The sequence below is a fragment of the Pseudomonas sp. Pseusp49 genome, assembly GCF_059491875.1.
The window spans coordinates 1672380-2133752 of the sequence record NZ_CP168514.1 but is presented as its reverse complement, the minus strand read 5'-3'; the positions used below and the strand labels follow the sequence as shown (position 1 = coordinate 2133752).

Genomic DNA, 461373 nt, shown 5'->3' with positions numbered 1-461373 from the left:
GGGCCGTCAGCTCCGGGTGATCCCAGACCGTGATGTACAGGACATCGTTGCTGCCGATGCGGTACTCGGCCGGGGCCGCCAACAATTCCGCCGGCACGGACTCACGCTTTTGCGTGGCCCTGTTCATGGAGATGAGCTTGGGTGTGATCGGAATGAGCTCGACCCGGCTGCTCTCACTGGCGCCCTGGCGCGTGATATCACTGGTGCTCAGGTATTGGCCGGGGGAAAACATGCAACCTTGTAAAGCGATGCTTGCCAACATTAAAAGAGAAAAACTACGAGTCATAATGGCACTACGCTATTCAAGGGCGAATCTAAAAACAAAGTCACCCGATTTGCATCGGGCGACCTTGTACTGCACCAACAGCTGTTTCAGTTAGTTGTGCGTGCCGGTTGTACCCGTGGTACCTGTCGTACCCGTGGTACCGCCGTTCGCACTTCCACCACTGTTGGACGCCGCTACAGCACTGGCAACCATTGCAGTACTGGCTGCAGTGGCTTGAGTCGCCGCCACGTTACCCAATACATTGGTCGCAGTTGTAAGCGGCGCTTCTACCGCGGACGCCCAGTTGCTTAACATCGTCAACAGGGCAATTGCCATCGCTTTCTTCATATCAACTCCTTTCTAACATTCAACCTGATAGAAATCGGGCATTACGTTAGAGGTGGTAGAGTTCAAGCCCGCAAAAATGCGAACAAGATCCGTTGTTCTTTCACAGTCTTACCCAACTGATAAAAGTCGAACGGCAGGTTTATATCTACGGACTTGCAAAAGGCATGGCCAGTGTATTTTCCCGACGATATCTAACAACCTGACCGGAAATAACATTAGGCTAAAACGCCATCATCCCAGGTAGCCCTTGGGGTGATTCGATTGCCAGCGCCAGGTATCGATGACCATGTCCTGCAAGTTGCGCGTAGCCTTCCAGCCCAGCTCCTTCTGCGCCTTGGAAGGGTCGGCCCAGCTCTCGGCGATATCACCCGAGCGACGCGGCATCATCCGATAGGGCACCGGCTGGCCACATGCCTGCTCAAACGCCCGCAGGACTTGCAACACGCTGTAGCCATCGCCCGTGCCCAGGTTCCAGGTATGGATGCCGGTGCGCCCGGCGATCGACTGCAAGGCCTTCAGGTGCCCGTCCGCCAGGTCCACGACGTGGATGTAGTCGCGTACCCCGGTACCGTCGACCGTGGGGTAATCGTTGCCGAAGATCGACAACTCCTGCAGGCTGCCCACCGCCACCTGGCTGATGTAGGGCACCAGGTTGTTCGGAATGCCACTCGGGTCTTCGCCCAGATGGCCGCTGTCATGCGCGCCGATCGGGTTGAAGTAACGCAACAGCGCGATGCTCCAGCGCGGTTCGGCCAGGCTCAGGTCGCGCAGTACATTTTCGACGATAAGCTTGGATTGACCGTAGGGATTGGTGGGGTTGCCCGTGGGGAAATCCTCGCGGATCGGCATCTGCTCCGGCTCGCCGTATACCGTGGCCGATGAACTGAACACCAGGCGAAACACCCCGGCTGCGGCCATCGCCTGACACAGGGTGATGCTGCCGCTGACGTTGGTCTCGTAATACTCAAGCGGCTTGCGCACGCTCTCGCCCACGGCCTTGAGACCGGCAAAGTGCAGGACGGCATCGATGGCGTGCTGCTGGAAAATCCGGTCCAGCAAGGCCCGGTCGCACACATCACCGCGAATCATCAGCGCACTCTTGCCGCAAATGGCTTCCACCGCGTGCAATGCCGCGTCGCTGCTGTTGCAAAGATTATCCAGCACAACAACTTCATAGCCTGCCTCAAGCAGCGCGAGCGTGGTGTGCGAACCGATATATCCAGCTCCACCCGTTACCAGAATTTTCATAGCGCGGTCCATAGTGGGAAAAGTGCGAAGTTGCGTGTCAAGCCCCTCTTGTTAAAGTTGTGTGCTGAACCACACAAACAAGAGCGACAACAACCCAAAACAAAATTAGTTCAACGACTGGCAATAAATATTTTTTCAGGCCAAACTGTATTGCGGAATACTTATTAGCATTCCGACGCACTCACCACTATCAACAGATACCGACTAAAAATAACTAACAACTATCAACCCGACATCTCATAACATTGTCGCGTTATCCGCACATTGCTATTTGCCACTAGTGGCCAGTCTCAGGTATTAAAGTAAGCCTTCAATAATCATTGAAACTTGCAATCACTCGTTATTGCGCGCACCCGTTGGCTGTGTTCCATGACTGTCCAGGATACTTTTATGATTCGTAAATGTTTGTTCCCCGCTGCCGGCTATGGCACTCGTTTCTTGCCGGCAACCAAAGCCATGCCCAAGGAAATGCTGCCGATCGTCAACAAGCCATTGATCGAGTACGCCGTCGAAGAAGCACGGGACGCCGGCCTGCAACACATGGCGATCGTCACCGGGCGGGGCAAGCGCGCGCTGGAAGACCACTTCGACATCAGCTATGAGCTGGAGCACCAGATTCGCGGCACCGAGAAAGAGAAGTTCCTGGCCGGAACCCGCGAGCTGATCGACACATGCACCTTTTCCTACACCCGCCAGGTGGAAATGAAGGGCCTGGGCCACGCGATTCTCAGTGGTCGTCCGTTGATCGGCGACGAACCCTTCGCCGTGGTACTGGCCGATGACCTGTGCCTGAACCTGGAAGGTGATGGCGTGCTCACGCAAATGATCGAGCTGTACAAAAAATTCCGCTGCTCGATCGTGGCCATCCAGGAAGTCCCCCGCGACCAGACCCACAAGTACGGCGTGATTGCCGGCGAGCCGATCTCCGACGGGATCTACCGGGTCAACAACATGGTGGAAAAACCGGCCCCGCAGGACGCCCCGTCGAACCTGGCGATCATCGGCCGCTACATTCTGACGCCGGATATCTTCGACCTGATCGCCGACACCGAACCGGGTAAAGGCGGAGAAATCCAGATCACCGACGCGCTGATGAAACAGGCGCAGAACGGTTGTGTGCTGGCCTACAAGTTCAAGGGTTTGCGCTTCGATTGCGGCGACGCCGAGGGTTACCTGCAGGCGACCAACTTCTGCTACGAAAACGTTTACTTGAAGGGCCGCTAAGACGGCCCCAACCCCCGACGCCCACTCTTCATTCAGGCAGGCCAACCATGAACATTGCACAACTCTCGGCATACATTGAAATGGAGGTGGGCAACCTCGGGGTGATGTCCTCGTTATCGCGCCATCAGCGGTTGCCGAGCGCCAACGAATCCTGGCTCGGCCCCACTCTGCTGGTGGAGCGCATCGGTATGTTTCCCTCTTCCGGAGACATCCGCCGGCCGATGCTCGACCCCTATCCCCTCCTCGCTCACCTGAAAAGGCTTTACCGCGGGCAGGCGCTGGAAATCGACGACCGAGATGGACTGAAAGTGATATTCAGCGACTGGCGGTTCCGGGTGCGCATTTGCTGCAACGACCCGGCCATCATCATCAACGTGGAAACCCGTTGTGCGACGCAACTGATGCCGCTTAAAACCGCAGAGCTGCTAAGTCACCTGGAAACATTCGAATAGTCACAGCCCCCTGTAGGAGCTGCCGCAGGCTGCGATCTTTTGATCTTGATCCTTAAAATCAAAAGATCGCAGCCTGCGGCAGCTCCTACATCAAGCCGGCGACATTCAAAAAGGTCGAATTGTTGCAACGCCCCCACCCGGAGACATTCGAAAAAACCGAAAACTGTCGCAGCTCCTGTAGGAGCTGCCGCAGGCTGCGATCTTTTGATCTTGATCTTTAAAAACAAAATCAAAAGATCGCAGCCTTCGGCAGCTCCTACATCACGCCGGCATCGCAGCTGTCCTGCCCGCCCGCAATCCAGCGATAGAAGTAATCGGCAATCACCCGCCCACCCGTGGCCGGAACCGGATGAATCTTGTCCGGGCCGATCATGGTGGCGGCATAGCGCTTGAAATCGGCGCCGAACGCGCACTGCAGATTGGCGTAACCGAGGTGTTCCTTGCGTGCCCAGGGTTCCAGGACTTGCGCATAGGCCGACATCGGGTAAGCACTGGAACGCGTGGTGTCCTGACGCAAGATCAGGTTGATGCTCGCCGCCGGTTGAATCTCGCGGACCATCCCCACCAAGCCCTGGATGTTCTTCAGGTACTGCTCGGGTTTCACGCCAAAACCCTGGTCGTTACCGCCCAGCATGATCAGGTAGATGTCGGCGGGAATCTTCGATACCACCGTCTTCCACTGCGCCTGCCAGCGGCCATCGCTGTGGTAGAAGTCAGCGGACGCCGCGCCGGACGCCGCCAGTTTGGACACCCTCACGCCGCCCTGTTCGTTGCTCATCCACAGGCCAAAGAGCGTTGGCGCGCCTTTCACCACTTCCAGCCGGAACGCCCAGTCTTTCGCTGCCGATGTGCCTGGCAGTGATACCTCCTGAACCCCTGAACCTGCGAGCGTCAATGGCTGCCAGGATTGCGACGGTGCCCAGCGGTAGCGAACCACATTGGGTTCGCCATTGCCGAGGTAGAGCAATTTCGCCTGGGTGACAGCCGTGTCGATGGTCGGTGTCGGATCGGCATCGATCTCCAGCCAGGCGCCGGGCCGACCGGTGAGGGTGCGACTGTCGGGGCTGGCCTGGCCAAGGGCGGACACTTGCCAGTCACCGCCGAAGTACTTCTCACTGCTGCGGGTGTATTTGAAGTGCGTGCCGCCAAGTGCCGCGCCGTGGTTGAAGCCGACATAGCCGGGACCGGCGAAGCCCGTCTCCCCGACCAGCCGCTGCACCAGTTTGTTCAGATAGAAATCCTGCCCGGCGCTGTAGCTGTCGCCGATCACCGAGATGGACAGGACCTTCCCACCCTTCCCTTCGCGCCACTGGCCGAACCGTTCGCGAGCGTCGCCGACCTCGACCACTGACGCCGCAACAGGCTGGACGTCATCAACTGCCAACATGCATCGCTTCCTTCACTCGGACACTCATCAGGTCTGGGGCACCGGGGCGACGTTTGCCGGCGGTTTTTTCGCCGCCGCACGCTCACCCAGGAACAGCACGGAGGTGAAGTTGAATCGACTGAACACCATCGATAGCACCACCGGCCCCAGCAAGCCACACGCCAGGCCTCCGAGCACCAGAAGGCTTTCGTCCTTCACGCCCAAGCGCCCCAGGACAAACCGCGAAGTGGCGGCAAACAGCACATGGAACAAGAAGATCGCATAGGAATACCCGCCGAGCCAGGTCAGCCACTTCGAGCGCATGTCACTCGACAGCAACGCAATGCAGGACACGCAACCCACGGTCAAACCGATCAGGCTGCGGCGGTCGACGATCAACTCGCGATCAATCGCCGCCACGTACAACAGCGTCAGCGAGATCAACACAAACACCAACGGCCCGATCACCTTGAACCGTTGCTTCAACCCATCGACATTTTCCTGGCCAATCATCCCCGCCACAAAAAACGGTAGCAGGTAGATCGCGCCGTTGATGCCGAACGCATCGAACTTGAACGGCGGTAGCAAGAACAGCACCGCCGCAAAGGCAAACAGCAGATACAGGCGCGTCGCCGAACGCAGCAAACCACGCCACTCCAACAGGCCGACGAACATGAAAATGATGAACACCGCCTGCAAGAACCAGAAGTGGTTGATCGGCACCCAGAACGACAACAACGCATCGATCACGCCGACGTCCTTGTTCACGCCCGGGCCAACCGCCTGCAGTACGGAGAACGGCACGCCGACGCAAAACAGCGGCACGATCAGACGCCGGACCTTGCCGCTGAAGAACGCCGAAAAGTCATTCCCACGGATTTTGTAGATGGAATAGATGTAGCCGGAAATGAAGGTGAACAGCGGCATGCGCACGTACACCATCGAGTCGGCGATCACCCGGAACGGCGAGCCCAGGTCTATTTTCAAGCCGCCGCCCAACGGGCCGATGACGTGATAGAGCACCAGCAGCAGGCACGCCAGGCCGCGCAGGGTTTCAATCTCCAGGGACTTTTTCTTGCTCGACATAAAGCACCTGCCTCAATTCAGAATTCTTGATTCAACCTGCACCGGCTTGTTCGCCCGCAACATCAACCCCAGGCCTACGAACAGCACCGGCACCACCATCGAGAAGTGCCGTGCGAAGGAGCCGAAGTCCGGCTCGAACAACCCTTGAACCAGCAAAAATGCCAGCGGAATCGCGATCAGTTCCTTGGGTTTGGTCTGGATCGGCGCACCTTTGTAATCGGTCGAGGTGATGACTTTGAACAGCAGCAGCGCGGTCATGATCATCAATGCCACGAAGATCACCTGCCCCGGCCCCGACAGCAGGATCAGCTCCACCGGGAACGACAACCGGAAGAAGATGATCATCGAGTCCAGTGCCTGCGAGACAAAGTCGCTGCCGCTGAGCCACGAGACGATCAACGACTTGGAGCCCTCCTCACCCGCCGTGCGCAGTTCGTTGTTACTGGCGCGAATCGACGACACCGGAAACCCGAGCGCCACCTGGATCGCCATGGCGACCGCCAGGTAGAACAGGAACAGCATCAGGAAGAAGGTGAAGCGCGAGACATACTTCTTCATCACGCAGACGCCGACCCAGGACAATGAAAACAGAATCCAGTAGGGCCGGATCAGCACGCCGTAGATCACCGCCGAGAGGAAAAATCCGCCACGATATTTGCGCGTCAGGGCGCTGAGCAAAATGCTCAACACCGCCACCGACACAATGATTTCCTTGGTCAGGTTTTCCAGGAAAAACGAGCGAACGATGCCCCACAGACACAGCGTGCCGAAAATCGCCAGAGGCATGCGCCGGAAGACCACCACGGGAATCGCCGTGAGGAAAAAATTGCAGAACATGCCGTAGGCCCAGGCATTGGTCAGATTGATCCCGGTGGGCCGCAGCAGAAACGCCGAACACTCATAGGAAGAGCGATCCGGCGAGAACGGGTTCCAGAAATTGCAGTTGTCGGCACGGGCGTAGGACGACCACAAGGTCATGGCATCCGGGCCAGGATCGCGGGGGACCAACAGCGGCATGGCCACCGACAGAAACAACCCGGTGAAGAGGATCAGGAACGAAATCGAGGAATCGAGTCTCTTGCCGCGAAACTCGATGCACGGCAGCTTCAACCCCATGCCAAAGCCCCTTTCGGCCGAGTCACACGGGTCAACACGGCAATCACGCCAAGCTGCACGATGATCGCAAAGACATTGCCCCAGGCAGCACCGTAGATCGAGAAGTGCTTGATCAGCACGTAGCTGACCGGCACCGAAACCAACAAGCAGATCGCCGCACTGGCCAGCGACACCCGGCTGTTCTTCGAGGCAATCAAACCACCCCAGACGATGTCGCCAATCGCGCGCAACGCGAAGGAAAAAATCAGCACGCCAAGAATCGCATTGTCCGGACGCGGAACACTCGTGGCGACGTAATCGAGCACAACGTTGAAGAACAGATAAATCAGCACCGCCACCGCAGCGGACACCAGCAGCGAGCGCATCACCCATTTGTTCACGAACAATTGCCGGACCGTGAACGGCTGTTGATCAGCCTGAAAACGTTTGGCGAGCACCGGAATGCCGACCACCGCCACCACCGCATAGGACAGCGCCTGCAAGGTATTGGCCGCCGACCAGGCGTACACGTATTTACCGAGGCTGGCGTAGGGTTCCAGATCGACGATCAGAAAGCGTTCGGCGTACTGACTCAATGCGATCAAGCCTGTGCCGAGATAGAACGGCAGCCCGGCCTTCCACACGGTTGCCGTGGCCAGCGTCCCGCTCACCCGGCCTTTGTGCACCTTCACCACGATCAGGTAGCCGGCCACGATCACCAGCACGTTGGCCGCCACCCACAACCACAGCACACTGGCGACCCCGGACACCCAGCCGAGCATCATCCCGCCAACGGCCAACAGCGCCCAGAGACCGGTCTTGATGAAAAACAGCAGCGCGCCGGCCGTGGCTTTCTGCGCGGAAAACACGAAGGAGTTGATTTCGAACGACAGGTGTTCGGTGAGCAAAACCAGGGTCACGCAGAGGATCAGCGCCGTCGTCGCCTCGACTGCCTGGAACAGCGAATACACCAGCACCGTCGCCACAGACAACAGCAGCCCCACGGCCAGGTACAGCAGCAGGACCTTGTCGACGACCCGTCGCGAACTGCCGCCGACGCTGATCAGCCGATTGATTTCGGAACTGAAGCCGACGCTGTAGAACTTCGACGCAATCAACGAGGCAGCGACCACCACGCCGTAAAAACCCAGCGCCTCATAACCGAGGAAATGGGTGATCGCCAGCACCAGCAAAAACTTCGCGCCCAATGCCCCGCCGCGAAGCAGTAGCCGAAATATCATCGAACGATACCTTTGATGATGTCGTCCATGGCCACGGTTTTTGCCTCGATCTCGCGGCAGGTATCGGTCAGGCGCTGGCCGAAATTCGACAGCGCATTCGGTGCGTAGACCGTGTCGATGATGGTGTCGACGTTGATGTCGCCACCGTTGATCACCCAGTCTTCAACGCCCATGTCCTGATAGGCGCCGAAACCTTTGCGCTCATAGCTGATGTGGTACGCCGGGACGCCGGACAGCAGCGATTCGATGGCGCCGTGCAGGCGCACGGAAATCACCAGGTCCGGCTGGTATTTGGCCAAGGTCGCTTTCAATGGCAGCAGGTGTTCGGTAATGCCCAGTTCGCGATAGAACGCACCGTCATCGTTGCCGCGAACGGCGCTCTGCACCGCGCAAACCACTTTGCTTTTGTTCTTCAAGCGCTGCAGCAGCAACTTCAGATTGGCCACGTAGGCGACCTTCTTCTCCTTGCTCCACTCCGGTGGCTTGCGCAGCACGACGCACACCGTGGCCGGCGATGAGGCGCAACGGGTGAACTTGGGCTGCATGAGGATTTTGCTGGCCAATGACTGGACCGCCAGATCCGGCGCGCGGTAGACGTTTTCACAGGCATCGAAAATCGCCGATGAGCGATTGTCGCGCACGAACACCGCATCGGCGCTGGCGTAATGCTCGACGATCTTGCTGCTCTCGCCGTGGAACGGCCCGATGCTTTGCGGCAGGTACACCGACGGCACTTTACTGAGGATCGCCGTTTCCAGTTGCTTGGCGTGGCCCAGTTTCAACTTGATGTGTTCGAAGGCGCTTTTGGAGCGCATGTAGCCGCCACCGACGCCGACGATCAAATCGGTTTTCTTCAACAGATCCGCGAGACCGGCGTAGGACTGGTTGAGGAACACCGCTTGCTTGACCCGCCCCAGCCCCTTGGCCGCCATGACCGGCGCGTCAAAACGCGGGTGCGGCAAGTAACTGAAAGACTCCGGATCGGAGGCCACGACACTGATCGAGGTGTCGTCACCAAAGTTTCGCTGCACCAGGGCGATGGCCAGATCCACGAGCAGACCGTCACCGGAGTTGGACGCACTGTAGCCATGCAAAATCGTTACGTTCATATGCTTGAGTTCTACTTAAAAAGTGGGGGCGCGATACAGGTCATAGGTCTGGCGGATCATCAACGCGGCGCTGAAGCGCTCGCGGACGATGCTGCGCCCTTCGCTGCCAAGGTCGAGCAAACGCGGTTTCTGGATTTTCGTCAGCACATCGGCCAGCGCCTGGTGGTCGCCGCTGGGGAAGACGTAGCCCGACACTTCGTTGGTAACCAGTTCGGGCAGCGACGTGCAGTTGCTGGCAATCACCGGCAAGCCCATGGCCATGCCCTCGAGCGGCACCATGGCAAAGCCTTCCCAGCGACTCGGGACGATCAGCGCATCGGCTTTGCGGTACAGCGCCTGGACTTCGCTCGGCGTCACCCATGGCAGGTATTCAACCCCGTGCATCGGTGGGCACTCGACCGAATCTTCGTTGACCGCACTGCCGACCACCGTCAGTTTCAGGTCGCTGCGCTGGACGTTGGCGAAAGCCTTGAGCAACACGTCGAAGCCTTTCTGATAGTCGAGACGGCCGACGAAGAGCAAATGGATGGGCGCGGGGCTGCTGGCTTTCGGCGCGTCATCCTTGTGATGAATGCCGTTGTAGATCAGCTTCATGCGTTTGCGCTGAATGCCGAAGCGTGCGGCTTTGTCGAGCTCGTACTGGCTGACGCAGATGATCACGTCGGTGACCTTCTGCAGTACCCGCTCGATCCACGCGTAGGCTTTCTGCTTGGTCGGCGAACTTTCCATCAGGAACGAAAAGGCATGGGGGCAGTAGACGACTTTCGGCTTGCGCCAAGGTCGCAACAGCACGCACACGCAACGCCCGATAACCCCGGAAAAGGTGCTGTGCAAATGCACGACATCGGGTTTTTCCTTGAGCATCACCTGGGTCAAGCGCCAGGCGAAGCGCAGCAACGACGGCACATTGCGTCCGGTCCGGGCGAAGGTGCGGATCTGTTGCCCGGCAATCCCGTGCAGTTCCTTTTCCTGATCCTGCGGGACCAGATAGACCAGCTCATAGTTTGCCGCGTCGCCTTCGGGGGTAGCCGAAATCGTACGGATCACCGTCGCGACGCCACCTTTGATCGTCTCTGCCACGTGCAGTATTTTTTTCACAACTCACCCACTTCAAACATGAAAGGACAACCGCTGACACTCAGGATTTGTCGGACGCGTATTCGTAGTTGTAATAGCCGTAGCCGCCGTTGCCGTAGTAGCTGGCCGCGCGCTTCTCGACGCCGTTGAATACCGCGCCCTTCAACTCGATGCCGTTCTGGGCGAAGCGCCGAATCGTCAGTTCGATCTCTTTGGCCGGGTTCACCCCGAAGCGCGTGACAATCAGGCTGATCCCCGCTTCGCGACCGACAATCGCCGCATCCGTCACCGCCAGCAGCGGTGGCGTGTCGATGATCACCACGTCATACAGCTCGCTGAGTTGCGCCAGCAGCTCACGAAAGTTGGCGTGCATCAGCAGCTCGGAAGGATTGGGCGGGACCTGCCCGCGACTGATGAAATGCAGGTTGTCGACTTCGACTTTATGGATCGCCTGCTCGAGGCTGCAGCGCTTGACCAAGAGGTCCGACAAACCGTTGTCGATCGGAGTGTTCAGCGTCTTGTGCAGATGGCCTTTGCGCATGTCGGCATCGATCAGCACCACCCGCTGCCCGCTCTGCGCCATGACCGCCGCCAGGTTGGAAGAGACGAAGGTCTTGCCGACCTGGGGGCTCGGGCCGGAAATCATGATCCGGTTGCTGGTCGAATCCAGCCCGGCAAAGTGCAGGCAGGTGCGCAAACTGCGGATCGACTCGATGGACAGGTCCGTCGGATTACGCAGGGCCAACAGGTAAGCCGGCTTGTCCGCCCCGTCCTTGACGCGAACTTTTTTACTGTCTTCTTCCTGTTGCAGTGCGCTGTATGGAATCGATGCGTACACCGGCAAGCCGAGTTGCTCGATGGCCTCCGGACCTTCCAGGCCCCGGCTCAGGGACTTGCGCAGCAACACCAGCGCGACCCCGAAAAAGGCACCGAGGAAGGTAGCAATCAGAACGATCAAGGCTTTTTTCGGTTTGACCGGGCTGGTCAGGTCGACATCCGCGGAGTCGATCAAGCGCACATTGCCCACCGCCCCTGCCCGGACGATGTCCAGCTCCTGAGATTTGTTCAGCAGTTGCGTGTAGATCTGCGACGCCACTTCCACATCGCGGGTCAGGTTCAGCAGTTCCTGTTGCGTCGCCGGCAGGTCCTGGGCCTTGCTCTCCAGCGCCTTCTGCTGCTGGGTCAATTCGCCGATCTGGGTCATCAGCGCGCGATACGCCGGATGCTGTCTGGTGAACTTGCGATCCATCTCCGCCTGTTGCATTTTCAGTTCGGAGATACGGGTGTCCAGACTGACGACCTGCTCCAGCACCGATTGTGTTTCAAGGGAAATGTTGACCGTCTTGCCACGGGTCTGATAACCGTTGAGCGCATCGCTGGCCTTGGCCAGGTCGCGTTTGACCTGCGGCAGCTGGCCTTGCAGGAACGCCAGGCTCTGCGCCGCTTCCGCCGACGTGCGCTGCACGTTCTGCTGCACATACAACGATGCGATCTTGTTGAGGATTTTCACCGCCTCGACGGCGTCGCTGCTGGCCAGGGCCAGACGAATAATCCCCGACTCCTTGCCTTGTTCGGCAATATCCAGCGCATCCTGGTAACTCTGAATGGTCACGATCCGTGGATTGCGCACCACCTCGAAGCGGGTGCCCGGGTTCGCCGACAACTGAGCGATCTGCCCCTCGATACCGTCTTTCGCGAACGCCTCGCCAGCGACGCCTTCGACCAGCAGGTTGTCGTTTTCATCGAACAACTGGAATTGATGCTGTTCACCGGCAATCAGCGTGAGTTTCTTGCCCAGCAGTTCTTTCGGCAGATTGAGCCGGTTGATCTCCAGGCGCTCACCGCCCCAGGCGTAGCTGTTCAGGCCGAAACGCGGTGCCGCAACGCTGGACTCGGTCTCGCCGCGATAACGTCGGGCGAGAAAACCGCCAATGACCGGGAAGGTGTTGGGGGTGACGTCGATATCAAGGCGCAGATCATCGACCGTTTTGCCGATCACCGCGCGAGACTTGATGATGCCGATTTCGGTCACCGACGGCGATTGCCCGCCGAGCATGCTGTTGAGATCGGAGAACCCGAGCATGTCGTTCTTCTTCGGTTCGACCTGCACCAGCGCGTTCGCCAGGTACACGGGCGTTGCCAAAACCGCATAGGCAACGCCGGTCGCCATGAAGGCACCGGTGAGCGCACCGATCAACCATTTCTGGTCAATCAGACTGCCAAATATGCCCAGAAGATCAATGCTGTCTTGATCGTTGTCACGGGTGCCGATTACTGACGGTAACTGCATAAGTCTGTTCTTACCATTCACTGATCTGAAGAATGTTCATCAATGTCCGAGGCGCTGCGCCCATGAGCTAACAGCATCTTCAATCAATGCATGGGCATGAATAAAAGCGGCCTTTCCTTGACGATACGGATCCTGTATTTCTCGCTCGCTCTGCCACTTTCCGAGCAGAAAAACTTTGCCCCTGGCATGAGAGGCAATCTTCAGTACTTGTTTTACATGCTCTTTTTCCATGACCAGAATCAGGTCTGACTCATTAACGATGTCCGGTGTAATTTGCCGCGCCTTAAACCCCTGGGCACTGTGCCCATGGTCTTCCAGAACCTGGAGGGCCGACGGTTCCATGGCCTCGCCAACCCGTGCGGCAAGGCCCGCCGAGGTGACCGTGATCGTTGAAGGGGCCAGCGCGTTACGCAGCAAAGTTTCTGCGGTCGGACTTCGGCAGATATTGCCCACGCAAACGACAAGGATCTTTCTGAACAAGGTTACTTTCCCGTGTAATATCAATAGGCCAATATGCCAGTGGGCTTTAGTGAACCCAAAAGACCTCGCGGCACTGAGAAATAGATTCGCCCTGTTAATACAAGTGCATTAAGTACCACAGCCCCCAAAAGTCACCCAACCAGAATTACCGGACCAAAAATAACTGTGATTTTCCGGAACTGAATACCTGACAAAAAATAACGTTCGCGCACTTCGCACCCTCGCGAGTATCGAAATGAAAGTAACGCGTCAACGATTGGAAAATGTCATTACCCGCCAGGAGTGCAGGCATGAAAGCAGTACGCTTCAAACGGCTTAGCGCCTCAGCCCTGTTAATGCTGGGTGCAGCCAGTCAGGTTTACGCCAGTGACTTGTTCCCGGTACTTGCCGCCAACAAGACCATCGGTGTCCAGGTGAAGATCCAGACCTTCTCCCCCACCGACGCCGAGCAGATCAAGGCCGCCGGCTTCGGATTCGTGCGCTTTGGCGTGTGGACCAACAGCCTGGGCGGCCCGGCGTATCAAAAGCAGATCAGCGACGCCTTTGCCGCAGCCAGGTCCGCCGATCTGCCGGTACTGATGACCGTACGCTCGACCAAGGCGCTGGCCTCCGCGCCCGACAACACCCACGAACTCGTTGCGGCGGGCGAATCGTTCGCCAGTTCGGTGAAGGGGCTGGAAAAATCATACGGTGCGCAACTCGTCGCGATTGAAATATGGAACGAACCGGACCTGGCGAAGTACTGGCCAACCCGAAAGCTCGACACGACCTTCGTGCCGTTCATGAGTGCCCTGTGCAAGTCGCTGCAGGACCAACCGCCATCGACGCCACTGATCGGCTTTGGCTTCGCCCGGCCACCGAGTGTTGGCACCACGTCAGCCTTGGCGCTGAAGGAAATCGTCGGTGAATACCCCCGATGCCTGAGTGCGATCTCCTATCACCCCTATGGCATGTCCGGCGAGCAGATCAGCAAGGCCCAGGCGTTCATACAGCAGAACTACCATCTGCCGGGCGTCATCAGTGAATGGGGCGTGCCCTCCCTCAGCTCAAACGGCGGGATTGAAGCCCAGGCCAGCAAAATCAGCACCTTCATCGCCGACGTCAAGAAGCTCGACATCCCGCTGACATCGATTTACGAGTGGAAAAACAGTGAAACGGGCAGCAACGACCGGGAGCGGAATTTCGGTTTCCTGACCTCCGACGGCCAGGCGAAACCGGCGAAAATGGCCGTCTCTACCCAGTTGAAAACGCAGTAGGACCTACGTCCACGGGGCGCTGACGGTCAGTTGCTTTGAACCTGTGCCGCGTTTCGGCATCGTATTCATCGATACCATGCCCCGCCTTTCAAACAATCGTTTTCAGGTTGTTGCCGCAGGGGCCGTCTATACACGTACACGCCCTTGAGTGGCTGTCAGCGCTCGGGTAATGTCATCAGACCCATAGGACAGAGCACGCCCATGACTTCCAAGCTGGAACAACTCAAACAAATGACCACCGTGGTTGCCGACACCGGCGACTTCGAAGCGATCGCTCGCGTTAAACCGGTGGACGCCACCACCAACCCTTCCCTGCTGCTCAAGGCCGCGGCCATTCCTGCGTATGCCGAGCTGCTGAACGCCAGCGTCAACGACTGCAAGGGCGATGTGGGCCTGGCCAGCGACCGTTTCGGCGTGGCCGTGGGTCAGGAAATCCTGAAAGTGATCCCGGGCCGCATTTCCACCGAAGTGGATGCGCGCCTGTCGTTCGATAGCGATGCCATGTTGAAGCGCGCCCACCGCCTGATCGAGCTGTACGACAAGGCCGGCATTGGCCGCGACCGCGTACTGATCAAGATCGCCTCCACCTGGGAAGGCATCCGCGCCGCCGAGATCCTGGAAAAGGAAGGCATCCAGACCAACCTGACCCTGCTGTTCTCCTTCGCCCAGGCAGCCGCCTGTGCCGATGCCGGTGTGTTCCTGATTTCGCCGTTCGTGGGCCGTATCTACGACTGGTACAAGAAAGCCAACGGCAACGATTACACAGGTGCGGATGATCCGGGCGTGCAGTCGGTGACGCGCATCTACAACTACTACAAGGCCAATGACTACAAGACCGTGGTCATGGGGGCGAGCTTCCGCAATCTGGGCCAGATCGAACAACTGGCCGGCTGCGACCGCCTGACCATCAGCCCGGACCTGATCGACAAGCTGGCAGCGGATACCGGCAAGCTGGAACGCAAACTGGCGCCTGGCCATGCCGGCGAAGCGCGCCTGAGCCTCAACGAATCGCAGTTCCGCTGGTTGTCCAACGAGGATGCGATGGCGACCGAGAAGCTGGCTGAAGGTATTCGTCAGTTCGCGCGGGATCAGGAGAAGCTTGAGGCGTTGTTGCAGGCCAAGCTGTGATCTGAGCGGGTGTCATGCAAAAAGGGCGAACCCTCACGGGTTCGCCCTTTTTTGTGTGCGTTTGGTGGGACGCCATCGCTGGCAAGCCAGCTCCTACAGGGGATTTGTGTAATCAAGGGACCACTGTAGGAGCCGGCTTGCCGGCGAAGACGCCCGGACAGACGCCCGTTGAGTCATGAAATCAGTGCCGTTCGAGCGCATTCACCAGGTCATGGAAGGCTTCACGATTGGTGTCGTTCAGGCCCATGAGGATCTTGTGCGCTTCGAGCACCTTGATCCGCACCACCTCTTCGGACTGATCCTGGTCTGGCAGGTCGTCCAGGCATTCCGGGCAGGGCACCGGCTTGTCGACGATGTTGAAGACCTGCTCGAAGCCCATGGACTGCAGCAGCCGCGTAATGTCTTCGTGGGTGGTGACGACGGTCGGCAGCAGTCCGACTTTCTGCCGCGACAGGATCGACAGCTTGGCCAGCAGGCCAAGCGTGGTGCTGTCGATGCTGCGGGTTTCGGTCAGATCGATCACGATCGCGTTGAAATTCAACGCGCTGAAGATCCGCTCAATAGTCGCATCCAACGCCGAACACAGGGTCAGGCGAACTTCACCGACGAACTTCAGGACGAAGGTGCCGTCCTGCTCGGCGAACTGGATTCTACCGGTACTCATCAAAGATTCCTGCTCAACACCAACAGGGCGATATCATCCGGCATCTCCCCTAGCGTGGCCAATCCAAAAACCTGCCGCAGCCCATCCAGGGTGCCGCCCGCCGCCTTGACCCTTTGGGGCAACGCCGCTTCTTTTTCTTTGAGTGTGGGTTCTGGCAAAAGGTCCAGAATGCCATCAGACATCAGCGTCAGGCTGAACGTCGGTGGCAATTCCAGCACGTGGTCTTCATAGGTGGCTTCGTTGAAGAGGCCCACCGGCAGGCCACGCCCTTCCAGATAACGAACACTGTCTGGCGTGTACAACACTGGCAACGGCAAATGACCACCGATGCTATAGGTCAACAAACCGGTCTCCTCGTCGATGACTCCACCGACCATTGTGACGTGTTTACCCAGCTTACAACTGATCAGGCCCCGGTTGATATGACCAAGAACCTCTGAAGGCTTGAATTCCGGCAAGGTGCCGCTGCGCTTGGATTCGAACAGCAGGCGCGTGGTCATGAACTTCAACAGCACGGTGACGAAGGCTGAAGAAGCGCCATGCCCGGAAACGTCCGCCAGGTAAAACGCTACCCGACGCTCGTCGACGCGAAAGTAGTCGACGAAATCACCCGACAGGTACAGCGACGGGATGATCTGGTGAGCAAATTTGAACTCGTTGATGGTCCACGGGCTGACCGGCAGCATGTTCATCTGCACCTGGCGACCGGCGTTCTGGTCTTCCTGGAGCAGGTTCAGGCTGGCTTCGAGCTCGCGGTTGGCCTTCTCCAGCTTCTCGCGGTAGCGCTGGTTCTCCAGCAGCAGGCGCGCGCGATCCAGGGCCCGGCGCACAGAGTGCTCGAGCACGGCCAGATCTTCGAGAGGCTTGATCAGGTAGTCCGCCGCGCCCAGGCGCAGGGCCTCGACCGCGTCGTTCATCACGCCGGCACCCGACACCACGATCACCGGTGTTTGCGGCGACAGCTCGGTGACCTGGCGGATGAGTTCGAGTCCGCCCATCTGCGGCATGCGCAGATCGCAGATGACCAAGTCGGGCTTGTCTTGCTCGAATACCTGAAGACCCTGCTGGCCATTGCTGGCCTGCAAGACGCTGAAACCACTGTCTTCCAAATAGGCGGCGAGGCTCGCGCGCACTACTTCGTCATCATCGATTATCAGCAGCGTGGCACTGGTTTTTGGCATGTGGGCAAACGGCGCCAGAATTAGGTTGGCGTAGCAGGCGGGGAATTTGACCCGGCACTCACTACTGGATTCGCTTTCTAGCCTCTCTGTCGCACCGCTTTCGGGCATTTGCCCTACACACGTGTACACCAGAGGTGCCCTTCTAAGGCGCAGACGGTACTCCCATCCGCGGGGCGTTTCAAGCTCACGCCGATGGTCGCTTGACGTCTTTGTTTGTCAAATCACCGAGAGTTATAAGAACAGTCAAATCCGTAACCCAATGGAAGGTTCCAACCCACGAGCCAAACCGGTCGGGACGCCAGTGAAAAACGCAATTTCATCCGCATGCGGGTCTTCGCAAACAAAAAAGGCGACCTTGATGGCCGCCTTTTCATTTTACCGGTCGAGATCAGAAATCGTCTTCGACCTGACCGTCTTTCACCTTGAATTCCCGGTTCTGCAAGTACGCATTACGGATGAAGGTGTACTTGTCGCCAGTGATCAGCTTCTCGCTCGACAGCAGGTTGGCACGGGTATCGATGATGTCCAGGGCGAAGAACGAGTTACGCACGGGAACGTCGTTCACGTAGCGATAGGCGCCCGTGTAGCTGTCGACGTACTTGGACGGTGCATCGCGCAAGGTGCTTGGGCCCAGCAACGGCAGCATCACGTAAGGGCCGCTGCCGACACCCCAGTAACCCAGCGTCTGGCCGAAATCTTCGTCATTGCGCTGCAGGCCCATTTTGGTGCCGACATCAATCACGCCCAGCAAGCCGAAGGTGGTGTTGAAAATGATGCGTGCGGTATCAACGCCGGCGGCACGGGGCTTGGCCTGCAGGATATCGTTGGCGAGGTTGCGCACGTCGCCGATGTTCTGGAAAAAGTTGTGAACGCCGTCTTCGACAAACTGCGGTGTTATGTACTGGTAGCCCTGGGCCAAGGGCTTGAGGGCGTAGGTGTCGATCACGTCGTTGAACTTGTAGATCGGGCGGTTGACGCTTTCCCAAGGATCATCTTCCGAGGCTGCCTGGGCAACGAACGGAACCAGCATCACACTGGCGCATACACAAATCCTGGCTAGATGATTGCTCCAGCGCATAGAAAAAAACTCCTTGGTTTGTACCGGCTCGGGCGCCTGGCCCGGGCAATAAGTGGGCAAGTATAAGACGTAAACGCCGTTTAAGGCACTTTGCACTCATCCCGCACCGGAGGAATCGTGCCAAATGTGAGCGATTCACATCCATGTCACTCAACTGTCACCGTCGCCCGCTAGCCTTCAGGCTATTTCAGGGACGTCCACATGCCGCTCGCCGAAGCCTTGCCCCAAACCGCACCCCGCCTGACCGCCGTCCTGTTCGGCCTCAGTGGCTGCCTGGTGGATTTCGGCGCGCACACCCATCGCCACGGCAGCCACTCGGCCGAGCACGCCGAGTCCACACCCGGGGCACTGGACAGCCTGCTCAGTTTGCAGCGCCAGCAAATCCCCTGTGCCTGGCTCGATGAACTGCCCCCGGAGCTCAGCCAGCCCCTGGCGGCTGCGCTGCCGGAATGGATCAAACCTTCGCAACATCCTGCAACAATTCACCCATGGCCCGCCCCGGATGCCTGCTGGCAAGCCCTGATCACCCTGAACGTTGACCGACTCGACGGCTGTGTACTGGTGAGTGGTGAACCCCGTCTGCTGCAAGCGGGGCTTAATGCCGGGCTGTGGACCATCGGCCTGGCGTCCTGCGGTTCGCTGTGCGGGTTGACGCCCCGTCAATGGCAAGCGTTGACCCAGCAGGAGCGCGACATCAAACGCGGCAAGGCCACGATGCAACTGTTCGGCCTGGGCGTGCATTCGGTGATCGATCACCTCGGTGAACTCGACACCTGCCTGGCAGACATCCAGTTGCGCCGATTCAAAGGCGAAAAGCCCTGATCGAGATCATGCAGGTTAGACAGGAGTGGATTAATCTAAAGGTCAGCCATAGACCTTTGGCGGACCGCTGCGGTCTATGCCAGTGCCAATCGAGAGAAGGAAGAACGCCATGCCTGCCCGCGAACTGCAAGAACAGCTCAATGCCCTGCGCGAGCAATTGGAACAGAATCCTCCATTGTCCGAAGCTGAACGCGAAGATCTGCACGCGCTGATGCAACAGATCGAACTTGAGCTTGAGCTCGAAACCAAGACCAAGGATTCCAGTATCGCCGACAACGTCAACCTCGCCGTCGAACGCTTCGAACTCGAACACCCGACCCTTGCCGGGACCCTGCGCAACATCGGGCAGGCCTTGGTCAATATGGGAATCTGAACCCTTCTGATGCAAAAAACCCCGCTGGCGATGGCGGGGTTTTTTCGTTCGTCGCTTGATGTGGCGAGGGGGCTTGCCCCCGTTCGACTGCGAAGCAGTCGCCAAGCTAACAACGCGGTGCATCTGGTAAAACGCACTTGCAGTCATGGGGTCGCTTCGCGACCCAACGGGGGCAAGCCCCCTCGCCACAGGTATTGTGTCTGACTGCGGACCTACTGACGGACCAGGCGATGGTTCGGCAGTTGCACCGCTTCAGTGCTGCGATACGGGTTGATATCCAGCCCGCCACGACGCACATAACGCGCGTACACCGTGAGTTTCTCCGGTTTCAGCAACCGCTGCAGGTCGAGGAAGATCCGCTCCACGCACTGCTCATGGAAGTCCGAATGCTGACGGAAGCTGACGATGTACTCGAGCAGACTCGCGTGATCCAGCGCCGCACCACGGTACTCCACCGCCACGCTGCCCCAGTCCGGCTGACTGGTGACCGGGCAGTTGGACTTGAGCAAATGGCTGTGCACGCTCTCCTCGACCATGCGCGAATCATCGCAACGCAGCAGTTCCGGCCGTGGATGCTCGTAGTTGCTGACGCTGATATCCAGTTCATCGATGCACACGCCCGGCAAGGCCACGACGCCTTCGCGCTCGACATCCTTGAGACTGCGAATGCGCACCCCCACCGGCTTGCCGGCAGCCGCCGACAAGTCCTTGGCCAGCGTCGCCTCGAGGCTCGCAGTGTCGGCAAACGGCGTCTGGTTCAGGGAGTTGAGGTAGAGCTTGAACGATTTCGACTCGATGATGTTCGGCGAGTCCGCCGGAATGCTGAATTCGCCGATCGCCACCACCGGCTTGCCCGACGGCAGCAGCCAGGACAGTTCGAAGCAGTTCCAGAAGTCCACGCCTTTGTACGGCAGGGTTTCAGCCGTCAGGCCCAGCTCCGCCCACTTCGCGGTGCGCGGGATCGGGAACAGCAGGGACGGCGTGTAGGTGGCGATGTATTCGCTGGACTTGCCCAGCGGCGAGTGTTCGGCTGCGGGATGCATGGCGGAAACCTGACTGAAGAATCAGCGGATTCTATCAGCCTTTGCTCCCGCCTTTGAGTGCTTACTGACTGACAGTCAGTTTACCGACCATGCCGGCCTGATAATGACCGGGGATGTTGCAGGCAAACTCAAGGTTGGTGGCCTTGCTGAAGGTCCAGGTCAGCTCGGCGGTCTTGCCCGGCTCCACCAGCACGCTGTTGGGGTCGTCATGCTGCATGCCGTGATCCATTTTGCCGTGATCCATGCCGGCCATGTTGCCGTGGTCCATGGCCTTCATGCCGGTTGGCGTCAGCATGCCGCTCTGTTGCATCTGCAACATTTCCTGCTGGTGTTTGGCGTGCATCGCCGCGTCCCCCAGGTTGAACTCATGCAGTAACTGGCCCTTATTGACCAGCACGAAGCGCACGGTTTCCCCGGCCTTGATGTCGATGGCCTGCGGCGTGAAGGACATGTCCCCCATGACCACTTCGACACTGCGGGTCGCCTTGGCCGCCGGGGCCGGTTGGCCGAAATCGTAGGCATGCCCGCCGTCCGCCCACACCGGTGAGCTTAGCGCCAGCAAACAGAGGATTTGCGCCAGGGATTTGCGTAAAAACATCGTCGTACTCCAACAAGATAAGGCTCGGCATGAGGAAAACTCTAAACTGCTGCCACTGCCCGTAACCTGACAGCCAGATTACAACTTTGTCAGGTTGACCTGAATGAACGCTGCCCACGGTATAAAGCGTTCGTTCCATTTACCATGAGTCGCCCATGAAACTGCTGATTGTCGAAGACCAACCGAAGACCGGCCACTACCTGCGCCAGGGTCTGGCCGAGGCCGGGTTCAACACAGAACTGGTGGCCGACGGCAACACCGGCCAGCAACTGGCCCTCAGCGGCGAGTATGCCCTGCTGATTCTCGATGTGATGCTGCCCGGCCGCGATGGCTGGCAGATCCTGCAAGCCGTGCGCAACGCCGGCCTGGATACGCCGGTACTTTTTCTGACAGCGCGTGACGCCGTGGAGGACAGGGTTCACGGCCTCGAACTGGGCGCCGATGACTATCTGGTCAAGCCGTTTGCGTTCTCCGAACTACTGGCCCGGGTTCGCAGCCTGTTGCGTCGCGGGAGCGCCACGCCTCAGGAGACCAGCCTGCAACTGGCCGATTTGCGCCTGGACCTGATCCGTCGCCGAGTCGAACGCAGCGGCCAGCGGATCGACCTGACCGCCAAGGAGTTCGCCCTGCTGGAAATGCTCCTGCGCCGCCAGGGCGAAGTCCTGCCCAAGTCGCTGATTGCGTCCCAGGTCTGGGACATGAATTTCGACAGCGACACCAATGTCATCGAGGTGGCGATCCGCCGCCTGCGCCTGAAGATCGACGACGATTTCCCCAACAAGCTGATCCACACCGTGCGCGGCATGGGCTACGTGCTTGAAGAGCGCCCTGCCTGATGCGCCGTCTCTCCTTGAGCAGCCGCCTGGCGCTGTTGTTTGCCGCCTGCACCGCCGTGGTGTCGTTGTTCGCCGGTGTGCTGTTCAGCCGCGCCAGTGAGGCGCACTTTGTTGAGCTCGACCAGCAATTGCTGGACGCCAAGCTGATGGGCTTGCGTCGGGCCCTGCACGACTTTCAATCGAGCGACAGCGAAGTGAAGCTGACGGAGGAACTGAGCCGACAGGCTGATCTGTCACTGCGCATCACCGGCAGCGACGGTCAGCGCTGGTATGACAGCTCGGCAAACCTTCCGCAGTTATTGCCGCGCCAACCCGGATTGTCGACGGTGAGCCATGAAGGCACGGATTACCGCGTGCTGAATGCGCCGCTTGTTGCGGACAAACCCGATTCACCGCAATTGACCCTGCTGCTGGACATCACCCACCACCAGCACTTTCTGCAACGCATGCAGCATCTGATCTGGCTGACCGTCGGCCTGTCAGCCCTGGCCACCGCACTGCTCGGGGCCTGGGCGGCGCGCAGCGGCTTGCGCCCGTTGCGACGCATCAGCGCGGTCGCCAGCGGGGTTTCCGCGCAATCGCTGAACATGCGGTTGCCTGAAGAAAACATGCCACCGGAACTGGCGGACATGGCCCACAACTTCAACGCCATGCTCGGGCGCCTCGACGACTCTTTTCAGCGCCTGTCCGCCTTCTCCGCCGACATTGCCCATGAATTGCGTACGCCATTATCGAACCTGCTAACCCACACCCAGGTCACCCTCACCCGCCCCCGCCCCATCGAGGACTACCGCGAAGCCCTGCACAGCAACCTCGAGGAGCTGCAATGGATGGCGCAACTGGTCAACGACATGCTGTATCTGGCCAAGGCTGACCATGGCCTGTTGATGCCCAAGCGCGAGCCCTTGGAGCTGGGGCAGGAAGCGGATCTGCTGCTGGAGTTTTTTGCGCCGCTGGCAGAGGACGCCCAGGTGAAATTGAGCCGTGACGGTAACGCGCACATGGAAGGTGATCGCAGCATGTTGCGACGGGCGCTGTCCAATCTGCTGGACAATGCATTGCGGTTCACACCGGCCGAGGGCGAAGTCCGGGTGCGGATTGTCGAGCAGCCCAAGGGGTTGAGCCTGACGGTCGAGAACAGCGGCGAAGGCATTGACGGGGCGTTGCTGCCGCGTTTGTTTGATCGCTTCTACCGGGCCGATCCGGCGCGGCAGGAAGGCAGCAGTGAGCATGCCGGGTTGGGCCTGGCGATTACCCAGTCGATCATCCGCGCCCACGGCGGGCAGATTCGTTGCGAATCGAATGATGGATGGACCAGGTTTGTGATCGAGTTACCAAGGGAAAACACCCTGTAGGAGCTGCCGAAGGCTGCGATCTTTTAATTTTGTTTTTAGAAAGCAAGATCAAAAGATCGCAGCCTGCGGCAGCTCCTACAGGGTGTGGATTACGAATAGCGCAACGAGCCGCACGCCACGCAAAACCCTGCACAGCGGCAGATTCGTTGCGAATGGACCAGGTTTGTGATCGAGTTACCAAGGGAAAGCGCCCTGTAGGAGCTGCCGAAGGCTGCGATCTTTTGATTTTGTTTTTAAAAAGCAAGATCAAAAAATCGCAGCCTGCGGCAGCTCCTACAGGGTGTGGATTACGAATAGCGCAAGGCGTGAGCCGGTTCGATCTTCGCCGCACGCCACGCCGGGTAAACGGTGGCGAGGAAGCTCAAGACAAACCCTGCAGAACAGATCAGCACAACATCCCCGCCTTGCAGCTCGGACGGCAGGTTGCTGACGAAATACACGTCCGAACTGAAGATGTGCTGCCCGCTGACCCGCTCGATCCAGCCCACGATCTGGCTGACGTTCAGCGCGGCAATCACGCCCAGCACACCGCCAATCAGGGTGCCGACAATACCGATCACCGTGCCCTGCACCATGAAGATCGCCATGATCTGCCGCGGCGTGGCTCCAATGGTGCGCAGGATCGCGATGTCCGCGCCCTTGTCGTTCACCACCATGATCAGGGTCGCGATGATGTTGAACGCCGCCACTGCGACGATCATCAGCAACAGCAGGCCGATCATGGTTTTTTCCATCTTCATCGCACTGAACAGGCTGCCCTGGGTGTGGGTCCAGTCGTCAGCCTTGTAGGCGGCGCCCAACCCCATGGCGATGTCGCTCGACACTTGCGGTGCGGCATACAGGTCCTTCACCGCCAGGCGCACGCTCTGCACCTGATCCGGCTCCCAGTGCTGCATCTGCGCGGCATCGGCCATGTGGATCAGGGCCATGGTGCCGTCCAGCTCGGCTCCGACCTTGAACACGCCGACCACATTCAGCCGTTGCATGCGCGGGGTAATGCCGCCGGGCGCATTGCTGACTTCCGGCACGATCAGGGTGATCTTGTCGCCGACGTTCAGGCGGAAACGCCGCGCCGTGATCTCGCCGATCACCACGCCGAATTCGCCCGGTTTCAGGGCCTCGAGACTGCCCTGGACGATGTGTTTGGCGACGATCGACACCTGGCCTTCCAGCGCCGGGTCGACACCGCTGACCTGGATAGGCTGCATCGTGCCCTTGTAGGACAGCATGCCTTCCATCTCGGTGAACGGCACCGCCGCCGTCACTTCCGGGTTTTTCATCGCGGCCGCTGCCACAGGCTTCCAGTCGTCAATCGGGTTGACGCCGACGATGGTGGCATGCGGCACCATGCCGAGGATGCGCGAGCTCATTTCGCGCTGGAAGCCGTTCATCACCGACAACACCACGATCATGGCGAGCACGCCCAGGGCGAGGCCTATCATCGAGGTCATCGAAATGAAGGAAACAAAGCGATTACGACGCTTGGCGCGGGTATAGCGCGTGCCGATAAAGATCGATAACGGTCTGAACATTCGCTGGGGCACCGTATAAAAATAAAAGACCCGACGCCTTTCCAGGCATCGGGTTGCAGCCAATCAGATGGGCGTGAGGCAACCTTCCTGCAAGTGCAGGACTCGGTCCATCTGGCGGGCCAGGTTCATGTCGTGGGTCACCACCAGGAACGCCGTGCGCATCGAGGTGCTGAGTTCCAGCATCAAGTCCTGAATGCCCTGGGCGGTGTGGGCGTCGAGGTTGCCGGTCGGCTCGTCGAGCATCACCAGGCCCGGTGTGTTGACCAGGGCACGGGCGATGGCCACGCGCTGGCGCTCACCACCGGACAATTCGGCCGGTTTGTGTTCCAGCCGGTGACCCAGCCCTACCCGCTCCAGCAGCGCCGTGGCACGCTGGCGCGCTTCCGGGATCGCGGTCTTGCCGATCAGCAGCGGCATGCAGACGTTTTCCAGCGCGGTGAATTCCGGCAGCAGGTGGTGGAACTGGTACACGAAGCCCAGGGCTCGGTTACGCAGCAGGCCGCGTTTCTTCTCGCTCAGCGCCGACAGCTCTTCGCCATCGAGCCAGACGCTGCCCTTGGTCGGCGTGTCGAGGCCGCCCAACAGGTTGAGCAAGGTACTTTTGCCCGAGCCCGACTTGCCGACAATCGCCACGCGCTCGCCCGGATGCATTTCCAGTTGCAGCCCGGCCAGGACCTCTACCGACTCCGGACCTTCCTCGTAGGATTTGCCCAGGTTGCGGCAGCTCAAGATTGCTTTATCACTCATGCCCGACTCACTCATAACGTAGCGCCTCCGCAGGCTGGGTGCGCGCGGCACGCCAGGCTGGATACAGGGTGGCGAGGAAACTCAGGATCAACGCGGCGGCGCAGACCATCACAACGTCCTGGCTCTGCACTTGCGACGGCAGGTAATCGATGAAGTACACGTCGGCGTTGAGGAATTTGTGGCCGATCAGGCCTTCGAGGGCCGAGATCGCGGCACTGACATTCAGCGCGGCGAAGATCCCGACCACGGCGCCAATGGCCGTGCCAACCACGCCAATGACCGTGCCCTGCACCATGAAGGTGCGCATGATCGTGCCCGGCGTGGCGCCCAGTGTGCGCAGGATCGCGATGTCGCCCTTCTTGTCGTTCACCACCATCACCAGTGTGGAGATGATGTTGAATGCCGCGACGGCAACGATCAGCAGCAGCAACAGGCCGATCATGGCTTTTTCCATGCGGATCGCCTGGTACAGATTGCCGTGGGTGCGGGTCCAGTCGCGGGCGTAGAAACGGTCTTCGCCGAGGTCGCGGGCGATGCTCCACGCGGTGCGCGGCGCCTGGAACAGGTCGTCGAACTTCAGGCGCAGGCCCTGGACCTGATCCGGTTTCCAGCGATGCAGCCGGGCCAGGTCCTGCAGGTTGGTGACGCCCAGGTAGCCATCGAGCTCACCGGCGCCGACATGGAAAATGCCGACCACGGTAAAGCGCTTCATGCGCGGGAACATCCCGGCCGGGGTAACTGTGACTTCCGGCGCAACGAAGGTCAGCTTGTCGCCGATCGCCGCACCGAGCTTGGCCGCGGCCTTGTCGCCGATGACGATACCGAACTCGCCCGGCACCAAATCGTCGAGTTTGCCCTGGGTCATGAAGTGATCGATGATCGACACCTGGCGCTCTTGCGCCGGGTCGATGGCATTGAGCAGGACCTTCGAGACCTTGCCGTTATTGGTCAGCAACCCCTGCATTTGCGTAAACGGCGCCACGGCCGTCACTTGCGGGTTCTGCCTGACCTTGGCCGCCAGGCTTTGCCAATCGCTGATCGGCTCGCCGGACTCGATGGTCGCGTGGGGCACCATGCCCAGCACGCGGGTGCGCATCTCATGATCGAAGCCGTTCATCACCGATAGCACCACGATCATCACGACCACGCCAAGGGCGAGCCCGATCATCGAAGTCAGGGAAATGAATGACACAAAATGATTGCGACGCTTTGCACGGGTGTAACGCGTGCCGATAAATACGAAGAGAGGTCTGAACATGTCGGGGCTTGTTCGGAGGGAAAAGGAACGTCCTTGTGGCGGGGGTCGATAACCAGCTTTACACTCAGACCACCGCCGCTACCATGGGTTCGCCATGTCGACATTAGATGAAGAAGATCGCCGCGAATACTACCGTATCGAGGATACGATCGCACTGGAAATTCGGCCCCTGTCCGCTTCTGAAGCCGCAGGCCAGGAAGTGTTGCAGGATGCTTCCCCACTCTTCAACTTGCTCAGCGAACTGCACCTCAGTGAATTCGAGTCGCAGCACCTGTTGCGCCAGATCAATGAGCGCGACCGCAACATTGCGGCATTCTTGAAATCACAGAACAAACGCATCGATCTGCTGAGCCAGGTGATCGCCATCACCGTGCTCGGGCAGATCGGCAAACCGCAGCCGGTGATCATCTCCGAAGGCGGTATCGACTTTCAGCACCCATCGCCCATCGCCGCCGGCGCACACCTGTCGGTCAAGCTGGTGCTGATGCCGCAAGCCCTGGGCCTGCTGCTGCGCGCCCGTGTCACCCATTGCGACCGCAAGGGCGATGGCTACGACGTCGGCACCGAGTTCGAACACCTGACCGACGCCCAGCGCCAACTGTTGGCCCGCCACATCTTGCAAAAGCAGGCCCAGGAACGACGCCTGGCCCGCGAACAACTCGAATCAGGCAATTAATTTAAGGAAGAACCGTGACCCTCATCTACGGCCATCGCGGCGCCAAGGGCGAAGCACCGGAAAACACCCTGACCAGCTTTCAGGAATGTCTCAAGCACGGCGTGCGTCGCTGCGAACTGGACCTGCACCTGTCCAGGGACGGCGAGTTGATGGTCATCCACGACCCGACCCTCAAGCGCACCACGGACCGTCGCGGCAAGGTCGTCGAACACACGGCGGCAGAGCTTGTGACCTATGACGCGCGCAAGGGTGGCCCGGGCTGGATCAAGCCGTGCCCGATTCCGACGCTGGAAGAACTGTTCGAGAAGTGCGACTTCGATCACTGGCAGCTGGAAGTCAAGAGCGCATCACGGATGCGTGCCGCGACCACCGTGCTGGCGATTCGCGAAATGGTCCAGCGTCATGGCCTGATGGACAAGGTGACCATCACCTCGAGCTCCCGGGAAGTGCTCAAGGCTGCATTGGAGCTGGTGCCGGACGTGTCCCGCGGATTGGTGGCCGAATACGCCTGGCTCGACCCGCTGAAGGTCGCGGCCAGTTATGGCTGTGAGATTCTGGCGCTGAACTGGACCCTGTGTACGCCGGAACGCCTGCAAAAGGCGCAGCGTCAGGGGTTGCATGTGTCGGTGTGGACCGTCAACGAGCCTGCGCTGATGCGCAGACTCGCCGACTTCGGCGTTGACAGCCTGATTACAGACTTTCCCGGTTTGGCCAGCGCCACGCTCGAGAATTGCTGAAATCGGTCTCCCCGGCCGGCTCAGGCCACCGGCCGGAGCCGCTCAAAAAAGCCGGTTGAGGCCGTCGTACGCCGCGACCCGATAGGCTTCGGCCATGGTCGGGTAGTTGAACGTGGTGTTGACGAAATACTTCAGCGTGTTCTGTTCGCCCGGCTGGTTCATGATCGCCTGACCGATGTGCACGATCTCCGACGCCTGATAACCGAAGCAGTGAACGCCCAGCACTTCCAGGGTTTCACGGTGGAACAGGATCTTCAGCATGCCTTGCGGCTCGCCGGCAATCTGCGCCCGCGCCATGCTCTTGAAGAACGCCTTGCCGACTTCGTACGGCACCTTGGCCTGGGTCAGCTCCTGCTCGTTCTTGCCGATCGAGCTGATCTCCGGAATGGTGTAGATGCCGGTCGGCACGTCATTCACGAAACGCCAGCTGCCGTTGTCGACAATGCTGCCAGCGGCCGAACGACCCTGGTCGTGGGCGGCACTGGCCAGACTCGGCCAGCCGATCACGTCACCGGCGCCATAGATGTTCGGCACGCAGGTGCGATACGCCTCGTCGACTTCGATCTGGCCACGGCTGTTGACCTTCACGCCGATGTTTTCCAGACCCAACTGATCGGTGTTGCCGGTACGGCCGTTGCACCAGAGCAAGGCGTCGGCCTTGATCTTCTTGCCGGACTTGAGGTGCAGGATCACGCCATTGTCCACGCCTTCGACGCGGTCATACTCTTCGTTGTGGCGAACGGTGATGTTGTTGTTGCTGAAGTGATAGCTCAGGGCCTGGGAGATTTCCGAGTCCAGGAAGCTCAGCAACTGGCCACGGTTGTCCACCAGTTCGACCAGCACACCCAGGCCGCTGAAGATCGAGGCGTATTCGCAACCGATCACGCCTGCGCCGTAAACGATGAGTTTGCGCGGGGTGTGGCCGAGGCTGAGGATGGTGTCGCTATCGTAGATACGCGGGTGGTGGAAATCGATGTCCGCCGGGCGATACGGACGCGAACCGGTGGCGATGATGATGTGCTTGGCCACCAGTTTCTCGACCACGCCGTTGGCGCAGACCACTTCGATGGTTTGCTCGTCGGCGAAGCTGCCGGTGCCGAAGAACACGTCGACGCGGTTGCGGGCGTAGTAGCCGGTACGCGAAGCGACCTGCTTGGAGATGACTTTCTCGGCGCTTTTCAACACGTCCGGGAACGAGAACCAGCGCGGCTCACCAATGGCCCGGAACATCGGATTGGTGTTGAACTGCATGATCTGCCGCACCGAGTGACGCAGTGCCTTGGAGGGGATGGTGCCCAAGTGAGTGCAGTTGCCGCCGACCTGGCGACGGCTATCGACCATCGCCACCTTGCGCCCTGCCTTGGCGGCGTTCATTGCCGCGCCTTCCCCCGCCGGGCCGGAACCCAACACCACCACGTCGTAGTTGTAGACAGCCATGCGTACTCCTCAGAACAGGCCGCGGCACCCTCGGCACCTGCGGCTAAATCACGCCAATCTGTGGCATGAAGGAACAATTTGGGGCCAGTGCAGCACCCGGACACAGTCTATAGAAGCGTCAACGCCGGGCACATTAACCCTTGGTCGCGTCGTAGGCTACTTTTGCCTGCGCTACAACGCCAGTTTTCAATGCTCAAATCGCCGAAATCATTCGGTTTTTTTGCCACTGAGGCGCTCAAAAGCGTGACTGCTGCGTGTGACGAAACCTGTATCGGCGCGAATCACAAAAAATGCGCCGATATCGTGTTTTTCCGCGTAGTCCCAACCGCGTTCCGGCCCAAGAATCAGCAACAGCGTCGACAAGCCATCGGCCATCAACGCTGAAGGATGAATCACCGTGACGGACGCCAGGGCGTGTGAGACGGGCGCACCGATGCGGGCATCGAAGGTGTGGGAAAAACGCTGCCCGCCCTGCTCGAAATAATTCCGGTAGTCGCCGGAAGTGGAAAGGCCATAACCGTCGACCGCAACAATGCGCTCGGCGACCTGTTGGTCATCGCGCGGCTCTTCCAGGGCAATGCGCCACGGCGAACCGTCGGGCTTCTTGCCGGCCGCCTTGAGCTCGCCTGTCGCCTCTGCCAGGTAGTCGTGGATGCCCATCGCCTCAAGTTTTGCGGCAATCGTGTCCACCGCATAACCGGCGGCGACGCTATTGAAATCGACCTCCACGGCGGCGTCCTTGCACAAATTGTCGCCATCGATGCGCAAGTGCTGGTGGCCGACGCGCTGGCGGACTTCAGCGAGCGCTTCGGCGGTCGGGACCTTCTCCTCCCGGGCCTGCGGACCAAATCCCCAGAGGTTCAGCAATGGCTCCACCGTCAGGTCGTAGGAACCCTCGCTTTGAATGGACAGTTGCTCGCCCACGCGGACCAACTCGAGGATCGACGCCGGCATTGCCTGACAGCGGTTGGCCGGTAATGCATTGAAGCGTTCGATGTCCGAGTCGCTGCGGTAAGTCGACATTTGCCGGTCCACGTCAGCGAGGATTTGCTCGACCTGGACACGGACTTCGCCAGGTGCTGGAAGGCCGGCATGGCGTACGTACTTGATCGAATAAGTGCTACCCATGGTCGGGCCGCTGAAGCTTTCCAGGGAGTCGCCGTTGCCGCAGGCAGACAACACCCCCATCAGCGCCAGAAAAAAAACCTTCCATCCGCTCAAGAACAATCTCACCTTTTCTGATGCCCTGATAAAAGATCGCAGCCTTCGGCAGCTCCTACAGGATTGCATACGAATGCACCTTTGTAGGAGCTGCCAGAGGCTGCGATCTTTTGATTTTGATCGTTTTAGCATCACACAAACAAAAACGCCCCAACCAAAGTCGGGGCGTTTTCATGTGCGGCTAAGGCTTAGCGCGGGAATGCTGGCGGGTTTACACCGGCCATGTCTTCCATCACGCGAACCACCTGGCAGCTGTAACCGAACTCGTTGTCGTACCAGACGTACAGAACAACGCGGTTATCCTGGGTGATGGTCGCTTCAGCGTCCACTACGCCTGCGTGGCGCGAGCCAACGAAGTCGGTGGAAACCACTTCCTGGGAGCTCACGTAGTCGATCTGCTTGTGCAGATCCGAGTGCATGGCCATCTGGCGCAGGTACTCGTTGATCTCTTCGCGAGTGGTGGCCTTTTCCAGGTTCAGGTTCAGGATGGCCATCGACACGTTCGGCGTAGGAACGCGAATCGCGTTGCCGGTCAGCTTGCCCTTGAGCACTGGCAGCGCCTTGGCGGCTGCGGTGGCGGCACCGGTCTCGGTGATGACCATGTTCAGCGGCGCGGCGCGGCCACGACGGCTGCCCTTGTGGAAGTTGTCGATCAGGTTCTGGTCGTTGGTGAACGAGTGAACGGTTTCGACGTGGCCGTTGACGATGCCGTACTTGTCGTTGACTGCCTTGAGCACCGGCACGATGGCGTTGGTGGTGCAGGACGCCGCCGAGATGATCTTGTCGTCAGGGCTGATGTCGCCGTGGTTGATGCCGTGCACGATGTTCTTCAGTGCGCCCTTGCCAGGTGCAGTGAGGATCACGCGGGCAGCGCCCGGGCAGGCCAGGTGCTGGCCCAGGCCGTCGGCGTCACGCCATACACCGGTGTTGTCGACGATCAGAGCGTTTTCGATGCCGTACTGGGTGTAGTCGACTTCGGCCGGGCTCTTGGCGTAGATAACCTGGATCAGGTTGCCGTTGGCGGTGATGGTGTTGTTGGCTTCATCGATGGTGATGGTGCCATCGAACGGACCATGCACCGAGTCACGACGCAGCAGGCTGGCGCGCTTGACCAGGTCGTTCTCGGCGCCCTTGCGGACAACGATGGCACGCAGGCGCAGGCCGTCGCCGCCACCGGTTTTCTCGATCAGGATGCGCGCCAGCAGACGGCCGATACGACCGAAGCCGTAGAGGACAACGTCGGTGCCTTTGCGGGCCGATGCGTTTTGCTGGCCAACCACGTCGGCCAGTTCTTCACGGACGAACTGCTCGGCAGTACGGCCATTGCCTTCGGCCTTGAACTTGGCCGCCAGCTTGCCCAGGTCCACCGAAGCGGCGCCGAGCTTGAGTTCGCTCATCGCCTTGATCAGCGGGAATGTTTCGTGGACGGACAGCTCGCTTTCGTCGGACTGACGGTGACGAGCAAAGCGGTGAGCTTTGAGAATCGCAATGACTGAACGATTGATCAGGCTGCGGCCATAGATCGAGCTCACCACGTTGTTATTGCGGTAGAGCTGACCGATAAGCGGAATCATCGCTTCTGCGAGTGCTTCACGGTCGATCCATTCACCAAGACACTGGTCGGGCTTCTGAGTCACGGGAACCTTCCACATGTAGGGGCAGAAAAAAGGGGCTACATTATGCCGCCGAGTGACAGCCGTAGCAATGCGCGCCCGTCGTGCTTTACGTAACAATTCGTCGTTCAAAAAATTTGCGCCTCGCGCAAACCCAGTAAAACCGGGGCTTTCAGCGCAGTCAATTTTTTGGAGGTCGCGCTACCTTATCCGTAACCCTCCGTAACACTCGTTGTATTTGCCACTACATATTGAGTAATTTCGGGTAAAAAACCCGCGAATTTTATCTTTACCACTACATTTCGCCAAACCCGTGCTTTAGACACAGTCAGCAACTGACAGGCGGCATCCTAGACCGCTACAATTACCGACTTTGTCGCAACGCTTGGAGCTCAACCTTCCGTGCCCGTTCTGCGTCTACCGCTTCTCCCTGCCGCGGCAGGTAAACAGCACTGGGGCAACCTGCCCGGTGCCGCCCTGAGCCTGGCCATTGCCGAGGCCGCCAGCGCTGCCAAGCGCTTTACCCTGCTGCTGACCGCCGACAGCCAAAGTGCCGAACGGCTGGAACAGGAGCTGGGTTTCTTCGCCCCGGATTTGCCCGTACTGCACTTTCCCGACTGGGAAACCCTGCCCTACGACCTGTTCTCGCCGCACCAGGACATCATTTCCCAGCGCATCGCCAGCCTGTACCGGTTGCCGGAGCTGAGCCATGGCGTACTGGTGGTGCCGATCACGACCGCCCTGCATCGCCTGGCACCGACCAAATTCCTGCTCGGCAGCAGCCTGGTGCTGGACATCGGCCAGAAACTCGACGTCGAGCAGATGCGCACCCGACTTGAAGCCACGGGTTATCGCTACGTCGATACGGTGTATGAACACGGCGAGTTCACCGTTCGCGGCTCTCTGATCGATCTGTTCCCGATGGGCAGCAAGTTGCCGTATCGCATCGACCTGTTCGACGACGAAATCGAAACCCTGCGCACCTTCGACCCGGAGAACCAGCGCTCCATCGACAAAGTCGAATCGGTCAAGCTGTTGCCGGCCAAGGAGTTCCCGCTACAGAAAGAAGCGGTCACCCGTTTCAAGGCGCGCTTCCGTGAGCGTTTTGACGTCGACTTCCGCCGCTGCCCGATCTTTCAGGACCTGAGCAGCGGGATTACCCCGGCCGGCATCGAGTACTACCTGCCGCTGTTCTTCGAAGAAACCTCGACGCTGTTCGATTACCTGCCCCAGGACACGCAAGTGTTTTCCCTGCCGGGCATCGAGCAAGCCGCGGAAAACTTCTGGAACGACGTGCGCAATCGCTATGAAGAACGCCGCGTCGACCCGTCCCGTCCTTTATTGCCGCCGGACGAACTGTTCCTGCCGGTAGAGGATTGCTTTGCCCGCCTGAAAAGCTGGCCACGAGTGGTCGCCAGCCAGCAGGACGTGGAGCCCGGCGTCGGCCGCGAACGCTTCCCCGCGCGGGAACTGCCGAATCTGGCCATCGAAGCCAAGGCCACCCAGCCGCTGGCGGCGCTGGCCGGTTTCCTCGACGAGTTCCCCGGTCGCGTGCTGTTCACCGCCGAATCCGCAGGCCGTCGCGAAGTGCTGCTGGAGCTGCTGGAACGCCTGAAGCTGCGACCGAAAACCGTCGACAGCTGGCCGGATTTCGTCGCCGGCAAAGACCGCCTGGCGATCACCATCGCGCCGCTGGATGAAGGCCTGGTACTGGACGATCCAGCCCTGGCCCTGGTCGCCGAAAGCCCGCTGTTCGGCCAGCGCGTGATGCAGCGCCGTCGCCGCGAAAAGCGCGCCGATGCCAACAACGACGCCGTCATCAAGAACCTCACCGAGCTGCGCGAAGGGGCGCCGGTGGTGCACATCGACCACGGTGTCGGCCGTTACCTGGGCCTGGCAACCCTGGAAATCGACAACCAGACCGCCGAATTCCTTGCCCTGGAATACGCCGAAGGCGCCAAGCTCTACGTGCCGGTGGCCAACCTGCACCTGATCGCCCGCTACACCGGCAGCGATGACGCCCTGGCCCCGCTGCACCGCCTCGGTTCCGAGACCTGGCAGAAAGCCAAGCGCAAAGCCGCCGAACAGGTGCGCGACGTGGCCGCCGAGTTGCTCGACATCTATGCACGCCGCGCCGCCCGCGAAGGCTACGCTTTCGCCGATCCGAAAGCCGACTACGCCACCTTCAGCGCCGGCTTCCCGTTCGAAGAAACCCCGGACCAGCAAACCACCATCGAGGCGGTGCGCGAAGACATGCTCGCGCCCAAGCCGATGGATCGCCTGGTGTGCGGCGACGTCGGCTTCGGCAAGACCGAAGTGGCGATGCGCGCCGCGTTCATCGCGGTGCACGGTGGTCGCCAAGTGGCGATCCTGGTACCGACCACCCTGCTCGCCCAGCAGCACTACAACAGCTTCCGCGACCGCTTCGCCGACTGGCCGGTGACCGTGGAAGTGATGAGCCGCTTCAAGTCGGCCAAGGAAGTGAATGCCGCCGTCGCCGATCTGGCCGAAGGCAAGATCGACATCGTCATCGGCACGCACAAGCTGCTGCAGGACGACGTGAAGATCAAAAACCTCGGCCTTGTGATCATCGACGAGGAACACCGTTTCGGCGTGCGCCAGAAAGAACAGCTCAAGGCCCTGCGCAGCGAAGTCGACATCCTCACCCTGACCGCCACGCCGATTCCACGCACGCTGAACATGGCGGTGTCGGGCATGCGCGACCTGTCGATCATCGCCACCCCGCCGGCCCGCCGCCTGTCGGTGCGCACCTTCGTCATGGAACAGAACAAGAGCACGGTCAAAGAGGCCTTGCTGCGTGAGTTGCTGCGTGGCGGCCAGGTCTATTACCTGCACAACGACGTGAAGACCATCGAGAAATGCGCCGCCGACCTCGCCGAGCTGGTACCGGAAGCACGGATCGGCATCGGTCACGGGCAGATGCGCGAACGCGAACTCGAACAGGTGATGAGCGACTTCTACCACAAGCGCTTCAACGTGCTGATCGCCTCGACCATCATCGAGACCGGCATCGACGTACCGAGCGCCAACACCATCATCATCGAGCGTGCCGACAAGTTCGGCCTGGCCCAGTTGCACCAGCTGCGCGGCCGGGTCGGACGCAGTCACCACCAGGCCTACGCCTACCTGTTGACGCCGCCGCGCCAGCAAATCACGCCGGACGCGGAAAAGCGCCTGGAAGCGATCGCCAACACCCAGGACCTCGGCGCGGGCTTCGTGCTCGCCACCAACGACCTGGAAATCCGTGGTGCCGGCGAACTGCTCGGTGACGGGCAGAGCGGGCAGATCCAGGCGGTCGGCTTCACGCTGTACATGGAAATGCTCGAACGCGCGGTGAAATCGATCCGCAAGGGCGAGCAGCCGAACCTCGATCAACCGCTCGGCGGTGGTCCCGAGGTCAACCTGCGGGTACCGGCGCTGATTCCGGAAGACTACCTGCCGGATGTCCACGCCCGCCTGATTCTCTACAAACGCATTGCCTCGGCCACCGATGAGGACGGCCTCAAGGATTTGCAGGTGGAAATGATCGATCGATTCGGCCTGTTGCCGGAACCGACCAAGAACCTGATCCGCATCACTGCACTGAAGTTGCAGGCCGAGCAACTGGGCATCAAGAAAGTCGATGGCGGCCCGCAAGGCGGTCGCGTCGAGTTCGCTGCGCAGACGCCGGTCGACCCGCTGACCCTGATCAAACTGATCCAAAGCCAGCCAAAACGCTACAAATTCGAAGGGGCCACGATGTTCAAGTTCATGGTTCCGATGGAGCGCCCGGAAGAGCGCTTTAATACTGTAGAGGCGCTGTTCGAGCGCCTCGTTCCGAAAACTGCTTGAAGGACGCCGCATGCGCCTGTTCCGTTCACTGACCCTGCTGACCCTTTTGATGCCAGCGCTGGCCGCCCCCATGGCATCTGCCGATGACCTGTATCAGGTCGAAATGATTCTGGTCCGGCAAAACGCCGTGCCGGCGATTGTCAGCCGCGCCGCACCGGAAGACTGGGCCGCTGGCGCCCAACCCGTCAACCCCGACAGCCTGCGTACGCCAAGCCTGAATGGCGAGGTGGAAAAACTCACCAGCAGCGCCGACTACACAGTGCTGCTGCACAAGGCCTGGCAACAGACGCTCGGCGAAAACGCCAGCAAAGTGGCGATCAGTGACGGCAAGGAACAATATGGTCAGTTCCCGATCGAGGGCACGCTGAGCATGAAACTGGGACGCTTTACCGACGTCGACGCCGACTTCTGGGTCAATCAGATCGATGCCAATGGCATGGTGACTGCCAGCGAGCGCTTGAAACAGGAAAGCCATACCAAGAACGGCCAGCTGAACTTCCTCGACAACGGCCACCTCGGCCTGCTGATCAAGATCACTTCGCTGACCGCCCCCGCCCCCCGAGCAGCTCCCGAAGAAATTCCGGACTGATTCCCTATGTCCGCGACCCTGAGCAAACCCCTGGCACCATCCTGGGTCAGCCGATTCAAGGAACAGAGCCTGGAGCGTGGTCGCCGTTACGCGCTGGAGAATCGTGTCAGGATCGTCGAGGCCGGCGACGCAACCATCGTCGCCGCGTGCGAAGGCTCGGGCGGTAACGTTTACCGTCAGACCATTCGCCTGCGCGAGTCAGCCAAAGGCACGCTGCTGATGGTCGATGCCATCTGCTCCTGCCCGGTCCACAGCAACTGCAAACATTGCGCAGCGGTGCTCCTGCAAGTGCAGGAAACCCTCGACTACCCCGCTGCCGCCAAAGACGCCGAACTCCTGGAAAAACTCCAGGCCGTCCTGGAAAACCGCAGCCCGAAAGCCCCGCCACAAGTGCTGGTGGACAATGTGCAACCGGTACCGCGCCTGTGGCTGGCCAGCATCGAGTTCAGCGCCTTCGAACCGCGCAACGGCCGAATGCAGCGTTACATCCAGCATCGGGCGGCGCTGTCTTTCAGCTATCTGGACGAGTACGTGTCCGGACAGAAAAACACCGATATCCTGATTCGCCAGGAAACCCAGACGCTGCGGATAAAACGCCACCCGGACGTGGAACAGTCCTACCGGGAACAGCTGCGAATCCTCGGTTTCAAAGTCGCCACCCGACAAAGCAAGGCCTTGCCGGAAAGTGCCGGCGAGCTGTTCGAAATGGTCAATGACAGTGCCTGGCTGACCTTTACCCTCAATGAACTGCCGAAGTTGCGCACCCAGGGCTGGGAACTGCAGATCGACGAGGACTTCGGCTTCGACCTGACGGCGGTAGACGACTGGTACGCCACCGTCGAACAGGCTCCGGAGCGCGACTGGTTCGACCTGGAGCTGGGGATCATCGTCAACGGCGAGCGCCTGAGCCTGTTGCCGATCCTGCTCAACCTGATGCGCTCCCACACCGAAATCCTCAACCCGGAGCGCCTTGCCCGACGCCGCGACGACGAGTTGATCCTGGTCAACATACCCCATCGCCCGAACTCCGAGCACGGCCCGCTGCAAGTCGCCCTGCCCTTCGGCCGCCTGAAACCGGTGCTGGCGACCCTCGGCGAGTTCTACCTGCAGGAGCCCGGCGACACCACGCTGCGCCTGAGCAAGGCCGATGCCACGCGCCTGAACCCGCTGGAAGACATGCCACTGCTCTGGGAGGGTGGCGAACAGATCCGCACCTTTGCCCAGCGCCTGCGCGACATCAAGGACCACACGGCTGCCGCCCCTGAAGGTTTGAATGCGACGCTGCGCCCATATCAGCTTGAGGGCTTGAGCTGGATGCAATCACTGCGGCAGCTGGAAGTGGGTGGCATTCTCGCGGACGACATGGGCCTGGGCAAAACCCTGCAGACACTGGCACACGTGCTGAGCGAGAAAAACGCCGGCCGTCTCGATCGGCCGTGCATGGTGGTGATGCCGACCAGCCTGATTCCCAACTGGCTCGACGAAGCAGCGCACTTTACGCCGCAGCTCAAGGTACTGGCGCTGTACGGCGCCAGCCGCAAAAAACACTTCGACAAGCTGGCTGACTACGACCTGATCCTGACCACCTATGCGCTGCTGCCCAAGGATGTCGAGCGCCTGGCGGCGCAGCCCTTGCACATACTGGTGCTGGATGAAGCGCAGTACATCAAGAACCCGACCAGCAAGGCCGCCCAGGCTGCCCGCGAGCTCAATGCCCGGCAGCGCCTGTGCCTGAGCGGCACACCGCTGGAAAACCATCTCGGCGAACTCTGGTCACTGTTTCACTTCCTCTTGCCCGGCTGGCTCGGTGACGTCAAAAGCTTCAACCGCGATTACCGCGTACCGATCGAAAAACGCACCAGCGAGGTCAGGCTTCAGCACCTCAACGGCCGGATCAAGCCCTTCCTTCTGCGCCGCACCAAGGAACAGGTGGCCACCGAGTTGCCGCCGAAAACCGAGATCATCCACTGGGTCGAACTCAACGAGGCCCAGCGTGACGTTTACGAAACCATGCGCCTGGCCATGGACAAGAAAGTCCGCGACGAGATCACCCGCAAAGGCGTGGCCCGCAGCCAGATCATCATTCTCGAAGCGCTGCTGAAACTGCGCCAGGTGTGCTGCGATTTGCGCCTGGTCAACGAGGCGACCCTGCCAAGCCGTGGCAGCACCTCGGGCAAACTCGACAGCCTGATGGAAATGCTCGAGGAATTGTTCGAGGAAGGTCGGCGGATCCTGCTGTTCTCGCAGTTCACTTCAATGTTGTCGCTGATTGAGGATGAGCTGAACAAGCGTGGAATCGCCTACGCCCTGCTGACCGGCCAGACCCGCGACCGCCGTACACCGGTGAAGGAATTCCAGAGCGGCAAGCGTCAGATATTTCTGATCAGCCTGAAGGCTGGCGGCGTTGGCCTGAACCTGACCGAAGCGGACACGGTGATTCACTACGACCCGTGGTGGAACCCGGCGACGGAAAACCAGGCGACCGACCGGGCGTATCGCATCGGCCAGGAGAAGCCCGTGTTCGTTTACAAACTGATTGCGCGCGGCACGGTGGAAGAAAAGATCCAGCATTTGCAGAAGGAAAAATCCGACCTCGCGGCCGGCGTGCTGGATGGGCGCAAGGCCGGGGACTGGAAACTGCAGAACGATGATATCGAGGCGTTGTTTGCGCCGTTGCCGGAAAATCTCGGAAAGCGTTGAGATTTATGGTGCCTGAACCGGCCTCTTCGCGAGCAAGCCCGCTCCCACAGGTTTAATGGCGTTCGTAGAGTTTGTGTTCGACGCGGTCACTGTGGGAGCGGGCTTGCCCGCGAAGGGAACAACTCGGTGCCAAGACTGACTCAGCCCTTGAGCACCCGCGCCAACGTCGATTTCACCTTGCCCATGCCGTCATGCAGCGCCTGCTCGATCTCGGCCATGGTAATCACCGCCGTCGACTTGCCCGCCGCCGGGTTTACCACCAGCGCCAGACAGGCGTAATCCAGTTCCAGCTCGCGGGCCAGGGCAGCTTCCGGCATACCGGTCATGCCGACGATATCGCAGCCGTCGCGCTCCAGCCGGGCGATTTCAGCCACCGTCTCCAGGCGCGGCCCCTGAGTGCAGGCATACACACCATGGCTGCTGTAGCCCACACCCTCTGACGCCAGCGCCGCAATCAATTGCTGGCGCAACGGCTCGCTGTAGGGGTAGCTGAAGTCGATATGGGTAACGTGTTCCAGATCATCGGCAAAGTAGGTGTGCTCGCGACCGCTGGTGTAGTCGATCAACTGATGCGGCACGCAGAAATGCCCGGTGCCCATGGCTGCATGGATGCCGCCCACGGCGTTGACCGCCAGAATGGCTTCGGCACCGGCCTGCTTCAGCGCCCAGAGGTTGGCGCGATAGTTGACCTGATGCGGCGGGAAACGATGGGGATGGCCGTGACGCGCGAGGAACAGCACTTCCTTGCCGGCATACTCGCCGATCTGAACGTCGGCCGAAGGGGCGCCATAAGGCGTGTCCACTGCCAGTGACTGGCGAATGCTCAGGCCTTCGAGTTGAGTCAGGCCGGTGCCACCGATAATCGCGTAAACCGTCATAACGAACAGTCCTTAATCAGTCAATTGAGCTTCTTTGAGCGCGCCGACAGCGGCCAGCCAGCGCGGGTCTTGACGGTATTCGGTGCTGGCGAACGACTGGCCGCGCATCCGCGCAATGCGCTCGGAAGGCTTGACCTTCAGACGCTGTGCAGCGCTCAAAGCGAGCTCGGCGGCTGCACGATCGTTGCACACCAGGCCCATGTCGCAACCGGCCGTCAGAGCCGCTTCGATACGACTGGCGGCATCGCCGACCACGTGAGCACCTGCCATGGACAGGTCGTCACTGAAGATCACGCCATCGAACTGCAATTCACCGCGCAGGATGTTCTGCAACCAGCGGCGGGAGAAGCCTGCGGGCTGGGAATCGACCTGTGGATAAATAACGTGGGCCGGCATGATCGCGGCAAGTTGCTTGCTCAACCTGGCAAACGGCACAAGGTCGTTGGCGCGGATCTCATCGAGACTGCGCTCATCATTCGGGATCGCGACGTGGGAATCGGCCTCGGCCCAGCCATGGCCAGGGAAATGCTTGCCGGTAGCGGCCATCCCGGCGCTGTTCATGCCGCGGATGAATGCACCCGCGAGCAAGGCAGCGCGCTCGGGATCACCTTCGAACGAACGGGTGCCGACAACGGCGCTGCGCTGGTAATCGAGGTCGAGCACCGGGGCGAAACTCAGGTCCAGGCCAACGGCCAGCACTTCGGTCGCCATGATCCAGCCGCACTGCTCGGCCAGGTATTCGGCGTTCGGGTTGTCGGCAATGGCGCGCATGGCGGGCAAGCGCACGAACCCCTGGCGCAGGCGCTGCACGCGGCCGCCTTCTTGATCCACTGCCAACAGCAGATCGGGGCGAATGGCGCGAATCGCTGCACTCAGCTCGCGCACTTGACGCGGATGCTCGATGTTACGGGCAAAGATGATCAGGCCACCCACTTCGGGCTGGCGCAACAATTGGCGATCTTCAGCCGTCAGCCAGGTACCGGCGACGTCCACCATCAACGAGCCTTGCAAGCCAGCAGTCATAAAAATTCCTTGATAACAGAAAACCCGGCGCACGCGAATTCGCCGCCAGGGGCAAGGCCTGGCAGATTGGCGAGTTCGATGGGAAACGGGTTCAGAACGAGAGTCGGCATGGGCGGCTAGCTTAGCGGATGTCAGCTGCCGCGCCCACCCGTGCGCGGTTAAACCTTGGCGGCAACCGGTGTCGATTTGCTGCGCGGACGCAATTGGGCAGTGGCCATGGCCGTATCGGTCACACCGGATTCGGCACGCATGCCGGCGGCCAGGAACGGCACCATCAGGCGCATGACCTGCTCGATCGAGGTGTTCACGCCGAAGTCGGTTTCGGCAATCGCGCGCAAGGCCTTGATACCGGACATGCTGAACGCCGCCGCACCCAGCATGAAGTGCACCCGCCAGAACAGTTCGATAGGCGGAATACGCGGCGCCGCTTCGTTGACCAGCATCATGTAGCGGCGGAACACCTTGCCGTACATGTCTTCCAGATAACGACGCAAGTGCCCCTGGCTCTGACTGAACGCCAGCCCCAGCAAACGCATGAAGATAGACAGGTCGTTGCCGCTGCGCGGCTGCACTACAAGGGCCTGCTCGACGAGGATTTCCAGCAACTCTTCGAGGGTCGGCTTGATTTCAGGCTTGGCCTGACGCCGCTCCAGCTCTTTATCGAGGCTGATGCAGAACGGCCCGAGGAACCGCGAGAAAACCGCCTGGATCAACGCCTTCTTTGAACCGAAGTGATAGTTCACCGCCGCCAGGTTGACACCGGCCTTGCTGGTGATCAGGCGCAACGAGGTTTCGGCGAAACCTTTTTCCGCAAACAACTGCTCGGCTGCATCAAGAATGCGTTCAACGGTTTCCGACTGGGCCATGGCTACTCCGCCTGACAAACACTTGTTTGAAACATACGTTTCAGCCTGTGCCTTGTCAAGTCTGGCAGTTCGTTTCGGGAATGGTCGGTCAGACATTTAACCACACAACGGCGAAGCTTCAATCCACTGACTGATTGACCGTCTGGCGGCGACTGAAAAATGGAGCATTGCCAAGACCGACTTACTGTATATAATCCCAGTCACTGTATAAAAAAACAGAGCGATCAATATGCTAAAGCTGACGCCACGACAAGCAGAGATTCTGGCTTTCATCAAACGCTGCCTGGAAGACAACGGATACCCCCCCACCCGTGCGGAAATCGCTCAGGAGCTGGGTTTCAAGTCACCCAATGCGGCGGAAGAGCACCTCAAGGCGCTGGCCCGCAAGGGTGCTATCGAGATGACGCCTGGCGCCTCTCGTGGCATTCGCATCCCCGGCTTCGAAGCCAAGGCCGACGATTCCACCCTGCCAATCATTGGCCGGGTCGCAGCCGGCGCCCCGATTCTCGCGCAGCAACACATCGAAGAGTCCTGCAACATCAATCCTGCCTTCTTCCATCCACGCGCCGACTACCTGCTGCGAGTCCACGGGATGAGCATGAAGGATGTCGGCATTTTCGACGGCGACCTGCTGGCCGTCCACACCACCCGCGAAGCCCGTAACGGCCAGATCGTGGTTGCACGAATCGGCGACGAAGTGACCGTCAAGCGCTTCAAGCGTGACGGCAGCAAAGTCTGGCTGATCGCCGAGAACCCCGAGTTCGCCCCTATCGAAGTGAACCTTCAAGATCAGGAACTGGTGATCGAAGGCTTGAGTGTCGGCGTGATTCGCCGCTAAAGGAGGCTCCATGCAGTTCCCACAGCCATCACCACAGCAAACCCAACTGCCGTTGTTCGAAGCGTTCATGGCACAGCCATTGGCGCCGATCCTGAAAGACGTAGTCGAGTCCCCCTGGAGCGCCGAACCTGACGTTTTCAGCGAGCTGTCACTGCGTGGTGCAGCCGGGAACTGCCTGAGCCTTCTGGCACCGATCCTCAGGGAACTGAGCCAGGAGCAGGACGCACGCTGGCTGACACTGATCGCGCCGCCCGCCAGCCTGACCCAAGCCTGGCTGCGAGATGCCGGCCTCAACCGCGAGCGCATTCTGTTGCTGCACCCCCGGGGCGCCCAAAGTGCTCAGCAACTGACCTGCGAAGCCCTGCGTCTTGGGCGCAGCCATACGGTTGTCAGCTGGCTCAACCCGTTGAGCAGCCAATCCCGGCAACAGCTGATCAGCGCCGCCCGGACCGGGGACGCTCAGAGCCTGAATATTCGCTTGGGATAACTGACAGCCGGGGCGCGAGCTTCACCGCGCGAGGCTTCTCCAGGGAGAGAGAAGCCGATGTGTAGCAACATCAGGAAAACCGACGGACGGGGATCAATGAAGAACCCGAGGCCCCTCGTCCTTGTCGAGTTCACCTTCAACCAGGCGACCTGCCATCTGGACTCCCACGCTCAACATCGCCTTGGCGACTTCCACGTGCTGCCCTTGCAGGAACGCTTTGGCGTCCTCGGAGAAATCCAAAGTAACCAGAGAACCCTCGTCCTCGGCCCTGCGCAGCTCGATACGGCCGTCTGGTAACTCGACAATTTCTAGAAAGGACGTTGGCATAAAGGACTGTTCTCCACGAAAGGCGGGGATTATATAGGCATCGGCCAGGCTTCGCTCGGGATCTTGACCAGATGCCATCCCAAAACTGTTTCTGTCAGCACTCGTTCAAGCCTTCGCGAAAGCGGATCGCCAATCCTTTCAGATTCTGGCGCCAGCTCTCCAGCTCTTCCCGACTCAGTTCCTCTGGCTCATCCACTTCATCCAGATTGACCGCCTGAATCAGTGGCTGGGTCACGTCCCCTTTTGGCTTGTGGGGCGCGCGCGGCGGTTGAAACAACGCAGCATGGGCAGCCAATAACTTGGCCAGCCAGGTCTCCGGGTTGTTGGCCAGTTCGACCAGCTCGGCCATTTCCGGAATGGCGATGGTTTCCAACACTTCGCGAGTCAGCAGCAGCTCCGCACGGGGTGCATTAGCCTGAGGCAGGCGATAGAAGCCGGCGATTTCATGACACAGGCCCAACAGCGCGCCGTACAGGTGAAACAACGCCGATTCGCGTCCGGCCTGGATCAGCGCCAGCGAATTCATCGCCCGACCCTCTTCAGTGCGCGCCAGTGCTTCCAGCGACAAGCCGGCGAAGTAAATCTTCTGATTGGTGCGGGTATAAAGTTCGTGGGCCATGACGGCAGCCTCCACAACGAAATAATTGCTTCATGCAGGTCCTGTGTAGGAGCGAGCCTGCTCGCGATGGACTTGAGAGCAACGCGGGCATCCTGAAAGCCCGCGTTATCGTTGACGACCATCGCGAGCAGGCTCGCTCCTACAAGGGTCTTGCGATTCTACGCCTTCGCAGTTCCCATGCGGCCTTTTGTAGGAGCAAGCTCGCTCCTACAGTTTCAAGCCTTCGCAGCCGGGCGCTTGTCTTCAACCGTCCATTTGCCGCCGTCGTAGAACGCTTTCCAGCCAGTAGGCTTACCGTCAACTTCGGTCTGCACGTACTGTTCCTTGGTCTTGCGGCTGTAACGAATCACAGCCGGGAGGCCATCGGGATCTTTCTTCGGCGCTTCGCAGAGGAAGTGGTACTTCGGATCGATCTCATCCTTGTGCGGCACGATCTCGATAACCAGCGGAGCACGCGTCTCACGGTTTTTCGGGAACTGGCTGGCTGCCAGGAACAGGCCGGATGCACCGTCGCGCAGGATATAGGTGTCGTTGACCTTTTCGCATTTCAGCTCAGGCATCTTCACCGGGTCCATCTTCGGCGGCGCCGCATCACCGCTCTTCAGCAGTTTGCGGGTGTTCTTGCAGGTGGCGTTGGTGCAGCCGAAGAACTTGCCGAAACGGCCGGTCTTGAGCTGCATCTCGCTGCCGCACTTGTCGCATTCCAGGCTCGGACCTTCATAGCCCTTGATGCGATAGGTGCCCTCTTCGATTTCGTAGCCGTCGCAATCCGGATTGTTACCGCAGATGTGCAGCTTGCGCTTCTCGTCCAGCAGGTAGGCATCCATCGCCGTGCTGCAGATCGGGCAGCGATGCTTGCCACGCAATACCAGCGACTCCGACTCACCTTCGTCGTCCGCGGCGATTTCGTCGCCCGGCACCAGGTTGACGGTGGCCTTGCAGCGTTCTTTAGGCGGCAGGCTGTAGCCCGAGCAACCGAGGAACACACCGGTAGACGCGGTGCGGATCTGCATCGGACGACCGCAGGTCGTGCACGGAATGTCTGTCATCACCGGCTGGTTGGCACGCATGCCGTTTTCCGGGCTTTCAGCCACTTCGAGCTTCTTCTTGAAGTCGCCGTAGAACTCGTCGAGCACGTTTTTCCAGTCGCGCTCGCCCTGGGCCACGTCATCGAGATGCTCTTCCATGCCGGCGGTGAAACCGTAGTCCATCAGGTTCGAGAAGCTCTCGGCCAGGCGCTCGGTGACGATGTCGCCCATCTTTTCCGAGTAGAAGCGACGGTTGTGCAACGCCACGTAACCACGGTCCTGAATGGTCGAAATGATCGCTGCGTAGGTCGAAGGACGACCGATGCCGCGCTTTTCCATTTCCTTGACCAGGCTGGCTTCCGAGTAACGCGCCGGCGGCTTGGTGAAGTGCTGGGTCGGATCAAGCTTGATCAGCTTCATCGCGTCGCCCTGGGCCATGTCCGGCAGCACATCGTCGTCGCCTGGCTTGGCGATTTGCGGCATGACGCGGGTATAACCGTCGAACTTCAGGATACGGCCCTTGGCACGCAGCTCGAAGTCACCAGCGCCCACAGTCACGGTCGTCGACAGGTATTGCGCCGGCAGCATCTGGCAAGCCAGGAACTGGCGCCAGATCAGCTCGTAGAGGCGCTCAGCGTCACGCTCCATGCCCGACAGCTTGCTTGGCTCGGTGTTGGCGTCGGACGGACGAATCGCTTCGTGAGCCTCTTGTGCGCCTTCCTTGCTGCTGTAGACGTTCGGGGTTTCCGGCAGGTACTTCTTGCCGAACTCGCCTTCAATATAAGTACGCGCCATCGCCACGGCATCAACCGAGAGGTTGGTCGAGTCGGTACGCATGTAAGTGATGTAGCCGGCTTCGTACAGACGCTGGGCCATCATCATGGTTTTCTTCACCCCGAAGCCCAGGCGGTTGCTCGCGGCCTGCTGCAGGGTGGAGGTGATGAACGGCGCCGACGGCTTGCTGCTGGTCGGCTTGTCTTCGCGCTTGACGATGCTGTAGCTGGAAGCCTTGAGCTTCTCCAGCGCGGCCATGGCCTGGGCTTCGTTGAGCGGCTTGAAGGCTTCGCCTTTCTCGCGGGCCACGTCGAAACGCACGGTCGCGCCTTTTGCGGTGCCGAGGTCGGCGTGCACTTCCCAGTACTCTTCAGGGATGAACGCGCGGATTTCACGTTCGCGTTCAACCACCAGCTTCACGGCAACCGACTGCACGCGACCGGCGGACAAACCGCGAGCGATCTTGGCCCACAGCAGTGGCGAAACCATGTAGCCAACGACGCGGTCGAGGAAGCGACGGGCCTGCTGGGCGTTGACGCGGTCGATATCCAGCTCGCCCGGCTGGGAGAAGGCTTCCTGGATCGCCTTCTTGGTGATTTCGTTGAACACCACGCGCTTGTAGCGGCTGTCGTCACCACCGATGGCTTCGCGCAGGTGCCAGGCAATGGCTTCCCCCTCGCGGTCCAAGTCGGTTGCGAGATAGATGGTGTCAGCATCCTTGGCGAGCCGGCGCAGCTCTTCGATGACTTTTTCCTTGCCCGGGAGGATCTCGTACTTGGCTTTCCAGCCATGATCCGGATCGACCCCCATGCGCGCGACCAGCTGCTTGCGCGCTTTTTCTTTAGGCGACAGTGCCGGCGCTTCGCCCGCAGCAGCCTTGCCGCGCTTGGCGGCTGGCTCTTTGCTGGCGCTAGCCGAACCGCTGGTGGGCAGGTCTCGGATATGGCCGATACTCGACTTCACCACGTATTCGTTGCCCAAATACTTGTTGATGGTCTTGGCCTTAGCCGGGGATTCCACAATGACCAGCGATTTGCCCATGGATCAGAAAATTCCTGAATTCGAGAAGTGAAAGGCGATTGGCGCCTGACGCGGCACCGCTATATATAGTGGCTACAAGGTGAGGTCAAGCGCAGGGTATTGCGCGCACTCAGCTTATGGCTTGGTAAAAGGGCAGTCTTCGGCTTGCACCAAAGCAAAGCGTGGCACCTGTTCGCCGTCAACCTCGACCGACTCCAGGAACATGCTCAAGGGACGCACCCAAAAGCCGCAATCGCCATACAGGGCTTGATAGAAGACCACTTCTTCTTCGGTTTCCGAATGCCGTGCAACACTGAATACACGGTACATCGGACCTTTGTAATGTTGGTAGAGCCCTGGTTGTATCGGCATGCTTTGGCCCTCACTCAAATTTTTTCAAAATAAAAAATAAAATAAATCCGGAAAAACAAAAACCGGGGCACTTGGCCCCGGCTTCCATCAACGAGACGCTTAAACGCGTTCGAAGACGGTGGAGATGCCTTGGCCGAGACCAATGCACATGGTGGCTACCCCGAAGGTACCGCCATTCTGCTTCATCACATTGAGCAAAGTGCCGGAGATCCGCGCACCGGAGCAACCGAACGGGTGGCCCAGGGCGATCGCGCCGCCGTGCAGGTTAACCTTCTCGTTCATCTTGTCGAGCACTTTCAGATCTTTCAGCACTGGCAGGGCCTGTGCGGCGAAAGCTTCGTTGAGCTCGAAGAAGTCGATGTCGGAGATGCCAAGACCCGCGCGCTTCAGTGCTTTTTGTGTGGCCGGTACTGGACCATAGCCCATGATTGCCGGATCCACACCTGCCACTGCCATCGAGCGAATCACCGCCATAGGCTGGATGCCCAGGTCCTGTGCGCGCTGCGCCGACATCACGATCATGCACGAAGCACCGTCGGTGATCTGCGACGAAGTACCCGCTGTCACGGTGCCGCCCTTCGGATTGAACGCCGGCTTGAGAGCCGCCAGGCTTTCCAGGGTGGTTTCCGGACGAATGGTTTCGTCGTAGTCGAAGGTTTTCAGGAAACCGTTCTCGTCGTAGCCCTGCATCGGGATGATTTCGTCTTTGAACTTGCCTTCCACGGTCGCCTTGTGGGCGAGTTGGTGGGAGCGCACGCCGAAAGCATCTTGCTGCTCGCGGGTAATGCCGTGCATTTTGCCCAGCATTTCTGCGGTCAGGCCCATCATGCCCGAGGCTTTCGCCGCGTACAGCGACATGTGCGGGTTCGGATCGACACCGTGCATCATGCTCACGTGACCCATATGCTCGACGCCACCAACGACGAACACGTCACCGTTGCCGGTCATGATCGCTTGCGCAGCAGTGTGCAAAGCGCTCATGGACGAGCCACACAGACGGCTGACGGTCTGGCCGGCCGAGGTGTGCGGGATCTGGGTCATCAGCGACGCCATGCGCGCGATGTTCCAGCCCTGCTCCAGGGTCTGGTTCACACAGCCCCAGATCACGTCCTCGACTTCGTTCGGGTCGACCTTGACGTTGCGTTCCAGCAGTTTGCTGATCAGATGCGCCGACATGTCTTCGGCGCGGGTGTTGCGGTGCATGCCGCCCTTGGAGCGGCCCATCGGAGTACGACCGAAGTCGACAATCACGACGTCTCTAGGATTCAAGCTCATAAGTTCACTCTCACTCTAGTTGGGGGCGCTTAACCGAAGAAGCTCTGGCCGTTCTTGGCCATTTCGCGCAGCTTCGCGGTCGGGTGGTACAGCGCGCCCAAATCAGCGTACTGGTCAGCCAGGGCAACGAACTCTGCCACACCGAGCGAATCGATGTAACGCAGCGCACCGCCACGGAATGGAGGGAAACCAATGCCGTAGACCAGACCCATGTCGGCTTCGGCAGCGGTTTCGACGATGCCGTCTTCCAGGCAACGCACGGTTTCCAGGCACAGCGGGATCATCATCCAATTGATGATGTCTTCGTCAGTGACTTCGCGCTGTTCAAAGACGATTGGCTTGAGCACTTCCAGTACCGACGGGTCGGCGACTTTCTTCTGCTTGCCCTTCTTGTCGGTCTCGTAGGCGTAGAAGCCCTTGCCGTTCTTCTGGCCCAGGCGCTTGGCTTCGTAGAGCACGTCAACGGCCGAGCGACGGTCGTCCTTCATGCGGTCCGGGAAGCCTTCAGCCATCACGTCACGGCCGTGGTGGCCGGTGTCGATGCCGACCACGTCCATCAGGTAGGCCGGGCCCATTGGCCAGCCGAATTTTTCCATGACCTTGTCGATACGGACGAAGTCCACACCGGCGCTGACCAGCTTGGCGAAACCGCCGAAGTACGGGAACAGGACGCGGTTGACCAGGAAGCCCGGACAGTCGTTGACGACGATCGGGTTCTTGCCCATTTTCTTGGCGTAGGCAACGGTGGTGGCAACAGCCAGCTCGCTGGACTTCTCGCCACGGATCACTTCCACCAGCGGCATCATGTGCACCGGGTTGAAGAAGTGCATGCCGACGAAGTTTTCCGGACGCTTGAGGGCCTTGGCCAGCAAGGTGATGGAAATGGTCGAGGTGTTGGACGCGAGGATGGTGTCCTCTTTGACCTGGTCTTCAACTTCAGCCAGTACGGCTTGCTTGACCTTCGGGTTCTCGACAACGGCTTCCACCACCAGGTCCACGTGACCGAAATCACCGTAGGACAAGGTCGGACGAATGCCGTTGAGCACTTCAGCCATTTTCGCGGCGGTCATGCGGCCTTTTTCAACGCGGCCAACCAGCAGTTTGGCGGCTTCAGCCAGACCCTGCTCGATGCCGTGCTCGTTGATGTCCTTCATCAGGATCGGCGTGCCTTTGGAAGCCGACTGATAGGCGATACCGCCACCCATGATACCGGCGCCCAGTACGGCGGCCTGCTTCACGTCCTTGGCGATTTCGTCGTAGGCCTTGGCCTTTTTCTTCAGCTCCTGGTCGTTCAGGAACAGACCGATCAGGCTCTGCGCGGCAGAGGTCTTGGCCAGTTTGACGAAACCTGCGGCTTCAATTTCCAGGGCTTTGTCGCGACCGAAATTCGCGGCTTTCTGGATGGTCTTGATCGCTTCAACCGGCGCCGGGTAGTTCGGACCAGCTTGACCGGCCACGAAACCCTTGGCGGTTTCGAAAGCCATCATTTGCTCGATAGCGTTCAGCTTGAGCTTTTCCAGCTTCGGCTGGCGCTTGGCCTTGTGGTCGAACTCGCCGGAGATGGCGCGCTTGATCAGTTCCAGCGCAGCTTCCTGCAGTTTTTCAGGAGCAACCACCGCATCGACAGCGCCAACTTTCAGCGCGTCTTCAGGACGGTTTTCCTTGCCGGCGGCAATCCACTCGATGGCGTTGTCGGCACCGATCAGACGTGGCAGACGAACGGTACCGCCGAAGCCCGGGTAGATGCCCAGCTTGACTTCCGGCAGGCCGATCTTGGCCTTGGTGGACATGACGCGGTAGTCCGCCGCCAGGCACATTTCCAGACCGCCACCCAGCGCGATGCCATTGATCGCGGCAACGGTCGGAACGTTGAGGTCTTCGAAATCGCTGAAAATCTTGTTGGCTTCGAGATTGCCAGCAACAAGCTCTGCATCCGGCAGCTTGAAGTTGTCGACAAATTCGGTGATGTCGGCGCCGACGATGAACACGTCCTTGCCACTGCTGACGATCACGCCCTTGATCGAAGCATCTGCCTTGATGGTGTCTACGGCCTGACGCAGTTCGTTCAGGGTTAGACGGTTGAACTTGTTGACGGACTCACCCTTGAGGTCGAACTTCAGTTCGACGATGCCACTTTCAAGAGCCTTAACCGTGATGGCTTTACCTTCGTAAATCATCAACTGATCTCCACGATATGGAAGCTGAACAGTACACGTCGGACGCAGGCGAATGGCTTGGCAGGGACGTTAATCGTCGATGCTACGCCCATTCCCCCGGCACACCCGCCAACGCGATAGTCGGGATTCTGTAGGAGCGGTCTGAAATACAAACGCTCAATTCATACGCCCGTTTGATTTGGGTACGTCACCTTCACGGAATTTCCGACAATTGTCAATCGCCCGAAACACGGGTTGAAACGCGACTTTCCGGTCATATCCGTACTGCGAAGACCTTAAACACGCCGCAGCATGCAGGGTCATTCATAGAATCAATTGTTAGAAAATGCGCCCTAATTCGCTGCAGCCCGTGTTTAACAAGCTACGCTGGCGGAACCAAGGGGAAAATTGTGAACGCTTTTGGCGAATGCCCAGCGTAAGATCAGCCAACACCGATTTACCGGCCTGCCTGGCCAACCCGCCCGATGATTTTGTCGGGCTTTTTATTGCCTGCGACAGAAGCCCTGTAGGAGCTGCCGCAGGCTGCGATCTTTTGATTTTGTTTGTAAAAATCAAAGTCAAAAGATCGCAGCCTGCGGCAGCTCCTACAGGGGGATCCGGAACGCAGTTTCAGGCGAGCGCCTTGAGGGTGGCATCGATGTGCTGCAACACCTCGGCCTCGCCCCTCTCCCCCCAATACAAGGCGATGATTTGCTTGTCGGCCTCGACCTTGTAGACATTACCCGGCAACTTTTCGAAATGATTGAGCAGCGCCTGATCTTCACAGGTTTCCTGCCATTGATTGACCCAGATACCCGGTGATTTTTGCCAGTAACTCCAGCATGCTGGCTGACTGCCACGCCGTGGACGATGGTACTGGGCGCACGGGTTCGGCGGCTCCTGGCTGAGCCAGTGTGGCCACTCCTGGGGCGCCAGTTGCATGGCCAGCCCGATGCGCCGGGCCTCCATGCGCAGGGCGATGCGCCCACTCTGGGCACGCGACGGGCGCAACCATGCCAGCGGGCTGAGTACCACCAGCAGGATTGACACCACTATCCACACCGTCATATCTGTACTCCCGATTCTTGATGAGCCCATTGTGTCACTTTGGAACCAATGCGCTTGAAACCAGCCATACTTACCAATATTGCAATCCTCAGGAGGAGCACCTCATGCCCTACAACCATATTCTGGTCGCTGTAGATCTGACCGAAGAGTGCGACCCTGTGATCCACCGCGCTCGCGAGCTGTCGGTGAGCAACGGCGCGAAATTGTCACTGGTGCACATTGTCGAGCCGATGGCGATGGCCTTCGGTGGCGACGTGCCGATGGACCTGTCACAACTGCAACAGCAGCAGTTCGATCAGGCCAAGGAGCGCCTTGACCGCTTGATCCTCAAATACCCGGAGCTCTCCAGGGAATACAGCCACCTGACCTATGGTCAGCCACGCCAGGAAATCCACCACCTGGCCAAGGAGCAAACCTGCGACCTGATCGTGGTGGGCAGCCATGGCCGGCACGGCCTGGCACTGCTGCTCGGCTCCACCGCCAATGACGTGCTGCATGGCGCGCCTTGCGATGTGCTTGCGGTGCGCCTGCAAACCAAAAGCTGATACACAAACCCCTGTGTAGGAGCTGCCGCAGGCTGCGATCTTTTGATCTTGTTTTTAAAAATCAAAGTCAAAAGATCGCAGCCTGCGGCAGCTCCTACACAGGGATGGCGTTACATATGAAAAGCCCGGCGTTCACGTATGTGAAGCCGGGCTTTTTTATTGCAGGGTCAATCAGGCATCCAGTTCGGCCCAACGCTCGACCATCACGTCGAGTTCAGCCTGCAACTGCGCCAGTTGAGCGATCACTGCAGCCGTCTCCGCAGCCGGGCGCAGGTAGAAACCCGCGTCGGCCATCTGCGCTTCAACGGCAGCGATCTGCTGCTCCATGGCTTCGATCTCGCCGGGCAACGCTTCCAGCTCACGCTGCAATTTGTAGCTGAGCTTCTTCTTCGCCACTGGCGCTTCGACTGCCGCCGCAACCGGTGCAGGCTCGGCCTTCACCACGGCAGAGTTCAGGTCGGCCTTGCCGGACTTGCTCTCGGTCACGCCCAGCAGGCGCGGCGAGCCGCCCTGACGCAGCCAGTCCTGATAACCGCCGACGTATTCACGCACCTTGCCTTCACCTTCGAAGACCAGGGTGCTGGTCACCACGTTGTCGAGGAATGCCCGGTCGTGACTGACCATCAGTACGGTGCCGTTGAAGGTCAGCAGGACCTCTTCGAGCAATTCGAGGGTTTCGACGTCGAGGTCGTTGGTCGGTTCGTCGAGTACCAGCAGGTTGGCCGGCTTGCTGAACAGCTTGGCCAGCAACAGACGGGCACGTTCACCGCCGGACAGCGCCTTGACCGGCGTGCGCGCACGCTGCGGGCTGAACAGGAAGTCGCCGAGGTAGCTCAGCACGTGGCGGCTCTGGCCGTCGATATCGATGAAGTCGCGACCTTCGGCGACGTTGTCGATCACGGTTTTTTCCAGGTCCAGTTGATGGCGCAACTGGTCGAAGTAGGCGACATCGATCCTGGTGCCCTCTTCCACCTTGCCGCTGGTTGGCTGCAAGCCGCTGAGCATCAGCTTCAGCAGTGTGGTCTTGCCGGTACCGTTGGCGCCGAGCAGGCCGATACGGTCGCCGCGCTGCAGCACCATGGAGAAGTCCTTGATCAGGAACGGACCGTCCGGGTGAGCAAAGCTCACGTTATCGAGGACCATGACCTGTTTGCCGGACTTGTCGGCGGTTTCCAGCTGGATGTTGGCCTTGCCGGTCCGCTCGCGACGTTCGCTGCGCTCGACGCGCAAGGCTTTGAGTGCACGTACGCGGCCTTCGTTACGGGTGCGACGGGCCTTGATGCCCTGGCGAATCCACACTTCTTCCTGGGCCAGGCGCTTGTCGAACAGCGCGTTGGCGGTTTCTTCGGCCGCCAGAGCGGCTTCCTTGTGCACGAGGAAACTGGCGTAGTCGCCGTTCCAGTCGATCAGGCCGCCACGATCCAGTTCGAGGATCCGGGTTGCCAGGTTCTGCAGGAAAGAACGGTCGTGCGTGATGAACAGCACGGCGCCCTGGAAATCCTTCAGCGCTTCTTCAAGCCAGGCGATGGCACCGATGTCCAGGTGGTTGGTCGGCTCGTCGAGCAACAGCAGGTCCGGCTCGGACACCAGGGCCTGGGCCAGCAGGACGCGACGACGCCAGCCGCCGGACAACTCGGCGAGGGTCTTGTCGGCCGGCAATTGCAGGCGGCTCAAGGTGCTGTCTACGAGGGTCTGCAAGCGCCAGCCATCGCGGGCTTCGAGGTCGTGCTGGACGTGCATCAGCTTGTCCAGGTCGGCATCGGTGACGATGTTCTGGCTCAGGTGGTGATACTCGGCGAGCAGCGCACCGACGCCGTCCAGGCCTTCGGCCACCACGTCGAACACTGTCCGCTCGTCGGCCACCGGCAATTCTTGCGGCAATTCGCCGATCTTGAGGCCGGGTGCGCGCCAAACGGAGCCGTCATCGGGCTTCTGGTCGCCCTTGACGAGCTTCATCATGCTGGACTTGCCAGTGCCGTTGCGGCCGATGATGCACACCCGCTCACCACGGGCGATCTGCCAGGACACCTTGTCCAACAACGGCATAGCGCCGAAAGCAAGGGACACATCGCTGAATTTGAGCAGGGTCATGAGCTTCTCCAAAAACCGGGCGCGCATTCTACCTGACTTGAGGCTTCAGAAGGCCGGCATTTTCACTCTCGTAGCACTCTGAACGACAAATGTTGCGAACTGATGCGGGAAGACCCGCAAAGCTTTCGCCGGCTGCTGGCAAAAGGCTAAGCTACAGACAATTCAGTGCGGGCCTGACCCGCACTTGTCATGTTTTCTCTGCCTGGACGTCTCATGCGCAGTCGCCTTTTCAATCTTTTGTCGTGCTTTTTACTTTCAGCCGCAGCGTTTCAATCCGCCCAGGCGGTGGACCTGTCCACCCAGCGCCAATATTACGATGAAGCCAAGCGCGCCCTGGCCAAGGGTGATACCGGTCCGTATTTCCGTTACAGCCAGGCCCTCGCCGATTATCCGCTGGAACCGTACCTGGCCTACGATGAACTGACCGCGCGCCTGAAAACCGCGAGCAACGCCGAAATCGAGAAATTCCTCGCCGAACACGGCGACCTGCCCCAGGCCAACTGGATGAAACTGCGCTGGTTGCGCTGGCTGGCGGATCGGGGTGACTGGGCGACTTTCGTCAAATATTACGACCCGAAAATGAACTTCACCGAACTGGACTGCCTGAATGCGCAGTACCAGCTCAGCCACAACCTCAAGGCCGAAGGTAACGCCAACGCGGAAAAACTCTGGCTGACCGGCAAATCCCAACCCGATGCCTGCGACACCCTGTTCGGCATGTGGGCGGCCGAAGGCCAGTTGACCGAGCAAAAACGCTGGGAGCGCGCCAAACTCGCCGCCCAGGCGCGCAACTACCCGCTGGCCAACAGCCTGGTCAACGGCTTGACCACCCTCGCCCCGCGCGGTCGCTTGCTGGTGGACGTCGCGCAGAAACCGGAACTGCTCAACCAGCCGTCACGCTTCACCCCGGCCGATGAAGCCATGTCCGACGTGGTCAGCCTCGGCCTGCGCCGCCTGGCTCGCCAGGATCCGGACAAGGCCATGGACCTGCTCGACGGCTACGCCAGCAGCATGCACTTCTCCCGGGATGAAAAAGTGGCGATCGCCCGGGAAATCGGCCTGACCCTCGCACGACGTTTCGACAGCCGTGCACTGGATGTCATGACCAAATACGACCCCGAGCTGCGCGACAACACGGTTTCCGAATGGCGCCTGCGCCTGCTCCTGCGCCTGGCGCGCTGGGACGATGCCTATCAATTGACCCGCCGCCTGCCCCAGGACCTGGCCACCACCAACCGCTGGCGCTACTGGCAGGCCCGCAGCCTGGAACTGGCGCAACCACAGAATCCGGAAGTGCAGACGCTCTACAGGAACCTGGCCCGCGAACGCGACTTCTATGGTTTCCTCGCCGCCGATCGCTCGCAGTCGCCCTACTCGCTGCTCAACAAACCGCTGGTGCTCAGCCAGGCCACCATCAACAAGGTGCGCAACACCCCCGGCGTGCGCCGCGCCCTGGAGCTGCACGCCCGTGGGCAGATCGTCGATGGCCGTCGCGAGTGGTACTACGTCAGCCGTCACTTCAGCCGCGACGAAATGGTCGCCCAGGCCAAACTGGCCTACGACCTGAAATGGTACTTCCCGGCGATCCGTACCATCAGCCAGGCGCAGTATTGGGACGACCTGGATATCCGCTTCCCGATGGCTCACCGCGAGACCCTGGTGCGTGAAGCGAAGAGTCGCGGCCTGCATCCGAGCTGGGCGTTCGCCATCACCCGCCAGGAAAGTGCATTCATGGACGACGCCCGTTCCGGTGTCGGCGCCTCGGGCCTGATGCAACTGATGCCCGCCACCGCCAAGGAAACCGCACGCAAGTTCAGCATTCCCTATAGCTCGCCTCAGCAACTGTTCGATCCGGACAAGAACATCCAGCTCGGCGCCGCCTACCTGAGCCAGGTGCACAGCCAGTTCAACGGCAACCGCGTCCTTGCCTCCGCCGCCTACAACGCCGGCCCGGGTCGCGTGCGCCAATGGCTGCGCGGTGCCGACCACCTGAGTTTCGATGTGTGGGTGGAAAGCATCCCGTTCGACGAAACCCGCCAGTACGTGCAAAACGTGTTGTCGTACTCGGTGATCTACGGCCAGAAGCTCAACTCGCCACAGCCGATCGTGGATTGGCATGAGCGGTTTTTCGACGATCAGTGATTCAATCGACCCGCAAAAAAGCCCGCATCACAGAAGCGGGCTTTTTTATTCCTCAGAATTTCTTTGCTGACTTGAGCCGCGCGAAGACCTGTTTTCCAAGCTGGGTCAGGCGATACTTTTGTGCCGGACTACTTGGCGACTCGGGATGGGTCATCTCTATCCATTCAACCGCTAATGCAGGCCTGAGATAGTTAGCCCGAAAGGTCGCCTTGTGCACCAATCCGATGTCAGCCATCAATTCGCTGATCTTTCGCGGACCGTTAAGATGCAGTGCAGAAAGCAACTTCTCTACTGGGTCGCTTACTGGGTCGGTTACTGGGTCGATTCCTGGCTCACTCCGTACCGCCTCCAATAGTGCAAGGCTCATGGCTTGCAACATGAACTCCACGAAAGGCGTTGATTCGGCCAAATGATCGGCCGCCGACAATGCCGCGTAGTAAGCCTCCTGCTGATCCCGAATCACGGCCTCAACCGGTAAATAAGACAATACCGGGCGCCACTGACTGAGTATCAGGGTTTGCCAAAGGCGCCCCATACGTCCGTTACCGTCAGCGAAGGGATGGATGAACTCAAATTCATAGTGAAAGACGCAACTGGTAATCAGCGGATGCCAGTCCGAGGCACCAAGCCACGCCAACAAGTCCTCAATCAAGTGCACAACGCGACTCGGCGGCGGCGCCATATGGATCAACTTGTCGCCACGATAGATACCCACGCCGGCTCGACGAAACTGCCCGCATTCATCAATCAATCCGCCCATCAGCAATTCATGGGCACGCAGTAAATCGGTCCGGCTGCTTGGCTGCCAATCAGGTATGGCTTCGTATGCAGCAAACGCATTTCGTACTTCCTGGATTTCCCGAGGTAACCCCAGCACACGCTGTCCTGCCAGAACGGCAGTCACCTGCTCGATGCTCAGCGTATTGTTTTCGATGGCCAAAGAAGCCTGAATCGTTCGAATCCGATTGCCACGGCGTAACTGAGGTGTCTGCAGGCGTTCGTCCATAGCCGTAAGCTGACCGATCTGTTCGCTGATATCGGCGATCAGCGACAACATTTTCGTCGTCAAGGTCAACGGTGGTTGATAACGGCTCATACCTTCATCCAGGCTCATGACAGAGGACGACATAATGCCCGAACCGGGCGTCATTCATCAGTGGTCATTCATGCGGCTTCATGTCCGTCACTGAACTGCAACGCCGCCAGGCGTGCATACAAGGCATTGCTGGCAATCAGCTCCTGGTGCGTTCCTACCGCCACCAGTTTCCCCTGATCCATCACCGCGATCCGGTCGGCGTTTTTAACCGTGGCCAGGCGATGGGCGATCACCAGAGTGGTTCGATTCTTCATCAGGCTCGGCAGCGCCTGCTGGATCAGGTGCTCACTCTGGGCGTCGAGGGCGCTGGTGGCTTCGTCGAGGAGCAGGATCGGGGCGTCCACCAGCAACGCGCGGGCGATGGCCAGGCGTTGGCGCTGGCCGCCGGACAAGCCCAGTCCGCCATCCCCCAGATGAGTCTGGTAACCGTTGGGCATGGCTTCGATAAAGTCATGGGCGTAAGCGATCTTTGCCGCTTCCTGTACCTCGGCCAGCGTCGCCTGCGGATTGCCGTAGCGAATGTTGTCTTCAATGCTGCCGAAAAACAGCGCCAGGGTCTGTGACACCAGGGCGAAGCACCGGCGCAGATCCAGCGGATCGAGCTGCGTCAACGGCACGCCATCGAGCAGGATGCGCCCCTCGGCCGGGTCGTAGAAACGCAGCAGCAGGTCATACACCGTCGACTTGCCGGCCCCGGAGGGCCCGACCAGCGCCAGCGTCTCACCGGCATTGACCGTCAGGCTCAAGTCGTCGACGGCATAGCTTTCCGGCCGCGACGGGTAGGAAAAACGCACATTTTGCAGTTGCAGGCGGCCCTCGACCCGTTCCGGCAGCGTCACCGCGCCTGCGACTGGAGGCAGGATGATGTTTTCCGAACGCAGCAACTCGGCGATCCGCTCGGCCGCGCCGGCTGCCCGCTGCAATTCCCCGATCACCTCGCTCAAGGTGCCGAATGCACTGCCGACGATCAGGCTGTAGAACACGAACGCCGCCAGCTCGCCGGCGGAAATTCGCCCGGCAATGACGTCCATCCCGCCGACCCAGAGCATCACCCCGACCGCGCCCAGGACCAGCACGATCACCAGGGTAATCAGCCACGCCCGCTGGAAGATGCGCTTGCGTGCGGTGTTGAACGCCTCCTCCACGGTCACGGCAAACCGGCGCTCGTCCTGGGCCTGATGGTTGTAGGCCTGCACGGTCTTGATCTGCCCCAGGGTTTCGGAAACATAGCTGCCGATATCGGCAATCCGGTCCTGGCTCAGGCGCGAGAGGTTACGCACCCGGCGACCGAAGATCAGGATCGGCGCGATCACCAGGGGCAAGGCCACCACCACGATACTGGTTAGTTTGGGGTTGGTGATGAACAACAGGACGATCCCGCCGATCACCATCAACAGGTTGCGCAGGAACAACGACAGCGAAGAGCCGATGACCGATTGCAGCAGCGTGGTGTCGGCGGTCAGGCGGGACTGGATTTCGGAGCTGCGATTGTCTTCGTAAAAACCCGGGTGCAGGTAAATCAGATGATTGAACACATCACGCCGGATATCGGCAACGCAGCGCTCGCCGATCCACGACACCAGGTAAAACCGTGCAAAGGTTCCGATCGCCAGCCCGGCGACCAGCAACATGAACAGGCCGATGGACTGATTGAGCAGGTGTGGCGACTGGGTCATGAACCCCTTGTCCACCAGCAGGCGGATGCCCTGCCCCATGGACAAGGTGATGCCGGCGGTGGCGATCAACGCCAGCAAGGCGCCGAAGGCCTGCCAGCGATACGGCGCAATGAAACGACTGGCCAGGCGAACAGCGCGGCGGTGACGGGCAGAGAGCATCGCAAACATCCGGGACAAGACAATCATTAGGGTCAGCCTACACCGCTCAATGGGGTGGCTCGCTGCAAATCACAATGAGTCAGGTTAATTATGTCCACCAACACTAGAGGCTAGACGCTATTGGTCTAAAGTTCGGCTAGCCACGCGAAGGCATTTCTGCTGGACTGGTCCTGTCCCCCCGGAAAGATCGCAGGGAGTTGTCATAGCCCGGTCACCTGGCGGTTCTAGAGTAAGCACACAACCTGAAGAGGAGACAGGCCATGTCCTTGCAACACAGCAGCGATGACAAGATTCAAGTGATCCGCACGCATCCAGACCAGTCTCTGGGCTGCTCGATTATCGACGAGCAAGGCCGCGAAGTACCGATCACTGAAGAAATGATCCAGAAAGCATGCAGCGAACTGGAAAAGCGATTGGTCAAGCCTGCCGAACAAGAGTGATATAGCCACCGTCTTCTTGACCCGGCCCATTGTTGGCCGGGTTTTTTATGGGTGCCTGTCTGGACATTGGGGGGGTGCCCTTCGCGAGCAAGCCCGCTCCCACACTGGATCTTCATGCACCACAAGCCCCCTGTGGGAGCGGGCTTGCTCGCGAAGGGGCCGCCGCGGTCTATCAGATTGCCGCCGCCCCCAACGCCGCCACAATCCGCTGCAACTCAGGCGCATCCCCCTCGATCCGCACCTGCAACCCGTCGATCTCGCGGCGCGAAGGATAATTCTTGCGCAGCATATCGAATGCCGCGCGCTGCTCGCTGACACTGCCGACAAGGCTGCGACGGAAATCCGCATCGTCACGACGCGGGTCATACACCCCGCGGCACAGCATCGCCAAGGCCCAGGCCGGGTCGCTTTGCGCATTCAGGGTCACGTGCGACAGCCAGGGTGCCGGCAGCAAATCGCTCAGGCTGACGCGGGCCGGTTGCCCGAGGAAATCGCAATAGGCCTGATAAACCTGCGCGGTGCCCCGCTGCTTGCCGTCGAGGCTGTAACCGGCAATGTGCGGCGTGGCCAGCACGCACAGTTCGGCCAGCGTCACGTCGACTTCAGGCTCGCCTTCCCAGACATCGAGCACTGCTTGCAGGTCTTCGCGCTCCAGCAGCACATCGCGCAGTGCCGCGTTGTTGACCACCGGTCCTCGACTGGCATTGATCAGCCAGGTACCGGATCTGAGCTGGTTCAGGCGTTTTTCATCGAACAGATGCCAGGTCGATTGAGGCCCCTGCTTGGTCAGCGGCGTGTGCAGGCTGATGACGTCGCACGCTTCGATGATCTGCTCGAGGCTGACGTAGTCACCGCCTTCAGTCGCCTGCCGGGGTGGATCGCACACCAGCACCTTCCAGCCCAGGCCCTGCAGGACCTTGACCAGTCGGCCGCCCACCTCGCCGGCGCCGACCACGCCGTAGGTACGCCGGGTCAGGTCGGCCCCTTCGATTTCGGCCAGGGTCAGCAAGCTGCCGAGCACATAGTCGACCACGCCGCGGGCATTGCAGCCCGGTGCACTGGACCAGGTGATGCCGGCCCGCTGAAAGTAATCCAGGTCCAGATGATCAGTGCCGATGGTGCACGTACCGACAAAGCGCACCTTGCTGCCTTCGAGCAGCGCGCGATTGACGTTGGTCACCGAACGCACCAACAGCACATCGGCCTGCTCGACCGTGGCACGGTCGATGGCGCGACCCGGCACCCGGCGGATTTCGCCGAAGCCTCCAAAGAAGGCATCGAGCAGGGGGATATTTTCGTCGGCAACAATCAGCATGGCAGGCTCCTTTGGCGGACCGGCAGTGTAGGCGTAGATGCCTCGTTACGCCTAGCCTGCATACCGTGCAGGAGCTGCCGGAGGCTGCGATCTTTTGATCTTGCGCTTAAAAACAAAGTCAAAAGATCGCAGCCTGCGGCAGCTCCTACAGAGATTACAAATCGGTAACACGAGTCTTTTCCTGACTGTCGCGTCAACGCGTAGAATGCGCGGCTGTGCATCAAAACCCTCTTGGACGTTTCGCTATTGAATCCTGTTATTGAAAGTACCGTCGCCACTGCTCCCGCGCGGACGACACCCGTTCGCCTGGAACTCAAGGGCCTGCTCGGCCTGGCCCTGCCCATCATGATCGCGCAACTGGCCACCACGGCCATGGGCTTCGTCGATGCGGTGATGGCCGGCCGCGTCAGCCCACGGGACCTGGCCTCGGTGGCCCTGGGCAACTCGATCTGGATTCCGGTCTACCTGTTGATGTCCGGCGTTCTGCTGGCAACCACACCCAAGGTCGCGCAACGCTTTGGCGCCGCGCAGTTCGACCAGATCGGCCCGCTGGTACGCCAGGCGCTGTGGCTGGCATTGTGTGTCGGCTTGATCGGCAGCGGCCTGCTGCTCAGCGCCGAGCCGATCCTGCACTGGATGAAAGTCGATCCGCAATTGATCGAGCCGAGCATGGGTTACCTGCACGGGATCGCTTTCGGGTTCCCCGGCATGGCGTTCTATTACGTATTGCGCTGCTACAGCGATGGCATGGGGCGTACCCGCCCGAGCATGGTCATCGGCTTGTGCGGCCTGCTGCTGAACATCCCGCTGAACTATGCGTTGATCTACGGCCACTTCGGCGCTCCGGCCCTGGGCGGCGTCGGTTGCGGCTGGGCCAGCGGCATCGTGATGTGGTTCATGGCGTTGAGCATGGCCGGCTGGACTTTCTGGGCCCCCTTCTATGCCCGCACCCGGGTGCTGGTGTGCTTCGACCGCCCGCAATGGGCCGTGATCAAGCGCCTGGTCGGCATTGGCCTGCCGATCGGTATCGCCGTCTTCGCCGAGTCCAGCATCTTCGCGGTCATCGCGCTGTTGATCGGCAGTCTCGGCTCGACCGTGGTGGCCGGGCATCAGATCGCCCTCAATATCAGCTCGTTGCTGTTCATGATTCCTTATTCGCTGGGCATGGCGGTGACCGTGCGCGTCGGCCAGGCACTGGGGGCCGGCAATCCCTGGCAGGCGCGTTTCGCGGCGAAGGTCGGGCTCGGCGCGGCACTGGTGTTCGCGGCGTTTTCGGCGAGCCTGATCCTGCTGCTGCGCGAACCTATCGCCTCGATCTACACGCCTGACAAGGCCGTGATCCAGATTGCGTCGATGTTGATTGTCTATGCCGCGCTGTACCAGTTTTCCGATGCCATCCAGGTGATTTGCGCGGGCGCGTTGCGTGGGTATCAGGACACCCGGGTGACCATGATCCTGACTTTGTTCGCCTATTGGGGCATCGGCCTGCCGGTCGGCTATGCGCTGGGACTGACCGATTGGTTCGGTCCGGCCAGCGGCCCGAGCGGGCTGTGGGAAGGGTTGATTGCCGGCTTGAGCTGTGCGGCGCTGATGCTGTCGATCCGCCTGACGCTCAGTGCGCGCCGGCGAATTCGTAACAGCCGCTCGGTGGGCTGATGACACCCAAAAAAAGACCTGCGTTTGCAGGTCTTTTTTTGGGTGTCATCAGCCGGACTTCTTGCGAATCCAGTAGAGGTAGGTGCCCTCCTCCTCGTGCTGCGCCACCAGTTCGTGGTCGAGAAACACACAGAACTTGGGAATGTCACGACGGGTCGACGGGTCTGTCGCGATGACCTTGAGCAGGCCGCCGGGCACCAGGTCACGGATGTGCTGGTGCAGCATCATCACCGGCTCGGGGCAGTTGAGGCCGGTGGCATCGAGGGTGCCGTCTACCGGCGTATCAAGCATTTCACTCATGATTCACTCCTGAAACTGGCCGACATTGTCGCGCATTGCCGGGTGTAACGTCATCTGTGGCATTACGCCGCCCCCTGTAGGAGCTGCCGAAGGCTGCGATCTGTTGATCTTTAAAAGCAAGATCAACAGATCGCAGCCTTCGGCAGCTCCTACAGGGGGGCCGGTCGGCTAGCGGGACTTGGGTTTCTTCACGTCCAGCCGGCGCAAATGGCAGGTCACTTCCTCGCGGTCGTGGTACAGCTGCTTGCAGCCGATCTCGACCTTGATGCCCCGCGCCTTGAAACCCTCGGCAATGCGCTCGAGCAGACGCTTCACCTCGGCATAGCGCTGTTTCATCGGCAGCTTGAGATTGACCACCGCCTCGCGGCAATGGCCGTCACCGATCCACTCTTCCAGCATCGCCGCATTGCGCGCCGGCTTCTCGACAATGTCGCAGACCATCCAGTCCACCGGCTGCTTGGGCTTGAAGGTGAAACCGTCGGCCATCAGGTGTTGCACCAGACCGGTGTCCATCAGGCTTTCGGCCATCGGGCCGTTGTCGATGGCGGTCACCAGCATGCCGCGGTTGACCAGTTGCCAGGTCCAGCCACCCGGAGCGGCCCCGAGGTCGACGCCGGTCATGTCGCTGTGCAGGCGTTCGTCCCACTGGTCGCGCGGGATGAAGTGGTGCCACGCCTCTTCCAGCTTCAGGGTCGAACGGCTCGGCGCCTCCCGAGGAAACTTCAAACGGGGAATGCCCATTGGCCACATCGCCGAGTTGTTCGACTCGGCCAGCCCCATGAACACCTCACGGCCGCTTTTGAAGGTCAGCAACAACCGCGGCTTGTGCGCGTCTTCCACCAGTTTGCCGGCGGCCATCAGCGCCTTGCGCAGGTGCACTTCGAACTTTTTGCAGAAGTTCGACAGTTCCTTGCCATCATTGGTGTCGACCATTTCCAGCCACAGGCTGCCGCACAGCGGAAAGTCCGCCATATGGGCGAGGATCACGCTGATGCGGTCGGTTTCCGGCAGATCGATGAAAATCCCCCGGGCCCACTGGCGCGGGAAGATCAACTCGGCGAAACGCTGCCCGCGCATCAGGCGCTCGGCGCCGTCTTCTTCGGTGCAGACGAATTCGGCGCAAGCGGTGGCGGCTTTGGCCTTGGCGTAGCCGGCCACGTTCAAGCGCGCGGCGAGGTCGGAAATCTCGGAACAGACTTCACCTTCGAAGCCCGGCCGGCAATGCATGAATAGGGTGTTCATTCTTACTCCTGGGCAATGGCGATGAATTTCGGCCACTGCACGATGCCCAGGCTTGCCCTGAAGCAAAGCCTGTCACGAAAACCGGCGCATGATAGCCGAGATCGGAACCTGGGGTCTGTCCATAGAGTCCAGTTATTAGCCAGCTACCGAAAACAGGGCTAGGTTTAAGGCTCTGTCCGTCCCCTCAGTCCGTAGCCGTGCGGACTTCAAGGAGTGATCGCAATGCCGTCCCTCGATAGCCTGAAGACGTTGAAAACCCTGCAGGTCGGCAACAAGACCTACCACTACTTCAGCCTGCCCGACGCCGCCAGGAGCCTGGGCGAGCTGGACAGGTTGCCGATGTCGTTGAAAGTCCTGCTGGAAAACCTGCTGCGCTGGGAGGACGAAAAAACCGTCACCGGCGCCGACCTCAAGGCACTGGCCGCGTGGCTCAAGGAGCGCCGCTCCGACCGCGAAATCCAGTACCGCCCGGCGCGGGTGCTGATGCAGGATTTCACCGGCGTTCCCGCCGTGGTCGACCTGGCCGCCATGCGCGCGGCGATGGCCAAGGCCGGTGGCGATCCACAGCGCATCAACCCGCTGTCGCCGGTGGACCTGGTGATCGACCACTCGGTGATGGTCGACAAGTTCGCCAGCAGCAGCGCTTTCGAGCAGAACGTCGACATTGAAATGCAGCGCAATGGCGAGCGTTATGCGTTCCTGCGCTGGGGCCAGAGTGCCTTCGACAACTTCAGCGTAGTGCCGCCCGGCACCGGGATCTGCCACCAGGTGAATCTTGAATACCTCGGTCGCACGGTCTGGACCAAGGACGAGGACGGCCGCACCTATGCCTTCCCCGACACCCTGGTCGGCACCGACTCCCACACCACCATGATCAACGGCCTCGGCGTGCTCGGCTGGGGCGTCGGTGGTATCGAGGCGGAAGCGGCGATGCTCGGGCAACCGGTGTCGATGCTGATTCCCGAAGTCATCGGTTTCAAACTCACCGGCAAGCTCAAGGAAGGCATCACCGCCACCGACCTGGTGCTGACCGTCACCCAGATGCTGCGCAAGAAAGGCGTGGTGGGCAAATTCGTCGAATTCTACGGCGACGGGCTTGCCGACTTGCCGCTGGCCGACCGCGCAACCATCGCCAACATGGCGCCGTAATACGGCGCCACCTGCGGTTTCTTCCCGGTGGACGACGTCACGCTGGAGTACCTGCGCCTGTCCGGCCGCCCCCTTGAAACAGTGCAATTGGTCGAAGCCTACAGCAAGGCCCAGGGCCTGTGGCGCCTGCCCGGCCAGGAGCCGGTGTTCACCGACAGCCTGGCGCTGGACATGGGCAGCGTCGAAGCCAGCCTTGCGGGACCAAAACGCCCGCAGGACCGGGTGTCGCTGCCGAATGTCGCGCAAGCCTTCAGCGACTTCGTCGATCTGCAATTCAAACCCACCAGCAAGGAAGAAGGCCGCCTGGAAAGCGAGGGCGGTGGTGGCGTCGCCGTCGGCAACGCCGATCTCGCCGGAGAAGCGGATTACCATTACGAAGGCCAGACCTATCGCCTGAAAAACGGCGCCGTGGTCATCGCCGCCATCACCTCCTGCACCAACACCTCCAACCCGAGCGTGATGATGGCGGCCGGACTGGTGGCGAAGAAGGCCGTGGAAAAAGGCCTGAAACGCAAACCCTGGGTGAAGAGTTCACTGGCCCCCGGTTCGAAGGTGGTCACCGACTATTACAAGGCTGCCGACCTGACCCGCTACCTCGATGAATTGGGCTTTGCCCTGGTCGGTTACGGCTGCACCACCTGCATCGGCAACTCCGGACCGCTGCCGGAACCCATCGAGAAGGCCATCCAGCAAGCCGACCTCACCGTGGCATCGGTACTCTCGGGCAATCGCAATTTCGAAGGCCGGGTGCATCCACTGGTGAAAACCAACTGGCTGGCCTCCCCGCCGCTGGTGGTCGCCTATGCGTTGGCGGGCACGGTACGCACCGACCTCAGCCGCGAACCGCTGGGCGAAGACAAGGACGGCAAACCGGTTTACCTGCGCGACATCTGGCCCAGCAGCAAAGAAATCGCCGACGCAGTGAATCAGGTCAACACCGCCATGTTCCACAAGGAATACGCCGAAGTGTTTGCCGGAGACGAACAATGGCAGGCGATCGAGGTTCCGCAAGCGGCGACCTATGTCTGGCAGGACGACTCGACCTACATCCAGCACCCACCCTTCTTCGACGACATCGGCGGCCCGCCGCCCGTGGTCAAGGATGTCAGCGCAGCGAACATTCTCGCCCTGCTCGGCGACTCGGTGACCACTGATCACATCTCCCCGGCCGGCAACATCAAGGCGGACAGCCCGGCGGGGCACTACCTGCGAGATAAAGGCGTGGAACCGCGAGACTTCAATTCCTACGGTTCGCGACGCGGCAACCATGAAGTGATGATGCGCGGCACCTTCGCCAACATCCGCATACGCAACGAAATGCTCGGCGGCGAGGAAGGCGGCAACACCCGCTACATTCCCACCGGGGAAAAAATGCCGATCTACGACGCCGCCATGCGCTATCAGGCATCGGGCACCCCGCTGGTGGTGATTGCCGGCCAGGAATACGGCACCGGATCGAGCCGCGACTGGGCGGCCAAAGGCACCAATCTGCTGGGCGTCAAAGCGGTCATCGCCGAAAGCTTCGAACGTATCCACCGCTCCAACCTGGTGGGCATGGGCGTACTGCCGCTGCAGTTCAAGCTGGATCAGAACCGCAAGAGCCTGAACCTGAACGGCAGTGAAACCCTGGACATCCTCGGTTTGACCGGCGTCGAGCTGACGCCACGGATGAACCTGACGCTGGTCATCACTCGCGAAGACGGCAGCCGCGAGAAGGTCGAGGTGCTGTGCCGCATCGATACACTCAATGAGGTGGAGTACTTCAAGTCCGGAGGGATTCTGCATTACGTGTTGCGGCAGCTGATTGCCTCCTAGCCATGCGCTGATACAAACACCGCCTTCGGGCGGTGTTTTTTGTCTGGGCGCCCGCCAGTACAATCGCTCGCCTCATGCTCCCCCTTTCATGCCTGACACATGAGCAAATGTGGGAGCGGGCTTGCTCGCGAATGCGCTGGATCAGTCGACACACGTGTTGAATGTCCTGGCCTCTTCGCGAGCAAGCCCGCTCCCACAGGACATCAGGGGCGTTCGCAAGACTTCAACTCAAGGACTTCACATGATTGCCCTGCCATGGACGTTTCTGGCCCTGCTTTCCCTCGGTTACGCTCTGGCGCTGACCTACGGCCACCTCGGTTGGCTCTCGGCAATCACGGTGTCCTTGTTGCTGGTCGCTGGCGCGGCAGTTCGCCAGCGCGAGATCCCTTTTGTCCGCTACCTCGGCCACGGTCTGTTCATCGTCCTGGCCCTGGCCTTGGCGACGCATTGGCTACCCGGTTTCTACAACGGTCGCGTTATCGATCCCCAGCGCTTTACCGACGATGCTGCGTCATTCGCCATGCACCTGAACCTGGACAAGCCGCTGATCGGCTTCTGGCTATTGCTGGTTTGTCCGTGGATTGTCGGCCGCCGTTCGCTTCGATTGTCGCTGTATGCCACCGCAATGGCCCTGACCTTGAGCGCCGTGCTGGCGCTGGGCGGCGCGCTGTTGCTGGGTGTCGTCACTTGGGCGCCGAAATGGCCCGATCAAGCCTGGTTATGGCTACTGAACAATCTGCTGCTGGTGACGCTGGTCGAGGAAGCGCTGTTCCGCGGCTATATCCAGGGTGGCCTGAACCGATGCCTGAAAAACCTGCGCCATGGCGAAAACCTTGCCCTGCTCCTGGCTTCGTTGATCTTCGGCCTGGCCCATGCCGGGGCAGGCTGGCAATGGGTCCTGCTGGCCAGCCTGGCCGGGATCGGCTATGGCCTGGCCTACCGATTCGGCGGGCTGCCGGCCGCCATTGCCACCCACTTCGGCTTGAACCTGCTGCACTTCGGCCTGTTCACCTATCCGATGCTCGCCGGCTGACGCAAGGGTCATTTTGCGACGCATTGCCGATTATCAAAAAATAAACTCAACAATCCGCCGACCTCGCCGATACAGCACTTGAAAGCCTTGCGGACTAAAAAAGCCATGCGTAACAACCAGCCAATTACACAACGCGAGCGGACCTTCCCGGCTCAGCAACGGTTGATTTCCACCACCGATGCCAAGGGCATGATCACCTACTGCAACGACGACTTCGTCGATATCAGCGGGTATTCCCGAGAGGAACTGATCCGTGCACCGCACAACCTGGTCCGTCACCCCGACGTCCCGGCCGCGGTGTTCGCACACATGTGGGGCACACTGAAACAAGGCTTGCCATGGATGGGCATTGTGAAGAATCGCTGCAAGAGCGGTGACCACTACTGGGTGAACGCCTATGTGACACCGATCTTCGAAGGCAATCAGGTGACCGGTTACGAGTCGGTGCGGGTCAAGCCCACCGCCGAACAGATCCGCCGTGCCGAGGCGCTCTACCAACGCATCAACCAGGGCAAGTCAGCCATTCCCTCTTCGGACAAATGGCTGCCGATCCTGCAGGACTGGCTGCCGTTCATCCTGGTCAGCCAGTTGAGCTTCATGATCGGTGCATCGCTGAACTCCCATTGGGGTTTTGCCCTGGCCGCCGGTCTCTCGGTGCCGCTGGGCCTGATGGGCCTGCAATGGCAACAGCGCGGTCTCAAGCGTTTGCTGCGCCTGGCCGAGCAGACCACCTCCGACCCATTGATCGCACAGATGTACACCGACAGTCGCGGTGCCCAGGCGCGGCTGGAGATGTCCATCCTCAGCCAGGAAGCACGCTTGAAAACCTGTCTGACGCGTCTGCAGGATACGGCCGAACACTTGACCGATCAGGCCAGGCAGTCCGATGCCCTGGCGCACAACAGCTCCAGCGGCCTGGAACGTCAACGGGTCGAGACCGAGCAAGTGGCTACGGCGGTCAACCAGATGGCCGCGACCACCCAGGAAGTCGCCAGCCACGTACAACGCACCGCCGATGCCACCCAGGAAGCCAATCGCCTGACCGGTCGCGGTCGTGACATCGCCGGGGAAACCCGCGAAGCCATCCAGCGCCTGTCGGTAGTGGTGGGTGAAACCGGCGTCACCGTGACCCAGCTGGCCAAGGACAGCAACGAAATCGGTGGCGTGGTCGACGTGATCAAAGGCATCGCCGACCAGACCAACCTGCTGGCCCTGAACGCCGCCATCGAAGCGGCCCGTGCCGGTGAGATGGGGCGTGGTTTTGCCGTGGTGGCCGACGAAGTCCGCCAGCTGGCACAACGCACCAGCGAGTCCACCGGGCAGATCCATGCGCTGATCGCCAAGCTCCAGCACACCGCCGGCACTGCGGTGCAAACCATGGAAGCCGGGCATCGCCAGGCCGAAGAAGGCGTGGCGCGGGTGCTGGAAGCGGACCAGGCGCTGGTGGGGATCAGTGAAGCGGTGGCCAACATCACCGACATGACCACCCAGATCGCCGCCGCGACCGAAGAGCAAAGTGCCGTGGCCGAAGAAATCAGCCGCAACATCAGCAACATCTCGGAGCTGGCGGACCAGACCTCGGAACAGGCGCAAAACTCGGCGTTGTTGAGTGAAGAGCTGACCAAGACCGCGAATACCCAGTATTCGTTGGTGGAGCGGTTCAACCGCTGATTGTGGTTGATTCATAAAAAGCCCGGACAGTGGAAGCTTCCGGGTTTTTTATTATCAATTTGAAAAGCATGTCGCCTGTGCGGCCTCTTCGCGGGCAAGCCCGCTCCCACAGGGTTTTGCATTGATCACACGATCAAGCCACACCACAGATCACTGTGGGAGCGGGCTTGCCCGCGAAGAAGCCATTTGCCACACCACACCTTTCACTGAAGGTATGAAGCCACCCTCTCAGCCGCAGCCGCCAAATGCTGCTCATGACTAAACCCGGAAGCCTTCAGCGGCTTCAAATCATGATCCCCCGCCGCCAGCCAGAGCACTTCAATGCTCGGTGACAAGGTGTAACCCTCGACCGCCTCGCGATTGCCCAGAGCATCCCGATCGCCCTGCACAATCAGGGTTCGGGTTTTCAAAGCAGCCAAATGCTCGACCCGTGGCTTCTCCGGCTTGCCCACCGCATAAAACGGATACCCCAGGCACACCAGCCCATCCGCCCCCAACTCATCGGCGAGCAAACTGGCCATGCGCCCGCCCATGGACTTGCCGCCGATCGCCAGCGGCCCAGTGACATGGCGTCGCACCTGGGCATACACCTCGCGCCAGCATTCGAGCAGTTTCGGCGCCGGATTCGGTGGGCGCTTGCCGCCGTCGAGGCGCCGCTGCGCCATGTAGGGAAATTCAAAGCGCAACACGTTGACGCCTTGAGCGGCGAGGCGTGCAGCCATGTCGCTCATCCAGTCGCTGTCCATCGGTGCGCCGGCGCCGTGGGCGAGGATCAGCGTCGCCGTGGCCTTGCCAGCCGCGGCATTCCACAACCATCCATGATCCCGCACGCACTGCGCCCATTGATCCCCGTCAATACCGGCCTTGTGCCCTTTGTCCATGCTTGCCTCGCTTTTAGTCTGCCTATAACTCCGGCCGAAGAGTGCGCTGCCTTGCGCGAGTGCGCTCACTTCGGCTGAACCGTGGATGGGGAACCATGAACACTTCTATCAGTACCGCCTACAACTACAAGGTGGTCCGCCAATTCGCCATTATGACGGTGGTGTGGGGCATCGTCGGCATGGGGCTCGGGGTTTTTCTCGCTGCCCAGTTGGTCTGGCCCGAACTCAACTTCAATTTGCCCTGGACCAGTTTCGGCCGCTTGCGCCCGCTGCACACCAACGCGGTGATCTTCGCCTTCGGCGGTTGTGCGCTGTTCGCCAGTTCGTTCTATTCGGTGCAACGCACCTGCCAGACGCAATTGTTTGCGCCGAAAATCGCCGCGTTCTGCTTCTGGGGCTGGCAGCTCGTGATCCTGCTGGCGGCCATCAGCCTGCCGCTGGGCTACACCAGTTCCAAGGAATACGCCGAGCTGGAATGGCCGATCGACATCCTGATCACCATTGTCTGGGTCGCCTACGCCATCGTGTTCTTCGGCACGATCATGCAGCGCAAGACCAAACACATCTATGTCGGTAACTGGTTCTTCGGTGCGTTCATCATCACCGTGGCGATCCTGCACATCGTCAACAACATGGAATTGCCGGTCAGCTTCACCAAGTCCTACTCGCTGTACTCCGGTGCCACCGACGCAATGGTGCAATGGTGGTACGGCCACAACGCCGTGGGCTTTTTCCTCACCGCCGGTTTCCTCGGCATGATGTATTACTTCGTGCCGAAACAGGCCGAGCGCCCGGTGTATTCCTATCGTTTGTCGATCGTGCACTTTTGGGCGCTGATCACCCTGTACATCTGGGCCGGCCCCCACCACCTGCACTACACCGCGCTGCCGGACTGGGCGCAGTCGCTGGGCATGGTGATGTCGCTGATCCTGCTCGCGCCGAGCTGGGGTGGCATGATCAACGGCATGATGACCCTGTCGGGCGCCTGGCATAAATTGCGCAGCGACCCGATCCTGCGCTTCCTCGTGGTGTCCCTGGCGTTCTACGGCATGTCGACCTTCGAAGGGCCGATGATGGCCATCAAGACGGTCAACGCCCTCTCCCACTACACCGACTGGACCATCGGCCACGTACACGCCGGAGCCCTCGGCTGGGTGGCGATGATTTCCATCGGCGCGCTGTACCACATGATCCCGAAAGTCTTCGGACGCGAGCAGATGCACAGCATCGGCCTGATCAACGCGCACTTCTGGCTCGCCACTATCGGCACCGTGCTGTACATCGCCTCGATGTGGGTCAACGGCATCGCCCAGGGCCTGATGTGGCGTGCGGTGAACGAGGACGGCACGCTGACCTATTCCTTCGTCGAGACCCTGGTGGCCAGCCACCCTGGCTTCGTCGTGCGGCTGGTGGGCGGTGCGATCTTCCTCAGCGGCATGTTCCTGATGGCCTACAACACCTGGCGCACCGTGCGGGCCTCGCAGCCTGCCGAAGCTGCCGCTGCCGCGCAGATGGCCTGAGGAGTCCGCCATGAAACACGAAACTATCGAGAAAAACGTCGGCCTGTTGCTGCTGCTGATGATTCTGGCCGTGAGCATCGGCGGCCTGACCCAGATCGTCCCGCTGTTCTTCCAGGACGTGACCAACAAGCCGGTGGAAGGCATGAAGCCCTATACCGCGCTGCAACTGGAAGGCCGCGACATCTACATCCGCGAAGGCTGTGTCGGCTGTCACTCACAGATGATCCGTCCGTTCCGCGCCGAGACCGAACGCTACGGGCACTATTCGGTGGCCGGTGAAAGCGTTTGGGACCATCCATTCCTGTGGGGTTCGAAACGTACCGGGCCGGACCTGGCACGGGTCGGTGCGCGCTACTCGGACGACTGGCACCGCGCGCACTTGTACAACCCGCGCAACGTCGTGCCGGAGTCGAAGATGCCCGCCTACCCGTGGCTGGTGGCCAATCAACTCGACAGCAGCCACACCGAAACCAAGATCAAGGCCATGCGCACCCTGGGCGTGCCGTACACCGACGAAGACATCTCCGGCGCCGTTGCCTCGCTCAAGGGCAAGAGCGAAATGGATGCACTGGTCGCCTACCTGCAAGTGCTCGGCACTGCCATCAAGAGCAAGAGGTGAGCCATGGTTGTTGAGATGAGCACTGGAATGATCCGCGGCCTGGGCACAGTCGTCGTGTTCGTGGCCTTCGTCGGCCTGACGCTGTGGGTGTTCAACAGCAAGCGCGGCCCGGAATTCGCCGAAGCGCGCCTGCTGCCGTTCGCCGACGAGCCACAACCCGACATCACCGAAGATTCAGCAACAAGGAGTACCCGGCCATGACCACCTTCTGGAGTACGTGGATCTGCGTACTGACCATCGGCAGCCTGATCGGCCTGACCTGGCTGCTGATCGGCACCCGCAAGGGCGAGACCAAGGGCAGCGTCGACCAGACCATGGGCCATAGCTTCGATGGCATCGAGGAGTACGACAACCCGCTGCCGCAATGGTGGTTCATGCTGTTCGCTGGCACGCTGGTGTTCGCCGTCGGCTACCTGATCCTTTATCCGGGCCTGGGCAACTGGAAAGGCGTCCTCCCCGGCTATGAGAACGGCTGGACCGGCGCCCACGAGTGGGAAAAGGAAATGGCCAGGGCTGACGCGAAGTTCGGACCGATCTTCGCCAAATTCGCGGCCATGCCACTGGAAGAAGTGGCCAAAGACCCGCAAGCGTTGAAAATGGGCGGCCGCCTGTTTGCCTCGAACTGTTCGGTATGCCACGGCTCGGATGCCAAGGGTGCATTCGGTTTCCCCAACCTGACCGACAGCGACTGGCGCTGGGGCGGCCACGCAGAAACCATCAAGACCACCATCATGGGTGGCCGGATGGCGATGATGCCGGCCTGGGGCGAAGTCCTGGGGGAAGAAGGCGTGAAAAACGTCGCCGCTTATGTGCGCCATGATCTGGCCGGCCTGCCATTGCCGGAAGGCAGCAAGGCGGACCTGCAAGCCGGACAGCAAGCCTTCAGCACCACCTGCGTCGCCTGTCATGGAGCAAACGGCCAGGGCACCGAAGCCATGGGCGCGCCGAACCTGACGCACCCGGCCGGCTTCATTTACGGCACCAGCCTGACGCAGCTTGAACAGACGATTCGGCATGGCCGCCAGGGCCATATGCCGGCGCAGAACGACCTGCTCGGCAATGACAAGGTGCAACTGCTCGCGGCCTACGTGTACAGCCTTTCCAGAGGTGATGAGCAGTTGAGCGGCAAGCTTCAAGCTGAAAGCGGCAAGTAACGTCAAAAGCAAGAGCTGCAAGCGACGAGTTCTGACTTGAAGCTTGCGGCTTGAAGCTTGCCGCTGCGTCTTTGCGACGCATTGTCGCACCCTCTTTGACTCTTCCTTTCGGTTCCCCGGATTCAGGTCTAAGCTTCCCCCGATGCGGACTGGCCGGTGCCGGTTCCAGGTCGACCCTGAACGATGTGTTCGACGAATCTGCCCGATGACAGGCCGCAAAGGCTGGTAGATACCGGCTGTCGCGCCAATTGCCTTCGGTCAGCCAAACGTTGCGTTTGAACACACCTAGTTACATCCGACCTGACCCCCTCGCCTGATCAATCCGCCGGGACGTTTTGCCCGCGGGCAATTTTGTCCCTACGCGGCGCATGGAAAGGCCGCAGAATCAGCATTTGAAAGCATTGACCCAGGTCATGGCGCGTTGCAATGACCCCCTGCTTTCTCCATACTTGCGGCCGATTTTTAATCCTAATAAAACACCCAAACCGTGGAACCTTAGAATGAGCACAGCAATCAGTCCGACTGCTTATAACTATAAGGTAGTCCGCCAGTTCGCCATCATGACGGTGGTCTGGGGGATCCTTGGCATGGGGCTCGGTGTCTTCATCGCCTCGCAACTTGTCTGGCCGGAGTTGAATTTCGGTCTGCCATGGACGAGCTTTGGACGCCTGCGCCCGCTGCACACCAACCTGGTGATTTTCGCCTTCGGTGGATGTGCACTGTTTGCCACTTCTTATTACGTCGTGCAGCGAACCTGCCAAACGCGACTGATTTCCGACAGCCTCGCTGCCTTCACCTTCTGGGGATGGCAAGCGGTGATCGTCGGCGCGATCATTACCTTGCCGATGGGTTTCACCACCACCAAGGAATACGCGGAACTGGAATGGCCCCTGGCTATTCTGCTGGCCATTGTCTGGGTCACCTACGGTCTGGTGTTCTTCGGCACCATCGTCAAGCGCAAGACCAAGCACATCTATGTGGGTAACTGGTTCTACGGCGCGTTCATCGTCGTGACCGCGATGCTGCACATCGTCAACCACATGTCGCTGCCGGTCAGCCTGTTCAAGTCCTACTCGGCCTACTCGGGTGCGACTGACGCAATGATCCAGTGGTGGTACGGCCACAACGCCGTGGGCTTCTTCCTGACCACCGGCTTCCTGGGCATGATGTACTACTTCGTGCCGAAACAGGCCGAGCGTCCGATCTACTCCTATCGCCTGTCGATCGTGCACTTCTGGGCACTGATCACCCTGTACATCTGGGCCGGTCCCCACCACCTGCACTACACCGCACTGCCGGACTGGGCTCAGTCGCTGGGCATGGCGATGTCGATCATCCTGCTGGCACCAAGCTGGGGCGGCATGATCAACGGCATGATGACCCTGTCGGGCGCCTGGCATAAGCTGCGCACCGACCCGATCCTGCGTTTCCTCGTGGTGTCCCTGGCGTTCTACGGCATGTCGACCTTCGAAGGCCCGATGATGGCCATCAAGACCGTCAACTCGTTGTCGCACTACACCGACTGGACCATCGGCCACGTACACGCCGGCGCTCTGGGCTGGGTTGCGATGATCTCGATCGGCGCCATCTACCACATGATCCCGAAACTGTTCGGTCGTGCGCAGATGCACAGCACCGGCCTGATCAACACGCACTTCTGGCTCGCGACCATCGGTACCGTGCTCTACATCGCCTCGATGTGGGTCAACGGCATCACCCAGGGCCTGATGTGGCGTGCAATCAACGACGACGGCACCCTCACCTACTCGTTCGTCGAAGCGCTGCAAGCCAGCCACCCGGGCTTCATCGTTCGCGCCCTGGGCGGTGCGTTCTTCGCCACCGGCATGCTGTTCATGGCCTACAACGTCTTCCGTACCGTACGTGCCTCGAACCCGGCTGAAGCCGAAGCCGCCGAACAGATCGTCGTAGTTGGAGCTCACTGATGAAGCATGAAGCAGTCGAGAAGAATATTGGCCTGCTGGCCTTCTTCATGGTCATCGCCGTCAGCGTCGGCGGCCTGACCCAGATCGTTCCGCTGTTTTTCCAGGACGTCACCAACAAGCCGGTCGAGGGCATGAAGCCCCGCACCGCCCTTGAACTGGAAGGCCGGGACGTTTATATCGCCAACGGTTGTGTCGGCTGCCACTCGCAGATGATCCGTCCGTTCCGTGCTGAAACCGAACGCTACGGCCACTACTCGGTCGCCGGTGAAAGCGTCTGGGACCACCCGTTCCTGTGGGGTTCCAAGCGTACCGGTCCGGACCTGGCCCGTGTCGGCGGTCGTTACTCCGATGACTGGCAGCGTGCGCACTTGTACAACCCGCGCAACGTCGTGCCCGAGTCGAAAATGCCGGCCTACCCGTTCCTCGTGGAAAACAAGCTCGACGGCAAAGACACCGCCAAGAAAATGGAAGTGTTGCGCACGCTCGGCGTCCCTTACACCGACGAAGACATCGCCGGTGCCAGGGATGCCGTGAAGGGCAAAACCGAAATGGACGCGCTGGTGGCCTATCTGCAAGGCCTGGGCACCATCATCAAAAGCAAACGGTGATTTAGATGGATATCGGGATGATTCGTGGCCTGGGCACCGTTGTCGTGATGGTGGCCTTCATCGGACTGGCACTGTGGGTGTTCAGTCCCAAGCGCAAGTCGGAGTTTGAAGACGCGACCTTGCTGCCTTTCGCGGATGATCCCGAAGCCATCAAGCACGTCGAGCAAGCTTCTAGGAGTAACAAAGAATGACTACATTCTGGAGTCTGTACGTCACAGTCCTCAGTCTCGGTACGATCTTTTCCCTGACCTGGCTGCTGCTGTCGACCCGCAAGGGCCAGCGCACCGAGCAGACAGACGAGACGGTCGGGCACTCCTTCGACGGGATCGAGGAGTACGACAACCCGCTGCCGAAATGGTGGTTCATGCTGTTCGTGGGCACCATCATCTTCGCACTGGGCTACCTGGCGCTGTATCCGGGCCTGGGTAACTGGAAAGGCCTGCTGCCGGGTTACGGCTACCTCGACAACGAGAAGCAGACCCCCTTCGCCAACGGCCAGACCGGCTGGACCGGCGTCCACGAGTGGGAAAAGGAAATGGCCAAGTCGGACGCCAAGTTCGGTCCGATCTTCGCCAAGTTCGCGGCCATGCCAATCGAAGAAGTGGCCAAGGACCCGCAAGCCCTGAAGATGGGTGGCCGCCTGTTCGCCTCCAACTGCTCGGTCTGCCACGGTTCCGACGCCAAGGGCGCCTATGGCTTCCCTAACCTGACCGACGCCGACTGGCGCTGGGGCGGCGAGCCGGAAACCATCAAGACCACCATCATGGGCGGCCGTCATGCGGTGATGCCGGCGTGGGCTGAAGTGATCGGCGAGCAAGGCGTGGCCGACGTGGCCGCGTTTGTCCTGACCAACCTCGATGGCCGCAAGCTGCCGGAAGGCGCCAAGGCCGACCCGGTTGCCGGGCAGAAACTGTTCGCCGCCAACTGCGTGGCGTGCCATGGTCCGGAAGGCAAAGGCACCCCAGCGATGGGCGCACCCAACCTGACTCACCCGGCAGCGTTCATCTACGGTTCGAGCTTCGCTCAACTGCAGCAGACCATCCGCTACGGCCGTCAGGGCCAGATGCCTGCGCAAGAGCAACTGCAAGGTAACGACAAGGTTCACCTGCTGGCTGCTTACGTCTACAGCCTGTCTCACGGTGAAAAAGCGCCGGAAGCCGAGTCTCAGTAAGACCTGCGCTTTCGGTAACAGAAAAGGCCGCGCCAGTCATCTGGCGCGGCTTTTTTTATGGTTGCTCACGCAATTCCGGGGAACACCTACAGAGCCCGCCGCGATCGGCCTCGTTGCTTGGTGGTGCATGTGTTCCCCTGTAGGAGCTGCCGGAGGCTGCGATCTTTTGATTTGCTTTTGCGATCTGGAGATTGCTGAAGATCAAGATCAAAAGATCGCAGCCTCCGGCAGCTCCTACAGATATTTCCCCCCGGGAATCCGTGAAGAACCTCTTATATGGTCAGCCGGCAAAAATCGATTTCACCGGCACCGTCCGGATCAGCTGACGCGCCTGCCAATCGTTGTTCTCCACCAGGCTGACATGCAGCTGCTTGCGATCGTCGGAAAAGCTGGCAATCAGATAAGTCTCCTGGGAAGCGCCACCGCTGAGAAACATCGGCACGCCATTCAGGCTGGAGGCCTGTCCTGCGTCCTGATGGTAGTGACCCGCAAAGATGGCCGTGACCTCATACTTGGCGACCATTTCCCGGAAACGTTTTACTTGCTCCCAATCCCCCATCATGCCGTCCGGCTTGTGCATGTTGATGATGATCGCGTAGCCCTGAGCCCGGGCAATCCTGAGATCTTTCTCCAGCCAGTCGAGCGAACTGGTGATTTCGAATGTCGTCGGGTTCAACGGACTAGAGATGCGGACACTGTAGGTCGGCTCATTATTGAGTTGTACCATATGAACCTCGCCTATATTTTTCGAGTAAGCGAGACTACCCGCATACAACCTGTTTAGAGCCCCACCAATTATATCCAGGTCGAATTCATCGACTTTACCCTGATGATGTTCTTTGAACTCCACGATACTGCCTGCAGCGCAGCTATTACTAAAACAATCATCCACATTATTTTGATAGTCATGATTACCCAGACCGTACAGGTAGTCATCACCAAAGTATTTATTCAATACCGAATTAATGTAGGAACGCTGCCACCCATGACCAAACGCAGTCATGTCGCCATTGATCATCAGGGGCACCTGCGACGGCGAGCCATGCTTCATGCGGAAGTCGGCAATGCTCGAGAACTGGCTATCCACCAGCCACTTGGAGCGTTTTTCAAAATCCGCAGCGGACTCAGGCTCGTCACTATCGGATTTTTCCGTCCATGGATATTGCGGGTCAGACGCAAAAACCATATGACGAGGCATCCCTTCGACCGCATGCACAACAGTAGATACCGAGAACAACAGCAGACAGGCAAAAACCTTGATACTTTCATGAGAAAACATAGAAAAAACTTCCATCCATAGAATTGATAACGCACGAATAAAAACCATCCGCACCCAACCCTTAAACTATTGGACAGAAAACAAAACATCAAACATTCAAAGCAGGACAGTCAAGTTAAGATATTTCCCGCGCATCAACCCACTGATATCCGCACCCCGCCGATATGGACTGATTGTTTACACTAACCACAACAACACAGGCCACGTCATCGTCAACGATTGCGCGCGGTCTTGCTGAAAACCGTCCATACTTCACAAGTCAATTGACTCAGATCACGTTTTGTTACATTCGCTACACCATTCATGATTTTTACCCAACGCGACCAAAGGTCGCACCCGCAGGCTAGAGCGACAGGCGTATCATTGCGCCACTGCAACACCCCTTTTTGACCGCGGTCGGCACGTACTGACCGAGGCACTTTTCCACTGCCGTGGGATGCAATGATGAGCAACCAGATTCCGGTACACGACGTCACTCCACCCACCAAGAACGCGAACAACAGCGTCGACCTCTACGCCTCCAGGGAAAAAATCTACACCCGCGCCTTCACCGGCCTGTTCCGCAACCTGCGGATGACCGGCGGTGCCCTGTTGTTCCTGCTGTATTTCGGTACGGTGTGGCTGGATTGGGGCGGTCATCAGGCGGTCTGGTGGAACCTGCCGGAGCGCAAGTTTTTCATTTTCGGCGCCACCTTCTGGCCCCAGGACTTCATCCTGCTGTCCGGCATGCTGATCATCGCCGCGTTCGGCCTGTTCTTCATCACGGTGTACGCCGGACGGGTCTGGTGCGGTTATACCTGCCCGCAAAGCGTGTGGACCTGGATCTTCATGTGGTGCGAAAAAGTCACCGAAGGTGATCGCAACCAGCGCATCAAGCTCGACAAGGCGCCGATGAGCGCCAACAAATTCCTGCGCAAATTCAGCAAGCACAGCCTGTGGCTGTTGATCGGTTTCGTCACCGGCATGACCTTCGTCGGTTACTTCTCGCCGATCCGCGATCTGGTGTTCGACTTCTTCACCGGTCAGGCCGATGGCTGGTCTTACTTCTGGGTGGGTTTCTTCACCCTCGCCACTTACGGCAACGCTGGCTGGTTGCGCGAACAGGTGTGCATCTACATGTGCCCGTACGCGCGCTTCCAAAGCGTGATGTTCGACAAGGACACCCTGATCGTTTCCTACGACCCGCGCCGCGGCGAAAGCCGTGGCCCGCGCAAGAAAGGCATCGACTACAAGGCCCAGGGCCTGGGTGACTGCATCGACTGCACCATGTGCGTCCAGGTCTGCCCGACCGGTATCGACATCCGCGACGGCCTGCAAATCGAATGCATCGGCTGCGCCGCCTGCATCGATGCCTGCGACGCCATCATGGACAAGATGGAATACCCGCGCGGGCTGATCAGCTACACCACCGAGCACAACCTGTCCGGGCAGAAAACCCATAAACTGCGTCCACGCCTGATCGGCTATGCCGTGGTACTGCTGGCGATGATCAGCTTGCTGGTGACCGCGTTTTTCATGCGTTCGCTGGTGGGTTTCGATGTCAGCAAGGACCGCGTGCTGTACCGCGAGAACGCCGAAGGCCGGATCGAAAACGTCTACAGCCTGAAAATCATGAACAAGGACCAGCGCGACCACACCTACCTGCTTGAAGCCTCCGGCCTGCCGGATCTCAAATTGCAGGGCCGGCGCGAGATCAAGGTCGCGGCCGGCGAGATCGTCAGCCAGCCTGCCGAGCTGTCCGTCGCACCGGAAAAACTGCCGTCGAGCACCAACGACGTGAAATTCATCCTCAAGGATGCCGATGACGACAGCGTCCAAATTGAAGCCAAGAGCCGGTTCATCGGCCCACACAATCGTTGAGAGAACTGAACATGCCCGCAGCAACTGCCGCAAGCCCCTGGTACAAGCACCTCTGGCCGTGGATCATCATCGGGATCCTGGCCTGCTCGGTGATGCTGACCTTGTCCATGGTGACCATCGCGGTGAAGAACCCGGACAACCTGGTCAACGACAACTACTACGAGGCCGGCAAAGGCATCAACCGCTCCCTCGACCGTGAGCTGCTGGCCCAGAACCTGAAAATGCGCGCCAGTATTCATCTCGATGACGTGACCGGCGAAGTTGACCTGCGCCTGAGCGGCGACAGCCATCCGAAAACCCTGGAGCTGAACCTGATCTCGCCGACCCAGCCGGAAAAGGATCGCAAGATCACCCTGGCCCGCAGCGAAACCGAACAGGGTCGCTACATCGGCCAACTGAGCGACAAGATCGAAGGCCGGCGCTTTGTCGAATTGCTCGGCACCCAGGACGACCATATCTGGCGCATGTTCGAAGAAGAACTGGTCAACCATGACAAGGATCTGCTGCTCGGTGATGAACCTCTGCAAGGCGCCGAAGACCTGTAGGAGCTGCCGCAGGCTGCGATCTTTTGATCTTGCTTTTGCAAAAAGATCGCAGCCTCGTTTCACTCGTCAGCTCCTACAGCGATGAGGCCCTCCCTGACGACAGAGATCCCGCAGCATTAGTGAAAAACCCATGACCACCCCACTCCCCTGCTACCACTGCGCCCTGCCCGTCCCGGCCGGCAGTCGCTTTACCGCCGTCGTACTCGGGGAGTCCCGCGAGTTCTGCTGCCCGGGCTGCCAGGCCGTGGCCGAGGCCATCGTCGCTGGCGGCCTGGATAGCTATTACCAGCACCGCAGCGAAGCCTCGGCCAACCCCGAGGCGCTGCCGGTACAACTGGTCGACGAACTGGCGCTTTACGATCGCGCCGATGTGCAGCAACCCTTTGTCCGCCACGATGGCGAACTGGCCGAAACCACGCTGCTGATGGAAGGCATCAGTTGCGCCGCCTGCGGCTGGTTGATCGAGAAACACCTGCGCACCTTGCCGGCGGTGGCCGAAGCGCGCCTGAACCTGTCCAACCATCGCCTGCACGTGCGCTGGAGCGACGCGCAACTACCCCTGAGCCGGGTCCTCAGCGAACTGCGCCACATCGGGTATGCCGCACACCCCTATCAGGCCGACCGTGCCAGCGAACAACTGGCCAGCGAAAACCGCCTGGCCCTGCGCCAGCTTGGCGTGGCCGGATTGCTGTGGTTCCAGGCGATGATGGCGACCATGGCTACCTGGCCTGAATTCAACATCGACCTCAGCCCCGAACTGCACACCATCCTGCGCTGGGTCGCGCTGTTCCTCACCACCCCGATCGTGTTCTACAGCTGCGCGCCGTTTTTCAAAGGCGCCATGCGCGATCTGCGCACCCGCCACCTGACCATGGACGTTTCCGTGTCGCTGGCCATCGGCAGCGCCTACGTTGCCGGGATCTGGACCTCGATTACCGGGGTCGGCGAGCTGTATTTCGATGCTGTCGGCATGTTTGCCCTGTTCCTGCTGGCCGGGCGCTACCTGGAGCGGCGCGCCCGCGAGCGCACGGCCGCAGCCACCGCGCAACTGGTGAATCTGCTGCCCGCCTCGTGCCTGCGCTTGACGCCTGAAGGCCAGAGCGAACGCATTTTGCTCAGCGAACTGCGCATCGGTGATCAGGTACTGGTTCATCCAGGCGCCATTCTCCCTGCCGACGGCAAGATCCTCGACGGCCAATCGAGTATCGATGAGTCGCTGCTGACCGGCGAATACCTGCCTCACCCTCGCACCCTCGGCGATGCGGTCACCGCCGGCACCCTGAACGTCGATGGCGCACTGACCGTCGAGGTCCAGGCCCTGGGCCAGGACACGCGCCTCTCGGCCATCGTTCGCCTGCTCGAGCGTGCCCAGGCCGAAAAACCGCGCCTGGCGGAAATCGCCGACCGCGCCGCGCAATGGTTCCTGCTGTTTTCACTGATCGCGGCTGCGGCCATTGGCCTGTTGTGGTGGGAGCTGGACTCATCGCGAGCCTTCTGGATCGTGCTGGCGATGCTCGTGGCGACCTGTCCGTGCGCCTTGTCGCTGGCAACGCCGACCGCCCTTACTGCGGCCACCGGCACCTTGCACAAACTCGGCCTGCTGCTGACCCGCGGCCATGTGCTGGAAGGCCTGAACCAGATCGACACAGTGATTTTCGACAAGACCGGTACCCTCACCGAAGGCCGGCTGGCGCTGCGCTCCATCCGCCCCCTCGGCGCCCTCGACAGCGACCAATGCCTGGGGCTCGCCGCCGCTCTGGAAAACCGCTCCGAACACCCGATTGCCCGCGCTTTCGGACGTGCGCCGATGGCGGCCGAAGAAGTCCACAGCACCCCGGGTCTTGGCCTCGAGGGGCTGGTTGAAGGACGGCGCCTGCGCATCGGTCAACCGGAATTCGTCTGCGAACTTAGTGGCGCCGTGGTGCCGGCGATGCCCGAAGAAGCCGGCCAATGGCTGCTGCTCGGCGACAGCGAAGGGCCGCTGGCCTGGCTGGTCCTCGATGATCGCTTGCGTGCGGATGCGCCGGCCTTGCTGGCCGCGTGCAAGGCGCGGGGCTGGCATACGCTGTTGTTGTCCGGCGACAGCTCGCCGATGGTCGCCAGCGTGGCGGCTGAACTGGGTATCGATGAAGCCCGCGGCGGCTTGCGCCCGGACGACAAACTGCAAGTCCTGCAACAACTGCACAAGGAAGGTCGCAAGGTGTTGATGCTGGGTGACGGCGTCAATGACGTGCCGGTGCTGGCGGCGGCGGATATCAGCGTCGCCATGGGCTCGGCCACCGACCTGGCGAAAACCAGTGCCGATGCTGTGCTGCTGTCCAACCGCCTCGACGCTCTGGTGCAAGCCTTCAGCCTGGCGCGGCGCACCCGCCGGGTCATTATCGAGAACCTGTTGTGGGCAGGGTTGTACAATGGCCTCATGCTGCCCTTCGCCGCCCTCGGCTGGATCACTCCGGTCTGGGCGGCGGTAGGCATGTCGATCAGTTCGTTGACCGTGGTGCTGAACGCGCTGCGCCTGACTCGAATGCCGAGCGAGCGCGCCCTCGACACCCCGCCAGAAACCCGCCCGCTACCGGCCTGAGCCGCGCGGGCATGGAGTCCAGATGCCAGCTCTTTACGTGATGATTCCCGCTGCGCTGCTGATCGTGGCCATCGCCGTCTATATCTTCTTCTGGGCGGTCGACAGCGGACAGTACGACGACCTCGACGGCCCGGCCCACAGCATCCTGTTCGACGACCAGGACCCTAACCACACCGCCGCCGTCGACGAAGCCAGCGGGCAACCGGCCAAACCGCAAGACAAGGCCCCGCCCCATGCTTGAACTGGCGCCACTGCTGGTATCGGCGCTGATCCTTGGCTTGCTCGGCGGCGGCCATTGCCTGGGCATGTGCGGCGGCCTGATGGGCGCGCTGACCCTGGCGATTCCCAAGGAGCAACGCAGCCGCCGCTTTCGCCTGCTGTTGGCCTACAACCTGGGGCGGATTCTGAGTTATGCCTGCGCCGGACTGTTGATCGGCCTGGCCGGATGGGCCGTGGCCAGCAGCCCGGCGGCGATGTTCCTGCGAGTCCTCGCCGGCTTGCTGCTGATTGCCATGGGGCTTTACCTGGCTGGCTGGTGGAGCGGCCTGACCCGTATCGAAAGCCTCGGTCGAGCCTTGTGGCGGCACATCCAGCCAGTCGCCAACCGGTTGCTGCCGGTATCGAGCGTTCCGCGCGCGCTGCTACTGGGTGCGCTCTGGGGCTGGCTGCCGTGCGGCCTGGTTTACAGCACCTTGCTATGGGCGGCCAGCCAGGGCAACGCGCTGGACAGTGCACTGTTGATGCTTGCGTTCGGGCTTGGCACCTGGCCGGTGTTGCTGGCGACCGGCCTGGCTGCCGAACGCGTCACCGCAGTGTTGCGCAAGCGCAGTGTGCGCATGGCGGGTGGGATATTGGTGATGCTGTTTGGTCTCTGGACGCTGCCGGGGCCGCATCAGCATTGGTTGATGGGGCATTAAAGGCAAAAGATCGCAGCCTGCGGCAGCTCCTACAGGTGTACGCGATCTTTTGATCTTGATGTAAATCAAGATGCCCCACCCCGACCTCGCATAAGGTGGCCGACACTGCCAGCCTATCCGGGGAATGCCCGCATGATGCTCGACGCCATTCGTTGGGACACTGATCTGATCCGCCGTTATGACCTGGCGGGACCCCGCTACACCTCGTACCCGACCGCCGTGCAATTCAACAGCCAGGTCGGCACCTTCGACCTGTTTCACGCCCTGCGCGACAGCCGCAAGGTCCAACGCCCATTGTCCCTGTACGTGCACGTGCCGTTCTGCGCGAACATTTGCTACTACTGCGCCTGCAACAAGGTCATCACCAAGGATCGCGGCCGGGCGCAGCCGTATTTGCAGCGCCTGGAACAGGAAATCCAGCTGATCGCCTGCCACCTCGACCCCACACAGAAAGTCGAGCAACTGCACTTCGGTGGCGGCACGCCGACCTTTCTCAGCCACGACGAACTGCGCCAGTTGATGGCACACTTGCGCAAGCACTTCAATTTGCTGGACGACGATTCCGGCGACTACGGCATCGAGATCGACCCACGCGAGGCCGATTGGTCGACCATGGGACTGCTGCGCGAACTGGGCTTCAATCGGGTCAGCATCGGCCTGCAGGACCTTGACCCGGCGGTGCAGCGAGCGGTCAATCGCCTGCAAAGCCTGGAAGAAACCCGAGCCGTGATCGACGCTGCCCGCACCTTGCAGTTTCGCTCGATCAATATCGACCTGATCTACGGCCTGCCGAGGCAGACGCCGGAGAACTTCGCCCGCACCGTCGAAGAGGTCATCAACCTGCAACCGGACAGATTATCGGTGTTCAACTACGCCCACCTGCCGGAACGCTTCATGCCCCAGCGGCGCATCAACAGCAATGAACTGCCGACACCCGCGCAGAAGCTGGAAATGCTGCAGCGCACCATCGAGCAACTGATCAACGCCGGTTACCGCTACATCGGCATGGACCACTTCGCCATGCCCGACGACGAGCTGGCTATAGCCCAGGAAGAATCGACCCTGCAACGCAATTTCCAGGGCTACACCACCCACGGTCATTGCGATCTGATCGGCCTCGGCGTCTCGGCAATCAGCCAGATCGGCGACCTCTACTGCCAGAACAGCAGCGACCTGAACCACTATCAGAACACCCTGGCTTCTCTGCAACTGGCCACCAGCCGCGGTCTGCTGTGCAATGCCGATGACCGGCTGCGGCGCGCGGTCATTCAGCAATTGATCTGCCATTTCAGCCTGGAATTCTCCGACATCGAACAGGCCTTCAACATCGATTTCCAGGGCTACTTCGGCGAACTCTGGCCCCAACTGCAAGGCATGGCCAAAGACGGGCTGATCGAACTCGATCGCGACAGGATCACCATCCTGCCCGCCGGGCGATTGTTGGTGCGTTCGGTGTGTATGGTGTTCGACGCGTACCTGGAACAACACAACCGCCAGCGATTTTCACGGGTGATCTAATTCTGCAAGCTAGCGTCCCGGACTGGCCTCGATCTCCTATGGTGAGTTACCCTTACGTCTTATGTGTGAATTCCCACAAGGATTGAAGAAATGTCCGAGCCAGTAAAACAGCGCGCTCATAGTCAAGCCCATTGCAAGGATTGCAGTCTGGCCCCTCTTTGCCTGCCACTTTCGCTGAATCTGGAAGACATGGATGCGCTGGACGAAATCGTCAAGCGCGGCCGGCCGCTGAAAAAGGGCGAGTTTCTGTTTCGCCAGGGCGATACCTTCGATTCTGTCTACGCAGTCCGTTCCGGCGCGCTCAAGACCTTCAGCCTGAGCGACGGCGGTGAAGAACAGCTCACCGGTTTCCACCTGCCCAGCGAACTGGTCGGCCTGTCGGGCATGGACACCGAAAAGCACCCGGTGTCGGCACAAGCTCTGGAAACCACCTCGGTGTGTGAAATTCCTTTCGAACGCCTCGACGAACTGGCCCTGCAACTGCCGCAGTTGCGCCGTCAGTTGATGCGGGTGATGAGTCGCGAAATCCGTGACGACCAGCAGATGATGCTGCTGTTGTCGAAAAAGACCGCCGACGAACGCATCGCCACCTTCCTGGTCAACCTGTCGGCACGTTTCCGCGCCCGGGGTTTTTCCGCCAATCAGTTCCGCCTGAGCATGTCGCGCAACGAAATCGGCAACTACCTGGGCCTGGCGGTGGAAACCGTGTCCCGGGTCTTTACCCGCTTCCAGCAAAACGAGCTGATTGCCGCAGAAGGCAAGGAAATCCGGATTATCGACCCGATCCAGCTGTGCGCCCTGGCCGGTGGCTCACTGGAAGGCTGAAACAAAACGTTGCGGCTGAGCGAAACGGTTCAGCCGCCGTTATACTGCGTCGTTTGCAGCCCTGCCAGGACACCCAGACGATGGTCTTCGACTCCTTCGACATCAAATCCCTCATCCGCCCTGTCATCGACTTCCCGAAGCCGGGCGTGATCTTTCGCGACATCACCCCGCTGTTCCAGTCGCCCAAGGCCCTGCGCCTGGTGATGGACAGCTTCGCCCACCGCTACGTCGAGGCTGACTTCACCCACATCGGCGCGATGGACGCCCGTGGCTTCCTGATCGGTTCGGTACTGGCCTATCAGTTGAACAAGCCGCTGGTGCTGTTTCGCAAGCAAGGCAAGCTGCCGGCTGACGTACTGGCCGAGGGTTATGCGACCGAATACGGCGAAGCCTTCCTGGAAGTGCACGCCGACAGCCTGTGCGAAGGGGATTCGGTGGTGATGTTCGATGACCTGATCGCGACCGGCGGCACCCTGATTGCCGCCGCCAACCTGATCCGCCGCATGGGTGCGCGGGTGCATGAAGCGGCGGCGATCATCGACCTGCCGGAGCTGGGTGGTTCGCAGCGCCTGGAGGACATGGGCATTCCGACGTTCTGCCTGACGCAGTTTGCGTTGAGCGATATGTAACAAACGTCAAAAGATCGCAGCCTTCGGCAGCTCCTACAAGAGCTGCCGAAGGCTGCGATCTTTTGCTTCTAAAGCCCCATCTGCTTGCTGATGATCTCGTTCATCACTTCCCGCGTCCCGCCGCCAATCGACAGGATCCGGTTGTCGCGGTACAGCCGCTCCACCAGGCTCTCGCGCATATATCCCAGCCCACCGAGTATCTGCACCGCATCGGTCACGATCCGGTCCGCCGTATCCGTCGCAAAATTCTTGGCCATGGAAATTTCCTTGATCACGCTCTGCCCCGCCGCCATCTTTGCCGCCTGGCGGTAGGTGAACTCCCGGGATACCTCCAGCGCGGTCGCCATCTCGGCGAGGCGATGCTTGATCACCTGAAACTTGCCGATCGGTTTGCCAAAGGCCTCGCGCTGGCGCGCCCACTTCAGGCTCTCCTCCAGCGCCAGCTGTGCGGTCATGTTGGCCATCAGTGCCAGGGCCAGGCGTTCGCTCTGGAAATTGCCCATGATGCAGGCAAAGCCCATGTTCTCGGCGCCGATCAGGTTTCCCACGGGCACCGGGCAATCATCGAAGAACAGTTCGGCGGTGTCTGACGCCCACCAGCCCATTTTCTTCAGTTGCCGTCCTACGGTGAAACCGGGCGTGCCCTTTTCGATCAGCAACAGGCTGATGCCGGAGAAGCCCGGCTCACCGGTACGCACCGCGACGGTATAAAAGTCCGCACGCACACCACTGGTGATAAAGGTTTTGCTGCCATTGACCCGGTAAAAGTCGCCATCGCGCACGGCGCGGGTTTGCAGGTTGGCGACGTCGGAACCGCCGCCGGGCTCGGTGACGGCCAGGGCGCTGATTTTCTCTCCCGACAACACCTGGGGCAGCACACGATCCCGCACTTCGGGTCGCGCCCACTTGAGAATGGGCGGCAAGCCGATATCCAGTGAACCAAGCCCCGCTACCAGCCCGCCTGAGCCGCAGCGCATCAACTCTTCACTGGCGGCAACCTTGGCGAACAGATCCCCTTCATGGCTGCCTCCGTAAGCCTGCGGGTAGCCGATGCCGAGAATCCCCGCTGCGCCGGCCTTGAGGTAGAGCTCGCGAGGAAAGCTTTCGGCTTCTTCCCACTGGTCGATATCGGGAAGGATCTCGCGTTCGACGAAACGTCTGACGCTATCACGGACCAATTGGTGGCTGGGGTCGAAGTATTCCTGAAAGGCAGACATCGGCGAGCTCCACTGAAGGGGTCAGTGAAGTTAACCGAGCGCTTGCTTGGTTTACAAGAGACGGATAGAAGATCAAAAGATCGCAGCCGCTTCTGTAGGAGCTGCCGCAGGCTGCGATCTTTTCGGCTTGATGCGATTACAACGAAATCGGCTTCCGCCCGGCAAACGAATGCGCCAGCGTGCCGCCATCCACCAGCTCCAGCTCACCACCGAGCGGCACGCCATGGGCGATGCGCGAGGCGATCAGGCCTTTGCTGCTGAGCAACTGAGCGATGTAATGCGCTGTGGCCTCACCTTCCACGGTCGGGTTGGTCGCCAGGATGACTTCGGCGAACGTGCCAGCCTCTTCGATCCGCGCCATCAATTGCGGGATGCCGATGGCTTCAGGCCCCAGACCGTCGAGCGGCGACAGGTGCCCCTTGAGCACGAAATAGCGCCCGCGGAAACCGGTCTGCTCCACCGCATAGACGTCCATCGGGCCTTCCACCACGCAGAGCAAGGTGTCATCGCGACGGGTATCGGCGCATTGCGGGCACAGATCATCTTCGGTCAGCGTACGGCACAAGCGGCAGTGACCGACCCCTTCCATGGCCTGGCTCAAGGCCAGCGCCAGGCGCGAGCCGCCGCTGCGGTCACGCTCGAGCAACTGCAACGCCATGCGCTGGGCGGTTTTCTGACCCACGCCTGGCAAAATTCGCAGGGCGTCGATCAGTTGGCGAATCAAAGGGCTGAAGCTCATGGTGGAAAAGTCCGACAAAACAACGAGACGCGGTTTATACCCGCGCCTCGGTTGAGCGTCAAATTGCAGCGTCAATTACTCAGTCCCGGGAAACCCGAACCACCAGTTTGCCGAAGTTGCGCCCCTCCAGCATGCCGATGAACGCGTCGGGAGCCTGTTCCAGGCCATCGACCACGTCTTCGCGGAACTTCACTTTGCCATCGCGCACCCAGGGCGCCATGGCACTGAGGAATTCCGGCTGGCGATCACCATAGTCATCGAACACGATGAAGCCCTGGATGCGCACCCGCTTGGTCAACAGGGTGCGCTGCAACAGGGGCAGGCGATCCGGCCCGCTCGGCGCTTCATGGGCGTTATAGGAGGCAATCAGGCCGCACAGTGGAATCCGCGCCTTGGGATTGAGCAACGGCACCACGGCGTCGAAGACCTTGCCGCCGACGTTTTCGTAGTAGATATCGATGCCCTTGCCGCAGGCCTTGGCCAGCTCATCGGCAAAATCCGGACTCTTGTGGTCGATGCAGGCGTCGAAACCCAGCTCGTCGACCACATAACGGCACTTGTCCGCCCCGCCGGCCACGCCGACCACGCGCAGTCCCTTGATCTTCGCCACCTGACCGACCACCGAACCCACCGCGCCTGAGGCCGCTGCAACCACCAGGGTTTCGCCGGCCTGGGGCTGGCCGATGTCCATCAGGCCCATGTACGCGGTCATGCCCGGCATTCCCAACACCCCAAGGGCCATCGATGCACTGGGCAATCCCGATGGCACCGCAATGATGCTGCGCCCGTCATTGATGCTGTGGCTTTGCCAACCGGTGGCACCGACCACAAGGTCACCTTCCTGAAACTTCGGATTGAGCGAGCGCTCGACCCGACTGACCGCGCCCCCGGTCATGACTTCGCCGATTTCCACCGGTGCGGCGTAGGACGGAGCGTCGCTCATGCGTCCGCGCATGTAGGGATCCAGCGACAGGAAAACGGTCTTGAGCAGCACCTCACCGTCGGCGAGTTCCGGCAACGCCACCCGCTCCATGCGGAAGTTTTCCGGCGTTGGCGCGCCGACCGGGCGTGAAGCCAGGACAATGCGTTGATTGAGGGTCATGGGGTCGGACATGGCAGCGTCTCCTGTGATCGATGGGGTTGGGTGATATAGGGAGCAGACCTTTGTGGCGGTATGGCGTTCGATGTGTTTTCAGTTGCACCGGGGTGAATCCTTCGCGAGCAAGCCTGCTCCCACACTGGATTTGTGTACGACGCCCACCTGTGGGAGCGGGCTTGCTCGCGAAGGCGCCATCACGGACGACACATACCCAACAGCCAGAAACAAAAATGCCAGGCGCAATGCCTGGCATTTTTTGTAGCTCATCTGCCGCCTGAAGGCGAATCAGAATGGCAGTTTCATGCCCGGCGGCAGTTGCATGCCGGCAGTCATGCTGCCCATCTTGTCCTGGCTGTTGGCTTCGATCTTGCGCACGGCATCGTTGACCGCGGAGGCGATGACCGCTTCCAGCATTTCCTTGTCGTCTTCGCTCATGCCTTCGACCAAGCTCGGGTCGATGGTCACGCTCTTGACGTCATGACGCCCGGTCATCACCACGGTGACCATATCGCCACCAGCCTTACCGGTGACTTCGGCGTTGGCCAGTTCTTCCTGCATCTTGGCCATTTTTTCCTGCATCTGCTGCGCCTGCTTCATCAGGCCGGCCATGCCACCTTTCATCATGGTAATCACCTCAAAAGTACTTGGATCAAAACAGCGCCCGGCGCAATGGAGCCGAGCACCTTCAGTTATTAGCCCTGAGTGACCAGGGCGTCGACAGGTTCAATAGTATCGTTACGGACCACCGCACCGAACTGCTGCATCATTTGCTGGATGAACGGATCGCCGTGGATCGATTCCTCCGCCTCGCGCTGACGGTTGGCGCGGCGGCGCGAAGCCGCTTGTGCCGGGGTTTCCTGCTCGGGCTTGATCAGCTCGATGCTCAGGGTCAGCGTGCGCTGGTGATACTGGTTCAGCGCATCGTTGAGGCGACGCTGCTGAGTGGCATTGAACAAGGCACTGTGGGCCGGGTCCAGGTGCATCAGCCAATTGTCGCCATCCACCGCGATCAGCGTGCAGTTGGCGGCGATGCTGCCGGTCATGCCGGAAATCGGCAATTTCGGGAACAGCTCCAGCCATTGCAGGGCCAGGCCGGTGGCCGGCATCGCCGCGGGCTCAGGCTCGGGTTCCGGCGCCGGGTCGGCGGCATGCTCGCTGGCCAGTTCGTCGAGGTAACTGTAGGCCGAATCCATGTCCGGCTCGATGTAATCCTCGTCCAGCGGCGGCTCGTCATCCAGGTCCATGCCCGGCGTTGCGGCATCGACCTCGGCCACCGAAGGCTCCGGGATTGGCGCGGCGGCCCATTCAGGGGCGTCCGGCACCACGCTGTCCGGCGTCGGCAACGGCATCGGCGGTAATTCGGGTTGTTCGCTGGCGGTTTCCAGCACCGGCTCCACGGCGGGTTGCTGAACGGGGGCTGGCGCGACCGGGTCATTCCACGGCAGGTCGACCACCTCTTCGACCACGGCCGCTTCAACCACAGGCACAGGCGCAGCTTCCGGCACAACGACCGGCGCCACCGGTTCCGGTGCTGGCGCAGCCACTTTCGGTGCAACGGCCGCAGCGGCTACCGGCGCAACGACCTGCGCGGCAGCCACTGAGTTTGCGGAATCAACTGTGGCCTGGCTGATCCCCACTGGCTTTAGCGGTTGCCTCGGGGCATCCGCGGTGTCCGCGGGCCGGAACGCCAGCATCCGCAGCAACACCATTTCAAAACCGCCCCGGGGATCCGGCGCCAGCGGCAAGTCGCGGCGACCGATCAGGCCCATCTGGTAGTAGAACTGCACGTCTTCGGCCGGCAAGGCCTGGGCCAGTGCCAGCACGCGATCGCGGTCGCCGTGACCGTTATCGACACCTTCCGGCAAGGCCTGGGCAATGGCAACGCGGTGCAGCACATTGAGAATTTCCGAGAGCACGCCATTCCAGTCCGGGCCTTGTTCGGCCAAGTGGCGGACGGCTTCGAGCAGCGCCCTGGCATCGCCTTCGATCAGCGCATGCAGGACGTCGTAGACCTGCCCGTGATCGAGGGTCCCGAGCATCGCCCGCACATCGGCGGCCAGTACCTTGCCTTCACCGAAGGCAATCGCCTGGTCGGTCAGGCTCATGGCATCACGCATCGAACCGTCGGCAGCACGGCCCAGCAACCACAGCGCATCGTCTTCGAACGGCACGTTCTCGACACCCAGCACGTGGGTCAAGTGCTCGACAACCCGTTCCGGCGTCATGTTCTTCAGGGAGAACTGCAGGCACCGCGACAGAATCGTTGCCGGAAGTTTCTGCGGATCAGTGGTCGCCAGGATGAACTTGACGTAGGGTGGCGGCTCCTCGAGGGTTTTGAGCAGCGCGTTGAAGGAATGGCTGGAGAGCATGTGCACTTCGTCGATCAGGTAGACCTTGAAGCGCCCGCGGCTCGGGGCGTACTGCACGTTGTCGAGCAATTCACGGGTATCTTCGACCTTGGTGCGGCTCGCGGCGTCGATCTCGATCAGGTCGACAAAGCGGCCTTCGTCGATTTCGCGACACACCGAACACTCGCCACAGGGGGTCGAAGTGATACCTGTCTCACAGTTAAGGCATTTGGCAATGATCCGCGCGATGGTGGTCTTGCCGACCCCACGGGTACCGGTGAAGAGGTAGGCGTGGTGCAGCCGCTGGCTGTCCAAGGCATTGATCAGAGCCTTGAGCACATGGGTCTGGCCGACCATTTCGCGGAACGAGCGCGGACGCCATTTACGTGCAAGAACCTGATAACTCATCGAAAACCGTCGCAGCGAAGGAAGCAGAAGCGGCTAATGCTAGCGGAGCAAGGCACAAATTGCATCCGGTGCGCTCGTGTATTGTGGCTAAGCTGCACATCACAGGCATTTAACGGAGTGTTTATGCGGCTGGCCTTGGGGGCATTGCTGTTGATCAGCCTGGACGTCGCGGCGGCGCCAGCACCGCTGCGCTTCGTGATAACCGACAGCTGGAGCATGCCCATGGTGCAGCTTGAACGGGGCAAACCGACTCAGGGCATCCTGTATGACATGATGCTCAGCCTCGCGACCCAGGTCGGCGTACCGGCCGAATTCCACGTTTTGCCCCGCAGGCGCATACAAGGCGCCATGGAGCAAGGCGAGGTCGATGTCCGCTGTTATGCCACGCAATCGTGGCTGCCCGAGCAGTCCGGCGATTATCTCTGGAGCATCCCGCTCTTCACTCAACCTGACGTGTTGATCACTCGGCATGCGCTGCCCGACGCCGTCAAACCCGCCGACTTGCCACTACAGCCCGTTGGCACCGTGCTGGGCTACAGCTACCCGACCCTGCAGCCGCTGTTCGACAGCGGCCAACTGCAGCGCGACGATGCACGCAATCAGGAACAAGTGCTGGAAAAACTCCTGGCCGGCCGCAATCGTTATGCCGTCAGCAATCAATGGAGCCTGGACTGGTTCAATCACCGCCTCCTGCCGGAGCAGCAACTGCAAAGCGTGGCAGTGCTGCAGGAAATCCGTCTCGGTTGTTACGTTCGCAACGACCCACAGGTCCCGGTGCAGAGCATTCTGCGCACCCTGGCGCGGATGAAGATGTCCGGGGAGATCGATGAAATTGTTCGACTGTATATCGGTGGCGAGCCGGCGCCTGTGGATAAAGCGCAAACGACGAAAAACCGCCTCGGAGAAGATCCTGGCAGCTAGCGAAAGTCTGTATTCAAGAAGATGACGCGAGAGAACACTCGCGTGGCGTTAAGGTGGTAACCCTACCAGCCACACCCCGGCACACAATGTCACCGCTGCGGCTGCTCCCTTCCAGGCCTGACCGGGTTCACGGCTGATCGTTGCGGGGGGACCGATAGGGTCACCATAACGACGCTCACCTGTCGGCGAGCCGCGCCATTGTACCTATCTGAGGCGAAGTTACAACCGTTGGTTTCGGAATAAAAACATGAGGGGCTTCAAGCACTTGCTATTGCGCCTCAAGCACCGCATCCGCCCTGCCGCCCGCCTGCTGAATCACCAGATGAATGAAGTGCAGCTTGGCAACGACAGCAGGCGGCAGGACGAAGGGGTAGAAATCCGGCTGCCCCATGCTGCGTGACAGCTCGTTGAGCATGCCGGCCAGTTCGATCCAGGCGTTGACGAACGAGAGGAAAGCCGCGCCGCCGGGATGCTGCGGATCGTAGAGGGCTTGGGGTGGAAACGGCTGATAGTCGAAGTCCATTTCCCGGGCGCTCATGCCAAACCCCAGCGCGGTGTCCACGGCGTCCATCATGTGCAGGTAATGCGCCCAGGTTTCCGCCCAGTCTTCCCACGGGTGCATGGTCGCGTAGGCGCTGACGCAGTGCTGCTGCCAGTCGAGCGGCGCGCCTTGCTGATAATGGCGTTCGAGGGCATCGGCGTAGCTCGCGCGTTCATCGCCGAACAAGCCGCGAAAAGGCTCAAGCCAATGGCTATGGGCGATCAATCGGTCCCAGTAGTAATGCCCGACTTCGTGACGAAAATGCCCGAGCAAGGTGCGATAGGGTTCGTGCATTTGCACCCTCACCTGCTCGCGGTGCGCGTCGTCGGCCTCCTTGATATCCAGGGTGATCAGGCCGTTGGCGTGGCCCGTGGTCGGCGGCTTGCCTTCAAGGTCGACGCCGATGAAATCGAAGGCAAGGCCAGTCTCTTCATCGACTGCCTTGGGAATCACCCGCAACCCCAGGCTGACCAGTTGCGCGACCAGACGCCGCTTGGCGGTTTCCACCTTGCGCCAGCGCTCGTGGTTTTCGGTGATCGACAGGTCGGGAATCGTGCGATTCAGGCTACAGGCCATGCACAAGGTTTCGTGGTGATTGGCTGGAAGCAGCCAGTTGCACGCAGCCGGAGAGTCGAGATTGGCGCAGCGGCGGAACGCGCCCGCCTGCGGATCGGCGTCGAGACACCAGGTGTCGGGGCGCTCGCCCGGTTGCAGGGAAGATAAACGACTTTGCTCAGGTTGATACCCAAGGGCCGCTGAACACGCCAGGCACTGGCTGTTGCGGAAAAACAGCGATTGCCCGCAACGACAGAGCCACACCTTGCTGTTGCGCGAGCTTTCGCCCACGAACGGTGCGGCGATGCGCGAGCTGAGCTGTTCGAAGAACGGGTGCATGGCGATCTCTCCCTGGGGCTTGCAGAGACTAGATCATTCTTGTGCCTGGATCGTTCCAGTTGGAATTGAGGTGCCTGTAAAAAGATCGCAGCCTTCGGCAGCTCCTACAGAGATCGGTGTAGGAGCTGCCGAAGGCTGCGATCTTTTACTCAGATCGGGACGCCGTGCTCTTTCAGGAATACCACAAAAGCTTCTTCATCCAGCACCTTCAACCCCAGCTCATTGGCCTTGGTCAACTTCGAACCGGCGCCCGGCCCTGCGACCACGCAATGGGTCTTGGCCGACACGGAGCCGGCGACCTTGGCCCCCAGGCTTTCGAGCTTGTCCTTGGCCACATCGCGGCTCATCAGCTCCAGCGAACCGGTCAGCACCCAGGTCTGCCCGGCCAGCGGCAAGCCTTCGACGACCTTCTTCTCGCTCTGCCAGTGCATGCCGAAATCGACCAGTTGCTTCTCGGCCGCCTCGGCCAATTGGCGATTCTCCTCAAGCGCGAAGAACTCGCGCACCGAATTGGCCTGTTTCTCCGGCAGAGCCTGACGCATATCCAGCCAGTCAGCACCGATCACCGCCTGCAGCGAGCCGAACTTGTCCGCCAGTTTCTGCGCCCCGCCCGGACCGACCGATGGAATATGCAGCTTGTCGAGGAAACCGCCCAATGTCGTACTCGCGGCAAACTCGGCAGCCAACTCGCCCTGATCCTGAATCTGCAGGCCATGCCTGAGCAAATCAGCGATCACCTGCTGGTTATGTGCGTCTTCAAAGAAGCTGTGGATCTCGTGCGCGACTTCCAGCCCGACATCCGGCAAGTACGTCAGCACCTGCGGCAAAGCCTGCTGCACCCGCTCCAGCGACCCCAGGGAGCGGGCCAGCACCTTGGCCGTCTCTTCGCCGACATCGGGAATCCCGAGGGCGTAGATGAACCGCGCCAACCCCGGTTTCTTGCTGTCTTCGATGGCGCCGAGCAGGTTCTTGCTCGACAGTTCGGCAAAGCCTTCCAGATCGACGATCTGCTCGAACGTCAGGGCGTACAGATCGGCCGGCGAACTCACCAGGCCTTCATCGACCAGTTGCTCGACGCTCTTCTCGCCCAGGCCTTCGATGTCCATGGCACGACGGGAAACGAAGTGAATGATGGCCTGCTTGAGTTGCGCGCCACAGGCCAGGCGACCGACGCAGCGGTACACCGCGCCTTCGCTGACCGTCTCGCGGCCCTTGCTGCGCTTGATCAGTTGCGTGCGCTCGACATGGGAGCCACACACCGGGCATTTCTCCGGGATCTGCACCGGCCGGGCGTTTTCCGGACGACGCTCCATGACCACCTGCACCACTTGCGGAATCACGTCACCGGCGCGGCGAATGATCACCGTGTCGCCGATCATCAGGCCCAGGCGCGCGACTTCATCCATGTTGTGCAGCGTGGCGTTGGCCACCGTGACGCCTGCGACCTTCACCGGTTTCAGGCGCGCCACCGGCGTCACCGCACCGGTGCGGCCGACCTGGAATTCCACATCGAGCAGTTCGGTGAGCTCTTCCATCGCCGGGAATTTGTGGGCGATGGCCCAACGCGGCTCACGGGCGCGAAAACCAAGTTCGCGTTGGGAGGCGATGCTGTTGACCTTGAACACCACGCCATCGATTTCATAGGGCAGTGCGTTGCGCCGCTCACCGATGTCGCGGTAGTAATCCAGGCACTCGGCGATACCCTGCGCCAGTTTCAGCTCGTGGCTGATCGGCATGCCCCAGGCCTTGAGTTGCTGCAAATTGCCGATATGCGTATCGGCAATGTCCGCCGACACCTGGCCGATGCCGTAGCAGCAGAATTCCAGTGGACGATTGGCGGTGATCTTCGAATCCAGCTGGCGCAAACTGCCCGCCGCCGCATTGCGCGGGTTGGCGAAAGTCTTGCCGCCGACTTCCAGTTGCGTGGCGTTGAGCCGTTCGAAACCGGCTTTGGACATGAACACTTCGCCGCGCACTTCCAGGGTCGCCGGCCAGCCAGTACCGTGCAGCTTGAGCGGAATGTTGCGCACGGTGCGTACGTTGACGCTGATGTCTTCGCCTGTCGTACCATCGCCGCGGGTGGCGCCGCGCACCAGAACGCCGTCCTGGTACAACAGGCTGACGGCCAGGCCGTCGAGCTTGGGCTCACAGCTGTATTCGACTGTTGCGCCGCCACCGAACAGGTCGCCCGCCGGCAAATCCAGGCCCTCGGTCACCCGGCGGTCGAACTCACGCATGTCGGTTTCTTCGAAGGCGTTGCCGAGGCTGAGCATCGGCACTTCGTGACGCACCTGGGTAAACGCCGACAGCGCCGCGCTGCCCACTCGCTGGGTGGGCGAGTCGCTGGTGATCAACTCGGGATTGGCCGCTTCCAGCGCCTTGAGCTCGTTGAACAAGCGGTCGTATTCGGCGTCCGGAATGCTCGGCTCGTCGAGCACGTGATAGCGATAGTTGTGCTGATCCAGCTCAGCGCGCAGCTCTAAAATACGGTTCTTGGCGGCGGTCATGGGTGTTCTCTCATAAAGCAAAAGAGCAGCCGAGGCTGCTCAATCTTCTAATCACGATAGCCTGATGGCTTGCACTTTGTGGCGAGGGGGCTTGCCCCCGTTCGGCTGCGAAGCAGTCGTAGATCCAGTGTTCGTATTTTATCTGACACAACGGGTTGGCTGGTTTTGGGGCCGCTTCGCAGCCCAACGGGGGCAAGCCCCCTCGCCACAAAAGCTCTCCTGACATAGAGAGCTCCGTTTGATTTAGCGCTTCTGGGTCAGGGCGCGGCGTTCGAATTCGACGATGCGCTGACGGTAGTGCTCGATCGTCTGGGCAGTCAGTACGCTGCGCTGGTCGTCCTTCAGTTCGCCGTTGAGCTCCTGGGACAATTTGCGCGCCGCCGCCACCATCACGTCGAAGGCTTGCTTCGGATGGCGAGGGCCTGGCAGACCCAGGAAGAAGCTCACCGCCGGGGTGCTGAAGTGGTCGATGTCGTCCAGGTCGAATACGCCCGGCTTGACGGCGTTGGCCATGGAGAACAGCACCTCGCCGTTGCCCGCCATGCTTTCGTGACGGTGGAAAATATCCATCTCGCCGAAACGCAGGCCGCTTTCCAGAATGTTCTGCAACAGCGCCGGGCCCTTGAAGCCGGCAGCGTCGCGGCAGATCACGCTGATCACCAGCACTTCTTCAGCTTGCGGCTGATCTTTTTCGCCGTGCGCTGGCGAGGACTTGGTGTCATCCGGGAAATCGTCGTCGCGGCTACTGAAGCTCGGGCCGCCATCCAGATCCAGACTGAGGTTCATGTCACCCTGGGAAGGCTCGCTGTGGCCACGTTTGCCGCGCTTGGACCCCGATTCACGAGGCTCGCGGGCCGGCATGCTCACCGACGGCAGGTCCTGCTCGTCCAGTTGCGGCTCTTTATGCGTGTCCAGCACGCGCGGCGGGCCCAGCAGCTCGGCGCTGCTGTCCTCGTCCGGCAGGTTGGACAGACTTCGGTCAAGACGGAACTTCAGTTTTCCCTTGCCGCCGCGCATACGGCGCCAGCCATCAAAAAGAATACCGGCAATGACAATAATGCCGATGACGATCAGCCACTCGCGCAGACCGATTTCCATGTAATCCCGTGCCTCTATAAAAAATGCTGAAAAATAAGGGGTTTACAACCTGTAAACCGCTTTAAAACGTGGCGCCAACTCTATGTTCTGACAGGCGTTTTGCCCACGTATACGAAAAATTGACATTAAACTAGCACGACCAAAGGCAACTTTACACCGTCTACCACCTTGGCTAGCGCGAATATGTCGATTGGCCAGCAAGTCGAAGCGAGGAAAAGAGTCCTACAACCCATAAACACGCCTTCCTGCAACCACGACTCAGGCATCCACCATCGCCATCGCCTCCTCGACATCCACTGCCACCAGACGTGAACAACCGGGCTCGTGCATCGTCACCCCCATCAGTTGATCGGCCATTTCCATGGCGATCTTGTTGTGGGTGATATAGATGAACTGCACTGATTGCGACATCTCTTTAACCAATTTTGCGTAGCGTCCAACGTTAGCGTCATCCAGTGGCGCGTCAACTTCATCGAGCATGCAGAACGGCGCCGGATTCAACTTGAAGATCGCAAAAACCAGGGCCAATGCGGTCAGGGCTTTTTCGCCACCGGAGAGCAAATGGATGGTGCTGTTCTTCTTTCCAGGCGGCTGCGCCATGATTGTCACCCCTGTATCGAGTAGATCTTCGCCCGTCAGTTCCAAATACGCGCGGCCTCCACCGAAAACTTTTGGGAAAAGCGCCTGTAAACCGCCATTGATCTGATCAAAGGTATCCTTGAAGCGGTTGCGGGTTTCCTTGTCGATCTTGCGAATCACGTTCTCAAGGGTTTCAAGCGCTTCCACCAGATCGGCGTCCTGGGCATCCAGATACCGTTTACGCTCCGATTGTTGCTGGTACTCATCAATGGCCGCCAGGTTGATCGCACCCAGACGCTGAATTCGCGCAGCGATGCGCTCGAGTTCTTCCTCGGCCTCCTTCTCGCTGGCCTCGGCGGTCAATGTCGCGAGTACGCCGTGAAGATCGTAGCCGTCTTCCAGCAACTGGTCCTGCAAAGTCTTGCGGCGCACGGTCAGGGCTTGCCATTCCATGCGCTGGGTTTCGAGCTGGCTGCGAATCAACTGGGATTGCTGTTCGGCCTGGCTGCGGCGCTTCTCGGCGTCGCGCAATTCGCGGTCGGCGTCTTCGAGGGCGATCTGCGCGGTCTTGAGTTCTTCGTCGACGGTCATGCGCTTGTCGAGCAACTCCTCGAGTTTCAGGCGCAGTTCTTCCAGGGGGGCTTCACCCTCCTCCAGATTGAGGCTCAGCTGTTCGCGCTTTTCGGTCAGGCGCTCGGACTGCATCTCCAGACGCTCCAGCGCCTGGCGAGTCGAATCGTGCTGCGCCTTGAGCGAACCCAGACGCACCGCCAACTGATGGGCATGATCCTTGTGTTGCCGCGCTTCCTGCCGCACCCGATCCAGGCGCTCGCGCAAACTGTCGCGCTGGGCCAACAACAACTCGCGCTGCTCGGTGTCCTGCGCCATGCTGTCGAGGGCTTCCTGCAGTTGCAGGCGCGCTTCACCGATGTTTTCGTGCTCCAGTGCGCGTTGCTCATCCAGTTCGGTGAGCTCTTCGTCGAGGCGAGTGCGGCGCAGGGTCAATTGCTCGGCCTTGGCCTTGCCGGCCGACAACTGGGCTTTCAATTCACCTTGCTGGCGGGCTTCGTCTTGCAGCAAACGACGCAAATGCTCGCGGCCGTTTTCCTGCTGGCGCTGCTGCGCCCTGAGATTCTGCAGTTGGGTTTCCAGGGTTTCGACTGCGGCTTCGCGCTCTTCGCGCTCAAGGCCCAGTTGCTGGATTTCCTGGCCACGGGCGAGCACGCCGCTTTCCGCTTCACTGGCCCGACGCACGCGCAGGAAATGCCGACCGACCCAGTAGCCGTCACGGCTGATCAGGCTCTGCCCGGCCGCCAATTGCCCGTGCAAGGCCAAGGCCTGCTCAAGGCTGTCGACCGGCTTGACCTGCCCCAGCCATGGCGACAGATCGATCTGCGCCTCGACCTTGTCCAGCAGGCTGCCCGGCACCCGTACGCCATCGCCGGCCGGGCTGAGCAAGCGCAAGTCGCCCTGGGCAAAACCCGACAGATCGAAATCGTTGAAATCATCCACCAGCACCGCCTGCAGGTCAGCGCCGAGCACGGTTTCCACCGCCAGCTCCCAACCGGCCTCAACCTTCAGGCCTTCGGCCAGGCGCGGGCGATTCGCAAGATTCTGTTCACGCAGCCATTCAGCGGTGCCGGTGCCCGGATCGAGCGCGGCTTGCTGCAAGGCTTCGAGCGAAGCCAGTCGACCGTTGAGCCGCTGCAAATCGCCCTGGGCCTGTTGCTGCGCCGTCAGCGTTTGCTGTAATTGCTGGCGCAGTTGCTCGAGCTTTTCGACCTGGGCCTCTTCACTGGTCTGCAAATCTTCGAGGGTCGCCTCGGACTCGGCGAGCTGCTCGCTGAGCTCCATGATCGCCGCGTCTTCCGGGTCAGCCGAGAGCAAGGCGCGCTCTTCGCCCAGGCGCTTCTGGCGATCGGCCAGGCGCTCCAGGCTGGTTTCCAGCTGCTGGATCCGCGATTGCTGCACTTCGGCCTGACGGCGCGGTTCGGCGGCGGTGAGGTTGAACGTATCCCACTGCTCCTGCCAGCCATGCATGGTGGTTTCGGACTCTTCCAGCGCGGCGGCGGCCTCTTCGGCGGCGGCGCTGGCGACTTCCTGTTCCGGGGTCAGCATGTCCAGCTCTTCGCCCAGGGTCAGCAGCAGCGTGCGGTCATGGCCGAGGTGGGACTCGGTTTCGAGGCGCGCGCGCTCGGCTTCCTTCAGGTCGTCCTGCAATTGCCGCAAGCGTTGCTGGCCATGCTGGATGCTCTGCTCGACCCGGGCAATGTCACCGCCGACCGAGTAGAAGCGCCCTTGCACCAGATTGAAGCGCTCCGACAGGTCGTGGTGCCCGTCACGCAGGCGCTCGATGCTCGCGTCGGCATTGCGCTGTTCGGCCACCAGGGCTTCGAAGGAAACCTCCTGGTTGCCGATGATCGCTTCACGCTGGCCGACCTGATCGTTCAACGCCTGCCAGCGCAGGGCCGACAGTTGCGCCTTGAGTTGACGCTCCTCGCCCTTGTATTCCTGGTACTTCTTGGCGGCCTCGGCCTGGCGATGCAAGCGCTCGAGCTGACGCGTCAACTCTTCGCGCAGGTCGGTCAGGCGCTCCAGGTTCTCGTGGGTACGACGGATGCGGTTTTCGGTTTCGCGCCGGCGCTCCTTGTACTTGGAGATGCCCGCCGCTTCTTCGATGAAGTTGCGCAGGTCTTCGGGCTTGGACTCGATCAGCTTGGAGATCATCCCCTGCTCGATGATCGAGTAGCTGCGCGGGCCAAGGCCGGTGCCGAGGAAGATGTCGGTGATGTCACGACGCCGGCACTTGGTGCCGTTGAGGTAATAGGTGGTCTGGCTGTCGCGCGTCACTTTGCGGCGAATGGAAATTTCCGCGTAGGCGGCGTATTCGCCGAGCAGGGTGCCGTCGGAGTTATCGAACACCAGTTCGATGCTCGCCTGGCTCACCGGCTTGCGGCTGGTGGAGCCGTTGAAGATGACGTCGGTCATCGACTCGCCACGGAGGTTCTTCGCCGAACTCTCACCCATTACCCAGCGAACGGCGTCGATGATGTTCGATTTGCCGCAGCCATTGGGCCCGACCACCGCCGCCATGTTGCTGGGGAAGTTCACCGTGGTCGGATCGACGAAGGATTTGAACCCCGCCAGCTTGATGCACTTGAGCCGCACGCTCAGGCGTCCGTCAGGGCGGAGATCACCAGATCGCAACTGCGCTGGCCATACGCGGTCAGCACGGTGCGGATCTGCGCAAAGTCACGGGCGATCACGGCCGCGAGCAGGCGTTCGAACAGTTCCAGGTATTCGCTCATCGACGCCTTGCGCTGATCCAGGGCAAGGAAATAGGCACGGCTCATGGCCGGCTGCAGATTCTCGACAGTTTCCTGCAGGTACGGGTTGTTGGCAAACCCGTACGTGGCGCGCATCACGTTGAAACTGTCGTCGACGAAGGTGTGGATGTCCTGGCGCTCGTAGCTGGCAGTCAGGCGCTGCTGGATCTGCACGAACGGCGCCAGGTCGGCCTGGACTTTCCAGCCGCTGGCCACGGCGTTGGCCAGCAGGATGTACATCTCGCTCATCAGCGTGCACAGGCTCTGCACCTTGTGCGGCGTGAGCTCGGTGACGTGGGCGCCACGTCGCGGCAGGATCGCGATCAGGTGGCGACGCTCGAGGATCAGCAAGGCCTCGCGGACCGAACCGCGGCTGACATTGAGGGCCAGCGTGACCTTCTGTTCCTGGATGCGCTCCCCGGGCTTCATTTCGCCGCGAATGATGCGTTCGGCGAGGTGGTGAGCGATTTGCTCGGCGAGGCTGTCCGGCGCCTTGAACGTCATGGTTGTCCTTCAAACTCTTTGATCTGTACAAGCGGCGCAGTGTAGCGCAATTGCTGCGTCAGGGCGGAGTGCCCGCCCGGAGGTTTTTGGCACGATTCAAGCAAAAAAGCAGGCTATCGAACCAACGACAATAATTAAGGAACAGGTGGTTAATCGACAAAATGCAATTTCCTGACCTTTAAGTCAGAAAATCATTGACCGAAAAGTCAGACCTGCTAAATTCGGTTCCTATCGGTTAACAACAATAATGAGTCTGCGAGGCCTTCCGTGATCCAGTTTTTACTAAACCAGGAACTCCGTAGCGAGCACGCCCTGGACCCGAACCTGACCGTGCTCAATTATCTGCGCGACCATGTGGGCAAACCCGGCACCAAAGAAGGCTGCGCCAGCGGTGACTGCGGCGCCTGCACCGTGGTCGTCGGCGAATTGCAGACCGATGACGACGGCCGCGAACACATTCGCTATCGCAGCCTCAACTCATGCCTGACCTTCGTATCGTCCCTGCACGGCAAACAACTGATCAGCGTTGAAGACCTCAAGCACAAGGGTGAACTGCACAGCGTGCAAAAAGCCATGGTCGAGTGCCACGGCTCGCAATGCGGCTTCTGCACCCCCGGCTTCGTGATGTCGCTGTTTGCCCTGCAAAAGAACAGCGATGCACCGGATCATGCCAAGGCCCACGAAGCACTGGCCGGCAATCTCTGCCGCTGCACCGGTTACCGGCCGATCCTGGAAGCCGCCGAGCAGTCCTGCTGCGGCAAGCAGCCGGACCAGTTCGACGCCCGCGAGGCCGACACCATCGCGCGCCTGAAAGCCATTGCCCCGACCGATATCGGCGAACTCAACAGCGGCGACAAACGCTGCCTGGTGCCGCTGACCGTGGCCGACCTGGCCGACCTCTACGACGCTTATCCACAGGCCCGCCTGCTGGCCGGCGGCACCGACCTGGCGCTGGAAGTCACGCAATTCCACCGCACCCTGCCGGTGATGATCTACGTTGGCAACGTCGCCGAGATGAAACGCATCGACCGCTTTGAAGATCGCCTGGAAATCGGTGCCGCCACCGCCCTTTCCGATTGCTACGAAGCGTTGAACGCCGAGTACCCGGACTTCGGTGAATTGCTGCACCGCTTCGCGTCCCTGCAGATCCGCAACCAGGGCACCCTCGGCGGCAACATCGGCAACGCCTCGCCGATTGGCGATTCGCCGCCCCTGCTGATCGCCCTCGGCGCGCAAATCGTCCTGTGCAAAGGTGAAACCCGCCGCACCCTGGCGCTGGAAGATTACTTCATCGATTACCGCGTCACGGCGCGCCAGGAAAGCGAGTTCATCGAGAAGATCATCGTGCCGCGCGCCAGCGTCGAAAAACTGTTCCGCGCCTACAAGGTCTCCAAGCGCCTGGACGATGACATTTCGGCAGTTTGCGCGGCCTTCAACATTCGCCTGGAAAACGGCGTGGTCGCCGAGGCCCGTGTCGCCTTCGGCGGCATGGCCGCGATCCCGAAACGTGCTGCCGCCTGCGAAGCCGCGTTGCTCGGCTCGCCATTCAATAACGCCACCGTTGAACGCGCCTGCGCGGCCCTGGGCGAAGACTTCACACCGCTCTCGGACTTCCGCGCCAGCAAGGAATATCGCCTGCTCAGCGCGCAGAACCTGCTGCGCAAATACTTCATCGAACTGCAAACACCGCACATCGAGACCCGGGTGACCGCTTATGTCTAATCATCACGCCGTAGAGAAGACCCAAGCCGAACTGGCTGAACTGTTCGCCAAGGACCTGACCACCGGTGTCGGCCGCAGCGTCAAGCACGACAGCGCCGCCAAGCATGTGGCCGGTGAAGCGCAGTACATCGACGATCGCCTGGAATTCCCCAACCAGTTGCACGTTTATGCGCGCATGTCGGACCGTGCCCACGCCCGCATCATCAGCATCGACACCTCGCCCTGCTACGCCTTCGAAGGCGTGCGCATCGCCATCACCCACGAAGACGTGCCGGGCCTGAAGGACATCGGTCCGTTGTTGCCGGGCGATCCGCTGCTGGCCATCGACACCGTGCAGTTCGTCGGTCAGCCAGTGGTCGCCGTCGCGGCGAAAGACCTGGAAACCGCGCGCAAGGCGGCCATGGCTGCGATCATCGAATACGAGGACCTTGAGCCTGTGCTGGACGTGGTCGAAGCCCTGCGCAAGCGCCACTTCGTACTCGACAGCCACACCCACAAGCGCGGCGATTCGGCCACGGCGCTGGCCACTGCCGAGCACCGCATCCAGGGCACCCTGCACATCGGCGGCCAGGAGCACTTCTACCTGGAAACCCAGATCTCTTCGGTGATGCCGACCGAAGACGGCGGCATGATCGTCTACTGCTCCACGCAGAACCCCACCGAAGTGCAGAAACTGGTGGCCGAAGTCCTGGACGTGTCGATGAACAAGATCGTCGTCGACATGCGCCGCATGGGCGGCGGTTTCGGCGGCAAGGAAACCCAGGCGGCGAGCCCCGCGTGCCTGTGCGCGGTGATCGCCCACCTCACCGGCCAGCCGACCAAGATGCGCCTGCCACGGGTCGAAGACATGCTGATGACCGGCAAGCGTCACCCCTTCTATGTCGAGTACGACGTCGGCTTCGACAGCACCGGTCGCCTGCACGGCATCAACCTGGAACTGGCCGGCAACTGCGGTTGCTCGCCTGACCTGTCGGCGTCGATCGTCGACCGCGCAATGTTCCACTCGGACAACTCGTATTACCTGGGCGATGCGACCATCAACGGTCACCGCTGCAAGACCAACACCGCCTCGAACACCGCTTACCGTGGCTTCGGCGGCCCGCAAGGCATGGTCGCCATCGAAGAAGTGATGGACGCCATCTCCCGCCATCTGGCCCTGGATCCTTTGGCCGTGCGCAAGGCCAACTACTACGGCAAGACCGAGCGCAACGTCACTCACTACTACCAGACCGTCGAGCACAACATGCTCGAGGAGATGACCGCCGAACTGGAAGAAAGCAGTCAGTACGCCGAGCGCCGCGAAGCGATCCGTCGCTACAACGCCAACAGTCCGATCCTGAAAAAAGGCCTGGCGCTGACCCCGGTGAAATTCGGTATTTCCTTCACCGCCAGCTTCCTCAACCAGGCCGGTGCCCTGGTGCACGTCTACACCGACGGCAGCATCCACCTGAACCACGGTGGCACCGAAATGGGCCAGGGCCTGAACACCAAGGTCGCGCAGGTCGTGGCCGAAGTGTTCCAGGTGGAAATGGACCGCGTGCAGATCACCGCGACCAACACCGACAAGGTGCCGAACACCTCGCCGACCGCCGCGTCCAGCGGTGCCGACCTGAACGGCAAGGCTGCGCAGAACGCTGCCGAAACCATCAAGCAGCGCCTGGTGGAATTTGCCGCGCGCCAGTACAAGGTCAGCGAAGAAGACGTGGAGTTCCACAACGGCCACGTGCGGGTCCGCGATCACATCCTGACGTTCGAAGCGTTGATCCAGCAGGCGTATTTCGCCCAGGTCTCGCTGTCGAGCACCGGCTTCTACAAGACCCCGAAAATCTACTACGACCGCAGTCAGGCCCGTGGCCGGCCGTTCTACTACTTCGCCTTTGGCGCGGCCTGCTGCGAAGTGCTGGTCGACACCCTGACCGGCGAATACAAGATGCTGCGCACCGACATCCTCCACGACGTCGGCGCCTCGCTGAACCCGGCCATCGACATCGGTCAGGTCGAGGGCGGTTTCATCCAGGGCATGGGCTGGCTGACCATGGAAGAGCTGGTGTGGAACAACAAAGGCAAGCTGATGACCAACGGCCCGGCCAGCTACAAGATCCCGGCCGTGGCGGACATGCCGCTGGACCTGCGGGTGAAGCTGGTGGAAAACCGCAAGAACCCGGAAGACACGGTGTTCCATTCCAAGGCTGTGGGCGAGCCGCCGTTCATGCTCGGCATCGCCTCGTGGTGTGCGATCAAGGACGCCGTGGCGAGCCTGGGTGATTACAAACATCAACCGAAGATCGACGCACCGGCGACTCCAGAGCGGGTGTTGTGGGGCTGTGAGCAGATGCGCCAGTTGAAGGCGGCCAAGGCTGTCGAGGCTGAAACCGAGTTGGCTTCGCTCTAAGACCGAGGTGCGGCCTTCGCGAGCAAGCCCGCTCCCACATTGAAATGCATTCCAAATGTGGGAGCGGGCTTGCTCGCGAAGAGGCCCGAACTGACAACAGAGATGTTGAGGTGAAACATGTACAACTGGATCGACGCCCTCGCCGACCTGCAAAACCGGGGTGAACCCTGCGTTCTGGTAACCATCATCGAAGAGCTCGGCTCTACGCCGCGCAATGCCGGCTCGAAGATGGTCATCAGCGCGAACCAGGCCTTCGACACCATTGGTGGCGGGCACCTGGAATACAAGGCCATGAAGATCGCCCGCGAGATGCTGGTCAGCGGCAAGCAGGACACCCATCTGGAGCGTTTCAGCCTCGGCGCCAGCCTCGGCCAGTGCTGTGGCGGTGCCACCGTTCTGTTGTTCGAACCGATGGGCCAGGTGCAGGCGCAGATCGCCGTGTTCGGTGCTGGCCACGTCGGCCGCGCCCTGGTGCCGCTGCTGGCCAGCCTGCCTTGCCGGGTGCGCTGGATCGACTCGCGGGAAGATGAATTCCCCGAACAGATCCCCCACGGCGTGCGCAAGATCGTCAGCGAAGAACCGGTGGATGAAATCGATGATTTGCCCGCCGGCAGCTATTGCATCGTGATGACCCACAACCACCAGCTCGACCTCGAACTGACCGCCGCGATCCTCAAGCGCAACGACTTCGCCTACTTCGGCCTGATCGGTTCGAAGACCAAACGGGTGAAGTTCGAACATCGCCTGCGCGACCGCGGTTTCGACAACAGCGTCGTGCAACGCATGCGCTGCCCGATGGGCATCGGCGAAGTCAAAGGCAAGTTGCCTGTGGAAATCGCCATCTCCATCGCCGGCGAAATCATCGCCACCTATAACGCGAACTTCGGCCAGCAGACCTCCAGCGCCGAACCGATTGCCAAACTGCTGCCCGCGTCACGCCGCAGCCAAACCGCAAACTTGAAAGCCTCGAACTGAGAATCTCATGCCTCTGACTCGCAAAGCTTACCGCGCCGCCATCCTGCACAGCATCGCCGACCCTGCCGAAGTCGGTATCGAAGCCTCCTACGAGTATTTCGAAGACGGCTTGCTGGTTGTGGATAACGGCCAGATCAGCGCCCTGGGCCACGCCAGCGAATTGCTGCCGACCCTGCCGGCGGATATCGAGATCACCCACTATCAGGATGCGCTGATCACCCCCGGCTTCATCGACACCCACATCCACCTGCCGCAAACCGGCATGGTCGGCGCCTATGGCGAGCAATTGCTGGACTGGCTCAACACCTACACCTTCCCCTGCGAAAGCCAGTTCGCCGACAAGGGCCACGCCGATCAGGTCGCGGACATTTTCATCAAGGAACTGCTGCGCAACGGCACCACCACCGCGCTGGTGTTCGGCAGCGTGCACCCGCAATCGGTGAACTCGTTCTTCGAAGCGGCCGAGCAGCTCGACCTGCGGATGATCGCCGGCAAGGTGATGATGGACCGCAACGCCCCGGACTACCTGACCGATACCGCCGAATCCAGCTACGTCGACAGCAAGGCGCTGATCGAGCGCTGGCACGGCAAGGGTCGCCTGCACTACGCCGTCACCCCACGCTTCGCACCGACCAGCACCCCGGAACAGCTGACCCTGGCCGGCCAGTTGCTGACCGAATACCCGGATCTGTACATGCAGACCCACATCAGCGAAAACCTCAAGGAAATCGAGTGGGTCAAGGCGCTGTTCCCCGAGCGCAAAGGCTACCTGGACGTCTACGACCACTACCAGTTGCTCGGCGAGCGCTCGGTGTTCGCCCACGGTGTGCACCTGTGCGATGACGAGTGCGCGCGCCTGGCAGAAACCGGTTCGGCCATCTCGTTCTGCCCGACCTCGAACTTCTTCCTCGGCAGCGGCCTGTTCAACCTGCCGATGGCCGAGAAGCATAAGCTCAATGTCGGCATCGGCACCGATGTCGGCGGTGGCACCAGTTTCTCGCTGCTGCAAACCCTTAACGAAGCCTACAAGGTGATGCAGCTGCAAGGTGCGCGCCTGAGCCCGTTCAAGTCGCTGTACCTGGCCACCCTCGGCGGCGCCCGTGCGCTGCGCCTGGAAGACAAGATCGGCACCCTGCAACCGGGCACCGACGCCGACTTCCTGGTGCTGGACTACAACGCCACGCCGCTGCTGGGCTATCGCCTGAAGCAGGCCAACAACATCGCCGAGACGTTGTTTGTGTTGATGACGCTGGGGGATGACCGGACTGTGTTGCAGACGTATGCGGCGGGGAACCTAGTGCATCAGCGATAAGGTATTCCGGGCATAAAAAATCCCCCGTTGCTTTTCAGCACGGGGGATTTTTATTGTCTGTAAAAAGATCGCAGCCTTCGGCAGCTCCTACAGGTGTACGCATGCCCTTGTAGGAGCTGCCGAAGGCTGCGATCTTTTTCTATCAGAGCTTGGCGGTCGATCGACCCGGCTTCTTGGTCTGCAGCAAATGCGAGAACACCGCATGCAGGTCATCCGAAGCACTTTCCTCGTCGAGGTTGAGCTTGCTGTCGATGTGATCCATGTGATGCATCATCAGGTTCACCGCCAGTTCAGCGTCGCGCTTCTCGATGGCGTCGATCAACTGGGTGTGCTCGTCGTAGGAACAGTGGGAGCGGTTGCCGCTTTCGTACTGGGCGATGATCAGCGACGTCTGGGACACCAGGCTGCGCTGGAAGCTGATCAACGGGGCGTTTTTCGCCGCTTCAGCCAGTTTCAGGTGGAATTCGCCCGACAGGCGGATGCCGGCACCACGGTCGCCACGGGAGAAGCTGTCGCGTTCGTCGTTGACCATCTGGCGCAATTCGGCGATCTGCTCGGCGGTGGCGTGCTGCACCGCCAGTTCGGTGATCGCGCGCTCGACCAGACGCCGGGCCATGAACACCTGGCGCGCCTCTTCGACACTCGGGCTGGCAACCACGGCGCCGCGATTCGGACGCAACAACACCACACCTTCATGGGCCAGGCGCGACAGGGCGCGGCGAATGATGGTGCGGCTGACCCCGAAAATTTCCCCCAGCGCTTCTTCGCTCAACTTGGTGCCGGGCGCCAGGCGCTGCTCGAGGATGGCCTCGAAGATATGCGCGTAGACAATATCGTCCTGGGTACCGCTGCGGCCGGCTTTGCCTGCTCGCGGTTGTTTCTTTAGGGGTTGCAACTGTTCGTTCATGGGCACTCGAGTCGGAAGAACTGCGGCGAATTGACCGTGACTGTAATACGGCACAGTGGGTCGCTGGCAAGTATCGCGTAAAAAACACTGCGATTGTACACAATGGATGGTGGCAACACGACTGTACGGCTGAATGTTGCCTCGGCTGTATCGCAACACCTGATTACTTTTGAGTTTAGGCTTTAACGCAGATTCCGCTGCCTAAACACGATTCCTGTAGGAGCTGCCGAAGGCTGCGATCTTTTGATTTTTCAAGATCAAAAGATCGCAGCCTTCGGCAGCTCCTACAGGGCACATCTTCATGAGTAGAAGGCCCCGTCATGAACGACGCCACCCACACGCAAATCCGCCCGCTGGCCGACACCTCGCCCTCGGCCATCGTCGCCGGATTCATCGCCATGATGACCGGCTACACCAGCTCCCTGGTGCTTATGTTCCAGGCCGGGCAAGCGGCGGGCTTGAGCAGCGGGCAGATTTCTTCGTGGATCTGGGCGATCTCCATCGGCATGGCGGTGTGCTCCATCGGCCTGTCCCTGCGTTATCGCACGCCGATCACCATTGCCTGGTCGACCCCCGGTGCCGCGCTGCTGATCACCAGCCTGGGCGGCGTGAGCTACGGCGAAGCCATTGGTGCCTATATGACCTGCGCGGTGCTGGTGACGATTTGCGGGCTGACCGGCAGCTTCGAACGGCTGGTGAAAAAAATCCCGGCCTCCCTGGCCGCCGCCCTGCTGGCAGGGATCCTGTTCAAGATCGGCAGCGAGATTTTCGTCGCCGCACAACACCGCACGGCCCTGGTACTGGGGATGTTCGTCACTTATCTGCTGGTCAAGCGCCTGTCGCCGCGCTATGCGGTGCTGGCCGCCTTGCTGATCGGCACGGCATTGTCAGGTTTCATGGGGCTGCTGGACTTCAGCGGTTTCCACCTGGAGGTCGCCACGCCGGTCTGGACCACACCGCAGTTCTCCCTGGCGGCGACCATCAGCATCGGCATCCCGCTGTTTGTCGTCGCCATGACCTCACAGAACATGCCCGGCATCGCCGTATTGCGCGCCGATGGCTACACCGTGCCAGCCTCGCCGCTGATCACCACCACCGGCATCGCCAGTTTGCTGCTGGCCCCCTTCGGCTCACACGGGATCAACCTGGCGGCGATCAGCGCGGCGATCTGCACCGGTCCGCACGCCCATGAAGATCGCAACAAACGCTACACCGCCGCCGTCTGGTGCGGGATTTTCTACGGGATCGCCGGCGTGTTCGGCGCGACACTCGCGGCATTGTTTGCCGCACTGCCCAAGGAGCTGGTGCTGTCGATTGCCGCGCTGGCGCTGTTCGGCTCGATCATCAACGGCCTGAGCATCGCCATGAGCGAAGTGAAGGAACGTGAAGCGGCGCTCATCACCTTCATGGTCACGGCTTCGGGGCTGACGCTGTTTTCCATCGGTTCGGCGTTCTGGGGCATTGTCGCGGGGGTGGTGACGCTGCTGATTCTGAACTGTAGGAGCGAGCCTGCTCGCGATGGTCGTCAACGATAACGCTGGAAGCCTGACACCCCGCGGTGTTCTCAGGTTCATCGCGAGCAAGCTCGCTCCTACAAAAAAAAGCAAAAAAAAACGGCGACCCTTGGGTCGCCGTTTTTTTCAGAACATCAAGCTACCGGATTGATCGGCTTTTCCGGGTACCAGACGTCCAGCAGCGGGCTGACTTCAACGCTGGTCAGCTCGGTGCGGCCTTTGAGCCAGGCTTCAACGGCAGCGCGCTGTTCAGCGCTGACCGAGCCACGCTTCTGAAGGCAAACCAGACCGTAGTCGTCGCCGCCAACATAACCCAGGCCGTTGGCTTCCATGGCTTCTTTGAGGAACGCATCGAGGAAAGCATCAATGGCTTCATCAGCCAAATCTTCTTTGAAATCCAGGTTCAGTTCGAAACCCAGCTCTTGAAATTCATCGACGCACAGTTTTTTGCGCAGACGCTGGGAACGGTTAGTCGCCATTGGAACAATCCTCTTAAGTAATAACGGGCGGCACTTTAGCAGTTTAAGCCGCCGATTGCCTGACTCTCTGGGCCACCACGCCTACCGTCGGTAAAAAAATAGCCGATCAGACACCCCTCGCACGGCACAAGCCGTGACACCTTGGGGCATAATGCCGACACTTTCATGACCATTGAGGGAATTTATCTTCATGCCCTCATCTTTTTTCCCCTCGGCTGTAGGGTTTTATTTCAGATGATCAAATCTTTGCGTCCATTGCTGTTGGCCGGTTTTCTTCTCCCCCTGGCCCTCCCCGTTTCTGCAGCTCCGGTCAATACTGCGCTGTCGCCCAACGTTGAAAAAGCCCTGAAAGCCAGCAAGCTGCAGGACAACGCCCTGTCGCTGGTGATGATCCCGCTCACCGGCCCCGGCACCCCGACGGTGTTCAATGCCGACGTCTCGGTCAACCCGGCGTCGACCATGAAACTGGTCACCACCTACGCGGCCCTGGAAATGCTCGGCCCGAACCACCAGTGGAAAACCGAGTTCTACACCGACGGCACCCTCAGTGGCGGCATCCTCAATGGCAACCTCTACCTCAAGGGTGGCGGCGATCCGAAGCTGAACATGGAAAAACTCTGGCTGTTGATGCGTGACCTGCGTGCCAACGGTGTCACCCAGGTCACCGGCGACCTGGTGCTGGATAAAACCTTCTTCGTGCAGCCGCAACTGCCGGAGTTCAATGACGACGGCAACGACGAGAACAAGCCGTTCCTGGTCAAGCCCGACTCGCTGCTGGTCAACCTCAAGGCGCTGCGCTTCGTTGCGCGCAATGACTCGGGCAAGGTCCTGGTCTCGGTGGAACCGCCGATTGCGAGCATCCGCATCGACAACCAGGTCAAGGCCCTCAATTCCAAGCAATGCACCGGTGGCGTGCGTTACAACCCGGTGGCGCAAGCCGATGGCACCGTGACCGTTACCGTCGGCGGTCAATTGGGTGAAGGCTGCAGCTCGCAGACTTACCTGTCGCTGCTCGACCACGCGACCTACACCGCCGGCGCCGTCCGCGCGATCTGGAAGGAACTGGGTGGCAGCATCCAGGGCAGGGATGTGCTGGCGCCAACCCCTAAAGACGCCAAGGTTCTGGCCCGGGCGTTCTCGCCGGACCTGGCGGAAATCATCCGCGACATCAACAAGTACAGTAACAACACCATGGCCCAGCAGTTGTTCCTGAGCCTGGGCCAACGTTTCCGCACCGATGCCGATGGTGACGACGCCAAGGCTGCCCAGCGTGTCGTGCGTCAGTGGCTGGCGAAAAAGGGCATCACCGCGCCGCACCTGGTGATGGAGAACGGCTCCGGCCTGTCCCGCGCCGAGCGCGTCAGCGCCCGGGAATTGGCCTCGATGCTCGAAGCGGCGTGGCACAGCCCGTATGCCGCCGAGTACATCAGTTCGATGCCGATTGCCGGCACCGACGGCACCATGCGCAAGCGCCTGAAGACCACGGCGATGCGCGGCGAAGCCCACGTCAAGACCGGCACGCTGAACACCGTACGGGCGATTGCCGGCTTCAGTCGCGACGTCAACGGCAACACCTGGGCGGTGGTGGCGATCCTCAACGACAAGGCCCCGTTCGGCGCCTCGTCGGTGCTCGATCAGGTGCTGCTCGACCTGTACCGCCAACCGAAAGCGCCGCAGACGGCTTCGGTGTTGTAACCGGATCTAAAGAACACAGTAGATCTCCTGTGGGAGCGGGCTTGCTCGCGAAGACGGCGGCACATCCAACATCGATGTGACAGACAAGCCGCTTTCGCGAGCAAGCCCGCTCCCACATTAATTGTGTTAATTCATCTCCTCTTCTACCCGGTCTCGCCCTGCCTGCTTCGCCGCATAAACGCCCGAGTCCGCGCGCAACAGCAAGGCATCGGCGCCCTCCCCGGCGCGCCAACTGGCAATTCCGAAACTGGCGGTGACCGTACCGACGCCTTCAATGGGTGAGCTGCGCAGGCTGTGCCACAATTGCTGGGCCAGCACATAGGCATGTTCGCTGCCGATGTCCGGGCACAACACCATGAACTCCTCGCCGCCCAGCCGGCAGAACACATCGGTGCGACGCAGCCGGTGGCCGATCCGTTCGCACACTGCCTGCAACACCCGGTCACCGATGGCGTGGCCATGCAGGTCATTGATGCGCTTGAAATGGTCGATATCGAGCATGATCACCGACAAATCCCCACCGCCACGCTCCACCCGGGCCATTTCGGTGGTCAGGCGCTCCTGGAAATAACGCCGGTTATGGATACCGGTCAGGGAATCGGTGACTGACAATGCGCGCAATTCTTCTTCCACCCGCTTCATATCGGAAATGTCCGAGATGTAGCCGTGCCAGAGCACGCCGCCACCGGGCAACTCCTCCGGAGTGGCTTCGCCGCGCACCCAACGCACCCCGCGTTGCGGCAGTTGCACGCGGTACTCCTCGCGCCAGGGGCTGAGGGTTTCGGCCGAGGCGCGGATCGAGGCGCGGACACGGGTAGTGTCCTGGGGGTGAATCCGGGTGAAGATCGCTTCGGCATTGAGCAGCAGTACGTCGGGTTCCAGCTCGTAGATATCGCGAATGCCATCGCTGGCATAGATCACGCTGAAACGCCCGTCGAATTCCATCTTGAACTGGTAGATGCCGCCGGGCACGTGGGCGCTGAGCTTTTTCAACAGCAGGTCCCGCGCCGCGAGCGCTTCATGGACCCGCTTGCGTTCGGTGATGTCGATGCACACCGCCAGGTGCCCGACCCACAGGCCTTGCTCGTCGAGCACCGGCGTGGCCAGCATATTGACCATCAGATGGCTGCCATCGCCGCGCACCAGGGTCCACTCCCGCGCCTCGTGACCGCCCTCCACGTCGCCTTCCACCAGCATCGCCTGGCAGGTCGGCACCGGCTTGCCATAGCGCGCGCTCAACTCGGCCGAACGACCGGCCAGCTCCCGGGGCAGGTGCAGGTTCTCCAGGGTCATATGGCCGACCACTTCGGCACTGCTATAGCCGAGCATCTGCTCGGCACCGGCGTTGAACGTGCTGATGACGCCGCGCAGGTCGGTGGCGATGATCGCAACCTGGGTGGCGGCATTGAGCACGCCACGCAACTGACCATGGGTGCCACGCAGCTCCTGTTCTCGATCGCGCAGCTCCTGAGTACGCTGATCGACCAGTCTCAACGCCCGCTGCCGCTGACTGACCAGCACATAGAGCAAGGCACTGAGCAACAGGCTGAGCAAACCACCCAACACGACCAGACTGGTCACGGAGGAATGGTTGGCCTGCACGAACGCGTCGGAGGGCTGGATATCGACCTGATAGTCATGGTCGGCCATGCGCAACAGGCGCGTGGCCGACAACTCGCTGACGGCTGGCGGGTTGGGCGACTCGAACAGCACTTCGTGCTGGTCGTCGGTCGACAAATCGAGGATGCGTACCGAGAGATAGTCGCGACTTGCTTCCGGCAGTCCGTCCGCCAGCAATTGGCGCATGCTGATCACGGCCATGACATAACCGTAGGGCTTCGTGCCTTTGTCGTCCTGTCCGCTGCGCTGCGTGACCGGCGCGACCAGCAGCACGCCGCGCGCATAGGCCGGTTCGATACTCACCAGATGCATCGGTTGTGATACCGCCATGCCGCCATGCTGGTCGGCCCGTTCGAGCGTGGCACGCCGCAGGGGCTGGGCCAGCAAGTCGTAGCCGAGGGGGGAACCGAGTTTGCTTTGCGTCTGGCTGTACAGCACTGCCACGTACTCATCGCGCTCGCCGGCCAGTTGCAATTGGCCGTCGGCGTTGAGTTCTCTCAGGGTGAAGTTGTTCAAGCCCTCGTCTCGGACCCGTCGCTCGAACGCCGCCCGCTCGTCACGAGTGACCCGCTGGGCATAGGAATACGCCTGGGTTCGCAGCAGCAAAGGTTGGGTGTAGCCGTCGAATTCCGCTCGGGACACTGAACCGGAATTGGCGAAAAACCGGCGCAGGCCATCGAGGCGCTGCTCCTGATCTTCGAAACGTTCTTCGATACGGCTGTAACGCTCACTGGCCAGCAGTTGAAAGCGTTGCCGCAATTGATGGTGAAACAGATTCAGCGTCGACCACGCCAGCAACCCGGTGAGCACCCCGCCGATCAACAAAACCAGCAGCGCGACCAGCCAGGCCGAGGCATCTTCGCTGATAAAACCCAGGATCTTGGGGCGCACGGCGTGCAACGACATAAAACGCAACTCAAAACAAACGCCAGGTGCGGGAAAGCCCTTTGGCCCTGAGTTGAGTTATAGCTATTAGCCACTAATTTGACCAGCACCCTGTAGGAGCGAGCCTGCTCGCGATGGACTCAAGAACACCGCGTGCTTTCAGACAGCCCGCATTATCGTTATCGACCATCGCGAGCAAGCTCGCTCCTACAGGGGGGCAACCATCAACGTGCCATGATTTTCCAGGCACGATGGATCTTGGCGTTGCGCGCAAAATCCGGATCGAGGGTCTGGGCAGTGATGTCCTCGACCGCATAACGCTCGCCGAGATTGGCCTCCAGTTCGAACTTGCGGAAGTTGTTGGAGAAGTACAACACGCCACCGGGTGCCAGGCGCGCCATGGCCAGGTCGATCAGTTGCACCTGGTCGCGCTGCACGTCGAACACGCCTTCCATGCGCTTGGAGTTGGAGAACGTCGGCGGGTCGATGAAGATCAGGTCGTACTCGTCACGACTGGCTTCGAGCCACGCCATCACATCGCCCTGCTCCAGGCGGTTCTTGTCGGAAAAACCGTTCAGCGACAGGTTGCGACGCGCCCAGTCCAGATAAGTCTTCGACAGGTCGACACTGGTGGTGCTGCGCGCGCCGCCCTTGGCCGCATGCACACTGGCCGTTGCGGTGTAGCAGAACAGATTGAGGAAGCGCTTGCCGGCCGCCTCTTTCTGGATACGCATGCGCATCGGCCGATGATCAAGGAACAGACCGGTGTCGAGGTAGTCGGTGAGGTTCACCAGCAACTTCACACCGCCTTCATTGACCTCGACAAACTTGCCCTGCGCCGCCTGGCGCTCGTACTGTTTGGTGCCGCTCTGACGCTCGCGGCGCTTGACCACCACACGGTTCTTGTCGATGTTCAGCGCCTGCGGGATGGCGGCCAGGGCATCGAACATGCGGGCCGACGCTTTTTCCGGATCGATGGATTTCGGCGCGGCGTACTCCTGAACATGGACCCAGTCGTGATACAGGTCGATGGCCATGGAGTATTCCGGCATGTCGGCATCGTACACGCGGTAGCAGTCGATACCTTCACGCTTGACCCACTTGCCCATGGCCTTGAGGTTCTTTTGCAGGCGGTTGGCGAACATCTGCCCGCCTTCGCTCAGGCGCGGCTGCTCGACCACCGGAGCCGGTGCCGGCGTCGGTTTGATCGGGTTGCCGTTTTTGTTGAACTTGCGCTCCTGCGGTTCGTTCGGCGTCTGATCGTAGGCGGCTTGCTCACGCTCGACCTGGCGCTGTTCCGGCGTACGACGCTCGCCGGTGACGAACTGATCGGGCAGCACCTTGATCAGCAGCAGCTTGCACGGCAAGGCGCCGTTCCAGAACGAATACTGCTTGTGGCTGCGGATGCCCATGCGCTTGCCCAGGTCCGGCGCGCCGGTGAACACCGCCGCTTCCCAGTTCAGGCAGGCCTGACGCAGGCGCTCGCCGAGGTTCTGGTAGAGGTAGAGCAGGCTCGCCTCGTCGCCCAGACGCTCGCCGTACGGAGGGTTGCAGATCACCAGGCCTTTCTGGTTCTGGTCCGGGCGCGGCTCGAACGTCGCGACTTCACCCTGGTAGATCTTGATCCACTCGCTCAGACCGGCCCGCTCGACGTTGTTGCGACCCGGTTGAATCAGCCGCGGATCGGCTTCGTAGCCACGGATCCACAGTGGTGTCTTGGCCAGGCCGGCCGCGGCGCGCTCGGACGCTTCTTCGTGGAGTTTTTTCCACAACGCCGGGACGTGACCGAGCCAGGCAGTGAAGCCCCATTGCTCGCGGCGCAGGTTCGGCGCGATGTCGGCGGCGATCATCGCCGCTTCCACCAGGAACGTACCGACACCGCACATCGGGTCGGCCAGCGCGCCGCCTTCGGCCGCGATACGTGGCCAGCCGGAACGGATGAGGATGGCGGCCGCGAGGTTTTCCTTCAGCGGTGCCGCACCCTGCTGCAGGCGATAGCCGCGCTGGTGCAGGCTGTGGCCGGACAGGTCGAGGGACAGAATGGCTTCGCCGCGGTCCAGGCGCAGGTGAATGCGCAGGTCCGGATTGAGCTTGTCGATGGACGGACGGTCGCCTTGCGGGGTGCGCAGTTTGTCGACGATGGCGTCCTTGACCTTCAGCGCGCCGAAGTGGGTGTTGTCGATACCCGAGCCATGGCCGCTGAATTCGACGGCCAGGGTGCCGTCATTGAGCATGTGGTCTTGCCACTCGATGTCCAGCACGCCGTGGTACAGGTCTTCGGCGTCCTTCATCGGGAAACGCTTGAGCACCAGCAACACGCGGTTGGCCAGGCGTGACCACAGGCACAGGCGATAAGCGGTTTCCATGGTGGCCATGCCGCGCACGGCAGAGGTGTGCTCCCGCGCTTCCTCAAGGCCAAGCCCGACGGCTTCCTCGATGAGCAGGCCTTCAAGGCCTTTTGGGCAAGTGAGGAAGAGTTCGAAACGATCGGACATGGGAATTCCAGAACCTTTAGCTGAGTGACCGGGCAACGCATTGCCGGTCCGGTTTTCAATCAGGCGCTTTTCTCGAAGAGCGCCCGCGTGGCACGAAGGTGTGCCGTTCCACCCCTGCTGCTCGGGTTAAATGAGCTTAGATGCAAGGACAGATAAAAAAGTTGATGCAATGAAATGTCATAAGTCGACCCTTCGTCGAATAGTGCCTCCCGGCAACGGGAGCCATTCTCACTAAAGGATTAAGCCCATCATCCAGCGCAGAGCCGATCATACCGGGGTTTAGCTAATAAATACGCTACAAACACTCTGTTACTTATGGCCTTAACACATGAATGGTTACGTCCTTATGACAAAACGATCATTCCCTCGATGTGACGCATTGGTTAGAACTCAACTCAGGTTGGCGCCGCAATGACGCCAACACCTTGGCTCGTCACGCCGGCAACGAGCCCCCAACGGCAGAGTTTTTCTGCCAGACCTCAATAGAGGTCGACGCGATAAATACAGTCAACAAGTGAGGGCAACACCCTATGAGAAGACTTAAGCGTGATCCGTTGGAAAGAGCATTTTTGCGCGGATATCAATATGGCGTTGGTGGCAAATCCCGTGAGCTTTGCCCATTTACTCTACCGTCGGTACGCCAAGCCTGGATCAACGGCTGGCGAGAAGGACGCGGCGACAACTGGGACGGTATGACCGGCACTGCGGGAATCCACAGACTCAACGAACTTCACGCCGTCGGCTAATTACAGGGCACAACACTCCGACACGACAATCTGATTTTGTACTGAATTAACCACGCACGTCCCATCCGGACGGCGGGCTGCGGCCCAGGGGCTCCTTTAAAGGGGCCCTTTTTTATGAACGCAATTTTCCCCTGTAGGAGCTGCCGAAGGCTGCGATCTTTTGATCTTGAAAAATCAAAATCAAAAGATCGCAGCCTTCGGCAGCTCCTACAGGGGCCGGGTTTATCTCAGGGCGGCGATGGCGTCTACGGACTCGCGAATCAGCGCCGGGCCCTTGTAGATGAAGCCCGAATAGATCTGCACCAGGCTCGCGCCCGCGGTGATTTTCTCTGCGGCGTGCTTGCCTTCGGTAATACCGCCGGCCGCGATGATCGGCAGGCGACCACCCAGCTCCGATGCCAGCACCTTCACGGTGTGGGTGCTCTTGTCGCGAACCGGTGCGCCGGACAGACCACCGGCCTCGTCTCCATGTTCCATGCCTTCGACGCCGACGCGGCTCAGGGTGGTGTTGGTGGCGATGACCGCATCCATTCCGGTTTCGATCAGCGCTTGTGCAACCTGTGCGGTTTCTTCGTCGCTCATGTCCGGCGCGATCTTGATCGCCAGCGGTACATGCTTGCCATGACGCAAGGCCAGTTCCGCGCGGCGCTCGGCCAGATCGGCCAGCAACTGCTTGAGCGAGTCGCCGAATTGCAGGCTGCGCAGGCCCGGCGTATTCGGCGAACTGACGTTGACCGTCACATAGCTGGCGTGGGCGTACACTTTGTCCAGGCAGATCAGGTAGTCGTCCACGGCCCGCTCGACCGGCGTATCGAAGTTCTTGCCGATGTTGATGCCCAGCACGCCTTTGTATTTGGCCGCCGCCACGCGGGCCAGCAGGTGATCGACGCCGAGGTTGTTGAAGCCCATGCGATTGATGATCGCCTCGGCTTCCGGCAAACGGAACAGGCGAGGCTTGGGGTTGCCCGGCTGCGGACGCGGGGTGATGGTGCCGATTTCGACAAAGCCGAAACCCAGTTGGGCGAATCCATCGATGGCCGCGCCGTTCTTGTCCAGACCGGCGGCCAGGCCCACCGGGTTCGGGAAGTCCAGGCCCATGACATTCACCGGCTTCTTCGCCGGAGCCTTGCACAGCAAGCCGTTGAGTCCAAGACGCCCGCCCGCGCCGATCAGGTCCAGGGACAGATCGTGGGAGGTTTCCGGGGAGAGTTTGAACAACAGCTGACGGGCCAGGGTGTACATGGGCGGATTTGACTCGATTGGCGGCGAATTGAGGCGGCGATTATAGCCGGGCAACGGGGTGGCAAGCGAGGCGCGTGATCAAATCAACGGTTAATGGCATATGCCTTGCACCCTTCCGGGCACCAGCACCCACGCCAGCGTCGGAACGGGTGCAAAGACAATGGCGTCGTCCCCGGCCTGCCCCTGCACGGACCCGGGACGACGTTTTTTTTGCAAGGTGAACGCGCGATGAACGAACCGTCAGCCGGCCCACTGGCCTGGGTCAATGGCAGCGATGCCCCGGAAAAAACCGAAATCAATCTCGGGTTCATGGCCCTGAGCGACTGCGCCTCGGTGGTGGTCGCCGCCACCCAGGGCTTCGCCCAACCCTATGGTTTGACCCTGAACCTCAAGCGCCAGTCGTCCTGGGCCAACCTGCGGGACAAGCTGGTCAGCGGCGAACTCGATGCCGCCCACAGCCTCTACGGCCTGATTTACGCCGTTCACCTGGGCATCGGTGGCGTGGCCGCGACCGACATGGCGGTGTTGATGGGCCTGAATCAAAACGGCCAGAGCATCAATCTGTCCCGCGGCTTGCAGGCGCTAGGGGTGACCAGTCCTGAGGCATTGGATCGGCACGTGCACCAAACTCGCCCAAAACTCACCTTCGCCCAGACGTTTCCTACCGGCACCCACGCCATGTGGTTGTATTACTGGCTGGCCAGCCAGGGTATTCACCCGCTGCGAGATGTCGACAGCGTGGTGGTGCCGCCGCCGCAAATGGTCGCCCACCTGCGGGCCGGGCGTATCGACGGGTTCTGTGTCGGCGAACCCTGGTCCGCCAGCGCCGTGCAACAGGACCTCGGTTTCACCCTGGCCACGACCCAGGCCCTCTGGCCCGATCACCCGGAAAAGGTCCTCGGTTGCACCCGTGCGTTCGTCGAGCAATACCCCAATACCGCGCGGGTGTTGGTGATGGCGGTTCTGGAAGCCAGCCGCTTCATTGAAGAAAGCCGTGAAAATCTTCGCAGCACCGCGCAATTGCTCAGTGCAGCGCAATACCTCGATGCGCCGCTGGAATGCATCGAGCCGCGCCTGCTGGGCGACTATGTCGATGGCCTGGGCAATCGCTGGCAAGACCCGCACGCCCTGCGCTTCCATGGTGAAGGCGAGGTCAATCTGCCGTACCTGTCCGACGGCATGTGGTTCATGACCCAGTTCCGTCGCTGGGGTTTGTTGCGCGATGACCCGGATTACCTCGCCGTGGCCCGCCAAGTCCATCAACTGCAGTTGTATCGTGAAGCGGCCAGCGCCGTAGGCGTCGCGGCACCGGGCAAGGAGATGCGCAGCAGTCAATTGATCGACGGCAAGATCTGGGACGGTTCAGACCCAGCCGGTTATGCCCGCAGTTTCAAACTGCACGCCATGAGCGACAGCTCGCACCGATCCGCCAGCCGCTGACAGGAGACGACGAACATGCTGCGTATCCTGCTGATCAACGACACCGCGAAAAAAGTCGGACGCCTGAAGGCCGCCCTCACCGAGGCCGGTTTCGAAGTGATCGATGAATCCGGCCTGACCATCGACTTGCCCGAACGCGTCGAAACGGTGCGTCCGGACGTGATTCTGATCGATACCGAGTCACCCGGTCGCGATGTCATGGAACAAGTGGTGCTGGTCACTCGCGACCAGCCGCGACCGATTGTGATGTTCACCGACGAACATGACCCCGATGTGATGCGCCAGGCGATCAAGTCCGGGGTCAGTGCCTACATCGTCGAAGGCATTCACGCACAACGCCTGCAGCCGATTCTCGATGTGGCCATGGCACGCTTCGAAAGCGATCAGGCCTTGCGTGCCCAGTTGCAGGCCCGCGACCAGCAACTGGCCGAGCGCAAGCGCATCGAGCTGGCCAAAGGGCTGTTGATGAAAATGAAGGACTGTAACGAAGAGGAGGCCTACACACTGATGCGCCGGCAGGCGATGAGCCGCCAGCAGAAGCTGATTCAAGTGGCGGAGCAGATTATTGCCATGAGTGAATTGTTGGGTTGAGCCACAAAAGATCGCAGCCTTCGGCAGCTCCTACAGGAGCACACATTCCCTGTAGGAGCTGCCGAAGGCTGCGATCTTTTCCAATGTGGCACAGATCTGGCAAAGCAATCACCACAGGTAACCAACGGCGGTTGCCCCACCTACGACAAAGACGTCGCTCACCTCATTTGCCCTTGGCGGATCGGGTGGCGGCGTTTTTTCGTTTTGGCCCCACAGCACGGGGCCGGTGGAGCGGCCGTAGCGGCGCCCCACCTGCAAGCTCATGACTCCTTTCGAGACTCTTCACAGCTGAGGTGCGCAATGAATTCAAGCTTCTGGAAATCCGGCCATACCCCCACATTGTTCGCAGCCTTCCTCTACTTCGACCTGAGCTTCATGGTCTGGTACCTGCTCGGCCCGCTGGCGGTACAGATCGCCGCCGACCTGCACCTGACGACACAGCAACGCGGGCTGGTGGTGGCCACGCCGATTCTGGCCGGGGCGGTCTTGCGTTTTGTCATGGGGATGCTGGCTGATCGCCTGTCGCCCAAAACCGCCGGCCTGATCGGCCAGGTCATCGTGATCTGCGCGCTGTTCGGCGCCTGGAAGCTCGGCATCCACAGCTACGAGCAAGCGCTGCTGCTGGGTCTGTTCCTCGGCATGGCCGGCGCGTCCTTTGCCGTTGCCCTGCCCCTCGCCTCGCAGTGGTATCCGCCGCAGCATCAAGGCAAGGCCATGGGCATCGCCGGCGCCGGCAACTCGGGTACGGTATTCGCCGCCTTGATCGCCCCGGTACTGGCGGCGGCGTTTGGCTGGAGCAACGTGTTCGGTTTCGCCCTGATTCCGCTGATCCTGACCCTGATCGTCTTTGCCTGGCTGGCGAAAAACGCCCCCGAGCGACCAAAAGCCAAATCCATGGCCGACTACTTCAAGGCCCTGGGCGATCGTGACAGCTGGTGGTTCATGTTTTTCTACAGCGTGACGTTCGGTGGCTTCATCGGCCTGGCCAGCGCCCTGCCCGGCTATTTCAACGACCAGTACGGCCTGAGCCCGGTGACGGCGGGTTACTACACGGCGGCCTGCGTGTTCGGCGGTAGCCTGATGCGGCCCTTGGGCGGCGCTCTGGCCGACCGGTTCGGCGGCATTCGAACCCTGTTGGCGATGTACACCGTCGCGGCGATCTGCATTACCGCGGTCGGTTTCAACCTGCCGAATTCCTACGCCGCACTCGCACTTTTCGTCTGTACCATGCTCGGCCTGGGTGCCGGCAATGGCGCGGTGTTCCAGTTGGTGCCGCAGCGGTTTCGTCGGGAAATCGGTGTGATGACCGGCCTGATCGGCATGGCCGGCGGCATCGGTGGTTTTGCCCTCGCGGCCGGCATGGGTGCGATCAAACAGAGCACCGGCAGCTATCAACTGGCCCTGTGGTTGTTCGCCAGCCTCGGCATTCTGGCGTGGTTCGGCCTGCACGGCGTGAAACGGCGCTGGAGAACCACCTGGGGTTCGGCGGCCGTGACGGCTGCGCGGGTCTGACGCCTCGATGAGCCTGCAACTGAGTTTCGCCGAAGCCAGCGCCATCGGTCCGCGCGAGGAGAATCAGGATGCCCTGCGCCTGGTCACGCCGGCCCCGGCGCTGGCGGCGAGCAAAGGTTACCTGTTCGCCATCGCCGACGGTGTCAGCCAGTGCGCCGATGGCGGCCTGGCGGCCCGTTCGACGCTGCAGGCCCTGGCGCTGGATTACTACGCCACGCCGGAAACCTGGAGCGTAGCGCAGGCACTGGATCGCCTGTTGCTGGCGCAAAACCGCTGGTTGCAGGCCAATGGCGGCGGACAACCGCTGCTGACCACCCTCAGTGCGCTGGTCCTGCGTGGCCGGCGTTTTACCCTGGCCCATGTCGGCGATTGCCGGGTGTATCGCTGGCACGCCGACCGATTGCAGCGAATCAGCGAGGATCACGTCTGGGACCAGCCGGGCATGCAGCATGTGCTGAAACGGGCGCTGGGCCTCGATCAACACCTGGTGCTGGATTTTCTCGACGGTGAACTGCGCCTCGATGAAAGCTTCGTCCTGCTCAGCGACGGCATCTGGGCGGTCTTGGGCGATACCGCCATTGCGGCGATCCTGCGTGATCAACCGGACTTGCACAGCGCTGCGCAAACCCTGGTCAATGCCGCACACCTGGCAGGCAGCCAGGACAACGCCAGCGCCTTGCTGGTGCGGGTCGACGCCCTCGGCGAAGCGAGCATTGGCGATGCATTGATGCACTTGCAGCAATGGCCACTTCCGCCCGCCCTGAAACCTGGCCAGACGTTCGAGGGCTGGCAGGTCGAAGGGATCGTCGCACAGAGCCAGCAATCGTTGCTTTACCGCGTGCGCGACACTCAACAACAACCCTGGCTGCTGAAAACCCTGCCGGGGCGCCTGCACGACGATCACCAGGCCGGGCAAGCGTTGCTGTCGGAAGAGTGGTTTCTCAAACGCGTGGCCGGTCGGCATTTTCCTGAAGTGCATGCCGCCAGTCAGCGTCAGCATTTGTACTACGTGATGCGTGAATACTCGGGCGCTACCCTGGCGCAACGGCATGAGCAAAGCGGACCGTTGCCGCTGCCCCAGTGGCAAGACATCGCCGAACGCTTGCTGCGAGCGGTCGGCCTGTTGCATCGACGACAGATTCTGCATCGCGATATCAAACCGGAAAACCTGTTGCTGGGGGACGATGGTGAACTGCGCCTGCTGGATTTCGGCCTCGCCTACTGCCCCGGTCTCTCGCAAGACCTGCCCTGGGCTCTGCCGGGTACACCCAGTTACATCGCGCCGGAAGCCTTTCGTGGCGACGTGCCGACACCACAGCAGGACCTGTATGCCGTTGGTGTGACCTTGTATTTTCTGCTCACCGGGCACTATCCCTATGGCGAAATCGAAGCGTTCCAGCGTCCGAGGTTTGGTCTCCCGGTCAACGCCAGCCGCTACAGGCCCGACCTGCCGGACTGGATCGCCCATCACTTGGAACGCGCCGTGGCGGCGGCCCCCGAACAGCGTTTCGAAACGGCGGAAGAATGGTTGCTGCTGATCGAGCAAGGCGAACGCCGCAGTTTGAGCGTGCGCCCCAAACCCTTGCTGGAGCGCGAGCCGCTGAAAGTCTGGCGGACATTGGCGCTGGTATCGCTGCTGCTCAACCTGGTGCTGCTGGTGGTGGCGCTCCATTAGCGGGCAACGCGCCTTGAATCGGTGCATCCCCTCGCGGCCCTGCCCTTGCGAACGGGAAGAACGCCAACAAACACGGGGCCTGAGCGACTTGGCACAACCAGTGCATTACCTCTTTCAACAGACATAAAGCGCAGGCTTCAACGACGAAGGCTGCACTTCCCGAGAGAACGGGACCAGGACAAAGGCGTCCTCGCTAGGCAACTAGCGGGACGCCTTTTTTTGTTTGCGCAAAATTTGTCGAGCATGGCCTGAACCCTGATGAGGCAGGCCTGGACTCCCCGGAGAACCTGATGAAAAAACTAAAACTGGTGATGATCGGCAACGGCATGGCCGGGGTCCGGACCCTGGAAGAACTGCTCAAGCTGAGCACAGAGCTGTACGACATCACGGTCTTCGGCGCCGAACCGCACACCAACTACAACCGCATCCTGTTGTCGCCGGTGCTGGCAGGCGAACAGACCTTCGAAGAGATCGTGCTCAACGACCTGGACTGGTACCTGGACAACAACATCAAACTGCTGCTCAACCGCAAAGTGGTGGAGATCGACCGGGTCAAGCGCCGGGTCATTGCCGAAGACGGCAGTGAAGCCGAATACGATCGCCTGCTGATCGCCACCGGCTCGACGCCTTTCATCCTGCCCATTCCCGGCAACACCCTCGAGGGCGTGATCGGCTACCGCGACATCGCCGATACCCAGGCCATGATCGACACCGCGAAAACCTACCGGCACGCCGTGGTGATCGGTGGCGGCCTGCTCGGCCTGGAGGCCGCCAACGGCCTGATGCTGCGGGGCATGCACGTCACCGTGGTGCATATCGGCGAGTGGCTGCTGGAACGGCAACTGGACAAGACCAGCGGCCAACTGCTGCAAACCGCCCTGGAGTCTCGCGGCCTGCATTTCCGTCTGTGCGAGCAAACCCAGGCTTTGCACGACGCGGGCAATGGCCGGGTCGGCTCGGTGCAATTCAAGAACGGCGACATCATCCCCGCTGACCTGGTGGTGATGGCCGCCGGCATTCGCCCCAATACCGAACTGGCGGAGAAATCCGGCATTCCGTGCAACCGCGGGATTCTGGTCAACGACACCCTGCAAACCTATGACCCGCGGATCTACGCCATTGGCGAGTGCGCCAGTCACCGCGGCATCGCCTACGGTCTGGTGGCGCCGCTGTTTGAGCAGGCCAAAGTCTGCGCCAACCACCTCGCCCAACTGGGTTTTGCCACTTACAAGGGATCGGTGACCTCGACCAAGCTGAAGGTTACCGGCATCGACCTGTTTTCCGCCGGCGACTTCATGGGCGGTGAAGGCACCGAGACCATCACCCTCTCGGACCCGATTGGCGGGGTCTACAAGAAGCTGGTGATCAAGGACGACGTGCTGGTCGGCGCTTGCCTGTATGGCGATACGGCCGACGGCGGCTGGTACTTCCGGCAGATCCGTGAAAACCACGCCATCAGTGAGATCCGCGATCATCTGATGTTTGGCGAAAACGCTTTGGGCGACGTAGGACATCAGGGTCAGGACAAGGCCATGAGCATGGCCGATACGGCCGAAGTCTGCGGCTGCAACGGCGTGTGCAAAGGCACCATCGTCAAGGCCATTCAGGAACACGGGCTGTTCAGTGTCGACGAAGTGAAGAAGCACACCAAGGCTGCCAGTTCCTGCGGTTCGTGCGCGGGCCTGGTGGAGCAGATCCTGATCAACACCGTGGGCGGTGCCGCCGACGTCAAACCGAAAAGCGAAAAGGCCATCTGCGGTTGCAGCGACCTCAACCACGGGCAAATCCGCCAGGCCATCCGCGAGCAGCACCTGCTGACCATCGCCGGCACCCTGAGCTACCTGAATTGGCGTACACCCAACGGCTGCGCCACCTGCCGGCCGGCGCTCAACTACTACCTGATTTCCACCTGGCCGGGGGAAGCCAAGGATGATCCGCAATCGCGCCTGATCAACGAACGCGCCCACGCCAACATTCAGAAAGACGGCACCTACTCAGTAGTCCCGCGGATGTGGGGCGGTGTGACCAATCCTTCGGAACTGCGGCGCATTGCCGACGTTGCCGACAAGTACAACGTGCCGATGGTCAAGGTCACCGGTGGCCAGCGCATCGACTTGCTGGGGATCAGGAAGCAGGACTTGCCAGGTGTCTGGAAAGATCTCGACATGCCGTCCGGCCATGCCTACGGCAAATCCATCCGCACCGTGAAGACCTGCGTCGGCAGTGAGTTCTGCCGCTTTGGCACGCAGAACTCCACGCAGTTGGGCATCGAGTTGGAGCACGACCTGTTCAACATGTGGTCGCCGCACAAAGTGAAACTGGCTGTCTCCGGTTGCCCGCGCAACTGCTCGGAAGCGGGCATCAAGGACGTAGGCATCATCGGCGTCGATTCCGGCTGGGAGATGTACATCGGCGGCAACGGCGGGATCAAGACCGAAGTCGCGGAATTCTTCGTCAAACTGAAAACCGCCGAAGAAGTCCGCGAATACAACGGCGCATTCCTGCAGCTCTATCGCGAAGAAGCCTTTTACCTCGAACGCACCGTGCACTACCTGCAACGGGTCGGCATGGACCACATCAAGAAAGCCGTGCTGGAAGACCCGGAGCGGCGCAAGGCGCTCAACGATCGCCTGCAGTTCTCCCTGTCGTTCGAACAGGACCCGTGGAAGGAACGCCTGGAACAGCCGCAACTGAAAAAAGAATTCGACGTCATCCCCGTGAAAAACCTGGAGGTGCTGGCATGAACTGGCTGGATATCTGCGCACTGGATGAAATCAATGTCCTGGGCTCGCGAATCGTTGCCGGCCCTAAAGGCGACATCGCGATTTTTCGTACCAGCGACGATGAAGTGTTCGCCCTCGACGACCGTTGCCCGCACAAGGGCGGACCGCTGTCCCAAGGTTTGATCTACGGCAAACGCGTGGCCTGCCCACTGCACAACTGGCAAATCGACCTGCAAAGCGGCGAAGCCCTGGCCCCGGACGTCGGCTGCGCCCACCACCATCCGGCGCGGGTCGAAAATGGCCGAGTGATGCTGGCCCTGCGGGACGCAGGCTGATGGACCGCCAGATCACCGCGTCCACCTGCTGCTATTGCGGGGTCGGCTGCGGCGTGCTGATCGAGCATGACGGCGAGCGCATCCTCGGCGTCAGCGGCGATCCGGCACACCCGGCCAACTTCGGCAAGTTGTGCAGCAAGGGATCAACCCTGCATTTGACCGGCGACTTGACGGCAAGAGCGCTGTACCCGGAACTGCGCCTGGGCAAAGGCCTGGCCCGCAGCCGCACCGACTGGGATACCGCGCTTGATCATGCCGCCAGCGTTTTCGCCCAAACCATTGCAGAACATGGCCCGGACAGCGTGGCGTTCTACATTTCCGGGCAACTGCTGACCGAGGACTACTACGCCTTCAACAAACTGGCTCGGGCGCTGGTGGGCACCAACAACATCGACAGCAACTCACGGCTGTGCATGTCGTCGGCGGTGGTCGGCTACAAGCGCAGCCTGGGCGCCGACGCCCCGCCATGCAGCTATGAAGACCTGGAATTGAGCGATTGCGTGATGATCGTCGGCAGTAACATGGCCTACGCCCACCCGGTACTGTTTCGCCGACTGGAAGAAGCCAAATCCCGGCGGCCGCAGATGAAAGTCATCGTCATTGACCCACGTCGGACAGACACCTGCGATCTGGCTGACCTGCACCTGGCGATTTTGCCCGGCACCGATGTCGCCTTGTTCCACGGGATTTTGCATCTGCTGCTGTGGGAAGACTGGATCGACCGTGACTTCATCAAGGACCATACCGAAGGCTTGCCCGAGCTGAAGAAACTGGTGCGTGATTACACACCGCAGATGGTGTCGCAGCTCTGCGGAATCAGCGTCGGGCAATTGCAGCAATGTGCCGAGTGGATCGGTACGTCACCGTCTTTCCTGTCGCTGTGGTGCATGGGGTTGAACCAGTCCACCGCCGGCAGCGCGAAAAACAGTGCACTGATCAATCTACACCTGGCCACCGGGCAGATTGGCCGTCCGGGTGCAGGTCCGTTCTCCTTGACCGGTCAGCCGAATGCCATGGGCGGGCGGGAGACCGGTAGCCTGTCCAACCTGCTGCCGGGCCATCGTGACGCCGCCAACCCTGAGCACCGTGCCGACGTGGCCGCCTACTGGGGTGTTGATCAACTGCCTGAACCCCCGGGGCTGACTGCCATCGAGTTGTTTGAGCAACTGGGCAGCGGCAAGATCAAAGCCTTGTGGATCGCCTGCACCAACCCCGCTCAGTCTCTTCCCGATCAGGCGGCCGTGCGCGCGGCGCTGGAGGCCTGCCCGTTCGTGGTCCTGCAGGAGGCCTTTCGCACCACTGAAACCGCCAGGTTTGCCGACCTGTTGTTGCCCGCCGCCAGTTGGGGTGAAAAGGACGGCACGGTGACCAACTCCGAACGGCGCATTTCCCACGTCCGCCGCGCGATCGTCGCACCGGGTGAAGCGCGTCCGGACTGGACGATCACGGTGGATTTCGCACAGCGCCTGGAAAAACATCTGCGCCCGGAAGCCACCAGCCTGTTTGCCTTTGACACTCCGGCGCAGGTCTTCGACGAATACAAACAGCTGACGCGGGGCCGGGATCTGGATTTGTCCGGGATCAGCCACGAATTGATCGACTCCATCGGCCCGCAGCAATGGCCCTTTCCTGCAGGGTCCAGCGCAGGCACCGCGCGCCTCTATCTCGACGGCATTTTCCCGACCTCCAGCGGACGCGCGCAGTTCGTGGCCGATCCGTATCGCGCCGCCAAGGAACAACGGGATGCCCGCTTCCCGCTGACACTGATCACCGGTCGTCTGCGCGATCAGTGGCACGGCATGAGCCGCACCGGTACCGCCGCGCAGTTGTTCGGCCATGTCAGTGAAGCCGTGTTGAGCCTGCACCCGGACGAGCTGCGCAGGCATCGCCTGCAAACGGGTGATTTGATCAGCCTGAAAAGCCGCCGCGGCGCGGTGATCGTGCCGGTCGCCAGTGACGACAGCGTGCGTCCGGGCCAAGCCTTCTTGCCGATGCATTTTGGTGACCGTTTTCTCAAGGGGGGGGTGAACAGCCTCACCCTGCCCGCCTTCGACCCGTTGTCGAAACAACCGGAGCTCAAACACAGCGGTGTGCGCCTGGAACCGGTGCAATTACCTTGGCACCTTTTCGCGCTGATTGAGGGCGATGTCCAACAACACTTTGAGACTCTACGCCCCCTCTGCGAGACGTTTTCCTACGTCAGCCTCAGCCTGACCGGTCGTGAGCGCCCTGCGCTGCTCATACGCGCTGCCAGCACCACGGCGCCGGATCCGCAACTGCTGCGCGATATCGATCAATGCCTGGGGCTGAACGATGGACCGGTGCTGGCCTACGACGATCCACGACGCTCCATCGGTAAGCGGGTGCGAATCGAGAACGGCCGGATCACCGCGATCCGCCTGGCAGGTGAAACCCTCGCCCGGCACTGGCTGCAAAACCTCTGGCTCGAAGGTCGCGCCGATGAACAGCTACGGCGCTGGCTGCTCGCGCCCTTGAGTGCCCCGCCGGGCCAGGTTGACGCCGAAGCGATCGGTAACAAAACCCTGTGCAACTGCAAAAACGTCAGCCAAAACGCGGTCTGCGCCGGCATCCGCCGCGGCCTGGACTTGTCGGGGTTGAAACAAGAATTGGGTTGCGGCACGCAATGCGGCTCCTGCGTCCCGGAAATCAAGCGTTTGTTGGCCGCCACCGCGCAGCCGCAAGCCGCCATCTCGTGAGGAAAACACTATGAGCGCAAAAGTCTGGCTGGTGGGTGCAGGTCCCGGTGATCCTGAATTACTGACCCTCAAAGCTGTTCGGGCGTTGAGAGAGGCGGATGTCGTGCTGATCGACGATCTGGTCAACGTCGCGGTGCTGGAGCACTGCCCCGGCGCGCGGATAATTCCGGTGGGCAAGCGCGGCGGCTGTCGTTCAACGCCGCAAGCCTTTATCCATCGCCTGATGCTGCGGTATGCCCGTCAGGGCAAATGCGTGGTGCGCCTCAAGGGTGGCGACCCGTGCATCTTCGGGCGTGGCGGTGAAGAAGCGCAGTGGTTGCGCGAGCGTGGTGTCGAGGTTGAGCTGGTCAATGGCATCACCGCCGGCCTGGCGGGCGCGACGCAATGCGATATTCCCTTGACCCTGCGCGGCGTGGCACGAGGGGTAACGCTGGTGACCGCCCACACTCAGGATGACAGCAGCCTGAACTGGCAAGCGCTGGCCCAAGGTGGCACGACATTGGTGATCTACATGGGGGTGGCGAAACTCAGCGAGATCCGTGAGCAACTGCTGGCCGGTGGAATGGCGGCCGATACGCCCGTGGCAATGATCGAAAATGCTTCCCTGCCGCACCAACGGGAATGTTGGAGCGACCTGACAGCCATGGAGGATGATGCCCATAGCTTCCAGTTGAAAAGTCCGGCAATCCTGGTGATCGGTGCTGTGGCGGCCTGTGATGAGATCAAAAGATCGCAGCCTGCGGCAGCTCCTACAAGGGTTCGGCATTTATCCCTGTAGGAGCTGCCGCAGGCTGCGATCCTTTGGAAGCAACGCAAAAACCCAAATCACAGACAAAGAAAAGCCCGGCCTGAGCCGGGCTTTCCTCGGAGCTGTGGGCTAATTACTTAGCTTGAGCTTCAACCTGCGCTTCTACGCGACGGTTAACAGCGCGACCAGCTTCAGTTTTGTTGTCAGCAACTGGGCGGGATTCGCCGTAGCCAACGGACTGAACGCGGGACGATTCAACACCGTACTGGTTGGTCAGAACTTGTTTAACGGCGTTTGCACGACGCTCGGACAGTTTCTGGTTGTAAGCGTCAGGACCGACGGAGTCAGTGTGACCTTCAACAGTAGTGGTGGTGGATGGGTACTGCTTCATGAAGTCAGCCAGGTTCTTGATGTCGCCGTAGCTGTTTGGCTTGACTACCGACTTGTCGAAGTCGAACTTCACGTCCAGCTCTACACGAACGACTTCAGCAACAGCTGGGCAGCCATCAGCGTCAACAGTTACGTTGGCCGGGGTGTCCGGGCACTTGTCGACGTTGTCGCAAACGCCGTCGTTGTCGCTGTCGGAGCAGACTTCTGGTGCTGGAACCGGAGCAGCAGCAGGCTTGTTGCCGCCACCGAAGTTCACACCCAGACCTACGGACGGGATGTAGTCCCAACGGCCGTTGTCCAGCTTGTAGTCAGCTTCTACGCCAGCACGAGCGTAGACGTTTTCGAGGAAGTAGTACTTCAGGCCAGCGCCAGCAGTCAGGAAAGTCGACTGGTCACGACCGGTGTGGCCGTCAGCGGCTACGTTGGTCATGCTGCCGTGCTTGACACCACCTTGAACGTAAGGACGCAGAGCGTCGCCAGCGTTGTTGAAGTGGTACTGAGCGTTCAGACCGAACTGGTCGCCCTCGATCTTCTGGTTGCCGGTGTTGTTGTTCGAACGGGTGTAGTCATCGTTGTTGTAGGTGAAGTTCAACGATACGTCGTCGGTCAAGAAGTAACCGATGGAGGCGCCAGGAGTGTAGCCGTCTTCAACGTTGTTAACGCTGTCGTTGTACTTCTTCCCGTAGTTGAGCTCGCCTTCAACTGCGCCTTGGCCTTGTGCCAATGCGCCGAACGAAGTAGCGGCAATAAGAGTACCAATGGCCAAGCCCAAGGTGTTTTTCAGTTTCATCCGTTAAATCCCCATCTGGTGATTGTGAAGCAGTCCCGCAAACCGGGGGACAACTCGGCGGCAAGTCTAACAGAACTTGCCTACACGTAAGAGATATTTGCGCTGAACTAAGTTTCAGCAATGCCTGCAAATTTCTCACGCAATTTATCTAGAGCGCGTTTGTACCGCATTTTTGTTGCACTCAAACCCATGTGCATGATGTCTGCGATCTCCTGAAACTCCAGCTCTGCGACAAAACGTAGCACCAGAATTTCCCGGTCAATCGGGTTCACATACACTAACCAGCGATCAAGTCCACCCTTTTCCTCAGGTTTCGGCGCCTTTTCTTCGGACGCCTCCTCGAGCGGGTCAAGACTCAATGCGTCCATCAAGCGACGCTTTCGCCGTTCCTTCCGATACTGTGTGATGCACTCGTTGTACGTGATGCTATATAGCCATGTCTTGAACTTCGATTTGCCCTCGAAGTTCTTCAGACCATACAGCACCTTCAGCATGACCTCCTGACAGACATCGTCTGCATCGCGATCGTTCCCGAGATATCTTGCGCACACATTAAATAATGTTCGCTGGTAACGCCGCATCAGTTCTTCGTAGGCGCGTGTTACGTGAAACAGCTCGGTATGCGAGCGCGCGACCAACTCCTCATCAGAGAGCTCGCGGGGGTCGTAGCGCATGGATAGCGATTGAGCTTTATTCAAAACAAGTCGGGCCGACAGTCAGGTCAATATCCTCCGCAGCCAGCGTCAGCTGGAATTTTGCGGCGGCATACATTAGCAGGGTTTGCCGGGTTAGCGGCTACTCACATGCTGCTCGAGGAGGATCCGATTGGAAAGAGAGACTAGCTCACCCTCATCGGTCAGCAATGTGGTTTTAACCGTGCCGATCTCTTCGATCTGGCCTTCGACCTCGCCAACACGCACTTGTTGCCCAACCTGGTACAGCTCACGCACGTAGATTCCCGCAAGAATCTGGCCGGCAATTTCCCGGCTTCCCAACCCCATGGCCAGCGCTACCGCCAGACCAACGGTTATCAGCACAATCACGATCACGTGGTTCAGCAGGTCGGTCTTGACCTCCAACTGGCTGATCGCCACCGAAATACTGATGATGATCACCAGGCCCTGGGCAATTCGTCCAAGCCCTGAAGCATAGTCCAGACCCACGCCTTCTGCCGCCCCGCGCACCAGCCCGTTGGCCAGTTGCGCCAGCAAGACACCTACCAGCAACACCAGCGCCGCGCCGAATACCTTCGGCAAATACAGCGCGAGCATATCCAGCGTAGCTGATACTCGCTCAAGTCCAAGGGATTCTGCGGCAGAAACCAGAAAAATAAGCAGAACGAACCAATAGACGATCTTGCCGATCAGGGTCGAAATGGGAACCTGCAGGCCCGCGCGGGACATCAGCTTGGTCAGGCCGGTGCCGCCCATCAAGCGGTCCAGGCCCAGTTTGGCGAGCAATTTGGAAAGCAGGGTGTCCAGCAGTTTGGCCACGACAAAGCCCAACAGCAGCACAACCAGTGCGCCGAACAGGTTTGGAATGAAGTTCGCAACCTTGGTCCACAACGCAGTCATTGCAGTGACGAGGCTCTGTGTCCAGAGATCAAGTTCCATATTCAATCAGCCTTATCAGCAGTGCGGGCAGCAGGTTTACGAAGACGGGATACCGGCGAGACATGGGCCGATCCGTTATTCAGGGCAATCATCAGTGCGGGCAACCAGCGCCCCAGCAGACTGAACAAATCACCGGCGCCGACCTGGCGGTTGGCGGTTTTCAGTACACGCCCCAGACACGCATCGTCGTCCCGGGTGGACGGTGAGGCGTTGAGCATGTCGCGCAAAGACTGTTCAAACGGATCGTGCATACGCACCTCTCGTGATGTCTGTGGGAGACGCGGTCAGTTTTGGTCGGGTCACATGCTTTCCCTCAGACCCAGCGCAAACGTCGGAACAACCACCATTGCCCGAGCGCCACCGAGACCATCATCAGGCAGGCGATCAGAAAGCCGTAAGGGCTGGCAGAGAATGGAATGCCACCGACGTTGATCCCCAAAAGCCCGGTCAGAAAACTCATCGGCAAAAAGATCCCGGTGATGATCCCGAAGCGATACATCGTGCGGTTCATGCGCACGCTCAAGCGACGGTCTTCAGCCTCCAGGACCAGCCCCACCCGCTCCCGGGTCAGTTCCAGCTCCTCGAGGTAGCGGGTCAGGCTGTTGTTCAATTCGTTCCAGTAATCACCATCGTCCTCGACGAACCAGGGCAATCTGATCCGCGTCAACTGACCGAAAATATCCCGCTGTGGAGCGAGAAAACGCTTCAGCGCGGCGGCCCTGCGACGGATCTGCAATACGGCGCCGTGTTCCGGTGCATACCGTTCGTCGGCATCGAGCTTTTCTTCTTCCTCATCGACCACTTCCGAGAGGTCGCTGACCAGATCCTGCACCTTGTTGGTGAGGTACTGCGCCATATACAGGATGAGTTCCGAGGCGGTTTTCGGCCCCTTGCCCTCGGACAGTTGCACCAGCAACTCGTCAGTGGCGCGCAACGGACGCAAACGCAGGGAAATGACACGCTGGGCAGAACCGAAGATCCGCACCGACACCATGTCTTCCGGCTCGGCACCGGGGTTCAGATTGACCCCGCGCAAAAATAGCAGCAGTTCGCTGTCCGAAAGCTGTAAAAGTCGCGGACGGGTGTTTTCTTCGAGTAACAGGTCACAGCTGAATTCGCTCAGACCGCTGGATTTGCGTAGCCAGGTCTGGGTTTGCGGATGACTGCGATCCCAGTGCAACCACAGGCTTTCATGGGCCTGCAGCTGCAAGTCGTCAAGTTCAGTCCGGGCAATCGAACGCGCACCGCCTCTACCGTCCAGCACCAGGGCATGCACCAGCCCCCATTGCGCGTTTTCTTCCTCGAACATCCGCACTCCTCTGGTCTGCAGCCGTTTTTATTCAGGCATCTTCAGCGGGCTTGGCGAGATGATCACGCCGTTGTTGTCCGCATAAATGTAATGGCCCGGATGGAAGGTCACGCCAGCGAAGGTCACGGCTACGTTGAGATCGCCGATACCGCGCTTGTCGGTTTTCATCGGGTGGCTGGCCAGCGCCTGAACCCCCAGGTCGGTTTGCGCGATGACGTCGACGTCACGGATGCAACCATAGATCACCAGGCCTTCCCAGCCATTGCTGGAGGCTTTCTCGGCGAGCATGTCACCCAGCAGCGCGCGGCGCAGGGAACCGCCGCCATCGACCACCAGAACCTTGCCATTGCCCTTGAGCTCGACTTGCTCCTTGACCAGCGAGTTGTCTTCGAAGCACTTGATGGTCACGATTTCGCCGCCGAAGGAATCACGGCCGCCGAAATTGCTGAACATCGGTTCCAGCACCTGCACCAGTTCCGGATAGGCGTCGCACAGGTCAGGCGTGAGGTAATGGATCATCGAGAAACTCCTGTAAAGAGGAAGACAGCACGAACATCAGTGATGACTCAGTCACGCAAAGTGACCGGAACAGCTCAATGCGTCATATCTTAGCCGCAAGCCGACCAGAGCGAAATGCCCTTGTTAGAGCATCAGGCTCAAACCGCCGCGGCCAAATCCCCTTGCTCACCCAACAAGGGCGTCTGCTGATCCGCCAGCCAGCGGGTCACCAACGGCCAGACTTCGGCCTGGGCAGGTTTGCTGACGAGCATTTCAACGTGACCGAAATTGTCGCTGAAACCCTGGTCACGTCCCAGATTGATAAATTGCTTGTGCTCGGAACCGAACTGTTCGAACAGTTTGCGGCACGCCCACGCCGGGTCCTGATGGTCACCCGCTGCACTCACGGCGAGCACCGGCAACCTGACCTCGGCCAAACCGGCCCACCAGTCTTTATCGGCATCGCCAAAGCGCCCGAACAGACCGAACCAACGCATGCTTTCCAGGGCCAGGCCAATGGGCTCGTCCTCCGGGCCGCGCTTGAGCCTTGCGCCGGACAACTGGGCAAAACGCTTGAGAATGAAGCGACTGCTCCACTCCACCGGCGGAATCTTCAATGGCCAGTAGGTGCGGCTGACTTGTGTACCGAAAAAAGCCGCCGAGGCCACCACCGGCTCACCGATGTACTCGCCCCCCAGCGCTGCGGCCAGTGTAGTACCGCCCAGCGAGTGACCGATCCAGTGCGGCACCTGCCCGCTCTGTTCGCGGACGAACGCGCCAATGGCCGGCAGGTCATAGCGTGCGTAGTCAGCGACCCGGTTCTTGCGGTAATCGTGGTTGCGCTGGGACAGGCCATGGCCGCGCATTTCCGGAATCCAGACGTCGAACCCCAAGCGGGCCAGATAGGCGCCCAACCCCAGGCCCTTGGGAGAGAACCAGAACCGGCGATTGGAAAAGCTGCCGTGCAGCAGGATCACCGGCACACCACGGGATGACGGCTCATCGGCCATGCCAAGGCGTGTCACAGCCAGTTCGACGGTGAAGTCGGGGCTGTTACCGGGTTTCAAACGATACACATCTTCGCTCAGATCGCCGCGCCGTTCGGCGCTGATCAGGGCGACAGGAAATAGGTTGCTGCTGCTTTGCATAATCTCTTGCACAAAAAAGGGCGGCATCCGGAGGAGCCCGCCCTGCTTGAATCTCTAAAAGACCGCTCCCTTGTAGGAGCGAGCTTGCTCGCGATGGACTCCAGGAAAACGCGTTTATCCAGCAAAAACGCGTCATCGTTGACGTCCATCGCGAGCAGGCTCGCTCCTACAAAGGCATGCGAGCGGTCCGTTCACACGGGGTCAAGCCTGCGCCTGACCCTCTGCCAGGAAGAACCAGGTTTCCAGTACGGAGTCCGGGTTCAACGAAACGCTTTCAATGCCCTGCTCCATCAGCCACTTGGCCAGGTCCGGGTGGTCCGAAGGACCCTGACCGCAGATGCCGATGTACTTGCCGGCCTTGTTGCAGGCGGCAATGGCGTTGGCCAGCAGCTTCTTGACCGCCGGATTACGCTCGTCGAACAGGTGCGCGATGATACCGGAATCGCGGTCCAGGCCCAGGGTCAGCTGGGTCAGGTCGTTGGAACCGATGGAGAAACCGTCGAAGAACTCGAGGAATTCTTCAGCCAGGATGGCGTTGGACGGCAGTTCGCACATCATGATCACGCGCAGGCCGTTATCACCACGGGCCAGACCGTTTTCCGCCAGCAGATCGACCACCTGGCTCGCTTCACCCAGGGTACGAACGAACGGCACCATGATTTCGACGTTGGTCAGGCCCATCTCGTTGCGCACGCGCTTGAGGGCGCGGCATTCGAGTTCGAAGCAGTCGCGGAACGATTCGCTGATGTAACGCGAAGCACCGCGGAAGCCCAGCATCGGGTTCTCTTCTTCCGGCTCGTACAGCTTGCCGCCGATCAGGTTGGCGTATTCGTTGGACTTGAAGTCCGACAGACGCACGATGACCTTCTTCGGCCAGAACGCAGCCGCCAGGGTGCTGATGCCTTCGACCAGTTTCTCGACGTAGAAGCCGACCGGATCGTTGTAGCCGGCAATGCGCTTGTCGACGCTTTCCTTGATGTCCAGCGGCAGACCGTCGTAGTTCAGCAGTGCTTTAGGGTGCACGCCGATCATGCGGTTGATGATGAACTCCAGGCGGGCCAGGCCCACACCGGCGTTCGGCAGTTGCGCGAAGTCGAAGGCGCGGTCCGGGTTGCCGACGTTCATCATGATCTTGAACGGCAGCTCCGGCATGGCATCCACGGAGTTCTTCTTGATGTCGAAGCCCAGTTCGCCTTCAAAGATGAAACCGGTGTCGCCTTCAGCGCAGGAAACGGTCACGCCCTGGCCGTCTTTCAACAGCTGGGTGGCGTTGCCGCAACCGACTACCGCTGGAATGCCCAGCTCACGGGCGATGATCGCCGCGTGGCAAGTACGACCGCCACGGTTGGTGACGATGGCGCTGGCGCGCTTCATGACCGGTTCCCAGTCCGGGTCGGTCATGTCGGACACCAGTACGTCGCCTGGCTGGACCTTGTCCATCTCGGACACGTCCTTGATGATGCGGACCTTGCCGGCGCCGATACGCTGGCCGATGGCGCGACCTTCAACCAGCACGGTACCGGTTTCTTTCAACAAGTAACGTTCCATGACGTTGGCCTGGGTGCGGCTCTTCACGGTTTCCGGACGGGCCTGCACGATGTACAGCTTGCCGTCGTCACCGTCCTTGGCCCACTCGATGTCCATCGGGCACTGGTAGTGCTTCTCGATGATCATCGCCTGCTTGGCCAGCTCGCTGACTTCAGCGTCGGTCAGGCAGAAACGTGCGCGCTCGGCCTTGTCCACGTCGACGGTCTTGACCGAACGACCGGCCTTGGCCTCGTCGCCGTAGATCATCTTGATGGCCTTGCTGCCCAGGTTGCGGCGCAGGATGGCCGGACGACCGGCCGCCAGCGTGCCCTTGTGGACGTAGAACTCATCCGGGTTCACCGCGCCTTGAACGACGGTTTCACCCAGACCGTAGGCGCCGGTGATGAACACCACGTCACGGAAGCCCGATTCGGTATCGAGGGTGAACATCACGCCGGCGGTGCCGGTTTCGGAGCGGACCATGCGCTGCACGCCGGCCGACAGGGCAACCAGCTTGTGGTCAAAGCCCTGGTGCACGCGGTAGGAAATGGCACGGTCATTGAACAGAGAGGCGAACACCTCTTTGGCGGCGCGAATGACGTTATCGACACCACGGATGTTCAGGAAGGTTTCCTGCTGACCGGCGAAGGAAGCGTCCGGCAGGTCTTCGGCGGTAGCGGAAGAACGCACGGCCACGGCCACGTCGGGATTGCCGGCGGACAGCGTGGCGAACGCGGTGCGGATTTCGGCATTCAGTTTTTCAGGGAACTCGGCTTCCATGATCCATTGACGGATCTGGGCTCCGGTCTTGGCCAGGGCATTCACGTCATCGACGTCCAGGGCATCGAGTGCGTCGTGAATCTGCTGATTCAGGCCGCTCAGCTCCAGGAAATCACGATAAGCCTGAGCGGTCGTGGCGAAGCCGCCGGGCACCGATACACCGGCACCCGCAAGGTTGCTGATCATCTCGCCCAGGGATGCGTTCTTGCCCCCCACATGCTCAACATCGTGTTTGCCGAGCTTATCGAGGGAAACTACGTACTCTACCAAGGTGATCTCTCCACTAACTGTGTTGGAAAAGCTCAGAAACCGGCTGCTTAAATGAGCATTTGCCGGCTATATGGCCTGGACCTGGAAAATAAGTGAGAATGCGGGCCATTGGCGGCCGGCAAATCGCGCCTATCATATCCAAGATTCGTCACTAGCTTAAGGCCCAAGGTGCAAATGAAACGATCTGCTTTCTTTATCTCCGATGGTACCGGCATTACCGCCGAAACCCTGGGTCAAAGCCTTCTGGCGCAGTTCGAAAACATTACCTTCAGCAAAGTCACGCGGCCGTACATCGACAACGTGGACAAAGCGCGGGCCATGGTACAACAAATCAACAAAGCCGCCGAAACCGACGGTTTCCGTCCGATTATCTTCGACACCATCGTCAATCAGGACATTCGTGAGATTCTCGCCACCTCGAATGGTTTCATGATCGACATTTTCTCGACGTTCCTGGCACCGCTTGAACAGGAACTGACCGAGCATTCTTCCTATACCGTCGGCAAGTCCCACTCCATCGGCGCCAACACCAATTACATGGAGCGTATCGAGGCCGTCAACTTCGCCCTCGACAACGACGACGGCGCCCGCACGCACTATTACGACAAGGCCGACCTGATACTAGTGGGCGTGTCGCGATGTGGTAAGACGCCGACGTGTCTGTACATGGCGATGCAGTTCGGCATCCGCGCGGCCAACTACCCGCTGACCGAAGACGACATGGAACGCCTGCAACTGCCAAACGCCCTGCGCGCCCACCAGCACAAGCTGTTCGGCCTGACCATCGACCCGGACCGTCTCACCGCGATTCGCAACGAGCGCAAGCCCAACAGCCGCTATTCGAGCTACGCCCAGTGCGAGTTCGAGGTGCGCGAAGTCGAGAACCTGTTCCGCCGCGAAAACATTCCGCACATCAACTCCACGCATTTCTCCGTGGAAGAGATCTCCGCGAAGATTCTCGTGGAGAAAGGTGTGGAGCGGCGTTTCAAGTAAAGCTCCCGGGTAGGCCCGGCCCTATCGCGAGCAAGCTCGCTCCCACATTTGATCTTTGTACACCGTCGATCCAGTGTGGGAGCGGGCTTGCTCGCGAAGGCGCCGTGTCAGGCAATGTTGATGTCGACTGACACTCCGCTTTCGCGAGCAAGCCCGCTCCCACAGGGTATTGGGTGATCTTAGAAAGAATCCCCCGGCACCCGCACAAACCCTTCCATCAATACCCGTGCACTGCGGCTCATGATCGCCTTGTTCACGGTCCATTCACCATTGACCAGGCTGGCTTCGGCGCCGACGCGCAGGGTGCCGGACGGGTGTCCGAAGCGCACCGCGTTGCGTTCGATACCGCCTGCCGCAAGGTTCACCAGGGTGCCGGAAATCGCTGCAGCCGTACCGATCGCCACGGCCGCCGTGCCCATCATCGCGTGGTGCAACTTGCCCATGGACAACGCACGCACCAGCAGATCGACATCGCCTGCGGCAATCGCCTTGCCGCTTGACGCCACGTAGTCCGCCGGCTTGGCCACGAAGGCGACTTTCGGCGTGTGCTGACGCTTGGCCGCTTCGTCGATGTTGGCAATCAGGCCCATGCGCAATGCGCCATAGGCACGGATGGTCTCGAACATCAGCAAGGCTTTCGGGTCGCCGTTGATCGCGCCCTGCAACTCGGTGCCCTTGTAGCCGATGTCTTCGGCATTGACGAAAATCGTCGGGATGCCGGCGTTGATCATGGTCGCCTTGAAGGTGCCGACGCCGGGCACTTCCAGGTCATCGACCAGGTTGCCGGTGGGGAACATCGAACCGCCGCCGCCCTCTTCTTCCGCTGCCGGATCGAGGAACTCGATCTGCACTTCGGCCGCCGGGAAGGTCACGCCGTCGAGTTCGAAATCGCCGGTCTCCTGCACCTCACCATTGGTGATCGGCACGTGGGCAATGATGGTCTTGCCAATGTTGGCCTGCCACACGCGAACCACGGCTACGCCGTTATGCGGGATTCGGCTGGCGTCCACCAGGCCGTTGCTGACCGCGAACGAACCGACCGCCGCCGACAGGTTGCCGCAGTTGCCGCTCCAGTCGACGAAGGGCTTGTCGATGGACACCTGACCGAACAGGTAATCGACGTCGTGATCGGCCTTGGTGCTTTTCGACAGGATCACGGTTTTGCTGGTGCTGGAGGTCGCACCGCCCATGCCGTCGATTTGTTTGTCGTACGGGTCGGGGCTGCCGATCACGCGCAGCAGCAACGCGTCGCGGGCCGGGCCCGGGACCTGTGCCGCTTCAGGCAGGTCCTTGAGACTGAAGAACACGCCTTTGCTGGTGCCGCCGCGCATGTATGTAGCTGGAATCTTGATTTGAGCTGCGTGAGCCATGGTGCTCGTTACTCCTGATCTGAAAACAGACACGGGACTCAAAGTCCCGTGTCGGTACAGCCTGTGTTAAACGGCAACCGCCGACTCTTCGAGGAAGTCCTGGGCGAAGCGTTGCAGCACGCCGCCGGCCTCGTAGATCGACACTTCTTCGGCGGTGTCGAGGCGGCAGGTCACCGGCACCTCGACGCGCTCACCGTTCTTGCGATGGATCACCAGCGTCAGCTCGGCGCGCGGCGTGCGATCGCCGATCACGTCGTAGGTTTCGCTGCCGTCGATGGCCAGGGTGTGACGGTTGGTGCCTGGCTTGAACTCCAGCGGCAACACGCCCATGCCCACCAGGTTGGTGCGGTGAATGCGCTCGAAACCTTCGGCGGCAATCGCCTCCACACCCGCCAGGCGCACGCCCTTCGCCGCCCAGTCGCGGGACGAACCCTGACCGTAGTCGGCACCGGCGATGATGATCAGCGGCTGCTTGCGATCCATGTAGGTTTCGATGGCTTCCCACATGCGCATCACTTTGCCTTCCGGCTCGACACGGGCCAGCGAGCCCTGCTTGACCTTGCCGTTTTCCAGAACCATTTCGTTGAACAGTTTCGGGTTGGCGAAGGTGGCGCGCTGCGCCGTCAGGTGGTCACCGCGGTGAGTCGCGTAAGAGTTGAAGTCCTCTTCCGGCAGGCCCATTTTCGCCAGGTATTCGCCGGCGGCGCTGTCCATCATGATCGCGTTGGACGGCGACAGGTGATCGGTGGTGATGTTGTCCGGCAGCACCGCCAGCGGGCGCATGCCCTTGAGCGGACGGGCACCCGCCAACGCGCCTTCCCAGTACGGCGGACGGCGGATGTAGGTGCTCATTTCACGCCACTCGTACAGCGGCGCGACTTTCGGGCCGGTGTCTTCGTGAATGGCGAACATCGGGATGTACACCTGGCGGAACTGCTCCGGTTTCACCGACGCCTTGACCACCGCGTCGATTTCTTCGTCGCTTGGCCAGATGTCTTTCAGGCGGATTTCCTTGCCATCCACCACACCCAACACGTCTTTTTCGATGTCGAAACGGATGGTGCCGGCAATCGCATAGGCAACCACCAAAGGCGGCGACGCGAGGAACGCTTGCTTGGCGTACGGGTGAATCCGGCCGTCGAAGTTACGGTTGCCGGACAACACCGCAGTGGCGTACAGGTCGCGGTCGATGATCTCTTGCTGGATCACCGGGTCCAGTGCGCCGGACATGCCGTTGCACGTGGTGCAGGCAAAAGCCACGACGCCGAAGCCGAGTTTGTCCAGCTCTTCGGTCAAGCCTGCTTCATCGAGGTACAGCGCCACGGTTTTCGAACCCGGTGCCAGGGACGACTTGACCCAAGGCTTGCGGGTCAGGCCGAGCTTGTTGGCGTTGCGCGCCAGCAGGCCGGCGGCGATCACGTTGCGCGGGTTGCTGGTGTTGGTGCAGCTGGTGATGGCGGCGATGATCACCGCGCCGTCCGGCATTTGCCCCGGCACATCGTCCCACTGACCGGAGATGCCTTTGGCGGCCAGATCCGAAACCGCCACACGGGCGTGCGGGTTGCTCGGGCCGGCCATGTTGCGCACGACCGAAGACAGGTCGAAAGTCAGGCCGCGCTCGTACTGGGCACCTTTGAGGCTGTCAGCCCACAGGCCGACCTGCTTGGCGTAGTTCTCGACCAACTGCACCTGCTCGTCTTCACGGCCAGTGAGCTTGAGGTAGTCGATGGTCTGCTGGTCGATGTAGAACATCGCCGCGGTGGCGCCGTATTCCGGGGCCATGTTGGAGATGGTTGCGCGGTCGCCGAGGGTCAGCGCAGAGGCGCCTTCGCCGAAGAACTCCAGCCATGCACCAACGACTTTCTGCTTGCGCAGGAACTCGGTCAGCGCCAGCACCATGTCGGTGGCGGTGATGCCCGGTTGCAGCTTGCCGGTCAGTTCGACGCCAACGCTTTCCGGCAGACGCATCCAGGATGCGCGGCCGAGCATCACGCTTTCGGCTTCGAGACCACCGACACCGATGGCGATCACGCCCAGCGCATCGACGTGCGGGGTGTGGCTGTCGGTACCGACGCAGGTATCAGGGAAGGCCACACCGTCACGCACCTGGATCACCGGAGACATTTTCTCCAGGTTGATCTGGTGCATGATGCCGTTGCCCGGCGGGATCACGTCGACGTTCTTGAACGCCTTCTTGGTCCAGTTGATGAAGTGGAAGCGATCTTCGTTACGACGGTCTTCGATGGCGCGGTTCTTCTCGAACGCGTCCGGATCAAAACCACCGCGCTCGACGGCCAGGGAGTGGTCGACGATCAGTTGGGTCGGCACCACCGGGTTGACTTGCGCCGGGTCACCGCCTTGCAGGGCGATGGCGTCACGCAGGCCGGCGAGGTCGACCAGCGCGGTCTGGCCGAGAATGTCGTGGCACACCACGCGGGCCGGGAACCACGGGAAATCGAGGTCGCGCTTGCGCTCGATGAATTGCTTCAGGGATTCGGTGAGCGTGGCCGGGTCGCAGCGACGCACAAGGTTTTCCGCCAGCACACGGGAGGTGTACGGCAGGGTGTCGTAGGCGCCAGGCTGGATCGCCTCGACCGCTGCGCGGACATCGAAGTAATCCAGGTGGCTGCCGGGCAGCGGTTTACGGAATTGTGTGTTCATCGTCAGGACTCGGTCACGGTAGTTACAAAAGGTGGGGCCTGTCTGTAGGAGCTGCCGCAGGCTGCGATCTTTTGATCTTCAAAAAGCAAAGATCGCAGCCTGCGGCAGCTCCTACAGGGTCACCGGTTCATTCAGTGACCTGTGCAGGCATTTCCACCATTCAGCGCTGTTCGATTGGCACGAACTTGCGCTGTTCAACGCCGGTGTATTCGGCGCTTGGACGGATGATGCGGTTGTTGGCGCGTTGTTCGTACACGTGTGCAGCCCAGCCGGTCAGGCGCGAGCAGACGAAGATCGGTGTGAACAACTTGGTCGGGATGCCCATGAAGTGGTACGCCGAGGCATGGTAGAAGTCGGCGTTCGGGAACAACTTCTTCTGCTCCCACATGGTCTTGTCGATGGCTTCGGAGACCGGGAACAACACCTTGTCACCCACTTCGTCGGCGAGTTTTTTCGACCAGCCCTTGATCACCTCGTTGCGCGGATCGTTGTCCTTATAGATCGCGTGGCCGAAGCCCATGATCTTGTCCTTGCGCTCGAGCATGCCGAGGGTGCCCTTGATCGCGTCTTCCGGCGACGAGAAACGCTCGATCATTTCCATCGCCGCTTCGTTGGCGCCGCCGTGCAGCGGGCCGCGCAGCGAGCCGATGGCCGCGGTGATGCACGAATACAGGTCGGACAGGGTCGATGCGCAAACACGTGCGGTGAAGGTCGACGCGTTGAACTCGTGCTCCGCATAGAGGATCAGCGAAACGTTCATTACCTTGACGTGCAGCTCGCTTGGTTTCTTGCCGTGCAGCAGGTGCAGGAAGTGGCCGCCGATGGACTGTTCGTCGCTCACGCAATCGATGCGCTTGCCTTCGTGGCTGAAGCGATACCAGTAAGTCATGATCGCCGGGAATGCAGCCAGCAGGCGGTCGGTCTTGTCGTGTTGCTCGGAGAAATTGTTCTCCGGCTCCAGGTTGCCCAGGAACGAGCAGCCCGTGCGCATCACGTCCATCGGGTGGGCGTCGGCGGGGATGCGTTCCAGCACTTCCTTGAGCGCTTGCGGCAGATCACGCAGCTTGCTCAGCTTGGCGATGTAGGCGTTCAGTTGCGCCTTGCTCGGCAGTTCGCCGTACAGCAGCAGGTAGGCAACTTCTTCGAACTGTGCGTCAGCCGCCAGTTCACGTACGTCATAACCACGATAGGTCAGACCGGCACCCGACTGGCCCACGGTGGACAGTGCGGTTTGCCCGGCAACCTGGCCACGGAGCCCGGCGCCACTGAGTACTTTTGCTTCGGCCATTGCTGTCTCCAGTTTTCTTGAATTTTTTAGGGAATCGGCAAATTTATTGATCGGGATTCACCCCGACCTCTGTAGGAGCGAGCTTGCTCGCGATGGTGGACCGTACACCGCGGGGTATCAATTTTCCCGCGTCATCGTTAGCGACCATCGCGAGCGAGCTCGCTCCTACAATTATTTCTTCGACGCAAACAACGCATCGAGTTTCTGCTCGAAGGTGTGGTAGTCGATGCGATCGTAAAGCTCCATGCGCGTCTGCATGGTGTCGATGACATTCGCCTGCGTGCCATCGCGGCGCAGTGCGGTGTAGACGTTTTCCGCGGCCTTGTTCATGGCGCGGAAGGCCGACAGCGGGTACAGCACCAGCGACACGTCGACAGCGGCGAGTTGCTCGGTGGTGTACAGCGGGGTCGCGCCGAATTCGGTGATGTTGGCCAGGATCGGCGCTTTCACGCGGCTGGCGAACAGCTTGTACATGTCGAGTTCGGTGATGGCTTCCGGAAAAATCATGTCGGCGCCGGCTTCGATGCAGGCAGCGGCGCGATCCAGGGCAGACTCCAGGCCTTCCACCGCCAGGGCGTCGGTACGGGCCATGATCACGAAGCTGTCGTCGGTACGGGCATCGACGGCGGCCTTGATGCGGTCGACCATTTCCTGCTGGGTCACGATCTCTTTATTAGGACGGTGGCCGCAGCGCTTGGCGCCGACCTGGTCTTCGATATGAATCGCCGCCGCGCCAAACTTGATCATCGACTTGACGGTACGAGCGACGTTGAACGCCGAGGAACCGAAACCGGTGTCCACGTCCACCAGCAATGGCAGATCGCAGACGTCGGTGATACGGCGCACGTCGGTCAGCACGTCATCCAGGCCGGTGATGCCCAGGTCAGGCAAGCCGAGGGAGCCGGCAGCCACCCCGCCACCCGACAGGTAGATCGCCTTGAAACCGGCGCGCTTGGCCAGCAGCGCATGGTTGGCATTGATTGCGCCGACCACTTGCAGTGGATGTTCGCTGGCGACCGCATCGCGGAAACGCTGGCCTGGTGTGCTCTTGTTCAAACTCATGACTCACCTCGTTTGGCTGTCGGGTTGACGCCGTCCTGGTAATGACGGGCGATATTGCGTTTGGAGGCGCCGATGTGACGGCGCATCAACAACTCGGCCAGCTCACCGTCACGGTCGGCGATGGCATCGAGAATGCGGTGGTGCTCGGCGAACGCCTGGTGCGGGCGATTGGGCGTGGTGGAAAACTGGATGCGGTACATGCGCACCAATTGATACAGCTCGCCGCAGAGCATTTGGGTCAGCGTGCGGTTGCCGCTGCCCTGGATGATTCGGTAATGGAAGTCGAAATCGCCTTCCTGCTGGTAGTAGCCCCGACCTGCCTGGAATGCCTCATCACGCTCATGGGTTTCCAGCACCCGACGCAGCTCGTCGATTTCCTCGAGGCTCATGCGCTCGGCGGCCAGGCGACAGGCCATGCCTTCCAGGGATTCGCGGATTTCGTACAGTTCAAGCAGCTCGGCATGATTGAGCGACACCACCCGCGCCCCGACATGCGGCACGCGTACCAGCAGACGCTGGCCTTCCAGGCGATGGATGGCCTCGCGCAGCGGGCCCCGGCTGATGCCGTAGGTACGCGCCAGCTCCGGTTCGGAGATTTTGCTGCCCGGCGCGATCTCGCCTTTGACGATAGCCGCCTGAATACGGCGGAAGACGTTCTCGGAAAGTGTCTCCGTATCGTCTTGCGTAGAAACCGGGGGATCGAGTTGATCCAGCATATTGTCGACACCTTGTGAGCCAATGCCGCAAAAACTAACGAATACCGGGAACACAGTCAAAGGATAAATCGATATTGTCGACAATCTTCTGATAACCGGTTGCACCATAACGAAGCAACCTGCTGGTTCATAGCCACCGGCCAGCGCTGGCGCCATCAAACCACCGTGCTAGAATGCCGCCGCATTTGTTTGTCACATCTGCACTGCCTGTCATAAAGATCTGCCAGGCATACGAGGGAGCTTGCGCAGCGATGCCAGGGCCTTGAATCAAGTCGGACCGCTGCGCACCAGGATTTATGAGACTCAAGCCCTTCCCTGCTTTCCTTTATTTACTTTGCCTGCCCGGGTTCGCAATGGCCGGGGAAAAGACTGTGTATGGCCTCAATGAGTACGCATCGCTCAATGGCATCGACCTGGAAGTGGCGGCCAAGCTCGACACCGGGGCGAAAACCGCTTCCCTGAGTGCACGGGACATCAAACGTTTCAAACGCAACGGCGAATCCTGGGTGCGGTTTTACCTGGCCATCGACGCCGCCCATTCGCATCCGATCGAACGCCCGCTGGCCCGTGTCAGCAAGATCAAGCGCCGGGCCGGCGACTACGACCCCGAGGAAGGCAAGAAGTACACCGCCCGCCCCGTGATCGAACTGGACATCTGCATGGGCTCGGCCCTGCGCAGCATCGAAGTGAACCTGACCGACCGCAGCGCGTTCCAATACCCGCTCCTGATTGGCTCCGAAGCGCTCAAGCGTTTCGATGCCCTGGTTGACCCCAGCCTTAAATATGCTGCCGGCAAACCCGCCTGCACCACCGACGCTCATACCGCCGAGTAATTCAAATGCGCTCTCTTACCCTTCATCTGAAACTGCTGATCGCCATCCTGGTGGTGCTGGGCATTTCAGTTACGGCCTATCAGATCTTCGTGCTGGGCATCCCGGTGACCGAAGACGCCACTGACGACCTGTGGAACATCGACGCCAAGGTCGAGTTCGTCGCCAGCGCCAAGGATCCGGTCAAGATCCAGATGTTCGTGCCACCGCTGAGCCGCGACTTCGTCAGCCTCAACGAGAGCTTCATCTCCAATAATTACGGCGTGGCCGTGAACCGGGTCGACGGCAACCGCAAGGTCACCTGGTCGGCACGCCGGGCCAAAGGCAATCAGACGCTGTACTACCGCCTGGTGCTCACCAAGCGTTATTCCGGCGAGAAAACCAAGATCAAAGGCCCGACCTTTCGCGACAGCATCACCATCGAAGGCCCGGAAAAAATCGCCGCCGAAGCCCTGCTCGCACCGATTCGCCAGCACTCGGCCGACGTCGAAACCTTCGTCGGCGAAGCCATCAAGCGGGTCAACAACCTCAACGACGACAACGTGAAACTGTTGCTGGCCGGTGATCCATCCACCGCGCACAAGGCGAAAACCGTCGAGCTGTTGCTGTCCATCGCCCACGTGCCGATCGAGAAGGTCCACACCATCCGCCTGGTGGCCGACCAGCCGCAAACACCGGAACTGTGGCTGCGCAGTTTCAATGGCACCGACTGGTTGTACTTCAACCCGGAAACCGGTGAGCAAGGGCTGCCGACCGACCGCCTGCTGTGGTGGACCGGCGACGAAAACCTGATCACCGTCGATGGCGGCAAGAAAGCCAACGTGACCTTCAGCCTGAACAACAGCGAAATGAACGCCATTCGCCTGGCCAAGCTGACCGACGAAAACACCGACGCCAACTTCCTCGAGTACTCGTTGTACGGCCTGCCGCTGCAAACCCAGCAGACCTTCATGATCATGGTCATGATCCCGATCGGCGTGCTGGTGATCCTGATCCTGCGCAACCTGATCGGCATCCAGACCCTGGGCACCTTCACCCCGGTGCTGATCGCCCTGGCCTTCCGCGAAACCCAGCTTGGCTTCGGTATCATGCTGTTTACCATCATCACGGCGCTGGGCCTGTCGCTGCGCTCCTATCTCGAACACCTCAAACTGCAAATGCTGCCGAGACTGTCGGTGGTGCTGACGTTCGTGGTGGTGTTGATTGCGGCCATCAGCCTGTTCAGCCACAAACTCGGCCTGGAGCGCGGCTTGTCGGTGGCGCTGTTCCCGATGGTGATCCTGACCATGACCATCGAACGCCTGTCGATCACCTGGGAGGAACGCGGCGGCGGCCATGCGATGAAAGTCGCTATCGGCACGCTGTTCGCCGCGTCCCTGGCGCACCTGATCATGACCGTGCCGGAACTGGTGTACTTCGTGTTCACTTTCCCGGCGATCCTGCTGATCCTGGTGGGTTTCATGCTGGCCATGGGTCGTTATCGCGGCTATCGCCTGACCGAACTGGTGCGTTTCAAGGCCTTCCTGAAAAAGGCTGACGCCTGATGTTCGGCCTCTGGAAGACCTGGAAGGCCCTGGAAGCCCGGGGCATCATGGGGATCAATCGGCGCAACGCCGACTACGTGCTCAAGTACAACAAGCGCAGCCTGTACCCGATCGTCGATGACAAGATCATCACCAAGGAACGCGCGATCGCCGCCGGCATCCATGTGCCCGAGCTCTATGGCGTGATTTCCACCGAGAAGGAAATCGACAACCTCGAAGAGATCATCGGCGCACGCAATGACTTCGTGATCAAACCGGCCCAGGGCGCCGGCGGCGATGGCATCCTGGTCATCGCCGACCGCTTCGAAGGGCGCTATCGCACGGTGTCCGGCCGGATCATCAGCCATGAAGAAATCGAGCACCAGGTTTCCAGCATCCTGACCGGCCTGTATTCACTGGGCGGTCACCGCGACCGGGCGCTGATCGAATACCGCGTGATTCCGGACCAGATCTTCAAGAGCATCAGCTACGAAGGCGTGCCGGACATCCGCATCATTGTCTTGATGGGTTACCCGGTGATGGCCATGTTGCGCCTGCCGACGCGCCAGTCCAACGGCAAGGCGAACCTGCACCAGGGCGCCATCGGCGTCGGCGTGGACCTGGCCACCGGCCTGACCCTGCGCGGCACCTGGCTGAACAACATCATCAACAAACACCCGGACACCACCAACGCGGTGGATGGCGTGCAACTGCCCTACTGGGACGGTTTCATGAAACTCGCCGCTGGCTGTCATGAGTTGTGCGGGCTGGGCTACATCGGTGTCGACATGGTCCTGGACCAGGAAAAAGGCCCGCTGATCCTTGAACTCAATGCCCGGCCGGGGCTGAATATCCAGATTGCCAATGATTGCGGGCTGACGTTGCGTACCCATGCAGTCGAGGCGCGGCTGGAAGACCTGAAGGCCCGTGGCGTGACCGAAACGGTCGAAGAGCGCGTGGCGTTTGTGCAGGAGATGTTTGGGCATATTCCTGCGGTCGAGGGTTGATCCAGAACCGAGTTGCCTCTTTCGCGAGCAGGCTCGCTCCCACAAGAGCAGCACTGAACCCTGTGGGAGCTAGCTTGGTGGCGATGAACCAGAGAGCGCCACGGGGTGTCAGGCTTCCAGCGTCATCGTTCACGTCCATCGCGAGCAAGCTCGCTCCTACACTACATCTCCCTCTAGGAGCAATTCCCCGAGAGGACTACAATCGCCACCCCGCCTCGATGGCTGATCTCCCCCGCCCATGCTGACCTGCTCCGTACACCCGCTGCCCTATCGCGCCAACCCCGCCCACTACTTCGCGGCGATTCGCCATGCCCCCGGCGCCGTGCTGCTCGACAGCGGCCGCCCCAGCGCCGACCGCGGCCGCTATGACCTGCTCAGCGCCTGGCCGCTGGAACAACTGACGGTATCGCCCGACGAAAGTGGCGAGGCTTTCCTGCAACGCCTGCGCGATAACCTGACGCGCCTCGGCGAAGCCTCCTTGCCGGCACCCTATGAGTTGCCGTTTGCCGGCGGGTTGATCGGCTACCTGAGTTACGACTTCGGCCGACATCTGGAGCGCCTGCCGAGCCAGGCCAGTGACGACCTGCATCTGCCCGACGCGCGTTTCGGCCTGTATGGCTGGGCATTGGTCAGCGATCACCTTGCGCTGACCAGCCAGCTGGTATTCCACCCGACCCTGCCCGACAGCGAGCGTCAGCGCCTGATCGAGCTGTTCAGCCAACCAGCACCGGAAGCGGTCGCGCCCTTCAAGCTGCTCACTCCGATGACCGCCGACTTGAGCGCTGACCAGTATCAACAGGCCATCGAGCGCATCCAGCAGTACATTCAGGCCGGTGACTGTTACCAGGTCAATTTCGCCCAGCGTTTTCGCGCGCCCTGCCAGGGTGACTCGTGGGCCGCCTACTGCGCCTTGCGCGAAGCGTGTCCGACGCCTTTTTCCGGCTTCCAGAGCTTGCCTGACGGCGATGCCGTCCTCAGCCTGTCGCCGGAACGCTTCGTCAAAGTCAGCCAGCGCCATGTGGAAACCCGCCCGATCAAGGGCACTCGGCCCAGGGGCATTACGCCTGAGCAAGACGCCGCGAACGCCGCCGAACTGCTGGCCAGCCCCAAGGACCGCGCGGAAAACCTGATGATCGTCGACCTGCTGCGCAACGATCTCGGCCGGACCTGCCGCATCGGTTCGGTCCGGGTGCCGGAGCTGTTCAGCCTGGAAAGTTACCCGAACGTGCATCACCTGGTGAGCAGCGTCACCGGTGAACTGGCGGATGATCGCGACGCTCTGGACCTGATCGCCGGCAGCTTCCCTGGCGGTTCGATCACCGGCGCGCCAAAGATTCGTGCGATGCAGATCATCGACGAACTGGAGCCGACCCGACGCGGCCTGTATTGCGGTTCATTGTTGTACCTGGACGTGCGCGGCGAGATGGACAGCTCCATCGCCATTCGCAGTTTGCTGGTCAAGGACGGGCAGGTGTGTTGCTGGGGCGGTGGCGGGATAGTCGCGGATTCGGAGTGGCAGGCCGAATATCAGGAGTCGATCACCAAGGTGAAAATCCTGCTGGAAACGCTGCACAACTTGTAGGAGCTGCCGAAGGCTGCGATCTTTTGATCTTGCCTTTAAAAAAAACAAGATCAAAAGATCGCAGCCTTCGGCAGCTCCTACAGGGATCGGGTTTACAGGCTCAAGGGGCGGTTCGAGGCTTTGATGAACTCTTGCTTGAGCTCTTCAAACGTATGCACCGCCGGGAACTGCGGGAACTCGGCAATCACGTTATCCGGTGCATGAAACAGGATTCCGGCATCGGCCTCGCCCAGCATCGTGGTGTCGTTGTAGGAATCCCCCGCCGCGATCACCCGGTAGTAAAGGCTCTTGAAGGCCAGGACCGACTGACGCTTTGGATCTTTCTGACGCAGCTGATAACCCGTGACTCGCCCGCTCTCGTCGGTAATCAGGCGATGGCAGAGCAAGGTCGGGAAGCCCAGTTGGCGCATCAACGGCTGGGAGAACTCATAGAAGGTGTCCGACAGGATCACCACCTGAAAGCGCTCGCGCAGCCAGTCGACGAATTCGATGGCGCCGTCCAGCGGCTTGAGCGTGGCGATCACTTCCTGAATGTCGGAGAGTTTCAGGCCGTGCTCGTCGAGAATCCGCAGGCGTTGCTTCATCAGCACGTCGTAGTCGGGAATGTCCCGGGTGGTGGCCCTGAGGGATTCGATCCCGGTTTTTTCGGCGAAGGCGATCCAGATTTCCGGGACCAGCACACCTTCAAGATCCAGACAGGCAATTTCCACAAGACACTCCCATTTGTATTGATTATTGAGTCGAGCGAGCAAAAAGATTGCCGAACTCTAGCGACTCGGGCCTGCCTGCGCAACGCAGAGGATGCCCCGGCCCGTGCAGCTTTTTGTTACCATCGGCCCCATATAGAGCGCCCAGCGCCACCGACCTGTAGGAAGCCGCCCTGATGAGCCCAACGTTCGACGTCGTGGAACTCGCCACGACCTATGCCAACAAATCCGCCCAGGACATCCTGAAACTCGCGTTTGCCGAGTTCGGCGATGACCTGTGGATATCTTTCAGCGGCGCCGAGGACGTGGTGCTGGTGGACATGGCCTGGAAGCTGAACAAGAACGTCAAGGTGTTTAGCCTCGACACCGGCCGCTTGCACCCCGAGACCTACCGCTTCATCGATCAGGTGCGCGAGCACTACAAGATCGACATCGAGCTGGTGTCGCCGGACTACACGAAACTCGAACCCTTCGTGAAGGAAAAAGGCCTGTTCAGTTTCTACAAGGACGGCCATGGCGAATGCTGCGGCATCCGCAAGATCGAACCGCTGCGCCGCAAGCTGTCCGGCGTGAAAGCCTGGGCCACCGGCCAGCGTCGCGACCAGAGCCCCGGCACCCGCAGCGCCGTCGCGGTGATGGAAATCGACACCGCGTTCTCCACCCCGGAACGCACCCTGTACAAGTTCAACCCGCTGGCGCAAATGACCAGCGAAGAGATCTGGGGTTACATCCGCATGCTGGAGCTGCCGTACAACAGCCTGCACGAACGCGGCTTCATCAGCATCGGCTGCGAACCCTGCACCCGCCCGGTACTGCCGAACCAGCATGAGCGCGAAGGCCGCTGGTGGTGGGAAGAAGCGACGCAGAAGGAATGCGGGTTGCACGCGGGGAATATCATCAGCAAGTCGTAACCCTTCTGACCGGTGATATCCCCTGTGGGAGCGGGCTTGCTCGCGAAGGCGTCGTGTCAGTCAATTTATTTACTGACTGACACGACGCCTTCGCGAGCAAGCCCGCTCCCACATTGGTAATGTGTCAGCTCACAAGAATGTGTACACACGATTGTCACCATAGGTGCCATTTGTGTGTGCACTTTTAGTTTATGCGCCCCAAAAAGTTACATTTCCTTTCCCATCGCCTCGTCCAAATCCCCTCTCAAAAAATAAATACCTGTTCAAACGGTCAATTTATATTGTCAATTTTTCAATAACTTGGCGAAAAGCCATAACAAAACGAAATGAAAAGCGCCGTTCATAGAACGCTCGACTGGCATGGATCTGGCTTAAGTGCATACATGTTTTGTATACAATAAAATCAAAACATACACACACTTTAGATCCGCAAGCCTGAAGCGCCCTATCCCGTACAGGCTGCAGATGCCCCGTAACCAATGATATTCGCCACCCGCGACGAAGATTTGTCGAGCCAAGGCTCATGCACAGTCATCGCGGCGTCGAGCATCAGGAGCCTGCCGGAATGCGTACTAGTCTCTCCAACAACAATATCGCGCTGGATCTACCCTCCCCCCATTCCACCCACACCGCCGACCATCAGGCGCATCACTCCCCCGTGGTGCTCAGTCCCCGCCTGCACAACAAGGACCTCGCACCGACCAAGGCCGAAGGCCGGCGCTGGGGCCGCTACAGCATCTTTGCCTTGTGGACCAACGACGTTCACAACATTGCCAACTACTCCTTTGCCATCGGCCTGTATGCCCTGGGCCTGGGGGGCTGGCAGATCCTGTTGTCCCTGGGGATCGGAGCGGCGCTGGTGTATTGCTTCATGAATCTGTCCGGCTACATGGGACAAAAGACCGGGGTTCCGTTTCCGGTCATCAGCCGGATCAGTTTCGGCATTCACGGAGCGCAGATTCCCGCGTTGATCCGCGCCGTGATCGCCATCGCCTGGTTCGGTATTCAGACGTACCTCGCGTCCGTCGTCTTTCGCGTGCTGTTGACGGCAATCCATCCCGGGTTCGCCGACTACGACCACGACTCGATCCTCGGCCTGTCGACCCTGGGCTGGGTGTGTTTCGTCGCGATCTGGTTCGTGCAACTGGCGATCCTGGCCTATGGCATGGAGATGGTGCGCCGCTACGAGGCGTTTGCCGGCCCGGTGATTCTGCTGACCGTTGCCGCCCTCGCCGCGTGGATGTATTTGCAGGCAAACGCGACCATTGCCTGGTCGATCCGTGAGCCGCTGGCCGGTGGCGAGATGTGGCGCAACATCTTTGCCGGTGGCGCACTGTGGCTGGCGATCTACGGCACCTTGATCCTCAATTTCTGCGACTTTGCCCGCTCTTCACCGTGCCGCAAGACCATCAAGGTCGGAAATTTCTGGGGCTTGCCGGTGAATATCCTGGTGTTCGCCAGCATCACTGTCCTGCTGTGCGGCGCGCAGTTCCAGATCAACGGCCGGATCATCGAAAGCCCGACCGAAATCATCGCCTCGATCCCCAACACCTTCTTCCTGGTACTCGGTTGCCTGGCGTTCCTGATCGTCACCGTGGCGGTGAACATCATGGCCAACTTCGTCGCACCGGCGTTCGTCCTCAGTAACCTGGCGCCGAAGTACCTGACGTTCCGTCGCGCCGGACTGATCAGCGCGACCATCGCCGTGCTGATCCTGCCGTGGAACCTCTATAACAGTCCCCTGGTGATCGTGTACTTCCTGTCCGGCCTCGGTGCCCTGCTCGGCCCGTTGTACGGCGTGATCATGGTCGACTACTGGCTGGTACGAAAAGGCCAGGTCAACGTGCCGCAGTTGTACAGCGAAGACCCCAACGGCCCTTATTACTACAGCCGCGGTATCAATTTGCGCGCCGTGGCGGCGTTCATTCCCGCTGCCCTGATCGCCATCGTCCTGGCCCTGGTGCCGGGGTTCCACAGCGTGTCGCCGTTCTCCTGGCTGATTGGTGCCGGCATCGCCGGAATGCTCTACCTGATCATTGCCAAGCGCCAAGCGCACTACGCCGATGTCAGCGGCGAAGCCATCGCGGTCGAAAACGCCAGCCATTAACTCCATGGCGGCCCGGCAAAGTCGGGCCGCAGAACCATCCGCAATAAGGACTCCCCATGCGCATTCTCGTGGTCAACGTCAACACCACCGAATCCATCACCCAGGCCATCGCCCGCTCGGCGCAGGCCGTCGCGTCGCCCGGCACGGAAATCGTCGGCCTCACCCCGCACTTCGGCGCCGACTCCATCGAGGGCAACTTCGAAAGTTACCTGGCGGCCATCGCGGTCATGGACCGGGTGATGTCCTACGACCAGCCATTCGACGCCGTGATCCAGGCCGGCTACGGCGAGCACGGCCGCGAAGGCTTGCAGGAACTGCTCAACGTGCCGGTGGTGGACATCACCGATGCAGCCGCCAGCACGGCGATGTTTCTCGGTCACGCCTATTCCGTGGTCACCACCCTCGACCGCACCGTGCCGCTGATCGAAGACCGCCTCAAGCTCTCCGGCCTGTGGGACCGTTGCGCCTCGGTACGGGCCAGTGGCCTGGCGGTGCTGGAGCTGGAGCATGAACCGCAGCGCGCACTGGAAGCCATCGTGCACCAGGCCGAACTGGCAGTGAGCCAGGACAAGGCCGAAGTGATTTGCCTCGGTTGCGGTGGCATGGCCGGGCTGGACGAGCAGATTCGCCGGCGTACCGGGGTGCCGGTGGTGGATGGGGTGACGGCGGCGGTGACCATTGCCGAATCGCTGGTGCGGCTGGGGTTGTCGACTTCGAAGGTGCGGACCTATGCGACGCCGCGGCCGAAAAACATCATTGGCTGGCCGGGGCGGTTTGCACGGTAGACCGCGGCGCCCCCTTCGCGAGCAAGCCCGCTCCCACACTGGATCTGCGCCGCTCACAACCCCCTTGTGGGAGCGGGCTTGCTCGCGAATGCAGCACCTCGGTCCCGAGCCTGACTCAAACCGCACTGAACCTCTGCCCCAACCCCCGCTCGGCAAACTGCTCGATGATGAAATCGACAAACGCCCGGGTCTTGCCGGGCAGCAGTTTGTGTTCGGCGTAATAGATGGAGGTGTAGCCGTCGTCGATGTACCAGTCCGGCAACACCCGCTGCAACCTGCCCGCCTCCAGGTAACCCGAGGCGAACGGCATGCTCACCAGCGCAATGCCCAGGCCTTGTGCGGCGACGACGCAGGCGGCCTCGGAATCGCTCATGGTCATCCGCGCCTTGAGCGTCAACGGGCTGTGTTGCTGATTGCGATGGGTCAACTGCCAGGAGCGCACGCGACCGGTTTGTGGCGAGCGGATCAGGATCCCGTCGTGGTGCTTGAGTTCGTCCGGTTCGATGATTGACGCCTGTGTCGCCAGGTAATCCGGCGAAGCCACCAATACCCGATGCGCCGGACTCAGCTTGCGCGCGACTACGCCCTGGGGTAATTCGAAGCCGCCGCCGATGGCCGCGTCGAACCCCTGCCCGATCAGATCGACCTGGCGGTTGTCGAAGTGCCAGTCCGGGTTGATCGCCGGGAATCGCCGCAGAAACTCGCCGAGCATCGGCACTATGTACAGGCAGCCGAACACCGTCCCCATGCTGACCTTCAATGTACCCGCAGGCTGCCCACCGGCGCTGGCGAGGTTGGCGACGGCATTCTGGATGGTGTGCAGGCTGGTGCTGACTTCGCCGAGAAACAACTGACCGGCCTCGGTCAGCGTCAGTCTGCGCGTGCTGCGCTGAAACAATCTGACGCCCAGGCGCGCCTCAAGCTTGGCAACGCTCTTGCCCACCGCCGCCGGTGTCAGGCTCAAGCGTCGCGCCGCTTCGGCGAAGCTGCCGACCTCGGCGCTGCGCACAAAGCATTCGATACTGCTGAAGGTTTCCATAGGCGCCACTATAAACTTTTGGTTTACACAGACTATCGCAACCATGGTCTACACGACCTTCGGTGATCATTAGAAAGTAAAACGGTGTCATTAGGATTTGAAATGCGCGGATCAACGGCAAGGGTCTGAATCCCTGAGGGAGGGAGGCATTAGCGTGGAGGTAGCAACCTCACCGGCTCTTTTCACTCTCGAGGATCGAGAGCAACAAGACGATGATCGATCGCGTCGAAACGCAGTTCGTCAAGCCGAACCATCTTGTCGGCGATGCCGCCGTCAGTACAGTAGGTCCAGATGGTGAAGGAATGAATATCGAAGCACTGCTCCTGCTCAAGCAGGAACTCATTCTAGACGTTCAGAATGCGGCCACTGCCATAAGTGTGGGAACTAAACTTCGGTGTAGTTCCGGATCAGGAGGTCGTTTTTCTTGGTCGGTGAGGTCCGCAGTCGGTGCCTCGGGGAGATATTTGCGCTATATAACACACCTCCAAGCCTTAAAATGAGGCCCATCAGGAGGTGCCATAAGCAACCAACGATATCCCGAAGAATTCAAAATCCAGGCTGTGAACCAAGTGACCGAAAAGCAGCTTCCTGTCTCGGAGGTGGCTGCGCGATTGGGTGTGTCCGTGCACAGCCTCGCCTAGATTAAACGCTACACCAAACCCCAGGAGCAGCACGCTCAGGAGGACGATCAGACTGCTGAGCGCTAATCTTGGCGTTCGTTTTTCTTTACCACACCCGATCAGGGATTCAAATCCCCCCCTACAATCAAAGTGCAACTGTTCCGCTCCTAACTGCCAGTAAAAAAAAGCCTTCTCATACCCTTTGGAATATATGAGAAGGCCAAAGTTTCACTATGGAAAAAAATCCGCACGGAGCAGATGCAGGAGCCCCCTCCAATGATCAGAATGCGCTGATCTACAACTGCCCTACGGACATAGGTACATTAAGTCGCCCCACCACCAATGAATATAGAACAAGTACTAATTATCGGCGCCAGCCTCGTATGGAGATTATCGATTGGCCGTTTGAAAAGACAAAAATTACTCAGAGACTTCTTTAATCTAAAAGGGCCGTGTCGACGTGGTCACACAAACCTCACCGGGCGCGAGAGCGTAGACAGCCCACTACACATAATCCTCTTCACTTACTTGCCAGTATCGATATTTATCCAAGGATAGGGAGAACAGTATTACATGAGGTACTAACCCGCAGAATGATGCTAATTCTAACATCTGCGATTTCAGTCGACTAGTAGGCAGAAATGTTTACCCCACCGATGCGATTATTTGTAAGTGGAAGTCTTAGGCGTCTTCGATAGTGACAGTACTCCGCGCCGGCCAGTTCGCGCAGGTCCGTGCGCTTCCAGGAGATCGATCAGGCCGGCGGCCTTCTCTGGTCCACCTCATGGCGCAGCGCACGGTGCCACGCGCTTAGGCTGCCGTTAATAATGGCATGGCTCAACGGGCTTTTTCGTCCGGGTCCCTCGAATTCATGGGGATTCCCTTCGGGAAACGTTATTCGTCGTACGAAGTCATCCCCAGCGCTGTCAGCCGTACACGGCGGCGCAGATAGGCGTCGTCACGGTACACTGCGCGTTGTCAACACTGATTCCGCTATTCATTGTGCAGCGCGTCGATGGAGCCAATGGCGTATGCCACGGCAAAACACACCTGTTACTACCTCCGTATTGAATGCCAGCAGCACCGACAGCGTATGCCGCTTCGTGGATGCGCTTGCCAATATTCCTTACCATTTCAGCGGCCGCGGTCGCCGCGTCGTCAAATACCAGCGAAAGCGTTCCCGGATGGCCGCATTCGGCGCCTTCACTGTGTCGATGTCCCATCACCCGGCCCTCAGCACGGTCTTCGCACGCTGGAAGACGGCCGTCGTATGCGTTTTGGCGATATGGATCAGCAGTTTCACGACTAGGTCAACAACGCTGTGCATATGAGCGCGCTAAACGGGGCGTGCCCGTCACGTTTGTTCATGGTGCTTCCAGCGAATCGCGATTGACCGTGACCAGGTCAAAGACGCTGCCATCATTGAGCGTCGACGTCAGGCCATCGACCTGGCCGGCAACCTGGGCAAGGGTCGGCTGGTCTTGGCGCTGGATTTCGAAAAAGCGGAAGGTGCCATAGCGGTCAACTTGGCCGACGAATTGCTGTCCTTGGTAGAAGTGGCCATTGTTGAAATAGCCATAGGCATAGGTGTCGCAGGCTTGCTGCAAGGCGCGGTACGCGGTAGTAGATGCGGGGTAGCATCGTGTGCATGTTATCGCCCTTCATTGGAGGGGCGCAGTGTTTAAAACCACCGGTTGGGATTCTGAATGAAGTCTAGGAGAAGCTCGCCACCATGGTCAATGATACCGAGAATCCTTTTCTTGATAGTCGTACCCGCAATCGCGATATTTCGGGAGCCTGTCAGTCGGCATTTTAGGACTAGTCCTATAGGGCGCCAGCGGCAACGCCCTTATCCTTTATGGCTAGCGATTGGCTAAAGCCGTTTCGAGGCCCAAGAGGCAATATCATGCACTCACTCAATGTTCTTATCCTTGAAGACAATACTTTTCAGTTGATGACGCTGCATCAGATGCTGAACGCAATTCAGGTCTTCAATGTTAGTACGGCCGAAAACGTACAGGCCGCGCAACAGGCGCTGGCCCATCGAGGGTGTGTCGATATTGCCATCTGCGATTTGCAGATGGAGGGCCCTGACGGACTCGACATGATCCGTTTTTTGGCGGTTAACCGGCTGGCCCGTGCGCTGATCATCCTCAGCTGCAGTGAACAAAGCATCCTCGACGGTGCCACTTATTTTGCCCAATCACAGGGCATCCAGGTGCTAGGCAGTTTGCAAAAACCTACGTCGCCTGTGGTGCTTTATGAGCTATTAAAGACGTATCTGGATCGTGTCCCGGAGGAAGTTAAGCCGTTGCCGCTAGCGGAAGTATCTGAGCTGTTCTCCCTCGAGGAATTGCACCAGTTGGCGCCCGCGCAGTCCACTGGCACGGGGACGTACGAACAATGGGTTGCCCACTACCAGCCAAAAGTTAGTTTTGAGGGTAAGCTGGTTGGCGTCGAAGCATTAGTCCGTTGGCAGCATCCTCGCCATGGGTTGCTGTCACCCGGTAGTTTTATTGATGCTGTGGAGCAAGCCGGGCTAATTGAACCATTGACTTGGCGCATGCTGGAGTTGGCGCTGACGTTGTCTTCTCGAATGTTAAATGAGCACGGTGAGATCCTGCCTGTTTCAGTGAATATTCCTCCTTCAATGATTGAAGCAGATGATTTCACACCACAAATAATGGCGCTTTTGACACGCTTCGGAGTGCCCGCCGAAGCGCTTACCTTGGAGCTCGTTGAAAACCCGGCACTGCACACCACAACCACGCAACTGGAAGGTCTGTTACGCTTGCGTATGCAGGGCTGCCACTTATCGATCGATGACTTTGGCACCGGCGCATCGAATATTCAACGCTTGCTGCAACTGCCTTTTTCCGAATTGAAAATTCCAGCCGAGTTCGTACGGGGCATGGCAGTCGATGGACGCAAGGCGGCAGTAATCGCTGGGGCCATGATTATGGCGCAAAAGATGGCATTGCATGTGGTGGTCGAAGGGGTCGAGGATGCACGCGACTATCTAGCTTTGCAGGCATTGGGCAAACCAACCGTGCAGGGTTACTTCATCGCGAAGCCCATGAGCGAAACCGACCTGATGCAGTGGATGGACAAGCATGAGTGTAGTGGTCTAATGAAACCGGACACCCATTTAGGCGAGAATGCTCGCCAGATAGAGGTGTCAGATATCCAAACAACGCCGTTCCTTTTCTGCTGAATTCAAACGCGAGGCTGCCGACCTCGTACTCAAGCAAAACTACAGCTACATCGAAGCCAGCCGTTCACTCGGCGTCGGCGAGCCAGCCCTGCGCCGCTGGGTTGATCAGGTTCAGCAGGAACGCCAAGGCGTCACTCCGCAGAGCAAAGCATTGACCCCAGAACAGCAGAAAATTCAAGAGTTAGAAGCCCGGATTGCCCGCCTTGAGCGGAAAAATCGATATTAAAAATGGCTACCGTGCATTTGATGTCGGAAGATCACGAGCGTACGGGCTGATCAATCAGCTGAGCGTCCATGAGCGGGTTGATTGGCTGTGCAGGGTGTTTGAAGTCACCCGTTCGTGCTACTACGCCCAGCGCCTTCCGCACCGCACGTCAGATGTGGAACGGCTTCGGTTGCGCAGTCGGGTGAGCGAGTTGTTCACGCAAAGTCGTAGTGCTGCGGGCAGCCGCAGCATCCTGTCGCTGATGCATGACGACAGTGAGCAGCTCGGTCGATTCAAAGTACGCAGCTTGATGCGCGAGCTTAATTTAGTCAGTAATCAACCCGGATTACATGCCTCCAAAAGAGCGACGGTAGAACGACTCGATATCCCGAATACCTTGAACCGCGAGTTCGATGTCCCGGCACCCAACCAGGTGTGGTGCGGCGACATCACCTACATCTGGGCACAGGGAAAATGGCACTACCTTGCGGTTGCCATGGATCTTTACACTCGCCGAGTGGCGGGCTCGGTGTTATCAGAAAAGCCGGATGCAGACATGGTGGTCAAGGCGCTGGACGTGGCTTACGAGCAACGTGGAAAGCCTCAAGGGTTGCTGTTTCACTCGGATCAAGGATCTCCCAATATGGCAGCCGTCAGTTTCGCCAACGGCTCTGGCGTTACCGTATGAGCCAGAGCATGAGCCGTCGTGGAAACTGTTGGGATAATGCGCCGATGGAGCGCGTTTTTCGCAGCTTGAAAACTGAATGGATACCGACCGTGGGCTACATGACGGCTCAAGAAGCGCATCGAGACATCAGTCATTATCTGATGCATCGGTACAACTGGATTCGACCGCACCAGTTCAACGTTGGGCTGGCCACAGCTCAGGCCGAGAAAAAACTTAACGTCGTGTCCGGGATTAGTTGACCACTACACCTCGCTCTTATTAAAGGGAGAGGCGCAGGTACGACGATACCCCGTCACCCTTGAGTAAATCTTCCCAGTGTAATCTGCACCAAGCGTTCGAAGGCAGGAAACGCTTTGACTATCGCTGCCTGATCATTCGCCTTTGCCATCGTTTCCAGCTCAACGCAGTTCGTCGCTACATCCGGCTCCTGTATCATCAGGAAAGCGCCCTTGATCGAATGCAACTGCAGCAGCACCGACTTCATATCACTAGCTGACAGTGCAGCGCGAATGGCTGCCAGAGACTGGGTGGAAGTTGTCATCATCGCATCATACAGGTCATTCGGAAGAGGACGCCTCGCTGCAGTCTCGCGCCCGTTCGGGAAATTCAAACTGAGGGGAATATCTGATTTTTCACCCAGATACTTACCGAGTGTGGCATCAAGCTTAGCCAGCGAAATAGGCTTCAATATGAAATCGTCGATACCTGCCACTCCACAGCGACGGAGATCATCATCTGCAGTGCTTGCCGTGATTGCTATAATAGGCATAACTTCGTTTCGGCTGCGAAGCTCAGTCGCTAAGCCGTATCCATCGAGTTCCGGCATTGACAGGTCAGTCAGTACAATATCGTAGCGTCGCTCGCCAAACCTTTTGAGCGCGATAATGCCATTCTCGGCGAAATCCGCTTCGTAGCCCAGCAGCTCAAGTTGCTCTCCGATGAGTATGCGGTTTGCCAAATGGTCTTCTGCTACGAGAATACGGATGTGTTTGTGAGCTACTGGGTCAAGCGTGACCGCTGTAGCGGCTGACACTCTATCGCTCAATTCGCCAGTGGTATGAGCAATGGCTGACCTGATGCCCGCAAGTGAAAAGCAGGACACGAGGATCTGATTGCCTGTTGTAATGGCGGTACGCGGGCCGTCGCTGGCTGCGCGGATCATCCAGGTCGCGTTACTCGCAGCTGCCTCATCCTCCTCATTCCAAAGGCCCTGTGGACCCAAAATCAACATTGGCAATCGGTCGACGGCCAACTGTCCTGGCGCGGCTGCTGTTAATATGTCGAGACCCCATTTAACCAGATGAGGCTCAATAGACGCACGCCAGTTTGGCGATGTACATATTAAGGCGACACATGTGCCGCGAGCCAAGGGGCGGGAGTCAGCCCTTACGTCGTTAAACATCGGTAAAGGCACACTCACTGAGAACGTACTGCCCAATCCTGGCATGCTTTCAAGCGCTATAACGCCGCCCATCAGCTCTGTCAGTCGCCTGCACAAAGCAAGGCCTAGGCCTGTACCGCCGAAACGCCGTGTGATCGACGAGTCAGCCTGCATGAACGCCTGGAACACTTCGTCCTGAAGGGCGATGGGTATACCAATACCGGTATCGCTCACACTAATGACGAGTGACGATCCATGCGTGGCCTCTTGCGAAAGCCGCAGGGCAATTGTCACTGTGCCTACTGTGGTGAATTTGAACGCATTACTGACGAGATTCATAACGATCTGACGAATGCGCGTCGGGTCTCCGCGGTAAAGATTCTTGATTCTCGGGTCGATCGAGACATGCAGTTCAAGCCCTTTTGCATTCGCGATGGGGGCGAACATTGAGGCCACCTGTTCGATCGTATCGACAACATCGAAAGTGATGTTCTCCAGGTGCAACTGACCCGACTCCACCTTGGAAAGATCCAGAATATCGTCAATGATGTCGAGCAGCGAACGTGACGATGCGGTGATGGTGTGCAGTCGGTCGCGCTGTAGCTCAGACAGGGTGGAGAATTCGAATAGTTCAAGATTGCCCAGTATGGCGTTTAACGGAGTGCGGATTTCATGGCTCATCGTGTTGAGGAAGTCGGATTTCATTTTTGTGGCTTCTTCGGCGACCTCCTTGGCCGCAAGAATCGCTTCCTCGGCATGCTTGCGCACCGTAATGTCCTCAAGGGTACCCTGCAGCAGTTGTTCGCCGTAATGATTGAACGTCGTCAGATGGACTATGGCATTCCAAATCTCGCCGTTGGGACGTTGCAGCCGCCATTCAAATACATTAGCGCCCTTCTCAATAGCGATGGCCTGTTGGTGCATCGCTGCGGCCCACGTATCCGCGCCGTCATCCTGAAACGGGGTTGACACGTCCAGTGTCGTTTTGCCAATAAGATCACTCTTGGTGCCATAACCGTAGATTTCCACGGCGGCGTCGTTGCAGTCGATAATGCACCCACTTTCCGGCGACACGACCACTATTGGGACATGGGATTTCTGGAACAGCACCTTGTTGTATGCCTCGCTGTCGCGCAGAGCATTTTCCATGGTTCGGCGCTGCGTGACGTCACTCGCAATCGCACACAAGGCATAGGGTCTGCCATCGTCATCAAGCAATGGAAATTTGCTGGTCAGGGATACGAAATATCCGTCCGGCCCGGGGATATCCTCTTCAAACTGCCGGCCCGCTGCCTTCTTGATCACATCGACATCCACAGCCCTTATTCGCCTTGCCACCTCTTCAGGGAATAAATCGAGATCTGTTTTACCCACCGCATCGCCGGCAGGCAATTTGAATAATTTATTAAAGGCTCGATTGGTCAGCAGGTGGCGCCCCTGGAGATCTTTGATAAGAACGACAGCGGGATATTCATCGACCACGTCCTGCAGCAATTTTTGCGCCTGGCGCTGCTTGGTAATGTCCTGATAGTAACCATTCCAGATGATCGTACCATCTGCCAATACGGAATCCGCCTGCGCGGTTGCCAGCACCCAATGAGTCTCACCATTCAGAACCACGCGGGAGATTATTTCGGCCGACGGCTTCTTCTCGCCTGATAATGCCCTTTGCAACAAACTTCTGAGAGCGTTCTGTGCTGGTGTCAAATCTTCGGGATGCACATGGCGCCAGCGTGTAGCAGAGTTGTTCCTCATGTCGTCTGCGGGCACACCCAAGATCTCTTGAGTTCTATGACTTAAAAAATTATAGGTTAACTGTCCGTTGACGGATAAGCGCATCTGGAAGATGGCCAACGGCAAGGCGTTTGACATCGCCTCCAGTTGCGTTAACTGGGTTGTTATTTTGTCCGCCATATCGCGCAAACTAGACTGCATTCGGAAAAGGGCTTGAAATAATTGAGCAACTTCGTCTTTACCACCCGTGGGCAGTTCGCCATGAAGATCCATGCCGGCAATGCGATTAGCGAAGCCAATCGCAATGTTCAGTGGGCGTGTAATAGAGCGCGCTAATAGCAAGGACAGTAGCGCCCCAATCAAAAGACCTGCCAGGATGGTAGCGACGGTAAACGAGTGAAGTCGTACGTACTCAAGTTCTGCTTCATCGTATCGCTCACGGGTAATGCGAGCCTGTAGGCTAATCAGTTGGCTCATGTCAGCGTGAAAAGTGTCGAATAGCGTATCCAGTTGAGTCTGCTGTATCGCGGCTATACCAGCTACCCGACCGCCGTCTCGATAAGCGGCGATGACATGGTTGCGCGCCGCCGCGAGCTTATTTTTTTGGATGTCGGTCTGATCAGACAGGACCTTTTCCTCGTCAGACACATAAATTCGACGATAACGTTTCCACTGTTTTTCACGCTCAGCCTCGAGGATTTCCACTTTTCCGAGCAGTTTGGTGATGCCCGCCGGGGTCTGCTCCTCCTTCATTAAGTCAAGCTGGCGGTGGATCGCCAGTGTGTTGAAAAGAACCTTGCCAAGCTCTACCAGCGCCACGGTTCGGTTCTCATATACCATTTTGAGTCGCGACTTTTCTTTGACCATCCCATTAAGCCCCACGACTCCCACGATCAAGGTAATGAGGGACAGTAGTCCAACTAGAATGAATAGCTTTATGCCAATTTTGATCCTGTTCAAAACGCGCCCCTCCTCTTTATCACTGGGATGATCGAACCGAGAAACGCTGAACGAATACTGAACGAAGTATCTCAACGGATTGGGGTTTGGTACGGTTCTAGGGACACCCGTTAGGTTCGGATCACCAGATTGGCAAATCGAGTTCGCGACCTATAAAAATCCCTGAACCGTGCGCTGTCGAGCGCCGGGCATAGTGTTGGGACAACCGGTACCGGCCTTTCGGATCCGAACAACCGGCTGAACCTCGGCGCTGTCCATTACCTCCCCTAAAAGGAAGCATCTGAAGCAGCGCAAATCCCATTCAAACCGATGTCGACGTGGCCGGCAGTGTTGCCGTAACCAGCCCCTCCTCGATGGCGTATTTGATGAGATCCGCAGAAGTCGCGATGCCGAGCTTACGCATGGCGCTCATGCGTTGCGTGCTAATGGTTTGCTTGGTGCGGTTCAGTTGCTCGGCGATCTGATTGATGGTCATCCCGGAGACAAACAGGCGCACCACTTCATATTCCCGGGCGGACAAGGCCTTGATCGAGCGATTGCCCTGGCGATCGGCGTCCATCGTCTGGATGATTTTTTCAATGGCCGGCGAGTAAAACTCACCGTTGGAACAACTGGCGTACACCGCGTAGACCAGATTGCGCGGCGGGTCCATTTTGCTCACGATGCAGTTGATCCCGAGCTGGATGATATTGTGGATATTGCCCGGTGTGTCGAGCATGGTGAACACCACCAGCTTGAGCTTGGGGTAGTGGCGCTTTATCTGCTCCAGCAACATCAGGCCGTCGCTGCAGTTGTCGGCGGGCATTGAATAATCGGTAATCAGCACATCACATTGCGAGCGCTTGAGCAGCTCGAAGACCTGCCTTGAATTCTCGGCCGAACCGGTCATCATGATCCCGCTGACGTTGTGCAGGGCATACTGAACCCCCATGACGACGGCCGGATGATCATCGGCGATCACCACGCGAATATGTTTTTTGATCATGATTCAACCCTCCCTAGCCCAGAGCGTTAACGGCCATCTTCGCGGTCCGCTGCAGGCTATTCTCCGACAACGGCGACCAAAAATCGACAGCCGAGCCGGTGCCCATTGAGCGACCGAACCCGGGCCTTTACACACAGGCCCAGGGTACTGAAAATCTAGTTGAAGCGCAGATGAAAGCAAACCGAGCTCATAACGGCGCAGGCTGTGAGTAAAGAGCCGATTCAGGCATTGAGGAAAAAGGCACGGCGGCTATCGAATTGCTCCATAACCACCTGCTGTGCCCACCCGCGCGATGACGGTCTATTATGTGTTGAATGACGGGCGAGGAACTGCAAGCCAAGGCATTCAACACATAGTCCTCACGAAGACCTCTGAGTTGAAATACTGCCTTACAGGTAAATAACGGTCAGGGTGGCCGCACCGTCGAGTGGAATAGCTTGGGCAAGGTTCAAATTAGCTTGATCGGTGATGAACGGATTGACAGTAAGAACCGCATCAAAGCGGTCCGATGAAATTGGCACACCCGAAGAATCAACAACGGCGAGCGCCTTATTTGAAACCGCATGGAAAAAGTCAGCAACCGGAGAGCCGCTAGGGGTGCCGCCTATCACCATACCCCCCACTCTTGCGGGCGTAGCACCAGCCCCTGCTGTTACATTATCAATACGGACCGAATAGGCCCCCGCCTGGCTACTACCAAATCCAAACGGGTAATCCATACCCCCAGCAACGCTAACGGTATCTGCAGGTACTGTTCCTGCGCGCCCATCAGCGAGGCTAAAGGCGACCGGAGTTGCAGCCGAGCACTGAACGGAAAGCGTTACAGTCTTTGGAGTCAGCGCGGTTGTACCGGTCGCCGCCAAGGTTGACGGATTGATCAGACCATAAGCAACTAGACCGCCGCCTGACAAGGTAGGCGTGCATGCCGGCGGCGTAATGGTACCGGTCACGGTCAGATCGGCCGTGTTGCCGGCGGCAAAGGACGACGCCGAAGCGAGCAGCAGGGCGGTGCCCAGGAAAAGTTTGGATTTTCGATGAAAGTTCATGTTTATACCTTTTGATGAGTTAAATCTTAAGAGTGATCCTCTCAAGATGGGTGTCATTATCCGGGGTTTGTTTTAGCTGGTAATTAGTACAAGTTCGAAACACAATGTTTTTTTACTTTTTTACTTTTTTACGACGCGGTTATCGCCGACGTGATTTTCTCCTTTTGTTTAACGCAGTAACGATCCATCGCTAATCAAGCGGACCATAACGAACCGACGCTTGCGTTTATTACTGACAGCGAGTCCGTCTATTGCACGACCACCCTTGAAGGGCTATTGCTTTTTTAGCGTGACTCTGACGCGGCGGATGTCAGCCCCTGCTCGATCGCATACTTGACCAGATCGGTTGAGTGCTTGAGCCCGAGCTTGCGCATGGCCGAGGTTTTCTGCGTGCTGATGGTTTGCTTACTGCGCTGCAGTTGCTCGGCGATCTGGTTGATGCCCAGGCCCGAAGCAAACAGCCGCACCACTTCATATTCGCGCGTGGACAAGGTTTTGGTTGGCTTGGGTGCGTCTTGTTCTTCTACTACTGCCTGAAGCAGAGCTTTAATTTTGGGTGAGAAGTACTTCATTCTGGCCTCAGCAGCATAGATCGCGTTCGCCAAGTGGCGGTGCGGATCGGTCTTACTGACAATGCAGCCCGCCCCCAGGGTGATCATCTTCTGCAGATGGCGGGGATTCTCGGTCAGGGTCAACGCGACCAAACGGACACCGGGGTGGAGGCGCTTGATGTATTTGAGCAAGGCTAGGTCATCACCCAGCGGACCGCCGGAGCGGCAATCATCGCTCACCAGGACATCGCAGGCGGACTGCTCGAGCATCGCGATCAGCGTGGCTGAACGCAGGTCGTTTGAGGCTGAGGGGCTGTCCGTCCTGACGGCGGGATAGTCCTCTGCGATGGCGACGCGAATCGTGGGTCTTGTCATCATGACCTCAACACGTGACTCAAAAAGGGGTGAAATGACCTGGGACATAGGCTTTGCGCGTTGGCTTTCGCCGGGACGTGCCGGCCGCTACCAAGTCGAGAGGGTCAGGTTCCCAGCGCCTTGCCAGGTCGTTCGATTGCTGACCTTGGAAGCCTCCCGGGACACCTGGGTGTCGACTTCGACTTCAGCACTGAACTGCGTGCCGAGCGCGGGCTGGCCGTTGACCATGGGTTGCACCCCGTGACCCGGGATGACGGCCATGGCCGCATTGTTCTGGGACGACGGTTGCCCTGCGCTCTCGACGCGGCCGAGGGTTACCGACTTGCCATCGAGTTGAGCCTGTTTCAGGAGCAGGGTGAAACGCCCCTGGCCGGCCAGCTGGAAGCTGTGCGGGTCGGCGGTCGCGCCTCTGAAAAATAGCGCCATGTGGGTGGGTTCGGCGCACGTCACATTCACGTGCATGAAGCGCTTACCCAGCGAGGCCAGGTCACCTGTCGTGGAGCGTTGCCCCAAGGTGGCGCGGGTGATGCTGCCATAGTCCACTACCGTCTCACTGAGCTTGACGTCGCAGTCGGCGGCAGCATTCACCGCGGTGGATACGGCCAGCATGGCGCTGGTCACGAGCAACCCACGGATCATGGGACGGATGGCTCGGGGTACAAAGAATGGCGAGTACATACACGCCTCCTGTGGGCAATGGTGATCAAATGAGACGGCAGACAGCGTTGGCCGCTTCGTAGTATTGGGTGTCATCGGTGGCTTTTTCTGGAATATCAAGGCGCAGACTGCATTGCTTGTCGCCGGGCATGTTGACAATGAACTTCATGTCCGGCGCGGAGTTGTTGAGGAAGATCTGGCCATCTTCAACGGCCATGGTCACAAAGTGGTTGTTGCTGTCGACCAGCGAAGACCCTTTGGGAATCTTCATGCCGCTGTCGGTGACGACGTCGAGCAGCAGTCGGCGTGTGGTGATGACGTCGAAGTTGACGTAGCTCACCGACCCGCGTCCGGCATCAATGGAGGTGAAACCGTTTTTGATGTCCACATTGCGGGGCAAGGATTTGGTCTGCACTTCGATGCGGCTGTCATGGTAGGCCGGCAGTGCGGATAACACTGCGTTGCCTTGGTAATCAGTCCAGACAGGGCCATTGGGGGTGGAGACCTTGACCCCGGACAGGTCACCCATCGAGACCACCCCGAAGGTGTCCTGAATGGCATAAGGAGAGAAGGTCACGCCATCGCGGTGTGCGGCCACGCCGCCCTGAAGGCCGCCGGAATAGCTGGTGCTGTCGGTGCCGTAACGCGAGTAGCCGAGATTAACCTGGCTGTAGCGCGGCAACACGTTGACGTTGAGAGACGAGTTGACCTGCTTGTTGTCCGCATCACGCTCGCTGGCAACGCTGTAGTTCAGGTAGTCATTGACCTGGTCGTTGAGCGAGGCACCGGTCAGGCTGCGGCTGTCGGTGCTGTTGGTATAAGCCCGAACAGTGCGCTGACCCAGGGGCACGCTGACGCTGAGATAAAAGGCATCACCACTGGCTTCATTGGAGCGGCCATTCGCGTTATACGAGGGGTTCTTGCTCATGTTGTGCTCTATGTTCGCCGACACCGAGGCATGCTTGAAGGACTTGCTCCAGGAGCCGGTCAGGCGGCGAGCCGGCTCGCCATCCTCGGCGACGGACTGGGAGTACGCCAGGTTGAAACCGCCTACCGTCGGGTTATGCCAGCCCAGCGACGCGGAGTATTGACGCGAGTAACTCGAATTCGAGGAATTAGAGTAGAGCGTGTCCTGCAGGTCGCGATAACCGGTCGAGCGCTGCAAGGCACTCAAGCCCAGCGACAGGTTCAACGGCAAGGCGGTATTGAACGCCATGTCGACCTGTGCGCCATTAACCCCTTCGCGCGAGGCATTGGACAACAGCCCGCGCAAGCTGGTGCTGGTGCCACTCAACCAATCGGAATCAATGCCGCCGCCCAGAGCTTCATAGCCTGTCGCGCCCATGACGCCGCCCGACAGCTTCGCCTGACGCCCGAGCATCCAGCCGGTGGTGGCTGTCGCTACCGACGGCGTGTCGCCATCGTGCTCACCGCCAAAATCGCGCACCTTGCCCACCGCCACGGAGTAGCCAGGCTTGGTCAGCGCGCTTTGGCGGAACGCGGAGGCAGGGACCACGAAGCTGCGAGTGGCGCCGTTGTTTTCGATGAGCGTGACGTCCAGGTCGGTTCGGGCGTTCTGCAGGGGGATGTCCTGCAGGGAAAAAGGGCCCGCCGGGACGACGGTGCTGTAAACCAGGACGCCGAACTGACGAACCTCGACCCGCGACTGACTTTGCGCGATCCCCTCGACAGTCGCCCCGCCTTCGCCGCCGGTTAACGCGGTTTCCGGAATGATCTGGACCCCATCAATCGAGGCGCCGGCAAACAGTGAATTCGAAATATTGATTTCACCGAGCTGGACGATCGATTTACTGTCGACCAGGGTGTGTTGGGCATAGGCGTACAAATGCTCGAAATTGGAGGTATTGCTCTGGCCGCCACTGGTAGAACCGGTCTGGGACGTCGAGGAGTACATCTGTCGACTGCGAACGATCCAGTCGCCAGCATTGAAGCCGACCTCGGTCGCCGCCGATAGGCTGCTGCTGTCGCCGCTGCCATATTGGCTGGACAGGCCCTGAATGTCGTAATTGAGCATGGCCGCCGTGCCACCTTGGCTGAAGCTGGCCAGGCCTTGTTCGTCAGGACGCAATGCATCCCGACTGACCACGATCCGCACCTCACTCGTCGAGGGACGCATCTCGATTTCAGTTTGCGGGTAAGCCTGCTTGAAGTCGTAACAAGCCGCCGACGGCTGATTGGCCTTATCGGCCTGATCAGCGTCTTCAGCCTGCGGCTCGCGGTCGGGAATGAGCAGCCCAGCCTGATCCAGTAGTGCCTTGTCGAAACACAACTGCCCGGCCTGATCAAAGGTGGCGGACACGGTGCCCCGCTTCAGGCCATTGACCATCAGGCCGACACTCTGGGTGCCGGGCTCAAAACGGGCACTGTAGCGAAAGTACTCGGCAACGCTCGGATCGAGACCGCGCGCCTTCAAGGTGTCGAGATCAAACGACAAGGGGGTACGGGTCGGCGCCGTGCTCGATTCAGTGACCGTGGGGTCCGCACTCACAGCCGAGGCGAATAACCCCGAAGCCATGGCGCAAGCAATCAGAGAAAAAAGGTGTCGAGGCATCGAGGGCACCGCGTGACTTGGGCGGCCGAGACGCGTGCCCCGCCCGAAGGGCGGTGCCGTAATGAATAAACTTCTGCTCACAACCCGCTACCCGCCTTAATGCCAACGACCGTGCTTGCCGCACTGATTGAATAAATGAATGGGTGGACAAATGAACTTAGGGTTGAGCGGCGCCAATGACCGGGGCGTCAAAGTTGGCCACCGTAAAGCCATACACCGTGGCGGGGGAAATACGCACGGCGGTCGCTTGTCCCTGCATAGTGCCGGTCACTTTTGCCGAGAGGGTTTCACCCGGCAGGATGTAGGTACGGGGCAACTGCGCGGCGGTTTTTCCCGGCAATACCGTCACTTCCTGACCCAGGCGCACGACATAGGGGCTGTCGTTAGTGACCGATACCTTGCCCTGGGCCACCGACCACTTGAGCAACTTCCAGGGCTCCTTGTTCACCGCCAAGCCGGCCGGATTGATGATCATCGGCAGGTCCTGGCGCACGGTCATGGTCATCTTGGCCCCACCACTGGCGTCATGCTGGGGAATGCCCTCGAAATACACGCGCTTGAGCCGCTGAACCTTGAGCGGTTCTTTGGCCTGCATGATAAAACGCACCAACTGCGATTCACCCCCTTCCACCCGGGTAACGGGTGGAGTCACAATCACCAGTTGCTCTTTATCTTCAGGCAAGTTGTGGATGGAGGTATAAAGCAGGGCCGCAGACTTGTCCGAGTTTTTAACGGTGATGGTCGACTCACTGTCTTGTTCATTGACAATTACCACCGAGGTGTCGGGAATCATGCCGGAGGCCGCCGCGTGTTGGGCGACGCCCAAGCCGGCCAAGGAAATAAAGGTCAATGCCAATGCATTACGAACAGACGAAAACATAGTGGATACCTGTTTGAAAAGATAATAGAGTCCGCGCACTTATATAAAAAGTGCGCACATAAGTTTTGATGGTTTATTTAATAATAGTGAATGGTAATGGTCGCTGAACCACTAATATCAATGTCCTGCGTCAGTGGCGGCAGTTCCGTGCGCGAGGCAACGGCCAAGGTGACTTCTAGGTCGGCTGTGACCGAGGACGCTGCCAGCGGTTGACTGTCCCCTGCGGCACCAAACCCGAGCCACTTACCAGTATCCATCCAGGCGCTGGCGACCCCTGTACCCCAAGAGTTGCCTTGTGGCTCCGTGGCCATCACGATGGCGTTACTTGCACCGATCTGGGCATTTTTCAACAGCACGTTATACCCGCCGATATTATGTCCACCGACGGTACCCACACCGAAGGTGCTCGTACTAGCGCTTGAAGGCAATCCAAGCCCAGTGGCTGCGCTGTTTAAACGATTGTCCGAAATGGACAGAGCAAACAGGGCCGCCCCATCGCAACTGACGGTCAGTTTGGTGGTCAGCGGAGTCCGTACTGTAGGACCACTTGCAGCCAAATCGCTCGCATGGATGGTGCCAAAGTCCACATTGGCATTACTGAGCAATGGCTCACATGACACTGGATTGACCGCGACCACCACCTGCAGCGGCGCCGAATCTGCCGCAAACACGCTCAGTGGTGCCATTAGCGACGCAGCAAGCGATAAACATTTCAGACGGCCATTCATCGACGCGAAACCCTGCAGCAACAAGAAAATAGAGACTAAAGGACTTAGCGACCGACAACCCAGACTACTGATCGCCAACGTTGCACACTCCTCCCCGTTGACGCCTATTATTCCTGTCGAACCCCACTGCAAATATAGGATTTGTACGATTCGCATTAATGAGCGACATGAGCTCTTTGAGCCCTACTGACAACGTGGAAAGCGCCCAAGGTACGCGAACAGATCAGGCATGGAGGAAGGATGGATGATTGATATAGACGAACGTCAAACGCTCACACCAGAGTAAGCGCAAGCAATATCCACGGTAGTGCTGCTTCGCGCGTGGATTGAGCTTATGAAGCGGTAGATGACGATATTAAATAGCAGCGAAAAGCGAGTAAGTTACAGTACAACGTTATCTTGGCAGGTACGCCATACCAATGAACATCAACGCGAGCCCAAGAATGACCAATCCGAATGGGCTCGGGTTTGCCCTCTCCATTCTTAACCAATAGCTAAAACCGATACCCACACCAACAATTATTAGCTTTAGGACTAGCCACCAGTTTTTCAAATTTTAGCTCCAACACCAAACTGCGCTATAAGTTTGCCATGTTGCAATACACAACACACCATTCGCCATCAGCTAATCAACTCTATCCGATCGACGTTAACTTCGTTGGTGGTCAAATAGCGATCGACCTCACCGATTATGCGCACCTTGCTGACCTCAGAGATCGTCCCGGCGGGCCAAATTTCATCGTCAATTTCCATTCGAATCGTACCAGTCGAATCTTTGAACTCGTAAAGTTCGTCGTGAAGTTTTTTAGTAATGTAGCCCTCCAGCTGTACCGGTACATCGTCAGCTGCCGCTTTAGCCATGGCGACGGTGGTTACGCTGGGGACGGTACTCGGCCCGGTGTAATGACCCGCTGAAGCGGTGGCGACCCAAAAAGCGGTAAAGATCATTGCAAAAATCGCCGGTTTCCTCATGAGTACATCCCATCTTTCGGTTTTTAATGGAGTTAGATTAAAAAAGCTCGAAACCAACATACCTGCGATACAGCCAAGCATCTGTAGGATAAGTACGATTTCAAACAAGTGCTCGCCAAGCGCGACTGGCAAAACTCTTGCCACCGCACCACCATCCCAGAACATACTCGTTGGACTGTTGATTACGCTTTTTTTAGCACACCCACATCGCAGTAAACTTCAATCTTGTAGCGCATCTCTTCAAGGAATCGCTGGAGAACTTTAGGCTAGCAAGGTATTCCGGCGTCACACCATCCGATTTTAAATCAAGTCTATAGGGTGCTGAAGAACTACCGCACCGCGCCATACACGACACCTCCCAGCACTCAAAGACAAACTGCAGCCGTGCAATAGGTGATGCGCGCGGACGGCTCACGCTCACGCCGCGTTTCCCGGCGATGTGCTTTAACAGGGCCACCACGGCAAACACACCGGCCTGAGCTACAAAAATGTGTGACCGACTATCGTTTTCCGGAGTTGAGACTATATTCATTGGACCACAGGTTGCTCATGCCAAATAAGGGGCTCCAATGAACACATTCGGTCGCCGAACCATAGGCCTGATTAGCTTTTCCCTGTTCCTCGCCACTTCCTGCGCCCTCGCGCAGGGCACGGCAAACTTGACGGTGACTGGCGTCATTAAACCAGCTGCCTGCACCCCGAGCCTCACAAGGACCGGCATAGTGGATTTTGGTTCCATCCCCGCTTCCACACTCACCCAGGCCGGTCAAGGCAGTAGCATCGGGAAAAAAACCACAACCCTGAATATAACGTGCGATACCTCAACTATCGTGGCCGTGTCGTTCGTGGACAATCGCGCCGCCTCCATTGCCTACGACACCCCCGCTGGTAACAGCCCGAACCAGATCTTTGGCGTCGGCGCAATCGACGGCGTCAACGTCGGTGCTTACACAATCAGATTGAGGACGGCGAAACTAGACGGTGAACCAGCGTGGCTGTTGAACAGTTCGAATTCGGGTTCAAATTGGGCCGCCCTCGGCGAAAACACCCTAGTCGACAAGAACAAGTGGCTGGGCTACAGCACCTCAACAGCGGGCAGAGCGCTGACTGCGGGCAAGGCTTTTACGGTAGACATGGAAATTGAGCTAGGCATTACCGATCAGGTAAATCTGGATCTCACAAAGCCCGTCCTGATTGAGGGGTCCACCACCGTTGCACTTCAGTACTTATGAAGACGCTATGCAGGTAGCCGCTGCGAAAACGAGGCTGTCAATCCTTTCGCAGCGCCACTTAAATAAGGCATACGCAGAGCGGTGAGTTCACCGTGACTGCTATGGCACCTACCTGTGGGCTGATACCCTAGCGATGTCAGCCGAACTAATGAGCGAAGCATTCTTTTCCTTTCATCGGTAGCGGGTAGCCCTGCCCGCAAAATCAGACAAATCCTAACGCCAGATCGACCATCGGCACCTAATCTACTGACTCAATTATTCTCCCTGAGTGGTAAGAAGGTGTATCTCCCCATCGTTGTATTTTTCATAACCATATTAGGCTCCGTTTCGCTCGATAGCCGAGCTGACGATTTTGACACTACGGCACGGTTTCAACTGGACGAAAGCCCGTTCATGACCCACGCTCAGCCATCGACGTCACCTCCAGCCTCTTTCAACGGTATGCGTCCACGGACAAATATTGGGCGACCAAAAACTACCGCAAAAAAAAGTTTTGCTCATCCGCGTCCAAGCCTCCCACATCAGATGGCTGTTACTGGAACAAATCAGCGTGTTATTAAACGAGCCCGAGAATTGATCGGCACTCCCTATCGATGGGGTGGCGCCTCTACCATCAGCGGCTTCGATTGCAGTGGATTGTTGGTGTTTTTATACAGAACTGAAGCGAACATATCTTTACCCCGCACGACACGTGCGATGCTGCGTAAAGATTTTAAGCGCGTGCCTCGACGTAAACTCCAACCTGGGGATGCCATATTTTTCAGTCATAACGGCCAGGGACGCGCGAGCCATGTGGGTCTGTACATTGGCGATAGCCGATTTATACATGCACCGAGCACCGGCAAGACAGTACGCATTGACTCGCTTAACAGCCGATATTGGAACAGTCGTTACGCCGGTGCGCGACGTTTCAATGAGCAATTGCCGATTTGAGATAGCCGTAAAGAAGCCGAGCCATCGACTAATGCAATGAGGATTTGGCGCAGACCTAAGCAGCGTTCAGATTGACCTCCTAAGACATCAACTATGCTCGCAAAAACCATTTCGTAGTATTAACAAACCTTGGATTTGCTTATGTTCAACTTCTTCAAAAAGAATAAACCTGCTACGCCCTCTGCTCCTCAAGCAACAACTTTAGGAGATCGGATGATTCGGTTATTGTTGAACACTGATGTCCCCTCGGACACGGCAGCGGTAACCCGTTTTGGTGGGCGTCCTACGATCCCACGAGGCACTGACTTTCAGTGGCCATGCTGCGCAAGTTGCAGCGGTCACATGCAGTTTTTAGGGCAGATTGCCTTGGAAGATCAGTACGTCAAAAGGCTGGCGCTGGTATTCATGTGCCATAACGACCCCGGGATGTGCGACGAATGGGGAGCCAGCTCAGGCGGCAACCGCGCCATCGTTGTCGCGGCCGACGATGCCTGTCAACTTGCCGACGTACCCGAAGGTGGCTCTACCGTCCGCGAAACGGTTTACGGTGCGCGTATCGAAGATCTTGTTTCGGGAAGCTACGATGAAGCGAGAGAACAATGGGGTCAACAAAACCATTGCTCGCCACGCCAGGTATTGGGGCAACTCGGAGGCGTGCCTTCATGGATACAAGCCGATGCCCCCCCCATCTGTGAACATTGCAGAAACGACATGACATTCGTTGCTCAACTAGAGGAGGGTCCGGATCCCAAGACTGAGATGAATTTCGGAGGTGGAGGCTGTGCATACGTGTTTCGTTGCTCCTGCACTCCAGACAATGCCAAATTTTTATGGCAATGCGGCTGATATTGCCGTCGGATTCAAACCTCCCAGAACTCCAACGTATGATTTTTCCGTTTTCTGTGGGCGCCCCTACGAGCTGCGTAAGCTTCTGCCCAACTCACTTTGCGTAAGTCAGGAATGTAACCACGTTATCGCTGTGTTGGAAGCGTTTAATCAGGCTACGCAACTGTTTATTTTTCTGCTCCTGGCTATAAGTTTCCGCCAGATCGAACATTGCCACGACAGCCTGTGCCTGGAGGTCCACATAATCGCTATGCTGGAAGCGTTTGATCAGGCTGCGCAATTGTTCAATTTTCTGCTCAGGTTGACCCTGCCGGGCGTAGGTGTCCGCAAGGGCTGATATTGCTTTCGCGACCGACAACTGGATAGCCAAGCGATCGCTTTGCTGAAAGCTCACGATCAAGCGGCGTAACTGTGCGAACTCCAGGTCAGCTCGTCCCCGCTGCTCATAATTTTCCGCCAGACAGAGCATCGCCGTGGCGACTTGTATCTGAATGTCCACGTCATTGCCCAGGCACTCGACATATTCACGCCTCTCTTCGGTCGTCATCTATTACAGCATAGGGGGCTGGTCGAATTGCATGATCTATCCAGTGTGGAAAGAAGGATGGCAACAGCGCTGTAGCTCCGATGACATCTCACTTGGATCGGTAGCAATCCAAGAGATCGCTTTCGCTTGGTGAAGTCTTACGCCGTACTTTTGAAAAGTATCCAAGAAGCTTCTGGCACTTGATGCAGGACGAGTACGAATCGCTCCTCCCGCAATCGCTGCCCGACCAAAGGTTAACGCCGTCTGCACCACAAACCGGTTTAAAAAGGCGCGGACATAACAGGATGAGCCCCCCATGCCGTGAGCCTGCCAGACGTCACGAGTGGCGAGCAACGTTGCGCCAGCAAAAGGATGCTGTCGATGGGTCCTGCGGCTAACATGAGGCTTGGCTTGGAGTCAGTAACGGCCAATCATTGACGCAGATCAGTTCGGCGGCCAGGTGCGGTACCTCCGCTGAGTACTCGACACTGTCGTCACGCGTGAGCTTGCTGTTAGCTAGCAGTTGACCGAGTGTACATCCCAGCAGCCAGCCCCCCTGGCCAGTCAGCGAGGTGGCAGCATGGCCACGACGAGCACAAGGCAGCGACCCGCCAATGACCACTGGATTTCAGCGGTCCGCCGTAGCCGCGCAACAACTGGTACCGGTACCACACGCAATGACGATCAATGCCCCCCGGTCACCCGCCCGCTTGGCAGAAAGCGTTTCCTGCCGTCCGGATAGATCTGTTGTAGGTTCACCAGATCACCCGTCTGGTTGCAGAGCGGCACCAACAACACGCCATAGCGCTGACGAATTCCCGACGCTGGAATGCGATGGCCGTCAGATAGGGATGGGGCATGCTGTTGAATATCTTCCGGTAGATCCGCGCGCATCTCGATAAAGCCTTGGTCAAATGGCACCCCGTTTGACACGCTCCAAAAGCTGCTGATGCCCACGCTGCTGGAGAAAGACTGGTGGGACAGAAAAAACAAGACCGCCCCCACACCGGTGAGGTCTGGGAGGTGCAGCTCGGGAGCCCGCGATGATTGAATCGGGATTTTTTCTATGTCTTTCAGCGCCGCGATTGAATACAGTGCCTACGTTCATCTAGGGCCGTAGTGGATTGGCGTTTATTTGATCCGAGGGGCTTCTGCTCAGGGCGGACAACTTCCATCTTCCATGGCGCAATACTCTGCCCTCTCAAATCCCCTAGGACTTGAGAGGGATTTTTTTGCCTGCCGAAAAGCGGCGACCGCACTAACAATGCAGTTCATGACGATCCCCGCGCTTGTTACCGGCTAATCCAAAGGATGTTTGCATGCGACGATTAAAGCTCCGCATCGGATATAGAACAGAGGAACTCTTTCCAGGGATCTGAGGGAAGGCTTTGCTCCGACCACCTCTAAACCACGAAATATTTTCATAGCGTATTCGGTTTCAACACCGTCGATGTGAAACACCCCTTCGAATCCTTCGGGGCCAATTTTGGGTATCGAAGAAATCCAGTAGATAGATAAGGCGCGCATATTTTGAAAGAAGGGGTAACCACTGCTTAAGATAATGCCAAGCTGCAGTTTGAAGCTCGGCAATAGCTAGGGCTATTTCAAAGGCTGGATCGGTGTTGTTAATAAAGTCAGAGAATATTAAGTGCGGTCTTTCTTGCGCCATGGCGCATCCCCCAGATGATCACCATTAGTATTGCACCCGCAAGCACTCGCTTCATACCATGCCTAGCTTGCTGAATTTTAAATAAAACATGCCGTGCAATATGATTTCGAGGCATGCGTTGCATGCAAACGCTGCGAACCATAAGTTGTATGGTCGCACTCGAATTAGTTCTCTTCTTAAGTGACAAACCTATAAATCGCGAAGATCGAACGCTAAAAACTCTCAGGCACAAGCAACGTCAATGCAGGTAAAAAAAATGGCAAACAAATTCCGCCATAGCTCAATGCGAACAGTATTCGCGTTCGCCGGAGAAGCCGCCAGGGTAGCAGAAGACTACCTACACATAAGCACCACAATATGGGCAGTACAAATGGAAAAGGAAACAGGAAAAAAAGCATGAATGAAAACATCCAATCGTCGCTTCCGAACGTTTTATCATGCCATCGGGTCCATAGGGGAAGCAGACCCTGTGTTTTTAAAGCTTGTAAAAACTCCGTTTCAGTCGTAAAGCTCTGCAGGGTAGGCCGCCCATCCAATACCGCTCCTACATCAGTACCCGATGTGCACGCTGGCTGTCCAACATCTTGCGGGTGGCGCACTATGTAGTAGGTCACTTGAGAGTGAGTGGTTGGCGTAGCGGTCGCGTCGCCAGATCGTTCCTTGATAGCCACCAAGGCACCCTTGTAGAGATAAAAACGGTTGAAAACAAGAAGGGGATCAGCGTCGGCACATGTTCTAGACAGCATCAGTTGCGGTTTGTTATCGACGTAATCATAGGCAAAGGTATAGCCCCGACTCGTTACCATCCATCGCCAGTAGGAGGCTTGTGCGCAATTCATATAAACTCCCAACCAACAGATGAGCCCAATGCTCATCCAGCTACGCTTTATCATTTTTTTTCGTCATCTCCTGCCTACGCTTTTCAGTATCTCGCATATACACCTCCACTTCCCTTTGTTAGTTGAGCTGGCGCGAGGCACGCGCCACCGAAATGCAGCCGAAAAGCTGCTTAAATTGTATAGCCGCCAGAATTATTGGCACATCAAGATCTCTCATTACTAACCTTGGTAGATTTCGCTCCATGCTTGCCTTCAGATCATAAGTTAAGGATGGCTTTAAACTTGAATATTTTTAGACTTACCGGCTAAGCTGCCATTAATTAAAGACTTAATCACGCTATAGGTATTATTATCAGTGACACCTAAAAATTTCCGTCCATCTGCAAAGTCGGCAACAAAGACAACGCCCCTTTCAGTATTTCCATTACGCACTGCGTGTAAAAATTTTAGCCCTCCCCCACAATTCAGCGATAGCCATCGCCACCCCATAACCCAAACTAACAAGTGAGAGCACTTAATCCAGTCAACTCTGTCAAAAACTCATAACACCCCACAACTATAAAAATATTTATCTAAATCTTTTGGTCTTTAAGACCATAAATTTTCCATTTTAACTTTACAAGAAAATTGACGCGAATAATGCGCCCCATGGTTTTGCGCACTATAGAAAGTTGTGTCAGGCATGGAGTAAAACAGCAAACTTCCTTTACCCAGAAGGTCACGACCAGCACCGAAGTCTGAAGCGCTGTTTTCTATAACTTCACCAGCAGTATCCAGCTTGTTGCAGTCAATTGGTGCAAATAACCTTGGAGGCAGCGACATCTGCAAAAAAGAAATAACCTCTTTTCATGCCAAACATATACGCTCGAAGCTCTTATAAAAATAAGGAAGGGGGCTGCTGGCAATCTGAAACTTACTAGCAAAGTAGCAATCCATTCTCCCATAGCCAAATTACTGTTTGTTTTTCTTGCGTTGCGAATGCCAAATGAAAGTGCTGCGCAGTGCTAGAACACAATAATAAATGCAAACCAATGATACTAGACTGTAAATAAGTGAGAGTATTAATGCGACCAAATCCTCGCCATCGTAACCGCGATCGAGCATATATAAAATCGGACGAGCTGAGGTATACATATGGAGCGCGAGAACCCCTATATATAACTTCCACATTAGGTAATACATGAGCAATAAAATGGCAGCAATGCGACTTCGAGCAAACAAAAATGCGGCCAGAATCAATTGCAAAGTCACGTCGATCAGCATGGGGAAGAAAACAAAATCCCAGCTGAACGATATAAAAATAGAGGCCAGCCAAAAATAAATGTAGCCGAAATTCAATAGCGTCATAATTGCAGACATCAAGGTGATTATCACTGCAACGCGAATAGCTTTATTGCAAGCGGCAACATCAGAGATCTGGAACAGCGAACCTAATGTCTCTTTTATCAGTATGCAAACATCCTTCAGATTAGTCAGTAATAAGCACAGAGATAGTCATGAACAGCATTGCTCGTGCGTTCGCCGCTTCTCGGCAGGAAAAAACAGCCCCCCCCTCAAACCCTGGAGAAATTTGAGAGGGCTAAGTATTGCGCCATGGAAGATGGAAGTTGTCCGCCCTGGGCCGAAGCACCCTCTATGACCTGTAAACGCCAATCTACAATGGCCCGGGCGAACACAGACACCTTAGCCAAGCATGGCGCTGAAGGACATAGAACAAATCTGAATCTCGGCATGAACAACATCTTGCGCGGGTGTCGCTACGTCACCGCCTGGACCAACCTTTTTACTGGGCTAGCGTCCCTGTCACGCCAGCTTCGCCGCTCATCGCCCGGGCAATCGGGGGCGGTGACGCGGGCAGCCTCACATTGAACTCAAGCGCAACGGCTATGTTCGGGCAGCTTTCCTAGTGGTTTCTGGACCTGTTAGCTTGGCAAGACGCATTAGTGCCGCCGCAGTTAGACCGACCACGCCGTTAGAGGATCCTTTGCTTTCAAGTAATACGGAAAGTTCGCAGTTTTAGTCACTGATGTTAATGGTGTGTTGAGCCATATGGCCGGATCGCTCAAAGAGAACCAGTTCTGCAACAGATGAATGCGCAGCGTGGTTTCCAGTGGATAAGGTTTTCGGCCGCCGCTGGACTTCGGGTAGAATGGCTCAATTAGCCCCAGCAAGCCACTCCAGGGCAAGACCTGATCCATTTCGCAGAGGAAGCGTCGCGGTGTGTCTGCTTGCGCTTGCCGGCGTATTCAAAGTCGGAAAAGGTAATCTGGCTCATGGGCGGCTCGGATCAGGAAGTCAGGCGTATTTCAGCACATCTGCGAACTTGTTCGGAGAAACCTTAGGAAGTGCCATGAGCAATCAGCGTTATCCCGAAGAATTCAAAATCCAGGCGGTCAACCAGCCACCAAAAAACAACTTCCCGCCTCTGAGGTGGCTGCGCGATTGTGCGTGTCCGCTCACAGCCTTTATGCCCGGATTAAGCACTACACCAAGCTCTAGGAGCAGCGCGCTGAGGGGAGGACCAGAGCGATGAGGTTCGTCGCTCCGTGCTGAGCTGAAGCGGGCGACAGAAGAACGAGACATCTTAAAAAACCGCCTCCCCGGCACTCCGCGGCCTACTGAACAATGGTCGCTGGCTTTTTGGAGCCTAAGTCCCCGTCAAAAAACTCGACCCAAGGGAAGCTACGGACCCGTTAGTGGTGGCAAGTTCCGTGACCCCGCTTAGGAAGGTGAGCGTAACAGCGTTGCAGCTTGCCGTGCGGTAGCGGTAAGTTGACTGGAATTTCTCTAAGTTTTTTCATATATATGCGGTCAACAAAAATCGTTGTTGCCATCGATATAGTAAAAAAGTGTGCTGACTACAAAGTCGCTGCACCTCAAGCCTTTCCAGCCCCAATTCACATCCTCCAATATAAAATAGTCAAGCACCACTGGTTTTTTGCATCACGAATACCACCTTCAGCACTAGAGAATCATTAAGATTAATTAGCCATTAAAAGCGAGGTCGAAAAATACACTCTCATTAATCAGAAAAGACATACTGCCCGTTAATTTTTCTAGGAAAAAACATATTAAAATCAGGAAACAACTTGGTTTTAACATAGAAATATAGTAGAACAAGCTAAACCCCACCCCTAAATCAATAAAATTCGCAATAGGATGCAACATCAATCCTTCAAAAATCCGTAACAGACCACAAATACCAAGAACGACGGTTAGCATGTAAATTGCTGCAATACATCTATAAATGCCAATAGCAAGTAACACTGGAAAAATTGCAGCCCAGCAAGCCACTACCAAAGCAAAAATAATATTTACTGGCGCTGTTAACATGAACGCTATAATAGCGCGGGCAGCACCATATAGAATCATGAGCACTGCAGCGATTATGGCTTTACGCCGATGCAACATTAACATCTGCGGAGTCGCATGTGCGGAGAGTATGCTCGCGAGAGTTCTATCACTAAGCCCTAATCCAGAAAGTTGCGCGAAAATTTCAGCCTTTGGCATTCCAGCGCGAATCATTTCGGTAGCTTTTAACTTGATATCTTTATTTTTCATTGGAGCAGGAACACCACAAAAATAAGATCTATTAATAGTAGGCTTTAAGCGGCCACATAGGTATCCGCCTAAACTAAGTGAGTGATTTTAATATAAAAACATCTCCCGACAAAGCACGAATACCTGACAAGTACGATATACAGAAAAATAATCAAGCGCTGGCCTTGGTGCATGCCAGGTGAGCTGGATGAACACCATTCCAGTGCGGCCGCCGCCGCTTGTTCATTCTCTGGATAATTCCTGCATAGCCAGGTTTTCGGCAAAAGCTGACTACGCTCGCTAGCCCGGAGGCTTGCACAAATATCTAGGGATGCTCCGATCAACCTGCCGCAAGATGGCGGCAAGTCGAAAACCCTCCGACACACATCGCTATTTTCAAAAAAACGACTTGCGCATAGCAGCTTGGTGGGCTGTTCCGTCCGGTTCTCCGTGTTAACCTCGCAACCTGCCCATACCCATCAGCTGTTTTCGAGCCATCCACAGGTTTGACGGCGCGAACAGCATCGTCAACTGAGCTGTGTTTTTCATCAGCCCGCGAAAGCGCACTTTCACGTAACCAAACTGCCGCTTGATCACCCGAAATGGATGCTCAACCTTGGCCCAAGTATGCGCTTTGCAGTAGTCGATCTTGCGCTTGGCCTTGTAGATCAGGCTGCGCTTATTCCACTTGGAATAGGTGCTGCGTCGTGCGGCGAACTGATTCGCTCCCATGATTGGAAGTGACCAACTCAAAGACTTCGCCCCAAGCTAGCTGCGAGATCAATCGATAACCCCCTTCCCCCTACCGAGTTGGCGCGCCACTTATAACGCCTGCCTGGCTCACGGCATGGCGTGCCCATCCTGTAAGCTCAAGCCTTTCTAAACCGGTTTATTTCGCCGACGGCGCTGCCATTGGTCGGACAACGATTGAGGAATGAGCATTTCGTGCTTGCCTTGCATCAAACGCCAAAAACTTTATGGATGATTTTCAAAACTCGGCGTAAGGCTTGAGAAATTTCGAGTATTCTCAAGCCCTATTGATGTATATGCTTTAGCATATCTAATAGAGCTTACTGCAAATAGTTAACTTTCCAGCAACATCAAAGTCGAAACCGTCATCCATTCAAGACAAAGAGAGAGAAAAGAATGTCCTTTAGTTATAATCGCTGGTATTTTATTTGTAGCCTATTTTTAATCAGCGGGCTGGCATTGCTCGCGACGCTTGGAAAGAATCTTGGCTTCATTCGCAGCTTCGGCGGTGATATATTAGCGGTAATTTGGCTATATTGCTTGTTTCGCAGCCTAATTTCGGCGCCTGTATTACCGGTGGCGAGTGCCGCACTAAGCTGTGGATTTCTGGTTGAGCTAGGCCAGTACTTTGCAGCAACGCAAAACTGGCAGATTAGTAGTCATTTTTTGCGCATCGTCGCTGGGAGTACGCCTGATTGGCTTGACGTTCTTGCCTATTGCACTGGCTTTATATTTATTATTGTGATTCGCGGACTCCTGTTACTACCCTTTTTTTCAAAGCGTTCTGTAGACATGCCCAAGGACACGCCGCAAAAATAACCAACCGCCCCCACCCTTGACACTCTGAGCATTCCAGCCCCTCTCCGTGAGCCTTGTTATGCACGTGCAGAAGACCGACTCCGAACTCGAATACACCGGCCAGCAAAAGCAGACTCGTCGCAATCATTTCTTGACTGACCTTGAAATGCTGGCGCCTTGGGCGCAACTGGAAGCGCAAGTGGTTCCGTTCTATAGGACACCACAGGCAAGCACGGGCGTCCTGCAATTGGGGTGTCATGCATAGCGCATGAATGTCCTGCAGCAGTATTTCGGTTTCTCCGATGACGGGTACCAAGGATACCGTCTACGACAGCTAGGCCATTCGTGGTCTCACCGATGAGCTTCGGCAGATCCCTGAAGGGGTGCACCCAACCTTCCGATATCCACCTGACGGACGACAAACTCATCTCAACCAGCACTTGGTCGACAGACTGAAAGCAGCACCGCCAGCGATTGCCCTGGCGATGGGCGTGACAGGGGCGCTCGCCCAGTAACAGCAGTAGGTCATTGCTGTGACGTAGTGGCACGCGCGCGGGATGATATCGATGCCAAGATTGGGATTTGTTCTATGTCTTTCAGCGCTGCACATGATTAACCTACCTGTGTTCGCCCGGGTCGTTGTGGATTGGCGCTTCCAAGTCATAGAGGGGCTTCGGCTCAGGGCGGACAACTTCCATCTTCCATAGCGCAATACTTAGTCCCCTTCAAATTGCTCCAAGAATTTGAAGGGGACTTTTTTGCCTGCCGAGAAGCTGCGAACGCACTAGAAAGCAGTTGACGACTATCTCCGCGCTTATTACTGGCTAATCAGTAGGATGTTTGCATGCCGATAAAAAACACACTGTCCTCTCTGTTCCAAATTTCTGATGTTACCGCTTGTAAGAAAGCAATTCGCGCCGCAGTCATAATTACATTATTTTCTGCCTGCCTTTCAGCAACTGCCGGCCTTTTTCTAGTTTTGATTGATGACGGACATAAATTTAGCTGCTGGAATGATTGTTATAAACTTACCTTACCCACTGATGTAGTCTTTCAATTAATTCTAGCTGTTTTTTTGATTAGACGAAGTCGCACTGCAGCAATCTTACTGGTTGTTTATTATTTTCAGTGGAAATTAATAATTTTGGGGTTAATTTTTTCTATCGTCCCCCCAGGCGCGTCAACTCTAGACATTGTAGCTACGATGCATTATGGATTTTTATTTGCGGTAATATCGTTATTACTCGGTCAGCTCTTGGTATCATTGGCATGCCTTTATTATTACATTCTGGCATTGCGCGCCACGTTCATCTGGCATTCGCGATATAAAATAGACAAACAATAATTTAACAAGTGGACGATGTTAGATGTACATGTGTCGTTCCAAGCATCGTTATAGCTGGCTTAGCGCTCTATGAATGGGAGTGGTTGTTAATCTATATGTGTTCATGCACCTTGTTCGTCCAGTACAACGGCAGCAGCGTCTGCTTGGAGATGGGCAACCTCAAATAGGAGGGAAAGACATCGCCGTTGTTCACGAAGAGTCCCGAAATCGCTATGTACGGCGCCTTGCTCAAATTGTGGAGCTGAATGTTCATAAATTGATGTTCATGAGAGACAGCTCTCTATGGGGCCGCCCCTTTTTGGCCGCTGCAGCGCGTACAGATTGAACGCGCTTGTCTCATTCATGCTGGACCGACTCAGCTCACCCCGGGGGGATTGAACCCGCCTGCTCTTGATACCCTTTGCACAGTTTCTCCGCGATCAGCTTTTCCGCTTCACGCAAAGCGCGTTCGGGGCTGTCGAGGGACTTGATCAGGGTCTGGCCCTTGGTGCCGATTCGGCCGAAGTTCACCACCACCTCCGCCTCCGTGACGCCGATACGCCAGAACTTGTTGGAGTTACCTTCACCAAAGGTGAACTCGCGCATCGTGGTCGCTGCTTCAGTGGTTGGCGGCGGCTCGACCTCAACCGTTTCCGGTTCCACTGCCTGTACCGGTTCTGGCAGCGCGGATGCCTCTTCCCCCCGTAGCAGCGCTTCGATACGATTCAGCACTTCTTGCGGGTCCCGCTGCCAGTCATGGCTGAGCACGTCGATGATTTTCCAGCCGAAACTGCGCAGCACGGTCGGGCGAAAGATATAACGCTCGCGCACGTTAACTGCGGCCGCCGTATCGCCGTCCAGCAGCACGCCAAGGCTGAAGTGTTCACCGCTGGCGTCACTGATCGCCAGGTCGCAGCGGAACTGCGAACGACCGACGTATTCCTGCACCGTATGCCCGCGATTGCGCAATGCGGCGGCGAGAGCGCCGCGCAGGCTGTCCTTGGGCAGGCTGACGGCAAAGGACTGTTTGGCGCCTGGGTTGAGGTTGGCGAGGATGCCTTGGGAGTGCGGCGCGTCCCCACTGGCGCTGGCCTGGGCGAACTGCAGGAAAGCGCGCAGGGCAGCGGCACCGTCGTTGTGGGTGTTGGTGATGGCCTCTGCCTCAATGCTGGAGACGATCGCCATGCGCTTGCGCGCGCGACTGAAGATCACATTCAGGCGTTTTTCCCCACCGCGCTGGTTGATCGGGCCGAAATTCATCAGCATCTTGCCGTTCGGCCCTGGCGCGTAACAGATGCTCAGGATGATCACATCGCGTTCATCACCCTGGACGTTCTCCAGGTTCTTGACGAACAGGCCATTGAACTGCCCGGCGTCTTCACGCACGTACTCGCGCTCAAGACGTGTGGCAAAGGCCGAGTCGCTGGCGGCCAAGTCCTCCAGGGCCTGCTCGATAGCGCCTTGTTGGGCCTCGGAGAAGGCCACGATACCCAGACTCAGGCCGGTCTCGCGTTGCAGCAGCTCGCGCACTAGGTTAGCGATGTACCGCGCTTCGGCCAGGTTACTGCGGCTGAGGTAGACGCCGTCGCTCATCTTCAAAAAGCTGATCGGGCTGTCGAGCAGGGTGTCGGCGCCTTGAGTCACTGCCTGGGCATCCGTGGAGTCCAGGGCGACATGGTCCGGCGCAGGGCGCTCGATACGACGATCGGGAATGGTGATCAGCCGCCCTTCGTAGAACGCCGCGTTGGAAAAGCTGATCAACGCTTCATGACGGCTGCGGTAGTGCCAGGCCAGCAGGGTCGCCGGCAAATTCCGCGCGGCCTGACTCAGCAGGCTGTCGGCATTGAGGTTGATCGCAATCTGTTCGCCGTCTTCCATGGCAATCAGTTCGTTATCGTCCTGGTCGCCTGCGCTGGAGAAGAAGTTCGTCGGTGGTAATTGCATCTCGTCGCCCACCACGATCACCTGCTGCGCCCGGCTCAAGGCCGGTACCGCTTCTTCGCTGGGAATCTGGCTGGCCTCGTCGAAAATAACCACGTCGAATAGGTCCGGGGTCAGTGGCAGGGTGTCGGACACCGACAGCGGGCTCATCAACCAGATGGGCTTGAGATCGTTGATCACCCGACCACTGTCGCCACTCGCCATTTCGCGGATGGAGCGATAGCGCATGGTCTTGCCCAGCTCGTGCTCCAGTTCGCGGCGGCCCTTGGCGTAGGCTTTCTTGAACTCACGGGCCTGGGCGTCCAGCTGGGTCACCGACATTGCCGATTGCTTCACATGCTCCAGAAAGCGCTGGTGCAACGTGGCACTGAGCACATGCGCGTTGTGCTTGAGCAAGCTGCTTTCAGCCCCGCTGACCTGGCGTGCTACCAGGCTCAAAGCCGGGCCGTCGAAGCGTGCCAATTGCGGATTGGCGCGATACAGGCGGTTGAGGTTTTCCTGGGCAATCAACCCGTCCAGCGCACGTTGCGCCAGGGCGTGCTGTTGCACGGCCAACAGGCAGACGGGATCGGCTTGGTGCAGCTCATTGAGCAGCGGCAGGCTGTCGGGCAGTTCGTCGAGTTCTTCACGCAGGTCGCGCAAGTATTCGGCCAACGCTCCCAGGCTTTGCGCCGGTTCGAACACACAATGTTGCGCAACTAACTCGGCCAGACGCGCGATTGGCTGATGCAGGCTGGCTTCCTGGCGCACACCAGACAGGGCGTTCGGGTTACCACAAAGGTCTTCGACCCACTTGCGCAATAGCGGTGACGCGCTAAGTTGCTGGAGCAAGGCGTGCAGGTTTTGCACGAACAGGTTGATATCCTGAATACCGTAGTGACCTTGCAGGCGCTGCTGCTCGGCCTGCAACTCGGCGGTGGCGCGGTGTTCGCCAGCCAGGTTGTCGAGCACGCTGCGGTAGCTGGGGCGTATCGCGTGCTGGCTGATGTCATAGCGCCGTTGCAGTTCACCACGCAGTCGCCACCAGGACGGTTGTAGCCAACGCAGCAGCGAGCCTTCCAGACGTTGCACTAGGTTCTGGGCAGCTTGGGTGTCTTGGGGCGCAAGTTTGTCGCGCCAGTGACGGTTGGTTTCGCCGGCGTTGTGTTGCTGCACGGTCAGCGTCTGCAACACCGCCTGTTCGGCGTGCAGCGCCTGGGAACCCGCTGAACCCGGCTCCAGCAGGTCGAGGTGCGATGCCAGGTTGGCGCCCATCAGTTGCTCGGCTGCCTGGGTCAGCACGCGCGCATCCACCAGATTGGTATCACTGGACAGCAGGCTCGGAGATGACTCCAAAATCTGCTCGACACTGTCCATCAGCCCGCTGGTTTCATCCAGGAATGCCTTGAGCTGGCCATAGGCATGTTCATGGGTAATGAGACTTGAGGCCAGGTGGCTGAAAGGGTGGCGCGCAAAACTGTCGAGGCCGAAGCGTTCGTTGATCGCCTGATACACGCGGCCGGTCAGTTCACTCTGGGCCTGCCAGTGACGCCATTCGGGCAACCGTTCCAGGACTTCGGGTGGCAGCTTTGCATTCACGGCTGGCAGTTCGATCAGGTGACGGACCAGTTCGCGTACCGAGCAAGCCAGAGTCTCCGGCACCCCAGCCATGGCCTGCTCAAAGCGCTCGATCAGGCCCAACTGTTGGCTCAAAGTAGCCTGCGCGGCGTTGCGCCGGGCTTGCAGCTGCGGCAATTGGGTATCGCCGCTGATCCAGCGCTCATAACACTCGCGCAGGTTGCCCACGAAGGCTTTCTTGTCGGTCTGGGAGTCGTGAATCAGGCAGCACAACTCGCCCAGTTCACTCTGTTGCAGGCGATGGAATACCACATCCAGTGCCGCGCGCTTTTCGCAGACAAACAGCACCCGCAGGCCACGACCGGCGTAATCGGCAATCAGGTTGGTGATGGTCTGGGATTTTCCGGTGCCCGGCGGCCCCTGAATGATGAAGTTGCGCCCGGTGCGGGCCAGGCTGACGGCGGCATTTTGCGTAGCGTCGCCAGCCACCACGTTCCATTGTTCGGGCAGCGGGATCGGGTCCGGGGCCTGAACTTCGGCGTCCCGCGGCTCGATGGAGAACATCCGGTCAAACGCTTCGTTCTGGGCCGGTTCGTCGATCAATTGCGCGTAATCGCGCACAAGCGACATCTTGCGATAGTTGAAGTTGGCCAAGGTGACCTGGGTCAGGTCGATGTCCCAGGCGTAGCGATGCCCCTGATTCTGAGGCATGGCGAAGGCGCTGTTTTCGGTGCTGCTGGCGACCATGTGCGGATGTTGATTGCGCAGCACGGGTTTGGCGCCCACTGCCAGGCGCAGTGGCAACTCACTGGGCAGTACCTTTTGCTGGAACAGTTGCAGGCCCAGCGGACGGTAATCCTCGCGGTCGTAGCTGAAGTCCGGCTTCACCAAGGGCATGGCCGAACGTTGACGGGCGCGGCGGCGCTGGAAGTGGTGCAGATGCTGCACAGCCTTCTGGTGGATCAGTTCAATTTGCGGCTTGCTTTGCAGGCGTAGCTCTACGCCGGGTTCGGTCAGTTTGATCTGCCGCGCAATTTCGGCGTGGATTTCTTCCAGGGAGGTCTTTTGCAGGTCGACGGTTTCCGGCACCTGGATATCGTAGAGCTGACGCAACTGATGACGCAGTACCGGGTTGAATTCGGCCCCGGTTTCATCGCACTGCAACATGAACTGGTCGCGCACACCTTTTTTGCGGCTCAGCTCCACCGGCAGCCACAGCAGCGGGGTGACGATGCGTTCTTCCGGTGTGTCCTTGAGGTTGTGCCAGCGCATGAACGCCACCACCAGCCGCAGGTTACTGAAGCCGAACTCATCGCCGTCGCGGCGGGTTTCCTGGATGATGCGTTCCAGGGACGACTGCAGCCAGGTCTGGTCTTCAAACCGCAGCCATTGCTGCAGGCCAACGGGCTTGCCGCTCAAAACCTGCTCGGAAAAACCACCGAAGGTCGGCTGCCAAGTGCACAACGCTTCGGGGCGGATGCTTTCAATACGCATCACCAGCGGAACGCTGGCCACGGTCAGGTTGACGTTGGCTTGGGTCGGCCGGAAGTACAGCAGACGATTACGACGCGACAGGTCGAACAATCGGTTACGCAGGTGCTCCAGCACCACGGTGCGCCGCGACGCCGGGCCTTCGGCCTGGGCCAATACACGCTCGACATCCAGGCTGGCCGGCTGCTCGCGCCAGGATTCCAGACGCCGTGCCAGCGAGCCGATATCCGTGGCGCGCTCATGGCGGTTAAGCTCGGTCATCTCGACGATCAGATTGGCCAGCACCGGGTTGAGTCGGCCATTCAATTGGAACAGGTTACGCCGGTGTCGGGCGAACGTCTTGAGGTCGTTGATATCGGCAAAGTCCAAGCCGCAGGCCAGGCACGCCAGCAACTGGCCGAGTTGGAAAATATCGGTGATTTCGTCGTGATGCCCGAGACAATGCTCCCAACTGTGCAAGTCCGTGAGGAACACTGGGTGGTCGATTGCCTGGTGCGGGTCTTCCTGGACTTGCAGGTCGGTAATGGCCACGCCACTTTCCGAGTCCCGGGTCAGGCGGACCTTGCCGACGATATTCAGCGCCGACTCCGGATTGGGCTGCACCTGCTTGATCGCCTCCAGCGCTAGGCGCGGCGGCACGCCCTCGGGGTTGCGCAGCTGCAGGGTGCGCTCTGGTCCCTGCAGCACATCAAGGTAACTGAGCTGGGCAACACGCCCCAGTTCATGCAGTTGCGCGACGTGACGCAGCAGCGGTAGTGCCAAGAACAACACATCGTCGATGGGCAAGGCAGCGCCGTCGTGGCTCTGCAGCAATTGTGTGAACGTGACGGGTTGGGTTATTGGGTCCATGTATCGACCTCCGCTTTAAGCGCGCGAACGATCGGGTCGAGCTCACGTTTCGGGAATTTGATATCGCGCTTTAGCACGTTGATAAAGTCGTCGGCGCTGCCGAGTTTCTGTGCGGTGCGCGCGGCATGCAGCAAGGCTTCATCGCGCAGGTCGCGGTCCGCCAGGCACAGGTCGAGCATGATGAAGTGCAGGTATTCGTGGATGCTGGCGTCGATACGCTCGGCATTCAAGGTGCTCAGGTCAAGGGGTGTTTCTTTGTCATTCCAGTCAGGAAAGAAGCCACGCACTTGATTGAGCACAACCTCCGACTGCAACACCGCTGCGCCGATAAAACTGGCAATAAAGCCACGGGTGAGGGCGGTGAGGTCAACCTGGTCGGTCACATCCAGGCGATTGAGCGATAACGGCCCGCGTAGACGGCGGTGCAGCCAGGCATCCGTATCCGGCACCTGCCGCCACCAACTGTCCACGGCCTGGGAACGCAGAAACGTCTCCGGATGCGAGACACCTTTAGACAGTTGCGCATCCTTGCCGTCCAACTCGCTGGCCTGCCGCAAATAGGTGGCAGCATCGACGCTGTGAATCCCGGTGTGCACCTTAACCAGTGAGGTAATCGACGCCTCTGGCCCGCCCGCCACCAGGGCCGCGCCTCTGTCTGCGTAGATTTCTGTGTGCAGGCTGTATAAACGTGCGGTCTGTTCCAGGCTCGGCGGCGTATGCACATCGGCCAAGGCGTGGCTGAGGACCCGTTCGGCCATCAGGAAGTCCCCGTCGTGTTCCGACCACAAACGATAATGGGCCAGCTCATGCCCCAGCAGCGCGAGCAATTCCTGGGCGTCGAGACGTTCAAGAATCGGCCCGTAAAACACTACATGCACTTCACCCGCCAGGTAATACAGGCTCGCGTTCATCGCGCCGTCGCCTGCCTGGTATAGCGTGGCGGGGGCCTGAATATCCAGGCGCTGCAACGCAGTCGCGCAGGCCAGATAGGCCTGCGGGTGGGTCTCGGGACTCAAGCGATAGGTGTCGCGCAGTAACTGTGCACGCACGTCCTGAGCATGTTCCTGCTGAACGTCCAGGGACGAGGCCCAATTCCACACGGCGGGCTCGCTGGTTTTCAGGTAATCGATCACCTGCTGGTGGTAGGGCAGTGGCGTCAGACTGCTGATGCCCAGTGCGGGGGTACTCATCGTTCAAACGTCCTTGAGGATACGGCTCCATAAGCTGCGCCTGGGCAGCAGAGACTGGGCTGGCATCCCGGTGTCAGTGATCGGCAATAAACGCGGAGCATATCCGTCTCGCATGACTGCTGCACGGCGCAAGGGATTAATCCCATCGTGCAGGGTGTCTATAGTTGAAACGCACGCGCAGCGGCCCTTGGAGCCGTGCGCAACCCAGCCGAAGATTGAGGTGACCCGAATGAACAGCGAATCCACGCCGGACAGGACCCGTACCGACCAAATCGACGCCGAGTACTTTGAATACAGCAAAGCGGCCAATCCGATCAGCGCGAACTTGATCACACGGATTCCCTATCAGAGCTTCCCGGCCTCGCTGTATGACAGCGGCCCCTCCAGGGTGGTGCCACTGGACCTCAGCGAAGCCTTGGGCTGCGAAGGCCCGGCGACTGGCCCTGGGCTGTGCGCGAACTTCATTCGGCTCAACGCCGGCGGGAGCTATCAGGAGTCTAGCCTGTTCATGTCGCACCACAAGTTCAGTAGAAAAAAGGCAGCGAAGAACATAGGCAATCAAAGGAACTGATCGAAATTCGGTTGTTTATATTCCGCATGCCAAATGATTGTGCCACGCAATACGATAAAACAACAAAGTAAATACGCCGAAGACACACCGACATAACCTACCCAAGGCAACACAGAGATTAAAATATTTTGGCCTGACAGATCTATAGCCGACTTCACGACTGCAGTTAAGAAATCCGCATTAAACAAAAAATGAAAGCGCATCAGCTTTATCACAATATAATGAATCGGAAGCAACATTGCGGCAATACGGCTTTTCTTAAAAACCAACACAACCAAAATCAACTCTATTGCACAATCAATTATTGAGCACGCGGCGAAGACCCCTAAATCAAGAAAGCGGTAAATATCATATAAAGACCCCTTCATTTGACCTGCTAGATTAGAAAATGCTCCAACAGCAAAAATGATAGGAACAACAATAGACACCAATATTATGCCCCCTCCAACATTTATCGCACCCTCACACGAGTTTCGATCTGAGGCTAAAAGCAACGAATAAATAAATTCTTTTTTACTAAACATGCTTAAATCTGCCACTTAGCAAAGATTACAATTTGGTAAAAACCAACAAACACCGATGCACCTCATAAATTGCTTCGCCGTAAAATTTTTACCTTGGCGACACCAAACAATTAAAAAATCATATCCCTGCTAGTTCTCGAATTAGTCTTTTTCGGGTGATCCTCACTCAATTACCTCCAAACTAGATCCCCTACAATGGTTTGCTGACCACCACGGCACCTACACTCGCACGAAAGACAACTATATCCTATAAAAAGGAGAGCTGAGGTTAGCAATAATTTCATTTTGAAAGTTCGTTCAATCCGCGCACAGAGCCCTAGCTTAGTAAATTCCAACTAGGTCAATCCGGGCTAAGACAGCGAATTTAATTGATCGCAACACCCAAATATATAGTACAAATCCCAACCTCATACAAATTTGACTTATCTAAAGACTCCTATTTTTCCGCACTGGCCGGATACATACTTCATCAGGCAAGTCATCTGGGGCGACTGGTTTCGCACCAAGCTGGCTCCCGCATGTAATTAGGTACTGCTTAATCTAAGCCAGGACTCTACGAACAACAAACGAATGAAAGACTGGGTATTGCATGAGGAATTCGCCGAAAATTATTACTGCACGCGTACGTATAAAAGCCAGTATGATATGTAGCCGAGCCTCACATCCGGGACAGAATGCTTGAGTCTAATGAATGATTCAATGGTATTTCCCATTGCTGGCTTGCTGTTTCACGCCGACTCGCTTTCCGGGCCAGTTTTAATACAAACACGACCGCCCCTCATTACATGTCTAATATTGGAAATCCAATGCATCGAAAGAGTGCGCTCGATTAAACTAAATTATCCCCTGACATCCCGACTATCCACCTGCGAGCGAAAGCTTTGGTAATAATTGAAGCCATCGTTTCACCCACATGGGAATATAGGTACTTCAGCTACAACGCATTCTGGAGTGAGGCCGAGGAAATGGCTTCCATGTGAAACGGTTCGGACGATGACTGGGTTTTGCTCTTCGGGTCTTCGGCGCAGCAATCAAAGGGCGAGCTCACAGTTCGTCAACGGCAGGAGACAAAACGTTGTGTTCTGCCGTGCAAAGCCTGGTTCCGGAATCGTTTGCTGCCTTTCTTAACAAGCCTGCATTTAGCATAGAAGAATTGAGCTACTGCCATTGGAGTGATCAGGATGACTTGAGCTGGCATAAAGTAGAATGTGAAAATAAGACGATGACAGGTGCTGATGATAGCTCGACAGAATTTCTCGCACTACTGATCAACCCAGAAACTTCTTACACCTCTTTTGCTAAATGGCATTATGAACAGGACGTCCCCTTATCGTCGGCACAGTTCATCTATGAACTTACTCCATTAACCGAAGAGTTAATGGGTTCTCTCAATCCAGAGCTAGATTTTTTCTGTGGCAAAAATATTCGCAACTGAAATTGGTTACCCACCAGATAAGCAAAAGTAGCAATTTTGCTCAGATTGGTAATCGCAAACGCTACCCTCCCCCCTGTTTAGTAGCAGGATTAAGATGTTCTGAGGCTACCTATTTTGAATACGGATCTGCTTCTATTGAAAATCCGCCCAGCGGTTATTTATATGCTCATACAAAAGCGTTTTTTTTTGATAGATGGGGTTATCCGCCGGGACTCAGTGTGGGCTATCGAAGCGAATGGCATTTTATCCGTTTGACTTATGGTTACTCATAGATTGGGTCGGTGCCACGCGGCGCGGATTTAATATTCTCTCATAAGCGATCATGAGGCATGGGTAACTTTAAATTCGCTCACGGATAACTAAACGCTTTCACCAACGTCAACTCCCCCGTCGCCCTCATCGGCACCAGGAACGTCTCCATCTTCTCGCTCGGTGTCCCCTCCTCGGTAATCACCGTCACCTGCGCCGTGGTCAGCGCTTGCACTGCGTCTTCCTGCCCCTCTTCATCACTGTTGTAGCCGCCGCCAAAGTAGTTCACGTACACCAGATATTGCCCCTTGAGCGGTGCGGGCATGGCGAAGATTTCCGGGCCGTAGCCGGTGGTGACGTCGACGTCGAGCGCGGCGCCGTTGGGGGCGATGCGGTCGCCGTACCAGATGTGCGCGCCGTCGGGGGTGATCAGGTGCAGGTCGAGGTCAGTGTTGTCGCTGTCCCACGCCAGCAATACACGCAATTTGGCCGGCGTGGCGCCGCCGCTGCGGTTGAGGAACTGCGTGCGCTGACGTTGTTGGCCGTCCGCGCTGCGCACCTCGACGCTGTTGCTGCCGTTGGGGAATGAGAACGGACGATCGAAGCGGCCGGCCGGGTCGATTTTCAGCGGCATGCTCACCCCGTTGACGATCAGCCGACCGGGCTCTGTGGTTTTCGGTGTGGCGTTGATCTGGCCGCTGATGCGCGCCGTGTTGGCCTGCCCTGCCGGGGTGTTCACCGACGAGGCCGGGTAGTTGACGGTCTGCCGGAAATTTTCCCCTTCGCCTTCAGGCGCGCCGGTGCGCCAGCCGCCGACGGGGGTATCGAGTTTGACGCTGTCTGCTGCCATTGCCCACGGCCCTGCCGTCAGCGAAAGGAGGAACAGCAACACTTGTGGGTAACGGAGTTTCATGGCCTATTCCAGCAAGAGTCGACGGGCAAGCCCTTCGATGTAGGTTTCATTCTGGCCGTTGGGGTGTGCTTCGAAGGCCAGGTGCAGGTATTCGTGGGTCAGGTCGAGGCGGTCTTGCAGCGTCAACACGCCGCGCACATAGATGCGCTGGCGTTCGCGGTCGACGTACGGACGACCGAAGGCCAGGCGGCAGACAGCGAAGCGGCTGACTTCGTCGTAGCCGACCTCGCTTTCCAACCGCGCACGCCAGCCGCGTCGTTGTTTCTGTAGCCATGCTTGCGCGGCGGGCAACGCTTCGCAGGACGCGACCGGATTGTCCCAGCGACTGAGACTGGCGCGCGGGTAGGCGTGCAGCAGGATGGCGTCGTAGCGCTGGCCGGCACGGGCCTGTTCGACGGCTTGCTGCCAGGACAGCTTGTCCGGGCCGGGTTGATCGGAATGATAGGTGACGGTGCTGCCGGCCAGGACCAGGTCGCTGGTCCACGCAGCGATATCGCGGGATTCGGAGGATGCCGGACGCGGCGCGACCCGCTGACGGCTGCTGCTGTCGTCGATGCTCAGGCAATCGCCGCTGCGCGTGGCGTTTTGCAGCAGGTACGTGCGAATAGCCACCGCGAGGGCTTTGGCGGCCTCGACCGGCTCGGCAGTGGCTTCGCGCTGGAGCACACGGGCGACGTACTCTTCGCGATCCAGCCGGGCGACGAGCTTGTCGTTCAGCAGAAAGAGTTCACCGTCACTGTGGATATCCAGCGCATTGCCGTTGGCGAATTCGACGCGGTAGTCACCCTGCAACGCTCCGGAAGACACCGCAGAGCCTCCTGCCAAGACACGTCGAAGTGGATAGCGGGAGAACAGGTCGACCTCTACACACTTCCCTGCATCCGCAGGCCAGGCAACAGGAATCACCGCGGACAATGCCTGCGCGTAATCACGCAGTACCCGCTGACTGGTGCCCCGCCCCCCGGCCCAGACCGGTGCACCATCCGCCGTCCAACCGGCAAATCCGCCCTGGCGTGACGTGGCATCCTGATCCGCCAACCAGCTCCAGGTCTTCACCCGCAGGCGGCTTCCGAGTTCGCCGACGACATGGCCATCGGCGGCATTGAGCACCACATCGAGCAACACACGTCGGGCTTGATCCTGTGCCGGCAGCACGGCCAACACCTTCAACAGCTGCGCCACCGAAACCCGGGTAGCCGGTTGCAACGAAGGCAAATCCAGTAACCATGGCGGCGCCTGCCGTGCCTGCCAATAGGTTCGCCAGTCGGCCTCGCGGATGCCCAGTCGCGCGGGTTCGAAATACAGACCGCATGACTTCACCAACGCCTGATCGCGCTCGATCCTGCCGCCCGCCGCACAGCAATAAACCTCCTCTTTCGACTGCCCGCGACACTCATAAGCCGGTTCGCGCGCGCCGGTATCCACCAGCCAGGCATAGACGAACAACTTCCACACACTGCCCAGCGGGGTCTGCAAGGTCGGCGGCAACGGCTCGCGGGTGATCACCTGCGTTCGGCTCAGCGACAACAAGTCGCCCTTAAAGGCCAGGCGCAAAGGTTCGTCCTGCGCGGTCGCCAGCACAGGGATCAAACACAGCAACCACGCTATCAGCAGCCTGTGCACGTCAGTGAACCGTGACTTGGCCAAGGGCTGCCTTTTGTTCCAACGCCTGATGCTGCGGGGCATACACCTGAGCGAATCGCACCGGCGGCACGTTGAACTGGCCCTTCTGCGAGAAACGCACCAGATGCCGCAGACGCAATTCGCCACTCAAGGCATCGACCGGAATGGCGTAAGCCATTTGCCCCGGTTCGAAACGCGCCTTCTCCAGCGCCGTCGGTTCGGTGCCAGCCTTGCCCATGAGCTTGATGCCCCAGGTCGTGCGCTCGACATCGGCGCCAGGCGGCAACGGCACTTCCAGCATGCCGTAGCGCAACGGTCTGGCGGCTTTGCCGGTGACGATCACTTCGTCGAGATAGAGGTTGTCGCTGGACAACGGCGCGTTGCCGACCGCTTCGAGCTTGAAGGTGAAGGCTTCATCCCCCGGCACCAGTCGCGACAGGCGACGGGTGATGGTCACGGCCATCGGGTCGACCACCGGCCGCTGGCTCTGATAGCTCAATGCAGCGCGCAGCGGACGCTCTTGCACGCCGGTCAGCGACAATACCGTCGGCACGGGTGCAGGCCCCTGCCACGTCCAATACATCTCACCCGAAACCCCGTACTGTTTCTTCCAGCCCTCACCCGGCGCCAACGCAAGGGTGGGCGATGCCTGCTCGATGCTGCGTTGCAGCCAGGTCAACGCCAACGCCCGTTCCAGTGTGGACTGCTGTGGCAGCAAGCGTTGCAGCAAGGCCTGCGCGTGAGCCTGATCGAAGGGTTGCAGCGACAGATTCAGCGCTTCGGCAAACGGCTGGGAACTGACCGCCAGCCGTTGCTGCGCATCGGTCAGTTGCCGATTGAACGCGTCCGGCAAAGCGACTTTCGATTGCCGGGCCAGCGAGGCCGTCAGCATGCGTGCGGCCGCCAGCCCCAATGCTGAATCCGGCTGGCTCATGACGAGGCTATCTTCGCCGTCCTCCATCAGGTTCGCGGCAGTGCCCTCACCCGCTTTCGCCAGGTCGTCCATCAAGCCGCTGAGCAAGGTGTTGACCGGCAACTGCATCTGCCTGGCGAAGGACAGGATCAACGCCCGCTGCAACAGTGGCGTGTTGTTCGCCTGCTTGGCGTAGACCTCCAGCACCCGCTGCCAATGCTCCGGCGGCAGGCTCAATTCCAGCACCTGGCTGGCGTGCCAGTCGGCGTAGTAGGCGTAAGCGGTGAGGAACGCATCCGGCTCGCCGTCCATGCCCCACCAGGTGAAGCTCGCCGAAGGGCCGGCCATTTGTACCAGGCGCAGGCGGCTGTTTTGCATGATCAGGCGCAAGCGATCGCGGATCTGCGGATTCGCCGCCAGCGTCGGGTAGGCGATGCTCAATGGCAACAGACGACTGGCGGTCTGCTCGACGCCACCGTAGGGGTAGCTCAACAGGTCGTCGAGGGCCGAACGGAACAACGCTTGCGGACTGTCGTCCAGGCGCAGGCGAATATCGGTCGCGTCTGCCGGCAGCGTCAGCGGTGTATCGCCACTGCTCGCATCGACACTCTGCGTTTGCGTCACTTGCCAGCCTTCACCCGTTGTGCTCAAGTGCACCGCCAGGGCATCCGCGGTGTTGCCGTCCTGCAGCAGCTCGGCGCGCCACTCGGCATTGGCCAGCTCAAACGTCGGCAACGGAATGTAGTTGATGCCGCTATTCAGGGTCACCGGCACACGCTGTTCGTTGCCGGCGAAATGAATCAGCAGTTCGGCCTTGAGCGGTTTCTCGGCCTGACTGAAGGCGAACACGCCGAGCTCCGGCTTGTCGCCGGCGCGGAACCGGGTCGGGCCGCTCCACTTCAGGTACAGCGGTTTTTCCGAGCGTACGAATTGCTTCTTCTGCCCGACCTGCCCCTCATCGGCGATGGCCCTGGCGGTGATGCGCCAGCGGGTCAGGGAATCGGGCATTTTGAAGGTAAAACGGGTTTTGCCGTTGGCATCGGTCAGCAATTCGGGTTGCCACGCCGCCGTGTCGACATCCTCGCGACGCGGCCGCTCCAGCACCTTCACGCCACGCTCACTGCGATTGGCTTTGCCCGGTGCACCAGGGCTGCCCGGCAAGGCGACGTCATAGCTGATGAACGACAGACTGGCGCTGGTGCGCACGTTGTTGCGCCGTGGGTGATAGAAGAACTGGTCGATGTCCGGCGCGACCTCCGGCTGCAGGGCGTAGACCATTTCATCGACCACGCTGACCGTCAGGTGCGCGGGAATCGGTTTGCCGGCGAACCGGGTGGTCAGGTCCACCGAGACGGTTTCACCTGGCTGGTAGGTGTCTTTATCGGTGGCGATGGCCACGTCGATCTGTGGCGTCATCACCTTGATGCCGGCGTTCTGGAAACTGTACTGACCACCCTTGGTGTACAGCACCGAGAAGGTCAGGTTCGGCGCGAAAGCGTCCGTCACCGGGATGCGTGCGCGGTATTGGGTATCGCTGAGTTTTTCCATCTTCAGCCAGTCGCCGCCCTTGGAAAGCAACGCGGTGGCTTCGACCTTGTCGCGCTCCAGCGACAGCAGCGCATCGCTCACTGGCTCGGGAAAAGTGATCAGTGCCAGCGCTTCATCGCCAGCCTGGTATTCGGGCTTGTCGAGGACGATTTCCACGGTGCCGGGTACCGCCTTGACACCTTCACCGGTTACCGAATGCCCGGTGCCACCGATCTCCCGGCCATGATCATCCATGAGCGTCAGGTTGTAGGTGCCCGGCCGGTCAAAGGCCAGCGTGAAGCTTTTGTCGGTTGCCGCGAGCTTGCCTACGCCGCTGCTCTGGTCCTCCAAACGCTCCCACCAATAGCTGCCTGGCGTAACGGCCAGCGCCTGCTCACCTTCGCCGGTGTAGCTGAACGCAACCTTATCCCCCACCGCACTGAAACGCCGGGGCGCGCTCAAGCGGAAATTCGCCGCGCCACGCTCGATGAGGATTTCCTTGGTGGTCTTGACCCGATACGCCGCACCGTCGCTGGCGAACACCGTGAGCATGTAGCGACTCGGCTCGTCGGCGGCCGGCAAGTCGAGGCTCGCGCTGCCCTTGGCGTCGGTGGTCAATTCGGTGCTGGTCAGTTCCACCGGAAATTGCCCGAGGTATTGCAGTTCGTTGTCGACCATCGACAGCTGTTGGGCGCGCAGGCTCAGGCTCAGTTTCGCATGGGCCACCGGTTTTCCATCCGGGTACAGCAGCACCAGGCTGCCCTTGACCGGTTCGAATGCGCGGTAATCCTGCTTGGCCAGGTTGAGCGCAATCTCGAAGTGCGGCTTGATGTATTCAGCGACGCGAAAGGCGCTGCTGTACGCCTGGTCCTTGTAGTTGAAACGCAGTTCATAACCACCGGCCACGGCATTGTCCGGCAACTGGAACCGGCCTTGGGCCCCCGCCCTGGAGTCGAGCTTCAAATCGATCGATTGCAGCGCCGTGCCGGTCGCATCCAGCACGCTCACGTTGACGTCGGCAGCGGTCGGCTGCACCGAGTCCCGAGCATTCTTGAACTCGCGCCCGACGATTTTCAGCGATACCCAGTCCCCCGGCCGATACAGCGGCCGGTCAGTGAAGGCATAGAGTTTGGTGTCGTAGATTTCGCTGTCGTAGTAGAAGTTTTCCGAGACGAACACCCCGCCCTCTTCGTCCTCGCCGATCACGAACGAACGCTCGGGGCTGACGTGTTTCAAGCGCAGCAAACCATCGGCATCCGTGGCACCGCTGCTCATCACACCCAGGCCATCGGTCCACAGCACATTGACCTTCGGCACCGAGTTGCCTTCGTGTTTGCGCGCCGCCCACACCAGCAATTCGTCACCGGCAATCTTGCTCACCGCCACGGTGTTGGAGACGAACACCATGGTCGTCGCACGGTACTTGCCGATCAGTGCTTCCACCAGGTAAAGACCCGGTTTGAGAGTGCCCAACGGGATGTACACGTTACCCGGCGCAACGCTGACGAACTCACTGGAAGACCCCGCCAGGTTTACCCCGATCGGTGGCTGGATCGGCTTGGCCTGCCACAACGGATAACGGAACTGGCTGACCACCGGCAGACCCGGAATCAGCGCGAATTGCGGCTGCGCGTCGTAGGGCGTTGGCGCGGCCATCGCATCGCCCATCTTCAGTTCCGGCACTTCCTCGGTGACTTGTTTACGCGACTCGTAGGAAAACGCCCGCTGCATCACCCGACGGGATTTGCGATACCAGTTGTCCCACAGGTACGCGAGCGTGTTCGACAGGCCTTCACCCTTGAACTGGCCATCGCTGACCACTCGATGCAGGTTCTTCTGGCGCTTGAGAAAATCCAGCGGTTTGTCGATGCGATACACCCGGATATCGGCACCGCCGTAGGGCTCCATGCGAAACCGGCGGTAGTCGCGACCCGGTGCTTCGAGGCGCACCATCGCCTGTTCATCGCTGGCAAAACTGCTGTCGGCCAGCAGGAAAAAACTCTCGCCGGCCACCGGCGTGTAACCGCTGGATGGAACGCTGTCGTCGGCGTGAACCAGCGAAAATGGCAACGCCAATAGCACCATCAGGGACAGAAAACGCAGCATGCGGGCACCGGTCATTGGGAGAGAAAATTCAGTCGATAGACGCCGATGAAGTTGGGGTTGGCTGCGTCGGGTATCCATCGGGTGTCCTTCCATGTCATGAGTTGCTGCAGGCTTGCCGAGCGCATGCCGTTGTCGGTGGGGGTGGTGGTACCGGTGTGATAGGCGATGTAGCGGCCCATCCAGATCATCAGGTGCTGGTCGTCGCCCTGATCGAAAAACATCAGGTCACCGGGTCGCGCCTGAGCCACATCGCGGCTGACCAGATGGCTGTTGAACTGGATCAACTTGATCGCATTGACGTATGGCCCGATCTTGCCGCCGCCCTGCTGCCACTGCTGGGCGAGACCGCGCTGGGCATCGCTCAACGAAAGCTCCGGCGGCAGGTAGCGATTGGACAGCCCATTGCTGCGCAGCCATTTGTCGTCATGGACTTTCAGCGCTTCATTGGCGGCAAAGCGCACCAGCCCGGCGCAATCCTGCTGGTACCAGCGCGGGCTCGGACCCTGGCTCAGTTGCTCCTGGGCGATGCGCACGAACCAGGCGCGAAAAACCTGGGATTGCTGCGGGTCGAGCGACGGCGTCTCGACGGCGTGGGTAGCTGCGCTCAGCAACAACGCCAGCAGGCCGAGACTTCGAATCAATGCCGTCACAGCGCTTTCCAGTCCAGCGGCAGCCACTGCCAATGGCCGTCTGGCTCGCTGCCTTCGGGCAAGGTCAGGGCGTATTTGCCGTAGCCACCGAGCGTACGCAGCTTCGGCATCAGGAAGGTTTGCGCGGCGTTGTAGAACACCGGTTCCATGTCCTGCGGCAGGCTGTCGAGGGTTTCCTGCTGCATCAGTTGCGCCATCGAATCAGGGCCGAAATAGACGGGCATCAGCAAGTCCTTGGGCACCACGTCGGCCATCGGCGGGAAGCGTTTGTCGAGGGTGCCGAGGGCCTTGTCCACCAGTTTGTCGTCGAGGGAAAACAGCAGCGTCGAACCATGCCGCGCCAGGCTGACTTTCATGAACGCCTTGCCGGTGATGGCATCGGGATCTTGAGCTTCCTTGGCCGCATAAGGCCCGAAACTGGAGCTGACCTGACGTTGCCACTGATGGCTCTGGCCTTCCTGTTTTTCCACCACTGGGAAGGCACCGTCCTCGACATTGCTCTCGTGCGCACCGACCATCGAGCCGAACAGTTTGCCCAGATCCCCATCGAGTTTGCCGCTCTCGTCATCGTTGAGGCTGGCCACCAGCAAGGGCGTGTACAACCGCGAATCGGCATACCAGCACAGCCCCGCCGCGCCAGCCATGTGTTCGGTCAGTGCCTGGGCCACCCTTTCCTCGGCACCGAGCTTCACCAGCAGCGGTTTCTGTTGTTCGGCAGCCAGCGGCAACGCCACGCAAGCGCTTGCGCCCATGGGCATGGCTTGCCAGATCGGTTTGAAATCGAAGTCCGGCTGATTCTCCAGTTCATCCATGGCCAGGAAGCTGTGCCAGCCCTTGTCGTCCATGTCGAAACGCAGGCCGGCGAAGTTCGGAATGAAACGCTGGTAACCCATGGCCAGCACACTGGCATTCACCGACAGGCGTTGTTTCACCTGCGGCGCACGAGGCGGCAGGCCGAAGGCTTCGGGAAACAGCTTTTCACCATTGAGCAGCGCGGCAATAGCCGTGGTCGATACGCTGCCCGATTCCTCCGCTGCACCGCTTTGCGGATCGTAGAGTTTCGCCGGATTGGACAGCACCACCAGTTTGTCGCCATGAGACGCGAACAACAGCGCCTTGCTGGCGTTGTAATTGAGTTGATAGAGCGGCACGTCTTCGCTGCCGACCTTCACGTCAGCGACCTTGCTCAACTGCGAGTCGTCCAGCGCGACTTTGGCCAGCGGTTCCAGCACCTTGGCCAGGCCGCCGCGATCCATCACCAGCAGGAAATCCTTGAGCCGCCCGTCCGCCCCGCGCCACAACGCTACATCGGCAGGCTGGTCGAACAGTTGCTCGATCAGGGTGTCCTGCAACTTCAGGTCATGTTCGTAGATGATCCGCCGCAAACTGCCGATCAAGCCGAGACGATCAGCGTGGGTTTCGTAGTAGAAGACGAAATCTTCGGTCAGGGTTTCCTTGAGGAAGGGCACCGCGAGCAGGTCCTTGGGCAATTGGCTCAAGGAATAGGTTTCCAGCAAACCATCCGGCCGGCCCATACCCAGTTTGTCACTGGCCAACGCAGGCGCCGGCGCCTTGGGTTTGTGCATGAGCCACCCCAACCCACCGGCCACGCCAGCGACCAGGCATATGCCGATCAGCAGCGTCGGCCAATGCAGGGAAGGTTTGGCCGCGGGTGCGCCAGCGGCCGGAGTAACAGTGCTATCACTCATGTTCACAAAACCCGATGTTCATCCGTGGAACGGGATGCTTAATAGTTGAAAGTCTTGACCAGCAGCAGGTCGCCGATTGCGCGCAGGGGCACGATGAAGGTCTCGCGTTTTTCATCGACGGTGTTTTCGTTGAGCACCAGGTTGATCTGCGAGGTAATCACCTCGTTCTGGTTGCCGGTCTCATCGAAGTTATAGCCGCCGCTGCCGAAGTTGCCCCAATAGTTCACGTAAACCAGATAGGTGCCATGCAGCGGTGCGGCCATGGTGAAATCATATATAGATACGCCAACAGCACCATCAGACAAGTCCGAAAAAACGAAACAGGCGAGCAAGCATGTGACACTGATGCTTTCCTGAGGCATGAAATTGATGATCGCACTGGCTTTCGGGAACAATGCGCCCAACCTTACACGCGGGAACTGATGTGAAGCGGAGCTGGAAAAATAGACATTTTCATCCTCGGCAAATGATATGCTGATTGCTAGAGGCAGTCATGACCCTGCGATGGCCATTGCCAAAAGGAGCTCCGAGCAGTCGGCAAAAAATGCTGAGCAGAGGCGGTTCGAGGCACACTTTAGTTGCGCCCCCGCCAAAGGAAGATAACCCGCCTGCTCAAACTTCGTAGTTCTTTAGGCTTTCTTGGCACCGCCAAGCAAACCGCCGATTGTTCCCTGTAAATCAGCCCGCAGGAGAATGACCTTCGAGCTGTCGCTAGCCGCCAGATTTTCCATCGCTGAGATATAGCGCTCGCCGAGGAGATAGCCAAACGCCTTAGCCTGCGTTTCTTGGTCAATTTGTTTGAGCGCAATTGCATAGGCTCGCTTAATGGCACGAGCGTCGTCCGCCGGGGTAATACCCAACACATCGAAGAACCAAGCGGCTGTCATGAAATTTCGCTCTTAACATCTACTATTCGAAGTCAGGATCGAAGTAGCTATCGCTACTCATTGCGTCCAAAATTTTCTGTAAGCGTTCTCTAGCCGCCCGACACTCTCGTTCGTCCTGGCGATTCATTACTGATTCAAAACGCATGATTTCCTGGCCCAACCGATCGCGATGGTCGCCTAGCATCTGTTCAAAACAACGCTCTGCGTGGGCTAGTAAGGTGCGGTTTTCCATTTTGTCTCGCGGATGAATCTTCAACTCAGCCAGCGCATCAAGACGTTGTTCAATTTCGGAATCAGAAAGACCTTCGACGCTACCCTGTATTACCAAGCGTTGGGTTTCCCCCGTCTTGCGAGCGTGCGTCTCCACCTCCAGAAGTCCATTGACATCGTAGGTAAAGCGAACATCGACAGCGCTTTCAGACCGAGTTAACGACGGTAGCTTGACTCTTAACTCACCCAATTTGATATTGTCTTTGGCGTATCGGCTTTCGCCCTGAAAGACTCCGACCAGTATTGCCGTTTGATTATCACCTGCGGGATAGTATGTCTCCATACGACTTACCGGCACCACGGTGTTGCGCTCGATGATAGGCGAGCTAAGTCCATGCACTTTTGTACCGTCAGGTAAAGATCTAGATACGTCCGTACTGAGGGTGTAAGGGCACACATCCGTCATTACGATCTCCTTGAGAGCGGCATCCTTTACCTTTAAGCCCGCCATAACTGCGGCGCCGGCAGCAATGACTTCTTCAGGATTAACCTCGGTACTCGGAAAACGCCCGAACATCCGGGTCACCAACTGGCGCACCAAGGGCATCTGAGTAGCGCCACCAGCCAACACTACCGTATCTATATCCGTCGCACGGATCCGCGCATCGCGAAGCGCACGCTCAACGGGCATTCTAAGACGGGACATCAATGCACAACTTAACTCGGCAAATTGAACCTCATCGAGCATGATCGAATAATTCGCGTCCCGCCACAACATCTGAAGCGTATCGGTCTTTCGGATAGGCAATGCATGTTTAAAAGACTCAGCGCGAGCCGTTAGCTGTTGATGGAATTCGGCGTCCTGGCGAGCTTCTATAGGAATACCTCTACTGCTATAGAAAAATTCAACGATAACGTGGGTGAAGTCTTCACCCCCGAGAACATTATCCCCTGCAGCGGCACACACCTCCATGACGCCTTCGAACTTTTCAATAATCGAGACGTCAAATGCACCTCCACCTAGGTCGAACACGAGAAATTTTGATTCGTCCTGCGCTTGGTAGAGCCCATAAGCAAGCGCAGCTGCCGCTGGCTCGCTCAACAGTCGATCCACTTTGAGACCAGCAAGTTTGCCCGCATTTCTAGTAGCCCTGCGCTGACTATCGGAAAAGTATGCTGGCACTGTAATGACAGCCTCGTCGACAGCGCACCCCAAATAGGACTCGGCGTCCTCCTTAAGCGCTCGTAAGACCAAGGAAGACAGCTCTTCGGGACGATAATCTTGGACACCCAACCGTAGCGTCTTCATGCTGCCCATGTAGCGTTTGAACAGAGCCGCCGTCTTACTTGGGTGGGTCTGCAGGCGCTCTCTGGCAGCCTTGCCAACCAAAATTGTGCCATCCTCATCAATGCCAACGCAGGAAGGTGTTAGATATTCGCCGAGCGCATTTGGAATAAGCTTGACCTGGCCATCACGCCAGATCGAGGCAAGGCTATTAGTCGTCCCCAAGTCAATACCGATAATTGTCATCTGTTAATCGCCATGTCTGTTTTTGGCAAATGAGCCCAAGTCAAACAAGAATACTTATGAGCAGGGACAGCAAAAATCGGACAAATCCGAAATCATGGAGATACTGAATAATTAACCCGTTCGCGCCGCTCACCATTTTCAAGCCGTTTTTCCAACCCGTCGGCCTTAATCCACGTTACTGGGGCCGATGCCTGCCTCATCTTGCTGATTTGCGGCCGGCCTCACCTTTCAGACGGATTGATGTTGTCGCCCGTTGCAAATACCGCCTGACCAGCATTAGATTGGCCACCCCAAATAGACGGCAACTGCGTCGCATTTTTCTAGTTCGCGGCAGTGAACCTTTCGATGATTGAAAAGCACCTCGATCAGCTGGAAGGGAGGCCTGACCTTGGCACGCAGTTGCGCCTGCCCCGGAACAGCACGCTACCTTTGCCGCGGTACTTATAACTGCTTGGCTGTGCTGCAATCGACCAAATAACGTCCCGCACAACATGCTCCGATCGCTTTCCCGCAGGTGCGTCTAGCGCTACCGGAGACACGGCTTGGGCACCGCGCTGCATTTGGCCAACACAGGCACCCCCCCGTCAAACTGGCGGTCGCCCCTAGTGAGCCGTGTAGCAGCCCCGACGTGGCGCCGACACCAAGGCAGGCATTCATCCCGATGCGCCATTGATCCCCATTTTTAGCCCAGCGCACCTCAAGGCCGCACTTACCTTTCGGCACTTGACCGAGGGCGGCGCAGCGACCAGGCCGGCATCGACAGCGAGGCATTGACTTAAGCACCAGATCAACAACATCCACATGCGTGTTAATTATTCAAACAGCACTCGCATCAGTTGATCGGTTTCAGCAAACGGAAAAATCGCAAAGGTCGCGGCATCCAGCACCACTAGCGGCCCAGGTCGACGAGATAAAACCACGATCGACCCGACTGTCGCAGATAGCATCTAAGCTACCTTTATTGAGAAAACCGAACACAGCTACACCATATACAGGCATATACGCGCAGCATACGCGATAACCCAATTTCAGGTTTCCCGCGCTCGCCCATGGCATTGCTATAAAACAAATCCACCTGCCCCCTAGTAGCGCTCAGGACCCCAGCCACTCAAAGTCAGCAAGAGCAACACTGACAACGAGCGCAGCCTGTACACCCTCTCCAGCGCCTGGGCGCCCAATTGGCGCCCAACGCACAAGCCGAACTCGACAAATACCCAAGGGACAGACCTACCCGAGATCCGAAAGGATTCGAACTAATCCCAAATACACCCCTCAAGGATTTGTAGATACTCAGAACAATACTCATGGGTGGATCGGTAAACGAGGCGAATATTTCACAAGTACTAAATCATTATATTTTTGCAGCCCGCACTATTCGCCCCCAAGACCAGAGTTCACGAAAAATGAAGCTAGCCTCGCAATGGAAGCATACATTGATCGTAATCACCAAACTTTCTAAAATTAAAATAGCAGCAGAGACCATTATGAAACCGCTTCGTTCAATTTTCCTGACAGCTTTGGTGTGTGCGTTTCACTTCACCGCTCAAGCGGACAGCAGCCCACCAACAAAACTTACTGAAGCTACTCAAGAACAAGAAACTGCCGAACAATTATCTTCGCACTTAAAGCACCAGCACGGAACTATTACTTTGCCCTCCGGCATTGCAACATTAAAACTCACTGACAAATTTTATTACCTAGATCCAACCGACACTGAACGTCTTTTGACCGACGGCTGGGGAAATCCCCCAGGCAACAAAACTTTGGGAATGATTATTCCAGAAGCCGTTGACCCTTTCGCCGAAAGCGCATGGGGAGTTGTTATCAAGTATAAGGATGACGGGCATATTTCTGACGAAGACGCAAAAAAAATCAATTACACTGATTTACTCAAGCAAATGCAGGAAGCAGATGAAGATGATAACGTAGCACGTAAAAAACAAGGTTACGCTGCCGTGCATTTGCTGGGCTGGGCCGAACAGCCATATTACGATAAACCCAGTCGCAAAATGTACTGGGCCAAGGAAATAAAATTCGATGACACCGCAGAGAGCACACTTAATTACAGCATTCGGGTACTAGGCCGCAAAGGCGTTTTGGAACTAAATGCCGTCGCCAATATTGCGCAGCTATCGAATATTAAGAAACAAATGCCTGAAATTATTTCTTTCACTAACTTCAGCGACGGCAATCGTTACACTGACTACAACCCAAGCACTGATAAACTTGCAACATATGGCTTGGCAGCATTGGTCGGCGGTACACTGGCGGCCAAAGCAGGACTTTTTACTAAAATAGGTATCTTCTTACTAGCTGCAAAAAAGTTTTTAATTATCGCAGTGATGGCGATCGCAGGCGCTGTACGAAGGTTTTTCAATCGCAAGTAATCCTAACCCGCAGCGACGACTCAGCGCCATCGCTGGTGGCAAGGCAACGAACAAGAACTCTGCAAATGTCAATAGCCTCACCTTCCAGTCTTTTTCGAGGAAAACAAATGAAATTTTTTAAGAGGTTTTTCGGGTCATTTGAAAACCCTGAACCTGAAACTACTAAGTCAACAGAGCAATCCACCGCCCGGCCGTATCCAGCAACTCAAACCGAGATTCAAATGGCTCAATTAGCAAGCGAAGAATGCCTGGATCGACATTGGGCATCAGTCGGTACATTGGAGCCGGATCTTCTTTCGTACATCATCAATCCGAGCTTTTGTGGAGGCCCTCATTGGCCGTCTTTACGTCAGGCTTACCGTGTGATTCGCCGAGGCGACAGCATTATCCTTGCGACGCAAGGTTTATCTGCTCCATTCGATGACGCCGAAGTACTTGGAAATGGCTTTGAGATAGAATTATTCATTGAGACTATCGACATTCCCGACTACGCACGAGAACCATTTGGACAGATCGATGCATTTAAGAGTAGCTGGGCCTTCGAGCTGATCGAACAAGTAGCAAAAACCGTGGCCAACGCTGGTGGTATTATTATCCAGCTTGAACGAAACGGCATCCTGTCGATGGAATTGCCAGGGACCACCCAGACACGCTTCATTCGTAATCAACTGCCCAAGCTGTTTGTCACCGATGATGACTGTATCGGCATGCTGCTGGGCGGCCCTGTACATGACTTCACGACTCGCCTTGATGATATGCCACTTTCGCCAGTCACATTGGTTCCGGTGGCCTTGATCACCGCTGCAGAACTCGAGTACATCCGGTTGGGAGGGCGCGAAGCACGTGAGGAATTGGTAAGACGTTTGCTAGAGGCGGGTGTCGGCCATACCAGCATGCTCAACCGGAGCAGCGTTGTCTGATATCTACTTACAGCGCCTCTTGCAGGCTATGCTGTCAGAAGCGCTTGGGCACGTTCGCTTGACGGTGTTTGGGCCATGGCCACTACAGCGGCAATAGAGGTAATGAGCGAGCATTCACTTAATGTTCTGATTCTTGAAGACAACTGATGGCCCTGAATCAACCGCTAAACTCCTTGCAGGTCTTCAGTGCTCGGACCGCGTCGAGCGTAGAACAAGCACAGCAATCACTGGCCATTGGGGGGGAGCGTGGACATTGCCATTTGCGACTTGCAAATGGCTGGCCTTGACGGCCTCGACATGATCAGAATATTGGCTGAGAGCGGGCAAGCGTGATAATTCTCAGCTCTAGCGACCGAAACGTATTGGACAGCGTCGCCCATCTTGCTCGGGAACAGGGCTTGCGAGTGCTTGGAGTTTTGGAGAAACCCGTCTCTGCCAGCTCACTGCATGCTTTATTTAAGGAATATGTAAATCGGCATCAGATTGATGTAGAAGCTCTTTCACCCAGTCACGAAAAAGAACAATTCTTAATAATGGAATTATCTCAAGCAGCTCCCAATCAATGGATTGCGCACTATCAACCCAAGGTCAGTCTTGAAGGCACACTACTCGGCGTCGAAGCATTGGTCCGCAGGCAACATCCTCGGCTCGGTTTACTGACCCTAGGTCATCTCATTGAATCGGTGGAAACCGCTAATTTACTGAAGGCTTTGATCTGGCACATGTTAGACTTGACCCTTTCATTTTCCTCTCGAATGCACAGTGTGCTAGGGGCATTCCTTCCGATCTCGGTTAATGCTCCTCCACCAATGATGATTGATGACAATTTTAATGCTCAGGTATTGGAGATGTTGAGACGATTTGAAATGCCGCTCAAAGCGTTAGCATGCAGTGGTCAACTCATCCCGGACACGGTTTTGAGTTTTTCTTCCGTTTTCGCTGGGGCCAATCCATCGTTAAATTGATGAGGTCGGATCCAGTTGTAGGCATCAGGTACTGGCTGATGCCTCTCTGAGCCTGCTGGCCGGTCATGTAGCCAGTGGTTAGTATCCACTCTGTTTTCAAGCCGCGAAAAACCCGTTCCATCGGCGCATTATCCCAGCAGTTTCCTCGGCGGCTCATACTCTGACGCATGCGATAGCGCCACAACCGCAGGCGAAAGTTGCGGCTGCCATATTGCGATCCCTAGCCTGAGTGGAATAGCAGGTATTGCGGCTTGCCACGCTGCTCGTAAGCCACGTCCAACGCCTTGATCACCAGGTCTGCATCCGGCTTTTCTGATAACGCCCAACCCACCGCTCGGCGAGCGTAAAGATCCATGACAACCGCAAGGTAGTGCCATTTCCCCTGCGCCCAGATGTAGGTGATGTCGCCGCACCAGACCTGGTTGGGCGCTTCGACATCAAACTCTCGATTCAAGATATTTGGGGTATCAGGTCGCTCGACTGTCGCCTTTTTATAGGCGTGTGATCCTGGCTGCTTGCTAACCAACTCCAGCTCACGCATCAGCCTGCGTACCTTGAACCGTCCAATTTGCTCATCTTCTTCTTGCATCATCAACATGATGCTTCGACTGCCGGGAGCACTTCGGCCCTAGTTAAACAATTCACTCACTCGGCTACGCAGCCTGAGCCGCTCAACGTCTGGTGTTCGCCGCCTTAGACGATGCGCGCAGTACCCCGAACGAGCAACCTCAAACGCCTCGCACAAGCAGTCAACAGGCTCATGGACGCTCAGCTGATTGATCAGCGCGTACACTCCTGATCTTCCGACATCAAGAGCGCGGTAGCCTTATTTAATATTGATTTCTCGCGCTCGAGGCGAGCAATCCGAGCTTCCAACTCCTGGATTTTTTGCTGCTCTGGTGTCAGGGCCTTGCTCCGGGGCGTGACGCCGGTGCGCTCTTGCTGAAGCTGGTCGACCCAACGGCGCAGCGCCGACTCACCAACACTCAGTGAGCGACTGGCTTCGTTGAAACTGTCGTTTTGCTTGAGCACGAGGTCGGCAGCCTCGCGTTTGAATTCTGGTGAAAAGGTGCGGCGTTGCTTGGTCATCTGACACCTCGATCTGGCGAGCATTCTCGCCTCAATGGGTGTCCGGAATCATTAGACCACTACATTATAGTGAGGCCGAATAAATTTAGGACAAGTATGATTTTCGAGACCTTTCCAAAAGCGGCGGCCGGCTCACGCGAATGTTTCGCCTGCGCCAAAGCACGAAGAAAGATATTAGAGTGGTTGTTCTATCGGGCGCCTCGAGTGAGCAATTTTCAACATGTAATCCTTTGAAGATTTATGCAGTCCCTAGACCCGCGTCTGCGCTTTATAGCATTTGAGCTTGCGTTTGGTCTTGTTGAGCAGCCTGCATTAATTCAACTTGAAATCGGTGCAGTGTCGTGCTGCGATCTACTGGATCACCTCGCGTTTTTCAGGCTCATCGCGCTTCACGATGCCGGCATATGCGGCGTCTGCTTGCGCCGCGTTTTCTTCGTCATGCAGAAACTCCGCGGCTGGGGTGGCGCCAGCTATCCTTACCGCGTGCCATGGACGTGTTGAGCCAGCCTCGACTCGAATCGGCATCGGCATCGGCATCGGCACTGATACGAACCTTCACCCCGAATAAATACCGGATGCTTTTATTGGTTTGATGCCTACCGGGATCGCGCGCTCCGTCCTCTTGGTGGAGATAGAGAATGAAGAATAGTGGCAGCGATGATGATGCCTTGGTGCAGCGAGAGACCCTATTCCTGCAATAATGCTCGATGACCGCGAGATCGCAGGCGCCAAGTCATCGCGCTTAAAACTTTAATACTTGTCCTATGTCTTGCGACCACCCAATGCGGGATGATGTGGTCCTTCTTGCGTTTTATCGGGTATTTAGCGCTTGGAGAAAATTGCTTTATCGCCTGGCTATACTGTTGCTTCATAGCTGGAAAAAAATAGTTTCGCCAAAAAATCAAATTTTAACATGCTTGCTCTGCACGAGCGTGTGAATTTCATGCACATAGGAATATCGATGAAAAAGCTAATCAAAGCAACTGTCGGACTTGTACTACTCTCTGGCGTAGCATTGCTGGCAGGGTGCACGGGGCAAGTGTATAATCAAGAGAAAAATTGCTCCTACGATTATCTGTTTACGCCCACTGTTTCTATTTCCAAAATGATTGGCGGTTGCGGGGCAATCGACAAGCTTCACCCGCAATAAATAAAACATCTTCTTATATATAAACTAATTGATTATACAGCCTTCTCCCACTAAGGCGGGGGGGAAGGCTTTTTAGGCTCTTCACGGATTACCGGAAAAGCGCTCTTGATCTTCATGAAAAAGAATTCGCTAAGCCGTAACAAATAGGTACCCGCCTCAAGCCAGGCTTCCGTCTTGTTATATATACATCTCAACAAAGCACGAATACTTGGCAAGTACGACATGTAGAAAAATTATCAAGTACTGGCCCTGGTGCAGGCTTGGTGAGCTGGACTCTCGCCGGTGAACACCGCTACCAAGCGGCGGCCGCTTGTTCAATCCCCGGAAAATTCCTGCATAGCAAGGTTTTCGACGTGAGCTGACTGCGTTCGCTAGCCCGGAGGCTTGCACAAATATCTAGGCGACGAATACCTGAAATGTGTCGCATGACATAGGCTAATGATTTTTAGATTAATAAATTTACCGCGCAGGCCTCTGGCGCACACTCAGCGAGGAGATTCGTACAAGTACTATTTTTTGCTTCAGGCAAAGAAAAATCCTAGATCCCGTTGGTCAGGTTGCGCACTGCGCTAACTTTTGATCGGTTGTCACGCGCTGAGCATTTCTATTTATTTTTTATCGCAGGTTTGCGCTTGGCGTTGGCCTCATCACTTTCAAACATGTATTTACCATGACTTCGTTTATCCGTAATGCATTGGCATTGACCTTTATTTCGTTGGCCGGCTTGGGCGTCGCCCAGCACGCGGCGGCCTCCGGCAAGACTCCCGACACCTCGGTGGTGATTGCCAATGAAGATGTGCTGATTACCGATTATTCAAATGCCCGCCGACAACTGCAGCGACGGCATGATGTTGCTGGAGCAGATAAAACGCCACTACCCCAAGCTCAAGCTGTGGTGTTTACCATGCTCGATACGCCGGGCAACATCCACAATATCATTCAGCTCGGGATCACCTGCATCGTGAGTAAAATGGACCCGCCGCGCAATCTGGTCTATGCAGTGTACGCAAGTTGCTCCAACGATGAGTTTTACTCGCCGGCGATCGAAAAAATCATCCAAACGATGGACACCGATCGCCAGGACAATCACTCGATCAAGGCCTTGTCGGCACGGGAATATGAATTGATACGCCTGTTTGTTTCGGGAATGAGCATCAATCAGATTGCCGAGCAGTTGAACTGCACCAAGCAAACCATCAGCACCCAACACATCAGCGCCATGCGCAAGCTCGGTATCGCTACCTCCGCGGACCTTATCAAGTATGCCATCGAGGAAAGTATGGCCGCGGCGACCCTGCCAGCCGCGTCGTCTTCGATTTAGGCGTGACTCCTAACCCATATTTTAAATCAGCGATTATTAGAATAAAGGTCGACACACCGATTTGTGCTATTAACGCGGCTTTTAAATACATGTAAAAATGATGCGGCGCTCACTAATTGACCAGTAGCGCAAACTAACCGAGGAGAATTCTATGCAAATTGCAGGTTTTGGAATTTATATTATTTTGGCACTACTTTGCGCTGTTCATGTGGTTCGTCATGGACAACCGCTTTACTGGCTCTGGATTCTTTTTGCTTTTCCGCTTTTGGGTAGTTTAGTGTATTTTCTCGGTGTTTACTTGCCGCACTCTAAACTCGAACGAGGTGTCATGCGGACGGTTTCGGCGACTGCCAAAGCCATAGATCCAACCAAATCGATCCGGCTCGCCAGGATGGAGCTCGACAGTTCGCCGACAGTCAAAAATCAGATGTGCCTTGCCGCTGCGCTACTTGAAAACGGAGGTGCCGCGGAAGCGGCCGAGCTCTATGTGAGTTGCCTCAAGGGCCCCTTCGCATCTGACCCGGATCTGCATATGGGCGCCGCCAATGCCCTAGTCGACAGTCAGCGCTATGAAGAGGCACAGACTCACCTAGATTACATGTTGGCTGAGCACCCTAATTACCGGTCGGCCGAAGCGTTGTTATTGTTAGCTCGATGCTATGCCGGTTCTGCACGTCCCACCGAAGCGCGACACACGTTTGAAGCTGCGCTAGCGAAATATGGCGGTTTCGCAGCGTATGCCGAATATAAAATATGGGCCTTAGAAATCGATGACTTATCGACCGCCGCTCGTCTCCAGCTCGAAATGAGCAAGCTCACCAACCGATGGAACGCAATGAATCGAGCGCTGAATAAACCGCTTTTGCGGCGCCTTAATGCCGCTCAAAGCGCGGCGCGCGCCAATACAAAGTAAATCCTTGGGCTCAAGCAGATTACGACTGATTTGATTATGCGTCAGGGACTAAAGCGGAAAAAATTTGCAAATTCATACTCGTCTTAAAGGCCGTGAAGCGACGACACGATAGTCTAGTCCCACTTTAAATTTGGATTAGTTTATTTTTCATTCCTTGAATATTTAATAGAGGGTGCATTATGCGGTTGACTGGAGAGCAATTACTCATACAGGACGATGCTGACTACATGAGCTCTAGTCAGCTGGAATATTTTAATGAGCTGTTGATCACCAAAGCCAGGACAATTACAGCACGTATCGAGTCTAACCACGATTTTTTGATGATCGAACGTCAGTCTGATGAAGTTGAGAAAGCGAGTATAGAAGCCAACCGCGCAACGGCGTTTTGCCTGAGTGAAATGGATAAAGAATTTTTAAATCGAATCCGAGTTGCATTGGACGCCATCGACAAGAATGATTATGGCTGGTGTATGGACACAGGAGAGCCTATTGGTATACAGCGATTGCTCGTGGTACCAGAATCTTTATTCTCCATTGACGCAATGCACGCCCGCGAGGCAAAAGCTCGACATCAGCGTTCTTCGCACTGAATTGAGGCGAGTGAACATATAGGTACAATTTTATAGTCGCGGTTTGTGGCGAATATTTTTAGATATGCAACCACGGAAGGTTGAATTGTAGTGGTCAACTAAAGCCGGACACGACGTTAAATTTTTCTCGACCTGAGCTGGTGCGAGCCCACCGTTGAATTGATGGGGGCGAATCCAGTTGTACCGATGCATCAAAAAATAGCTGATGTCGCGCTGGGCCTCTTGGGTCGTCCGGTAGCCTGTGGTCGGTATCCATTCGGTTTTCAAGCTGCGGAACACACGCTCCATCGGCGCATTGTCCCAGCAGTTTCCCCGGCGGCTCATGCTCTGGCGCATGCGATACCGCCATAGCCGCTGAAGAAATAAACGACTCGCATACTGGGCGCCGCGATCTGAGTGATGGACCTGCGGCTGCGTGGTTTCTCGCTGGCCAACCGTTTTTTGCAGCGCCTTAATCACTGAAACGGTATGCAGGCTTTCATACATCTGATAGACGACGATCTTGCGTGAGTACACATCGGTTACCAGGCTCACGTACGCTACACTGTCCTGCGTCGGCAGATAGGTTATGTCGGCCACCCAAACCTGCTCAAGTCCACTGGCCACGATTTGTCCCGGGCCTGCTTTGAACAGGCTAGGATGGCGACGAAAGCGGTGATGGCTATCCGTCGTCTTGCGATAAGCCCGTTTGCGCGGAACCAGCGCTCGTACCTCCCGCAGGATCGTGAACAGACGGTCCCGGCCTACGCCCAGCGGCGCTGGGGCCTCGTCGTTCATCAGGTAATGCCGTTTGCGGATTCCTAGTCGTGGCTGACGACGGCGCTTTTCCAGAACGAAGTCCACCACCGCTTTGTCATGGCGGACTCTGGCGTCAAACGTTCGATTGCGTTTGAAATACGCTTGGCGCGAAAGGCCCATGAACAGGCAAGAGCTGCTGATGCTCAGCTCTTGGGTTTGCCCTTGTGAGAGGATTTGCCGGGTCGCTTATTTTACGATGGAAACACCGTAGTCGCTTTTCAGAACGTTCACGACAGCTTCAAAGAACTGGGCCTTCTGGTTACTCAGCGCCAACTGTTCTTCAAGCTCTTTGATCCGATGCTTGGCTGTCAGCGGGAGGGTGGACTCGGCCATGGGCCTGCTCCTCGGCTCGCGAATGCATGCGCCTTGGCGCCAGTCCTGCCGGCCATGCTTGCGTAACCAAACCAGCACCGTGGACCGGCCTTGAATGGGTCAGTTTTCGGTCAGCGGCAACACTACGGACGGATGTGGGCTTCGCTAAGCAGGCATATGCGTCTGTCAGAGAAGGTGGTGCAGCGTTGATGAGGCTGGAGCACCTGATCGGATTTGGCCCATTGGACAAGATGAATGGCCCTAAAATTTTAATACTTGTCATATGTCTTGCTACAGCTCAATCGGGGATGATGTGGTTCTTCTGGAGCTTTAATTTCATTTAGACGCTTGGAGAAAAAAGTATTATCGCTTGAGCATTGTATCGCTTTCATAGTTCGACAAGTGGCTTCACCAAGAAATATAGGGGCTTTGCCGGCATTCTTGGTCAGTGGGTACGGTTGGACACGCAAGCTTAGCGGTTAACTAACGAATTATCCAAATCGATACCACTTCTTGGGTGGGATTAACTCAGACAGCAGTACTTGCCTTGCCTGGTTGTAAGGTCGTGCTGACAAATGCAGATGGAATAATTCGCGATTGCGGAATATTCGTTGCCGTTATTTCTTAAAACACGAAGCTCTTTATTTTTTATGGGTTCACGCCGTGATTCACGACTTTGCCAAAGCCAAGAGGCGAGAAATGGCCACAACATACTTCGATATCTAGAATGCTTATTATGTTAGTTCTACACATGAATCAATTCTACGAATCGGCGCGTCGACTGCAATGGTAGTGGACGCTCAGTGAAACATCTAACAATAGTTTAAATTACACATTAAACAAGGTGACGAATGGCAATCGCAGAAGATACTTTATATGTTTTCTTAAATGGTGCTTCAAATGGTGCTTTAATCGGCGCTTTAGGTGTCGTTATCATTTTGGCTATATATACAATGCTTAAATCGGCAAAGTCTTGCCCTAAATGCGAGGTTGATTTGCCAAAGGTCCAACTCCTTTCACCTGTGCGACGAAAAAAAGCTGGGATCCCTTGGGGTGGGGTGGTGTGTAAACATTGTCAGTGCGTAGTCGATGCCAGGGGGAATGAGGTGATGGGACAAAAAAGTTCGGATATAAAAAATGTCGACTAAATTAACAATGGGCGATGCCTCTCGTTTGTGCTGGGGAGCCATGTGGCGTACCGTGGTATACTCCACAATTATAATTATTGTTTCAGGACTATTTTTTACGACTATACTTTGGTTGATAGGTGCTTCAGGGAAGCAAGCTAATTATGTTGGTGTTATTATGGGGGTTACAGAGCCGTGGATTGCCTTATTTTTTGGTCTGAAGCATTCGGCGGAGAAGCTTCTTTTTCGTGTCATGGCGAATAACAAAGCTGACTAGCTAATTTTTATTATTTTCTGCCTCTTTATCGTGCAGGACCTGACTACGCAGGAAGGGTCCGCACGAAGAGACAAAAAACCATTGCAACCTCAGCCTATCCAATCTTTATGAGCTAAGTATTCATTATCAGCAAGGTGGCGGAAGCAAGCGATCTTTAGATTAGCAATACTATAAAATTAAGCGACGGATCGTTACAGCGTTAAACAAATGAGAAAGTCACCTCGGCAATAACCGCAGCGTAAAATTGCGGATGATCGTGCAGGCACCGCAGATGATACCAGCGCTTTAGCCGTGATTTCCGGAACGGCGGGCAGTGTTGTTGCCGCTGACCGAAAACTGACCCAGTGGCCATCAGGCGGTGGGCATCGATACTGAGCACCGATAGCCAGAGATCCAACAATCGCATCGCACAGGTCGCGCTTGTAGCCGTTATCGACGTCGATGCTGGCGCAAACTGTCGAGCTCTGCGCTGAGTTCTTCGGCTGACTTCTTGATTTCAGACACAGCCAGTCCTCGCTCACCGCTTGGCAGGCGGGTAGATGATGAATTGTTCATGGGATACAAGGCGCTAAGCGGGGTAGAGTAGTGTTGCCCCCCGGCCAGTTGTTTCAGATATGGAGCTGAAGGAACGCAACTGGTCCGGGTGGGCATCACTCAAGTTTTTTACTAGCAGTACATTTAGGCAAACCAAGCGAGGGCGATTATGGTGTCACCTTCCTCGAAGGCATCCTCGATGTCTGATCGAACATGCTCTAGCCGGATGAAGAACGCACGCTTGCCTTCTTCACGAAGCGCGCGGCCCACATGACGAATTTCCTGAGTTTTCCCTGAGCCTGCTTCAGACAGGATCATTACCCGATGGCGTACCAAGAGATCTTGCCATTGCAGCGGCTGGCTGTTGCACGTACGCCGGCCGAGCGCAGTGTTATCGTCATCCCCAGGATCAACTAGTAGTACCGCCAGCTGTCGCGCATGACCGGACTTTCTCCGTTGTCATGGACCACGTATTCAAAGCCCACGTCGCTCAATGGGCGCTAAACCTCTTGCTGCCGATCCTTTAAACGCCCGCGGATTCGTTATAGCGTGTAGCCATCCGGCGGTTCCTCCAACATGACTTTGATGTTAAGGTCTTCGGACATTCGGTGAATGACGCCGTGAGCTTTCGAAAGACAGGTTCCACCAGCAAAAATCAAACGTGTGACCACGTCAATCGACGCCGGTGCGGGATCGCCCTGCGACGATCCTTTTGGTACGCAGTGTTTACTACTTGGACTTGAGCTAAAACGCACAATGCGCCCGTGATGTGCTGATCTTTTCAACTACGGCAGCGGGCAAACTTCCCAACACCCTGCGGCGGCGGCATCTTCGATATCAGACCTAAGCTCTGAAATTAATTTCATAAGTTAAAGTGCTATTCCCTACCGTCACTTTCCGCGAAATGCGTCGACGTCCAGTGCTGACAGTCACTCCCATGGGAATTTGATTCGATCTGCCGCTGTTGTACTCCGAAACGAGCTCGGTTCCACTAGGATCTTGAGCTTGCGGAAAAGCTCCGCTGCGATCATTTCCAGCGTTCCTGCTGGGGTTGACTTACCCGTGAACTTGTTGATTCGGGTTTTAGCGTAGGCGCCCTTGCTCACCCGAGCAAGCGTTCCTTCTGCCACTAAGCGAACAAGCACTCGTCCGACCTGAGAGTCACTCCCCATCTTGGCAAAGTCTGAGCGCAAGACGATCACACTTGCTCGCTGCTTAATCGAGCGGTTCATGTGATCTTCGAGTTTCACACCTTACCTCCAACGTGAAGCTATACGTCACAAGGTGACTGTAGCCTCTGGGGGCCTTTTTTACCAATGTTTACAAGGGTTCCATGATAAAAAATGTGCATTGATGCGCTATTTTACCATCGTTGAAGGTGAGCGCAGGTATCCTCCAGGCCCACAATCTGGTTGGCGAAGAACGCACTGTCCTTCTGGCAGTGATTTGGGAGATCGAGATTGCAGATCCATACGCACTGGAACGCCCGCGGCGCTACAAGTTGTCTTGCCGATGAGTTGGGGTTCTTGGTTGGGGTTGGTACGTCCCCATAGTCGGCTATCTGAGAAGGTCGGTGGAAATCGATGCGACCCGATGTAGCATTCTCGATGACCGTTAGCGCGTAGCATTTACCTGTTCCCACGATCGACTGCTTCGATGGAAAGGTCATCAGTTGGTCGATTGGCACGTGCCCGGACGCCGGCCTTGTGAACACGATGTTGGATACCGCCATCAAAACAGTGGCCCGCAACAGCAAACGGCCTGTCGTTCACTTGGATCGAGGCGCTCACTTCCGCTGGCCCGGCTAGTTATCGCCCGTCGCTGATGCGAAGCTGATTCGTTCGATGTCGCGCAAGGGATACTCGCCTGACAACGTGGTTTGTGAAGGCTTCTTCGATCGGCTGAAACGGAACTGTTCTATCCTCGTAACTGGCAGTCAACGGGTATCGAGCAGTACATTCAGGCCCTGGATTTATACATTCGCAGGTAGAACGAGAAACGAATCAAGATTTCCCTGGGCGCTCTCAGCCCCATTGAGTATCGTTAGAGCGTGGATCTCGAGGCATAACCAGTCCAAGTTTTTTGCCGCCCCCCCTGGGTCAAAATCGCATCCGCGCCAACAGTTGGGCAAACGCTACTTCGTATCCGACCGCTTGCAATTTGCGAAGACTATCTATCGGCTCCCAGCGTCACCAAAATAATCATCCTTCGCGACCAGACCAAGATCATCAGTAAGATCCTGGCCGTCCTCGCTGAACAGATTTTGAGTTCGCCGCTCCTGCTTGAGGTAAGCCAACATCCGGAAGAAGCAATCCTCACACAGCTGCAGCTCATAGTGCTCCCCATCATGGGCAGTGCCATAGCCCCAGTATGCTTGTAAGGTGCCGAACTGAAGCCCTCCAGTATCCAAGCGGGTGGAGCAACCGCAGACATCACATACGACATCAATGACGGTCTCGACTTCGGCTCTTCCGGTTAATTTCATCGCTGGCTCCTGCAAGCGCCTCTAACTTTTGCTTTCAGCATACAGGTTCCAGGACGAGGCGCAGGGCTGGCCATTGTTGCATCTATCAGTTGAATCCACAGCTGCGCCTGCCTGCCGATAATGGGCATGAAATGTGGCAGTCAATTCCATGCACATGGTTGGTCAGGTCGAATGCAACAGGGGGGCGAGTCTGCACAATACCCCAACCACGCAAGGCGAGTTGGCGGAACGATTACGATTCTGTTGAAAAAGTCCGTTTTCTCAAACTGCCACAAGGTGGATAGATGAAAGCGTGTTGGCGCTGATGACAGCCCACAACCGGTCGACTCTGTTGAAAACAGTCGGCCATGGTTTCCACGGAGTACGAGCTTGAGATTGTAACTTTTGCTTTGAACAGAGGGTTCCGGGCTCAGATTTCACGTAGCGGCGCGCAAAAAAGCGTTTTTTATCGGTTAGTATGCAGGCAGTTTGGAAGGACCGACTTTTCAACAGAATCGGCCATTTCCGGCCAGTCGAGAAAGTCAGAAGCTCGCTTCTGTGGGCGTGGCCTCGCCATACCCTCATCAGGCTGGGCCTCCCCACTCAAGGGATTGAAGGACACGGCGAACTTGTTTAGCTCCTAGCTCCGTTTCGCAGAGCATGATCGGTGCAGTCCCACCGAGTGCTTTATTCGGTGTCGACATCCAATCTGTGGCAGTCACTTGCGTCTCAAATATCTCCTCGGCCAAGTGGCTGACCGTAGCAATCCTGTCCAAACGCTCGGAGGCGACAGGATCAAGGTTCTTTTGCCCTCGCCGTCGCCTTTTCAGCGTCGACATGGACGCATTGAGCAGCGTTTCCAAGTGGCGGTCTTGAAGGTCGAAGGCCAAACGAAAAGCCTGGATAAGGTCAGCGGGAAACCCCAGTTTGATTTGCTGCTGCCTCTCCGACTCCGTCAGCGACTTTCGATCGGAACTGAATCGCCAAAAGGTCGCGAGCCCCTCCTCTCGGGAGGCATCTTTCCTTGCTGCTGGATGTCGAGTCGCAGTTGAAGTGTTCATCCACACGCCCTCCACCGTAATTTTTCGTCAACTGAAATATGAGCTAACACCTGTCGAACCAGAACGGCCATTGAGCGTTGGTGCAATTGCGTGGCGCAGAAGGTCGATAAGGCAATGGAGTCCTTTCCCCTATGCTTATCAACAACCCCGGAGCAGCGGCTTGGGGCCGAGGATAAGTCGCCAATCCATTCAATCGATACTCGACCTCAGGAACGGCTCGGTCAGTCGGTCGACTCGTTGCTCGTCGAGCAGCCCTGCCCGCAATATCTCGTTTGCATGGGGATAGTGCCGTAACAGCTGACGGGCCTGGCGTCGAACGGACGCTGAGAGCGCGGGATCTTCTGCTAACTCCACTAAAAAGTCTCGAGTCTGAATCAGCGCGCGCGTGCGCTCGTTCGGCATCGTCATGGTGTCCTCCTCGTACGCACCGGGCACGATCCAGCCGCTCTCAGCTTGCTGGCTTCCGCCGCAGATTGTTGCTCGGTAAATCACCTACAGCCTACACCTAAACCACTACTGCCCATGGGGTCAATCGTTAGGATCCGCCCGTGAATCAGGCCCCTCTCCGCCTCGGCGTACCGCCACTCGAGCCTATAAGCGCTGAAATCGCTCTCAGGTTTGAGAATCTTACTTTCTCAAACCTGTTAAACCGGGGACTTCAAGCGCCGAATTGTCGTGTTGTACAGCTGTAATAACATGGTCTGTATCTCAGTACGAAATCGTCCGCCGCGTAGTCATTTTGACTCAGACATCCCGTCGCGGCGCCAGTCACCGAAAGGGGCGTCAGCGTCGACGTAACGCATAGCGCTGTGCACATCGCACCAGCCGACATACTCCATCAACGCTTTCGGGCTCCATTGATTGCGCATGGCCCAGGTCGCAAAACCGCGGCGCAACGAATGGCCGCTGTAGCGCTCGCCCGCGACGCCGCCGCGCGTCAGGGCCCGGCGCAACACCCGCGCCACGCTGTACGGGTGCAGGGCGGTTGGGGCCAGATGGCCCCAGCGGTCGACGCGGCAAAACACCGGTCCTGCCTGCAATTGACTGAGCGCCAGCCACTCCGCATACGCCTGCACCGGGCACAGGCGTTTTAACGCCGGCACGCTGACGGTGCGGCCCTGATGCTCACGGTCGGTTTTACTGCTGGACAGAAACAGGCTCAAGCCTTCGCCTGGGACCAACTGGTTGGTTTCAATCCGCAGGCGACACAAGTCGTCACTGCGAAACGCCCGCCAAAAGCCCAGCAACAGCAGGGCCCGGTCACGACTGGCGCGCAGGCGCACGGACATATCCGGTGACGCCCCCTCCAGCTGCAGCGCCGTCACGCACTGTTCCAGTTCGCGCAGCTGCAAGGGCTCGGCCTGGCGCACTGGCCGCGGATGCAAGGCCTGTATGCCGCGCAACACGTCGCGCACTTGCGGGGCTTTGGTCGGGTCGGCAAATCCATGACTGAGGTGCCAGCGCGCCAGGGCGGCCAGGTGGCCGCGCAAGGAGCTGATGGACAGGGACTCGGCGTGCTCGGCTAGGTAACGCACGATGCTGTCACTGGACGCCGGGAGAAAACCACCCCAGCCGGTCTCGTAATGCGCCAGGGCCTGCTGGTAGCGCCGTGTCGTGCTTTCCCGTCTTGCCGCTTGCAGATAACGCTCTGCGGCCGTGCTCATACCCATACCCTCCTCACCAGACTTGTCCCGGCTTGGACTGAACCTTCTGCCGCTCACGGTTTGAAACCAAGCAGGTCATCCGCTATGCGCCATACTGCATAACATCCAGGAATCCCACAGGAGCTCCTGACATGGCCCGTGGCGGTATCAACAAAGCCCTGGTGCACGCCGCGCGTGACGCCCTGTTGGCCCGTGGGCTGCACCCCAGTATCGACCTGGTACGGGTCGAGCTGGGCAACACCGGTTCGAAGAGCACGATCCAGCGCTACCTGAAGGAACTCAACCACGTCACGGATGACACGTTGCCACCGACAGTCGATGACGAAGTGCTCGCGTTTGTGGTGAGTCTAGCCGAGCGCCTGACCCAGAATGCGCAGAAGGCCGTCGCAGAGGAACGTAGCCAACTCGACCAGCAACAGTTGAGTTATACCCGGGAGTGCGTGCGGCTACGCGAACGCTTTGAACAAGCACTGGCCACCATCACCCACATGACGGAAGAGTTGGAGGCGCAGCGTCAGTGCGAACGCCAACTGCGCGAGCAGTTACAAGACAGTGAAAGTGATCGCCAGGGACTGCGACAAGTGGTGGCGGGCCAGAAACAACTACTTGAAGAACGCGCCAGTCAGTTGCAGTCACTGGAAGGCAAACATCAACATGCTCGAGAAGCGCTCGAGCACTATCGACAGGCACAACTGACTCAGCGCGGACAGGAGATGCGTCGGCATGACGAGCAAACCCAGCAGTTTCGCCAGGAACTGCGGTCCCTGCAGAACGCGCAACTGGCCAAACAGGAAGAGTTGGTCACTGTGTACCGCGAGCAAGAACGCTTGCTCAATGAACACCGGGCGCAGCAGGAGCAACTTCGACAACAAACCAAGACTGTTCGTGACAGTCAGCACGCCAATGACATGGTGAATACGCAACTGCAACAGTTGTGTTGAGGCCTATGCCGAATTGACCCACGTGCCGATGCAAGACTGCCCCAGCTTAGAATCGACGACCCACTGCACAGGCAATGTTTTTCGTGGGATCCGACTGGGTCAGTGACATCTCGGCAACTGGGTCAATTCGGCGTCAGCGCCAACATACACGTCGTAATGGCAACCTACCAGTCTTCAGTTGAGGAGCAAAACACGGGGGCAAAGGTACCTATCCCTAATTTTTTCGCTTGCTCTTCAATTCGGCCAGCCTGGAGCACATCATGTTTAGTGGGAAAGTGACGCAATAGGAAGTGAGCGTTTTGTCTAATCCGTTCGGGCACTTCTGTGTCGCGAGCAAGTTCCGTCAGGAAAGCATGAGTTTGTGCGACGGACCTGCTCCGTTCAAATGGCATCGTCATTTAAGCCTCCACGCGTTGAGGTCATCAGTCCAATACAGGGCGACCAGATTCGGTCACCTATAGTCGCTCTATAATTCCCTATAAACCTGCGTTGTAAGCGTCTGCCTGTAGCGGTCTAACGGGCAGATCAGAAACGCGTGTTCGAAAGGCAGCTTCAAAGCTCAAGCTTCCTGGTCTTACCCGTCTCTATCCTTTCGAGCAGCATCGACAGTACTTCGGCGGCAGCCCCCATCAGCATGAACTCCTTCGGTTCACCCATTGCAACGTCGACCTTGTTCACATGAACAACCGAAGCTCCAGACGCCAACGCAAGATCGGGAAGGCCTGCGGCAGGCATGACGATCCCGGAGGTGCCGACTGAGACCAGCAGGTCGCAATCTTTCACCAGCTGCACCGCAGTTTTCCAAGCCTGGGGTGGTAAATCCTCTCCGTACCAGACCACTGCAGGACGCATCTTGCCGTTACAACGCTGACACCTAGGAGGTTCGATCAGAGCGCCGTCATCCGGCAGTTTTGATTGTTCGAGTGACACAACCGCAGGCCGATGGCAGGCGAAGCACTTGGGTATTGCCAAACTGCCATGCAAATGCACCACATTTAACGAGCCGGCTCGCTCATGGAGGTCGTCTATATTCTGGGTGACAACAGACACTTGGCGTTGTGAGTTAGCCATGCGCGGTATTGCACGATGTGCGGCATTGGGCTCTGCTTGAGCGACGCGGAGGCGCCGCCACAGATACCATCCCCACACCAATGCGGGGTTCTCCCGAAAAGCCTTGGCCGTCTCCAAATCCCTTGGATCGTATCCTGCCCAGATTCCAGACAGTTTTTCGCGGTACGTAGGAATGCCGCTATCGGCGGAGATGCCAGCGCCGGTGAAAAAGACCACCTTCCTGGCCTTTTGCAGTGCGTCTACAGCTTGCTCTATGGCCGTCATGCTACCCCTCCCAGCCTCCGTTGCTTGCCACAAGCAGCAACTGCCAGCTAATTCCATCGAAGACCGCCACGCCCTGCTACGCTTGTCCCTTCACGGAGGAAACACCATGCCCACCTCAGACCTGCTGCCGTCCCTGTTGTCCAAGCTCACTGAAAACCAACTCGCCCTGGAAGCAGCCATCGTAGAACTTTCAAACTGAGTAGAGCAGCGTGGTGCAGTTGAAGTCGCGGACAACGTCCGCGGCGCCCTGGTGGCGATCGACCGAAATGAAGAATTCATCAAGATGCCCCTCGCGGTAATGATGACGCCGGAGTGAAGATCGAGCGAGTTGTGTCCCACGAAACGCCACAACGAGGGAGTGTTTCCCCCCCTTCATCACAGCCGGAGACGAGTGGGCATCGTCTGTCGATCCGCTTTTTTCACGTCAGGACTGCTGGCTTACGGTTTGCGACGACGAGTGTCGCCAGGCGGGAGATCCGTACCTACTCCCGCCAGCGGGCCGGGTGGCTCCTGGCTTTCATCGCGATGGCGCAGGTTATTGATCAGCCGCTCATCGAGTGCGCCAAACTCCAAAGTCGTTTCTTCCGCCTCTGGCTCAAGGTCCTCGGCATCTGAGACCAAGTAGCCAGGGCTGAGCAAATAATGCGAAAGCAGTTTGTGCTGGGGATATCGATTCTCAAAATGCTTTAACAACCCATTGAAAATTTCTTCCCCGGCCGGCGTTGCGGCCACCCGCCGTATCACGAACTCGGCAATGGCCAGGCGCACCTCGACCTCACTCGCGTTGAGCGGAAGCTCCTCTGCGGTTTCTTCAAACCATTGGTAACTACCGTATCTCAGAGGCTGATCAGACATCTTCGGATACCCGCCGCGAGTGGAGCGCCGTGATGAGCAGGACCGTACACCCACGTCCGGCCAATCGTTATCAGGTGGCCGTCATTAGAACAATGCGGCAGCGAAGTCCAACATACTTCAAGCAGCAGGCCAGTGAAACCACCGGAATCCTGTGTACGCCTGCGGGTGGGTCGCGGCCGTCCATACGGCAACTAGCGCAGGATGACCACGTCAAAGACCGTCGCCAGCGTGGACGCTCCGGCCAGGAACCTCCGTAACCATACAAACATCGAGGCCTCCTTTGGGTCTGGTCCAGCTCGAAGCTTGACCACCTCCACGCATGACGCAATCGGCTGCCCCTTCAGCGCGAAGCCGGGATTACACGACGAGGAACGGCCACTCCAGACGGCACGAAAAAACCGTGAGGGTGTGCGGCTTCAGCACCCGTCGATCGCCTATTCACTGCGCGGCGGAGAGACAGCGGCATACTTTTGCAAGGTGTCGTATTATTGTATGTAACTAAGCACCTGCCGATATTGGAGTATTAAACGTCCAATCAGCATCAAAACTTCTTAGAAGTTAACCCTAGGTTATAAGTGATGCCGTCACGGAGGCAAATTTGGGCGAGGGTCTACACCAGGAATAATCGCTAGTGACCCGTCAAATGATACCGAATTCTCGCCTAGTTTCCCGACAAACGGTTATCACCTTGGGTAACATTCAATTATCCCGTGTTAATAAGCTCCACAAACAAGCGTTCGATCAGGGACTTTGTACACTGTAATTACATGCAACGTAATACAGGGCGAAAAAGTAGGGGATCACATGGCTCGCGAAGGCATCAACAAGCAATTGGTGCAACAAGCCAAAACGGCGCTGCTGGCCCAAGGCCAGCGCCCGACCATCGACGCGGTACGCATCGCGCTGGGCAATACCGGATCCAAAACCACGATTTCCCACTACCTCAAAGAACTCGAAGAAAAACCCAAGCCCACGCTTGAGCGTCTCAGCGAGCCGCTGGCGCAACTGGTTTTGGGTTTGAGCGAACATCTGCAAGCCGAAAACGAGGAGCAATTGACTAGGGCTCAAGCGCAACTTTCCCTGGATAAAACCCAGCTGGAATCACAGCTGCAAAGAACGCAGAAACATTCGGAAGAACAGCAACACCACATGGAAAATTTGGAGGCACGCCTGCTCAACGAGCAAAAACAACGACAAGAAGCTACGGCCAAAGTTACCCAACAGACTTCCGACTTAGCTCTCGCACAACAACGTATTGAAGAATTAACCAGACAGCTGCAGGAACGACACACGCAGATCGCGATACTTAACAATGAACGGCAGTATGCCGATGAAATTTTTAAACAGTTTCGTCAAGTCCGCCAGGAGGAACACGACACCCTGTTACGGCAACACGCTCAACAAGTGACCCAGCTTTCTGAAGAACTACACCACAATTTCGAGAAACTCTCGATTACGCAAAAAGAGCTGATTGCGTTGCATCGCGAGAATGCGCGACTCCTGCAGCAACTCAGCACTTGGCAAAATTTAATAAATGAGCAATAGCCGCGGCCTGCCTCTAACTGCAGTTCAAGCAACTTGGCAAGCTGGCTAAACCACCAGTGAAGTTGGGTAATTTTCATTCGAGTATGTTCCGGCCATTGCTGAAGTTATTCAGCAGACGCGCAACCGACAGCCCCCCTGTAGCGCAATGCCTCTTGGTCATGACGATCTCTTCCCCGGGAACGTGCCCTTCCCCTCAGGGCTTTACTTTCAAGAGATAGCGACTGCATCGACATAGGGATGGCCTCATAGCCGCCTAGTCACCGCCGGAAAATGAGACGAACCAGGTTGGGTTCAAAAGTCGAGCCGCATTGACCTGCATCTCACCCTGCATCGAGGCCCTTTCAACCCGTGCCCATCACTCACCCCCGAAGTGTCAACACTTAGGAGTTCGAGGGGGTACGTATCAAAACCATGTCAATTTACCGGCAAAAATTAGATATTGTCCAGACTATCGGCATAACTAACTGTATTAGTGCCATTATTTTATTCGTCGCTTATAGAGATCGATAAAGGATACAGGCGTAAAATCATATGTACCAAGTCGATTTCACGTCTTTGAGTGGCTCAACTGATCGATCACTAAAAGGCCTGATAATCCGAAGCTCAATAAATATCGAGCTCGTCTTCGGCGGAAAAAGGTTATTACTACATGGCAGGTCGGATATAGCCGCAAGCACTAATGCCCTTGTGGACATACAAAGCGCCTCGACCAATAAAAACTCCGATCTATATGCCATCCGTTGTCGCCGGGGTGGCGCCGTCAGAACATTAGAGGAGTGTCGCAAGATGATCATCACCTCCAAGGAAATGAACCTCGACGATGGGCCCGCGCGGCAATCCTCACGGCCACGGCGTCAACACTTCATCGTGGACTTTCCGTCCCTCAAAAATGGCCATTCGATAGAGTGCGACTCGGTACTGGAATCGGCCTACTGCATTTGGTTAGAGCACGCGCCACAAGTGGTGAGGTACCACACGCAACCGCACACCTTTACCTGGATCGACGAAGGCCAGCGCTATCGCTACACCCCGGATTTCCTCGTCGTGCTGACGCATGGGGATAGCTATTTCACTGAGGTCAAACTTGATTTCACCAAGCAGAAACCGAGTCGACTGACCAAGCTGGACAGCTTCCATGCACTCTGCCTTCAGGAGGGCTGGACCTTTAAGCGCCGCGACCAGCAGCGCATTACCGGATCCACCAAGTTTCATACCCTGCAAGCGCTTTACAGCCGGTCAAGGCCATACAACGAGCAGCGGCAGATGTATTTTTATCATTATCTGCAGCGGCGTGATTGGCCGACGACGCTGCGCGATTTGATGCAGGATAACGCCGCACCGGACATCGAGACGATCTGTTACAACCTGTTCACCGGACGATTAATCGCGGACTTGACCCAACGCCTGACTTTGGACCTTGTGGTCGATTGGAAACCGGCTCATGCGTGAGCAACCGAAAGTACCTACAGTGGGCAGCCAATACATCGTCAATGGTCGAACGATGGGGGTCATTCACGTAGATGAGGAGTTGATCACGCTCAGGGATCTGGAAAGAACGCACGCTCTCTCTCTGACCGTCGAAGCAATGATGTCCGAGGTGTCTCATCAACGCATTGTGCCATTTGCCCGTTCGCCCGGTGCGGGCTCCAAAGCGCTGGCTTTTCTCAACCCACAAGATCCACACGTTATTGCAGCCCAACGTAAATTTCGCTATGTCGATGCCGCACATAAGGAACTGGGTGGCTCACTACCTGTAAAAGCTGCAGAAGCACTGATCAAAAAGCTCAGTCTTGAAATGGATGACCCCGACCCGCCCTGTTACAACTCCTTATACAAATGGTCCACGCACTACAAAAATCACAACTGCGATCGTTTCTGCTTACTGAAGGAGAAAAGTTTCGTACCGCGTGGTAAACGCCTGGATCCGGAGGTCGAAGCCATTATTCAGGAAATCATTGATCAAGAGTATGTAAATAAAACGCCGCCCACCAGACCTAAAACTATACATCGTTTTATCAATGGCCAAATCACCTTGATTAATCGCCTTCGTAGCGGCTACTCGATTTTTTTGCTAAAGACGCCCTCACTCTCCACAGTCCAGCGGAGGATTCGAAAACTGTGCCAACTAACGAGCGATCAAGCGCGATATGGCGCAGATTACGTAAAGAAAAAACACCATTCAAGCAAACTGAGCGACGAACCTCTTGAGTTGCTGGATCTGGCCGAAATAGACTCCCACCACTTCGACATGTCCATCATTGATAAAGATGGGAATCTCTTAGGGGCAATTCTCTGGTGGTCCGTCATTTTTGAGATTAAAACTCGAAATGTAATCGGCTGGGAACTTTCAGCAACATACCCTTGCGCAGAAAAAACTATTCGCGCATTAAAAAAAGCACTCGTGGCAGTACCTGGAGAAGAATATCGCCGCGGCAAACCAATCTATCTGACCAGCGACAACGGTTCCGAGTTCAAAAATGAGACTATTCGGTATTTATTGGACCGCCTGAATATCCAATATGACCGAGGTCCGCCCGAAACTCCGAATGCGCGAGCGCGCATCGAGCGTTTTTTTGAAACGTTTGAGCTATGGCTTCATGAACAAGCGGGAACCACCAAAACTACTTCTGACGAGGGTGAATTCTACGACTCCGAAGGCGAAGCAGCCTTTACCGAGGCGAGTATGAATCAGCATGTAGAAACCTGGATAGAAGAAGTCTACCACCAGAAGAAGCACAGCGTATTGAACATGCCCCCTGCTGTTGCATGGGAACGGGCGGGGAAAAATCGTCTGCCACCGGAAAAATTTACCGAAGAAGATCTTGATATATTATGCAGAGTCGTTAAAGAATCATGTATCAGTGTTGCCGGGCGCGTGCATTTTTTATGCTTAAGTTGGTACGGTGCAGGCCTGCAAGAGATTCGATCTAAACTAAAAAAAGGACAAAAGGCGATATGCTATTTAAATCCATTAGATTTGGGTGAAATATGGGTCGCTCATCCAAACAGCACACATACACCGGAGCGCGCCTATGCCACTAATCCCGCATATCAGAACGGTCTAACCCTGACAGAGCATGATTTGTTGCATAAACAATACTTGGTCGATGGCAGCAAATTCGACGACAGCGAGGCCGATGTCGCTTTACTGCGGCTAAGACAGCAAATGGCCAAGGAGTACGAGGATTCTCGACAGCTGCGCATAAATGCGAAGACTAAAAAAAATACAAACACGAAAAGCTCTGACGGGGGTAATCAATCTAAAATTGTTGTGGCAAAAGAAATGCCGCTTAAAAATAATCACATTCCCACCTTTGAGGTAAAAAAGCTATGAACAACTCCGCTAATAGTATTCCTGTAAATGAAGCCCTGGTGGAACTTTCTAACTGTACGGTATTATACCCAGATTATCAGGAGGCTATGCGATTAATTGGTAAAAGCGTTGATACCACCCACAACCGTAAAGACCCTTCATCCGCGATGCTAATAGGTCCTACTGGCGTTGGTAAAACCAGGCTCTGCCGTATGATCGAAAAACAATTTGGGCCTACCCATACGATACAATGTGCTGATTGCAAGAAAACAATAGCTCCCTGCATTTATATCGAACTCCCAGAGTCTGCCACCATAAAAAGTTTGTCTATGGTCATAGCGAAAACTCTCGGTGGGAGCCCCAACGATCATCAAAGCATCACTGCTTTAGAAACCCTGATTTTAGAGAGATTTATTACAATGGAGGTGAAATTTGTAATCTTGGACGATTTCCACCACGTGGCTGAAAAGGGACTAGATAAGACAAAGAGCTCATTATGCAACTGGATCATAAAACTCCTAAATGAATCAGGTATACCATTTTTAATTTCTGGGTCACCTGCTGCAGAAGCCACTATCAACACAGTGCAAGAATTAAGTGATCGTTTCCCCTATCGCGCTCGATTGAAACCTCTACCAATGGCTGAAGAGTCTTCAACCCCCGCGCTGATGGGTGTGCTTGCCGGCTTACAACAGGAAATCATCAGGCTAGGACAGTTGGAAAGTTATATTCATTTAACAGACCCTAAACCCTACAAGGCCATTTACCTCGCCACGCGCGGAAACTTTAGAAAGCTGAGTAACTTACTCCATGATAGCTTTCGAATAGCCCTGATCAGGGGAGACCACACCCTTACCATCGACGACTTTGCGGAGGCTGCCGCCGATCTGGCATTTTGCTGTTGCCCCAATTATTTTCGGATGACGTCTAAGCAGCTTACTAGATCCTTAAAAGCTCAATCAGATAAATTGAAACAGACAAAATGAACACTCTTTGTTACGTAGGTATTCCACAAAAGTGGGAGAGCCCAAAGGGTGTAATAATGCGCACCGCGCTGCACAACGGATTTCACACTGTAAAGTCAATGTGCGCCGCGTTAGAGGTTCCCTGTCACTGGGACGCCCTTGATTTATTAACTGAGCAATCACCTCTCATCAAAAAATTGATCATTGCAGCTCCAGAACTTGAGAAAGCGCTCACAGATAACACCTATAGTATAGATAATGATTACACCTACAAGTGGATTGTCGACGATATTCTGTTAAAACGCAGACAATTCGCTAAAAAATTCACATACTGCCCCGAATGCTTGCGCACCGAGACCATCACCGTCTTTCAGGATATAAAGGGCCTATCACTCTGTCCAATTCATCACCTCAGCATTGTCACACAGTGTCCTGTGTGCGAACTATGCGAGCATTGGACGAAGGTAGGCTTATTGTTCTGTAAATGTGGATTTGACAGGCGAAAAACGAAGCCAGAGAATGGTAAATTATATGAATCAAACCAACTAGAAACCTTTGGCCACAATGCCTATCTGGATGAGCTTTCACGAATTGCGGAAATCGCCGAGACCACTGAAAAAATTTGGGCTTCGAGAGATTCCAGCGATAATAAAACACACTATCATTTGATGGATTCGATACAAAAGCACGCGTCAAATATGATATCAACTCAACTAATGAAATACCCAAACTTTAGTCGCAACCTCCACTTCTCACCATGGGTGTCAACTCATCTACAACTAGCAGCAATTGCGAGCCACATAATAAATGAAAAATCCTCTTTCAATAGCAACTGCATAACAGACCAGTGTTGTGCGCGAGTCGAGCTGACAACTGACCAATTTATCTATTCGATGGGATGTAACAAAAACTTCGGCGCACAAAATAAATTACTTATAGCCCAAAATCTAAAGCTTTCGACTACCTATCGACACCGACGATTTTACCAGTGCTACACTCCAATTTGTAAGCTAAGCGAGCTTATGCAAACACGCACCACAGCAAAAGCCAAAAAAGAGTTTAGCAACATAAATAAGGCTTGCAAATTACTTAACTGCACACCTGCAAAAATTAGACTATTAGTCAAACTAGGACACTTACAAACAAATAACAAAAACACCGAAACAAAAACAACCAACCCAAACAACATAAAAGTATCGTCCATTAAACGCTTTCGGCATGATTACTTTTTAGCACAAACAATCGCACGCACTCTCAATACAACGACAGCCCGAGTAGTACACCAACTAAATTTATTTGGAATCAGCCCTGAACACAACCTTCAAAACGCTGACATCTATAAACAGCATAAAACTTTAGGCACGCTGAATAAATTAAAAGAAGCACTCAAAACCCCGTTAAAACTTCGCCCGATAGCATTACCACCGACACAAGAAATCAACAATCTCCTCACAATATTTAGTATAAACACAACGCCTATGGAGATAGGCTACACTTCCGACCACTTGAAAAACGAGTCATCTGACAACACAAAGCTTTACTCCTCTAGCCAAGCTGCTAACATATTAAAAATATCCATTCAACTTTTACACTTTCAATTTTTTCTAACAGGAATCATAAAGCCAATAGTTCTTCGTGGCGAACGTTATTATTCACGGCCAGACCTTGAAACCATGGCCTTCTACCTGGAGAATTATATATCTATAAAGCAAGCAACAATAACACTTGAATGCAGCTACAACAAACTTCGCTCACTTATCAAATCATTAAACATCTCACCCTCACATTCTCTTATTTACTCGAATGGCGCAATAAAAATACTTTATGACATCCATGAAATAAGGAACATTCGACCTTACATAAACCACAAAAATCAGCAAATGTACTAGAAGCGTCTCCCCCCTAATTTTGCGCAAATTTACCGAAAATTCAATTCCTCAGCAGCTCTTGTCTTTCATTCACGAACACTGTGACTTAAGTACAACAGGCAACCAATTCCTCTTTGAGCGAGATCCGCAGTAAATTGAGGACGGATCGCTGCAGTCGTGAATTTTATTTTCTCATGATTTTATCATTAGTTTTTTAATGTTTGATGCAACATCACCACATTCTTTTATGACCTACGTTGCCTAAGCTATTGATTGAGCACACAGCGATTTTATTTTTTATCGAGCAAGGAAGACGACACGTGATCCAGAACTGATACTAGGCTCCATCAACCGGGACATCTCGCCTCGGGACTTGGAGATCGACATGACTACTCAGAACCTCAGCGGCAAAGTGGCATTGATTCAAGGTGGTTCCCGCGGTATCGGTGCAGCCATCGTCAAGCGCCTGGCCGCTGAAGGCGCGACCGTTGCCTTCACTTATGTCAGCTCGACAGCCAAGGCTGAAGAGTTGCAACACAGCATCACCGCCAAGGGCGGCAAGGCCCTGGCCATCAAGGCCGACAGCGCCGACGCCGACGCGATCCGCGGCGCTGTATCCGCCACGGTAGAAGCCTTCGGTCGCCTGGATATCCTGGTCAACAATGCAGGCGTACTGGCCGTCGCACCGCTGGCCGAGTTCAAACTCGAAGACTTTGACCAGACCCTGGCCATCAACGTACGCAGCGTGTTCATCGCCACCCAGGCCGCCGCCCGGCACATGACCGAAGGCGGTCGCATCATCAACATCGGCAGCACCAACGCCGATCGCATGCCCTTTGCCGGTGGCGGCCCGTACGCCATGAGCAAGTCGGCACTGGTCGGGCTGACCAAAGGCCTGGCCCGTGACCTCGGCCCGCAAGGCATCACCATCAACAACGTGCAACCGGGTCCGGTCGACACCGACATGAACCCGGCCCACGGTGACTTTGCGGAAAGCCTGATCCCGTTGATGGCCGTGGGCCGGTACGGCAAGGCCGAAGAGATCGCCAGCTTCGTCGCCTACCTCGTCAGCCCGGAAGCCGGCTACATCACCGGCGCCAGCCTGACCATCGACGGTGGCTTCGGCGCCTGATGCGTTGAGCGCATAGCAAATGTGGGAGCAAGCCCGCTCCCACATTATTTGTTGTCAGGCCCACTCAAGCACAGGCAAACCAAAGGCGCCCGGCTCGAACGCCTTCAACGTACGAAGAATGCCATCGGCGTGTGCGTACCGGGCGTCGGCCATTGCCGCATCCGGAATCGCAATCGCCGTCATCCCCGCCGCTTTCGCCGCGGTGACACCAAAGGGCGAATCCTCGAACACCAGGCAATCCTCGGGCGCGACGCCCAGACGCCGCGCTGCCGTCAGGAAGATATCCGGTGCCGGTTTGGCCGCCGCCACTTCGGGATCATCGGCGGTGACGATGAAGTCGAACAGGGTGAACCAGTCGCGGTGCAGGGTGGTTTTCTGACCGAATGACTGGCTCGAAGAACTGGTACCGACTGCAATGGGAATGTTGTTTGCCTTCAGATGCCGTACCAGTTCCTGTGCGCCAGGCATTGCTTGCGCTGTAGGAAAACGTTCGCGCATCAGCGGCTCGCGGATCACCAGAAACTCTTCGGCGGTAATCGGCAGGTCGAGCGCTTCAACCACATAGCGCGCCAGATCCCCAGCGCCCCGGCCAATGATGTTCTGCTTGATGCTCCAGTCGAACGTTCGGCCGTAACGCGCGGCAATGATGGACGTGACTTCGGTGTAGATGCCCTCTGTGTCCAGCAGCAAGCCGTCCATATCGAAAATCACGGCCTTGATCGGGCCGAATGTCTTGAGCGGTGCATTCATCGCATCTGATCCGTTTTCCAAGGCATCCCGGGCGGCGCAGGTGAGGCCCGCCCCCGAATGGATTAAAGGATTCAGCAGCATAACGAGCGCGGCTGCCTCAGAGCAACGATGAAATCCCGATCCACACCGAATGGCTCTCGTGATTTAGCGATTTGCCCTACATCAAACGCCAACTTTCCCGACTTATTTCCTTGAAGATCCTCCGCAGAGTCTCACGTCCTACATTCCGCCAAGCGAAAGTCTGCAGATGTTCGATCCCCAAAAGGTATTGGCATGTCCCGCCAGCGGCCCCCTGATACAGGCGCACAGGTTCGCCGCCAGTATCAATAGCATCGAGCGCACCGCCCCCCAAAACGGCCCGGTTTCGATGGTCACCGGTGAAGTATCACTGACCCTCACGGACGGCACCCTCGACGGGATCTTGCCGTTCGACTTCACCCGTTTCTATCGCACCCGTGCCGTCGAACTCGACAGCGGGCTCGGTTTCGGCTGGCGCCACTCGCTGTGCCAGCATCTGGAATTCCACGGCGAGCAGGTGCTGTGGATCGACGCCGAAAACCGACGCACGGCATTTCCATGGCCGACGACGGCGCGCCCGATGGTCCGTAACAGACTGTCGCGGGCGGCGATTTACCTCGGCGAAGAACCGGGCGAACTGATCCTCGCCCAGGCCGGCGACGCGGCGCGTTTCTTTCATTTCCGCGATGGCCGACTGACCGCGATCAGCGACGCCTACGACAACCGCTTGACGGTGCAGCGAGACGGCCTTGAGCGGATTCAGCGCCTGGACAACGGCGCCGACCGTGCCTTGCTGTTGCGTTATGACCTCAAGCATCTGGTGGCCGTCGACTATCAGGTGTTTCAGCGCTGCGGGCCCGAGGCGCACACCTGGCGCACCGAACAGACACTGGCCAGTTATCGCTACGACGCCCGCCAGCGTCTGGTCGAGGTGACCAACGCCGTGGGTGACAGCGAGCGTTATGACTACGACGAGCAGCACGTGATCCTGCAACGGCAACTGGCGGGCGGCGCGAGTGTCTTCTGGGCGTGGGAACGCTCCGGCAAGACCGCCCGCTGCATCCATCATTGGGCCTCGTTTGCGCAGATGGAGGCGCGTTACGTCTGGGACGATCAAGGCACCGTGACGGTGAACAACGCCGACGGCAGCCAGGAGGTTTACGTTCATGACCCATACGCGCGATTGGTGCGCCACATCGGGCTGGACGGCGGCGAGCAGCACAAGGCCTACGACAATCTGGGCCGATTGATCTTCGAGCAGGACGCCCTCGGCGCCGTCACCCAATACCATTATGACGAAGCCGGGCGACTGATCGCGCTGCATGCGCCGGATGAGGCGCCCACGTCCTACAAGTATCGCCACGGTTTCCTGCACGCCCGCACCCGAGGTCGGGCGACGTGGAGCTACCAGCGCAATGCCCAGGGAGACATCACTACCGTCACCGATCCCGATGGACAGATCACCCACTATTCCTACGACTCGCTGGGACGCTTGCTGACGATCCGGCTTCCAGACCGGAGCATTCACCGGTTTGCCTGGAACGTCCTGGGACAGTTGCTGGAAGAAACCTTGCCCGATGGCTCCCAGCGCATGTTTTCCTACGATGCGCTGGGGCGGCGGATTACCGGGCAGGACGAACACGGTGCCATCACCCGTTATGAGTGGGATGCCGTCGGTCGACTGAGCCGGACCACGCTGCCCATGGGTGCCTGCCGTGCCTGGCGCTACAACGCCTACGGCCGGGTCACCGCCGAGACCGACGAACTGGGACGGGTAACCCGTTACGAATATGCCGACGACCTGCATGTGATCAGCCGTCGAATCAACCCCGACGGCAGCGCGCTGAAGTACCGCTACGACCATGCGCAATTGCTGCTGACCGAGATCGAAAACGAGGTGGGCGACACTTACCGCCTGGACTACACGCCGGGAGGATTGATCCGACAGGAAACCGCCTTCGATGGGCGTCGTACCACTTACAGCTACGACCTCAATGGCCAATTGCTGGAGAAAACCGAGTTTGGCGAGGATGGTTCGCAACGGGTTACCGGCTATCAGCGTGACAGCGCCGGGCGGTTACGGGTCAAAACCTTGCCGGATGGGGTCCGGGTCGAGTACCGCTACGACACGCTCGGGCGACTGGTCAGCGTCGATGACGGCCAGGATTCTCCGTTGCAGTTCGAATACGACCTTCAGGACCGATTGATCACCGAGCGTCAGGGCTGGGGCACCCTGCGTTACGACTACGACGTCTGCGGTCGGCTCAAGTGCCTGCGCCTGCCGGACGCCTGTATCCTCGTCTACCACCACGCCAAGGGAGGCGCCCTCACGGCCATCGACCTCAACGGCACACCCCTGACCCGCCATCGTTTTGTCGGCGGGCGCGAACAGCAGCGCCAACAGGGCCTTCTGCTCAGCGAATACGCCTACGACGCCCAAGGCCGCTTGCAGGCCCATGTCATCAGCCAAAAACAACGGCCGCAGTACCGCCGCGAGTATGCCTACAGCGCCAAGGGCAACCTCTTGAAGATTACCGACAGCCGCCACGGTTCACGCCGCTATCAATACGATGCACTCGACCGCCTGACCGGCGTACGTCACGCCCGCGACCAGTGCGCAGAGCACTTCACCCACGACCCGGCCGGTAACCTGCTGATCCACGGGCGTCCCGGCCCATGTGTGTTTCAGGGCTACCGCCTGCAGCGCAGTGGCAGTGGCAATGACGGCAGCTACTACGACTACGACGCCTTCGGCAATCTGATCCGCGAACGCCGCGGCCTGCCGCCCCAGGTCACCGAATACACCTACGACAGCCAGCACCGCCTGATCGGCGTCAGTTCCCCGGACGGTAAAAGTGTCAGTTATCGCTACGATGCTTTCGGCCGGCGCATCCATAAAATTGTTGACGGCTACACCACGCATTACTTCTGGCAAGACGACCGGCTGATCGCCGAAAGCGGCCCCCGGCACTACCGCAGCTACATCTACGAAAGCAGTGAACGCAGTGAACGCAGTGAACCCGGTAGCTTCCGCCCGCTGGCGCTGCTCGACGGCAAAGGCCGGGCACACGCCTGCCCGTACTACTTTCAACTCGACCACCTCGGCACCCCGCAGGAACTGACCGGCCACGGCGGTGCGATTGTCTGGTCGGCCCAATACAGCGCCCACGGCAAACTCCGCGAGTCGAGCCGCGAACGGCTCGAACAACCCTTAAGGTTTCAGGCGCAATACTTCGACGCTGAGAGTGGCCTGCACTACAACCGGCATCGCTATTACCATCCGGATTTCGGTCGTTTTCTGACGCCGGATCCGCTCAGGCCGGGCGGTGGGTTGAACCCGTATCGGTACACGCGCAACCCGACGGGGTGGGTGGATCCGCTGGGATCGGGCGACCCCCTCGGATCGATTCGCTCAGGAAGCATTCAAGCCCCGGATGCCCTCACCGCCGCTTCGAAGTAGCCGGCTCTGCCGAGCCATCGGTATCTGCATCGCGCCGATCGTGCGGATCTGCCTCGACATTCTCGACATTCTCGTCGCTCTCGTCGCTCGGCACTTGCTCCACGCCGGCCTCGTCGTCCGGCGGTCGTTGGTCGCGGCTCAAGGAGTCGGTAGGTGACGGCAGCGGATACTCCGGCGTTTCATCATCGTCGAAGGCCTTTGGATCAGTGTTCATATCGCACCTCTCATCTGACCTCAAGCACAGGTCATGACATATCGAGGACTGCGCGATGGACGCGTTCGACCCGGTAGACGATCGGTTGATTCGGCAACAGGACTCAATCAGTCTTCGTCCTCTTCCTCATCATCAAACTCGATATTTCCCACATCGCCTGCGTCATCAGCATCGTTAAGTGGCACCGTCGCATCATCCATCAATGATCCCGGATCTTCATTGCCGGGATCGTTGATGGATGGCTGTGCGCTTGGGTCTTTGTCTTCCGTGCCTTCGGATTCCAGAGTCATGGTGTGCCTCACTCAATCAGTGATGCTTTTTGTGGTGCTTGTTCGAGTGTTTATGTCCGCCACCGGAATGGGAATGGCCACTGCCATCCCCCAGATCATTGCCGACCGCACCGCCGGCGGCACCACCAAGACCGGCACCGATGGCCGATCCGGTGGAACCGCCAAGACTGTTGCCGAGCACCGATCCGCCCGCTGCGCCCAATCCACCGCCTACCGCCGCTTCGGTGCGATTGTGCTTGGGCGCGGCAACAGCACTGCCGGCCGCTCCGCCGACACCCGCACCAATCGCTGCGCCAGTACTGCCACCCACCTGGCCACCGACCACGTTGCCCAGCACCCCACCAAGACCACCGCCCACCGCGGCATCTCCATTACCGCCTGCCAGCGCCACCTGGGAGAGCAGCAATCCAAAAACAATCGCAGGCAACATCAATCGTCGAGTCATCGGGCTTGCGTTCTGTTTGCCGTCGGTCTTCGGGTTCATGGCACGCCTCGCATTCTTCAGGGGTATGGAAGATTTGAGCCGTTGCGGCGGGAATCGTTCATACATGAAAAAGCCCGGCATCAAGCCGGGCTTTTTCACATCGGGATCAGCATCAATGACGCTTGTGACCGTTGGCCAGGTTGCTGCCAACGCCGCCGCCCAATGCACCGCCCAGGCCGGCGCCGATGGTGGCACCGGAACTGCCACCCAGGCTTTTACCGATCACCGAACCACCGGCTGCGCCGACACCGCCACCGATGGCAGCGCTGGTGCGATGACCTTTTTTGGCGGCAACTGCGCTGCCCGCCGCGCCAGCAACGCCCGCACCGATCACTGCGCCAGTGCTGCCGCCCATTTTCTGGCCGACGACGTTACCCAATGCGCCGCCCAAGCCACCACCCAGCGCGGCAGTACCGTCACCCGCCATTGCACCTTGAGCAACCAGAAGCCCCAGAACCAGAGCAGGCAGTGTTAAACGCATGACAAAAACCTCAAAAAATAGGGGTACACAAAAAGGAGGCGAGATTGAATGCTTTTGCGCGGATAGAGTCCAGCACGCCGGTCCAACTTCGCGATTGGCGACGGTTGGACAGCAATTTTGAAAAAGGTTTTACGACGGGCAAAAAAAAGCCCGCTGGGGAAACGGGCCAGGTGTTGCTTTCTAACGGATGAGTCGAGACTACGTAGGGTGCTGTGAAAAGTTTGTGAAAGAGCTCCACTTTAAAAAACTCGTCATGAACCCCTTCCAGACATGAAAAACCCCGTTCAATGACGGGGTCTGCCTGTGTTCGCCTACTTCCTGACCGGTGCTGTCACCTTGGGCAGGAACTTGCCCTTCAGGACCCGGCACGCCCTGGTCTTGATCTTGTCGACCTCTGTCTGGTCTTCGCCGAAACTGGCCACATACTGGGTCTGGCCACACTGTACGCAGTTGTTGATCGGAAATTCTGCGCCATCGTCCTCGATATACGGATCAGCCATCTCTTCACCCCTTTCAAAGAGCGCGGTCGACACCGGCAAGCCCTTTGCCTGAAAAATATCGACCGCCAAGGTTTTTCAGACTAGCCGGTCACTAATGGACTTTCCGTTCGAATTTTCATGTGACCGACGAATGGCTGCGATCCCTCATCGCAACTTGACCGCTGTCCCGGTCACAAACACGACGACCATCCCGCCCTTGCCGGCCGGCATGCTGATCTCATAGTCAAGGCCCACCACCGCGTCCGCCTGAAGCGCCCGTGCCCGCTCCTTGATCTCATCGGTGGCCTGAATGCGTGCTTCCTTCAACGCTCGCTCCAGCGTCTGGGAGCGCCCGCCGAAAAAGTCGCGCATCCCGGCAAACACGTCACGAACAACGTTGATCCCTTGCACTGACTCGGCGCTGACGATGTCCAGGTAGGCGGTAATTTGCCGGCCTTCAATGGAGTGGGTTGTGGTGGTGATCATTGCTGTTTATTCCTGTTCAGATATTCGGCCAGCGCATCAAACGCCGGCAAAGTCACGGGATCATTCGCCGAGTTGCTGTCCACCGGGTGTGATGCGTAACGGACGATGACTATCGTCACAGTCGCTTTGAACCTGACGGCAACACGAACACTTGCGGAGGATGGAGCATGATGTCGATTCCATTCGAAGAATTCGAAGAATCCAGACAGTCTAACAGCCAGCTCACCCTGTTCACTGCTTGCGCGGCCAATGCCAGAGTGCCCTGCTGCTATGCTGAAACATCGGTTCCCTGCGCTGGAGACCATCAGCATGGCGGCAGAAGGTAATCATTCCCCATTCACTTGCAAGGCTCTGGCCTACTCGGCTGCAGGCTTCCTTATTGCCCTGATCATTGCCACAAAGCTGCTCGACACTTACTTCGAGCTGACGTTGCTGGCAGAGATCAAGGGCTGGCTGCTACGCACATGGAGCTGGCTTCAACTGGAAACGCCAATGCCGAACTGGTCGCTGCTGATGATTATCGGGGCGTTCGTCAGCACACTGACCTTAGTGATTTACTACTACCGCAGCAACGACGGAGCCTACAGTGAGCTACATGAGATAGAGCGAAAAATTTACAAAAAGAACAACCCACAGTTTCCACAGCTGACAGATAACCAAACGCTACTGATGGAAGCGTTGGCCTATCACGCAAACTTCAGAAAAGTTGCAAACCTGGACTCGATTTGCAAGCTGGTCTCACTCAGCAAGCTGGAAGTTGAAGAGGGTCTGAAGCAACTCCAGGCTAAACGTCTTGTGAATCAAAAAGTGACTCGGGGTACGTTCGGCGCCACCATTTTTGAACTTACCCTGGCAGGTAAGGATTATGCGCAAGAGCGGTTTGAGCTGACGTAGTGGAGACTCGGTAAGTGGCGGGATGTATTGATTGGCACAACTGAAAAAGAAAAACCCCCGCAAACCATAAGCTTGCGGGGGTTTTCAGAATGTGGCGGTGAAGGAGAGATTCGAAACTACCCGTGAGCGACTTTCGGAGCCTTTCCCCCCGGTTTACAAGGGTTGCAGCCTGGCAGAGTGCGTAGGATCTGTCCCAGCGTGGTCCCAGAGGTTAAATGCAAAAGGTTGCAGAACACGGCCGCGACAGGCGTTTTTCGCGTTTTATGTTGAGCCATGGGAAAAAGGTAATTTTGGTAATGCGCTATCAAAAACCAGATTCAAGCCAATAAAACCAGATAGTTGATATGTTTCTATAGAGGTAATAACAAGGTAAGTAAATGGTTATAAAATTACTTTCAGTGCCAGTAATGCCCATCTGCTACCAAGCCCAGTAAAATAGGGGGTTGAACAAAATATTACCCTTCCTCTTACCTTATATTACCCTTTGAGGTAATGGGTGAAAGTCAGGTTCTATAAGGGCTCCAGCCCGTTTTTGTTCCTCGCTTACTAAAATTACCCTTTTCCCACCCATCGTCTGAAAAGTATCCATGCATCATCCGTTTTGGCGTTTTTTTACAGCGTCTGAATTGGTACTGAATGCCAGCCAATCCCTGGTGATGCCGTGCAATACCGCAAAACGCCGGAAAGCCTCACGGACCGGACCTCACAGCTGTTTTGCTATTGGGTTGGGCGGTCAATGATTCGCACCTGATGTAAAACCATTCCGAAAACGAAAACTCCGCATGCGGCTGGTTTTAAAAGCCGTAGCCCCTGTAATTCGGGCGCCTCACTCCGCTGATCAAAACGCGACGGCCCCATGCCTCTGTGCAAGGCTGCTGCACTTCTTTGCAAAACCTTGCACTTCGTGCAATTGCAAAACAGCCCGCAGCCCCCGCAGCGGGCCTGGGCGGAGCCATCATTTGCCCCCCCACCCGCCTTTGCACAAAAAAGGGACGAAAAGCCCGTCGGCGGGAGGGGGAAAAGTGCGTTCCTTGCCTGCGCTTTCTTCGCGCAAGAGTTTTTCGAGTGAAGAGAAGGCACATGGGGGGCGTGCGCTGCCCTAGCGCCAGCAGCAGCCAGTGCAGTCACGTAAAAAGTGGAAATGTTGGCACAACACGACCTTTCTAAGTGACCCCTAAAGGGTCAATATAGCTTCCAAGGGGGACGCAGAAGGCGCCGCCCAAACCAAGGAAGCCAGATGGACCTAGATGAAAAAGCCTACCTCGAACTGGATAAGCTCCAGTTAGAAAATCGGAAGTTAGTAGCAGAGACCCGCAAGCTAATCGCCGAAGAACAGAAGTTGAGACGGGAAGGAATGTTTTACCCGCTACTGGTTGGAGCGGCCCTGATTACCGCGGTAGTTTCCCTGATCAACCTGCTAAACAAACCCTGAGTCACCGGCCCCGAACATCGGGGCCAACCCTCTCGGCCTTGAGCTTTACCGGGAATCAGTCCAAATTACCCAAAAGGGCCGCGATAGGCGCGCCTGCCAACCCCTTACGAGGATGAACGATGAACCACAGCCACAAGACGCCGATCAAGCCGATGGCCGATGAGATTGCCGCCCTGGACAAGCTCCTGAGCAAGAAGCCCACCTACGGCTTCGTGCCGTTCTTCATCGGTGCCGCCTGCGCCGGTGTGGTGTTCATGGCTTACACCTATATCTCGCACCTGTAACCGACCTTCTCCAGTTATGCCCCAATGTGTTGGGGCTTTCGGACTTTCAATGAAACGAATTCAACACTATGGACCGCCCACGGCGGAAGATTTGGCGCGCCTGAAAATCGAACTGGGGTTCACCAGTCCACAGATGGCGGATCTGGCCGGGTTGGGGAAAGGGTCGCAGTGGCGCAAGTACACCGGCCGCACTGAGGACCGCGTGATGGGGATGCACATGCATTTCTACATGGCGGCTTTGCTGACGCTGAGTGAAGACGAATTGGCCCGTGTTGTGGCCACCATGCGCGCGCAGGGGGCCGACGTCGAGCTGGGGCCACTACCAGCCGGCCCGCCGGCTTTGGCTGAAGCGCAAGCTACTGCGAAATTGCACTCCACATGACCAGCCGGTTGCGTTCGACCTGACCAGAGATTGCATCAAATTTGATCAGCACACGTTGTAATCATGATCGGCAGAGAATGGCCACAAGCTGTCATTCATCTTTCGTTCCATGCTTCCAAGCAGCTACGGACCAAATAAATTCGCCAAGTAATTTTGCAATGCAAGAATAGAGAGCCATGATCTTATTCTCTATTGTTTTAGCAAACTTCATTCGTTATCCGCTAACACTTTGACCGAAGTTTAAATTCTCCCCGCCGTCCACCGGGATGGCGCCGTCTGCTCGAATATTGTCAGCATGACCCCTAGCACAATGCTAATTGTGCTTATTTAGTCCGACACACCTATTAATATGATTGGTGGGCGGTACGTACAGGCGTGAGGAGATTGAAAAAAAGTGTCTTTACGCTGATGACTCAAGATCAGATTTCCAGTTAAGAAATAAAACCAAACGAAGTCATCCTAGTTATTCTCAGCTGCATTCATGTAAATATGAGAAAAAGTGACAAATTCACTGAAAACGATGCTTTGCAATCAATAAATTGAGCTCACCTTGGTTCATTCATGACATTTTTAGGTTGATTCAAGTGGCATTCCTGTTGACATGCTGAGATTTTTGTTCTAAATCCTTACGGCTGCTCGATTGCTGCGCATAGAGCGTCGTTTAAGCTTTCTGTCTTTAGGCGAGACATGGAAGTAACACAAGGTCAGGGGGGAATTATGAGATCAATTACGTGCGTGCTGTTGGATAAAAAGGTAAACTCTCGAAATATTCAGTTTGTAATTGATATTGGCAGCTATGCTGAGTTGGCTGGCAATATCATAAGCAACAACCCTTACCAGCGTAACAGGGTAAGTAAAAGTGGCAGCATTTATAATCTTTTGAAGGAAGATATTCTCAAGGAGTGCATAATCCCTCCTATTGTCCTGGCGTCTACTTCTACGTTGAGACCCGGAAGCACAAACGATGAACTTCTAGAAGAGGTTCTAGATGATTTTGGCAACCTCAAGATTTTAGATGGCTTGCAACGGTCTCTTTCGATCATTGATGTATATAACAACAATCGAAATTACTTCGATGAGCTTGTTGATAAGTATATGATCAGAGTCGAAGCTTATCTTTCTATCAGTGACACTGGCATCCTATACAGAATGCTGACTCTGAATACCGGCCAGACCCCGATGACATTACGCCATCAGTTGGAAATTTTGTTTTCTAAGTATGCAGAAGGCGGAGTAGATGGCGTAACGATTTTGCGAGAAGTTGACGAGGCTGCCGTTAGAACAATCGATTCTTATCGATTCGCTGATTTGATTGAAGGTTATACCTCATTTTTAGAGCGAAACGAGCTACCGATTGACAGGTTCGATATACTTCAAACAGTTAGAACCATAAAATTTATTTCTGATGAAAGCGCCGAGAAAATAGAGTTCACAGATTTTGTAAGTTCTTATCGCGCGTTATCGCTAGCATTTGATAATCAGTTTGCGGGTTGGCGCTATCCGGACGATGTAGATGAAGATTTGCGTACTAATGCCAATCCCTTTGGACGCGAAGTTTACAAGATCTTTAACAAAAGCCAGCCACTAACTGGTTTCGGTGCTGCGATAGCGGAATTGATGGGTTCAGGGGTAATCGCAGGTCTGAATGACATCGATGATCTAATTCCACGATTGGTTTTTGGTGAGAGTGATTTGCTTCAGCTAAATAAGTATTTGGATGACATTCGTGAAAAGTCAAAAAAGATTGGTAACGGCCAGCGGATTTACTTCAAGCTATTCTTTAAATATCTGCTAGACCGCGACGGCAACTCTTATCTAAATGTTCCCGAGTCTTTGGAGAAGGCGAGAAATCGTGCTATTGCAGAGGTCTGATTATCATGGATGATTTGATCGAGTTGTCGGATGCGAACGTGCCGCAAGCTTATCTTGAAGACCCAATTCCTGAAGTGCAGGTAGAATATGGAGTGAGACTCTATACGAAATCTGTGCCGGACGAGAAAGAGATTGCACAGGTTTTTATACCAGCTAATCCTAGAGAGGTTCGTATTGGATGGCTGATACCTGTACTCTCTATAATATCTTCGGAGCATGAAGAGTACGAGAACAAGTATTTCAGAAAGCACGTATACGAAGCGCTGAAGACGCTAAAAGGCCAAACTTTTCCCGAAAGTATCTATGTATTGATTTACAGTAGACGCCTTTTAGACAGTGTCGCAATCCATTGTGACGGTGAGTTGGCCCTAGCGTTTTTATTATATGGAATTTACCCATTTTACGAAAACAGCTCACTCGCAGGCGTAGACTTCAAACTACCGGTTACTCCGAAAATTGTTATTCAGAAATGCTTCAACGGTGATCTCGCGGCAGGCTTTTTCAAAGTATTGTTAGGCGAAGTTTTGCCTTCGGAGAAAAATGGCTATGCGAGATTCATGTTTTTCTATCAAATATACGAACTCGCGATGGAATTCGTATTTTACAAGAAAGTCAATGAACTTAAGATAAAGCGGAGTCATCTTGGAATTATAAGAAAGCGAATCGATGAGTATTCATCTGAAAGCAAACTTATTGGATTATTGTATGCCGAAATGCAGCGCGAGGAAAACGATGCTAGCTTAGCTGCTGTGGCCAAACTAATATTCGAAGATGTAAAGGATGTTGGCTATTACGCCACTACGATGAAGTCAAGCATGCTTTATGACATCAGAAACACACTTGTACATAGCTATTATAGATTTAACATTGGAGACAATCTTTCTTACTTGGCTTCATATCTTGAAGATGAAGTATTTCATGTATTGCGGTATCTTCATTCGGTCGAGGGGATGAGAGTCGAGATCGAAGAGAATTACTTTGGAGGTGTAACCTGACTGGTCGAGTCGGCTCAGCACAGCACAACACAACACAGAGTGGACCTCCTTTGCAGTGACTTTCCAGAGTGACTGCTTTTGGCTGATGTCTGCCTGCCGCCACCGTCAGCTCTGGGTCGTCTTCCTCCGGTCTTGGCCACGAATCGCGCTGGTAAAATCCAATACAAATGACTAGTTAGGTCGAATGCAAATGGGGGGCAGTATGTGCAATTCCCCAACTACAGGGTGATGGGCCTTAACTGACCGAGCAGAGCGGTGGTTTGTGCCGCGTTATCGGTGAAGGCGCCCGCATCGCTCGGACTCGGCGCTGGCCCGGGTACATGAGTATGGCCGGCCAGTTGCGTGTTCATCACCGTCACCAGATCGAGCAGGTCACACAGGATCTGCAGTACGTTCACCCCTTCCGATCCCATCCAGGTCTTTTCCGCGACACTGCGCCGTAGGCCGGTGATGCGCTCTTCCATATCGCCACCCACCGAAGCATTGAGCTTCTGCCCCACCACCAGATTCAGGTCGCGCCCGGTGGCCTGATGCAGGTCGTCCACGGCCGCTAGGCTGGCGGAGCCGCCTGAGAGCAGCTTGAGCGAGCCCAGGGCCTCGATCTTTTTGATGCCACCCACTGACTCGATGCTGTGGTCATCCACGGTCACGCTGTGGCGCTGGTAGTGTTCAGTGTTCTCCAGCGCCTCCACACGGCGCTCGCTGGCCTGATCATGGATCTGGCCAGCGGTCTGGCGCAGCCAGTTGCCATCGGCGTCGACGCGTTGCTGTACCGCCTCGCTGTGCTGCCAGACCTGATCGCCTTTGGGCAGGTTGGGCAGGCTTAATCCCTGGGGCAGGATGGCCAGGACAAAGGGTTTGTGCGGCAGGCCGTAGGCAAATGACACCACGACCATCGTGCCTTCATCGGGAAGGCCGTAGATCCCCATGGACTCGCCACCCATCGGCAGCGGTAGCGGCACGCCCTGGAGAAGTGGCAATGCTGTATCGGGCTCGCCGTCGGGCCCCAGAACCTCAAGGTCAGCGGCGAAACGTGGGCGGAAGTCGTCACACAGCCCCGCGTTGGTGGGTGGATCTGGGATAGCCACCACCCGGGCAAAGCGTGGCAGGTGATAGCCGCCGGTCAGTTCGGGATACTGGCGGTCAACCACGCGGCGGATTACGTCTTCCATTTGATGCTCATCTGGCTTTCGGTGAGGGTCACGGCGGTGATGCGTTCGCCCTGGTTAATCGGCGCACCAGGACGAATCCCGGGCAGTGCGGCAATCACGGCACTCTGGTTGCTGTTGTAGCTGTCAAAGAGTTCGCAGGGCAGTTGCAGCGGCTGACGCTGGCCCCAGAAGCTGTCGGCCCAACTGCCCACGTAGATCTCGCCGTCACCCTGCTGCTGCCACATAAAGTCAGGGATCGAAAATACTTTGCCGAGGCTGTCGATGGCTTGCACGCCATTGGCCAAATTGAAGAAAAACGCGGTTTTGGTGTGGGCGTAGGCTTGGTCGGGAACCCGAAAACGCAGGCCATTGCGCTCACCGATCGCGGCCAGGACGGCGTGCAAGTCCACATGACGCAAGTTCAGCGGCATGGGGATTTCCAGTGCGGCGGACAGCTCACGACAGAGCAGGACTTGCTGTTGACTGTTGGCGGCAGTGCAACGCTCCACGTAGCCCAAAAAATGCCGCTGGAGTGGGCTGTCGTTGTAGCCGATGTCGAAGGTCACCAACCCGTGTACGGATGCGCTGGCGGTGATGGTGAAACTGGCGCGCCCGGGGGCGTGATGGTCCAGGCGTGTTTCATCTTTGCAGAGGGGGTAGGACACGCCGTCGACGGTCAACACTTTGTGCAGGTTCATGGCGTGACCGGTTTTAACCAGTCGTCGACAGACTTCAGGACTTTCTCAAATCCGTCCATTTCAACGGGCGCGCTGCCACCGTCTGCACCGGACGTACCAGAGACGGGTTGTCCTGGTGCACTTTGCTGCACGACGGGATTACTCGGGCTGCGTTGCTCCACGCGCTCCGGTATCGACAGTTTTTCGATCAAATTGAATTGCACGCGCCAGGCTCGCAGGCTGTCGTCTTCATTGGCGTTCACGTTGTCGCGGAACTGCACCTCGCGCACACCGAAGGCTGAGGCCGTGCGATTGACGATCCGATAGACCGTGAGCTGTCCGCCGCCGGCGGTCGAACTGGCCAGGCGCATCAAGTTGCGCAAGTCGGACTCGTCACGGTAGGGAATCATCAGCGTGACGCTGAGGGTTTTGGGTTTGAAGCCCTTGTGCGCCTGTGCCGTATTGCTGGTCTGGCCTGACAGGTCTTCGCTTTCAATGGTCAGGGTGGCCATGACCTTGAGGCCCTTGCCCTGAACTTTCTCGCCGTTGAGTAGCAACGTCATAAACCGATCAGCTCCTGCACAAAGCTCAGGCTCTCTTCACTGCCGAGCAACAACAGACCGGCACACAGCACCCATTCATAGCCAGGCGTAGGGCCTTCGAGCAGTTGCCGGCGTAACTCAGCGGCATCACCTGGGCCGATCATGCGCGCCTGCATCGTGGCATCGGGCAAGCCGTTGGCCAGTGCGTTTTGCAGGTCAGTCAACTGCTGATCACAGGCGGCCTGTTGCTCAGCCTTGCGGGTCGCCAAGGCGCTCAGGTCAGCCATGGGGGACGTGTCGGCGGCGTAGCTTTCATAGATGGCCAACTGGCTGTTCAGCGTCTGCTGGGACACCCGGGTCACCGTGCAACGCTCCAGCGGCAGCGCTCCCCAGCGTGGCAACGTCTCGGCGGTGGGCAGCGTCCACTTCTCCGCCTCCAGGCGTGCGATGTTCGCGGCACGACGTTCGGCGCGTTCCAGGTCGGGAGTGGGCAGCAAGGCATTGAAGCGGCTCAGGGTGGCGGCGAACTGGTCGAAGCGCGTCGAGAGAAACAGCACGCACAAACCATACTGCTCCCCCTCGGGACGCCCGGCATCGATGTCGGTGAGTTTGTCGGCCAGCGCCTCCAGCAGGTTGGGTGCTGAGAGAAACTTTTGATACCCCCGGCCCTGGCCCATGCCGCTTTGGAACGGCGTCACCACGAGACTGGCCGGCGCGGTGGCCAGTTGCTCGGTCATGGCGGCGCGCCCGACTTCGATGGCTTCTTGCGCGGCGGAACCCACGGGGCCAGGGTTGGTAGTGGCCGTCATTCCGGCCAAGCGCTCTTCCGTTTTGGCGATTTCAGTGCTGGCCAGGCCTTTGGCTTCATCCAGCCCTTCGACCCACTGCGTGGCCTCGCTGGGCCACTGCATGGTGACCGATGTCCAGGTCATGGCTGCTGACCGTCTGGTGCGGTAGGACGGGCGTCGAGGTTGGGAAACAGCTCGTTGGTTGGCCAGGCCCGCAGTTCATTGCGGTAGGTGCGCCAGGCGAGTTCCGTGCTGAGCGCGGCCGGGTCGGCATCCAGATGCTTGTCGATCTCTCTGCCCGCCCAATGCAGTTCATTTTCGATCCATGACCGTTCTCGACGGCTTTGAATCACCAAATCGCGTGCGGCATCGAGCACCCAAACGAAACCATCCCAGAGATAGGCCGCACTCGGTCGCGGCAAGGTCGTCAACTCGGGCGGCAACTCGCCCGGCAGCGAGTACAGCACCTCGGCGCCATCGGTAGTCTGATACACCGGACCACGAAAGTCTGGCACGACCACCCACGCCCCATCCCTCCAGACCACCACTTCCCCGTCCCCGGCTTCGGGCGGTTCTTCCAGCGTAGCGCCCGCTGGCAGACCGCAGCCACAGCTGACATAGGTTTCGTGTTGGCCGAGGTATTCGGTGGTGGTTTCACTGAACGTGTAAACCTCGATCCAGCCGCTCTCTTCAAAAAAACCATTCACTAAAGTCGTCATCAGTACATCCTGCAAATGTAGTTGTACGCCACGTTGCGCATACGGGTTTCCGTACTCACACGGACGACGGCTGAAGGATTGAAAACGACTGAGCGGTAACCCGTTGTAGTGACTTGCGGTGCGGCCGGCGTGATGGCCGTGCTGTAATTGCCACCCATAAATACGCCAGTCGCGGTGTTCACCAGTAACGTCGAGTCGTCGTCTTGCAGGACGAGCTCGCCCGTCATGTTTTGCAGCGTGTCGAGCTGAGCGCTCAACACGGGGCGTCCCCAATCGGGGTCAACGCCACGTCCGCCATCCAGGCCACGAATCGACTCACCGCGCAGATCTGGCAGGACGCCGCTGGGGTATACGGCCAGCAATGCTGGGTACCACTCGGCATTGAATGGCTGACCCGCCATCAAAACGCATTTTTCGGGCGGCGTAGCGGTTGGCCATGGAAACGGCACACCGACAGGGACGGCAAATATTGCAGCAGGGTCAAAGTTACTCGTGTCCCAACCCGTTACCCACTCACTGAATACGTATCCCTCTGGGGTCTGCACACCGCCACGAGAATAAGTTGTACCGGTGTTGTAGCCGATGATTTGTTGCCAGAGGGTGTCTTGACTGACCGCAACCAGCATGGGGGAGAATTGACACCCTTCTGGAACGTTCGGGCCGGGATTCACCCGGTAAATGCCCACGGTGGTGATTGTGTTTAGATCGGTGCCGTCGGGAAGGACAATCCCCCCGTGACCGATGCCATAAGCACCCGTGAGCAATACACGACCTGGCGTGTCATCTTGGGGAGAGGTTTGTTTAACCAGATCGGTTGAGTCCCAGGTGCTTTCCCATTCGCCCCAAACACCGGCAGTCAAGGCCCGGCGGTGTAGGGTGTGGTCGGCATTCCCGTAGATCTCCTGAAAGGCGTATTGACCTGGTGTAATCGCCGAGACGCGAACCCAACCCTCATAGGGCGCGCCACCTGGCCCTCCCGTGCCATTGCTGACGAAATAGAGGGCTGTCACCGCGTTCAGACCGCCGATGTCAACATCACTGACCGCATAGGCGGCCCCGCCCCAGCCGAATGCTCCGACCTTCATCAGCGCATCAGGCGTGACATCGTGCAGATCGATTTGAGCATCCAAGTAGGCGGCTGAACCGAGTGCATCCAGCTCGGTGTCGATACCGACCTTGACCGCGTGCAACGCAGCAGTGGTGGCCAGAATCTCACTGCTGTTCGACTCCGGGTCATCGCTTTTTGCATTCGGCAGATTGCCCAGGTCGACATCGTCTTTGGTGGTGGCACGAGCCCGCAAATCTGGATAGTCGCCACTGCGCGCCGCGAGGTGCTGAATCAACGCTCCAGATATCGGTTCAACGGTACTGCGCAGGTCGGTGATTTCGGTGGAGCTGAGGACGGTAGCCACCGGCACCAGGTAGTGCACCACCCCATTGGTGTCGACAAAGTCCACCAGGTCGTCGCCGTAGCTGGCGGCCAGAACCACGTTCACTTCGCTTAACTGACCTTGTAGCGAGATGTCGTACCACAAGGTAAAGGGAAACGCCGGCGGCGTGATGGATGCACCGGCGGGCTGATGGACGGCCAAACCTTCCACGTAGGCGGTGCCTGGCTGGATAGTGAACTGCTCGTTCTGATAGACCAACGCCAGGCTGTCGCCAAAGAAACAGGCTCGCCCGAACATGTCGCGGTTGCTCAGGCGCTCGCGTTCGTCCATGCCCGCCATGCGCACGGTGAAGTCAGCTTGCCAGGTGTCGGCGTTGATGGTCAGCTCGGTGACCGACTGTGCGCCGTCGAACACCAGCATCATGTTGCGGGTGATGTTGTTGCCGATCTGCTGGTTCGGGATGTTTTTGCGCTTCTGCTGCACCGGCGTATAAGCCGCGGCTAACAGCACACCTTCAGCGGTTTCCAGGCCCAGCCAGTTGAAGTCCCAGTCGCCGACATTGGAGCCGATCATGCTGCTGTAGACCACTTGATTGGGGTCCACATAACCGCCTTTGGTGATGTCCGTTTCGTACATCATCTGCTCGGGCGGTGGCTTGCCGGCATAGCGGTCCACCGGTGTGGTTGGGTCCTGCCCCGGCACCAGGGCGTAGAGAAACTTGCTCACGACCAGGACTTCCTGAGCGGCTTGCTTTTCGGCGATCAGGTTTTCACCGGCAATGGTTATTGCGGCCATGTGGCTTCCTCGTAACTGGCAATCAGGGTTTGCTGGTCGTCGTTGAACTCCACCGCGAACACCCGCAGGTTATCCAGCGGGGTCACGGTCAAAAATGCGTAGCGGCGGCAGGTGCGGCCGTAACTGCGGAGCAGCACGCGCAGCAGGTCGGAGTGCAGCGCGCTCTGTTCGTCGGTGATTTTCACGAACACCACGTCCCAATCGCGGCCTTCCATGCGTTCTTGAATCTCGACGCGGCCGACGCCCAGGCGCATCAGAATCCTTTTCAGACCCGCCGTGCTGCCCGCGTCCACCGCGTTGATGTAGGCGTGTTTGATCCGCAGGCGGTACAAGCTTTCCTCTTCCCCCGGGAAGCGGGTGATGTCGCGCTGCCAGGCGAGCAGGTCGAGCAAAGACAGCGGGCAGATGTCGGGGTCGATCTGGTGCAGCGGCCAGTTCAGCCAGCCCTCGACATTGGCCCACCAGGCCTGTGCGGCGTTTTTGAGCTTGGCCAACTCCGGCCCGTCGAGCCAAAACGGCAGTTTGAGGTTAAACACCGGGCACCACCTCCAGCGTCTGAATGCGGGGAATGTTCAGGTCGGACACGATGTCGAGGTTGTCGAAGTGCAACGAGTCGAGTTCGGGGAATTTTTGGTGCAGCTCTTCGCCCAGGCGGCTGAAGGAAAATCGCGACTGGGGATAGGTCAGCGTCGGCTGATAGTCGGCTTGGGTGCTTTCCCGAAAGGCTGTGCGGATGAACATCTCGACATCAGCAAACAGCTTGTCCGACTGCTCCACCGGCAGGTTCAGCACCGGCCACAGCGTCACGCGGATGTCATGCAGGGTCTCGGGCATGGCCATGACCAGCATGTCGTCGCCGTGACCATGGTTGCCCTGGTCGCGGATGTAGTCGTTGATTTCTTCCAGGTAGCTGTCCGCCGGCACGTTGGCTTCAAACAACACGAAAGCATTGGCACTGCCGGGGCCGCGTGGGGCTTCGTGTTCAAAGTACACGCCGTCCGGTTGTACGCCGGGAAAGGTGGTGATGAGCGCCCGATAAACCGCGTCGGTGTTCCACTGGTTGATGGCCGAATACTGGTTGCGCGTGCGCAATCGAAGGTCTTCGTCCGACTCCTTGTCGGTGCCCGGTACCGTCATCCAGCCGTCCAGGTTGACCACGTTGACGATGCCCGGTACCGGCTCCGGCAGAATGGCGTAGTAACCCGGCGCGAGGTTGTAGCCGCTGCCCGGTTCGGCGGCGATGGCTGGAATCAGGATCTGGGTGAGGCCGTCGGTAAAGGTGCCTGGCAGGCTGGTCAACAGCTCGTACACATGCCCGTTGATGGCGCCGGACTGGACCCGTGTGCCGGCGGCAACTTCCAGCGTGCCGACCGGGCTGGAACGGGTGAACAGCAGATTGCCTTCGGTTTTGGTGGCTCCCATGGGCTCAACCTGTACCGCCCAGGCGAGCATTTCCAGGTACTCACCTTCGGCGGTTTTGACGTAGGCGTTGGGCAGCGAGACTTCAACCATAAAGTCGATGAACCACATCACGGGTTCGGTCACGATGGCAGTCACCACCCGCCAGAATGGTGACCAGGCGCTGGTGTTGCTCAAGCGGCTGCCCTGTTCGGCGATCTCGCTTTCCCACGCGGCCTGAAGCTCTTCCTGCGTGGTCGGAATGCCGGCGTCAGCTAACGCCTGACGAAAATCAACGTCGCTCAAAACGCCACCTCAATGTTGCCAAATTTAATGGTGTCGGCCTCGATCAGGTACTGGCCGTACCCCGGTTGAGTGATACGCGCCGTACCTGGTACCAGTCGTTCGTCAGCCTCCACCATCAGCTCCAGCTGCTGAATGCAGTCACGCTGACGCAGGCTGTTGCGTTCAGCGATCAAGGTCACCAGCAGGCCGCTTTCACGAATCATGTGGGCGATGTCCTGGGCGATGCTGGCGCGGTCCTCGATCTCCATGGGCTGGTTGGATGGATCGAACACCAGGTCGTTGGCACTGATCAGCAAGTCGACGTATTCGCTCATCCGGCGGCCATCTCCAGCATCTTGTCGAGCTCATGCTGCGACAGGGGTTGGCTGGTATGGATCTCGACCTTGCCAATCTGCGTGCCCTTGTTCTGGGTCGTGTTGTTCTGGAACGACTGCATCAAGCCACCGGTGGGAACCTCACTGGGGCCGGCAGGTAGCAAGCTAGGAATGGCACCGTTGATGGTCTGCTGGGCTTTGGTGGCCATGTTGGCCTGGTCGGCGGCCTGCATCGCCTCGGGGACTCCGGGCACTACCGCTCCGTTGAGTGCTTCGGGCGTACCTGGGCCTATTGCGGCGCTCAGGGCTTCAGCAGTGCCTAGGGCGGTCGGCGTCGCAAAGCGGGTTTCGATGTTGATGCCAGGAATCTGATTCAGCAGTTCGATCAAGCCGTTGGCCGCGTCTCCCAGCAGGTCGAATACTGACAGGTCACTCCAGGCAGTGGTGAACGCGCTCCAGGCATCGGTGGCCAGCGTGCCGAACGCGGCAAGCCAGCTGCTCAAGGCCTGGAATTGTTCATTCAGCCAGGTGAATGCGGCGCTGTTGAGCAGTGCAGCAGTCCACTCGTCCCAGTAATAAATGGCCGCAATGACGACGGCGACCAAGGCAACGATGCCGGTGACGACCAACCCGATCGGGTTGGCCAGCAGCGCGGCATTGACCAGCCAGATGATCCCTTGCCAAATCATCATGGCGGCACTGACGGTACCCATGCCGATGGCCATGACGCCGAGCAACGTGATGTACAGGGCACCCCATACGATGTTGGACATCACCGCCGCTTTGGTCAGAAGCCAGCCCATGCGGAAGATCTTCTGAATGACAATGAAGCCCTTCATCACGACCTGAGCCATCCCCATGCCGAGGGTGAACAGTGACATGGCTGCGATCAGCGCAATAACGCTGAGTACGGTCATGCCAATCACTTTGGTCAGGTGGGGGAACAGCTTGGTCCACTTCAAAATCTTCGCGCCGCCCTCGGTGAACATCTTCAGCAAGGGGGTGAGCGCGGGGCCGATCAGTTGGCCGAAAGCAATTTTCAACACTTCTATCGTGCTGGCAAATTGTGCCCAGGGATCAATCATCGCTTCGGCCATGGTCTGGGCTTGCTCCATGCCCTTGACCTGGCCCAGGGCGTTCAAACTGTCGGCCAGGCCATCGGTGTCGGCCATCAGCAACTTGATCATGCTCACGGCTTCGTCGGAGCCAAAGGCTGCTTTCAAGGCGTCCGACTCGGCCACATCCAAGGTTTCGCCGAACTTACCTTTGATTTTTTCGAGGATCTGCAGGACGGGCAGCATGGCGCCCTGGGCGTCGGTGAATTTCAAACCGAGCTTGCCTTGGGCACCCCCAATACCGGCCAAAAAGGACTTGTACTGGGTACCGGCCTCGCCACCGCTCATGGTGGCTTGCAGCGTGCCGAGGATCGCCATTTGCTCGTTCAAGCTAATGCCGGCAGCGGTGGCGTTGGCACCTACGGAGGTAAACGCGTCACTCATCCCCTGACCGGTGGTCTTGAACATTTTCACAGCGGTCGCCGTGACACCAGCCAGGTTCTCGACCCAATCGCCTTTGCCCATGGCGTCGGCTTGATCTTTGAAGATGCCGTACATGGTGCCGACGTAGTTGGTGATGGTGGCGGCATCGGCCTTGGTGGCTTTGGCCAGCACGTTGGACGCATTGGTAAAGGTGGCCAACTGGGTGCCCGTGAGCCCGGCAATGGCGCTTTGAATGTCGTAGGCCGAGCGGACAAAGGCCTGAGCGTTTTCGCCGTAATTGATGGCGAACTCCAGGGACTTCTGGTTGAGCAGATCCAGGCTCTCGGCGGCAACGCCGAGTGACTTCACTTCGCCCAATGCCCGCTGCTGGTCAATCGCGGGGCCCATGGCGGCCTGCAACGCGTAGCCGGTGGCGACCATGCCGGCCGCCCCCACGCCCATCTGGGTCAGACCCTTTTGCGCACCGCTGGCCAGCTCGGTAAAACTGGCGTTCACCTTGTTCAGGGGGCCGGTGATCATGTCGGTTAGCGCAACGATGAAATTGAGCTTGGCGCTGTTGTCAGCCATGAAACTCTCCGTTGACCAGGTGCTGGTCAGTTACCCTTTGAACGCCCGGGAAATGCCGTTGGCGATGGCGATTTCCATACGGCTCCAATACTGGTCGTCCAGCCACTTGGCGGTGCCCATGTTGTCCGTGGTCGGCTCTTCACCCGGTAGCCAGCGGTCGACCAGGGCCATCAACTGGCCCAGGGCGTTTTCGTTTAAGCGCTCGGCGCGGGCGAGCGCTTTTTTACGTTGATCTCAATGTCCGGGGTGTATTCCTCCAGCAGTGCGCCGGCCAGTTGCAGGGTAATCACCGGATTGGCCAGCAGCGGGCGCAGGCTGGCCAACTGTTCCTGCTTGACGGTTTGGGTCAGCAGATTGTTGGCGGGTGCCACCTTGTTGCTCGGCGTCAGGTGGTTGAAGTACTTGCTCACGTCCACCGGATCGAGGGCGAAGGTGAATTCGTTGTCGCCGACTTCCAGGGTGATTTCGCGTCGTTCGCTCATTGCTCAGTTCCGTTTATTTGAAGTGCTTAAAAGTGCGGTCAGACGCCGCTCCAGGTTCTCTTCCAGCTTGCTCAGCGCCTTGTCCAGGTGCTCGTTGCGCACGTATTCCTCGGCGATCTTGATGCGGAACTCCAGGTGCTCGCGGCGGGCGAAGCTGATTTGCCGGAACAGGTACACCTGGAAGCCCAGCACGCCGGTCACCAGCAAGTCAGTGAGCAGCAGCATCACGCTGACGCTGGCGGGTGAAAGGTCCATCAACGTCTCCAGTTATCAGGGCCGCACATGCGAGCGGCGCGCCGTCTTAGCCAAACGTGCAGCTGGTCAGGTCGTAATTGAGTGCCAGGTCCCAGGCGCCATTGGCGAGCCAGACCAGTAAAACCAAAAAGCTGAGTGACCAGCTGATACGAGCCAGCCACATGTCGAATTTGCTCATCCGAGTAGGCCTTCAATCTCGCTCGGATCGAGATACGGCACGCCGTTGATGCGGATAAAGTCGGGGGACGTGACGTCGAACGGCACCTTGTGCACGCTCTTTTCGCCACCCTTGGGATCGATGTCGAGCAGGTTGGATACCTTCAGCTTCAGGCCGAAGGCCTCCACCCGCAGCTCCTCGCTGGGGGTCTTGGCAAAGAACACGCTGTCGAAGGGTTCCAGGGCTCGGAAGCTGCCCGCCTGGCGGGCGGCGTCGATCAGCAAGGAGAAGTTGCCGCTGTCCAGCTCCATTTCGCCGCTGGCCGACACGTCGCCGTCCACATGGCCGTCCGGAACACCGCCGGTTTGGGCTACGGCGGTGTTGTCGGTGATGTCCAGGCTGATTTTTTCGACGTGAATTTGCAGATCGCCAATGTTCACATCGAAGTTTTTGCCGCCAATGCGCGCACCCATGGGTTACTCCTCTTCGCCGTTGGACAGGTCCAGGGCGATGTATGCCGTCAGGTCTTTCGGGCAGTTGTAAGGGGTCACCGTGAAGTAGATTTCCACGGCTGTTTTGCTCTTCCAGAAGATGGTCACGTCACCGTCTTTGGGCGATTCGATCTCGCCGGGCTGCACTTGGCCGTTCACCGTGACGGAGCGCGCCATGTCGCGCAGCGGGCGCATGAATGCAGACGTCGCGGTGGCCATGCTGTTGGGCGTGTTGTTCAACCGGCGATCCGCGACCCGCTGGATCAGCAGCACCTGGATACGACGTGCAGCCTTGTCCACGATGCGCAGGTACTCGATCACCTGAAAGTCGGAGCCTGGCGCGTCCAACGTATTGCCGTCCGCCCAGAACACACCGGGGTAATCCGGATAGGTTTGCGACACGGAAAAACGGGCTTTATCCAGCTCGGCGCGCACGCTGCCCGGCAGCGGTACGCCGCTTGCGTCGACGGGCACTGGCCCCAACCCCTGCAATGGGCCGGTGGCGACCCGCATCGGGCTGTCGGCAATGCTGACGGTGGCACCGGCCAGACGTCCGGCCAACACGCCCTGGTCATTGCCGTGCAGCTGTGGCACGACCATGACCCGTTGAGCGGCCACGCCGGCAGTGATAGCGCGCTGGGCCGTCAGATAGGTCGACCAGTCTTCGGGGATACGCGGGGCCGGTGTTTCCCCTTCGGTGGTTTGAACCGCCTTGGGCGTCGCACGTGGGCTTTTCGCGGCGGTGTCCGGATCCTTGGATGCAGCGGCAGTTTTCAACGGGGGCTCCGGCTCCGGAGTAATGTCGATGCCCCTGGTGGCGGCCATGAAGAACACGCGGCGCCCGTACACGTTGGTAATTTCCGTCGCTTTGTCTTGCATCGCCGTTAGCTCGGCACCGGTGGTCACCGGCGTGGTGATGATCACGCCTTCGACCGAAACACCGGCTTGCTGGGCTTTGTCCAGGGCTTCGGCCCAGTCACCGTCCGGGGCAATCGGGGCCGCCATACAGGCCCAGCGGTCACCGCCATTCAATTGCGCGGCGGCAATCTGGGTTTTCAGATCGGAGGCATCGACCCCCAGTTCGACATCGAGGTCGCTTTGGGTATTGAGCGCGACCAGCTCGCCGACGTTGGCGGACGCCGGACCGATGAACAGAAAGTAACGCTCGATCTCCGTCACCGGGCCTTGGCCGAGGTTCAGGTTGTTGACACTTACTTTGCCAAGAGCCATGGAAGGGGCCTCTATCGCGGTGAATTAAGGATTTGTGGAATGAGGTAGGTCACCAGCTCGTTGACCTCTTGCTGATTGGCTATGCCGAAGAATTCGCGGCCTGGGAGTTTGATGTCCCACTTCGCCGGGCCGGGGTCGTCGCCCTTGAGTAAACGGATCAACAGGCCGGCCTGGTCGTAACTCAGGTTCGCCTCGATCCACGCCACACCGGGTCGCATAAAGCGGGGTTTGCGGCGCTTTTTGTCCGGGTTCTGAACGGCACGTTTGTAGCCCAGCACCCGCAGGCGTTTGGCCTGAAAACGGGTGGCCATGAGGGTGTTTTTGCCCTTTTGCCGGCTCAGTTGGTCAGCACCGCCACGCAGGGTCATGCCGGCGTTATGAACGCTGGCGATCATGGCGGTTTTGGCGTTGCCCCAGCCCACTTCGGCGGCGTTGCCGACCAGGCGCTTGACGCCCATTCGTTTGGCCAGGCCGGTGAGCATGCGTTTCTTCTGCCCTTGCTTGCGAAACTTGCGGGGCTGGAAAGGACTGTCGTTCAGGTCGCTCTGTTTGCGCACACGTTGCCGCCATTGGCTGCGCAGACGCAGGCCAACGCGGTTCATCAAGCGCGCTTGTAATTTGGGCGGCAGGCTGAGCATGGCCAGCTGGGTTTGAACATCCAGCATGCCCTCGACGGTCAGGCTGATGGCTTGTTTACGCGCCATACAGCACCTCACCGCGCTCAGCAATCCAGAGGTCGAACGGTTCGAGGGCCCAGGTGGTCCCAAAGGCTTCGAACTCACCGTCCGGCGATTCGGTCAGGTGCAGCGGCTCGATAAATTCGACCGTGATTTCCACGTCCGACGCGTCCGGGTCCATCTGTTCAATATCGAAGGTCGGCGCCGGAAGTTCATCCAGGTGGCGGTCGGGATCGTTGTTCACCAACCAGGTGCCCAGCAAGGCCATCAGCCGTGCCGGTTGCTCAGTGAAACGCTCCAGGAAGATCACAGCGCGGTAACGCATGTCGCCCATGTGCAAGCCAAGTTCTTCAGGCTTCCAGACCAGCGTCAAATTGACCTGCTCCGCGCAACTTTCCAGCTGCTCGGCGACCACCACGCGATGTTCGATCAGGTACTTGGTCAGGGCACGGAGCTTTTCCATCAGAGCAGTTCCGCGGTGACACGCCCACGGCCTTGCAGAACACGCACGGACTGCTGGCTGTAGGACAGAAAAAGCTCGTGTCGTTCCGGGGCTTCTTTGCCCAGGTTCTCGGCGCTCTCGCGGCGGTTGACTGTGGCGAACTGCTGGAGCAAAAAGGACTTGGCGCGGCAGTACGCGGCACGCCGGTAGCTGGCCAGGTAGAAGCTTTCCAGCTCCATGCCGGAGCCTTCCAGGTACTTGTAGCCCATGTCCTGCCATTCGGCTTTTCGCTTGGCCAGGTCCAGGTTGACTTCACCCATGGCGAGCGTCAGCCCCTCGACCATCATCTCCGGTAGGTACTCCGCCGGCAGACGATAGGACGCCTGGAATTCGGCCAACTCAAGGTCCGGCCAGAAACCGTCGTTGGGTATCGTGCAATCCACCAGGGTGGTCGGCTTACCGCCAAAACTCATGTGCTGACCTCCTCGGTGGGTTGTTACGGAATAGATGCGGGGGTGACTGCGTTAGGCGGTTGGCACAGGGCCTTCACCTCGGCAGGCCCCCGCTGGGGGGGTTAGTCGTTTATTCGGTACCGGACTTTTCGTCGGCTTCCTGCTTGCGCAGGGCCTTGCTGGCCTCGTCCATCCGGGTCTTTACACCGATCTCGGGGTACAGCTCATTGGCCCGGTAAAAGTGCGCGCAGGCTTTGGCCCAGCGCTTGTCTTCCATGGCGAGGATGCCCAGCAGCTTGTGGTAGCGCGCCGGGATCTTCTCGAACAGCTCCCACGAAGCGGCCGGTGCCGTCAGTTCGCGTGGGTCGCCATCACAAGGATCGCGGTGACCGGGCCACTGACCGTCCACACGCAACAACAGCTGGGACAGGTACGGTTCCGGGTTGCGCTGGGCTTTGTGCTGCGCCTCGGCCCACTCGACCATCGTGTCACCCACGAAAGTGGGGATATCGCGACGGAAGCGCTCCGGCATGGCCTGGCCCTGCTCGATGGCAAAATCCGCCAGCTCCAGGGCCTGTTCAAACTGTTCGGTGTCGAACAGCCAGACCAGGACCTGCATCAGCACCAGGTTCGGGTGGTTCAGACCGGATTCGCGGTAGCGCTGCACGTACACCAGGTACTTGGGCAACAGCTCATCGCGCTTCAAGCGCTGGCGAGCCTCCAGCGAGTTCAGCTCCGACAGTCGACCGCAATCCTCGGCCAAGGCTGCGTTCATCAACGCCAGGTGTTTTTGCGCGTTGGCCGGTCCCGCCAAGGCCGTGGCCGAGGTGTAGGGTTTTGGGTCGGCTATCGGCCCCTGCTCAAGCAGGCGCTTTTTGTGATTGAGGGCGAGGCTCATGGCGCAGGTGCCTCCGGCACTGTGACGGTGACGAACTCAACGTTGGCCGCTTCGATGCCGGCGAACTTGCCCAGTTGCTCGACCACATAGCCCTCATTGCGCGCGTTGTAGTCTTCGACCTGCGAGCGTTTCGGGTTCTGGATGATCTGGCGGCGCCAGCTGCTGTCCTGGAAATAGATCGACAGGTTGTCCCAACTGGTGACCACCACGCCCTTGCTCGGGAAGTGCGGGCAGGTGAAGGACGGCAGACCGCCATAGGTGGCGATCACCTGGGCCATCTCGATGCGTTCTTTTTCGGTCGGCTTGTCGCCTTGGGCGGCATACAGCTTGCCCTTGTCGTAGGCCAGCAGGTCGCGCCCGATAATGGCAACCAGGTCGCCACCATCGCGGAATTCTTCGTCGATCATCAGCGAGACGTCGAAGACCAGAGCATCCAGATTGGCGTAGTCGCCGCCGACACCGACCTGGATTTTTCCGGGGGTCGCACCTTCGACCAGGATCTGTTGAGGAGCTTGCTCGCGAACGATCTGCATCCAGCCTTTGTTGACGTCCTGCAACAACGGATTGGCTGTGCGGTCGGTATTCGGAGCAACGCTGGTGCCGTTCCAGCCGATCATGATGCGGTCGAGGCCGATCTGCTTCTGCACGGCAGCGGCGTACTTCTGCGCAAAATCGGGGAACTTGGACCAGGCGTCGATGGTGGCGTATTTGAGCGCCACGTCGCTTTGGGTATCGAACAGCTCGTAACCAATGCCATCGAGTCCCAGCACGTCACGGGCGACCCGGTCATTGGTGGCCGTATTGATACGGCCCGTGACGGTGCCGTTGACGCCGATCATGACCTTCTCGCCCTTGATCTCGGTCACTGCCAGCACGTTGATGCGTTGCAGGAAAGCCGAACTCAGGGTGATTTTTTCATTCAAGGTCTGCGCATGGGTCGGCTCGACGTTGAATTCTTCATGGACCGAAGCCACGGCATAGGTCGATGCAATCGCCAGGGCCAGGGTGCTGAATTTCAAGCGGGCAGCATTACTCAGATTCATCAGTAAACGGCCTCTGGCTGGTCACTCACGGCGCCGGTGGTGTGGGGCAGTTCCTGCCCCTTGCCGTGATTCAACGCGGTGTTGAATTTTTCGGCGAGCGAGTCCAGCGAGCCCTTCAGGCTGTTGAACTGTTCGACGGTGATGCCGGAGGGCTGATCGCCCGTCTTGTCGGTGGTGAGCGCGGTGTCTGGCTCGTTCGGCTTCTGCGTGGCAAAGGTGGCGGCGCTCGTTTCCAGGCTGGTGGCCACGGTGCCGAGTTTGTCCACCGCAGCGGCAAAGGCCTGCACGGTTGTTTGATCCATGGGGGTGTTCTCTTCTGTGGGGTGTGCGGGGGCTTCGAAACCGCCTTTGCCCAGGATGGCGGCGAACGCACGGGCGAAGAACGACAGGGCCACAGCCTCGTCGCTGTTGCCCGTGGTCAGGTCGTCCAGGGGTTCCAGGTTGGCAAAGTGGTTGCCGGCCTCGGCTCGACGACAAAAGTGCAATGCCTCGGTACCGAGGCTGGCCGGGTCATCGGTCACCGCCATGCCGCGCAGATAGGGTTTGCCGGTGTCGGCGAAGTTCGGCTGAATTTCCACGCTGGTGAACAGCTTCTGGCCGTCTTTGTTCAGGCTCAACAGGCGGTCGTTGGGCTGGAGCCTGGCGAACAGAGCCACTTTGCCGCCGCTGATATCTTCGGCTTTCACCTCGGCGACAGTGCCCAGGCTGCCAAAGTAGCGAATGTGTTCGTACCAGATGGTCGCGGTGTAGGTGGCCGGATCGTAAGCGCTGGCCATGTCGCGCAAGTCCTGGGCTTCGATGGTTCGGCCATCAACGGTTTTGCCGCTGGTGGCGACACGTTTCCAGTCAGAAACAAGGGTGCGGGGCATGGGGCAAAGTCGCTCGATTCGGTGCAGTGGCCGCCACGATAGGCAGCTGCGCCAGCCCGAACAAACGGTTCCATTGCGCGAAAATCCTATATTCCGGAAATAGGATTGAGCAGGAATTTAAGGGCGGGTTTGTAGGGTGGGAGCTGCATAAACTGCGGCTCATGCCCTACTTACCTGAAGTCAAAGACGCGGCCAGAAAGCTCTATTTGCGCCGCTACAAACCCCGCGAGATACAGGCGCAACTCAAGCTGCCTAACATCCGGATTGTGTACTACTGGATTGCCAAGGGCAGTTGGGATGAACTGCTGACGGACGAGGAACCACTCACGGCGGTCAGTCGGCGCATCACCTTGATTCTGGAGAAGGTCGAGACGCTGGAAAAAAAGGAACTGGACGAGCTCGACCGGCTGCTCAGCGTGCGCGAGCGCTTGCAAAAGCAGGCGGTCAAACCAGCCCCCAGCACTGCTGCGGATCTGCCCGCCGGTGCCGATGGTGAGCGGCGAGCGCCTGGGGATAAGTCCAGCCGTCGCGACGCTGACGCCCCTGGGAAGAAGAAACCCAAAGCGCCAAAGAACGACATCAGCCACCTGACCGAGGTGGACTTTCTCGACAAGTTCACCAGCAAGCTGTTCGGCTATCAAAAAGAGTTGTTCGAGGCCAAGCAAAACCCGCTGACGCGGCGCATCCGCAACGTGCTGAAGGCTCGCCAAACTGGGCTGACCTACTACTTCGCCGGCGAAGCGTTCATGGATGCGGTGCTGACCGGTGACAACCAGATGTTCCTATCTGCCAGCCGCGCCCAGTCCGAGATTTTCCGCAACTACATCATCAAGTTTGCCCGCGAGTGGTTTGGCCTGGAGCTGACCGGTAACCCGATCATCCTCAGCAACGGCGCCGAGCTGCGTTTTCTCAGCACCAATAGCAGCACCGCCCAGGGTCACCATGGCCACGTCTACGTCGACGAATACTTCTGGATTCGTGACTTCGACAAGCTCAACACCCTGTCGGGGGCCATGGCCACCCACAAAAAATGGCGCAAAACCTATTTTTCCACGCCCAGCGCGGTCAGCCATCAGGCGTATCCGTTCTGGACCGGCGACGCCTTCAAGCGTGGCAAACACAAGAAAGCCAACCTGCCATTCCCCAGCGAAGCCGAGTTACGTCAGGGCGCACTGTGTCCGGATGGGCAGTGGCGCAAGATCATCACCATTCACGACGCCATTGCCGGCGGCTGCGATCTGTTCGACCTGGAACAGCTGCAACTGGAAAACTCCGACGACCAGTTCGACCAGCTCTACCTGTGCAAATTCATCGATAGCACACAGAGCGCCTTTGCCTTGGCGGATCTGGAGCGCTGTTATTCGGATCGCCTGTTGTGGACCGATTACGACGCAGATCCGAAGGCGCTGCGGCCATTCGGCAACAGTCCGGTGTGGGTGGGCTACGACCCCAGCCGTACCCGCGACGATGCCACTTGCGTGGTGGTCGCTCCGCCCTTGGAGCAAGGCGGAAAGTTCCGGATTCTGGAGAAGTACTCCTGGCGCGGGCACTCGTTCACCTACCAGGCGGCGCAGGTCAAAAAGATCACCGAGCGTTTCAACGTCCAACACATTGGCATCGACATCACTGGTGTGGGCTATGGCGTGTTTGACCTGGTGCGCGATTTCTTCCCACGCGTGACGCCGATCCATTACAGCCTGGAAACCAAAAACACCCTGGTACTCAAAGCCCAGGACACCATTCAAGGACGGCGGATCGAATGGGACGCCGACTGGAACGACATCGCCTCGGCCTTCCTGACGATCAAGCGCGGCGCGACCAACAGCGGCCAGATCACCTACAGCGCCTCGCGCACCGACGCCACCGGTCATGCCGACATCGCCTGGGCGGTGATGCACGCACTGGCCAACGAACCTCTCAACATCAATAAAAAGCGGCGCAGCCGCTGGTCAACCCTAGAAGGCAGCCATGAACGAACTCGAACAGCCCAATCCCCAGCCTCACAAAGTGCAGGCGTTCAGCTTCGGCGCGCCAGAGTCGGTACTGACCAACAACGTCGGCGAATACCTGGGCGTGTTCTCGACCAGCGACGGGCGGGTGTACGTGCCGCCGGTGTCGCGCACCGGGTTGGCCAAGCTGCTACGGGCCAATGCCCACCACGGCACCATTCCGCGCTTCAAACGCAACATGCTGCTGCGTGACTTCATCCCCTCGGCTGGGTGCAGCCGGCAGACCATGGGGCGCGCAGGGTTGGATTTCATGGTGTTTGGCGATGCGTTTTTCCTGCGTATCCGCAACGTCATCGGCCAGGTGATTGAGTTGCAGCACTTACCGGCGATCAACATGCGGCGCAAAGTCGGGGGCGGTTTCATGATGCTGTTGCCCAATGCCAAGGAATTGCACTTTGAAGAGGAGGAAGTGGAGCACGTCATGGACTACGACGTGGAGCAGAATATCTATGGGGTGCCCGACTACCTGGGCGGCATGCATGCCTTGCTCTTGAACGAGTCGGCCACTTTGTTTCGTCGCCGCTACTACAATAACGGCGCCCATGCAGGGTTCATCTTTTATACCAACGATCCTGACTTGTCCGAAGAGGATGAAGCGAACTTAAAAACCCAAATTCAAAGCGCCAAGGGTGTGGGTAACTTTCGTTCGATGTTTGTGAACATCCCAGGGGGCGCGGAAAAAGCCATTCAGATTATTCCGATTGGAGATGTGGCCACCAAAGACGAATTCGAACGGATCAAGAACATCACACGTAATGACGTGATTGCCGCCTGGCGAATGCACCCGGCCTTGGCTGGGGTGATACCGGAGAACGCGGGAGGGTTTGGGGATATCGAAAAGATCGACAAGATCTATACCAACAACGAAATTCGGCCGATTTGCCAGCTGTTCCTCCAGGTCAATGACTGTTTGCGGGCTGATCGTCATATTGCCTGGGCTGAACCCGAGTCCGTTAGCTGATTCACCACAGCTAGTATTTGAAGAGCCACACAACTACCAGATGTTGTGTGGCAAAATAGCCCTCTGTGAATACGGTGGGTGGGGCTATGCGAATTTACTGTAAGGAATGTAGCGGGAAAGGTCGGATCGCTTCGCGTGAAGAGTTGTCGTTGGAATTTGCAAGGCTGTACTGTCAATGCTTATCCGTTAGCTGTGGTCACACCTGGGTGACCACCCTAACCTTCTCTCACACCTTGAGACCATCTGCGGAAGTAGTCGACCGTCTCTTATTTGATCGCCTTCGTGATATGCCGAGGGCTAAACAGCGAGAATTGTTTGAGCAACTCGCGTCACCTGCCGTTGCGTAAGATACAAGCCCCCTGCCCCTATAGAGTCGGCGACTTGTCATAGCCGACGAGGTCTGACCAGATTATGTAGGTTCTCTGGTCTGAAACAAAAGCTCGGCCAATCGATATAGTTGACGCTGTTCCTCATCGGTCAACTGTCGATGGAAACAAATCAGACGACGCTCAACTTTCGTCAATGGATGCCATTCAATATCTGATACTTCAACCGCCCCAACGTCGCCTACTGTGCGATCCAACATGCTAACTACTCCGTAAAGTGCATTGCTGAATCGACGATATCGGGGCGGTAATCAGCGGTAAAACGTTAAAGACTGCTAATGCCATGTGGGTTTTGTAACAAGTTAATTCGATTTCCTCGCAGCATCGGCGGCCATGGCTTCAAGAAAACGGCGGATCGCCTTTCGGTCCTCTTCCGCAATGCTCCTGAACTGATTTATCAGTTCCTCCTCAGCCGCTGTGAACTGTTGGCCAAGCGGCGTCGAACGACGCCCAGTCAGTACAAACGCTGCATCGACGCCGTGTTCCTCAAGCGCTGCAACATAGCGAAGGTCGAGCGAACTCGCTCCCAGTTCATAGTTTTTTTGTGATCCCCGGCTTACCCCCAGAAGCACTCCAAACTCTGTTTGATTCAGACCCAAGCGCTCGCGCTCTTCCTTTAGACGTTCACCCACTCGATCCGCTATGAGCATTTTTTTAGTCACCACCATTGACTTGATCATTTTTTTGACCAAGAATCACCACAGAGAAACACAAGTAAACACAACCGAACAGAGTACGCACTATGCCCGCCACCGTTACACCCGAGCAAGCCCGAGAGGCCTTGGATCGCAAAGGAATGAGTATTGCGGCGTTCAGCCGGAAAAACGGATTGAACAAAAATTTAGTCAGCGACCTATTGAACGGTCGGATCAAAGGTCGCCGTGGGGAGGCACATCGCGCCGCCGTACTGCTCAACATCAAAGACGGCGTTATCGAAGGGTAACGGCGCTGACAAACAGGGAAAAGTAGAAGATGAAAAGCCTAGTTCTAGAGACTCGCAAGGACGTTATACGCAAGATCATTCGTAGCTTCCCAGATGGACGCGAAGGCGCTGCAGCTCGTTTGGGAATGAACGTCAAAAAGTTCGATAACCATGCTTATGAAAACGCGAGCTGCAGTCCGCTCAGCGATGTTCAGGTTCACATACTGGAAAAAGAGTGCGGCACCTATCATCTGCCGAATTTTGTTGCGCTCATGTACGGCGGGTTGTTTGTACCGATCGCCGACCCGGAAACGCTGGATAACGTCGAGCTGTATGCGCGATCAGTTCAGGTTTCAGCCAAACGCGGCTGTGTTGACCAGGCAATTGCCCAAGCGCTGGAGGATGGTTTGATCAACGAGGGAGAGGCCAAAATCATCCTCCACGCTCACAATCTACACATGGCCGCACGACACGCCGAAGTACTGGCAGCCATCGACTTATACCGCGTAAAACCGGGGAAAGCCCAGTGAATAACCTGCCCGCAGTACAGGAGTATCAGGACACGCTTCAAGCCGCAGCTCTCGTATTCCTTGAGCGGCACCGGTGCGAACACCTCGGCGACGATCAGCAACTGTTTGACCGTGCCGTGCAACACCTGATTGCGGATTACGATGTCCTGACTCGGACAGCCGAAAAGCTGGTGCACCTGGCCAGCAGCGAAATGGTGGCAGCCAGCAATCGGCAACGAATTGACATTGCCAGCAGCACGTCCACGCACACCGTCATCTTCGACACTGCCACCGGAAAAGCCTGGGCAATCCCAGTCAGCCTGATCTACGAACGCATTCTTATCGCCCCTGATAACGGCCGCTTCCGCGTCACCGCTTCGTAATCCCCCCCAACAAATCGCCTGTCCCACCGCCGTGGGTTTGGGTGAGCTGCGCCCAAAATTGAGGTTTGACGATGGAAAACGCCATGAACATCAACGCGAAACTGACACCCGTCGAGGCTGAAGCACTGCTGGTAGCCCTGCGTGAGCAATATCGCTTGAGCCTCAATGAACACTGGTATGCCGATCAATTCCGCTTCGTTGCGGACGGTCTGCGCCACGGCGCAATTCTCGCACACGTCCCGGCAATGGCTGCGCAAAAAAGCCTTATGGCAGCCCTAACCCACAGCCTGAAAGCAGTGAAGTAACCCCCATGAAAGAAGATCTTCGCCACGACGTGCTGCAACGCCTCCAATCCGACTTCGGTCTGAAACATCGCACAGGCACCGATTACATGCGCGGCGGCACTTGCCCCAAGTGCAAAAAGAAAGAGCTGTACTCCAGGTTCGATACCCCATGGATGGTGATCTGTGGCCGACCTGAAAAGTGTGGCCACACCCTGCATGTTAAAGAACTGTACGACGATCTGTTCGAAGACTGGAGCAAGCGTGCGCCGGCTACAGACCAGCACCCGAACGCCACTGCGCGTGCGTACCTGGAGTTCGCCCGTGGCTTTCGGTTTGAGCTGATCCAGGGTTGGTTCACTCAGGAAAGTTTCTACTCCCCTGAACACAACGCTGGCAGCGCCACTGTGCGCTTCGCCCTGGAAAAAGGCGGCTGGTGGGAACGCCTGATCGATCAGCCGCACCGCTTCGGCAAGATGAAGGCCCGCTTCAAATCCAAGGACAGCTATCGCGGCGTCTGGTGGTGCCCTCCCTGCGTCGACCTTCTTGAAGCCAAGGAAATCTGGATCGTCGAAGGGATCTTCGACGCCATCGCTTTGGTACACAACGACATCGCGGCCGTATCGGCCATGTCCTCGACAGCGTTCCCTGGAGACTCGCTCAAGGCGTTGGCTAAGACCCGCGAGGGAGGGAAGCTGCCTAAGTTGGTGTGGGCCCTTGATAACGAGCCCAGCGCTAACGCATACACCCGGCGTTGGGTGCGCGAAGCCCGGGCCCTTGGCTTCGTCTGCGAGTCAGCACAGATCCCGCAACGCGACGGCCGTAAGTCTGATTGGAACGACCTCCATCAGCGCTGGAGCTTCATCCAAGACGACACTAAACGTGCCGAACAGATCGCCACCGACCTCAAGCAGGCCCGCCACCAAGGAGCATTGCTGCTGGCAGAGAGCGCAGCGGAAAAGGCATTGCTCATGTACGACTGGAACAAGCGCGGGGAATTTCACCTGGGCTTTGGGAGCCGCCTGTATTGGTTCAAGTTGGACATGGAGAAATTCAACCGGGCTATGTCCGACATCGAGGACAGCGAGAACCACGACGATCAGTTGCTGAACCAGTCGCAACAGCGCGAGAAGGCGCTGCAGCAGTCCGGCAGCGTCGTAGAGATTGCCAACTGCTACCCGCAAGCCTTGTATTTCCAGCGCAACGAGGTAACGGACGAGTCCTGGTACTACCTGCGCGTGGACTTCCCGCACGACTCTGAAAGTGTGAAAAACACCTTCACCAGCGGCCAGCTGTCGGCCGCAAGCGAATTCAAAAAGCGGCTGCTCGGCATGGCGGCAGGTGCAATGTTTACTGGCAGTGGCCAGCAGCTCGACAAGCTCATGAAGGACCAACTGTTTGGCATCAAAACCGTTTCGACGATTGACTACGTGGGCTACAGCAAGGAGTACACCTGCTATGTCTACGGCGATATCGCGATCAAGGACGGCACCACCTACAAGGTCAACAGTGAAGACTATTTCGAGTTCGGCAAGCTACGCCTGAAAACCCTGCAGAAGGGCGTCCCCATCAAGCTGCAGCGCGAAGCAAAGGGCTTTGACGAGAAGTGGGTGCAACTGCTGTGGACCTGCTTCGGCGCCCAGGGCTTCGTCGCCTTGGTGTTCTTCTTCGGCTCGCTGTTCTGCGAACAGATCCGCGCCCGCTACCAATCATTCCCGTTTTTGGAAGCCACCGGTGAAGCCGGCGCCGGCAAAACCACTCTGCTGAACCTGCTCTGGAAACTACTCGGACGCGAAGGCTATGAAGGATTCGACCCTATGAAATCCACGAAGGCCGGGCGCTCTCGCCTAATGGGCCAGGTTTCCGGCATGCCGGTAGTGTTCCTGGAAGCCGACCGCCATAGCGAAGATCGGGCACACGCAAAAACATTTGAGTGGGACGAACTGAAAGACTTTTACGGCGGCGGTACGTTAGCCACGAAAGGCGTCAAGACGGCCGGCAACGAGACGTACGAGCCCCCATTTAGGGGAACGATCGCTATCAGTCAAAACGCGGCCGTGGTCGCCCACGAAGCGATCATGACGCGCATCGTAAAACTGCACTTTGTGCGCCCGACCGTCACACCGGAAAGCCGTGCTGCAGCTGATCAGCTCAACGCACTGGATGGCGGTACCCTCAGTCACTTCCTGTTGCGAGCCGTGGGCAAAGAGTCCGCGGTGCTTGAGCTGTTCGCCCAACGTATGTCCGAACACGAAGCGAAACTGCGCCGGTTGCATACCCACTGTTTCGCCTGCAGCACGGCCTATACCAGCGACCAGGGCAACTGCAGTAGTTGCGGCTATGACTTGCGCGGGTACATCCGTGTCGAGCGGATCAGCAAGAACCACGCGCAACTGCTCTCGCTGCTGGACGGCCTTCGCCTGGTTCTCAAGCTGAGTGATCCTCAGGTCGCTGCTACCCAGCGCCAGATCGTACGGATGGCCATCGAGCGCCAGGCGTCGATCAGCTCCGACCATGCGGCCGTGGCCGAGTTTTGGGAGGTCTACGACTACCTCGAATCCTTGAGCGAGGATCCGGTGGTGGACCACAGCAGCGACCCCACCGTGATTGCCATCAACCTCAACGAATTCTGTGAACGTGCCGCCGAACACAAACAGAAGCTGGCCGATGTGGCCACGTTGCGCGATCTGCTCAAAGAATCCCGTTCCCGCAAGTTCCTGGATAGCAACAAGGCAGTACACAGCGCCGTACGCGCTGCTTTCAACAATCGCAATCCATGCTCACAACCCCGGCCGACCACAGTGAAGTGCTGGACTTTCAAGGCGTAAAGGAGAGTAAGACCGATGCAAATCCAAGTGTTTATTGGCAATGCCGGCGACGGCAAGACAAGCAAGCTACAGGCAGTTCAGGACCGTCTGGACTTCACGGGAGAAAGCGCGCCGATTATCCAGGCGGGTGCTTATGGGGAGGATGGCTTGCTGAAGATCCTGGAAGTCCGGGCAGCAGGTGGCCAGCGCGAGATCCTGGTGGACGACTGCAGCAGACAGCAAATCTTGAGGGTTTTGGAGTGGCAATCGCGTGTCGAGGACGAGCCACATTTTGACGGCCTGGTGATCCACCTGGCCCGCAAGGACTGACCTGAAATGAATGCGGTGTCGAGGAGTTGCACCTCCCCGACACCAACCACCACAGAGGGCAACACCATGCAAGCACAGCACCAAAGTAGCAGCGGCACGAAGGCTAACACACCGGCGCGGCACCTAGTGGCCACCGCGATCATCGGCTCTGCAGTGATCGGGTACCTGGTACACAAAACGCCCGAATCACGGACGCGCCTCGAAAGCCTAAGTCAGATGGCCAACACCCTGGGCGAACTGAGTGAAAGTGATGCGGCGTTAATAGCCCAACTGCTCGCCATACCATCCCGGTGGCCCAGTACCACTGACATGGGGACTGAACACAATGTCTAGTAGCTCCGCCGAGATCAGTGGAAAGCGTTTCCCCTGGAACATCGACTACACCAGTCTTTGCGACCAGTGCGGCAGGTGGCGCGCCCAAGGCAGACATATGAAATGCAGCCGGCAACGCCAATTGATGAATGCCCATCTTCGCAAGCAACGGCCTAAGCAATGAGCCGCGTCCACTAGAAGATGCACATCAAGATACTTGGCCCGGAAACGGGCCTTTTTGTTTCCGGTCGTCAGACTGTCGGCACACAAGCACAGCCTTAGGGGTTCACATGAGTGGGGTCGAAGCTCGCGGTAATTCCGTGAGAATCTATTTTCAACACAACGGGGAAAAATGCCGAGAATCAATCCCGGGGGGCAACACACCGGCCATAGTGGCCCAGGCAAGACGCCTGGTCGACATCATCGAATATGAGATCCAAGCCGGCACATTTGATTACGCAAGACACTTCCCCAACTCTTCCAAGTTGGTCGAAAACACCTTCGGCCACTATCTGGACCTGTGGTTGAAGATCAAGGCCAATAGCGTGGCGGCATCAAGCTATCGAGGTTATGCAAACAAAGCCGAAGTCCACGTGCGGCCGCGCTGGGGAAAGGTACAGATCAACAAGATCGATCACCTGGACCTGCAGGAATGGATCCAGGGAACGCTGTCCAAAACGCTCAAAAACAAGACCATCCGCGACATCATCAGCAACGTTCGGCAGGTATTCAGGTTGTACCGCACCCGCATGAAGGTCGCGCACGACCCGACCGAGGGGTTGATGGTTCGTCTGCCCGATCCCGAGGCACCGGACCCTTTCACCAGGGCGGAAATCAAACAGATCCTCGAAACGCCGACCAACCGCACACAAGAGTTGTTGATGGTTCAGTTCATGATATGGGCCGGACCTCGGGTTTCAGAAACAATTGCCCTGGCCTGGGAGGATGTCGATCTGACACAGGGCACTGTGACATTTCGTAGGTCCAAAGTACGCGGCGCGTACCGCGTAACTAAAACCCGGCGTTCAACGCGCAAGGTCCGCCTGCTGGCGCCCGCCTGGGATGCACTGCGCAAAATCGATGCACTGAACCGGATAAAGAAGTCAGAGACAGTCGATATTGTTGAGCGGGACAACAAGACTGTGCGGCAACACAAATTGCACTTCGTCTTCCTGAACACCAAAAGCGGCTTGCCTCACGTCAATGACTTCGTGGTGCGGGATCGGTTCTTCAAGGCTCACTTGCTCGCGGCCGGGGTTCGCTATCGCGGACCTGGTCAGTGCCGTCATACCTACGCCAGCCAGTTGCTGACGACAGGCATAGCGTCGATCGACTGGATCGCCGAGCAGATGGGCCACACCAACGGGAACATGATCCGCCAGCACTATGGGACGTGGATCAACGAGGACGGACCGGATGTCGTCGGGATGTTGCAATTAGCACTGAAGCTATAGAGGTTTAGCTATTGCGTCTTAATTGGCGCATCGCACTTTGCCCGCCCATAGCGCTCTGAATACCTCGACGGTGATCCTGACCAAAACAGACCATGCTCATTGCTCCCTCGCTTCTATAGCAAAACTCGCCCGCCAGGCTGTCCAGCCGCGCATCACGTAATCCTTGATTAGGCGTTGGCGTTCAAAGCTCAACAGTTTGGCATCGTCCAAGGCAGCTAAGTAACCCTCCAACTCTCCCAGGGCGTCGACGAAAATACCGGGGGCCCGGGCTTGGGTGACATCATTGATGCGTTGGTGCAGAGCGATTCCGAGCGGGAGCGAAAGCTGTGCAACGGCTTCCGTCACCTGATGCCACGTTACTGCTGGCTCGGCCGGTGGGTAGTTGTAGGGATTGCTCAGTGGCGGGGTCATAGGATCAAGTCCGTTTCAAGTGAGTGGCCCCCGTGCGCAAACCATAGGACCGAGGGGTGGTGCACCAGTCTATGGGGTGGTGGTTTCCTCGGCCACAAAAAAAGGCCCCCACACTTGGCGTCGGTGTGGGGGCCTCTTTTACATAAACGGCGTTAGAAGTAGTCCAGCTCATCAATTCGGCCAAGGAACCGATTTCTGTTATATAAGCCTCAACTTTGGAGAGCCCTTCTTAGCTGCAACCCCATTAGTTACACCTCCTGAAACGACTGACAACCTTGTCAACTGGAAGGTTAAAGCATTAATTTCATCTATACTCACACTTAAGCTTTCCGCAATTTCACGACGACCTTGCTTTCGGCTATGTAAAGCGTCTAACACTTTAGTGAGTAGTTGCGATGTTTCTCGCTCCATCGGCTCTGGCTCACTAGTCCGATATCCACTTTTAGCGATATCAATACAAAGACTTCGGTAATTCCACTCACTTACCAATCCCAACGAGTTAAATCGATATGCCATAGCTGCAAGTGACACACCCCAATAATGCTTGAGTTTCATCAGATACTTAATCGTATAAGCGGGTGGCTGATTAGCAGCGACACTATCCTTAGGCATTAAAAAGGCTGCAGCAAATGCATCTGCCTGTCGCTCCATTTCAGGTCCGTGGGCTTGGCCATGCTGCATGGTGTAAACGTCGCGCACCAAATGGCCTAGCTCGTGCGCAGCGTCAAAGCGGCTCCGCTCTGCAGACTTGATGGTGTTAAGGAAAACAAATGGCTTACCCTCATACCATGTACAGAAAGCATCCACCTCTCGTGTTTCTTCGGCCAGCGAAAAAACACGAATGCCTTTCGACTCAAGCAGGTGGATCATATTGGGAATCGGTGCATTACCTAGTCCCCATGCGCGGCGGAGTGTGGCAGCTGCCTCCTCAGGCCCAAGATCACTCAGGTCAGGTAGCCCCGCCGAGGGAAGACTAAATCTTTCCTCTATCCAGTGGTTGACTCTAAACGCGATGGCGCCTGTTGCAAATGTGCAAGCTTTCAATGCATCAGTCATTTTTGAGAGTTTACGAAAGCTTACCGAATGCTCCATCAGCTCTGGCATATCTTCATCAATGAAAAAAAACTGCTGAGGAAAGTTCAGCAGTTTTGCGATTTTTTCTAAGGCCGCTGAATCAGGATAAGTCGCCCCGGTTTCGTAATTCTGCAAACTACGACTAGAGATACCTAATTCCTTTGCCAACTGAGCTTTAGTGATGCGTCTTCTCACCCTGGCAAATGTGATTTGCTTTGGATTTACTTCGGACATAGCTACTTACTCAAAACTTGCCTAATTTAGGCTCTACTTCCACCGAAATCTGAGAATTTGATTCATCTTTACGAATGGTGAAATCATCGGGATTATTAGAAACACTTCCTAAGAGCAACCGAATACCCCAGTTGGTAATTTTTTTATTACCGAACCCGGTCGGCAAGGACAATTCATATCGAACTTCTTTAAGCACTTTATCGTAGTGATAAAGCAACGCCCAGACCTGAGTTTCTTTATGGTGGTCCTTGGCAAACTGGAACGAGGCACTATTGAACAGTTCTAACTGACGATTGTTTTTATAAACAAAGCCCTCAGCAACTGCTCCTTTCTCAGCCTGATTCGTGGGCTCATCAATACCATTTTTGCCAGTCTCGCTGTTGCCAGTCATGACGACGATCGAAATACTCCGGTCAGGCGAGCTGATGAAAGGGCAGTTCTGCTGTTCATGGATATGCCAGTGAGCTGTCGCCAATAAAGTGCGCAGGTCTTCAACAGTCTTGAACCATTGCTGAACACCAGCCGCCGTCGGCGCGGACGCACGATTGGTCTCATTGCGTCCTCGGAGACCGCCAGTAATGGCGTCACGGAGGAGGACTGGGCCCAAGTCAGAATGCAGCTCCCGCAAACGTACTTCCACCTCCGCAGGCTCATCAAAAATCGTCGCTCGCCGAGTGAAAGCGTTTGAGGCTGTCAGTTCAAATGTGCTCATCGCCGCTCCTTACCTGTTTCCGAAATTTGTCCCTCATGTTGAGGTATAAAAAGCGGAAACGCAATGACCGTTCGCCGAGAATGCTTCGTAGTCTGTTCAGGGCCATTTGCCGGCATGCGACCATGATCCGCGTCCGTTATTGCTTCCTATCGACGGCTCGCCCTCTGCCTAGCTTGGAGCGATTAATAGCCGCCAATGGGTCACAGCAATCTGAGAGTAAAAATAGCTCTCCAGTCCCATATTGGTCCCATATGGGTATTTTTGAGACGCCAAAAACCACAAACCCCCGACTTTCTCTAGGAAAATCAGGGGTTTGTGTTTTCAGAATGTGGCGGTGAAGGAGAGATTCGAACTCTCGATACAGTTTCCTGTATACACACTTTCCAGGCGTGCTCCTTAAGCCACTCGGACACTTCACCGTATCTCTTCAAACATGTTCTGTCTGTCGAGGCGCGCTAATGTAGTCGAAAGCTTTTCCGATGGCAAACATTTTTTTCAGAATTTTCATGCGGTTAACGCGATTCAGCGTTTGCGCTCCCTCCGGGCCATGGCAAACCGGCCAATCTCCGGCTTCGTGCCCTCCTCTATATAGAGGGGAATGTGCAGCAGGCGCGGCGGGCTGCGCCTGGCGTGCGGGCAAAGGGTGACTGGCGGGTCAGTCACGGCGCTTTACCTGGCCTGCGGCGGTGGGTAACGTCTGCCCAACTTTATTGAAAGGAATAGCGTCATGAGTGAGTTGATTTCATACCATCTCGAAGACGGTATCGCGACCCTGACCTTGAGCAATGGCAAGGTCAATGCCATCTCCCCGGATGTGATTGCCGAGTTCAACGCTGCGCTGGATCGGGCAGTGACTGATCGTGCGGTGGTGATCATTACCGGGCAGCCGGGCATTCTCTCTGGCGGTTATGACTTGAAGGTGATGACGGCGGGTCCTAGAGAAGCCGTGGCACTGGTGACCTCCGGCTCGACCCTGGCCCGCCGTCTGCTGTCGCACCCTTTCCCGGTGATCGTGGCGTGCCCGGGGCATGCGGTGGCCAAGGGTGCATTCCTGCTGTTGTCGGCCGACTATCGCATCGGCGTAGATGGTCCGTTCAGCATTGGCCTGAACGAAGTGCAGATCGGCATGACCATGCACCACGCGGGCATCGAGATCGCCCGTGACCGCCTGAACAAAGTGGCGCTTCAGCGCTCGGTGGTCAACGGTGAGATGTTCAATCCACAAGGCGCCGTGGCTGCCGGTTTCCTGGATGTCGTGGTGTCGGCGGAAGAACTGCAAGTCACGGCACTGGCGGCGGCTCGTCAGTTGAAGAAGATCAACATGACCGCGCACAAGAACACCAAGTTGAAAGTGCGCAAAGCACTGTTGGAGGCCCTGGACAACGCGATCATCCAGGACCAGGAGCATTTGGGTTAAGCCCGGATCTGCTGCAACGAAAAGCCCGACCGTCGCGTCGGGCTTTTTCGTACCTGTCCTGGTTAAACATCTGTGATGGCTCTAGACCGTGCCTGACCCATTAGTCGGAAACATCAGCACAAACATCGGCTATCGCTCACTACTCTGGCAGCAATTGCCGAAAACAGTGCACATCCGTACACTGCGCCACCTTTTGTCCCGGTGGGGCCTGTAAATGCTGTTTTTGTTCCGTATGTCATTGATGGGCCTGCATTTTATCGTGGCAGGTGTGCTGGGTGTAATCCTCGGCCTGTGCCGCCCTTTCAACCCGGACAACAGCCGCCTGTGCGCACGCCTGTATGCGTGGCCGGCCATGTGTATTTTGCGTTTGCGGGTTAAGGCGGAAGTCGGGCCGTTGATGGATAAACCTGACAGCTGCGTGATCGTCGCCAATCATCAGTCCAACTACGACCTGTTCGTGTTTGGCAACGTGGTGCCCCGCCGTACCGTGTGCATCGGCAAAAAGAGCCTGAAATGGGTGCCACTGTTCGGGCAGCTGTTCTGGCTGGCCGGCAATGTGCTGATCGACCGCGGCAATGCGCACAAGGCGCGGCAGTCGATGTTGACCACCACCCACACCCTGCAAAACAAAGACACCTCGATCTGGGTGTTCCCGGAAGGCACGCGCAACCTGGGCGAAGAGTTGCTGCCCTTCAAGAAAGGCGCCTTCCAAATGGCCATTGCCGCCGGGGTACCCATAGTGCCGGTGTGTGTCAGCAGTTACGTCAAACACATGCGATTGAACCGCTGGCGCAGCGGGAAGATCCTGATTCGCTCGTTGCCGGCGATTCCCACCGCCGGATTGAGCCTGGACGACATGCCCCTGCTGATTGCCCAGTGCCGCGAGCAGATGCGTGAATGCATCGAGTCGATGGACCGGCAACTGCAAGCCGCCTGAACAAGAAAACCCGCCTGGTGCGGGTTTTCTTTTGCCTGCGAGACTTTACCGGCGAACTCGGCAGATTTAACTGACTCTCAAACCCTTGCGAGGCTAAGCTGATCGACACTGCCATTGCATTTGTTGCCAATTGAAAGCTGCCAAGAAGAAGTGAATCACCATCATGGGTAGAGTTGTTGCTGCTGCGGTTTATAGCGCCGGTAAGAAAGTCACCAATATCACCCTCGACGAAGGTGCAGCCTGGGCGGCAAAACCCGGGCACTTTGTCTGGATCGGCCTTGAGGAGCCGAACGCCGAGGAACTCTACAACCTGCAACGCCAGTTCAACCTGCACGAGCTGGCCATTGAAGACGCCCTGGAAAAACACAGCCGGCCGAAGCTGGAAACCTTCGGCGATGCGCTGTTCATCGTTACGTACTCGCCGATTCGCAATGAAGGCAAACTCGAGTTCATCGAAACACATATATTTGCGGGCAAGGGTTACATCATTACCGCACGCAACGGCCATTCGGCTTCCTACGCTTATGTCCGACAGCGCTGTGAGGCACGTCCGATTCTGCTGGAGCACGGAGAAGATTTCGTACTTTACGCCATCCTCGACTTCGTCATCGAAAACTACCAGCCAATGGGTGAAGCCATCCATGCTGAAATCGATGAGCTGGAACGCAACGTACTTTGCAGTGCACTGAATGAGCATGACATTCAGAAACTTCATGGCTTGCGCCGGGATGTCTTGCGCCTGCGTCGTTACGCGGCGCCGATGGTGGAGATTGGCGAGGAACTGCAAAAGCTGAGTTTCCCGTTCATCGACAAGAACATGCGTCCGTACTTTCGCGATGTGCAGATCCATGTAACGCGGCAGATGGAAGACCTGACGACCCTGGCGGATATTGCCAGCCAGACGATTGAGGTCGGGGTGCTGCTGGAGGCCTCTCGCCAGAGCGTGGTGCAACGCAAGTTTGCGGCCTGGGCGGCGATTCTGGCCTTCCCGACGGCGGTGGCGGGCATTTACGGGATGAACTTCCAGAATATGCCTGAGTTGGGCTGGCACTACGGCTATTTCGGAGTGCTGGGGTTTATTACGGTGGGCTGCGTGGGGTTGTGGGCGAGTTTCAAGAAATCGGGGTGGTTGTAGGAGCGAGCTCGCTCGCGGAAAACCTGAGAGCACCGCGGGCTGTCAGGTTTGGCGCGTTATCGTTCACGACCTTCGCGAGCAAGCCCGCTCCCACATGTTGATCGCATTTCAATGTGGGAGCGGCGGTGCGGCGATCCGACTTGCTCGCGAAGCATTCAGGTTTTAAACAGCGGCCGGCTTGTGCGCGACAAACCGCATCATCCACTCGGCAACCGTGGTGCCGTGGTGCTCCTGCTCCAGGCTCGCAATGCCTTTGGAGTAGATCTGCTGGCCCAGCGCATCCTGACGAATCTCCAGCAGGGCGCGGGAGTAGTCGTGGATGAATTCCGGATGCCCCTGGAAGCACAGCACCTGGTCGTTGATGTGATAGGCGGCATAGGGGCAGAAATCGCTGGAGGCGATGACCGTGGCGTTTTCCGGCAGCGACGTGACCTGATCCTGGTGGCTGATCAGCAGCGTCAGTTCTTCGCGTACAGGACTCATCCATGGCGCCTTGGCAGCCAGTTTGTAGTTGTGGGTGCCGACACCCCAACCCTGGGTCGCACGCTCGCTCTTGCCACCGAGTAGCAATGCCAGCAACTGATGACCGAAGCAGACACCGAGCAACTTGTCGCCTCGCTCGTAGCGGGTCAACAGGTACTTCTTGAGGGTTTCGATCCACGGGTCGGTGCCAAAGGAATCGGCCTTGCTGCCCGTTACCAGGTAGGCGTCGAATGTCAGGTCGTCGCTTGGGTATTCACCCTGTACCACGTTGTAGACGGTGAACTCGGCGGCAATCGGCTGCTGCGAAAACAGGTGTTTGAACATCTGCCCGTAGCCCTGATATTGGTCAACCAATTCCGGACGCAGGTGGTCGGTTTCCAGAATGCAGATGCGTAACGACATAAAAAATACCTGACACGTGATGGGAATAATGCACACCCCAGAGCCTGCCTCGAAACACGGTGACAAGGCAAGCCCCGAAATGTGTCATCGCGCCCTTAGAAGGCCTCCCCTTTCGCCGCTTTTTCCAGGAGCAGCGCAGGCGGCGCGAACCGTTCGCCATATTGCTTGGCCAGGTACTGGGCGCGGGCGACAAAGTCCTGTACGCCGTACTGGTTGATGAACTGCAGTGCACCGCCGGTCCAGGCGGCGAAACCGATGCCGAAGATCGAGCCGACGTTGGCGTCCGCCGTCGAGGTCAACACGCCCTCCTCCACACAACGCACGGTTTCGATGGCTTGCACGAACAGCAGGCGATCACGCACATCCACTGGCGAAATCTGCCCGTCGGCTTTCTCGAAGCGTTTTTTCAACTCCGGCCACAGGTGTTTCTGGCCGCCCACCGGATACTCGTAGAAACCGCCACCGGCCGCCTTGCCCGGACGCTTGAACTCATTGAGCAGCAAGTCGATGACGGCAAACGCAGGATGTTCTGTCAGCGGCTTGCCTTCTGCTTGCAGGTCCTTGGCCGTTTGCAGGCGGATATGGCTCATCAGGCTGAGGGAAACTTCGTCAGAGATCGCCAGCGGTCCAACAGGCATGCCGGCCTTGCGTGCTTCAGTCTCGATCATCGCCGCACTCACACCTTCGCCCAGCATGGCAATGCCTTCGTTGGTGAAGGTGCCGAACACCCGCGACGTGAAGAAACCGCGGCTGTCGTTGACCACAATCGGGGTTTTCCTGATTTGCAGGACGTAATCGAATCCACGGGCCAGGGTTTCGTCGCTGGTGTTGGCACCCTTGATGATTTCCACCAGCGGCATTTTTTCCACGGGGCTGAAAAAATGCAGGCCGATGAACTTGCTCTGATCGGGCACGGCGCACGCCAGGCCGCTGATCGGCAAGGTCGAGGTGTTGGACGCGATCACCGCGTCCGCGCCGACGACCTTCTGCGCGGCCAACGAGACTTTGGCCTTGAGGTCACGATCCTCGAACACCGCCTCGATGATCAGGTCGCAACCGGCCAGGTCAGCATCGTTTTCGCTGGTTTGAATGCGCGCCAGCACCGCGTCACGCTGCTCGACGCTCATTTGTCCGCGGCCGACTTTCTTGTCCAGCAGCGCTGCCGAATGCGCCTTGCCCTTCTCGGCTGCGGCAAGGTTGATATCCTTGAGTACCACATCGATACCCGCGGATGCGCTGACAAACGCGATACCGGCGCCCATCATCCCGGCGCCGAGCACGCCGACCCTGCGGGTGACATAAGGCGCAAAACCTTGAGGCCGCGAGCCGCCGGCGTTGATTTCGTTGAGCTGGAACCAGAATGTACCGATCAGGTTTTTCGAGACCTGGCCGGTGGTCAGCTCGGTGAAGTAGCGGGTTTCGATCAGGTGCGCGGTGTCGAAATCCACCTGCGCGCCCTCGACCGCTGCGCAGAGGATTTTCTCCGGCGCGGGCATCGTGCCCTGGGTTTTGCTGCGCAGGATAGACGGGGCAATCGCCAGCATCTGCGCGACTTTCGGATTCGACGGTGTGCCACCCGGAATCTGATAGCCCTTCACATCCCAGCGTTGTACCGCCACCGGGTTGGCCAGAATCCACGCCCGCGCCTTGGCCAGCAGATCTTCGCGGTCGGTCGCCAACGCGTCGATCAAGCCTGCCTGCAATGCCTGTTGCGGCCGCACCTTCTTGCCTTCCAGCAGGTACGGCAGGGCTTTTTCGATCCCGAGCATGCGCACCATGCGCACCACGCCACCACCGCCCGGCAGCAGGCCGAGGGTGACTTCCGGCAGGCCGAGTTGCACCGCAGGATTATCCAGCGCCACCCGATGATGGCAGGCCAGGCAGATCTCCCAGCCGCCGCCGAGTGCCGCGCCGTTGATCGCCGCAACCACCGGTTTGCCGAGGGTTTCCAGGGTGCGCAACTGCCCCTTGAGGGTCAGCACCATGTCGTAGAAGGCTTTGGCTTCAGGCTTGCCGACCTTGATCAACTCATTGAGGTCGCCGCCGGCAAAGAAGGTTTTCTTGGCCGACGTGATGATCACACCAGCGATGTTGTCCTTGTCGCCCACCAGGCGCGCGACGCAGTCGGCCATGGCCTCGCGGTACGCCGCGTTCATGGTGTTGGCGCTCTGATCCGGCAGGTCGATGGTCAGGACGACAATGTGCTCCTGGTCTTTTTCGTAACGAATGGCTTCGCTCATAACGGGGTTCCTTGAAGTCCGGGCTCAGAGGCGTTCGATGATGGTGGCAATGCCCATGCCGCCGCCGACACACAGGGTCGCGAGGCCATACCGCAGGCGTCGGGCTTCCAGTTCATCCAGCAGCGTGCCGAGAATGGCGCAACCGGTGGCGCCCAGCGGGTGGCCCATGGCGATGGAACCGCCGTTGACATTGACCTTGTCCGGGTCGACCGCCATGTCCTTGATGAATTTCAACACCACCGAAGCGAACGCCTCGTTGACCTCGAACAGGTCGATGTCTTCGACCCGCAGCCCGGCCTTGGCCAACGCCTTGCGGGTCGCCGGCGCCGGGCCGGTGAGCATGATGGTCGGGTCGGTACTGGTGACCGCCGTGGCGACAATCCGCGCCCGGGGCTGCAGCCCCAACTCCCGGCCCTTGGCTTCGGAGCCGATGAGCATCAATGCCGCGCCATCGACAATCCCGGAGCTGTTACCCGGAGTGTGAACATGATTGATCCGTTCGACATGGCTGTAGACCCGCAGCGCGGTGGCATCGAACCCCATCTGCCCCATCATCTCGAAACTCGGCTTGAGCTTGCCCAAGCCTTCCAGGGTCGATTCGGCGCGGATGAACTCATCGTGATCGAGCAGGATGATGCCGTTCTGGTCCTGCACCGGCACCAGCGACTTGTTGAACGAACCGTCGGCCCGCGCCCGCGCTGCCTTCTGCTGGGAATGCAGGGCGTAGGCATCGACGTCCTGACGGCTGAAGCCTTCAAGGGTGGCGATCAGGTCGGCACCCACCCCTTGCGGGGTGAAATGGCTGTGCAGGTTGGTCGCAGGGTCCAGCGCCCAGGCGCCACCGTCGCTACCCATCGGCACCCGGGACATCGACTCGACACCACCGACCACCACCAGGTCCTCGAAGCCGGAACGCACTTTCATTGCGCCGAGGTTGACCGCCTCCAGCCCCGAAGCACAGAAACGGTTGATTTGTACCCCCGCCACACTGACATCCCAATCGGCCACCTGGGCGGCGGTCTTGGCGATGTCAGAACCTTGATCGCCAATCGGCGTCACGCAGCCGAGCACCACGTCATCGACCTGGCTGGTGTCCAGCGCCGTGCGCTGCTGCAGCGCGGTGAGTAAACCGGCCACCAGGTTCACCGGTTTGACACTGTGCAAGGCGCCGTCGGCCTTGCCTTTGCCACGGGGCGTGCGTAATGCGTCGAAAATCAATGCTTGGGTCATGACGTCCTCGAACCGCAGTGCAGGAGAGTAAAGGCAGAGCGCCCACTCTTGGCCCGAGCCACGTTTGATTCAATGACCGCAGCGCTCACAGATGTTGACGCACACGCTCAGACGGACGGTCGTGAACGAGCGGATTAACCGATTCAGGACACCAAGCTGTCTAGCCAAAGGGCGGCAAAGAAGCTGGCAATAGGCCTCATGCCTTTTTTAAAGCAAATCGTAACCTCACCATATGAAATGGATCTAAACCAAGCGCAGCGCGGGCTCTAAGGTGAACTTGTACGAAGTTGTCGTCGGGTTTTGCCGAGGCGCTCGTCACTACAGGAAGTGCAACGCGCTGCCATCATGGAGCTATGCAGGCAGGCATCAGGAAATAACAATAAAGGCGGTCAAGCCATGTTCAAACAATCGAAAGTACGTCAAGCCGGGCTCATCCTTTTTGCCACCACGCTGTTGTTGATACTGCCGAACCTGACCAAGGTCATTGGCTAGTCGCGTCCAAGAGATACGGCGTCACAGTTTTTGAATTGCCACTATCAAAATGTGACTGGCCCGCTACCCGGGCCAGCGTGGCTGTGCCACCCTTCATGGCACTTCCACGACAAGGACGGCAATCACTTTGAAAATGCTCATTCTGCTCGGGGCCCTGCTGTTCGGCTCGCCCCTTTATGCCGCACAGCTGAATCTGGAGCTGGGCGCGAACAGTCGCACCTGGCAGACGGAGGAATTGCTCAAGCATCCCCAGGTGCAAACCCTCAACATCAGCAACGACGTTTCCTACAAAAGGGACATGAGCTACCGCGCCGTGCCTCTGTCCGCCCTGCTGACCGGCATCAAGCCTGACGACCACCTGCAAGCCGTGGCCCTGGATGGCTTTGCCGCCGAGATGGCCGCCGCGCCGTTGCTCAATACCCAAGGGGCACGGGCCTGGCTGGCAATTGAAGACCCGGCCAAACCGTGGCCGGCGCTAGCGGAAGGCAAGCCGGGTGCCGGGCCGTTCTATCTGGTCTGGACCGATCCGCAGGCCGGCAACATCAGCCCCGAGCAATGGCCGTTTCAGGTCGCGAGCATCAAGCGCCTGGCACCCGTGGCCGAGCGTTTCCCTGCCCTGCTGCCCGATCCGTCCCTGAAGGCCGATGATCCGGTGAACAAGGGTTTTGCGTTGTTCCAGAAGAACTGCCTGGCGTGCCATCGACTCAATGGCGCCGGGGATGCGCAGTTCGGGCCGGACCTGAATATTCCATACAGCCCGACCGAGTATTTCGGCGCGGACTTCCTCAAGCGCTACATTCGCGATCCACAGAGCTTGCGCCAGTGGCCACAGGCGAAGATGCCCGGGTTCTCGGCCGAGGTGTTGCCGGATGGGGATCTGGGGATGCTGGTGGGGTATTTGCAGCATATGGTCGGGCGCAAGATCAAGCCCTGACTCGCACGCACTGTAGGAGCTGCCGAAGGCTGCGATCTTTTGATTTTGCTTTTAAAAAGACAACGTCAAAAGATCGCAGCCTTCGGCAGCTCCTACAACGGGCGATCCGCGGTATTACTGTTGTTGCACAGAAATCACCGGCGCGGGCGTCGGTGAGACCAGCACCTTCGCGTGCATCTGCTCACACCCGCCGCCCCGGCGCATCCCGCGTACCGGGCAGGCATCCAGGTAATCCAGGCCCACCGCCAGTTTCAGGTGACGCTCCGGCCGGGCCAGTTCGTTGGTCACGTCGAAGCTGTACCAGGCGTCATCCAGCCAGGCTTCAGCCCAGGCGTGGCTGGCCAGGTGTTCGCTGCTTTCGCTATACAGATAGCCCGACACATAACGTGCAGGAATGCCCAGGCTGCGGGTGCAGGCAAGAAATGCATGGGTATGGTCCTGACAGACGCCAGAGCGTCCGGCAAAGGCCTGGGCCGCACTGGTGTCCACTTCCGTGGAACCCGGCGTGTAGGTCATATGCTGGTTGAGGCCATGCATCAGATCGATCAACGCCGTGCGATCGCGGCGTTGCTTGCATTGCTTCTCGGCGAACGCACGCAGGGCGGCGTCGGCTTCGGTCAAACGGGTGAAGCGCAGGAACGGCAATGCCGACTGGCTTTCGTGCTCGGCTTCACGCCATTCATCGATATCGACCTGGCCGCGGGCACCGATGATGATCGCCTCGTGGGGCTCGTCCATGGTCAGCACATGCAGGATGTTGCCGAACGGATCGAGTTGCGCCCGCACCGGACGCGGCAGGTCGAGCTGCCAGCTGAGCACGTGCTGGCGCTCGCTGTCGTGGGGCGTCAGCCGCAGGTACTGGATGCTCGCCCGCACCTTGTCTTCGTAGTGATAGGTGGTCTCGTGGCTAATGGAAAGTCTCATGCGGCCTCCAGATAAGAACTGTGAATCGCGTTACCCAACTGGCGCACCAGCGGGATGAACTCGGTCAGCCAGGCGTGCAGGCCTTCTTCGAGAATTTCATGGATGCCGGTGTAGCGCAGGCGTGCGTCCATTTCTGCCGCCAGGCGCTGTGCCGGACGACCGTTGGCCCCCGGCAATTGCGCGAGGATCTGGTCGATTTCTTCGGTGCAGGCGCGCAGGGAACGCGGTACATCGGCGCGCAGCAACAGCAATTCGGCGACATGTCGGGCGCCAGGGGCGTCACGGTAGATTTCCGTGTAGGCCTCGAACGACGACAACGCCCGCAACAACGCGCTCCACTGGTAATACGCGTGAGCGGTGCCATCGCTGACCGCTTCGGCCTGGTCGCCAGCCATCTCGTAGCGGGCATCGAGCAGGCGCAAGGTGTTGTCCGCCCGTTCGATGAAGGTCCCCAGACGAATGAAGCGAAACGCATCGTTACGCATGATGGTGCCGTAGGACGCGCCCCGGAACAGGTGGGAACGTTCCTTGATCCACTCGCAGAAACGGCTCATGCCGTAGCGACTGAGGCCCTGCTCGGCGATTCCGCGAATTTCCAGCCAGGTGGCGTTGATGTTTTCCCACATGTCGGCGGTGATGCGCCCACGCACCGCATGGGCGCTTGCCCGTGCGGCACCGAGGCAGCTGTAGATGCTCGCCGGGTTGGCCGCATCCAGGGCGAAAAAATGCAACAGCCGTTCGGCATGCAGTTCGCCATGGCGTTCCAGGTAATCGTCCAGAGTGCCGGTGATCAACAGCGGCATGGCCAGTTCGTGCAGACCGTCGCCACGGCCGTCTTGCGGCATCAGCGACAGCGAATAGCTGATGTCGAGCATCCGTGCGAGGTTTTCCGCCCGCTCCAGGTAACGCGACATCCAATACAAATCCGAGGCAGTTCTACTTAACATGGCAGGCTTCCTTTAATCCTCGACCACCCAGGTGTCCTTGGTTCCGCCACCCTGGGAAGAGTTGACCACCAGGGAGCCTTCGCGCAGGGCGACACGGGTCAAGCCGCCGGGCACCACCCGGGTCTCACGACCCGACAGGACAAACGGCCGCAAGTCGATGTGGCGTGGCGCGATACCGTTTTCGACAAAGGTCGGACAGGTCGACAGCGACAGCGTGGGTTGTGCGATATAGGCGTGGGGCTTGGCGATGATCCGCGCACGGAAGGCTTCGATTTCCGCCGCCGTCGCCGCCGGCCCCACCAGCATTCCGTAACCGCCGGAGCCCTGGGTTTCCTTGACCACCAGTTCTGGAAGATTGGCCAGCACGTGGGAAAGTTCAGACGGATTACGGCACTGCCAGGTCGGCACGTTCTTCAGGATCGGTTCTTCATCGAGGTAGAAACGGATCATGTCGGTCACGAACGGATACACCGATTTGTCGTCCGCCACCCCCGTGCCGATGGCATTGGCCAACACCACGTTGCCGGAACGGTAGGACGACAGCAGCCCCGGCACGCCAAGCATCGACTCCGGGTTGAAGGCCAGCGGATCGAGGAAGGCGTCGTCGAGGCGACGATAGATCACGTCGACCGCTTTCGGCCCGTCGGTGGTGCGCATGAAGACCTTGTCGTCTCGCACGAACAGGTCCGCACCTTCCACCAGTTCCACACCCATTTCCCGCGCCAGAAACGCATGCTCGAAGAACGCGCTGTTGAAGCGCCCGGGGGTCAGCACGACCACGCTGGGGTTATCGATGGGGCTTGAGCTTTTCAGGGTATCGAGCAACAGGTTCGGGTAGTGGTCGATGGGCGCGATGCGTTGCGCCGCGAACAGTTCGGGGAACAGGCGCATCATCATCTTGCGGTCTTCGAGCATGTAGCTGACGCCGCTCGGTGTGCGCAGATTGTCTTCGAGCACGTAGTAGGTGCCGTCACCGTCGCGCACCAGGTCGACGCCGGAGATGTGCGAGTAGATATCGCGGTGCAGATCCAGCCCCTGCATCGCCAACTGGTACTGCTCGTTGGCCAGCACCTGCTCGGCCGGAATGATGCCGGCCTTGATGATGCGTTGCTCGTGATACAGGTCGGCGAGGAACATGTTCAACGCCTTGACCCGCTGGATGCAGCCGCGCTCGACGACCCGCCATTCACTGGCGGGGATGCTGCGGGGGATGGTGTCGAAGGGGATCAGGCGCTCTGTGCCCTGCTCGTCCCCGTAGAGCGTGAAGGTAATCCCGGCGCGATGAAACAGCAGATCGGCCTCGCGTCGCCGTTGTGCCAGAAGCTCGTCAGGCGTCTCGGCCAGCCAACGGGCAAACTCCCGATAATGCGGGCGGACCTGGCCGCCGGCATCGTACATCTCATCAAAATAGGTGCGGATCATGCCGTACTCCTTGTCACTCGGACGTCCAGACCTTCGCAAGGCCCGTGCCAGCGGCATAAACGCTTTGATATCAATCAGTTGGATAATCAATGCGCAAGTACCGCACCATTCCTGTGCGGCAATTGCTCCAATCTGATCGCCCCCGCTTCATTGCAAGGCGTGGTTATCGCCTATCACCAGCATAGCCAGAGATGATTTCACTGCCCGGTAACGGGTGCGGATAATCCAGGCATTCGCTGAAAAGCCCACCGAACTTCCCTTTTAGCCGCCTGCTCAGGTGGTTTTTTTTTGCCTTGTTGAAACAAGATCAAAAGATCGCAGCCTTCGGCAGCTCCTACACAGGGATCGCACACACCTCGTAGGAGCTGCCGCAGGCTGCGATCTTTTGATCTTCAACATCCCGAAACGAAAACGGCCAACCCGAAGGTCAGCCGTCATTGCCGGTTGTCACTGTTCATAAGCTTATGCGAGTCGCCCTCGTACCTCCTGTTTCACACCCCAGCCTTCGATGATGCCGCCCAACGGCTCGACTACCGCTTCGAAACCCTGTTCGAAGTCGCCGATGTCGTCGTAGGTGGCATACATGACTTTGCACAACTCCAGCGCCCAGGCGCCGTCGTCGCGCACACTGACTTGCGCATCCAGGGATTCACCACGGTGGAAATGACCTGCCGCCCTGCGTGCCCGCTCCTCATCCGGGAAAATGGCGTAGAACTCGATGGGATGAAACCGCGAAAAGTCAAAACCGCCTTCTTTCATGCGGCGCAACACACTGCTGCTGATGTCTTCTTGATAGGCTGTGCTCATGAAACGTCCTCCTCAAAACGATGGATAGACTTTCCGTACTCCCTCACCCGCAACCGAACAGCGCGAGCGACGGCAACCGATGTGCCGGCGGGAAACAAGCATGGAGCTGACAAGACCAGACCTTAGCGATTCATTCGCTGATCTCGCTTGCAGAGTAGCCTCAAGATAGAGCCTCTGCCAAGGCCTGGATGCGAATGCGACAGGTGCCGTTCAGATTGGAGTAATGCCGAGGATTTGAATGCTGTTCTGGGACTTGAGCTCTTTGACGCTCGCATCGGCGGTCCGCCCTTCCAGATCGTTCAGATCCAGTTCGGCAGCGACAGGAAGAAGCCGGGCCTTGATGAGCTTGGCAGCGCGCTCGTTGTCCGGGCGCTCGGCCCACTCGAAGACCTCGTCGACGGTTTCGCCATGATCATCCACGAAAGTGATTTTCCACTTTTGCATTGATGCCTCCTCGATAAAACCCATGGATGGGCTTACACATATCTGGACTTTGACACCGGGTGATCGTTCAAACGTATTGCGTAGGAGCTGCCGCAGGCTGCGATCTTTTAAAAAGCCAGATCAAAAGATCGCAGCCTGCGGCAGCTCCTACAGGGCAGCGTTTTAGTCGTTGCTTGGCTTGTTCACAGCCTGCAACACGTATTGCGGCAGGGCGAACGCGCCGATGTGGATTTCAGGATTGTAGTAGCGCGTGACGATGCCGCTGCCCGTGAAACGCTGTTGCAGGGTTTCGCGAGACAACTTGCGATAAGCGGTATCGGTTGCGCCCCAGGCGAAGGTCATCGAGCCGCCGATGTAGGTCGGCACGGCGGCCTGGTAGAAGTGCCAGTCCGGGAACAGACTGCGCAGGCGACCGGCGGTCGTCTTCACTTCTTCGATCTGCATGAACGGCGTGCCGTTCTGGGTCACCAGGATGCCGCCTTCGTTCAGGCAGCGGTGGCAAGCCTGGTAAAAGTTTTCCGAGAACAGCACTTCGCCAGGCCCGATCGGGTCCGTGGAGTCGGAAATGATCACGTCGAACTTTTCAGTGGTGGTGGCGACGAAACGCATGCCGTCGTCGATCACCAGGTTCAGGCGTGGATCATCGAATGCACCCTTGGAGTGATTCGGCAGGAACTCCTTGCACATGTCGACCACGGTGCCGTCGATCTCGACCATGGTGATGTGCTCGACACTGCGGTGCTTGGCCACTTCACGCAACATGCCGCCGTCGCCACCGCCGATGATCAGCACGCGCTTGGCGGTGCCATGGGCGAGGATCGGCACGTGGGTCAGCATTTCGTGGTAGATGAATTCGTCGGCTTCGGTGGTCTGGATCACGCCGTCCAGCGCCATGACGCGGCCCATGCGCGGGTTCTCGAAGATCACCAGGTGCTGGTGTTCGGTGCGCACTTCGTGCAGCAGTTTTTCCATGCGAAAACGCTGGCCGTAGCCTTCGTAGAGGGTTTCCAGGTAATCGCTGGTCGGGGTGTTGCTCATGGGAAGTGCTCCGATGAATGCGGGTGGCAACGGACGGTTACCCGCCCATGATGGCCATTCGTTCGTCTCGAATGACCGGGAAAGGCGCGCATTCTACGTCGCGGAACATGACAGGTCGAACCTCTTGATCAGTTCGCCTCAATCCTTGTGGGAGCGGGCTTGCCCGCGATGCAGACGCTGCGGTATGTCAGAGACACCGCGGCGATATCATCGCGGGCAAGCCCGCTCCCACAGGGTCGGTGTAGCTTTTGGGGATTCGGTCAGATTTTGACATTGCCCCGCGGTCCGGCGATGGCCCAGATGATCAGCCCCAGCACCGGCAACAGGGCGATCAACAGTACCCAGAGGACTTTCATCCCGGTCTCGGCGCTGCTTTTGAATACGTTGATGATCGCCCAGATGTCCAGGACAAAAATGATCAAGGCAACCAGGCTGTTGAACGTGGAACCCATGGTGACGCTCCTGAAGAGTGATTTGCCCTCTTAGGATAGACGGTCGTCGCGAGGGTTCCCTTTGATTTGACAGTATTTGGCTATCAGACGTGGATTGCCACTTTCAGGGCTTCCAGGGCGGGCGCGGCTGCGATGCCCGCTTCTGCACACAACTCCAGCACGCGGGGCACGTCATTGCCGTACACCAGCACTACCTGCAATTCGTCATCGAGCAACTGGCTGAAGTTCATCAGCGTGTAGCCCCCGTTTTCCTTGTTCAGGCTGCTCATTTGCACCTGGATGCGGTTGAGCGCGGTCAAGGCTTCGGTCTTGGCCAGTTGCTTGGGCTTGAGATTGAACTCCACGCCCGGGCCGAACGAGGCGACGATCTGCGCGAACAGATCCATGTAGGTGTCAGCCTGGAACAGCACCGTTTCCGGCAGGCTGCCGACCACCACCCACTCACCCAACGGGATCGGGAAGGTTTCGTCGTAGTTGATGTCCGGATTGGCGCTCAGAAAAGCCTGCGGATCGGCGTAGGCCTGAGCCGCTTCCTCGGCGATCTTGAGGATTTCGTCTTCGCCCATGCACCCGGAGCTGATTTTGCTGATGAGTTCGACGAGTGCGGCTTTCATGGGGAGGATCCTGTAGCGAGGTGAATTTTGAGGGCGCGAAGGATACCGCAAGGATAGATTCGAATGCCCAAAAAAGATCGCAGCCATCAATCGCGCAGACCTGTAGGAGCTGCCGAAGGCTGCGATCTTTTAAAACAATCAGCCAACCAGTTTCTGCAACTGCGCCACCGTATCGGCAGCCCCCATGGTCCTGGCAGCCTCCAACGCGGTGATGCCATTGGCGTCCTTGGCCTGCGGGTCGGCCCCCTTGCTGATCAGGTAGTCGACCACTTCGACGCGGTTGAACATCGCCGCCATCATCAGCGCCGTGCGGCCGTCGAAGGACGAGCCTTCAACCTGCGCGCCGCCCTCGACCAGGGCCTTGATCACCGCCAGGTCGCCCTTGAAGGCGGCGCCGGCAATCGGGCTCTGGCCGTTGTCGTTGCGGATCTCCGGGTCGGCCTTGTGCTCCAGCAGGACCTTTACCGTGTCCACATGACCGTGGTACGCGGCCAGCATCAGCAAGGTATCGCCCTTGTGGTTACGCAGGTTCGGCGGCAAACCCTTGGTCAGCAGCGCGGCCATCATCGCCGCATCGCCCTCCCGTGCCTTGTTGAATACCTGTTCGGCAAATTCGGCGGCTTCTTCGGGGGTCATCTGGCGGCTTTTGTCTGACATTGGGCACTCCCTTTTCTGTCATTCGTAAAAGCCGACAGTTTCCCGAGCGGTCCCGGCACTGTCACTTGTTTTTTCTCATGGGCGGCCATAGCCAGATTCAATAGCGGTACTTGCCGCCGTGAATGTCGGACAACAATTGCTCCGTGACTTGCACGTAAGTCTGGGTTCCCGGCAGCCAGGCATAGATCGGATCATCACCGGTCCTACCCGGGTCGAAGGCTTCGTCCTTGAGCCGGGTCTTCTGATACTTGAAAGTCCCGGTGGTTTCCATTTTCACTTTCACCCGCAGGAATAACGGCACCGCATAGGCCGGCATTTGCTCGCGGGCAAAGGCCAGCAATTCGCTGAAGTCCAGGGTGGCCAGGGATTCGGCGGGCGTGATCGCTGCCATCCCGGCCCGGCCATTGGTGTTGCGGATTTCCACGCCGTAGGCCACGGCTTCGGAAATATGCGGGTGTTGCAGGAGGATGTTCTCGACCTCCGTGGTCGAGACGTTTTCGCCCTTCCAGCGGTAGGTGTCGCCCAGGCGGTCGACAAACTGCGCATGACCAAAGCCGATGTTGCGCAACAGGTCGCCGGTGTTGAAGTAGCGGTCACCCTTTTCGAACACATCCTCGAGCACGACCTTGGCGGTTTTCTGCGGGTCGGTGTAGCCGTCCAGCGGAGCCTTGTCGTCGATTTTTGCCAGCAACAGCCCTTGCTCGCCCTTGGCGACCTTGCGCATCAAGCCATTGGCTTCACGAATCGGCGCGCCGCTGTCGTGGTCATAGGCGACCAGTTCCCAGGACATCAGGGAAAAACCGATGGTGTTGTCGAAATTCAGAATGTTGGTGAACCCGATGTTGCCGTCGCTGGCGGCATAGAGTTCGCAAATGTGATTCACCGCAAAGCGGGTCTTGAACTCGTTCCAGGCGCCGGGACGCAGGCCGTTGCCGATCATCTTCTTCACATCGTGCCGGCTGTCGTTGGCGCTCGGTGGTTGATCGACCAGGTAGCGGCACAGTTCGCCGACATAACCGATGGTGGTTGCCTGGTATTTGCGTACGTCGCTCCAGAATTGACTGGCGCTGAATTTGCGGCGGATGGCGAACCCGCTGGCACCGCTGACGGCCGAGCCCCAGCACACGCAAAGGCCGGTGGCGTGGTACAGCGGCAAGGTGCAATAGACGACATCCTCCGGGCGCATGTCCAGCGCGATCATGCCGAAGCTCGCGGAGCTGCGCATCCAGCGGCCATGCTTGAACACTCCGGCCTTGGGCAGCCCCGTGGTGCCCGAGGTGTAGATATAAAAGCAGGGATCGTCGAAGAAAATCTGCCGGCTGCTGGCCGGATTGTCGCAGGCGTCGTCGAGGCTGACGGTCATCAGGTTGATGAACCCTTCAGGCGCGATACCCGGTTGGCGAGAGGTGTCCTGATCGGCGACGAACCAGGTTCGCGCAGGCTGGATCGACACCCGATCCCGTATTGCCTGGTAAGCCGGGACCAGTTCCTCACCGACAATGATCGCCACCGGCGCCACCAGATTCACACTGTGTACCAGGGAGTCGCGAGTCTGCGAGGTATTGAGCAAGGCACTGATCGCGCCGACCTTGGCCACCGCCAGAATCGTCACCAGCAGTTCCGGGCGGTTCTCGATGAAGACCGCCACCACGTCACCCTTGCCGATACCTTGGCCGATCAGGTGATGGGCGATGCGGTTGGCCCACTGGTTGACCTCGGAGTAACTGAGCGTGACGTCGTCCTGCAGCAGCGCCAGGCCGTCCGGGTTGCGCAATGTGGCTTGCTCGAAACTCCAGCCCAAACCACACGCTTGGGTCGGGTCCTTGACGTTGGCGGCCTTCATGCCCTTGACCACCCGGGGGATGGCCTTGGCGATGGAAGGCAGCTTGCGGAGCATCATGCCCCAGGTAATCGTGTCGTTCGACGTGCGGCTCATGATGCTCCCGTTCGCTGTTTTTTTATTGTCGGGCGGCGATGTCTGAGGCCGAAAATACGTCAAGGGTTCTTGAGCTGTACACGCGGTTTTTGAAATGTTTTGTATCTGCGATTTTGATCCGTGATCTTGATCCGTGATCGATATGGCCGAGCATGAGCCCTGCCTTGAGCAATGGTTCCATCGAATCGCCGAGCGACCTCGCAAAATGCAGGATGCACGATGGCCATTCATGCAGATTGCACGACTGCAAAAATCTCAAAAAACAGTAAGTGATTGATTTTTATTGATATTAGTCAACAAAAAACACTGGCACAAAGGCTGCAACGCTCTCTCCACGCCATTCAAGTCATCACGGAGCTGAACGACATGAGCCTGATCCAGGAAAAATTTACGTCCCTGTTCTCCAACTACAAGGTCACCACCCAGGCCCGTCCTGATGGCGGGATCCTGCTGACCCTGAGCGGCGGCGAAGGCAAAGTGTTCAAACGCTCGATTTCCTACCAGCAATTGCACAACGGCGACCAACTGACGTGGGTCATCAGCGCGATTCGCCGCGACCTCGCCGAACAAGCCAGTGAGCTACCGCAGATTTCCTTGCTGCAAAGCCAGCAACGGTTTGCCTTGCCGACTTATCACTCACTGTAAAAAGTAAAAAAATGTGGGAGCGGGCTTGCTCGCGAAAGCGGGGTGTCATTCAACATTGATGTTAACTGACACTCCGCTTTCGCGAGCAAGCCCGCTCCCACAGGTTTTGTGGCGTTTAGAAATTAGCGGGGTTTATCCGCGCAAAGCTGTCCACAGTGATATGCCCCACCAGCTCCCCGCCTTCGCGAGCCAGGCCGCAAGTGGCAATTCCTGCCAAGCGCGCCGCGTCGAGTTCTTCGACTATGTCCGACAGAAACAGAATCTGTCCCGCCTTGAGGTTGATCGCCTGGGTGATGTTGACGTAGGACTGCGCCTCGCGCTTCGGCCCCGAAGTCGTATCGAAGTAGCCGCTGAACAGCGGCGTCAGGTCGCCCGCCACCGAACAGCCGAAGATCAACCGCTGGGCCTGGATAGAGCCGGACGAATAAACAAACAGTTGAAAGCCATCCTGATGCCAGCGCTTGAGCGCTTCAACGGCGTCCGGGTACACGTGGCCCTGCAACTGCCCGGCCTGATAGCCCTGCTCCCAGACCATGCCCTGCAACGCTTTCAGCGGCGTGGCCTTGCGGTCTTCGGCAATCCAGCCCAACAGGATCTCGACGATCCGCTCGACGTCGGCGTCCGGCTCATTGCTCTCGCGGCGTACGGCGGCCAGTTGTTCGGCCACGTCAGCGCGCCCGGCGTGCTCTCGAACAAACGCCGGCAGGTGTTTGGCGGCATAGGGAAACAGCACGTCGAAGACAAAACTCACCGCGCTGGTGGTGCCTTCGATGTCGGTGAGAATCGCTTTGATCGGCATCGACTCAGTCCTCCAGACGCGGGAATTGGCTGGCGATGTCTTCACCGGTGAAATTGGCCACCCAGCCTTCCGGGTTGTTGAACAGGCGGATCGCAATGAAATGCGGATGCTCGCCCATGTCGAACCAGTGTTTGGTACCGGCCGGCACCGAGATCAGATCGTTTTTCTCGCACAGCACGGCGTAGACGTAATCGTCGATGTGCAGGGTAAACAGGCCACGGCCGGCAACGAAAAATCGCACTTCGTCTTCGCCATGGCGGTGTTCGTTGAGGAACTTGGCGCGCAGTTCGGCTTTTTGCGGGTGATCGCTGTTGAGGCTGATCACATCGACTGTGATGTAACCGCGCTCGGTCATCAGTTGGTCGATTTGCGCTTGATAGGCGGCAATCACTTCTTCCTGAGTGGCACCCGGCTGAAGCCGGGTGGCGGCTTGCCAACGGTCGAAGCGTACGCCTTGTTCGGCCAGGGTCGAGGCGATGTCTTCGAAATGGGTCAGCACCTTGTTGGGGATTTCAGGGCTGGAGACGTGATAAACGGACAGGCTGCTCATCAGGGCAACTCCTTAACGGTTCATGCTTTAACGTTCAAGAGCGAGCGCATCTTCAACTCGCACTCGAACAAAAATTCAAAGGCCTCGATCTGCCGCAGGGCATCGCTCATGCGCGCACCCCAGGTGTAGAGGCCATGCCCGCGAATCAGGTAGCCGACACAATCGGGATGGGCGTCCAGCCAAGGCTGCACCTTGGCGGCCAGGCGCGCAATGTCCTGATCGTTGTCGAAAATCGGCACACGCACCCGGGACTCGTGGGTCGTCACACCGCTGAAGGCTTTTTGCAGTTCGTAGTCTTCGAACTCGATGAAGTCTTGCGACGTCAGGCGTGACAGCACGGTGGCATTCACCGAATGGGTGTGCAGCACCGCGCCGATCTCCGGCCGCCAGCTGTAAAGCTGAGTGTGCAGCAGGGTTTCGGCGGACGGCTTCTTGCCAGGTTCCAGGCTATTGCCTGACAGGTCAGTGGCCAGCACGTCGTCCATGCCCAACTGGCCCTTGTGCTTGCCGGAGACGGTCAGCAAGGCTTCGGTCGGCGACAGACGGGTCGAGTAATTGCTGCTGGTGGCCGGCGACCAACCGCGGCCATAGAGAAAACGCCCGGCGTCGATGATTTCCTGGGCGAGGTGTTCACGGGTAAGGCTCATGGCCTGTCCTCTTGCATACATGTGGCAATGATAACGGCAGCCGCGAGCGCTGCGAGGCTGGCAATACTAAAGGTCAATGCGGCGCCAAGGGCATTCCAGCTATAGCCGGAATACAACGCACCCAATGCACCGCCGGTACCGGCCAGGGCGGCGTACAACGCCTGGCCCTGCCCTTGCTGGCGTGCGCCGAAGCTACGTTGCACGAATGAAATGGCAGCGGCGTGAAAGCTGCCGAACGTCGCCGCGTGCAACACCTGGGCAAACAACAGCACCCACAGAAACTCCGCGAGCGAGCCCAGCAATAGCCAACGCAGCGCCGCCAGCAGAAAACTGGCCATCAGTACCCGACGCAATGAGAAGCGCGTGAGGATCCTGCTCATGGCCATGAACATCAAAACTTCGGCCACCACGCCGACCGCCCAGAGCATGCCGATCACACCGCGGCTGTAGCCCAGCCGCTCAAGGTGCAGCGTCAAAAACGTGTAATACGGTCCATGGCTCATCTGCATCAGCGCCACGCAGGCGTAAAACGCCAATACACCGGGGCTGCGCAGTTGCTTGAGAAATCCGTCCCCCGCCACCCGGTTGCCCGGTGTCGGTTGGGCATTGGGCACCCACAGGCTGCTGAGCACGATGCCGGCCAGGATCAGCACCAGCGCCGCGGGGTAGATGTCGAGGCTCAGCTATTCGAACAGCCGGCCCAGCGCGACCACGGTGATGATGAAACCGATCGATCCCCACAGGCGAATCTGGCTGTAGCGCGAGGTCTGCCCCTGCAAGTGCGCCAGGGTGATGACTTCGAACTGCGGCAACACCGCGTGCCAGAAGAACGCATGCAAGGCCATGACCATCGCCAGCCAGGCGTAGGTCTTGCTGACGAAAATCAGCGAGAAGGTCAGCAGCGTGCACACCGCGCCAAAACGCACGATGGCCAGCCGCCGACCCGTGAAGTCGCCCAGCCAGCCCCAGATGTTCGGCGCCACGCAGCGCATCAGCATCGGGATCGCCACCAGCTCGCCGATGCGCGCGGCGCTGAATCCCAGGTGATCGAAATACAGCGCCAGAAACGGCGCTGTCGAACCGAGCAAGGCGAAATAGAACAGATAGAAACTGGAGAGCCGCCAGTACGGGAGCGCCGCAGTCGCCATCAGACGGCTGCGACCAGGAGGTCAGCCATTTACAGCTGACCCAGCACCGGCGTGCTCACACGCACATCGGCGTTCTGCCCACGGTGACGCAGCAGATGATCCATCAGCACGATGGCCATCATCGCCTCGGCGATCGGCGTGGCACGGATACCCACGCACGGGTCGTGACGGCCCTTGGTGATCACTTCTACCGGGTTGCCGTGGATGTCGATGGAACGGCCCGGCGTGGTGATGCTCGACGTCGGCTTCAGCGCCAGGTGCGCAACGATAGGCTGCCCGGAGGAAATACCGCCGAGAATGCCGCCGGCGTTGTTGCTGAGGAAACCTTCCGGAGTCATTTCATCGCGATGCTCGGTGCCGCGCTGGGCGACGCTGGCGAAACCGGCGCCGATTTCCACGCCTTTGACCGCGTTGATGCTCATCAGCGCATGGGCCAGTTCGGCATCGAGACGGTCGAAGATCGGTTCGCCCAGACCTGGCATCACACCTTCGGCCACCACGGTGATTTTCGCGCCGACCGAATCCTGGTCGCGGCGCAACTGGTCCATGTAGGCTTCCAGTTCCGGCACTTTGTCCGGGTCCGGGCTGAAGAAGGCGTTCTGCTCGACCGATTCCCAGGTCTTGAACGGGATTTCAATCGGCCCGAGCTGGCTCATGTAGCCGCGAATCACGATGCCCTGGCTGGCCAGGTATTTTTTCGCAATCGCACCGGCCGCGACGCGCATCGCGGTTTCGCGGGCCGAGCTGCGACCGCCACCACGGTAGTCGCGCTCACCGTACTTGTGGTGGTAGGTGTAGTCGGCGTGGGCCGGGCGGAACAGGTCCTTGATCGCCGAGTAGTCCTTGGATTTCTGGTCGGTGTTGCGGATCAACAGGCCGATGGCGCACCCCGTGGTGCGGCCTTCGAACACGCCAGAGAGGATTTCGACTTCGTCGGCTTCCTGGCGCTGGGTGGTGTGGCGGCTGGTGCCGGGCTTGCGGCGGTCCAGGTCACGCTGCAGATCCTCCAGGGATATCTCCAGGCCCGGCGGACAGCCATCGACAATGGCGACCAACGCCGGGCCATGGCTTTCGCCCGCGGTGGTGACAGTGAACAGCTTGCCGTAGGTATTGCCGGACATGCAGGACGCTCCGTGAAATGAACCTGAATACGTAATGCGCGCCAGTATACGCAGGCTACCCAAGTAGTTCATCCTCGAACCTTATGGGTGCCTGTGAGTCCAACCGGCATCTTCTTGATGATGGCGTGATGATGCTGCGAGTTCTAGCCTTGAGCCTTACCCTGATTTCCGGCTTCGCCCAGGCGACTGTCCTGCAACGGCCGATCACGTTGGACACCGGCACCGGCGAGCTTTTCGGCTCTTTGCTGCTGCCCAAGTCCGACAACCCGGTCCCCGTTGTCCTGATCATTTCCGGCTCCGGCCCTACGGATCGCGACGGCAACAACCCTGACGGCGGGCGTAACGACAGTCTCAAGCGCCTGGCCTGGGTACTGGCCAAACACAACATCGCCAGCGTGCGTTACGACAAGCGCGGTGTGGCAGCAAGCCTGGCCGCGACGCCTGACGAACGCAATCTGACGGTCGACGCGTACGTTTCCGACGCCGAGGCCTGGGGCCAGAAGCTCAAGACTGATCCGCGTTTCGGCAAACTGATCGTGCTCGGACACAGCGAAGGCGCCTTGATCGCCAGCCTGGCCGCGCCAACCATCGACGCCGATGCGGTGATTTCCGTCTCGGGCAGCGCGCGACCGGTCGATCAGGTGATCCGCCAGCAACTGGGCAATCGCCTGCCACCGCCGTTGTTGCTGCGCAGTAACCAGTTGCTCGACAGCCTCAAGGCCGGGAAGCCCGACGACAATGTGCCGCCCCCCTTGCAGGCCATTTTCCGTCCGAGCGTGCAGCCGTACCTGATTTCCCTGTTCCGCCAGGACCCGGCTGCAGCGTTTGGCCAATTGAAGATGCCAGCGCTGATCATCCAGGGCAGCAACGACATCCAGGTCGGCGTCAATGACGCCAGGCTGCTCAAGGCCGCCAAACCGGACGCCGAACTGGCACTGATCGAGGGCATGAACCACGTCATGCGCATCGTGCCCAACGACGTCAAACGTCAGCTGGCTTCCTACAAGGACCCGCAATTGCCCCTGGCGGCGGAACTGGGCACGCGAATCCTCGGGTTTATTGACGGACTTCGCACCAGTTAAGGTTTGCCCTCCAGTCTTGAAAAAAACGGCCGATAAGCCTTTGTCGCCAACACATTGGTTGGCGACAAGCTGAGCTTGGACAGGATCTCGCCGTTATGACTGACACCCAGACTTCAACCGACACCCCCGCTGAAACAGAAGCACCGCCAGCGGTCGAGCTGCCCTGGGCGGACGTCCACGTCGAGCACCACAAGATGCTCCGTCTGGCGCCGCTGCAGACTGACCGCAATACAGGCGGGCGCCCATTGCGCTTTGTCGAGTTCGGCTATGCCGAGCGCAACGACAAGGCGCACAGCCTGATGCGCATGAGCATCACCCTGCCCGCCCAGCGCGTGCGCAAGGAGCAGAATCATCTGGATGTGTGGGTCGATCACGCTGAAAAGCGCGTGCATTTCGGACCGGAAAGCGGATTGCAGGTCGAACCGCTGAACCGCGGCATCGGACGATTCATGATCGCCCAGGGCATCAACTGGGCGAAGAAGCGCTGGCCCACCTACACCGTCGACGGCTTCGACCTGAACAACAAGGAAGCGCTCAACGAAGACACCCGCCAGCGCCGGGATCATTTTTTGCGCATGCACGGTTTCGACGTGGTGTATGCCGATGCCCAGCATTTGAAAGGCAGCGTCAAAGCAGTCAAGGTCGGCGACCTCGCGGGGGACTGGAACAGCGAAAAACTGCAGGTCGTGGAGATTCTCGAGGCGGCACAGATGCTCCAGCAAGCCGAGCAGAACCTGGCCGAGCAGGAAGTCAAACTCAAGAAACACGAAGAGAAGGTCAGCAAATACAAACGCGAAGACGCCGGGCTGCGTTTCACCATTACGTGCCTGGTGGCGTTTGCGGTGTTTCAGGCGGGGTTGTTGATCTGGATTGCCACGCACCGCTGAATCAAAAGATCGCAGCCTGCGGCATTCCCTGTAGGAGCTGCCGCAGGCTGCGATCTTTTGCTTTCTAAACGCGGGAAGCGAACAACGCCTGATGCTCCCGGCACTGCTGCGCGCTCAGCATGAACACACCGTGACCACCGCGCTCGAACTCCAGCCAGGCGAAGTCGACTTCCGGGTACAACGCCTCGACGTGCACCTGGCTGTTGCCCACTTCGACAATCAGCAAGCCTTTCTCGGTCAGATGATCCGCCGCTTCGGCAAGCATGCGTCGCACCAGGTTCAAACCGTCATCGCCGCAGGCCAGGCCCAGTTCCGGTTCGTGCTGGTATTCGTCCGGCATGTCGGCGAAATCTTCCGCATCGACGTAGGGCGGGTTCGACACGATCAGGTCGAAACGTTGTCCCGGCAGGCCCTCGAAACCGTCCCCCTGCACCGTGTACACGCGCTCATCGACACCGTGGCGCTCGATGTTCTGGTTGGCCACTTCCAACGCTTCGAACGACAGGTCGGCCAGCACCACTTCGGCGTTCTGGAACTCGTAGGCGCAGGCGATGCCGATGCAGCCGGACCCGGTGCACAGGTCGAGAATCCGCGCCGGCTCGTTGGCCAGCCACGGGGTAAAACGGTTTTCGATCAGCTCGCCAATCGGCGAACGCGGAATCAGCACGCGCTCATCGACGATGAACGACATGCCGCAGAACCACGCCTCGCCCAGCAGGTAAGCGGTCGGTACGCGCTCTTCGATGCGGCGCTTGAGCAGCAGCTGCAAGTGGACCACTTCGTCTTCTTCCAGATTGCAGTCGAGGTAGCTGTCGGCGATTTCCCACGGCAGGTGCAGCGCGCCCAGCACCAGTTGACGGGCTTCGTCCCAGGCGTTGTCGGTGCCATGGCCGAAAAACAGATCCTCCCCATGAAAGCGGCTGACGGCCCAACGGATATGGTCACGCAGGGTGCGAAGGCGGGAAGTGATCACGACGGCAAACTCCAGAAAAATCGACGGGCGATTCTACCAGTCAAACGGCGCCACGACGACGCAGGAAAACGACCGACTCAAATGTAGGAGTTATCCGTTTTTTCGCCAGGCTATTGAACAAAACGTGACTATTGACAAGGCTAGAGGCCAGCAACCACGGCACCTACGATCGTAGCGATTCACATAACCGCTCAGCCAGAGGACAATGGCGCAAAAGCCCCACTCCAAGGAGCCCCAGAATGTCCGTTCCAAAAACGATGTTTCAACTCAGCGGCCGCGGTTATCCGGCAGCCAAACTGAGTCATGCGACCCTTATCATCATCGATGCCCAGAAAGAGTATTTGAGCGGGCCGCTGGCCCTCAGCGGCATGGATGAGGCCGTCGCGAACATCAAGCAGTTACTCGCCGCGGCCCGTGCCGCCGGGCGGCCGATCGTGCATGTCCGCCACCTCGGCACGCTCGGTGGCATGTTCAACCCGCAAGGCGTCGGTGGTGAATTCATTCCGGGTCTTGAGCCACAAAGCGACGAAACCATCATCGGCAAATTGCTGCCGAGCGCGTTCCACGGGACTGAACTGGCCAAACGCCTGGAGGACCTCGGCGCCCTCGACCTGATCGTCTGCGGCTTCATGAGTCACTCGAGCGTCAGCACCACTGTGCGCGCCGCGAAGAACCTGGGTTTCCGCTGCACGCTGATCGAAGACGCCTGCGCCACACGCGACCTTCCCTACAAGGGCGGTGTCCTGAGCGCCGCGCACGTTCATCAGACCGAAATGGCGATCATGGGCGACAACTTCGCCACCCTCGCGCTGACCTGTGAACTGATCTGATCGACGCTCAATGAGCGGCCTGGAGCGCCGCTCATCCGCAAAAACCTCGCATTTGCCGTAATTGTCATAGCCTCAGGAACATCCCGGTCAACTCCCGGTCGAAGGGCCGATACCCATTGAGGAAGGTCGGAATGAAGTTATCCGATGGTTTTGACGCTCGCCGCTTGCGGCCCAAAGGCCAACGCAACTGGCGTTTTAGAATCGGCGCGACGTTCGCGGCATTGCTGGCGATGTGCGGCGTGTTGCTCGCCATGGCCGGTGCCGCCGGCCTGCTCGGCCACGCTCCCGCCCTGGGAGAATTGAACACCAGCCGCACCGGTGCTGCCGTGATCCTGGCCATCGGCCTGTTCGTGCTTTACCTCGGTGTCTGGTTGTGGCGCCGTTGCCGCCGTCGCTCGCGGCAGTCGCGGGAACTGGCCATGTCTCCGCACCTGATGAAAAAACACGACTGAGCCAAGCACCGCGCGCGTTTTTGTCGCGCCCGATTCGCTTCGAGTTGGGTAAACTGGCCGCCCTTCGCGGAGGCTGACATGCAAGACGACGATTTTTCCCTGTTCAAAAGCGCGATCCAAGGCGTCAAGCCTATCAAGCACGATCGCGCCGAAACCGGCAAACCCAAGGCTGACCGTGCGCAGATTGCCAAACTGCGTCAAGCGGCCACCGTGCGCACCGAATCCACCACCGTTGACGGCCTGTCCGATCAATTCGTCATCGACGTCGGCCCTGAAGACGAGCTGATGTGGGCGCGTGATGGCGTGCAGGAAAGCCAGATGCGCAAGCTCAAGATCGGTCAGATTCCATTCGAAGGCAGCCTCGACCTGCACGGCATGAGCGTGGAAAAGGCCCGGGAAACCCTCTGGGCGTTCCTCGCCGAAGCAACCAGATTCGAAATCCGCTGCGTGCGCGTCACCCATGGCAAGGCAGTACGCCTGGACGGCAAGCGGCCGATGATCAAAAGCCACGTCAACACCTGGCTGCGCCAGCATCCGCAAGTGCTCGGCTTCACCTCGTGCCAGGCCAAACATGGCGGTGCCGGGGCGGTCTACGTGATGCTCAAACGCACCATGATGGAAGGTCGCGACGAGTAAAGCTGATGCGCCACGCTTGCAGCGTCGTGTCCGTCACCGTACCCTTGCCCTTTGCGTAAAATCCCACAGGTAGTTTCATGTCCCTGGAACAGAATTACACGGCGATCCTCGGCCAGCTCGGCGAGGACGTTTCCCGCGAAGGCCTGCTCGACACGCCAAAACGTGCCGCCAAAGCCATGCAGTACCTCTGCCGCGGCTATGAACAGACACTGGAAGAGGTCACCAACGGTGCCCTGTTCAGCTCCGACAACAGCGAAATGGTGCTGGTCAAGGACATCGAGTTGTACTCGTTGTGCGAACACCACCTGCTGCCGTTCATCGGCAAGGCGCACGTTGCCTACATCCCGAGCGGCAAGGTCCTGGGCCTGTCGAAGGTGGCGCGGATCGTCGACATGTACGCCCGCCGCCTGCAAATCCAGGAAAACCTCAGCCGCCAGATCGCCGATGCGGTCCAGCAAGTCACCGGCGCCCTGGGCGTTGCAGTGGTGATCGAGGCCAAGCACATGTGCATGATGATGCGCGGCGTGGAAAAGCAGAATTCGTCGATGATCACTTCGGTGATGCTCGGTGAATTCCGCGAGAACGCCGCCACCCGCAGCGAATTCCTCAGCCTCATCAAGTAATTCGCGGCACGAAGAAAACCGGCATTCATCGCCGGTTTTTTTTCGTCCGCGAAAAATCAGGTAAGCTGCGCGCCCTTCTTCATTTGCACCGTGAGGCTTTCAACGTGTTCGTAAAAGCGCTTCGTGTCGGCCTTGGCCAACTGATCATCTTCATCGACTTCCTGACTCGCCCAAGCAAAAAGCAGCGCCCTGCCGCCGCCCAGGCCCAGGTTGAATCCGCCGCCAAGGGGCTGACCCTGTATCAATTCCACGCCTGCCCGTTCTGCGTGAAGACTCGCCGCACCCTGCGCCGCCTGAACGTGCCGGTGGCTCTTCGCGATGCGAAGAACAACGAACAGGATCGCCAGGCTTTGCTCGAGCAAGGCGGCAAGATCAAGGTGCCGTGCCTGCGTATCGAAGAGAATGGCCAGACCACCTGGATGTATGAGTCCAAGGTGATCATTGATTATCTGGACAAGCGTTTCGCGGCGGCCTGATGTTTTTTCGTTGAGGCTGATGGCCCCATCGCTGGCAAGCCAGCTCCCACAGTGATCATGTCGACCACAATATTTGAGTACACCTCGGTAACTGTGGGAGCTGGCTTGCCAGCGATGGGGCCCGCTAAAGCGACACATGACTCAGACAAAAATAAACCGGCCCTTGCGCCGGTTTATTTGTTTTCAGGCCGCTTGCGCCGCCTGCGCCTGTCGCACCACCGCCGCCAGCCGCTTGAGCCCCTCCTCCAGCCGCGCCGGGTCAATGTGGCTGAAGTTCAACCGCAAATACCCGTGATGCTTGTCCGGCTCGGGGAAGAACGGCTCGCCCGGCATGAACGCCACGTCGTTGGCCAACGCCGCATTGAGCAAGGTTCGAGTGTCCAGCGGCTGCTTGAGTTTCAACCAGAAAAACAGCCCGCCCTGTGGTTCGTTCCAGTTCGCCAGATCAGAGAAGTGGGTTTGCAGTGCCAGCTGGAACGCATCCCGGCGCACCCGGTAAAAATCCCGTAGCTCACTGCGATGCTGCTGATACTTCTCGGTTCCGATCCATTGCAGCGCCTGCCACTGGCCTACCCGGTTGGTGTGCAGGTCCGCCGACTGCTTGAGTTTCAACAGATGGGGAAACAGGTCCGGGCTGGCAATCAGATAGCCAACGCGCAAACCCGGCAACAGGGTTTTCGACACGGTCCCGGTGTAGATCCAGCTGGCTTTTTTCAAACGACCGGCAATCGGCGTGGCGCTGCCACCGTCGAAGGTCAGCTCGCGATAAGGCTCGTCTTCGATCAGGGTGACGCCGAACTCGTCGAGCAGTGCTGCCACCGCGTCGCGTTTGGCTTCGCTGTAACGTACCGCCGAAGGATTCTGGAAGGTCGGGATCAGGTAGATGAAGGCCGGGCGGTGTTGCTCCAGGCGAGCGCGCAGTTCTGCCAGGTTCGGCCCGTCAGCCTCCAGCGGCACGGTCAGGCAATTGGCGCCGAACAGCTGAAAAATCTGCAATGCCGCCAGATAAGTCGGCGCTTCGAGCAGGATTTCGGTGCCCTTGTCGATGTAGAGCTTGGCGGCCAGATCCAGAGTTTGCTGTGAACCACTGACCACCAGTACCTGGCTTGCCTCACATGCCACACCCAACGCTCGCGCCTCGGCGGCCAGCGCCTCACGCAGAGCCGGTTCGCCCTCGCTCATGCCGTATTGCCCCATGGAAAGCGGCATCTCGGCCCAATCAACCTTCGGCAACATGGCTTCGGCAGGCAAACCGCCGGCAAACGACATCACCTGCGGGCGCTGGGCCGCGGCAAGGATTTCACGGATCAAAGAACTTTTAAGGCGTGAGACACGTTCGGAAAAAGCCATGGGGATCACCGGTAGCGAGGCATGTGGAAAATGAGTCAAACTTGTTGACCGAAATTACGCTTCTTCGAATGGATACATCAACATGCTTGACCTTAAAAACCCGCTTTCCCAACAGCAAGCCATGGAAGCGTTTTTCTTCGGCTACCAGGCTTTCACCGCCAAGGCCGATGAAATGCTCGAGCGCCGTGGCCTGAGCCGTGTGCATCAACGCATCGTGTTTTTCATCGCCCGCTATCCGAACCTGAGCGTCAAGGAACTGCTGGCCTTGCTTGGCGTGAGCAAGCAGGCGCTGAACATGCCGTTGCGGCAATTGTTGGAGATGCATCTGGTCGAGAGCGTCGCGTCCGAGACGGACAAGCGTAAGCGTCTGCTGGAGTTGACAGCGGAAGGCGCGCGGTTTGAGCAGGCATTGAGGCGTGAGCAGGTGAAATTGCTGGAGCGGGTGTTTGCCGAGGCTGGGGAGACAGCGGTGAATGGGTGGTTGGCGGTGAATCTGGCGTTGGGGAAAAGTCAGGCGCATACCGACTGAATTGCTGATTTTGATGCTGCCTGATCCGGCCTCTTCGCGAGCAAGCCCTACAGTGATGGATGGTGTCCACAAATCTTGTGCCTGACCGGGTTTCCTGTGGGAGCGGGCTTGCTCGCGAAGGGGCCGGAACAGGCGATATATCCCTAAAGCCAAACTTTTCGTCGACAAAATCAAAAACATTATTTGCTTTCTTTGTATACAAAAGCATAATCCACTTCGTGCGAGTTCCTGACCAAGCGGTCAACAAATTCGCAAGTGCCTCAAAGGGCCGCTGCCACCCTCATGGGTCCGGCCCTGGAAATAACAATAAAACTCTTGAGGAGTATTCGCTGTGGAAAGCCGCAAATCCGAAGCATCGACGCTGGATCTCTCGCCGCCACTACGCACTGGCTTGCTGGAGCGTCTGTTCAAACTCAGCTTGCACGGCACCACGGTGAAGACCGAGCTGATTGCCGGTCTGACAACCTTCATCACGATGGCTTACATCATTTTCGTCAACCCCAACATCATGGCCGACGCCGGGATCGATCACGGTGCGGCATTCGTCGCCACCTGCATCGCCGCAGCACTCGGTTGCCTGTTGATGGGCCTGTACGCCAACTGGCCGGTAGGCCTGGCGCCAGGCATGGGGCTCAACGCCTTCTTCACCTACACCGTGGTCGGCACCATGGGCTACAACTGGGAAACCGCCCTCGGCGCGGTGTTTGTGTCCGGTGTGTTGTTCATGATCCTGACCTTCTCGCGAATCCGCGAATGGCTGCTCAACAGCATCCCGGTCAGCCTGCGCTTCGCCATGGGCGCCGGCGTGGGTCTGTTCCTGGGGCTGATCGGCCTGAAAACCGCGGGTATCGTCGTCGATAGCCCGGCCACGCTGATCAAGCTCGGCTCCCTGCGCGAACCCGGCCCGCTGCTCGCCGCCGTGTGCTTCCTGATGATCGCCATCCTCAGCTATCACAAGGTGTTCGGCGCGATCCTCATCAGCATCATCACCGTGACCCTCGCTGGCTGGGGTCTGGGCCTGGTGCACTACGAGGGCATCATGTCGGCTCCACCGAGCCTTGCCCCTACCTTCATGGCCATGAACGTCGCCGGCGTGTTCAACGTCAGCATGATCAGCGTGGTCCTGGCGTTCCTCTTCGTACACATGTTCGACACCGCCGGCACCTTGATGGGGGTTGCCCAGCGCGCCAACCTGGTGGGCGCTGACGGCCGCATCGAAAACCTCTCCCGCGCCATGAAAGCCGACAGTGCTTCCAGCGTATTCGGTGCGGTGGTGGGTGTTCCGCCAGTGACCAGCTACGTGGAAAGTGCTGCCGGTGTCGCTGCGGGTGGTCGGACTGGTCTTACCGCAGTCACCGTGGGTGTGCTATTTATAGCGGCAATGTTTTTCGCACCACTGGCCGGCATGATTCCCGCCTATGCCACCGCTGGCGCACTGATTTATGTGGCAATGCTGATGATGGGCGGCATGGCCCACATCGAATGGGATGAAGCGACCGACAGCATCCCGGCGATCGTCACCGCAATCATGATGCCTCTGACCTTTTCGGTCGCCGATGGCATCGCGCTGGGCTTCATCACCTACGTGGCGTTGAAGGCCGGCACCGGCAAGTACAAGGAAATCTCCGTCAGCCTGTGGGTGCTCTGCGCGATCTTCATCGCCAAGTTCATCTTCCTGTAAGCCTTTCGCGGGACCCGCTTCAAAACAGCCTCACCCCGTCGGGTGAGGCTTTTGTGCAAATGGAGGAAAGTGATGAGTCTGGAAACCTGGCTGCTGTTCAGCGGCGCTGCGCTGATAGTGATCCTGATCCCGGGGCCGCTGTCTTTGCTGATGATCAGCAACAGTCTGAATTACGGCCTGCGCCGCTCTTACCCGGCCTTTCTCGGCGGCGTGTCCGCATCGATCTGCCTGCTGAGTGCTTCGGCGCTAGGCCTGGGTGCGTTGTTGCTGGCGTCGGAACAGCTGTTCAGCGCACTGAAGATTCTGGGTGCCCTTTACCTGTTCTACCTCGCCTGGCAGAGCTGGCAGCAATCACGCCTGCCTTCCCATGGCGCTGAAGTGCCACAGGCCGCGCCGGTGCCACGCTTTCGTGCGCTGTTCGGACGTGCGTTCATGCTGGGCGCCAGCAACCCGAAGGACATCCTGTTCTTTGCCGCTTTCCTGCCGCAGTTCTTGAGTGCCGAACAGCCGTTCCTGCCGCAGCTGCTGGTGATGATTGCGACCTGGACCCTGCTCGATCTGCTGTGCAAGCTCGCATACGGCCTCGGCGCCCATGGTGCGGCGCGGTATCTGCGCAGCGGCAAGGGGCAGAGCTGGTTTAACCGGATCAGTGCGGGGTTGTTCAGTGGCGCGGGGGCTGCGTCCCTGTTGAGCCGCTAAACAGCAAGAGCAAAAGATCGCAGCCTTCGGCAGCTCCTACGCGGATATGTAGGAGCTGCCGAAGGTTGCGATCTTTTGATTTTTTCACAGACGAAAAAAAGCCCGCAGTGTGAGCGGGCGAAAGACCAAAGAAGCTATATGCGCAGTCGCTTCCAGGGTGCAGCAGCTGCTTGGGGGATCAGCTGCCGCGATAGGTGGAGTAGCTGTAAGGCGAAATCAACAACGGCACGTGGTAGTGATCCTGCTCGGCAGAGATGCCGAAGCGCAGCACCACGACATCCAGGAAGGCCGGCTCCGGCAGCTTGACGCCGCGGGCGCGGTAGTAGTCGCCGGCATGAAACTGAACCTGGTAGACCCCGGTGCGGTAGTCATCGCCTTGCAGCAGCGGTGCATCGACACGGCCATCGCTGTTGGTTATCGCGCTGGCGACCAATTCCAGGTGCGATCCTTCAACGCGGTACAACTCGACCTTGATCGAGCTGCCCGGGCAACCGTGTGCTGCATCCAAAACGTGTGTAGTCAAACGTCCCATTGATTCTGCGCGCCTGCCTGCGTGGAGCAGTCAGACTTCGCGCCTCCCGAAGTCAGTTGAAAAGGAGACCGCACCGATTCGGAGCACGAAAAGTTGCGGCGAGCGACTGATTAAGACACTTTTCAAAAAAATTGTACACAATAAAAACGACATTTTTCGCGCCATACCCGGCACCTGCACATTTACCGCCGATTTCCCGCCGAACAGCACGCTCCATGAACCCTTCATCAAATTACTGACCAGTCAGGCAGATTTCTTGCAGGCTCACGCCAATAGCAGTAAAAGATGACCGTCGGTTAAAAATGCGAAAATTCAGGCTTACAAAGTGAATATAAAGTTGTATACAATCAGCCCATCGCTGTGACGCCAGCCTGCCACCCAATCTTCAGCTGCGTCACACCAACCGTCATCATCGAACAAGAAGGAAGCCTGCAGTGAGCGCTGACTACCCACGCGACCTGGTCGGTTACGGCAGTAACCCTCCTCATCCACACTGGCCGGGCAATGCCCGCATAGCCCTGTCGTTCGTACTCAATTACGAAGAAGGCGGCGAGCGCAACATCCTGCACGGCGACAAAGAATCCGAAGCCTTCCTCTCGGAAATGGTGTCTGCCCAGCCGCTGCAAGGCGCGCGCAACATGAGCATGGAATCCCTTTACGAGTATGGCAGCCGTGCCGGCGTATGGCGGATCCTGAAGCTGTTCAAGGAATTCGACATTCCGCTGACCATCTTCGCCGTGGCCATGGCCGCCCAGCGTCACCCGGACGTGATCCGCGCCATGGTCGATGCCGGCCACGAGATCTGCAGCCACGGCTACCGCTGGATCGACTACCAGTACATGGATGAAAACCAGGAACGCGAGCACATGCTCGAAGCGATCCGCATCCTCACCGAAATCACCGGTGAACGCCCACTGGGCTGGTACACCGGCCGCACGGGTCCGAACACCCGTCGCCTGGTAATGGAAGAAGGCGGTTTCCTCTACGACTGCGACACCTACGACGACGACCTGCCCTACTGGGAACCGAACAACCCGACCGGCAAGCCGCACCTGGTGATTCCGTACACCCTGGACACCAACGACATGCGTTTCACCCAGGTCCAGGGTTTCAACAAGGGCGACGACTTCTTCGAATACCTCAAGGATGCGTTCGACGTGCTCTACGCCGAAGGCGCCGAAGCACCGAAGATGCTGTCGATCGGCCTGCACTGCCGCCTGATCGGCCGTCCGGCGCGTCTGGCTTCGCTCAAGCGCTTTATCGAATACGCTAAAAGTCATGAACAGGTGTGGTTCAGCCGTCGCGTCGACATCGCGCGCCACTGGCAGGAAACCCACCCGTACCAAGGGGCCGCAAAATGAGCGCCTTTCAAACATTGAAACCCTCGACCTTGAGCCGCGACGCCTTCGTCAAAGCCTTCGCCGACACCTACGAACATTCGCCATGGGTGGCCGAAAAGGCCTTCGACCTGGGCCAGGACGCCTCGATCGACGAGATTGAAACCCTGCACCAGCGCATGAGCGACATCCTGTTGAGCGCCGATCACGCCAGCCAGTTGGCTCTGATCAACGCTCACCCGGACCTGGCCGGCAAAGCCGCCGTCCAGGGCCAGTTGACCGAAGCCAGCACTAATGAACAGGCTGGCGCCGGTATTCATCAATGCACGGCCGAAGAGTTCCAGCGCTTCACCGAGCTGAACGACGCTTACAAAGCCAAGTTCAAGTTTCCCTTCATCATGGCGGTAAAAGGCAGCAACCGGCATCAGATCCTCGCAGCGTTCGAAACGCGCATCCACAACCCGGTCGACACCGAGTTCAAGTGCGCGCTGGCGGAGATCAACAAGATCGCCCTGTTCCGATTACTGACCCTATAGCAAGCCTGGCCCAGCGATTTCATGAACGCCGAAGCCGCCCAGGGCCTTGCAAGCATCCCAAGCCAACTTATTAAAGGCAGACAAGAAGAATGAAAGCTTACGCCGTACCTTTCGAGAAGTTCGTCAACCTGGCCGACGCCCGCCTGGGCACCAAAATCATCTCGGTCACCGATGACTGGTTCGCAGACGCCAACCGTCTGTTCCAACCGACCCCGGCCGTATGGAAGGAGGGCGTGTTCGATGACAACGGCAAGTGGATGGACGGCTGGGAATCGCGCCGCAAGCGCTTCGAAGGCTTCGACAGCGCCGTGATCCGCCTGGGCGTACCGGGTTCTATCAAGGGCGTCGACATCGACACTTCATTCTTCACCGGCAACTTCCCACCATCGGCGTCCCTGGAAGCCTGCTTCCTGGCGTCGGGCGAGCCTGATGAAAACACCCAGTGGACTGAAGTGCTGTCCGCCGTCGAGCTGCAAGGCAACAGCCATCACTACCACGAAATCAGCAACGACCAGGCCTTCAGCCACCTGCGCTTCAACATCTACCCGGATGGCGGCGTGGCCCGTCTGCGTGTGTACGGCGTGCCGTTCCGCGACTGGTCGGCCATCGGCGACAACGAGCAAGTCGACCTGGCAGCCGCCCTCAACGGTGGCCGCGCCCTCGCCTGCTCCGATGAACACTTCGGCCGCATGAGCAACATCCTCAACCCGGGCCGTGGCATCAACATGGGCGACGGCTGGGAAACCGCGCGTCGCCGTACCCCGGGCAATGACTGGGTCATCGTCGCGCTGGGACATGCCGGTGAAGTCGAGAAAGTCATCGTCGACACCCTGCACTTCAAGGGCAACTACCCGGACAGCTGCTCGATCCAGGGCGCTTTCGTGAAGGGCGGCACCGACAGCCAGATCGAAACCCAATCGCTGTTCTGGCGTGAACTGCTGCCAAGCCAAAAGCTGGAAATGCACGCCGAACACACCTTCGCCGAGCAGATCAAGGCACTGGGCCCGATCACCCACATCCGCCTGAACGTGTTCCCGGATGGTGGTGTGAGCCGCCTGCGCGTTTTGGGCAAGGTCGCTAAATAAGCGCCAACCCCAAACCCGTGTAGGAGCTGCCGCAGGCTGCGATCTTTTGATCTTGATCTTAAAAAGCAAAGTCAAAAGATCGCAGGCTTCGCCAGCTCCTACAGGGATCGCGCAAGACACGCGAGCAAGTGAACCAACAACACAGAATTCGGATAAAACAGCATGCGCACACTGACGATTGAACCGCTGACCAAAGAAGCCTTCGCCCCTTTCGGTGACGTGATCGAAACCGACGGCAGCGATCACTTCATGATCAACAACGGTTCGACCATGCGCTTCCATAAACTGGCGACGGTCGAAACCGCTACGCCAGAGGACAACGCGATCATCAGCATCTTCCGCGCCGACGCGCAGGACATGCCGCTGACCGTCAGCATGCTGGAGCGCCATCCGCTGGGCAGCCAGGCTTTCATTCCGCTGCTCGGCAACCCCTTTCTGATCGTGGTCGCGCCACTTGGCGATGAACCTGTATCAGGCTTGGTCCGCGCCTTCGTCACCAACGGCAGGCAGGGCATTAATTACCATCGCGGCGTCTGGCACCACCCGGTGCTGACGATCGAAAAGCGGGATGACTTCCTGGTGGTTGATCGCAGTGGCACAGGCAATAACTGCGATGAGCATTTTTTCAAAGAGGATGAGCGTTTGATCCTCGCCCCCCACCAATAAGAGAAGGTCCGATCACTCGACAACAAGAGTGACGGGCGAGAGGTAAAGACTGTGGAAGCACATCTGTTGGAATGGCTGAACCTGAGCGTGCGCTGGGTTCACATGATTACTGGCGTGGCCTGGATCGGTGCGTCGTTCTATTTCGTCTGGCTGGAAAACAACCTCAACCGGGTCAACCCGAGAACCGGCCTGGCCGGCGATTTGTGGGCGATCCACGGCGGCGGCATCTACCACCTGGAAAAATACAAGCTGGCTCCACCGACCATGCCGGACAACCTGCACTGGTTCAAATGGGAAGCCTACTTCACCTGGATGTCGGGGATCGCGCTGCTGTGCGTGGTGTTCTACTCCAACCCGACGCTCTACCTGCTGGCTCCGGGCAGCACCCTGAGCGGCCCTGAAGGCGTGGCCATCGGTATCGGCTCGCTGTTCATCGGCTGGTTCGTCTACTCCTTCCTGTGCGACTCGGCCCTGGGCAAACGGCCTGCCCTGCTAGGTGGAATCCTGTTCGTGCTGATCATCGGCGCGGCCTACGGCTTCAGCAAAGTGTTCAGCGGTCGCGGTGCGTACCTGCACGTCGGCGCGATCATCGGCACCATCATGGTCGGCAACGTGTTCCGCATCATCATGCCGGCACAGCGCGCACTGGTGGCGGCGATCGCCGAGAACCGCACGCCGGATCCGGCCCTGCCGGCCAAAGGCCTACTGCGTTCGCGTCACAACAACTACTTCACCTTGCCGGTGCTGTTCATCATGATCAGCAACCACTTCCCGAGCACCTACGGCAGCCAGTACAACTGGTTGATCCTGGCCGGAATCGCGGTACTGGCAGTGTTGGTGCGTCACTACTTCAACACCCGTCATGACAGCCACAAGTTTGCCTGGACGCTTCCAGTTGCAGCCGTCGGCATGATCAGCCTGGCTTACGTCACCGGCCCTGCACCGCTGAACAGCCCGGAAGTGGCCAAGGCACCCGCGAAGATCGAATACCAGCCGCTGCCGGAAACCGCAGTGGGCGGTGGTTTGAAACCCGCTGAAGCCAAACCTGCAGAAACGCCAGCCGCTCCGGCGCAAGCGTCCAACGCCGGCCCAGGCTTTGACAAAGTGCACAGCGTGATTCAGGAACGTTGCGCGGTTTGCCACTCGGCCAAGCCCACCAGCCCGCTGTTCAGTGCGGCCCCTGCCGGTGTGATGTTCGACACCCCCGAGCAGATCCGCCAGAACGCACCGCGGATCCAGGCGCAAGCCGTCACCAGCCAGATCATGCCACTGGGCAACATCACGCAGATGACCCAGCAGGAACGTGACCTGATCGGTGCCTGGATTGTGCAGGGAGCCCAGACCAACTGATCGTTAAAAGCTTCGCGAGCAGGCTCGCTCCCACACAGGCAACACAGATCCTGTGGGAGCGGGCTTGCCCGCGAAAGCGTCAGGTCAGTCAACAACGAAGTTGAATGTTATGGCCTCTTCGCGAGCAAGCCCGCTCCCACAGGTTTGCCTGACGCACAAAATCACAAGAATAAAAAAGATCCGAGGTGTTGCATGTCCGAGCTATCCGCAGCGCGCATCCCCGACGCACCCGCCATTCAGCGTTTGCCCCTCTTGCAACTGATCCTGGTCGGTTTGCAACATGTTCTGCTGATGTACGGTGGCGCCATCGCGGTGCCGCTGATCATCGGACAGGCCGCTGGCCTGAGTCGTGAAGAAATCGCCTTTCTGATCAACGCCGACCTGCTGGTGGCCGGCATTGCCACCATCGTCCAGTCCCTCGGCATCGGCCCCATGGGCATTCGCATGCCGGTGATGATGGGGGCCAGTTTCGCCGCCGTCGGCAGCATGGTCGCCATGGCCGGCATGCCCGGTATCGGCCTGCAAGGGATCTTCGGCGCGACCATCGCCGCCGGATTCTTCGGCATGCTCATCGCGCCGTTCATGTCCAAGGTCGTGCGCTTCTTCCCCCCTCTGGTGACCGGCACGGTCATCACCTCGATCGGTTTGTCGCTGTTCCCCGTGGCCGTGAACTGGGCCGGCGGCGGTGCCAGCGCCGCTCAATTCGGCTCGCCGATCTACCTGACCATCGCCGCCCTGGTGCTGGGCACCATCCTGTTGGTCCACCGTTTCATGCGCGGCTTCTGGGTCAATATTTCCGTGCTGATCGGCATGTGCCTGGGCTACGTGCTCTGCGGCCTGCTCGGCATGGTCGACCTCAGCGGCATGGCGCAGGCGCCATGGCTGCAATTCGTCACCCCGCTGCACTTCGGCATGCCGAAATTCGAACTCGCACCGATCCTGTCGATGTGCCTGGTGGTGGTGATCATTTTCGTCGAGTCCACCGGGATGTTTCTTGCGCTGGGCAAGATCACCGGCCAGGAGGTCTGCCCACGGATGCTGCGGCGCGGCTTGCTGTGCGATGCCGGCGCCTCGTTCTTCGCCGGGTTCTTCAACACGTTCACCCACTCCTCCTTTGCCCAGAACATCGGCCTGGTGCAGATGACCGGTGTGCGCTGCCGCTCCGTGACCATCGTCGCCGGCGGTTTGCTGATCGTCCTGAGCCTGCTCCCCAAGGCCGCGTTCCTGGTGGCCTCGATCCCGCCGGCCGTTCTGGGCGGCGCAGCGATTGCGATGTTCGGCATGGTCGCCGCCACCGGGATCAAGATTCTCCAGGAAGCCGACATCGGTGACCGTCGCAACCAGTTGCTGGTGGCGGTGAGCATCGGCATGGGCCTGATCCCGGTGGTGCGCCCGGAGTTTTTCGCCCACCTGCCCGTTTGGATGAGCCCGATCACCCACAGCGGCATCGCCATGGCCACCCTCAGCGCGCTGACGCTGAACCTGCTGTTCAACATCCTCGGTGGCGCCGAACGCGCGTCCATCAACGACTGCCATGCACACCCCCATTGATAGCCCTTTGAAAAGCTTTTGTGGCGAGGGGGCTTGCCCCCGTTCGGCTGCGAAGCAGTCGTAAATTCAATCAATTCGATCTGCCTGAAAGGACATCGGGGGCCGCTTCGCGCCCCAACGGGGGCAAGCCCCCTCGCCACAGAAAAATAAAAACAAGAGGGAGCAACAGATGATTCGGACACAAACCAACCTGCTGTTGGGTGCTGGCCTGCTGGCTGCGAGTCAGGCCATGGCCGGCGATTTACTGCTGTGGCAGACCAACAGCCTGAGCTATCTGTACGGCAAGGACTTCGTGGTCAACCCGTCGATCCAGCAGACGATAACCTTCGAACACGCCGATCGCTGGAAATACGGCGACAACTTCATGTTCATCGACAGCACCTACTACAACGGCGAGAAAGACCGGAACAAAGGCGTCCACGCCTACTACGGCGAGTTCAGCCCGCGCCTCTCCCTGGGCAAGATCCTCGACCGTCGCTTCGAATTCGGCCCGATCAAGGACGTGCTGCTGGCCATGACCTACGAGAACGGCGAAGACGACACCGAGGCCTACCTGATCGGCCCCGGATTCGACCTCGCGGTACCGGGCTTCAATTTTTTCACCCTGAACTTCTACTACCGCCAGACCGAAGGCTCGCGTCCCGGCGACGATGTCTGGCAGATCACGCCGGCCTGGTCCTTCACCCTGCCATTGGGCAACTCGAACCTGTTGATCGACGGCTACATGGACTGGGTCGTGGATAACGACCAGAACGCCCATGGCACCTATCACGCCAACCTGCACTTCAACCCGCAGATCAAGTACGACCTGGGCAAAGCCCTGGGCTGGCGGGAGAAACAGGTGTACGTCGGCGCCGAATACAGCTACTGGAAAGACAAGTACGGCATCGAAAACAGCGGCAAATTCGACACCAATGAAAACACCACCAGCCTGCTGGTGAAGGTGCATTTCTGATGTTGCCCCGCAACCGTGCGCCAAACCTGTCGTCGGTGCGCCGTTGCGGAGCACTTGAGACCTGGCCGAGGAGTCAGTATTCTCCGCGGCCGCCCGAATCCGGTTTAAAAAAAAGCCCGGATGTAAAACCTGACCAGCAGGCCAACTTATCCCGGCGCTGGCAGGCACCAAGGCACCCCAAAACCCCTCTCAATCGACTGCTCTTGAGCCGTCGAGCGGGAGTTTTTTTGCTTTTTGAAAGCCTTGGCTCAGCTCTTGCTAACAGCACCAAAGCTGACCGATTGGATGATTTTTTACCGCTACGGAAACAGGCGCCACACCAGAGCGCCGACCTTAAAAAAATAACGTGGAACCACCTACTTTTTGGGAGCAACCGAATGAAACGTACGTGCACTAGCCTGATGCTGGCGGGGTCGATGCTGGCCGGGGGCCAGGCCATGGCCGGCGATTTGCTGCAGTGGCAGACCAACAGCCTGACCTACCTGTATGGCAAGGACTTCCAGGTCAACCCGCGCATCCAGCAGACGGTGACCTTCGAACACGCCGATGGCTGGAAGTACGGCGACAACTTCTTCTTCATCGACAAGATCTTCTACAACGGCAAGGAAGACGCCTTTGCGGGCAAGAACACCCACTATGGCGAGCTCAGCCCGCGCCTGTCGTTCAACAAGATCTTCGACCAGAAGTTCGAGTTAGGCCCGATCAAGGACGTCCTGCTGGCCATGACCTACGAGTTCGGTGAAGACGACACCGAGTCGTACCTGATCGGTCCGGGTTTCGACCTGGCCATTCCGGGCTTCGACTACTTCCAGTTGAACTTCTACAACCGTCACACCGAAGGCGACCGCCCGGGCGACAACATCTGGCAGGTCTCGCCGGTCTGGTCCTACACCATCCCGGTGGGTGAATCGGACGTGCTGATCGACGGTTTCATGGACTGGGTCGTCGACAACGACGTCAACAGCAAAGGCGAATACCACGCCAACCTGCACTTCAACCCACAGGTCAAATACGACCTGGGCAAGGCGCTGAACCTGGGTGCCAAGCAGTTGTACGTCGGTGTCGAGTATGACTACTGGAAAAACAAGTACGGGATTGAAGACAGCCAGGGCTTCAAGACGGATCAGAGCGTGACCAGTTTCCTGGTCAAGGTTCACTTCTAAAACACAGTACCGAACCACTCAGCACCTCCTCGATTGAAGGTGCTGAGGCCTAAAAATCTTCCTTAATATCTTTCTGAAATATTTATGCAACCGATGCTCTGCGGCTTGGTCGGACATTCGACCAACCACCGCTACTATCGATATTGCGACGATACCCACCAAAAAATATGCTATGCATATCGCGATCTTCGACCCCATTGATTGAGCGTGGATGCTTGCTTCCAAAAAACAACTGTGTGGGAACTGAATATTCTTTCTCCCTGAGCACTTCACCATCGCTTGGAAGGTGCAGATTACTTATCATCATCTCAGGCCCAGTCATGTACATCGTCAACCGAAGGCGACTGTAAAGCCCAGTGCCTGGTGTACTTCTTTTTTTATCCCATCCAAAGTTTCTTCGCCCAAAACGTGCAGCAAACTCATCAGAATATGAGTAAACGACTCGATCCAACAACTTTCCTCCAAGGGAAGACTGAGGCACTGCTGCAATCACGGCATTAGAGGTTTCATCACCTCTGATATGCGCCATGAATCCATGAACAGCATTTAACTCACCCACAGCTCCGGCAACCGCTACATCACCGTCCATGTAAATACCGCCATACACGTAGGTTGCTGCCAATCTAAAAATATCACTCGCTGCTGCGAAATTCTTATGAGGCCCGCTACTCTCACGATAAAATAAAGACTCTATTTTCTTGGCGTCGGGATATACTTCAGCCAACGCGTCAAACACTATAGATGGACTTGAGATATTTAACGCCCCTCCTTCTCTGAAGGCAAGCTCACGCTCAGCTGGATCCATGCCATCTACCATCTCAGCAACCGTATCCAAAACCCGTGAGACCTTGCTTGTCCAAACAGAAACTTTGTGTTCAGGATTGAGATTCTTGAACATCAATACATTACGCAAGAACCAGTTTGGAACGTCACCACCATCCCAATAAAAATGCGCTATGGCAGGCACCGCATTTTTACCCTTCGAATCTACAAAATTAATTGGATTATTAAATAGCAACATGAACAGATTAGTACCATTAACATCCCCCGCAGGATCCGCACTCACCCACCGCTGCAACCACGGTGCGTAATACCGAAACCCATAACAATAAAGCCCGGTCGCATCCCGCTCTTTACCCGAGTAACGAATTGTCTTGTACTCAGCTTCGGTCTCGCTTGCCCCCGCCCACACCGCCGTCCCGCCAAACAGGTAATAGACCTCCCGACTCAGCAGCGCACCCAACTCATCCAGTTCCAGCGTGCACGAGCTCAGATGGTCACTCAGGCAAAAACGCAGTTGATCATTGCGTACGCCCTTGGGCAATTTCTCAACCCAGTGCAAGGCCCTTACACGGCCAAGCCCCGCCTCGACACCGAGCACATGCCGCTCTTCGCCAGTAGCCGTATCCCGATGGATTTCCAGCCCCGGCAAGTAACGAATTTCAGCACGCAGTGTGCGACGAGCCGTCTCGGTGAGTCGGACTTTTCTCAGTCGATGCCCTGGACTGTCGTAGAAATAACACTCGGTATCGTCGGGCCCATCCTCACGCCGCACCATCGTCACACGACTCAATTGATTGCGAATGTCCCAACTCATTGCCTGGCCGCGCAACAGTTCCCGCTGATTGCCATTGGCATCAAAGCCATCCGCCAGATTGCCTTCCTCCGCAACGCTGCGATTGCTGGCGGTCGAGGTAAACATCTCAAACGTTTGCGCACCGCTATGGTGACGAGTCTGCAAATTTCCGGCAGCGTCGTAGTTGAAGGATTGGATGTAATTGCGCAGCTGGTTAGGGTCCAGCGGTGTGGTTTGCCAGGCAGGTAATGCAGGACGATGACAGGGCTGGCTGACTTCCCGGCCAGTGGCTTCAACCAGTTGATACAGGCTGTCATAGCGATAGCGATTGATCGGGTCGATCCGCTGATGATTGAAGTAACGCGTCAGCGCCACCTTGTCTTCGACACTTGAGATATTGCCGACCGGATCGTAGGCATATTCGAGGTGCTGAAGCGGCGCGGCCCGGACATCGCAAGAGAGCAATCCGGCCAACCGCCCATCTTCAGCCGCGTACCGGGCTGCAGTCAGGACGCCATTTGCCGCAAGCTCACTTTCAACCTTGCCAAGGGCGTCATATCGGATGTCACCCACCAGCACCTGAGGAGGGCCAGAAGCGCCAGCCAACCTCAGTCGGATTTCCAGCAACTCGCCAGACAGGTTGTAAGCGAAGGTACGCAGGTTTTCCCTGGCGTCCGTCTGGCAGAGCATTTCCCCTGAAGGCCCATGCTGTTGAACCGTCCTGAAAACCTCGTCCTCCAGGCGCGCATCGGCGGATTCGGCCGACCAATCCGGCGGGGCCAGATCGAGCGTGAAGCGGGTTTCTTCCGCCAGAAGCCAACCACCCACGCCATATTCGCAAAGGCTGTGCCGGCCAGCAGGATGGTCATGGCGAATCAGTTGGCCACATTGGTTATAAACAGCAGACTCTTCTCCCACACCGCCGTAAGCAAAACGCTCGGAGACGCGTGACATCTCATCCTTCATCTGCTCAGTCACGGTCGTCGGACGCAGAAGCTCGTCGTACCCAGTGTGCCGCTGGCTTCCGCGACCGTCCCAGAACGAACGCGCCATACCAGCCTGATCCAGCAAACTCAGTTGCCAACCGGCATCGACGCTGTCCACCAGCAGAGGCTGATTTTTCAGGTTGTGCGTCGTGACGAAGTTCGGTTTTGGCGCCGTGCCCCACAATCGCGGGTCCCAGGAAGCCACCAGCCGTCCGGCAGCGTCAAAGTGATTGCGGGTGATGCGAGTCTCAATGGACGGGTTCCGCGGATGACGGCAATAGGCGACAGTTCGCACAGCCAAACCGCGCGAATCCACCACCGACAGGCTCGGTGTGTGAGCATCAATCCATTGTGCAGCCGCCATCTTGGAACCCTCTGCCGGAGGGCTTCAATCTGATGGAAAAGCTTGAGTACAGCTACTGTCAGATCTGACAGTTCAAACGGCCTCAGCCACCGAGAGCCCGAGAAAGCGGCTCAACTCTCCACGCTTGGCCAACGCATCTCGCCGCCCCAGTTCGATCAACTCGCTGCAGTACCCCGCCTCGAACAACAGATAGCTCAGCACCCCTGCCCCGCTGGTCTTGGTCGCGCCCGGCCCGCGTAAAAACAAGCGTAATGCTGGAGGCAATTCCTGACGATGTCGCGCGGCAATCTCGTCGATCGGCTGGCTCGGTGAAATCACCAGCACGTCCACCTGCGCCACGCCCAATGCGCGGGTCGGTGTGCCGTCAGGCATCAGGTGACTGAACTGGTTCAGGCGCTGCAACAGCTCGATGTCACTTTCCAGGCTGTCAATGAACGTACTGTTGAGCATGTGCCCGCCGATCTGCGCCAGTGTCGGCTGCTGACCGGTGTAGCTGCGCTGCAAGGGTTGTTGCGGGTCGATACCGCGGGGGTTGCCGCTGACGCCCACTACCAGCACCCGACTGGCGCCCAGATGCAGCGCCGGGCTGATCGGTGCCGACTGACGCACTGCGCCATCACCGAAATACTCTTCGCCGATTTTCACCGGGGCGAACAGCAGCGGAATCGCCGAACTGGCGAGCAAGTGTTCAACCGACAGTTGGGTGGGAACGCCAATGCGTCGATGACGCAACCAGGCATCGATCTTGCCGCCGCCCTGATAGAAGGTGACGGCCTGGCCGGACTCATAGCCGAACGCCGTGACCGCCACCGCATGCAATTGCTTCTGTGCGATCGCTTCGGCGATGCCGTCCATATGCAGCTTGTCGTTGAGCAGATCCCGCAGCGGCGAACTGTTGAGCAGTGCCACCGGAACCTGGGCACCGATGCCGAGCAAACTGTGGCTGACAAAGCGACTGGCCTGGCGAATGACCCCAGGCCAGTCGCTGCGCAATACCAGAGGGCTGCGAAAGCCCTGCCAGAAGGCCGTCAGGCGCTGGATGGCATGACGAAAGTCCATTGCCCCGCTGGCGAGGCTGACGGCGTTGATCGCACCCGCCGAGGTGCCGACAATCACCGGAAACGGATTGCTCGCCCCCGGCGGCAGCAATTCGGCAATCGCCGCCAGCACCCCGACCTGATAAGCCGCCCGAGCCCCGCCGCCGGAAAGAATCAACCCTGTAACCGGTTCAGCTGGACTCATGCACAACTCTCCATGGTGCTTGATGGGGTGTCAGGTGCCCCGCGTAATCGTTGACCACCATCGCGAGCAGGCTCGCTCCTACAGGGGGGCGGGGTTCAACGGCGTTTGGGGTACAGCTTCGGCTCGCCCGGTGGACGGCTCTTGAAGCGGCGGTGGGCCCACAGGTATTGCTCGGGATATTGGCGCAGGACGCCTTCGATCCATTGGTTGATGCGAATGCAGTCTTCTTCCTCGGTTTCTCCGGGGAAGCCTTCGAGCGGCGCATGGATCACCAGGCGATAACCGCTGCCGTCCGCCAGACGCTCCTGGGTGAACGGCACCACCAGTGCTTTGCCCAGCCGAGCAAACTTGCTCGTGGCGGTGACGGTCGCCGCCTGAATGCCGAACAGCGGCACGAAGATGCTTTGCTTGGCGCCGTAGTCCTGATCCGGTGCATACCAGATCGCGCGGCCCGAGCGCAGCAATTTGAGCATGCCGCGCACGTCTTCACGCTCTATCGCCAGCGAATCGAGGTTGTGCCGCTCGCGGCCCTGGCGCTGGATGTAGTCGAACAGCGGATTCTTGTGCTCGCGGTACATGCCGTCGATGGTGTGCTGCTGACCGAGCAACGCCGCGCCGATTTCCAGCGTGGTGAAGTGCAGCGCCATCAGGATCACGCCCTTGCCTTCGCGCTGGGCCTGCTGCAGATACTCCAGCCCTTCAACGTGAGCGAGACTCGCCAGGCGCTTGCGCGACCACCACCAGCTCATCGCCATTTCAAAAAATGCGATACCGGTGGAGGCGAAGTTTTCCTTGAGCAGGCGCTTGCGTTCGGCGGCGGTTTTTTCCGGAAAACACAGTTCCAGATTGCGCTTGGCAATGCGCCGTCTGTCGCCGGCCACGCGATACATCAATGAACCCAGGACGCGACCGATCCACAGCAGGGCCGGATACGGCAGCTGGACGATCAGCCACAACAGCCCCAGGCCACACCACAGCGGCCAGAAACGTGGAGATAGAAATGCTTTTCGAAAACGCGGGCGGTCCATTAATGCTTCCGGAATGACAATGGCCGCGCATTCTACATCGTTCGACCCGGCTTGCGGCCTGCGGGCGTTCTCGTTATAAGTCTCGGCACTTTTAGTGACAAGTCGTTGTATGCCGACCATGAGCCAAACCGAACCGCTAGACCAAGATCCCGTGTTCCAGTTGAAGGGCAGCATGCTGGCCATTACGGTGCTGGAACTGGCCCGTAACGACCTGGAAAGCCTTGATCGGCAACTGGCCGCCAAGGTCGCCCAGGCGCCCAACTTCTTCAGCAACGCGCCGCTGGTACTGGCCCTGGACAAACTCCCGGCCAACGAAGGCGCCGTCGATCTGCCCGGCCTGATGCGCGTGTGCCGCCAGCATGGCCTGCGCACCCTGGCGATCCGCGCCAGCCGCATCGAAGACATTGCCGCCGCCATCGCAGTCGACTTGCCGGTGCTGCCACCGTCCGGTGCTCGCGAGCGTCCACTGGACCTGACCGAAGGCGAACCGAAGAAAAAACCGGAAAAACCGCCTGAACCGTCCATCAAGCCGACAAAAATCATCACCTCGCCCGTACGCGGTGGCCAGCAGATTTATGCCCAGGGCAGCGATCTGGTGGTGATCTCCTCGGTCAGCCCGGGGGCGGAACTTCTCGCCGATGGCAACATCCATGTATACGGCCCGATGCGTGGTCGTGTGTTGGCCGGCGTCAAGGGCGACACCAAGGCACGGATTTTCTGTCAGCAAATGAGTGCTGAACTGATTTCCATTGCCGGACATTACAAGGTTTCCGAAGATCTGCGCCGCGACCCTCTGTGGGGTTCGGGTGTGCAGGTCAGCCTGTCCGGCGACGTGTTGAACATCATTCGGCTTTAACGGATACTGCCGCATTTTCCAAGCATCTCTAAAACGTAGCGAAAACGGCTCAAACGAAGTAGGAAAAGGCCGAAAGCAGTGTTTACCGGGGGTAAACGCCGCTTAAAACCCGATTCCAGCCAAGGCTGTCCGACTGCAGTAGTTTTTCAGGAGATGTTTTTCAGGGGCTGAAAAGTCCTTTTTCCTTAGGGGTGAAACACCTTGGCCAAGATTCTCGTGGTTACATCCGGCAAGGGTGGTGTGGGTAAGACCACCACCAGCGCCGCTATCGGTACCGGCCTCGCTCTGCGCGGCCACAAAACAGTTATCGTCGACTTCGACGTGGGCTTGCGTAACCTCGACCTGATCATGGGTTGCGAGCGCCGCGTGGTGTATGACTTCGTCAACGTGGTCAACGGCGAAGCCAACCTGCAACAGGCCCTGATCAAAGACAAGCGCCTGGAAAACCTCTACGTACTGGCCGCCAGCCAGACCCGCGACAAAGACGCGCTGACCGTCGAAGGCGTGGAAAAAGTCCTGATGCAACTCAAGGAAGACTTTGAGTTCGTGGTCTGCGATTCCCCGGCGGGCATCGAGAAAGGCGCCCACCTGGCCATGTACTTCGCCGATGAAGCGATCGTCGTGACCAACCCGGAAGTTTCCTCGGTACGTGACTCCGACCGCATGCTCGGCCTGCTGGCCAGCAAGTCCCGTCGTGCAGAACGCGGCGAAGACCCGATCAAGGAACACCTGCTGATTACCCGTTATCACCCGGAGCGTGTGAGCAAAGGCGAAATGCTCGGCGTAGAAGACGTCAAGGAAATCCTTTCGGTGACCCTGCTCGGCGTGATCCCTGAATCCCAGGCGGTGCTCAAGGCATCCAACCAGGGCGTTCCGGTGATTCTCGACGACCAGAGCGATGCCGGCCAGGCCTACAGCGATACCGTTGACCGCCTGCTGGGCAAGACCGTGGATCATCGATTCCTTGATGTACAGAAGAAGGGATTCTTCGAGCGCCTGTTTGGAGGCAACTAAGCAATGAACCTTTTTGACTTCTTTCGTGCCAACAAAAAGCAAAGCACCGCGTCGGTAGCGAAAGAGCGTCTACAGATCATCGTGGCGCACGAACGCGGCCAACGCAGCACCCCGGACTACCTGCCGGCCTTGCAGAAGGAACTGGTCGAGGTGATCCGCAAGTACGTCAATATCGGGTCCGATGACGTGCATGTCGCACTGGAAAGCCAGGGCAGCTGCTCGATTCTGGAACTCAACATCACCCTGCCTGATCGCTGAGTCGATCCGCCAGGAGCCACGGCGGCTCAGGCCCCTCGGGCCTTTGTAGGAGCTGCCGCAGGCTGCGATCTTTTGATCTTGTTTTTGAAATGCAAAATCAAAAGATCGCAGCCTGCGGCAGCTCCTACGGGGAACGAGAGGCCTGAGCCGCCGTTGGCGTTTGTTACGAGGCTGTTTTAATGCCGTTGTCCAACATCCACATCATCCATCAGGACGCTGCCGTACTGGTGGTGAACAAACCGACCCTGTTGCTCTCCGTCCCTGGCCGGGCCGATGACAACAAGGACTGCCTGATTACCCGCCTGCAGGAAAACGGCTACCCGGAAGCGCGAATCGTCCATCGGCTGGACTGGGAAACGTCCGGCATCATCCTGCTGGCCCGCGACCCGGATACCCATCGCGAGCTGTCCCGGCAATTTCACGACCGCGAAACCGAAAAGGCCTACACCGCCCTGTGCTGGGGTCAGCCGGAACTGGACAGCGGCAGCATCGACCTGCCCTTGCGCTACGACCCGCCGACCAAGCCGCGGCATGTGGTCGACCATGAATTTGGCAAACATGCGCTGACCTTCTGGCGCGTGCTGGAGCGTTGCGGCGACTGGTGCCGCGTTGAGCTGACACCAATTACCGGCCGCTCCCACCAGTTGCGCGTACACATGCTTTCGATCGGTCATCCGCTGCTGGGTGACGGGCTCTATGCCCACGAACAGGCGCTGGTGGCCTGGCCGCGCTTGTGCCTGCACGCGAGCATGCTGACCTTCACCCATCCCCAGACCGGCGAGCGCCTGCGCTTCGAGTGCCCGGCACCGTTTTAAAAATGTGGGAGCGGGCTTGCTCGCGAAAGCGGTGTAACAGTCACTATTGATGTTGTCTGACACTACGCCTTCGCGAGCAAGCCCGCTCCCACAGGGGATCTCCTCCAGATTCGATTTCCGTGGCCATCCCCGCCATTCAGTGCGACGCCATTTACCAAGCCAATACGTTAAACTGGCGCCACTGCTGTCTGGAGCTACTTTATGCGCGAAGAGTTGAACCAAGGCCTGATCGATTTCCTCAAGGCCTCCCCTACCCCGTTCCATGCCACCGCCAGCCTTGTTCAACGCCTGGAAGCGGCGGGCTATCAACGCCTCGACGAGCGCGAGCCATGGAATACCGAAGCCAACGGTCGCTACTACGTCACCCGCAATGACTCTTCGATCGTCGCGATCAAAATGGGCCGCCATTCGCCGCTGCACGGCGGCATTCGCCTGGTCGGCGCCCACACCGACAGCCCGTGCCTGCGCGTCAAACCGCAACCGGAGCTGCAGCGCCAGGGCTTCTGGCAACTGGGTGTCGAAGTCTATGGCGGCGCACTGCTGGCACCGTGGTTCGACCGCGACCTGTCCCTGGCCGGCCGCGTGACCTTCCGGCGTGACGGCAAGGTCGAGAGCCAGTTGATCGACTTCAAGGCCCCGGTCGCGATCATTCCGAACCTGGCGATTCACCTCAACCGCGAAGCCAACATGGGCTGGGCCATCAACGCCCAGACCGAACTGCCGCCGATCCTTGCGCAATTCGCCGGTGACGAGCGGGTGGACTTCCGCGCGGTACTCACCGACCAGCTCGCCCGCGAACACGGCCTGAATGCCGATGTGGTGCTCGATTACGAGCTGAGTTTCTACGACACCCAAAGCGCTGCAGTCATTGGCCTGCATGGCGACTTCATCGCCGGCGCGCGCCTGGACAACCTGCTGTCGTGCTACGCCGGCCTGCAAGCGTTGCTGACGGCCGACACCGACGAAACCTGCGTGCTGGTCTGCAACGACCACGAAGAAGTCGGTTCCTGCTCGGCTTGCGGTGCCGATGGCCCGATGCTTGAGCAAACCCTGCGTCGCCTGCTGCCTGAAGGTGATGAATTCGTACGCACCATTCAGAAATCCCTGCTGGTTTCGGCTGACAACGCCCACGGCGTGCATCCGAACTACGCCGACAAGCACGATGCCAACCACGGCCCGAAACTCAACGCCGGCCCGGTGATCAAGGTCAACAGCAACCAGCGCTACGCCACCAACAGCGAAACCGCCGGGTTCTTCCGTCATCTGTGCATGGCTGAAGAAGTGCCGGTGCAAAGCTTCGTGGTGCGCAGCGACATGGGCTGCGGTTCGACCATCGGCCCGATCACCGCCAGCCACCTGGGCGTGCGCACCGTGGACATCGGCCTGCCGACGTTCGCCATGCACTCGATCCGCGAACTGTGCGGCAGCCACGACCTGGCGCACCTGGTCAAGGTACTGAGCGCGTTCTACGCCTGCCGCGAGTTGCCGTAACCCCTGTAGGAGCTGCCGCAGGCTGCGATCTTTTGATTTTGCTTTTTTAAAAACAAGATCAAAAGATCGCAGCCTGCGGCAGCTCCTACACACCCACATCAATTCGGTCGCTTCAAAAGCGGCCTAGACTTCAAGTATCCCTTTGACAAGGCTGTCTCCATGATTTCTATGTCCACCTTTCACGCCATGCTGATCCCGATTCTTGCCGGGATGCTCCTGCTAGCCGTTGGTTTCAACTTTCGCGACAAAAATGCCGGTGTGTTCGCCATGTGGATCGGCATGCTGACCATCCTCGCCACCGTGGTGATCAAGATCCTCGCCAAACTCAACGAATAATTCATCGCCCTTGGCTCGCATTGATTTTGACGGGCTCGTACACTCGGTCGATCCGCTCCTTGCGAGGTTGACCGCCTAGTGTTCGCTCGTCTTTTTGCCCTTCCGTATTTTTTCCTTGCCTGCCTGTTGCTGCTGCCCGTGGCACCTGCCCAGGCGGCCGGCCTGCCAAGCCTGCTCGGCGGCCAGGCCAAGGCGCAGCCCGAAGCGCAGGAACCGCTGGGGCAGTCCCTGGACGAAGTGATCAAGTCACTGGAAAACGATCAGCAACGCACCAAGCTGCTGGCCGATCTGAAAAGGCTGCGTGACACCACCAAACAGGCCCAGCCGACTACCGAAGAAGGTGTACTGGGCCTGATTGGCGGAACCCTGGCCACGATCGAAAAGAAATTTTCCGGCGACGACAGTCCGCTCACGCGCTGGTCCAGCGAGTTCGAGCAGGCCCAGGAAGAATTGATGGCCCTGGCGCTGCCGGCCAATGAATGGCTGCCGATGCTCTTTGCGTTCGCCATGATCCTGATGGTCTGGAGCCTGCTGGCCGCCGCGCTGATCTGGATCAGCCACCGCGTGCGCATGCGTTTCGGCCTGACTGAAGAACTGCCGCAGCACCCCCGTGCCCTGGACATGTTGCGCTTTGCCTTGCGCAAGCTCGGGCCATGGCTGATCGCCCTGGTGATCACGATCTACATGAGCTATGCCCTGCCCTCGTCCCTGGGCAAAAGCCTGGCGATGGTGCTGGCCTATGCGTTGGTCGTCGGCACCTGCTTCTCGGCCATCTGCGTGATTGCCTTTTCCCTGCTCGACGGCCCACACCGCCACCGCGCCTTGTACATTCTGCGGCACCAGGCGTTTCGACCGCTGTGGCTGATCGGCAGCTTCGCCGCATTTGGCGAAGCGCTGAGCGACCCAAAACTGGTCGACAGCCTCGGCAGTCATCTGGCCCATACGGCAGCCACGATTGCCAACGTCCTGGCAGCCTTGTCCACCGCCCGGTTCATCTTGCGTTTCCGCCGCCCGATCGCCCACCTGATCCGCAACCAGCCGCTGTCCCGACGCCTGACCCGCCGCGCCCTCAACGACACCCTGTCGATTCTCGGCACCTTCTGGTACGTGCCGGCGCTGGTGCTGGTGGCCATTTCCCTGTTCGCGACGTTCATTTCCGCCGGCGACACCAGCACTGCCCTGCGCCAGTCGCTGATCTGCACCGTGCTGCTGGTGTTGTGCATGGTCATCAACGGCCTGGTACGCCGCCACGCCCTCAAGCCCCAGCGCGGCATCCGGCGTTACGCCGTGTATTCGGAACGGCTGAAAAACTTCTTCTACACAATCCTCCACCTGTTGGTGTGGCTGGCCTTTATCGAACTCGGCCTGCGGGTCTGGGGCATGTCCTTGATCCGCTTTACCGAAGGCGACGGCCACGAAGTCAGCGTCAAGCTGTTCAGCCTCGCCGGCACGCTGCTGTTCGCCTGGCTGATCTGGATTCTCAGCGACACCGCCGTGCACCACGCGCTGACCCGCTCGCGCAAAGGCCTGGCCAATGCCCGCGCGCAGACAATGATGCCGCTGATTCGCAACGTGCTGTTCGTGGCCATTTTCATTGTCGCGCTGATCGTTGCCCTGGCGAACATGGGCATGAACGTCACGCCGCTGCTGGCCGGTGCCGGTGTGATCGGCCTGGCCATCGGCTTTGGTGCGCAATCGCTGGTAGCCGACCTGATTACCGGGCTGTTCATCATCATCGAAGACTCACTGGCCATCGACGACTACGTGGATGTCGGCGGCCACCTCGGCACGGTCGAAGGCCTGACCATCCGCACCGTGCGCCTGCGGGACATCGACGGCATCGTCCACACCATTCCGTTCAGTGAAATCAAAAGCATCAAGAACTACTCCCGGGAATTCGGCTACGCGATCTTCCGGGTCGCGGTGCCGGCCAACATGGACATCGACAACGCCATCAAACTGATGCGCGAAGTCGGCCAGAAAATGCGCACCGATCCGTTGCAACGGCGCAATATCTGGTCGCCGCTGGAGTTCCAGGGGGTGGAAAGTTTCGAGTCGGGCAACGCAATCCTGCGCGCCCGGTTCAAGACCGCGCCGATCAAGCAGTGGGAGGTTTCGCGGGCGTTCAACCTGTCACTCAAGCGGCATATGGATGAAGCCGGACTGGACTTGGCGACACCGCGGATGAGCATTCAGGTCACCGCCGCCACCGGCTCCCCGGAACAACCCTTGTAGGAGCTGCCGCAGGCTGCGATCTTTTAAAAATCAAAAGATCGCAGCCTGCGGCAGCTCCTACAAAGTCAAACCACGTCAACGCCGACATGAATCGCATCATGTCGCCAGAACTCCAGGTCGCAGTCGATCAGGCGTTCATGCTGGTCATAGTTGACCCGGGCAATCCGTAGGCCCGGGCTACCCGCGGATACCTTCAACGCCGCCGCCGCATCCACCGACAACGCTGTGGGCACAATCTCGAAGCGCACTCGTCCGTAGTGCAGGTCGTAATGCCGCGCATACAACTCGGTGATCGACTGATTCAAGTCGAAATCGAGGATTCCCGGAAAGTACTGCGGGTTCAGATAGTGCTCCACATACAACACCAGCCGCCCGTCGATCCGCCGAGAGCGGCAGATCTGGATCACGCTCGACAGCGCCGGCAATTGCAGCCAGGCACAAACGGCCGCCGACGCCGGTTGCAATCGTGCCGAAATCACCTCGGTGGACGGCACCCGCCCCTGGGCACTGACCATCGCGTGAAAGTGGCTGCGCTGCATCAGGTTGTACGCCAGACGTGGCGGCGAGACGAACCAGCCACGACGCTCCTCGCGGTAGATTTGCCCCTGCGACTCCAACTGCAACAACGCCTCACGCAAAGTGATCCGCGTGGTGCCGAACAATTCACTGAGCTTGCGCTCTGCCGGCAATTTGCTGCCCGGGGCCAACAGGCCATGGTCGATCTGCTCCTGAAGCACCTGGCCGATGGCTGTTACCGCCTTTGTTGCCTCTTCACGCATCAACGTTTCCTATCTGGACTAGACCAGCACCAATTCAGGGCAGAACCGCCGCGCAATCCGGCTCATTCAATAGTCTGCAAGCGTAGGCAGCGTAGATGACCGAGGTGTGACAAAGCTGCCCAACGGTCGCCATTCTGCGAACTCGAAACCTGCAATTCATCGGCCAAGTCCCTTGCCAGCCGAGGTCTTGACCATGGTCTACGCTTATCAGGCCAGTCGCGATACCGCTGAACAAAAAGTCCTCCAGGGCGACGAGCGACATCAAAGTGTCATCCAGCCCCCTTAAATTGGCTCAGGTATTGCTGACCTAGACCAACACAAACCGCAATCGCAGCGTTGAACACGACCCAAGGAGCTTCGGAATGAAAAAGCTTTTCCTGGCATCACTGTTAGGCTCGACCATCGCAATGTGCACCGCCGCCATGGCGGCCGATGATTTGAAAACCCTGGAAGCCGCTGCGAAAGCGGAAGGCGCCGTCAACAGCGTCGGCATGCCCGATGACTGGGCCAACTGGGCCGGCACCTGGAAAGACCTGAGCGACAAGTACGGCCTCAAGCACATCGACACCGACATGAGTTCGGCCCAGGAGATCGCCAAGTTCGCCGCGGAGAAAGACAACGCCAGCGCCGACATCGGCGACGTCGGTGCAGCCTTCGGCCCGATCGCGGTCAAGCAGGGCGTAGTCCAGCCCTACAAGCCTTCCACCTGGGATCAGGTGCCAGCCTGGGCCAAGGACAAGGACGGCAACTGGGCACTGGCCTACACCGGCACCATCGCTTTCATCGTCAACAAGAAGTTGCTGCACGGCTCCGAAGCCCCGACCAAATGGGCTGACCTCAAGAGCGGCAAATACAAGGTGTCCATCGGTGACGTGAGCACCGCGGCCCAGGCAGCAAACGGCGTACTGGCCGCGGCACTGGCCAACGGTGGCGACGAGAAAAACCTGCAGCCTGCCCTGCTGCTGTTCGCCGACATCGCCAAGCAAGGTCGCCTGTCGATGTCCAACCCGACGATCGCCACCATGGAAAAAGGCGAAATCGAAGTCGGCGTGGTCTGGGACTTCAACGGCCTGAGCTACAAGGCCAAGATGGCCAACCCGGATGACTACGTGGTGCTGATCCCGTCCGACGGCTCGGTGATTTCCGGTTACACCACCATCATCAACAAGTACGCGAAAAACCCGAACGCCGCCAAGCTGACCCGCGAATACATCTTCAGCGACGCCGGCCAGATCAACCTGGCCAAGGGCAACGCCCGTCCGATCCGTGCCGAGCACATCACACTGCCGGCCGACGTGAAGGCCAAGCTGCTGCCTAACGAGCAGTACAAGAAAGTGACGCCGATCAAAGACGCGGATGCGTGGGAAAAGACCTCCAAGGCCCTTCCTCAGAAGTGGCAGGAAGAAGTCATCATCAATATGCAATAACCGGGAAGATCCCCATTTCGGGATCTGATGGCGATCCAAATGTGGGAGCGGGCTTGCTCGCGAAAGCGGACGGACATCCAGCATCGATGTCGACTGACACACCGCTTTCGCGAGCAAGCCCGCTCCCACAGTGGATCGAGTGAGCTTCGAATATCTGTTACGCGGAGTTTTTGCCCCTATGAAGCACAACGTCATCCTTGTGGTGCTCGACGGCCTCAACTACGAGGTCGCCCGTCACGCCATGGGGCACCTGCAGGCGTACGTCGGCGCAGGACGTGCAGCACTCTACAAGCTGGAGTGCGAGTTGCCGGCCCTGTCCCGCCCGCTGTACGAATGCATCCTGACCGGCGTTGCGCCCATCGACAGCGGTATCGTCCACAACAACGTTTCGCGCCTGTCCAACCAGCGCAGCATCTATCACTACGCCACCGACGCAGGTCTTGTCACCGCCGCGGCGGCCTATCACTGGGTCAGTGAACTGTACAACCGTTCGCCCTTCGTGGCGGCACGGGACCGTCACACCGACGACCCGCAACTGCCGATCCAGCATGGGCATTTCTACTGGAACGATCACTACCCCGATTCGCACCTGTTCGCCGACGCCGAAAACCTGCGCCTGCGCCATGCGCCGCACTTCCTGCTGATCCACCCGATGAACATCGACGACGCCGGGCACAAGCACGGCCTCGACACCCCGCAGTACCGCAACAGCGCCCGCTCGGCCGACATCATACTGGCCGACTACCTGCAAGGCTGGCTCGATGCTGGCTATCAGGTGCTGGTCACCGCCGACCACGGCATGAACAACGACCGCTCCCACAACGGCCTGCTGCCGGAAGAACGTGAGGTGCCGTTGTTCGTTCTCGGCGATGCGTTCAGCTTCGACGCCGGTGCAGCGCCGAAACAGACCGAGATCTGCGGCACCGTCTGCGAGTTGCTGGGCGCGCCCCACGACAAACCGGTCTGCCGGGAGCTGCTCAAGTGAATGCCATGACCCGCAGTAAATGGCTGGCAGCCTTATGCCTGGTCCCGTTCGCACTGTTCTTCATCGTGTTCGAGATCGCACCGCTGACCTGGGTGATGATCAACAGCCTGCAATCGGAAGAATTCGGCTGGGGCCTGGCCAACTTCAGCAAAATCTTCAGTTCGAAGTTTTACCTGCAGGCGATCCAGTACAGCCTCGAGATCAGCTTCTGGTCCAGCGTGTTCGGGATCATCATCGCGATACTGGGCGCCTACTCCCTGCGCCGGGTCGATTCGAAACTGCGCAACTTCGTCAACGCCTTCGCCAACATGACCAGCAACTTCGCCGGCGTGCCCCTGGCCTTCGCGTTCATCATTTTGCTCGGCTTCAACGGCAGCTTCACCATCATGCTCAAGCAGGCCGGCATCATTCAGGATTTCAACCTGTACTCGAAAACCGGGTTGATCATTCTCTACACCTACTTCCAGATTCCTCTGGGCGTACTGCTGCTGTACCCGGCCTTCGATGCGCTGCGCGAAGACTGGCGTGAGTCCGCTGCGCTACTCGGCGCCGACGGTTGGCAGTACTGGCGGCACATCGGTTTGCCGGTGTTGACGCCCGCACTGCTGGGTACCTTCGTGATCCTGCTGGCCAACGCCCTCGGGGCCTACGCCACGGTGTATGCCCTGACCACCGGCAACTTCAACGTGCTGCCGATTCGCATTGCGGCCATGGTGTCCGGTGACATTTCCCTGGACCCGAACCTGGCCAGCGCCCTGGCCGTGGTACTGGTGGCCTTGATGACCCTGGTGACCATCGTGCATCAGTTGCTGCTGAAGAGGAGCTACCATGTCTCGCGCTGAACTGGGGCCCGTCGGTGTCTACCACCGCGTCGTGGTTTACCTGTTGTTTGCCATCCTGCTGTTGCCGCTGGCCGGCACGCTGGTCTACTCGATCGCCAGCAGTTGGTCGGCAACCATTCTGCCCAGCGGTTTCACCCTAAAGTGGTACATCCAGCTGTGGAGCGATCCGCGCTTCCTGCATGCGTTCGGGCAATCGCTGCTGGTCTGCGTGGGTTCACTGGTTCTTTCCGTGGTGCTGATCCTGCCGTTGCTGTTCGTGGTGCATTACCACTTCCCGAAACTCGATGCGCTGATGAACATCCTGATCCTGCTGCCCTTCGCCGTGCCACCGGTGGTGTCATCGGTGGGGCTGCTGCAGCTCTATGGTTCCGGACCGTTCGCCATGGTCGGCACACCCTGGATCCTGATCGGTTGCTACTTCACCGTGGCGCTGCCGTTCATGTACCGGGCGATCACCAACAACCTGCAAGCGATCAACCTGCGCGACCTGATGGACGCCGCCCAGTTGCTCGGCGCCAGCACCTGGCAAGCCGCCCTCCTGGTGGTGCTGCCGAACCTGCGCAAGGGCCTGATGGTGGCGCTGCTGCTGTCGTTCTCGTTCCTGTTCGGTGAGTTCGTGTTCGCCAACATCCTCGTCGGCACCCGCTACGAAACCCTGCAGGTCTACCTCAACAACATGCGCAACAGCAGCGGTCATTTCACCAGTGCGCTGGTGATTTCCTACTTCTTCTTTGTGCTGGTTCTGACCTGGATTGCCAATATCTTGAACAGGGACAAAAGCGAATGAGCTATGTCAGCGTCCAACATCTTCAGAAAAGCTTCGCCGGCACCACGGTGTTCAGCGACATCAATTGCGAAATCCAGAAAGGTGAGTTCGTCACCCTGCTCGGCCCCTCCGGTTGTGGCAAATCCACCCTGCTGCGCTGCATCGCCGGCCTGACGTCGGTGGATGGCGGCAAAATCCTGCTCGATGGTGCCGATATCGTGCCGGTGAGCCCGCAGAAGCGCGGGATAGGCATGGTGTTCCAGAGCTATGCGCTGTTCCCCAACATGACCGTGGAGCAAAACGTCGCCTTCGGTCTGCGCATGCAGAAGGTCAATGCCGATGACAGCCACAAACGCGTGGCCGAAGTACTGAAACTGGTGGAGTTGCAGGACTTCGCCGCACGCTACCCACATCAGCTGTCCGGTGGCCAATGCCAGCGCGTAGCCCTCGCCCGCTCGCTGGTGACCCGGCCACGCCTGTTGCTGCTTGACGAACCGCTGTCGGCGCTGGATGCGCGCATTCGCAAGCACCTGCGCGAACAGATCCGTCAGATCCAGCGCGAACTGGGCCTGACCACGATTTTCGTCACACACGATCAGGAAGAAGCCCTGACCATGTCTGACCGGATTTTCCTGATGAATCAGGGAAAAATCGTACAAAGCGGCGACGCCGAAACCCTCTACACTGCGCCGGTGGATGTGTTCGCTGCCGGTTTCATCGGCAACTACAACCTGCTGGACGCCGACAGCGCCTCGAAGCTGCTGCAGCGACCAATCAACAAGCGCATCGCCATTCGCCCGGAAGCCATCGAACTGAGCCTCAACGGTGAACTGGACGCGCAGGTACGCAGCCACAGCCTGTTGGGCAACGTAATCCGCTACCGGGTCGAAGCCCGGGGCGTGGAACTGGTGGTGGATGTGCTGAACCGCTCGGCGGCCGACCTGCATCCCGATGGTCAGCGTCTGGCGCTTTCCATCGATCCGACGGCCCTGTGTGAGGTAGCTTGAAGGCAGCGGCAAGTTTCAAGCTGCAAGCTTCAAGCTGCAAGCTTCAAGTTGTAGACTGCTGACCACCTAACCCAATTCTTGCAGCTTGCAGCTTGAAGCTTGCAGCTGTTCTCAGAGAGAACCCGATGGCCCTGGCAATTTTTGATCTGGACGAAACCCTGATCCACGGCGACTGCGCCACCCTATGGAGCGAGCAGATGGGCCGCCTGGGCTGGGTCGACCCCGAATCGTTCATGCGACAGAACAACGAGCTGATGGACGCTTACAGCCACGGCAAATTGCGCATGGAAGACTTCATGACCTTCAGCCTGGAGCCGATGATCGGCCGCACGCCACAAGAGGTCGAGCATCTGGTTGGCCCCTGGGTGGAAGACTACATCGAGCCGATCATTTTCAGCGACGCCACCAAGGCCATCGCGGCGCATCGCAAGGCCGGCGACCGGATTCTGGTGATCTCGGCCTCGGGCACTCACCTGGTCGGCCCCATCGCCGAACGCCTGGGGATCGACGAGATTCTGGGCATCGAACTGGAAGTGGCTCAGGGCGTTTACACCGGCCATACCGTGGGCACCCTGACCTACCGCGAAGGCAAGATCACCCGCTTGCTGGAGTGGCTGGATGCGGAAGAGGAAAACCTCGAAGGCGCGAGCTTCTATTCCGACTCACGCAATGACCTGCCGTTGTTGCTGAAGGTGGATTTCCCCCACGTGGTCAATCCGGATCCGGTGTTGCGCGAGCAGGCCGAAAAGGCCGGGTGGCCCATCCACCTCTGGAAATAAAGCAAAAGATCGCAGCCTGCGGCAGCTCCTACAGGGATACGCGCTCCCCTGTAGGAGCTGCCGCAGGCTGCGATCTTTTCAAAGCCATCCGCGATCAGGCCAGGCTCTCGTCAATCACCAACACCACCTTCCCCGCCACGTTATTACTCGCCAACTCGGCAAACGCTGCCTCGGCATCCTTGATCGGAAATGTCCTGGCCAGTTGCGCACTCAAGCGCCCCTCGGCGAACAGCGGCCACACGTGCAGGCCCAGATCATTGAACAGATCTGCCTTGAACTGATCATCCCGGCTGCGCAGGGTCGAGCCCAGCAACTGCACGCGCTTGGCCAGCACCTGGGCCAGATCCAGCTTGGCCTCGCGCCCGCCCATCAGACCGATCAACACCCAGCGACCATCCTGAGCCAGCAACTTAAGGTTCAAGGCCGCGTAACTGCCACCCACCGGGTCGAGAATCACGTCGAACGGCCCCAGATCGCGCAAGCTCTCCAGATCACCGTTACGCACCACGCCGCCCTGGGCACCCAGCGCTTCGCAGTACGCCAGTCGCTCGGCAGAGCCGACGCTGACCCAGCACGGGTTACCGAAGGCCTTGCACAGCTGAATGGCCGCTGAACCAATGCCACTTGCTCCGGCATGCAACAAAACTTTCTGACCCGGCTTGAGCGCAGCCAGTTGAAACACATTCAGCCAGACCGTTGCATAAACTTCGGGCAATGCCGCCGCTTCGACCAGTGACATTCCGTCGGGAACCGGCAATACATGCCGCCCGTCGACAACCACCTCTTCGGCCATCCCGCCCCCGGCCAGCAAGGCGCAAACCCGATCGCCCACCTGCCAGGAGGAGCCGGCGCCAACCTCGCTGATGACCCCCGAGCACTCTAGACCGAGCACCTGGCTGGCCCCCGGTGGTGGCGGATAAAGACCGGCTTTCTGCAACAAATCGGCGCGATTGAGGCCCGCTGCCGCCACTCGAATACGAACTTGCCCTACATCGCATGCAGGACTGGGTTCATCAACCCATACCACTTGACCGTCAACGCCTTGCAATGCTTTCACAGTGCCTCCATAGTGAGTCTGGACTGAGCCCGAAGCTATAGCGCCGGGCTTTTTGCATTATGCGACCGGCTCCCAAAGAGCCGGCGACTTCAAAGACGGCCTAATATGCGTTATCAATTGTCCCCGCGTCGAATCAGCATGAAGCATCTGTTCCCAAGCACTGCCCTCGCCTTATTCATCGGTATCGGCTTGCTGCCGATGTCGAGCAATACATTCGCAGCCAATAGCTGGGACAAGCTTCAGCCCGATCGTGACGAAGTGATCGCCAGTCTGAACGTCGTGGAATTGCTCAAACGCCACCACTACAGCAAGCCGCCACTCGATGACGCGCGCTCGGTGATCATCTACGACAGCTACCTCAAGCTGCTGGATCCATCGCGCAGCTATTTCATGGCCAGCGACATTGCCGAATTCGACAAGTGGAAGACGCAGTTCGACGACTTCCTCAAGAGCGGCGACCTCAACGCCGGGTTCACCATCTACAAGCGCTACCTGGACCGCGTGAAGGCGCGTCTGGACTTTGCCCTTGCCGAGCTGAACAAGGGCGTCGACAAGATCGACTTCAACACCAAGGAAACCTTGCTGATCGACCGCAAGGACGCCCCTTGGCTCAAATCCACCGCGGAACTCGACGACCTGTGGCGCAAACGCGTCAAGGACGAAGTCCTGCGCCAGAAGATCGCCGGCAAGGATTCCAAGCAGATCCAGGAAACCCTGACCAAGCGCTACAAGAACCAGCTGGCGCGCCTGGACCAGACCCGCGCGGAAGACATCTTCCAGGCGTACATCAATACCTTCGCCATGTCCTACGACCCGCATACCAACTATCTGTCGCCGGATAACGCAGAGAACTTCGACATCAACATGAGCCTGTCCCTCGAAGGCATCGGCGCCGTGTTGCAGAGCGATAACGACCAGGTGAAAGTCGTGCGCCTGGTGCCGGCAGGTCCGGCGGACAAGACCAAGCAGGTTGCACCGGCCGACAAGATCATCGGCGTTGCCCAGGGCAACAAGGAAATGGTCGACGTGGTGGGCTGGCGCCTGGACGAAGTGGTCAAGCTGATCCGTGGTCCGAAAGGCACCGTGGTGCGCCTGGAAGTGATCCCGGCCAGCAATGCGCCGAACGACCAGACTACCAAGATCGTGCCGATCACCCGCGAAGCGGTGAAGCTCGAAGACCAGGCCGTGAAGAAGTCGGTCTTGAACCTCAAGCAGGACGGCAAGGACTACAAGCTCGGCGTCATCGAGATCCCGGCGTTCTATCTGGACTTCAAGGCCTTCCGTGCCGGCGACCCGGATTACAAGAGCACCACCCGCGACGTCAAGAAACTGCTGACCGAACTGCAGAAAGACAAAGTCGACGGCGTGGTCATCGACCTGCGCAACAACGGCGGCGGCTCCTTGCAGGAAGCCACCGAGCTGACCAGCCTGTTCATCGACAAAGGCCCGACCGTGCTCGTGCGTAACGCCGATGGCCGTGTAGACGTGCTGGAAGATGAAAACCCAGGTGCGTTCTACAAAGGCCCGATGGCATTGCTGGTCAACCGCCTGTCCGCCTCGGCTTCGGAGATTTTTGCCGGCGCCATGCAGGACTACCACCGCGCACTGATCATCGGCGGCCAGACCTTCGGCAAAGGTACCGTGCAGACCATCCAGCCACTCAACCATGGCGAGCTGAAACTGACCCTGGCCAAGTTCTACCGGGTTTCCGGACAGAGCACTCAGCATCAGGGCGTCTTGCCGGATATCGATTACCCGTCGATCATCGACACCAAGGAAATCGGCGAAAGCGCCCTGCCCGAAGCCATGCCGTGGGACACCATCAAGGCGGCGATCAAGCCGGCGGTCGACCCCTTCAAGCCGTACCTTTCGCAGCTCAAGTCCGAGCACGACATTCGTACCGCCAAGGATGCGGAGTTCGTGTTCATCCGCGACAAGCTGGCCCTGGCGCAGAAACTGATGGCCGAAAAGACCGTCAGCCTCAATGAAGCCGAGCGTCGTGCCCAGCACGCCGACATCGAAGCCAAACAGCTGGCCATGGAGAACATCCGTCGCAAGGCCAAGGGCGAAGAACCGCTCAAAGAGCTGAAGAAAGAAGACGAGGACGCCATCGCGGCCGAGGACGACAAGACCAAACCGGAAGACGATGCCTACCTGAGCGAAACCGGGCGGATTCTGCTGGACTACCTGAAACTCAACACAACAGTGGCGAAGCACTGAGTGTTGATAAACAGCTGATGGCAATTTAATGCTAACGCCCTCCGGGGCGTCATCAAACAGTCATCATTCTGTCGTGAAATACGGGACTGGCGTGCTCCTTGTCGAAAGGGACCACGCCAGTCCTTTTTTTATCGCCAGAGATCGCCATGACCACAACCGAACAGCTGAGTGCATTGAGCTCGATCCTGACTCAAGGCGGTTTGCACAGTTTGTTCCAACCGATCATCAGCCTCTCTGAACGGCGCATTCTCGGCTACGAAGCCCTCAGTCGCGGGCCGTCCAACAGCCCTCTGCACTCCCCTGTCGCCCTGTTCGCCGTCGCTCGTCAGGCCGGTCGTTTGAGCGAGCTGGAAATTGCCTGCCGCGAAAGCGCTTGCCGACGCTTCAATGAACAACAACTGCCTGGCCTGTTGTTTCTCAACGTATCCCCGGAATCCCTGCTCGAAGCAGCCCATCAACCGGGACGCACCCTGCAATTGCTGCAGGACTTCGGCATTCCGCCGAGTCAGGTAGTCATCGAGCTCACGGAACAGACGCCGACGGATGATTTCCAGCTGCTGCAAACCGCCCTGCATCACTATCGGGCGATGGGATTTTCGATTGCGCTGGATGATCTGGGGGCGGGTTATTCGAGTTTGCGTTTGTGGTCTGAGTTGCGGCCGGATTACGTGAAAATCGACCGGCATTTCATTGATGGCATTCATCAGGATGCGCTCAAGCGCGAGTTCGTCGGCTCGATCCTGCAAATCGCCAAGGCCTCGCGGGCGCAAGTCATTGCCGAAGGTATCGAGTTACCGGAAGAGCTCACGGTACTGACCGAGATGGGCGTCGATCTGGTCCAGGGCTATCTGCTCTGCCGCCCCCAGGAACACCCGCCACAGGATGCCCGGGCAATGATGCCCCGCCAGGACAGCACCAGCGTTGTACTGAGCGAAGACGGCAGCGACCTCAGCGCACTGCTCAACGAGCAACCCGCCGTGAACCGGGACACCCCGACCGCCACGGTGCTCGAAGCCTTTCGCCGCCAGGCCAACCTGAACTCGCTGGCGGTCCTGGATGCACAGGGTCAGCCTTGCGGTATCGTCCATCGGCATTCGCTCTCCGATGCCCTGCTCAAGCCCTTTGCCACCGATCTGTTCGCCCGCAAACCCATCAGCCGCTTGATGAACGATGACTTCCTGGCCGTCGAGCTGAGTCAGTCGCTGCAACAAGTCAGCCGCCTGATCACGGGCCGTGCCCGCCAGCGCATCGAAGAAGACTTCATCATCACCCTCAATGGCGGCTATCTCGGGCTCGGCCGCGTGATAGACGTACTCAAACTGATCACCGAACTGAAGATCCAGCAAGCCCGCTACGCCAACCCGCTGACCTTGCTCCCGGGCAATGTGCCGATCCAGCAATGCCTGACGCGGTTGCTTCAACAGCAACGGGAATCGGTGATCTGCTACGTGGACATCGACAGCTTCAAACCTTTCAACGACATCTACGGCTATGGCCGCGGCGACGAAGTCCTGTTGTGCCTGGCGCAATGCCTGAACGACCGCGTCGACCCGTCCCGCGACTTCGTCGGCCACATCGGCGGTGATGATTTCCTGCTGGTGCTCGGCCCGGAAGACTGGCGCAAACGTTTGAACCAGTTGCTCGACGACTTCCAGAGCCAATGCCGACGCTTCTACCGCAGCGAGCACCTGGAAGCCGGCTGCTTCATCGCACCGAATCGCCAGGGCGTGCGACAGGAGTTTGCGCTGTTGTCACTGTCGATCGGCGTGGTGCATCTTCATCCACAGGCCTGTGGACAACTCGATGCGAGCCAGCTGGCGGAAATGGCGTCACAAGCCAAACACCATGCGAAGAATGTGCAGGGCTATAGCGTGCATGTGATTGATAGCCTGGTGGTGCAGGAACGTGAAGGTGCTTGCCTGATGGGGCAGCGGTGATTGGCAGGCCGCCTTCGCGGGCAAGCCCGCTCCCACAGAAAAGCAAAGACAGAGCGGCATACACAGACGCTCTTCACCACTCAACAGGCCGAGCGTTAGCTCGCCTGCCGCTCTTGATCTTGATCCACCCGCCCCCTCGGCAGGCTGAGTGGAGGTGTTCATCCGGGGATGGGCGCGCAGCGCCGTTCGACGCAGTCGAACTCATTGCATGTAGGTCGAAGCGAAGCCGACCGGAGGGCAATGCCCCCGGATGAATACCGCAGCGAAGGAACCCCGAGCCTCAGCGAGGGGCCGTACGTAAGGGGCGAGACTTTTTGGTTCCTTTTGTGTCGTTTGACAAAAGGGACTCGCCGTAAGGGCGAAACCATAAGTCGCCGTTACCGCAGAAATGGATATGTACACAGTCAACAAAAGACAGGTCGCCTTGCAGACAGGCCCAGGGTTATAGGCCAGACTCGCGAGACGCCAACTCTTGCAACTTGATCGGCGCCAACGGATGCCCGGCCTTCGCCGCGATCTCCCAGAATCGCGCCGCTTCAAGCGGATCCGGAGCCTTGCTCGCCGTCCCAGCCAAACAGATCACGCCCACCTGATACGCCGCCTTGCCATCGCCCGCCAACGCCGCCAGGCGCAACAAACGCACGCCCTCCTCACGAGCGCCGAGGCCGACACCGCGAAACGTCAGGATGTGCCCATAGAAGCTCTGGGCGCCGACGTCGCCCAGGTTGGCCATGCGTGCAAACTGGCCTTCGAGCCAGCGCCAGCCCTGCGGCTGGCGAACAAACCACGACCAGTGAAACAACCGGCGCGCGAGCCAGTACCCGGCACGCGCCTTGAGTTGCAAAAACATTCAGGCCTCGGCCGATTCCGGGTATTCGTACTCGAACACCCGCACCACTTCCGAAGCGTGCCAGGACGCGGCGGCAACGCCGTCCGACGGCCCGGAAAAACGCCCGAGGCGCTCGACACACTCAAAGAATCCGGTGCGCGGCAAACGGCTGGCGCCCTGGCTGATCACCAGTGAACTGCGCAATGGCTGCTCCGCCTTGGCGTCCAGAGCCGCCAGATGCTCAAGGGCTGCCGTCAGGGTCTGCATGGCCGGGGTCGGCAGCTGCAAACGTTCCAGCAATGCCCGATACGTCAACAGATGGCGCTGGCGTCGCGCCTGATCCAGTTCGCCCAGCAATCCGTCCCAGTGTTGACGACTGATGCGTACACTCACGATTCATCCCTCCACCCTGGCACCGTCAATTCCCAAGCCAGGCTGCGGCGAATCGCGGCGTCGGGCAGACGCTCGCCACTTTCGATCATGGCCAGGTAAGACGGGCTGATGCCTACCGTGCGGGCCAGCGCCTCGATGGCGATGCCCTTCCCCTCGCGCAAACTGCGTAGTTGATCCAGACCCGGAAGAATCGCGTCTGGTGTCGCCGCCTGAGACTTCGTGGCTTGAGGCGACGCTTGCTCCTTGATGCCCGCTGCTTTCAATAACGCCTGATATTGAGCCCATGGCAGAACCGCATACTCGGGCTCGCCTTCGCGTGTAATTATCTGAATATCCATCACTACCCCGTAGGACAACAACACTTAGCGAGTCGGCACTTTTCCCTAGAAGTGTAATCCTAACAGCGGCCAAGGTCGCGGGGGGCATCAATCTATGAAGTCGTCAAAATCGACTCAGCGTTTTTTCGGGCCTTGCAGTTGAAGTTGCTCGGGGGTATCGGGCAGGCGCTCAACCACCGCAAGCTTCTCCGGGACCTGCCGTTTGCGCCAGGCGCGGAAGGCATTCAGCTCGTCGTCGAGTACTTTCATCAACCACGCCAGGACGGCGATGTCATCGAACATGCCGAACACCGGAATGAAATCCGGGATCGCATCCACCGGGCTGAGGAAGTACATCAGGCCCGCGACAACCGACAGCAGCGCCTTGGGGCTGATGGCTCGATACTCGCCACGCCAGTAGGCCAGGCAGAGTGCCTGCAACAGCTTCAGGTCGTCCTTGATCTTGCCCAGTCGATTGCCCTGGCTTGCGCCTTTGCTGGCGACCGCGAACAACAGGGTCGGCAATCGACCGCGTGCCAACAGACGTCCGGCCAGTGGCAGGAAACGAGCGAAATTCCAGGGTGCTTTCATCATTCCTCCCGTTGAAATGTTATCCACACAAATTGTGGATAACCTTGTGAACAGAGCTGCTTTTCATCGCTGTAAGCCCCGTTTTACAAGGCCTGCGTTCAGATCGGGCGTTTTTTACTCATCAAAAAAAACCCATAATTTCATTGACTTGGCGGCCTTGTGCGTCTACCGCCGACACTACTATGCCTAAGACTCCGGCCTAGAGCGTCTGTTCGTTTTGTTTACCCCTGCCGAACGCCAGATGCAACAACGCCCCGCATGAGCGAGGCGTTGTTGTCGAAGCAGGCGCTGGTTACTTGGCAGCGGCGTCTTCTTTTGCCGGGTCCTTGATGGCCAGCAGTTCCAGGTCGAATACCAGCACCGAGTTGGCCGGAATCGCCGGGCTCGGGCTTTGAGCGCCGTAAGCCAGGTCAGCAGGGATGTACAGCTTGTACTTCTCGCCAACGTGCATCAGTTGCAGGCCTTCGACCCAACCCGGGATCACACCGCTGACCGGCAGATCGATCGGGCTGCCGCGCTCGACGGAACTGTCGAAGACGGTGCCGTTGGTCAGCTTGCCGGTGTAGTGAACGGTCACTACGTCAGTCGGCTTAGGCTGAGGGCCATCGGCCTTCTGCACGACTTCGTACTGCAAGCCCGAAGCGGTGGTGGTCACGCCAGGCTTCTTGCCGTTTTCTTCGAGGAATTTCTTGCCGGCAGCGGCCGACTCTTCGCTCATCTTGGCCATGCGCTCTTCGGCACGCTTTTGCAGTGCGGCGAACGCCTCGACCAGTTCTTCATCCTTGAGCTTCTGCTCTTTCTTGCCGACGGCGTCTTCGATGCCCTGGGCTACAGCTTTGGAGTCCAGGTCATCCATGCCTTCCTGAGCCAGGCTCTTGCCCATGTTCAGGCCAATGCCGTAGGAAGCTTTTTGCGCCGGAGTTTTCAGCTCTACGCTGGTCTGCGAATCACAACCCGCAAGTACCAGGCCAACCAGGGCCACCGCCGCCGCCAACCGATGCTGTTTCATGCTATTTCCTTGTTCATGCGCCTAAAGGGCAATCGAGTAAAGCCGCGAGCTTATCAGGCCGCCACGACCAATGGCTACCGGCATGAGAGCCGGAATCAATTGATAAGTTCAGGTGTTTAAACGCTTTTCACAATTCCAGTGATGAAGCTTCCTTCATCTTGCTCCGACAGAGGCTGATTCCTGAACCTGCAATCTGGCGTAATGGCCCCTTGCCGCACATTGGCCACTCGGGCATAACGGCATGATAATTCGACAAGGATGTTTATCTTGCGCCTCTTCCTACGCTTGCTGGCTCTCATCGCAGTCCCGCTCGGGCTGGCCCTGGCCGTGGTTCTTTATTACGTCGCCAACCCGAAACTGCCGGCCTGGTCGCCTGCACAACAGGTGCATTACCTGGACCAATGGAGCGCCGTCGACCGAGAGACTTATTACTTCACACCCCAGGGCACCCAGGTCAAAGGCTTGCGCTATGACTGGTTCACCGCCCTCGAACTGCCCTTCTCGCAGCAACGCTTCGCCGCCCCCGAGTACCTCGCGCGCTTCGGTTTTCTGGTGGACCCCGGCCAGAAACCCACACCGAACAACCCCGGCAACCTCCCCGCAGGCTTTACCCGGCATCAGAATGCCGGCAGCCCGGAGGTGTTTCTGGACATCACCTGTGCGGCCTGCCATACCGGCGAACTGCGCTTCAAGGGGCAAGCCGTGCGTATCGACGGCGGTTCGGCGCAGCATGTCCTGCCGTCCAGCGTTCCTACGCTCAAAGGGGGCAGTTTCGGACAAGCGCTGGTCGCCAGCCTGGTCTCGACCTACTACAACCCGTGGAAATTCGAACGTTTCGCACGCAACGTACTGGGCCAGGACTACGAGACGCGCCACAAGCAACTGCGCAAAGAACTCAAGACTTCGCTCGATACATTCCTCAAAGTGGCCTGGAACGACACCCATCGCGGGCTCTATCCAACCGAGGAAGGCCCTGGGCGCACCGATGCCTTCGGGCGCATTGCCAACGCCAGCTTCGGTGACGCGATTTCCCCCGACAATTACCGCGTGGCCAATGCTCCGGTCGATTATCCGCAGTTGTGGGACATGTGGACGTTCGAATGGGTGCAGTGGAACGGCTCGGCGAAGCAACCGATGGCCCGCAACATCGGCGAGGCGTTGGGCGTCGGCGCCACGCTGAACTTCTTCGACCAGAACGGCCAGCCGCTGATGGGCGATGCCCGCTATCCCTCCAGCGTCCGTGTGCGCGACCTGCACCTGATCGAAGAAACCCTGCAACGACTCTCGCCGCCGGCCTGGCCGGAAGACCTGCTGGGCGCGATCGACAAGCCGCTGGCCGCCAAGGGGCGCACCCTGTTCGCGGAAAACTGCGCGGGCTGCCATGTACCGCGAACCACCCAGGGCGAGGGCCGATACGTTCAGCACCTGAAAATGCTCCCGGTGGATGACATCGGCACAGACCCGGGCGCGGCCAACAACATCGCCGACCACCGCTTCGACCTGACAGCGCTGCAATGGAAGCAGGCGGAACTGGAAAAACTCGATGTAGAGCCAAAACCCGACGAACCACTGGACCTGAGCAAGATGTCCGTCGCCAAGGGGCTGGCCTATGTCACGGCATTTGTCCGCGACCGCGCCTATCAGGATGCCAATGTCACCCCCGCCGAACGCCCGGAAATGGACGGATTCGGCCTGCCAATCGGCGTGCGCGAATTGCGTTCGTACAAGGCCCGGCCGTTGGCGGGTGTATGGGCGACAGCGCCCTTTCTGCACAACGGTTCGGTACCGAGCATTTATCAATTGCTGTCGCCTCAGGATGAGCGTGCAACCACGTTCTACAAAGGCACTTTCGAATATGACCCGGGACACCTGGGTTACCGCACCGAAGCCTTTACCAATGGTTTTCTGTTCGACACGCGAATCACCGGCAACCACAACAGTGGTCATGAATTCCGTGCCGGCAAACTCGGCAATGGCGTGATCGGCCGCTGGCTGCAGCCGCAGGAGCGCTGGGCATTGCTGGAATATCTGAAAGTGCTGGGCGGCCCGCTGGAAGCGCAATTGCCATGATCACAGCCTCAGCCAAAAGGACGCTCTCATGCTGATTACACTCTGGCTGCGCCTGGGCGCCTTCCTCGGCAAACTGTTGCTGTGGCTGCTGGTTCTCGGCGTGCTTGGCTGGGCATTGGCCACCGCCTGGTTTGCCTGGCAGCAGCGCGGACCGGTCTCGGCGCAGGAGTCGATTGCGGACGATGAAGCCGCGATGACCCGGGACATCATCCAGACCGCCGTGCGCATCGTCGATCAGCACCGCGAAAGCACCCGCTTCCTGCGCGATGCCCACGCCAAGGCCCACGGCTGCGTCAAAGCCGAAGTTCAGGTGCTGCCGGAACTGGCCAGCGAATTGCGCCAGGGCGTGTTCAGCGAGCCGGGCAAAACCTGGCAAGCGACGATGCGCCTGTCCAATGGCAACGCCTACCCGCAGTTCGACAGCATCCGCGATGCCCGGGGCATGGCGATCAAGCTGCTCGATGTACCGGGCAAACAACTGTTGAGTGATCAGCCGGGGCGAAGCGAACAGGACTTTGTGATGTTCAGCCATCCGAACTTCTTTGTAAGTAACGTGGCCGAATACCGTCAGAACGTTGCTGCCCAGGCCGAAGGTAAAAAAATGATGGCGTTCTTTCCGGGCTGGGACCCGCGTTCGTGGCAGGTTCGCCACCTGTTTATTGCCCTGGCGACCTTGTCTCCTGCGCCATCAAGCCCAACCCGGACAACGTACTTTTCGGTTTCACCCTACAAATTCGGTGAAGCCAATGCCAAGTTCCGGGTCATGCCCGATCCGGGCAGTTGCCCGGCCTACAACCTGCCGGAACAAAACCGCAACTTGCCGAACTTCCTGCGCAATGCGCTGAATCAACAGTTGTCGACCGACCGGGTAGCCGCGTGTTTCGTCTTGCAAATCCAGCGGCAGGACGCCAACAAGTACATGCCGATTGAAGACACCAGCATTGAATGGCGCGAAAGCGATGCGCCCTTCGAGACGGTGGCGCAGATCAAGGTGCCGGCGCAGGACTTCGATACACCGGCACTGAACCTGCAATGCGACAACCAGTCATTCAATCCCTGGTTCGGTATCGAGGCACACCGCCCCATCGGCGGAATCAATCGCCTGCGCAAAGCCGTGTATGAAGCTGTCAGCGACTACCGGCACAGCCGCAACGCCGAGCAATAACCGGGCAGACACAAAAAAAGCGATCCCGGGATCGCTTTCAGGACTGGCCAGATGCCAGACAGCAAAAAGCCCGCACAAGGCGGGCTTTCTGTGGTGACCTGGCGTTCAGTGTTCCAGATTACCGAATATGGCGCAGCGGACGGGACTCGAACCCGCGACCCCCGGCGTGACAGGCCGGTATTCTAACCGACTGAACTACCGCTGCGCGAAACGCTTGAAACGAATGGTGGGTGATGACGGGATCGAACCGCCGACATTCTGCTTGTAAGGCAGACGCTCTCCCAGCTGAGCTAATCACCCTTCGCTTCGTTACGGGACGCATTATGCCACAAGTTTTCGTAAAGTGTTGATTTAATTGAAGTTTTTTCAAATAAATCCGAAAACCGGTAAAACGACACATCCCGCGGGTACAACGTGCAAACTTGAGGCAGAAAAAAACCCGCTATAGCGGGTTTTTCCGTGGTGACCTGGCGTTCAGTGTTCCAGGTTACCGAATATGGCGCAGCGGACGGGACTCGAACCCGCGACCCCCGGCGTGACAGGCCGGTATTCTAACCGACTGAACTACCGCTGCGCTAAACACATGAAACGAATGGTGGGTGATGACGGGATCGAACCGCCGACATTCTGCTTGTAAGGCAGACGCTCTCCCAGCTGAGCTAATCACCCTTCGCTTCGGTGTGGCGCGCATTCTACGGAGCGACCCAACCTCTGGCAAGTACTTTTTTAAATAATTTTCTCAGGCCTTCCAAAGGCTTAGAGAAAGGTTGGCCTATGGCACGGCGAAGACAATAATGCCCCCCTTTGTATAAAGGAGAGACTCACCCCATGTGGTTCAAAAACCTGCTTATCTATCGCCTGACCCAAGATCTGCCTGTTGATGCCGAGGCGTTGGAAACTGCACTGGCCACCAAACTGGCGCGCCCATGTGCAAGCCAGGAGTTGACCACCTACGGTTTCGTCGCGCCGTTCGGCAAAGGCGAAGATGCGCCACTGGTGCACGTCAGCGGTGACTTCCTGCTGGTGTCCGCGCGCAAGGAAGAACGTATTTTGCCGGGCAGCGTCGTGCGTGACGCGGTCAAGGAAAAGGTCGAAGAGATCGAAGCCGAGCAAATGCGCAAGGTCTATAAGAAGGAACGCGATCAGATCAAGGATGAAATCATCCAGGCCTTCCTGCCCCGCGCCTTTATCCGCCGCTCGTCGACCTTCGCCGCCATCGCGCCGAAACAAGGCCTGATCCTGGTCAACTCGGCCAGCCCGAAACGCGCCGAAGACTTGCTGTCGACCCTGCGTGAAGTGATCGGCACCCTGCCGGTGCGTCCGCTGACCGTGAAAATGTCGCCGACCGCGACCATGACCGAGTGGGTTACCACGCAGAAAGCCGCGGACGATTTCTTTGTGCTGGACGAGTGCGAACTGCGCGACACCCACGAAGACGGCGGCATTGTGCGTTGCAAGCGCCAGGACCTGACCAGCGAAGAAATCCAGCTGCACCTGAGCACCGGCAAAGTGGTCACTCAACTGTCCCTGGCCTGGCAGGACAAACTGTCGTTCGTCCTCGACGACAAGATGGTGGTCAAGCGCCTGAAGTTCGAAGACCTGCTGCAAGACCAGGCGGAACAGGACGGTGGCGACGAAGCCCTGGGCCAACTGGACGCCAGCTTCACCCTGATGATGCTGACCTTCGGCGACTTCCTGCCGGCGCTGGTTGAAGCGCTGGGTGGCGAAGAGACTCCGCAAGGCATCTGATCGCCTGAATCAAAAGATCGCAGCCTGCGGCAGCGCCTACAGGAGGAATACATTCCAATGTAGGAGCTGCCGCAGGCTGCGATCTTTTTTTGCCAGCAGCGTATGCTTAGCTCCCTAACGCTTTCACCTAACAAGGATCAAGCCATGCGCGCACTGGCTGCATTGAGTCGTTTTGTCGGCAACACCTTCGCCTACTGGGTACTGATTTTCGCTGTCGTGGCGTTCCTGCAGCCGGCATGGTTCATCGGCCTCAAAGGCGCCATCGTGCCGCTGCTGGGGCTGGTGATGTTCGGCATGGGCCTGACCCTCAAGCTCGAAGACTTCGCCGAAGTCGCTCGCCATCCCTGGCGCGTGGCCCTGGGTGTGGTTGCCCATTTCGTGATCATGCCGGGCGTGGCGTGGTTGCTCTGCCAGGCGTTCCACTTGCCGCCGGAAATCGCCGTCGGCGTGATTCTGGTCGGCTGCTGCCCAAGCGGCACCTCGTCGAACGTGATGACCTGGCTGGCCCGTGGCGACTTGGCGCTGTCGGTGGCCATCGCCGCCGTCACCACCCTCCTCGCCCCCCTGCTGACGCCGGCGCTGATCTGGCTGCTGGCCTCGGCCTGGTTGCCGGTGTCGTTCATGGAGTTGTTCTGGTCGATCCTGCAAGTGGTGCTGTTGCCGATCGTGCTGGGCGTGGTTGCCCAACGGGTGCTCGGCGACAAGGTTCGCCACGCCGTGGATGTGTTGCCGCTGGTGTCGGTGGTCAGCATCGTGATCATTGTCACGGCAGTGGTGGCCGCCAGCCAGGCGAAGATTGCCGAGTCCGGCCTGTTGATCATGGCCGTGGTCATGCTGCACAACAGCTTTGGCTACCTGCTGGGTTACTTCACCGGGCGCCTGTTCAAGCTGCCTCTGGCCCAGCGCAAGTCCCTGGCCCTGGAAGTCGGCATGCAGAACTCCGGGTTGGGCGCCGCGTTGGCCAGCGCGCACTTCTCGCCGCTGGCGGCCGTGCCCAGTGCATTGTTCAGTGTCTGGCACAATATTTCCGGGGCATTGCTCTCCACGTATTTCCGTCGCATGAGTGAAAAACAGGATCGGGAAATGGCGGCACAACAGGTCAGCGACTGACTGGAAAACTTGATCCCCGGGTTAATGCTGGGCACTATATTGCCCATCGCGAGGACGACCTCGCGGCTCGATCGAGTCATTAATCAGGGGACGACCCCGTCAGACGATGGAGGTCTTCATGTCCTGGATCATTCTGTTTTTCGCCGGCCTGTTCGAAGTGGGCTGGGCCGTCGGCCTCAAGTACACCGACGGTTTCACCCGCCCTCTCCCCACCGTATTGACCGTTGCCGCCATGGCTATCAGCCTTGGCCTGCTCGGCCTTGCGATGAAGGAATTGCCGCTGGGCACAGCCTATGCAATCTGGACCGGTGTCGGCGCCGTTGGCACAGTGATCGCCGGGATCATTCTGTTTGGCGAGTCGATGGCGCTGGTGCGGCTGGCGAGTGTGGCGTTGATCATTAGCGGGTTGGTTGGGCTCAAAGTCAGCGCTTAGGCCACTACCGCTTTCGCGAGCAAGCCCGCTCCCACAGGTTTCGTGTACTCCCACACATATAGAGCACACCATCAATCCTTGTGGGAGCGGGCTTGCTCGCGAAGAGGCCCGAACTGTCACCGACTATCTGACTTCCCCGCGCAAATCCCCCACCATCGCCTGCAACTTCGCCGGCTGCGCCACTTCAACCGCCACCGCCGGCCCTGCTACTAATGTCACCCGCGACCACAGGCGATGAAACAGTCCCTTGCCCGGATCGCGGCTGAAGAAACTCCCCCACAACCCCTGCAAGGCCAACGGAATCACCGGCACCGGTGTCTCCTCGAGAATCCGCGTCAAGCCGCCCTTGAACTCGTTGATCTCGCCATCGGCGGTCAATTTGCCTTCGGGGAAGATGCACACCAGCTCACCGTCCTTCAGATACCGGGCAATGCGCGTGAAGGCTTGTTCATAGATCTGGATGTCCTCCTGGCGCCCGGCAATCGGAATCGTCCCTGCGGTACGGAAGATGAAGTTCAGCACCGGCAGGTTGTAGATCTTGTAATACATCACAAAGCGAATTGGTCGACGTACCGCGCCGCCAATCAGCAAGGCGTCGACGAACGACACGTGGTTGCACACCAGCAGCGCCGCGCCTTCGTCGGGGATCAGGTCCAGATTGCGGTGCTCCACGCGATACATGGAATGGCTGAGCAGCCAGATCATGAAACGCATGGTGAACTCCGGGACAATCCTGAAGATGTAGGCGTTGACCCCGATGTTCAGCAACGACACGACCAGGAACAACTGCGGGATCGACAGCTTGGCCACGCTCAGCAAGACGATCGAGACAATCGCCGACACCACCATGAACAGCGCATTGAGGATGTTATTGGCGGCAATCACCCGCGCCCGCTCGTTCTCCGCTGTGCGCGACTGGATCAACGCGTACAGCGGCACAATGTAGAAACCGCCGAAGACGCCCAGGCCGAGGATGTCGAGCAACACCAGCCAGGTGTGGCCGAAACCGAGGATGTCGATCCAGCCATGGCCGACGGCGCTGTCCGGAATTCCACCGGAATGCCACCACAGCAGCAGACCGAAGACGGTCAGGCCGAACGATCCGAACGGCACCAGGCCAATCTCGACTTTGCGCCCGGAAAGCTTCTCGCACAGCATCGAACCCAATGCGATGCCGACCGAGAACACCGTCAGAATCAGCGTCACCACGGTTTCGTCGCCGTGCATCCATTCCTTGGCATAGGCCGGGATCTGCGTCAGATAGATCGCCCCGACAAACCAGAACCATGAGTTGCCGACAATCGAACGTGACACCGCCGGTGTTTGCCCCAGGCCCAGCTTCAATGTGGCCCAGGACTGGCTGAAAATGTTCCAGTTCAGGCGCATTTGCGGCGTGGCGGCCGCCGCCCGGGGAATGCTGCGGCTGGCCAGGTAGCCGAGCACGGCAATGCCGATGATCGCCGTGGACACCACCGGTGCGTAATGTGCCGAAGACATCATGACCCCGGCGCCAATGGTGCCGGCGAGGATCGCCAGGAAGGTGCCCATTTCCACCAGGCCGTTGCCGCCGACCAGTTCATCCTCACGCAGGGCCTGCGGCAGGATCGAGTACTTCACCGGCCCGAACAGCGCCGAATGGGTGCCCATGGCGAACAGCGCCAGCAGCATCAGCGACAGGTGATCGAACAGAAAACCGACGGCGCCGACCGCCATGATGGCGATTTCTCCAAGCTTGATCAGGCGGATCAACGCATCCTTGGCGAACTTTTCCCCGAATTGCCCGGCCAGGGCCGAGAACAGGAAAAACGGCAGAATAAACAGCAGCGCACACAGGTTGACCCAGACAGAGCGGTCACCCTCGATGGTCAGCTTGTACAAAATCGCCAGGATCAAAGACTGTTTGAACACATTGTCGTTGAATGCCCCAAGGGACTGGGTAATGAAGAACGGCAGGAAGCGCCGGGTACGCAACAAGGTGAACTGTGAGGGGTGACTCATCTTCCATGTGTCCCTGATTATGTAGAGAGTGGCCTGGATACTGTAATTGGAGTATCGAAACTCGATCCAGGCCACACCTTACCTAATCTTTGCCGGTTATTTCTTCAATCCGGCAATGCATGGCGAGACAAACAGCTCGCCACGCCAGGCGCCCAGCACCGTGCGCTTGCCAACGATCAGCCACATCACCGCCAGCAACGCCACCAGTACACAGCCAAACACACTGAAAAACGTCAGGTTCAAGGTACTGGCCAGCTTCAACGTCGCCAGAGAATAGACACCCAACGGGAAAGTGAAGCCCCACCAGCCCAGATTGAAGGGGATGCCGGCGCGCAGGTACCGCACAGTGATCAGCAACGCCATCAGCATCCACCACAGGCCGAAGCCCCACAGGGTGATGCCGGTCACCAGGCCCAGTCCCGCAGCGATCTCACCGACGCCCGGCAAACCGTTGGCCGCGAAAATCAGCGGTGCATCGCCGCCCAGTACGAGCATGCCCAACGCGCCGGTGCCGATCGGGCCAAGGGCCAGCCAACTCGAGGCGGCCATGTTTTCGTGGGGCAGTTTATGCAGGGCCATGCGCAGCAACAGAATGGTCAGGATGCTGAAAGCCACCGGCAACGAAAATGCCCAGAGCACGTAGCTGGTCACCAGCATCACCAGCTGCGAGTGAGCGTCGGCCAAATGCGGCGCCAACAGGCCACCGCTGGCGGCCGCCACTTCTGCCGCGACCACCGGCAACAACCAGACAGCGGTCATCTGGTCGATGCTGTGCTCCTGACGCGTGAACATCATGTAGGGAATCAGCACGCCGCAGGCCAGCGACATCGCCACATCCAGCCACCACAACACCTCGGCGAGGTGAATCACACCGTCGCCCCAGCGTGGCAAGCCGAACACCAGGAAACCGTTGATGATGGTCGCCAGGCCCATCGGGATGGTGCCGAAAAACATCGAGACCGTGGAATGGCCGAAGATCCGTCGTGCTTCGTCGAAAAACAGCAGCCAACGGGCGGCGTACAGCGCCGTGAACAGCAGGAACAACGCAATGTTGAACAGCCACAGGGCTTCGGCAAAGGCGTGCAAGGCGGGCATGGCGACCGGCAATTGCGCGAGAGCCAGGGCCAGCACACCGGTGCCCATGGTGGCCGCGAACCAGTTGGGGGTGAACTGGCGGATCACTTCGCGTGGGTGCTGCAGGTGACTGAACGGTTTGATTCCGGGCTTGATGCTATTGGCGCATGTCATGGCGAACTCCTGTCCTCTTGTGAGGTAGAGCCCATGTTAGATCCGGATCGAATATCTATATAACGGGTAATATCTCTATATGTTATCTATTACATAGATATTCAATCAGGAGCTGGCCTCGCATGCCCTGCCTGAACGCGGGCGCATCAAACCTGCCAAAGCGCCAAGAGCCAGAAGAATCAACACCGCGCCATAACCGTCGACGGTCGCCACCAAACCGAGGATTCGGCTCAGATTCCCGGCCAGCAGCGATGGCAGGCAGAAGGCGAGATAGCTGAGCGCGTAATACGTCGACACCAGCCCGGCACGCTCATGGGGCAAGGCCAGCGGCACCAGGCTACGCAAGGTGCCGAGAAAACCGGAGCCGAAACCACAACCTGCGACCAGGGTGCCAAGGAAAAACAGCGGCAGGCTGGCACTGTGAACCCCCAGCAAAATCAGCACCACACCCATTGGCATCATGCTGGCGCCCAATAACAATGACTTGCCGGCGGGTCGGTTGCGCATGCTGTAAATCATCAGCGCACCGGTCAACGTCAAGGCGGCAACGGTCGCTCCGCCGATCATGTTCGAGGTCGAGCCTGTGGCCGTGCGCACCAACGAAGGCGCCAGGGAAGCGTAGAAACCGCCGAGGGCCCACAGTGCAGTATTGAGCGGCAGCACCCGCCAGAAAGTCGAGCGCGCCTGCAGCGGCACATGCAGAGTCGGTCGCAACGAGGCCCAAACCCCGGCCTGCCGCGAGACGCTTTCCGGCAAACGCCAGACATACACCGCCTGCATCACAAACAACGTCAGCAGCAGCCAGAACGTCAGGTGCAACGGCGCCGGGGCGAACTCGGCCAACACACCGCAGCCCAACCCGCCAATGGCCATACCGGTCAACGGTGCAACGCTATTGACCAGCGGCCCCCGTTCGCGGTCGGTATCCAGTAGCGTTGCGCCCAGCACCGCGGTAGCCATGCCGGTGGCAAAACCCTGCAGGACTCGGGCACTGATCAGCCAGGTGACGCTGTCGGCGTGAATAAATAGCAACATCGCCAGGATATTCAGCACCACCGCCGTGAAAATCACCGGTTTGCGCCCCAGGTAATCGGACAACGAACCGACGGTCAGCAACGCCACCAACAGGCTGAGGGCGTACACGCCAAAAATCAGGGTCAGGGTCGCGGCCGAAAACTGCATCTGCTCCTGATACAGGTGATACAGCGGCGTCGGCGCCGTGGAGGCCGCCAGGAAACTGAGCAAGGTAACGGCAAGAAACCACAGGCTGGCACGGTTTGAATGAGAACTGGACATAGGCGGGCTCCACAAAAGCTAAGTTTTTGCTTTTGCGGAGTGTGCTACCGGATCCCTCTTAAAGCAAATTCTTTGTGTTAAGGTCCGAGGCATGGCTTTTACAGGAACCCCAGGATGACAGCTCCCACCTTACGCCCGGGCGGACGCAGCGCACGGGTACAAGAGTCGATTCATTCGGCCGTGCGTCAACTCCTCGAGGAGCAGGACCGCGCCAGCCTGACCGTGCCGCAAATTGCTGCGCGCGCAGGCGTTACCCCCTCGACCATCTATCGACGCTGGGGGGATTTGTCGGCGCTGCTGGCCGACGTCGCCCTCGCCCGCATGCAGCCCGACAACGACCCCACCCACACCGGCAGCCTGCGTGGGGATATTCGAGCCTGGGCGGAACAGTACCTGGACGAAATGAGCTCCGAACCTGGCCGCAACATGCTGCGCGACGTACAGGCGGCGCTCAAGCCAAGTTACTGCGCAACGATCATTGGCGGGCAGTTGCAGACGATCCTCGACCGTTTTCCCAACGAGCCCGCGCCGTGTGTTGATCGGCTGATCAACCTGATCGCCGCCCCCATCGTTTTCCGCATTCTGTTTTCCGAGGCCGCGCTGGAGGTTGAAGAGCTGCATCGGTTGATCGAGATTGCGTTGATTCCGTAATACCGCTATTCGCGAGCAAGCCCGCTCCCACAGGTGATCGCGTTTATCCTGATTGAACGCGGCCGTAATGTGGGAGCAACTGTCTTCCCCCTGCCACTCGTCACCGCCATTCGGTGCCGTCCCGCAACATGGCATTCAGCCTAATCAGTAAGACCCGCATGCAGGCGATGAGCGCGACTTTCGCGCTCTTGCCTCGCTCCCGAAGAGCGTCATAACGTGCCTTGAAGTCTGGCTGATGACGGATCACGACCCAGCAAGACATGTAAAGCGCACGTCTGACACGGGCTCTGCCTCCATAGATTTGACGTTTTCCGCTGTGATTGCCGCTGTCGTCGTTGTACGGCGCAATTCCCGCCAAGGCCGCCACTTCACGACGATCAAGCTCTCCCAATTCAGGCAGGTAAACCAGCAAGCTGGCTGTGGCCACCGTACCGATACCTTTAACGGAAATGAGTCGCTCGGCTTTTTCGGCATCCAGTTCATGCATGCTCTGATGGATGGTTTTATCGAGCTGCTTGATCTGCACTTGCAGGTAGTGAACAAGACCTTTGATCGCCTCGATAACAACGGGTAGCTGGACTTGCTGAAGCCGGCGCTTGTTGTCGTCTCGTTGCTGAACAAACTGCTCGCGCAACTGGATCAGCTCGCGCAGCGCTTCACGTTCCGGCGAAATGATCTTGTCGCGGGATGCATGCAGCACTTCAGCGAAGTCCGCCAGCACGGCCGCGTCGATGGGGTCGGTCTTGGCATTCTTGCCCATCGCCACGGCGAAGGCTCTGGCCCGGCGGGGATTGATTCTGAGCACGTTGAAGTCGGCGCCCTGCAGTGCCGCCATGACCTTGCTCTCGTAACCACCGGTGGCCTCCAGCAGAACCCGGCCAACCTCGTACCGGCTCAGGCGCTCAATCAGCTCAACAAAGCCTTCTGACGTATTGGGAAGGTCAAAACCTTCACCCTGAGGTTGAACCCATACAACCAGGTTTGATTTGGAGATATCGATGCCGACCCAGGAAATCATGGCAAAACCCTCTTACACTCAGGAGTGAGAGTGCTCTGGCTTTGCCCACGCTTGTGATTCGAGTGGCGCTCGTCCAACTGTTCGGGCTTATGGGCCAGAGTGGAAAGGTGGATGGCAGCTTGGCTCCCACACGTGCTTTTAGCACCGCGGACTCACAGCTTGCCATCCACCCCTCTCACCTCGAAGTCTATTCCTGGATCTAGACACAAGCGGGCTTGCTCGCGAAGAGGCCCACCCAGACACTGCAAAATCCCCTGCGACACCCCGCCACGCCACGACCTTGGTCGACACTGACTAACGCTGGCGGTCGTGCGAGACTGTCTGTCCGGGCGGGAGGTCCGGAAGTCTTTTGTCTGGAGTCCCCATGTCGTTGTCCACCGGGCTGATTGCCGCCGTCGCCCTGGCCTATATGGCCATCATGTTCGCCATCGCCTTCTATGGCGACCGTCGCAGCGCGCCTTTGCCGCCGCGTGTGCGCGCCTGGGTGTACAGCCTGTCGCTGGCGGTCTATTGCACCAGCTGGACGTTCTTTGGCGCCGTGGGCCAGGCCGCCGAACAGCTCTGGTCGTTTCTGCCGATCTACCTCGGGCCGATCCTGTTGCTGGTCGGTGCGCCGTGGGTCCTGCAGAAAATGGTGATGATCAGCAAACAGGAGAACATCACCTCGATCGCCGACTTCATCGCCGCGCGCTATGGTAAATCCCAGTCGCTGGCGGTGGTGGTGGCGCTGATTTGCCTGGTCGGCGTGTTGCCCTACATCGCGCTGCAGCTCAAGGGCATTGTGCTCGGCGTGAACCTGCTGATCGGTGCTGGCGCCGACGCCATGGGCACCCGGGCCCAGGACACCGCGTTGATCGTGTCGCTGGTGCTGGCGCTGTTCACCATCGTCTTCGGTACCCGCAACCTCGACGCCACGGAGCACCACCGCGGCATGGTGCTGGCCATTGCCTTCGAATCACTGGTCAAGCTGTTCGCGTTTCTCGCCGTCGGCGCGTTCGTGACCTACGGCCTGTACGACGGTTTCGACGACCTGTTCGACCAGGCCATGCTGGCGCCGCGCCTCGAACAGTACTGGAAGGAAACCATCAACTGGCCGTCGATGGTGGTGCAGACCGGTGTGGCGATGATGGCGATCATTTGCTTGCCGCGGCAGTTCCACGTGACCGTTGTCGAGAACATCGATCCCCAGGATCTGCGCCTGGCCAAGTGGGTATTCCCGGCCTACCTCGCCCTGGCTGCCTTGTTTGTCGTGCCGATCGCCCTGGCCGGCCAGATGCTGCTGCCCAGCTCGGTATTGCCGGACTCGTTCGTCATCAGCCTGCCCCTGGCGCAGGCGCATCCGGCGCTGGCCCTGCTGGCGTTTATCGGTGGCGCTTCGGCGGCCACCGGCATGGTGATCGTGGCCAGCGTGGCACTGTCGACCATGGTGTCCAACGACATGCTGCTGCCCTGGCTGCTGCGTCGCAACAATGCCGAGCGCCCGTTCGAAGTGTTCCGCCAGTGGATGTTGTCGGTGCGCCGCGTCAGCATTGTGGTCATTCTGCTGCTGGCCTATGTCAGTTACCGCCTGCTGGGCTCGACCGCCAGCCTGGCGACCATCGGCCAGATCGCCTTCGCCGCCGTGACCCAACTGGCCCCCGCCATGCTCGGTGCGCTGTACTGGAAACAGGCCAACCGCCGCGGTGTTTTCGCCGGCCTCGCCGCAGGCACCTTCCTGTGGTTCTACACCCTGATCCTGCCAATCGCCGCCCTCAGCCTCGGCGTTTCCTTGAGCACATTCCCAGGGCTGGCGTGGTTGCACAGCAATCCACTGAACCTTCCGATCACCCCGCTGACCCAGGGCGTGGTGGTATCGCTGGCGGGCAACTTCACGCTCTTCGCCTGGGTCTCGGTGCTGTCGCGCACCCGGGTTTCCGAGCACTGGCAGGCGGGCCGTTTCATCGGCCAGGAAATCAGTGCCCGCCCCAGCGCACGCTCGATGCTGGCGGTGCAGATCGACGACCTGCTGCAACTGGCGGCGCGATTCGTCGGCGAAGAGCGTGCCCGTCAGAGCTTCATCCGCTTTGCCTATCGCCAGGGCAAAGGCTTCAACCCGAACCAGAACGCCGACGGTGAATGGATCGCCCACACCGAACGCTTGCTGGCGGGTGTGCTCGGCGCCTCTTCGACCCGCGCGGTGGTAAAAGCCGCCATCGAAGGCCGGGAGATGCAACTGGAGGACGTCGTGCGCATCGCCGACGAAGCCTCGGAGGTGCTGCAATTCAACCGCGCCTTGCTGCAAGGCGCCATCGAGAACATCACCCAGGGCATCAGCGTGGTCGACCAATCGCTGAAACTGGTGGCCTGGAACCGTCGCTACCTGGAATTGTTCAACTACCCGGACGGCTTGATCAGTGTCGGTCGGCCGATCGCCGACATCATTCGCCACAATGCCGAGCGCGGCCTGTGCGGCCCCGGCGAAGCCGAAGTTCACGTCGCGCGTCGCCTGCACTGGATGCGCCAGGGCCGCGCGCATACCTCCGAGCGCCTGTTCCCCAACGGCCGGGTCATCGAGCTGATCGGCAACCCGATGCCGGGTGGCGGCTTCGTCATGAGTTTCACCGACATCACCGCGTTCCGTGAAGCCGAGCAGGCGCTGACCGAAGCCAACGAAGGCCTGGAGCAACGGGTCACCGAGCGGACCCACGAACTGTCGCAGCTCAACGTCGCCCTGACCGAAGCCAAGGGCATCGCCGAGGCGGCCAACCAGTCCAAGACCCGTTTCCTCGCGGCTGTCAGCCATGACCTGATGCAACCGTTGAATGCGGCGCGCCTGTTCTCCGCCGCCCTCTCCCATCAGGAAGATGGACTCTCCGGCGAAGCGCAGAAACTGGTCGGGCACCTGGACAGCTCGCTGCGCTCGGCCGAGGACCTGATCAGCGACCTGCTGGACATCTCCCGCCTGGAGAACGGCAAGATCAACCCGAATCGCCAGCCGTTCGCGCTCAATGAACTGTTCGACACCCTCGGTACAGAGTTCAAGGTGCTGGCGCAGGAACAAGGCCTGGAGTTCCGCGTTCGCGGCAGCGCGCTGCGGGTCGACAGCGACATCAAGCTGCTGCGGCGAATTTTGCAGAACTTCCTGACCAATGCGTTTCGCTACGGCAAAGGGCCGGTACTACTGGGCGTTCGTCGGCACAAGGAAGCATTGAGCCTGGAAGTCTGGGACCGTGGGCCGGGTATTCCGGAAGATAAACAACAGGTGATTTTCGAAGAATTCAAGCGCCTCGACAGCCATCAGACGCGGGCGGAAAAAGGCCTCGGCCTGGGGCTGGCCATTGCCGACGGGCTATGCCGCGTGCTCGGCCATACCTTGCGCGTGCGCTCCTGGCCGGGACGTGGCAGCGTGTTCAGCGTCAGCGTACCGCTGGCCAGGGCGCAAACCGCAGCGCCGGTCAAAGTCGCCGAGCTCAATGGCAAATTGCTCAATGGCGCGCAGGTGCTGTGCATCGATAACGAGGACAGCATCCTGATCGGCATGAACAGTTTGCTCAGCCGCTGGGGTTGCCAGGTCTGGACCGCACGCAATCGCGAGGAGTGCGCAACGCTGCTGGGCGAAGGCATGCGCCCGCAATTGGCGCTGGTGGATTACCACCTCGATCATGGCGAAACCGGAACCGACCTGATGGCCTGGTTGCGCACGCAAATGGGCGAGCCGGTTCCTGGCGTGGTGATCAGTGCCGATGGCCGACCGGAGACGGTCGACAAGGTGCATGCAGCAGGGCTGGATTACCTGGCCAAACCGGTGAAACCGGCGGCGTTGCGGGCGTTGTTGAGTCGGTATTTGCCGTTGTAACCCGGGCTGACTCAGAACCCTGTGGCGAGGGGGCTTGCCCCCGTTCGGCTGCGCAGCAGTCGTCAGTCCGGCAACGCGTTTTTCCTGAAGAGACTGATTGAATGGTTTGGGGCCGCTACGCAGCCCAACGGGGGCAAGCCCCCTCGCCACAGGATCCGCGGTCGCCCGGGACTACTCCGGCAACTCGACCAACCCATCGATATCGGTCATCGCCCGCTCCAGCAAATCCGCCGGCAGGCTCTTGCTCGCCCGTGCGCCCAGCAGCTTGAGTTGCTCACTGCGACTGACCAGGTTGCCACGCCCCTCTGTCAGCTTGTTGCGTGCCGAACTGTAAGCTTTGTCCAGTTGCTGCAGGCGATTGCCGACTTCGTCCAGATCCTGAATGAACAGCACGAACTTGTCGTACAGCCACCCGGCCCGCTCGGCGATTTCCCGGGCGTTCTGGCTCTGGCGCTCCTGTTTCCACAGACTGTCGATGACACGCAGGGTCGCCAATAACGTGGTGGGGCTGACGATCACGATGTTGCGGTCGAATGCCTCCTGAAACAGCGTCGGCTCAGCCTGCAACGCGGCAGAAAACGCCGCCTCGATCGGCACGAAGAGCAACACGAAATCCAGGCTGTGCAAGCCATCGAGGCGCTTGTAATCCTTGCCGGCCAGGCCTTTGACGTGATTGCGCAATGAAAGCACGTGCTGCTTGATGGCGATCTGGCCGATAGCCTCGTCTTCAGCCGCCACGTATTGCTGATAGGCCGTCAGGCTGACCTTGGAGTCGACCACCACCTGCTTGTCGCCCGGCAGGTAAATGATCACGTCCGGCTGGAAGCGCTCGCCGTCCGGTCCCTTGAGATTGACCTGGGTCTGGTACTCGCGGCCCTTCTCCAGCCCTGCATGCTCGAGCACACGTTCAAGGATCAGTTCGCCCCAATTGCCTTGGGTCTTCTGCCCTTTCAAGGCGCGGGTCAGGTTGGTGGCTTCGTCGCTCAAGCGCAAATTCAGCTGTTGCAGGCGCTCCAGTTCCTTGGCCAGGGAGAAACGCTCACGGGCCTCGTTCTGATAGCTTTCCTCGACACGCTTTTCGAAGGACTGGATGCGCTCCTTGAGCGGATCGAGCAACTGCCCCAGGCGCTGCTGGCTGGTTTCGGCAAAACGCTGCTCGCGCTCATCGAAAATCTTCCCCGCCAGCTCGGCAAACTGCGCGCGCAATTCGTCCCGCGAACCTTGCAGGTCTTCAAGGCGCTGCTGATGGCTGTCTTGTTGCTCGCGCAATTCGGCATTGAGCGACGCAGCCTGGGCATCCAGACGGCGCAGTTCGGCGTCTTTGCCGGCGCGCTCGATATTCCACGCATGGGCCGCATCCCGGGCGTCGTCGCGCTCGATCTGCAACAGTTCGACTTCACGACGCAATGCAGCCAGATCAGCCTGCTTGGCGGAGTTGGCCTGGGTCAGATCAGCGATTTCATCGCGGCTGGACTCCAGTTGTGCATTCAAGCCGTCCTGTGCCAGTTGCGCCATGGCCAGGCGCTCCTGCAGCAGTGCAACGTCTGCTTGCGTGGTGCTGGCCCGACGCTGAAGTTGCCAGGCCAATACCAGCAACGGCAACCCTGCCGCTGCCAGACCCAGCAATACGCTGGTCAAGTCCATTGCCATAGCCACTCCTGCCATTCGGGTAAAGCCTGAAGGTTAACCAAGGCGTCCGGTCTTGGACAGCTCAGTCTTCGATCAGCCCCAGTTCCTGTTGAGCGCGGCGATCGCCTGCGCGGGCGGCCTGACGCAACAGGTCCTGACCGATACGGCGGTCCCGGGCATTCCCGCATTCGCGGCACATCAACTGGCCAAGGCGACTTTGCGCAGCCACCACGCCCTCACGGGCCGGTTGCTTGAGCAGACGTCCGGCGATGTGTTTGACGTTGGGGTTTTCACCCAGATGCGGACTGTCCAACAGCCACTCTGCCACGCGCATGGAAAAGCGCTTGGTAGGGGCAACAGAGGGTGGTGTGGAGGTAGAGGAAACAGGGGCTGAGCGAAACTTCATAAAGCACTGTGGGGCAGATCGGAAGGCGCGCAACTTTACTCTCTTTTTCTTACAGGTAAAGCTGAAAATGTCCCGGCACGCCCGTCCTAGAGCAAGCGCTCGGGACAATCCACAGAAGCTGTGGATAACTCAGTGGACAACCGCCCTTGAACCCGCTCAAAGCCCTGTGGAATGGGGTTCGCAGTCAAACTGACGATTTTTTCACCAGTAAAAAAAAGCGATGTTTTTCATTGACTTAAATTTTGGTTACAGGCAGCCATTGCGCTTGAACGTGAGATGACAGCGGGGTGACAGACTCTGCAACTAATGTGCACAAGTGCCTTTGCGACGGTTATATCAACGCACTTTTTCGGCGCGTTTTTTGGTCATGCCTGGGGATAAGCCCTGGCAAACCCGTTTTTTAGACGGCTGCGTTGCTATCAACGTCGATGACCGATGGTCGGATTTTGTTGTGCTACAGGGCCTATCCATCGGAGGCAGCGCCGCTTCATACGCTGGTCTGCAAGGTAAAACAGCCCGACCGAGCCCCTTCGGGGAATCCTTTTTTGCTAACACACTTCCCTTATCAAGTTCAATCCGTTAGTATCCGCGGCGTTAGTACCAAGCTGAAAGTCAATTCTGGTCGAACAAATCCCCCCGGTCAGCCTTCCCGACGGAAGCCTCCACCGAACAAGCGGGATCGACCACCTCGATGGTTTCCAGGTAAATCTTGCGCCGACACGACCTTTGAATCGAAAGCAAAGGGTGTTGGTCCGCCTGCCTACTCTGCTCGAACCAACCTGCAAATTGATCAGGATCTTCACCCCGGGCCCAGAACCTTTGCCCTTGATGTGTTGCCTGCCCTCCTAAGTACCTACCTGCCAGCCCAAGCGCGCCAACTTATCAGCGCTTCAAACTGGCTGCTTTGTTCCAGTCGGGTTCTTCGTTCGATCAATGGTGATCGACGTTACTGGAACGTTTTAACGTTGCACGGTTCTTATCCGTGTCATTTGTAGGAACACCCAATAATGTCTACTCAAATCCACACTCAGGATGCCATTCGCACCCTAACCAACGCTTTTGCACCAATGAACTGCCTGATCATGGCCGCTCGCAAAGGCTGCTTCAGCTTCACCCTGGTCAACGAACACGGCATCGCTCGTCACAGCGAGCGCCTGTACCCCGATCAATACTCCAGCGCCGAACCGCTGCAGGCCGTGATCGAGCGTACCCGTCAGGCCCTGGTTGCCTGAAACGCCAGAAAGGCTGAAAAAACCGAAAGCCCTGCCCGAAAAGCAGGGCTTTTTTATTGGTTGCCCGGAGCAAGCTCGCTCCTATACAGCCCGCCGCGATCGGCCTCTCGAGGGGGCGTGCACCGCAAAAGCACCGCGAGGCGAGCTAACGCTCGGCCTCGTTTTTGTGGTGCACATGTTCCCCTGTAGGAGCTGCCGTAGGCTGCGATCTTTTGATCTTGATCTTCAGTAATCTGCAGATCGCAAAAGCAAAAGCAAAAGCAAAAGCAAAAGCAAAAGCAAAAGCAAAAGATCGCAGCCTTCGGCAGCTCCTACAGATATTTGGTTATCTGTGTTCCCCCCGGGATTCCGTGAAGAACCTTTTTCATTGCCCGATGTTTCCCCACCCTCGAGCCACGACTAAGCACGATCCGATATAAGGGTTATAACTGGTCGCTGGAAATATTTTAAAAACAGTCCTTTACAGCGCGAATATGACACTACACTTCAACTCAAGCGGCTTGACCCGCTTGCGGCGAGCCTGAGCCGATTCACAGCTGCCAAGCCCCCTTCAGGTATCGCCGTCCAATTCAGGTTTCGAGGGTTTTATGGGTATCGCTGCCAGCGAACTGTGCCGCTATGTGATTCGTCCGACGTTGATCTACCTCGGACGCCATAGCGCTACTGCCGAATCCCTGCTGCTGGGCATTGCCGCCAGCCAGTCAGCCCTTGGTTCCGCCCTGCATGACCGCCGCGGGCACGGCCTGTACCGCATCGCCGAGCCCCGCCACCAGGCACTTTGGGACCATTACCTGGCCCTTGATCCGGAGCGTGCAAGCCTGGTCCGCGGCCTGGCCAGCCAGCATGCGTTTCTAAGCGGCCCGCACCTCGAGTTGACCGTCAACCTGCGTTACGCCACAGCCATCGCCTGGCTGCTGGTGGAGGAACAGAATACCCCCCTCCCCTCCCCTGATGATTTGTTGGGCATGGCCAGGATCTGGCGCCAGACATTTCATCCCCAAGGGCGTCTGCGTGATTTCACCAGCGCCTGGCAAACCTGTGTTTCACCTCTGAATCAGGTAGCCTGCTGACTCTTCTGGATCCAAACATCGCGCAACAGGTGGTGATTTTGGTCTGATTGTCCTACAAAACCGCTCTAAATCAAGGCATACAGCCTATGGCGCCGGGACGAAAATGTTGGTAATTTTCGCCCCGGTGATCACCAGGAGTTCTAATAATGAAAAAAGTAATGCTCAAAACCACCCTTAGTCTCGCCGTTGCCATGGCATCCACCCAGATTTTCGCAAGTGGCTTTGCCCTCAACGAACAAAGCATCAGCGGGATGGGTACAGGTTTTGCCGGGCGATCTTCTGCTGCCGACGACGCATCCACCATTGCTGGCAACCCTGCCGGCATGTCCCGCATCAAGCGCGAACAAGTGACCGGCGGTGTTGCATTCATCGACGCGCACACTGACATCAGTGACGCCAGCTCCCGTCCGAACGGCGGTACCAACAAAGGTGACATGGTCCCTTTCATGGGCGTGCCGATGGGTTACTACGTCAAACCAATCGACGACCACTGGGCATTCGGTATCGGCGTGTACGCACCGTTCGGTCTGGTAACCGACTACGAAAACGGCTTTGCCGGTCGTTACTTCGGCAGCAAGAGCGAAGTTAAAATCGTCACTCTGCAACCGACTGTCAGCTACGCCTTCAACGACAAGGTGTCCATCGGTTTTGGCCCGACCATCAACCGCATTGACGGCACCCTGGAATCGAACCTGTCGATCACCCAGGCCGCGCCAGACGGCAAGGTCAAGATCGAAGGTGACGACACTGCACTGGGCTACAACATCGGCGTGCTGGTTCAAGCCACCGACAGCACCCGCGTCGGCCTGACCTACCACTCGAAAGTGAAGTACAAGCTCGAAGGCAACACCAAGGTCAACTACAACGTGCTGGGCTTGATCGGCCAGAATCCGAACCAGAAATACGACGCTTCGCTAGACCTGACCACACCTGAATCGGTGGACTTCTCGGTCACTCACCAGCTTGACGACAAGTGGACTCTGTACGCAGGCAGCACCTGGACCCGCTGGAGCCGCCTGAAAGAAATCACCGTTGAAAACTCAGGTGTTCCAGCCGTTCTGAATGGCCAGTTCGGTACCATCACCGAAGAACAGAACTGGCACGACACCTGGGCTCACGCCATCGGCGCGTCCTACCAGCTGAACAAGCAATGGGTACTGCGTACCGGCCTGTCTGTTGACCAGGCACCGACCAACAACGTCGACCGCTCTCCGCGCATCCCGACGGGCGATCGCAAGATTTTCAGCGTGGGCGCCGGCTGGAGTCCGACCGACGACCTGACCATCGACCTGGCGTATTCGTACCTGCGCGAAGAGTCGGTCAAGGTCAACAACAGCAACGACCGTGGCCAGACCTACAACGCCAAGTATGAAAACTACGCGAACGGTTTCGGTCTCGGTGCAACCTACCGCTTCTGATGATTCCCGGCGAGCCTGAACCGCTCGCCACCGGATTCAAAAAAGCCCCGCTCTCTTCACAGAGGCGGGGCTTTTTTGGTTCTTCACGGAATCCCGCGGAATACAGATTTCGTGTAGGAGCTGCCGAAGGCTCGGGCCGCGTTCGGACGATCTTTTGACCTTGATCTTGATCTTCAGCAATCTCCAGATCGCAAAAGCAAGATCAAAAGATCGCAGCCTTCGGCAGCTCCTACAAGGGAACGTGTGCACCACCAAACAACGAGGCCGAACGTCAGGGGGCAGAAGCAAGCGGTGGCGAAGCCAGGGCTTTTTCTACCGCGGCGATGAACTCGGGATCATCCGGCTTGGTCAGGCTGGAGAAACTGGCGATCACCTTGCCCTGGCGATCCACCACATACTTGTAGAAATTCCACTTCGGCGCACTGGTTTGACGGGCGAGGACTTTGAACAAGTGCGTCGCATCGTCGCCACGAACCTTTTGCGGTTCAGTCATGGTAAAAGTCACGCCGTAGTTGGCATAGCAGACTTTCGCCGTCTCGGCGCTATCCTTGGACTCCTGCTTGAAGTCGTTTGACGGCACACCGAGTATTTCCAGCCCTTGCCCCTTGTAGTGCTGATTGAGTGCCTCAAGGCCCTCGAACTGCGGTGCGAAGCCGCAGAAACTGGCGGTGTTGACCACTACCAGCGGTTTGTCGGCGTAACGCTGGCACAGGTCGATGGACTCCTTGGCCCGCAACTTCGGCAGCGAGCCCTGCAGCACCTCCGGGCAGTCAGCGGCCCAAGCCAGCCCGGACAACGTCATCAGCAACGCGGGAACAGCACACCAGCGCTTGAGCATCTCGAGCATCCTTGATAATTCGTCAAAAGCGACGTTACTCGCCCTCGCCGCTCACTAGCAAGCACCCATGCCCAACTGCATCAGCGCCAGCCCGCCCTGATGCCAGCCCCACCACGACAACGCCAGCAACAAGGCGCAGACGGCGGCTAGAGCGATGCGTGGCCAAAGGCTGTTCATGTCGCACTCATTTGAGTTTGCAGGCGTGCCACCGGCCGCTCACGCACCGGCCAGTTGAGGGCGGCGGCCAACAGGCTCAAGAGAATTGCCACTTGCCAGATCAAGTCATAACTCCCGGTTCGGTCATACACCACCCCGCCCAGCCAGCCGCCCAGGAATGAACCGAGCTGGTGAAACAGGAAAACAATCCCACCGAGCATGGACAGGTTTCGCACGCCGAACAAGGTCGCCACCGTACCGTTGGTCAACGGTACCGTCGACAGCCACAGGAAACCCATGGCCATGCCGAACAGGTAGGCCGTGGTGGTGGTCACCGGCGCCCACAGGAACAACGCAATGACCACCGCCCGCAGCAAATACAAACCGGTGAGCAAACGCGGCTTGGACATGCGCCCGCCGAGCCACCCGGCGGTATAGGTGCCGAAAATGTTGAACAGGCCGATCAGCGCCAGCACCGTGGTGCCGACCGTAGCCGGTAGATGCTGGTCCACCAGGTAGGCCGGCAAGTGCACACCGATGAACACCACCTGGAATCCGCAGACAAAAAAGCCGAACGCCAGCAACCAGAATCCGGAATGCGAGCAGGCTTCGCGCAGTGCTTCGCCAAGGGTTTGTTCGTGACCCAGGACGGGCAACGGTTTGTCCTTGAGCATGCTCACCAGCGGTACGATCAGCGCCACCAGCAAGCCCAGCGCGAGCAACGCCGCAGACCAGCCAAGCCATCCGATCAAACCGAGCGTGCCAGGCAACATCGCGAACTGGCCGAACGAGCCGGCAGCACTGGCGATCCCCATGCCCATGCTGCGCTTTTCCGGCGGTACTGCGCGGCCGACCACCCCCAGAATCACCGAGAACGACGTGCCGGACAGCCCGATGCCGATCAACAGGCCGGCGCTCAGGGACAGAGTCACTGCCGAGTCGGAGAGCCCCATGCAAATCAGCCCCGCTGCGTACAGGACGCCACCGATCAGCACCACTTTCGCCGCGCCGAAGCGATCGGCCAGCGCGCCGGTGAATGGCTGGGCGAGGCCCCAGATCAGGTTCTGCAAGGCGATGGCGAAGGCAAAGACTTCACGACCCCAGCCGAACTCGGCACTCATCGGCGCCAGAAACAGCCCGAAGCCATGTCGAACCCCCAGAGACAACGCAAGGATCAGCGCACTCCCCAACAGAACCCAACCGCACGTACGCCACATCGATGTCATTGTTGTTCTCCGGTAGCGGGTATATACCCGCTTATGCTCGGAAAAACCGGCATCACGCCAGTTCGTCCAGCAGCTTCAGTAAGGTTTCGCGCTTCTCGGCCCCCAGGCGATCGATCAAGCGCTGCTGTGCGGCTTCCCAGGCCGGCAAGGCAGCCTTGAGGCGCTCTGCCCCGGCCTCGGTCAGCAGGACAATGCGGTTGCGCATGTCCTCGCCCTCGACCAGCGTCACCAGGCCGTCACCCTCCAGCACCCGCAAATTGCGCCCCAAGGTGCTGCGATCCAGGCCCATGGCCTCGGCCAGGGTTGAAATGCTCGGCTGATCCAGACGCTGCAGATTGCACAGCAAAGAATACTGCGCAACGTTGATCCCGAAGCCGTCGAGAGCGCCGTCGTAATGCCTGCTGACGCCACGGGCGGCGCGACGCAGGTTGATGCATAAACATTGGGAATCGAGCATGGTGCGTGTATATACCCGCGAGCGTGTTAAATCAAGTTACATGGGTTTTGTTCAGTGATGGCGGTGTCACGAAGATCGCTTTCGCGAGCAAGCCCGCTCCCACAGAGATTTTCGGTGTGCTCACTGTTTTATCAACAAAACAGAAACCCTGTGGGAGCGGGCTTGCCCGCGAAGGGGCCAGAACATTCAATACAACCTCATCAGAACAGCGCCAAGCCTACCAGCACTGCAACTTCCAGCAACTCCAGCATTGCGCCCGCCGTGTCCCCCGTCGTGCCACCCAGGCGCCGCAGCATCACCTGCCGCAACCAGACAAACCCGAGAACCGCCAACACCACCGCCAGCACACCACTCAAACCGGCAATCAAAACACAAGCCAGTGCACTGACCGCCAACACCTGCCGGCCCGCCGAACGCGGAAGATGATCGGCCAATGCCTGCCCCAGGCCACCGGCACGCACATAGGGTGTGGTCAGGAACAATCCGAGCAACGCGCTGCGACCGATCAACGGCACGATGATCAATGCCAACGAATCCGGTTGCCCGATCAACGCCAGCAGCGCAGTGAACTTGAGCAACAACACCAGCACCAGCGTCACCACGGCGATCGGCCCGCTGCGCGGGTCTTTCATAATGGTCAGCGTACGCTCACGGTCGCCAAAACCGCCGAGCCAGGCGTCGGCGCTGTCCGCCAGGCCATCGAGATGCAACCCGCCGCTGAGCAGTACCCAAACACTCAGCAATAACGCCGCGTGCAGCAACGCCGGCGTGCCCTGCAACAGCCAGCTCACTGCCCACAGAATCACGCCAAAGAGCAATCCCACCAGCGGATAAAACAGCAGTGACCGCCCCAGTTCCCCAGGCTCAGGCATGCCGGGCAGGCGAATCGGCAGGCTGCTGAGAAATTGCAGGGCGATCCAGAATGGCAACATGGTCAGTGCACTTCCTTCAATAAACCAGCGGACTCCATCGTCAGCGAAAACAGTGCACCATGCCCGACTTCAACGTTGAGCAGTTGCTCTCGCGGCAGCCCCCGAGCGTGCGCCAGCAACAGGCGCATCACCCCGCCGTGGCTGATCAGCAGAATGCGCTCACCGGCACAGGTCGCGTGCAAACGCTCCAGCGCTGCCAGCACCCGTGTCGAAAAGTCCGCAACCGGCTCGCCCTGAGGCGGCGTGAACGAGTAAGGATCGGCCCAGAACAAGCCCAGCGCCTGCGCGTCGGTTTCCATCAACGCCGCCGCGCTTTGCCCTTCCCAGGCGCCGAAATGCAGCTCTTGCAGGTTTTTATCCAATTGCACCGGCACACCCAGTTGTGCACCGAGTTCCTCGGCAAACCGCGCACAACGCTGCAACGGCGAACTGACCAACCGGTCCCATGGCCCCTGCCCGACCACGGCGGCGCGCATCTGCGCCCAGCCCGTGTCGGTCAAGGCATCATCGATGCTGCCGCGCAGGCCACCGCCGAATTCGGTTTCACCGTGACGCAACAGATCCACGCGCAGGGTCATGCCGGACGATCTGCCACGGCGGCTTCGGCGAAAGTTGCCATTTGCCCGTGCAGGTCGCACGCCAGACGCAGCAGCGGCACAGCCAATGCCGCGCCACTGCCTTCGCCGAGCCGCAGACCAAGATCGAGCAAGGGTTGCGCATCCAGGGTTTCCAGCACATGACGATGCCCCGGCTCGGCACCGCGATGACCGAACAACAGCCACTGACGGCATTCAGGATTCAAGCGCACCGCGACCAGCGCAGCGACACTGCAGATGAAGCCGTCCACCAGCACCGCGACGCCTTCTTGAGCACAGGCAAGATAGGCACCGACCAGCGCGGCAATCTCGAAGCCACCGAGGTTGAACAGGGTCTGCATGGCATCGTCACGCTGTGCGCCATGCAATGCCAGGGCGCGCTCGATCACTCGGGCTTTGTGGCTGACACCTTCGGCGTTGAGTCCGGTGCCAGGCCCGGTCAAATGGCCCACCGGGCAATCGAGCAAGGCACAGGCCAGGGCGCTGGCGGCGGTGGTGTTGCCAATGCCCATTTCACCACCGATGAACAACTGCGCACCGCTGGCCATCGCCCGCTGCACGCTGTCACGGCCTGCCTGCAAAGCGAGTTGTCCCTGGGCTTCGGTCATGGCTGGCCCCTGTACGAAATTCGCCGTGCCCGGGCCGACGTTCAGATGACGCACACCCGGCAGGTTCAGCGACGGCGTCACCGTGCCAAGGTCCACCACCTCAAGGGAAGCGCCCAGTTGCCGCGCCAATACGCTGATCGCCGCACCGCCGCTGACGAAGTTGAGCAGCATCTGCCCGGTGACTTCCTGGGGATAGGCCGACACGCCCTCGGCGACGACGCCATGGTCGCCGGCAAATATCGCGATCCACACCTGTTCCAGACTCGGCTTGACCCGCCCCTGCAATCCCGCCAGTTGCACCGCCACCGATTCCAGCTGACCGAGGGAACCGGCCGGCTTGGTCAGTTGCTGTTGCCGCGCCCGGGACTGTTCGAGCGCTTGGGTATCGACCGGCCTGCACGGGTTCAGCCACCAGGATTGAGTCATAACGCAGTTCCTTTCAGAGTCAGGGGCAGGCCGGCGACGGTCAGGACGACACGCTGACAGCGCTCAGCCAGAGCTTGATGCAGCCAACCGGCTTCATCGACATAGCGGCGAGTCAATTCGCCCAGCGGCACGACACCCATTCCGGTCTCGTTGCTGACAAAAATGATTTCACCCGGCAACGATGCCAGGCAGTCCAGCAGGGCATCACGCTCGGCAGCCAGGCGCCCGGCATCGTCGAGCATCAGCAGGTTGGTCAGCCACAGGGTCAGGCAATCCACCAGCAGGCAGTGGTCGGCACGGGCGCTTTCACGCAGTACCCGGGCCAGTTCCAGCGGCTCTTCAATCAGTGCCCATTCGGCAGGACGACGGGCACGGTGATGGGCCACCCGCTCGCTCATTTCGCCATCCAGTGGCTGGCTGGTGGCGATGTAGGTCACGGTCAGGGCACTGTCGATGGCGAGTTTTTCAGCCAGGCGACTCTTGCCGGAGCGGGCGCCGCCGAGGATCAGTTGGAGCATGGTTACATCCTTTCAAATGGGCGGTGAGGCCACTTCAGTCTTCGCGAGCAAGCCCGCTCCCACATTGGAACGCGATCAACTGTGGGAGCGGGCTTGCTCGCGAAGAGGCCAGAGCTCTCACCTCAGATTCCACAGAGTTTCCGCAACAGCCCGGTATCCAGATGCTTCTCCACCAGATCCGCCAGCCGCTCGATATCGCGCTCGCGCAAGCCGTGATAATCCACGTCCTGCACCTCCTGCAAACCGGCCCAGCGCAACAGCGCGCTGCACGCCGCCGGCGATTCGAACAGCCCGTGCAGGTAGGTGCCGAAAACCTGCCCGTCCGCACTTTGCGCACCGTCGCAGCGGCCGTCATCCAGATGCACAGCGGCATTTTCCAGGGCGGCTCCGGTGGTCACGCCAGCATGGATTTCATAACCCGATACCGGCGCATCTTCCAGCGCCAGGCGACCGCGCACATTGCGCAGCTGTTTCTCTTGCTCGAGCCGGGTCTGGAACGCCAGCAGCCCCAAACCGGCACTGGAACCCGGCGCGCCCTCAAGTCCCAGCGGGTCATGCACCTGCTCACCGAGCATCTGCAGGCCGCCACAGATCCCCAGCAGTTTTCCGCCGTAACGCAGATGCCGGGCAATCGCGGTTTCCCAGCCGTTGGCCCGCAGGTACGCGAGGTCGCTGCGGACACTTTTCGAACCAGGAAGAATGATCAGGTCGGCGGGCGGAACCGCCTGGCCGGGCCCGATGAATTGCAGGTCCACCTGCGGATGCAGGCGCAGCGGATCGAAATCGGTGTGATTGCTGATGCGCGGCAGCACCGGCACCACGACTTTCAGCACCTGCTCGGCCTTATCGGTCTGGCGTTGATCGATGCCGTCCTCGGCCTCCAGGTGCAGGTCCATCACGTACGGCAGCACACCCATCACCGGTTTGCCGGTGCGTTCTTCAAGCCAGTCGAGACCGGGTTGCAGCAACGCGATGTCACCGCGAAAACGATTGATGATGAAGCCTTTGACCCGCGCCTGTTCGCTCGGCGACAGCAGTTCGAGGGTACCCACCAGATGGGCGAACACCCCGCCGCGATTGATATCGGCAATCAGCAACACCGGACAATCCACCGCTTCGGCGAAGCCCATGTTGGCGATGTCGCCGGCGCGCAAATTGATTTCCGCCGGCGAGCCTGCGCCTTCGACCATCACCAGCGGATAGGCCGCGCTCAAGCGCTCGTGGGAGGCCAGCACCGCCTGCATGGCGATGCTTTTGTAGTCGTGATAGGCGACGGCGTTCATGGTCGTGACGGCGCGGCCATGGATGATCACCTGGGCACCGGTGTCACTGTTGGGCTTGAGCAATACCGGATTCATGTCGGTGTGCGGTTCGAGGTGCGCGGCCTGGGCCTGAACCGCCTGGGCACGGCCAATCTCGCCGCCGTCGGCAGTCACCGCACTGTTGAGTGCCATGTTCTGCGGCTTGAACGGCACTACCCTGACGCCCTGACGCGTGGCCCAACGGCACAATGCAGTCACCAGCGTGCTTTTACCGGCATCCGACGTGGTGCCCTGCACCATCAGCGTGGTCATTGCTTTTCCTTGGCGAAATCTTCGAATGCCTGCGCCAGTCGCACCCAGGCGGCTTCGTCACCGGGCAGGCCGAATCGCAGGCTGCTGTTGTGCGTGAACAACCGCAGGAGAATGCCGCGCCGGGCCATGAACTCATGCAGTGCTTCGGCGCGCTCGGTGATCAGCCACTGGAACAGCGCACAGCCGCCCAGGGGCTCGAAGCCATTTTGCTGCAGCAACGACGCCAGGCGCTCGCTGGCCTCTTCGGTGCGCAGCCGTTGCCGCGTTTGCCCCTCGGTATCGCGCAGACAGGCCTGACCCACTACCCGGGTTGCCCCGCTCACGGCCCAGGGCCCCACTTGTTCTGCCAGCAACTTGAGCAACTTGCGCTCGGCCAGCACAAACCCCAGGCGCACACCGGCCAGGCCGAAGAACTTGCCGAAGGAGCGCAAGACGATCAGCCCGACTTGATGGGCAAACGGCGCCAGGCTCAGTTGCGGCGTGTTGTCCATGAACGCTTCGTCCACCACCAGCCAGCCACCGCGCTGGGCCAGTCGCGTGTGCCAGTCGAGCAGCCGACCGGGGGTGAGGCTCAGGCCCGTGGGGTTATTCGGATTGACCACCACCAGCACGTCGATGCTGTCGATGAAGAAGTCGACTTCCTGCTCCAGCACTTCCCGCACGATGTAGCCGTTGCGACGCCACGCTTCGGCGTGCTCGGCGTAGCACGGCGACAACACACCCACCTTGCCCGCCCGACGCAATCGCGGCAGCAGCTGGATCGCCATTTGCGAACCGGCCACCGGCAATGCCTGCAAGGTGCCGTAGTAATCACAGGCGGCCTGTTCCAGACCATCGTCCGCCTCCGGCAAACGGGCCCAGGCCCGCAGCGGAATATCCGGCACCGGGAACGGCCAGGGCGCAAGGCCCGTCGACAGGTCCAGCCAGTCGGCTTCATCTATGCCGTATTCGAGCGCCGCCCTGCGTAGTCGTCCACCGTGCTCAAGCATAAAATTCGGCCCCCAGGCAGAGAATCAGCAGCCATAACCATACCCCGCGCTGGACCAGTTGCCAGCCTTGGTCGATGGAGTCGGCGTCCGCAGGCACACCTTCGCCCAATTGCGGACGCTGGTGCAGTTCGCCGTGATAAATCGCCGCCCCGCCCAATTCGACGCCAAGGGCCCCCGCCCCTGCCGCCATCACCGGGCCGGCGTTCGGGCTGTCCCAGGTCGGGCCCTGGGTGCGCCAGCATTTCAACGCCAGCCGGGTTTTGCCCAGCAGCGCATAAGTCAGTGCCACCAGACGCGCCGGAATGTAATTGAGCACGTCGTCGATCTTCGCCGCCGCCCAGCCGAACCGTTCGAAACGCTCATTGCGATAGCCCCACATCGCATCCAGCGTATTGCTCAGTCGATAGAGCACCACGCCCGGCGCACCGGCCACGGCAAACCAGAACAACGCGGCGAACACCGCGTCGCTACCGTTTTCCAGCACCGACTCGGTGGCAGCACGGGCGACTTCGGTTTTATCCAGGTCACTGGTTTTACGGCTGACCAGATAACTCACACGCTTGCGCGCTTCATCCAGATCATCGCCGCGCAAGGCCTTGGCCACCGGCGTGACGTGTTCACCGAGGCTGCGCATGCCGAGGGCGCAATAGAGCGCGAGAATCTCGACGATCCAGCCAACGTAAGGCGCCCAGGAGAATGCCGTGACCAACAGCACCAGCGGCAGCACGGCGATCACCCACGCGGTGACGCCATGGCTGCGCCAGCCGCGACCGCCGCCGTTGAAACGTTGCTCGATGCGATCGGCAAAACGGCCGAACGCCACCAGCGGATGCCAGCGTTTGGGTTCGCCCAGCAGCGCATCCAGCGCAACCGCGGCGACACTCAACAACGCCACACTCATTGACTCACTCCCCAATAGTTCTCATACAACAATTCATGCAGCGGACGCGCCTGCGCCCAGCCTTCGAGCACCAGCATCGGTGCCGGGTAGAACGTCTTCACCGGTCCCAGGCACAGCACCGCCAGCGGTTTGGCTCCCGGCGGCAACCTCAGCAGGTCCGCCAGTGCCTGGGGTTCGAACAGCGACACCCAACCCATCCCCAGCCCTTCGGCGCGGGACGCGAGCCACAGGTTCTGGATGGCACAGGACAGCGAGGCCATGTCCATTTCCGGCAAGGTGCGGCGGCCGAAGATATGTTGCTCGCGGTCGTCCATCAGTGCGGCGACCAGCACTTCGGCGCAATCGTTGATGCCTTCCACCTTGAGCTTCATGAACTCGTCGCTGCGCTCGCCGAGGGCTTCGGCGGTGCGGATGCGCTCCTCCTCCACGAGCCCCTGGATTTGTCCGCGCAAGGCGCGATCACTGATGCGGATGAAGCGCCAGGGCTGCATCAGGCCGACACTGGGTGCCTGGTGCGCAGCCTCGAGCAGGCGCTGGAGCAACTCGGGCTCGACGCTGCCACCACTGAAGTGGCGCATGTCGCGGCGCTCGCCGATGGCGCGGTAGACCGCTGCGCGTTCGGCTTCGGTGAATGCGTTGTCGGTCATGGCCTCTTCGCGGGCAAGCCCGCTCCCACCAGGGATTGCATTTCTACAGGCATTACACCGCCCACTGTGGGAGCTGGCTTGCCAGCGATGGCGGTTTCAAGGCCGGGCGCAAACAAGGCAGCAATCGCCGATGGATTGGACGGAAAATAAAAGTGCACGTAAGAGGCAGTCATCCGCCCCACACGATAAACCGCCTCCGCTCCGCGCCCGCCGTTAGGGCTCACGCCTCGAGCAATCGGCACCAGCTCCGTGCTGGTCAGCGAATGGTGATAGGTGTGCCCGCGCAGCGAACCTTCCGGCAGTTCCACCGCTTGCAGCGCCAGCGCCGCCAGACGCTTTTGCATGACCGCATCACCGGCCAGCAAGCCCGCCAGCTCGGCACGAGTGCCCTCGACATCGGTCAGGGAGTCGAGCAGATACAGCATGCCGCCACACTCGGCGAGCAAGGGTTTGCCCGCGCGGTGGTGGGCGCGGATCGCCTCGAGCATCGCCGTGTTTTGCGCCAGCGCGACATGGTGCAGCTCCGGGTAACCGCCCGGCAGATACAGGCTGTCCGCCTCCGGCAATTGGCGGTCGCGGATCGGCGAGAAGAACGACAGTTCAGCGCCCATCGCCCGCAGTAAATCCAGGCTCGCACCGTAGGTGAATGCAAAGGCCTCATCACGGGCCACAGCAATGCGCACACCGGCCAGTAGCGGCTCGGCAGCAATGGCATCCGGTGCGGCGAACTCGACTGCCGGTGGCAGCGCGACCTCGCAACTGCTGGCCAGGGCGTCGGCTGCCGCATCGAGGCGCAGGTCGAGATCGTTCAGTTCACTGGCTTGCACCAGCCCCAGGTGTCGGCTCGGCAGTTCAATTCCGGTTTCCCGGGACAGCGCGCCGTACCAGCGCAATCCTTCAGTCAGGCTGCCTTCGAGCAATTGCGCGTGGCGCAGCGTGCCGACGCGATTGGCCAGCACGCCAGCGAACGGCAAGTCCGGCTGATAACGCGCCAGTCCCAGGGCCAGTGCGCCGAAGGTCTGGGCCATGGCGGTGCCGTCGATTACACCCAGCACCGGCACACCAAAATGCCGCGCCAGATCGGCGCTCGACGGCGTACCGTCGAACAGCCCCATGACGCCTTCGATCAGGATCAGGTCGGCTTCAGCGGCGGCTTCCCACAGCAACCGGCGACTCTCCTGCTCACCGACCATCCACATGTCCAGTTGATACACCGGCGCACCGCTGGCACGCTCGAGGATCATCGGATCGAGAAAGTCAGGGCCACACTTGAACACGCGGACCTTGCGCCCCTGATTGCGATGCAATCGGGCCAGCGCCGCGGTGACGGTGGTCTTGCCCTGGCCGGAGGCCGGCGCGGCAATCAGTACCGCCGGGCAATGACGAGGCTGGCTCACAGCTCGACGCCTTTCTGCGCTTTGATCCCGGCCTGGAACGCGTGCTTGATCATGCCCATTTCGGTGACCGTGTCGGCCATCTCGATCATTTCCGGCTTGGCAGCACGCCCGGTGACCACCACGTGTTGCATCGGCGGCCGGGCCTGCAAGTCGCTGAGCACCTGATCGAGATCGAGGTAGCCGTGCTTGAGGGCGATGTTCAGCTCATCCAGCACCACCAGGCCGATGGACGGATCGCGCAGCAGTTCCCGGGACACCGCCCACGCCGCTTCGGCGGCAGCGATGTCGCGCTGACGGTCCTGGGTTTCCCAGGTGAACCCTTCGCCCATCACATGAAAACGCACCTGCTCGGGAAAGCGCCGGAAGAACAACTCTTCGCCGGTACTGTTACGGCCCTTGATGAACTGCACCACGCCGCATTGCATGCCGTGCCCCATGGCGCGGGCGAGCATGCCGAAGGCCGAACTGCTCTTGCCCTTACCGTTGCCGGTCAGCACCAGCAACAGACCACACTCGTTCGGGGAATTGGCGATGCGCTCGTCGATCACGGCTTTTTTGCGCTGCATGCGCGCCAGGTGGCGTTCGTCACGATCGGGGGTATCAGTCATGGGGGAGCTCTCCGCTGAGGCAGGAATAACGGCGGGCAGGCACAGCAATAGAAGGCAACAAGCCTGGCATCGCCCACCGTGATGCCGCTGGATGAATCAGGCCGGTCTCCGGGCTCATGAGTGGCGCGAAGCCAGACTGCGCGCCTTCCCGCATCGAATCGACACAGTGGCATCAGACACAGTTTTCACTCATTTACCGTTGCGGGGGCAGCGCCGGAATTGCGGTTCTTCGACCAACGAAAGAACTCGCTCACCGGCTTCCCTGTTTCACTCTGTCGACCCAAGTCACAGAGCACCTGAAACAAGCCGCGAAGGTTAGAGGGTTGGGGGTGGAGCGTCAATTAAAGCCGGGAGGCCATCCGCCGAATAACGGTCGCCAAGCAAAAAACTGACGTCAATCTTGTGCCTCGCTCTCAGCAGTGATATCAAAGAGCCATAACCTCACAACACAATAATAAGGGTGAGCCCATGCAAGGCATGATCATCAGCAATCCAAAGCTGGAATTCCTGCGTCCTGTGCTCGAGCGCTGGTTCGAATGCATCGACCGCTACAACGCCGTCCGCGGTGATGGCGACACCCCCTACTGGCACGACGAAAAAGCCAATCTCGGGCTGCTGTCGGCCGCCGCCTGGATGGCCGAGATGGTCACACTGCAACAGACGCCTACCCGCAAGCAGGCCGAAGAAGGCGAACGCAACAGCCGCGCCGACCTGTTCCTCGCCTCGCCCGAAATCCGCGCCTACATCCAGACCAGCCAGCGCTGGCCACGGGTCAACAGCCTCAATCTGACCCAGGCCCTGCTCGACATCGCCAGCGATGCGAAGCGCCTGAGCCACGCCAGCGACCTGAAACTCGGCTGCCTGTTCGTCGCCCCGCAAAAAGCCCAGCAAGGCGCGACACCGGAAGAACTCCAGGACATGGTCGACGACCTGCAAAAGGAACACACCTGCGCGGTCGCCTGGTACTTCCCGTATGCCTACCGCAAGTTGCGCAATGAAGCCGGCAACTATCACCCCGGCATCGCGGTGCTGTTCAAGGAAGCACGCGGCTAGAGGTTGAACCATTGGACGACGACGCGTCTCTATGATTAGAACAAGGCACTCATAGGGAACACCCGTATGCGCACGCCCCCGCTCGTTCTCGTTATCGCGATCTGCGGAGGGCTCGCCGGTTGCAGTGAGACCGCCGGCCTGCAAGTCTCCGACGGCACCGGCCCCTCTCCTCAACTGCCGCCCCCCAACAAAACCCTGCTCCCGACTGTGAACATCGCCCCGGCCATCGGCTGGCCACAGGGCGCGAAACCCGTCGCCGCCGCGGGCACTCAAGTGGCCGCTTTTGCCGAAGGCCTGGATCACCCCCGCTGGCTTTATGTGCTGCCCAACGGCGACGTTCTGGTGGCGGAAACCAACGCGCCACCCAAACCCGAAGACGGCAAAGGCATTCGCGGCTGGGTCATGAAGAAAGTCATGGGACGCGCCGGAGCTCGCGTGCCCAGCGCGAACCGCATCACCTTGCTGCGTGACAAGAACCACGATGGCGTCGCGGAAACCCGCACGGTGTTTCTGCAAAACCTCAACTCGCCCTTTGGCATGACGTTGGTCGGCAATGACCTGTATGTGGCCGACACGGACAGCCTGCTGCGATTCCATTATGAAAACGGCGATACATCGATCAACTCGCCGCCGGTCAAAGTGGTCGACCTGCCGGGTGGTCCGCTGAACCACCACTGGACCAAAAACGTCATCGCCAGCAAGGACGGCCGCAAGCTCTACGTCACCGTGGGCTCCAACAGCAACGTCGCGGAAAACGGCATGGACAAGGAAGAAGGTCGCGCAGCGATCTGGGAAGTGGACCGTGCCACCGGCCAGCACCGGATCTTCGCCGCCGGCCTGCGCAACCCCAACGGCATGGCCTGGGAACCGCGCAGTGGCGCGCTGTGGACCGCGGTCAACGAGCGGGATGAAATCGGCAGCGACCTGGTCCCGGACTACATCACCTCAGTGAAGGACGGCGCATTCTATGGCTGGCCGTACAGCTACTACGGCCAGCATGTCGATATTCGCGTCGAGCCGCAAAACCCCGACCTGGTGGCCAAGGCCATCGCTCCGGACTATGCCGTCGGCCCACACACGGCATCACTGGGCCTGACCTTCGCTGAAAACAGCAAGCTGCCGCCGCCCTTCACCCAAGGGGCCTTCATCGGGCAGCACGGCTCCTGGAACCGTAACCCCCACAGTGGCTACAAAGTGATTTTCGTGCCGTTCAGCGCAGGCAAACCTGCGGGACAACCGATTGAAGTGCTCAGCGGTTTTCTCAACGAAAAGGAAGAAGCCATGGGCCGCCCGGTGGGCGTGGTGATCGATCGGCAGGGCGATCTGCTGGTGGCTGATGATGTGGGGAACAAGGTGTGGCGGGTGTCGGCAGTGAAATAAATTCCAACTGCCAACATATTCCCCTCTGGGAGCGGCGGTGCGGCGATCCGACTTGCTCGCGAATGCAGGCTGTCAGTCGACTGATGTTTTGACTGATACACCGCCTTCGCGAGCAAGCCCGCTCCCACAGGGTTCAGGGTTCAGCGCTTGCGACAGAGTGTGAGCCCGTCCCCCAACGGCAACAACGACAGATCCACCCGCACATCATTCTTCAACGCCAGGTTGAGCGCCTGGATCGCCCGGGTGTCCGCGCTCTCGGGGCTGGTCTCAAGCACACGCCCGCTCCACAGGGTGTTGTCGAACACCGCCAGCCCACCGACCCGCAGCAAACGCAGGGCATGCTCCAGATAACTCGGGTAGTTGGCCTTGTCGGCATCGATGAACACCAGGTCGAACTGCTCGCCCTGACCTTGCCGCTCAAGCTCGGCGAGGGTTTCCAGTGCGGGTGCCAGGCGCAGGTCGATCCGCCCGGTGAGCCCCGCTTCCTGCCAGTAGCGCCGTGCAATGGCGTTGTAGTCGCCGGGGATATCACAGCACATCAGCGAACCGTCAGCCGGCAATGCAGCCGCCATGCACAGCGCGCTGTATCCGGTGAACGTACCGACTTCGAGCAAGCGTCTGGCGCCGGTCAGCTTCACCAGCAACGCAAGAAACTGCCCCTGCTCCGGCGCCACCTGCCAGCGCGCCATCGGCAGCGCCTGGGTCTCATCGCGCAAGCGCTTGAGCAGTGGCGTTTCACGCAGGGAAACATCGAGCAGGTATTGATAAAGGGCGTCGTCGAGATTCAGCGTGCGAGCAGTCATGAGCAGCAGCTCCGGACGTTACGGGTTGCGCGCCAGATGTTCGGGCTGCAGAACACGCTTGGCGCTCAGGTAAGCCTTTTGCCAATAAGCCTTGGACAGACTGTCGAGCTTCACGGTGCCGCCGGTGGCCGGTGCATGGACGAAACGCCCTTCTCCCACGTAGATCCCGGCATGACTGACCTGGGAACCGCCATTGGTGGCGAAGAAAAGCAGGTCACCGGTTTGCAGGCCTTCCTTGCCGACATTCGCCGCTTGCATGGAGATCATCTCGCGAGTCGTGCGCGGCAAGGCAATACCGGCGACATCGCGATACACATAGGCGATCAGGCCGCTGCAATCAAATCCGGAATCCGGCGTGTTGCCACCCCAGCGATAAGGCGTACCCACCAGGCCGAGCGCGCGAAACAGCACGTCTTCCGCTTCGGGCGAAAAAGCTTGTGGGGAACCAAATACGATGGGCGCGCGAACCACCGGCGCAGGAGGCGGTGTGCGACTGGCGCAGGCACTGAGCAGCGCTGCGAAGAACATGATTGCGAGGCGGGCCGACGTCGTCATAAGCAGAACATCCTGATCTGGCTGCGGCTTTTTCTGCGGGGAGCGCAGAAAAGAAAACCGCCTGCGTTGGACGCAGGCGGTTTGCCATCATTTGTAGATCAAGATTCTAGCGGCTACGCGACAAACTTCAAGTAAGACTTTAAGTTCGCCTTACAAAATGTCCGCTTATTTACGTGCAGTGACGATTGGCGACGCGTTAGGTGCCATCGCCAGGGCGCGCTTGGCCTCGATGAAGGTCTTGCTCCAGTAGCTGTCGCCCAGGCTATCGATGCGCACACCACCGCTGCGGCGGCTGCTGGAGTGGATGAACTGGTTGTCACCCAGGTAGATCCCGGCATGACTGACGCGACCACGACGACCGTTGGTTGCGAAGAACAGCAGATCGCCCGGCTCAAGCTTGCTGCGCGAGACCAGCGGAGCGTCCACGTTGATCATTTCGCGGGTGGAGCGTGGCAGGTTCATGCCCGCTTCTTCGCGGAACAGGTAACCGATGAAACCGCTGCAATCGAAGCCGGCTTCAGAAGTGCCGCCGAAACGGTAACGGGTACCGATCAGGGACATGCCGCGTTCGAGGATGCTGTCGGCCAGGACCGGAAGCTGGTAGGACTTGCCGCCAGCGAAGTCTGCGAGTTCTTTTTCGGTGGCCAGCTCTTCCTGAAAGAGAGCGGAAGACTGGGCAGTGGCCGAGTTTTGAACCTGCTGTTGCGGCGCTTGCTGGGCCACTGGCGTGTGGGCAGCGCAACCGAACAACAGGGTGACGAGTGCGAGAGGCACGAGGGGTGCGAAGCGATTTAGCATGGGCACGACCGTGGCTGAAGTTGTAAAGAAGTCGAGACTATGCCCGCTATCGACCTCATTTGCAAATTCAATCAATCTTTTTGTGACTTATTGGTTTCTCGTTTACATCTAAGCGCTTAAGCCCATTTTAAACATGCACGCGGCCTGCAACCTTGCAGGAAAGCGGAATTTCTGGCGCCTGAAATATGCCGAAACGGCTGTAAGCCCCGGTTTCAGAGGGTCTACCAGCCGAGGGTTTCTTTCAAAAACGGGATTGTCAGCTTGCGCTGAGCCTGGAGGGAGGCCTGATCGAGACGCTCAAGCAGCTCGAACAACGCACTCATGCTGCGGGTACCGCGAGTCAGGATGAAATGCCCGACCTCATCGGTCAGGTGCAGTCCGCGGCGGGAGGCGCGCAATTGCAAGGCACGCAATTTGTCCTCGTCGGACAGTGGGCGCATCTGGAAGATCAAGGCCAGGGTCAGGCGCGACTTGAGGTCCGCCAGCTTCACCGGCAACTCGCGCGGGGATGTCGACGCGGCAATCAGCAGGCGCCGGCCGCTGTCGCGCAGGCGATTGAACAGATGGAACAGCGCTTCTTCCCAGTCCGCCTTGCCGGCAACCGCCTGCAAGTCATCGAGACAGACCAGTTCGTACTGCTCAAGGTTATCGAGAATCTCGATCCCGCGATCGAGCAACTCGGCCAGCGGCAGATACACCGCAGGCTCTCCCAATTGCTCGAAGCGCAGGCAGGCAGCCTGCAACAGGTGCGTACGCCCTACCCCATCCTTGCCCCAAAGGTAGATCAGGCTTTCGGTCCAGCCGGCGTCGGCTTCGCATAGCCGCTCGACATAGCCGAGTGCAGCGGCATTGGCGCCTGGGTAGTAGTTGATAAAGGTGGCGTCGTCACGCAGACGCACACCTAGGGGCAACTGAATCGGTTTCATGCTGACTGAACAGTTCCAAAGGAACCGTTAGTGGCCTCTGTGTAAAGTTTGCGAAGTTTATACCCGTGAAGCGGGCCGCACAATGCGATAGACCACAAGCAAAATCAAAGGTTTGCGTTAACGCACCGGTTTTATGACAGTTTCTTTGGCGGTGCATGTGACAGTCACGCTGTGTAATCAGGCGGACCCGGTACGAACCCGGGGCAGCCCGCCATCGCCCATCGACACCTTTTACAGCTTCGGTTCGTCAACGCCCCCGTAGATATCGGAATCCTTATACAAATCTTGCACATGGCGCACCAGCACCATGATCACCGCGGCGATCGGCAATGCCAGCAGCACACCGGTAAAGCCGAACAGCTCACCCCCGGCCAGGATCGAAAAAATCACCGCCACCGGGTGCAGGCCAATCCGGTCACCGACCAGCAACGGCGTCAGCACCATACCCTCCAGCGCCTGGCCAACCATGAACACCGCGACAATGCCGAGCATCGGGTATAGATCACCACCGAACTGAAACAGCCCTGCAATCAGCGCCGCACCGATGCCGATGATAAATCCCATGTACGGTACGATCGCTGCCAGACCGGCAATCACGCCAATCAACAAGCCCAGCTCCAGCCCAACCAGCATCAGGCCTGCTGCGTAGATCACCCCCAGGGCCACCATGACCAGCAACTGGCCGCGAACGAATGCTCCGAGCACTTCATGGCATTCACCCGCCAGCGACACCGCTCGCTCCTCACGATTACGGGGCAGCAGGTTGCGGACCTTGGCCATCATCAGGTCCCAATCGCGCAACAGGTAGAAGCTCACCACCGGAATCAACACCAGATTCGCCAACCAGCCAATCACCGCCAGCCCCGAGGCCGTGGCATGACTCAGTATTACGCCGACAACATCAGTAGTCTGAGTCATATGCTCACCGATGGCGGCCTTGAGCCTGTCGAACTTCCAGAAGCCCTCCGACAGGCCGAATTTCGATTGCGCCCAGGGCAATGCCGTGTGCTGCAGCCAGTCGAGCATCTGCGGGGCCAGCTCATACAAGCGAAACAGCTGCCGAGCGAGCAGCGGCACCAGGACCAACAGCAGCGCGGTGAGGATCAATGTAAACAAGGCAAACACCGCCACTACACCCCAAGTTCGAGACAGCCCCGCCTTCTCCAGTCGATCCACCAGCGGGTCGAACAGATAGGCCAACAGCAGGGCCACCAGGAACGGCGTCAGGATCGGATGCAACAACCAGACAAAAACACAAAGCAGGACCACCCCACCGAGCCAGAACCAACGCCGCGTATCGGCCATGAACCACTCCATTGCTTCTATATAAAGAGAGAAAAACTACCAGCGAAACCGCAGTTGCGGTGTCGGGGCTGGCGCAGGCGCCGGGGCTGGCACCGCACCACCGGCGGCCGGTTGAACCGGCACTGCCGGAGTCGGCGCCTGAGCTGCCGGCGCTTCCTGCAACCGTGCCAGCGACAGTTGCGCACGCAACTGCTCGGCGCTGCCATTGACCCGGTAGACGATCCGGTCGCCGTCGACGCTTTGCACGCGCCCGCCAAAGGGCTCCAGCAAGCGCCCAAGGGACGCGTAGTGTTCAAGATTCATGCCTTGCACTTCCAGCAATTGCGCGCTCGAAGCACCCGGCTTGGCGACAAACCGCGGCGCCAGGCGCTCATTGACCGCCAGCATCACCGCATCGGCCACGGCGGCCTGATCGGCGCCCTGCACGCTGCCTGCCTCTTTTTTATCCCCCAGCCACAATTGCCACTTGGCTTGCCACTGCCCGCCCTCCTCTTTGGCGTGTACCGCGAGCAGGGCGTCGGCGTTGTAGCGTTCCGATGCCGCAAGCAAAGGGCCGGAATCTGCGCCTTCCAGATTCGGCGCGGTGGCGACGATCTGTTCGTTCAGGTCCGCCAATGGCAAGCGCAATGGCAAGCCCCGGTGCTGGGCAGCCCGCCGCAGTGGCGCCGCGCTGGCCTGGCCGTCGCCCACCAGGCTTGAACCCTCGGTGGAATCGTTGAGCCACCAGCCGAGGATCGACGGCCGATTGGCCCCCCACATGGCCAGGCCGGCGCGGCGCAGGGCCTGCTCGGTGGTAGCCGGGTCGAAATCGACTTTCAGGACTTCCGGCGGACCGGCTTCAAAGCCGTATTGGCTGATGATCTGTTGCGGATCTTTGCGAATTGCAGCCAGCCCCGGATTCTGAGCAGCCTTGGGGTCGCCGGTAAGGCGCAACACCAACGTGTCCAATGCACGTTGAGTCGCCTGGTCCCGCTCCTCGGGCGACTGGCCATTCACCGGCTCGCGCACCTGATAAAGGCCTTTGACGGTTTCGGCATGACTGACCAGGCTGACCACTGACAAACAACTGACAAGCAAGAATTTACAAAAACGCATGGAAGATTCCTGACGACAAGAGCGGCTGGAACAGACCGCATGAAGACAATCGAGCAAGGCTGTGACCATTGCCCGACGCAAAACATTCACACGTTCCGGGTAAGTTTTCGCACTGTCATAACGATAGACGGTTAATCGCGACACCTTATACAGCCATGCAGGATGCCACCGACACCGCGCATCAACGGTTTTTTTTAACGGATATGGCCCTGCTGTCGGCCTGAGGATGGCCGCTGCGGCTCAAGCCTGATAAAATCGCGCGCCTTCGCAGACCGGCAACAGCCGGGCACTTTCGAAATTCGCGTGAGGCAATCGCCCTCGTCGATTTCGGCGGCCCCGCTGAACTCGGTCGTTACCCCTGAATCCCCCCTAAAGGCCTGGATCATGAGCAAGCAACCCTCCCTGAGCTACAAGGACGCCGGTGTAGACATCGACGCCGGTGAAGCATTGGTCGAACGCATCAAGAGCGTCGCCAAGCGCACTGCGCGCCCGGAAGTCATGGGCGGCCTGGGCGGTTTCGGCGCCCTCTGCGAAATCCCGGCCGGCTACAAGCAGCCTGTGCTGGTTTCCGGTACCGACGGCGTCGGCACCAAGCTGCGTCTGGCACTGAACCTGAACAAGCACGACAGCATCGGCATCGACCTGGTTGCCATGTGCGTCAACGACCTGGTGGTGTGCGGCGCCGAGCCACTGTTCTTCCTCGACTACTACGCCACCGGCAAACTGAACGTCGATACCGCCGCCCAGGTGGTTACCGGCATCGGCGCTGGCTGCGAACTGTCGGGCTGCTCGCTGGTTGGCGGTGAAACCGCTGAAATGCCGGGCATGTACGAAGGCGAAGACTACGACCTGGCCGGCTTCTGCGTCGGCGTCGTGGAAAAGTCCGAAATCATCGACGGCTCCAAGGTTGCTGCCGGCGACGCCCTGCTCGCCCTGCCGTCTTCCGGCCCGCACTCCAACGGCTACTCGCTGATCCGCAAGATCATCGAAGTGTCCGGCGCCGACATCGAAAACACCCAGCTCGACGGCAAGCCGCTGACCGACCTGCTGATGGCCCCGACCCGCATCTACGTGAAGCCGTTGCTCAAGCTGATCAAGGAAACCGGCGCGGTCAAAGCCATGGCCCACATCACCGGTGGCGGCCTGCTGGACAACATCCCGCGCGTTCTGCCAAAAGGCGCGCAGGCTGTGGTTGACGTGGCCAGCTGGAACCGTCCGGCCGTGTTCGACTGGCTGCAAGAGAAAGGCAACGTCGACGAGAACGAAATGCACCGCGTGCTGAACTGCGGCGTGGGCATGGTCATCTGCGTGGCTCAGGAGCACGTTGAAACCGCCCTGAACGTTCTGCGCGAAGCAGGCGAGCAGCCTTGGGTCATCGGCCAGATCTCCACCGCTGCCGAAGGCGCGGCTCAGGTAGAACTGAAGAACCTCAAGGCTCATTGATGTCTCCGACCTGTGATGTGGTGGTGCTGTTGTCCGGCACCGGCAGTAACTTGCAGGCCCTGATCGACAGCACGCGGACCGGCGACAGCCCGGTCCGCATCGCTGCGGTGATTTCCAACCGCGCCGACGCCTACGGCCTGCAACGCGCCAGGGACGCGGGTATCGACACCCGCACCCTGGATCACAAGGCTTTCGAAGGTCGCGAGGCCTTCGATGCCGCGCTGATCGAACTGATCGACGCCTTCAACCCCAAACTCGTGGTACTGGCCGGATTCATGCGCATTCTCAGCGCGGGTTTCGTACGCCACTATCAGGGTCGCCTGCTCAATATCCACCCCTCGCTGCTACCCAAATACAAAGGGTTACACACTCATCAGCGCGCGCTGGAGGCCGGCGACGCCGAGCACGGCTGCTCCGTGCACTTCGTCACCGAGGAACTCGATGGCGGACCACTGGTCGTACAGGCTGTAATACCGGTAGAGTTACAGGATTCGCCGCAGAGTCTGGCGCAGCGGGTCCATGTTCAGGAACACCTGATCTACCCGATGGCCGTACGCTGGTTTGCCGAAGGTCGTCTGGCCCTCGGCGAGCAAGGTGCTTTACTGGATGGACAGCTACTCGCGGCCAGCGGCCACTTGATTCGAAACTAGGAGATTTTATGCGTCGCGCCCTGCTCTTCGCTTGCGCTCTGCTCGCTTTGCCCTTCGCTCAGGCGGCAGAACTTCAACCCTTCTCCGCCAGCTACACCGCCGACTGGAAACAGCTCCCCATGAGCGGCACTGCCGAGCGCAGCCTCGAAAAAACCAGCGACGGCAAATGGAAACTGAGTTTCAAGGCATCGATGATGATCGCCAGCCTGTCCGAGGAAAGCACCCTGACCCTGGACAAGGACACGCTGCTTCCGGAGTCGTACCACTTTGAGCGTGGCGGCCTGGGCAAGGCCAAGAAATCGGATCTGGATTTCGACTGGAACACCAAGATGATCACCGGCACCGATCGCGGTGACGCCGTCAAGCTTCCACTCAACCGCGGCATGGTCGACAAGTCCACCTACCAGCTGGCACTGCAACATGATGTCGCTGCCGGCAAGAAGACCATGAGCTACCAAGTGGTCGATGGCGGCGAAGTCGACACCTATGACTTCCGCGTGCTGGGTTCGGAAAAAGTCGACACCAAGGCCGGCCAGATCGACGCGATCAAGGTTGAGCGCGTGCGCGACCCGACGCAGAGCAAACGCATCACCGTGATGTGGTTCGCCAAGGACTGGGATTACCTGCTGGTCCGCCTGCAACAGGTCGAAAACGACGGCAAGGAGTACAACATCATGCTCCTGGACGGCAAGGTCAACGGTAAGACTGTCAAAGGCAGCTGATCCGGATCGACACGAAAAGCCCCGCCATTGCGGGGCTTTTTTTGAATCAAAAGATCGCAGCCTTCGGCAGCTCCTACATGGATCGCATAAACCTGTAGGAGCTGCCGAAGGCTGCGATCTCTTGATCTTCATCAGACCGAGAAACGTGCCACCAGCGTATTCAGGTCAACCGCCAAGCGCGACAACTCCTGACTCGCCGCACTGGTCTGATTCGCTCCGGCCGAGCTTTGTTGCGCCAGGTCACGGATGTTCATCAAGTTGCGATCGACCTCCCGCGCCACCGCCGCCTGCTCCTCCGAGGCACTGGCAATCACGATATTGCGCTCATTGATCACCGTGAATGCCGAGGCAATGTCTTCCAGGGCAACGCCCGCCGCCTTTGCCGCCTCCAGCGTCGAGCGCGCCCGGGTGTTGCTCTGCTGCATCGAGCTGACAGCCAAGTCGGTACCCTGCTGGATACCGGTGATCATCTGCTCGATTTCCCGGGTCGATTGCTGGGTGCGATGCGCCAGTGCCCGCACCTCATCAGCCACTACCGCAAACCCGCGCCCGGCCTCCCCGGCTCGCGCGGCTTCGATCGCGGCGTTCAAGGCCAGCAGATTGGTCTGTTCGGCAATCGCGCGAATCACGTCCAGCACGGTAGTGATGCCATATACCTTCTGCGCAAGATCTTCGACCTGAGCGACGTTGGTCGTGACATCTTCGGCCAGAGACTCGATCGACAGCACCGTCTGGTGCACTTGTTCGCGGCCGTGTTGGGCAATGCGGTCGGACTCGCGCGAAGCTTGCGACGTTGCTGCGGCATTGCTCGCCACTTCCTCCACGGCAGCGGTCATCTGGTTGACCGCCGTGGCCGCCTGCTCGATTTCCAGGCTCTGCTGATGCAGGCCTCGGGTAGCGTCTTCCGTGACGCAACTGAGCTCTTCCGAAGCCGACGCCAATTGACTGGATGAATCGGATATACGCTGGATGGTTTCGCGCAAACTCTGCTGCATGCTCTTGAGCGCGTGCAGCAGCCGCGCGGGTTCATCCTTGCCGGAAATGCTGATGGCTGCAGTCAGGTCGCCGCTGGCGACCACCTCCGCCACTTTCAATGACTGTGACAACGGCAACACGATGCTGCGCGTCAACAGCAGCGCCAGGCCAATAGTGATCAGCGCGCTCACACCGATCATTACCCCGACCCAGACCCGCGACTGGCTGAACACCAGGCGACCCGCTTCGGTTGCCAGATTGGCGTTGTGCCGATTGAGCTCGACCAGCTCCCTGAGCGTAACCGTGATTTCATCGGCCAGAGGATTCATCTCGCCATTGAGAATGGCCGCCGCCTCTTCCACCCGTCCCTGGGTAGCTTCGGTCATCACCTGACTCTGAAATTGCAGATACTTTGCTTCGGCGGCCTTGAAGCGGTCGAACAACACGCGCTCTTCAGGCAGCACGATCAACTTGTCATAGCGTTGCTGTGCACCATCGAGGACAGTTTTGAGATCGTTGATCTTGCTGACGTTCTGCGCCTGTGCCTGCGGGTCGCGATTAATCAGCAGACGCATGGTCAATGCTCGCAGCCGCAACATGTCCTGACTCATATCACCGACCGCCATGACACTGGGCAGCCAGTTGTCATCGACTTGATCGGACTGCGCCCGCATGTTCGACATCTGCAGCAGAGCGAAGGCGCCCAAGCCAAAAACCATCAACGCCAACAGGCCAAAACCGAGACTCGCACGCGGCGCAATATTGAGACTTCTGATGCTCATTCCCCTGGTTCCTTCCAAAAGCGCTGCGTCAGGCAGCGGGTTCTTTAGACGGTATCGGACTGTTGAAAATTTGCGTAAGACGAAAAAGTGATATCAAAACAACATTACTGCAACGGTAACGATTAAGCGAAAAGCCCCACCTGTACAAGAAAACCGGAACGCATATCCGGCACCATGCTCTATACCTTCAAGGTCTTTTGATCGAATAAATATCCTGTTGCCTGCGAGGTTTCCCATGACCGTTACCGTCAACACCGTTTCTGCCGAAGGCTTTCGCCACAGCGTACAAATCGATGACCACGAACTCTTCGCCGACGTGCCCGTCACGGCGGGCGGAGAAGGCACCGCGCCGGAACCGCACGATTATTTCGATGCCGCGCTCGGCGCCTGCAAGGCCCTGACACTCAAGCTCTATGCGAAGAAGAAGGACATCCCGTTGACCGGTGTCGGCGTCGAGGTCAAGCGCGACAACAGCCTGGAACAAAAAGGCCAATACACGCTGCACGTCAAACTGACCCTCAAGGGCGTACTCACTGACGCCCAGCGCGACGAGCTGCACCGCGTGGCCGATCGCTGCCCGATCCACAAGCTGATGACCACCACTGAAGTCAGCATCGAAACGCATTTGTCCGAAGGCGCCTTCAGCCAATAGCGGCAAGGGCTGCGCAAGCGGGTTATGCTCGAACGCATCACCCGCCCAGCCTGGAACGCACCATGACCACTCCGCTCGTGATCCGCCCCCGCACCGAAGACGTCGAAGGCCAGCCGATCCTGCGCCCACTGCCATCCGCCAAGTGCCGCAGCGTCGGGCCATTCGTGTTTTTCGATCACATGCTGGAAACCCGTTATCCGCCGGGCAAAGGCATGAACATCCGCCAGCATCCGCACATTGGCCTGTCCACCCTGACCTATTTGTTCCAGGGGCAAATCCAGCACAAGGACAGTCTGGGCTCCGACGAGGTTGTTGATACCGGCGATGTCAGCTGGATGACGGCCGGCAGCGCCATCGCCCACGTCGAACGCACGCCAGAGGCACTCAAGGAGAGCGGCTTCACGATGCACGGCTTGCAGATCTGGCTGGCATCGCCCAAGGACAAAGAACAGGGCCCGGGGCATTACAGCCACCATCCGGCGTCCACCTTGCCGGTCAGCGAAAACCTGGGGGTGAAGATCCGCATGATTGCCGGATCCGGCTTTTGCCTGGAGTCACCGGTGCCGGTGCTTTCTCCTACGTTGTACGCGGAATTGCACCTGCAAACGGCGACGACATTGCTGATTCCCACCGAACATGAAGAACGTGCGCTGTATGTGTTGAGCGGCGAAGTGCAACTGGATGGCGAGCTGATAGAACCGTATTCGCTAGTTGTGTTGCCGACCGGGGAAGAAATGACGCTTTTCGCTGAAAGCGACAGCCACGCCGTGCTGTTTGGCGGCGCGCCGCTGGACGGGCCACGGCGGATCAACTGGAATTTTGTCGCAAGCGATCCGGCGGCGATTGATGAAGCGCGCCGGCGTTGGGCGGCCGGGGACTGGCCGAAGGTGCCGGGGGAAGTTGACAGGATCGAGTTGCCCTGAAAGATCGCAGCCTTCGGCAGCTCCTACAGGGAAATGCGTTCTCCTGCAGGAGCTGCCGTGGGCTGCGATCTCTTGATCCTGGGGCAATCAGCCCTTGAACACTTCATCCAACAGATTGTGCATCGAAGTGAAGGCCCGGGCAGCCAACTTGGCGTCATACATCATCATGCCCGGCACATTCGCATGCGGATGTGACCGGATCGAGTTGCCCTGAAAGATCGCAGCCTTCGGCAGCTCCTACAGGGAAATGCGTTCTCCTGTAGGAGCTGCCGCAGGCTGCGATCTCTTGATCTTGGGCCAATCAGCCCTTGAACACTTCATCCAGCAGATTGTGCATCGAAGTGAAGGCCCGGGCAGCCACCTTGGCGTCATACATCATCATGCCCGGCACATTCGCGTGCGGATCGGTGAACGAGTGAAATGCACCGCCGTAGCTCAGCAACTGCCAGTCCACACCGGCCGCGTTCATTTCATCTTCGAACGCCGGCAACTGTTCCTTCGGCACCAGTGGATCGGAAGCACCGTGCAGGACCAGGACCTTACCCTTGATGTTTTTCGCGTCGGCCGGATTCGGGGTGTCCAGCGTGCCGTGGAAGGATACCGCGGCCTTCACCGGCGCCCCGGTACGGGCAAACTCCAGGGCACAGCAGCCGCCGAAACAGAACCCGTAGGTCGCCAGCTTCGACGTATCGACGGCCGCCTCGCCCTGGCTCTGCAACTGTTCGAACGCTACCTGCATGCGCTTGCGCAGTAACCCACGGTCATTCTTCAACGGCATCATTGCCGCGCCGGCCTCGTCATTGTTCGACGGACGAACCGATTGCCCGTAAAGATCAGCGATCAGCACCACGTAGCCCTTGGCTGCCACGGACCTGGCGATTTCCTCGGCACCGGCACTGACGCCCATCCAGTTCGGCGCCATCAACAAACCCGGACGCGGACCTTTATGGTCGGCATCGAAGGCCAGACGGCTTTCGTAGGCTTGGCCATCGATCTGATAGGCAACGGAACGTACAGTGATTTGGCTCATTTCTGACTCCTGATTGTTGAACACCAGAATGAAAAAACCCGCCGAAGCGGGTTTTTCTGCAACACAGTTAAGCGGATAGCTCGACCAACAGTTTGTTCAAGCGGCGCACATAGGCCGCCGGATCTTTCAAGCTGTCGCCGGCCGCCAGGGCCGCCTGATCGAAGAGGATGTGCGACAGATCGCCGAAGCGCTCGTCGCTCTGCTCGTTGTCGAGCTTCTCGATCAGCGGGTGAGCCGGGTTGAATTCGAAGATCGGCTTCGAATCCGGAACCTTCTGCCCGCTGGCCTCCAGAATCTGGCGCATCTGCAGGCCCAGGTCCTGCTCACCGATGGCCAGGATCGCCGGCGAATCGGTCAGGCGATGGGACACCCGGACTTCCGCAACGGATTCGCCCAGCGCGGTCTTCAGACGCTCAACCAGACCTTCTTTGGACTTCGCGACTTCTTCCGCGGCCTTCTTGTCCTCTTCCGAGTCCAGGTTGCCGAGGTCCAGGTCACCGCGCGCCACGTCGACGAAGCTCTTGCCGTCGAAGTCGCTGAGGTAGCTCATCAGCCACTCGTCGATGCGGTCGGTCAACAGCAGCACTTCGATGCCTTTCTTGCGGAAGACTTCCAGGTGCGGGCTGTTCTTGACCTGTGCGTAGGTTTCTCCGGTCAGGTAGTAGATCTTGTCCTGACCTTCCTTGGCGCGCGCCAGGTACTCGGCCAGGCCGACAACCTGCTCGCCGTCGTCGCCATGGGTCGATGCGAAACGCAGCAGACCGGCGATTTTTTCCTTGTTGGCGAAATCTTCTGCCGGGCCTTCCTTCATGACCTGACCGAAGTTTTTCCAGAAGCCCTTGTATTGCTCAGGCTCGTTCTTCGCCAGTTTTTCCAGCATGTCCAGCACGCGCTTGGTCAGTGCCGACTTCATGGAGTCGATGATCGGGTCTTTCTGCAGGATTTCCCGCGACACGTTCAGCGACAGGTCGTTGGAGTCGACCACACCCTTGATGAAGCGCAGGTACAGCGGCAGGAAGGACTCGGCCTGATCCATGACGAACACGCGCTGCACGTACAACTTCAGGCCTTTTGGCGCTTCACGCTGGTACAGATCGAACGGAGCGCGGGTCGGCACGTACAGCAGCGAGCTGTATTCCAGCTTGCCTTCGACCTTGTTGTGGCTCCAGCTCAGCGGGTTTTCGAAATCGTGAGCGATGTGCTTGTAGAACTCCTGGTATTCCTCGTCCTTGATCTCGGTACGCGGACGGGTCCACAGAGCGCTGGCGCGGTTGACGGTTTCCCATTCAACGGCCGGTTTCTCTTCGCCTTCAACGGCCGCCACTTCTTTCGGCAACTCGATCGGCAAGGCGATGTGGTCGGAGTACTTCTTGATGATGTTGCGCAGGCGCCAGCCATCGGCGAACTCGTCTTCACCGGATTTCAGGTGCAGGACGATGCGAGTGCCGCGCTCGGCCTTGTCGATGGTCGCAACTTCGAAGTCACCTTCGCCCTGGGACGACCAGTGCACGCCTTCGCTGGCAGCGCTGCCGGCACGACGGCTGTACACATCGACTTTGTCGGCGACGATGAAGGCGGAGTAGAAACCGACACCGAACTGGCCGATCAGGTGCGAGTCTTTCTTCTGGTCGCCGGTCAGGTGCTTCATGAAATCGGCGGTGCCGGACTTGGCGATGGTACCCAGGTGGGTGATCGCATCTTCGCGGCTCATGCCGATACCGTTGTCTTCGAGGGTGACGGTTTTAGCGTCCTTGTCGAAGCTCACGCGGATTTTCAGTTCGGCGCCGCCTTCCAGCAGCTCTGGCTTGGCCAGGGCTTCGAAACGTAATTTGTCGACAGCGTCAGAGGCGTTCGAGATCAATTCGCGAAGGAAAATTTCCTTGTTGGAATACAGCGAATGGATCATGAGATGCAGCAGCTGCTTCACCTCGGTCTGGAAGCCCAGGGTTTCCTTTTGAGTTTCCACACTCATGGTCATCAAACTCCAATCAGATGGCATAAGCCGCGACATTGAGGGTCGGCGGCGGGTTGTCATCTGAGTTTGGGGCTGAGTTCAGGATTTCAAGGGCTCCTCGAGTTTGAAATGTGCACGGGCCGTGGCAATGGGTTCGGCCTCGGTACTTTGCCAGGCGGTAATCGCGACGTTGGCGACCCGCCGTCCCTGGCGGCAAACCTGGCATCGGGCCCAGGTGTCGCGAAACTGCCCGGCCCGCAGGTAATCCAGGGAGAAGTCGATGATCTTCGGCACCCCGGATGATCCGGTAAACACCAGCAGGTGCAGCGCCGCTGCCAATTCCATGAACCCGGCGATCACACCGCCATGAATCGCCGGCAGCAAAGGGTTACCAATGTTGTCCTTGTTCGCCGGCAGCTTGAACAGCAGCTCATCGCCCACCCGTGAACATTCGACACCGATCAGCCGGGCATAGGGAATCAACCCCAGCAGAGAGGCGTAGTCACCTTGCTCATGGGCCTTTTGCAATTGGTCCTTCAGCGACTCGCTCATTGCGCACCTCCGGCAACTGCACCACCAAAGCCCTTGGTGCCTTTGATGCCCTTGCCCATGCGCATGAATGTGCCCATCACATGGGCAATGGGTTGTCCGGGGTCATCCTGATAGGCGAAGCCACGGGCAAAAATCACGTCGGTGGTGACCCGATAGCACTGGGCGAAGCCATAGACATCCTTGTGCGGTTCGGCGGCGTGCATATAGTCGATGCGCAGGTCTAGGGTCGGGCAGACTTCGAACTCCGGGAGCACACAGAGCGTCGCCATGCCACAGGCCGTGTCCATCAGCGAGGTCAGTGCCCCGCCATGAATCACGCCGGTTTCGGGATTGCCAACGATCTGCGGGCTGTATGGCAGCACAATCGTCAACCCTTCGCTGCTGGCGCTGTGAACGCTTAGTCCAAGTACCTGACAATGTCGCAGCGCCGACAAAAAGCGCTTCGCTCGCTCAAAAACGGGGTTCTCAGTCATTTGATAAACACTCTTGTTTAGGTTCGTGCAATGCGGTGGCAGTCCGGGTAAAAGTTCCGCATTAGAACAAAACTTATATATCTGAAAGAATTAAGGAACTTAACCCTGATGTATGGGCTCTTAAGGCCAGTAGATGCTTTTCATCAGGAGAAACACCCCATGCGTAAGACTTTAGCTATTGCCTTGATGTTGACCGCTTCCCTCGGTCTCGCTGCCTGCGATAAAAAATCCGAGGACAAAGCTCAAGAAGCTAACAAACATGCTGAGCAAGCTCAGCAAGACATGAGCAAAGCTCAGGATAAAGTGAACGACGCGGCGAAAGAAAACGCCGAAGCTGCCAAAGCTCAGGCTGAATCGAACGCGGAAGCGGCAAAAGAGGCTGCTCCGGCTGCACCGGCCACTCCGGCCGCTCCAGAAGCGCCTAAAAACTAATCCGGTTTTTAGCGTGATAAAAGAAAACCCGCCAAGTGCGGGTTTTCTTTTGCCTTCAAAAAAATGCTTAGAGCAAAATCGTTCGAAAAGTCGGACTAATCATCAGCAACAGCGAACAGATTAATCCCACCAGCCAGACCAGACTGCGTTGCCAGGCCAGGTCCTTCCAGTAACACACCAGATAAATAACCCGAGTGATCACAAAGATGATCGCGAGCAAATCGATGAGCCAGCCTGCCGTCTGCGTTGTATGCGCCATCAACACACCCACCGCAAACAATATGAAGGCTTCAAAACTATTCTGATGTGCCGCCACCGCACGGGCACCAAAACCTGTGAGTTGGCCCTGCTGCTGGCGCGGCAGATGATTGTTGTAACCGCCCTGCTCTTTCATGGCCTTGGTCACGGGCATACGCGCCACGTAAATCAGCACGGCACTGATAAACACGCACCAGAACGGAATACTCATCAAGCAGCCTCTTTGATCACCTCGGGCAATGGCGCCTCTGTAGGGGTATAGACCATCACGTCGAGAACGTCAGAGTGAAACTCGCGACGGTACAACACGAATACCACGCCGGCGCTCATCAACATGAACAACCAGGGGCTGACAAACCAGGCCAGCATGGTCATGCCGAAGTAATAGGAACGCAGACCGAAGTTGAACTGGTTGGCGGCCATGGAGATGACACGGGCCGCGCGGGAAGCAAACGCCTTGCGCTCTTGCTCCGACACAAGACGCTCGCCGACCATTGGCGCCGAACCTACCAGTACCGCCGCAAAGTTGTACTGGCGCATGCACCAGCTGAACGTGAAGAACGCATAGACAAACACCAGCGCCAGGCACAGCAACTTGATTTCCGACATGCCCTGGGACGCCTGCTGCACCATCGGGATATCCGCCAGCAACGATACCGCCCTTTCCGAAGCCCCCAGCACCGTGAGAATACCGGCCAGGATAATCAACGTACTGGAGGCGAAGAACGAAGCGTTGCGCTCCAGGTTACCGATCACGCTGGCATCGGCGATACGGTTGTCGCGCAGCAGCATGCGGCGCATCCAGTCTTCACGATAGAGGTGCAGCACACTGGCCAGGCACGCGGTGTCACGGCCTTTCCAGGTGGCATAACGGGTGTACCCGCCCCAGCAGATGACGAACCAGATGGCGGCAAGGATGTGGATCAGATTGGCTTGGATGAACGACATGCAGGTCCTTGTGATGTGCAAGAGGAGTACCGAATCCCTGTGGGAGCGGGCTGGCTCGCGAAGGCGGCTTATCATCCAACATGGATGTTGACTGACCCACCGTCTTCGCGAGCAAGCCCGCTCCCACATCAGGATTTGCAATGCTTCGACGTTAGCGCAACGCAAAAGACACCGCATCCCCCCATAAAAAAATGCCCCGTATCGATTGATACGGGGCATTTCTGTTTTTTCACTGGCCCGCTTGTGACGGGCCGGTAAAGCTTAAGCCAGCGCTTCTTCGCGCTTGCCCAGCAGACGGTCGCAGACCACGGCAACCACCAGCGTCATCACCGAAGGCACCAGCCAGGCCAGGCCCTGCTCGCTCAGCGGCAGGTGCGCCATTTGCGTCGGCATCCAGTCCGCCAGGCCTGCACCCTTGAGGGCGTCGATCAGGCCGAAGATGAACGACACCAGCATGACCGGGCCGAGGATACGACCCTGTTCATGCCAGAAGTCCTTGCAGAAGCTCAATGCCACCAGAACGATGCACGGCGGGTAGATCGCGGTGAGAACCGGGATCGAGAACGCAATCAGCTTGGTCAGGCCCAGGTTGGACACCAGCAGCGAGAACGCCGCGAGGATGATCACCAGTGTCTTGTAGGACAGCGGCACCACTCGGCTGAAGTACTCGGCGCAGGCACAGGTCAGGCCGACCGCGGTCACCAGGCACGCCAGGGAAATCAACACAGCCAGGAAACCGCTGCCCAGCGAACCGAAGGTGTGCTGCACGTAAGCGTGCAATACCGCCGCGCCATTGGTAGCGCCAGCGGCCACTTCATGGCTGCCCGATCCGAGACGGAACAGGCTGACGTAAACCAGCGCCAGACCGACGCCGGCGATCAGGCCGGCGATGATCGCATAGCGGGTGATCAGTGCCGGCGACTCGACGCCGCGGGAGCGGATGGCGTTGACGATGACGATGCCGAATACCAGGGCGCCCAGGGTATCCATGGTCAGGTAACCATTGATAAAGCCTTGGGAAAACGGTGCCGCCACATATTCAGGCGTGGCCTGGCCAATGTCTCCGGCCGGCAGGGCGAATGCTGCAATGCCCAGAACGGCCAGGGCGATGATCTTCAGCGGAGCGAGAAAGCGCCCTACGGTATCCAGCAAACGGCCTGGGTACAGCGAGATGAAGAATACCAGCAGGAAGTAAACCGAGCTGTACAGGAACAATGCCAGCGGGCTCTCGCCGGTCAGCGGCGCCAGGCCCACTTCGAAGGATACTGTCGCGGTACGTGGCGTCGCGAAGAGCGGGCCAACAGCGAGGTAGCAGGCCGCAGCCAACAGGCCACCAGCCACTTTACCGATCGGGCTGCTCAAGGCATCCATTGCGCCGCCGACCTTCGCCAGCGCCACAACGGTGATCACCGGCAGACCAACGGCCGTGACCAGGAAACCCAGCGCCGCCATCCAGACATTGGGCCCGGACTGCAAACCGACGATAGGCGGGAAGATGATGTTGCCAGCCCCGACGAACAGGGCAAACGTCATAAAACCAAGTGCCAGGATGTCCTGGCCTTTCAACACTTTCATTAAGGAAATACCACACTACTGAATCGGAATTTAGAGAGGGATTTCCCTATGGGTGAGGGAAATGCTGTCAGTCCGTATAAGACCGACCCTTTTAGCGCGTTGGTGCCTTGTGGGCCGCGGACGCAAAAATGGCGCGTAGCCTAACGAATTTGGACCAGAAACGCACTGTTAGAGGGCGAACTATCCGATACGCGACATTTTTGTGTCGCGTTTACGTATTAAAAGATCAAAAGATCGCAGCCTTCGGCAGCTCCTACAGGGAAATGCGATCTCATGTAGGAACTGCCGAAGGCTGCGATCTTTTGATCTTCAGAAACGACAAAGGCCACCCGAAGGTGGCCTTTGTTTGGTGAAGCGTCAGTCAAGCACGAGGCTTACTTGACAGCCCAACCAGTCAGCTCGGCCAGGGCCTTGCCGATGTCTGCCAGCGAACGCACGGTTTTAACGCCTGCGTCTTGCAGAGCAGCGAATTTCTCGTCTGCAGTGCCTTTGCCGCCAGAGATGATTGCGCCAGCATGGCCCATGCGCTTGCCCGGAGGAGCAGTCACACCAGCGATGTAGGAAACAACCGGCTTGGTCACGTGTGCCTTGATGTAGGCAGCCGCTTCTTCTTCAGCCGAACCGCCGATCTCGCCGATCATCACGATCGCTTCGGTCTTCGGGTCTTCCTGGAACAGCTTCAGGATGTCGATGAAGTTCGAACCCGGGATCGGGTCACCACCGATGCCGACGCAAGTCGACTGACCGAAACCGGCGTCAGTAGTCTGCTTCACAGCTTCGTAGGTCAGGGTGCCGGAACGGGAAACGATACCGACCTTGCCTGGCAAGTGAATGTGACCTGGCATGATGCCGATCTTGCATTCGCCTGGAGTGATCACGCCTGGGCAGTTAGGGCCGATCAGGGTAACACCCAGCTCGTCGCACTTAACTTTAGCGTCCAGCATGTCCAGGGTAGGAATGCCTTCGGTGATGCAGACGATCAGCTTGATGCCGCCGAAAGCAGCTTCCAGGATCGAGTCCTTGCAGAAAGGAGCCGGAACGTAGATCACGCTGGCGGTGGCGCCAGTGGCAGCTACGGCGTCTTTCACGGTGTTGAACACTGGCAGGCCCAGGTGCTCGGTGCCGCCTTTGCCTGGAGTTACACCACCAACCATCTTGGTGCCGTACTCGATGGCTTGCTGGGTGTGGAAACTACCTTGCGAACCGGTAATACCCTGGCAGATAACTTTGGTGTCTTTATTGATCAGGACGCTCATTATTTGCCCTCCGCAGCTTTGACAACTTGTTGAGCAGCGTCGGTCAGGCTGGTAGCAGCGATGATGTTCAAACCGCTTTCTGCCAGTACTTTAGCGCCCAGCTCAGCGTTGTTGCCTTCAAGGCGAACAACAACCGGGATTTTCACGCCGACTTCTTTCACCGCGCCGATGATGCCTTCGGCAATCATGTCGCAACGAACGATGCCGCCGAAGATGTTGACCAGTACTGCAGCGACGTTAGTGTCGGACAGGATGATCTTGAACGCTTCGGTAACGCGTTCCTTGGTAGCACCGCCGCCCACGTCGAGGAAGTTGGCTGGCTTGCCGCCATGCAGGTTGACGATGTCCATGGTACCCATGGCCAGGCCAGCACCGTTGACCATGCAACCGATGTTGCCTTCCAGCGCTACGTAGTTCAATTCGAACTTGGCAGCGTGCGCTTCGCGCGGATCGTCCTGCGACGGATCGTGGAAAGTCTTCAGCTTAGGCTGACGGTACATGGCGTTGGCGTCGATGTTGATCTTGGCGTCCAGGCAGTGCAGATCGCCATCAGCCTTGATCACCAGCGGGTTCACTTCCAGCAGGGCCAGATCGTGATCCTGGAACAGTTTGGCCAGACCTACGAAGATCTTGGCGAACTGGGCAACTTGCTTGCCTTCCAGACCCAGCTGGAAAGCCAGTTCACGACCCTGGAATGGCTGAGCGCCAACCAGTGGATCGATAGTGGCCTTCAGAATTTTTTCTGGAGTGTCGTGAGCGATTTTCTCGATGTCCACGCCACCTTCGGTGGAAGCCATGAACACGATGCGACGGCTCGAACGGTCAACGACAGCGCCCAGGTACAGCTCTTTAGCGATATCAGTGCACGATTCAACCAGGATCTTGGTGACTGGCTGACCATTGGCGTCAGTCTGGTAAGTCACCAGACGCTTGCCCAGCCACTGCTGTGCGAAGGCTTTGGCGTCTTCTTTGTTGCGAACCAGCTTGACGCCGCCCGCTTTACCGCGACCACCGGCGTGGACCTGGGCTTTGACAACCCACTCGCTGCCGCCGATTTTGTCGCAAGCTTCTGCTGCTGCTTCCGGGGTGTCTACCGCGTAACCGGTGGAAACTGGCAGGCCGTACTCAGCGAACAGCTGCTTACCCTGATACTCGTGAAGATTCATGCTTATTACCGTCTTCGTTAGGTACTGCGCATTCGGTGCTGCACTGTTCAGTGCCGCACCACCTGTGACTGCTGCTTGCGTAGCTGAGCTACGCAAGACTGCGTCCAGCGGATATTCCGCGGTGAGTCTTGCATGCAAGGCTCACGACGGGCCAAACCGCCGTGGTTTCTTATTATGTCTTAACGCTTCTTGCGGTTGGCGATGTGGATGGCGCCGCCATTCACTGCCAAAGCAGCTTCGTGCAAGGCTTCAGACAGGGTCGGATGGGAGAAAACCATCATGCCCAGGTCTTCAGCGCTGGTGCCGAATTCCATACCGATCGCGCCCTGCTGAACCAGTTCGGCAGCGCTTGGGCCAATCACGTGGACGCCCAGTACGCGGTCCGTCTTGGCATCTGCGATGACCTTGACGAAACCACCGGTGTCGTTGGCGGCCATGGCACGGCCGGAGGCTGCGAACGGGAAGGTGCCGACGTTAACTTCAACGCCTTCGGCTTTCAAGGCCTGCTCGGTTTTACCAACCCACGCGATTTCCGGGTGAGTATAAATAACCGAAGGGATCAAATCATAGTTCATCTGGGCCTTGTGGCCCTTGATGCGCTCGACAACCATGATGCCTTCTTCGGACGCCTTGTGCGCCAGCATCATGCCGCGAACCACGTCGCCGATGGCGTAAACGCCCGGTACGGTGGTGGCGCAGTGATCGTCAACGTGCACGAAACCGCGCTCGTCCAGGGTCACGCCGCAGTCGGCAGCCAACAGATCAGTGGTCACCGGACGGCGACCAACGGCTACGATCAGCTTGTCGAAAGTGATGTTCTGTTCGCCGTTGGCATCGGTGTAGTTCACCACGACTTCGTCGCCGTTCACTTTGGAACCGGTGACGCGAGCGCCCAGCTTGATGTCCAGACCTTGCTTGGTCAGGGTTTTCAGCGCTTCCTTGGAAACAGCGGTGTCAGCTGCCATCAGGAAGGTGTCCAGGGCTTCCAGGACAGTCACTTGCGCACCCAGGCGCGACCAGACCGAACCCAGTTCCAGACCGATCACGCCAGCGCCGATCACGCCCAGACGTTTTGGAACGGATTGGAATTCCAGAGCGCCAGTCGAATCGACGATCACATTCTGGTCAACCGGAGCTGGCGGAATGTCGATCGGACGCGAACCTGGTGCCAGGATGACGTTTTCGGCTTCGATGATTTCTACCGAGCCATCAGGCTTGGTGACTTCGACTTTCTTGCCGGCCAGCAGCTTGCCGTGACCCTGGATGGAGGTCACACCGTTGGCTTTGAACAGGGTCGCAACGCCGGAGGTCAGGCCTTTGACGATGTTGGCTTTACGGCCGACCATCGCTGGCACGTCCATGGTCACGCCAGCGTGATTGATACCGTGGATCGCGAAACCGTCCTGGGCTTCGTGGAACTTCCACGAGCTGTCCAGCAGGGCCTTGGATGGAATGCAGCCGACGTTCAGGCAAGTACCGCCCAGAGCCAGTTTGCCTTCCTTGTCGGTGTACTTCTCGATGCAGGCAGTGGAGAGACCCAACTGCGCGGCCTTGATGGCAGCGACGTAACCGCCAGGGCCCGCACCGATCACTACTACGTCAAATTTCTGCGACATGTAAAAGAATCCTCTTTTAGCTTCAAGCTACAAGCAATAAGCCACAAGCTCGAAGCCCCCACTCGTTCGCCTTGAGCTTGGGGCTTGTCACTTGCAGCTTGTCGCTGTTTTTTAAATATCCAGCAACAGACGAGCCGGATCTTCCAGCAGGTTCTTGATGGTCACCAGGAAGGTCACAGCTTCTTTGCCATCGATCAGACGGTGATCGTAGGACAGTGCCAGGTACATCATCGGACGGATAACGACCTGACCGTTGATGGCCATAGGACGCTGGATGATGTTGTGCATGCCCAGGATGGCGGCTTGTGGCGGGTTGACGATCGGGGTCGACATCATCGAACCGAAAGTACCGCCGTTGGTGATGGTGAACGTACCACCGGTCATTTCGTCCATCGACAGTTTGCCGTCGCGGGCTTTCTTGCCGAAGGTGGCGATGCCGCCTTCGATTTCAGCCAGGCTCATCAGTTCGGCGTTACGCAGAACCGGTACTACCAGGCCGCGATCGCTGGAAACTGCAACGCCGACGTCAGCGTAGCCGTGGTAAACGATGTCGCCGCCGTCGATCGAGGCGTTGACAGCCGGGAAGCGCTTCAGTGCTTCGGTAGCCGCTTTCACGAAGAAGGACATGAAGCCCAGGCGCACGCCGTTGTGGGACTTCTCGAAGAGATCCTTGTACTTCGAACGCAGCGCCATGACTTCGGTCATGTCGACTTCGTTGAACGTGGTCAGCATCGCCATGTTCGACTGGGCTTCAACCAGACGCTTGGCCACGGTGGCACGAACGCGGGTCATCGGCACGCGCTTCTCGATGCGGTCGCCGGCAGCGAACACAGGAGCAGCGGCAGCCGGAGCAGCAGCCTTGGCAGGTGCGGCAGCAGGAGCGGCTTTCTTGGCTTCGACAGCGGCAACCACGTCTTCCTTGGTGACACGGCCATCTTTGCCGGTGCCTTTGACGGAAGCCAGGTTGATGCCGTTTTCTTCGGCCAGCTTGCGAGCGGCTGGAGCGGCGATAGCGTCTTCGTCAGCGCCGGCAGCCGGAGCTGCGGCAGCAGCGGCCGGAGCAGCAGCGGCAGCCGGAGCGGCAGCAGCAGCGCCGCCTTCAACGATGGAGCCCAGGACTTCGTCGGACAGAACGGTGTCGCCTTCGTTCTTGACGATAGCGCCCAGCACGCCGTCAGCGGTAGCCAGCACTTCCAGCACGACTTTGTCGGTTTCGATGTCGACGATCAGTTCGTCGCGCTTGACCGCATCGCCCGGTTGTTTGTGCCAGGTGGCAACGGTGCCATCGGCAACCGATTCCGGGAAAGTGGGGGCTTTGATCTCGATAGCCATTGTCTGTGGTTCCTTAAATTCGGTTTCAGGTGCGCGAAGGCGTTAAACAGTAAAGGCGTCTTGCAGCAGTTTTTCCTGCTGTTCGGCGTGCATCGATGCGTAACCGCATGCAGGTGCAGCAGAAGCCTCACGGCCCGCGTACTCGAGTACGAGAGACTTGTTGAGGTTGCTGATGCTGCGACGCATGTGGTGTTGGCTGCAGTACCAGGCACCCTGGTTCATCGGCTCTTCCTGACACCAGACGGCATGTTTGACGTTGGTGTAAGGAGCCAGGACTTCTTTCAAGTCGTCCTCAGGGAATGGGTACAGCTGCTCGATACGCACGATGGCGATGTCGTCACGACCTTCGGCACGGCGTTTTTCCAGCAGGTCGTAGTAGACCTTGCCGCTACACAGAACAACGCGCTCGACCTTTTTCGGGTCTTGGGCATCGATTTCCGGGATGACGGTCTGGAACGAACCTTCGGCCAGATCTTCCAGCGTCGAGATGGCCAGCTTGTGGCGCAGCAGCGACTTCGGAGTCAGGACTACCAGTGGTTTGCGCAGCGGGCGAATCACCTGACGGCGCAGCAAGTGGTAGATCTGAGCCGGCGTCGTCGGCATGCACACCTGAATGTTGTGCTCGGCGCACAGTTGCAGGTAACGCTCCAGACGAGCCGAGGAGTGCTCCGGACCCTGACCTTCATAACCGTGCGGCAGCAGCATGGTCAGACCGCACAGACGGCCCCACTTGTGCTCGCCACTGGTGATGAACTGGTCGATTACAACCTGGGCGCCGTTGGCGAAGTCGCCGAACTGGGCTTCCCAGATAACCAGGGCATTCGGCGTGGTGGTCGAGTAACCGTACTCGAACGCCAATACCGCTTCTTCGGACAGGAACGAGTCGTACAGGTCAAAACGCGGCTGACCGTCGTACAGGTTCTGCAGCGGGATGTAGGTACCCGCGTCTTTCTGGTTGTGCAGGACAGCGTGACGGTGCGAGAACGTACCGCGGCCGATGTCCTGGCCAGTCATGCGAATCGGGTGACCTTCGAACGCCAGGGTCGCGTACGCCATGGTTTCGGCGTAGCCCCAGTTGATCGGCAGGCCACCGGCTTGCATCTTCTGGCGGTCTTCGTAGATCTTGGCAACCTGGCGCTGGACCACGAAGCCTTCCGGGATTTCCAGCAGCTTGGCGGACAGTTCCTGCAAGGTCTTCAGATCGAAACGAGTGTCGTGACGCGCGGTCCAGGTGTGACCCAGGTACGGACGCCAGTCCACGAACAGTTCCTTGTTCGGCTCCTTGACCAGGCTCTTCACAACGTGCAGACCGTTGTCCAGCGCGTTGCGGTATTCGTCGACTTTCGCCTGAACACGCTCTGCATCCAGCACACCGCCTTGAGTCAGGCGATCGGCATACAGCTCACGGGTGGTGCGCTGCTTGGTGATCTGCTGATACATCAGAGGCTGGGTGCCGCTTGGCTCGTCGGCCTCGTTGTGGCCGCGACGACGGTAGCAGACCAGGTCGATCACCACGTCACGCTTGAACTGCATGCGGTAGTCGATGGCCAGCTGGGTCACGAACAATACGGCTTCCGGATCATCACCATTCACATGGAGGATCGGCGCCTGGATCATTTTCGCAACGTCGGTCGCGTACTCGGTGGAACGCGAGTCCAGCGGGTTGCTGATGGTGAAACCGACCTGGTTGTTGATCACGATGTGCACGGTACCGCCGGTCTTGAAACCGCGGGTCTGCGACATCTGGAAGGTTTCCATGACCACGCCCTGACCTGCGAACGCAGCGTCACCGTGGATGGAGATCGGCAGGACCTTCTCGCCGGTCGGGTCGTTGCGACGATCCTGACGGGCGCGAACCGAACCTTCGACCACCGGGGAAACGATTTCCAGGTGGGACGGGTTGAACGCCATCGCCAGGTGAACTTCACCGCCGGTGGTCATCACGTTGGACGAGAAGCCCTGGTGGTATTTCACGTCACCGGAACCGAGCTCGACCTTCTTCTTGCCTTCGAACTCGTCGAACAGCTCGCGCGGGTTCTTGCCGAAGGTGTTGACCAGCACGTTCAGACGGCCACGGTGGGCCATGCCGATGACGATTTCCTTGGTGCCGTAGGAACCGGAACGCTGGATCAGCTCGTCGAGCATCGGAATCAGGCTTTCGCCGCCTTCCAGACCGAAACGCTTGGTACCCGGGTATTTGGTGCCCAGGTATTTTTCCAGGCCTTCACCGGCGGTCACGCGCTCGAGCAGGTGGCTCTTGATGTCGGCGGAGTACGTCGGACGGCCGCGCACGCTTTCCAGACGCTGCTGGAACCACTGGCGCTGCTCGGAATCGGTGATATGCGTGAATTCAGCGCCGATGGTGCGGCAATATGTCTGCTGCAACGCTTCGTGAATTTCGCGTAGGCTCGCTTCCTCTTTGCCGATGAACAGGTCGCCGGCACGGAAGGTCGTATCAAGATCGGCATTGGTCAAGCCGTAATGATTGATCGACAGGTCTGCAGGTGCAGGACGCTGCCACAGTCCCAGCGGGTCAAGCTGGGCTGCCTGGTGGCCACGCATACGGTAGGCCTGGATCAATCGCAGCACTTCAACTTGCTTCTTCTCGTGCTCACTGCTCACGCTGCCGGCGGAAACCGGTTGGGCGCGGCGCTGGTTCTTTGCCAGCAAGACGAAATGATCGCGAATTGTGGAGTGCGAAACATCGGTGGCAGAGTTGCCGTCAGCAGGCAACTTCTGGAAGTAGGTGCGCCACTCTTCTGGCACAGCGTTAGGGTCGTGCAGGTAGAGCTCATAAAGCTCTTCCACATAGGCAGCGTTACTACCGGATAGGTAGGCACTGTTCCACATGCGCTGCATCACGCTTTCTTGCATGCTTGGTCACCCTCGGTTAGGGGAACACCACCGGTGTCGACACCGAGCAAACTTGCAGAAGTCCGAATGCAGCGACCAAAACAAGCCACTAGGATCACACTGATAGTCCGGGTACCAGCCCGGATGCCCCTGCTTGTCTCATTTCTTCAAAATAAGAGCCGCAGCCTTTTAAGCTGCTGCTCAGGTTAAAACTACGGCGCCGGTTGAAGCCTGCGCCGCAGCATCTACGGGTACAGCGGGTACAGCAGCTGAATCACACGCCGCTCGAGAGCAACATGTTACGGATGTGACCGATGGCCTTAGTCGGGTTCAGGCCTTTCGGACATACGTTGACGCAGTTCATGATCCCGCGGCAGCGGAATACGCTGAACGGGTCATCCAGCGAAGCCAGACGCTCGGACGTCTTGGTGTCACGGCTGTCTGCCAGGAAGCGGTACGCTTGCAGCAGGGCGGCCGGGCCCAGGAACTTGTCCGGGTTCCACCAGAAGGACGGGCAGGAAGTCGAGCAGCAAGCGCACAGGATGCACTCGTACAGGCCGTCCAGCTTTTCACGTTCTTCAGGGGACTGCAGACGCTCGATGGCCGGAGCCGGCGTGTCGTTCTGCAGGTATGGCTTAACCTTCTCGTATTGCTTGTAGAAGATGCTCATATCGACGACCAGGTCACGGATAACCGGCAAACCTGGCAGAGGACGAACGATCAACTTGTTACCTTTTACGACAGCAGACAGCGGCGTGATGCACGCCAGGCCGTTTTTGCCGTTGATGTTCATGCCGTCGGAACCGCAAACACCTTCACGGCAAGAGCGACGATAGGAGAAACCCTCGTCCTGCTCTTTGATCAGGGCCAGCACGTCCAGCACCATCAGGTCTTTACCACCGGTATCGACCTGGAACTCCTGCATGAACGGCGCAGCGTCCTGATCAGGGTTGTAACGATATACACTGACTTGCAACATGGCGGTCACCCTTAATAAGTCCGGACTTTAGGTTCGAAAGTCGGAACAGTCTTCGGCGAGAAGTTCACGGCACGCTTGGTGACGCGCTTGTCACCCGGGAAGTACAGGGTGTGGCACAGCCAGTTTTCGTCGTCACGGTCTTCGAAGTCTTCACGGGCGTGTGCGCCGCGGGACTCTTTACGTACTTCGGCAGCGATGGCGGTAGCTTCGGCCACTTCCAGCAGGTTTTGCAGTTCCAGCGCTTCGATACGGGCAGTGTTGAACGCCTGCGACTTGTCGTTGATCTTCACGTTGGCAATGCGGGTACGCAGCTCAGCCAGCTGAGCGATACCTTTCTGCATGTATTCGCCGGTACGGAATACACCGAAGTAGTTCTGCATGCAGCTTTGCAGCTCGCGACGCAGGGTAGCCACGTCTTCGCCATCAGTACGGTTGTTCAGTGCGTTCAGGCGCGACAGGGCAGCTTCGATGTCGGCTTCGGTAGCGTCGTCGTATTCGATACCATCGGTCAGCGCCTTTTCCAGGTGCAGGCCGGCAGCACGGCCGAATACCACCAGGTCGAGCAGCGAGTTGCCGCCCAGACGGTTGGCACCGTGAACCGATACGCAAGCCACTTCGCCCACGGCAAACAGACCCGGGATGATCTGGTCGACGCCTTCGGCGTTCTGGGTGATCGCCTGACCGTGAATGTTGGTGGCAACGCCGCCCATCATGTAGTGGCAGGTCGGAACAACCGGAACCGGAGCAACCACCGGGTCAACGTGTGCAAAAGTCTTCGACAGTTCGCAGATGCCTGGCAGACGGCTGTGCAGCACTTCCTCGCCCAGGTGGTCGAGCTTGAGCATCACGTGGTCGCCATTCGGACCGCAACCGTTACCGGCGATGATTTCTTTAACCATCGAACGGGCAACAACGTCACGACCGGCAAGGTCCTTGGCGTTCGGAGCATAACGCTCCATGAAACGCTCGCCGTGCTTGTTGATCAGGTATCCACCTTCACCACGGCAGCCTTCTGTAACCAGTACACCGGCGCCGGCGATACCGGTCGGGTGGAACTGCCACATTTCAATGTCTTGTACCGGTACGCCGGCACGCAGCGCCATGCCAACGCCGTCACCGGTGTTGATCAGGGCGTTGGTGGTCGACGCGTAGATACGGCCTGCACCGCCGGTCGCCAGCACGGTGGCTTTGGCGCGGATGTAGGTGGTTTCACCGGTTTCGATGCAGATCGCGATCACACCGACGAACTCGCCTTCGCCGTTCTTCACCAGATCGACAGCGTAGTACTCGTTCAGGAACGTGGTACCGGCTTTCAGGTTGCCCTGATAGAGGGTGTGCAACAGGGCGTGACCGGTACGGTCGGAGGCAGCGCAAGTACGCGCAGCCTGGCCGCCCTTGCCGTAGTCCTTGGACTGGCCACCGAACGGACGCTGATAGATACGGCCTTGTTCGGTACGCGAGAACGGCAGACCCATGTGGTCCAGCTCGAAAACGGCGGCCGGGCCTTCCTGACACATGTATTCGATAGCGTCCTGGTCACCGATGTAGTCGGAACCCTTGACGGTATCGTACATGTGCCAGCGCCAGTCATCGTTCGGGTCAGCAGACGCGATCGCGCAGGTGATGCCGCCCTGGGCGGATACAGTGTGCGAACGGGTCGGGAACACCTTGGTGATCACGGCAGTCTTGTGACCACCTTGTGCCAGTTGCAGCGCTGCGCGCATGCCGGCACCGCCACCACCAATAATGATGGCGTCGAAAGAAATCGTTGGAATGTTAGCCATGAATCAGATACCCCAGAGAATCTGCACACCCCAGACGAAGTAAGCGAACATCGCAACGCCGCATACCGCCTGGAAAAGGAAACGTACTGCAGTCGCGGACTTGCCCAGCGCCATTGGCGTCAGGTAGTCGGTCGCGATGGTCCACATGCCGACCCAGGCGTGAGCGCCCAGGGCAACGAGGGCCAGCAGACTGAAGATACGCATCCCGTTGTGGGCGAACAGGCCGTGCCATTGGTCGTAGCCAATGCCCGGGTTCGCTGCGAGGTATCCGATCAGGAAAATGAAATAAGCCGCGAGAACGACCGCAGACACACGTTGCGCCATCCAGTCATAAAGACCGGAACGCGAAAGGTTCGTAACGCTGGTTACCATATCCAAACTCCTGCCAGAACGATCAACACCACGGAAACGGCGATGATAATTTTCGAGCCCAGGCGGCCGCCTTCCAGCGTCTCACCGATGCCCATATCCATGATCAAGTGGCGCACACCGGCTACCAGGTGATACAGAAGAGCGGACAGGAGGCCCCATGCTACGAACTTGGCCAGCGGGCTGGTCAAGCATGCCTTCACCTCGGCAAAACCTTCCTCGGAACCCAGGGATTTGCCCAATGCATAAAGCATGAAGCCAAGGCCCAGGAAGAGGATGATGCCGGAAACACGGTGAAGAAACGACGTAACGCCGGTGATGGGGAGTTTGATGGTCCTTAGGTCTAGGTTTACAGGTCGTTGGCTTTTCACGGCTTTTTTTTCACACTGAAGAGCCCCTAACAATCAGGGCAAAGTTGTTGGGGAGTGCACTGGTCAGGTAACCACCACCCAGGGATGCGACCCCCAATAAAGCAGGCCCAAAAGCCCCTGGCGGTCGGTGGCCGAGTATAGACAGTTAGGCTACTAATGACAACGCAAAGACCTAACCCAAACAGCTGATTGCGCAACGGACATAAAAGGCGTAAATGGCAGCCAATTTCGAGAAAAAAGTCCGGTTAAAGCCTTCTGGAGCAAGACTTTAGGCAAATTGACATTCGAATTTATCTCACTATAGTGGTGCGGGCCCTGCGTGGGGGGTCTGTCTGATGATTTCAAGCATAAATAGGAGGCCACATGGCTGACAAAAAAGCGCAGTTGATCATCGAGGGCGCAGCCCCCGTCGAGCTGCCCATTTTAACCGGCACCGTTGGTCCCGATGTTATCGATGTTCGGGGCCTGACGGCCACGGGCCGTTTCACTTTTGACCCAGGTTTCATGTCGACCGCCTCGTGCGAGTCGAAGATCACCTATATCGACGGCGACAACGGCATCCTGCTGCACCGCGGCTACCCGATCGAACAGCTGGCTGAAAAGTCGGACTACCTGGAAACCTGCTATCTGCTGCTCAACGGCGAACTGCCGACCGCAGAACAGAAGGCCCAGTTCGTCAGCACCGTGAAGAACCACACCATGGTTCACGAGCAGTTGAAGACCTTCTTCAACGGCTTCCGTCGCGACGCCCACCCGATGGCCGTCATGTGCGGCGTAGTCGGCGCCCTCTCGGCCTTCTACCACGACTCCCTGGACATCAATAACCCGCAGCATCGCGAAATCTCCGCGATCCGTCTGGTTGCCAAGATGCCGACCCTGGCAGCGATGGTTTACAAGTACTCCATGGGCCAACCCATGATGTACCCGCGCAACGACCTGTCGTACGCGGAAAACTTCCTGCACATGATGTTCAACACCCCGTGCGAGATCAAACCGATCAGCCCGGTACTCGCCAAGGCCATGGACCGGATCTTCATCCTCCATGCCGACCACGAGCAGAACGCCTCGACGTCCACCGTGCGCCTGGCGGGCTCCTCGGGTGCCAACCCGTTCGCCTGTATCGCCGCCGGTATCGCTGCACTGTGGGGCCCTGCCCACGGCGGTGCAAACGAAGCCGTACTGACCATGCTCGATGAAATCGGCGATGTTTCGAACATCGACAAGTTCATCGCCAAGGCCAAGGACAAGAACGATCCGTTCAAACTGATGGGCTTCGGTCACCGCGTTTACAAAAACCGCGATCCGCGCGCCACCGTCATGAAGCAGACCTGCGACGAAGTATTGAAAGAACTGGGCATCCAGAACGATCCGCAACTCGAACTGGCCATGCGCCTGGAAGAGATCGCCCTGACCGACCCATACTTCATCGAACGCTCGCTGTACCCGAACGTCGACTTCTACTCGGGGATCATCCTCAAGGCGATCGGCATTCCAACCAGCATGTTCACCGTGATCTTCGCCCTGGCGCGGACCGTCGGCTGGATCTCCCACTGGAAAGAAATGCTCTCCAGCCCGTACAAGATCGGCCGTCCGCGCCAGCTGTACACCGGCTACGAGTCGCGTGACATCACCAAGCTGGAAGACCGCAAGTAAGATCTGTCTTGCTGTAGCGTGTTGAGTTGTACCGGGAACGGCCTCTGCTTTTTATATAAAGAGCAGGAGGCCGTTTTTGTTTGTGTTTGGCGGTTTTTTGATCGTGGGCATATCCGTTATTTAGGTAACGGCGGCTTATGGTTCCGCCCTTACGGCGGGTCACTTTGGAAAAGCCTGTAGGAGCGAGCTTGCTCGCGATGGAGGTCAACGATGATGCGGGAAGCCTGACGCCCCGCGGTGCTCTCAGGTTTTTCGCGAGCAAGCTCGCTCCTACAGAGCCCACTGCGCAGAACCTGCGCTCGGCCTCACGAGGGGGCGTACACCGCAAAAGCAAAGCGAGGCGGCCTACCGGCCGGCCTGATTCTGATGCGTGCGTGTTTCCATGTAGGAGCTGCCGCAGGCTGCGATCTTTTGATTCTGGTTTTTGACAATGTCGAAGAGGCGGAAGATCAAGATCAAAAGATCGCAGCCTGCGGCAGCTCCTACAGGCCGAGCGTTAGCTCGCCTGCCGCTCTTGATCTTGATCCACCCGCCCCCTCGGCAGGCTGAGTGGAGGTGTTCATCCGGGGATGGGCGCGCAGCGCCGTTCGACGCAGTCGAACTCATTGCATGTAGGTCGAAGCGAAGCCGACCGGAGGGCAATGCCCCCGGATGAATACCGGAGCGAAGGTACCCCGAGCCTAGGCGAGGGGCCGTACGCAAGGGGCGTTTTTTGCTTACTTTTTTAGGCGCTTGTAAAAAAGTGAGTCGCCGTAAGGGCGAAACCGTAAGCCGCCGTTACCGCAACAATGGATATGTACACGGTCAACAAGAGACAGGTCGGCTGTCAGGCCGCCTTCGCGAGCAAGCCCGCTCCCACAGGATCGAGCACACCCGACAAATTCCGGTCGGTAATCGCCCAACAAAAATGCCCCGATCTCTCGATCGGGGCACTCGATGTCAGCGCAACTTAGATGTAAAGCGTTGAAGCCTTAGTGCGAAACCGCCCCACTCGCCCCCAACCCGGTCTGCGAACGAACAAACTGCGGGAAGAACAGCGCCCGCTCATTGTCAGCCGCAGTCGACTTGTCAGTGACCGAGAAGAACCAGATCCCGACAAAGGCAATCAACATCGAGAACAACGCCGGGTACTCATACGGGAAGATAGCCTTCTCGTGATGCAGAATCTGCACCCAGATGGTCGGGCCAAGGATCATCAGGCCTACGGCACTGATCAGGCCCATCCAGCCGCCGATCATCGCACCGCGAGTGGTCAGCTTTTTCCAGTACATGGAAAGCAGCAGTACCGGGAAGTTGCAGCTCGCCGCGATGGAGAACGCCAGGCCCACCATGAACGCGATGTTCTGGCTTTCGAACAGAATACCCAGAACGATGGCCAGCACAGCCAAGGCAACGGTGGTGATCTTCGAAATACGAATCTCATCCTTCTCGTTGGCCTTGCCCTTCTTGATCACACTGGCATACAGGTCGTGGGACACCGCCGAAGCACCCGCCAGGGTCAGGCCGGCCACTACCGCCAGAATGGTCGCGAACGCCACGGCCGAGATGAAGCCCAGGAAGATACTGCCGCCGACCGCGTTGGCCAGGTGCACCGCCGCCATGTTGTTACCGCCGAGCAACGCGCCGGCCGCGTCTTTGAAGGCCGGGTTGGTGCTGACCAGCAGGATCGCGCCGAAACCGATGATGAAGGTCAGGATGTAGAAGTAGCCAATGAAACCGGTTGCGTACAGCACACTCTTGCGAGCTTCCTTTGCATCACTCACGGTGAAGAAGCGCATCAGGATGTGCGGCAGACCCGCGGTACCGAACATCAGAGCCAGCCCGAGGGAGAACGCCGAGACCGGATCTTTCACCAGACCGCCCGGGCTCATGATCGCTTCACCTTTAGGGTGAACCTTGATCGCCTCGGAAAACAGCATGTTGAAGTCGAAGTTGACGTGTTTCATCACCATCAGCGCCATGAAGGAAGCGCCGGACAGCAGCAGAACCGCCTTGATGATTTGCACCCAGGTGGTCGCCAGCATGCCGCCGAACAGCACATAAAGGCACATCAGCACGCCCACCAGAATCACCGCGACGTGGTAGTCGAGGCCGAACAACAGCTGGATCAGCTTGCCCGCACCGACCATCTGGGCGATCAGGTAGAACGCCACCACCACCAGCGACCCGCAAGCAGACAGCGTACGGATCTGGGTTTGCCCCAGGCGGTAGGACGCCACGTCGGCAAAGGTGTACTTGCCCAGGTTACGCAGGCGCTCGGCAATCAGGAACAGGATGATCGGCCAGCCCACCAGGAATCCGATCGAATAGATCAGCCCGTCGTAGCCTGAAGCGAACACCAGCGCGGAAATACCCAGGAAAGACGCCGCTGACATGTAGTCACCGGCAATCGCCAGTCCGTTCTGGAACCCGGTGATCTTGCCGCCGGCGGCATAGTAGTCGGCTGCCGAATTATTACGCTTGGAAGCCCAGTAGGTGATGCACAGGGTGGCACCGACGAAGGCGACAAACATCAGGATTGCCGACACGTTAAGCGGTTGCTTTTGCACGGCACCGGTCAGGGCGTCAGCCGCCCAGGCGCCAGGTGCGAAAGCAGCGATGCTCAAAAGAGCCATTAGACGGCGGATCATTGCTGAGCCTCCTTGAGAATCGCATTGTTCAGGTCGTCGAATTCGCCATTGGCGCGTCGTACGTAGATGCCGGTCAGGACGAAGGCCGAGACAATCAGCCCGACGCCAATCGGTATGCCCCAGGTAATCGAGGACTCAGGGTTGATTTTTGCCCCCAGCACCTGCGGCCCATAGGCAATCAGAAGAATGAATCCGGAGTAAAGCCCTAGCATGATCGCCGAAAGAATCCAGGCGAATCGCTCCCTCTTGCTGACCAGCTCCTTGAAACGCGGGCTGTTTTGAATCGAGAGGTAAATGCTGTCGTTCATTGTTTTTATCCTCGCAGCACAGATTGAAGTGGAACGGTATCCACTCTATGCGGCTGCGGGGCAGGTTCCAGACGACCTTAGTCTTAGAACCATATGACAGATTCGCCAATTTCCAGCACACCATAAATCAATGTGGGAGCGGGCTTGCTCGCGAAGCGGTCGTATCAGTCACTATCAAAGTTGACTGTCAGACCGCTTTCGCGAGCAAGCCCGCTCCCACAATTTAAAGCGAGGAGCCTGTTACTTGGTCCAGTCAGCCACGCGCTCAGGGTGTTTGGCGACCCAGTCCTTCGCTGCGGCTTCAGGTTTGGCACCGTCCTGAATCGCCAGCATCACCTGGCCGATTTCATCCTTGGACTCCCACTGGAAGTTCTTCAGGAACTTGGCCACTTCCGGCGCCTTGGCCTCAAGCCCTTTGCTGCCGATGTTGTTCACGGTTTCTGCCGCGCCATACACGCCTTTCGGATCTTCGAGGAAGCGCAGTTTCCACTTGGCGAACATCCAGTGCGGTACCCAGCCGGTGACGGCGATGGATTCGTTTTTCTTCTCGGCACGGGTCAGCTCGGCAATCATGCCGGCGCCAGAACTGGCCTTGAGTTGATAACCGGTCAGGTCGTAGTCCTTGATGGCCTGGTCGGTCTTGAGCATCACGCCTGAACCGGCGTCGATGCCGACGATGCGATTCTTGAAGGTGTCGTCGGTTTTCAGGTCCTCGATCGACTTGGCCTTGACGTACTCCGGCACGATCAATCCGATTTTTGCGTCCTTGAAGTTCGGGCCGTAATCGACGACCTGATCCTTGTTCTTCGTCCAGTATTCGCCGTGAGTCACCGGCAGCCAGGCCGACAGCATGGCGTCGAGTTTACCGGTCGCCACGCCCTGCCACATGATCCCGGTGGCAACGGCTTGCAGCTTCACGTCATAACCGAGTTTCTGCCTGATCACTTCGGCGGCCACGTTGGTCGTGGCAACGCTGTCCGACCAGCCATCGACGTAACCGATAGTCACTTCCTTCCCGGCGGCACTGGCCACGGTAGAGCTGATCGCCAGCACCAAAGCGGCACCTGCGCCCAAGAGTCGTCGCATCTTCATCGTTACTTCCCCGAAAGTGCTGCGCTCGACGGATGCCGAGTCGCTTAAACGTATTGTTATGGTGCACAGCGCCCCCATCACGCCTCACAGCAAACTCGTCCCGACATCAGCGGAGTACTGACGCCTCGATAATCAACCTGACGCTCATCGCGACCTGCTCTGCCAGCGACCTCAAGGCATCGAGAAACGACATCAGAAAGCCATTAATCCTGACCACGACAAACGCACCTGCCAAACCGCCCGAACTTTGCATGTCAAAATCATGCAGGCCACCAAGCGCGCGGTAAATGCAGGTAACATGCGCCGCTTTGCTCCCACACGGCCTGACCATGTCCGCGACATCCCGCTTTCCTTTTGCTGCTTATCTATTCGCTTGCCTGCTCGGGCTGTTTGCCCTTGGCGGCTTCTGGTACGGCCTCGGCAAACCGGTGATCCTGCCGGACGCGGCCAGCGCCACGCACAAGCTGCAATGCGCGTCCTATACGCCGTTCGACAAGGACCAATCGCCGTTCGACGTGCCATTCAACTTGCGCCCCGAACGTATGGATGCCGACCTCGCACTGCTGTCAAAAAGCTTTGAATGCATCCGCACCTATTCCATGACCGGCCTTGAAGCCCTGCCGGACCTTGCACGCAAGCACGGTTTGAAGTTGATGATAGGCGCCTGGGTCAACAGCAACCCGGTGGACACGGAAAAAGAAGTCGACCTGCTGATCGCTTCGGCCAACGCCAACCCGGATGTGGTCAGCGCAGTGATCGTAGGCAACGAAACCCTGCTGCGCAAGGAAGTCACCGGTGCGCAATTGGCGAGGCTGATCAACAAGGTCAAGAGCCAGGTCAAACAGCCCGTCACCTATGCCGACGTCTGGGAGTTCTGGCTCAAGCACCCTGAAATTGCCCCTGCCGTGGACTTTCTGACCATCCATTTGCTGCCGTACTGGGAGGACGATCCATCGAACATCGACGCCGCCCTGCAACATGTGGCGGAAGTGCGTCAGGTGTTCGGCAACAAATTCGCGCCCAAGGACGTACTGATCGGCGAAACCGGCTGGCCCAGCGAAGGCCGCCAGCGCGAAACCGCCCTGCCGAGCCGGGTCAATGAAGCCAAATTCATTCGTGGTTTTGTCGCCATGGCCGAGCAGCAAGGCTGGCATTACAACCTGATCGAAGCCTTCGACCAGCCATGGAAGCGCGCCAGTGAAGGCGCGGTCGGCGGCTACTGGGGACTGTTCGATGCCGATCGCCAGGACAAGGGTGTGCTGGCCGGGCCAGTGACAAACGTCCCGTACTGGTCGCAATGGCTGGCGGTGGGCGGCCTGATCTTTATCGGCACCCTGCTGCTTGGCGGCCGGGTTCGCACGACGCGCGCGGCGCTGGTGCTGCCACTGCTCGGCGCATTGGCCGCTTGCTCGATTGGCGCCTGGGGCGACCTGGCACGTGTCACCACTCGCTTCACCAGTGAATGGCTGTGGGTCGGGTTGCTGACCGTACTGAATCTGCTGGTGCTGGCCCATGCAGCACTGACGCTGAGTCCGCGTGACGGGTGGCGCGGGCGGGCTTTCGATTTACTGGAGCGCCGTGCTGGCTGGCTGGTTGCAACGGCAGGTTTCGCGGCGGCCGTGATGATGCTGGAACTGGTATTTGACCCGCGTTATCGCAGCTTCCCCAGCGTGGCGTTCATCGTACCGGCGCTGGTCTACCTGTGCCGCCCGGTGAGCGCGCCGCGCCGGGAAATCGCCCTGCTGACCTTCATCATTGGCGCCGGCATCGCACCGCAACTGTTTCGTGAAGGTTTACTGAACCAGCAGGCCTGGGGCTGGGCGCTGGTGAGTGTGCTGATGGTGGCGGCGTTGTGGCGCTGCTTGCGGGTTCGCACAGCTTGATTTCGCATTGACCCGACTGGCCTCATCGCGAGCAAGCTCGCTCCCACAATTGATCTTTATCGCACACGGACTTTGTGTTCACTGAAGATCCACTGTGGGAGCGAGCTTGCTCGCGATAGCGGACTATCAGGCGCTGCGGGAAGCCCTGACCAACCGCAACCCCGCAATCACCACCGCAAACACCGCCAACGTCGTGTTGTACAAGGCCAACGCCGGAAAACCGAGCACCAGCGCCAGCACTGCCAACCACCACCCCGCACGCCCGGACAACACAAAGCCGATCACGGCAGCAGCCAAGGCGCCCCAGCCCAGAACCCCGAAGTGAATCATCAGGCCCAGGTTCGAACGCACCTGGCATTCCCAACGGCTTGCCTCATCCACGCAAATGCCGACCCATTGCGCATCCTCCATGAAGCCATAACGCGCGCCATAACTGGCGGCCAGCCACACAGGCAGCAAAACAAGCAGCAGGATCACGGGCAGGCGGCGAGACATGAAACACTCCAATTGGCGAAAAACGGCGGCCAGCTTAATCTCCCTTGAACCTTTCGCAAGCTATAACAACTGTTAACTGGGCATTCAATCGCTGCAAAGTGTATCGTCCAGCTACTATAACTTCGAAATCAGGCCTGTTTGGTGCCGAGGCTTGGCACTTTGGCGCGTATCCGGTGGTCATAGCCTGCGAATTTCATTTGACACCTTCTTCTAAGGGATTTAGTCATGCTCCGCTCCTTGCGCTTCGCCGCCCTGTTTGGCGGCCTTATATTGAGTGCGTCCGCACTGGCGGTCGACGTTGACGCCGCCAGTTATGGCTACCCCCTGACCAACCCGTTCGAGGCGACCATTGCGACCACGCCGCCGGACCTGCGTCCAGAGCTCCCCCTGGACGATGACATCGATCAGACCGTGCGCAGCGTCACCTTGCGTCCGGAACGGGCGTTCGAATTGCCGGACAATTTCTGGGCAGTCAAGAAACTCGACTACCGCATTGCCACGCAGGATCACGCCGCGCCGCTGATTTTCCTGATCGCCGGCACCGGTGCGCGCTATGACAGCAGCCTGAACGAATACCTGAAGAAGCTCTATTACAAAGCCGGCTACCACGTGGTGCAGTTGTCATCGCCCACCAGCTATGACTTCATCAGTGCCGCCTCGCGCTTCGCCACGCCGGGCGTTTCCAAGGAAGACGCCGAAGATCTGTACCGGGTGATGCAGGCCGTGCGGGCACAGAACCCGAAAGTGCCCGTCACCGATTACTACCTGACCGGGTATAGCCTGGGGGCACTGGATGCCGCTTTCGTCGCGCACCTGGACGAAACCCGCCGCAGCTTCAACTTCAAGAAAGTCCTGCTGCTCAACCCGCCAGTCAACCTCTACACCTCGATCACCAACCTCGACAAGCTGGTCCAGACTGAGGTCAAGGGCATCAACAACAGCACCACGTTCTATGAACTGGTGCTGAACAAACTGACCCGCTACTTTCAGCAGAAGGGCTACATCGACCTCAACGATGCCCTGCTCTACGACTTCCAGCAGTCCAAGCAGCACCTGACCAACGAACAGATGGCCATGTTGATCGGCACCTCGTTCCGCTTCTCGGCGGCCGACATTGCCTTTACCTCGGACCTGATCAACCGTCGCGGCCTGATCACCCCGCCCAAGTTCCCGATCACCGAAGGCACCAGCCTCACGCCATTCCTCAAGCGTGCGCTGCAATGCGACTTCGACTGCTACATCACCGAACAAGTGATCCCGATGTGGCGCGCCCGAACTGACGGCGGCAGCCTGCTGCAATTGATTGATCAAGTGAGCCTGTACGCGCTGAAGGACTATCTGCACGAAAGCCCGAAAATCGCCGTCATGCACAACGCCGACGACGTGATCCTCGGTCCTGGCGACCTGGGCTTCCTGCGCAAGACCTTCGGTGATCGCCTGACCGTTTACCCGCACGGGGGCCACTGCGGCAATATTAACTACCGCGTCAACAGCGACGCCATGCTGGAGTTCTTCCGTGGCTAAATACCTCCTGCTTTTCGCAGCGTTACTCTGTGCAGGCGTCGCGCAAGCCGACAACAGCAAGGCCAACGCTCCCGTGGTCGTCGACAGTGACGGCTTCAAGGAACCGTTGAGCAAACTCAAGTTCAACCCGGGCCTGGACCAGCGCGAATTCGAGCGTTCGACGCTCAGCGCACTGGCCGTCTACGATCCGCTGGAAGAGTGGAACCGGCGCGTCTACCACTTCAACTACCGCTTCGACCAATGGGTATTCCTGCCAGTGGTCAATGGTTACCGCTACGTCACCCCGAGCTTCCTGCGCACCGGCGTCAGCAACTTCTTCAACAACCTCGGCGATGTGCCGAACCTGTTGAACAGCCTGCTGCAACTCAAGGGCCAGCGCTCACTGGAAACCACCGGGCGACTGCTGCTCAACACCACCCTCGGCATCGCCGGCCTGTGGGATCCGGCCACCGCCATGGGCCTGCCACGCCAAAGCGAAGACTTCGGCCAGACCCTGGGCTTCTATGGTGTTCCGGGAGGCGCTTACTTCGTCCTGCCGATCCTCGGTCCGTCGAACCTGCGTGATACCGGCGGCCTGCTGGTGGATTACACGGCCGAGAATGCGATCAACTTCCTCAACGTGGCCGAGGTCAGCTCCAACCATCCGGAAGTCTGGATCCTGCGCGGCATCGACAAGCGCAACCAGACCACCTTCCGTTATGGCCAACTGAACTCGCCATTCGAGTACGAGAAAGTGCGTTACGTGTATACCGAAGCGCGCAAGTTGCAAATCGCCGAGTAATTTCGGCAGCCGAAAAACACTGTGGGAGCGGGCTTGCTCGCGAAAGCGGTGTGTCAGACAACCTTTCTGGTGACTGACACACTCTATTCGCGAGCAAGCCCGCTCCCACATTTGTTTAGCGTTGTCTTCAGCCTTTCAGGGCTTTCCAGATCTTGCCGACAGCCATCACCCCAACCAGCACCACCGCCCCCGCCACAATCCCCGCCACGCCATTGAGCAGCACCGGCACGATAAATCCGCCACTGCCTGCCGCTGCGCCAACACTTTCGATCCAGTGATGCACCACCGGCACACCGTGCGTGAGAATCCCGCCGCCGACCAGGAACATCGCCGCAGTGCCGATCACCGACAGGCTCTTCATCATGTACGGTGCCGCACGCAGAATCCCGCCGCCGATGCTTTTCGCCATCTGCCCGGGTTTTTGGGTCAACCACAGGCCAAGGTCGTCGAGCTTGACGATACCCGCCACCAGTCCGTACACACCGACCGTCATGACAATGGCAATGCCTGATAGCACGATGATCTGCTGGGTCAACGGAGCACCGGCCACGGTGCCGAGGGTGATGGCGATGATTTCCGCCGAAAGAATGAAGTCGGTGCGGATCGCGCCTTTGATCTTGTCCTTCTCGAACGCCACCAGGTCAGTGGCAGGATCGGCCACCGCCTCGACCAGCTGCGCATGCTCGACGGCGTCTTCAGCCTTGCTGTGCAGGAACTTGTGGGCGAGTTTTTCAAAGCCTTCGAAGCACAGATAAGCACCGCCGACCATCAACAGCGGTGTGACCAGCCACGGGATGAACGCACTGATCGCCAATGCCGACGGCACCAGGATCAGTTTATTGATGAACGACCCCTTGGCGACCGCCCAGACCACCGGGATTTCCCGCTCTGCCCGCACACCACTGACTTGCTGGGCATTGAGAGCCAGGTCGTCACCGAGTACGCCGGCCGTTTTCTTGGCGGCCATTTGGGTCATCAGTGAGACGTCATCCAGCACCGCCGCGATGTCGTCGATCAGCACCAGCAAACTGCTTCCTGCCATGAATCGGGTTTCCTTCTGCAATGAATGCGCAGCAGCATAGCGCGACACAAGAGCCTACGGTGCATTCTTGAGCGCCGCGCGAGGCCGGTGATACCATGCGCAACCGCCAGAACAGGCAAGGAATCACCGGGTTTATGAGCACTATCCGCGAGCGCAACAAACAATTGATCCTGCGTGCCGCCAGTGAGGAGTTCGCCGACAAAGGCTTCGCTGCGACCAAAACCAGCGACATCGCAGCCAAGGCGGGATTGCCCAAGCCCAACGTCTACTACTACTTCAAATCCAAGGAAAACCTCTACCGCGAGGTCCTGGAAAGCATCATCGAACCGATCCTGCAGGCTTCGACGCCGTTCAACCCGGACGGCGAACCCGGTGAAGTGCTCAGCGGCTACATTCGCTCGAAAATCCGCATCTCCCGCGACCTGCCTTTCGCCTCCAAGGTGTTCGCCAGCGAAATCATGCACGGCGCTCCCCACCTGAGCACCGACCTGGTCGAACAGCTCAATGGCCAGGCCAAACACAACATCGAGTGCATCCAGACCTGGATCGACCGCGGACAAATCGCCCCCATCGACCCCAACCACCTGATGTTCAGCATCTGGGCCGCCACCCAGACCTACGCCGACTTCGACTGGCAGATCACCGCCATCACCGGCAAGGCCAGGCTGGATGAAGAAGATTACGAAGCGGCGGCGCAGACGATTATCCGGTTGGTGCTCAAGGGGTGTGAGCCGGGCTGAACGAGCGCGGTGTGGCCATCGCTGGCAAGCCAGCTCCCACAGGTTTCTGTGTTGAATTCAAAATCTGTGAACGACACAAATCTCCGTGGGAGCTGGCTTGCCAGCGATGAAGGCAACTCGGTGCTGGCTCAAACCCAGATAGCATCCCACAGCGGATAGTCGCCAAGCTTTTCAACAAGTCCGGCCCGCAGTGGATTTGCCACGACATACCGGGCCAACTTCACCAAGTCCTCCTCCCGCCTCAACGCCCGGTCGTGATAGCCCTGCTGCCAAAGCGGCCCGCTTCTACTACTCGAAAGATTCACCTCCCTCGTAATCAGGGATTTGGTCTGGCGCATCAGCTTTCTTAGCGAGCAGTTTTCCAATTCGACCAGCCAATGAAAATGGTCGGGCATGACGACCCAAGCCAATGTTTTTGCCAATCCGACATCTTGTGCCCGGCGAAATTGATGAACCACCAATCTACCCAAAGCGAGGTCGGTAAAAATCGGCTCGCGATCCAGAGTGTTGGTGGTCAGTAAGTAGATTCGATTGGGTTCGGCATAGCGACCCGTGCGCAGGCGATGTGAAGCAGGTAAGTCGGACATTCCTTTGCCACTCTCAAGATGAAGTCATGAGAAGGCTAGCCCTGGAAATACTGGAGGGTCATGCAGACTTTTAGCTGGATGTGTCCCGTCGATCGCCTTCGCGAGCAAGCCCGCTCCCACAGGGGATTTGCTACACCGTAGATCCAATGTGGGAGCGGGCTTGCTCGCGAAAGCGGTAGTTCAGTCAGCGAAGATCAAGCCGCCACCCCCGCATCCGCCACCAACCCCAACGCCTCAATGGCATTGATCGCGCACTGCTCGTCAACATCCGACAGATCGCCGCTGATCCCCACCGCCCCCAACACATTCCCGTCCTGATCCCTCACCAGCACACCACCCGGTGCCGGCACGACACTGCCCTGCCCCAGGCTGTTCAACGCGGCGATAAACGCCGGGCGTTGCTGGGCGTCCAGCGCCAGCAGGCGTGACCCCTTGCCCAGCGCAATGGCGCCCCAGGCCTTGCCGATGGCGACGTGCGGGCGCAGCAGGCTCGCGCCGTCTTCGCGTTGCAGGGTGATCAGATGCCCACCGGCATCCAGGACCGCGATGGTCAAGGGTGCCGCGGAGATTGCACGCCCTGCGTTGATGGCCTCGTTGACCAGGTTGACTGCGACTTTCAAGGTTAAAGCGCTCATGGTGCCGTCCTCATTTTGTTATAGGGAAAGTCGTGGGGCTGCGCTTTTGTGCCGCAGCCCGATGCAACAAATAGAACACAATGAATTATTTTTTTGTATACAATAATTCTCGAAAGGCGCCACATGCGACGAAAAGCCACAGTAGAACTGGCTTCCGACGAATGAAACAAGCGCTTGAGAAAATGGATTGACCTGCGCCGTCCGCCGTGAATACACTCTGCGCAAAGCCACTTGTATACAATTACAAAACGTAAAGAGGCACAAAACCATGAGCAAAATGAGAGCAATCGAAGCCGCCGTTCTGGTGATGCGCCGTGAAGGGGTCGATACCGCTTTTGGCATCCCGGGTGCCGCCATCAACCCGCTGTACTCCGCCCTGCAAAAGGTCGGCGGCATCGATCACGTACTCGCTCGCCACGTTGAAGGCGCCTCGCACATGGCCGAGGGCTACACCCGCACCAAGGCCGGCAACATCGGCGTGTGCATCGGTACTTCCGGCCCTGCCGGCACCGACATGGTCACCGGGCTCTACAGCGCCTCGGCCGACTCGATTCCAATCCTCTGCATCACAGGGCAAGCACCCCGCGCCCGTATGCACAAGGAAGACTTCCAGGCTGTCGACATCACCAGCATCGTCAAGCCAGTCACCAAGTGGGCAACCACCGTTCTGGAACCGGGCCAGGTGCCTTACGCGTTCCAGAAAGCCTTCTATGAAATGCGCTCCGGCCGTCCAGGCCCGGTGCTGATCGACCTGCCGTTCGACGTTCAAATGGCGGAAATCGAATTCGACATCGACGCTTACCAGCCACTGCCGCTGGCCAAGCCGACCGCTAGCCGGGTTCAGGTCGAGAAGGCCCTGGCCTTGCTGGATCAGGCCGAGCGTCCATTGTTGGTCGCCGGTGGCGGCATCATCAACGCCGACGCCAGCGATCTGCTGGTGGAGTTCGCCGAGCTGACCGGTATTCCGGTTGTCCCGACCTTGATGGGCTGGGGCACCATTCCCGACGATCACCCGCTGATGGTGGGCATGGTTGGCTTGCAGACCTCGCACCGCTACGGCAACGCGACCATGCTCAAATCCGACGTGGTGCTGGGCATCGGTAACCGTTGGGCCAACCGTCACACCGGTTCGGTCGACGTCTACACCGAAGGCCGCAAGTTCATCCACGTCGACATCGAAGGCACTCAGATCGGCCGCGTGTTCACCCCGGACCTGGGCATCGTGTCCGACGCCGCTGCCGCGCTGACCGTGTTCATCGAAGTCGCTCGCGAATGGCAAGCCGCCGGCAAGCTGAAGAACCGCAGCGCCTGGCTGCAAGACTGCCAGCAGCGTAAAGCCAGCCTGCAGCGCAAGACTCACTTCGACAACGTGCCGGTCAAGCCGCAGCGCGTTTACGAAGAGATGAACCAGGTGTTCGGCAAAGATACCTGCTACGTCAGCACCATCGGTCTGTCGCAGATTGCCGGCGCGCAGTTCCTGCACGTCTACAAGCCGCGTCACTGGATCAACTGCGGTCAGGCAGGCCCTCTGGGCTGGACCATTCCGGCAGCGCTGGGCGTGGTCAAGGCTGATCCGAACCGTAAAGTCGTGGCCCTGTCGGGGGACTATGACTTCCAGTTCATGATCGAGGAATTGGCGGTGGGCGCGCAGTTCAAGCTGCCGTACATCCATGTCGTGGTGAACAACTCGTACCTGGGCCTGATCCGCCAGGCACAGCGCGGTTTCGACATGGACTACTGCGTACAGCTGTCCTTCGACAACCTGAACGCCCCGGAACTCAACGGCTATGGTGTCGACCACGTCGCAGTGGCCGAAGGCCTGGGCTGCAAGGCACTGCGTGTGTTTGAACCGGCTCAGATCCAGCCTGCCCTGCGCAAGGCTCAGGAACTGATCGAGGAGTTCAAGGTTCCGGTGATCGTCGAGATCATCCTGGAGCGCGTGACCAACATTTCCATGGGCACGGAGATCAACGCCGTCAACGAATTCGAAGACCTGGCGCTGGTCGGCGACGACGCACCGACTGCGATTTCGCTGCTCGACTGATCCACTATTGCTGATGGTTCGCCCCCGTAGGAGCTGCCGCAGGCTGCGATCTTTTGATCTTGAGCTTGTAAAAGTCAAAAGATCGCAGCCTTCGGCAGCTCCTACACACACAGCGCCATCGCCATTAATTTGCAACGGGAGACCACCATGCCGCGTTTCGCAGCCAACCTGTCCATGCTGTTCACCGAACAGGACTTTCTTGCCCGTTTCGAAGCGGCCGCCAAAGCCGGCTTCAGTGGTGTCGAGTACCTGTTCCCGTACGACTTCAGCTCCGCCGAAATCAAGGCCAAGCTCGACGCCAACGGTCTGACCCAAGTGCTGTTCAACCTGCCGGCCGGCGACTGGGCGAAGGGCGAGCGCGGTATCGCGTGCCTGCCGGACCGGGTTGAAGAGTTCCGTGCCGGTGTCGACCTGGCCATCGCCTACGCGCAAGTGCTGGGCAACACTCAGGTCAACTGCCTGGCCGGTATCCGGCCGCAGGGCTTTGACGATGCCACCGTGGAGAAAACCTTCGTCGCCAACCTCAAGTACGCGGCCGACAAGCTGCAAGCGGCAGGGATCAAGCTGGTGATGGAAGCGATCAACACCCGTGACATTCCAGGTTTCTATCTGAACAACACGGCGCAAGCCCTGTCGATTCGCGAGCAGGTCGGCAGTGCCAACCTGTTCCTGCAATACGACATCTACCACATGCAAATCATGGAAGGCGACCTGGCCCGCACCCTGCAATCGCACCTGGGCGAGATCAACCATGTGCAGCTCGCGGACAACCCGGGGCGCAACGAACCAGGCACCGGTGAAATCAACTACCGCTTCCTGTTCGAACACCTGGACCGCATCGGGTATCAGGGCTGGGTCGGTTGCGAATACAAGCCGCTGACCACCACCGAAGCAGGCCTGGGCTGGCTCAAAACCCACAACGCAATCTAACAAGACACGGGCAACCCTGTGTAGGAGCTGCCGCAGGCTGCTATCTTTTGATCTTGCCTTTCAAGATCAAGATCAAAAGATCGCAGCCTTCGGCAGCTCCTACAGGGGGGCACACAAAAACAAGAGGATTTTCTCATGGCTAAAATCGGATTTATCGGCACCGGCATCATGGGCCACCCAATGGCGTTGAACCTGCAGAAAGCCGGTCACAGCCTGTTCCTGTCGGCGCACCACGACGCCGCCCCTGCCGACCTGGTCGCCGCTGGCGCCGTTGCTCTGGCGAACCCGAAAGAAGTCGCCCAGGAAGCCGAGTTCATCATCGTCATGGTGCCGGATACCCCGCAGGTCGATGACGTGCTGTTCCGTGCCGACGGTATCGCTGCCGGCGTGGGCAAAGGCAAAGTAGTGATCGACATGAGCTCGATCTCGCCGACCGCCACCAAGGCTTTCGCCGCGAAGATCAACGAAAAAGGCGCGCAATACCTCGACGCCCCGGTCTCCGGTGGTGAAGTCGGCGCCAAGGCGGCGACCCTGAGCATCATGGTCGGCGGCGATGCCGACGCCTTCGAACGCGCCCTGCCGCTGTTCCAGGCCATGGGCAAGAACATCACCCTGGTCGGTGGCAATGGCGACGGTCAAACCGCCAAGGTGGCCAACCAGATCATCGTGGCCCTGAACATCCAGGCGGTGGCCGAAGCCCTGCTGTTCGCTTCGAAAAACGGTGCCGATCCAGCCAAGGTGCGTGAAGCACTGATGGGCGGTTTCGCTTCCTCGAAGATCCTCGAAGTGCACGGCGAGCGCATGATCAAGGGCACCTTCGATCCAGGCTTCCGCATCAGCCTGCACCAGAAGGACCTGAACCTGGCCCTGCAAGGCGCCAAGGAACTGAACATCAACCTGCCGAACACCGCCAACACCCAGCAAGTGTTCAGCACCTGCGCGGCCATTGGCGGCAGCAACTGGGACCACTCGGCGCTGATCAAGGGCCTGGAACACATGGCTAACTTCTCGATTCGCGACAAAAAATAATCTGCGCCTCTGGCTCGCTCCCTGTGGGAGCGGGCTTGCCCGCGATGGCATCGATGCGGTTTTCCTGAATGACCGCGGCGCCTGAATCGCTGGCAAGCCAGCTCCCACAGGACCGAGTCGCAACACCTGCTGTCGTTTTATCCCAATAACAAGAATTCCGGGAGCCCGCCATGTCGGTCGATCCGCAACAATTGCTGCGCGAGCTGTTTGCCACAGCCATCGACGCGGCACATCCGCAACAAGTCCTCGAAGCCCATCTGCCTGCCGACCGCAGCGGTCGCGTGATCGTCATCGGCGCCGGCAAAGCCGCGGCCGCCATGGCCCAGGTAGTCGAGCGTTGCTGGCAGGGCGAAGTGTCAGGCCTGGTGGTGACCCGTTACGGTCACGGCGCACCTTGCGAAAAAATCGAAGTGGTCGAAGCTGCACATCCAGTACCGGACGCTGCAGGTCTGGCCGTGGCCAAGCGTGTGCTGGAGCTGGTCAGCGACCTCAACGAATCCGACCGCGTGATCTTCCTGCTCTCCGGCGGCGGCTCTGCCCTGCTGGCGCTGCCGGCCGAAGGCATCACCCTGGCGGACAAGCAGTCGATCAACAAAGCCCTGCTCAAGTCCGGCGCGACCATCGGCGAGATGAACTGCGTGCGCAAGCACCTTTCGGCGATCAAGGGCGGCCGCCTGGGCAAAGCCTGCTGGCCGGCCACTGTCTACACCTATGCGATTTCCGATGTACCGGGCGATCTGGCCACGGTCATCGCCTCCGGCCCTACCGTGGCCGACCCGAGCACCTCGGCCGAAGCCCTGGCGATCCTCAAGCGTTATGCCATCGAGGTCCCGGTCTCGGTGCGCACCTGGCTGCAAAGCCCCGAGTCGGAAACCGTCAAACCCGGCGACCCGAGCCTGGCACGCAGTCATTTCCAATTGATCGCCCGTCCGCAGCAATCCCTGGAAGCGGCAGCGGTGAAATGCCGCCAGGCCGGGTTCAGCCCGCTGATCCTCGGCGACCTCGAAGGCGAATCCCGCGAAGTGGCGAAGGTCCACGCCGGCATCGCGCGCCAGATCGTCCTGCACGGTCAGCCGCTGGCGGCGCCTTGCGTGATTCTCTCGGGCGGTGAAACCACCGTCACCGTGCGCGGCAATGGCCGTGGCGGGCGCAACGCCGAGTTCCTGCTGAGCCTGACCGACAGCCTCAAAGGCCTGGCTGGCGTCTACGCACTGGCCGGTGACACCGACGGCATCGACGGCTCGGAAGACAACGCCGGCGCAATCATGACCCCGGACAGCTACGCCCGCGCCGCCGCAAAGGGCCTGAGCGCCAGCGACGAGTTGGACAACAACAATGGCTACGGCTATTTCGAGGCACTCGACGCCCTGATCGTCACCGAGCCGACCCGAACCAACGTCAACGACTTCCGCGCCATTCTGATCCTTGAGAGCACTAAACATGACGCCTGACAAAAAGGTCAAAATCCTCGCCACGCTCGGCCCGGCCATCGATGGCATCGACGACATCCGTGAGCTGGTGCTGGCCGGGGTCAACATCTTCCGCCTGAACTTCAGCCATGGCGATCACGCCGACCACGCCCAGCGTTTCCAGTGGATTCGTGAAGTCGAGCGCCAACTGAATTATCCATTGGGCATCCTGATGGACCTGCAAGGCCCGAAACTGCGGGTCGGCAAGTTCGCCGAAGGCAAGGTGCAACTGGTACGCGGCCAGGCCTTGCGCCTGGACCTCGACGCCACGCCGGGCGATGAGCGCCGGGTCAACCTGCCCCACCCGGAAATCATCGCCGCGCTGGAGCCGGGCATGGACCTGCTGCTGGACGACGGCAAGTTGCGCCTGCGGGTCGTGACCAAATACGCCGACGCCATCGACACCACCGTGCTCAATGGCGGCGAGTTGTCGGACCGCAAAGGCGTGAACGTGCCGCAAGCGGTGCTCGACCTGAGCCCGCTGACCGCCAAGGATCGCCGCGACTTGACCTTCGGTCTGGAGCTGGGCGTGGATTGGGTCGCGCTGTCGTTCGTGCAACGCCCCGACGACATCCGCGAAGCCCGCAGCCTGATCGGCGACAAAGCCTTCCTGATGGCCAAGATCGAGAAGCCCTCGGCTGTCGAACAACTGCGCGAGATCGCCGAATTGAGCGATGCGATCATGGTCGCCCGGGGTGACCTGGGCGTGGAAGTGCCGGCCGAAAGCGTGCCGCAGATCCAGAAGAACATCATCGGCACCTGCCGTCAGCTCGGCAAACCGGTGGTGGTGGCCACGCAGATGCTGGAGTCGATGCGTTTCTCGCCGGCGCCCACCCGCGCCGAAGTCACAGACGTCGCCAACGCCGTGGCCGAAGGGGCGGACGCGGTGATGCTGTCGGCGGAAACCGCGTCCGGCGAATACCCGCTCGAAGCCGTGCAGATGATGAGCAAGATCATCCGCCAAGTGGAAAACGGTCCGGACTACCAGACTCAACTCGACGTCAGCCGACCGAAAGCCGAGGCGACTGTTTCCGACGCGATCAGCTGTGCCATTCGCCGTATCAGCAACGTGCTGCCGGTGGCGGTGCTGGTGAACTACAGCGAGTCCGGGGCGTCGAGCCTGCGTGCGGCGCGGGAGCGGCCGACCGTGCCGATCCTCAACCTGACGCCGAACCTGCAGACCGCCCGTCGCCTGAGCGTGGCCTGGGGTGTGCACTCGGTGGTCAACGATCGCCTGCGCCAGGTCGATGAAGTCTGCTCCACAGCGCTGGAGATCGCCCAGGCCCAAGGCATGGCGCAGCGTGGCGACACCTTATTGATCACCGCCGGTGTGCCCTTTGGGCAGCCGGGATCGACTAACTCTTTGCGTATCGAGACATTGATCTAGCGCCTGAACTGGCCTATTCGCGAGCAAGCCCGCTCCCACATTGAACCTTTGTTCAGTCATTGATTCTGTGGTGCACACAGATCAACTGTGGGAGCGGGCTTGCTCGCGAAGCAGGCGACACGATTCACTGGAAACACCACAGACTCCATCATGCCTGCCAACCATTTCAACACCCACTGCCCCGACTGGGCCGAAGCCTTGCTCAACGGCTTCAGCCAGATCTTTCTCCAGCGTAATCCGCTGTGCGGCCTGCTGTGCCTCCTGGCAATCCTGTTCACTGCGCCCGCCTTGCTGGGCGGCGCCTTGCTCGGCGGTGTCGCCGGGTTGTTCACCGCGCAACGTCGCAACTACGCCAAGGCTGACCGTCAGGCCGGGTTGTTCAGCTACAACGGCGTTCTGCTCGGTCTGTTGCTGAGCCTGTACTTCCCCTGGTCGGCGATGATGCCGCCGCTGATTCTGGCCGCCGGTGGCCTGAGCGCGATGTTCACCCAGCAGTGGCTCAAGCGCGTCCGGTTCAGCCAATACCTCCCCGCCTACACCACGCCATTCGTGGTGCTGAGCTGGGTGTTGCTGTGCTTCGCCACACCCTCGACAGAGGCGCATTTGATTGAAGTCAGCACCCTGAACATGCTCGCCGCCCCTTTCAAAGGCATCGGTCAGGTGATGTTCCTCGGTCATCCGCTGGCCGGTGCGATGATTGCCGCCGGCTTGCTCATCGCTGATCGCCGCGCCTTCTGCTGGGCGTTGCTGGCGTCTGGTGCGGGCATGGGCTGGAGCCTGCTGCAGCACGACTTCTACACCGCACTGCTGGGCCTCGGCGGCTACAACGCGGTACTCGCCGCCCTCGCCTTCAGCTCGCAGCGTCGCCAACCGTGGCTGCCGCTGGTCGGCATCGGCCTGGCGCTGTTGCTGACACCGGTGTTTGCCGCCATCGGCCTGCCCACGCTGACCGCGCCGTTCATTCTTGCCTGCTGGCTGATCCGCACGATTGTTCAGGTGCTCGGCAAAGCCAGGGTCGAAAGCGCGCCTTGCGCTACCGGGGAGAATCAACCTAGGCTGCGCTGATCATCGAGTCAGGCGTTATCCATGGACAGCAACAAACACTGGCGTGAAGACCTTTACGTCATGATTTTCCAGACCGACACCCAGGCGGGTCGGCGCTTCGACGGCATCCTGCTGTTGATCATCCTCGCCAGCCTGGTGATCGTGATGCTCGACAGCATCGACAGCGTTCACCGCAACTACGCCGATGTACTCGCCTATATCGAGTGGGGCTTCACGGTGATTTTCCTCGGCGAATACATCCTGCGCCTGTACTGTTCGCCCAAACCCCTGCGCTACGCCTTCAGCTTTTACGGACTGGTGGACCTGCTGGCCATCGTGCCCGGCATCCTCGCGCTGTATTACGCCGATGCGCAGTATCTGCTGATAATCCGGATCATCCGCATGCTGCGGATTTTCCGTGTGCTCAAGCTCAGCCCTTATCTCAAGCAAGCCAACTACCTGATGTCGGCGCTGCGCGGCAGCAAGCAGAAAATCGTGGTGTTCCTGGTCAGCGTCTGCACGCTGGTGACGGTTTTCGGCACGCTGATGTATGTGATCGAAGGCCCCGAACATGGCTTCACCAGCATTCCCAAAGGCATCTATTGGGCTATCGTGACACTGACCACCGTGGGCTTCGGCGACATCGTGCCGAAGACGCCGCTGGGCCAGGTGATTTCGTCGCTGGTGATGATCACCGGTTACTCGATCATCGCCGTGCCAACCGGGATTTTCACTGCTGAACTGGCCAATGCCATGCGCGGCGATCAACTTCAACACGACTGCCCGGTGTGCAAGAAAAACAGCCACGAACACGGCGCTGCATTCTGCTCCCGTTGCGGCAACGCACTGTTTAAAAAACTGGAATAAGCAAAGAGCTTTTTAATCTTTAAAGGACTAAACGAGCCCGGCTATAGTCGCGTGCTTTGAAACCAACAAATAACCTGTAGGAGCTGCCGCAGGCTGCGCCTACATGACAGAACAAGGAATTCGCAGTGAAAAAACTCTTTGGCGCCTCGCTTCTCGCCGCTGGCCTGGCCCTGGGCAACATCGCCCAGGCGGCACCGACGCTGCTCAACGTTTCCTACGACGTGATGCGCGACTTCTACAAGGACTACAACACTGCGTTCCAGAAACACTGGCAAGCCGAGCACAACGAAAACATCACCCTGCAGATGTCCTTCGGCGGCTCCAGCAAACAGGCACGCTCGGTGATCGACGGCCTGCCGGCGGATGTCATCACCATGAACATGGCCACCGACATCAATGCCCTCGCGGACAACGGCAAACTGGTCCCGGAAAACTGGGTCACGCGCCTGCCGAACAACAGCGCGCCGTTCACCTCGGCCACCGTGTTCATCGTGCGCAAGGGCAACCCGAAAGCCCTGAAAGACTGGCCGGACCTGCTCAAGGATGGCGTGCAAGTCATCGTGCCGAACCCGAAGACTTCGGGGAACGGCCGCTACACCTACCTCTCGGCCTGGGGCTACGTGCTGAAAAACGGCGGTGACGAGAACAAGGCCAAAGACTTCGTCGGCAAGCTGTTCAAGCAAGCGCCGGTACTCGATACCGGTGGCCGCGCCGCCACCACCACCTTCATGACCAACCAGATCGGCGACGTGCTGGTGACCTTCGAGAACGAAGCGGAAATGATCGCCCGCGAGTTCGGTCGTGACCAGTTCGAAGTCATCTACCCAAGCGTTTCCGCCGAAGCCGAGCCACCGGTGTCGGTGGTCGACAAAACCGTCGACAAGAAAGGCACCCGCGCCGCCGCCGAGGAATACCTGAAGTACCTGTGGTCGCCGGAAGGCCAGGAGATCGCTGCCGCCAATTACCTGCGCCCGCGTGACCCGGCCGTGCTGGCCAAGTACACCGACCGTTTCCCGAAAGTGGACTTCCTGTCCGTCGAGAAGACCTTCGGTGACTGGCGTACCGTGCAGAAGACCCACTTCAACGATGGCGGGATTTTCGACCAGATCTACAGCGGTAAGTGATCGCTGAGCGGCAATGAACAAGGCGACCTGCACAGGTCGCCTTTTTTGTGAACACCCCCCCGAACGACTGTAGGAGCTGCCGCAGGCTGCGATCTTTTGATCTTCTGTTTCTAAAAGCAAGATCAAAAGATCGCAGCCTGCGGCAGCTCCTACAAGGGTGCACCTCTAGCTCAAATTGCCGCAGAAAATAGCCTGATGACCATCGACCGGGCTTTGACGCACCACCAGGGCGTAGCCGCCGGCTCGAAGGGTCTCGACGGCGACCGGTGCGCTTTTCCAGAAGCGCTGGTTCGACGCTTGCGAATAGAACCGGGCATTTGGGCCGTCATTCATGTCATAGGCGGGTTTCGAACCCAGGTTCCCACAGTTTCCCGGATAGATGTAGGCCGTCAACCGCCCCGGCAATGTGCTGCCTATGCCCTCGCCGCTGACCTCAACCCAGAACGTTGTTGCGTTATCACCGGGCATCATGATCAACCGGGCAATATTCCCGGGATTATCGGATGTAGCATTCAGGGGAACGCTGGTGACCTGACTGTCAGGCACTGTCGAGCACCCAGAGATCCAACCGACCGCTACCACTAACGCCAGCGAAGATACGATTTTCATCGTGATACTCCCGCTTGTAAGGACACATTGAAGTGATCCCCCCAGTAGATTCTAGCTGCCGGGGCTGTGCGGGCTTTTCTTCAGATGGCCGGTTGCCATGCATCGGCTACATCGGTGGCGTCACGCCATCCTTGCCCGCCGAAATGGATTGAGCGGTGAGCGTGCCGTCAGCGCCCTGCGTGACAAAGGTCACGATCTTCACGCCCACCTTCAACAGGCTGCGATCGGCCGGCATCAGGTTGACGATGGGAACGTCTTCGGGCACCAGGATCTTCTGTTGGCCACCCTTGTAGTTGACGGTCAGCACCCGGCCATTGCTCACCACCAGGTCGCCGACGCTGCCGTTGGTCATGCTGCTGCCCTTGACCAGATCGAAGGGCCGATGACCGTCGCCACTGCCGGCCAGTTCCGGCGGGAACACATGGACCTCCAGGGCCTTGAGCGTGCCATCCTCCTGGGGAATGGCTGCGGAGCCAATGTAGCTGCCTGGCTTGATGTCTTCGATGTTGGCAAGGGTCACGGCGCGGACCTTGGTGTCCTGGGTCAGGTTGATCACCAGGTTGTCGCCGCTGTTGGCGTGGACCTTCACAACGTCCGGACTGACACCGGTGATTTCGCCGCGTACACCGATGCGCGTGCCCGGCGCATCTTCGGCCTGCGCCAGGCCAGCGCTGAATACGCTGATCAAGGTGACGACTGAAAACCGGCGAATCAGCTGACGAAACTTCACATTCATGGAGCGGCCCTCGGGTCATGAGACGTGGAGAGAGAACATAAGCACGCTATCGAACAAGATGTAAGTGAATGTATCATTGACCTTCGATCTTCTGACGCAAGGCCATCAGGCGGACGACACACGCGTCCGTCAGTCATTCCGCAATGGAATGATAGCTATCACTCCAATCCCGCTTCCGCCGTCTCTGTCAGCCCGTTAGCCTGCGCGCATTCCTTTCCGTACAGCGAGACCCGTTATGAACCCAGCGACCCAGGTGTCCCACGGCACCGCGACAATGACCCGAGGCATGGTGCTGCTGTTCGCCTTCTGCTGCGGCGCCATTGTCGCCAACATCTACTACGCCCAGCCGATCATCGGCCTGATCGCCCCGGACATCGGCCTGACCAACGCCATGGCCAGCCTGATCGTTTCCCTGACCCAGATCGGCTATGCGCTGGGGCTGTTTTTCCTGGTGCCGCTGGGGGATCTGCTGGAGAACCGCCGGTTGATGATCATCACCACCCTGGTGGCGATTGCCAGCCTGCTGGGTGCGGCGTTCACCGATCAGCCGAACGTGTTCCTGCTGATTTCGCTGTTGGTGGGGTTCAGCTCGGTATCGGTGCAGATTCTGATTCCACTGGCCGCACACCTGGCGCCGGAAGAAACCCGTGGCCGTGTAGTGGGCGGGATCATGGGCGGTTTGCTGCTCGGCATTCTGCTGGCCCGGCCGGTGTCCAGCGTGGTGGCCGACCACTTCGGCTGGCGCGCGATGTTTGTGATTGCCGCGGTGTTGATGGCGGCCATCAGCATCGTGCTGGCCGTCACCATTCCCAAGCGTGAACCTGATCACAGCGCCTCCTATGGCCAGTTGCTGGGCTCGCTGTGGACGCTGCTGCGCAAGCAACCGGTGCTGCGTCAGCGGGCGTTTTACCAGGGCTGCATGTTTGCCACTTTCAGCCTGTTCTGGACCGCCGTGCCACTGGAGTTGGCGCGCAATCACGGCTTGTCGCAAAGCGAGATCGCGATTTTCGCCCTGGTCGGGGCCATCGGCGCCATCGCCGCCCCGATCGCCGGACGCCTGGCCGATGCCGGCCACACCCGCATCGCATCGTTGCTGGCCCTGCTGTTCGCCAGCCTGAGTTTTCTGCCGGCGTTCATCCATCCGGCCTACAGCGTCATCGGCCTGGCCGTGACCGGCGTGGTGCTGGACTTCTGCGTACAGATGAACATGGTCCTCGGCCAGCGTGCGGTCTACGCGCTCGACGGCAAAAGCCGGAGCCGCCTGAATGCGCTGTACATGACCAGCATATTCATCGGCGGCGCCTTCGGCTCTTCGGTGGCCAGCGCAGTGTACGAACAGGGCGGCTGGTTGTGGATCGTGATCGTCGGCAGCGCGTTTCCACTGCTGGCGTTGTTGCGGTTCCTGAGTGTTTCGCCGAAGGCATCGTTGGCTACGGCTTAACAGCGTTGACTTGCGACATCCTCAAGATTTTGCACAAGGACCCTCAATGGACCGCCTCGGCGCAATGGAAACCTTCGTCTACGTGGTGGAAACCGGCTCGTTTTCCGCCGCGGCACGACGCCTGAGCATCGGCCAGCCGGCCGTGTCGAAAACCATCGCGCAACTCGAGGCGCGGTTGGCAGTGCGGTTGTTGCTGCGCTCTACCCGCGGCCTGACGCCTACCGAGGCCGGGCTGGCCTTTTTCGAACGGGCCAAGCGTGCCATCGAAGAAGCTGACGAGGCCGACAACGCCGCACGGGGTTGCGCCAGCGGGCTGAGTGGCAACCTGCGTATCTGCGCGGCGGTCACCTTCGGCCGGCTGCACATCGTTCCGCGCCTGGGCCCCTTCCTGGAGCAACACCCGGAGCTGAACATCGACCTGATGCTCGACGATCGCAATGTCAATCTGGTGGAAGAAGGCATCGATATCGCCCTGCGCATGGGCGCGTTGAGCGACTCGGGCCTGACCGCGCGCAGGGTCGCCGAATGCCGGCGCATGGTACTGGGTACACCGGCGTACTTCGAAAAACACGGCGACCCCACCTGCCCCGCCGACCTGGGCAAGCATCAGGCAATCGTCTACACCCTCGGTGACGGCGCCAATTGGCAATTCAACAAGGCCGGTGAGAAGCAATCGGTGATCGCCAGCGGCCGGATCCGTGTCAACGCCGCCGAAGGCCTGCGTGAAGCCGTGCTGGCCCATCAAGGACTGACCATGGCCTCGCAATGGATGTTTGCGCCAGAACTGGCCGACGGTTCGGTCCGGGAAGTGATGAAGGACTGGGTATTGCCGAACCAGGACCTGTGGGCGGTGTTCCCTACAGGCAGGATGCCCAGCGCCAAGGCTCGGGCGTTTGTGGAGTATGTGCACGGGTTGTTGGGCACGAAAGCCTGACAGGCAGCTCAATCAAGATCAAAAGATCACAGGCTGCGCCATTGCCTGCATTGGCCGCATACGAAGGTAATTGCTCGTCGTCCGTTCCCGGCAATGTCAGGTAAATCGGTGTCACTCGTCAATGCAGACCAGCAAACGCTCGACCGTTTGCTCAATTGGCCCGGAGTTGTCGAGCATGTGTACGGTCTGGTCGTCCGCCAGAAGTTGCTCGCTGAAGCGGGCATTGCGCGCCAGGCGCTGATCGATCTCGATCAACGATTCTCGCCCGCGCTCCAGCAAGCGATGGCGCAGTACCGCTTGATCCACAGTCAACAAGAGCACCAATACGTCTGGATAGCGCTGGCGTGTGTTCTGCAAATGCCCCCGCGAGCCATTGACCAGCACGTCCTGCCCGGCGGCCAGCCAATCGTCGATTTCCCGCGGGATGCCATAGGACAACCCATTGGCGTGCCAGCTCAGGGCAAACGCGCCCTGGGCTTCCATATCGGCGAATTGCTGCGCGCTGACACCCAGCGCCGCCTCGCCCACGGCTTCGGCCGAGCGGGTAATGACCCGGCGCACGATACGGCAGCCGCGTTCGGCCAACCGCGTTCGTGCGGCATCCAGCAGGCTGTCCTTGCCCGAACCTGAAGACCCGATGAGATAGATCAACCTGCCCGCCATCAAAACACCCTCTTCATTTATCGCCACACTTGCTGGAGCACCGGCAAACCATCCTGACTGCGCTTGCACCCGATCAGCCCGCTGGCCCGGCGAATGATCCATCACCTGCATCCGTTGCACCAGCAGGTTTTCCACCCGATCACGGTGTAGGCTCAGGGTGTTCGACCAGTGCCGGTTAAAAACTGTTACCTATGTGGGTGAGTCATATCCTGCGATCTTTTGATTTTGATTTTTGACCATGTCGAAGGGGCGGAAGATCAAGATCAAAAGATCGCAGCCTTCGGCAGCTCCTACAGGCCGAGCGTTAGCTCGCCTGCCGCTCTTGATCTTGATCCACCCGCCCCCTCGGCAGGCTGAGCGGAGGTGTTCATCCGGGGATGGGCGCGCAGCGCCGTTCGACGCAGTCGAACTCATTGCATGTAGGTCGAAGCGAAGCCGACCGGAGGGCAATGCCCCCGGATGAATACCGGAGCGAGGGAACCCCGAGCCTAAGCGAGGGGCCGTACGTAAGGGGCGAGACCTTTGGTTCCTTTGGGCTGGGCCGGCACTCCGGCGTTTGCCAAAGGGACTCGCCGTAAGGGCGAAACCATAAGCCGCCGTTACCCAAAAAACGGATATGTACACAGTCAACAAAAGACAGGTCGGCTATCAGGCCGCCTTCGCGAGCAAGCCCGCTCCCACAGGGGTTCAGCATCAGCCCGGCAATCACATTCGGCAGGCACAAAAAAGCGACCCGAAGGTCGCCTTAGTGCGTTACTGCCCGAATTGCCGTCCCAGCCCACCCGGTACACCGTGAATATCAGTCTCCTCCCACGGCCCTTTCGGACTGATCGACCGGCTCCAGCCGTTATCCCAACGGTAATAGGTACGCTGGCGATAAAAGGTATTGGGCTGATCATCAAGCACATAAACCCCAAGCTTCGGATCCCAATGGCTATTGCCCCCCGGTGGTGGCGCAAAGCTGGCGGACGTGCGTGGCAGCGGCTTGGAGGGTTTTACCGGAACAGACGGCTTGCTCGGTACCGGCGACGTCGATGGCGTGGGGCTGGGCTGCGACCGCGGAATCGGCGGTGGAGCCGTTTGCTCCGGTGGTCGCTGGACCGCACAAGCGCTTAACCCCAAAACGACGCTGAGCAGGGCAATACGAGCGATGGCGGTCATGGTAGCGTTTTCCTGTTATTTGTCCGGGCTGTCGATGGTCAGTGTTTGCGGCGCGGTGGTGCTGCTGGCCAAAGGCTGGCTGCGACCGATCCACTCGCCGGCGGTCGGTTTGCCGGCACGGGAAATGCGCGCAACAAGTTGGACTTCAGGGAAGTTCGACAGTTTCAATTGCGGCATCATCGCGTCGGCATCGCTCAGCTCGACGGTCACCGGCAGGTCGGCCACGGTCATGCGCTTGACCGCCAGCGGGGCCGGCGGACCGGAGACCGCACGGGCGAAGATGAACACGCTGTCGCCCGGCTGGACCTTGGTTTTGAGCTCCGCCGCCAGATCGACGCTGACCTTGAGCAACGCCGCGCTCTTGGCCGCCGGTGCTTGCGCAACCTTGCCACCACTGGCCACCAGTTTCTCCGTGGCCCGGGTGATCCCGCCTTGCAGCGCCTCCCGGGACGGGTCGTCCGGCGGTAACTGCGCCAACAGGCGATTCCAGTAATCGATGGCGTCCTGATAACGTTCGCCTTCAAACGCGGCAATGCCGAGCAGGCCGAGGCTGGTGACTTCTTTCGGATCGGCCTTGAGCGCTTCGTCGGTCAGGGCCTGGACCTTGTCCGACCACTTCTTGCCATCGGCGAAGTACTGGGCCTGGGCCCATTGACCGAGCAATTCGGGCTGACGACCGGCCAGGTTCACCGTGCGCTCGAACATCTTCGCCGCGTCCGCCGGGCGATCCTGAGCCATGTAGGTTCGGCCGAGGAAGTACATGCCTTCGGCGGAGTCCGGTTGAGCGGCGACCACACGCTCCAGACGCTGGGTCATTTCTTCCATCGACTTGGGTGCCTGGGAGAATTCGCGGGTCAGTTCGACCTTGTCGCTGGCGCCGTAATGCATGTACAGCCCCAGGCCCAGCACCGGCACCAGAACGGCGGCCAGCAACGGCAGGGGTTTGCCCAGTCGCGACACCCGCGGCGCGTCGACACCTTCGGTGTCCGCCAGCAACTCACGGGCGGCTTCGGCGCGACCGGCGTCCATTTGCGCCGCATCGAGCACGCCCTCTTCCTGCTGAGTCTGCAACTCAGCCACGCGCTCCTGATAAAGCGCGACGTTCAAGGCGGTACGATCCTCTTCACGCTGGGCACGACGGCTGCGCAAAACCGGGATCAACAGAAAACTCAGGGCAACCAGAAGCAGCAGACCTGCAGCGAGCCAGAAATCAATCATTCTTGGTTTTATCCAACAGGTGGTCGAGGCGCGAGCGCTCCTCGGCAGACAGCGAGCCCGGGGTGCCGGCGCGTTGCACGCGACGACGGCGGACGATCACCGCGATGATCACGACACCCCCCAGCAGCAGGCCGGCGGGGCCGAACCAGAGCAAGGCAGTCTTGGCGTTCAACGCAGGTTTGTAGCGGACGAAGTCACCGTAGCGGTCGACCATGAAGTCGATGATCTGCTGGTTGTCTTTGCCCTCGCCGAGCATGCGGAAAATCTCTTTGCGCAGGTCGGCGGCAATCGGTGCGTTGGAATCGGCAATGTCCTGGTTCTGGCACTTGGGGCAACGCAGCTCCTTGGTCAGTTCACGAAAACGCTCGCGGTCACCTTCCTTGGCAAACTCATAGGTGTCGATGGCCGCGTGGGCCACACCGGCCATGCTCAAGCCGAGGACAGCGGCAGCAATCCAGCGCTTCATGGCTTGGCCTCGTCGACCAGCGCCTGGTACTTGCCCGCCAGTTTTTCGCGCCAGACCTGCTCGTCGATCACGCCGACGAACTTGTCACGGATAATGCCCCTGGCGTCGATGAAGAAGGTCTCCGGCGCTCCGTACACACCGAGATTCAGGCCCAGCGAGCCTTGGTCGTCACGGATGTCCAGTACATACGGGTTGTGGAAGTCTGTCAGCCACTTCAAGGCATCGGCGTTGACGTCCTTGTAGTTGATGCCATAGATCACCACGCCCTGCTGGGCCAGTTTGTTCAGCACCGGGTGCTCGACCCGGCAGGAAATGCACCAGGTGCCCCAGACGTTGACCAGTGCCGGCTTGCCCAGAATGTCGGCGCGGGTGAGGGTCTTGTCGCCCTGCACCGCCGGCAGGGAAAACTCCGGGAACGGCTTGCCGATCATGGCCGAAGGCAACTCGGCCGGATCCAGATACAACCCACGGTAGAGAAACACGGCAACCACCAGAAAAATCGCCAGTGGCAACAACATCAACCAACGCTTCATGCAGTGGCTCCCGACAGGCCCAGTGCTTCGCGCACGCGGCTTTTTACCTTGACCCGATAACGCCGATCCAGCGCCGCCAGCAAACCACCTGCGCCTGTCAGCAAACCACCGAACCAGATCCAGCGCACGAACGGTTTGACGTGTACGCGCACAGCCCAGGCGCCGTTACCCAGCGGTTCACCGAGGGCGACATAGAGGTCGCGGGTGAATCCGGCGTCGATGCCCGCTTCGGTCATCACCGAGTTCTGCACGGTGTACAGGCGTTTTTCCGGGTGCAGCACGCTGACTTCCTTGCCGTTGCGGATCACCCGGACGGTGCCCTTGTCGGACGTGAAGTTCGGGCCTTCGAAGTGCTTGGCGCCTTCGAAGATGAAGTGATAACCGGCCAGGTCCATGGACTCGCCCGGCGCCAGGCGCAGGTCACGCTCGGCACTGTTCTGGCTCGACAGCACGACACCCAGCGCACACACGGCAATACCGAGGTGAGCGATCTGCATGCCCCAGTAGCTGCGGGTCAGGGTTGGCAGGCCTTTGATCAGGCCTTTGTGGCGGGTCTTGTCGACAATGTCACGCGCACCGGCCAACAGCACCCAGGCGGCGAGCATGAAGGTCGCGAGCACTGCCCAGTTGAAGTCGCCGTAGGCTACGCCAGCCACCACGGCCATGGCCGCACTGCCGAGCAATACCGGCGTCAGCATGCTCAGCAGCCATTTCACCGGGGTGTCTTTCCAGCGCACGATCACGCCGACCGCCATCACCACCATCAACAACGCCATCAACGGAATGAACAGCGCGTTGAAGTACGGCGGGCCGACCGACAGCTTGGCGCCGGTCATGGCATCGAGAATCAGTGGGTACAAGGTGCCCAGCAGAATCATCGAGGCGGCCACCACCAGCACCAGGTTGTTGCCCAGCAACAGGGTTTCCCGGGACCACAGGTTGAAGCCAACCTGGCTCTTGACCACCGGCGCGCGCAGGGCGAACAGCGTCAATGAACCGCCGACCACGAACAGCAGGAAAATCAGGATGAACACGCCGCGCTCCGGATCGGAGGCAAAGGCGTGCACCGAGGTCAACACCCCGGAGCGCACGAGGAAGGTGCCCAGCAGGCTCAACGAGAACGCAGCGATGGCCAGCAATACGGTCCAGCTCTTGAACACGCCACGTTTTTCCGTGACCGCCAGCGAGTGAATCAGCGCGGTACCCACCAGCCATGGCATGAACGAGGCGTTTTCCACCGGGTCCCAGAACCACCAGCCACCCCAGCCGAGTTCGTAGTACGCCCACCACGAACCGAGGGTGATGCCGATGCCGAGGAACGCCCAGGCCACGATGGTCCACGGACGCGACCAGCGCGCCCACGCGGCATCCAGGCGACCGCCCATCAGCGCGGCGATGGCGAAGGCGAAGGCCACCGAGAAACCGACGTAGCCCATGTACAGCATCGGCGGGTGCACGATCAGGCCGATGTCTTGCAGCAGCGGGTTGAGGTCGGCACCGTCGCTGGGCATTTGCGGCAGGATGCGCTTGAACGGGTTGGAGGTCATGATCAGGAACAGCAGGAAACCGGTGCTGATCATGCCCATCACCGCCAGCACGCGGGCCAGCATGACCTGTGGCAACTGCCGGGAGAACACCGACACCGCGAAGGTCCAGCCACCGAGAATCAAGGCCCACAACAGCAGGGAACCCTCGTGGGCGCCCCACACGGCGCTGAACTTGTAGTACCAGGGCAAGGCGCTGTTGGAGTTGTTGGCCACATAGGCCACGGAGAAGTCATCGACCATGAAGGCGTAGGTCAGGCAACCGAAGGCAAACAGCAGAAAGCTGAACTGCCCCCAGGCGGCCGGCTGGGCCAGGCTCATCCACAGCCGGTCACCGCGCCAGGCACCGAGCAGCGGGACCACGGCCTGGGCCAGGGCGAAGCACAGGGCCAGGATCATCGCCAGATGGCCCAGCTCGGGAATAAAGATGCCGGATGTCATGGATCAACCCTCCTTCACGGGCGTTGGAGCCGATTGACCGCTGTCTTTCAACGCCTTGGTCACTTCCGGCGGCATGTACTTCTCGTCGTGCTTGGCCAGCACTTCATCGGCCACCACCACGCCATCGGCATTGAGCTTGCCCAGGGCGACGATGCCCTGCCCTTCGCGGAACAAGTCCGGAAGGATGCCGCGATAGGTGATGGTCACGGATTTATTAAAGTCGGTGACGACGAATTTCACATCCAGGGAATCGCTGGAACGCTCCAGCGAGCCCTTCTCGACCATGCCACCGGCGCGGATGCGCGTGTCATGCGGGGCTTCGCCGTTGGCGATCTGGGTCGGTGTGTAAAACAGGTTGATGTTCTGCTGCAGGGCGCTCAAGGCCAGGCCGACGGCAGCGCCGACCCCGACCAGGATCGCGAGAATGATGATAAGACGCTTTTTGCGCAGCGGATTCACTTGCCGTTCTCCCGGCGCAGACGACGCGCCTCTTGTTGCAGATACCGCTTGCGGGCCAGGATCGGCGCCGCCACGTTGAGGGCCAACACCGCCAGGCAGATGCCATAGGCTGACCAGACATAAAGGCCATGATGACCCATGGCGATGAAGTCGCCGAATGAAGCAAAACTCATCGAGCGACCTCCAGGCTGCTTTCCACTTCGGCCTTGACCCAACTGGCCCGGGCTTCACGCTTGAGCACTTCAAGGCGCATGCGCAGCAGCAGGACCGCGCCGAAGAAACAGTAGAAACCCAACGCCGTCAGCAGCAATGGCAGCCACATTTCGGCTGGCATTGCCGGTTTTTCGGTGAGGGTGAAGGTCGCGCCCTGATGCAGGGTGTTCCACCACTCCACCGAGTACTTGATGATCGGGATGTTGATCACGCCGACAATCGCCAGCACCGCACAGGCCTTGGCCGCGCTGTCACGATTGCTGATCGCGTTGCCCAGCGCAATGAGACCGAAGTACAGGAACAGCAGGATAAGCATGGACGTCAGGCGCGCATCCCAGACCCACCACGAGCCCCAGGTCGGTTTGCCCCAGATCGCCCCGGTGACCAGCGCAACCGCCGTCATCCAGGCGCCGATGGGCGCCGCGCATTGCAGGGCGACGTCGGCCAGTTTCATCTTCCACACGAGGCCAACGATGCCGCACACCGCCAGCATCACGTAGATGGACTGCGCCAGCATGGCGGCCGGAACGTGGATATAGATGATGCGGAAGCTGTTGCCCTGCTGATAGTCCGGCGGCGCGAAGGCCAGGCCCCAGACCACGCCAACGCTGATCAGCAGCAACGCCGCGACGCTCAGCCAGGGCAACATTTTGCCGCTGATGCCGTAAAACCATTTGGGCGAGCCGAGCTTGTGAAACCACGTCCAGTTCATACTGTTTCCATCACGGTTGCTCTTTACTGTGAAGAGCGAGGGTCTTTACTGGTTGTTTTTTAACCAGACCTCATTATTCGCCGACGCTGATCTTCAGGCCAGCGGCTATTGCAAAAGGTGTCAGGGTTATCGCCAGGGCGGTCAGGCTGCCAAGCCACAGGAGATAACCGGTCGCCGGCATCCCTTGCAAGGCTGCCTGCAAGGCGCCACTGCCAAGGATCAACACCGGGATGTACAACGGCAGAATCAGCAGGGCCAGCAACAGGCCACCGCGCTTCAAACCGACCGTCAGCGCCGCGCCTACTGCACCGAGCAGGCTTAGTACCGGTGTACCGAGCAGCAACGAAAGCAGCAACACCGGCAGACAGGCGGCAGGCAAACCGAGCATCAGCGCCAGCAAGGGTGCCAGCAAAACCAGTGCCAAGCCGGAAAAAGCCCAGTGTGCCAGTACTTTGGCCAAAACCAGAAGAGCCAGGGGGTGCGGCGAAAGGACCCACTGCTCAAGCGATCCATCTTCGAAATCACTACGGAAAAGCCCGTCCAGCGAGAGCAGAACCGATAAAAGTGCCGCCACCCAGACCAGCCCCGGAGACAAGGTTTGCAACAATTGAGACTCGGGTCCGACCGCCAGAGGGAACAGCGAAACGACGATCGCAAAGAACACCAGCGGATTGGCCAGCTCCGCCGGGCGGCGGAACAGCAGACGCGCCTCGCGGGCGACCAACAGGCCGAAAACACTCATACGGCCCATCTCCCCAGATCGATGTCGCGATAACCGGCCGGCATCCGGCTCAGCGTGTGATGAGTGGTCAACACCACCATGCCGCCGCGTTCGCAGTGGCCGGCCAGGTGCTCTTCGAGTTGCGCCACGCCCTGTTTGTCGAGGGCGGTAAAGGGTTCATCAAGGATCCACAGCGGCGGGCTATCCAGATACAGACGCGCCAGCGCAACGCGGCGCTGTTGACCGGCAGACAGGGTGTGACAAGGCACATCCTCGAATCCGCGCAGCCCGACCGCGGCCAACGCCTGCCAGATCGCCTCATGGGTCGCCGGCTGATGCAAGGCACACAGCCAGCTCAGATTCTCTTCCGGTGTCAGCAAATCCTTGATCCCGGCCGCGTGGCCGATCCACAGCAGGTTGCGCGCCAGTTCGCCCCGTTGCTCGCTCAGCGGCTGGCCGTTGAGCAGCACTTGACCGGCGGTCGGCTGCATCAGCCCCGAGAGCAGGCGCAACAGGCTGGTCTTGCCACTGCCGTTGGGGCCACTGATTTGAATCATTTCGCCACTGGCCAGTCTCAAATCGAGATTTTCGAAGAGCAGCCGAAGGTCTCGCTCACAGGCAAGGGCAACGGTTTGCAGGACAGGACTGGTCAAGGGTTCACGGGCCTTATACGGTTCAAGTCGGCACGGGCGCGGCCGTTAAAGAGATGCAGCATAGATGCAATGACGTCTTGTTCTAGAGAGCTGCGTCAAACAATTGCAAAGTTTTCGCCATTTTTGGATACAACGGCGCGGCATTATACATGCCAGGCCCTACTCTAAAGAGTGCATTTTCCTCAGGTTGTGACCGCGTATGACAGGCGAAATGAACATCCTCCCGCTACCGCAGACCCTCCCGGCGACCTCACGCCCGCAGGTGCTCAGCGGTGAGTTGCTCAAGTTGCTGACGCCGGTGGAGGGGCTGATCAGCGTCGGTCAAACCGCCCAGGCCGAAGTGTTGTCGCTCAAGCAGGCGGACCAGACTTTCCAGATGCTGCTCAAGGTCACCCTCGACAGCGGCCGCCAGACCACGGTCCAGACCACCGGCAATCAACCGCTGGCCCAGGGCACCACGTTGCTCGTCACCCAGCCCTCGGCCGGCAACCTGGCCGTGACGGTGCAACAGGCCATCGCCTACAGCGTCGCCACCCTCACCCGCCTCGACACCGCGCAACTGCCCGTTGGCACCCTGCTGCAGGGCAAGGTGCTGACCTCGCAAGTGCTGCCGCAGGTCCCCGGCCAGCCCATGGTGTTTCGCTCGATGGTGAGCCTGCTCAACACCGCGTTGAGCGGCAGCACCCTGAGCATCGACAGTCCGCAGCCCTTGCGCATCGGCACCTTGTTGAGCGCGCAGGTGCAAGACAGCCAGACATTGAAATTCGTGCCACTGAGCAGCCGCCAGGAACAACTGGCGGTCACCCGGCAACTGGTCGACCAGCAAAGCCGCCAAGGCTCGCTGGATGGCTTGCTCAAACTCCTGCAGAACCTTCCACCCTCGGACCAGACCTCCACCGAACTGCGCAGCGCCGCTGCCCGATTGCTCTCCGGCCTGCCGGATGTCCAGCAACTGAGCACCCCCAAGGGCCTGGCCCTGGCGCTGGCCAGCAGTGGTGCGTTCCTCGAAAGCAAACTGCTGAACGGGCAAAACCCGACACTCGCGCCGGACATGAAAGGCGACCTGCTCAAACTGGTTGCGCAGTTGAGCCAGGGCTTGCCCGCCCACACCAACTTCGGCGCGACCATCGCCGCCAATACCCTGGCCCAGGCGATGCCGAATTTCGTCCGCAATGCCCTGGGGATGCTCGGTCAGGTCAGTGCCAAACCGTCGCCGAGCGGTTTCCCGCTGCCCGAACGCCTGCTGCAAAGCGCCGAGGGTGAAGACGACCTCGAACACTTGCTACGCCTGGCCGCCGCTGCGGTTTCACGCCTGCAAAGCCATCAACTGTCGAGCCTGGAACAGACCGGCGTCACCGCCGACGGACGGCTGATGAGCACCTGGCAGCTGGAAATCCCGATGCGCAACCTGCAGGACATCGTGCCTTTGCAGGTCAAGTTCCAGCGCGAGGACGCCCCCGAGAAAGAACAGCCAAAGGAGCGTCGCGAAGAACGCGAACCCAAGCAACAGCTGTGGCGAGTCGAACTGGCCTTCGCCATGGAGCCTTTGGGGCCCCTGCAAATCCAGGCACAACTGATCAAGGGCAGCCTCTGCGGCCAGCTCTGGGCCGAACGGCCGTACACCGCCAGCCTGATCGAAAGCAATCTGGCCAGGCTGCGTGACCGCCTGGTGTCCGCCGGCCTGAACGTCGGCGACCTGGACTGCCACCTCGGCAGACCACCCCAAGGCCCCCAAACCCGCCTCGAACAACGCTGGGTCGACGAAACCGCATGAAAAACCCCAACGCCCCACGCCAGGCCATCGCCCTCAAGTACGACGGCACCCACGCCCCCACCCTAACCGCCAAGGGCGACGAAGAACTGGCGGAAGAAATCCTGCGGATCGCCCGCGACTGCGAAGTGCCGATCTACGAAAATGCCGAGTTGGTGAGGCTGCTGGCGCGCATGGAACTGGGGGACAGCATTCCGCAGGAGCTGTATCTGACGATTGCCGAGATTATTGCGTTTGCTTGGAATTTGAAGGGGAAATTTCCGGTGGGGATGGGTCCGGATGCGTTGATGGTCGAGAAGGACGTCACCGAACGCGGGGATGATTATTGAGCTTACGAACCCGTTATGGAGCCGGCTTGCCGGCGAATGCGAACTTGAATATTGCACCGATCATTTAGCCGCCTTCGCTGACAAGCCGGCACCTACGAAACGCAATAGCTTGAAACTGCGACCAACAATCAAACCATTGATGAACCCTGCCCCCAGCGCCGCCCCTGCAACCGCCGACATTTCATTGGCCAGTTCCGGGTACATGGCCGCCTGGTAACCTTCGTAATAACGCCAGGCAAAAAAGCCCCAATACACAATCAGTACCTTGATCGTACCGGGTAGAACCAGATGTTGCCCCTCGCACTGCACATTGTTGTACGAGAAAAAACGCAGTGCCAGCAACCACCCCGCAAGCAATCCCAATGCATAGACTGAAAGCTGGATTGCAATTTCCTGGGAGGGATTGAGCGATGCGAGGGACAAAGCCACGAATATCACGGGTGATATCTGCAATGACCTTTTCGATACGTGGCTCCTGAAACAGGCGATGACGCCGTAGTAACTCAGAATAAAAAACACCGCATAAACCCACAGCGGTGTACCACGCAAAATGTCGATCATAAGC

General features: G+C 58.8%; 405 protein-coding genes, 5 tRNA genes, 1 other RNA gene, 15 pseudogenes and 1 riboswitch (1 of these 427 cut by a window edge). Of the genes and pseudogenes, 182 read left to right on the top strand and 244 right to left on the bottom strand.

Annotated features, from left to right (window positions below):
• From ACEN83_RS09525 to galE, 3 genes are all read right to left on the bottom strand, one after another.
• On the bottom strand, window positions 1-286 hold the 5' portion of the coding sequence (locus ACEN83_RS09525; RefSeq protein ID WP_420832634.1) for a polysaccharide biosynthesis/export family protein. The gene continues 830 nt to the left of window position 1, outside the view; only the first 286 of its 1116 coding nucleotides appear in the window; the start codon lies at window positions 284-286; the stop codon falls past the left edge of the window.
• Window positions 287-376: 90 nt separating this feature from the next.
• A complete protein-coding gene (locus ACEN83_RS09520) occupies window positions 377-613 on the bottom strand; it encodes a hypothetical protein (protein ID WP_102698709.1) in 237 nt (78 codons plus the stop codon).
• A gap of 231 nt (window positions 614-844) precedes the next feature.
• Window positions 845-1861 carry a UDP-glucose 4-epimerase GalE gene (gene galE / locus ACEN83_RS09515; protein ID WP_102698710.1) on the bottom strand — a complete coding sequence of 339 codons (1017 nt, stop codon included), beginning with the start codon at window positions 1859-1861 and terminating at the stop codon, window positions 845-847.
• A 390-nt stretch (window positions 1862-2251) separates the two neighbouring features.
• Here galE and galU point away from each other — a divergent pair, with 390 nt between their 5' ends.
• Window positions 2252-3085, top strand: a complete 834-nt coding sequence (gene galU, locus ACEN83_RS09510) for a UTP--glucose-1-phosphate uridylyltransferase GalU (RefSeq protein ID WP_102698711.1) — start codon at window positions 2252-2254, stop codon at window positions 3083-3085.
• Window positions 3086-3132: 47 nt separating this feature from the next.
• Window positions 3133-3537: a mannose-1-phosphate guanylyltransferase gene (locus tag ACEN83_RS09505; RefSeq protein WP_116582080.1), complete on the top strand. Its 405-nt coding sequence runs from the start codon at window positions 3133-3135 to the stop codon at window positions 3535-3537.
• Between the two features lie 256 nt (window positions 3538-3793).
• On the opposite strand, the gene ACEN83_RS09500 is transcribed toward ACEN83_RS09505, so the two are convergent.
• From ACEN83_RS09500 to ACEN83_RS09465, 8 genes are read right to left on the bottom strand one after another with little or no spacing between them, the layout of a single operon-like run.
• Window positions 3794-4924 (bottom strand): SGNH/GDSL hydrolase family protein, encoded by a 1131-nt coding sequence (locus tag ACEN83_RS09500; RefSeq protein WP_495580098.1) that lies wholly within the window; start codon window positions 4922-4924, stop codon window positions 3794-3796.
• 27 nt (window positions 4925-4951) lie between these two features.
• A complete protein-coding gene (locus ACEN83_RS09495; RefSeq protein ID WP_495580097.1) occupies window positions 4952-5989 on the bottom strand; it encodes an acyltransferase family protein in 1038 nt (345 codons plus the stop codon).
• Window positions 5990-6001: 12 nt separating this feature from the next.
• Window positions 6002-7105 (bottom strand): hypothetical protein, encoded by a 1104-nt coding sequence (locus tag ACEN83_RS09490; protein ID WP_116582083.1) that lies wholly within the window; start codon window positions 7103-7105, stop codon window positions 6002-6004.
• Window positions 7096-8325, bottom strand: a complete 1230-nt coding sequence (locus ACEN83_RS09485; RefSeq protein ID WP_495580096.1) for an MATE family efflux transporter — start codon at window positions 8323-8325, stop codon at window positions 7096-7098. Before ACEN83_RS09485 ends, ACEN83_RS09490 begins: the two co-directional genes overlap by 10 nt.
• Complete coding sequence (locus ACEN83_RS09480; RefSeq protein ID WP_495580095.1) at window positions 8322-9434, bottom strand: polysaccharide pyruvyl transferase family protein; 1113 nt, start codon at window positions 9432-9434, stop codon at window positions 8322-8324. Before ACEN83_RS09480 ends, ACEN83_RS09485 begins: the two co-directional genes overlap by 4 nt.
• 15 nt (window positions 9435-9449) lie before the next feature.
• Window positions 9450-10532 carry a glycosyltransferase gene (locus ACEN83_RS09475; RefSeq protein WP_495580094.1) on the bottom strand — a complete coding sequence of 361 codons (1083 nt, stop codon included), beginning with the start codon at window positions 10530-10532 and terminating at the stop codon, window positions 9450-9452.
• Window positions 10533-10572: 40 nt separating this feature from the next.
• On the bottom strand, window positions 10573-12801 hold the full coding sequence (locus ACEN83_RS09470) for a polysaccharide biosynthesis tyrosine autokinase (RefSeq protein ID WP_495580093.1): 2229 nt from the start codon (window positions 12799-12801) through the stop codon (window positions 10573-10575).
• Between the two features lie 39 nt (window positions 12802-12840).
• Window positions 12841-13281: a low molecular weight protein-tyrosine-phosphatase gene (locus ACEN83_RS09465; RefSeq protein WP_102698720.1), complete on the bottom strand. Its 441-nt coding sequence runs from the start codon at window positions 13279-13281 to the stop codon at window positions 12841-12843.
• A 290-nt stretch (window positions 13282-13571) separates the two neighbouring features.
• Between ACEN83_RS09465 and ACEN83_RS09460 the strand changes: the two genes are divergently transcribed.
• Window positions 13572-14537: a glycosyl hydrolase family 5 gene (locus ACEN83_RS09460; RefSeq protein ID WP_495580092.1), complete on the top strand. Its 966-nt coding sequence runs from the start codon at window positions 13572-13574 to the stop codon at window positions 14535-14537.
• Between the two features lie 201 nt (window positions 14538-14738).
• On the top strand, window positions 14739-15665 hold the full coding sequence (tal, locus tag ACEN83_RS09455; protein ID WP_102698722.1) for a transaldolase: 927 nt from the start codon (window positions 14739-14741) through the stop codon (window positions 15663-15665).
• A 181-nt stretch (window positions 15666-15846) separates the two neighbouring features.
• Here the strand turns inward: tal and rssC are convergent, their stop codons facing one another.
• The 3 genes from rssC to ACEN83_RS09440 form a co-directional block, all read right to left on the bottom strand.
• Window positions 15847-16329: an anti-sigma factor antagonist RssC gene (gene rssC / locus ACEN83_RS09450; protein WP_007978612.1), complete on the bottom strand. Its 483-nt coding sequence runs from the start codon at window positions 16327-16329 to the stop codon at window positions 15847-15849.
• Window positions 16329-17510, bottom strand: coding sequence for a two-component system response regulator RssB (gene rssB, locus ACEN83_RS09445; RefSeq protein WP_033048238.1), 1182 nt, complete (start codon window positions 17508-17510; stop codon window positions 16329-16331). Before rssB ends, rssC begins: the two co-directional genes overlap by 1 nt.
• Before the next feature lie 388 nt (window positions 17511-17898).
• Entirely contained in the window at window positions 17899-18588 is a 690-nt protein-coding gene (locus ACEN83_RS09440) for an MlaA family lipoprotein (protein ID WP_495580091.1), read from the bottom strand.
• Between the two features lie 201 nt (window positions 18589-18789).
• On the opposite strand from ACEN83_RS09440, the gene pcrP reads away from it, so the two are divergent.
• Both pcrP and ACEN83_RS09430 read left to right on the top strand, forming a co-directional pair.
• Entirely contained in the window at window positions 18790-19410 is a 621-nt protein-coding gene (gene pcrP, locus ACEN83_RS09435) for an HAD superfamily inactivated hydrolase PcrP (RefSeq protein WP_495580090.1), read from the top strand.
• Between the two features lie 109 nt (window positions 19411-19519).
• Window positions 19520-19783 carry a DUF4404 family protein gene (locus ACEN83_RS09430; RefSeq protein WP_007978605.1) on the top strand — a complete coding sequence of 88 codons (264 nt, stop codon included), beginning with the start codon at window positions 19520-19522 and terminating at the stop codon, window positions 19781-19783.
• Between the two features lie 212 nt (window positions 19784-19995).
• Here ACEN83_RS09430 and queF read toward each other — a convergent pair whose 3' ends face one another.
• Together queF and copI are read right to left on the bottom strand one after the other, a co-directional pair.
• On the bottom strand, window positions 19996-20826 hold the full coding sequence (gene queF / locus ACEN83_RS09425; RefSeq protein ID WP_116582092.1) for an NADPH-dependent 7-cyano-7-deazaguanine reductase QueF: 831 nt from the start codon (window positions 20824-20826) through the stop codon (window positions 19996-19998).
• Between the two features lie 61 nt (window positions 20827-20887).
• Complete coding sequence (gene copI / locus ACEN83_RS09420; RefSeq protein ID WP_495580089.1) at window positions 20888-21424, bottom strand: copper-resistant cuproprotein CopI; 537 nt, start codon at window positions 21422-21424, stop codon at window positions 20888-20890.
• A 155-nt stretch (window positions 21425-21579) separates the two neighbouring features.
• Between copI and ACEN83_RS09415 the strand changes: the two genes are divergently transcribed.
• Both ACEN83_RS09415 and ACEN83_RS09410 read left to right on the top strand, forming a co-directional pair.
• Window positions 21580-22260 carry a heavy metal response regulator transcription factor gene (locus ACEN83_RS09415; protein ID WP_495580088.1) on the top strand — a complete coding sequence of 227 codons (681 nt, stop codon included), beginning with the start codon at window positions 21580-21582 and terminating at the stop codon, window positions 22258-22260.
• Window positions 22260-23615, top strand: a complete 1356-nt coding sequence (locus ACEN83_RS09410) for a heavy metal sensor histidine kinase (protein ID WP_495580087.1) — start codon at window positions 22260-22262, stop codon at window positions 23613-23615. Before ACEN83_RS09415 ends, ACEN83_RS09410 begins: the two co-directional genes overlap by 1 nt.
• A gap of 287 nt (window positions 23616-23902) precedes the next feature.
• Here ACEN83_RS09410 and ACEN83_RS09405 read toward each other — a convergent pair whose 3' ends face one another.
• The 3 genes from ACEN83_RS09405 to ACEN83_RS09395 form a co-directional block, all read right to left on the bottom strand.
• Window positions 23903-25147 carry a lipoprotein-releasing ABC transporter permease subunit gene (locus ACEN83_RS09405; protein WP_495580086.1) on the bottom strand — a complete coding sequence of 415 codons (1245 nt, stop codon included), beginning with the start codon at window positions 25145-25147 and terminating at the stop codon, window positions 23903-23905.
• A 63-nt stretch (window positions 25148-25210) separates the two neighbouring features.
• Window positions 25211-25894, bottom strand: a complete 684-nt coding sequence (gene lolD / locus ACEN83_RS09400) for a lipoprotein-releasing ABC transporter ATP-binding protein LolD (RefSeq protein WP_177323586.1) — start codon at window positions 25892-25894, stop codon at window positions 25211-25213.
• Between the two features lie 7 nt (window positions 25895-25901).
• Complete coding sequence (locus tag ACEN83_RS09395) at window positions 25902-27152, bottom strand: lipoprotein-releasing ABC transporter permease subunit (protein ID WP_104449716.1); 1251 nt, start codon at window positions 27150-27152, stop codon at window positions 25902-25904.
• 94 nt (window positions 27153-27246) lie between these two features.
• Between ACEN83_RS09395 and ACEN83_RS09390 the strand changes: the two genes are divergently transcribed.
• Together ACEN83_RS09390 and ACEN83_RS09385 are read left to right on the top strand one after the other, a co-directional pair.
• Window positions 27247-27828, top strand: a complete 582-nt coding sequence (locus ACEN83_RS09390; protein WP_116582098.1) for a PilZ domain-containing protein — start codon at window positions 27247-27249, stop codon at window positions 27826-27828.
• 14 nt (window positions 27829-27842) lie between these two features.
• Window positions 27843-28565 (top strand): glycerophosphodiester phosphodiesterase, encoded by a 723-nt coding sequence (locus ACEN83_RS09385; protein ID WP_015095944.1) that lies wholly within the window; start codon window positions 27843-27845, stop codon window positions 28563-28565.
• A 42-nt stretch (window positions 28566-28607) separates the two neighbouring features.
• Here ACEN83_RS09385 and sthA read toward each other — a convergent pair whose 3' ends face one another.
• The 3 genes from sthA to ACEN83_RS09370 form a co-directional block, all read right to left on the bottom strand.
• Window positions 28608-30002 carry a Si-specific NAD(P)(+) transhydrogenase gene (gene sthA / locus ACEN83_RS09380; protein ID WP_007972111.1) on the bottom strand — a complete coding sequence of 465 codons (1395 nt, stop codon included), beginning with the start codon at window positions 30000-30002 and terminating at the stop codon, window positions 28608-28610.
• 207 nt (window positions 30003-30209) lie between these two features.
• Window positions 30210-31190 carry an FAD:protein FMN transferase gene (locus ACEN83_RS09375; protein WP_495580860.1) on the bottom strand — a complete coding sequence of 327 codons (981 nt, stop codon included), beginning with the start codon at window positions 31188-31190 and terminating at the stop codon, window positions 30210-30212.
• A gap of 221 nt (window positions 31191-31411) precedes the next feature.
• Complete coding sequence (locus ACEN83_RS09370; protein ID WP_007984273.1) at window positions 31412-32875, bottom strand: glyceraldehyde-3-phosphate dehydrogenase; 1464 nt, start codon at window positions 32873-32875, stop codon at window positions 31412-31414.
• A gap of 363 nt (window positions 32876-33238) precedes the next feature.
• Between ACEN83_RS09370 and mfd the strand changes: the two genes are divergently transcribed.
• From mfd to ACEN83_RS09355, 3 genes are read left to right on the top strand one after another with little or no spacing between them, the layout of a single operon-like run.
• On the top strand, window positions 33239-36688 hold the full coding sequence (mfd, locus tag ACEN83_RS09365; RefSeq protein ID WP_495580085.1) for a transcription-repair coupling factor: 3450 nt from the start codon (window positions 33239-33241) through the stop codon (window positions 36686-36688).
• Between the two features lie 10 nt (window positions 36689-36698).
• Window positions 36699-37277 (top strand): CsiV family protein, encoded by a 579-nt coding sequence (locus tag ACEN83_RS09360; protein WP_495580084.1) that lies wholly within the window; start codon window positions 36699-36701, stop codon window positions 37275-37277.
• A 6-nt stretch (window positions 37278-37283) separates the two neighbouring features.
• Window positions 37284-39977, top strand: a complete 2694-nt coding sequence (locus tag ACEN83_RS09355; protein ID WP_116582102.1) for a DEAD/DEAH box helicase — start codon at window positions 37284-37286, stop codon at window positions 39975-39977.
• Between the two features lie 140 nt (window positions 39978-40117).
• Here ACEN83_RS09355 and ACEN83_RS09350 read toward each other — a convergent pair whose 3' ends face one another.
• From ACEN83_RS09350 to ACEN83_RS09340, 3 genes are all read right to left on the bottom strand, one after another.
• Window positions 40118-40855, bottom strand: coding sequence for an S-methyl-5'-thioinosine phosphorylase (locus ACEN83_RS09350; protein WP_495580083.1), 738 nt, complete (start codon window positions 40853-40855; stop codon window positions 40118-40120).
• 12 nt (window positions 40856-40867) lie between these two features.
• Window positions 40868-41878, bottom strand: coding sequence for a beta-N-acetylhexosaminidase (gene nagZ, locus ACEN83_RS09345; RefSeq protein WP_495580082.1), 1011 nt, complete (start codon window positions 41876-41878; stop codon window positions 40868-40870).
• Window positions 41879-42036: 158 nt separating this feature from the next.
• Complete coding sequence (locus ACEN83_RS09340; protein ID WP_007974041.1) at window positions 42037-42744, bottom strand: TetR/AcrR family transcriptional regulator; 708 nt, start codon at window positions 42742-42744, stop codon at window positions 42037-42039.
• Between the two features lie 229 nt (window positions 42745-42973).
• Here ACEN83_RS09340 and lexA point away from each other — a divergent pair, with 229 nt between their 5' ends.
• Both lexA and sulA read left to right on the top strand, forming a co-directional pair.
• Window positions 42974-43582, top strand: coding sequence for a transcriptional repressor LexA (gene lexA, locus ACEN83_RS09335; RefSeq protein WP_007974043.1), 609 nt, complete (start codon window positions 42974-42976; stop codon window positions 43580-43582).
• Window positions 43583-43592: 10 nt separating this feature from the next.
• Window positions 43593-44069, top strand: a complete 477-nt coding sequence (sulA, locus tag ACEN83_RS09330) for an SOS-induced cell division inhibitor SulA (RefSeq protein WP_429381505.1) — start codon at window positions 43593-43595, stop codon at window positions 44067-44069.
• 93 nt (window positions 44070-44162) lie between these two features.
• Here the strand turns inward: sulA and ACEN83_RS09325 are convergent, their stop codons facing one another.
• The 7 genes from ACEN83_RS09325 to ACEN83_RS09295 form a co-directional block, all read right to left on the bottom strand.
• A complete protein-coding gene (locus ACEN83_RS09325; RefSeq protein ID WP_007974047.1) occupies window positions 44163-44396 on the bottom strand; it encodes a hypothetical protein in 234 nt (77 codons plus the stop codon).
• 94 nt (window positions 44397-44490) lie between these two features.
• Window positions 44491-45015 (bottom strand): DUF6586 family protein, encoded by a 525-nt coding sequence (locus ACEN83_RS09320; protein WP_015095954.1) that lies wholly within the window; start codon window positions 45013-45015, stop codon window positions 44491-44493.
• A gap of 215 nt (window positions 45016-45230) precedes the next feature.
• Complete coding sequence (gene topA, locus ACEN83_RS09315; protein WP_015095955.1) at window positions 45231-47858, bottom strand: type I DNA topoisomerase; 2628 nt, start codon at window positions 47856-47858, stop codon at window positions 45231-45233.
• 114 nt (window positions 47859-47972) lie between these two features.
• A complete protein-coding gene (locus ACEN83_RS09310; RefSeq protein WP_116582106.1) occupies window positions 47973-48209 on the bottom strand; it encodes a DUF1653 domain-containing protein in 237 nt (78 codons plus the stop codon).
• A gap of 99 nt (window positions 48210-48308) precedes the next feature.
• Window positions 48309-49484, bottom strand: a complete 1176-nt coding sequence (fadA, locus tag ACEN83_RS09305; protein WP_007986361.1) for an acetyl-CoA C-acyltransferase FadA — start codon at window positions 49482-49484, stop codon at window positions 48309-48311.
• 29 nt (window positions 49485-49513) lie between these two features.
• Window positions 49514-51661 (bottom strand): fatty acid oxidation complex subunit alpha FadB, encoded by a 2148-nt coding sequence (gene fadB / locus ACEN83_RS09300; RefSeq protein WP_116582107.1) that lies wholly within the window; start codon window positions 51659-51661, stop codon window positions 49514-49516.
• A gap of 609 nt (window positions 51662-52270) precedes the next feature.
• Window positions 52271-52708, bottom strand: a complete 438-nt coding sequence (locus ACEN83_RS09295) for a hypothetical protein (RefSeq protein WP_495580081.1) — start codon at window positions 52706-52708, stop codon at window positions 52271-52273.
• A gap of 104 nt (window positions 52709-52812) precedes the next feature.
• Between ACEN83_RS09295 and ACEN83_RS09290 the strand changes: the two genes are divergently transcribed.
• Window positions 52813-53253, top strand: a complete 441-nt coding sequence (locus ACEN83_RS09290; RefSeq protein WP_007974054.1) for a universal stress protein — start codon at window positions 52813-52815, stop codon at window positions 53251-53253.
• 171 nt (window positions 53254-53424) lie between these two features.
• On the opposite strand, the gene ACEN83_RS09285 is transcribed toward ACEN83_RS09290, so the two are convergent.
• Window positions 53425-55344, bottom strand: a complete 1920-nt coding sequence (locus tag ACEN83_RS09285; RefSeq protein ID WP_007974055.1) for an ATP-binding cassette domain-containing protein — start codon at window positions 55342-55344, stop codon at window positions 53425-53427.
• Between the two features lie 213 nt (window positions 55345-55557).
• Between ACEN83_RS09285 and ACEN83_RS09280 the strand changes: the two genes are divergently transcribed.
• A complete protein-coding gene (locus tag ACEN83_RS09280) occupies window positions 55558-57486 on the top strand; it encodes a transglycosylase SLT domain-containing protein (RefSeq protein WP_495580080.1) in 1929 nt (642 codons plus the stop codon).
• Window positions 57487-57538: 52 nt separating this feature from the next.
• Here the strand turns inward: ACEN83_RS09280 and ACEN83_RS09275 are convergent, their stop codons facing one another.
• Window positions 57539-58582 carry a Fic family protein gene (locus tag ACEN83_RS09275; RefSeq protein ID WP_495580079.1) on the bottom strand — a complete coding sequence of 348 codons (1044 nt, stop codon included), beginning with the start codon at window positions 58580-58582 and terminating at the stop codon, window positions 57539-57541.
• A 68-nt stretch (window positions 58583-58650) separates the two neighbouring features.
• Window positions 58651-60426: an ABC transporter transmembrane domain-containing protein gene (locus tag ACEN83_RS09270; protein ID WP_495580859.1), complete on the bottom strand. Its 1776-nt coding sequence runs from the start codon at window positions 60424-60426 to the stop codon at window positions 58651-58653.
• Between the two features lie 251 nt (window positions 60427-60677).
• Here ACEN83_RS09270 and ACEN83_RS09265 point away from each other — a divergent pair, with 251 nt between their 5' ends.
• The gene (locus ACEN83_RS09265; protein ID WP_104449729.1) at window positions 60678-60857 is read left to right on the top strand and encodes a PA1571 family protein; all 180 of its coding nucleotides are present in this window, start codon (window positions 60678-60680) and stop codon (window positions 60855-60857) included.
• A 172-nt stretch (window positions 60858-61029) separates the two neighbouring features.
• Here the strand turns inward: ACEN83_RS09265 and pdxB are convergent, their stop codons facing one another.
• Window positions 61030-62172 (bottom strand): 4-phosphoerythronate dehydrogenase PdxB, encoded by a 1143-nt coding sequence (gene pdxB, locus ACEN83_RS09260; RefSeq protein ID WP_495580078.1) that lies wholly within the window; start codon window positions 62170-62172, stop codon window positions 61030-61032.
• Between the two features lie 246 nt (window positions 62173-62418).
• On the opposite strand from pdxB, the gene ACEN83_RS09255 reads away from it, so the two are divergent.
• A complete protein-coding gene (locus ACEN83_RS09255) occupies window positions 62419-63828 on the top strand; it encodes an MATE family efflux transporter (protein WP_495580077.1) in 1410 nt (469 codons plus the stop codon).
• 48 nt (window positions 63829-63876) lie between these two features.
• Here the strand turns inward: ACEN83_RS09255 and tusA are convergent, their stop codons facing one another.
• Both tusA and rlmM read right to left on the bottom strand, forming a co-directional pair.
• The gene (gene tusA / locus ACEN83_RS09250) at window positions 63877-64128 is read right to left on the bottom strand and encodes a sulfurtransferase TusA (protein WP_007974070.1); all 252 of its coding nucleotides are present in this window, start codon (window positions 64126-64128) and stop codon (window positions 63877-63879) included.
• A gap of 168 nt (window positions 64129-64296) precedes the next feature.
• Entirely contained in the window at window positions 64297-65370 is a 1074-nt protein-coding gene (gene rlmM / locus ACEN83_RS09245; protein WP_007974072.1) for a 23S rRNA (cytidine(2498)-2'-O)-methyltransferase RlmM, read from the bottom strand.
• A 222-nt stretch (window positions 65371-65592) separates the two neighbouring features.
• Here rlmM and acnA point away from each other — a divergent pair.
• The 3 genes and pseudogenes from acnA to ACEN83_RS09230 all read left to right on the top strand — a co-directional run bounded on the left by acnA (window position 65593) and on the right by ACEN83_RS09230 (window position 71038).
• Window positions 65593-68334, top strand: a pseudogene (acnA, locus tag ACEN83_RS09240) (aconitate hydratase AcnA).
• 241 nt (window positions 68335-68575) lie between these two features.
• The gene (locus ACEN83_RS09235; protein ID WP_495580076.1) at window positions 68576-69367 is read left to right on the top strand and encodes a CPBP family intramembrane glutamic endopeptidase; all 792 of its coding nucleotides are present in this window, start codon (window positions 68576-68578) and stop codon (window positions 69365-69367) included.
• A 105-nt stretch (window positions 69368-69472) separates the two neighbouring features.
• Complete coding sequence (locus tag ACEN83_RS09230; protein WP_116582842.1) at window positions 69473-71038, top strand: methyl-accepting chemotaxis protein; 1566 nt, start codon at window positions 69473-69475, stop codon at window positions 71036-71038.
• A 203-nt stretch (window positions 71039-71241) separates the two neighbouring features.
• On the opposite strand, the gene ACEN83_RS09225 is transcribed toward ACEN83_RS09230, so the two are convergent.
• Window positions 71242-71919, bottom strand: coding sequence for an alpha/beta family hydrolase (locus tag ACEN83_RS09225; protein WP_495580075.1), 678 nt, complete (start codon window positions 71917-71919; stop codon window positions 71242-71244).
• A 95-nt stretch (window positions 71920-72014) separates the two neighbouring features.
• Here ACEN83_RS09225 and ccoN (ACEN83_RS09220) point away from each other — a divergent pair, with 95 nt between their 5' ends.
• The 8 genes from ccoN (ACEN83_RS09220) to ccoP (ACEN83_RS09185) all read left to right on the top strand — a co-directional run bounded on the left by ccoN (ACEN83_RS09220) (window position 72015) and on the right by ccoP (ACEN83_RS09185) (window position 78934).
• Window positions 72015-73439 (top strand): cytochrome-c oxidase, cbb3-type subunit I, encoded by a 1425-nt coding sequence (gene ccoN / locus ACEN83_RS09220; protein WP_116582844.1) that lies wholly within the window; start codon window positions 72015-72017, stop codon window positions 73437-73439.
• 10 nt (window positions 73440-73449) lie between these two features.
• Window positions 73450-74058, top strand: a complete 609-nt coding sequence (ccoO, locus tag ACEN83_RS09215) for a cytochrome-c oxidase, cbb3-type subunit II (protein WP_007974128.1) — start codon at window positions 73450-73452, stop codon at window positions 74056-74058.
• A 3-nt stretch (window positions 74059-74061) separates the two neighbouring features.
• Window positions 74062-74259, top strand: coding sequence for a cbb3-type cytochrome oxidase subunit 3 (locus tag ACEN83_RS09210; RefSeq protein ID WP_116582845.1), 198 nt, complete (start codon window positions 74062-74064; stop codon window positions 74257-74259).
• Window positions 74256-75212 (top strand): cytochrome-c oxidase, cbb3-type subunit III, encoded by a 957-nt coding sequence (gene ccoP / locus ACEN83_RS09205; protein ID WP_495580074.1) that lies wholly within the window; start codon window positions 74256-74258, stop codon window positions 75210-75212. Before ACEN83_RS09210 ends, ccoP (ACEN83_RS09205) begins: the two co-directional genes overlap by 4 nt.
• 500 nt (window positions 75213-75712) lie before the next feature.
• Window positions 75713-77155 (top strand): cytochrome-c oxidase, cbb3-type subunit I, encoded by a 1443-nt coding sequence (ccoN, locus tag ACEN83_RS09200; protein WP_007974131.1) that lies wholly within the window; start codon window positions 75713-75715, stop codon window positions 77153-77155.
• Window positions 77155-77763 carry a cytochrome-c oxidase, cbb3-type subunit II gene (gene ccoO / locus ACEN83_RS09195; RefSeq protein ID WP_011333287.1) on the top strand — a complete coding sequence of 203 codons (609 nt, stop codon included), beginning with the start codon at window positions 77155-77157 and terminating at the stop codon, window positions 77761-77763. Before ccoN (ACEN83_RS09200) ends, ccoO (ACEN83_RS09195) begins: the two co-directional genes overlap by 1 nt.
• Before the next feature lie 5 nt (window positions 77764-77768).
• Window positions 77769-77954, top strand: a complete 186-nt coding sequence (locus ACEN83_RS09190) for a CcoQ/FixQ family Cbb3-type cytochrome c oxidase assembly chaperone (RefSeq protein ID WP_003175465.1) — start codon at window positions 77769-77771, stop codon at window positions 77952-77954.
• Window positions 77951-78934: a cytochrome-c oxidase, cbb3-type subunit III gene (ccoP, locus tag ACEN83_RS09185; protein ID WP_007971439.1), complete on the top strand. Its 984-nt coding sequence runs from the start codon at window positions 77951-77953 to the stop codon at window positions 78932-78934. Before ACEN83_RS09190 ends, ccoP (ACEN83_RS09185) begins: the two co-directional genes overlap by 4 nt.
• Window positions 78935-79214: 280 nt before the next feature.
• Here the strand turns inward: ccoP (ACEN83_RS09185) and ACEN83_RS09180 are convergent, their stop codons facing one another.
• Window positions 79215-80213 carry a metallophosphoesterase family protein gene (locus ACEN83_RS09180; protein ID WP_495580858.1) on the bottom strand — a complete coding sequence of 333 codons (999 nt, stop codon included), beginning with the start codon at window positions 80211-80213 and terminating at the stop codon, window positions 79215-79217.
• 444 nt (window positions 80214-80657) lie between these two features.
• Here ACEN83_RS09180 and ccoG point away from each other — a divergent pair, with 444 nt between their 5' ends.
• The 8 genes from ccoG (at window position 80658) to ACEN83_RS09140 (ending at window position 89088) form a co-directional block, all read left to right on the top strand.
• Window positions 80658-82073 (top strand): cytochrome c oxidase accessory protein CcoG, encoded by a 1416-nt coding sequence (gene ccoG / locus ACEN83_RS09175; RefSeq protein ID WP_495580073.1) that lies wholly within the window; start codon window positions 80658-80660, stop codon window positions 82071-82073.
• 11 nt (window positions 82074-82084) lie between these two features.
• Window positions 82085-82618: a FixH family protein gene (locus ACEN83_RS09170; protein ID WP_495580072.1), complete on the top strand. Its 534-nt coding sequence runs from the start codon at window positions 82085-82087 to the stop codon at window positions 82616-82618.
• A gap of 130 nt (window positions 82619-82748) precedes the next feature.
• Entirely contained in the window at window positions 82749-85199 is a 2451-nt protein-coding gene (locus ACEN83_RS09165; protein ID WP_495580071.1) for a heavy metal translocating P-type ATPase, read from the top strand.
• 22 nt (window positions 85200-85221) lie between these two features.
• Window positions 85222-85440 (top strand): cbb3-type cytochrome oxidase assembly protein CcoS, encoded by a 219-nt coding sequence (gene ccoS / locus ACEN83_RS09160; protein WP_007971444.1) that lies wholly within the window; start codon window positions 85222-85224, stop codon window positions 85438-85440.
• Entirely contained in the window at window positions 85433-86116 is a 684-nt protein-coding gene (locus ACEN83_RS09155; RefSeq protein WP_495580070.1) for a sulfite exporter TauE/SafE family protein, read from the top strand. Before ccoS ends, ACEN83_RS09155 begins: the two co-directional genes overlap by 8 nt.
• 135 nt (window positions 86117-86251) lie before the next feature.
• Window positions 86252-87634, top strand: a complete 1383-nt coding sequence (gene hemN / locus ACEN83_RS09150) for an oxygen-independent coproporphyrinogen III oxidase (protein ID WP_495580857.1) — start codon at window positions 86252-86254, stop codon at window positions 87632-87634.
• A gap of 90 nt (window positions 87635-87724) precedes the next feature.
• Entirely contained in the window at window positions 87725-88459 is a 735-nt protein-coding gene (fnr, locus tag ACEN83_RS09145) for a fumarate/nitrate reduction transcriptional regulator Fnr (protein WP_007971448.1), read from the top strand.
• Between the two features lie 80 nt (window positions 88460-88539).
• Complete coding sequence (locus ACEN83_RS09140) at window positions 88540-89088, top strand: adenine phosphoribosyltransferase (RefSeq protein WP_102698763.1); 549 nt, start codon at window positions 88540-88542, stop codon at window positions 89086-89088.
• Between the two features lie 68 nt (window positions 89089-89156).
• On the opposite strand, the gene ACEN83_RS09135 is transcribed toward ACEN83_RS09140, so the two are convergent.
• The 5 genes from ACEN83_RS09135 to dnaX form a co-directional block, all read right to left on the bottom strand.
• Window positions 89157-90305, bottom strand: coding sequence for an acyl-CoA dehydrogenase family protein (locus tag ACEN83_RS09135; protein WP_495580069.1), 1149 nt, complete (start codon window positions 90303-90305; stop codon window positions 89157-89159).
• A gap of 136 nt (window positions 90306-90441) precedes the next feature.
• Complete coding sequence (recR, locus tag ACEN83_RS09130) at window positions 90442-91044, bottom strand: recombination mediator RecR (protein ID WP_008050204.1); 603 nt, start codon at window positions 91042-91044, stop codon at window positions 90442-90444.
• Window positions 91045-91123: 79 nt separating this feature from the next.
• Window positions 91124-92158 carry an NADPH-dependent curcumin/dihydrocurcumin reductase gene (gene curA, locus ACEN83_RS09125; RefSeq protein ID WP_495580068.1) on the bottom strand — a complete coding sequence of 345 codons (1035 nt, stop codon included), beginning with the start codon at window positions 92156-92158 and terminating at the stop codon, window positions 91124-91126.
• 270 nt (window positions 92159-92428) lie between these two features.
• Complete coding sequence (locus ACEN83_RS09120) at window positions 92429-92767, bottom strand: YbaB/EbfC family nucleoid-associated protein (RefSeq protein ID WP_007971455.1); 339 nt, start codon at window positions 92765-92767, stop codon at window positions 92429-92431.
• A gap of 68 nt (window positions 92768-92835) precedes the next feature.
• Window positions 92836-94899, bottom strand: coding sequence for a DNA polymerase III subunit gamma/tau (gene dnaX / locus ACEN83_RS09115; RefSeq protein WP_495580067.1), 2064 nt, complete (start codon window positions 94897-94899; stop codon window positions 92836-92838).
• A gap of 123 nt (window positions 94900-95022) precedes the next feature.
• Here dnaX and ACEN83_RS09110 point away from each other — a divergent pair, with 123 nt between their 5' ends.
• A complete protein-coding gene (locus ACEN83_RS09110) occupies window positions 95023-95820 on the top strand; it encodes a substrate-binding periplasmic protein (protein ID WP_495580066.1) in 798 nt (265 codons plus the stop codon).
• A gap of 60 nt (window positions 95821-95880) precedes the next feature.
• On the opposite strand, the gene ffs is transcribed toward ACEN83_RS09110, so the two are convergent.
• From ffs to ACEN83_RS09080, 6 genes are all read right to left on the bottom strand, one after another.
• Window positions 95881-95977, bottom strand: an RNA gene (ffs, locus tag ACEN83_RS09105) — signal recognition particle sRNA small type.
• Window positions 95978-96088: 111 nt separating this feature from the next.
• Window positions 96089-97255, bottom strand: a complete 1167-nt coding sequence (locus tag ACEN83_RS09100; RefSeq protein ID WP_495580065.1) for a zinc-binding metallopeptidase family protein — start codon at window positions 97253-97255, stop codon at window positions 96089-96091.
• 149 nt (window positions 97256-97404) lie between these two features.
• Window positions 97405-99762 carry an NAD-dependent DNA ligase LigA gene (gene ligA, locus ACEN83_RS09095; RefSeq protein ID WP_495580064.1) on the bottom strand — a complete coding sequence of 786 codons (2358 nt, stop codon included), beginning with the start codon at window positions 99760-99762 and terminating at the stop codon, window positions 97405-97407.
• A 243-nt stretch (window positions 99763-100005) separates the two neighbouring features.
• Window positions 100006-100860, bottom strand: coding sequence for a cell division protein ZipA (gene zipA, locus ACEN83_RS09090; protein WP_102673249.1), 855 nt, complete (start codon window positions 100858-100860; stop codon window positions 100006-100008).
• A 258-nt stretch (window positions 100861-101118) separates the two neighbouring features.
• A complete protein-coding gene (smc, locus tag ACEN83_RS09085) occupies window positions 101119-104607 on the bottom strand; it encodes a chromosome segregation protein SMC (RefSeq protein ID WP_495580063.1) in 3489 nt (1162 codons plus the stop codon).
• 2 nt (window positions 104608-104609) lie between these two features.
• Window positions 104610-105269 (bottom strand): GntR family transcriptional regulator, encoded by a 660-nt coding sequence (locus ACEN83_RS09080; RefSeq protein ID WP_015096020.1) that lies wholly within the window; start codon window positions 105267-105269, stop codon window positions 104610-104612.
• Between the two features lie 267 nt (window positions 105270-105536).
• Here ACEN83_RS09080 and xdhA point away from each other — a divergent pair, with 267 nt between their 5' ends.
• The 4 genes from xdhA (at window position 105537) to guaD (ending at window position 111670) form a co-directional block, all read left to right on the top strand.
• Window positions 105537-106991, top strand: coding sequence for a xanthine dehydrogenase small subunit (gene xdhA, locus ACEN83_RS09075; protein WP_495580062.1), 1455 nt, complete (start codon window positions 105537-105539; stop codon window positions 106989-106991).
• Entirely contained in the window at window positions 106984-109383 is a 2400-nt protein-coding gene (gene xdhB, locus ACEN83_RS09070) for a xanthine dehydrogenase molybdopterin binding subunit (protein ID WP_258685129.1), read from the top strand. The genes xdhA and xdhB overlap by 8 nt, the downstream gene beginning before the upstream one ends.
• A gap of 117 nt (window positions 109384-109500) precedes the next feature.
• Window positions 109501-110358: a xanthine dehydrogenase accessory protein XdhC gene (gene xdhC / locus ACEN83_RS09065; protein WP_495580061.1), complete on the top strand. Its 858-nt coding sequence runs from the start codon at window positions 109501-109503 to the stop codon at window positions 110356-110358.
• Window positions 110359-110365: 7 nt separating this feature from the next.
• A complete protein-coding gene (guaD, locus tag ACEN83_RS09060) occupies window positions 110366-111670 on the top strand; it encodes a guanine deaminase (RefSeq protein ID WP_495580060.1) in 1305 nt (434 codons plus the stop codon).
• Between the two features lie 142 nt (window positions 111671-111812).
• Here the strand turns inward: guaD and ACEN83_RS09055 are convergent, their stop codons facing one another.
• Window positions 111813-112577 carry a GntR family transcriptional regulator gene (locus ACEN83_RS09055; RefSeq protein WP_008050187.1) on the bottom strand — a complete coding sequence of 255 codons (765 nt, stop codon included), beginning with the start codon at window positions 112575-112577 and terminating at the stop codon, window positions 111813-111815.
• A 320-nt stretch (window positions 112578-112897) separates the two neighbouring features.
• Between ACEN83_RS09055 and ACEN83_RS09050 the strand changes: the two genes are divergently transcribed.
• The gene (locus tag ACEN83_RS09050; RefSeq protein ID WP_218475083.1) at window positions 112898-114112 is read left to right on the top strand and encodes a benzoate/H(+) symporter BenE family transporter; all 1215 of its coding nucleotides are present in this window, start codon (window positions 112898-112900) and stop codon (window positions 114110-114112) included.
• 113 nt (window positions 114113-114225) lie between these two features.
• On the opposite strand, the gene ACEN83_RS09045 is transcribed toward ACEN83_RS09050, so the two are convergent.
• Window positions 114226-114570 (bottom strand): YggL family protein, encoded by a 345-nt coding sequence (locus tag ACEN83_RS09045; RefSeq protein ID WP_007971486.1) that lies wholly within the window; start codon window positions 114568-114570, stop codon window positions 114226-114228.
• A 234-nt stretch (window positions 114571-114804) separates the two neighbouring features.
• On the opposite strand from ACEN83_RS09045, the gene dacB reads away from it, so the two are divergent.
• Window positions 114805-116265: a D-alanyl-D-alanine carboxypeptidase/D-alanyl-D-alanine endopeptidase gene (gene dacB, locus ACEN83_RS09040; RefSeq protein ID WP_495580059.1), complete on the top strand. Its 1461-nt coding sequence runs from the start codon at window positions 114805-114807 to the stop codon at window positions 116263-116265.
• A 126-nt stretch (window positions 116266-116391) separates the two neighbouring features.
• Here the strand turns inward: dacB and ACEN83_RS09035 are convergent, their stop codons facing one another.
• Both ACEN83_RS09035 and rlmKL read right to left on the bottom strand, forming a co-directional pair.
• Complete coding sequence (locus tag ACEN83_RS09035) at window positions 116392-118791, bottom strand: sensor domain-containing diguanylate cyclase (RefSeq protein ID WP_495580058.1); 2400 nt, start codon at window positions 118789-118791, stop codon at window positions 116392-116394.
• 203 nt (window positions 118792-118994) lie between these two features.
• Complete coding sequence (gene rlmKL / locus ACEN83_RS09030) at window positions 118995-121265, bottom strand: bifunctional 23S rRNA (guanine(2069)-N(7))-methyltransferase RlmK/23S rRNA (guanine(2445)-N(2))-methyltransferase RlmL (protein WP_495580057.1); 2271 nt, start codon at window positions 121263-121265, stop codon at window positions 118995-118997.
• Window positions 121266-121795: 530 nt separating this feature from the next.
• Here rlmKL and rmf point away from each other — a divergent pair.
• On the top strand, window positions 121796-122011 hold the full coding sequence (gene rmf / locus ACEN83_RS09025; RefSeq protein WP_003223300.1) for a ribosome modulation factor: 216 nt from the start codon (window positions 121796-121798) through the stop codon (window positions 122009-122011).
• Between the two features lie 222 nt (window positions 122012-122233).
• Here rmf and ACEN83_RS09020 read toward each other — a convergent pair whose 3' ends face one another.
• A complete protein-coding gene (locus ACEN83_RS09020; protein ID WP_007971491.1) occupies window positions 122234-123253 on the bottom strand; it encodes a quinone-dependent dihydroorotate dehydrogenase in 1020 nt (339 codons plus the stop codon).
• Window positions 123254-123481: 228 nt separating this feature from the next.
• On the opposite strand from ACEN83_RS09020, the gene ACEN83_RS09015 reads away from it, so the two are divergent.
• The 8 genes from ACEN83_RS09015 (at window position 123482) to cobA (ending at window position 135024) form a co-directional block, all read left to right on the top strand.
• Window positions 123482-124693, top strand: coding sequence for a CmpA/NrtA family ABC transporter substrate-binding protein (locus tag ACEN83_RS09015; protein WP_495580056.1), 1212 nt, complete (start codon window positions 123482-123484; stop codon window positions 124691-124693).
• Window positions 124694-124708: 15 nt separating this feature from the next.
• The gene (locus ACEN83_RS09010; protein WP_015096057.1) at window positions 124709-125284 is read left to right on the top strand and encodes an ANTAR domain-containing response regulator; all 576 of its coding nucleotides are present in this window, start codon (window positions 124709-124711) and stop codon (window positions 125282-125284) included.
• A gap of 300 nt (window positions 125285-125584) precedes the next feature.
• Window positions 125585-126796 carry a nitrate/nitrite transporter gene (locus tag ACEN83_RS09005; protein WP_095965153.1) on the top strand — a complete coding sequence of 404 codons (1212 nt, stop codon included), beginning with the start codon at window positions 125585-125587 and terminating at the stop codon, window positions 126794-126796.
• Window positions 126797-126803: 7 nt separating this feature from the next.
• Window positions 126804-128471, top strand: coding sequence for a bifunctional protein-serine/threonine kinase/phosphatase (locus tag ACEN83_RS09000; RefSeq protein ID WP_495580055.1), 1668 nt, complete (start codon window positions 126804-126806; stop codon window positions 128469-128471).
• Window positions 128472-128761: 290 nt separating this feature from the next.
• The gene (gene nirB, locus ACEN83_RS08995) at window positions 128762-131215 is read left to right on the top strand and encodes a nitrite reductase large subunit NirB (RefSeq protein ID WP_495580054.1); all 2454 of its coding nucleotides are present in this window, start codon (window positions 128762-128764) and stop codon (window positions 131213-131215) included.
• Complete coding sequence (gene nirD, locus ACEN83_RS08990; protein WP_495580053.1) at window positions 131212-131529, top strand: nitrite reductase small subunit NirD; 318 nt, start codon at window positions 131212-131214, stop codon at window positions 131527-131529. The genes nirB and nirD overlap by 4 nt, the downstream gene beginning before the upstream one ends.
• Complete coding sequence (locus ACEN83_RS08985) at window positions 131529-134246, top strand: nitrate reductase (protein WP_495580052.1); 2718 nt, start codon at window positions 131529-131531, stop codon at window positions 134244-134246. Before nirD ends, ACEN83_RS08985 begins: the two co-directional genes overlap by 1 nt.
• A 10-nt stretch (window positions 134247-134256) precedes the next feature.
• Entirely contained in the window at window positions 134257-135024 is a 768-nt protein-coding gene (gene cobA, locus ACEN83_RS08980) for a uroporphyrinogen-III C-methyltransferase (RefSeq protein ID WP_495580051.1), read from the top strand.
• A 103-nt stretch (window positions 135025-135127) separates the two neighbouring features.
• Here cobA and ACEN83_RS08975 read toward each other — a convergent pair whose 3' ends face one another.
• The 8 genes from ACEN83_RS08975 to ppsA all read right to left on the bottom strand — a co-directional run bounded on the left by ACEN83_RS08975 (window position 135128) and on the right by ppsA (window position 143319).
• Window positions 135128-136174, bottom strand: a complete 1047-nt coding sequence (locus tag ACEN83_RS08975) for an OmpA family protein (protein ID WP_007971503.1) — start codon at window positions 136172-136174, stop codon at window positions 135128-135130.
• A gap of 107 nt (window positions 136175-136281) precedes the next feature.
• On the bottom strand, window positions 136282-136872 hold the full coding sequence (sigX, locus tag ACEN83_RS08970; protein ID WP_075949123.1) for an RNA polymerase sigma factor SigX: 591 nt from the start codon (window positions 136870-136872) through the stop codon (window positions 136282-136284).
• Window positions 136873-136962: 90 nt separating this feature from the next.
• Window positions 136963-137787 (bottom strand): mechanosensitive ion channel family protein, encoded by an 825-nt coding sequence (locus tag ACEN83_RS08965; RefSeq protein ID WP_007916401.1) that lies wholly within the window; start codon window positions 137785-137787, stop codon window positions 136963-136965.
• 2 nt (window positions 137788-137789) lie between these two features.
• Window positions 137790-138038, bottom strand: coding sequence for a hypothetical protein (locus ACEN83_RS08960; protein ID WP_007971509.1), 249 nt, complete (start codon window positions 138036-138038; stop codon window positions 137790-137792).
• A 62-nt stretch (window positions 138039-138100) separates the two neighbouring features.
• Window positions 138101-139096, bottom strand: a complete 996-nt coding sequence (locus tag ACEN83_RS08955; protein ID WP_495580050.1) for a zinc transporter ZntB — start codon at window positions 139094-139096, stop codon at window positions 138101-138103.
• Between the two features lie 27 nt (window positions 139097-139123).
• Window positions 139124-139612 carry a ribonuclease E activity regulator RraA gene (gene rraA, locus ACEN83_RS08950; protein WP_173900792.1) on the bottom strand — a complete coding sequence of 163 codons (489 nt, stop codon included), beginning with the start codon at window positions 139610-139612 and terminating at the stop codon, window positions 139124-139126.
• A gap of 140 nt (window positions 139613-139752) precedes the next feature.
• A complete protein-coding gene (locus ACEN83_RS08945) occupies window positions 139753-140742 on the bottom strand; it encodes an alpha/beta fold hydrolase (RefSeq protein ID WP_015096068.1) in 990 nt (329 codons plus the stop codon).
• Window positions 140743-140943: 201 nt separating this feature from the next.
• Window positions 140944-143319 (bottom strand): phosphoenolpyruvate synthase, encoded by a 2376-nt coding sequence (ppsA, locus tag ACEN83_RS08940; protein ID WP_218481507.1) that lies wholly within the window; start codon window positions 143317-143319, stop codon window positions 140944-140946.
• A 174-nt stretch (window positions 143320-143493) separates the two neighbouring features.
• On the opposite strand from ppsA, the gene ppsR reads away from it, so the two are divergent.
• On the top strand, window positions 143494-144312 hold the full coding sequence (gene ppsR / locus ACEN83_RS08935) for a posphoenolpyruvate synthetase regulatory kinase/phosphorylase PpsR (protein ID WP_007971527.1): 819 nt from the start codon (window positions 143494-143496) through the stop codon (window positions 144310-144312).
• Between the two features lie 179 nt (window positions 144313-144491).
• On the opposite strand, the gene prpF is transcribed toward ppsR, so the two are convergent.
• The 5 genes from prpF to ACEN83_RS08910 form a co-directional block, all read right to left on the bottom strand.
• A complete protein-coding gene (gene prpF / locus ACEN83_RS08930) occupies window positions 144492-145682 on the bottom strand; it encodes a 2-methylaconitate cis-trans isomerase PrpF (RefSeq protein ID WP_095965144.1) in 1191 nt (396 codons plus the stop codon).
• A gap of 66 nt (window positions 145683-145748) precedes the next feature.
• Entirely contained in the window at window positions 145749-148343 is a 2595-nt protein-coding gene (gene acnD, locus ACEN83_RS08925; RefSeq protein WP_495580049.1) for a Fe/S-dependent 2-methylisocitrate dehydratase AcnD, read from the bottom strand.
• Between the two features lie 160 nt (window positions 148344-148503).
• On the bottom strand, window positions 148504-149631 hold the full coding sequence (gene prpC / locus ACEN83_RS08920; RefSeq protein ID WP_007971533.1) for a bifunctional 2-methylcitrate synthase/citrate synthase: 1128 nt from the start codon (window positions 149629-149631) through the stop codon (window positions 148504-148506).
• A gap of 171 nt (window positions 149632-149802) precedes the next feature.
• The gene (gene prpB, locus ACEN83_RS08915) at window positions 149803-150693 is read right to left on the bottom strand and encodes a methylisocitrate lyase (RefSeq protein WP_495580048.1); all 891 of its coding nucleotides are present in this window, start codon (window positions 150691-150693) and stop codon (window positions 149803-149805) included.
• Complete coding sequence (locus tag ACEN83_RS08910) at window positions 150690-151409, bottom strand: GntR family transcriptional regulator (protein WP_007971537.1); 720 nt, start codon at window positions 151407-151409, stop codon at window positions 150690-150692. The genes prpB and ACEN83_RS08910 overlap by 4 nt, the downstream gene beginning before the upstream one ends.
• Before the next feature lie 296 nt (window positions 151410-151705).
• Here ACEN83_RS08910 and rloA point away from each other — a divergent pair, with 296 nt between their 5' ends.
• The 4 genes from rloA to pabB all read left to right on the top strand — a co-directional run bounded on the left by rloA (window position 151706) and on the right by pabB (window position 156351).
• Window positions 151706-152242 (top strand): retropepsin-like aspartic peptidase RloA, encoded by a 537-nt coding sequence (gene rloA, locus ACEN83_RS08905; RefSeq protein WP_085716837.1) that lies wholly within the window; start codon window positions 151706-151708, stop codon window positions 152240-152242.
• Window positions 152243-152247: 5 nt separating this feature from the next.
• Window positions 152248-153783, top strand: coding sequence for an osmotic stress tolerance membrane protein RloB (rloB, locus tag ACEN83_RS08900; protein WP_495580047.1), 1536 nt, complete (start codon window positions 152248-152250; stop codon window positions 153781-153783).
• Entirely contained in the window at window positions 153783-154769 is a 987-nt protein-coding gene (locus ACEN83_RS08895) for an alpha-L-glutamate ligase-like protein (protein WP_495580046.1), read from the top strand. The genes rloB and ACEN83_RS08895 overlap by 1 nt, the downstream gene beginning before the upstream one ends.
• A gap of 238 nt (window positions 154770-155007) precedes the next feature.
• A complete protein-coding gene (pabB, locus tag ACEN83_RS08890) occupies window positions 155008-156351 on the top strand; it encodes an aminodeoxychorismate synthase component I (RefSeq protein WP_495580045.1) in 1344 nt (447 codons plus the stop codon).
• A 92-nt stretch (window positions 156352-156443) separates the two neighbouring features.
• Here the strand turns inward: pabB and thrH are convergent, their stop codons facing one another.
• Window positions 156444-157061 carry a bifunctional phosphoserine phosphatase/homoserine phosphotransferase ThrH gene (gene thrH / locus ACEN83_RS08885; RefSeq protein ID WP_495580044.1) on the bottom strand — a complete coding sequence of 206 codons (618 nt, stop codon included), beginning with the start codon at window positions 157059-157061 and terminating at the stop codon, window positions 156444-156446.
• A 173-nt stretch (window positions 157062-157234) separates the two neighbouring features.
• On the opposite strand from thrH, the gene ACEN83_RS08880 reads away from it, so the two are divergent.
• From ACEN83_RS08880 to ACEN83_RS08870, 3 genes are all read left to right on the top strand, one after another.
• A complete protein-coding gene (locus ACEN83_RS08880) occupies window positions 157235-157969 on the top strand; it encodes a phosphoadenylyl-sulfate reductase (RefSeq protein WP_008061755.1) in 735 nt (244 codons plus the stop codon).
• 565 nt (window positions 157970-158534) lie between these two features.
• Complete coding sequence (locus tag ACEN83_RS08875) at window positions 158535-160076, top strand: NCS1 family nucleobase:cation symporter-1 (RefSeq protein WP_495580043.1); 1542 nt, start codon at window positions 158535-158537, stop codon at window positions 160074-160076.
• Between the two features lie 56 nt (window positions 160077-160132).
• Complete coding sequence (locus tag ACEN83_RS08870) at window positions 160133-160861, top strand: aspartate/glutamate racemase family protein (RefSeq protein WP_007971938.1); 729 nt, start codon at window positions 160133-160135, stop codon at window positions 160859-160861.
• A 115-nt stretch (window positions 160862-160976) separates the two neighbouring features.
• Here ACEN83_RS08870 and ACEN83_RS08865 read toward each other — a convergent pair whose 3' ends face one another.
• Window positions 160977-161900 (bottom strand): LysR family transcriptional regulator, encoded by a 924-nt coding sequence (locus ACEN83_RS08865; protein WP_495580042.1) that lies wholly within the window; start codon window positions 161898-161900, stop codon window positions 160977-160979.
• A gap of 518 nt (window positions 161901-162418) precedes the next feature.
• Here ACEN83_RS08865 and ACEN83_RS08860 point away from each other — a divergent pair.
• Window positions 162419-162601 (top strand): annotated as a pseudogene (locus tag ACEN83_RS08860) (transposase); the annotation flags it as partial.
• Between the two features lie 1283 nt (window positions 162602-163884).
• Here ACEN83_RS08860 and ACEN83_RS08855 read toward each other — a convergent pair.
• On the bottom strand, window positions 163885-164127 hold the full coding sequence (locus tag ACEN83_RS08855; protein ID WP_495580041.1) for a hypothetical protein: 243 nt from the start codon (window positions 164125-164127) through the stop codon (window positions 163885-163887).
• A gap of 299 nt (window positions 164128-164426) precedes the next feature.
• On the opposite strand from ACEN83_RS08855, the gene ACEN83_RS08850 reads away from it, so the two are divergent.
• On the top strand, window positions 164427-165734 hold the full coding sequence (locus ACEN83_RS08850) for an EAL domain-containing response regulator (RefSeq protein WP_495580040.1): 1308 nt from the start codon (window positions 164427-164429) through the stop codon (window positions 165732-165734).
• Window positions 165703-166866, top strand: a pseudogene (locus ACEN83_RS08845) (IS3 family transposase). Before ACEN83_RS08850 ends, ACEN83_RS08845 begins: the two are co-directional and overlap by 32 nt.
• 53 nt (window positions 166867-166919) lie before the next feature.
• On the opposite strand, the gene ACEN83_RS08840 reads toward ACEN83_RS08845, so the two are convergent.
• From ACEN83_RS08840 to ACEN83_RS08800, 9 genes are all read right to left on the bottom strand, one after another.
• Window positions 166920-170702 carry an ATP-binding protein gene (locus tag ACEN83_RS08840; protein ID WP_495580039.1) on the bottom strand — a complete coding sequence of 1261 codons (3783 nt, stop codon included), beginning with the start codon at window positions 170700-170702 and terminating at the stop codon, window positions 166920-166922.
• A gap of 301 nt (window positions 170703-171003) precedes the next feature.
• Window positions 171004-171687 (bottom strand): response regulator, encoded by a 684-nt coding sequence (locus tag ACEN83_RS08835; RefSeq protein ID WP_495580038.1) that lies wholly within the window; start codon window positions 171685-171687, stop codon window positions 171004-171006.
• A gap of 389 nt (window positions 171688-172076) precedes the next feature.
• Window positions 172077-172733: a DUF1120 domain-containing protein gene (locus ACEN83_RS08830; protein ID WP_495580037.1), complete on the bottom strand. Its 657-nt coding sequence runs from the start codon at window positions 172731-172733 to the stop codon at window positions 172077-172079.
• 284 nt (window positions 172734-173017) lie between these two features.
• Entirely contained in the window at window positions 173018-173707 is a 690-nt protein-coding gene (locus ACEN83_RS08825; RefSeq protein ID WP_495580036.1) for a LuxR C-terminal-related transcriptional regulator, read from the bottom strand.
• 39 nt (window positions 173708-173746) lie between these two features.
• The gene (locus tag ACEN83_RS08820; protein WP_495580035.1) at window positions 173747-174337 is read right to left on the bottom strand and encodes a DUF1120 domain-containing protein; all 591 of its coding nucleotides are present in this window, start codon (window positions 174335-174337) and stop codon (window positions 173747-173749) included.
• Between the two features lie 25 nt (window positions 174338-174362).
• Window positions 174363-176888 (bottom strand): fimbrial biogenesis usher protein, encoded by a 2526-nt coding sequence (locus ACEN83_RS08815; RefSeq protein WP_495580034.1) that lies wholly within the window; start codon window positions 176886-176888, stop codon window positions 174363-174365.
• 157 nt (window positions 176889-177045) lie between these two features.
• Entirely contained in the window at window positions 177046-177768 is a 723-nt protein-coding gene (locus ACEN83_RS08810) for a fimbria/pilus chaperone family protein (RefSeq protein ID WP_495580033.1), read from the bottom strand.
• Window positions 177769-177845: 77 nt separating this feature from the next.
• Window positions 177846-178496 (bottom strand): DUF1120 domain-containing protein, encoded by a 651-nt coding sequence (locus ACEN83_RS08805; protein ID WP_495580032.1) that lies wholly within the window; start codon window positions 178494-178496, stop codon window positions 177846-177848.
• A 621-nt stretch (window positions 178497-179117) separates the two neighbouring features.
• Window positions 179118-179633 (bottom strand): NirD/YgiW/YdeI family stress tolerance protein, encoded by a 516-nt coding sequence (locus tag ACEN83_RS08800; protein ID WP_495580031.1) that lies wholly within the window; start codon window positions 179631-179633, stop codon window positions 179118-179120.
• A gap of 404 nt (window positions 179634-180037) precedes the next feature.
• Here ACEN83_RS08800 and ACEN83_RS08795 point away from each other — a divergent pair, with 404 nt between their 5' ends.
• The 3 genes from ACEN83_RS08795 to ACEN83_RS08785 all read left to right on the top strand — a co-directional run bounded on the left by ACEN83_RS08795 (window position 180038) and on the right by ACEN83_RS08785 (window position 182479).
• Complete coding sequence (locus ACEN83_RS08795) at window positions 180038-180700, top strand: DUF1120 domain-containing protein (protein ID WP_495580030.1); 663 nt, start codon at window positions 180038-180040, stop codon at window positions 180698-180700.
• Window positions 180701-181093: 393 nt separating this feature from the next.
• Window positions 181094-181633: a C40 family peptidase gene (locus tag ACEN83_RS08790; RefSeq protein ID WP_495580029.1), complete on the top strand. Its 540-nt coding sequence runs from the start codon at window positions 181094-181096 to the stop codon at window positions 181631-181633.
• A gap of 141 nt (window positions 181634-181774) precedes the next feature.
• Window positions 181775-182479 (top strand): hypothetical protein, encoded by a 705-nt coding sequence (locus ACEN83_RS08785; RefSeq protein WP_495580028.1) that lies wholly within the window; start codon window positions 181775-181777, stop codon window positions 182477-182479.
• A gap of 94 nt (window positions 182480-182573) precedes the next feature.
• On the opposite strand, the gene ACEN83_RS08780 is transcribed toward ACEN83_RS08785, so the two are convergent.
• From ACEN83_RS08780 to ACEN83_RS08770, 3 genes and pseudogenes are all read right to left on the bottom strand, one after another.
• Window positions 182574-183026, bottom strand: a complete 453-nt coding sequence (locus ACEN83_RS08780; RefSeq protein WP_495580027.1) for a hypothetical protein — start codon at window positions 183024-183026, stop codon at window positions 182574-182576.
• A 663-nt stretch (window positions 183027-183689) separates the two neighbouring features.
• Window positions 183690-183998, bottom strand: a complete 309-nt coding sequence (locus ACEN83_RS08775; protein ID WP_495580026.1) for a hypothetical protein — start codon at window positions 183996-183998, stop codon at window positions 183690-183692.
• Window positions 183999-187561: 3563 nt separating this feature from the next.
• Window positions 187562-187788, bottom strand: a pseudogene (locus ACEN83_RS08770) (transposase); the annotation flags it as partial.
• 75 nt (window positions 187789-187863) lie between these two features.
• On the opposite strand from ACEN83_RS08770, the pseudogene ACEN83_RS08765 reads away from it, so the two are divergent.
• Window positions 187864-188103: pseudogene (locus ACEN83_RS08765) on the top strand (transposase); the annotation flags it as partial.
• Window positions 188104-188498: 395 nt separating this feature from the next.
• On the opposite strand, the gene ACEN83_RS08760 reads toward ACEN83_RS08765, so the two are convergent.
• Together ACEN83_RS08760 and ACEN83_RS08755 are read right to left on the bottom strand one after the other, a co-directional pair.
• Window positions 188499-189074 (bottom strand): hypothetical protein, encoded by a 576-nt coding sequence (locus ACEN83_RS08760; RefSeq protein ID WP_495580025.1) that lies wholly within the window; start codon window positions 189072-189074, stop codon window positions 188499-188501.
• A gap of 432 nt (window positions 189075-189506) precedes the next feature.
• Window positions 189507-189773, bottom strand: a pseudogene (locus tag ACEN83_RS08755) (transposase); the annotation flags it as partial.
• A 426-nt stretch (window positions 189774-190199) separates the two neighbouring features.
• On the opposite strand from ACEN83_RS08755, the gene ACEN83_RS08750 reads away from it, so the two are divergent.
• The 3 genes and pseudogenes from ACEN83_RS08750 (at window position 190200) to ACEN83_RS08740 (ending at window position 191946) form a co-directional block, all read left to right on the top strand.
• Complete coding sequence (locus ACEN83_RS08750) at window positions 190200-190622, top strand: ribosomal maturation YjgA family protein (protein ID WP_495580024.1); 423 nt, start codon at window positions 190200-190202, stop codon at window positions 190620-190622.
• A 64-nt stretch (window positions 190623-190686) separates the two neighbouring features.
• Window positions 190687-190936 (top strand): annotated as a pseudogene (locus ACEN83_RS08745) (transposase); the annotation flags it as partial.
• Between the two features lie 509 nt (window positions 190937-191445).
• Window positions 191446-191946, top strand: a complete 501-nt coding sequence (locus ACEN83_RS08740; RefSeq protein WP_495580023.1) for a hypothetical protein — start codon at window positions 191446-191448, stop codon at window positions 191944-191946.
• Window positions 191947-192306: 360 nt separating this feature from the next.
• On the opposite strand, the gene ACEN83_RS08735 is transcribed toward ACEN83_RS08740, so the two are convergent.
• Window positions 192307-197763 (bottom strand): WGR domain-containing protein, encoded by a 5457-nt coding sequence (locus ACEN83_RS08735; protein ID WP_495580022.1) that lies wholly within the window; start codon window positions 197761-197763, stop codon window positions 192307-192309.
• Window positions 197751-198953, bottom strand: coding sequence for a M48 family metalloprotease (locus ACEN83_RS08730; protein WP_495580021.1), 1203 nt, complete (start codon window positions 198951-198953; stop codon window positions 197751-197753). The genes ACEN83_RS08735 and ACEN83_RS08730 overlap by 13 nt, the downstream gene beginning before the upstream one ends.
• A 229-nt stretch (window positions 198954-199182) precedes the next feature.
• Here ACEN83_RS08730 and ACEN83_RS08725 point away from each other — a divergent pair.
• Window positions 199183-199434 (top strand): annotated as a pseudogene (locus tag ACEN83_RS08725) (cupin); the annotation flags it as partial.
• Between the two features lie 77 nt (window positions 199435-199511).
• Here the strand turns inward: ACEN83_RS08725 and ACEN83_RS08720 are convergent.
• On the bottom strand, window positions 199512-200048 hold the full coding sequence (locus tag ACEN83_RS08720; protein WP_495580020.1) for a hypothetical protein: 537 nt from the start codon (window positions 200046-200048) through the stop codon (window positions 199512-199514).
• A 1087-nt stretch (window positions 200049-201135) separates the two neighbouring features.
• Here ACEN83_RS08720 and ACEN83_RS08715 point away from each other — a divergent pair.
• Entirely contained in the window at window positions 201136-201483 is a 348-nt protein-coding gene (locus tag ACEN83_RS08715) for a hypothetical protein (protein ID WP_495580019.1), read from the top strand.
• 349 nt (window positions 201484-201832) lie between these two features.
• Here ACEN83_RS08715 and ACEN83_RS08710 read toward each other — a convergent pair whose 3' ends face one another.
• From ACEN83_RS08710 to ACEN83_RS08675, 8 genes and pseudogenes are all read right to left on the bottom strand, one after another.
• Entirely contained in the window at window positions 201833-202645 is an 813-nt protein-coding gene (locus tag ACEN83_RS08710) for a YfaP family protein (RefSeq protein WP_495580018.1), read from the bottom strand.
• A 3-nt stretch (window positions 202646-202648) separates the two neighbouring features.
• On the bottom strand, window positions 202649-204292 hold the full coding sequence (locus ACEN83_RS08705; protein ID WP_495580017.1) for a DUF2300 domain-containing protein: 1644 nt from the start codon (window positions 204290-204292) through the stop codon (window positions 202649-202651).
• Window positions 204270-208829 (bottom strand): alpha-2-macroglobulin family protein, encoded by a 4560-nt coding sequence (locus ACEN83_RS08700; protein ID WP_495580016.1) that lies wholly within the window; start codon window positions 208827-208829, stop codon window positions 204270-204272. The genes ACEN83_RS08705 and ACEN83_RS08700 overlap by 23 nt, the downstream gene beginning before the upstream one ends.
• Window positions 208826-209464, bottom strand: a complete 639-nt coding sequence (locus ACEN83_RS08695) for a DUF1175 domain-containing protein (protein WP_495580015.1) — start codon at window positions 209462-209464, stop codon at window positions 208826-208828. The genes ACEN83_RS08700 and ACEN83_RS08695 overlap by 4 nt, the downstream gene beginning before the upstream one ends.
• Window positions 209461-211173 carry a DUF2138 domain-containing protein gene (locus tag ACEN83_RS08690; protein ID WP_495580014.1) on the bottom strand — a complete coding sequence of 571 codons (1713 nt, stop codon included), beginning with the start codon at window positions 211171-211173 and terminating at the stop codon, window positions 209461-209463. The genes ACEN83_RS08695 and ACEN83_RS08690 overlap by 4 nt, the downstream gene beginning before the upstream one ends.
• A 38-nt stretch (window positions 211174-211211) precedes the next feature.
• Window positions 211212-211445 (bottom strand): annotated as a pseudogene (locus tag ACEN83_RS08685) (DUF2135 domain-containing protein); the annotation flags it as partial.
• A 357-nt stretch (window positions 211446-211802) separates the two neighbouring features.
• Window positions 211803-212060: a hypothetical protein gene (locus ACEN83_RS08680; protein ID WP_495580013.1), complete on the bottom strand. Its 258-nt coding sequence runs from the start codon at window positions 212058-212060 to the stop codon at window positions 211803-211805.
• A gap of 22 nt (window positions 212061-212082) precedes the next feature.
• Window positions 212083-213801 carry an Hsp70 family protein gene (locus ACEN83_RS08675; protein ID WP_495580012.1) on the bottom strand — a complete coding sequence of 573 codons (1719 nt, stop codon included), beginning with the start codon at window positions 213799-213801 and terminating at the stop codon, window positions 212083-212085.
• Window positions 213802-215285: 1484 nt separating this feature from the next.
• Here ACEN83_RS08675 and ACEN83_RS08670 point away from each other — a divergent pair.
• The 3 genes from ACEN83_RS08670 (at window position 215286) to ACEN83_RS08660 (ending at window position 218073) form a co-directional block, all read left to right on the top strand.
• Window positions 215286-216188, top strand: a complete 903-nt coding sequence (locus tag ACEN83_RS08670) for a DUF2167 domain-containing protein (RefSeq protein ID WP_495580856.1) — start codon at window positions 215286-215288, stop codon at window positions 216186-216188.
• A 107-nt stretch (window positions 216189-216295) separates the two neighbouring features.
• Window positions 216296-217108, top strand: a complete 813-nt coding sequence (locus tag ACEN83_RS08665) for a suppressor of fused domain protein (RefSeq protein ID WP_495580011.1) — start codon at window positions 216296-216298, stop codon at window positions 217106-217108.
• 362 nt (window positions 217109-217470) lie between these two features.
• Window positions 217471-218073, top strand: a complete 603-nt coding sequence (locus ACEN83_RS08660; protein WP_495580010.1) for an EAL domain-containing protein — start codon at window positions 217471-217473, stop codon at window positions 218071-218073.
• Here ACEN83_RS08660 and ACEN83_RS08655 read toward each other — a convergent pair.
• A pseudogene (locus tag ACEN83_RS08655) lies at window positions 218004-219162 on the bottom strand (IS3 family transposase). The gene ACEN83_RS08660 and the pseudogene ACEN83_RS08655 overlap by 70 nt on opposite strands.
• A 961-nt stretch (window positions 219163-220123) precedes the next feature.
• On the opposite strand from ACEN83_RS08655, the gene ACEN83_RS08650 reads away from it, so the two are divergent.
• From ACEN83_RS08650 to ACEN83_RS08635, 4 genes are all read left to right on the top strand, one after another.
• The gene (locus ACEN83_RS08650) at window positions 220124-220312 is read left to right on the top strand and encodes a DUF4223 family protein (protein ID WP_495580009.1); all 189 of its coding nucleotides are present in this window, start codon (window positions 220124-220126) and stop codon (window positions 220310-220312) included.
• A gap of 670 nt (window positions 220313-220982) precedes the next feature.
• Entirely contained in the window at window positions 220983-221633 is a 651-nt protein-coding gene (locus ACEN83_RS08645) for a LuxR C-terminal-related transcriptional regulator (RefSeq protein ID WP_495580008.1), read from the top strand.
• 151 nt (window positions 221634-221784) lie between these two features.
• On the top strand, window positions 221785-222546 hold the full coding sequence (locus tag ACEN83_RS08640; RefSeq protein WP_495580007.1) for a tetratricopeptide repeat protein: 762 nt from the start codon (window positions 221785-221787) through the stop codon (window positions 222544-222546).
• Between the two features lie 179 nt (window positions 222547-222725).
• On the top strand, window positions 222726-223136 hold the full coding sequence (locus tag ACEN83_RS08635; RefSeq protein WP_495580006.1) for a TraR/DksA family transcriptional regulator: 411 nt from the start codon (window positions 222726-222728) through the stop codon (window positions 223134-223136).
• A gap of 94 nt (window positions 223137-223230) precedes the next feature.
• On the opposite strand, the pseudogene ACEN83_RS08630 reads toward ACEN83_RS08635, so the two are convergent.
• A pseudogene (locus tag ACEN83_RS08630) lies at window positions 223231-224363 on the bottom strand (IS3 family transposase).
• Between the two features lie 734 nt (window positions 224364-225097).
• Between ACEN83_RS08630 and ACEN83_RS08625 the strand changes: the two are divergent.
• Both ACEN83_RS08625 and ACEN83_RS08620 read left to right on the top strand, forming a co-directional pair.
• Complete coding sequence (locus ACEN83_RS08625; RefSeq protein ID WP_495580005.1) at window positions 225098-225394, top strand: hypothetical protein; 297 nt, start codon at window positions 225098-225100, stop codon at window positions 225392-225394.
• A complete protein-coding gene (locus ACEN83_RS08620) occupies window positions 225384-225650 on the top strand; it encodes a hypothetical protein (protein WP_495580004.1) in 267 nt (88 codons plus the stop codon). Before ACEN83_RS08625 ends, ACEN83_RS08620 begins: the two co-directional genes overlap by 11 nt.
• A gap of 678 nt (window positions 225651-226328) precedes the next feature.
• Here the strand turns inward: ACEN83_RS08620 and ACEN83_RS08615 are convergent.
• The 3 genes from ACEN83_RS08615 to ACEN83_RS08605 all read right to left on the bottom strand — a co-directional run bounded on the left by ACEN83_RS08615 (window position 226329) and on the right by ACEN83_RS08605 (window position 227434).
• Entirely contained in the window at window positions 226329-226502 is a 174-nt protein-coding gene (locus ACEN83_RS08615; RefSeq protein ID WP_495580003.1) for a hypothetical protein, read from the bottom strand.
• Window positions 226503-226726: 224 nt separating this feature from the next.
• Window positions 226727-226855 carry a nucleotidyl transferase AbiEii/AbiGii toxin family protein gene (locus ACEN83_RS08610; protein WP_495580002.1) on the bottom strand — a complete coding sequence of 43 codons (129 nt, stop codon included), beginning with the start codon at window positions 226853-226855 and terminating at the stop codon, window positions 226727-226729.
• Between the two features lie 258 nt (window positions 226856-227113).
• On the bottom strand, window positions 227114-227434 hold the full coding sequence (locus tag ACEN83_RS08605; RefSeq protein WP_495580001.1) for a DUF6088 family protein: 321 nt from the start codon (window positions 227432-227434) through the stop codon (window positions 227114-227116).
• 387 nt (window positions 227435-227821) lie between these two features.
• On the opposite strand from ACEN83_RS08605, the pseudogene ACEN83_RS08600 reads away from it, so the two are divergent.
• Window positions 227822-228171: pseudogene (locus ACEN83_RS08600) on the top strand (transposase family protein); the annotation flags it as partial.
• A 186-nt stretch (window positions 228172-228357) separates the two neighbouring features.
• Here the strand turns inward: ACEN83_RS08600 and ACEN83_RS08595 are convergent.
• The 4 genes from ACEN83_RS08595 to ACEN83_RS08580 all read right to left on the bottom strand — a co-directional run bounded on the left by ACEN83_RS08595 (window position 228358) and on the right by ACEN83_RS08580 (window position 231373).
• A complete protein-coding gene (locus ACEN83_RS08595; protein WP_495580000.1) occupies window positions 228358-228669 on the bottom strand; it encodes a hypothetical protein in 312 nt (103 codons plus the stop codon).
• Between the two features lie 563 nt (window positions 228670-229232).
• Window positions 229233-229709, bottom strand: coding sequence for an Xre family toxin-antitoxin system antitoxin (locus ACEN83_RS08590; RefSeq protein ID WP_495579999.1), 477 nt, complete (start codon window positions 229707-229709; stop codon window positions 229233-229235).
• Between the two features lie 189 nt (window positions 229710-229898).
• Window positions 229899-230117 carry a BPSL0761 family protein gene (locus ACEN83_RS08585; protein ID WP_495579998.1) on the bottom strand — a complete coding sequence of 73 codons (219 nt, stop codon included), beginning with the start codon at window positions 230115-230117 and terminating at the stop codon, window positions 229899-229901.
• Between the two features lie 326 nt (window positions 230118-230443).
• On the bottom strand, window positions 230444-231373 hold the full coding sequence (locus tag ACEN83_RS08580) for a site-specific integrase (RefSeq protein WP_495579997.1): 930 nt from the start codon (window positions 231371-231373) through the stop codon (window positions 230444-230446).
• A 131-nt stretch (window positions 231374-231504) separates the two neighbouring features.
• Between ACEN83_RS08580 and ACEN83_RS08575 the strand changes: the two genes are divergently transcribed.
• Window positions 231505-232314, top strand: coding sequence for a DNA-binding protein (locus ACEN83_RS08575; RefSeq protein WP_495579996.1), 810 nt, complete (start codon window positions 231505-231507; stop codon window positions 232312-232314).
• Window positions 232315-232478: 164 nt separating this feature from the next.
• On the opposite strand, the gene ACEN83_RS08570 is transcribed toward ACEN83_RS08575, so the two are convergent.
• Together ACEN83_RS08570 and ACEN83_RS08565 are read right to left on the bottom strand one after the other, a co-directional pair.
• Window positions 232479-232706: a BPSL0761 family protein gene (locus ACEN83_RS08570; RefSeq protein ID WP_495580855.1), complete on the bottom strand. Its 228-nt coding sequence runs from the start codon at window positions 232704-232706 to the stop codon at window positions 232479-232481.
• Between the two features lie 160 nt (window positions 232707-232866).
• Window positions 232867-233649 carry an SIR2 family NAD-dependent protein deacylase gene (locus ACEN83_RS08565; protein ID WP_495579995.1) on the bottom strand — a complete coding sequence of 261 codons (783 nt, stop codon included), beginning with the start codon at window positions 233647-233649 and terminating at the stop codon, window positions 232867-232869.
• 106 nt (window positions 233650-233755) lie between these two features.
• Here ACEN83_RS08565 and ACEN83_RS08560 point away from each other — a divergent pair.
• A pseudogene (locus ACEN83_RS08560) lies at window positions 233756-233965 on the top strand (hypothetical protein).
• Between the two features lie 122 nt (window positions 233966-234087).
• Here the strand turns inward: ACEN83_RS08560 and ACEN83_RS08555 are convergent.
• Complete coding sequence (locus tag ACEN83_RS08555; protein WP_495579994.1) at window positions 234088-234504, bottom strand: hypothetical protein; 417 nt, start codon at window positions 234502-234504, stop codon at window positions 234088-234090.
• A gap of 804 nt (window positions 234505-235308) precedes the next feature.
• Between ACEN83_RS08555 and ACEN83_RS08550 the strand changes: the two genes are divergently transcribed.
• The 6 genes from ACEN83_RS08550 to ACEN83_RS08525 all read left to right on the top strand — a co-directional run bounded on the left by ACEN83_RS08550 (window position 235309) and on the right by ACEN83_RS08525 (window position 243327).
• Window positions 235309-236049 carry a DNA-binding protein gene (locus tag ACEN83_RS08550; RefSeq protein ID WP_495579993.1) on the top strand — a complete coding sequence of 247 codons (741 nt, stop codon included), beginning with the start codon at window positions 235309-235311 and terminating at the stop codon, window positions 236047-236049.
• A gap of 786 nt (window positions 236050-236835) precedes the next feature.
• Window positions 236836-237498 carry a TnsA endonuclease N-terminal domain-containing protein gene (locus tag ACEN83_RS08545; RefSeq protein WP_495579992.1) on the top strand — a complete coding sequence of 221 codons (663 nt, stop codon included), beginning with the start codon at window positions 236836-236838 and terminating at the stop codon, window positions 237496-237498.
• Window positions 237491-239383: a TnsB C-terminal domain-containing protein gene (locus tag ACEN83_RS08540; protein ID WP_495579991.1), complete on the top strand. Its 1893-nt coding sequence runs from the start codon at window positions 237491-237493 to the stop codon at window positions 239381-239383. Before ACEN83_RS08545 ends, ACEN83_RS08540 begins: the two co-directional genes overlap by 8 nt.
• The gene (locus ACEN83_RS08535; RefSeq protein WP_495579990.1) at window positions 239380-240348 is read left to right on the top strand and encodes a TniB family NTP-binding protein; all 969 of its coding nucleotides are present in this window, start codon (window positions 239380-239382) and stop codon (window positions 240346-240348) included. The genes ACEN83_RS08540 and ACEN83_RS08535 overlap by 4 nt, the downstream gene beginning before the upstream one ends.
• Before the next feature lie 56 nt (window positions 240349-240404).
• A complete protein-coding gene (locus ACEN83_RS08530) occupies window positions 240405-242216 on the top strand; it encodes a hypothetical protein (RefSeq protein ID WP_495579989.1) in 1812 nt (603 codons plus the stop codon).
• 364 nt (window positions 242217-242580) lie between these two features.
• Complete coding sequence (locus tag ACEN83_RS08525; protein ID WP_495579988.1) at window positions 242581-243327, top strand: 3-oxoacyl-ACP reductase family protein; 747 nt, start codon at window positions 242581-242583, stop codon at window positions 243325-243327.
• Between the two features lie 54 nt (window positions 243328-243381).
• Here the strand turns inward: ACEN83_RS08525 and ACEN83_RS08520 are convergent, their stop codons facing one another.
• Window positions 243382-244077, bottom strand: a complete 696-nt coding sequence (locus ACEN83_RS08520) for an HAD-IA family hydrolase (protein WP_495579987.1) — start codon at window positions 244075-244077, stop codon at window positions 243382-243384.
• Between the two features lie 247 nt (window positions 244078-244324).
• Between ACEN83_RS08520 and ACEN83_RS08515 the strand changes: the two genes are divergently transcribed.
• On the top strand, window positions 244325-247555 hold the full coding sequence (locus tag ACEN83_RS08515; RefSeq protein ID WP_495579986.1) for an RHS repeat-associated core domain-containing protein: 3231 nt from the start codon (window positions 244325-244327) through the stop codon (window positions 247553-247555).
• Here the strand turns inward: ACEN83_RS08515 and ACEN83_RS08510 are convergent.
• The 6 genes from ACEN83_RS08510 to ACEN83_RS08485 all read right to left on the bottom strand — a co-directional run bounded on the left by ACEN83_RS08510 (window position 247536) and on the right by ACEN83_RS08485 (window position 249989).
• On the bottom strand, window positions 247536-247769 hold the full coding sequence (locus tag ACEN83_RS08510) for a hypothetical protein (protein WP_495579985.1): 234 nt from the start codon (window positions 247767-247769) through the stop codon (window positions 247536-247538). The two genes, ACEN83_RS08515 and ACEN83_RS08510, sit on opposite strands and share 20 nt — an antisense overlap.
• Window positions 247770-247876: 107 nt before the next feature.
• The gene (locus tag ACEN83_RS08505; RefSeq protein ID WP_429392770.1) at window positions 247877-248059 is read right to left on the bottom strand and encodes a hypothetical protein; all 183 of its coding nucleotides are present in this window, start codon (window positions 248057-248059) and stop codon (window positions 247877-247879) included.
• Window positions 248060-248075: 16 nt separating this feature from the next.
• The gene (locus tag ACEN83_RS08500; protein ID WP_495579984.1) at window positions 248076-248543 is read right to left on the bottom strand and encodes a hypothetical protein; all 468 of its coding nucleotides are present in this window, start codon (window positions 248541-248543) and stop codon (window positions 248076-248078) included.
• A 112-nt stretch (window positions 248544-248655) separates the two neighbouring features.
• Window positions 248656-249024: a bacteriocin gene (locus tag ACEN83_RS08495; RefSeq protein ID WP_218481518.1), complete on the bottom strand. Its 369-nt coding sequence runs from the start codon at window positions 249022-249024 to the stop codon at window positions 248656-248658.
• 311 nt (window positions 249025-249335) lie between these two features.
• Window positions 249336-249524 (bottom strand): hypothetical protein, encoded by a 189-nt coding sequence (locus tag ACEN83_RS08490; protein WP_033047548.1) that lies wholly within the window; start codon window positions 249522-249524, stop codon window positions 249336-249338.
• A gap of 144 nt (window positions 249525-249668) precedes the next feature.
• Window positions 249669-249989, bottom strand: coding sequence for a YbjQ family protein (locus ACEN83_RS08485; RefSeq protein WP_007971919.1), 321 nt, complete (start codon window positions 249987-249989; stop codon window positions 249669-249671).
• Between the two features lie 309 nt (window positions 249990-250298).
• Between ACEN83_RS08485 and ACEN83_RS08480 the strand changes: the two genes are divergently transcribed.
• From ACEN83_RS08480 to ACEN83_RS08455, 6 genes are all read left to right on the top strand, one after another.
• Window positions 250299-250883, top strand: a complete 585-nt coding sequence (locus ACEN83_RS08480) for a hypothetical protein (protein WP_495579983.1) — start codon at window positions 250299-250301, stop codon at window positions 250881-250883.
• Between the two features lie 1237 nt (window positions 250884-252120).
• A complete protein-coding gene (locus ACEN83_RS08475; protein ID WP_008048542.1) occupies window positions 252121-252315 on the top strand; it encodes a hypothetical protein in 195 nt (64 codons plus the stop codon).
• Window positions 252316-252434: 119 nt separating this feature from the next.
• On the top strand, window positions 252435-252599 hold the full coding sequence (locus ACEN83_RS08470; protein ID WP_495579982.1) for a hypothetical protein: 165 nt from the start codon (window positions 252435-252437) through the stop codon (window positions 252597-252599).
• Window positions 252600-252648: 49 nt separating this feature from the next.
• Window positions 252649-252981: an XRE family transcriptional regulator gene (locus ACEN83_RS08465; protein ID WP_495579981.1), complete on the top strand. Its 333-nt coding sequence runs from the start codon at window positions 252649-252651 to the stop codon at window positions 252979-252981.
• A gap of 687 nt (window positions 252982-253668) precedes the next feature.
• Window positions 253669-254853 (top strand): hypothetical protein, encoded by a 1185-nt coding sequence (locus ACEN83_RS08460; protein ID WP_495579980.1) that lies wholly within the window; start codon window positions 253669-253671, stop codon window positions 254851-254853.
• Window positions 254854-254858: 5 nt separating this feature from the next.
• Window positions 254859-255848 carry a hypothetical protein gene (locus ACEN83_RS08455; RefSeq protein WP_495579979.1) on the top strand — a complete coding sequence of 330 codons (990 nt, stop codon included), beginning with the start codon at window positions 254859-254861 and terminating at the stop codon, window positions 255846-255848.
• 218 nt (window positions 255849-256066) lie between these two features.
• On the opposite strand, the gene ACEN83_RS08450 is transcribed toward ACEN83_RS08455, so the two are convergent.
• From ACEN83_RS08450 to ACEN83_RS08345, 22 genes are all read right to left on the bottom strand, one after another.
• The gene (locus ACEN83_RS08450) at window positions 256067-257020 is read right to left on the bottom strand and encodes a hypothetical protein (RefSeq protein ID WP_495579978.1); all 954 of its coding nucleotides are present in this window, start codon (window positions 257018-257020) and stop codon (window positions 256067-256069) included.
• Window positions 257008-257697 carry a hypothetical protein gene (locus tag ACEN83_RS08445; RefSeq protein ID WP_495579977.1) on the bottom strand — a complete coding sequence of 230 codons (690 nt, stop codon included), beginning with the start codon at window positions 257695-257697 and terminating at the stop codon, window positions 257008-257010. Before ACEN83_RS08445 ends, ACEN83_RS08450 begins: the two co-directional genes overlap by 13 nt.
• Entirely contained in the window at window positions 257694-258239 is a 546-nt protein-coding gene (locus ACEN83_RS08440) for a baseplate complex protein (RefSeq protein WP_008048517.1), read from the bottom strand. Before ACEN83_RS08440 ends, ACEN83_RS08445 begins: the two co-directional genes overlap by 4 nt.
• Window positions 258236-259150 carry a hypothetical protein gene (locus ACEN83_RS08435; protein ID WP_495579976.1) on the bottom strand — a complete coding sequence of 305 codons (915 nt, stop codon included), beginning with the start codon at window positions 259148-259150 and terminating at the stop codon, window positions 258236-258238. Before ACEN83_RS08435 ends, ACEN83_RS08440 begins: the two co-directional genes overlap by 4 nt.
• Window positions 259147-259725, bottom strand: a complete 579-nt coding sequence (locus ACEN83_RS08430; protein ID WP_495579975.1) for a hypothetical protein — start codon at window positions 259723-259725, stop codon at window positions 259147-259149. The genes ACEN83_RS08435 and ACEN83_RS08430 overlap by 4 nt, the downstream gene beginning before the upstream one ends.
• Complete coding sequence (locus ACEN83_RS08425; protein WP_495579974.1) at window positions 259725-261911, bottom strand: phage tail-collar fiber domain-containing protein; 2187 nt, start codon at window positions 261909-261911, stop codon at window positions 259725-259727. Before ACEN83_RS08425 ends, ACEN83_RS08430 begins: the two co-directional genes overlap by 1 nt.
• Window positions 261899-262447, bottom strand: a complete 549-nt coding sequence (locus tag ACEN83_RS08420; protein ID WP_102701200.1) for a phage tail protein — start codon at window positions 262445-262447, stop codon at window positions 261899-261901. The genes ACEN83_RS08425 and ACEN83_RS08420 overlap by 13 nt, the downstream gene beginning before the upstream one ends.
• Entirely contained in the window at window positions 262440-263615 is a 1176-nt protein-coding gene (locus ACEN83_RS08415) for a baseplate J/gp47 family protein (protein ID WP_102701201.1), read from the bottom strand. The genes ACEN83_RS08420 and ACEN83_RS08415 overlap by 8 nt, the downstream gene beginning before the upstream one ends.
• Window positions 263612-263929 carry a DUF2590 family protein gene (locus tag ACEN83_RS08410; protein WP_008048506.1) on the bottom strand — a complete coding sequence of 106 codons (318 nt, stop codon included), beginning with the start codon at window positions 263927-263929 and terminating at the stop codon, window positions 263612-263614. Before ACEN83_RS08410 ends, ACEN83_RS08415 begins: the two co-directional genes overlap by 4 nt.
• Window positions 263926-265995, bottom strand: a complete 2070-nt coding sequence (locus ACEN83_RS08405; protein ID WP_495579973.1) for a phage tail tape measure protein — start codon at window positions 265993-265995, stop codon at window positions 263926-263928. Before ACEN83_RS08405 ends, ACEN83_RS08410 begins: the two co-directional genes overlap by 4 nt.
• A gap of 30 nt (window positions 265996-266025) precedes the next feature.
• Entirely contained in the window at window positions 266026-266169 is a 144-nt protein-coding gene (locus ACEN83_RS08400; RefSeq protein WP_410922435.1) for a DUF6890 family protein, read from the bottom strand.
• A 20-nt stretch (window positions 266170-266189) separates the two neighbouring features.
• Window positions 266190-266477, bottom strand: a complete 288-nt coding sequence (locus ACEN83_RS08395; protein WP_008048498.1) for a putative phage tail assembly chaperone — start codon at window positions 266475-266477, stop codon at window positions 266190-266192.
• Between the two features lie 3 nt (window positions 266478-266480).
• Entirely contained in the window at window positions 266481-266732 is a 252-nt protein-coding gene (locus tag ACEN83_RS08390; protein ID WP_008048496.1) for a hypothetical protein, read from the bottom strand.
• A gap of 46 nt (window positions 266733-266778) precedes the next feature.
• On the bottom strand, window positions 266779-266910 hold the full coding sequence (locus ACEN83_RS08385) for a hypothetical protein (RefSeq protein WP_495579972.1): 132 nt from the start codon (window positions 266908-266910) through the stop codon (window positions 266779-266781).
• Window positions 266907-267362 carry a phage protein gene (locus tag ACEN83_RS08380; RefSeq protein ID WP_008048493.1) on the bottom strand — a complete coding sequence of 152 codons (456 nt, stop codon included), beginning with the start codon at window positions 267360-267362 and terminating at the stop codon, window positions 266907-266909. The genes ACEN83_RS08385 and ACEN83_RS08380 overlap by 4 nt, the downstream gene beginning before the upstream one ends.
• A gap of 3 nt (window positions 267363-267365) precedes the next feature.
• Window positions 267366-268610, bottom strand: a complete 1245-nt coding sequence (locus tag ACEN83_RS08375; RefSeq protein ID WP_495579971.1) for a DUF2586 domain-containing protein — start codon at window positions 268608-268610, stop codon at window positions 267366-267368.
• Between the two features lie 11 nt (window positions 268611-268621).
• Entirely contained in the window at window positions 268622-269314 is a 693-nt protein-coding gene (locus tag ACEN83_RS08370; protein WP_008048491.1) for a phage virion morphogenesis family protein, read from the bottom strand.
• A complete protein-coding gene (locus tag ACEN83_RS08365; RefSeq protein WP_008048490.1) occupies window positions 269304-269750 on the bottom strand; it encodes a phage tail protein in 447 nt (148 codons plus the stop codon). The genes ACEN83_RS08370 and ACEN83_RS08365 overlap by 11 nt, the downstream gene beginning before the upstream one ends.
• Window positions 269750-270202, bottom strand: coding sequence for a head completion/stabilization protein (locus ACEN83_RS08360; RefSeq protein ID WP_008048489.1), 453 nt, complete (start codon window positions 270200-270202; stop codon window positions 269750-269752). Before ACEN83_RS08360 ends, ACEN83_RS08365 begins: the two co-directional genes overlap by 1 nt.
• A gap of 109 nt (window positions 270203-270311) precedes the next feature.
• Entirely contained in the window at window positions 270312-271079 is a 768-nt protein-coding gene (gpM, locus tag ACEN83_RS08355) for a phage terminase small subunit (RefSeq protein WP_495579970.1), read from the bottom strand.
• Window positions 271076-272122, bottom strand: coding sequence for a phage major capsid protein, P2 family (locus ACEN83_RS08350; protein WP_495579969.1), 1047 nt, complete (start codon window positions 272120-272122; stop codon window positions 271076-271078). The genes gpM and ACEN83_RS08350 overlap by 4 nt, the downstream gene beginning before the upstream one ends.
• Complete coding sequence (locus ACEN83_RS08345; protein ID WP_495579968.1) at window positions 272122-272991, bottom strand: GPO family capsid scaffolding protein; 870 nt, start codon at window positions 272989-272991, stop codon at window positions 272122-272124. Before ACEN83_RS08345 ends, ACEN83_RS08350 begins: the two co-directional genes overlap by 1 nt.
• 161 nt (window positions 272992-273152) lie before the next feature.
• Between ACEN83_RS08345 and ACEN83_RS08340 the strand changes: the two genes are divergently transcribed.
• From ACEN83_RS08340 to ACEN83_RS08330, 3 genes are all read left to right on the top strand, one after another.
• Entirely contained in the window at window positions 273153-275192 is a 2040-nt protein-coding gene (locus tag ACEN83_RS08340) for a terminase large subunit domain-containing protein (RefSeq protein ID WP_495579967.1), read from the top strand.
• Complete coding sequence (locus ACEN83_RS08335; RefSeq protein ID WP_495579966.1) at window positions 275119-275961, top strand: phage portal protein; 843 nt, start codon at window positions 275119-275121, stop codon at window positions 275959-275961. The genes ACEN83_RS08340 and ACEN83_RS08335 overlap by 74 nt, the downstream gene beginning before the upstream one ends.
• An 86-nt stretch (window positions 275962-276047) precedes the next feature.
• Entirely contained in the window at window positions 276048-276308 is a 261-nt protein-coding gene (locus tag ACEN83_RS08330; protein ID WP_495579965.1) for an ogr/Delta-like zinc finger family protein, read from the top strand.
• Window positions 276309-276649: 341 nt separating this feature from the next.
• On the opposite strand, the gene ACEN83_RS08325 is transcribed toward ACEN83_RS08330, so the two are convergent.
• Window positions 276650-276997, bottom strand: a complete 348-nt coding sequence (locus tag ACEN83_RS08325; protein ID WP_495580854.1) for a helix-turn-helix domain-containing protein — start codon at window positions 276995-276997, stop codon at window positions 276650-276652.
• A 92-nt stretch (window positions 276998-277089) separates the two neighbouring features.
• Here ACEN83_RS08325 and ACEN83_RS08320 point away from each other — a divergent pair, with 92 nt between their 5' ends.
• The 7 genes from ACEN83_RS08320 to ACEN83_RS08290 all read left to right on the top strand — a co-directional run bounded on the left by ACEN83_RS08320 (window position 277090) and on the right by ACEN83_RS08290 (window position 283345).
• On the top strand, window positions 277090-277290 hold the full coding sequence (locus ACEN83_RS08320; protein ID WP_204931786.1) for a DNA-binding protein: 201 nt from the start codon (window positions 277090-277092) through the stop codon (window positions 277288-277290).
• 29 nt (window positions 277291-277319) lie between these two features.
• Window positions 277320-277799, top strand: coding sequence for a YmfL family putative regulatory protein (locus tag ACEN83_RS08315; protein ID WP_495579964.1), 480 nt, complete (start codon window positions 277320-277322; stop codon window positions 277797-277799).
• On the top strand, window positions 277796-278161 hold the full coding sequence (locus ACEN83_RS08310; protein WP_008048481.1) for a hypothetical protein: 366 nt from the start codon (window positions 277796-277798) through the stop codon (window positions 278159-278161). The genes ACEN83_RS08315 and ACEN83_RS08310 overlap by 4 nt, the downstream gene beginning before the upstream one ends.
• A gap of 71 nt (window positions 278162-278232) precedes the next feature.
• Window positions 278233-278466 carry a hypothetical protein gene (locus ACEN83_RS08305; RefSeq protein WP_008048480.1) on the top strand — a complete coding sequence of 78 codons (234 nt, stop codon included), beginning with the start codon at window positions 278233-278235 and terminating at the stop codon, window positions 278464-278466.
• 5 nt (window positions 278467-278471) lie between these two features.
• Window positions 278472-281270 carry a toprim domain-containing protein gene (locus ACEN83_RS08300; RefSeq protein ID WP_495579963.1) on the top strand — a complete coding sequence of 933 codons (2799 nt, stop codon included), beginning with the start codon at window positions 278472-278474 and terminating at the stop codon, window positions 281268-281270.
• 15 nt (window positions 281271-281285) lie between these two features.
• Entirely contained in the window at window positions 281286-281579 is a 294-nt protein-coding gene (locus ACEN83_RS08295; protein ID WP_008048478.1) for a hypothetical protein, read from the top strand.
• A gap of 602 nt (window positions 281580-282181) precedes the next feature.
• Window positions 282182-283345: an Arm DNA-binding domain-containing protein gene (locus ACEN83_RS08290; RefSeq protein ID WP_495579962.1), complete on the top strand. Its 1164-nt coding sequence runs from the start codon at window positions 282182-282184 to the stop codon at window positions 283343-283345.
• Window positions 283346-283441: 96 nt separating this feature from the next.
• Here ACEN83_RS08290 and ACEN83_RS08285 read toward each other — a convergent pair whose 3' ends face one another.
• The 4 genes from ACEN83_RS08285 to ACEN83_RS08270 form a co-directional block, all read right to left on the bottom strand.
• Window positions 283442-283756 carry a hypothetical protein gene (locus ACEN83_RS08285; RefSeq protein WP_495579961.1) on the bottom strand — a complete coding sequence of 105 codons (315 nt, stop codon included), beginning with the start codon at window positions 283754-283756 and terminating at the stop codon, window positions 283442-283444.
• 198 nt (window positions 283757-283954) lie between these two features.
• Window positions 283955-285064, bottom strand: coding sequence for an ImmA/IrrE family metallo-endopeptidase (locus ACEN83_RS08280; RefSeq protein ID WP_495579960.1), 1110 nt, complete (start codon window positions 285062-285064; stop codon window positions 283955-283957).
• Window positions 285065-285074: 10 nt separating this feature from the next.
• A complete protein-coding gene (locus ACEN83_RS08275) occupies window positions 285075-285776 on the bottom strand; it encodes a hypothetical protein (protein WP_495579959.1) in 702 nt (233 codons plus the stop codon).
• A gap of 329 nt (window positions 285777-286105) precedes the next feature.
• Window positions 286106-286195: transfer RNA gene (locus ACEN83_RS08270), tRNA-Ser, on the bottom strand.
• A 308-nt stretch (window positions 286196-286503) separates the two neighbouring features.
• On the opposite strand from ACEN83_RS08270, the gene ACEN83_RS08265 reads away from it, so the two are divergent.
• The 3 genes from ACEN83_RS08265 (at window position 286504) to ACEN83_RS08255 (ending at window position 289265) form a co-directional block, all read left to right on the top strand.
• Window positions 286504-287193, top strand: coding sequence for a crotonase/enoyl-CoA hydratase family protein (locus ACEN83_RS08265; protein WP_116582390.1), 690 nt, complete (start codon window positions 286504-286506; stop codon window positions 287191-287193).
• A 214-nt stretch (window positions 287194-287407) separates the two neighbouring features.
• A complete protein-coding gene (locus tag ACEN83_RS08260; protein WP_116582389.1) occupies window positions 287408-288130 on the top strand; it encodes a lysophospholipid acyltransferase family protein in 723 nt (240 codons plus the stop codon).
• 163 nt (window positions 288131-288293) lie between these two features.
• A complete protein-coding gene (locus ACEN83_RS08255; protein ID WP_102702385.1) occupies window positions 288294-289265 on the top strand; it encodes a magnesium and cobalt transport protein CorA in 972 nt (323 codons plus the stop codon).
• Window positions 289266-289427: 162 nt separating this feature from the next.
• Here the strand turns inward: ACEN83_RS08255 and ACEN83_RS08250 are convergent, their stop codons facing one another.
• From ACEN83_RS08250 to ACEN83_RS08240, 3 genes are all read right to left on the bottom strand, one after another.
• Window positions 289428-290150 carry an amidotransferase gene (locus ACEN83_RS08250; protein ID WP_007971914.1) on the bottom strand — a complete coding sequence of 241 codons (723 nt, stop codon included), beginning with the start codon at window positions 290148-290150 and terminating at the stop codon, window positions 289428-289430.
• 95 nt (window positions 290151-290245) lie between these two features.
• Complete coding sequence (locus ACEN83_RS08245; RefSeq protein WP_495579958.1) at window positions 290246-292390, bottom strand: 3-hydroxyacyl-CoA dehydrogenase NAD-binding domain-containing protein; 2145 nt, start codon at window positions 292388-292390, stop codon at window positions 290246-290248.
• Window positions 292391-292414: 24 nt separating this feature from the next.
• The gene (locus ACEN83_RS08240; protein ID WP_102673289.1) at window positions 292415-293620 is read right to left on the bottom strand and encodes an acetyl-CoA C-acetyltransferase; all 1206 of its coding nucleotides are present in this window, start codon (window positions 293618-293620) and stop codon (window positions 292415-292417) included.
• Between the two features lie 625 nt (window positions 293621-294245).
• On the opposite strand from ACEN83_RS08240, the gene ACEN83_RS08235 reads away from it, so the two are divergent.
• Window positions 294246-295046: a c-type cytochrome gene (locus tag ACEN83_RS08235; protein WP_495580853.1), complete on the top strand. Its 801-nt coding sequence runs from the start codon at window positions 294246-294248 to the stop codon at window positions 295044-295046.
• 114 nt (window positions 295047-295160) lie between these two features.
• On the opposite strand, the gene ACEN83_RS08230 is transcribed toward ACEN83_RS08235, so the two are convergent.
• The 10 genes from ACEN83_RS08230 to ACEN83_RS08185 form a co-directional block, all read right to left on the bottom strand.
• Complete coding sequence (locus ACEN83_RS08230; RefSeq protein WP_116582385.1) at window positions 295161-295970, bottom strand: transglutaminase family protein; 810 nt, start codon at window positions 295968-295970, stop codon at window positions 295161-295163.
• Window positions 295967-296917: an alpha-E domain-containing protein gene (locus ACEN83_RS08225; protein WP_007971901.1), complete on the bottom strand. Its 951-nt coding sequence runs from the start codon at window positions 296915-296917 to the stop codon at window positions 295967-295969. The genes ACEN83_RS08230 and ACEN83_RS08225 overlap by 4 nt, the downstream gene beginning before the upstream one ends.
• A 12-nt stretch (window positions 296918-296929) precedes the next feature.
• The gene (locus tag ACEN83_RS08220; RefSeq protein ID WP_007971899.1) at window positions 296930-298339 is read right to left on the bottom strand and encodes a circularly permuted type 2 ATP-grasp protein; all 1410 of its coding nucleotides are present in this window, start codon (window positions 298337-298339) and stop codon (window positions 296930-296932) included.
• Window positions 298340-298801: 462 nt separating this feature from the next.
• Window positions 298802-299146 (bottom strand): ribonuclease E inhibitor RraB, encoded by a 345-nt coding sequence (locus ACEN83_RS08215; protein ID WP_007971898.1) that lies wholly within the window; start codon window positions 299144-299146, stop codon window positions 298802-298804.
• A gap of 210 nt (window positions 299147-299356) precedes the next feature.
• Window positions 299357-299590, bottom strand: coding sequence for a hypothetical protein (locus tag ACEN83_RS08210; protein ID WP_116582384.1), 234 nt, complete (start codon window positions 299588-299590; stop codon window positions 299357-299359).
• 162 nt (window positions 299591-299752) lie between these two features.
• On the bottom strand, window positions 299753-300628 hold the full coding sequence (gene speE / locus ACEN83_RS08205; protein WP_429392690.1) for a polyamine aminopropyltransferase: 876 nt from the start codon (window positions 300626-300628) through the stop codon (window positions 299753-299755).
• A 260-nt stretch (window positions 300629-300888) separates the two neighbouring features.
• The gene (locus ACEN83_RS08200; RefSeq protein ID WP_116582382.1) at window positions 300889-301080 is read right to left on the bottom strand and encodes a PLD nuclease N-terminal domain-containing protein; all 192 of its coding nucleotides are present in this window, start codon (window positions 301078-301080) and stop codon (window positions 300889-300891) included.
• A gap of 83 nt (window positions 301081-301163) precedes the next feature.
• Window positions 301164-301694 carry a hypothetical protein gene (locus tag ACEN83_RS08195; protein ID WP_495579957.1) on the bottom strand — a complete coding sequence of 177 codons (531 nt, stop codon included), beginning with the start codon at window positions 301692-301694 and terminating at the stop codon, window positions 301164-301166.
• 138 nt (window positions 301695-301832) lie between these two features.
• Entirely contained in the window at window positions 301833-302351 is a 519-nt protein-coding gene (locus tag ACEN83_RS08190; RefSeq protein WP_007974888.1) for an ankyrin repeat domain-containing protein, read from the bottom strand.
• Between the two features lie 97 nt (window positions 302352-302448).
• Window positions 302449-304287 (bottom strand): long-chain-acyl-CoA synthetase, encoded by a 1839-nt coding sequence (locus ACEN83_RS08185; protein WP_495579956.1) that lies wholly within the window; start codon window positions 304285-304287, stop codon window positions 302449-302451.
• Between the two features lie 366 nt (window positions 304288-304653).
• Here ACEN83_RS08185 and ACEN83_RS08180 point away from each other — a divergent pair, with 366 nt between their 5' ends.
• The gene (locus ACEN83_RS08180; RefSeq protein WP_116582378.1) at window positions 304654-304932 is read left to right on the top strand and encodes a DUF3509 domain-containing protein; all 279 of its coding nucleotides are present in this window, start codon (window positions 304654-304656) and stop codon (window positions 304930-304932) included.
• A 115-nt stretch (window positions 304933-305047) separates the two neighbouring features.
• On the opposite strand, the gene mtnC is transcribed toward ACEN83_RS08180, so the two are convergent.
• From mtnC to aroC, 5 genes and pseudogenes are all read right to left on the bottom strand, one after another.
• The gene (gene mtnC, locus ACEN83_RS08175) at window positions 305048-305731 is read right to left on the bottom strand and encodes an acireductone synthase (RefSeq protein ID WP_495579955.1); all 684 of its coding nucleotides are present in this window, start codon (window positions 305729-305731) and stop codon (window positions 305048-305050) included.
• A gap of 4 nt (window positions 305732-305735) precedes the next feature.
• Window positions 305736-306281 (bottom strand): 1,2-dihydroxy-3-keto-5-methylthiopentene dioxygenase, encoded by a 546-nt coding sequence (locus ACEN83_RS08170; protein WP_104449805.1) that lies wholly within the window; start codon window positions 306279-306281, stop codon window positions 305736-305738.
• A 20-nt stretch (window positions 306282-306301) separates the two neighbouring features.
• On the bottom strand, window positions 306302-306928 hold the full coding sequence (locus ACEN83_RS08165; RefSeq protein ID WP_495579954.1) for a methylthioribulose 1-phosphate dehydratase: 627 nt from the start codon (window positions 306926-306928) through the stop codon (window positions 306302-306304).
• A pseudogene (locus ACEN83_RS08160) lies at window positions 306925-308076 on the bottom strand (MFS transporter). The gene ACEN83_RS08165 and the pseudogene ACEN83_RS08160 overlap by 4 nt, the downstream one beginning before the upstream one ends.
• 29 nt (window positions 308077-308105) lie before the next feature.
• On the bottom strand, window positions 308106-309197 hold the full coding sequence (gene aroC / locus ACEN83_RS08155; RefSeq protein ID WP_007974902.1) for a chorismate synthase: 1092 nt from the start codon (window positions 309195-309197) through the stop codon (window positions 308106-308108).
• 83 nt (window positions 309198-309280) lie between these two features.
• On the opposite strand from aroC, the gene ACEN83_RS08150 reads away from it, so the two are divergent.
• Both ACEN83_RS08150 and ACEN83_RS08145 read left to right on the top strand, forming a co-directional pair.
• Complete coding sequence (locus ACEN83_RS08150; protein ID WP_429392668.1) at window positions 309281-310279, top strand: alpha/beta hydrolase; 999 nt, start codon at window positions 309281-309283, stop codon at window positions 310277-310279.
• Window positions 310280-310374: 95 nt separating this feature from the next.
• Window positions 310375-311166: a hypothetical protein gene (locus ACEN83_RS08145; RefSeq protein ID WP_495579953.1), complete on the top strand. Its 792-nt coding sequence runs from the start codon at window positions 310375-310377 to the stop codon at window positions 311164-311166.
• A 64-nt stretch (window positions 311167-311230) separates the two neighbouring features.
• On the opposite strand, the gene prmB is transcribed toward ACEN83_RS08145, so the two are convergent.
• Window positions 311231-312139: a 50S ribosomal protein L3 N(5)-glutamine methyltransferase gene (gene prmB, locus ACEN83_RS08140; RefSeq protein WP_495579952.1), complete on the bottom strand. Its 909-nt coding sequence runs from the start codon at window positions 312137-312139 to the stop codon at window positions 311231-311233.
• A gap of 239 nt (window positions 312140-312378) precedes the next feature.
• On the opposite strand from prmB, the gene ACEN83_RS08135 reads away from it, so the two are divergent.
• The 5 genes from ACEN83_RS08135 (at window position 312379) to ACEN83_RS08115 (ending at window position 315156) form a co-directional block, all read left to right on the top strand.
• Entirely contained in the window at window positions 312379-312969 is a 591-nt protein-coding gene (locus tag ACEN83_RS08135; RefSeq protein WP_007974909.1) for a cysteine hydrolase family protein, read from the top strand.
• 131 nt (window positions 312970-313100) lie between these two features.
• The gene (locus tag ACEN83_RS08130) at window positions 313101-313421 is read left to right on the top strand and encodes a hypothetical protein (RefSeq protein WP_007974911.1); all 321 of its coding nucleotides are present in this window, start codon (window positions 313101-313103) and stop codon (window positions 313419-313421) included.
• 78 nt (window positions 313422-313499) lie between these two features.
• Complete coding sequence (locus ACEN83_RS08125) at window positions 313500-314057, top strand: Smr/MutS family protein (RefSeq protein WP_007974913.1); 558 nt, start codon at window positions 313500-313502, stop codon at window positions 314055-314057.
• 77 nt (window positions 314058-314134) lie between these two features.
• Window positions 314135-314680: a GTP cyclohydrolase I FolE gene (folE, locus tag ACEN83_RS08120; protein WP_003204506.1), complete on the top strand. Its 546-nt coding sequence runs from the start codon at window positions 314135-314137 to the stop codon at window positions 314678-314680.
• Between the two features lie 104 nt (window positions 314681-314784).
• Window positions 314785-315156 carry a glutathione S-transferase N-terminal domain-containing protein gene (locus ACEN83_RS08115; protein WP_007974915.1) on the top strand — a complete coding sequence of 124 codons (372 nt, stop codon included), beginning with the start codon at window positions 314785-314787 and terminating at the stop codon, window positions 315154-315156.
• Window positions 315157-315339: 183 nt separating this feature from the next.
• Here the strand turns inward: ACEN83_RS08115 and ACEN83_RS08110 are convergent, their stop codons facing one another.
• On the bottom strand, window positions 315340-316506 hold the full coding sequence (locus tag ACEN83_RS08110; RefSeq protein WP_495579951.1) for an aminotransferase-like domain-containing protein: 1167 nt from the start codon (window positions 316504-316506) through the stop codon (window positions 315340-315342).
• Window positions 316507-316588: 82 nt separating this feature from the next.
• On the opposite strand from ACEN83_RS08110, the gene ACEN83_RS08105 reads away from it, so the two are divergent.
• The 3 genes from ACEN83_RS08105 to ACEN83_RS08095 all read left to right on the top strand — a co-directional run bounded on the left by ACEN83_RS08105 (window position 316589) and on the right by ACEN83_RS08095 (window position 319415).
• Window positions 316589-317035, top strand: coding sequence for a MarR family winged helix-turn-helix transcriptional regulator (locus tag ACEN83_RS08105; RefSeq protein WP_102700129.1), 447 nt, complete (start codon window positions 316589-316591; stop codon window positions 317033-317035).
• Between the two features lie 331 nt (window positions 317036-317366).
• On the top strand, window positions 317367-318716 hold the full coding sequence (locus tag ACEN83_RS08100; RefSeq protein WP_116582370.1) for an NCS2 family permease: 1350 nt from the start codon (window positions 317367-317369) through the stop codon (window positions 318714-318716).
• A gap of 72 nt (window positions 318717-318788) precedes the next feature.
• Window positions 318789-319415 carry a LysE family translocator gene (locus tag ACEN83_RS08095; RefSeq protein WP_116582369.1) on the top strand — a complete coding sequence of 209 codons (627 nt, stop codon included), beginning with the start codon at window positions 318789-318791 and terminating at the stop codon, window positions 319413-319415.
• Window positions 319416-319593: 178 nt separating this feature from the next.
• Here ACEN83_RS08095 and uraH read toward each other — a convergent pair whose 3' ends face one another.
• Window positions 319594-319947 (bottom strand): hydroxyisourate hydrolase, encoded by a 354-nt coding sequence (gene uraH / locus ACEN83_RS08090; RefSeq protein WP_007974925.1) that lies wholly within the window; start codon window positions 319945-319947, stop codon window positions 319594-319596.
• Between the two features lie 434 nt (window positions 319948-320381).
• Here uraH and puuE point away from each other — a divergent pair, with 434 nt between their 5' ends.
• From puuE to ACEN83_RS08050, 8 genes are all read left to right on the top strand, one after another.
• Window positions 320382-321308 carry an allantoinase PuuE gene (gene puuE / locus ACEN83_RS08085; protein ID WP_102673301.1) on the top strand — a complete coding sequence of 309 codons (927 nt, stop codon included), beginning with the start codon at window positions 320382-320384 and terminating at the stop codon, window positions 321306-321308.
• A complete protein-coding gene (gene uraD / locus ACEN83_RS08080) occupies window positions 321305-321820 on the top strand; it encodes a 2-oxo-4-hydroxy-4-carboxy-5-ureidoimidazoline decarboxylase (RefSeq protein WP_495579950.1) in 516 nt (171 codons plus the stop codon). The genes puuE and uraD overlap by 4 nt, the downstream gene beginning before the upstream one ends.
• Window positions 321821-321909: 89 nt before the next feature.
• Window positions 321910-322905 carry an allantoicase gene (alc, locus tag ACEN83_RS08075; protein ID WP_007974931.1) on the top strand — a complete coding sequence of 332 codons (996 nt, stop codon included), beginning with the start codon at window positions 321910-321912 and terminating at the stop codon, window positions 322903-322905.
• A 162-nt stretch (window positions 322906-323067) separates the two neighbouring features.
• Complete coding sequence (locus ACEN83_RS08070; protein ID WP_007960046.1) at window positions 323068-323571, top strand: ureidoglycolate lyase; 504 nt, start codon at window positions 323068-323070, stop codon at window positions 323569-323571.
• Window positions 323572-323622: 51 nt separating this feature from the next.
• Window positions 323623-324921 carry a urate hydroxylase PuuD gene (locus ACEN83_RS08065; protein ID WP_495579949.1) on the top strand — a complete coding sequence of 433 codons (1299 nt, stop codon included), beginning with the start codon at window positions 323623-323625 and terminating at the stop codon, window positions 324919-324921.
• 192 nt (window positions 324922-325113) lie between these two features.
• Window positions 325114-326472 carry a nucleobase:cation symporter-2 family protein gene (locus ACEN83_RS08060; RefSeq protein WP_495579948.1) on the top strand — a complete coding sequence of 453 codons (1359 nt, stop codon included), beginning with the start codon at window positions 325114-325116 and terminating at the stop codon, window positions 326470-326472.
• Between the two features lie 169 nt (window positions 326473-326641).
• Window positions 326642-327427, top strand: a complete 786-nt coding sequence (locus ACEN83_RS08055; RefSeq protein WP_102699325.1) for an outer membrane protein OmpK — start codon at window positions 326642-326644, stop codon at window positions 327425-327427.
• Window positions 327428-327804: 377 nt separating this feature from the next.
• Window positions 327805-328590, top strand: coding sequence for an outer membrane protein OmpK (locus tag ACEN83_RS08050; protein WP_116582365.1), 786 nt, complete (start codon window positions 327805-327807; stop codon window positions 328588-328590).
• A gap of 82 nt (window positions 328591-328672) precedes the next feature.
• Here the strand turns inward: ACEN83_RS08050 and ACEN83_RS08045 are convergent, their stop codons facing one another.
• From ACEN83_RS08045 to ACEN83_RS08035, 3 genes are all read right to left on the bottom strand, one after another.
• Window positions 328673-331516 (bottom strand): RHS repeat-associated core domain-containing protein, encoded by a 2844-nt coding sequence (locus tag ACEN83_RS08045; protein ID WP_495579947.1) that lies wholly within the window; start codon window positions 331514-331516, stop codon window positions 328673-328675.
• A 72-nt stretch (window positions 331517-331588) separates the two neighbouring features.
• Window positions 331589-332758: a patatin-like phospholipase family protein gene (locus ACEN83_RS08040; protein WP_495579946.1), complete on the bottom strand. Its 1170-nt coding sequence runs from the start codon at window positions 332756-332758 to the stop codon at window positions 331589-331591.
• A gap of 95 nt (window positions 332759-332853) precedes the next feature.
• A complete protein-coding gene (locus tag ACEN83_RS08035) occupies window positions 332854-333786 on the bottom strand; it encodes a lipid A biosynthesis lauroyl acyltransferase (RefSeq protein ID WP_495579945.1) in 933 nt (310 codons plus the stop codon).
• 118 nt (window positions 333787-333904) lie between these two features.
• Here ACEN83_RS08035 and minC point away from each other — a divergent pair, with 118 nt between their 5' ends.
• From minC to ACEN83_RS08000, 7 genes are all read left to right on the top strand, one after another.
• A complete protein-coding gene (minC, locus tag ACEN83_RS08030) occupies window positions 333905-334642 on the top strand; it encodes a septum site-determining protein MinC (protein ID WP_421140937.1) in 738 nt (245 codons plus the stop codon).
• A 201-nt stretch (window positions 334643-334843) separates the two neighbouring features.
• Window positions 334844-335656 (top strand): septum site-determining protein MinD, encoded by an 813-nt coding sequence (gene minD, locus ACEN83_RS08025; RefSeq protein ID WP_007974946.1) that lies wholly within the window; start codon window positions 334844-334846, stop codon window positions 335654-335656.
• 3 nt (window positions 335657-335659) lie between these two features.
• Complete coding sequence (minE, locus tag ACEN83_RS08020) at window positions 335660-335914, top strand: cell division topological specificity factor MinE (RefSeq protein WP_007974947.1); 255 nt, start codon at window positions 335660-335662, stop codon at window positions 335912-335914.
• A 179-nt stretch (window positions 335915-336093) separates the two neighbouring features.
• Window positions 336094-336729, top strand: a complete 636-nt coding sequence (locus ACEN83_RS08015; protein ID WP_495579944.1) for an RluA family pseudouridine synthase — start codon at window positions 336094-336096, stop codon at window positions 336727-336729.
• Between the two features lie 201 nt (window positions 336730-336930).
• Window positions 336931-338220: a M18 family aminopeptidase gene (locus ACEN83_RS08010; RefSeq protein ID WP_007974949.1), complete on the top strand. Its 1290-nt coding sequence runs from the start codon at window positions 336931-336933 to the stop codon at window positions 338218-338220.
• Window positions 338221-338379: 159 nt separating this feature from the next.
• Window positions 338380-338556 carry a hypothetical protein gene (locus ACEN83_RS08005; RefSeq protein WP_008048365.1) on the top strand — a complete coding sequence of 59 codons (177 nt, stop codon included), beginning with the start codon at window positions 338380-338382 and terminating at the stop codon, window positions 338554-338556.
• A 78-nt stretch (window positions 338557-338634) separates the two neighbouring features.
• The gene (locus ACEN83_RS08000) at window positions 338635-340791 is read left to right on the top strand and encodes a mechanosensitive ion channel domain-containing protein (protein ID WP_495579943.1); all 2157 of its coding nucleotides are present in this window, start codon (window positions 338635-338637) and stop codon (window positions 340789-340791) included.
• Between the two features lie 65 nt (window positions 340792-340856).
• On the opposite strand, the gene phnR is transcribed toward ACEN83_RS08000, so the two are convergent.
• Complete coding sequence (gene phnR, locus ACEN83_RS07995; RefSeq protein WP_007974952.1) at window positions 340857-341570, bottom strand: phosphonate utilization transcriptional regulator PhnR; 714 nt, start codon at window positions 341568-341570, stop codon at window positions 340857-340859.
• 362 nt (window positions 341571-341932) lie between these two features.
• Here phnR and ACEN83_RS07990 point away from each other — a divergent pair, with 362 nt between their 5' ends.
• The 6 genes from ACEN83_RS07990 to ACEN83_RS07965 all read left to right on the top strand — a co-directional run bounded on the left by ACEN83_RS07990 (window position 341933) and on the right by ACEN83_RS07965 (window position 347376).
• The gene (locus ACEN83_RS07990) at window positions 341933-342997 is read left to right on the top strand and encodes an ABC transporter substrate-binding protein (RefSeq protein ID WP_007974957.1); all 1065 of its coding nucleotides are present in this window, start codon (window positions 341933-341935) and stop codon (window positions 342995-342997) included.
• Between the two features lie 178 nt (window positions 342998-343175).
• On the top strand, window positions 343176-343982 hold the full coding sequence (locus ACEN83_RS07985; RefSeq protein ID WP_495579942.1) for an alkaline phosphatase family protein: 807 nt from the start codon (window positions 343176-343178) through the stop codon (window positions 343980-343982).
• Window positions 343983-343987: 5 nt separating this feature from the next.
• The gene (locus ACEN83_RS07980) at window positions 343988-344824 is read left to right on the top strand and encodes an ABC transporter permease (protein ID WP_165824810.1); all 837 of its coding nucleotides are present in this window, start codon (window positions 343988-343990) and stop codon (window positions 344822-344824) included.
• Window positions 344811-345611 (top strand): ABC transporter permease, encoded by an 801-nt coding sequence (locus tag ACEN83_RS07975; RefSeq protein ID WP_495579941.1) that lies wholly within the window; start codon window positions 344811-344813, stop codon window positions 345609-345611. Before ACEN83_RS07980 ends, ACEN83_RS07975 begins: the two co-directional genes overlap by 14 nt.
• A complete protein-coding gene (locus ACEN83_RS07970; protein ID WP_007974966.1) occupies window positions 345608-346597 on the top strand; it encodes an ABC transporter ATP-binding protein in 990 nt (329 codons plus the stop codon). Before ACEN83_RS07975 ends, ACEN83_RS07970 begins: the two co-directional genes overlap by 4 nt.
• A gap of 125 nt (window positions 346598-346722) precedes the next feature.
• Complete coding sequence (locus ACEN83_RS07965) at window positions 346723-347376, top strand: HAD family hydrolase (RefSeq protein WP_104449826.1); 654 nt, start codon at window positions 346723-346725, stop codon at window positions 347374-347376.
• A gap of 94 nt (window positions 347377-347470) precedes the next feature.
• Here the strand turns inward: ACEN83_RS07965 and ACEN83_RS07960 are convergent, their stop codons facing one another.
• Window positions 347471-348433, bottom strand: coding sequence for an NAD(P)H-quinone oxidoreductase (locus ACEN83_RS07960; protein ID WP_495579940.1), 963 nt, complete (start codon window positions 348431-348433; stop codon window positions 347471-347473).
• Between the two features lie 138 nt (window positions 348434-348571).
• Here ACEN83_RS07960 and ACEN83_RS07955 point away from each other — a divergent pair, with 138 nt between their 5' ends.
• Window positions 348572-350653 carry a carboxy terminal-processing peptidase gene (locus ACEN83_RS07955; RefSeq protein ID WP_495579939.1) on the top strand — a complete coding sequence of 694 codons (2082 nt, stop codon included), beginning with the start codon at window positions 348572-348574 and terminating at the stop codon, window positions 350651-350653.
• A 146-nt stretch (window positions 350654-350799) separates the two neighbouring features.
• Window positions 350800-352590 (top strand): bifunctional diguanylate cyclase/phosphodiesterase, encoded by a 1791-nt coding sequence (locus tag ACEN83_RS07950; protein ID WP_495579938.1) that lies wholly within the window; start codon window positions 350800-350802, stop codon window positions 352588-352590.
• 442 nt (window positions 352591-353032) lie between these two features.
• Here the strand turns inward: ACEN83_RS07950 and ACEN83_RS07945 are convergent, their stop codons facing one another.
• The 5 genes from ACEN83_RS07945 to bamJ all read right to left on the bottom strand — a co-directional run bounded on the left by ACEN83_RS07945 (window position 353033) and on the right by bamJ (window position 355729).
• Window positions 353033-353440: an SEL1-like repeat protein gene (locus tag ACEN83_RS07945; RefSeq protein ID WP_495579937.1), complete on the bottom strand. Its 408-nt coding sequence runs from the start codon at window positions 353438-353440 to the stop codon at window positions 353033-353035.
• Complete coding sequence (locus tag ACEN83_RS07940; RefSeq protein WP_003223109.1) at window positions 353441-353812, bottom strand: hypothetical protein; 372 nt, start codon at window positions 353810-353812, stop codon at window positions 353441-353443.
• Window positions 353809-354150 (bottom strand): helix-turn-helix domain-containing protein, encoded by a 342-nt coding sequence (locus ACEN83_RS07935; protein WP_116582350.1) that lies wholly within the window; start codon window positions 354148-354150, stop codon window positions 353809-353811. The genes ACEN83_RS07940 and ACEN83_RS07935 overlap by 4 nt, the downstream gene beginning before the upstream one ends.
• A gap of 114 nt (window positions 354151-354264) precedes the next feature.
• Window positions 354265-354720 (bottom strand): YkvA family protein, encoded by a 456-nt coding sequence (locus ACEN83_RS07930; protein ID WP_007974982.1) that lies wholly within the window; start codon window positions 354718-354720, stop codon window positions 354265-354267.
• Between the two features lie 292 nt (window positions 354721-355012).
• Window positions 355013-355729: a BamJ family beta-barrel-assembly machinery protein gene (gene bamJ / locus ACEN83_RS07925; RefSeq protein WP_007974985.1), complete on the bottom strand. Its 717-nt coding sequence runs from the start codon at window positions 355727-355729 to the stop codon at window positions 355013-355015.
• Between the two features lie 267 nt (window positions 355730-355996).
• On the opposite strand from bamJ, the gene ACEN83_RS07920 reads away from it, so the two are divergent.
• Complete coding sequence (locus ACEN83_RS07920; protein ID WP_495579936.1) at window positions 355997-357799, top strand: di-heme-cytochrome C peroxidase; 1803 nt, start codon at window positions 355997-355999, stop codon at window positions 357797-357799.
• 28 nt (window positions 357800-357827) lie between these two features.
• On the top strand, window positions 357828-358964 hold the full coding sequence (locus ACEN83_RS07915; RefSeq protein ID WP_495579935.1) for a catalase family protein: 1137 nt from the start codon (window positions 357828-357830) through the stop codon (window positions 358962-358964).
• Window positions 358965-359092: 128 nt separating this feature from the next.
• On the opposite strand, the gene ACEN83_RS07910 is transcribed toward ACEN83_RS07915, so the two are convergent.
• The 4 genes from ACEN83_RS07910 to ACEN83_RS07895 form a co-directional block, all read right to left on the bottom strand.
• Window positions 359093-359169, bottom strand: a tRNA-Asp gene (locus ACEN83_RS07910).
• Window positions 359170-359188: 19 nt separating this feature from the next.
• Window positions 359189-359264, bottom strand: a tRNA-Val gene (locus tag ACEN83_RS07905).
• Between the two features lie 197 nt (window positions 359265-359461).
• Window positions 359462-359538, bottom strand: a tRNA-Asp gene (locus ACEN83_RS07900).
• Between the two features lie 19 nt (window positions 359539-359557).
• A tRNA-Val gene (locus ACEN83_RS07895) sits at window positions 359558-359633 on the bottom strand.
• 159 nt (window positions 359634-359792) lie between these two features.
• Here ACEN83_RS07895 and rdgC point away from each other — a divergent pair.
• From rdgC to sugE, 3 genes are all read left to right on the top strand, one after another.
• On the top strand, window positions 359793-360713 hold the full coding sequence (gene rdgC, locus ACEN83_RS07890) for a recombination-associated protein RdgC (protein ID WP_007969735.1): 921 nt from the start codon (window positions 359793-359795) through the stop codon (window positions 360711-360713).
• A 144-nt stretch (window positions 360714-360857) separates the two neighbouring features.
• Entirely contained in the window at window positions 360858-361823 is a 966-nt protein-coding gene (locus tag ACEN83_RS07885; RefSeq protein ID WP_056721760.1) for a bile acid:sodium symporter family protein, read from the top strand.
• 118 nt (window positions 361824-361941) lie between these two features.
• Entirely contained in the window at window positions 361942-362256 is a 315-nt protein-coding gene (gene sugE / locus ACEN83_RS07880; protein WP_007977599.1) for a quaternary ammonium compound efflux SMR transporter SugE, read from the top strand.
• A gap of 123 nt (window positions 362257-362379) precedes the next feature.
• On the opposite strand, the gene ACEN83_RS07875 is transcribed toward sugE, so the two are convergent.
• From ACEN83_RS07875 to ACEN83_RS07865, 3 genes are all read right to left on the bottom strand, one after another.
• On the bottom strand, window positions 362380-364254 hold the full coding sequence (locus ACEN83_RS07875) for an MFS transporter (protein ID WP_495579934.1): 1875 nt from the start codon (window positions 364252-364254) through the stop codon (window positions 362380-362382).
• A 96-nt stretch (window positions 364255-364350) separates the two neighbouring features.
• Window positions 364351-365502: a TDT family transporter gene (locus tag ACEN83_RS07870; RefSeq protein WP_495579933.1), complete on the bottom strand. Its 1152-nt coding sequence runs from the start codon at window positions 365500-365502 to the stop codon at window positions 364351-364353.
• Between the two features lie 105 nt (window positions 365503-365607).
• Entirely contained in the window at window positions 365608-366798 is a 1191-nt protein-coding gene (locus tag ACEN83_RS07865; protein WP_495579932.1) for an MFS transporter, read from the bottom strand.
• Between the two features lie 114 nt (window positions 366799-366912).
• Between ACEN83_RS07865 and ACEN83_RS07860 the strand changes: the two genes are divergently transcribed.
• Window positions 366913-367449 (top strand): TetR/AcrR family transcriptional regulator, encoded by a 537-nt coding sequence (locus tag ACEN83_RS07860; protein ID WP_495579931.1) that lies wholly within the window; start codon window positions 366913-366915, stop codon window positions 367447-367449.
• A gap of 100 nt (window positions 367450-367549) precedes the next feature.
• Here ACEN83_RS07860 and ACEN83_RS07855 read toward each other — a convergent pair whose 3' ends face one another.
• The gene (locus ACEN83_RS07855) at window positions 367550-368467 is read right to left on the bottom strand and encodes an IS110 family transposase (RefSeq protein WP_495578386.1); all 918 of its coding nucleotides are present in this window, start codon (window positions 368465-368467) and stop codon (window positions 367550-367552) included.
• A gap of 364 nt (window positions 368468-368831) precedes the next feature.
• Between ACEN83_RS07855 and ACEN83_RS07850 the strand changes: the two genes are divergently transcribed.
• Window positions 368832-372302 carry a hybrid sensor histidine kinase/response regulator gene (locus tag ACEN83_RS07850; RefSeq protein ID WP_495579930.1) on the top strand — a complete coding sequence of 1157 codons (3471 nt, stop codon included), beginning with the start codon at window positions 368832-368834 and terminating at the stop codon, window positions 372300-372302.
• A 171-nt stretch (window positions 372303-372473) separates the two neighbouring features.
• Here the strand turns inward: ACEN83_RS07850 and ACEN83_RS07845 are convergent, their stop codons facing one another.
• Together ACEN83_RS07845 and ACEN83_RS07840 are read right to left on the bottom strand one after the other, a co-directional pair.
• A complete protein-coding gene (locus ACEN83_RS07845; protein WP_165824811.1) occupies window positions 372474-373838 on the bottom strand; it encodes a DNA recombination protein RmuC in 1365 nt (454 codons plus the stop codon).
• Window positions 373839-374013: 175 nt separating this feature from the next.
• On the bottom strand, window positions 374014-374337 hold the full coding sequence (locus tag ACEN83_RS07840) for an SEL1-like repeat protein (protein WP_015096151.1): 324 nt from the start codon (window positions 374335-374337) through the stop codon (window positions 374014-374016).
• Window positions 374338-375344: 1007 nt separating this feature from the next.
• Between ACEN83_RS07840 and ACEN83_RS07835 the strand changes: the two genes are divergently transcribed.
• The 3 genes from ACEN83_RS07835 (at window position 375345) to ACEN83_RS07825 (ending at window position 378057) form a co-directional block, all read left to right on the top strand.
• Window positions 375345-375569, top strand: coding sequence for a hypothetical protein (locus ACEN83_RS07835; protein WP_007898912.1), 225 nt, complete (start codon window positions 375345-375347; stop codon window positions 375567-375569).
• Between the two features lie 587 nt (window positions 375570-376156).
• On the top strand, window positions 376157-376639 hold the full coding sequence (locus tag ACEN83_RS07830) for a hypothetical protein (RefSeq protein WP_007977587.1): 483 nt from the start codon (window positions 376157-376159) through the stop codon (window positions 376637-376639).
• A gap of 146 nt (window positions 376640-376785) precedes the next feature.
• Window positions 376786-378057, top strand: a complete 1272-nt coding sequence (locus ACEN83_RS07825; RefSeq protein ID WP_495579929.1) for an OmpP1/FadL family transporter — start codon at window positions 376786-376788, stop codon at window positions 378055-378057.
• 271 nt (window positions 378058-378328) lie between these two features.
• Here the strand turns inward: ACEN83_RS07825 and ACEN83_RS07820 are convergent, their stop codons facing one another.
• The 14 genes from ACEN83_RS07820 to cobO all read right to left on the bottom strand — a co-directional run bounded on the left by ACEN83_RS07820 (window position 378329) and on the right by cobO (window position 389930).
• The gene (locus ACEN83_RS07820; protein ID WP_116582338.1) at window positions 378329-378895 is read right to left on the bottom strand and encodes a glutathione peroxidase; all 567 of its coding nucleotides are present in this window, start codon (window positions 378893-378895) and stop codon (window positions 378329-378331) included.
• A 54-nt stretch (window positions 378896-378949) separates the two neighbouring features.
• On the bottom strand, window positions 378950-379072 hold the full coding sequence (locus ACEN83_RS07815) for a hypothetical protein (RefSeq protein ID WP_495579928.1): 123 nt from the start codon (window positions 379070-379072) through the stop codon (window positions 378950-378952).
• Entirely contained in the window at window positions 379069-380277 is a 1209-nt protein-coding gene (locus tag ACEN83_RS07810; protein ID WP_015096156.1) for an MFS transporter, read from the bottom strand. The genes ACEN83_RS07815 and ACEN83_RS07810 overlap by 4 nt, the downstream gene beginning before the upstream one ends.
• A 52-nt stretch (window positions 380278-380329) precedes the next feature.
• Entirely contained in the window at window positions 380330-380734 is a 405-nt protein-coding gene (locus ACEN83_RS07805) for a MarR family winged helix-turn-helix transcriptional regulator (protein ID WP_046037619.1), read from the bottom strand.
• A gap of 200 nt (window positions 380735-380934) precedes the next feature.
• On the bottom strand, window positions 380935-381666 hold the full coding sequence (locus ACEN83_RS07800; protein ID WP_495579927.1) for an adenosylcobinamide-GDP ribazoletransferase: 732 nt from the start codon (window positions 381664-381666) through the stop codon (window positions 380935-380937).
• A gap of 2 nt (window positions 381667-381668) precedes the next feature.
• The gene (gene cobC / locus ACEN83_RS07795; protein ID WP_495579926.1) at window positions 381669-382244 is read right to left on the bottom strand and encodes an alpha-ribazole phosphatase family protein; all 576 of its coding nucleotides are present in this window, start codon (window positions 382242-382244) and stop codon (window positions 381669-381671) included.
• On the bottom strand, window positions 382241-383296 hold the full coding sequence (gene cobT / locus ACEN83_RS07790; RefSeq protein WP_495579925.1) for a nicotinate-nucleotide--dimethylbenzimidazole phosphoribosyltransferase: 1056 nt from the start codon (window positions 383294-383296) through the stop codon (window positions 382241-382243). Before cobT ends, cobC begins: the two co-directional genes overlap by 4 nt.
• Window positions 383293-383814: a bifunctional adenosylcobinamide kinase/adenosylcobinamide-phosphate guanylyltransferase gene (gene cobU / locus ACEN83_RS07785; protein WP_218475245.1), complete on the bottom strand. Its 522-nt coding sequence runs from the start codon at window positions 383812-383814 to the stop codon at window positions 383293-383295. Before cobU ends, cobT begins: the two co-directional genes overlap by 4 nt.
• Window positions 383815-383936: 122 nt before the next feature.
• Complete coding sequence (locus ACEN83_RS07780) at window positions 383937-385388, bottom strand: cobyric acid synthase (protein WP_495579924.1); 1452 nt, start codon at window positions 385386-385388, stop codon at window positions 383937-383939.
• Window positions 385385-386377, bottom strand: coding sequence for a threonine-phosphate decarboxylase CobD (gene cobD / locus ACEN83_RS07775; protein WP_495579923.1), 993 nt, complete (start codon window positions 386375-386377; stop codon window positions 385385-385387). The genes ACEN83_RS07780 and cobD overlap by 4 nt, the downstream gene beginning before the upstream one ends.
• Window positions 386370-387278, bottom strand: a complete 909-nt coding sequence (gene cbiB / locus ACEN83_RS07770) for an adenosylcobinamide-phosphate synthase CbiB (protein ID WP_007977557.1) — start codon at window positions 387276-387278, stop codon at window positions 386370-386372. Before cbiB ends, cobD begins: the two co-directional genes overlap by 8 nt.
• Window positions 387275-387925: a 5,6-dimethylbenzimidazole synthase gene (bluB, locus tag ACEN83_RS07765; RefSeq protein ID WP_495579922.1), complete on the bottom strand. Its 651-nt coding sequence runs from the start codon at window positions 387923-387925 to the stop codon at window positions 387275-387277. The genes cbiB and bluB overlap by 4 nt, the downstream gene beginning before the upstream one ends.
• Entirely contained in the window at window positions 387922-389322 is a 1401-nt protein-coding gene (locus ACEN83_RS07760) for a cobyrinic acid a,c-diamide synthase CobB (RefSeq protein WP_495579921.1), read from the bottom strand. Before ACEN83_RS07760 ends, bluB begins: the two co-directional genes overlap by 4 nt.
• Window positions 389319-389930, bottom strand: coding sequence for a cob(I)yrinic acid a,c-diamide adenosyltransferase (gene cobO / locus ACEN83_RS07755; RefSeq protein ID WP_007984541.1), 612 nt, complete (start codon window positions 389928-389930; stop codon window positions 389319-389321). The genes ACEN83_RS07760 and cobO overlap by 4 nt, the downstream gene beginning before the upstream one ends.
• 82 nt (window positions 389931-390012) lie before the next feature.
• A riboswitch (cobalamin riboswitch) is annotated at window positions 390013-390245 on the bottom strand.
• Between the two features lie 153 nt (window positions 390246-390398).
• On the opposite strand from cobO, the gene ACEN83_RS07750 reads away from it, so the two are divergent.
• On the top strand, window positions 390399-390983 hold the full coding sequence (locus ACEN83_RS07750; RefSeq protein ID WP_495579920.1) for a hypothetical protein: 585 nt from the start codon (window positions 390399-390401) through the stop codon (window positions 390981-390983).
• Between the two features lie 66 nt (window positions 390984-391049).
• On the top strand, window positions 391050-392363 hold the full coding sequence (locus ACEN83_RS07745) for a PQQ-dependent sugar dehydrogenase (protein ID WP_495579919.1): 1314 nt from the start codon (window positions 391050-391052) through the stop codon (window positions 392361-392363).
• A gap of 140 nt (window positions 392364-392503) precedes the next feature.
• Here ACEN83_RS07745 and ACEN83_RS07740 read toward each other — a convergent pair whose 3' ends face one another.
• The 6 genes from ACEN83_RS07740 to ACEN83_RS07715 all read right to left on the bottom strand — a co-directional run bounded on the left by ACEN83_RS07740 (window position 392504) and on the right by ACEN83_RS07715 (window position 397845).
• On the bottom strand, window positions 392504-393166 hold the full coding sequence (locus ACEN83_RS07740; RefSeq protein ID WP_495579918.1) for a class I SAM-dependent methyltransferase: 663 nt from the start codon (window positions 393164-393166) through the stop codon (window positions 392504-392506).
• A gap of 18 nt (window positions 393167-393184) precedes the next feature.
• Window positions 393185-393721: a C40 family peptidase gene (locus tag ACEN83_RS07735; RefSeq protein ID WP_104449855.1), complete on the bottom strand. Its 537-nt coding sequence runs from the start codon at window positions 393719-393721 to the stop codon at window positions 393185-393187.
• A gap of 165 nt (window positions 393722-393886) precedes the next feature.
• Window positions 393887-394519 (bottom strand): C40 family peptidase, encoded by a 633-nt coding sequence (locus ACEN83_RS07730; protein ID WP_057715813.1) that lies wholly within the window; start codon window positions 394517-394519, stop codon window positions 393887-393889.
• Window positions 394520-394740: 221 nt separating this feature from the next.
• Window positions 394741-395445, bottom strand: a complete 705-nt coding sequence (gene hda / locus ACEN83_RS07725; RefSeq protein WP_007898944.1) for a DnaA regulatory inactivator Hda — start codon at window positions 395443-395445, stop codon at window positions 394741-394743.
• 231 nt (window positions 395446-395676) lie between these two features.
• Window positions 395677-396750 (bottom strand): AI-2E family transporter, encoded by a 1074-nt coding sequence (locus tag ACEN83_RS07720; RefSeq protein ID WP_495579917.1) that lies wholly within the window; start codon window positions 396748-396750, stop codon window positions 395677-395679.
• A 36-nt stretch (window positions 396751-396786) separates the two neighbouring features.
• Window positions 396787-397845: a DUF2066 domain-containing protein gene (locus ACEN83_RS07715; protein ID WP_495579916.1), complete on the bottom strand. Its 1059-nt coding sequence runs from the start codon at window positions 397843-397845 to the stop codon at window positions 396787-396789.
• 384 nt (window positions 397846-398229) lie between these two features.
• On the opposite strand from ACEN83_RS07715, the gene purM reads away from it, so the two are divergent.
• Genes purM through ACEN83_RS07700 form a run of 3 tightly spaced genes read left to right on the top strand, consistent with a single transcriptional unit; the run spans window position 398230 to window position 400660 of the window.
• Window positions 398230-399288 (top strand): phosphoribosylformylglycinamidine cyclo-ligase, encoded by a 1059-nt coding sequence (purM, locus tag ACEN83_RS07710; protein ID WP_007984558.1) that lies wholly within the window; start codon window positions 398230-398232, stop codon window positions 399286-399288.
• The gene (gene purN / locus ACEN83_RS07705; protein ID WP_495579915.1) at window positions 399288-399938 is read left to right on the top strand and encodes a phosphoribosylglycinamide formyltransferase; all 651 of its coding nucleotides are present in this window, start codon (window positions 399288-399290) and stop codon (window positions 399936-399938) included. The genes purM and purN overlap by 1 nt, the downstream gene beginning before the upstream one ends.
• A gap of 8 nt (window positions 399939-399946) precedes the next feature.
• The gene (locus ACEN83_RS07700) at window positions 399947-400660 is read left to right on the top strand and encodes a DUF3108 domain-containing protein (protein WP_007977541.1); all 714 of its coding nucleotides are present in this window, start codon (window positions 399947-399949) and stop codon (window positions 400658-400660) included.
• 131 nt (window positions 400661-400791) lie between these two features.
• On the opposite strand, the gene ACEN83_RS07695 is transcribed toward ACEN83_RS07700, so the two are convergent.
• Complete coding sequence (locus tag ACEN83_RS07695; protein WP_495579914.1) at window positions 400792-402417, bottom strand: methyl-accepting chemotaxis protein; 1626 nt, start codon at window positions 402415-402417, stop codon at window positions 400792-400794.
• 235 nt (window positions 402418-402652) lie between these two features.
• On the opposite strand from ACEN83_RS07695, the gene ACEN83_RS07690 reads away from it, so the two are divergent.
• Window positions 402653-403069 (top strand): OsmC family protein, encoded by a 417-nt coding sequence (locus ACEN83_RS07690; protein WP_492586076.1) that lies wholly within the window; start codon window positions 402653-402655, stop codon window positions 403067-403069.
• 62 nt (window positions 403070-403131) lie between these two features.
• Window positions 403132-403992 (top strand): pirin family protein, encoded by an 861-nt coding sequence (locus tag ACEN83_RS07685; RefSeq protein WP_495579913.1) that lies wholly within the window; start codon window positions 403132-403134, stop codon window positions 403990-403992.
• Window positions 403993-404079: 87 nt separating this feature from the next.
• Here ACEN83_RS07685 and ACEN83_RS07680 read toward each other — a convergent pair.
• The 5 genes and pseudogenes from ACEN83_RS07680 to ACEN83_RS07660 form a co-directional block, all read right to left on the bottom strand.
• A pseudogene (locus tag ACEN83_RS07680) lies at window positions 404080-404181 on the bottom strand (dienelactone hydrolase family protein); the annotation flags it as partial.
• A 112-nt stretch (window positions 404182-404293) separates the two neighbouring features.
• Window positions 404294-405022, bottom strand: a complete 729-nt coding sequence (locus ACEN83_RS07675) for a dienelactone hydrolase family protein (protein WP_258684940.1) — start codon at window positions 405020-405022, stop codon at window positions 404294-404296.
• A 67-nt stretch (window positions 405023-405089) separates the two neighbouring features.
• Window positions 405090-406994: a molecular chaperone HtpG gene (gene htpG, locus ACEN83_RS07670; protein ID WP_495579912.1), complete on the bottom strand. Its 1905-nt coding sequence runs from the start codon at window positions 406992-406994 to the stop codon at window positions 405090-405092.
• A gap of 81 nt (window positions 406995-407075) precedes the next feature.
• Window positions 407076-407528: a PaaI family thioesterase gene (locus ACEN83_RS07665; protein ID WP_007977526.1), complete on the bottom strand. Its 453-nt coding sequence runs from the start codon at window positions 407526-407528 to the stop codon at window positions 407076-407078.
• Window positions 407525-408001: a PaaI family thioesterase gene (locus tag ACEN83_RS07660; RefSeq protein WP_007977524.1), complete on the bottom strand. Its 477-nt coding sequence runs from the start codon at window positions 407999-408001 to the stop codon at window positions 407525-407527. The genes ACEN83_RS07665 and ACEN83_RS07660 overlap by 4 nt, the downstream gene beginning before the upstream one ends.
• A gap of 159 nt (window positions 408002-408160) precedes the next feature.
• Between ACEN83_RS07660 and ACEN83_RS07655 the strand changes: the two genes are divergently transcribed.
• On the top strand, window positions 408161-408433 hold the full coding sequence (locus ACEN83_RS07655) for a hypothetical protein (protein WP_007977522.1): 273 nt from the start codon (window positions 408161-408163) through the stop codon (window positions 408431-408433).
• Between the two features lie 67 nt (window positions 408434-408500).
• On the opposite strand, the gene ACEN83_RS07650 is transcribed toward ACEN83_RS07655, so the two are convergent.
• The 12 genes from ACEN83_RS07650 to sdhC all read right to left on the bottom strand — a co-directional run bounded on the left by ACEN83_RS07650 (window position 408501) and on the right by sdhC (window position 422940).
• Window positions 408501-408902, bottom strand: coding sequence for an MAPEG family protein (locus tag ACEN83_RS07650; protein ID WP_116582318.1), 402 nt, complete (start codon window positions 408900-408902; stop codon window positions 408501-408503).
• Window positions 408902-409639 carry a DUF599 domain-containing protein gene (locus ACEN83_RS07645; protein WP_007977519.1) on the bottom strand — a complete coding sequence of 246 codons (738 nt, stop codon included), beginning with the start codon at window positions 409637-409639 and terminating at the stop codon, window positions 408902-408904. The genes ACEN83_RS07650 and ACEN83_RS07645 overlap by 1 nt, the downstream gene beginning before the upstream one ends.
• 261 nt (window positions 409640-409900) lie before the next feature.
• Complete coding sequence (brnQ, locus tag ACEN83_RS07640; protein ID WP_007977517.1) at window positions 409901-411214, bottom strand: branched-chain amino acid transport system II carrier protein; 1314 nt, start codon at window positions 411212-411214, stop codon at window positions 409901-409903.
• 374 nt (window positions 411215-411588) lie between these two features.
• Window positions 411589-412470, bottom strand: coding sequence for a succinate--CoA ligase subunit alpha (gene sucD, locus ACEN83_RS07635; RefSeq protein ID WP_003223019.1), 882 nt, complete (start codon window positions 412468-412470; stop codon window positions 411589-411591).
• Window positions 412470-413636, bottom strand: a complete 1167-nt coding sequence (sucC, locus tag ACEN83_RS07630; RefSeq protein WP_003223015.1) for an ADP-forming succinate--CoA ligase subunit beta — start codon at window positions 413634-413636, stop codon at window positions 412470-412472. Before sucC ends, sucD begins: the two co-directional genes overlap by 1 nt.
• Window positions 413637-413815: 179 nt before the next feature.
• Window positions 413816-415252, bottom strand: coding sequence for a dihydrolipoyl dehydrogenase (gene lpdA / locus ACEN83_RS07625; RefSeq protein WP_008017863.1), 1437 nt, complete (start codon window positions 415250-415252; stop codon window positions 413816-413818).
• A gap of 111 nt (window positions 415253-415363) precedes the next feature.
• Entirely contained in the window at window positions 415364-416584 is a 1221-nt protein-coding gene (odhB, locus tag ACEN83_RS07620; RefSeq protein WP_007977514.1) for a 2-oxoglutarate dehydrogenase complex dihydrolipoyllysine-residue succinyltransferase, read from the bottom strand.
• Between the two features lie 42 nt (window positions 416585-416626).
• Window positions 416627-419458 (bottom strand): 2-oxoglutarate dehydrogenase E1 component, encoded by a 2832-nt coding sequence (locus tag ACEN83_RS07615; RefSeq protein WP_102701985.1) that lies wholly within the window; start codon window positions 419456-419458, stop codon window positions 416627-416629.
• A gap of 253 nt (window positions 419459-419711) precedes the next feature.
• A complete protein-coding gene (locus tag ACEN83_RS07610; protein ID WP_003223007.1) occupies window positions 419712-420416 on the bottom strand; it encodes a succinate dehydrogenase iron-sulfur subunit in 705 nt (234 codons plus the stop codon).
• A gap of 11 nt (window positions 420417-420427) precedes the next feature.
• Complete coding sequence (sdhA, locus tag ACEN83_RS07605) at window positions 420428-422200, bottom strand: succinate dehydrogenase flavoprotein subunit (RefSeq protein ID WP_007977510.1); 1773 nt, start codon at window positions 422198-422200, stop codon at window positions 420428-420430.
• Between the two features lie 3 nt (window positions 422201-422203).
• The gene (gene sdhD, locus ACEN83_RS07600) at window positions 422204-422572 is read right to left on the bottom strand and encodes a succinate dehydrogenase, hydrophobic membrane anchor protein (protein WP_007977503.1); all 369 of its coding nucleotides are present in this window, start codon (window positions 422570-422572) and stop codon (window positions 422204-422206) included.
• Entirely contained in the window at window positions 422566-422940 is a 375-nt protein-coding gene (gene sdhC / locus ACEN83_RS07595) for a succinate dehydrogenase, cytochrome b556 subunit (RefSeq protein ID WP_015096190.1), read from the bottom strand. The genes sdhD and sdhC overlap by 7 nt, the downstream gene beginning before the upstream one ends.
• A 363-nt stretch (window positions 422941-423303) precedes the next feature.
• Here sdhC and gltA point away from each other — a divergent pair, with 363 nt between their 5' ends.
• A complete protein-coding gene (gltA, locus tag ACEN83_RS07590) occupies window positions 423304-424593 on the top strand; it encodes a citrate synthase (protein ID WP_007977501.1) in 1290 nt (429 codons plus the stop codon).
• Between the two features lie 971 nt (window positions 424594-425564).
• Here the strand turns inward: gltA and ACEN83_RS07585 are convergent.
• The 4 genes from ACEN83_RS07585 to ACEN83_RS07570 all read right to left on the bottom strand — a co-directional run bounded on the left by ACEN83_RS07585 (window position 425565) and on the right by ACEN83_RS07570 (window position 428954).
• Entirely contained in the window at window positions 425565-427223 is a 1659-nt protein-coding gene (locus ACEN83_RS07585) for a cation acetate symporter (RefSeq protein WP_495579911.1), read from the bottom strand.
• The gene (locus ACEN83_RS07580; RefSeq protein WP_007971395.1) at window positions 427220-427531 is read right to left on the bottom strand and encodes a DUF485 domain-containing protein; all 312 of its coding nucleotides are present in this window, start codon (window positions 427529-427531) and stop codon (window positions 427220-427222) included. The genes ACEN83_RS07585 and ACEN83_RS07580 overlap by 4 nt, the downstream gene beginning before the upstream one ends.
• Before the next feature lie 240 nt (window positions 427532-427771).
• The gene (locus ACEN83_RS07575; RefSeq protein WP_033047503.1) at window positions 427772-428623 is read right to left on the bottom strand and encodes a glycine betaine ABC transporter substrate-binding protein; all 852 of its coding nucleotides are present in this window, start codon (window positions 428621-428623) and stop codon (window positions 427772-427774) included.
• Window positions 428624-428729: 106 nt separating this feature from the next.
• Window positions 428730-428954, bottom strand: a complete 225-nt coding sequence (locus ACEN83_RS07570; protein WP_116580386.1) for a hypothetical protein — start codon at window positions 428952-428954, stop codon at window positions 428730-428732.
• Between ACEN83_RS07570 and ACEN83_RS07565 the strand changes: the two genes are divergently transcribed.
• Entirely contained in the window at window positions 428911-430506 is a 1596-nt protein-coding gene (locus ACEN83_RS07565; protein WP_495579910.1) for a glycoside hydrolase family 17 protein, read from the top strand. The genes ACEN83_RS07570 and ACEN83_RS07565 overlap by 44 nt on opposite strands.
• 126 nt (window positions 430507-430632) lie before the next feature.
• On the opposite strand, the gene ACEN83_RS07560 is transcribed toward ACEN83_RS07565, so the two are convergent.
• The gene (locus ACEN83_RS07560) at window positions 430633-431001 is read right to left on the bottom strand and encodes a hypothetical protein (RefSeq protein WP_007971403.1); all 369 of its coding nucleotides are present in this window, start codon (window positions 430999-431001) and stop codon (window positions 430633-430635) included.
• A gap of 225 nt (window positions 431002-431226) precedes the next feature.
• Between ACEN83_RS07560 and ACEN83_RS07555 the strand changes: the two genes are divergently transcribed.
• Entirely contained in the window at window positions 431227-432525 is a 1299-nt protein-coding gene (locus ACEN83_RS07555; RefSeq protein WP_007971404.1) for a serine protein kinase PrkA, read from the top strand.
• The gene (locus tag ACEN83_RS07550) at window positions 432518-433306 is read left to right on the top strand and encodes an MlaA family lipoprotein (protein WP_495579909.1); all 789 of its coding nucleotides are present in this window, start codon (window positions 432518-432520) and stop codon (window positions 433304-433306) included. The genes ACEN83_RS07555 and ACEN83_RS07550 overlap by 8 nt, the downstream gene beginning before the upstream one ends.
• A gap of 127 nt (window positions 433307-433433) precedes the next feature.
• Here ACEN83_RS07550 and ACEN83_RS07545 read toward each other — a convergent pair whose 3' ends face one another.
• Window positions 433434-434348, bottom strand: a complete 915-nt coding sequence (locus ACEN83_RS07545; protein WP_495579908.1) for a DUF808 domain-containing protein — start codon at window positions 434346-434348, stop codon at window positions 433434-433436.
• A gap of 134 nt (window positions 434349-434482) precedes the next feature.
• On the opposite strand from ACEN83_RS07545, the gene ACEN83_RS07540 reads away from it, so the two are divergent.
• The gene (locus ACEN83_RS07540; RefSeq protein ID WP_218475305.1) at window positions 434483-435088 is read left to right on the top strand and encodes a TetR/AcrR family transcriptional regulator; all 606 of its coding nucleotides are present in this window, start codon (window positions 434483-434485) and stop codon (window positions 435086-435088) included.
• 128 nt (window positions 435089-435216) lie between these two features.
• Here ACEN83_RS07540 and ACEN83_RS07535 read toward each other — a convergent pair whose 3' ends face one another.
• Window positions 435217-435675, bottom strand: coding sequence for an REP-associated tyrosine transposase (locus ACEN83_RS07535; protein ID WP_495579907.1), 459 nt, complete (start codon window positions 435673-435675; stop codon window positions 435217-435219).
• 194 nt (window positions 435676-435869) lie between these two features.
• On the bottom strand, window positions 435870-436310 hold the full coding sequence (locus ACEN83_RS07530) for a GlcG/HbpS family heme-binding protein (protein ID WP_218475308.1): 441 nt from the start codon (window positions 436308-436310) through the stop codon (window positions 435870-435872).
• 268 nt (window positions 436311-436578) lie between these two features.
• Here ACEN83_RS07530 and gcl point away from each other — a divergent pair, with 268 nt between their 5' ends.
• The 8 genes from gcl to ACEN83_RS07490 all read left to right on the top strand — a co-directional run bounded on the left by gcl (window position 436579) and on the right by ACEN83_RS07490 (window position 446204).
• Entirely contained in the window at window positions 436579-438354 is a 1776-nt protein-coding gene (gcl, locus tag ACEN83_RS07525; RefSeq protein WP_007971413.1) for a glyoxylate carboligase, read from the top strand.
• Between the two features lie 147 nt (window positions 438355-438501).
• Window positions 438502-439284 carry a hydroxypyruvate isomerase gene (gene hyi, locus ACEN83_RS07520; RefSeq protein WP_007971414.1) on the top strand — a complete coding sequence of 261 codons (783 nt, stop codon included), beginning with the start codon at window positions 438502-438504 and terminating at the stop codon, window positions 439282-439284.
• 135 nt (window positions 439285-439419) lie between these two features.
• Complete coding sequence (locus tag ACEN83_RS07515) at window positions 439420-440313, top strand: 2-hydroxy-3-oxopropionate reductase (protein WP_095963879.1); 894 nt, start codon at window positions 439420-439422, stop codon at window positions 440311-440313.
• A gap of 170 nt (window positions 440314-440483) precedes the next feature.
• On the top strand, window positions 440484-441764 hold the full coding sequence (locus tag ACEN83_RS07510; RefSeq protein WP_495579906.1) for a glycerate kinase type-2 family protein: 1281 nt from the start codon (window positions 440484-440486) through the stop codon (window positions 441762-441764).
• Window positions 441754-443169: a pyruvate kinase gene (gene pyk / locus ACEN83_RS07505; RefSeq protein ID WP_495579905.1), complete on the top strand. Its 1416-nt coding sequence runs from the start codon at window positions 441754-441756 to the stop codon at window positions 443167-443169. The genes ACEN83_RS07510 and pyk overlap by 11 nt, the downstream gene beginning before the upstream one ends.
• 150 nt (window positions 443170-443319) lie before the next feature.
• On the top strand, window positions 443320-444234 hold the full coding sequence (locus ACEN83_RS07500) for an urea transporter (protein ID WP_495579904.1): 915 nt from the start codon (window positions 443320-443322) through the stop codon (window positions 444232-444234).
• 21 nt (window positions 444235-444255) lie between these two features.
• Entirely contained in the window at window positions 444256-445080 is an 825-nt protein-coding gene (locus tag ACEN83_RS07495; protein ID WP_007971419.1) for an ion transporter, read from the top strand.
• A 125-nt stretch (window positions 445081-445205) separates the two neighbouring features.
• On the top strand, window positions 445206-446204 hold the full coding sequence (locus tag ACEN83_RS07490) for a sulfate ABC transporter substrate-binding protein (RefSeq protein ID WP_495579903.1): 999 nt from the start codon (window positions 445206-445208) through the stop codon (window positions 446202-446204).
• A gap of 165 nt (window positions 446205-446369) precedes the next feature.
• Here the strand turns inward: ACEN83_RS07490 and ACEN83_RS07485 are convergent, their stop codons facing one another.
• Window positions 446370-446813: a hypothetical protein gene (locus tag ACEN83_RS07485; protein ID WP_495579902.1), complete on the bottom strand. Its 444-nt coding sequence runs from the start codon at window positions 446811-446813 to the stop codon at window positions 446370-446372.
• A 106-nt stretch (window positions 446814-446919) separates the two neighbouring features.
• Window positions 446920-447549 carry a hypothetical protein gene (locus ACEN83_RS07480; RefSeq protein WP_495579901.1) on the bottom strand — a complete coding sequence of 210 codons (630 nt, stop codon included), beginning with the start codon at window positions 447547-447549 and terminating at the stop codon, window positions 446920-446922.
• A gap of 235 nt (window positions 447550-447784) precedes the next feature.
• On the opposite strand from ACEN83_RS07480, the gene ACEN83_RS07475 reads away from it, so the two are divergent.
• Both ACEN83_RS07475 and ACEN83_RS07470 read left to right on the top strand, forming a co-directional pair.
• Complete coding sequence (locus ACEN83_RS07475; protein WP_495579900.1) at window positions 447785-448990, top strand: MFS transporter; 1206 nt, start codon at window positions 447785-447787, stop codon at window positions 448988-448990.
• Between the two features lie 46 nt (window positions 448991-449036).
• On the top strand, window positions 449037-449924 hold the full coding sequence (locus tag ACEN83_RS07470; protein ID WP_495579899.1) for a LysR family transcriptional regulator: 888 nt from the start codon (window positions 449037-449039) through the stop codon (window positions 449922-449924).
• Between the two features lie 111 nt (window positions 449925-450035).
• On the opposite strand, the gene phnN is transcribed toward ACEN83_RS07470, so the two are convergent.
• The 11 genes from phnN to ccmA form a co-directional block, all read right to left on the bottom strand.
• Window positions 450036-450587: a phosphonate metabolism protein/1,5-bisphosphokinase (PRPP-forming) PhnN gene (phnN, locus tag ACEN83_RS07465; RefSeq protein ID WP_495579898.1), complete on the bottom strand. Its 552-nt coding sequence runs from the start codon at window positions 450585-450587 to the stop codon at window positions 450036-450038.
• Window positions 450588-451340: 753 nt separating this feature from the next.
• Entirely contained in the window at window positions 451341-451748 is a 408-nt protein-coding gene (locus ACEN83_RS07460; RefSeq protein ID WP_007980770.1) for a hypothetical protein, read from the bottom strand.
• A 15-nt stretch (window positions 451749-451763) separates the two neighbouring features.
• Window positions 451764-452966: a c-type cytochrome biogenesis protein CcmI gene (gene ccmI / locus ACEN83_RS07455; protein ID WP_116580370.1), complete on the bottom strand. Its 1203-nt coding sequence runs from the start codon at window positions 452964-452966 to the stop codon at window positions 451764-451766.
• The gene (locus ACEN83_RS07450) at window positions 452959-453432 is read right to left on the bottom strand and encodes a cytochrome c-type biogenesis protein (RefSeq protein WP_102702641.1); all 474 of its coding nucleotides are present in this window, start codon (window positions 453430-453432) and stop codon (window positions 452959-452961) included. The genes ccmI and ACEN83_RS07450 overlap by 8 nt, the downstream gene beginning before the upstream one ends.
• A complete protein-coding gene (locus ACEN83_RS07445) occupies window positions 453429-453965 on the bottom strand; it encodes a DsbE family thiol:disulfide interchange protein (protein WP_116580368.1) in 537 nt (178 codons plus the stop codon). Before ACEN83_RS07445 ends, ACEN83_RS07450 begins: the two co-directional genes overlap by 4 nt.
• Complete coding sequence (locus tag ACEN83_RS07440) at window positions 453962-455950, bottom strand: heme lyase CcmF/NrfE family subunit (protein WP_495579897.1); 1989 nt, start codon at window positions 455948-455950, stop codon at window positions 453962-453964. The genes ACEN83_RS07445 and ACEN83_RS07440 overlap by 4 nt, the downstream gene beginning before the upstream one ends.
• Window positions 455951-455953: 3 nt before the next feature.
• Window positions 455954-456409, bottom strand: coding sequence for a cytochrome c maturation protein CcmE (gene ccmE / locus ACEN83_RS07435; RefSeq protein ID WP_495579896.1), 456 nt, complete (start codon window positions 456407-456409; stop codon window positions 455954-455956).
• Window positions 456406-456582, bottom strand: coding sequence for a heme exporter protein CcmD (gene ccmD, locus ACEN83_RS07430; RefSeq protein WP_007980758.1), 177 nt, complete (start codon window positions 456580-456582; stop codon window positions 456406-456408). The genes ccmE and ccmD overlap by 4 nt, the downstream gene beginning before the upstream one ends.
• Entirely contained in the window at window positions 456579-457334 is a 756-nt protein-coding gene (locus ACEN83_RS07425) for a heme ABC transporter permease (protein WP_495579895.1), read from the bottom strand. The genes ccmD and ACEN83_RS07425 overlap by 4 nt, the downstream gene beginning before the upstream one ends.
• Window positions 457335-457407: 73 nt before the next feature.
• Window positions 457408-458076 (bottom strand): heme exporter protein CcmB, encoded by a 669-nt coding sequence (gene ccmB, locus ACEN83_RS07420; RefSeq protein WP_007980754.1) that lies wholly within the window; start codon window positions 458074-458076, stop codon window positions 457408-457410.
• Window positions 458073-458708: a cytochrome c biogenesis heme-transporting ATPase CcmA gene (ccmA, locus tag ACEN83_RS07415; protein ID WP_495579894.1), complete on the bottom strand. Its 636-nt coding sequence runs from the start codon at window positions 458706-458708 to the stop codon at window positions 458073-458075. Before ccmA ends, ccmB begins: the two co-directional genes overlap by 4 nt.
• A 199-nt stretch (window positions 458709-458907) precedes the next feature.
• On the opposite strand from ccmA, the gene fliK reads away from it, so the two are divergent.
• A complete protein-coding gene (gene fliK, locus ACEN83_RS07410) occupies window positions 458908-460482 on the top strand; it encodes a flagellar hook-length control protein FliK (protein WP_495579893.1) in 1575 nt (524 codons plus the stop codon).
• Window positions 460479-460808 (top strand): EscU/YscU/HrcU family type III secretion system export apparatus switch protein, encoded by a 330-nt coding sequence (locus ACEN83_RS07405; RefSeq protein ID WP_495579892.1) that lies wholly within the window; start codon window positions 460479-460481, stop codon window positions 460806-460808. The genes fliK and ACEN83_RS07405 overlap by 4 nt, the downstream gene beginning before the upstream one ends.
• Before the next feature lie 60 nt (window positions 460809-460868).
• Here ACEN83_RS07405 and ACEN83_RS07400 read toward each other — a convergent pair whose 3' ends face one another.
• Window positions 460869-461369 (bottom strand): hypothetical protein, encoded by a 501-nt coding sequence (locus ACEN83_RS07400; protein WP_495579891.1) that lies wholly within the window; start codon window positions 461367-461369, stop codon window positions 460869-460871.
• Between the last annotated feature and the right edge of the window lie 4 nt (window positions 461370-461373).

Bases quoted from the DNA above. Each gene is read 5' to 3' on its own strand.
- ACEN83_RS08095 (WP_116582369.1), top strand. From the start codon at position 318,789: ATGAGTCTGGAAACCTGGCTGCTGTTCAGCGGCGCTGCGCTGATAGTG.
- ACEN83_RS07450 (WP_102702641.1), bottom strand. From the start codon at position 453,432: ATGAAGCGCTGGATTGCTGCCGCTGTCCTCGGCTTGAGCATGGCCGGT.
- ACEN83_RS07700 (WP_007977541.1), top strand. From the start codon at position 399,947: ATGCGTCGCGCCCTGCTCTTCGCTTGCGCTCTGCTCGCTTTGCCCTTC.
- ACEN83_RS08795 (WP_495580030.1), top strand. From the start codon at position 180,038: ATGAACACATTCGGTCGCCGAACCATAGGCCTGATTAGCTTTTCCCTG.
- ACEN83_RS08690 (WP_495580014.1), bottom strand. From the start codon at position 211,173: ATGAGTGATAGCACTGTTACTCCGGCCGCTGGCGCACCCGCGGCCAAA.
- ACEN83_RS08170 (WP_104449805.1), bottom strand. From the start codon at position 306,281: ATGAGCAGCCTGTCCGTTTATCACGTCTCCAGCCCTGAAATCCCCAAC.
- ACEN83_RS07685 (WP_495579913.1), top strand. From the start codon at position 403,132: ATGACCACTCCGCTCGTGATCCGCCCCCGCACCGAAGACGTCGAAGGC.
- fadB (WP_116582107.1), bottom strand. From the start codon at position 51,661: ATGATTTACGAAGGTAAAGCCATCACGGTTAAGGCTCTTGAAAGTGGC.
- ACEN83_RS08395 (WP_008048498.1), bottom strand. From the start codon at position 266,477: ATGAGCGAACGACGCGAAATCACCCTGGAAGTCGGCGACAACGAATTC.
- ACEN83_RS07815 (WP_495579928.1), bottom strand. From the start codon at position 379,072: ATGAACAGCCTTTGGCCACGCATCGCTCTAGCCGCCGTCTGCGCCTTG.
- aroC (WP_007974902.1), bottom strand. From the start codon at position 309,197: ATGTCCGGCAATACCTACGGCAAGCTGTTCACTGTCACCACCGCGGGC.
- ACEN83_RS09120 (WP_007971455.1), bottom strand. From the start codon at position 92,767: ATGATGAAAGGTGGCATGGCCGGCCTGATGAAGCAGGCGCAGCAGATG.
- ACEN83_RS09015 (WP_495580056.1), top strand. From the start codon at position 123,482: ATGAACGAACCGTCAGCCGGCCCACTGGCCTGGGTCAATGGCAGCGAT.
- pyk (WP_495579905.1), top strand. From the start codon at position 441,754: ATGACGCCTGACAAAAAGGTCAAAATCCTCGCCACGCTCGGCCCGGCC.
- ACEN83_RS08300 (WP_495579963.1), top strand. From the start codon at position 278,472: ATGAAAGAAGATCTTCGCCACGACGTGCTGCAACGCCTCCAATCCGAC.
- ACEN83_RS07580 (WP_007971395.1), bottom strand. From the start codon at position 427,531: ATGAACGACAGCATTTACCTCTCGATTCAAAACAGCCCGCGTTTCAAG.
- uraD (WP_495579950.1), top strand. From the start codon at position 321,305: ATGAGCGCCTTTCAAACATTGAAACCCTCGACCTTGAGCCGCGACGCC.
- ACEN83_RS08750 (WP_495580024.1), top strand. From the start codon at position 190,200: ATGTCCTTTAGTTATAATCGCTGGTATTTTATTTGTAGCCTATTTTTA.
- ACEN83_RS08835 (WP_495580038.1), bottom strand. From the start codon at position 171,687: ATGATCAAAAAACATATTCGCGTGGTGATCGCCGATGATCATCCGGCC.
- ACEN83_RS08435 (WP_495579976.1), bottom strand. From the start codon at position 259,150: ATGACCTGGACATCGGTCACCATGCAGTGGCCCAGCGAGGCCACGCAG.
- ACEN83_RS08595 (WP_495580000.1), bottom strand. From the start codon at position 228,669: ATGAAATTAACCGGAAGAGCCGAAGTCGAGACCGTCATTGATGTCGTA.
- ACEN83_RS08620 (WP_495580004.1), top strand. From the start codon at position 225,384: ATGTCGACTAAATTAACAATGGGCGATGCCTCTCGTTTGTGCTGGGGA.
- ACEN83_RS08040 (WP_495579946.1), bottom strand. From the start codon at position 332,758: ATGAGTCCAGCTGAACCGGTTACAGGGTTGATTCTTTCCGGCGGCGGG.
- ACEN83_RS07750 (WP_495579920.1), top strand. From the start codon at position 390,399: ATGCAAGGCATGATCATCAGCAATCCAAAGCTGGAATTCCTGCGTCCT.
- cobA (WP_495580051.1), top strand. From the start codon at position 134,257: ATGAGCGCAAAAGTCTGGCTGGTGGGTGCAGGTCCCGGTGATCCTGAA.
- ACEN83_RS08145 (WP_495579953.1), top strand. From the start codon at position 310,375: ATGACTGACACCCAGACTTCAACCGACACCCCCGCTGAAACAGAAGCA.
- ACEN83_RS09135 (WP_495580069.1), bottom strand. From the start codon at position 90,305: ATGTCTGCCTTTCAGGAATACTTCGACCCCAGCCACCAATTGGTCCGT.
- ACEN83_RS07780 (WP_495579924.1), bottom strand. From the start codon at position 385,388: ATGACCACGCTGATGGTGCAGGGCACCACGTCGGATGCCGGTAAAAGC.
- ACEN83_RS08210 (WP_116582384.1), bottom strand. From the start codon at position 299,590: ATGCAAAAGTGGAAAATCACTTTCGTGGATGATCATGGCGAAACCGTC.
- xdhB (WP_258685129.1), top strand. From the start codon at position 106,984: ATGTCTAATCATCACGCCGTAGAGAAGACCCAAGCCGAACTGGCTGAA.
- ACEN83_RS08195 (WP_495579957.1), bottom strand. From the start codon at position 301,694: ATGAAAGCCGCACTCGTCGAACTCATCAGCAAAATCAGCTCCGGGTGC.
- ACEN83_RS08515 (WP_495579986.1), top strand. From the start codon at position 244,325: ATGTTCGATCCCCAAAAGGTATTGGCATGTCCCGCCAGCGGCCCCCTG.
- ACEN83_RS08465 (WP_495579981.1), top strand. From the start codon at position 252,649: ATGAAACGAATTCAACACTATGGACCGCCCACGGCGGAAGATTTGGCG.
- ACEN83_RS07560 (WP_007971403.1), bottom strand. From the start codon at position 431,001: ATGTCTCGCCGCCTGCCCGTGATCCTGCTGCTTGTTTTGCTGCCTGTG.
- ACEN83_RS07495 (WP_007971419.1), top strand. From the start codon at position 444,256: ATGGACAGCAACAAACACTGGCGTGAAGACCTTTACGTCATGATTTTC.
- ACEN83_RS09100 (WP_495580065.1), bottom strand. From the start codon at position 97,255: ATGCACCCGTTCTTCGAACAGCTCAGCTCGCGCATCGCCGCACCGTTC.
- pdxB (WP_495580078.1), bottom strand. From the start codon at position 62,172: ATGCTGATTGTTGCCGACGAAAATATCCCCCTGCTCGATGCCTTCTTT.
- ACEN83_RS08255 (WP_102702385.1), top strand. From the start codon at position 288,294: ATGGGTAGAGTTGTTGCTGCTGCGGTTTATAGCGCCGGTAAGAAAGTC.
- ppsR (WP_007971527.1), top strand. From the start codon at position 143,494: ATGAAACGATCTGCTTTCTTTATCTCCGATGGTACCGGCATTACCGCC.
- ACEN83_RS07990 (WP_007974957.1), top strand. From the start codon at position 341,933: ATGAAAAAGCTTTTCCTGGCATCACTGTTAGGCTCGACCATCGCAATG.
- ccoP (WP_495580074.1), top strand. From the start codon at position 74,256: ATGACCACCTTCTGGAGTACGTGGATCTGCGTACTGACCATCGGCAGC.
- ACEN83_RS08785 (WP_495580028.1), top strand. From the start codon at position 181,775: ATGTTCAACTTCTTCAAAAAGAATAAACCTGCTACGCCCTCTGCTCCT.
- ACEN83_RS07840 (WP_015096151.1), bottom strand. From the start codon at position 374,337: ATGAAGTTTCGCTCAGCCCCTGTTTCCTCTACCTCCACACCACCCTCT.
- ACEN83_RS07570 (WP_116580386.1), bottom strand. From the start codon at position 428,954: ATGGTCAGGCCGTGTGGGAGCAAAGCGGCGCATGTTACCTGCATTTAC.
- ACEN83_RS09190 (WP_003175465.1), top strand. From the start codon at position 77,769: ATGGATATCGGGATGATTCGTGGCCTGGGCACCGTTGTCGTGATGGTG.
- minE (WP_007974947.1), top strand. From the start codon at position 335,660: ATGAACCTTTTTGACTTCTTTCGTGCCAACAAAAAGCAAAGCACCGCG.
- mtnC (WP_495579955.1), bottom strand. From the start codon at position 305,731: ATGCCGATCAAAGCGATTCTCACCGACATCGAAGGCACCACCAGCGCG.
- ACEN83_RS09280 (WP_495580080.1), top strand. From the start codon at position 55,558: ATGCGCAGTCGCCTTTTCAATCTTTTGTCGTGCTTTTTACTTTCAGCC.
- ACEN83_RS08700 (WP_495580016.1), bottom strand. From the start codon at position 208,829: ATGACCGGTGCCCGCATGCTGCGTTTTCTGTCCCTGATGGTGCTATTG.
- ACEN83_RS08275 (WP_495579959.1), bottom strand. From the start codon at position 285,776: ATGAGCACATTTGAACTGACAGCCTCAAACGCTTTCACTCGGCGAGCG.
- ACEN83_RS08880 (WP_008061755.1), top strand. From the start codon at position 157,235: ATGAGCCCAACGTTCGACGTCGTGGAACTCGCCACGACCTATGCCAAC.
- ACEN83_RS09495 (WP_495580097.1), bottom strand. From the start codon at position 5,989: ATGTCGAGCAAGAAAAAGTCCCTGGAGATTGAAACCCTGCGCGGCCTG.
- ACEN83_RS08440 (WP_008048517.1), bottom strand. From the start codon at position 258,239: ATGACGTTGCTACTCAACGGCGAGAAAGTTCAGGGCAAGGGCCTCAAG.
- ACEN83_RS09355 (WP_116582102.1), top strand. From the start codon at position 37,284: ATGTCCGCGACCCTGAGCAAACCCCTGGCACCATCCTGGGTCAGCCGA.
- cobU (WP_218475245.1), bottom strand. From the start codon at position 383,814: ATGCTCCAACTGATCCTCGGCGGCGCCCGCTCCGGCAAGAGTCGCCTG.
- ACEN83_RS08550 (WP_495579993.1), top strand. From the start codon at position 235,309: ATGGCTCGCGAAGGCATCAACAAGCAATTGGTGCAACAAGCCAAAACG.
- ACEN83_RS07860 (WP_495579931.1), top strand. From the start codon at position 366,913: ATGACAGCTCCCACCTTACGCCCGGGCGGACGCAGCGCACGGGTACAA.
- ACEN83_RS08805 (WP_495580032.1), bottom strand. From the start codon at position 178,496: ATGAATGGCCGTCTGAAATGTTTATCGCTTGCTGCGTCGCTAATGGCA.
- ACEN83_RS09395 (WP_104449716.1), bottom strand. From the start codon at position 27,152: ATGTTCAGACCTCTCTTCGTATTTATCGGCACGCGTTACACCCGTGCA.
- sucD (WP_003223019.1), bottom strand. From the start codon at position 412,470: ATGAGCGTCCTGATCAATAAAGACACCAAAGTTATCTGCCAGGGTATT.
- ACEN83_RS09010 (WP_015096057.1), top strand. From the start codon at position 124,709: ATGCTGCGTATCCTGCTGATCAACGACACCGCGAAAAAAGTCGGACGC.
- lolD (WP_177323586.1), bottom strand. From the start codon at position 25,894: ATGAGTGATAAAGCAATCTTGAGCTGCCGCAACCTGGGCAAATCCTAC.
- ACEN83_RS09325 (WP_007974047.1), bottom strand. From the start codon at position 44,396: ATGCCAACGTCCTTTCTAGAAATTGTCGAGTTACCAGACGGCCGTATC.
- ACEN83_RS07935 (WP_116582350.1), bottom strand. From the start codon at position 354,150: ATGGATATTCAGATAATTACACGCGAAGGCGAGCCCGAGTATGCGGTT.
- ACEN83_RS08500 (WP_495579984.1), bottom strand. From the start codon at position 248,543: ATGAACCCGAAGACCGACGGCAAACAGAACGCAAGCCCGATGACTCGA.
- ACEN83_RS09320 (WP_015095954.1), bottom strand. From the start codon at position 45,015: ATGGCCCACGAACTTTATACCCGCACCAATCAGAAGATTTACTTCGCC.
- ccoO (WP_007974128.1), top strand. From the start codon at position 73,450: ATGAAACACGAAACTATCGAGAAAAACGTCGGCCTGTTGCTGCTGCTG.
- ACEN83_RS08060 (WP_495579948.1), top strand. From the start codon at position 325,114: ATGTCCGAGCTATCCGCAGCGCGCATCCCCGACGCACCCGCCATTCAG.
- nirD (WP_495580053.1), top strand. From the start codon at position 131,212: ATGAACTGGCTGGATATCTGCGCACTGGATGAAATCAATGTCCTGGGC.
- ACEN83_RS08290 (WP_495579962.1), top strand. From the start codon at position 282,182: ATGAGTGGGGTCGAAGCTCGCGGTAATTCCGTGAGAATCTATTTTCAA.
- ACEN83_RS08185 (WP_495579956.1), bottom strand. From the start codon at position 304,287: ATGAGCCGCACGTCGAACGACACGATTACCTGGGGCATGATGCTCCGC.
- bluB (WP_495579922.1), bottom strand. From the start codon at position 387,925: ATGACCGACAACGCATTCACCGAAGCCGAACGCGCAGCGGTCTACCGC.
- ACEN83_RS07470 (WP_495579899.1), top strand. From the start codon at position 449,037: ATGGACCGCCTCGGCGCAATGGAAACCTTCGTCTACGTGGTGGAAACC.
- ACEN83_RS09410 (WP_495580087.1), top strand. From the start codon at position 22,260: ATGCGCCGTCTCTCCTTGAGCAGCCGCCTGGCGCTGTTGTTTGCCGCC.
- odhB (WP_007977514.1), bottom strand. From the start codon at position 416,584: ATGGCTATCGAGATCAAAGCCCCCACTTTCCCGGAATCGGTTGCCGAT.
- ACEN83_RS08345 (WP_495579968.1), bottom strand. From the start codon at position 272,991: ATGCCCCGCACCCTTGTTTCTGACTGGAAACGTGTCGCCACCAGCGGC.
- ACEN83_RS07830 (WP_007977587.1), top strand. From the start codon at position 376,157: ATGGGTATCGCTGCCAGCGAACTGTGCCGCTATGTGATTCGTCCGACG.
- acnD (WP_495580049.1), bottom strand. From the start codon at position 148,343: ATGAACACACAATTCCGTAAACCGCTGCCCGGCAGCCACCTGGATTAC.
- ACEN83_RS09270 (WP_495580859.1), bottom strand. From the start codon at position 60,426: ATGTTTGCGATGCTCTCTGCCCGTCACCGCCGCGCTGTTCGCCTGGCC.
- ACEN83_RS08180 (WP_116582378.1), top strand. From the start codon at position 304,654: ATGAGCCTGATCCAGGAAAAATTTACGTCCCTGTTCTCCAACTACAAG.
- ACEN83_RS07530 (WP_218475308.1), bottom strand. From the start codon at position 436,310: ATGAGCGCTTTAACCTTGAAAGTCGCAGTCAACCTGGTCAACGAGGCC.
- bamJ (WP_007974985.1), bottom strand. From the start codon at position 355,729: ATGAAACAGCATCGGTTGGCGGCGGCGGTGGCCCTGGTTGGCCTGGTA.
- ACEN83_RS08015 (WP_495579944.1), top strand. From the start codon at position 336,094: ATGCCGTTGTCCAACATCCACATCATCCATCAGGACGCTGCCGTACTG.
- ACEN83_RS08035 (WP_495579945.1), bottom strand. From the start codon at position 333,786: ATGGACCGCCCGCGTTTTCGAAAAGCATTTCTATCTCCACGTTTCTGG.
- ACEN83_RS08325 (WP_495580854.1), bottom strand. From the start codon at position 276,997: ATGCTCATAGCGGATCGAGTGGGTGAACGTCTAAAGGAAGAGCGCGAG.
- ACEN83_RS07475 (WP_495579900.1), top strand. From the start codon at position 447,785: ATGAACCCAGCGACCCAGGTGTCCCACGGCACCGCGACAATGACCCGA.
- ACEN83_RS08385 (WP_495579972.1), bottom strand. From the start codon at position 266,910: ATGAGCAAATTCGACATGTGGCTGGCTCGTATCAGCTGGTCACTCAGC.
- ACEN83_RS08665 (WP_495580011.1), top strand. From the start codon at position 216,296: ATGAAATTTTTTAAGAGGTTTTTCGGGTCATTTGAAAACCCTGAACCT.
- ACEN83_RS07650 (WP_116582318.1), bottom strand. From the start codon at position 408,902: ATGAGTATTCCGTTCTGGTGCGTGTTTATCAGTGCCGTGCTGATTTAC.
- ACEN83_RS08780 (WP_495580027.1), bottom strand. From the start codon at position 183,026: ATGACGACCGAAGAGAGGCGTGAATATGTCGAGTGCCTGGGCAATGAC.
- ACEN83_RS07870 (WP_495579933.1), bottom strand. From the start codon at position 365,502: ATGACATGCGCCAATAGCATCAAGCCCGGAATCAAACCGTTCAGTCAC.
- ACEN83_RS07930 (WP_007974982.1), bottom strand. From the start codon at position 354,720: ATGAAAGCACCCTGGAATTTCGCTCGTTTCCTGCCACTGGCCGGACGT.
- ACEN83_RS07850 (WP_495579930.1), top strand. From the start codon at position 368,832: ATGTCGTTGTCCACCGGGCTGATTGCCGCCGTCGCCCTGGCCTATATG.
- ACEN83_RS08520 (WP_495579987.1), bottom strand. From the start codon at position 244,077: ATGAATGCACCGCTCAAGACATTCGGCCCGATCAAGGCCGTGATTTTC.
- dnaX (WP_495580067.1), bottom strand. From the start codon at position 94,899: ATGAGTTATCAGGTTCTTGCACGTAAATGGCGTCCGCGCTCGTTCCGC.
- ACEN83_RS07720 (WP_495579917.1), bottom strand. From the start codon at position 396,750: ATGGCCGATACGCGGCGTTGGTTCTGGCTCGGTGGGGTGGTCCTGCTT.
- ligA (WP_495580064.1), bottom strand. From the start codon at position 99,762: ATGACCGCCGCCAAGAACCGTATTTTAGAGCTGCGCGCTGAGCTGGAT.
- sdhD (WP_007977503.1), bottom strand. From the start codon at position 422,572: ATGGTAACCAGCGTTACGAACCTTTCGCGTTCCGGTCTTTATGACTGG.
- topA (WP_015095955.1), bottom strand. From the start codon at position 47,858: ATGGGCAAATCGCTGGTCATTGTGGAATCCCCGGCTAAGGCCAAGACC.
- ACEN83_RS08985 (WP_495580052.1), top strand. From the start codon at position 131,529: ATGGACCGCCAGATCACCGCGTCCACCTGCTGCTATTGCGGGGTCGGC.
- ccoP (WP_007971439.1), top strand. From the start codon at position 77,951: ATGACTACATTCTGGAGTCTGTACGTCACAGTCCTCAGTCTCGGTACG.
- uraH (WP_007974925.1), bottom strand. From the start codon at position 319,947: ATGGGACGTTTGACTACACACGTTTTGGATGCAGCACACGGTTGCCCG.
- ACEN83_RS09505 (WP_116582080.1), top strand. From the start codon at position 3,133: ATGAACATTGCACAACTCTCGGCATACATTGAAATGGAGGTGGGCAAC.
- ACEN83_RS08730 (WP_495580021.1), bottom strand. From the start codon at position 198,953: ATGAGTACCCCCGCACTGGGCATCAGCAGTCTGACGCCACTGCCCTAC.
- ACEN83_RS08710 (WP_495580018.1), bottom strand. From the start codon at position 202,645: ATGAAACTCCGTTACCCACAAGTGTTGCTGTTCCTCCTTTCGCTGACG.
- ACEN83_RS08945 (WP_015096068.1), bottom strand. From the start codon at position 140,742: ATGCAAAGCAGCAGCAACCTATTTCCTGTCGCCCTGATCAGCGCCGAA.
- ACEN83_RS09440 (WP_495580091.1), bottom strand. From the start codon at position 18,588: ATGCGCTGGAGCAATCATCTAGCCAGGATTTGTGTATGCGCCAGTGTG.
- ccoN (WP_007974131.1), top strand. From the start codon at position 75,713: ATGAGCACAGCAATCAGTCCGACTGCTTATAACTATAAGGTAGTCCGC.
- cobC (WP_495579926.1), bottom strand. From the start codon at position 382,244: ATGACCCTGCGCGTGGATCTGTTGCGTCACGGTGAAACCGAATTCGGC.
- xdhC (WP_495580061.1), top strand. From the start codon at position 109,501: ATGTACAACTGGATCGACGCCCTCGCCGACCTGCAAAACCGGGGTGAA.
- ACEN83_RS07535 (WP_495579907.1), bottom strand. From the start codon at position 435,675: ATGTCCGACTTACCTGCTTCACATCGCCTGCGCACGGGTCGCTATGCC.
- ACEN83_RS09480 (WP_495580095.1), bottom strand. From the start codon at position 9,434: ATGAACGTAACGATTTTGCATGGCTACAGTGCGTCCAACTCCGGTGAC.
- ACEN83_RS07745 (WP_495579919.1), top strand. From the start codon at position 391,050: ATGCGCACGCCCCCGCTCGTTCTCGTTATCGCGATCTGCGGAGGGCTC.
- ACEN83_RS08865 (WP_495580042.1), bottom strand. From the start codon at position 161,900: ATGGAAACCTTCAGCAGTATCGAATGCTTTGTGCGCAGCGCCGAGGTC.
- ACEN83_RS08150 (WP_429392668.1), top strand. From the start codon at position 309,281: ATGGGTGCCTGTGAGTCCAACCGGCATCTTCTTGATGATGGCGTGATG.
- rlmM (WP_007974072.1), bottom strand. From the start codon at position 65,370: ATGAACACCCTATTCATGCATTGCCGGCCGGGCTTCGAAGGTGAAGTC.
- ACEN83_RS08475 (WP_008048542.1), top strand. From the start codon at position 252,121: ATGGACCTAGATGAAAAAGCCTACCTCGAACTGGATAAGCTCCAGTTA.
- ACEN83_RS09295 (WP_495580081.1), bottom strand. From the start codon at position 52,708: ATGACGGTGTGGATAGTGGTGTCAATCCTGCTGGTGGTACTCAGCCCG.
- ACEN83_RS08295 (WP_008048478.1), top strand. From the start codon at position 281,286: ATGCAAATCCAAGTGTTTATTGGCAATGCCGGCGACGGCAAGACAAGC.
- ACEN83_RS08190 (WP_007974888.1), bottom strand. From the start codon at position 302,351: ATGTCAGACAAAAGCCGCCAGATGACCCCCGAAGAAGCCGCCGAATTT.
- ccmI (WP_116580370.1), bottom strand. From the start codon at position 452,966: ATGATTGATTTCTGGCTCGCTGCAGGTCTGCTGCTTCTGGTTGCCCTG.
- ACEN83_RS07855 (WP_495578386.1), bottom strand. From the start codon at position 368,467: ATGATTTCCTGGGTCGGCATCGATATCTCCAAATCAAACCTGGTTGTA.
- ACEN83_RS09485 (WP_495580096.1), bottom strand. From the start codon at position 8,325: ATGATATTTCGGCTACTGCTTCGCGGCGGGGCATTGGGCGCGAAGTTT.
- ACEN83_RS07800 (WP_495579927.1), bottom strand. From the start codon at position 381,666: ATGTTGCCATTCTGGATCGCCCTGCAATTTCTCAGCAGCCTGCCGATT.
- ACEN83_RS07955 (WP_495579939.1), top strand. From the start codon at position 348,572: ATGAAGCATCTGTTCCCAAGCACTGCCCTCGCCTTATTCATCGGTATC.
- ACEN83_RS07445 (WP_116580368.1), bottom strand. From the start codon at position 453,965: ATGAAGCGTTGGTTGATGTTGTTGCCACTGGCGATTTTTCTGGTGGTT.
- ACEN83_RS07875 (WP_495579934.1), bottom strand. From the start codon at position 364,254: ATGAGTCACCCCTCACAGTTCACCTTGTTGCGTACCCGGCGCTTCCTG.
- lexA (WP_007974043.1), top strand. From the start codon at position 42,974: ATGCTAAAGCTGACGCCACGACAAGCAGAGATTCTGGCTTTCATCAAA.
- ACEN83_RS07835 (WP_007898912.1), top strand. From the start codon at position 375,345: ATGTCTACTCAAATCCACACTCAGGATGCCATTCGCACCCTAACCAAC.
- purM (WP_007984558.1), top strand. From the start codon at position 398,230: ATGAGCAAGCAACCCTCCCTGAGCTACAAGGACGCCGGTGTAGACATC.
- folE (WP_003204506.1), top strand. From the start codon at position 314,135: ATGTCCCTGGAACAGAATTACACGGCGATCCTCGGCCAGCTCGGCGAG.
- cbiB (WP_007977557.1), bottom strand. From the start codon at position 387,278: ATGAGTGTGGCGTTGTTGAGTGTCGCCGCGGTTGCGCTGGATGCGCTG.
- ACEN83_RS07615 (WP_102701985.1), bottom strand. From the start codon at position 419,458: ATGCAAGAAAGCGTGATGCAGCGCATGTGGAACAGTGCCTACCTATCC.
- ACEN83_RS08380 (WP_008048493.1), bottom strand. From the start codon at position 267,362: ATGGGTGCGCGCATTGGCGGCAAAAACTTCGATGTGAACATTGGCGAT.
- fnr (WP_007971448.1), top strand. From the start codon at position 87,725: ATGTCCGAGCCAGTAAAACAGCGCGCTCATAGTCAAGCCCATTGCAAG.
- ccmD (WP_007980758.1), bottom strand. From the start codon at position 456,582: ATGAGTTTTGCTTCATTCGGCGACTTCATCGCCATGGGTCATCATGGC.
- ACEN83_RS09350 (WP_495580083.1), bottom strand. From the start codon at position 40,855: ATGACGGTTTACGCGATTATCGGTGGCACCGGCCTGACTCAACTCGAA.
- speE (WP_429392690.1), bottom strand. From the start codon at position 300,628: ATGAGCAACACCCCGACCAGCGATTACCTGGAAACCCTCTACGAAGGC.
- rmf (WP_003223300.1), top strand. From the start codon at position 121,796: ATGAGAAGACTTAAGCGTGATCCGTTGGAAAGAGCATTTTTGCGCGGA.
- ACEN83_RS09210 (WP_116582845.1), top strand. From the start codon at position 74,062: ATGGTTGTTGAGATGAGCACTGGAATGATCCGCGGCCTGGGCACAGTC.
- ACEN83_RS08130 (WP_007974911.1), top strand. From the start codon at position 313,101: ATGAAGTTATCCGATGGTTTTGACGCTCGCCGCTTGCGGCCCAAAGGC.
- ACEN83_RS08405 (WP_495579973.1), bottom strand. From the start codon at position 265,995: ATGGCTGACAACAGCGCCAAGCTCAATTTCATCGTTGCGCTAACCGAC.
- copI (WP_495580089.1), bottom strand. From the start codon at position 21,424: ATGTTTTTACGCAAATCCCTGGCGCAAATCCTCTGTTTGCTGGCGCTA.
- ACEN83_RS08525 (WP_495579988.1), top strand. From the start codon at position 242,581: ATGACTACTCAGAACCTCAGCGGCAAAGTGGCATTGATTCAAGGTGGT.
- ACEN83_RS07545 (WP_495579908.1), bottom strand. From the start codon at position 434,348: ATGGCAGGAAGCAGTTTGCTGGTGCTGATCGACGACATCGCGGCGGTG.
- sdhA (WP_007977510.1), bottom strand. From the start codon at position 422,200: ATGGCTAACATTCCAACGATTTCTTTCGACGCCATCATTATTGGTGGT.
- ACEN83_RS08955 (WP_495580050.1), bottom strand. From the start codon at position 139,096: ATGTTCGAGGAAGAAAACGCGCAATGGGGGCTGGTGCATGCCCTGGTG.
- ACEN83_RS08365 (WP_008048490.1), bottom strand. From the start codon at position 269,750: ATGGAAAAGCTCCGTGCCCTGACCAAGTACCTGATCGAACATCGCGTG.
- ACEN83_RS08110 (WP_495579951.1), bottom strand. From the start codon at position 316,506: ATGGCTTTTTCCGAACGTGTCTCACGCCTTAAAAGTTCTTTGATCCGT.
- rloA (WP_085716837.1), top strand. From the start codon at position 151,706: ATGAGACTCAAGCCCTTCCCTGCTTTCCTTTATTTACTTTGCCTGCCC.
- ccoS (WP_007971444.1), top strand. From the start codon at position 85,222: ATGCCAGCTCTTTACGTGATGATTCCCGCTGCGCTGCTGATCGTGGCC.
- ACEN83_RS08810 (WP_495580033.1), bottom strand. From the start codon at position 177,768: ATGTTTTCGTCTGTTCGTAATGCATTGGCATTGACCTTTATTTCCTTG.
- ACEN83_RS08265 (WP_116582390.1), top strand. From the start codon at position 286,504: ATGAGTGAGTTGATTTCATACCATCTCGAAGACGGTATCGCGACCCTG.
- galE (WP_102698710.1), bottom strand. From the start codon at position 1,861: ATGAAAATTCTGGTAACGGGTGGAGCTGGATATATCGGTTCGCACACC.
- ACEN83_RS08490 (WP_033047548.1), bottom strand. From the start codon at position 249,524: ATGGCTGATCCGTATATCGAGGACGATGGCGCAGAATTTCCGATCAAC.
- ACEN83_RS09080 (WP_015096020.1), bottom strand. From the start codon at position 105,269: ATGACGTTCAAGGCGCCGGACAGCCTCGCCGAGCAAATCGCTCACCAC.
- ACEN83_RS08005 (WP_008048365.1), top strand. From the start codon at position 338,380: ATGATTTCTATGTCCACCTTTCACGCCATGCTGATCCCGATTCTTGCC.
- ACEN83_RS08895 (WP_495580046.1), top strand. From the start codon at position 153,783: ATGTTCGGCCTCTGGAAGACCTGGAAGGCCCTGGAAGCCCGGGGCATC.
- ACEN83_RS09500 (WP_495580098.1), bottom strand. From the start codon at position 4,924: ATGTTGGCAGTTGATGACGTCCAGCCTGTTGCGGCGTCAGTGGTCGAG.
- ACEN83_RS07480 (WP_495579901.1), bottom strand. From the start codon at position 447,549: ATGAATGTGAAGTTTCGTCAGCTGATTCGCCGGTTTTCAGTCGTCACC.
- ACEN83_RS08590 (WP_495579999.1), bottom strand. From the start codon at position 229,709: ATGAACACTTCAACTGCGACTCGACATCCAGCAGCAAGGAAAGATGCC.
- ACEN83_RS08615 (WP_495580003.1), bottom strand. From the start codon at position 226,502: ATGATCCTGTCTGAAGCAGGCTCAGGGAAAACTCAGGAAATTCGTCAT.
- ACEN83_RS08720 (WP_495580020.1), bottom strand. From the start codon at position 200,048: ATGTTTAGTAAAAAAGAATTTATTTATTCGTTGCTTTTAGCCTCAGAT.
- ACEN83_RS08740 (WP_495580023.1), top strand. From the start codon at position 191,446: ATGCCGATAAAAAACACACTGTCCTCTCTGTTCCAAATTTCTGATGTT.
- ACEN83_RS08200 (WP_116582382.1), bottom strand. From the start codon at position 301,080: ATGGGTTCCACGTTCAACAGCCTGGTTGCCTTGATCATTTTTGTCCTG.
- ACEN83_RS08815 (WP_495580034.1), bottom strand. From the start codon at position 176,888: ATGCCTCGACACCTTTTTTCTCTGATTGCTTGCGCCATGGCTTCGGGG.
- ACEN83_RS07730 (WP_057715813.1), bottom strand. From the start codon at position 394,519: ATGCTAAATCGCTTCGCACCCCTCGTGCCTCTCGCACTCGTCACCCTG.
- ACEN83_RS08735 (WP_495580022.1), bottom strand. From the start codon at position 197,763: ATGGACCCAATAACCCAACCCGTCACGTTCACACAATTGCTGCAGAGC.
- ACEN83_RS09275 (WP_495580079.1), bottom strand. From the start codon at position 58,582: ATGAGCCGTTATCAACCACCGTTGACCTTGACGACGAAAATGTTGTCG.
- ACEN83_RS08830 (WP_495580037.1), bottom strand. From the start codon at position 172,733: ATGAACTTTCATCGAAAATCCAAACTTTTCCTGGGCACCGCCCTGCTG.
- ACEN83_RS09045 (WP_007971486.1), bottom strand. From the start codon at position 114,570: ATGGCGACTAACCGTTCCCAGCGTCTGCGCAAAAAACTGTGCGTCGAT.
- curA (WP_495580068.1), bottom strand. From the start codon at position 92,158: ATGTCCGACCCCATGACCCTCAATCAACGCATTGTCCTGGCTTCACGC.
- ACEN83_RS08250 (WP_007971914.1), bottom strand. From the start codon at position 290,150: ATGTCGTTACGCATCTGCATTCTGGAAACCGACCACCTGCGTCCGGAA.
- phnN (WP_495579898.1), bottom strand. From the start codon at position 450,587: ATGGCGGGCAGGTTGATCTATCTCATCGGGTCTTCAGGTTCGGGCAAG.
- sugE (WP_007977599.1), top strand. From the start codon at position 361,942: ATGTCCTGGATCATTCTGTTTTTCGCCGGCCTGTTCGAAGTGGGCTGG.
- hyi (WP_007971414.1), top strand. From the start codon at position 438,502: ATGCCGCGTTTCGCAGCCAACCTGTCCATGCTGTTCACCGAACAGGAC.
- ACEN83_RS08010 (WP_007974949.1), top strand. From the start codon at position 336,931: ATGCGCGAAGAGTTGAACCAAGGCCTGATCGATTTCCTCAAGGCCTCC.
- ACEN83_RS08050 (WP_116582365.1), top strand. From the start codon at position 327,805: ATGAAACGTACGTGCACTAGCCTGATGCTGGCGGGGTCGATGCTGGCC.
- ACEN83_RS08430 (WP_495579975.1), bottom strand. From the start codon at position 259,725: ATGACGACTTTAGTGAATGGTTTTTTTGAAGAGAGCGGCTGGATCGAG.
- rdgC (WP_007969735.1), top strand. From the start codon at position 359,793: ATGTGGTTCAAAAACCTGCTTATCTATCGCCTGACCCAAGATCTGCCT.
- ACEN83_RS09430 (WP_007978605.1), top strand. From the start codon at position 19,520: ATGCCTGCCCGCGAACTGCAAGAACAGCTCAATGCCCTGCGCGAGCAA.
- ACEN83_RS09460 (WP_495580092.1), top strand. From the start codon at position 13,572: ATGAAAGCAGTACGCTTCAAACGGCTTAGCGCCTCAGCCCTGTTAATG.
- nirB (WP_495580054.1), top strand. From the start codon at position 128,762: ATGAAAAAACTAAAACTGGTGATGATCGGCAACGGCATGGCCGGGGTC.
- sthA (WP_007972111.1), bottom strand. From the start codon at position 30,002: ATGGCTGTCTACAACTACGACGTGGTGGTGTTGGGTTCCGGCCCGGCG.
- ACEN83_RS07695 (WP_495579914.1), bottom strand. From the start codon at position 402,417: ATGAGCATCAGAAGTCTCAATATTGCGCCGCGTGCGAGTCTCGGTTTT.
- ACEN83_RS09470 (WP_495580093.1), bottom strand. From the start codon at position 12,801: ATGCAGTTACCGTCAGTAATCGGCACCCGTGACAACGATCAAGACAGC.
- guaD (WP_495580060.1), top strand. From the start codon at position 110,366: ATGCCTCTGACTCGCAAAGCTTACCGCGCCGCCATCCTGCACAGCATC.
- ACEN83_RS08410 (WP_008048506.1), bottom strand. From the start codon at position 263,929: ATGAGCGAATACGTCGACTTGCTGATCAGTGCCAACGACCTGGTGTTC.
- ACEN83_RS08650 (WP_495580009.1), top strand. From the start codon at position 220,124: ATGAAAAAGCTAATCAAAGCAACTGTCGGACTTGTACTACTCTCTGGC.
- ACEN83_RS08790 (WP_495580029.1), top strand. From the start codon at position 181,094: ATGACCCACGCTCAGCCATCGACGTCACCTCCAGCCTCTTTCAACGGT.
- ACEN83_RS09230 (WP_116582842.1), top strand. From the start codon at position 69,473: ATGCGTAACAACCAGCCAATTACACAACGCGAGCGGACCTTCCCGGCT.
- ACEN83_RS08165 (WP_495579954.1), bottom strand. From the start codon at position 306,928: ATGAGCCTTACCCGTGAACACCTCGCCCAGGAAATCATCGACGCCGGG.
- ACEN83_RS09000 (WP_495580055.1), top strand. From the start codon at position 126,804: ATGAGCCTGCAACTGAGTTTCGCCGAAGCCAGCGCCATCGGTCCGCGC.
- ACEN83_RS07735 (WP_104449855.1), bottom strand. From the start codon at position 393,721: ATGACGACGTCGGCCCGCCTCGCAATCATGTTCTTCGCAGCGCTGCTC.
- ACEN83_RS08445 (WP_495579977.1), bottom strand. From the start codon at position 257,697: ATGAACCTGCACAAAGTGTTGACCGTCGACGGCGTGTCCTACCCCCTC.
- ACEN83_RS07645 (WP_007977519.1), bottom strand. From the start codon at position 409,639: ATGTCGTTCATCCAAGCCAATCTGATCCACATCCTTGCCGCCATCTGG.
- ACEN83_RS09140 (WP_102698763.1), top strand. From the start codon at position 88,540: ATGGTCTTCGACTCCTTCGACATCAAATCCCTCATCCGCCCTGTCATC.
- ACEN83_RS09235 (WP_495580076.1), top strand. From the start codon at position 68,576: ATGATTGCCCTGCCATGGACGTTTCTGGCCCTGCTTTCCCTCGGTTAC.
- ACEN83_RS07510 (WP_495579906.1), top strand. From the start codon at position 440,484: ATGTCGGTCGATCCGCAACAATTGCTGCGCGAGCTGTTTGCCACAGCC.
- pabB (WP_495580045.1), top strand. From the start codon at position 155,008: ATGCTGACCTGCTCCGTACACCCGCTGCCCTATCGCGCCAACCCCGCC.
- ACEN83_RS08125 (WP_007974913.1), top strand. From the start codon at position 313,500: ATGCAAGACGACGATTTTTCCCTGTTCAAAAGCGCGATCCAAGGCGTC.
- ACEN83_RS08575 (WP_495579996.1), top strand. From the start codon at position 231,505: ATGGCCCGTGGCGGTATCAACAAAGCCCTGGTGCACGCCGCGCGTGAC.
- ACEN83_RS07965 (WP_104449826.1), top strand. From the start codon at position 346,723: ATGGCCCTGGCAATTTTTGATCTGGACGAAACCCTGATCCACGGCGAC.
- ACEN83_RS09405 (WP_495580086.1), bottom strand. From the start codon at position 25,147: ATGTTCAGACCGTTATCGATCTTTATCGGCACGCGCTATACCCGCGCC.
- ccoN (WP_116582844.1), top strand. From the start codon at position 72,015: ATGAACACTTCTATCAGTACCGCCTACAACTACAAGGTGGTCCGCCAA.
- ACEN83_RS08965 (WP_007916401.1), bottom strand. From the start codon at position 137,787: ATGGAACTTGATCTCTGGACACAGAGCCTCGTCACTGCAATGACTGCG.
- ACEN83_RS08870 (WP_007971938.1), top strand. From the start codon at position 160,133: ATGCGCATTCTCGTGGTCAACGTCAACACCACCGAATCCATCACCCAG.
- ACEN83_RS07660 (WP_007977524.1), bottom strand. From the start codon at position 408,001: ATGACTGAGAACCCCGTTTTTGAGCGAGCGAAGCGCTTTTTGTCGGCG.
- ACEN83_RS09050 (WP_218475083.1), top strand. From the start codon at position 112,898: ATGAACGACGCCACCCACACGCAAATCCGCCCGCTGGCCGACACCTCG.
- alc (WP_007974931.1), top strand. From the start codon at position 321,910: ATGAAAGCTTACGCCGTACCTTTCGAGAAGTTCGTCAACCTGGCCGAC.
- ACEN83_RS08245 (WP_495579958.1), bottom strand. From the start codon at position 292,390: ATGAGCGAAGCCATTCGTTACGAAAAAGACCAGGAGCACATTGTCGTC.
- ACEN83_RS09360 (WP_495580084.1), top strand. From the start codon at position 36,699: ATGCGCCTGTTCCGTTCACTGACCCTGCTGACCCTTTTGATGCCAGCG.
- ACEN83_RS08315 (WP_495579964.1), top strand. From the start codon at position 277,320: ATGAAAAGCCTAGTTCTAGAGACTCGCAAGGACGTTATACGCAAGATC.
- ACEN83_RS07440 (WP_495579897.1), bottom strand. From the start codon at position 455,950: ATGACATCCGGCATCTTTATTCCCGAGCTGGGCCATCTGGCGATGATC.
- ACEN83_RS09005 (WP_095965153.1), top strand. From the start codon at position 125,585: ATGAATTCAAGCTTCTGGAAATCCGGCCATACCCCCACATTGTTCGCA.
- ACEN83_RS09390 (WP_116582098.1), top strand. From the start codon at position 27,247: ATGTCGACATTAGATGAAGAAGATCGCCGCGAATACTACCGTATCGAG.
- ACEN83_RS09155 (WP_495580070.1), top strand. From the start codon at position 85,433: ATGCTTGAACTGGCGCCACTGCTGGTATCGGCGCTGATCCTTGGCTTG.
- ACEN83_RS08460 (WP_495579980.1), top strand. From the start codon at position 253,669: ATGGAAGTAACACAAGGTCAGGGGGGAATTATGAGATCAATTACGTGC.
- ACEN83_RS08360 (WP_008048489.1), bottom strand. From the start codon at position 270,202: ATGAGTTTTGGCGGTAAGCCGACCACCCTGGTGGATTGCACGATACCC.
- ACEN83_RS07805 (WP_046037619.1), bottom strand. From the start codon at position 380,734: ATGCTCGATTCCCAATGTTTATGCATCAACCTGCGTCGCGCCGCCCGT.
- ACEN83_RS09225 (WP_495580075.1), bottom strand. From the start codon at position 71,919: ATGGACAAAGGGCACAAGGCCGGTATTGACGGGGATCAATGGGCGCAG.
- ACEN83_RS08850 (WP_495580040.1), top strand. From the start codon at position 164,427: ATGCACTCACTCAATGTTCTTATCCTTGAAGACAATACTTTTCAGTTG.
- ACEN83_RS08960 (WP_007971509.1), bottom strand. From the start codon at position 138,038: ATGCACGATCCGTTTGAACAGTCTTTGCGCGACATGCTCAACGCCTCA.
- ACEN83_RS09370 (WP_007984273.1), bottom strand. From the start codon at position 32,875: ATGTGGAAGGTTCCCGTGACTCAGAAGCCCGACCAGTGTCTTGGTGAA.
- prpC (WP_007971533.1), bottom strand. From the start codon at position 149,631: ATGGCCGAAGCAAAAGTACTCAGTGGCGCCGGGCTCCGTGGCCAGGTT.
- ACEN83_RS08585 (WP_495579998.1), bottom strand. From the start codon at position 230,117: ATGACGATGCCGAACGAGCGCACGCGCGCGCTGATTCAGACTCGAGAC.
- ACEN83_RS09310 (WP_116582106.1), bottom strand. From the start codon at position 48,209: ATGCCGATACAACCAGGGCTCTACCAACATTACAAAGGTCCGATGTAC.
- cobD (WP_495579923.1), bottom strand. From the start codon at position 386,377: ATGCTTGAGCACGGTGGACGACTACGCAGGGCGGCGCTCGAATACGGC.
- ccoG (WP_495580073.1), top strand. From the start codon at position 80,658: ATGAGCAACCAGATTCCGGTACACGACGTCACTCCACCCACCAAGAAC.
- ACEN83_RS09375 (WP_495580860.1), bottom strand. From the start codon at position 31,190: ATGGGGGTGTTGTCTGCCTGCGGCAACGGCGACTCCCTGGAAAGCTTC.
- cobT (WP_495579925.1), bottom strand. From the start codon at position 383,296: ATGACTCAATCCTGGTGGCTGAACCCGTGCAGGCCGGTCGATACCCAA.
- ACEN83_RS07585 (WP_495579911.1), bottom strand. From the start codon at position 427,223: ATGATCCGCCGTCTAATGGCTCTTTTGAGCATCGCTGCTTTCGCACCT.
- ACEN83_RS08390 (WP_008048496.1), bottom strand. From the start codon at position 266,732: ATGGACCTTTCACCCGCCAGCGTCAGCGTGATGCTGCTGCTCACTGAC.
- ACEN83_RS08260 (WP_116582389.1), top strand. From the start codon at position 287,408: ATGCTGTTTTTGTTCCGTATGTCATTGATGGGCCTGCATTTTATCGTG.
- ACEN83_RS07740 (WP_495579918.1), bottom strand. From the start codon at position 393,166: ATGACTGCTCGCACGCTGAATCTCGACGACGCCCTTTATCAATACCTG.
- ACEN83_RS09340 (WP_007974041.1), bottom strand. From the start codon at position 42,744: ATGGCCCAGTCGGAAACCGTTGAACGCATTCTTGATGCAGCCGAGCAG.
- ACEN83_RS08535 (WP_495579990.1), top strand. From the start codon at position 239,380: ATGAACAACTCCGCTAATAGTATTCCTGTAAATGAAGCCCTGGTGGAA.
- ACEN83_RS08350 (WP_495579969.1), bottom strand. From the start codon at position 272,122: ATGAATCTGAGTAATGCTGCCCGCTTGAAATTCAGCACCCTGGCCCTG.
- ACEN83_RS08910 (WP_007971537.1), bottom strand. From the start codon at position 151,409: ATGCTGGATCAACTCGATCCCCCGGTTTCTACGCAAGACGATACGGAG.
- ACEN83_RS09490 (WP_116582083.1), bottom strand. From the start codon at position 7,105: ATGGGGTTGAAGCTGCCGTGCATCGAGTTTCGCGGCAAGAGACTCGAT.
- ACEN83_RS09290 (WP_007974054.1), top strand. From the start codon at position 52,813: ATGCCCTACAACCATATTCTGGTCGCTGTAGATCTGACCGAAGAGTGC.
- ACEN83_RS08680 (WP_495580013.1), bottom strand. From the start codon at position 212,060: ATGACAGCCGCTTGGTTCTTCGATGTGTTGGGTATTACCCCGGCGGAC.
- ACEN83_RS09110 (WP_495580066.1), top strand. From the start codon at position 95,023: ATGCGGCTGGCCTTGGGGGCATTGCTGTTGATCAGCCTGGACGTCGCG.
- ACEN83_RS07820 (WP_116582338.1), bottom strand. From the start codon at position 378,895: ATGCTCAAGCGCTGGTGTGCTGTTCCCGCGTTGCTGATGACGTTGTCC.
- ACEN83_RS07515 (WP_095963879.1), top strand. From the start codon at position 439,420: ATGGCTAAAATCGGATTTATCGGCACCGGCATCATGGGCCACCCAATG.
- ACEN83_RS08565 (WP_495579995.1), bottom strand. From the start codon at position 233,649: ATGACGGCCATAGAGCAAGCTGTAGACGCACTGCAAAAGGCCAGGAAG.
- fliK (WP_495579893.1), top strand. From the start codon at position 458,908: ATGACAGGCGAAATGAACATCCTCCCGCTACCGCAGACCCTCCCGGCG.
- ACEN83_RS08670 (WP_495580856.1), top strand. From the start codon at position 215,286: ATGAAACCGCTTCGTTCAATTTTCCTGACAGCTTTGGTGTGTGCGTTT.
- ACEN83_RS08455 (WP_495579979.1), top strand. From the start codon at position 254,859: ATGGATGATTTGATCGAGTTGTCGGATGCGAACGTGCCGCAAGCTTAT.
- ACEN83_RS07610 (WP_003223007.1), bottom strand. From the start codon at position 420,416: ATGTTGCAAGTCAGTGTATATCGTTACAACCCTGATCAGGACGCTGCG.
- ACEN83_RS07540 (WP_218475305.1), top strand. From the start codon at position 434,483: ATGAGCACTATCCGCGAGCGCAACAAACAATTGATCCTGCGTGCCGCC.
- ACEN83_RS08470 (WP_495579982.1), top strand. From the start codon at position 252,435: ATGAACCACAGCCACAAGACGCCGATCAAGCCGATGGCCGATGAGATT.
- ACEN83_RS08505 (WP_429392770.1), bottom strand. From the start codon at position 248,059: ATGACTCTGGAATCCGAAGGCACGGAAGACAAAGACCCAAGCGCACAG.
- ACEN83_RS08070 (WP_007960046.1), top strand. From the start codon at position 323,068: ATGCGCACACTGACGATTGAACCGCTGACCAAAGAAGCCTTCGCCCCT.
- ACEN83_RS09415 (WP_495580088.1), top strand. From the start codon at position 21,580: ATGAAACTGCTGATTGTCGAAGACCAACCGAAGACCGGCCACTACCTG.
- ACEN83_RS08135 (WP_007974909.1), top strand. From the start codon at position 312,379: ATGTCCGTTCCAAAAACGATGTTTCAACTCAGCGGCCGCGGTTATCCG.
- ACEN83_RS07975 (WP_495579941.1), top strand. From the start codon at position 344,811: ATGTCTCGCGCTGAACTGGGGCCCGTCGGTGTCTACCACCGCGTCGTG.
- ACEN83_RS08570 (WP_495580855.1), bottom strand. From the start codon at position 232,706: ATGCCATTTGAACGGAGCAGGTCCGTCGCACAAACTCATGCTTTCCTG.
- ACEN83_RS08495 (WP_218481518.1), bottom strand. From the start codon at position 249,024: ATGCGTTTAACACTGCCTGCTCTGGTTCTGGGGCTTCTGGTTGCTCAA.
- ACEN83_RS07485 (WP_495579902.1), bottom strand. From the start codon at position 446,813: ATGAAAATCGTATCTTCGCTGGCGTTAGTGGTAGCGGTCGGTTGGATC.
- ACEN83_RS08480 (WP_495579983.1), top strand. From the start codon at position 250,299: ATGGCGGCAGAAGGTAATCATTCCCCATTCACTTGCAAGGCTCTGGCC.
- ACEN83_RS08875 (WP_495580043.1), top strand. From the start codon at position 158,535: ATGCGTACTAGTCTCTCCAACAACAATATCGCGCTGGATCTACCCTCC.
- ACEN83_RS07950 (WP_495579938.1), top strand. From the start codon at position 350,800: ATGACCACAACCGAACAGCTGAGTGCATTGAGCTCGATCCTGACTCAA.
- ACEN83_RS08305 (WP_008048480.1), top strand. From the start codon at position 278,233: ATGGAAAACGCCATGAACATCAACGCGAAACTGACACCCGTCGAGGCT.
- gpM (WP_495579970.1), bottom strand. From the start codon at position 271,079: ATGAGCCTCGCCCTCAATCACAAAAAGCGCCTGCTTGAGCAGGGGCCG.
- queF (WP_116582092.1), bottom strand. From the start codon at position 20,826: ATGCATCCCGCAGCCGAACACTCGCCGCTGGGCAAGTCCAGCGAATAC.
- ACEN83_RS08530 (WP_495579989.1), top strand. From the start codon at position 240,405: ATGCGCACCGCGCTGCACAACGGATTTCACACTGTAAAGTCAATGTGC.
- ACEN83_RS07565 (WP_495579910.1), top strand. From the start codon at position 428,911: ATGCAGGTAACATGCGCCGCTTTGCTCCCACACGGCCTGACCATGTCC.
- gcl (WP_007971413.1), top strand. From the start codon at position 436,579: ATGAGCAAAATGAGAGCAATCGAAGCCGCCGTTCTGGTGATGCGCCGT.
- ACEN83_RS08225 (WP_007971901.1), bottom strand. From the start codon at position 296,917: ATGTTAAGTAGAACTGCCTCGGATTTGTATTGGATGTCGCGTTACCTG.
- purN (WP_495579915.1), top strand. From the start codon at position 399,288: ATGTCTCCGACCTGTGATGTGGTGGTGCTGTTGTCCGGCACCGGCAGT.
- pcrP (WP_495580090.1), top strand. From the start codon at position 18,790: ATGCCGCTCGCCGAAGCCTTGCCCCAAACCGCACCCCGCCTGACCGCC.
- ACEN83_RS08825 (WP_495580036.1), bottom strand. From the start codon at position 173,707: ATGTCCCAGGTCATTTCACCCCTTTTTGAGTCACGTGTTGAGGTCATG.
- ACEN83_RS08545 (WP_495579992.1), top strand. From the start codon at position 236,836: ATGATCATCACCTCCAAGGAAATGAACCTCGACGATGGGCCCGCGCGG.
- ACEN83_RS07690 (WP_492586076.1), top strand. From the start codon at position 402,653: ATGACCGTTACCGTCAACACCGTTTCTGCCGAAGGCTTTCGCCACAGC.
- gltA (WP_007977501.1), top strand. From the start codon at position 423,304: ATGGCTGACAAAAAAGCGCAGTTGATCATCGAGGGCGCAGCCCCCGTC.
- prpB (WP_495580048.1), bottom strand. From the start codon at position 150,693: ATGAGTTTGAACAAGAGCACACCAGGCCAGCGTTTCCGCGATGCGGTC.
- ACEN83_RS08340 (WP_495579967.1), top strand. From the start codon at position 273,153: ATGCCCTACTTACCTGAAGTCAAAGACGCGGCCAGAAAGCTCTATTTG.
- ACEN83_RS08105 (WP_102700129.1), top strand. From the start codon at position 316,589: ATGCTTGACCTTAAAAACCCGCTTTCCCAACAGCAAGCCATGGAAGCG.
- ACEN83_RS07715 (WP_495579916.1), bottom strand. From the start codon at position 397,845: ATGCGTTTTTGTAAATTCTTGCTTGTCAGTTGTTTGTCAGTGGTCAGC.
- ACEN83_RS08820 (WP_495580035.1), bottom strand. From the start codon at position 174,337: ATGTACTCGCCATTCTTTGTACCCCGAGCCATCCGTCCCATGATCCGT.
- ACEN83_RS07980 (WP_165824810.1), top strand. From the start codon at position 343,988: ATGACCCGCAGTAAATGGCTGGCAGCCTTATGCCTGGTCCCGTTCGCA.
- hemN (WP_495580857.1), top strand. From the start codon at position 86,252: ATGCTCGACGCCATTCGTTGGGACACTGATCTGATCCGCCGTTATGAC.
- ACEN83_RS08280 (WP_495579960.1), bottom strand. From the start codon at position 285,064: ATGTCCGAAGTAAATCCAAAGCAAATCACATTTGCCAGGGTGAGAAGA.
- zipA (WP_102673249.1), bottom strand. From the start codon at position 100,860: ATGGAAATCGGTCTGCGCGAGTGGCTGATCGTCATCGGCATTATTGTC.
- ACEN83_RS08215 (WP_007971898.1), bottom strand. From the start codon at position 299,146: ATGAGCACAGCCTATCAAGAAGACATCAGCAGCAGTGTGTTGCGCCGC.
- ACEN83_RS08975 (WP_007971503.1), bottom strand. From the start codon at position 136,174: ATGAAACTGAAAAACACCTTGGGCTTGGCCATTGGTACTCTTATTGCC.
- ACEN83_RS08425 (WP_495579974.1), bottom strand. From the start codon at position 261,911: ATGGCCGCAATAACCATTGCCGGTGAAAACCTGATCGCCGAAAAGCAA.
- ACEN83_RS08450 (WP_495579978.1), bottom strand. From the start codon at position 257,020: ATGGAAGACGTAATCCGCCGCGTGGTTGACCGCCAGTATCCCGAACTG.
- cobO (WP_007984541.1), bottom strand. From the start codon at position 389,930: ATGACTGATACCCCCGATCGTGACGAACGCCACCTGGCGCGCATGCAG.
- sucC (WP_003223015.1), bottom strand. From the start codon at position 413,636: ATGAATCTTCACGAGTATCAGGGTAAGCAGCTGTTCGCTGAGTACGGC.
- ACEN83_RS07985 (WP_495579942.1), top strand. From the start codon at position 343,176: ATGAAGCACAACGTCATCCTTGTGGTGCTCGACGGCCTCAACTACGAG.
- prpF (WP_095965144.1), bottom strand. From the start codon at position 145,682: ATGGCTCACGCAGCTCAAATCAAGATTCCAGCTACATACATGCGCGGC.
- fadA (WP_007986361.1), bottom strand. From the start codon at position 49,484: ATGAGCTTGAATCCTAGAGACGTCGTGATTGTCGACTTCGGTCGTACT.
- ccmB (WP_007980754.1), bottom strand. From the start codon at position 458,076: ATGAGTGTTTTCGGCCTGTTGGTCGCCCGCGAGGCGCGTCTGCTGTTC.
- ACEN83_RS08320 (WP_204931786.1), top strand. From the start codon at position 277,090: ATGCCCGCCACCGTTACACCCGAGCAAGCCCGAGAGGCCTTGGATCGC.
- ACEN83_RS09285 (WP_007974055.1), bottom strand. From the start codon at position 55,344: ATGACCCTGCTCAAATTCAGCGATGTGTCCCTTGCTTTCGGCGCTATG.
- ACEN83_RS08055 (WP_102699325.1), top strand. From the start codon at position 326,642: ATGATTCGGACACAAACCAACCTGCTGTTGGGTGCTGGCCTGCTGGCT.
- ACEN83_RS07425 (WP_495579895.1), bottom strand. From the start codon at position 457,334: ATGAACTGGACGTGGTTTCACAAGCTCGGCTCGCCCAAATGGTTTTAC.
- ACEN83_RS07810 (WP_015096156.1), bottom strand. From the start codon at position 380,277: ATGACATCGATGTGGCGTACGTGCGGTTGGGTTCTGTTGGGGAGTGCG.
- ACEN83_RS07405 (WP_495579892.1), top strand. From the start codon at position 460,479: ATGAAAAACCCCAACGCCCCACGCCAGGCCATCGCCCTCAAGTACGAC.
- ACEN83_RS08485 (WP_007971919.1), bottom strand. From the start codon at position 249,989: ATGATCACCACCACAACCCACTCCATTGAAGGCCGGCAAATTACCGCC.
- ACEN83_RS08370 (WP_008048491.1), bottom strand. From the start codon at position 269,314: ATGGCGCGTAAACAAGCCATCAGCCTGACCGTCGAGGGCATGCTGGAT.
- ACEN83_RS08330 (WP_495579965.1), top strand. From the start codon at position 276,048: ATGCGAATTTACTGTAAGGAATGTAGCGGGAAAGGTCGGATCGCTTCG.
- brnQ (WP_007977517.1), bottom strand. From the start codon at position 411,214: ATGAAAGTGTTGAAAGGCCAGGACATCCTGGCACTTGGTTTTATGACG.
- ACEN83_RS08375 (WP_495579971.1), bottom strand. From the start codon at position 268,610: ATGGCTCTTGGCAAAGTAAGTGTCAACAACCTGAACCTCGGCCAAGGC.
- dacB (WP_495580059.1), top strand. From the start codon at position 114,805: ATGATCAAATCTTTGCGTCCATTGCTGTTGGCCGGTTTTCTTCTCCCC.
- minC (WP_421140937.1), top strand. From the start codon at position 333,905: ATGAGCCAAACCGAACCGCTAGACCAAGATCCCGTGTTCCAGTTGAAG.
- ACEN83_RS08635 (WP_495580006.1), top strand. From the start codon at position 222,726: ATGCGGTTGACTGGAGAGCAATTACTCATACAGGACGATGCTGACTAC.
- ACEN83_RS08230 (WP_116582385.1), bottom strand. From the start codon at position 295,970: ATGAGACTTTCCATTAGCCACGAGACCACCTATCACTACGAAGACAAG.
- ACEN83_RS09020 (WP_007971491.1), bottom strand. From the start codon at position 123,253: ATGTACACCCTGGCCCGTCAGCTGTTGTTCAAACTCTCCCCGGAAACC.
- ACEN83_RS08240 (WP_102673289.1), bottom strand. From the start codon at position 293,620: ATGACCCAAGCATTGATTTTCGACGCATTACGCACGCCCCGTGGCAAA.
- ACEN83_RS07945 (WP_495579937.1), bottom strand. From the start codon at position 353,440: ATGTTTTTGCAACTCAAGGCGCGTGCCGGGTACTGGCTCGCGCGCCGG.
- ACEN83_RS07655 (WP_007977522.1), top strand. From the start codon at position 408,161: ATGCGTAAGACTTTAGCTATTGCCTTGATGTTGACCGCTTCCCTCGGT.
- ACEN83_RS08645 (WP_495580008.1), top strand. From the start codon at position 220,983: ATGACTTCGTTTATCCGTAATGCATTGGCATTGACCTTTATTTCGTTG.
- recR (WP_008050204.1), bottom strand. From the start codon at position 91,044: ATGAGCTTCAGCCCTTTGATTCGCCAACTGATCGACGCCCTGCGAATT.
- ACEN83_RS08800 (WP_495580031.1), bottom strand. From the start codon at position 179,633: ATGTTCTGGGATGGTGGTGCGGTGGCAAGAGTTTTGCCAGTCGCGCTT.
- galU (WP_102698711.1), top strand. From the start codon at position 2,252: ATGATTCGTAAATGTTTGTTCCCCGCTGCCGGCTATGGCACTCGTTTC.
- rssC (WP_007978612.1), bottom strand. From the start codon at position 16,329: ATGAGTACCGGTAGAATCCAGTTCGCCGAGCAGGACGGCACCTTCGTC.
- ACEN83_RS07865 (WP_495579932.1), bottom strand. From the start codon at position 366,798: ATGTCCAGTTCTCATTCAAACCGTGCCAGCCTGTGGTTTCTTGCCGTT.
- ACEN83_RS07555 (WP_007971404.1), top strand. From the start codon at position 431,227: ATGCTCCGCTCCTTGCGCTTCGCCGCCCTGTTTGGCGGCCTTATATTG.
- ACEN83_RS08675 (WP_495580012.1), bottom strand. From the start codon at position 213,801: ATGACAATTATCGGTATTGACTTGGGGACGACTAATAGCCTTGCCTCG.
- ACEN83_RS07400 (WP_495579891.1), bottom strand. From the start codon at position 461,369: ATGATCGACATTTTGCGTGGTACACCGCTGTGGGTTTATGCGGTGTTT.
- ACEN83_RS07460 (WP_007980770.1), bottom strand. From the start codon at position 451,748: ATGACCGCCATCGCTCGTATTGCCCTGCTCAGCGTCGTTTTGGGGTTA.
- rlmKL (WP_495580057.1), bottom strand. From the start codon at position 121,265: ATGTCCGATCGTTTCGAACTCTTCCTCACTTGCCCAAAAGGCCTTGAA.
- lpdA (WP_008017863.1), bottom strand. From the start codon at position 415,252: ATGTCGCAGAAATTTGACGTAGTAGTGATCGGTGCGGGCCCTGGCGGT.
- ACEN83_RS07970 (WP_007974966.1), top strand. From the start codon at position 345,608: ATGAGCTATGTCAGCGTCCAACATCTTCAGAAAAGCTTCGCCGGCACC.
- tusA (WP_007974070.1), bottom strand. From the start codon at position 64,128: ATGAGTGAAATGCTTGATACGCCGGTAGACGGCACCCTCGATGCCACC.
- ACEN83_RS07915 (WP_495579935.1), top strand. From the start codon at position 357,828: ATGCTGATTACACTCTGGCTGCGCCTGGGCGCCTTCCTCGGCAAACTG.
- tal (WP_102698722.1), top strand. From the start codon at position 14,739: ATGACTTCCAAGCTGGAACAACTCAAACAAATGACCACCGTGGTTGCC.
- ACEN83_RS07665 (WP_007977526.1), bottom strand. From the start codon at position 407,528: ATGAGCGAGTCGCTGAAGGACCAATTGCAAAAGGCCCATGAGCAAGGT.
- rloB (WP_495580047.1), top strand. From the start codon at position 152,248: ATGCGCTCTCTTACCCTTCATCTGAAACTGCTGATCGCCATCCTGGTG.
- htpG (WP_495579912.1), bottom strand. From the start codon at position 406,994: ATGAGTGTGGAAACTCAAAAGGAAACCCTGGGCTTCCAGACCGAGGTG.
- ACEN83_RS09265 (WP_104449729.1), top strand. From the start codon at position 60,678: ATGTCCTTGCAACACAGCAGCGATGACAAGATTCAAGTGATCCGCACG.
- sulA (WP_429381505.1), top strand. From the start codon at position 43,593: ATGCAGTTCCCACAGCCATCACCACAGCAAACCCAACTGCCGTTGTTC.
- hda (WP_007898944.1), bottom strand. From the start codon at position 395,445: ATGAAACCGATTCAGTTGCCCCTAGGTGTGCGTCTGCGTGACGACGCC.
- ACEN83_RS09520 (WP_102698709.1), bottom strand. From the start codon at position 613: ATGAAGAAAGCGATGGCAATTGCCCTGTTGACGATGTTAAGCAACTGG.
- ACEN83_RS08555 (WP_495579994.1), bottom strand. From the start codon at position 234,504: ATGTCTGATCAGCCTCTGAGATACGGTAGTTACCAATGGTTTGAAGAA.
- rssB (WP_033048238.1), bottom strand. From the start codon at position 17,510: ATGCCAAAAACCAGTGCCACGCTGCTGATAATCGATGATGACGAAGTA.
- ACEN83_RS08625 (WP_495580005.1), top strand. From the start codon at position 225,098: ATGGCAATCGCAGAAGATACTTTATATGTTTTCTTAAATGGTGCTTCA.
- ACEN83_RS08640 (WP_495580007.1), top strand. From the start codon at position 221,785: ATGCAAATTGCAGGTTTTGGAATTTATATTATTTTGGCACTACTTTGC.
- ACEN83_RS08285 (WP_495579961.1), bottom strand. From the start codon at position 283,756: ATGACCCCGCCACTGAGCAATCCCTACAACTACCCACCGGCCGAGCCA.
- ACEN83_RS09180 (WP_495580858.1), bottom strand. From the start codon at position 80,213: ATGTTTTCTCATGAAAGTATCAAGGTTTTTGCCTGTCTGCTGTTGTTC.
- ACEN83_RS09165 (WP_495580071.1), top strand. From the start codon at position 82,749: ATGACCACCCCACTCCCCTGCTACCACTGCGCCCTGCCCGTCCCGGCC.
- nagZ (WP_495580082.1), bottom strand. From the start codon at position 41,878: ATGACTGCTGGCTTGCAAGGCTCGTTGATGGTGGACGTCGCCGGTACC.
- ACEN83_RS08580 (WP_495579997.1), bottom strand. From the start codon at position 231,373: ATGAGCACGGCCGCAGAGCGTTATCTGCAAGCGGCAAGACGGGAAAGC.
- ACEN83_RS08220 (WP_007971899.1), bottom strand. From the start codon at position 298,339: ATGATCCGCACCTATTTTGATGAGATGTACGATGCCGGCGGCCAGGTC.
- ACEN83_RS08045 (WP_495579947.1), bottom strand. From the start codon at position 331,516: ATGGCGGCTGCACAATGGATTGATGCTCACACACCGAGCCTGTCGGTG.
- ACEN83_RS09055 (WP_008050187.1), bottom strand. From the start codon at position 112,577: ATGAACGAACAGTTGCAACCCCTAAAGAAACAACCGCGAGCAGGCAAA.
- ACEN83_RS08540 (WP_495579991.1), top strand. From the start codon at position 237,491: ATGCGTGAGCAACCGAAAGTACCTACAGTGGGCAGCCAATACATCGTC.
- ACEN83_RS07825 (WP_495579929.1), top strand. From the start codon at position 376,786: ATGAAAAAAGTAATGCTCAAAACCACCCTTAGTCTCGCCGTTGCCATG.
- ACEN83_RS08510 (WP_495579985.1), bottom strand. From the start codon at position 247,769: ATGAACACTGATCCAAAGGCCTTCGACGATGATGAAACGCCGGAGTAT.
- ACEN83_RS07885 (WP_056721760.1), top strand. From the start codon at position 360,858: ATGCGCGCACTGGCTGCATTGAGTCGTTTTGTCGGCAACACCTTCGCC.
- ACEN83_RS07575 (WP_033047503.1), bottom strand. From the start codon at position 428,623: ATGAAGATGCGACGACTCTTGGGCGCAGGTGCCGCTTTGGTGCTGGCG.
- ACEN83_RS08760 (WP_495580025.1), bottom strand. From the start codon at position 189,074: ATGAAAAATAAAGATATCAAGTTAAAAGCTACCGAAATGATTCGCGCT.
- ACEN83_RS07675 (WP_258684940.1), bottom strand. From the start codon at position 405,022: ATGAGCCAAATCACTGTACGTTCCGTTGCCTATCAGATCGATGGCCAA.
- ACEN83_RS09170 (WP_495580072.1), top strand. From the start codon at position 82,085: ATGCCCGCAGCAACTGCCGCAAGCCCCTGGTACAAGCACCTCTGGCCG.
- ACEN83_RS09035 (WP_495580058.1), bottom strand. From the start codon at position 118,791: ATGTCGTTGCACGCCGTGCGCCCCAAGATCCTGGGTTTTATCAGCGAA.
- ACEN83_RS07500 (WP_495579904.1), top strand. From the start codon at position 443,320: ATGCCTGCCAACCATTTCAACACCCACTGCCCCGACTGGGCCGAAGCC.
- phnR (WP_007974952.1), bottom strand. From the start codon at position 341,570: ATGCGTGAAGAGGCAACAAAGGCGGTAACAGCCATCGGCCAGGTGCTT.
- ccoO (WP_011333287.1), top strand. From the start codon at position 77,155: ATGAAGCATGAAGCAGTCGAGAAGAATATTGGCCTGCTGGCCTTCTTC.
- ACEN83_RS08235 (WP_495580853.1), top strand. From the start codon at position 294,246: ATGCTCATTCTGCTCGGGGCCCTGCTGTTCGGCTCGCCCCTTTATGCC.